Raw genomic sequence first — 456,792 nt, 5'->3', positions numbered from 1 at the left:
AGGACCTGTCCTGGGCGCAGGCAGCCTTCCTCTCGGGCCTGCCGCAGCTCCCCGGGCGAATGAACCCGTACAGCGAGGATGGCCTGCGGCGGGCTCGCAAGCGAAGCCACCGCATCCTCCGCGCGCTGCACGCGCAGGGCGCCCTGTCCCGCGAGGAGTTGGAGCAGTCACTCCAGGCGGACCTGGGGCTCGTCCCTCGGCCCCAGCGCATGCCCGAGGCGCTGCACGCCGTGCTGGAGTGGAGTGAGCTGGCCCGCGCGAGACAGCTGCCCATCTCCACGGCCACGTTGGATCTGGAGGTGCAGTCGAAGGTGGCGGACATCCTCCAGCGAAACCTGAATCGGCTCGACGGCGCGGGGGCGGGCAACACCGCCGCGCTGGTGGTGGACACGGAGACAGGCGACATCCTCGCGTACGTGGGCTCGCGCGACTTCTTCAACCAGGAGCACCGGGGGGCCATCGACTTCGTGAAGCAGCGGCGCTCACCGGGCTCCACGCTCAAGCCCTTCATCTACGGGCTGGCGCTGGAGAAGGGCATCGCCACCGCCGCCACCGAGCTGGCGGATACGCCCATGGACGCGCGCGTGGAGAACGGCCGCGCCTACCTGCCGGAGAACATCAACCACTCCTTCCTGGGGCCCATGCTGCTGCGCGAGGCGCTGGGCAACTCGCGCAACATCCCTGCCCTCCGAGTGCTGGAGCAGGTGGGAGTGGAGCCCGCCCTGCGCTTCTTCGAGAAGGCGGGCGTGGGCGCCATCTCGTACGAGCCGGACCGCTACGGCCTGGGCCTGGCGGTGGGCAACCTTCATGTCACGCTGGAGGAGTTGGCGGAGCTGTATCTGGTGCTCGCCCATGAGGGAGAGACACGCTCGCTGCGACGCTTCACCGACGAGCCCTTGGCTCCCTCGCGCCGGCTGATGACGCGCGAGTCGGCCCAACTGGTGCGTCACATGCTCGCGGATCCGCTGGCCCGGAGGCCGTCGTTCCCCGTCGGCAGCGCCCTGGACTACCCGTACGCCGTGGCGGTGAAGACAGGCACCAGCCAGGGTTACCGCGATGCCTGGGCCATGGCCTTCAGTGACCGGCTGCTCGTGGCCGTCTGGGTGGGCAATCACGACTGGCGCCGGATGAATGGAGTGGGAGGACTGCACGGCGCGGCCAACGCGGTGCATGAGATTTTCGACGCGGTGATGCCGGAATGGCGCCCGTACCGGCCGGTGCTCGATTTCTTCCCGCCGCCCACTGGGGCGTTGGCCGTGGACGTATGCCCACTATCGGGGCGGCTTGCGGGGCCGGAGTGCCCCCACCGAAAGAGCGAGTGGTTCGTCTCCGGCACGGCCCCAGCGGAGAGCTGTCCCTTTCACGCGAAGATTCGGCTGGACCGTCGCAACAGCCTGAGGGCAGGCCCCACATGCCCGGAGCGTGAGGTGGTGACGCGGGTGATGTTGTCGCTGCCCGAAGAGTACGAGCAGTGGGCGCGGAAGCAGCACCTGGACATCGCACCGCTGAGGGAGAGCCCGCTCTGCCCGAGTCGGCCCGAGGAGCTGGAGCCGAAGGTGGCCATCCGCGAGCCGAAGGGCACTGTGCGACTGCTGTACGATCCGGACACGCCGGCCTCGGCCTCGACGCTGCGGCTGGCGGCGGACGTGACGCCGAGCACGGAGCCCATTGTCTGGATGGTGGACGGGGTGCCAGTGGCCGAGGTGGGCTACCCGCACGAGTTCCGCTGGAGCCTGCGGCCCGGACAGCACGTCATCACCGCAGCCATGGTGCACCGCTCCCAGGTCAGTCAGCCGGTGACGGTGGTAGTGGAAGACTGACGCGTGTCACTTCCAGCTATGACCGCCAGTGCGAGCGCGTGACGGAGGTGGATGTGCCCCGTCACGAGGCGGATGCTCCCCCGCCCTGAGTCCGGGCGCGCCTGTTGGTAGCCAAAGGGGTGGTGCTGCTATACGCCACATCCGTGACTACCAACGCACTGACCTGGTCCTCCTGCCCCGTGTGCGAGGTGCGAGAAGCCACCTCCTATGTCTCCTTCCCGGAGCTGGAGTTCGGCCGCTGCACCGCGTGTGGCGTCGTCTACAAGCGCTCGGAGCAGCCCGACCTCCGGCCCGCCGAGTTCTACGAGAAGAGCTACTTCCACGGCCGCAAGTCGGGCCGGGACAAGCGCTTCGAGCACCGCGTGCACAAGGCCATGCGGCACCTCCAGGGCCCCCTGCAGTTCGTCCAGGCCCGCAGCCTGCTCGATATCGGCTGCTCCTTCGGGTACGTCATCGAGGCCGGCCGCCGGCTGGGTCTCGACAGCGCTGGGTGCGACATCTCCGAGTACGCCGTCGGTGTGTGCAACGAGCGCGGCTACCGGGCCAAGGTGGCCAACCTGGAGCAGCTGCCCTTCGAGGACGGTGAGTTCGACATCGTGGTGATGAAGCACGTGCTCGAGCACACGCCCCAGCCCAAGCAGGCGCTCCAGGAGGTGACGCGCGTGCTCCGGCCCGGGGGCGTGGTGATGGTGGCCGTGCCGGACCTCGACTACTGGAAGGGCGACTACCAGCGGAAGAGCTACCGCTACTTCCGCCCGGATGACCTCGGGCAGCAGCACTACGTCTACTACACGGACGACAGCCTGCGGCAGTTGCTGGGGAACTGCGGCTTCGAGGTGCTGGCACAGTCCAAGGCCGTCTTCCACGAGACGCGCGCGAAGAAGAATCCCCTCCTGCGCGTGGGTGAGGCCCTGCGCTTCGGCGGGGTGTGGGCCTGGGCCAGGAGCGCCAAGCTGCTGCGGATGCGGCGCGAGCTCTTCTTCATCGCCAGGAAGAAGCAGGGATGACAAACATCCTCGTGGAGCACGTCTCGCCAGATGAGCTGCTGGTTGCCAGTGCCGAGGACGACGGCCGGAGCATCTACTTCTACATCTCCGGCGCGAAGAACCGGGACTTCGGCATGCGCTCCTGCTGGGTGCGGAACCTGGAGCCAGCACCGGCGACCCTGGACATGGAGGGCATGAAGCGGGGCGTGGCTCCCATGCTCCCTGCGCGATACTGCAAACATTCCCAGGCAGCACCCCGCCCTGTCACATCGCAGCTCCGCGTGGTGTGGTTCGAGGACTGTGTCAGCGCGGCCCTGCTCGAAGGGGATGAGGTGCTGGCCATCATCCCTACATGGTCGGGCGAGCGTGGCTTCTCCGGCTATGCACGCGACTGCGCGGAGGAGAATCCCCTGTGCTGGCCGCTCCTGCCCTCCAACCGCCTCCTGGAGCGGGTGCGCGCAGCGGAGGCCTATTGGCGCTCCTGGGAGAACGATCCCTGGTCCGGTTTTCGGGACGCGGGAGTCACCCTCGTGGAGCGGCAGCTCGGGCGCGTGTCCAACTACTACGCCATCGATGGAGGGGCCTGGCCACCGCGTGCGCTGTTGAAGGTGCCTACCGGAAAGGCCACGGCGCTGTTGACGCTGGGCATGGGCCTTCGTTGCCAACCGCGGGTGGACGGAGAGTCCGAGGATGCGTCACAGCCGCGGCGCATCGAGTTTGGGCTAGCGGTGGACGAGGCCACCTTCGCCTCGGCGGGTGAGCGCCTCATGCGCTACCTCTCCGGCCAGTCCACCTATCCCTGGTACTTCGGTACGTACCTGGGAGAGGGACATACGCTGCCCTGTGACGCACTGCCGGGCTTCGAGGCCATGCTCCTCTGTGGAGCCCCCGCTGGAGCGCCACGCATGGAGGTGTTGCATGCGTGGGGAGAGCCCGTGCGGCGGCTCTGGATGATGCCCATCACTGAGGCCGAGAGGGAGCTCGCCATGGCCCAGGGTTCCCAGGTTCTGATCGAGCGGCTCACCGCGGCGGGAGCTGGCTGGTGCCACCAGCAACGTCGCCCGGTGGATTGATAGGCTTCCACCCCATTCTGGAGGCGACAGCGTCGGCGGGCAGCTCCGGCACGAGGTGAGCAACCGGGTGACAGCGGACGCGGCCAACGGCTTCGCGCCCGTGGCGCACCTGCACAACCACCCTTTCATGTTCGATCGGAAGCCGGGCGACCGCATGTACACCACCGAGGACTCGGTGAATGAGATCGGCGGGGCGCTCGCCCCCAGCCTCACGGACGTGCATGCCTACCGCAACATGCGTGAGGGCTTCGGCTTGAAGGGCGCCTGGCTGACCAACGGGCTGGACAGCATCCGCTATACGTCCGAGGACTTCGACCGGCTCTCCGCCTGGGATTGAGCGCCGGACTCAGCCGCGAGTGGAATGACTTTGCACTCTGGGTCCTTTCTCACTTTCTTAAAGATCTATCTCATGACGTTGCCAGGGGGTTGACGCGGCCCGCCCGCCCTTCGCAGCATGGACATCCCTGCATGCACGTCCCCCCCGTCTACCGCCGATGGGTTACCTGTCCCGAGCCGCGCCCCCAGGCGAGCCTGCGCCTGTTCTGCTTTCACTTCGCGGGGGGTGACGCGTCGGCATTCCGGCTGTGGACCACCCAGTTGCCCGCCTCCATCGAGGTGTGCCCCATCGAGCTGCCCGGCCGCGCCACCCGCCGCTCCGAGGCCCCCATCACCCGCTTCCCCGAGCTGCTCGACAAGCTGGCGAACATGATGCTGCCCTTCATCAAGCAGCGTCCCTTCGCCTTCTTTGGACACAGCTTCGGCGGCATCACCGCCTTCGAGCTGACGCGCTGGATGCGTCGCAACAAGGCCCCCCTGCCCGTCCACCTCTTCCTCTCGGCCTGCCCGGCGCTGCACCTCCGGCAGCAGCCAGCGCCTCGCATCAGCCACCTGTCGGACACGGCCTTCCTGGACGAGATCGCCGCCCGGTTCGGCACGCCCCGCGAGGTGCTCGCCAGTGAAGATGTCCGCGCCGAGGTGCTGCCCGCGCTGCGCTCGGATGCGCTCGTCGCCGAGAGCTACCACTACGCGCCCGAGCCGCCGCTGGAGGTGCCCATCTCCTCCTTCGGCGCATTGCAGGACCCCGAGGTCAGCCGGGAGGAGGCGGAAGCGTGGCGGCATCAGACCACCGCCGGCTTCCGTCTGCGCATGTTCCCGGGCAACCACTTCTTCCTCGCGACCCAGCGACGCAAGCTCTTCCAGGCCCTGCTCGAGGATCTCGCCCCGCAATTTCCGTGACGGCGGCCGTGTTTCCCGGCATCTCCCGCTCGCGCCGGGCCTCTCCGGTCACCAGGCAGGCGGCCTCCGAGGAACTCGCACGTGCTCATCCGGTATTCCGAGTGGAAGAAGCCCACCGACGCGGATTACGCCTTCCAGCTCCGCTCCGCGGGCTCCGGGCAGGCGGGCGGCTTCTCCCCTGCAATCCCCGGTACCGGCCTCCGCAGTGACATCCGGGACATCGCCCGCGAGGTCCTCGTGGACGGTGAGGCGGAGCGCTTCGAGCGCAAGGTGCAGCGGTGGCAGGGCCCGGAGGACGTGGTCGGAGACGCGGGAGAGAAGCCCTACGAGGGCCAGCAGCTCACCTTCGAGGAGTCTCCGTGGCGCGACGCGCTCACCCTGCGCGACATCGACTCGGTGCTGCGCGGCAACGTCCTGGTCATGCGGGGCCGCACCGGACAGGCCGACTACGTGCTGCGCGATCACCACATGCTCGACGTGGCGCTGTACCACTACCGGACGACGAGCGAGTTGCCCCGCTCCCTCTTCCACGCGGACCGGCACTCCGACTGGTGCAAGGACAGCTTCCTGGAGGCGCGCGTGCCGCCGCAGGCCGCCACCTGGTGGAAGCTCTTCGAGGGGCTGAAGCGGCCGGAGGACTCGGCGCCCGTCCTCACCGAGGAGGCCATCTTCTTCACCACCGCCAAGGCCGAGCCGACGTCCACGATGACGGGCCGGGACGTGGGCTTCTCCACGCTCGTCCCCTGGTTCGTGGACACCTCGGCCCTGCACTGGCGGCAGGTGCTCGAGCGGCCCGAGGTCCTCCAGTCGGATTGGGTGTCGTTGGACCTGGACTACTTCCAGCCCGCGCCGCAGCTGCGGCTGAGCGGGGGCCTGATACGTGACGCGCGCTTCCACGGGATGATGGAGCGCGCCCGGGTGCGCGTCTTCGTGCTCTCACCCCAGTTCACCAATGGCGGAGACAAGGTGGACCCCTGGGAGGTCCAGGGCAGCGTCCACTCGTCGCTCCGGCTGTTGAACCTGCTGCGCCAGTTGCCCGGCAACGTGCGCCGCGTCCCCTGAAAAGCACGACGGGCGGCCCCCGCGTGGAGAGCCGCCCGCCGTTCAATCCCTACCGCCCGCCAGAACTACGGCCGGGTGTAGTTGATGGTCAGGGTGTAGCTGGCGTTACCCGAGCCGGCGCCACGGACCATGATGTACGCGTTGCTCTGGCCCGCCGGCACAGTCAGCGAGCACGTCTCGGAGGCGCCGGACGTGTTCGAGCGGCAGTCGTAGAGCGAGGTGGTGGGCGCCGAGCCGAAGCGCACGTACAGGTCGGGGTTGCGCGTGCCCGTCATGGTCACCGAGAAGGTGGTGCCAGCCACCACGTTGTACGGGCCGAAGTTGTCGCTCACGTTCTTGCCCACGCTGTCGGTGACCGTCGTGGTCACCGGCGTGCCCGTGCCGCCACCGCCACCGCCGCCGTACGTACCCGTGAGGGTGACGCCGGAGTAGGCCGAGTAGGCGTTGAGCATCACGTACCAGGTGCCAGCCTGCGGGCTGGTGAAGGGGCAGTTCTCCGAGTTGCCGCTCGCGTACGGACGGCAGTCGTAGGTGCTGGAGCTGGGGACGGCGCCGTAGCGAACGTACAGGTCCGCGTCACCCGTGCCGCCGCTGATGTTGAAGGCCAGGCTCGTCTGGCCCGCGGGCACCTCGAGCGCGTAGTACTTCTTGTTGCCGGAGCTGCCGGAGAGGCCGGAGATCGGCACGCCGTTGGACAGCGGGTTGACCACCGGCGGCGGAGGCGGCACACCCACGGCCTTCCAGGCCTCGTTCACGGCCAGGGACTCGGCCGAGCCCGCGCCGTAGAGCGCATCGGCGGCCTGGATGGTGTACGTCTTGGCCTGCTCGAAGGTGGTGCTGGCGGTGAAGAGGTCCGTGTTGGCCTTGTAGAAGATGCGGCCGGCCTTCTCCGGGCCGATGGCCGGAACCACGTTGGCCGACTTGCCGCGCGGGTGCGTACCGCCCTTGCTCAGCAGCGAGAACACCAGGTTGCTGATGCCCGAGCTGTAGTGCACGTCCACGCCCGAGGAGTAGTCGCCGTAGAAGTCCAGCGAGACGTCGTCCTTGGCCGGGTCATCCATGTAGCGGAGCGCGTCGTTCGCAACGCCCGGCGTCCAGATGTCCTCGCCGATCATGAACACGTCCGCGTCCACGGCCCAGCTGCGCGTCCAGCTCTCGCACACGCCGGCGAAGATGTCGGACATGGACTCGTTGAGGCCGCCAGACTCACCCGAGTAGATGAGGTCCGACTCGGTGTCCGTCACGGCGTGGGTCAGCTCGTGGACGGTGACGTCCAGGTCCTTGCCCAGCTCGATGGAGTCCACACCGTTGCCATCGCCATACACCATCTGGGTGCCGTCCCAGTAGGCGTTGACGTAGTTGGAGCCGTAGTGGACGGTGCTGATGAGCGTGGCGCCCGCGTTGTCGTACGAGTCGCGGCCGAAGAGCGTCTGGTAGCAGTTATAGGTGGCGCCCAGCATGTCGTAGTTGATGTCGACATGGGCGTCGCCGATGGCCGCCTGGCCCTCGCTGCGCTTGAGCGTACCCGGCGTGCTCGAGCCGTTGTTGGCCGAGTACACCTTGCGGTTGATGGCCGAGTGGATCTGCGGGTTGACCAGCAGCAGGCCACCGCGCTGCGCGTCCACGTAGACGAGGTCATCGGCGGGGATGCCGTCACGCTCGCCCTTCACGCGCACCTCGTAGGCCAGCCGCGGCTCGTTGCTGCCCTCGGAGCGCAGGTAGACCAGCTTCGCCTCGCCCTGGGAGGCGGCACCGCGCGCGCTGGAGCCCTCCACGGCGGCCTTGAGCGCGGCCTCGGGGGCCACCTTCGCGTTGGCGGACACGCTCGAGCCATCCCGGGCCGAGCCGTTGGCCGCGTAGACATTGCCCGACTCGTCCACGTGCACGACGAGCTCGCCGCCCACCACCTTCAGCCCGTTCTTCGTCTGCTGGAAGCGCAGGTGCTGGTGGCCCTTCGCGTCCACGGTGCCGCGCCGGAACACCAGGTCCTTCTCGTCGAGCCGGAACACCGGGGCCATGAGGCTCAGCGCCTCACGCACGTCCGGCTGTGCCGAGCGCAGTACGCCCTGCGACTGGGACGCACGGCCAAACTGGCCGCGCACCGAGTAGGGCACGCCGTCGTCGCTGCCCAGCACCTGGGCGCCCTTGATGCGGGCCAGTGCGGTCTGGATGTCGGCGTCATCACCCGCCTGCACGGGCGCCTCACCCTCCTGCATCGAACCGCACGCGGCCAGGCTCGCGCCCAGCCACACCGCACAGACTGTCCTCAAGTACCGTTTGCTCACGAAGCACTCCTCTGAAGAAGAGGGAGCTTTCTTGACATACCTGTTGCTTGCACTTCAAGGCTTTATGATGATTTTCAGGAATTTTTCTGATTGCGGTGTGTAAACCCGGACGAGTTGCCTCTTGGTTGTTCATCTCTGAAATGGCACGGTGCGCGGTTTTTCTGAGAAAAGAGAGGCCTCTGGCACCGCCATGAAGCTCACGAAGCTCCACATCCATGGGTACCGGGACCTCGCGCCCGGCACCGAGCTCGTGTTCAGTCCTGCGCTCAACCTGGTGCTCGGAGAGAACGGCACCGGCAGGACAACGCTGCTGGAGCTGCTCTCCCGCGTGCTCGCCGCGGACTTCTCCGGGCTCATCCGCGAGGAGTTCTCGCTGGAGTACTCCCTCGCCTTCCCCGGAATGGACCTCCATATCTCCGTACGGAACGCGAGGCCCTCAGGCACCTCCCGGCCGGTGGACAGCTCGCGCGAGGTCTCGGCGCTCCTGCCGCCGCGTCCCCCGGAAGCCGCCGCGGAGCTCGAGCCCTTCATGGAGCTGGTGCTCGAGCTGGATGCATCCGCCCCCCGGCTGGTGATGCGCGCCGATGCCACCGGCGTGTCCTGGGAAGTGGACGGGCAACCCGCCTACTCACAGAACATGTATTGGTCGCTGTTGGACCGGACCGTCTGGGTGGTGCTCTTCATGACGGCCCAGCGCCTGGAGCCCGAGGTCCGCGAGCCGCTCAAGGAGCTGTTGCGCCGCACCTTCCTGCTCGCCCCCGCGCGGTTCGACGAGGCGCTCGGGACGTTCCAGCAGATTGGCAACACCCAGTACGGAATGGAGATGCGGGGCGAGGAGGTCTTCCCCCTCGGGCTGATGTGGCTGCCCACGTGGATGCCCGGGCTGTTGCGCGAGCGGGTGGAGCGCGAGATGCCCAGGCCGGGCGGCTTCCTCGACATCCGCCACGACGAGGTGGAGCGGAGCTTCCTGGCGAAGTTCGTCACCCTGGCCGGGTTCACCTCGGGACTCTTCCGGGCGGAGCTGCTGGACAAGCGTAGCTACGAGGGCGGCGGGCGCCTGGAGTTCGGCCGCTTCGGCTTCCACTTCACCCGGCGCGATGGCTCGGTGCTGACGCAGGCGCACCTGGGCCATGGGCAGAAGCGGCTGCTGTCCTTCCTGTACTACCTGGACGTCAACGAGGACTTCGTCATCGCCGACGAGCTGGCCAACAGCCTGCACCCCCGCCACGTCGAAGCCTGCATGAGGGAACTGGGCCGCCGGCAGTCCTTCCTCACCAGCCAGAACCCGCTCCTCTTCGAGCACGTTCCGCTCGGCTCCGCCGACGAGGTCCGCGCCTCACTCATCCACTGTGGGACGGAGCTCCGCGACGGCCGGGAGTGGAAGGTCTGCGCCAACCCGACGCCGGAGACGGCCGAGAAGCTCTTCAGCGTGTACCAGCGAGGAGACACCCCGCTCGCGACACTGCTGCGGACTCACGGGTTGTGGTGAGGCTCGCGCGTCTTCTGCTCCCGCGCGAGCTCCGCCCGGAAGAAGGCGCTGTGCTCGGCGAGCGTCTCCATGTAGGGCCGCACGTCCTCACGGGCCTCGGGTGACAGCAGCGCGTAGGGCGTCACGTGCGCGTCCGGCACGTAGCGGAAGGTGAGGTTGATGCGCCGGGTCTTGAAGTCCGGCATCTCGGGCGCGAGCAGGTGGCCGGCGCGCGTGTCCACCCGCTGCACCCGGTGGAAGGTCTGGTCCTTCCAGCGTGCCCCTCCGAAGAGCTGGAGCGCGCCATCGTCGAGCCACTGCTCGAGCACCACCTCGTCGCGCTCACCCGGGCGGGTGGAGGTGACGAACTGGATGAGCGCGCGCTCGCCAAAGGACAGCGAGGCCACGGGCCCTGGCTCGAAGTCCTTGTGCTCGCCCACCCGCGCGGTGTCCACCCAACGCCCGTCCTCGAGGCGGCTGCCGTAGAAGTTCACCAGGCACGTGTTGAGGTGCCAGCCGGTAGGCATGTCCGGGCCCCGGAACATCCGGCGCGCCAGCGCCTCCACCTTGTCCACCTGGCGCTGGAGCACCGCCGGAAAGGGCTCGGCCTTCACGCAGCGGTCCTTCACGCCCTTGGGCGGCCGGTAGTAGTCGAGACATGCGAACTGCCAGTTGCCCAGCCAGTACACCGGCCGCAGCAGTCTGCGCTGCTCCTGCCCCGGCGGAGGCGGGAAGTGCTTGGAGTAACGCTCCTCCCACAGGGGGTGGAGAGCGCCGAGCCAGGAGAGGATCTCCGCGCGATCCGCCGCCGACAGAAAACTCGCGTTGTAGTGATGGCCCGGGGTGCGCTGGCGGGCCTTGTGAGCCAACGAACGACCGTAACGGGGAGGAGGCGCCATGGGAGTTCCCCACTACCACACCGTCATGTCCGTGAAGCGATACATGCCGCATGGAGAACACTGGGAGTGAAGGGAAGGATCCAGTGCATGCGCGCCTCCGCAATACTCCATGACATGGGAGACAGCTCGAACCTTGCCTTGGAGTTCCGCGACATCGACCGGAACGTGGCCTCCGGCAGCGCGGTGCGATTCCTGGACGCCCTGAACACCACTCAGCAGGTCCAGGAGATGCAGAGCCTCACCCACCGCTTGTTGGGGGCGACGGAGGGGGCTCGCATCCTGGACGCCGGCTGCGGAGTGGGCGAGGTGACCCGGGAGCTGGGCGCCCTGGTGGGCAGGACGGGCCGGGTGATGGGCATCGACCTGAGCGCGAACATGGTGGCCGAGGCCCGCCTGAGGACGGAGGGGACGGGACTGCCCGTGGAATACCGGCAGGGGGACATCCACCGGCTGGACCTGCCCTCGGGGAGCTTCGACGGTTGCCGCGCCTCTCGCGTCTTCATCTACCTGGACGAGCCCCGCGAGGCGCTCGCCGAGCTGTTGCGGCTCACTCGGCCGGGCGGAGCGGTGGTGCTCTTCGAGCCGGAGCTGGATAGCTGGGTGCTGGACGGGCCGGAGCCGGCCGTGGTCCGCAAGCTGGTGCACTTCTGGGCCGATCAGCTCCGCAATCCGTGGATCGGCCGGCGGATTCCGGCCCTGTTCCGCTCACTGGGGGTGAGCGAACTGGCGGTCGTCCCGGTCGTCGGCACCTGGAACCTGGGCATGCTGGAGACCTTCGGCATCTACCCGGTGCTGGAGAAGGCCATCCGCCAGGGCGTGGCGACCCAGGCCGAGGTGGACACGTGGGTCGAGTTCATGAAGCAGGGAGACCAGAACGGCAGCTTCTACGGCGCCATGGCGGGACTGGTGATTCGCGGCATCAAACCCGCGGTCTGAGCGCATACGGCCGGCTGCTGCTACCCCACCCATCGCATTCGCCTAGGATTGCCACCCATGGTGATGCAGCACGTGGAAGAGACCGTCGAGAGCGCGGGGGGACTGAGGCTCTACTACCAGGCGTGGCGGCCCCCACAGGAGCCACGCGCGGTGGTGGCCATCATCCATGGCATTGGCGAGCACAGTGGCCGGTTCAGGAACCTGGTCAACTACCTCACCGCCCGAGGCCATGCAGTCTATGCGCTCGACCTGAGGGGGCATGGGCGCTCCCCGGGCCAGCGAGGGCACCTGCTGTCGTGGTCGGAGTACCGGGAGGACGTGAGGGCATTCCTGGCGAAGGTCTCTGCGCGGGAGCCCGGCCGTCCCCTCTTCGCCTACGGCCACAGCATGGGCGGACTCATCACCCTGGACTACGTGCTGCGCCACCCGGAGGGCCTGAGCGGGACGATCATCAGCGGCCCCCCCTTCGAGTCCGTGGGCGTGGCGACCCCGCTGCTGGTGCTGTCCGCGCGCGTCCTCTCGCTCATCTGGCCGGTCTTCGCGCTGGAAGTGCCGCTGGAGCCCGAGGCGCTGTGCAGGGACCCGGCGGTGGTCTCCCACTACCTGAAGGATCCGCTCGTCCACCGCAAGGCCTCGGCACGCTGGGCCGTGGAGGCCATCGAGGCCAACGTGTGGGTCAAGGACCATGCCGCGGAGCTGCGCCTCCCGCTGCTGCTGCTCCATGGCGAGGAGGATCGCATCAACACCGCCGCGGGGAGCCGCCAGTTCTTCGAGTCGGTGAGCTTCCCCGACAAGAAGCTGCACCTGGTCCCCGGGGGCTACCACGAGCCCCACAACGACCCGGGCTACGAGCAGGTGCTCCAGCAGGTGGAGGAGTTCCTGCTCTCGCATGTGCCAGTGAGAGCCCCGTCATGGGACACCCGGAGCACCGCCTGACCCGGAGGCTCAGAACGTGGCGAGCACGCCGGCACTGAAGCGGGTCGACATGACATCTTTCGCCGCAAAGTACACGGAGGCGTCACCCGTGAGCGACCAGACATCGTTGAGGTGGACGGACAGGAGCGGGAACAAGGAGCCATAGCCACCTCCGATGCTCAGCCCCACGTTGGCGCCGATCCTCGACCCGTAGTAGGTGCCATCCGCGCCGAGCTCGGCGTAATTATCGATCTTGACCGTGGCCATAAGGCCGAGGGACAGGGTCACCACCTCGCCCAGCGTCACGGAGTACGCGGCTCCCGCCGAAGGCGACGGGTAGAACCAGAGGTCCACCAGGGTCCCATCGGGCGCGAGGACCTTGGAGGTCAAGAAGGTCTGGGCGACCGATACCACCCCATGCACGCTGCTGGAGTCCGACAACCACCACCGCGTCCGCAGGCCCGCATTCAACGAGAAGGCGCCGATCTCGGGGGAGAGCGACCCCCTCAGGTAGGGCACCCACTCGGACCGGCCGGCCTCCCCGAGGCGGTAGGAGAGCGTCGGCGTGGGAATACCCACGGACACACGCTGCAGGCTGTTGAGCTTCACCGAGGGCAAGCCCCCCACGGTCAGCTCCAGCCGATCCGTCAAACCCACGCGATAGCCGAGCGTCAGGTGCGGTGGACTGGAAGTCACACCCGGCTCCGGGCCCACCTGCTGCTCGTTGTAGCCCACCGCCGCCGTCAGGCTCACCGCGTGGGTGCCCGCCGGGAGGGTGGTGAGGGTGGCGGCCAGCGGCCGGGAGTAGCGCTTGGCGGCGAGCCCCGGGGCTCCCACCAACTCCAGGTTCTCCTCGTGCACCGTCACCGTCTTGCCGGCTTCCACCTGGAGCTCCCGGGCGAACGTCCCCTCCGGCGTCCTGCGGCGCACCAGGTAGGGCCCCACGGGCAGGGCCATGCGCAGTGCACGCCGCCCTTCGGGCACCTCCAACACCACCAGTCCCGAGTGGAGCTGGATGACCTGCAGCGGACCCAACTCCTGCCGCACCTCGAGCGTACTGCTGGCGCTGGCCAGCCGGGTGAGGGGCAGGTCCTGCCGCCCGCGCAGGCGCAGGTCGAAGCTGGGGTGCTGCACCGCCTCGCCGTGCAGCGAGGTGTCGCGGATGGTGAGGCGCTGGGCATAGGCGAAGGCCTCGCCCACCGTCACCTGTCCGTCGTCTCCCTCATCCGCCGCGCCGCGCAGGCCCGCCACCAGGTGGTGGGTGAAGAAGGAGCCCTGGAGCGCATCCGTCTCGTGCGAGGCCTCCTGTCCCGTGCTGGAGGCGAGCAGCACCGAGCCCTCACTGGACAGGCCCAGGGGCACCTCCACCGAGAAGGGGGCCGCCGCGGAGAGCCCCTTGGCCCGCGTCCAGCTCCCTCCCTGGCAGGCATCGAGGATGCCCACGCGCACCGCGGCCCGCCCATCCTCCAGCCGAGTCCGGAGCGCCTTCAGCTCCAGCGGCTGGCCGTTGGGATAGAGCGCCTGCTCGTCCGAGTGGCCCGAGTAGTAGAAGAGCAGCAGACCCTCACGGCCCTCCTTCCCGAGCCGCTCCAGCCGGGAGTCCAGCGCGGCGAGGACACGCGAGGGCTCAGGGTCCTCCAGCACGACGACGTCCTCACGGGAGAACTGACCGGCCTCGACGAGGACGGAGGCGAGGTTGTGCGCATCCCGATGCGCGTACCGCAGAGGCACGCGTCCCGGGGCGGCACGGTTGGCACCCACCACCACCGCCAGGCGCTGCACGTGCGGGGAGCCAGTGTCGAGCGGGGCGGCGCTGAGGGCAACGAGTGTCAGGGCAAGAAGTGCGTTCATGGCGAAATGGGCTTCGAAGAGGGCTTGGAAAGGGTGAGCGGGAGAACCCACAGCGACTCGGTGCGCGCGGGCTCCTCGTGGAGTGAGGCCAGGGACTCGGTGGGGACGGGCGCGTGGCTGAGTACGATGAGGAGTCGCTCGGATTGCTCACCGGGCTCCACCCGCCAGCTCATGGGCAGGAGCGTCTCACCCCGCTCGGGCACCGGGCCCTCGTGGAGCACCTGCCAGGAGTCCCCCTCGGCCGCGGCCACGGTGAGCCGGGTGAAGCCCTCGGGCATGACCTTGAGACGCAGCAGGTCCCCCTCGGCCACCGGAGACTCGCCGTCCCACAGGCGCACCGTGTCCCCGGTCTTCACGTAGAGGGCCACCGCCGGGTTGCCCTTGCTGCGCAGGCCCACCATGGGAGCCCGGGGCGTCTCCGCTTCACGAGGCACCCAGAGCACCAACGCGAGACTCGCGGCGAGCGCCGCCACGCCCCAGGGAGCCAGGCGAGCCAGGAACGAGGTTGGGCGGGGCGTCTCGTTGGCGAGCGCCACGGCCCAGGAGGGAACCGGCGGAGGCCGTCCCACGGCGTCGACATGCCCGGCACAGCGAGGACAGGAGGCCAGGTGGGCCTTCACCTCCTCCGTCATGTCCCCGAGGGCGGCGCGATCCAGCGCCAGGAAGGAAGGGTGCGAGGTGCTCATCGTTCCTCCTCACGCCAGGGCCCCAGCCGCTCCTCGAGGCGGGTGAGGATGCGGCGCACGGTGCGATCCGACAGGCTGGTGACTTCGCCGATCTCCGACTGGGTGAGGCCGTCCAGCCGGTGCAGCAGCGCCACCTCGAGCTCCTCTGCGGGCAGGCTGGAGGCCAGCGACTGGAGGTGCTGGCGCACCTGGAGCACGGACTCGATGCTGGGCGAGGGGTGGGCGGTGGTGTCCTGGAGCGCGGCGGACATCTCCACCGGCTGGCGGCGCTGGCGGACCCGCAGCCTGTCGATCAGCAGCCGCGTGCTCACCCGGTACAGCCAGGCCACCACTTCGCGCGAGGGCTTCCCGGCCATGCCGGAGCGCCACAAGCGGATGAAGGTCTCCTGGGCCACCTCCTCCGCCTCCGCCGCGTCACCGAGGGCCCGGGCGCACTTGGACTGGACCAGGGGGAAGTACTGGCGATAGGCGGCCGTGACCGTGGCCGACGCGCCTTCACGAGGTGGCGCGCTCATGGTGGGAGAAAGGAGGCATGAGGTTTCCTGGAGCATTCACCCGTACAACGAAATGCCCCGAAAAAAGCGGACACGGTCTCACGGACCGGGGGGCCGGCTCGGGCGGCTGAGCACGTAGGTGGCGCCAACGAGCATGAGCGCCCCGGCCGCCGCGAGCACGGGCCACCGCACCCGCGCGACGAAGGCCAGGAAGCTGAAGCTGACGACCATCGCGGAGATGGCGCTCACCTTCACCTTCACCGGCACGGCGCCGTGCTCATGCCATTCCTGGAGCCGAGGCCCGAAGCGCGGGTGCGTATACAGCCAGTGGTGGAAGCGGCGGGAGCTGCGCGAGAATGCCCACAACGCGACGAGCAAGAAGGGAGTCGTCGGCAGCAGCGGCAGGAACGCGCCGAGCACCCCGAGGCCGACACAAACGAACCCGAGTGCCATGAAGGCATACCGGAAACGGGAACTCTCCGCCTCGCTGGTACTCGGCTGCCTCTGCTCCATAGACGGTTCGCCCGGCATCGCCGCGCTTTATAGCACTCTGGGGTACTGTTCGGCCGGCTCGAAGAGCCGCCCGAGGTGACGATGAAGCGCGTGTTGAAGATTGCCGGTCTGCTCCTGCTGATTCCCGTGCTGGGAGTGGTGGCGCTGGCCGTGATGATGTTCGCCGGCAACTCCGAGATTCCCGACGGGCGTGAGTTGGAGGGCTTCGCCCGGGTGGTGAAGGACGGCTACGTCAGCGTCAACGTGCTCGACGCTGGGAATGGCGCGGTGGTGCTCATCGACTCGGGCACGGACCCCAAGGGGAAGGCCATCCTGGCGGAGCTGAAGAGGCGCGGCCTCGGACCCGACGCGGTGAAGGCCATTCTGCTCACCCACGGGCACGCGGACCACATCTCTGGCTGTCACCTGTTCCCGAAGGCCGAGGTGATGGTGCTCGAGGCGGACGTGCCCATCGCCGAGGGAAAGGAGCGCAGCGACGCCCCCGTCCTCCGGTTCCTGGCGCCCACCGACCGGCAGGTGCGTGTCACCCGGGCACTGAAGGACGGAGAGACGCTCCAGTTGGGGGACCTGTCCGTCCGAGTCTTCTCCATCCCGGGCCACACCCAGGGCAGCGCCGCCTATCTGGTCAACGGCGTTCTCTTTCTGGGAGACAGCGCGGACGCAACGAAGGACGGCAAGCTCGTCACCGCCAAGTGGCCCGTCTCCGAGAACCTGGACCAGAACCGCGCATCTCTGAAGGCGCTGGCGGCACGGTTGAAGCCCGAGGAAGTGAAGCAGCTCGTCTTCTCGCATACCGGAGTGCTCTCCGGGTACGCGCCGCTCCGCGACTTCGCGGCCAACTGAGGGACCACGTGAAGACACTCCAGCACCTCGTGATGGCCTCGCTCCTGCTCGTGCCCGTGGCACACGCACAGGAGGAACGCCCTACTCCAACGAACAAGGCGGCACCCGCGCCCAAAGTGACCGATGCCACCCTCTCGCTGCTCGAACCCGCCGGTGACGGCTGCGAGTGGGCTCAGGTTGACGCCCTCACCTCGGCGCGCCGGGTCATCGCGAAACTCGCGGTGGACTGCCAGGGGGCGAGCACCGCACTGAGCCGCGATGGCAAGCACGGCGCGGCGCGATTCTGGCGTGGCGGTGTCAGCCAACCCGTGGTGGGCAAGCCCACGTTCCCAGAGAAGTTCCCCTCCCCCGCGTTCCGCGACCGCCTGTTCCTCGTGGACCTGGCAACGGGCGGTGCCGAGGAGCTTCCGCTGCCCGGCTCAGGCGAGCTCATCGAGTTCGGCTTCGATGCCAAGGGCCGGCTGCTCGGGCTCACCGTTCAAAAGCCCACCCCGGAGCAGGAGCGGGCGGGCGCGGCGGAAGTGGATGGGAACAAGATCCGATTCGGCCTCGATGGAACCACGAGGCGCCCGTTGCTGGCCCACGCCTTCGTCTGGCGGGAAGGAGCGTGGACGCGACTGGAGGTGAAGGCGAGCGACGAGTCCTCCGGTACGGGCGTCCTGCCAATCCGCAAGGAGCTCGGCGAACGGTCGAGCCGTGTGTTGGATCCACGCTTCACGCCCAAGGAAATCGAAGACGACGTGCTGCTGGACCAACTGTATGCGCTCACCCCCGAGCAGCCGGACGGCGAGTGGGCCGCGCTGGAGCGAGGCGGTTACACGTTGGCGGTCTGGGGAACACCTTTTGGCGAGGAGTTGCTGGCGACCGGCCTGCTCCGGAGGGTGGACAAGGGGAAGGCCGTGGCGCTCCCCGGTCACACCTACCGAGAGAATGATCTGGTCAGCATCCAGGCCCGAGGGCAATTCCTGCTCATCTCGCTCGCGGACTCTGGTGGGCACCCGCGCATGTACCGGGGGAAGAAGCTCCTCTGGAGTTCCGAGAGCGCACGAGCGGTGACGTTCTGGCCGAAGTAACCGGGTTACGCATGCTCCCTCTCCCTCTGGGAGAGGGCGGGGGGTGAGGGTAGTCCCCTGCGTGTCTCCGCTCGGTGAGGCTCGCATCACAGCGGGCAAGAACCCTCACCCTAACCCTCTCCCGGAGGGAGAGGGGACATGCACGGGTCCTCCGAGGGAAGAGGCCGGGCGTGATGAACGCGCGACTGTTCACTCGGCACGAGGATGTCAGTAGCCAGCCCCAGCGCGCGCAACAGCGCGAGGAACCCCCACCCCAGGTCCAGCTCCCACCAGCGGATTCCCAGCCGGGCCGAGCGCGGGAAAGTGTGGTGGTTGTTGTGCCAGCCCTCGCCCATGCTCAGCGCGCCAAGGAGCAGACTGTTGAAGCCCTGCACCGCCGCGCCCTCGTTGTGCCAGCCCCGGTAGCCCTGCCGGTGCGCCACCCAACCCACGAACCAGTGGCCCGTGGTGCTGACCGCCACGCGCACGAAGATGCCCCACACCAACCAGGGCAGCCCACCCAGGGCCAGGAACAGCACCGCCCAGGGAAGCTGCTGCAGCATCCAGGTGCGCTGGAGGAAGCCGTAGAAGGCATCCGCCTCCACGCGCGCATCCAGCCGAGGCTCGAAGGGCTGGGCGAACTCGAAGGAACAGTGCAGGTTCCAGAAGAAATCGCGCCAGGCGGGCTGCCGGTGCGCGAAGTAGTCGTGGCACCAGGGCTCGTTCTGCTGGAAGTCGCGCGTGTTGTGCATGCGGACCAGGGCGCGCGGCCCATCCAGGCCCACCAGCACTCCCAGGTAGGTGAGCACGTACTCCAGCCACACCGGCACCCGGTAGGAGCGGTGGATGAGGCCCCGGTGGATGCCCACCGAGTGCCCCGCGCACAGCGTCAGCGCCGTGCTCACCGCGAAGAGTGCGAAGGCCGACAGGGTGAAGGTAGGCACCGCCCCCACCACCGCCACCAACGACACGAGCCCGAACCAGAGCGACTTGCCCGCGTTCCACCGCACCCGCCCGTCGCCCGGGCGCACTGTGTTTCCACCAGACATAGCCACCTCCACCCGGGAGTACCGGAAGAGGTGGCGGCGGTTGCGGGCACCTCCCGAACTACCGCAGCCAGACGCGCTTCACGGTGAAGGGCACATCCGGCGGGGTCTGGTCGATACCGAAGAAGTGGTCGAACTGGGACTCGACGATGAAGGCATCCCCATCATGCAGGGCGACGGTGGTGGGATTGTCGAACCCGGTGGCCAGAACGCTGACGTGGCCCGAGTCGCCGGACAGGTCCACGCGCTTGAACTGGCCATTGTCGTTGTCCACCACCAGGAGCACGCCCGGAGAGAGCATCAGGATTCCATCCGGGAAGCCCAGGGGCGAATCGGTGGTGATGCGGGTAATCGTGCCCGCCGAGCCGTTCGGGTTGATTCCAATGCGGAACAGGTCTCCGCTGTCGTACTTCACGACGTAGACGGAGCCGTTGTCCCAGGCGATGCCGTTGAGGCCGGGATAGCCCGGGGGCGCCATGAAGCGCTCCGGATCCGAGGCCCACGTCTCCAACTGCGAGGCGCCCTTCTTCAGCCGGCGCACGACGCCCAGGAACGTGTCGGTGGCGTAGACGTTCCCCTGGGAGTCCAGCGTGAGATCGTTGCATCCACCTTCAACGGGGAAGGGCCAGAAGCCGCGGAGCCTGCCGGTGTGCAGATCATAGGCCTTGAGACCACCGGGCGTGGCCTGGGTCAGGTCCAGCTCGCACAGCCACAGGGTCCGGGTGGAGTCCTCGACCTTCATGCCGGCGATGGCTCGCCCATTGGCAGGCAGGAAGGGCTCGAAGTGAAAGTTGCCGGGCCGCTGACGCAGCACCGTGCCCGTGCTGTAACTGCCCACGTAGAAGGTGCCGTCGGCCGAGTGGGCGATTCCCTCCGGGAAGAAGTCCTGGATGGGAATGCGCAGCTTCAGCGGGAATCGGGAGGCCTCGGCCTTCTGCGGGGACTTCTTCGCCCCGAGCGAGCCCGCCAACCGTGGACCCTCCAAGCCTCCGCTCTGAGGCAACTCCCCCGGATTGCAGCCCATGAGCAGACACACCGAGACCATGGCGGCCTTGCGCCAGAAGCTTCCATTCATGTCCCAGCCCCTCCTCGACAGCGCGTGGATGCGTTTCGTGCACGGGAAACGCAGGAGGAAAAGGGACATATCGGTGCCCTTCACACCCAGGAGGAGGCGGGCACACCCGGAGGCTCCCTTCGGGGAGGCCTCGTGGCTACATCAACACAGAGGAAGGTGCGGACATGCGCGAGAGCATCCTGGCAGCCGTGTTGGCGGCGATGACCTGGGGCGTGGCGGGGACAGCCAGCGCCCAGCAACCGATGGCCGGCAGTTACCAACTCCAGCAGCCGATGGCAGGGAGCTATTACCTCCAGCAGCCGATGGCCGGCAGTTACCAACTCCAGCAGCCGATGGCAGGGAGCTATTACCTCCAGCAGCCGATGGCCGGCAGCTACCAACTCCAGCAGCCACTCGCGGACAGCTACGGCCTCCAGGAGGTGCCCCCCAGCGGCTACTACTACCTCCAGCAGCCGCCTCCGGGCAGTTACTACCTCCTGCCAGAGGACCCCAACCTGGCACCAGAAGACCCCGGAATGGAGCCCTGAACCTGGCCTCAGGAGCTCTGACAGGAGGAGGCTCCATAGCCGAGCGGCGGAGCCTCTCCACTGCGAGCGTATTCCTCTGAGAGGCGAGGCGCGATACACCTGGGGTCGCTATGGCAGAGACCCCGATGAACATCCCCACCGTCGACCTCAGCGACCTCTCGTCGAAGGACCCGGCCCGCGTCGAGCGCGGCGCGGCGGCCATCCGAGAGGCCTTTGGCGTCTTCGGCCTCGTGTACGTGAAGAACCACGGTGTCGACGCCCAGGCGCTCGAGCGGTTCTACGACGCGTTCCGCACATTCGTTTCCTGGCCGACGGAGGCCAAGCGTCCCTACGGCCGCGCGGACATCTGGTACCAGCGCGGCTGGACGCCTCCGAACACCGAAGTGGCCGTCGCGAGCAATGGCCAGCCGGACTTCAAGGAGTGCTACTTCGCGGCGCCCTACCCCTCTGACGAGAGCTCGGCGCTCGAGTTCCCGCAGATCTACCCCGAGAACGTGTGGCCCTCCGATGCGCCGCCGTTCTTCCAGGAAGGGCTGCTCACGCTCGGCCGGTCGCTCCACGAGGCGGGGCTCGGGCTCCTGCGCGGCGCGGCGGTGGCGCTCGGGCTTCCGGAGACAGCCTTCGCGGATTTCTGCCAGCGAGCCCCTCACGTCACGCGCGCGCTGCAGTACCTGCCGCTCACCGCCTCCCAGGTGAACACCGGCATCGTCTGGGGCGAGGAGCACACGGACTTCAACCTGCTCACGCTGCTGCCCGGTGGCCGATTCCTCGACCCCCAGGGACAGCCGGCGAAGAGCCCGGATGACAAGAGCGGGCTCTACCTCCGCACGCGCCCGACGCCCGAGGAGCCCAAGGGGCGAATGGTGCGTGGGACGGCGCCCGCGGGGTGCATCGTCGCGCAGGTGGGCCAGCAGCTGGAGATCCTCACGGGAGGCACGTTCCTGGCCACGCCGCACGTCATCACCGCGCCGGGCGTGCCGGGCTGGCAGCGTCAGTCGGCCGCCCACTTCATGCACGTGCACACCAACACGGTGCTCTTCCCGCTGTCGAAGTTCCGCACCCCCGACGCCGTGCGGAACTACGCGCCCCCGGTGCTCGCGGGCACGTACGACATCAAGACCCTGGTGGACATCGGCCTGGCGCCTCCGAGCGCGCTCGACCAGCTCGGCTACCGCCACTACGACCGGCTCAACCAGATGCGCGCGGGGGACGCGAAGTCCTAGTGCCCCTCATCACCGAGCCCTATACCGCCCAACGCGAGCGCTGGCCTGGCTCGGGCCGGCACATCCTGGCCCAGCACGACGAGCGCACCGTCGTGGTCTACCAGGCCTACAATCCGAGCATCGGCCGCTTCGCGGCGGAGCAGCGCTTCTTCGGAGGTGAGTTCCGCCTCGGCCGCATGAGTTGGATCAAAACCAACTTCCTCTGGATGATGTACCGCTGCGGCTGGGCATCGAAGCCGGACCAGGAGACGGTGCTCGCGGTGTGGCTCCGCCGCGAGGCGTTCGAGTCGCTGCTGCCCCAGGCGGTGCACTCCAAGCACGTGCCGGAGGTCTACGGTTCCCAGAAGCAGTGGCAGGAGCAGCTCGCCCGCTCCGACGTGCGGCTGCAGTGGGACCCGGACCACAGCCCCAGCGGCGGTCCCCTGGAGCGGCGTGCCATCCAGCTCGGCCTGCAGGGGGAGACGCTTCGGCTCTACTCGCGCGAGTGGCTCGTGGACATCGAGGACATCACGCCCTTCGTCCGGGAGCAGCGCGAGCACGTCCGGGAGGATCGGCTGGACCTGCTGTACACGCCACGCGAGACGGTGCTGTGGCCCGCGGAGGAGGCCACGGCCCAGCGGCTGGGGCTCACCCGGCCACCGTGCTAGGACAAGGCCATGCGCCTGCGTCACCTCGCCCTGCTCCTCGCCCTGCCTCTCCTGCCGGCCTGCAAGAGCCAGAAGGAGGCGCCGCCTGCCGCTCCCGCGAAGCCCGCTGCCCCGGAGGCCGCGGCCACGCCCCCCGCTACCCAGAAGAACAAGATTGGACTCGTCCTGGGGCTCGGAGGACGTGGGGACCAGTCCTTCAATGACTCGGCCCTGCGCGGCCTGGAGATGTGGGCCTCGGGCGTGAAGTACGAGGGGGGTGGCTACAAGGACGTCTCCCCTGAGGAGCTCGAGTCCACGATCCAGCAGTCCCTTGGACAGGACAGGGCCCGGCGCAACCTGCAGGTGACGCCGCTCGGCATCACCCCGGTGGTCATCCAGAGCCGGGTGGCCGAGGACTACGAGCCCAACCTCCAGTTGCTGGTGGACCAGGGCGTGTCGCTGTCGCTCGCGGTGGGCTTCATGCTGGAGAACGCGGTGGAGGCAGCGGCGAAGCGCAACCCGGACATGCGCTTCCTCCTGGTGGACAGCCCGCTGCTGTCCGCCCAGGGCGAGCCGTACTCCTTGCCCAACGTGCGCACCGTCGTCTTCCGCGAGGAAGAGGGCTGCTTCCTGGTAGGCGCGCTGGCCGGGCTCACGACGAAGACGGGCAAGGTGGGCTTCGTGGGAGGCATGGAGATTCCGCTGGTGAAGCGCTACGAGGCCGGCTTCCGCGCAGGCGTGGCCGCCACCAACCCCAAGGCCACCGTGGTGATCAACTACACCGGCAGCTTCACCAACTTCGCCCTCGGCAAGCAGGTGGGGCAGGACTTGCTGACCAAGAACACGGACGTCGTCTTCGCAGCCGCGGGTGTGGACGGACTGGGCGCCATCCAGGCGGTGAAGGAGGCTCGCGACGAGGGCAAGCCCGTCTACGTCATCGGCGTGGACTCGGACCCGTCGCACCTGGCGCCCAAGGCCGTGCTGTCCGCGGTGGTGAAGCGCGTGGACCTGGTGGTGTACGAGGCCGTGAAGGAGCAGGTGCAGGGCCGCTTCCAGGGAGGCAACCAGTCCTTGGGCCTTCAGGAGGGCGGCATCACCTACGCCCCGGTGCGGCTGGACTTCCCCGGTAAGACCGAGGCCCTGGCCCGGCTGGAGGAGCTGAAGGCGAAGATCATCTCCGGGGAGATCAAGGTGCCCACCCACCCGGCTCAGCTCCAGCCCGCCAACGCGGCCAACAGCAAGCCCTGACGGTGCATAGGCATGAGCATCTGGTCGGCGCTGGGTGAACTCCTCGGCATCTCCTACATCTACTACGCGCTCGGCCTCTGGGCCGGGTGCCTCGGGCCGCACGTGTTGCTGCTCGCGGGCTACTGCTGGGCCGCCCGACGTAGGCCGGGCGCATGGCCCCTGGTCGCCCTGGAGCTGGTGTACGGACTGCTCAACCCAGTGCTGTACCTGCTCATCCTCCAGCCGGTGCTCTTCCGCTCCGTCGCCTCCCCCTGGCTGACGGCCCTCTGCTGGAGCCTCCTCCTCGGGTACTGGGGTCTGCGGCTCATCGGCCCCTTGCGCCCCGTATGGCATGAGGCGCTGAGAGCTCCCGTGCGGCTCCTGCTCCCGGCCTGCATCGGGCTCGTGCTCGTCCTGGGTCTCCGGGACTTCGGCGCGCACTCGATCGCCCCCGTCCTGTTCGAGAAAGAGGTGCTCGCCTCGCTGCTGGTGAGCCCGCTCTACCTCTTCCCCGTCGCCATCGCCGCGTGGCAGCTGTGGTGGACGCGCGGGCAAGAAACCTGGGCCGAACCCGGGACGTTCTTCCTTCCCTCACCCGTGAGCCGGGGGGTCACGGCCGTCAGCGCACTGGCGGTGGCCCTGATGTGCCTGGCCGCGCTCTGGCGTCCCTCCGAGCGCGGGACGCGCGAGCTGCTCCTGGCGCATCGTGATGACATCCTCTCGGCCTCGGCCCGGGCCCACGTGGACCCGCGCCTCGTCGCCTCGATTCTCTTCGTCACCCACCGGGAGCACACCACCCCCTTCCAGTCCGCGCTGGAGGAAATGGCGGCCCACGTCTGGCTGGCGGACCCCAAGAGCCATGCGCTCATCTCCAAGGTGCTCGATCCGTCCCTGGGGCTGGCACAGATCAAACCCAAGACGATGCTCACCGCCCTGTGGATCCTCCGCGCGAGCAGTGGACATCCGTCGATGCCCAACAAGCACTACCGGGACGTGCCGGACCTGGGGGATGCCTTCAAGCGCATCCCCTCACCGCAGCTGAGTCAGGTCCCGCGCCCCGAGCTCCCGGCTGAAGCACGCAAGCCCGAGGTGGTCGAGGCGCTGCTCGACGCGAGACAGAACATTGCCCTCTGCGCCTTCCTGCTCGACCTGTACGCGGCACAGTGGGAGACGGCGAACGTAGGCTGGAGCATCCGACACCGGCCGGAGATCCTCGCCACGCTCTATCAAATCGGCTTCGAGCGCTCCCACCCCAAGCCGGACCCGCGGCCGAACGAGTTCGGCCAGCGCGTCCTCGAAGTCTTCGGGGAGCAGTGGATGCAGGAGCACTTCGGTCCGGCCTCCCAGCTCGGAACCGGGACACCTCCGTAAGCGCCCCCCACCCGCCTCAGGGGGCCTTCGAAGCGGTCTCGAGCGCCTTGCACGCGGGGGCGAGCCCGAGGCCGCACGCCTTCTGGATGAACTCCTTGGCGCGCTCCGGATTCTTCGCCACGCCGTTGCCATTCTTGTGAGCGATGCCGACGTTGAGACAGCCGCCCGGCAGCTCCGCGGCACAGGCCTTCTCGAAGAGGGTGACGGCCCGCTTCATGTCCCGCGCCACGCCGCTGCCCGCCATATAGGACACGCCGAGGCTGTTGCAGGCCGTCATGTGCCCCGCGTCGCAGGCCTTCGATAAGAGGCTCGCGGAGCGCGCCAGGTCCTTCTCCACGCCCTTGCCGCTCGCAGAGGCAACAGCGAGGCTGAAGCACCCATCCGCATGGCCCTTGCCACAAGCCTTGTCGAAGGAGGCGGCAGCGCGTACCGGATCCTTCTCCACTCCCAGGCCCGCGTTGTAGGCGAGGCCGACGTTGAAGCAGCCCTTTGCATCCTCCGCCTTGCAGCTCTTCTCGAAGAACGCGAAGGCCTGCTTCGAATCCTGCTTCACCCCCAAGCCCTCCGCGTGGGCGATGCCGAGGTTGTTGCAGGAGTCCAGATGGCCCTTGTCGCAGGCCTTCTTGTAGAAGGTGGCCGCACGGGCCTCGTCCTTGGCCACGCCCACGCCCTGCGCGTAGGCCAGGGCCAGGTTGAAGCACGAGCCCTTGTCGCCCTTCTTGCAGCCCGCCTCGTGGACCTTGAACTGGCGGACCAGCTCCTCTTGGCCAAAGAACGCTTCCATCTTCTGCGCCGTCTCCGACGCCGCCTTGGGCGCTCCCTTGCCTGGCGCCTCATGCGCGTGCCCGTCATGCGCGTCGTGCGCCGCTGGTGCCACCTGCGCAATGGCAGGCGCCCCCAGCAGGGTGATGGTCAGGCCGAGGCCAAACACCCACCGACGTCGGCCTCCCTCGGTTCCAGAGCGAAGCATGTGGAAATCCTCCTGGGCACGACGGCCCATGCTGTCAGCCGGTATACCCAGGATCTCCATCCACGCGAAGAGGGCGGGCCACGAGCCCGCGACCTTCGACTCAACGCGGCAAGCGGATCCTCCGGGACCTCACCGCCTCCGAGCCGCCCAGGGACTCGAGCACGTCCGCCAGGAGCTTGCGCGCATCCTCTACGGCGCGGCTGCCGTGGCCGCGCTTGAAGCGCTCCTCGAGCCCAGCCCGCACCGCGCGGCCCTTGTCGACGGCGGCCTGCCCTCTCTCCGAGAGCCGCACCCGCCGGACACGCGCGTCCTCGGACCCGGCCTCCTCGACGTAACCCAGCTTCTCCAGCTCGGCGACCGTCTTTGACGCGGCCTGCTGCGTCACCTCGAGCAGCCCGGCGAGCTCGCCAATGGAGCGCGGGCCTCCGAGCAGGTGCTGGAAGACGAACCCATGTGCGTAGCGCAGGCCTGTGAAGCCCGCCGCATGAATCTCCTCGAGCACGACGTCATTCACCCGCATCCCCACGAAGAGGGCCAGGTGCCCCAGGTCCAGGGACTCCGGCGCTACGGCCGCGGCTTGTTTCCGACGAGACATACGGAAAGCTTGCATCCACAACCCAGGTTGTGCAAATCAAGTTGTGCAACCATGGTTGTGAACCCAAGGGGAGGATCCATGTCCACGACGAATCTCGACACCGCGCGCCGCTACCTCCGGGCCATCGAGCAGGGGGCAACGGGAGAGGCGCTGGCCGCCTTCTTCCACCCCGAGGTGACGCAACAGGAGTATCCCAACCGGCTCGTTCCCACCGGAGCGACGAGGGACCTGCGGGCGCTGCTCGAAGGCGCGGAGCGAGGCCAGAAGGCGGTGGGCTCGCAACGCTACGAGGTGCGGCACACCGTGGCAGAGGGAGACCACGTGGCCCTCGAGGTGGACTGGAGCGCGACGCTCAAGGTCCCGGTAGGAAAGCTGCCCGCGGGAGGAACGATGCGCGCCACGCTCGCGATGTTCATCACCTTCCGCGATGGCCTCATCGTCTCGCAGCACAACTACGACTGCTTCGAACCTTTCTAGCGAGGGCCTTCCACTCCCGGTGTTGGAATGCCGCCGCGCAAGGGCTGTTAAGCTGGCCGCCCGCCAGGAAGCCAGCCCACCATGTCCACCGCAAGACCGCAGCAGCCCGACACGCCCGCGGCCGCCTCGGAGCAGCCCTCTTCCGCCCCAGCCGCGCTCGGCATCCAGGTGGAGGGCGTCAGCAAGTCCTACCGCCGGGGCCAGCGCGTGCTGTCGGATGTGAATCTCCACATCCGCGCCGGAGAGACCTTCGGCATCATCGGCCCCAACGGCGCCGGGAAGACGACCCTGTTCGGGTGCATGCTCGGCCTGCTGTGGCCGGATTCAGGCACCGTGCGCATCGCGGGCCTGCCACCAGACCACCTCGAGGTGCGCCGCCTCACCGGCTACCTCCCCGAGCGCCTCACCTTCGATCAGGGGCTCACCGCGCGGCAGTTCCTTGCCTTCCACCACTCCTTGGCCGAGCGGCCCGCCCACGAGCGCCACCAGGAGGTCGAGACGCACCTCACCCTGGTGGGGTTGGACAAGGCGATGTGGGACCGCGATACGCGCAAGTTCTCCCGCGGCATGCTCCAGCGGCTCGGCCTGGCCCAGGCGCTCGTGGGCCAGCCCCGCTTCCTCTTCCTCGACGAGCCCACGCTGGGCATTGACCCCGAGGGGGTGCTGCACCTGCGCACCCTGCTGCGCGACATCAAGTCCCGCGGCGTCACCGTCATCATCAACTCCCACGACCTGGCCCAGCTTGAGAAGGTGTGCGACCGGGTGGCGTTCTTCCGCGCTGGCCGCGTGGAAGCCCTCGAAGACCTCGGCTCGCCCTCCTCCTCCATCACCCGCCATGTCCTGCAGGTGCGCTGGGCCGGCACCCAGACCCTCGCGCCCGAGCAGCTCGCCACCGTGGCCAAGGAGGTGGACGCCACGCTGCTGGACACCACGGAGGACTCGCTGCGCTTCTCCGTGGAGGATGACTGGGGCGCCTCGCGCCTGCTGAGGGCCCTGTTGCAAGCGGGCCTCCCCGTGGCCAGCGCCTCCCGCGAGGAGGGACGGCTGGAGCGCTTCTTCCAACCGAACGGAGGCCGCAACCCATGATGAGCCTGCCCCTCTACCGGTCCCGCGTCACCCAGAGCTTCCACCGGCTGTCCACGCTCGGCCCGCCGCTCGCCTTCGTCATGGTGTCGCTGTCCTGGAGCATCGCGATGCTCCTGTACACGAACTTCATCCTCACCCCCGAGTTGGACCTCCCGGAGGAGACCTTCCTCCTTCCCCTGGCGCTGGGGCTGGCCGCCATCGGCCGAGACGCCTCGGAGGGACTGCTGCCGGTGCTGCTCACCCGCCCCCTGCGGCGCTCCACCTATGTGCTCAGCCACTGGGCGGCCCTGGGCACCGTGGGCTCCGTCTGGGCCCTGCTCCACCTGCTGCTGCAGTGGGGCCTCATCTCCGCCTCCACGCCCCACCCGCCCCTCACGCTGGAGGTGCTGTACAACGCCCTCAGCCGGGTCTCGCTGTGCTTCGGCATGGCCGCCACCCTGGTGTGCTTCTCCACGCGGCTGCCCGCCTGGGGCAACGTCCTGCTCTGGGGCGTGCTGTACTTCATCGCGGAGCGGGTGCTGCCCGGACTGGGCAAGGACGAGTCGGCCCGGTTCGCCTTCACCGTGCGCCAGTACCTCCTGGGGCTGCTCATGCCCGAGCTGGACTTCCGCAGGACGTTCGCCGCCACGCCCATCTCCTGGCTGCGGCTCACCACGTACTTCTCCAACGTCTCGCTGCTGCTGCTGCTCGGCATCCACATCTTCAACCAGCGCGAGGTGTCCTATGCGTCCCGTTGACTCTGGCGCTACCCGCGCGCTGCCCCGCGGCCTGCTGGTGGCCGCCGTGCTGCTGCTCGGAGCCCGCGTGGCCGCCGCCGTCTACGAGAAGTACCACCCCTCCGAGACCTGGAGCCTGGTGGCCTGGGTTCCCATGGAGCAGGCCCAGGCCCTCTCCCGCGAGCGGCACCTGCCCATCCTCTATTACTTCTCCGCGGACTGGTGCTCTCCGTGCCTGGTGATGGAGCGGGACGTCTTCAACAATGACTACGCGGCCCGGGGCATCAACCAGCGCTACATCCCCGTGAGGCTGAAGGACCGTCGGCAGGAGGAGGGCGAGAACCCTCCCGCCGTCCAGTCCCTCATCAACGAGCACGACGTCTACGCCTTCCCCTTCTTCTCCATCGTGGGGCCAGACGGAAAGGTCCAACGCCAGACACGCGGCTACAACGGCTACACCGGGACGCTGCAATTCCTTCGCATCCCCACGCCTTCCGGCAGGCGCCCCGCTCCCGTTCGCTGAAGCACAACGTCTCCACTGGAGCTGCTCTCAGAAGCGCTCCAGGCTCACGGTCGGGCGCGGCGGGTGGGTACGCGGACGTTCGTGCTCAGCAGCAGCGCCCGCCGCCCCCGCGGTAGCGCGCCCGCATGCGCTCGTCGAAGAACTCCGCGTAGCTCATCACGGGCCGCTCCGGGTGACGCAGGCGCATGTGCTCGACATAGGTGTCGTAGTCGGGCACGCCGATGATCAACCGGGCGGTCCGCACCGCCTGGAGCCAGCACCGCGTCAGCGCCTCCTTCGCGGCGCCCATGTCAGCGGCCCACCGTGGCCAGGGGAACAGGGGGCGTCTCCTGGGCGGTGGGCGCGGCCGAGCGTCGGGCCGCCAGCGCCGCGCGGACGCCAAAAGCGACGGTCGCCACGACCAGCAGCATGAAGAGGACGGTGAGGGTGGCGTCCACGTAGTCGTTGGTGATGACCCGCTCCATGTCCTCCAGGGACTTCGCGGGTGCCAGCACCCTGCCCTCGGCGGCGGCGGCCGAGAAGGCGCGCGCATGGGCAAGGAAGCTGACGCGGACCTCACTGCCGAACACCTTCTGCCAGCCCGCGGTCAGCGTGCAGCACACCAGCCAGACGGTGGGGAGCGCGGGAATCCACAGGTAGCGCTCGCGCTTCATCTTCACAAGCACCACGCAGGCCAGGGTGAGCGCGATGGCGGCCAGCATCTGGTTGGCGATGCCGAACAGCGGCCACAGCGTGTTGATGCCGCCGAGCGGATCCACCACGCCCTGGTAGAGGAAGTAGCCCCAGCCTCCCACGCAGATGGCGGTGGCGAGCAGGTTGGCGGACCAGGACTCGGTCTTGCGCAGCGGCGCGTACACCAGGCCGGCCAGCTCCTGAATCATGAAGCGACCCACGCGCGTGCCCGCGTCCACGGTGGTGAGGATGAACAGCGCCTCGAACAGGATGGCGTAGTGGTACCAGAAGGCCATCATGCCCGTGCCACCCACGAGCCCGTGGAGGATCTGCGCCATGCCTACCGCCAGGGTCGGCGCGCCGCCCGCGCGTGACAGGATGGAGGACTCGCCAATCTCCTTGGCGGTCATGCGGAGCACGTCGGGGGTGATGACGAAGCCCCAGTCGCTGATGGTCCGCGCCGCCTGCTCCACCGTGGTGCCAATCAGGCCGGGGGGCGAGTTCATGGAGAAGTACACGCCCGGGTCCAGCACCGAGGCGGCGATCAGCGCCATCATCGCGACGAAGGACTCCATCAGCATCGCGCCGTAGCCCACCATGAGCGACTCGCGCTCGTTGGCCAGCATCTTCGGTGTAGTGCCGGAGGAGATGAGCGAGTGCCAGCCGGACACCGCGCCACAGGCGATGGTGATGAAGAGGAATGGGAACACGTTGCCGGAGAACACCGGACCGGTGCCGTCGATGAACCGGGTCACCGCCGGCATCCTCAGTTCCGGAGCGGCCAGGACGATGCCCACCGCCAGCAGCAGGATGGTGCCGATCTTCAGGAACGTGGACAGGTAGTCGCGCGGTGCCAGCAGCAGCCACACCGGCAGCACCGAGGCACAGAAGCCATAGGCGATCAGCATCCAGGCCAGCGCCTTGCTGTCATAGGTGAACAGCGGAGCCAGCGAGGGGGCCTCGGCGACGCGGCCTCCGAGCCAGATGGAGAGCATCAGCAACACGAAGCCGAGGACCGACACCTCGAGCACGCGGCCCGGGCGCAGGTAGCGCAGGTAAACGCCCATCAGCAGGGCGATGGGGATGGTCATGGCGACGGTGAAGGTGCCCCAGGGGCTGTCGGTCAGCGCCTTGACCACCACCAGGGCCAGCACCGCGAGGATGATCATCATGATCATCAGCACGCCGATCATCGCCACCACACCAGCGGCGGGCCCCAGCTCCATGCGCACCATGTCGCCCAGGGACTTGCCGTCGCGGCGGATGGAGAGGAACAGGATCATGAAGTCCTGCACCGCGCCGGCCAGCACCACGCCGAAGAGGATCCACATGGTGCCCGGCAGGTATCCCATCTGCGCGGCGAGCACCGGCCCCACCAGCGGACCGGCGCCCGCGATGGCGGCGAAGTGGTGGCCGAACAGCACCCACTTGTCGGTGGGCACATAGTCCAGGCCGTCATTGCGCAGCAGCGCCGGCGTGGCCCGCGTCGCGTCCAACTTCAAGGCCTTGTCGGCGATGAACCGGCCGTAGAAGCGGTAGCCGAGCATGTAGACGCAGACGGACGCCACCACCAGCCAGGTGGCGTTGATCGTCTCGCCCCGGTGCAGCGCCACCGTCCCTAGACAGAACGCGCCGAGAACGGCAACCAATGCCCATCCCACTCTGCTCGCGACACGACCCATGACCCCTCCGCTCCTGCTGATCGCGGCAACGTTCCCGCCGGGGGAGGACGGGGTCAATGATCAAGTTTCCCCGCATGCACCAGTCATCAACACATGGAGGTACGTGGCTCGCCCGCGGGTGACAACCCAACTACTGGGTGGACGTGCGGTTCTCCCCTGCCCCCTGAGCGGAAGCATTGGCGGGTGCCGCCATTGGCAGGCGGCGCCGTGCGGCCGCCGCCTGGAGGAACTCCACCTGTTCGGGGGTGATTGCGTCCACGGGGATATGGATGACAACTCCGTTGTAGTGCTGGAGCGTCCACGTGTCCTCGATGATCTGGCCGAAGTTGATGATTCCATCGAGGAAGATCCACCAGCGCTCGTTTCCGCGCAGGAAGCCCAGGCCCCTCTCCTGAATCACGACATCCATGTGCCGGAGCGGACGAAGGGCTACGTCAGTCAGCCCCACCATGAACCCCCGAACCAGCCATAGACACCAGAGCGAGAGCAGGGCCCACCATGGGGAGACCTGGACTGTCAGCAGGTACACCACGATGGACAGGAATCCCACGGCGGGCAGGTACGGAGCCCAGATGACGAGATGGGGAATGAGCCGCTGCCGGCGGCTCAGGCTGTACTGGAGTTGGAACGGGAGCTCCATGGCGCCTACTCCTTGGTCTCGGAACCACCGCGCTCGAGCTGGCGGATGATGTCCGAGAGCTCGTCCTGCTCTTCCTGGATGACGAAGACGCCTTCCTCGGCGGGCGTGGCGGGCGTAGGCCTGGGCGGAGCGTCGTCCTGCACGGCGCGCTTCGGCCTGGGCGCGGCTGGCCGGGGAAGCGGCTCGGGCCTCGCCACCGGATTGGCTCCGAGTAAGGGAACGGGCACGGGAGGAAGTTCGGCCGGGGCCTCCTCGGCAGGCGAAGGCTGGTGCCAGTCCGTCTTCCGGTTCAACCACTCCGCGTAGCGCGTGAAGGTCCAGGAACCATCGGCGGCACCCGTCTCGATGGCGGAAGGGAGCTTGAAGAAGAGCCCTTGGCGCACGAGGCTCTTCACGGGGGTGCTGCCCGGGAGCACCTCGCACTCGGGCACGCGGATGCCGAGCTCCGGGCGGTAGCGCAGCCGCTGGCACACCACCCCAACGAGGCAATCCGCGAGCTGAGCCCACACCGCGCCTTGTATCTCTGGAGGAAAGGCCGACACCACGCGCTGGAGCGCCTCGGCGGTGCTCGAGGAGTGCACCGTCGCGAGCACGAGGTGCCCCGTCTCCGCCGCGTTCAGCGTCAGGCGCATCACCTCCGGGTCTCTCATCTCGCCCACCATGAGGACGTCCGGATCCTCCCGGAGCGCGTCGATGAGTGCCTGCTCGAAGGAGGGCGTGTCCCTCCCCACCTCGCGCTGGCGGATGAAGGACTGGCGCGGCACCAGCGCGTACTCGATGGGGCTCTCCACGGTGATGATGTGCCGAGCCTCGCTGAGGTTGAGCTCCTGCAGCAGCGCCGCGAGCGTGGACGTCTTGCCGGAGCCGGTGGGGCCACTCACCAGGACCAGGCCGTGGGCCGGCTCGACGAGGCGGCGCAGGTCGGGATGGAGGTTGAGCTTCTTCAGCGTGGCCTGGGCGGAGGCCAGCAGGCGGATGGCGAACCCCACGCCGCGCGCGCTGCGCAGGATGTTGATGCGGCAGCGCTGGCCCTCCACGTTGCGCGACACGTCATACGAGCAACGCGCGACGAACTCGGGCCAGGCGTCGTCACCAATGATGTCACGCGCCATGGCGAGGAGTGCCGAGGCGGGCAATGCTTCACCGATGAGCCGCAGGGCCCCGCGCACCCGCAGGGCCATGGGCATCTCCCCCTCGAGATGGATGTCACTTGCGCCCTGTTCCCGGGCGAGCCGGATGAAGGCTTCGAGTCCCACGCGCTTCCCCTCCTGCCGCGAACGACTAGCAACTGGTATGCCGTGTCCACTCCAAGGAGGTGTTCATAGACAGAGCGCGCCTGGAACTGCCGGGTTGTCCAAGGCATGCGCGGACCAGGCGACACTTTGTCCGCTCGTCATCCCCGGCGGAGGTGACTCACTTCCAGTCATTCACAGGACGATCCGAGCCGGGGTGGCCGGAGGCGAGCGTCTCCTCTTCCCGCTCCTGGGTGAGCCCGGCGGCGCTGGAGAGCTTCGTGTCCCCGTGCGGGTTGTCCGCCCGTACCACGGAATGGGATTGCGCCCGCTCGGGCCGGACCTCGGACACGGGATGCTGACTGCCTGGACGGCCCTCGGCGAGCGTGTGGTGGCCCGGCTTGAGGCGGACGTACTCGAACCCCTCGACGGGCTCTCGCGGCGTGAAGAGGGCGCTCATCGGCTCGGGCAGGGCCTCGCGCACCCGGTGCAACGTCCCGGGAGACAGCGCCTCCGTGAGGAACTGGCAGACGAGGCCCGTGTGCTCCACGGCCACTCCGAGCGGCAGCCCCATCCGGTCCGCGACGCGCGCATGGAGCTCCGCGAGGTTGAAGTCCTGGTGGGGGGCCACGCCGCGCACACCCGCGGCCAGCGAGTCGGGAAGGTCCTCCGCCAGCGCCTGGACAACGGGCCAGCTCAACCGCTCCCCCAGGACCTCGAGCACCGCACGGACGGTACGCTCCGCCTCCTGCCGGCCAGGGAGCCCGGCGTGCTCGGCAACGTGGGACAAGAGTTCGTCGTGCGTCATCATCGTCCTCCTCGCGGACCTCCCCCGGCTCCAGGCCGGAGGTCTCCCCCCGAGCGCGGCCGACTCACTCCCACGAGAAGTCATATTCACTGTCGAGCGGCCCCAGCACCCCTCCCTGGACACGCACGCCGCGCGCGCCCAGTCGCTCGAGGACCTCCACCATGGCGCCCTCGTGGTACGGAATGGGCAGGAAGCTGCGCCGCATGATGAGGCGGCCATGCCTGGGGCTCAGCCACTCCATCGAGCGCTCGCCGTAATTGGAGGTCACCTTGTAGATGGCCTGGAGGCTGGAGGCGATGTGGTTGCTCCCCGTGCCAACCTGCGTGGCCATCGCGCTGCCCACCGCGGAGGACATCAGGCCCACCGCTGCCTTCTGCCCCAACATCCGCAGCACCTGCTCCGCGCCCCCATGCCGGCTCCCCAGCTCGCGCACCGCGGCCAGGGTCAAACGAATGAGCAGGGTGACGGGGTAGTTGACGAAGTCCAGCAGCCGCTGCTGGCCGAGCACGGCCTGGCACCGGGCCACGGCTGCCTCGTCCCCGAGCGAGCGGACCGCCTCCAGCGTGCGGGAGAGGAACAACCCGCGCGCGGTGTCCAGGGAGGTCGCCAGCTCCATCATCTGCTCCAGCGACCGCTCCCAATCCGATTGCATCCACGTCCCATGGCTCGTGCGCATGTCCACCCGGCTCACCTGTCCCGGCTTCCTCGGCGCGGGCACCACCAGCATAGAGCAGGGCCGGGCAAAATTCTCACTTCGCGGGAAATCCCTGACCCTGGCGCCGGGAGACGTACATGCCCGGCCCTACGGGCCTGGAGGCTCAGGACCAGCTCTTGCGGCGGGCCGACAGGAACCCGAACGCCGCGACCACCAGCAGCACGAAGCCCGTGGGCCCGCCCGGAGTGCCGCAGGACCAACCCAGGGGAGACTCATGGCCCGGACCTCCGCCCCCACCTCCACCGTCCGGGCCGGTGCCGGGATCTCCCCCATCCGTCGTGCCACCATCGGATGTGCCACCGTCGGTCACGCCACCATCGGCCGTGCCCCCATCGGTACCGGGCTCTTCCGGGCAGGGGGTTCCAGGCAGGGGCGCGGGCGGAATATCAATGGGGCCTCCATCCGACTGCCGCACGAAGATGCCATCCGAGAATCTCGTGGTGATGACGCCCCTGCCATTCTTCGCGCTCACGGTGACGAAGTACCACTGACCACCGGTGAGGGGACGGATGTCCCCGTTCGCCGAAGACATCGTGATGGACTTGAACTGCCCAACGGATTTGAAGGGCCTGATGTCGGTGCATCCCGGAGCAGTGCCGACGGCGACGAGGTAGTCGGAGATGGCGGACTCGGGGTCATCGAGGGTCCAGCTCGCGGACAGCATGTCCGTGAAAGCAGTTTCATCCAAATCCTGGCCGATGCCGTCCAGGACCTCTCCCTCCGGAGGAGTGAAGTCTTTTGCATCGATCGTGATGAGGAACATGTCCTGGGCGCCCGAATGACTGGTTTTTCCGCCCAGGCCTGGCACCATCGGAAACCTCAGCAATTGATCCGAGTGCGTCGACCCTCCAATGAAGAGCTCATAGTCACCATTGCTGTACCGCCTGGAGGCCAGCCCTCCCACCTCATCGTCCAGGGCGCCTCCGACGAACGAGCCCCATTCCGGAGAAAACTCATCCCCATTGCGGCGCATCCGGATGACGAACCCCTCGGTGACGTCCGGGGTTGATTCAAAGGCCTCCGTCGAGGGCAGGAGACCCGATTTGCTCTTCCCGCCGACATACACAGACCCTGCCGAGCCAGTTGCGATGGCGAGCCCCTCATCGTCCTTGGAGCCACCCACGACGGTGGAGAACACCCTCACTCCCGTGTCGGGGTTGAAAGTGGCCAGGAACGCATCCTTCCCCGACGCCCCTTCGCCGGTCGAAGAAGGGAAGTTGATGGAATTGGTGGTTCCCACGACCATGACCCGGGAGGTGTATGGGGAAATCACCGTCAACGGGGCGTGCACCAGCCCGTTACCTTTGTCCTCCCCCAGGCCGCCAATGAAGTTTCCCCAGACGAGCGTGAGATCCTGGTCCAGCTTGAACACCACGGTGTCTGGATTATTGCCCAAGCCAGGAAGCATGGCGGGCTGCCCGGTCGCGGTGGGGAAATCGGTCGAGGTGGTATAGCCGGTGACGTACAGCATGGCGGTGCTCGAGGGAGCCTGTTCCTCGGCCACGATGCCGAGGGCATCCTCATCACCCGTGCCGCTGCGAATCAACGTCTTCTCCACTGTTCCCGAAGTCGCCGTCACAGCAAGCCTGCTGACGAAGAGTTCCTTGTTGCCCTTGAAGGTGGTGCCCGCGGGCGTGCCGGTCATTTGAGTCGACAAGGTCCAGCCCGCCACGTACAGCTTTCCATCGTTCGCGAAGGCCAGGGAGTGGATCTCTTCCGCTCCGGTGTCCCCCACGTGCTGGAACCAATTGAGCTCTCCCGTGTTGGAGACGAGGGCCGCGACGAACCCGTCCTTGGCCGTGCCGTTGAGCCTTGAGCCCGTCGTCCCCACCTGGAAGTCGGTGGAGGCTGTGTGGCCCGCGACGTAGATGAGCCCATCCGCGCCGACGGCGACGGCGTTGCCAATGTCATCCCCGTTGCCGCCGAAGACTGTCGTCCACAACAGGGTTCCATCGTTGTTGAACTTGGAGACGATCACATTGGACATGCCCAGGGAGCCCGAGGCGCGGTCCGCCGGGCTTTTCGGCGCCAGGGCCGGGCTGTTGGTCGAGCCGACAATGAAGCCAAGTCCGCTATCATTATTGATGACCGTGAGGCCGCGGAGCGTGTCGTCGTTGCTCCCGCCCACGTAGGTGTTCCATTTGATGGTTGGATCCACCCAGGCAGGGCGTCCCGGCTCCTTCACCTCCACTTCGATGACGTACTCCCATCGCTCCGCGCCCAGGGGACGAACCTCTCTGTAGCGGCAAGGCACCTCGAGTGAGGTCCCATCCGCGGCCTCCTGTCCGCACAGCAAGCCCTCCTCGCGCAGCACCCCCTCTGCCAGCACCACCTCCAGCGCGCGCCCGCCGTCGGCCAGCCGCAGCGCCTGGGCTCCCCGCCACTCGAGCCGCACCTGGCGTAAATCCGCGCCACGCTCGGAGCGCAGGCTGTACGCGATACCGCCCTCCCGTGCCTCGAACCAGAGGTCCACTCCCGGCGCCACTCCCGGGTAGTACAGCGCTCCCCAGGTGGGCAGGTGCTGCTTCCAGTTCTCTCGAGACCCCACGAACTGGCTGAGGCGGGCCTCTCGCGGCTGGAGCGGCTGGGGCGTCACGCTCCGGGCTCCCGCCAGTCCCCAGTGGAGCTCGCGGACGGGGCGCTCGGGAGGAGCCAGTCGCAGCGCGAGACCCGTGCCAGTAAAGAGCGTGTCCGCCCGGTTCTGCTGCAGCAGGTATTGGCCTGGAGCTTCCGGCATGGGCCGGATGACAACCTTCTGGCTCGCGGGACGCGGAGGACCCGGAGGGGATGGCGGAGCCTTGGCCATCGACGGCGTCGAGGCGGCAAGCGACAAGAAGACGAGACCCGCGGTCAGACCGCGGAGTGCGCCAGGGGACACGAAAACCTCCATCCAGGCCGAACAAATTCGAGAGTACGGTCCATGATCCCCCGACAGGCTGTGAAGCGCCAGACTCACAGGGAGGGAGGAACGAAGCCCGGCCCGAGAAGCCTTGCGAGCCGACGCACGCCGTGGTGGCGTTCCGCCCCCAAAGCAGTGGGCCTGCCGTCCGGCCGAACTACCGGGGGTCATCCCATATGAACGAAGTGAAGCTCGAGAACATCCAGGTGCTGGGCGCCAACCTGTCGAACGTGCTGAACGCCTTCGGCAGCTTCCAGCTACTCGCCAGCCGCATCATGTTGGAGGAAGGACTTGGCTCGGAGTCTGCCGAGGGAATCGTCCAGTTCGACCGGGACCGGTGGTACCCGGTGGCCCGCTGGTTGGCCACCTTCGAGCGCATCGGCCGCGAGTACGGGGAGAGCATGCTCGGCCAGGTGGGGCTCGCCGTCCCGAAGAACGCCATCTTCCCGCCCTTCGTGACGGACATCGACAGCGCGATCAAGTCGATCGACATCGCCTACCACATGAACCATGCCCTCAACGGCGCGCCGATGTTCTCGCCGACCACTGGCACCATGACCGAGGGCATTGGCCACTACGGCTACCTGCGGGTGCCGGGCAAGAAGCAGATCATCGCCGAGTGCAACAACCCGTACCCCTGCCCTTTCGATCTGCACCTCATCCAGGCGATGGCACAGCGCTTCGAGAGCACAGCCACGGTGACCCATGACCCCACGAAGCCGTGCCGCAAACACGGAGGCGCGAGCTGCACCTACGTCGTGAGGTGGGTGTAGCCCGCGCAGCCGGCACTCGGCCTGGCGCCTGCTGAATTGAATGGAAACGCCCTCGCTGGATCTCTCGGAGCCGAGAAAGTTAGCCTTGGGGCATGTGCCGAAACATCAAGCCCCTGTTCAACTTCGAGCCTGCCGCCACCGACGACGACATCCGCGCGGCGGCGCTGCAGTTCGTCCGGAAGATCGCTGGGACGCGCAAGCCGTCGAAGCAGAACGCAGACGCCTTCGAGGTCGCCGTCGAGGAGATATTTCAAAGCTCGAAACGCATGCTCGAGGGGCTCGTGGCGACAACCCCACCCAAGAGCCGAGCGCGCTTCGAGGAACTGAAGAGGCTGCGCTTCAAAAAGGCAGAGCCCCGCTGAACTCCGCGGGGCTCCTGGGTTCCAGGCTTCAGTGAGCCCTACTTCGGCATCTCCTTCTCTTTGTCTTCAGGCACGCCAGAACCACCGACGCCGGTGGTCGGCATGTCGCCCCAGCCCGCCTCGAAGAACGCCTTCCACTTCCACTGACCATCGCGCTTCACGAGGAGCCCGGTGTTCCGGCCGTTATACTTCTTGCCGCCCGTGGTCATGGTGTAGTCATCGGTGAGGCTGACGAGCGAGTCGGACAACACGGTGACGTCGAGCTTGTGGTCCACCTTCACGTCCGCGGGCCCCTGCTCGTACATGGGCTTCATCATCTCCGTGTACTTCTGCTGGTCGAACGTCTCGGCCTTCGGGACGCCCTTGCTGTCATCGGTCGCCATGTAGACCGGGAAGTCGGCCCGGGCGAGCTCCGCCTGGAAGTCGCGCCGCTTCATGATGGCGTCGCCTTCCTTGACCCAGGCGTCGATCTCCTTCTTGGTCTTCGATTCGTTGGTTGGCTTACGGGTCCACGGCCCCATCTTGGACATGTCCATGGGCGTGCCCGCACCACCCGTACCCTCGGCGGGCGGGGACTCCTTGTACTCCTTGTCCTTGTCCTGGGCCCAGACGGGCGTGGTGAGCATCACCGAGACGAGACACACCGCGATTCGACGCATCATGAGCTTGACCTCCTCCTCGCCGGAAAGTGGTGGCACCCCTCCTCGCGAACAATTCCAGCCCTCCGAGCCCGCCCCGGTCCTGGGGGCCCCCCAGGCAACCAGGCGGGCGCTCTCCAAGTGAACACCCGCCCCGCCATGAAGGTGGTCCAACGCCCGGGCCACGGTACGCTGGGGAACTCGCACCTCCCAAGGACCCCCTTCCCCATGGCCGTCCAGGACATCCCCAAGGCGGAGCCCGCCTCCCGCCGTCTCCACCAGCACCTCTACGTCCAGGTCCTCGCGGCGATCGGCCTGGGCGCGCTGCTCGGCCACTTCTACCCGGAGCTCGGCGCGTCTCTGAAACCCCTGGGAGACGGCTTCATCAAGCTCGTGAAGATGGTGATTGCCCCTGTCATCTTCCTTACGGTGGTGACGGGCATCGCGGGGTCCACGGACCTGAACAAGGTGGGCCGCGTGGCCGCCAAGGCCTTCGCCTACTTCATCACCTTCTCCTCGCTCGCCCTGGTGGTGGGCATGATCATCGCCAACGTGGTGCGGCCGGGAGCGGGGATGAACATCGACCCGAGCACCCTCACCTCCGCGAACGAGGTGAGCGCCTATGCCGCCAAGGCGCATGAGCAGTCGCTGGTGAAGTTCCTGCTCAACATCATCCCCACCACGGTGGTGAGCGCCTTCTCCGAGGGAGACATCCTCCAAGTGCTGTTCGTCTCCGTGCTGTTCGGCATCGCCCTGGCCATGGTGGGAGAGAAGGCCCGGCCCACGCTGGTGCTGCTCGAGTCGCTGAGCCACGCCTTCTTCAAGCTCGTGAGCATCCTCATGAAGGCCGCGCCCATTGGTGCCTTCGGCGCGTTCGCCTTCACCATTGGCAAGTACGGGATTGGCTCGGTGGTGAACCTGGCGGCGCTCGTGCTCACCTTCTACCTGACCTCGGCCGTCTTCGTGCTCGTGGTGCTGGGGCTGGTGGCCCGCTACAACGGCTTCTCCATCCTGCACCTCATCCGCTACCTCAAGGCGGAGCTGCTGCTCGTGCTCGGCACCAGCTCGTCCGAGGCCGCCCTGCCCAGCCTGCTGGAGAAGATGGAGCGGGCGGGCTGTCCCAAGCAGATCGTCGGCCTGGTGGTGCCCACCGGCTACTCCTTCAACCTCGATGGCACCAACATCTATATGACGCTGGCGGCGCTCTTCATCGCCCAGGCAACCAACACCGAGCTGACCCTCGGCCAGCAGACGCTGCTGCTGCTGGTGGCCATGGTGAGCTCCAAGGGCGCCGCGGGCGTGACGGGCGCGGGCTTCATCACCCTGGCGGCCACCCTGTCAGTGGTGCCCTCGGTGCCCATCGCCGGCATGGCCCTCATCCTCGGCATCGATCGCTTCATGTCCGAGTGCCGGGCCCTCACCAACTTCATCGGCAACGCCGTGGCCACCGTCGTGGTGTCGCGCTGGGAAGGGGGGCTGGACCGCAAGACCTTCGACGAGGTGATGCGCGCCCCCTCCCCCACCCCGTCCGGGTATTCCCCGAGCCCGGCTCCGGGCGAATAACCCGGGCAGGCCTGCCCGCCTGGGACGGGAAGCCCAGTGATTTCAAGTACCTGACGGTGCTCAAAAAAAATCGAAAATACCGTGTCGATCTCGCCTGCTCTCGTTCGACGTCAGGGTAAGAGCCCGGGAAAACACCCCGGCATCCACCCATGAAGGAGAGACGGCGATGAAGGTCATGGTTCTGGTCAAGGCCACGAAGGACAGCGAGGCGGGCGTTCTCCCGAGTACTGAAGAGCTGACCGAGATGGGGAAGTACAACGAGGAGCTGGTGAAGGCAGGCATCATGCTCGCGGGCGAGGGGCTCCACCCGAGCTCGAAGGGCGCGCGCGTCAGGTTCTCCGGAAGCAAGCGGACGGTGCTCGACGGGCCCTTCACCGAGACCAAGGAGCTGATCGCCGGCTTCTGGATGTGGCAGGTGAAGTCGATGGAAGAGGCGGTCGAGTGGGTCAAGCGCTGCCCCAATCCCATGCGAGTGGAGAGCGAGATCGAGATCCGCCAGGTGTTCGAGGCGGAAGACTTCGGTCCCGCGCTCACGCCCGAGCTCCGGGATGCCGAGGATCGTCTGCGCTCGCAGGTGGAAGGGAAGAAGTAGACGCAGCGCGCCTCGCGGCTTGCACTGGTGGCTGAAGCTGCTCTGATCAGCCGCCGTGACAGCTACCGAGACGCAGCGCGCCATCCACGCGGTCTGGAGGATCGAGTCGGCCAGGCTCATCGGCGGGCTCGTGCGGTTCGTGCGCGACGTCGGCCTTGCCGAGGAGCTCGCGCAGGACGCGCTCGTCGCCGCACTCGAGCAGTGGCCAGAGTCAGGTGTCCCGAAGAATCCGGGCGCCTGGCTCATGGCCGCCGCGAAGCATCGGGCGATCGATCTCATGCGCCGGGACAAGCGGCTCGAGCGCAAACATGAGGAGCTCGGTCACGAGCAGGTCGGGCGGGAGCTGGCCACGCCGGACCTCGACGCCGCGATCGACAATGACGTGGGCGATGATCTCCTGCGCCTCATCCTCATCTCCTGCCATCCGGTTCTCTCCACCGAGGCGCGTGTAGCGCTCACGCTGCGACTGCTCGGAGGCCTGACGACCGAGGAGATCGCACGTGCGTTCCTCGTCCCGGAGCCGACCGTCGCCCAGCGCATCGTCCGGGCCAAGCGGACCCTCGCCGAGGCGCACGTTCCCTTCGAGGTCCCGCGCGGGGCCGAGCTCACCGCCCGTCTGGCGTCGGTGCTCGAGGTCATCTACCTCGTCTTCAACGAGGGCTACTCGGCAACCTCTGGTGACGACTGGGTCCGGCCGGCGCTATGCGAAGACGCGCTTCGTCTGGGCCGCATCCTGGCCGAGCTCGTTCCGACGGAGCCCGAGGTCCACGGACTGGTCGCGCTCATGGAGCTCCAGGCGTCACGGCTGAGGGCGCGGGTCGGTCCATCGGGAGAGCCCGTCCTGTTGCTGGATCAGAACCGCGCGCGCTGGGATCGACTCCTCATCCGCCGGGGTCTCACGGCACTCGAGCGTGCCGAGAAGCTCGGTGGCACACGTGGCCCCTACGCGTTGCAGGCCGCGATCTCCGCCTGTCACGCACGAGCCAATACCGCGGCGGAGACGGACTGGGCCCGCATCGCGGCGCTCTACGAGGAGCTCGCCCAGCTTGTGCCCTCACCCGTTGTGGAGCTGAATCGCGCGGTCGCCCTCTCGATGGCGTTCGGTCCAGCAGCGGGCCTGGAGCTCGTCGAGCAGCTCACCTCGGAGCCGTCGCTCCAGCACTACCACCTCCTGCCGAGTGTGCGAGGAGACCTCCTCGCGAAGCTCGGACGCTTCGACGAGGCCCGTGCCGAGTTCGAGCGAGCGGCCTCGCTCACGCGCAACACCCGCGAGCGAGAGCTGCTGCTCGAGCGCGCTGCCGCGTGCGCCCGCCCTGCCAGACGGCCCTCGCCCGAAACGGCGCACGACGAATGACGCCGCTCACGTGCGGTAGATGGGCGCTCCCATCGGCGCGCCCGTAGTGCCCCCATCGACGAAGAACTCGGCGGCCTGGATGTTGGACGCATCATCCGACGCGAGGAACAACACGGTCTTCGCCACTTCGTCGGCCTCGCCCATGCGTCCGAGCGGAATGCCCTGGGAGAGGCGCTTTTCCAGCACGGCGTACGCGTCGGGGGTGGGCGCCTGCGCGGACCAGATGGGCGTATGGGCCGCCCCGGGTGACACCACGTTGACGCGAATGCCGCGCGGAGACAGCTCCGAGGCCAGCACGCGCGCCATGGACCGCACCCCCGCCTTGCTGGCCGCGTAGGCCGCGTACCTCGGCGCTCCCAGGACACTGTGCACGGAGCCGTTGAGCACCACGGATGCGCCCTTGTTCAAGTAGGGCAAGGCAGCCTGGACGGTGAAGAACGACGCCGTGAGGTTGACGCGCAGCACCTCCTCGAAGGCCGCCAGGGGCGTACCGCCCACGGGCGTTTGCCCCCCGATGCCTGCGTTGGCGAACAGGATGTCCAACGAGCCGAACCGCTCGGCCACCTGGGCAACCGCCCGCTCGGTCGCCGCTATGTCCTTCACGTCCGCCTGGAGGGCGAGCAGGTTGGGGCCCAGCTCCTTCACCGCGGCGTCGAGCGTCTCCTGGTTGCGTCCCGTGATGGCGACCCGCGCCCCCTCGGCCAGGAACAACCGCGCCGTGGCCAGACCAATGCCGCTGTTTCCACCCGTGATCAACGCCACCTTGTTCTTGAGTCGCATCCGCAGCTCCCGTGTTCTGGTTTCATCATGAAACCACAATGGCTTGATATTGAGGCCGGTTTTATGATGCAACCAGAAGGTACAAACGGCGCCTGGCGAGGAAAGAACCCGGGGAGGAGCAGACGGTGAAGCGCACGAGCCTCGAATCAGCGGAATGCCCCATCGCGAGGGCGCTGGACGTCATCGGAGACTGGTGGTCCCTGCTCATCATCCGCGACGCGCTGCTGGGCAACCGGCGCTTCGGTGAGTTCCAGAAGAGCCTGGGTCTGGCCAAGAACATCCTGACGGCGCGCCTGCGCACGCTGGTGAGCCACGGCATCCTGGAGATGGCACCGGCGTCGGATGGGAGCTCCTACCAGGAGTACGTCCTGACGGAGAAGGGACGCGGCCTGTTTCCCGTGCTCGTGGCGCTCCGGCAGTGGGGCGACGCGCACTACTTCGGACCCGGAGAGGCCGCCCCGGAGCTGGTGGACCGAGAGCACGGCCGGCCCGTGCGAATGTTGGAATTGCACTCGGAGGATGGGCGCATCCTGGGTCCGGAGGACACCGAGCTGCGTCAGCCGGCCCGAAAGCGCCAGGGCCGGTGACGGGGATTCATGCGTTCGAACGGGTCGCCGCCCGGGACGCGTTCACCCCGAGGCTCAACGGAGCGGCGCACAGCGCCAACAAAGCCGCGGCCATCCACACGTGTCTGAAAGCGGCCCGCAGCTCGCCTCCCTCTGAGTTGCCCACCAGCGCCACCAACAAGCTGACGCCGAGCGCCAACCCGACCTGGCGGCTCATGTTGACGATCGCGCTGCCCGTGGCGGTCCGTGCTGGAGGGAGCTCAACCGTGGCCGAGGCCAACAGCGTGGGAACCACGAGGCCGACGCCGGCCCCGGCCAGCAACCAGCCCGGCAGCAGCCCGGTCAGGTAGTTCGGCGCGGCTCCCACCCACATCGTGGAGGTGGCGGCGCCCACCGCGAAGACCCCGCATCCCGAGGCCACGAGCCATCCCGCTTCGACCCGGCGCGAGAGGCGTTGAGCGATGCTGGAGAACAGGGGAACCATCAGCGGGCCAGGAGCAATCGCCAGGCCTGTGAGCACCGCCGAGTACTGCCAGACGTCCTGCATCCACAGGATGCTGGTCAGCAAGCTGGCGGAGAACGCCACGCTGAACACGAACGCGCTGAGATTGGCCCATGCGAAGGTCCGCACTCGAAGCAGCGCGGGCTCGATGACCGGCGCTGGGTGCCCGCTCGAGCGCCACCAGAACAGTCCTCCCGCGATGATGGACCCCAGGAGCGCCGCCCCCGTCCGCCCATCGCCCCAGCCCCAATCCTCCGCCTTGACGAGCGCGAGCGAGAGCGCCCCTACCGCGAGGCCGAGCAGCCCCGCGCCGGGCAGGTCGGGCAGTGGACCGCGTGCGGCGTCTCGCGAGTCCGGGACGATGCGAACGGCGGCGAGGAACGCGACGACCCCCACGGGCAGGTTCACGAGGAACACCCATTGCCACGAGAGCTCGACGAGCAACCCGCCAGCAACGGGGCCGGCCGCGGCGGCCAGCGAACCGACCGCCGCCCAGATCCGGACCGCCCGCGCACGCCTGTCAGGTGGCGTGGCGTTGAGCAGGAGCCCGAGGCTCGTGGGTGTCAGCAGGGCCGCCCCCACCGCTTGAGCAACCCGCGAGACGACCAGGCCCCAAAGCCCGGTGCTCGCCGCACAGGCGGCGCTCGCGGCCGTGAACAATCCAAGACCCAGCAGGAACCCGGCCTTGCGCCCGAATCGGTCGGCCAGACGCCCGAGCGGAATGAGCAGCGCCGCATAGGCAATGGCGTACCCGTTGAGCACCCAGCTCAGGTCCGCCAACGAGGCCCCGCGGAAGCTTCGGCCCATGTGCTCGAAGGCGACGTTCACGATGAAGAGATCGAGGCCGGCCAGGAACGCAGCAGCCGAAAGCACCGTGAGCACGGCGCCCGGGCGCACCTCGCGCGCGCTCTGGACTTCCAGGGAAGAGGTGGTGGCTGTCATCGCCCGCGAGCCTCGTCACCCCGAAGGACCATGCACGAGCTGAACACCTTGGCCACGAGGCTGCCCTTGTCGTCCTCGACGTCGCACTCGATCAGCCCGAGCGTCCGCGTCCGCTTGACCACCCGCCCGGTGGCTCGGAGACGCGCGTTCCAGATGGGCTTGAAGAACTTCGACGTGAGATCGAGCGTGGTGAAGCTCTCCTCATCCTCGAGGGTGGTGGCCATCGCCGCGCCCATGGCCAGATCGGCCAGGTCGCAGATCACACCACCGTGGAGGGTCCCCATGGGGTTGGCCAGGCGCGCCGAGGCGTCCATCTCGACGACGACGCGACCCGTCTCGACGCCGGTGAGCGTGAGCCCCAGCAACTGAGCGATCGGCGGGGGAGACGCCGCTCCCCGCATGATGCGCTCCAAGTCCTGGAGGTGCCGCGTGGTCTTGGGCGCAGAAACTCGACCGTTCATGATTTCTCCTCGTTTGGGCGCACGCAATGAGGCCTCACCCGCGCTGCATGCCCGGGTTGGCTCCTCATGACATTATGGTCATAATATGAAGCGGCCGGCAGTTCCAGGGAATCGACCGCGAGGGTCGACCGTGCGGTGGAACCACCAGTTGCGCGACGGCGACGTTGCGGAGAATAGCCCGGCGCACGGGAGGACCCATCACCGCCGTCGCGGCCGGACGTGGGGCCGGCCTGGCTGAAAGGTCTCTTCCAGCATCTCGACGAAGCGGCGCACCTTGACCGGCACATAGGGGGACGGCGCGTAGATGGCGAACACGCCGCGTCCCACAGGGACGAAGCGCTCCAGGACGGCTTCGAGCCGCCCGGCCACGAGGTCCTCTTCGACGAGGTAGCGCGGCAGGTCGGCGATCCCGAGACCGGCGAGCGCGGCCTGCCTGAGGGCGTGGGTGTTGTTGACGTGCAACCGGCCCGAGATACGGATGGGGGTGGTGTGCTCCGCGTCCTCCGTGGCGCGCAGGAGCCACGTCTCCACGGGCTGACCCGCGACGAACACAATGCATTCATGGTTCGCGAGCTCGGCGGGCCTGCGGGGGCGGCCTCCTCGGGCAAGGTAGCCGGGACTGGCGCAGAGCACGCGCTGGTCGTTATCGAGCCTGCGGGCCACGAAGGCGGGCGGCGGCTGCGCCGTGATGCGGACGGCCACGTCGATGCCCTCCTCGATGAGATCGAACCTGCGGTCCGAGAAATCGGCGTGAACCTTCACGGTGGGATGCGCGTGCTGGAAGGCAAGCACCACCGGCATCACCCGCACCTGGCCGAGCACCGTCGGCGCGGTGACGCGCAACGTTCCATGGGGCGCTTCCTGGACACTCTCCGCCTCGCGCTCAACGGACTCGATGGACTCCAGGATGGTGCGAGCACGCTCGCAGTAGCGTGCACCAGCCTCGGTGAGTTGCATGCGGCGAGTGGTGCGCTGGAGCAGCCGTATCCCAAGCCGGGATTCGAGCCTCGACACCTGCACCCTCCTCGTCATCGGGGCGGCCGGAGGCGTCGGGTCGCTCGCCGTGCAGCTGGCAAAGCGGCTGACGAAGATGACCGTCATTGGCACAGCCTCCCGCGACACCACGCGGGACTGGGTGAAGAAGATGGGAGCGGACCACGTGGTGAACCACCGCGAGAACTTGCCCGCGCATCTCGCAGCGCTCGGCCTGAAGAACGTGGACGCCATCTTCTGCTGCGTCGGCACCGACATGCACTTCGAGACGATGGCGGAGCTGATCGCTCCGGGAGGACACATCGTGTCCATCGTGGAGCCCGAGCAGCCGCTGCCGATGGGGAAGCTCTTCAGCAAGAGGGCAAGCTTCTCCTGGGAGTTCATGTTCTCGAAGTCGATGTACAAGACGCGAGACCTGGCCTCCCAGCAGACCATCCTCGACCGCGTGGCCGACTTGTTGGATGAGGGCGTGCTCACCTCCACCCTGACGGTGGACGCGGGCGTGCTGGAACCCGCCGCCCTTGCCGAGGCACACCGGACCGTTGCGTCCGGCAAGATGGTGGGCAAGCTCGCCTTCCGCCTGTAGGCCGATCCGCCCCAGAGAAGATCCTTTGACGGCGGCAATCGCTCCGTTTTAGTGCTGAGGGAAACGGCAAAGGATCCCCTCATGCTCGACTGGAACCTACCTTGGGAAGGCGGATGTCGCTGTGGACAGGTGCGGCTGAGGATCAGCGCACCGCCGCTCCTCACCATGGCCTGCCACTGCACGGGCTGCCAGCGGATGACCGCCAGCGCATTCTCCTTGAGTGCCGCAATCCCAAGCGAAGGGTTCTCGGTCACGAAGGGGGAGCCTGTCATCGGTGGCCTCCACGGCGCGCCCCGTCATTATTTCTGCCCGTACTGCATGAGCTGGATGTTCACACGGCCCGAGGGCATCGACTGGTTCGTCAACGTTCGCGCGACGATGCTCGACGATCCCAGCTGGTTCACACCGTTCATCGAAACGTGGACGAGCGAGAAGCTCCCCTGGGCAACCACGTCAGCGGTTCACAGCTTCGAGAAGCTGCCGTCATTCAACGAATATGGAGAGCTGACGGCGGAGTATGCGAAGCAGGCGAAGAAGCCGGCTCCCCCTCCAGCCGGTAGCCCGAGTTAGAAGGTGTGCAGCCTGGGCATCCCCCCTACCCTCCCGTAGACTTGCGGCCCATGGAGCCCTACCTCTTCAAACCGGGACGCATCCCGTTGCTCGTCAGCATGCCTCACGTGGGGACTCAACTCCCAGAGGGGCTGCACGAGCGGCTCACCGACGAAGCCCAGAGCCTCCCGGACACCGACTGGCACCTGCCGATCCTCTATGACTTCCTCGAGGAGGTGGGCGCCAGCGTGCTGGTGGCCCGCTACTCGCGCTACACCATCGATCTCAACCGCCCGCCGGATGACACGCCGCTCTACACCACCGCGACGACCGGCCTCTTCCCCGAGACGCTCTTCGACGGGCGCCCGCTCTACCGCACCGGCCCTGCTCTCGAGCCCGCCGCGCGCAAGGCCCGCCTCGAGGCGTACTGGCGCCCCTACCACGAGCGCCTCGAGCAGACGCTGGCCGGGTTCCACGCACAGCATGGAATCGCCGTGCTGCTCGATGCACACTCCATCTGCTCGGTCGTCCCGCGGCTGTTCGAAGGTCGGTTGCCTGATCTCAACATCGGCACCGCGGACGGGCGGAGCGTCGCGCCGGAAATCAGCGAGCGGCTGGTGGCCACGTGCGCCATGAGCAACTACTCACACGTCCTCAACGGCCGCTTCAAGGGTGGCTACATCACCCGCCACTACGGGCGGCCCGCCTCCGGCTACCACGCCGTGCAACTCGAGATGGCCCAGTGCAACTACATGGACGAGGAAGCGCCCTTCACCTTCCGCGAGGAACGTGCAGCAGCCCTCCGGCCCACGCTCCGGCGCTTCGTCGAGGTACTGGCCGACTTCGCCCGCTCCGGCGGCCGCTCCTGAGCGAGAGGAACACCCATGAGCCGTGAGACGAGCCTGTTCTGCCCCTCCGTGCTGCTGACGGAGGGCTGGGTGGAGAATGTCCTGCTCCGGTTCGATGACCGGGGCGTCATCACCACAGTGGAGCGCGGGGCACAGCCCGGGGGCACACAGGCCCGAGGGCCGGTGGTGCCGGGGCTGCCCAACCTGCACTCCCATGCCTTCCAGCGCGCCATGGCCGGACTCGCCGAGCGGGCTGGCCGCACCGAGGACGACTTCTGGACGTGGCGGGACACGATGTACCGCTTTCTCGCCCGCTTCACTCCAGAGGGCCTGCAGGCGGTGGCTGCGCTCCTGTACTTGGAGATGTTGAAGGCCGGCTACACCTCTGTCGCCGAGTTCCACTACCTCCACCATGACCGGGATGGGGCACCGTATGCCGACCGTGCGGAGAACTCACACCGCATCGTGGCCGCCGCGCGCGAGACAGGCATCCGGCTGACGCACCTGCCGACGCTCTACGCCCACGGTGGCTTCGGTGGACGCGCTCCCACCGAGGGGCAAAAGCGCTTCCTGCACACGGTGGAGGGGTTGCTTGGCGTCGTGGAGTCCGTGCGGCGGGCAACAGCCGCGGAGCCCTCGGTGCGCGTGGGCCTGGCGCTGCATTCGCTGCGCGCCGTGACGCCCGAGAAGCTGCACGAGGCCCTCGCCGGCATCAACTCACTGGACAAACAGGCGCCGCTCCACATCCACATCGCCGAGCAGGTCAAGGAGGTGGAGGACTGCCTGAGCTGGAGCGGTGAGCGCCCCGTGCAGTGGCTGTTGAACCACGTGCCGGTGGACTCCCGGTGGTGCCTGGTGCACGCCACGCACCTCACGCCCGAGGAGGTGACACGACTGGCCGCCAGCGGCGCCGTGGCCGGCCTGTGCCCGACGACGGAGGCCAACCTGGGGGACGGCCTCTTCCCCGCGGTGGACTACCTGCGCCAGGGGGGCGTGTTCGGCATCGGCTCGGACAGCCATATCAGCGTCAGCGCACCGGAGGAGCTGCGCCTGCTGGAGTACGGCCAACGGTTGGTGGCAAGGCGCCGCAACGTGCTGCGCGTAGGCTCGGAGGATTCGGTAGGAGCGGGCCTCTACCGCGCCGCCGTGGCTGGCGGTGCCCGAGCGCTGGGACTGTCCGCGCCTGGGCTGGAAGTAGGGGCTCCGGCGGACCTCGTCGTCCTCGATGCGGACCACCCCAAGCTCTACGGGCGCACGCGGGATGCGCTCCTCGACTCCTACCTCTTCGCCAGTGGGAGCGATTGCGTCCGCGACGTCATGGTGGCCGGGCGCTTCGTGGTGCGCGAGCGGCACCACCCCTCGGAGGACACCCTTCTGGCGCGTTACCGGCGCGAGCTGGACCGGCTGCTCGCGGTGGCCTGAACCAACCTCCTGCCTCTAGACGCCCCCCTCCCCTGCCCCGCTCCTCCGGGGCGTCTGGTGCGAGCCAGCGTGAGCCGGTTGTCCGTTGGACCCACTCTTGTCAGGAGCCGCCGCTGGCGATTTCCCTCGCCGCCGTCTCCTCCTCCGCTTCTGCGGTGCACCCCCGGACTGCCCTCCGAGCTCTCGCAGCACTCGCGCGCGAACACCGCTCTCCAGACGCAGCTCTTGCATCAGCGTGTGCACCTGCGAAGCACCGGACGGATGGCGCAGGGCCTCACTGAGTCGCTCGACGACATCGAGCCGCAACGCCACGGTACCGAGCACCTCATACCCGAAGGCTCGCGCATCCCGGCCACCAAGCTCCGCGACCTCGAGCACCGGTTCTCGCGGAATGCCCTTGGGTGACGGACTCTGCTGGAACAGCGCCGTCAGCATGCAGCGCCGTTCAAGCGCATGCTGTGCGAGCGCCTCGGCGACATAGAGGAAGCGCTGTCCCTCGCGGATGCCCAGCGTCTTCAAGCGCGCTCGTGACTCATCGTCCAGGAGCCGCCACTGCTCGCGCGCCTCAGCTTGGGAAATCACTCCCAGCCCCTCGGCCAGGCGGTAGGCGAGGCCACGCATCGCCGGCAAGCGGTCCCCTCCGGTGAGGGCCTCTGCTGGAAAGCTCCCCATGGCTTCGGTGACAAGGTCCCGCGCCAACGCCATCAACCGGCGCTCGAGCTGCCGCCGCGCGCCTCCGGTCCAAACCTCCGGCTCCGCCAGCGCAATCTGCGGTGAACGCCGATCCTTCCCGCGAACCAGCCGGGCCAGCGGCTGCCCTTCGAACAAGATGCTTCCTGAGGCGTCCACTTCGAAGGCCTCATGCGTCGCGTCGACCACTCGCTGGACGAACTGCTCCTCTGTCATCGCGCCGTCAGCGCCCGACGTCTCGCCCAACAGGAGCCCCAATTTAGCGAAGGGGCTGTCCGACTTGGGCGGAGGGGATTCGGCAGCTCTCACAAAGCGGCGTGCACTCCTGCGCGCGGCCCGCTGCACGAAGCGCTCCACGAGCCGCTCGTGAAGAGCATCACCCAACGCGTCCTCGATGCGGCGGGTGCGCTCCTGCCATTGCTCGGCCTCGTGCAGCCAGCTCGAGCGATGACTGATGTACGTCCAGATGCGGATGGCGGCCAACCGGTCCATCAGGGTGTGGATGTCACCGGAAACATCATCGAGCGGCGACACCTGCTTGGCCAGCCAGGCCTGTTCCAGCTTCCCGTCCCCCTCAGAGAGCTGAAGGAAGGTCTCACGCAACAGCGCAACGTGCTGACCGAAGAGCCCTTTGCGAAAATCCGGAATCTGGCAGACCTGCCACAGCAACTCGACCGTGGCCCGGTCGGTGGAGACCTCGCGAATGGCAGGAACGCGCGACAGCTCTCTGAGCGCATCGAAGTCGTCCGCGCGCTCCACCCGGACAAAGGCATTGTGGCCTGGAGCTCGTGACAACGAATCGAGCAGGGACTCTGGGCTCGAGAAATCGAGCGTTGCATTGCGCCAGATGAGACTCCGTACCGACGGGAACCGGTGCGACTCGATGGCCGAGACCACCCGCGGAGGCAGCTCGGGCAGCGTGTTCAGGGTTCCGAAGCTCCCGTCATTCAAGTGGCGCCCGGCACGGCCTGCGATCTGGGCCATTTCGTCCGGGAAGAGGTCTCGCTGCTCGGCACCGTCGAACTTGGAGAACGCCGCGAAGGCAACGTGGTTGAGGTCGAGGTTCAGACCCATCCCAATGGCATCGGTGGCCACGAGGTACTGAACCTCCCCTGCCTGATACATCGCCACCTGGGCGTTCCGCGTCCTTGGGGAGAGCGCGCCCAACACCACCGCAACCCCGCCCCGGAGGCGACGCAACGCTTCGGCCAGCTCGTACACGCGGTCCGCGGAGAACGCGACCACAGCCGAGCGCGGAGGAAGGCTCTTCAGGGAGCGACGCCCGGAATAGCGAAGCTGAGACAGGCGGGTGGCGCGCTTCACTGAAGCCTGAGGGATGAGCGCCTGGACCATGGGCCGCATCGTGTCCGCGCCGAGGAACCAGGTCTCCCGGAGCCCACGCGCATGGAGCAATCGATCGGTGAAGACGTGCCCACGTTCACGGTGGGCGGCGAGCTGGATTTCATCTACGGCCAGGAAGTCGACCTGTCGATCGGTCGGCATCGCCTCGACCGTACAAATCCAATAATCGGGGCGTGGCGGCAGGCGCTTCTCTTCCCCCGTCATCAAGGCGACCCGCCCCTCGCCCACGCGAGCGGTCACCCGGTCGTAGACTTCGCGAGCGAGCAGGCGGAGCGGCAAGCCGATCATGCCCGTGTCGTGCGCGAGCATGCGCTCGATGGCGCGGTGGGTCTTCCCCGTATTGGTAGGCCCCAGCTCCGCCACGACGACGGAGGACCGGCTGGAGGGGCTGAAGTTCATTGGCGAAGTCTAACCTCAAGCCTGCTCCTCCGCGCGGGGCTTTAGCCTACCGAGAGAGCGAGCACGGCTCCCTCGAGCGCCGCTCCTCGAGGCTCAGGCGGTCGAGTTTGAACTCCCAGTCTCCGCGGCCTCGCCCGGCGTGGGCAGTGCGACGCCGAGCGCCCAGCAGTAGAAGCTCAACTCGTCGACGTCTTGTTCGACGAGCGCCGTCAGCGTGGTGCCTCCGCCGTGTCCCGAGTCCCGGAGCGGCAGCAGGAAATAGGGTCCGCCCTGCGTGCCTTCCGCCTGGAGCCTGGCGACCATCTTGAGCGGATCGTGCGGCGGCGCGACCCGATCGTTCAACGCCGACACGAAGGTCATCACGGGATAGCGGCGATCGGCTCGGACGTTGTGATAGGGCGAATATCCAGCGAGATATGCACCCTCGATGGGATCTTCGGGCGAGCCGTATTCGACGGTCGCCGTACTCATGAAGCCGAAGCTCGGAAAGCGCAGCATGTCGAGGGTGGGCGCGCGGCAGTAGACAGCGCCGAAGGCCTCGGGTGCTTGCATGGCGGTGACGGCGACGAGCAGACCGCCATTGCTGTTGCCGCGGGAGGCGAGCCTGGAGGGCGTCGTGTAGCCCGCCGAGACGAGCCAACGCGCCGCCGCGATGTAGTCGTCGAAGGCATTCTGCCGCCGCGTCTTGAGTGCCGCCTCGTGCCAGGCACGGCCGTACTCACCGCCACCTCGCACGTTGGCGAAGGCGAGCACGCCACCCAGCTTCAGCCAGGCCGCGTGAAGCGCTGTGAAGCGCGGTTCCACCGAGATGTTGAAGCCACCGTAGCCGCTCAGGCGCACGGCCTGGCACCCGTCGCGGGGCAAGCCTTTCCGGTGGATGATGAACATCGAGACCCGCGTACCGTCGGCCGACTCGTACCAGACCTGGTCTGTCACATACTCGGACGCGTCGAGCCCGACGTCGGGGATGTGGTACGGCAACAGGCGATCCGTCGCGTAGTCATATCGATAGACCGAGGGGGGCTGCACGTACGACATGAAGCTCACCCATACCTCGTCGCCGCTCCAGGCACCGCTGATGCCGCTGATGATGCCCTCTCCTTCGTTGCGATTCACCGAGCCAAGGGCTGGCAGCACGAGGTCGCGAAGGTAGGTGCCATCTTCGGCGTGGATGCGCACGCGATGCGACGCTGCATGCGAGTAGACGGCGTAGAGCCGGCCGCCAACGCCAGCGACCGTCTGCAGCGTGTCCTCGTTTTCGGGGATGAGCGTCCGCCACTCTGTCGGCGCATTCAGCGACGCGACGCAGAGACGGCCGCGCGGCGCGTCCAGGTCAGTCTGGACGAGCAGCGAGTCGCCGATCACCTGCACCTGGTTGAGAGACCGCATGGCGGGAGCCACCGGCACCAGCACGTCATCGGCGAGGCGCAGGAGGTAGACGACGTTGGCGTGCACGTAGTCCCACTTGTAGAGCACGGCAAAACGGCGGCACTCGCTGATCTTGACCGAGCACCAGTACTCTTTCGCGTGGTCATCACCGAAGACCCGGCGAGCCGGCACGCCGGACCCAAGTCGGTGCTCGTAGATGGCGTTCCAGTGCGCCTCATCGCCCGCGGGCACCTCGCCCGGTTCGGGACACGCCGCATAGAAGAACCCTGACGCATCGGGTCGCCAGGCCAGCGACGAGTGGCTCGTACCGCGAGGCCGGTCTGGAAGCAGCCGCCCCGTATCGACGTCGAGCACGTGAATCACCGCGGCGTGGGTGCTGCCAACAGCCTTCCCGAACGCGACCAGCGCACCGTCGGGGGAAGGCACGGCGAAGACCAGTGCCTCGTCGCTCGCCCACGTGTTGGGGTCGAGCACCGCCTCGAGCGGCGCGCCCTTGCCGCGCCGGAGCATGAACTTGAGCTTGTCGTCGCTGGCATCCGCCTGCCAGAGAAACTCGCGCCCCTGCGGCCCGGCGGGAATCGGTGGCGAGAGCCGCGCATAGCGCGCTGAACGAGCCACCACTGCCCGGAGCCCCTCGCGTCCCGGCACCGAGCACAGCACAGCGCGCGTGACGGCTTCCTGCTCCGCGATCCACGCCTGGGTCTCCGCGGCGTCGAGCTGCTCCAGCCAAGAGTACGGGTCGTCAAACCGCCTGCCATGCAGCGTGTAGCCGCGCTCCGGATCGCGTCGCGCTGTGGGAAATTCCAGGGCCTGGTTCAGGTTCTTCATCAGGAGCTCCTCTGCCGCCGCGCGACCCACCTGCTGCGGCTTGCCTCGTCCCGGTACATACACTACGGGTAGCAAGGGCCAGTTGCTGAAGTGCATGACGGCGGGAGAAGCCATCCGCTCCAGCACCCCCGAGGCAGTTGCCAGAGCCACCGGGCACAGTCGCTGAGCTCAGGTGTCCGAAAGAAAATCCGTGCCCCCCCTTCCTGGCCGATATGCCAGGGAACCCGGCCCGTTTAATACCCAGGAACAGTCAAGCCAGGGGCTCTTCACGAGTGAGGTGCCTCCCCTCCCACCCGGGATCGGGCTGGCTCAGATCATGCTCGACACCGGCTCCGCCTCAGAAAGTCTCGCAATGTCTCGTCTTGGTCTCGCAATCGCCATGCTCGTCGCATGCGCACCCGCATGGGCGTCCCCCCTCACGCATACCGAAGCTGAACAGCTCTCGTCTGTTCGCGCACCGTTCGCGGTGACGCGCGAGCACGTCACCGACGACATCTATCACTATCAATTCGACATCCGCGTTGGTTCCACGCCGAACGCACGCGTGCGCATCCACCGCGTCGTCCGCGAACTCGCGCCGTGGCGACCGCGTCCGACCCAGCGCGCAGTCATGCTGCTGCACGGAGACTTCGCCAACTTCGTCACGAACTTCATGCCGTCGCTCGGCAATCCCGCGTCGTCGGCCCCGGGGCTCGCCCCATATCTGGTGTCCCGCGGCATCGACACATGGGGCGTCGATCGGCGCTGGACGCTCCCCACCGCTGACGGTGATATCTCCGACATGGGTGAGATGGGCGTCAACCAGGCGCTCGGAGACACCGCTGTCGCGCTGGCCTTCGCACGGTCGACGCGGACCGTCACCGACCGGGACCCGGGCCGAATCGTTCTCGGCGGATTCTCGCATGGCGCCCAACTCACCTACGCGTACGCCGCCGCCGATGGCCGCCACGTCTCGGCGATCGCCGCGCTCGACATCTACTACGACCTCGCGCCCGAGGATGCCGACCTGCGGGCCTTTGCGTGCGCCAATGCCGAGGCGGAGCGCGACGCGCTCGCCCAGGGAGTGACCGACTCCAGCAACAGCTTCTTCATCACGGCGGGCCTGCTGGCTCGGAGCGCGCCCCTCGAGCCGTCGCCCTTGTTCCCGTCCTACACGAATCGCGGGGTGTTGCTCACGTTGGCGGGGCAGACCTGGCTGCTCGCGCCGTACACGCACACGTACCACTTGAGTGCGCCCCTCCTCGATGCCGACGGCAATGTCTCGGCGATGCGCGAGTCGTCCGAAGACAGGGTGAGCGCGTGGTTCGCCAGTGCGCCGCCACACCAGGCCCTGCGCGAGGCCGCGGATTTCGATGACATCTGGTGCGGCACTTCGCCGAGGCCCGAGCTCTCGAATATCCGCGTCCCGCTTTTCTACCTCGGCGCCGCTAGCGGGTTTGGCGACCACGGCCTGTACTCGACGACGAGGGTCTCGTCGACCGACGTCACCACGCTCGTCATCCGTCGGTTCGGGCCGGACCGGGTCGCCGAGGACTTCGGCCATGGAGATCTCCTGTACGCGGAGGACGCGCCGACACTCGCCTGGAGGCCGTTCGCGGCGTGGTTGCTGCGCCACTAACCGGTCAGGTGTGACGGCTTCACGCTCCAGGAGCTGAACTTCCCACTCGACCGCTCCGAGTATGCAAGTGCGGCACGGGGCTTCCTCCCCATGCTCCTCGACGGGCTGGAGAGGCTGAGGACCAAAGCCTAGGAAGCGGCATACCGGGCGGCCGAGTCCTTGCCGCTGCCGGGCACCGCCCTGATGTCCTGATTGAGGGTGCCATGTCACAGCGGGCCCGGGTAATTCGTCCTGGGGGCGTGGGCAGGCTTTTCTGCCCTGAACGGAGCCGCACATGCACCCGAGGTTGAATCCCTTCCAGGCAGCACCCGAACTGATGAAGGCCATGATCTCCCTGAGCGAGAAGGTCGAGGGCAGTGGACTCGAGAAGAGCCTCCTGGAGCTGGTCAAGATCCGCTCCTCGCAGCTCAATGGGTGCGCCTTCTGCATCCACATGCACACCCGTGACGCCCGCGCGCACGGAGAGAGCGAGGAGCGGATCTATCTGCTGGACGCCTGGCGCGAGTCGCCCCTCTACACGGACCGCGAGCGGGCGGCCCTGGGCTGGACCGAGGCCCTGACGCTCGTCTCCCAGACCCATGCGCCGGACGCGGACTACGAGGCAGTCAAGGCGCACTTCTCCGAAGAGGAGAGGGTCAAGCTGACCCTGGCGATCTCCACCATCAACGCCTGGAATCGAATCGCCATCGGCTTCCGAAGCATCCATCCGGTAGCCTCGCGCAGTGATGCAGCCTGACAACAATCCCGCGAACACCTTCGATCCACTCCGCCCGCGCCTTCTCCGCATCGCCTACCGGATGCTGGGGAGTGTCGCGGAGGCGGAGGACGTGGTGCAGGAAGCCTATCTGCGCTGGCACCAGACAGACCGCGCCGCCGTCCGGGACGCCGAGGCCGTGCTCGTGCGGACGGTGACCCGTCTGTGCCTGGACGTCATGAAGTCCGCCCGCGTCCAGCGCGAACACTACGTGGGCACGTGGCTGCCCGAGCCCATCGTCGAGCCCGTGGAGGGCGATGACTTGACGCTAACCCTGATGATGGCCCTGGAGCGCCTGTCTCCTCTGGAGCGAGCCGCGTTCCTGCTGCACGACGTGTTCGGCATGGACTTCGACGAGGTGGCCAAGGCCATCGGGCGCGACCCCGCGGCCTGCCGACAGCTCGCCAGCCGCGCCCGGAACCACGTGCGCGAGGCCCGGCCGCGCTTTCCCGTGACCGAGGACCAGGGCCGCGAATTGGCCTCGGCGTTCTTCACCGCGTCCCGGAGCGGAGACCTGGGCGCGCTCCAGGCACTGCTCGCCCAAGAGGTGGTCCTGTACTCCGACGGCGGTGGCAAGACGCGTGCGGCCCTCAATCCCATCTACGGACGGGAGAAGAACCTCCGCATGCTCGAGGGACTGGTGCGGCGCACGGGGCCCAACGCCTCCCGCCTCGTGTACGAGGGGCTGATCGACGGGCTGCCCGGGTTCGTGACGATCGAAGCCGACGGCGTGTGGCAGACCACCGCCCTCGCTATTGAGGAGGGCCGGATCGCCACCATCTACATCACGCGCAACCCCGACAAGTTGCACACGATCCTCCAGGCAGTGCGCAAGGACGACCCATCCTGACAGACGTACGTCTGAATGGAGCGCTGGGCCGTCCTCGGGGTGCCCGAATCGTCAGCCGGCAAGCCGCTTTGCGAAGAACGACAGGATCTCGTCGCGCGCCATGAGCGTTGGCTGGCCCGCTTCATCGATCAGGTGGGCGGTGACCACGCTGTGCGGACTGGCCACCACACGCTCGAAGAAGGGCGGCGGTTCCCGGTTGGCCGCGCTCGCGGGAAGCACGCGCGCCACAAAGCGGTCTCCGAGTGCTTCAGCGTACGCGGCGAACCGCTGTGCCGTGCAGAACCGATCGCCCTCGAAGCGGTAGCCGATAACGGTGAGGTCGTCGCGCTGGAGACGATTTCGAACCGTGGCCAGCTCATCGGGCGCGATTTCGAGCCCGCCCGGGTCATCGAGCGGCAGCGACGGCTGGCACAACACCGGAGCGAGCATCGAGGGCTCGAGCATCATCGTGAGCGCGAAGTTGCCGGTGAAGCACATGCCAATTGCGCCCACGCCCGGGCCGCCGCACTCCTCATGCGCCAGCTTCGCGAGCGAGCGCAACCACCGTGTCACCGGGCTCGAGGCGTTGGCAGCAAAGGCGCGGAACTCGGCACTGACGCAAGCGCGCTTCAGCACCGCAGCGCCTTCCTCCGCTTGGGGAACAGCGCCATCGCGGCCGAAAAGCGAAGGCATGTATACGGTGAACCCCGCATCGCGAACCCAGCGGCTGAAGCGAGCGACCTGAGGACTGATGCCGGGCATTTCGGCCATCACGATCACCGCCGGCCCGGTGCCGGCCACATACACCCCCTTCGTGATGTCATCGAGCGTGATCGAGCGGCGAGTGAAGTCGTCGAGTGGATCGTCCTCGTTCACGTTGCGCTTGGGCATGCGGTTGAGCGGCTCTTTCATGCGCACAATGATGGGGTGACCGGGCTCCACCCGCCATTGGCAGGAACGACTATTTCCGGTCTATTCTTGCCAGATGACAGGCAGCGTCACACAGCTCGTGTTCGACGGGGTCGCCGATGGCCCGGTGGGAGTCGCTCTCGACATCCTGGGCGCAGCGACGCGCATCGTGCACGCAGGGCTCGTCGAGCTTCCCAAGAGCCGCTTGCCGACTTGCACGCGCATCGTGTCCATCGACGGTGCGCCAGTTCGAACCGCGGCCAATCGCACCCTGACGGTGGATGGCGCACTCGAGTTGCGTGGCCTGGGCTCGGGCGATGTGCTCGTATTGCCGGGACTCGGGATGCCGACAGCACCCGAGATCGCTGCCGCGCTCGAGCGCCCAGACATCGCCCGCGCCACCGAGCTGGTCGCACGTGCAGCTGCGAGAGGTGTGCGAGTCGCCGCGTCCTGCTCGGCAACGTTCGTGCTCGCTACCGCGGGGGTGCTCGACGGTCGCGAAGCGACGACGACGTGGTGGCTCGGCCCGACGTTTGCGCAGCGCTTCCCGCGCGTCACCTTGCGCACCGATCAGATGGTGGTGACGTCAGGTCGTGTCTTGACTGCCGGTTCCGCGTTCGCCCATGCGGACCTGATGCTCGCGCTCCTGGCCCAAACACTGAGCCCCTCGCTCGCGCATAGGGTCGCCCAATATCTGGTGCTCGATGAGCGCGCATCGCAGGCACGCTACATGGTCATGGAGCACCTCCGGAGCGCAGACCCCGTGATTCGGGCGCTCGAGCGCTTCATCGGGTCCAACCTCGAGCGACAGCTCACGGTACCGCAGATGGCTCGCGCCACGGCCACGTCACCGCGAACGCTCGCTCGCAAACTCGAGAAAGCGTTGGGCACGACCCCCCTGCGCTTCGCACAGCGGTTGCGGATCGCCCAGGCTGTGCATTTGCTCGAGACCACGCGGCGATCGGTCGACGAGATCGCGGCTCAAGTCGGTTATGCCGATGCGGCGGCGTTCCGGCGCATCTTTCGGCGCGAAACCGGCGAAGCACCGCACGCGCGGCGAGCGCGCAGCGCGGACGCCCGCAAGCGCTGAACTGAGTCCCCCAAGAGGACCTGGTGCTGCACGGCCGAGTTGAGACGGACTCGCGGCTCAACCCGCCCAGGGCAGCCCCTCGGTCTTGTCGTGGAGGTTCTGCACCTGAGTCCATCCAAGCAGCCCGGTGGAGGACTTCACGAGGTACCAGTAATCACCATACCTCTTGGCACCCACGGGCATCGCGGCGAGCACTTGGATCTTCGATCCCTGGGCCAGGTTGGCCACCACGGCTTTGTCCTTATGGCTGCGAACGATCGGGAAGGACTGCTTTACGGTGGCCTCGGTGCCGACGAAGTAAAGCTCCTGGGGAACATGGTTGAGCTTCCACGCCTTGCGATCCAGGGAGTACTTCTCGCGAAGGTTCCAGAAGCCCATCCAGCTGTCGGAGAGTACGATTCCGTTGCCACGCACCTCGGTGAGAGTCCGGACGCTGCCCATCTCCTTCAACGTCTTGCCGTCGAAGCCGTAGACGGTGTTGCGGGAATCATCGTCGGTGAGCCCCATGTGGACGGCGACTTCCTTCCACTTGTCGCTGCCATCGACGTCGGTGATGAACACGCCGCGCACCTCGGCGTCGTTCGTCTTTCCCCGGACAGTGGCGCTACCCACCTTGAGGACGAACTGCGCGTCGCCATCGGCCCACTGAACGGAGATGGCCTCCGGCTTACCGTCACCATCCAGGTCGGCCGAGGTGGACATCACCGGCTCATCGGCGTGAACAGCGGGGGCGGCGAGCAGCATCAACGTCACCACGGCCACTACGGAGGCTCTCATGCGGCTATCAATCCTCGGCATTGTGCCAGGATGGAGAAACACGACTGGGGGGTTGATGCAACAGGCGGAATTGCGAGTGGGTGACGAGGAGTCCTTCCTGCATCCCTCGGAGTTGGAGGAGGAGCTCCGTCAGGGGCGGCTGCCCTGCTCGGCCGAAGTCCGCTACGCGCCCTGGACGGGAACGGAGTTCGCCCGGCTCGAAACGATCGCGACACTGACCAGCGCCGTGGATGCACCAGCGGCCCGGGCGGCGGCGCGGCTGGCGAGGAGGCCCGTCCCGTGGGCCACCTCACTCCTGTGCCTGCTGCTGATCCTGGCCTTCTTCCTTGAGGTCTGGCTCAGCCAGCGGGGGCTGGAGCTCGCGAGGAGGGGTGCTGTCGGGTTCGAGTCGACCATCCTCGAGGCGGCCTGGTGGAGCGCGTGGACGGCGCCCTGGCTCCATGCCGACCTCCGGCACCTCGTCCTCAACCTGCCGCTCCTGGCCTACTGCTGCTTCCGGGTGGAGCGCGTGCTGGGCATGACGGGGCTGGTGCAGGTGCTGCTCGGAGCGAGCCTGGGGGCGGCGCTGCTCCTCGTCCCCTTCTCGGCACTGCCGGCCGTGGGTTCGTCGTCGCTGGCCTTCGGCGCCTGGGGTGCCCAGCTCGGCCTGGGGTTGCGGCTGAAAGAGGCCATCCCGAGCAACCAGCGCAGCGCCTACGGCTGGCGCTCCTACATCCTGTGCGCCTTCTTCCTGATGCCCGGCTTTTCGGCTCCGAACGTCTCGGTGCTGGCCCATGTCGGCGGCTACTTCGGAGGCCTGGCCGTATCGTTGTGGGTCCTCCCGGAGACGCTGGCGCCTCGCACGGGCCTGGGCCTCACGCGGCTCCGCGCGCTGGGCGTCTGCCTGGGCCTGCTGGCGCTCCCGGCGGGGCTGGCGTGGCTGCTGGCCTCGTCGCCGACGCTGCTGTGCGCCCTGAACCGGCCTGGCGGAGTCCCCAAGCACGGGCTGGAGCTGTCGCTCTGCTGGCGCATGGCCAAGCACCCGGGCTCGCTCGCGGGGCTGGACGCGTGGCAGGTGGGTCCGAGCTCCGACAGTGCCCTCTTCGCCGCCTCTCATCTGCTCCGACAGCCGGATGAGCTGGATCCCGAGCTACTGCAGCAGGACTGGGAGCGCCGGCTGGGAGAATCCGTCATCCCGAGCGAGCTCCCGGCCCTGCAGGAGGGCTGGCGGGCCTGGACGTTCACTGCGAAGAACCGCCGCGTTTTCGAGCAAGCGCGCGTGGAGGGAGCCCGGATCTACCGGATCGGCTGGTACACGCAGCGCACCATGGCGCCGCCCCGCGAGGCCTTCTACGAGGCCGCGTTGAGAACCGTCCGACTGTCCGAATCGGCGGAGCTCAAGGGCCGACGGGAAGCGTGGTCGAAGCAACAGAATGCTCCGCAGCGCGCCTACGAGTATGCCGCGGCCTTGCAGGAGGTCGGGCGCTACGAGGAGGCCCTGGCGATCTTCTCAGGGCTGGAGACCCGCGAGGATGGGTGGGAGTGGGAATCCACTCGGGCCCGCTTCCAGCTCTGCTCCACGCATCCTCGCCTGGCGGCGTGCTCGGGCGCCTGGCGCGAGGACTGGTTGAAGAAGGCGGAGCTGGAGGATGTCGAGATCCGCGTGCCGGCCATCCGGTGGCTGGTGGCCGAAGGCCGCTGCGCGGAGGCCCAGGAGCAGGCGCTCCAGCTGAAGGGCCTGCCCGAAGTGGAGCCCGACGAGGTCAAAGAAGCCCTGGGCACCTGCGAGGCACCGCACTCAGCGCTTCCGCGCTGACGGATTCATGACGCCGTTGCCCCGCTGTTTGCCTTGACACCTAACACCCAAGTTTCGATTCCTATGCGTGGGGTCAAATGAAGCATCTTCCAAAGAAGCGCGAGGCCGTGGTCGAGGGTCAGAAACTGACGTACACGATGGTTGGGCAAGGAGCGCCGGCCATCGTGCTGCTCAACGGCGCCGGTGGCCCGCTCGAAGGCTGGTACAGGCTCTATCCGGAGATTGAGAAGCTCGGCACGGTCGTGGCGTACGACCGCCCGGGCGTAGGCGGAAGCCCACGTCCTTTGGAGCCGCAGACTGGCCATACAGTCGTGCGTACCTTGTGGAACCTCCTGCGCGAGCTGGGCGTCAAGCCACCCTACGTGTTGGTCGGCCATTCGTTCGGCGGCCTGCATGCGAACCTCTTCGCCCGGCTGTATCCCAATGATGTTGCTGGCGTCGTATTCCTCGAAGCGGCTGCGCCCGACGACATTGGGATGATGAAGACCCATCAGTCGACGGCCCAGCGCATCGTCAACGGCATGCTCAACCTCTTCTCGCGCCCTGATCCCAACGACGAGGTGAGCAACGAGCAACAGACGGTCACGCAGCTCAACGCAGCGGCTGCGTTCCCGAACGTTCCCCTCTGCGTGATATCGGGTGGGAAGACACCTCCGGGCTGGATGTCTTCGCCACAGGCGTTGCAGCTTCGTGCGCAGCATCAGGACGCGCTCGCGCGTCTGTCGCCACGAGGCCACCAAATCATCGCCAGCGGCAGCGGCCATTTCCCGCAGATGACCGAGCCTGGAGTTGTGATTCAAGCCATTGAGAATGTAGTGAAAGCTGCTCGCGCCGAGAGCCAGTCCCCCAGTCATCAGCGCACACCTGCATCCATTGGGTGACATGGGGGACCGGTGGTGTGGCTCTCCTGAAACTCAAAGTGCGGGTCCACTGTCTGATTTATGTGCACCCTGCCCGAGATTCGGACAATCCGAGTGTGCGTTCACAACCCCTTGAGCCAACGGACAATTCACCAGGGAACGTCAGGGCTCTTTACAAAATTCTTAGGAGAGCTGGCTCATCCATGCTCCGGTGCTAGTCGGGTATGCCTGCTAAATTCTTGTTTTCTCGTGTGCCGGGGTGCTGGCCCGAAGGTTGCTGATGCGAAGAATGCGCAGTCGCGGCTGGTCACCCCAGGCGGCAGCGTTCAACCCCGTGTAGTCCCCGGAAAAGGAAGCCTCCATGCGTAAGCTTTCCATGGCGTTGCTGGCTGGTGTTGCTCTCGTCGGTTGTGGCGTCGAGCAGAGCGAGAACGAGGAGATCATCTCCAACCTGGTCGAGGCCGGCTTCCCCGCCAACGACATCATGGTCGTCGACAATGCCGTGTACGTGGGTCGCGACGCTCACGTGACCCTCGAGGCGTCCCGCGAGATGCTCCAGCCCGGCAAGGAGAGCGCGGAGCAGTACCGGACGACCAATCTCATGAGCGGCATCACGAAGATCTGCGTCGTCCCCACCTCCCAGTTCAACAGCTACAGCCGCCTCAGCGCGGGGCTCGATCTGGCCATCGAGAACTACAACAGCCAGGGGCTCTCCTTCACCATGGTGCGGGGCTCGGCCTCCGACTGCAGCGCGACCATCAGCGCGAAGACCACGACCGGCACCGGCGGCTCCGCTGGTTTCCCCAAGGGCGGCAAGCCCTACGGCACCATCAACATCGGCACCGGGCTGCAGAGCTACAGCGATGACGTGAACGAGCACGTCATCACCCACGAGCTCGGCCACTGCATCGGCTTCCGCCACTCGGACTACTACGATCGGTCCATCAGCTGCGGCGGCTCCGCCGCCAACGAGGGCGCCTCGAACGTGGGTGCCATCCACATCCCCGGCACGCCGACCACGGCCTCGCGGGGTGGGTCGATCATGAACTCCTGCTTCAGCTCGTCCGAGACCGGCGAGTGGACCAGCTCCGACCGCACCGCGCTGGCCTACCTCTACTGAGAGCAGGCGTTACAGCCCCCTGGTCCGTCTAGGACTCTGGGGGCCCAATCCTCGCGGGCACCGTACTCCCGGGCGTTTCGGCCTGAGGAACTGCGGTGCCCGCGGCTTTTCAGGCCTGCGGGAATCCGAAGAGGCCGGAGGTGGGCAGCCGCTGGATGTGCTGCCCTCCCCCGCGTCCGGTCACCCGAAGGCTGGCGTCACTTCTGGCCGCCGAGCCACGAGCCCCACCGCACGAGCCGCGTGCCGCCCTCGGACTCACGCTTGCCACCGGCGACCACGCGCTCGGCGCTGTTGGAGAGCGACTGGAAGCGCGCCTCATAGGGCAGGCCCGCGAGCGACGGGGCCCACGGCTCGGCCGCGTAGGTATCCGAGAAGACGCGCTGGGTGCCCTCGACGTTCTCGGTGCGCTGCTCGGTCAGGGCGGACACGTTGCGGTCCTCCGCGGTGAAGGTGCCACGGGTGCCGGACGCAGCGGTGGCGGGAGGCCAATCCCCCGAGGACAGCACATCCCAGGGCAGGCTCATCAGCACCTCCTCGAGGGGCTCCGGCGTGGCCTGGGAGAAGTCGGAGCAAGGGGCGGCGTTGGTGTCGATGGGGCCCTCGGCGCGAAGGATGTAGCCGCGCTCGGCGGCGAAGCACACGCGCTGCACGCTGGGAGAGGGACCCACGTCCACGCGCCGGTCGTAGTACGCGCCCGGACCCAGGGGCCGCTCCAGCGCGGGCACCGAGGCGTTGGCACCGGCCGAGCCCTCGCGGAACTCGCGCAGCGTCAGCTTGACGCCGCCCGGGAGGTGGAAGCCGGACGCCTCGGTGCTCGCCTCGAGCAGGCCGTGGGTGAGGTAGAGCGGGCCCGGCTCGTTGGCGTACACGCGCGCGCTCAGGGGGCCATCCACGGGGCGCTGGTCGCTGACGTAGCGCGTGGCCTCCCAGGTGCGGCCCGCGCTGGAGGGCTTCTCGGCGGAGGCCTCGCCCGCGTGGGGCACGTCGAGCGGGCGCGTCGTGTCCGCGCGCACGGGGAGGACGAGGTCCTGTGCCAGCCGCGGGTGGGCCAGGGGCTTGCCGGCCTCGTCGGTGTAGGCCAGGCGCACCCAGACCCAAGGCTGCTGCACGGCCACCACCTCCAGCGTCAGCAGACCGCCAAGAGTGCGCGCGGTGCCGCCACCGCCGCGAGGCTCGGGACCCTGAGTCGCGGAGAAGGAGTAGGTGACCCGGTCGCCCACGCTGGCGCGCTTCCAGGCGTCAGCGGCCTGCATGGGAGTGGTCTCCTGGGCCTGGGTGTCGGAAGGGGAAGGGCTGCTCGACTTCGTGCTCTCGCAGCCTGGAAGGAAGGACAGGGCCGCGCCCAGCAGCGCGGCGATGGGGAAGGAGGAGTGGCGCATATGCATGTGCGACTTGATACACCGGGAGTGTATTCACGCCCATCTTTCGCCGGAGCCGCGAGCAGGTGTTACCGCGCACCCAAGATGATGCGGGAAGGTGCCGGCATGCGCGCTGTACCCGTATCGGCTCGGCCTCTCTGGGCTGAAAGGAAGACACGGGACCGGGGATGCACATCCTCGTGGCAATGCTGCACCGCGCCAGAGGTGTACCCGCTCCATCACGGGTGGTGTGGCGCTCCTGAAACCCGGGGCGTGGACCCGCTGTCCGATTGATGAGCACCCCGTCCGAGATTCGGACAGCTCAAGTGCTATGCGCACAAACACTTGTGACCACAAATATTTCAGCACAAAACGTCAGAGCGTTTTACAAAAAGCCTCGAGGCGGCCGGTGCATCCGTGCTCCAAGGCCAATCTTGCGTTGCCAACCAAGTCCTTGTTTTTCCGGTGTGTCCGGGTGTTGGCCCGAGGGTTGCTCATGGGAAGGGGCGCGCGGTCGCGGTTGGTGACCCCAGGCGACAGCGTCCAACCCCCTGTAGTCCCCCGAAAAGGAAGCCTCCATGCGTAAGCTTTCCATGGCGTTGCTGGCTGGTATTGCCCTCGTCGGTTGTGGTGGCGAGCAGAACGAGAACCAGGAGATCGTCTCCAACCTGGTCGAGGCCGGCTTTCCGGCTGACGACATCATGGTCGTCGACAATGCCGTGTTCGTGGGTCGCGACGCTCACGTGACCCTCGAGGCCTCCCGCGAGATGCTCCAGACCGGCAATGAGACCGTCGAGCAGTACCGGACTACCAATCTCATGAGCGGCATCACGAAGATTTGTATCAACCCCACCTCCACGTTCAACAGCTACAGCCGTCTGAGCGCGGGCCTTGATGCGGCCATTGCCAACTACAACAACCTGGGCCTCTCCTTCACCATGGTGCGTGGCCCGTCCACCGGCTGCAGCGCGAACATCACCGCGACGACCATGTCCGGCGCCGGCGGCTCCGCGGGCTTCCCCTCGGGTGGCAAGCCCTACGGCACCATCAACATCGGCACCGGCCTGCAGAGCTACAGCGCGGGCGTGAACAAGCACGTCATCAGCCACGAGCTCGGCCACTGCATCGGCTTCCGTCACTCTGACTACTACAACCGCTCCATCAGCTGCGGCGGCGCCGCCACCAACGAGGGCACCGCCGGCGTGGGCGCCATCCTCATCCCCGGCACGCCCAGCACGGCCACGTCGGGCGGCTCGGTCATGAACTCCTGCTTCAGCTCGAGCTCGACCGGCACCTGGACCAGCTCTGACCGCACCGCGCTGAACTACCTGTACTGAGAGCTGGCGCTTCAGCCCCCGAGTCCAGTCCTGGCTCTGTGGGGTGCGATTCTCGCGGGCACCGGTCTCCTGGGCTTCACGGCCTGTGAGCCTCCGGTGCCCGCGGCTCCGCGGGTCTGCCACTGTAGTGTGTTGGCAGACATTTCCTTGCTTCCTGCCCAAGCCAGATTCGCCCCGACAATCCCATGCGCATCATCGGCAGTGAGGCCCCCTGAAACCCGGGGTGTGGGCCTACTGTCCGATTGATGAGCACCCCGTCCGAGACTCGGACGGTCTGGATGTCGTGCGCGCAACCCATTGAGCCAACGGACAATTCACCAGGAAACGTCAGGACTCTTTACAAGAAGTCCCAGGACGGCCGGTACATCCCTGCTCCAGGGCTAATCTTGCATTGCCAGCTAAGTCCCTGTTTTCCGGCGTCTCCAACTCTTGGCCCAAGGGTTGCTCATGGGAAAGGACGCGCGGTCGCGGCTGGTGACCCCAGGCGACAGCGTCCAACCCCCTGTAGTCCCCCGAAAAGGAAGCCTCCATGCGTAAGCTTTCCATGGCGTTGCTGGCTGGTATTGCCCTCGTCGGTTGTGGTGGCGAGCAGAACGAGAACCAGGAGATCGTCTCCAACCTGGTCGAGGCCGGCTTTCCGGCTGACGACATCATGGTCGTCGACAATGCCGTGTTCGTGGGTCGCGACGCTCACGTGACCCTCGAGGCCTCCCGCGAGATGCTCCAGACCGGCAATGAGACCGTCGAGCAGTACCGGACTACCAATCTCATGAGCGGCATCACGAAGATTTGTATCAACCCCACCTCCACGTTCAACAGCTACAGCCGTCTGAGCGCGGGCCTTGATGCGGCCATTGCCAACTACAACAACCTGGGCCTCTCCTTCACCATGGTGCGTGGCCCGTCCACCGGCTGCAGCGCGAACATCACCGCGACGACCATGTCCGGCGCCGGCGGCTCCGCGGGCTTCCCCTCGGGTGGCAAGCCCTACGGCACCATCAACATCGGCACCGGCCTGCAGAGCTACAGCGCGGGCGTGAACAAGCACGTCATCAGCCACGAGCTCGGCCACTGCATCGGCTTCCGTCACTCTGACTACTACAACCGCTCCATCAGCTGCGGCGGCGCCGCCACCAACGAGGGCACCGCCGGCGTGGGCGCCATCCTCATCCCCGGCACGCCCAGCACGGCCACGTCGGGCGGCTCGGTCATGAACTCCTGCTTCAGCTCGAGCTCGACCGGCACCTGGACCAGCTCCGACCTCACCGCGCTGAACTACCTGTACTGAGAAATGGCGCGACACCCCGCTAGTGCAGTGCTGACTCTGTGGGGTTCGCTCCTCGCGGGCACCGGTCTCCTGGGCTTCACGGCCTGTGAGCCTCCGGTGCCCGTGGATCCTCAGGTGTGCGAGGATCCGAAGCCTCTGAAGGTGGGCAGCCTCTCGCAGTGCGGCCCGACCGCCGATTTCACCCCCATCAACAGCTACCAGGGCGAGTTCGCCGACGTCCAGGACAGGGAAGACGCCGTTGTCCTGATTGACGGGCGCTGCACCGGAACGCTGATTGAAGCGAGCGCAGGTCCGGTAGTCATCACCGCGGGTCATTGCGTCGGGCTTGGTGACCGAGCGCTGCTTGTCTTCAACTTCGAAGACCAGCCCGATGGCGACCCCCTGATAACCGAGGGCACTGTCATCGAGCAATCGCCCGAACCTGACTATGCCCTCATCCAGCTCGATGAGCGTCCTGCGGTCACGCCAGTCTTGCTGACGACCCAGGCCAGCGAGCGGTTGGCCATCATCCAGCATCCCCGGGGCAAGCCCAAAGCCATCGCCGAAGGCAGGTACCTGGACTCGTGTAATCAGCTTGTCTACTACGCGGACCTCGACACCCTGGTAGGCAGCTCCGGCGCTGGCGTCCTCAACCGTCAAGGCTACCTGCTGGGCATCCACACCGACGGCGATTGCGACGAGCGCGGCCGCGGCGCCAACAGGGGCTGGACCTCGCAAGCGATTGTCGACGCATCCCCTTACCTGCTTCCCTCCGACATCGCTGACCGCTGAGGGCACTCGAGGCCAGGCGGAGCAGGTGCGGCGGAAACCGCCCTCCCCCACCTTGTCGCAAGCGTGAGGGTTTACCGAGCCACCGGCTGGTACCGCTCCACCACTTTGGAGCCCACAGCCCCATGGCTGTTCCCCGCCTCCAAGCTCCCGCCCACCACGTACACCGCGTCGCCCACCGCCACGGCGCGCGCGTAGTTGCGGGCAGTGGGCATGGGCGGAGCGTTGACCCAGCCGTCCGCGCCCAGACGCAGCACCGTGGCGAGGTTGCGGCCCAGGGCCTGCGACTCCCCGCCAAAGACGTGCAGCGCGCCGCGGTACACGACAGCGCCGTGAGTGCCACGGGGCTCGAGCTCCGGGCCGGGCGTCCAGCGGTCGGCCGCGGCGTCGTACACGTCCACCAGGCCAAAGTCGGACCGGCCGCTGCTCCCGCCCACGAGGTGGGCGCAGGCACCGTCGCACAGGAGGACAACAGCACGGCACAGAGCAGGGACGGCAGCAGGATGGGGCGCTGCGGCATGGCGGACATCCGAGACGGGCGCGCGGGCCAACCCCGCTCGCGCGGCCGAATTCCCGCGCGTTGCGGTGTCGAAGAGCTGCAACTCACCGTCGGCCACCTTCGTCCAACCCTCTCACCCCACAATAAACTTCGAGCCCATCCACTCAAACCCAACCATCGCGAGACAGCAACGACTGTTCTTGACTTATCAATACCAACCCAGCATTGTGCACAGGCCTGACGGGTCAAACACATCCGGCCGGCAATTCAATGAAAGGGTAATGGGAATGGCCACAAAGACAGGTTCGCGGCTCGTGATTTCCACTCTCGCCATGGCGGCACTGTGGGCCGCGCCAGCCGGTGCGGATCAGGATGCCTGCTATGAGGAACTCAATTACTGCATAGAGCGGGCAAACCAAGAGCCGGTGGATTGGATTCGGGACTACAAGCTTCAAGACTGCCATGGCTGGTTCTACGTCTGCATGGGAACGACCAACTGTGGCGACAACTACTGTGACATGAACTGGGAGACCAGTTATTACTGCCCGGCGGACTGCCACTAGTCCCTGTGCCGGTTGGTCAGAGAGGGGGGCACCCTCCCCCTCAACGGCGACCGACCTCGCGGAGACGCGGTTATTGCTGGAACAGCTTCCCACGGATATTTCCAGTTTTATTGGTTAATCCGAATTGGATATGGCTGACAGGTAGAATGCCCTAGAGTCTGTCGTCCGCCCCGACGGATCCCATGCCGGGACCGTGGGAAGAACCGCTTCAGGACTCGAGGGAAACGAACATGTTCAAGAGAGCGGCAGTCTTCGTGGTGAGCTGTGGCGCGTTACTGGCTGGCTGCGGTACCGACCCCCAGGTCGAGAACCAGGAGATCATCTCCAACCTGATCGAGTCCGGCATTCCGGCCGACGACATCAGGGTTGTCGAGGATGCCGTGTACGTGGGGAACGACGCTCACGTGACCCTCGAAGCCTCCAGGGAGATGCTGCAGCGCGGCGAGTCGAGCAAAGAGCTGGTCTACACGACCAATCTCGTCAGCACCAGCGTGACGAAGATCTGCATCAATCCCACCTCCTCGTTCAACAGCTACACCCGCCTCAGCCAGGGCCTCGATATGGCCATCGCCAACTACAACGCCCTGGGGCTCCGCATCACCTTCATGCGAGGCCCATCCACCGGATGCAGCGCGAACATCACCGCGACGACCATGGCCGGCACCGGTGGCTCCGCGGGCTTCCCCTCGGGCGGCAAGCCCTACGGCACCATCAACATCGGCACCGGCCTGAACAGCTACAACGTTGACGTGAACGAGCACGTCATCACCCACGAGATTGGCCACACCATCGGTCTCCGCCATTCGGACTACTACAACCGGTCCATCAGCTGCGGCGGCGCCGCCACCAACGAAGGAACCGCAGGCGTGGGTGCCATTCTCATCCCTGGGACCCCGACGCCTACACCGGGGGGCTCGATCATGAACAGCTGCTACCCGCCTGATACAAACGGCGAGTTCACCAGCTCTGACATCACCGGGTTGCAGTACATCTACTGAGAGCTGATGCGACAGCCCCTCTGGCCTGCTTGTCCAGCCAACGCCGGCCCAGGGAGGTATCCAACTCGCCCTCACCCAGCAGGTGCCCGTGCTCGCGGTACACAGCGAGCCGCTCGGCCAGGGTCAGAGCAGGAGCGAGGAACGGAGAAACACTGTGGGTGAAGAAATCGGGCCTCGCTGCACAGCAACCCCGCGCCCGATAAACCTCGATTCTCTCGACGACTCCGTGCACCTCGACATGCGCCTCAGGTTTGACAAAGCCCTACGATGGGTCTCCCACCCGGCGGCAACTTCCACCGCCCCCAAGGAGACCAGGTATGAGCGCTGCGCCACTAGACGCGCCCGCCGTCCACCCCACCGCGGCCATTGGTCAGGGCTACAACCCGTTCGATCCCGCCTTCCAGAACAACCCCTACCCCTTCTATGCCCGTGCACGGAGCGAGGCTCCCGTCGCCTATTGCCCGCAGTTCAACGCCTGGCTCGTGACGAGCCATGAGCTGATCAGCCGTGTCCTGAAGAGTCCGACCCTCTTCTCCTCGCTCCACAACCTGGACAACCCGGTGGTCCTGCCCGCGGAGATCGAGGCCGTGCTCGCAACGGGCCACTACCCCCTCGCGCCGGGCTTGTTCAACAACGACCCGCCGGGCCATACCCGCGTGCGTGCGCTGTTCAGCAAGGCCTTCACCGCCCAGCGTGTCGCGGAGATGGAAGCGGGCATCCGGACGTTGACCGAGGGCCTCGTCGAGCAGTTCGCCCGTCAGGGTCACGTCGACCTGGTGGAGGCCCTGGCCCATCCCCTGCCCATGACCGTGATTGCCGACCTGCTGGGCGTGCCACGTGAGGACATGCGCCGCGTCAAGCAGTGGCACGACACCTGGATGACGCTCTTCAGCCCGCAGACGCCATTGGAGGGTCAGCGTGCCGCGGCCCAAAGCTGCGTCGACTACCAGAACTACTACGCTGGCCTGCTCGCGGACCGTGCCGCCCATCCCACCGGAGACCTGACGACGGCGCTCGTCCAAGCCCGGGCGGACGGCGAGCATCCCTTCACGACCGCGGAGATGATTTCACAGATGATGATTCTGCTGAGCGCGGGCCACGAGACGACAACGAGCCTCATCAGCAGCCTGCTGTACAACCTGTTGCGGAACCCCGAGCAATGGCAGGCGGTACGGGATGACCCGAAGCTGCTCGAGGCGGCCATCGAGGAGACCGTGCGCTTTACCTCGCCGGTGCAGATGGAGCCCCGCGTCACCAAGGAAGCCACCGAGCTGGGCGGAGTCGAGCTCCCCCAAGGTGCGCGCCTGAACATCGTCTACGGCGCGGGCAACCGCGATGAGCGAGCGTTCGCAGACCCGGAGACCTTCAACGTCCATCGTCCGCAAGTGAGCCGACACATCGGCTTTGGCTGGGGCATCCACTTCTGCATTGGTGCGCCCCTGGCCCGCCTCGAGGCCCGCGTCGCCTTCGAGGTGCTCCGCGAGCGGCTGCCCCACCTGCGCCTCGCGCCCGGCTTCATCCCCGAGTACGAGCCCAGCTTCTTCTTCCGTGCGCTGAAGAAGCTGGAGCTCGTCTGGGACAGCTAGGCTGAAGGCCAAGACTCGGGTGCGCTACCGCAGTGCCCGTTCGGCCTCGTCCGCGGCTCGCAGGTCCTCCTGGAGCCGCGCTCGAGCCTCGTCGGACAAGGGGCGTTGCCGCAGTTCGGTGAGCGCGGCGCTCGCGCGCTCCTTGTCACCCAAATCCACGGCCAGCTCGGCACGGGCAGCGAGCGCCCGGACCCGGTCCTCCTCGCTGGAGGGCTCCTGGCGTGCAAGCGCCACGTCGAGCACCTTGGCCGCCGCTTCGAGATCTCCCTTGAAGTCGCGCAGGTGAGCGGCAGCGTCGAGCGCCTTTGCCAGCCGCGACCGAGAGCCCTCTTCGGACACGGCGGCGGGCGCCTCCCGCTTGACGAATCGAATCCAGTTGCCCGCCGGGTCCACCACGTTGAACCGGGGCTGCCCCTTACGCAACCGCGCGAGCCGCGGACGGCCCGAGTGGGGAAGCTTTCCGTAGGCGCGCTTCAGTCCCTCGGCGAAGGCCTGGTGCAGAGACTCCACCTCTGGCACCACCACCAGGCACGTGCTGTACGACGCATCCGGATCCAGCCCCTTGAGCACGAAGAAGTGCAGCTCGACGCCGCCCCGGCGGACCACCGCGTAGACGTTCGGCGAGGCCTGCCGGTACGTGACGTCGAAGCCCAGGGCCTCGTAGAAGGCCAACGTCTCGTTGATGGCGACGCAGGGAAGAATGGGAATGGTCGTCTCGGCTGTCGTCATACATCCTCCTCGAGGCGCTGCCTCGTCTGACGCAAGCCCTCGAGGGCCGCCCGCAGGTGTCGAAGCGTCACCTTCCCTCCGAGCCGGTTCGCCCAGGTGGCATGGCGTGCCTCCACCGCGCGCAATGCCTCGCGTCCCCGAGGAGTCATCGACACGAGCTTCGCGCGGCGGTGGCGCGGGTTCTCGAGGTACTCGATGAACCCGTCCTTCTCCAGGGCATCCGCTGTCTGCTGCACGCTCTGGCGGGTGAGCCCCATGGTCCGGGCAATGTCCGCCACCGGGACATCACCGTGATCCACCACGCCAAGCACCTGCCAGCGCGCACTGCTGAGCCCGAAGGGCTCCGTCAGGCGGTCACCCGCCTCCAGCAGCAACCCATTGACGCGAAAGACCTCGAGGAGCAACTCGGTGAAGGCCTCCCCTTCCTCGGTTGGCTTGCCCATATGACAGGTTTCTGTCATTTTGACAGGCACCTGTCAACTTCGCGGATCACGTGAAGACGTCGGAGACCAGCCGGCCCTGCTTTTCCATGTCCGCGAGCCATCCCGTGGTTTCCTCCGCGGAGCAGCCCACGGCCTCTTGGTGGATCCGCGCGAGCGTCTCCCGGACCGCGGGCGCCATGTGCTGGCCATCCCCGCAGATGAAGAACAGGGCTCCCTGGTCGAGCAGCGCCTTCACCCGCTCACGTTCCTTCCAGAGCCGGTGCTGTACGAAGGTCACGTCACCGTCGGGTTGGCGGAAGAAGGCAGGCAGCACCTTCACCGCGCCCTCCTGCTCCCACTTCGCCAACTCCTCCCGGTAGAGGAAGTCCACGTCCGGGTGGTCGCAGCCGAAGAAGAGCAACGACGGCCCGGCCGACTCTCCTCTCGCGTGGCGCAGGGCTCGCTCCTGGAGGAAGCCCCGGAAGGGCGCCAGTCCCGTGCCCGCGCCCACCAGGACAATGGGCGTCGCGTTCGAGGCGGGCGGGTGGAAGGGCACGTTCGGTGTGCGTACCGCGACCGCTGCCTGCTGCCCGGGGCGCAGCCGTGCGAGGTAGCTCGAGCACGTGCCGTGGAAACGGCCCTGGCCGGACCAGGCCTGCGCGTCCACCACCGCCACCGTCAACGTGCATTGCGTGGGATCCGCCAGGGGAGACGAGGACACCGAGTACTGCCGCACGCGCATGGCTGGCAGCAACTCGAGGAAGTCTCCGAAGGACAGGATGCACGAGTCGTACTGCTCCAGCAGGTCCAGCACGCTCACGCGCTTGTCGAGGATCTCCTTCTTGTACCGTCCGGCGTCCTGAGCCAGCGCGGCCAGGTGCATCGCGTGCGGCGGGCACGGGTTCTTCTCCGCCAGCCGCTCCAGGTCCTTGCGCGTGGCGGGGGCCGACAGCTCCACGTGCCGACCCAGCAGCTCCTGCACCGACAGGGGCCTGCCCGTGGGGAGCGAGGAGGCCTGATCGCCTCGGGTCGAGCGCAGCACGACGGCGGCATCCGTGCGTACCCCGAAACGGCGCGCGGCTCGCTCCACGAGCTCCGGATGATTCTCCGGCAGCACGGCGAGGTAATCGCCCGCCGCGTACGTCACGCCCTCGGGCAGCTTGAACACGAGGTGCCGCTTGGAGCGCCCGAACGGCGACGTCATGTCGACGAGCTCGCGGTTCTCCACCAGCGTCGCCAGCTCGAGCTTGTTCTGTCTCACCAGTTCCACGCTGGCCGACGGCACCACCTCCACCGTGAAGAGAGGACCGGAAGCCACCTCGCGCGAGGACACGCCGAGCGCCGTGCCCACTCCCTCCCAGAAAGGGGCGTACCAGTGCTCGAACTCCCCGAAGAAGTCCGCCCGCGCATCCGCCTCGCCGCGCGCGAGGAGCCGCTGGGCTCCCGCGGCGCTCAGCCGCTCGTCGATTAGCCTGGGGACCGCCTGGTAGGTTTCACCCCAGTCCCGGTTGCCGCAGCCGAACACGGCGTAGCGCACGCCCTTCAGCGAGCCCTCGGAGAGGTGGGAGACCCAGGTGTGGAACGCGCGCGCGTTGTCCGGCGGCTTTCCGTTGTAGGACGCCGTCACGATGATGACCGCCCCCTCCTTGGGCAGCTTTCCGGTGGCCTCATCCAGTGGCGCCACCTTCGCCGAGTAGCCGCGTGCGAGCCCATCACTCGCGATGCGCCGGGCGAACGCCTCGGAGGCACCTGAGTTGGAGCCGTAGAGCAGCAGCAGGGACGTACCATGCGCGGCCGTCTTCTCCGGCGGCTGGGACACGGGCGCCACAGGGCGGGGCGTGGGCCGGGCCGCGAGTGGACGAGAGGCGGGCTTGCGCTCGCGAACGCGGAGCTTGAGTCCATCGGGCTTGAGCGTGAGCGTCTCGCGGATGCGGAGCTCGTACGGCTCGGGCTCGGAGAGATGGAAGCGCTGCAGGATCATGCCGAGCACGAGCGTGGCCTCCTGGATCGCGAAGGCCCGGCCGATGCACGCGCGCATCCCGTTCCCAAAGGGCTTCCACGCGTGCTGCGGGATGCTGTCGCGCACCTCGGGGGCAAAGCGCTCCGGGTCGAAGCGCTCGGGGTCCTTCCACACGGCCGGGTCGCGGTGCAGCATGGGGATGAGCACCAGGAGCGCATCGTCGGGCCCGACGGGGTAGCGCCCTCCCAGCAGGGTGTTGTGCGCCCGGGCGTGCAGGCTGAAGGCGGGCGCGGTGGGCCACAGGCGCAGCGTCTCGCGGAGAATCTGATCGATGTACTGCAACTGGGAGACCTGCTCGAAGCGCGGCGCCTCCGCGCCGAAGACCCGGTCCACCTCGGCCTGGGCCTTCTGGAGCACCTCGGGATGGTGCAGCATGAAGTAGAGGGCGAAGGACAACAGGCCGCTCGTCGTCTCATGGCCCGCGATGAGGAAGGTCACGAGCTGGTCGCGGATGTTGTCGTCATCCAGCCTCTCGCCCGAGAGCGGATCCGTCGCCTCGAGCATGAGGCTCAGGATGTCGCGTGGGGCCTCGTCGGGCCCTAGCGCACGGCGCTTCTCGATGAGCTGTTGCGTCAGCTCGCGCAGATAGCCGGTGTCGGCCTCGAACTGGCGCCGGGTGCGCACCATGAGCTGCGTCTGCACCGGCAGGCGCCGGGTGCGATTACCCGCCTCCTCCAGGGCGCGCACCATGGAATCGATGAAGGGGTGCAGCTGGGTCTGGTAGAAGGAGTTGAATCGGAAGGAGAAGCCGCACAACGCGATGGTGTCGAGTGTGAGCCGCGTCATGTCGTCGGACACATGGATGTCCGTCTCGGGACCGAAGCGCGCCCAGCGGGTGAGCATCTGGTCGGCCACGTCGAGCATGCCGTCGTGGTAGTTGCGCATGGCCGCGGGGCTGAAGGCGGGCATCAACAGGCGGTGGGCCTTGCCCCACTTGGGGTCCTCCGACCCCACGGTGAAGAGGCCTTCGCCTCCCAACTCGCGGAGGTGCATGAGCGCCTGGGTCACCATCTTCTCGAAGCGCGTCTCGTCACAGGCGTCCGCCACCAGCTCGTACGAGCTGATCAGCTGGATGGACGCTCCCCCCGGGAACGACAGCCGGAAGATGGGCCCGAACTCGCGTGCGAGCTTCATCATGTTCTGCAGGGGTGTTTCGAAGCCTACATCAGGCGCGTTACCCAGGATGGGGCGAGGGCGCGGCTGGGGGATGTTCATGGACAGGGTGGGTTTGCTCATGGGAAGTCAGTGGAAGTCCGAGCCCATGAATAGTGAACCGCTGGCGAGAGCGAAATTCGCATCTGGCTCAGTTTTTGGAGACGCGGTGACATGAGTGCGCGCAACCGGTCCGCCCCTCGGAAACGGCCACGCCAGGAGCGGGCGAAGGCGACGGTGGAGACGATCCTGGAGGCGGCGGCTCACGTTCTGGTCACCTCCGGCTACGAAGGGACCACCACCAAGGCGGTCGCCGAACGGGCGGGTGTGAGCATCGGTTCGCTCTACCAGTACTTCCCGAGCAAGGAGGCGCTGGTCGCCATGCTGCTCGAGCGGTTCCACCAGCGTGCCCTGGAGGTGCTCGCCGACAAGCTGGCGCCACACCCGATCACGGATCTCGAGCAGGAAGTGCGTGAGCTGGTGCGGGCCCTGGTGGAGTTCTACGGGGTGAATCCGCGCCTTCAGCGGGTCCTCCTGGAGCAGGCGCCTCGCATCGGCCGTCTTCAGGTCGTCCAGGAGATCGAGGCACGCGTGGAGTCACTCGTGCAGATCGTGCTCGCACAGAACCTGGAGTTCGAGCGTCCGCGCAACCTGGGGTTGGTCGTCTTCATCATCATCCGGGCCCTGCGCAGCGCGGTCTGGGCTGTGGTCGTCGAGCGGCCCGAGTTGATTGGAACCCCCGAGTTCGTGGAGGAGCTGAGTGCGCTCATCCTGGGCTACCTTCGGCCACAGGGAGACCGGCGGAAACACTCCACGCCCGGAGTGAAGTAGAACCGGGCACGACGTCATGGCAGCCTCTGCCCATGCGCCATCCCTTCGCAGCTAGGGGATGGCGGGCTCGGCCTGCTCAGACCCCATGCGAGCCCCCGGGACGAGGCGGACCAGCAAGGCCGCCAGAGCCGAGGCGGTCGCTAGCAGCGTCACCGCCACCCATCCCCACTGGGCCAGCACGAGACTGCCACCTGCCGCACCAATGGACATGCCGATGAACATGCAGGCGAACAGTATCGCGTTGAGCCGGCTGCGTGCGGCGGGCTCGAGGCCAAAGACGATCGTCTGATGCGCCACCAACGTCATCTGGACTCCGAGGTCGAAGCCGATCGCGCTCGCGGCGATCAGCACCAGTCGGGTGCCCGGTTCGAGCCACGGCGAGGCGAGCATCGTGGCGAACGAGACGGCGGTCAGTCCGGCACCCAGGCGCGTGACCACCGAGGGGCCGAAGCGATCCGCGATACGGCCCGCCACCGGCGCGCCCAACGCCCCGGCCGCGCCAGCCAGGCCGAATGCACCGGCGGCCCCGCTACCCAGGTGAAACGGTGCGCCATGCAGCATCACGGCGAGGGTGGACCAGAACGCGCTGAAGCCCACCGAGAGCAGGCCCTGCGCCAGAGCGGCCCGGCGCAGAGCGCCATACTTGCGCCATAGACTGGCGAGCGAGCCGAGCAGTGCGCCGTACGTGAGCGTGCTGGCCGGGCGGAAGTGAGGCAGGCCGCGCCAGGCCACTCCGCCAATCAGGGCCACGCTGGCGGCGGCGATCATGTACATGGCGCGCCAGCCGAAGTGCTCGGCGACCACGCCGCTGATGACGCGAGACAGCAGGATGCCGAGCAGCAGGCCGGTCATCACAGTGCCAACCACCTTGCCACGATGCATCTCGGGCGCCAGGGCCGCGGCAGCGGGCACGATGTCCTGCGCCATGGTCGCCGCCAGGCCGACGGCGAAGCTCACCACCAGCAGCAGACCAATGCCCGGAGAGATGCCGCCCAGCAGCAGCGCCACGCTCAGGACAGCGGCCTTGGTGAGGATGATGCGGCGCCGATCGAAGCGATCGCCGAGCGGCGTCAGCAGCAGGATGCCCAGCGCGTATCCCAGCTGGGTGAGCGTGGGGACGAAGCCCACCGCGGTGTCCGAGGCGCCGAGGTTGCCTCCCATCACCCCCAGCATCGGCTGGCTGTAGTAGAGCGACGCCACCGACAGCCCGGCGCTCGCGGCCAACAGCAGGAGCAAGCCGCCCGACAAGGGCTCGCCGCCGCCGTGGCTGACAGCCGCGGGCCGAGACGGCCTGGCCATGGCGGCGGAGACCTCCGCGGCCATGCTCCCATTTCCGGCGTTTCCATGCACAGTACGAATGAGGGACATGCGTTCACCCCGAGTGATGCGAGATGAGGCAACTGTGGGCCAGAGGAGCGGGCGTCGGTAGTAGCGCGCTTCGTACAACCCTTATACGCTGCGCGTATAAAGCCGCTCGAGGTGCGCCCCCATGCCCAACCGTTCCAAGCCGTCCCGGCCGCGCGTTTCCCCAAGGCGGGTTCCCCCACCCGCCGCGCCAGCTACTGCCGACAGACTCGAGCTGATGCAGACCTTCATCCACATCGTCGACGCCGGCAGCCTGTCCGCCGCCGCCGCGAGGATGGGCACCACGCAGCCGACGGTGAGTCGCCGGCTGCAGGCCCTGGAGCGCTCGCTGGGGCTGCGGCTGCTCCAGCGATCCACCCATGCGATGAAGCTCACCGAAGACGGCGTGCGTTGCTATGAGCGCGCGAAGGAGCTGCTGGCCAGTTGGGAAACGCTCGAGGCCGACCTGCGCGGCGCGGGCAACGAACCGGAGGGCACGCTGCGCGTCGTGGTGCCCCACGCGTTCGGACAGGAACTCCTGGTGGGGCCGTTGACGGAGTACCTGAACCGCCACGCGCGGGTATCGATCGAATGGCTGCTGCACGACCGAGCGGTGGATTTCATCGCGGACGGTATCGATTGCGCGATCCACGTCGGCGAGGTGCATGACCCCAGCGTGGTAGCGATCCGCGTGGCCGAGGTGCCGCGCATCGCAGTAGCCGCTCCATCGGTGCTAGCGGGCTTGCCCGTACCAACCCATCCCGACGAGCTCGCACGGCTGCCCTGGCTGTCGCTGCGCACGTTCTATCGCAACGAGATATCGCTGACCCACGCGGCTACCGGCGAGGTCCAGTCCATCGTCTTCCGTCCGCGCATGAGTACGGACAGCCTCTACGCCATCCGCAGCGCCGCGGTGAACGGCCTCGGAGTCTGCGTGGCCTCGGCCTGGGTGATCCACGAAGAAATCGTACGTGGCAGGCTCGTGCACCTGGTGCCGCACTGGAGGGCCGCACCCCTCCCCATGTATCTGCTCTACCCGTATGCGCGGTTCCATCCGGCGAGGCTGCGCAGGTTCGTGGAGTTGATGCGGGAGACGATTCCAGCGGCCTTGGCGGAGACAACGAAGGCCGCTGGTGGCTTCGAGTGAAAAAGAAAACCCCGGCTCGCCTGATGGCGGCCGGGGACCTGGCAGGAGGGACTCTGCCTCGCTCGCCTGCTACTGGCCGTCGAGCTTGCCGTCCAGGTTGCGGTCGAGCGCGATGCGCACACCAGAGCCCGGCGGAACCGCGGTGAAGGTCACCTCCTGGCCCGCCTTGGTCGCCAGCGCGCGGAGGGCCGTGGTGGTGATGTTCGCGGTGCCGTCGTCGGGCTTCCACGTCCCCGCGTTGCGGTCGTAGAGGAAGCCCTTCGCCTTGCCTCCCACCACCGTCTTCGCCACCAGGTCAGCCTCATAGGTGGAGCCACCCAGGGCCTTCGACACGAACGCCGCCCGGGCGCGCGCGATGAGCAGATCGATGCGCGGGCTGACGGCGGCGGCGTTCGTCGGCGTGAGGGTCACCTGCTGGCCCACGATGGGCGCCAGGTCGGAGTCCACCGCCAGCATGAAGGCCTCCACGTTGCGGCGGTCGGTATCACCCGGGAAGCCCACGAGAGGCCCACCGATGCTGGTGTTGGAGAACACGATGGCGCTGAAGAAGCGGAACAGGGTGTCCACCGCACCGTCATGCGTGAAGCCGAAGCCGCGGATCTGGTCTCCCATCTGACCCGTCTCCGGATGCTGGAAGAAGCTGCTGTCCGGGAAGCCGAACATGCCGACCTTCGTGTACATGTTCCGCACGTGGGGAATCTTCATGATCTGGCTGATTCCCTCGAAGCTCGAGCGGCCGTCGGTGCCGTAGAAGCCCTGCGTTGCGTCAATGGTGTGGCAGCCGTTGCAGTTGAAGCCGTTGTCCGCGCCGATCGCAATGCCGTCCACGCGGCGGCTGCCAAAGTAGAAGTCGCGGCCGGCCTGCTGGGCGGTGGTGAGCGAGTTGTCCAACCGGCGGATGGGGTTCGGCGGCAGCTGCACCTGGAGCTGGAAGGCGGTGAACTTGTTCATCTCCTCCTCGGTCGGCATCGAGGCCCGGCCGAGCAGCCCCTCGTACGCCACGATGAAGTTCTTGAACGACACGTCCGCCGCGTACGAATCGACGCCGAAGAAGCCGTTCGAGCGGTCACCCCGCCAGTGCATGGCGCCCGAGTTCACCATGCCGCGCAGGGTCTGCGTCGTCATGGGCCCCTTCATCGGGTGGAAGGCGTGCTGGTCGCCGGTGCCGTTGATGGGCGAGCTCGGGTGACCTGTGAACACTCGGAACGCGCCGATCTCCAGGCTGCTCGCGAGGCGCTTGTCGATGGGGTTGGAGGACACCTCGTCGTCCGGGTTGCCCAAGTCCCAGGCGAGCTCGTCCTTATCGCCGAAGACGTGGCAGCTGGCGCAGGACGCCTCGCCGTTGGCGGAGGAGAAGTTCGCGTCGTACAGGAAGGGACGGCCCTCCACGACGGTGGCAGGCTCCGGGTTGTAGAAGGCAGCCGAGGCCACCTGCGTCTTCGTGGCGAGGTCGATGACCTTCACCGCGTTGTCGAAGCGGGTCATCACGTAGAGGCGGTTGCGCGCCTCATCCAGCACCAGACCGCTGGGGCCACCGCCGCTCACCGGGATGTAGTTGGCGCTCGCGGTCTTCGGGTCGAAGGTGTCGGACTCCAGCGCCGCGGTATCGAAGACACCGACCTTGCTCGAGCTGAACGCGGCCACGTACAGCTTCGTGCCGTCGCTCGAGACCACCATCTCTGTCGGGGTGGAGAGACTATGATTCCTGGCCGAGGGATCGAACCCAGCGGACCTGGCCAGCTTCGAGTAGTCGATGTGCTTGTTGAGGTGGCGGGGGTAGACCGTTCCCCCGGAGATGACGGAGATGCGCATCTTCGCGATGTTGCCCTGCACCGTGCTGCCGCCGAAGACACCGGGGCCCTCGAAGCGCGTGAGGTTGTTGGCTTCGCTGTTGGACGCGTACACCACGCCCGTCTTCGGGTTGGTGGCCAGGTTGAAGATGGTGGTGCCCACGCCCGTGAAGAAGGCCTTCTGCTGCATGGTGTCCGCGTCGATGGCGAAAACATCCTTGTCGGGCAGGTTCAGGCGCACCCCGTTGTTCCAGTTGCGGCCGAGCGTGTCCTCCCACTGGCCGGTGCTCTTGTTCCACTTGACGATCAAGCCAGTCTCGGGCGCCCGCGCCCCCGCGGCGTTCGTCCGCGGACCTGGCAGACCGCCTGGAAGAAGGTTGTTGCCCCAGGGCCACGTGTCGGGGAAGACGAGACACCAGCCCGAGCTCTCGAACCCGTCGCACACGGTGTCCATGCTGACGGACGTCGTCTGGTTGCCAGACTGGGCAATGGCCGCATAGACCGTCTTCCTGTCCGGGCTGACGGCGAGGCCACGCGGCGTGTCGCCGAAGAGCGTCACGATGCGCACGGGCGTGCCACCCAGCGTCGTTCCCAGAGAGGCCGGGTTGAAAACCCAGACGTCCGCGCGGCCCACACTGGGCGTGGTGAGTTGCGGGTCGCCCACGCCGGGAACGGTGGAGATGGACGGGTCGGTGCGGTGCTGGCCGCGGTGCGCGGTGGTGATGAACGCATGGCCCTGGGTGCCGGCGAACACGATGTCGCGCGGCTCATCGCCGACGAGCAGCGTGCGTACCACGCGCGGAGTCCCTTCCAGGCTCACCACGCTGATGCTGTCCGAGAGGTGATTGACCACCCACACCTCGGTGTTGCTGCGCGCGGCGACAGAGACCGGCTCGAGGCCGACCGGCACCTCGGCGAGGAGCGAGAGGCCGGAGGCAGAGACCGAGAAAACCTCCAGGCGATTGTCGGGTGTGTTGACGGCGAAGAGCCGCGTCCCGTCTGGCGAGAGCGCCATCGGACGTACGTGCGCGCTATCGAACTCGATGAACGATGGCGTCTGAGCGACGGCACTGACCGAAACCAACATCGATACGGCGGCGCACAACGAAGCAGCTCGAGCGCGCCATCGGCTCAGGCTCGCGCCCACTTGCTGGGTACCCATGGGTGGACCTCCTCGGGGGGAAAGCGTTGCGGCTCGAACCGCAACGGACGGGGAGTACCAAGCGACACCGCGACATCGCCCCCGCCAAAGGGAGGGGAAACACCCCCTTCCTGCTCGCGAAAGACCGCGTCCCAACGCCCCGCACCACAAGGGCTGTAAAACTCCATTTCCATGGAAGAAGGGCAAAAAGGCTGAGAGTCCGTGGTCTAATTGACTCTGAAATCGGCCGCAGGGAGATGTGCCAATGCCGAGCCGTGGAACCGCCCCGAGGAGTCGTCGTGCGTCATCGCCTTCGCGGACGGACGTCGCGGAGCCTGCGGCACCGTTCGGCGGACAGCTCTCGCATCTCCTGCCAACGAAGCTCTCTCCGCCGCAGACAACCTCCGTGCTGGTGGCGCGTGGTGCGCCGCTCCGGAAGATGGACCGCGGCGTCAGCGGAAAGCTGGTGCTGGTGACCGCGCCGCTCGGCTGGGGCAAGACGACGCTGCTGACGCAGTGGTACCGCGAAGCGTGCGCGCAGCGGTTGTTCGCGTGGCTGTCGCTCGACGAGTTGGACAACGCGCCCGAGCGGTTCTTCTCGTATCTGGTGGGGGCGATTCGCCGGGCCGCCCCGGACTTCGACGCGTACATCGCGAGCCAACTCGACGCACAGGTGGAGCTCCCGCTCGACCACGCCATGTCCGTCGTGCTGCAGAGCCTGTGGAGCCTGGGACGCGAGCTGGTGGTGGTGCTCGATGACTTCCACGTGCTGCGCGAGCGCGCGCTGGTGCGGGCCTTCTCGTACCTGCTCGAGCACTCGCCGCCGCACGTCCACTGGGTCGTCTCGTCGCGCACCCTGCCCGAGCTGGACCTGGCGAAGCTGAAACTCACCGAGCAACTGGTGACGCTCGACAGCCGCGACCTGAGCCTGGATGGCAAGGCCATCCGCGAGCTGGGACAGCGCCTGTGTGACGCCGAGCTCGCGCCCGATGACGTCGAGTACCTGCGCTCCCGCACGGAGGGATGGGTCGCCGGCGTGAAGCTGGCGCTGCTGTCGGTGGGTGAGCACGCGAACCTGGGGGATGCACTGCGCAAGGCCATCGGCTCCAACCGCGATGTGGCGCGGTACCTCGCGGACGCGGTGCTACGCGAACAGACCGGAGAGGTGCACGAGTTCCTGGTGCTGAGCTCGGTGGTGGACCAGCTCAACGGGGACCTCTGCAACGCACTCCTGGGCATCACCCATGGCCCGGCGTTGCTGGCGGACCTCGAGCGGGCGCAGCTCTTCATCCAGCCGCTCGACCCCCAGCGTCAGTGGTATCGGTACCACGCTCTGTTTCTCGACTTCCTGAGAACCCAGCTCGCGTGCGACTTCGGCGACCGCATCCCCTGGCTGCATCGGACAGCGAGCGCGTGGTTCGCCGAGCACCAGCGGCCGGATGAGGCGCTCGAGCACGCGTTTGCTTCCGGAGACAGGAGCTGGTGCCTCGAGCTCACGGCGCGCTGCGCAGAGGCGTGGATGCGCGAGGGGGAGATCGCCTCCGTGCTCCACTGGACGGAGAAGCTGACGGCGGAGGAGGTCATCCGCTCGCCGGCGCTCTGCGTGGCGCATATTGCGTGCCTCATCCTGTCCCGGCGGTACGCGCAGGCCTCATCGGCACTGCAGGACGCCCAGCACCGCCTCGCGGCCACGCTCGCCCCGTCCGACCCGGAGCGCGAGCGGCTGTCGAAGCAGCTCGAGCGCCTCACGCTGCTCCACTCCATCTTGTCCGACTCGGCTCCAGGCTCCAGCATCGAGCTGGACGCGTGGCCTGGCCATGAGGACCCGGACGTCTTCATGGCGGGCGTGCTGCTGGCGGCAAAGGCCTACCAGGCGCTCCGGATGAACAGGTTTGATGCGATGCGCCGGCTCGCGCTAAGCGCGCGCGAGACACTGCAGGGACTCAACAGCCCCTTCATCAACGGCTACACAGACGTCCTCATCGCGCTGGCGGACCGGGCGCAGGGGAACATGAAGGACGCGGCGGAGCGGTGCGAAGCGGCGTTTGCGCAGGCGAGCCGCGGCCGGCGCAACCCGGTATGGGTGAACGCGGCGACGGCCCTGGCCAACACCCGCTACGAGCAGAACCGGCTCGACGTGGCCGAGGCCCTCTGCATCGAGGTGCTGCCGCTGCTGCCGCAGGCACCCGCGTTCGAGACCTTCGCGCTGGCCTACCTCATGCTGGCCCGAATCAAGTCCATCCGCGGGAAGTACGCGGAGGCCTGGCAGCTGCTGGACTACCTCCACAGCGTCCTCGAGTGCGGTCACCAGACGCGCTTCCTCGCCCAGGTCTGCGGCGAGAAGATCCGGCTCAGCCTGGTGGAGCAGGCGCCGGCGCGCATGAGGGCGGTGGCGCAGGAGTTCGGCCTCGGTGAGCGCATGCGCCGCGGAGAGTGGAGCGAGCGGCGCTTCTACGACGAAACCTGGGAGCGGCTCGGGCTCGCACAGGCGTGGGTGCTGATGGCGCGTGGGCGGCACGGCAAGGCGCACGCGCTGCTGGAGACGCTGCGTGCCAGCGCCCATGATGTGGGCTACGTGTCCCGAGAGAGCGCCCTGCTCGCGGCAATCGCGGTGTGTCACTGGCGTGCCGGCGACCCCGCGGCGGCGTTCTCCGCGCTCAACCGCGGCCTCGCACTGGTGCAGCGGTTCGGCTTCAACCGCAGCGTTTTCGACGAAACGCCGGGACTGCAGGAGCTTCTCGTCGCGGCCGCCACCCAGCGGAAGCTCAGCCACGTGCTGCCCTCCAGGTACACCGCGCGGTTCCAGGATGTGCTCTCGGCGGGAAGGAGTGGGCCACAGGAGTTCGCGGACCCGCCCAGCGCGCCGCTCGAGCCGCTTACCGAGCGCGAGCTCCAGATGCTCAAGCTGCTCGCACAGGGGCTGAGCAACCAGGAGATCAGCGAGCGCTCCAACGTGGCGCTCTCCACGACGAAGTGGCACCTGCGGAACGTGTTCGCCAAGCTCGACGTGACCACCCGCACCGCGGCCATCGTGAAGGCACAGGAGCGGCTCCACCGGAACCTGTGAGGTGCCCGCCGCGACGTCGTGGATGAGGGCGTGCTGGCACCTGGGGCCCAACCTTCGATGTCACACCCACGCCCGGTGATTGCCCACCACCACCGCGTAGCGGTCGCCCAGCGCCGCCAGCTCCGCGCGCTGCAACTCGGCGGCGGTGATCACACCGCCCAGCGGGTCAGGCAGGTCGCGGGTCGCCGTGGCAGCGGCCACCAAGGTGCTGCGGTAGCCGAGATCGAGCGCGGCGCGCGCCGTGGCCGACACGCACATGTGCGTCATGAAGCCGGCGATGATCAGCTCCGGCCGGCCGATGGCCTTCAGCCGGTCGTGCAGGTGGGTGCCAGCGAAGGAGTTGGGCAGACCCTTGGTCACCACCACCTCGCCGTCGAGGGGGGCGACGGCGGGGACGAAGGCGCTGCCCGGCCCCTCCGGATCGAACAGGCCGCCAGGCGTACCGTGGTGCGCCACGTGGACCACCGGCACACCGCGGCGGCGGGCGAGCTCGAGCAGGCGGGCGGCCTCCGCCACCGCGGCGTCGACTCCGGCCAGCGGCAGAGCGCCAGCCGTGTACTCCGCCTGGATGTCGATCAGTACCAACGCCGAGCGGTCGAGCGGGCTGGGGTGGGCCGGGGCGCCGGCCATGGCGAATAGCGTGCGGGGAGTGGTCATGGAGTCCTCCGAAAGAGTGGTGCCCTTTCCTATCCCGTTCAAAACCGCTCAGCCATTTGCCAAAATCGAGCAATGGCTGTTCAAAAACGAGCGGGCAGCTTGGACTGGGAAGACCTGCGCATCTTCGTGGCGCTGGCGCGGGCGGGCAGCCTGTCGGCAGCGGCGCGGGCGCTGCGGGTCAGCCACGCCACCGTTGGGCGCCGCATCGCCGCGCTGGAGGAGACACTAGGTCAGGCACTGTTCGACCGCCGCGCCGACGGCTACGCGCTGACCGCGGAAGGGGCGGCGGTGCTGGAGCTGGCCCAGGGCATGGACGAGCGAGCACTCGCCATCCTGCGGCGCGCCGGCCGCGACACCGGGCTCACCGGCACGGTACGGCTGACCGCCACGGATGCGGTGGCCGAGCGGATCCTGATCCCTCGGCTGGCGCCGTTCCGCCGGCGCCACCCCGGCATTGACCTGGAGGTGTTGAGCGACCCGCGCTCGCTGAGCCTCGCCAAGCGCGAGGCCGACGTGGCCGTGCGCCTCGCCCGCCCGCAGGCAGGGGATCTGATCACCCGCCGCCTCGCCACCATTGCCTATGGCGTCTATGTGGCGCCCGACGGCGACGCCGAGGCCTGGGTTGGCTATGAAGATTCCTTCGCCCACCTGCCGGAAGCGCAGTGGCTGGCCCGGATTGTGGCCGGCGGGCGCATCGCCCTGCGCACCAACGGGTTCGCGGCACAGCTCGCCGCCGTGCGCGCCGGCTTCGGCAAGGCCGTCCTGCCGCGCTGGTTCGCCGAGGAGGAGGGCGGCCTCACCGCCCTACCGCCACCCGCCCCGCTGCCGGTGCGCGAGGCGTGGCTGGTCGTCCACCGCGACCTCAAGGACGTGCCCCGCGTGCGCGCCCTCGTCGACCACCTGGTCGCGGTGTTCGAGGCGGAAAGGGCCCATATGGAGTAGGTCAGTCGAGCCCGCGCTTCCCCACGGACCAGTACGCCTTCACCTTCTGCGGCGCGCCCACGCCATCCTCCCGGAGCCGCGCGCGCAGCACCTGGATGGCCTGCGCCCGCCCCGTCATGACGAGGTGCGCGCCCGGCCGCCGCTTCAGTGCGGCGCTCAGACGCTCCGCCACGGCGGGCAGGTGTCCCTCGTCTGGCGCGCGCTCCACCACGGCGCTCTCCGACAGGTGGAGCTCCCGCAGCACCGTCTCGGAGTCGTCTCGGGAAGAGACCTCGAACACCTGCTCGACGCCCTCCGCACCGGTCCGCAAGTTCCGCAGCGTGTGAGCCACGGCGAAGGACGTCTCGTCTCCGAACAGCACCACGGGCCCCTGAAGGGACGTGAGCGCCAGGGAACCGCGAGGCCCAAAGAACTGGCAGCCGTCCCCCACTCGCACATTGCGGCCCCACTCCGCGCCGGGGCTGTTTCCATGGAGGTAGACGAGCAATTGCGTCGCCCCCCGAGCCGCATCCCACGCCAGGGGCGTGTACGTCCGCATCCCCACGCCCGGAAGGAACACCTGCACCTTGTCCCCCGCGCTCCAGGAGACGCCGCGCAGCGCCTCGCCTTCCAGCTCCATCCAGCGGAAGCGGGGTGAGACGTCACGCACCTGCGCCACCCGCGCGTCGCGGAACAGGAACCGCCCCAGCATGCCTCCGAGAATCGCCTTCCCTGACGCCATTTCGTGTCACTCCCGGGGCACCCTGCCCCCTTCAGGCATGCCATCCTTGCACCGGCCCGCCCGAGCGGGAATGAACTCGTGTCACGGGAATATGAAGAAGCATGAAGCTGCGAGAAGGAGAGCCGCGTGAGTGACATGCCGACACCTGGTGGGGATTCGACACAGGCACCCGCCGCCCCCCGTCCCTTGTTCGCCAGGAAGGGCGTGCGCATCGCCGCACTCGGCCTCCTCACGCTCCTGGTGTTCGCTACCGCGTTCACTCTCTACTGGAAGCTCTGGCCAGCCGGGCGAGGTGTGGGCAGGGAGTGCGAGCTCACCAGCGGAGTCCACGCCGTGTGTGGACTCAACAAGCCAGAGGACCTGATGCGCCTCGGGGACAGCGACTGGGTCATCACGGGTGACATGGGCAACGACGACTGGGCCGGGGGCGGCCTTCATGCCGTCAGGATTGGCGACGAAGCCTTCCGAGCCATCACCCCCGAGCTCTCGCGCCCAGCCGCGCCCACCTACCGCGACTGCCCCGGTGCACCCGATCCGAAGCTCTTCTCCGCGCACGGGATTGCGCTCCGTCCCCGCGCCCAGGGTGAGCACACGCTCTACGCGGTCAACCACGGCGGTCGCGAGTCGATTGAGGTATTCGACGTCCGGGTTTCCGCCGAAGGGCCAGAGCTGACCTGGACCGGCTGCGTCGTGCTGCCCGCGGAGCATGAAGCCAACTCCGTCGCTCCCCTCCCGGACGGCGGCATCGTCGTCACCATTCCGCACCTTCCGTCTTCGTCTCGAGGTGCGGTGTTGCGGTGGGTGCCTGGCGGCGGTTGGACCGAAGTTCCGGGTACCCGCTTCCATTTAAACAACGGCATCCTCGTGTCACCAGACGGCACGCGCCTGTACGTGAACGAGTACATGAGCAGCAAGGTGCACGAGGTCCCCCTCGATGGAGCCTCCACGAGCCCCCGGTCCGTCCACCTTGGCTTCCATCCGGACAACCTCCGGTTCGCGCCCGACGGCTCCATTCTCGCGACAGGGCACCCGAATTCCATGGCCGTCGTTGCCCTGTGTGGATTCCTCCTCGGGTGCGGCATTGGGACGGAGGTGGCCCGCATCGAGCCGACCACCTTCCAGGCGACCACGCTCTTCGAGCGAGGCGCGAACGAGACCTTCAGTGCGGGCACGAGCGCCATCGTCGTCGGTGACGAGCTCTGGATCGGCTCTTTTATCTCTCGCTCACTCCTGATCGTGCCGCTCAGCGAGCTGCGGCAGCCCGGCTCGCACGGACTTACTCGTCCCTGAAGATGGAAGTCAGGCTCACCTGGGGCGTGTTCTCGGCGAATTCCCCGGTGAGCGTCGCCCTGGCTCCTCCGTCCTGGTAGCCGATACCGACATTCATTTGGATCTTGTAGCTGACGAGTCCCAGGGAACTGGCGGAGATCGATCTGGGAGTGCTCGAACCCCCTGCGGAGTTGAGCACCAGGAACATCCACTCGGCGGAATCGGGAATGTGGGCCCACGAGGCGTCCGTGCGGTCTGGAAGGTGCAGCGGCGCGACGAACGGAGCGCCCTTCATGTAAAGGAAGGGCAGGGCCAGATCCTCGTCCATCTCGGGACCATCATCCTCGCTGCTCGGAGAGTACTGGTCGAGCGCGAGCCCGAAGGCATAACGGCCCGCCACCTTGCGGCCGATCAGCTCCCGGTCGATATCCGTGGTCGTCGGGAACTCCGGATCGTCCGCCCGGAGCCAGCTGAAGAGATCGTGGCCGTAGGCCCACCCACGCTTGCCATTGGCTGCGACCCGCACCTGGAACCACAGGCCGCCAAAGAGCTCACCGTCGTCCTGACGGGCCGGCGTGCGGTTCTCGCTCTCCCGCAGGATTTCCACCACCGTCCCACAGGGCCAGGACTCCCGGACCGATGCGGACCACTCGGGGGCCTCTCGTAGCTCCACCTCTCGTTCGTGGACGTTGCACAGCACGCCGAGATTCTCCGCGTCAGCCAGTCCGGGGATGGGCGCCTTCATCTGGCCCGGCTGCCATTTGGTCATCAGCTCGGCGAGCCGGGGCTGGAGGTCGCGCAACACGGCGTCATAGGTGGCGGCCTGCCCCTTGGGGACGGCGATGGCCAGCGAGGATTGACCCGCCTCGACCCCGACAATGCGCAGGGAGGTTCCCTCGAGAGCCTGCAGGAGGCCCACGTCCTCATCGAGGGCGCAGTCGGCCTCGTCTTCCTGGACGGCTGTCACCGCCAGCTTGGACGAGGTCGTGGGAATGAGCGTCGCTTGGGGCAGGACACGTTGAGCAGCCTCGAGCGCGGGCCCCTTGGGCACCGCCACCCGCCCCGTCACCTCGGCAAGCCCCGCGGCGTCATCCGGCACCATCGAGTCACAGGACTCCCCACCCGCGAAGCGGTAGGAGATCATCACGTAGGGTTGCGTGAAGTCGACCTGCTGCCGCCGGCTCTCGGTAGGCGAGATGGAGTTGAGGCCCAGGTCCACCTTGCCCTGAGCGATGGCGCTCACGCTGTCAAGGGACAGGCTGCGCGGGTTGATGAACTCCACCGGCCGCCCGAGCCGCTGGCCGATCAGCCTCGCGAGGTCCGCCTCGAGACCCTCCATCTGGCCCGCGCGCGGGAAGTGCAGAGGCACATAGGAACCGGCCAGCGCCACGCGCAGCGGTTTGGGTGGTGTGGGAGCCGCGACGGTGATGACCTTCTCGGGTGGTTGCGCTGTTCCATTGCAGCTACAGCCCGCGCTCGTGGAGACACTTGCGGCCATCGCCCCCAAGGCGAGCCACCCGCGCATACGACTCTTCATGAATTCCCCCCCTCTAGATGAGCAAAGGGAACGCTACCCTAAAGAGCGTGGCTTCATGAAGCCCTTCTCCGAGATGGCCTCCGCGCTGGAGAGCAACCGGGAGCAGACCCAGACTTCTTGAATCTCGTTCGCCGATCGGTGGTGCCGACTGGCGTGTCTGCTCGCGGGCCCGCTCCCCGAGCAAGGGCGCGCCAGGGCTCGGGGTTGATCCGGTTCCAAGCGGTTCGTACGATCTCCTGGCGTCGTGGTGTTGCCGGCTCGCGCGCTCCGCGTTGAGATATGGCCTGGGCGTCGGCCATTCCATGGCCGATGGGGGCTGCAATGGTCATGACGACGAACACCGCCTCTGCCTACACCGTTGTCAAGACCCTCCAGGAAGGCAACGGAACACGCCTGCTGCGTGCGATCCGAAATACCGATCACCACCCAGTCGTCCTCAAGGTCATCGACTCGAAGCGCAGCCGCCCCCAGGACCTCGAGCGCTTGAAGCACGAGCTCGAGATTGGCAGGGCGCTGAACATTCCGAGTGTCATCAGTCCGCTCGCCATCGAGACCTACGAGGGCCTGCCAGTCCTCATCCTGGAGGATTTCGGCGGCGAATCGCTCGATCACCTCCTTGGCTCACCGATGGATACCGGGCGCTTCCTCCTCCTCGCTCTGCGCATCGCGGAAGCGGTCGCGGAGGTCCATCGGCGGAATGTCGTCCACAAGGATCTCAAGCCCCAGAACATCTTCGTCAGGGCCACCACGGACGAGGTGAAGCTGGCGGATTTCGGTATTGCCTCTCGCCTCCCTCGTGAGCACACGTCCCCACGCAACCCGCGTCATATCGAGGGCTCCCTGCCCTACATGTCTCCCGAGCAGACCGGACGGACGAACCGAGCGATCGACAGCCGTTCCGACCTCTACTCGCTCGGCGTCACGTACTACCAGATGCTCACGGGCAGGCTTCCGTTCGACGCGCGAGATCCCCTGGAATGGGTCCATTCCCATATCGCCCGCCAGCCTCCGGCCCCTTCCGAGGTCGTCCCCAAGATTCCCGAGGCACTCTCGCGCATCGTGATGAGGCTTCTGGCCAAGACAGCGGACGAGCGCTACCAGAGCGCACGGGGTCTCGCCCACGATCTGCAAAGGTGCCTGGAGCAATGGCGCGAGCACGGCACGCTCGAGCCATTCCCCTTGGGAGAGCGGGACATCGCCGGCCTCCTCCGGATTCCCCAGAGACTCTACGGACGTGAGGCCGAACTCGCCTACCTGCGCGACGCCTTCGACCGGATGGTGACCCAGGGAATGCCAGAGCTCGTGCTCGTGGGCGGGAACTCGGGAGTCGGCAAGTCCGCGCTCGTGCGAGAGCTCCACGAGACCGTCGTTCGGGCAGGGGGATACTTCCTGTCGGGCAAGTTCGAGCAGTACGCGAGCAACGTCCCGTATGCCACCATGGCCCAGGCTTTCAAGGCGCTCGTGCTCGACCTGCTGGCCCAGGACGAGGAGCGACTGCGCGCCACGAAACAGGCGCTCTGGGAAGCACTCGGCCCGAACAGCAAGCTCATCCTCGACGTGCTCCCACCGCTCGAGCACCTCCTCGGAAAGTTGTCGCCCGTTCCCGAATTACCGCCCGCCGAGGCGGAAAGACGCTTCCGCGGTGCCTTCCGGAAGTTCCTGGGAGTGTTCGCGACACGGGAGCATCCCCTCGTCCTCTTCCTCGATGATCTTCAATGGGCTGACTCGAGCAGCCTGGGCCTCATCGAGAACCTCCTCGTCGAGCCCGGGACGCATCACCTCCTCCTCCTCGGAACCTGGCGGGACAACGAGGTCTCCTCCTCTCACCCGCTCACGATGGCCCTCGAGCGAATACGGAAGGCCTCCGCACCGGTGAATGGAATGGTCCTCGAACCACTCCGGCTGGAGCACGTGGCCCGGCTCGTGGCGGACACGGTGCATGCGGTGGACCCGGAGCACGCCCGTCCTCTCGCCACCCTCGTCTACGAGAAGACAGGGGGCACCCCCTTCTTCATCCTTCAATTCCTGACAACCCTCTACGCGGAGCGGCTGCTCGAATTCGACGAGGCCTCCGGGACCTGGCGGTGGGACATCGAGCAGATCCGCCAAAAGGGTTACACGGACAACGTCGTCGACTTCCTGCTCGGGAAGCTCTCCGCGCTTCCCCCTCCCGTACGAGACGTTCTCGAAACCGCGGCCTGCATCGGTAGCAAGGGAAGGATCTCCCTCCTCGCGCTGGTGAGCGGGAAGTCCGAGGAGGAGACCCGCCAGGACCTGTTTGACGCGGTCCGAGAGGGGCTCGTCCTCTCCTCCCGAGACACCTACGCCTTTGCGCATGACCGCGTGCAACAGGCCGCCTACTCCCTCCTCTCCGAAGGGCACCGGCGCGAGCTGCATCTGCGGATCGGCCGTCTGCTCTTGGCGCACACCTCGCTGGAGGAGCTCGAGGAGCGGCTCTTCGACGTCGTGACCCAGCTCGACCTGGGTGCGGCCATGGTCACGGAGCCGCAGGAACGAATCCGCATCGCGGAACTGAACCTGCGAGCCGCCCGCAAGGCCAAGGCCTCCGCGGCCTACCGGATCGCCGCCAGCTACCTCGCCAGGGGAATGGAGATGCTCGACAGTGACGCCTGGGAGCACCAGTACACGCTCGCCTATGCGCTGTTCCTGGAGCGGGCGCTGTGCGAGCTCCTGAGCGGAAGCTTCGACGAGGCCAAGCGTCTCTTCCCTGTGCTCCTGACGCACGCCCGGACACGCGCCGACAAGGCCGCTGTCTGCTGTATCCAGATCCAGACCCATCTCACCCGGGGCGCGCTCGGCGAAAGCATCGAGACCGCGCTCGAGGGGCTTCGGATGTTCGGAATCGAGATGGTTCCGCATCCGACCGCGGGCGAAGTGGAGCAGGTCTATCGCTCGGTCTGGAGCCATCTCGGCAACCGGCCCATCGAGGCGATCCTCACGCAGCCTCCCATGACGGACCCCGACGTCCGGGCCGCCATGAATCTCCTGACCAGCCTGCGCCTCCCCGCCTTCACGTCAGACCTCCACCTCCTCAGCCTGACCATCTGCCACGCGATGCTCCTCAGCCTTCGCTACGGCAACGCCCCCGCCTCACCTCCCAACTACGCCTGGTTTGGCATGATCCTGTGCCACGCGTATCACCGATATGAGGAAGGGTACCGGTTCGCCAGGGTCGCCCTCGACCTGGCGGTGAGGCCCGAGTTCGCCGCCCACAAGGCGAAGATGTACTCGTGCCTGGGGGTGGTCTCGTTCTGGAGCCGTCCCATCGACACGAGCGTGGAGCACATGCGCACCTCCATCAGGATCGGCACGGAGGACGGAGACGTCGTGGTGAGCTGTTACGCCTGGCATCACATCGTCAGCCAGATGTTCGTGCGGGGCGAGCTCCTGGCCGATGTCCATCGCGAAGCCGAGCGGGGCCTCGACTTCATCCATCGGGCTCGATTCCAGGATGCCCACGATATCCTTCTCGTCGTGGATCGCTTCGTCCAGGCCTTGCGTGGTGAGACCCAGGACCTCTCGAGTTTCGACGACGCGAACTTCCGCGAGGCGGAGTTCGAGTCCCGGTTGCTCGGGGGTCAGAACAAGACGCTGATCTGCCTGTACCACCTGATGCGGCTGGCGACGCGATTCATGGCGGGTGACTACGCGGAGGCCCTCGCCGCGGGCAGGCGGGGGAAGGAGTTGCTGGGAGCTTGCCTCGCCCTGGTCCACGTCTATCTCTTCCATTTCTATGACGCCCTGGCGCTGGCAGCGGTCTACTCCGAGCTCTCGTCCGAACAGCAGCGAGAAGCCCTGGACAACCTCTCCGCGCATCGCGAGCAACTCCGGGAGTGGGCGCAGAACTACCCGCCGAGCTTCCAGAGCGCCCATGTCCTCGTCTCCGCGGAGCTCGCCCGCCTGTCGGGGCAGGGCGAGGAGGCCATGGGGCTCTACGAGGAGGCCATCCGGTCGGCCCGGACGAATGGCCTCGTGCAGCACGAGGGGCTCGCCTACGAGTATGCGGCGCGCTTCTACCGGGCACGCGGGCTCGAGCTCATCGCCGATACGTACCTGCGCGAGGCCCGTGCCTGCTATGTGCGCTGGGGGGCCGAAGGCAAGGTGAAGTGGCTCGACCAGCGTCATCCCCACCTCGTGGAGCGACAGCCCCTCGAGCCCATGATCTCCATCTCCGCCCGGACCGAGCAGCTCGATCTGCTCTCGGTGTTCAAGGCGTCGCAGATCATCTCGGGTGAGATCATCCTCGACAAGCTCCTGCGCACGCTGCTCGAGGTCGTGCTCGAACAGGGTGGAGCCCAGAAGGGCTGTCTGCTCCTCTCCAGAGGCGGTGCCCTCTCGATCGAAGCCGAAGCGACACTCATCGAGGGAAAAGGGGTGGTGACACAGGTCCTGCAGTCCCAGCCCCTCTCTTCATCAACGCTCGTCCCCTCCTCCATCGTTCATTACGTGGTGCGGACGAAGGAACGGGTGATCCTCGGCGACGCCGCCGCGGCCATGAAATATGCCTCGGACGCGTACATGGCCCACACCCGACCCAGGTCGATCCTGTGCCTGCCCATCCTCCGGCAGGCAGAGGTGGTGGGTCTGCTGTACCTGGAGAACAACCTCATCCCTGGCGCGTTCACGCCCGAACGGCTCGCCGCGCTCGAACTGCTCGCCTCCCAGGCCGCCATCTCCCTGGAGAATGCGCTGCTGCTCTCCAGGGAGCAGTCGGCTCGGGCGATGGCCGAGCTCGCGGAGCGCCGCTCGAGGTTCCTCGCCGAGGCAGGAGAGCTCCTCTCGGAGTCACTCCGGTATGAAGAGACACTCACGCGGCTCAGCCAACTGTGTGTCCGCACCATGGCCGACTGGTGTGTGATCGACCTCGTGGAGGACGGGGTCCTCCGCCGTCTGGCCGGTGCTCACGCCGATCCCTCGAAGGAGTCCCTGCTCCAGGAGCTCCAGCTGCATCATCCACCTCACCAGGGTTCGGCTCACGGCGCGACCCGGGTGCAGCTCAGCCAACAGCCGATCGTCCTGCCAGATCTGTCCGACGAGGTCCTCCAGCGGATGACCGACAATGAAGCGCATCGGCGACTCATCCGCGCACTGGGGAGCCGCACCGCGCTGGTCGTCCCCATCATGATACGTGGACAGATGCTTGGGGCGATCAGCCTCGTTTCGGGGCAGCCGGGGTTCCGCTACGGAAGCGCCGAGCTCGAGCTTGCGCAGGAGGTCGCTCGCCGCGCCGCGACCGCCATCGACAATGCGCGGCTCTATGGGAAGACCCAGGAGGCCATCCGTGTGCGGGACGAATTTCTGTCCGTGGCCTCGCATGAGCTCAATACGCCGCTGACCTCCCTCTCGCTCTCGCTTCAATCCCTGCTCAGATCCCTCCAGGCGGGACGGCTCGTCGAACCCCAGGAGCTGAAGCGGCTGCTCGAGCGCGCGCTGCAGCAGGGCACTCGCCTCGGCAGGCTGAACCGGGCCCTCCTCGACGTCTCACTGCTCCATTCGGGACGCCTTCCCCTGGAGCTCATGGACGTCGAGCTCGGAGCCATCGTCCGTGAGACGGTCGACCACTTCGCACCGGAGCTGGCGCGAGCCCGGTGTCCCATTTCGCTCCAGGAGGACGCCCGGATCGTAGGCATATGGGATCGCACCCGTCTCGGGCAGGTCGTCGCCAACCTCCTGTCCAATGCCATCAAGTTCGGGGCGGGTCGGTCCATCGAGCTCCACATCGGGATGCAAGACGGAAAAGCACGCTTGAGTGTCACGGACCATGGAATCGGTATCGAGCCGAGCCAGCGTGCCCGGATCTTCGGCCGTTTCGAGCGCGCCGTCTCGGAGAGACACTACGGCGGGTTGGGCCTCGGTCTGTACATCAGCCGAGGGATCGCCGAGGCGCATGGGGGGACGATCCAGGTCGAGAGCCAGCCGGGAGAAGGAGCGACCTTCACGGTCGAGCTTCCATGTGCCGGCCCGCGCTGAAGGGCCGTGACGCTCTCCAAGGGCACGCACGCGAGCTCCTGAACTGAAGACATGGCACCACTCCGTCTCCAGCCCTCACCACCTCGCACGTAGCTCAAGGATGCGCTCGAGTAGCGCCGACGCCGCCGCGGGCACCGGCGCGCCGAATGAAGTCGCGGAAGGCGATCATCGCTGGGTCGGCGTCAGTGCGCTCGTGCCACCACAGGTTGATGGTGATGGTGAGCGGCGGCACCGGGCTCTGAACGGTGCGCAGGCCGAAGCGTGGGCCGAGGCGGGCGACCAGCGAGGCGGGAAGAGTGGCGACCAGGTCGGTGTCGGCGACCACCGCGGCGGCGGCACTGAAGTTCGGCACGATCAGCGCGACGTCGCGGGTGATTCCGAGGCGGGCATAGGCGCCGGGCAGCTCGCGGTAGCCCTTGCCAGGCGCCACCTGTACTTCGACGTGGCGCAGGCCAGCCAGCACGCTCTTGGAGACGCGGTCGCCGACCTGGGGATGATCCCGGCGCGCCACCAGCACGGTGCGCTCGCGGTACAGCGGCTCGAGGTGCATGCCGGGGGCCTTCTCGCCAACCCCGACTGCGACGTCGACCTCGGTGCTGGCCAGACCGCCGCCGGTGAGCAGGGTGTCGATACCGACCACTCGCAAGCTGGCGCGCGGCATCTCGGCCGCCATCAGCGCGGCGAGGCGAGGCAGCCGAACCACCTGGCCGGCGTCGGCGATGGCGAGCGAGAACTGACGGGTGGTGGTGGCGGGCTCGAAGGCGGCACCGTGCACGGCGTGGTCGAGGTCGCGCAGGGCCCGGGCCAGTGCTGGCGCCAGCTCGGCGGCACGAGGCGTGGGCACGATGCCGCGGCCGCTGCGGGTAATCAACGGGTCGCCGAGCGCAGCGCGCAGGCGGGCCAGCGAGTTGCTGATCGCCGAGGGCGTGACGTGGAGGCGGCGGGCGGCGCGCACCACGCTGCGTTCGGCGAGCACGGTGTCGAGCACCAAGAGCAGGTTGAGGTCGAGGGCGGCAAGGCTCACGGTTGGTGAGGATATACGTCACGAATCATCACTGGCCGAAAATGATGAACAACCCCATCGTTCGGTCATGAGCAAGCTGCGGCTGTTCCCCCTGCTCCTCCCGGTCGCTCTCGCGGCCTGTCTGCGTGCGACGACCTCGCCCGCGCCCCACCCTCCAGAGACCTCCATGCGTGACGTCAATGTCCTCGATTCCCACATGGCCTACCGCGAAGCCGGCCACGGCCCCACTGTGGTCCTGCTCCACGGCAACCCGACCTCGTCCTACGTCTGGCGCAACGTCATCCCCCACCTCGCCGGCCACCACCGCGTGTTGGCTCCGGACCTGATTGGCATGGGGGACTCGGGTAAGCCCGACATCGCCTATCGCTTCGCCGACCACGCGCGCTACCTCGACGCCTGGTTCGACACTCTCGAGCTGCACGACGTCGTGCTGGTCGGCTACGACTGGGGCGGCGCGCTGGCCATGGACTGGGCCACCCGCCACCCCGAGCGGGTGCGTGGCCTTGTCGTGTTCGAGACCTTCTTCCGCTCGCTCAAGTGGAGCGACTACCCGCCGCAGGGGGCCGAGCTGTTCAAGAACCTGCGCACTCCCGGCGTGGGAGAGACTCTGGTACTGGAGCAGAACCAATTCCTGCCCCGCTCGCTAGGCGCCGGCGTCAAGCGTGGCCTCACCGAGTCCGAGGCCGCCGTGTACTACACGCCCTATCCCGACCCGGCGTCGCGGCGCCCGCTGCTGGCGTGGCCGCGCGAGCTTCCCATCGAGAACCAGCCGGCTGAGGTGATGGCGGTGCTGGACCGCTACGTCGACTGGATGGCGGCATCGCCGTCGGTGCCCAAACTGCTGCTCACCTTCGACAGCCCGACGCCGCTCGGATCCCCCGCCACCGTCGAGTGGGCGCGCAACACGTTCGCCGCACTCGAGGTGGTGGCGCTCGGCCAGGCCGGCCACCACGCCAGCGAGGATCTGCCCGACGATATCGGCCAGACCATCGCCCGCTGGCTCAACCGCCATCCCGGCCACCCATGATTCGTGCTGCACCGGAATCCACGGTGCCCCCTACCCTACCCACCGGTTCTGAGCGCTCTCATTGCATCGCGCTTGGGCGGAGTCCCGAACATGCGCGAGTATTCCCGGCTGAATTGCGATGCGCTTTCATAGCCGACCTGAAGAGCAGCCTCCATCACGTTCGAGCCATCCGCCACCATCAGACGGCGCGCCTCCAGCAGCCGCAACTGCTTTTGATATTGAAGCGGAGTCATGGACATCAGCCCCCTGAAGTGTTGATGAAAGGAGGACTCACTCATCCGCGCGGCAGCGGCCAGCTCCTTGATGCGAATGGGACGCGAAAAGTTCTTCCGCAGGATGTAGATCGCGTCGGCAATACGCTGCATATGACCATTCGGAAGCGCGAGCTTTCGGAACTCGTCGCCATGGGGACCCGTCAGCAACCAGAAACAGATTTCTCGCATGACGGAAGGATGGAGAACAGGGATCGCCTTGGGCGTTGCGAGCATGCGCACCAGCCGCGAGAGGCAATCCACGAGGGGGGCGGTGAGCTCTTCCACGAAAACCGCGGAACCTGAATCACCCTTCGACAGGGAGGGAGCCTCGAGCTGCTCCATGACCTCCCGCATGACACCGACATCGAATTCAACGGTCATGCCCAGATAGGGCTCGGTGGCACTCGCCCGAGTCACCCTTCCGAACGCCGGGAGCTCAACGCCGACAACAAGGGCCTGCATCTCGGTGTAGTCGAACACGCGACTGCCCATCGATACCTGTTTCGAGCCTTGCACTGCGATGCAAAGCGCCGGCTTGTAAATCAGATGGTGAGGCAAGACTTCTCTGTACGTCCTCATCAGGACGAGCCCCTCTATCGGCGTGGAGAATACGCCCTCACCACCGCCGCTCGCGTCAATGTACTGCTCCACGGCGGTCTTCAAGGCTGACGACATCCAGGGGCTCCTCGCACGGCCAGTCGGCTCCCGATCCTTCTTCTCAAGAACTATACCGTGGACCCCAGGCCCCCCCCACCTCATCTGGAGGATCAGGCAAGAAATTCAAGGGTTCGGGCATGCGGACCCGAGCGGCCTCGGGCAGGGTTGTGCTCCCGAGACGTTCTTGGGAGCGACCCCTGCCAAAGGAAATGCAAGTGAACCCAATGCAAGTGAACCCCATAGGAAAGGTGGCGATCGTCACCGGTGCCAGCCGCGGTCTTGGACGCAACACGGCCATCAGCCTGGCTGAGCGGGGCACCGATGTGATTGCGACCTATCACTCGAATCGCGCCGAAGCCGATAGCCTCGTCGCGGCCATTGAAGCGCTCGGCCGAAAGGCCGTCGCACTGCGACTCGACGCTGGCGACATCGCCTCCTTCGAGAGCTTCTCCGGTCAGGTACAAGGGGCGCTACGGGACGTGTGGGGGAGAGACTGTTTCGACTACCTCGTCAACAACGCGGGGGCACACCACCCGGCCCCGTTCGGCCAGATCACCGAAGAGGACTTCGATCGGCTCTGCAACCTCCACTTCAAGGGCGTGCTCTTCCTGACGCAGAACCTTCTACCGCTGATCGCCGACGGTGGAAGGATTGTGAATCTCTCCACCGGCCTCACTCGCTTCGTCAGCCCGGGCAGCTCGGCCTATGGCTCAATGAAGGGGGCTGTCGAGGTTCTCACGCGCTACATGGCAAAGGAACTGGCTCCGCGCGGCATCACCGTCAACGTGGTCGCGCCCGGAGCCATCGAGACGGACTTCTTTGGCGGTGCGGTGCGCGACAATTCCGAGCTCAACCGGGCGGTGGCCGAAAACACCGCGCTCGGCCGGACCGGCATTCCCGATGACATCGGTCCCATGATCGCCTCGCTGCTTTCCGATGCGAACCGGTGGGTGACCGCTCAGCGCATCGAGGTCTCGGGAGGCATGTACCTCTAGGAAGTTCCGCCGTTCGGACCTACCCCCCGCGCCGCGAGCGCCTCCAGCACCTCCGCGGTGTCCACCACGTGGCCGAACTCGGTCGCCAGGGTGGCGAGGTGCACGCGGTGCATGGTGTCCGCGTCGAACAAGGTGCCATCGGGTGCCCGCTGCGCCCAGGTGTGGCAGGCATCACCGACCACGACCAGCTCGAAGCCGAGGTTGGCCGCCATGCGCGCGGTGGTGGAGACGCACATGTCCGTGGCGATGCCGAAGAGGACGACCTGCCGCACGCCTGCCACATGCAGGCGGGCCTCCAGGTCCGTGCCAATGAAAGCGCTGTTCACGCTCTTGGTGAGCAGCGGCTCGCCAGCAAGCGGCTCGAAGCCCGGCTTGAGCGCATTACCCGGCTGCCCCGGGCGCAGCAACGAGCCAGGGGAGCGGCTGTCATGGCGCACGATGACCAGCGGCCGCTCGGAGCGCCGCCAGGCCGCAAGCAACTGGAGCCCGTGAGCTTCCATGTGGGGGTTGTTGCGCGGGCCCCAGGATGGGTCATCGAAGCCCTGCTGCACGTCGATGGAGATGAGCACCGCGCGGTCGTGGAGTTGCATTTGCTTGCTCCCGTGAGTGGAGTAGCGGCACCTTAGGGAGGACGGCCGCCGGTCGACAGGTGGCAAAGTGCCGGTCCGCCGGCAGAGTGCCGGTGGGCACCGGGGGCGGGCGCACCAAGAGGAGGCGACGGGGATGGCGCTGGACGAGTTGGACGGGCGAATCCTGGCCCTGCTGGAGGCTAACGGGCGGGAGTCCGCCACCAAGCTGGCGGCGAAGGTGGGCCTCTCGCGCTCTGCGATCCAGGAGCGGGTGGCCAGGCTCGAGCGCGACGGCATCATCCAGGGCTACACCATCCGGCGGGGCCGCGGCGGGCCTCCGGCCGGCGTGGACGCCTATCTCTTCGTGCGGCTGGAGGGGCCGGCGTGCCCCCGCGTGGCGCCCCTGGTGCGCGAGCTGCCCGAGGTGCTCAGCATCGAGTCGCTCGCTGGCGAGCTCGACATGCTCATCCGCGTGCGTGTCCCCGACATGACGGCCCTGAACGCCCTGCGCGAGCGCGTGGCCCACCTCCCCGAGGTGCGCACCGTCACCACCACACCCGTGCTCGCAGTGCACCTGGACCGGCGCTGATGAACCCGCGCGCCCCCATGCTTCCCACGGAGTGACACGCATCAGGGGGAGTGCAGGCTTCTAGGCCCGCAGGACTGCCGAGCCTCTTCCCGCATGGCTCCGTGCGGAATTCCCGTGACCCACCTCGTGTCCAGAGGCGTCGAGCCCGACCTCGCCTGACACGCCTGGTCGGGACACAACCATGCCGGCATCCTCTCGCCCCCGTACTCCCCTGGCCCGCTCCACGCTCATCAAGATGGGCGTGCGCATCGCCATCGTCATCGCGCTGAGCACCTTCTTCAGCTACCTCCACATGCAGTACACCCTGCGCACCGAGGCCCTCGCGCGGTTGGAGCAGCATGTGGTGGAGCGCGGCCAGCGGGAGCAAGACATCTTCCTGCTGGCCGAGGACAACCATGCCGTCCTCAAGAAGGCCCTGGAGGAGAAGCTCCGCGCCTACCAGAACGAGGATGTGAGTGCCCGCTTCGACAGCCTGTTCGCACTGATGCCCGATGGCACGATCCGCAACCGTCCCGAGCACTTCGACGGAACGAGGATGCCCTGTGTCTACGTCCCCAGGGGCGTGCCCGTTGACATGGACATGCGCCGCCGGCTCCTGGCCGGGTACGAAGTGATCCTCCAGTACGGGCCCGCGTTTCATACGCGCTTCACGGACACCTTCATCACGCTGCCCGAGGACGCGCTGGTGATGTACTGGCCCGAGCGCTCCAACTGGATCTTCGAGAGCGACGCCACCACCTCGATCATCACCCAGGACTTCTTTCCCGGCAGCCTGCCCAAGAACAACCCGAAGCGGGAGACGACCTGGTCTCCCATCTACCGGGAGCCGGTCTCGCAGCAGCCGATGTCCACGGTCACCACTCCGCTGGACATGGATGGCCGCCACGTCGCGTCAATCAGCCATGATGTCCTGCTCGAGCAGTTGATGGCCCGCACCATCAACGACCACCTGCCGGACTCCTACAACATCATCTTCCGGGATGACGGCAAGCTCATCGTCCATCCCACCTTGAATGAGGAGAGCATCACCAGCCAGGCCACCGAGCAGCAGAAGGCCCACCTGCGAAGCATCATCGAACGGGTGAAGACGCGCCCACCTGACCAGGTGGTGCAGGAGCTCCCGGAGTACGGTGAGTACCTCGCCGTGGCACGCCTGATGGGCCCCGGTTGGCACTTCGTCACCCTCTTGCCCGAGAGCGCGGTGTCCCGTCCCGCCTTCCATGCGGCACGCATCGTCCTGCTGCTCGGCATGGTGTCGCTGTTCCTCGAGCTGGTCATCGTGTCCTGGGTGCTCAGGAAGCAGATCTCCCATCCGCTGGTCGCCTTCACCCAGGCCACCGATCGTGTGGCGTCCGGGGACTTCAAGGTCGAGCTGGACACCACACGCGAGGACGAGCTGGGACAACTGGCTCGCTCCTTCCGGCTCATGGCCGATCAGATCCAGCAGCGGGAAGAGGAACTGCGCCAGGCCAATGAGGGGCTGGAGCATCGCGTCGAGGAGCGCACCCGGGAGCTCAAAGAGGTCCACCATCAACTGGTGCAGACGGCCCGACGCGCCGGCATGGCGGAGATCGCCACCAATGTGTTGCACAACGTCGGCAACGTGTTGAACAGCGTCTACACCTCGACCCAGGTCGCCAGGGAGCGGATGACCGAAATGCGGCTCGAGCAGGTGGGCCGGGTCGCCAACATGCTCGAGGAGCGCCAGCCCGAGCTCGCGACCTTCCTCTCCCAGGACGAGCGTGGGCGTCACCTCACGCCCTTCCTGGGCAAGCTGGGACAGAGCCTGCTGAACGACCGCCAGGAGATCGTCACCCTGCTGGAGGATGTGGGCCGGTACACCGAGCACATCGGTGACATCGTCAAGGTGCAGCAGAACTACGCCCGGACTCCACGCGTGCATGAGCCGGTCCTGCTGTCGGGGCTGGTGGAGGACGCCCTGCGCATCAACTCGGCCGGACTCATCCGCCACCAGGTGAAGGTGGAGCGACACCTGGCCGACCTTCCACCGCTGCTCACCGACAAACACAAGGTCCTGATGATCCTGGTCAACCTGGTCAGCAATGCCAAATACGCCATGGACTGCATGCCCGTGAGCGAGCGGCGCCTCCTCGTCAGAGTGGAGCACACCACCGACAACCTCGTGCGGATCGCGATTCACGACAACGGCATGGGCATCGCGCCGGAGCTGCGCACGCGCATCTTCCAGTATGGCTTCACCACCCGTGAGGAAGGACACGGGTTCGGACTGCACTCCAGTGCCCTGGCGGCCCAGGAGCTGGGGGGCTCACTCACCGTCCACAGCGATGGGCCGGGTCTCGGGTCTACCTTCACGCTAGAGATACCCTATGACGCTGCCTAGCGCGGAGAGCCGCCTCGACCCGACGGCGGCCCATCACCTCTCGTAGCAACCGGAGGACAGGTCCTCCTCCTCTCGGCTCGGTGCGCGCAGCGCTCCTACTTCTTGCCCTCGGGAGGAGTCTGCGCACCGCCGCCGGCGCCCTCGGGAGGCATTCCGCCATAGCCGGCTTCGACCATCGTCTTCCACTTCCACTGGCCGTCACGCTTCACGAGCAGGGAGGTATTGCGGCCGGTGATCTTCTGCTTGCCCTGGGTCATCGTGAAGTCGTCAATCACGGTCACCAGCGAGTCCGAGAGGACGAAGATCGTCGGCTTGTGGGTCATCTTCAGGTCCTTCGGCATGTTCTCGAAGAAGGGCGTCATCATCGCGACATACTCCTCGCGGCTGTAAGCCTGGGCCTCGGGCACACCCTTCAGATCATCGGTCATCATGTAGACGGGGAAGTCGTACGACGCGAGCGACGCCTCCATATCGCCCTTCTTCCCGAGTTCCTCCTGCTGCTTGAAGAACTCCGTGACCTCCTTCTTCGTCTGCTTCTCGTTGGTGGGCTTGCGAGCCCCCGGACCAAATTTCGTCAGGTCCATCGCGGGCGCCTGCGCGGACGTAGCGGCGGGCTTCTGCTCCGCGGGCTTCTGCTCCTTGTTCTGAGCCCAGGCAGAGCCCGAGAGCGCAACGGCCGTGACACACACCAGAATCGAACGCTTCATGATTGCCCCCTTGTTGTGGTGGGCCGCGGTGACTACTGCACCGAGCATGAAGCCGTCAATACAGCAGCGCAGAGGCCGTAGGAGGAGATGACAATCCGCTCCAAGACGCGCGAAGGGCGGCTTTGGCATCTCCTCGGGTCCGAGCTCAGGCGGACAGGAGTGCCTTCAGAATCGCCTCGGAGCGGCGCTGCCCATAGCCGCGTCCGTAGGCGCGCGAGGTGATCGCCACGACCATGCGCCGGGATGGGATGAGATAGAGCTTGTTGCCGCCATTGCCTGACGCGAACCGCACGGTCACCGCCCCACGCTTCAGCGAGTGTGTTTTCGTGTACCAGAAATAGCCGTAGGCGTCGGCATAGGGGTCGACCGAGCCGATCGGGACGAGCGGCCGCATGCTCTTCTCGATCCAACTCGAGGGGAGGATCCGCCGCCCCTGCCATCGGCCGCCATCGAGAAGCGCCTGCCCGATCCGGGCGAAATCGCCAGTGGTCAAGGACAGATTGCCCTGGCCCTTGGTATGGCCGGCTACGTCGCTGGCCCAGTCGACGCGTTGGATTCCCAGCGGCTCGAACAGCGCTTCTCGCGCGAATGCCAGCAGGCTTTTCCCCGTCGTGTGTTCCAGCAGCAGTCCGACCGCATAGGACGTCAACGAGTTGTAGACGTAGCGCGTGCCAGGTCGGTCGACGGTGGGAATGCCGAGCAGGAAGGCCACCGGATCCTTCGCGGCATCCATCCGGTCTTCGTTGCCGGGCGAGTCCGGCTCCTCGTCGTTTGCAGCCAGACCGGAGCGCATGGTCAGAAGATCCACGAGCGAGGCCCGACCGAGCGCGCTGCCACGCACCTGCGGCCAGTAGCGTTCGAGCGGCTCATCCCGTGCGCCCAGGAGTCCGCGATCGATCGCGGCACCGACCAGGAGCGAGGTGATGCTCTTCCCGGCCGACCGGATGTCGTGCAGTGCCTGTGGATCCGCGCCGTGATAGTGCCGTTCGGCCACCACGGCCCCGTCGACGCGAACAACAACACCGTGCAGATCGGGATGCTCGTCCTGGGTCCAGCGTTCGAGGATCGGTTGCAACCGCTCCGAAGCGGTACGTGCCCAAAGGCGCGACGGCACAAGCCCCGTCGCGAGTAGAACTGCTCCGGCCAGGATGTCTCGACGTCGCATACAGCCTCCCAAGTGACCGCGTCCCGTCTACTTCCAACCTACACAATCGCGTATCGAAGAGCCTTCCATCCTGCTCCCACCCGGAGGCCAGGAACAACAACTTGGAATGTTTCAACGGCACTCCCAGGGGTGGGAATGGACGCGTCAGGGGGTGACTTGTCCGTCCTCTTTTGCTTGAACATCGTGATTCTTCCTCTCTGGAGCTGCCTTGGAAACCTTCCTGTCGAGAGATGGCACCACGCTCGCCTACGCGCGCACCGGCTCGGGACCGTCGCTCGTCCTCGTGCACGGGACGAACTACGATCACTCCACGTGGGATGTCGTCCTGCCCGCGCTCGCAGCACGCTTCACCGTGTACGCACTGGACCGACGAGGACGCGGACGGAGCGGGGACACGTCCGCCTACAGCATCGAGCGAGAGTATGAGGACCTCGCCGCCCTGGTGGATGCGGTGCCTGGTCCAGTGGTGCTCCTGGGGCACTCCTTCGGGGGCATCTGCGCGCTGGGAGCCTCGCTGCTCACGCGCAACATTGGCAAGCTCATCCTCTATGAGCCCCCGTTCGCGCCGCTGGAGCGCTTTGGCTCGCCCGAGGCCCTTCTCCAGATGGAGATGCTCGTGCGCGAAGGGCGTCAAGCCGAGGTGCTCGAGACGTTCCTGCGGGCGCTCATCAGCGTGCCCGAGGTGGAGGTGCAGCGCATGAAGACCCTGCCAGCCTGGAGCGCACAGGTGGCCTCGGCTCACACCCTGGCGCGCGAGGGGCGGGTCGTGGAAGTCGCGTGGCGAGACCTCCAGCGCTACGCGGCTCTTTCCGTGCCGACCATGCTCATGCGCGGCGGCGTCAGTCCCTCCCTCTGCACCGAGGTGGCCGAGGCACTCCAGGGCGTGCTCCAGCGCAGCCATCTCACCGTCCTGCCTGACCAGGGTCACTTCGCCATGCTCACGGCGCCCGAGCTTTTCGTCCGCGAGGTGCTCGCTTTCGCTGGCGCCGAGCTCTGAGCAAGACTCCTTTCAGCTGCTTCAGGACCTGCCAGGAGACCTGGGCTCGCCCCGGTTACCTACACCGGAGGGTCATCCCTGGCCCCGAGATCGTGTACGGCTGTACATGTCGGGGGCGCTCCGGGGTGTGTTGATTGCCTGAGTGTTCATCCCCACCTCCCGGTACCGGTTGATGGGGGAACACATGACGTCAATGCGAATTGGGGTGGGCGCCCTGCTCTTGGGGTGCGTCCTGGGCTGTGAAAACGTAGAGACAGCGGGTGGGAGCCTCGGGCTCCAGGAGGCTCGACCGAGCGCACTCCCGCTCGGGGACGAGGACGACAAAGCCGAAGCACCGTGTGTTCCGGCAGCGGGGGGACCCCATTGGCTCGAGGAGGGGGAGACGCTCTCCGTGCGGGTGTCCTGTGCCGATGGGACAGCCGCGAAGGGGTCCACCTTCCACCTCGAGGACCTGCCACCCGGGGCCTCCTACGACAAGAAGACGGCGACGCTGCACTGGACGCCGGGGCTCGACCAGGCCGGCGTGTATGTGATTACCCTGGACAGCAAGAAGAAGCAGTCCAGCACGGTGAAGATCGGCGTAGCGGACAATTGGAGAGACCCGCGCAACGTGCCGGTGGAGCCCACCCGGTACACCGAGGAGTATGGGCTGCCGGTCATCCACTTCCAGGGCGCGTCGCAGCTCAACCCAGACAACCACGTGCCCCTCACCGTCATCTATGGCGGCCACTCCTATGCCTCGGAGGGGAAGCTGCGCGGCAGCAGTTCCCTGGCCTTTCCGAAGAATAGCTACACCCTGAAGTTCTCCGAGCAGGATCCCTTCCAGGAGCCCGCACGGGCAGGGGGATTCACGAACCGGCGCTCTCTGGTGCTCATCAACACCTTCAACGACAACTCGTACCTGCGTGCGCGGATGGGCTTCGAGCTGTGGGGCCGGCTCGCGCCCGAGAGCATTCAGGTGAAGACCTTCAGCGTGGTGGTGTACCTCGACGGGGTCTACCACGGGCTCTACACGCTGGCGGACCATGTCAACAAGCACCTGATGAAGGCCCAGGGGTTGAGTGTGAACGGCAACCTCTACAAGGCCGATACCGGGGCGGCTGACTTCCGTCTGGTGGACAAGCTCGGCCAGCCCAAGTCCTCCCCGCATGCGGGCTTCGTGAAACAGGACGGCAAGCCGGAAGCGGGCGAGCCGGGAGCCTTCGACGACTTCGACGACCTCGACGCCTTCGTCCGCTTCGTGGCCACCACCAGTGACGCGTCCTTCCGCACCGAGGGACCTCAGCTCTTCAGCCAGCGTGACTACGAAAACTGGTGGGCCTTCGTCACCCTGCTGGTGGCGATCGACTCGGACGTGAAGAACGCCTACCACTACCACGATCCCCAGCAGGGGCCCTGGCGCTACATCCCCTGGGACCTGGACGGGACTTTCGGACAGACGTGGAAGACACAGCGCCTGCGGCCCACCGCGGCGCTCGACACCGGGGCCGACAACGAGATGTTCCGGCGTCTGCTCGCGGAGCCGACCTTCGCGGGGCCGCTCCGGGCCCGCCTCCGGGAGGGGCTGTCCCAGGAGTTCTCTCCCGTCCTGCTCCATGCGCGTCTCGATGAGCTCGCCAGTGAGCTCGCCCCAAGCGCCCGGCGCGACGAAGCCCGGTGGATGGCCCAGTACCGGAGTTTCCCGCTCTGGTCCCACCGGACGGACTTCACCACCTTCGACGAGGAGGTGGAATACATCCGCCAGTGGATCACCCTGCGCTGGGCCTTCCTTGACGCTCAGCTAGCTCCCGCGCCCTGAGCCCCCTACTCCTGGGCGACGCTCAACTCGAGCGCCGCCTTCCGGCTGCAGCAGAGGACGCTCGTCAGGTCCCGGTCGAGGACCAGTCCGACCAGTTCTGCCAGCCGCTCCCGCTCTGGGCCGGGTCGCCGCACGAGTACTTGCTCCCGTTGCAGCGGCCGACGCGGAACTCGAACCGCTTTCCCTCGGGGAAGTCCTTGTTGCAGCCGCCATGGGTGCCCGCGCCGCCCGTCCAGTAGCAGAGGCCACGACGCGAGCCGTCGCCGAGGCGCCAATGCACGCCGATCCGCATTCCGTCGCCGTAGGAGTCGGCCATGCCAATCTTGTCGCCATCACGCTGGTAGCCGCCGCGCCCAACCTCACCTGGGAACATGTTCGGGTCGTAGACGAAGTTGACGATGTCGTAGCTGTAGCTGACCGAGGCGCTGGCCTCGTTGAGCTCGAGCGCCGCCAACTCCGACGAGGAGGTCCCGAGCTCCTCCGACGAAAGGTCGGTGGAGTCGTCCATCTCTGCACCACCACACCCCGTGCCCAGCACTGCGACGACCGCGATCAAGAGCATCCGATGCATGTGTATCCTCCGTCGAGGGAGCGGCCGGAGGCCCCCTCGCGTCATCTGGGAAGTCCTGAACGAATACTGGATTACCCGCCAAAAGCCGATAGGTCTCCGAAACCGGTTGTGACATCTGGCGCAGCGCAGCCGCGCAAAAATCCCGCCGGGAATCGATTTCTGGGATGAGGGCGCTCCCGGGCCCTCCTGGGCGCTTCATCCTGCAGGCAAGGCTTCCGGCTGACGAATGCGGGTCAACCTCTGAAAGCCAGCCTCTCCCAAAGGGAGAGGGAGCATGCGCAACACGACGATGTCCACGAACTTCGTGGACACTCCTCTAGCCGCGCACCTGCGTGTACCGCTGCAACCGCTCGCGATCCAGGTCGCTATCCGAACGGTGCGATGGCGTGGGCTTCGGCTGCGGGGAACTCCCGCCACCCAAGCCGCCGAGGATGGCCTGCAGCTGCGCTCTCGGATCGTAGTTGATGTCCGCCAGGCGAGCCTCGAACTCCTCGCGGGGCATGCGCTCCTCGCGGCCCCAGGGGTTGATGTACTTGATGTACTCCTGGCCATCGATTGTCTCGGTGCCAGTGACGAGCAGCTTGTGGTAGCCGTCGCCCCAGGACACCGCCACCGGCACGTTGCGGCCAGCCGCCAGCTGGGTGTCGATGATGTCCATGGCGCCGGCACGCTGCTCAGCGGTGAGCAGCCGCTTGTCCGACATGGTACGGCCCCACACCGCCTCGTAGAGGACATCCAGATCGTTGGACCAGGCGCCATCGCCCTGTTCCGTCGAGTTGATGTAGTTGCGATCGCCGTTGGCCATCTCCATGAAGGCCGAGCCCATCAACCGCTGCACGTTGGAGCGGCCCTTGCCGTCATCCAGGACGGTGCCCGCCTCGCGCTCGAGCGTCTGGCCTCCGGCCAGCTCGACCTCTCCGCTGGGGCTGGCGAGCCCCAAGGCGATGCGCGCGTACTCGGCGGGATTCTGCATCGCCAGATCGATCGCGATGGTGGTGGGTGCGCAAGTGCCCACGCTGCCCTGGTTGATGGCGCTGGGGGTGGCCAGCTCCTGCACCAGATCACAGAGGAAGGCGCCCCGGTCGAGGCCCTCCACCATGGGGGTGTTGGGATCGGCCGCCGTGGCCAGCTGCTCCAGCAGTGTGCCTCCGCCCACCAGCGCCTCCTCGCCGGGCAGCTTGCCCTCGAAGAGCAGCTTCTGCAGGGAGAGCGCCGCCACCGGATCGCCCGCGTCGAGGCAGGACTGCTTCACCGCCTCGTAGCGGGCTCGATCCTCGGGGGACATCTTCGCCAGCTGCTCCTGCTCGAGCGCGGCGTTGGCCTCCAGCTGGGCCTCGGCGGCCTCCTTGCGGCTGGGGGTCTTGCCCTTTCCGAGGACGCCGCCCAGGTCGATTCCGCCGAGTCCTCCGCCGGTGTCGCGGCGGTCATTCACGTTCGGCGCATCCCGCACCACCGTGGCGCCTCCTTCCGAGGAGCCGTTGGTCTCCGGCCCCAGAAAGAGGGAGTCCATCTCCGCGAGAGCGTCTTCCGTGGTGCGCTGGCTGCCGAGCTTCTCAGGCAGCTTGAAGTCGTTGAACAGCTGCTTGACTGGCGCCTTGACCGTCTTGAAGAGGTCCATCCGGTCCTTCATCAGCTCCGCGGCCACTTTGTTCTCGGCGGGCTTTGGAGGGGCCTTCGCGGTCTCCGTTTTGGAGGTCTGGGAGGTCCGAGGCTGGGAGGAAGGCGGGATCCGGACGGTCATGGCAGGTCTCGTTTCAAGGCGAACGTCTGCTGGGATTATCGGCGCGAGGCCCCGAGCGGTTTCTTCCCAGGGCTTTGACGCATTGCGTGGCCACGCAGTTCGCGGGATGCCAGATTGAGAGGATGGAACATCCAGTGATTGCCCGTTTGGTCGAAGCACTCCGGCCCGTCCAGGGCCTGACAGCGCTCGTGCTCGGCGGTTCGCGCGGGCGGGGCACGGCGGGCCCCGCTTCGGACTACGACCTCGGCCTGTACTACGAGCCCGACGCGCCGCTCGATGTCACGGCCCTCCAGGCCGCCATTGCCCCGCTCGTCGATGAGCCCTCGTCGACGGTGACCCGGATTGGCGAGTGGGGGCCGTGGATCAACGGCGGCGGATGGCTCACCATCTCGGGCGTGGAGGTCGATCTCATCTACCGCGATCTCGGGCGCGTGCGAGAGGTCATCGCCGAAGCGCAGCAGGGCCGCTTCTCGATGAACTACCAGCCGGGCCACCCTCACGGCTTCTGCTCGGTCATCTGGATGGGGGAGGTCGCGACCTGTCAGCCGCTCTTCGATCCGTCTGGCTGCATCGCGAAGCTGAAAGGCGAAACCTCGCCCTACCCGGAGGTGCTCAGGGATGCGTTGATTACCCGCTTCGGTTGGGAGGTGGGCTTTGCCATCGAGAATGCCGATATCGCAGCCAGGCGCGCTGATCAGACGCACATCGCGGGCTGCGCCTACCGGGCGCTCTGCTGCCTGGCACAGACGCTGTTTGCCTTGAATGGCCGCTACCTCATCAACGAGAAGGGCGCCCTTGCCGAATCCGCGACCTACCCGTTCACGCTCGAAGGCCTGGCCACGACACAGGCCGCGATCTGGCGCGACCTCGGCAATCAGGACCATGAGCGCGCGCTGCGCCGGCTGCATGGCTTATCCGACGCTCTGCGCGCGCTCGTCGAGAGGGCACAGACAAAGGGGTGAGCATCACCCTATCCGTGTGACTCGAACCGGAACGTGCTTGTGAAAGGGCGTGCGCGCGAGCGGATCGCAGTGGTCACTCGCCGTGAGGCGGTTGATCTGAGGGCCGACGGGGGCTCCGCCGCGGTAGCGCATCCCGTAGCCGTGGGGGAGCGTGACCATCCCAGAGCGCAGTGAGTCGTCGAGCTCGATCGTGACCTCGACCTGTCCGGTGTCCGACTCGCAAATCGCACGCGAGCCCGAGGAGAGTCCGCGCTCACGCGCGTCGTCGGGGTGCATGCGCATCGCGCCGTCGGGGTCGATCTTCCGCCAGGAGGGATCCCGGAAGATCTGGTTGGCGTTGTAGGCGCGGCGCTCGCCCGCCAGCAGCACGAGCCCCGGGAGCGCCTCGGGCTCGCCCCGAAGGGCATGAAGCGCACCGAGCATCTCCGCGACATCCAGGTGCACGCGACGGTCCTGGTGACGGATGAACGACCAGGTGTCTGCGAGCTCGTGCCGCGTGACGAGCGTGCCCTCGGCCTTGTCGAGAATCGTCTGGAACAGTGACAGGCCCAGGGTGAGCCGATTGCCGCGATGCCCTGCGCGGCGGACCGCACGGGGGTCCCTCATCGCGAGGTCGAGCGCCAACGCGACGAGGGGCGCCGCGGCGGCGGGCGGAACGCGCTCCGGGTGCGCTCGTGACGTTCGGAGCGCCCGCCCCAGCGTGCGGTACGCGATCGACGCGGCATACGGGGCCCAACGTGGCTTCGCGGCGAGCGTCGCGCCAAGCGCGGCGATGAAGCCAGCGTGCTTCGTGGCGGCGGGCTCGGCCGCCGCGATGCGCTCGAGCACCGGGAAGGACCGGGGCAGCTCGCCCATGGCCTCGAGGAGCCGCGTGTAGATCTCCGGCTCGGGCAAGGCCTCCGCGCGCGGCGGAAACAGGGGGTGGCGGAGCTGGAACGCGTTGTCGGGGAACTCGAGGTTGAACCCCGTGCACTCCCACTTCTCGAACTGCGTCGCCGCAGGCAGCACATAGTGAGCGAATCGTGCCGACTCCGTCATCGCCACATCCACGACAACGAGCAGCTCGAGCTTCGCGAATGCGCGCTCGTAAGCGGCGGTGTTCGCGGCGGTCAGGACCGGGTTGGCGCTGTCGATGAACAGCGCACGCACGCGCTCCTCTCCGTCGTGTTCGATCTCCCCGGGCAGGATGTTCGGCGGATACAGCCCAGAGATCGGGAACATGCGGTGATGCGCGGTGAGCACATGCCGGCCGGTGCGCTCGTCGGTGTTGCCGAGGATCGGCATGAAAAGCGAGTGGAAGTTGTTCCCTCCGCGCTTGCCGAGGTTCCCGGTCAGCAGGAACAGGAGCTTCTCGAGGTACGAGTTGAGCGTGCTGTGGAGGCTCTGCTGCAGCCCCAGGTCGACGCGCACGCACGCGGCGCGCGCTCCAGCGAACGTCCGGACGACTCGCTCGACATCAGCAAGAGGCACATCCGCGCGACGAACGAACTCCTCGATGGGGATCGCCCGGAGCTCGGCCTCGACCGCCGCGAACCCAGTGCAGCGCTCGGCGAGAAACGCCCGGTCATGCAAGCCGTCGCGCACGATGATGCCGAGCATCGCGGCGAGCAGGAATGCGTCGGTGCCGGGACGCAGCTGAAGGTGCACGTCGGCCATGCGCGCCGTCTCCGTCTTGCGCGGGTCGATCACAACCATCGTGCGAGCGGGGTCCTTCTTCAGCTCCCGCAGCGTGTCGCGCGCATTCGGGATGCCGTGCGCCTGGAAGGGGTTCGTTCCGATGAAGAGCACGACGTCCGCGTGTTCGACGTCCTCCGTCACGTGGCAACGCTGGTCGCCGAACAGCCGGCCATTGATCCAGAAGTCGCCGGTCTTCTCCTGGGCGAGCGCGCTGTACACGAAGCGGCTCTTCATCGCCTTCATGAGTTGCCGGCTGTACGCGCCCCCGAGGTGATTGCCCTGGCCACCACCGCCATAGAACGCGAACGCACGGCCGCCATGCCGCTCACGAAGCGCGAGCAGCCGGGCGGCGATGTCGGCGAGCGCCTCGTCCCAACCCACGCGCACGAAGCTGCCGTCTGGCTCGCGGCGCAGCGGGTGCTCGAGGCGATCCGCGTTCTCCTGATAGTGCTGCAACCGCGCGGCCTTTTGACAGAGGTACCCCTTGGAGACAGGGTGCGCGTCGTCGCCGCGAATGCTCGTGAGGCGAGAGCCCTCGACTTCGACACGGAGCCCGCAGTTGCGGGAGCACAGGATGCAGGCGGTCTGCTCAGTGGCCATAGAGGGGACCCTTGTCAAAAGGATAACGAACGTTATCTCATCGACGCCCCATGCGCTATCCCCCCGAACAGAAGTCGCGGTCCCGTGAGAAGCTCGTGCGAGCCAGCTCTTCGCTCGCGAAGCAACAAGGGTTCGCGGGCAGCGGAGTGGATGCGCTCGCGAGCGCGGCGGGACTCACCAGCGGCGCGTTCTACCGGCACTTCGAAGGCAAGGGCGAGCTGCTGTCCGCCATCATCGAGACGGAGCTCGAGGCGACGCGCAGCCGCTTCTCCACCATCGAGCCACGCACTGAAGAGCAGCTGTACCTCGCCATCGACGCCTACCTCAGCCTTGCGCATGTGCGGCACCCGGAGTCGGGATGCGTGCTGCCGGCACTGGCTTCGGAGATTGGCCGCGCTCCGGCCGAGACGAAAGCGGTGTTCGAGCGCGCGCTCCTGGAGTTGTTGGCTGTCCTCTCAGAGAAGGTGGGCGACGCATCGGCCGCCTTCGCGCTCCTCAACCAGTGCGTCGGGGCGGTGATGATCGCGCGTGGACTCGCAACGGATAGCGCGAAACGCCAGGTGCTCGAGGCCGCACGCAAGAGCGCACGGGAGAGCATCAGCTCTCTGTCGAGAGCCGCGGACCGGCAAGCCACGACGGACAGACGCTGAGCCGATGAGCACAGGAACGACACTGCATCCACCGGCCATGACGCCGGGTGTGCAGAGCGCCTGAGGGGTACACGCACATCCCGGCCTTCGCCCCAGATGGCTACTGGCCTGAAGCAGGACCGTGGCGACGATGACGTTCGCGAACAACTCCTCGCCTCCGTGGGAGAGCAGCTCGGTGCGCTGCTCTCCGCCGCCAGGGCCTTGACAGCCGCATCGGCGGCGCAGGTCCATCCCGATCTACAACCCGCGGCGTTCCATGTCGTGCGGTGGCTCCATGCGTTCGGCCCGGCCCATGCTGGAGCGATCGCCGAGGGAGTGGCCATGGACAAGAGCGCAGTGAGCCGGCTGATCCGCGACCTCAAGGCGGTGGGCATTCTTCGCGCGGCACCGGACCCGGAGGATCGCCGTGCGACGATCCTGTCCCTGACGCCCCTGGGGGAGAAGCGGATGAAGAAGGTCTTCGAGCAGAAGGGGCAGGTGTTCCTCCAGCGGACCGCGCACTGGAGCACCGACGAGCTCGCGACCTTCGCCGAGCTCTTGCGGCGCTTCAACACGCCGCAGCCTTGAGAAGGGGCCGATGAAGCTACCTCCGGGCCGTCGAAACACGGGAGGATGCCTCCTCCCCCGCCGGGGTACGGCTCGCCCCACTGCCCCTGGAGAAGAAGTGAAGGAGACCCCCGCCATGAGCCCCCACTCCCCTTCTGGTGAATTCCAGCAGGTCCCCGTCATCGATGTCCGCGCACTCGTGGACCGCACGTCGGAGGACTCCGCGCGCCAGGCCGTCGCGGAACAGCTCGGCGCCGCCTGCCGGGAGAGTGGCTTCTTCTACGTCGTCGGCCATGGCGTCGAGGAGGCCCTCCAGCAGCGCCTGGAGACCCTGAGCCGCCGCTTCTTCGCGCTGTCCGTCGAGGAGAAGATGGCCATCCGCATGGCGCACGGCGGGTCCGCCTGGCGGGGCTACTTCCCCGTGGGAGGTGAGCTGACCTCGGGCCGTCCCGACCGCAAGGAGGGCCTCTACTTCGGCACCGAGCTCGGCCCCGAGCACCCGCTCGTGCGCGCGGGCACCCCGCTCCATGGCTCCAACCTCTTTCCTCGGGAGCCGTCCAGCCTGCGTGAGGCCGTGCTCGACTACCTGGCCGCGCTCACCCGCCTCGGGCACTCGCTCATGGGCGGCATCGCGCTGAGCCTCGGCTTGCCGGAGGACCACTTCGTCACGGGTTTCATGGCCGATCCGCTCGTGCTCTTCCGCATCTTCAACTACCCACCCGGCCCCAGCACCGCCGAGGACGGACAGCCCGCCTGGGGCGTGGGAGAGCACACCGACTATGGCGTGCTCACCATCCTCAAGCAGGACGAAGCTGGCGGACTCCAGGTGAAGTCCCGCGCGGGCGGCGAGGTGCGCTGGGTGGACGCGCCCCCTCTCGCCGGCTCGTTCGTCTGCAACATCGGCGACATGCTCGACCGCATGACCCGGGGCGTGTACCGCTCCACGCCCCACCGGGTGATCAACCGCTCCGGGCGGGACCGCCTGTCCCTGCCCTTCTTCTTCGATCCGGGCTGGAGCACCGAGGTCCGTCCGCTCGAGGCTCCCGCCCTGCGCGGCGTCACCACCACCGAGGACTCCCACGAGCGCTGGGACCGGCGGAGCGTCCACGCCTTCCAGGGCACCTATGGTGACTATCTGCTCGGCAAGGTGGGCAAGGTCTTCCCTCAGCTGCGCTCCGAGGTCCTCTCAAACGGATGAGGGAACCTCGACCTCCAGCACATCAGGAAACATGGGCTCCGCGTTTCCACATATCCAGACCTAGCCGCTTCTTCCTTGAAAAACCCGGAAACAAAGAGACATACTCCGAGTGAACCTGGAGGACTGATCCATCCAGGACACCTGGAGTTGAGTCCATGAAGACGCTTCGCCTGCCCCTGATGGTTGTGTGCACCCTGTCGCTGGCCGCCTGCGGTGGGAGTGACTCGAGCCCCGACGTGGCTCCCGTGGAGACGGAGACGGCCGGGAAGCCCGGAGAGGTGCACGCGATGGCCACGTGCTACGCGTACCTGCTCGATAGCGCCAACTTCTCCGGGCCGACGCTCAACCCCTGGCCGGTGACGGGCGTGGTGGGCCAGTGCATCAACCTTCCGGCGGCCTCGAACAACCTCACCACGTCCTTCCGCCTCGCTGGCTGTGGGGTGACCTTCTACGACGGTACCAACTGCACGGGCGCATCCTTCTCCGCGCCGACCAGCGCCAACACGCCGCTCGCGTTCGACAACCTCACCACCTCGCTGCGCTTCTACTAGGCCAGACCCTGGAAAGGGTCCGCTCGAGGCAATAGGGTCGGTCGGCACAACCATAAGGGCTCACGCGGCGCGGGACACACGCCGCCCGCGAGCCCATCACTCCGGCGGTCGCCGATGGCTGCCGCCTCGCTCAACCCGGGAACGCCATAGCGACACTCGCGGCGACGCGGGCGTGAGCCTCGTCGCGCAGCGGCTCGCCATGGGCGCTGATCAGGTGGCGGAACGGCAGCGCGAGCAGGCGGCGGAAGTCGTCCACGCGCGGCTTGCAGGCACCGAGCCACGTCGACGGGAGGTTCGCGGGGCGGATCAGCCCCTGCGCGACGAACATCGCCCCGCACTCCGGCGAGAAGAAGCGATCGACGTGCGTCCAGTTCTGGATCGCGTCGCAGGTGATCAAGATTCCGCCCTCGCGGGCGAGCAGGACCGCAGCCTCGGGAAAGCACGCCGACTCGAATACAAACACCGAGCCGTTGGCGAGCGGGAATGGGCCACCCTCGGCCAGCGGGCGCCCGGTCGCGCGGCCGTCGGCATGGGTCACCGCCGGCAGCGCCCACAGCGTCGCGCCGTAGCGGTCGCAGTAGAACGGGTCGTCGCGGCCGTGGAACGCCCCCAGGCGGACGACGTGGCGGACCTCGCCGAGGCCCTCGAGCGCGCGCAGCCCGTCGTCGTCGAGGCGGACCGTGTTCAGCAGCGTCAGCGCGCCGGCCTCGCGGACCACGGTCATCGTCCGGCTGGTCTGGAAGTCGACGCCAGCGTGGGACGTCTTGTTGGTCCCGACGACGAAGAACACCTCGGGGAACGCGGCCTCGAGCGCTCCATGCGGCCAGGCCGGACTGTACTCGAACATCGGCGGCACCTCGCGCGCGCGAGAATGTCGAGGCCGCCGCCCACCGTCAAACCGGATCTGCCGCGGGCTCGTGCAAAGCTGGGGAGCACTCCCGGAGGGCGCCAGCCCGCTCAGGGCTTCGGCCAGAGCCGTACCCAATCGTCCTGGATGAGCTTGCCGCTCACCCGGTCGGTGCTGCCGCTTGCCATGAAGTCGCGAGGACCGCGCAGGGCGAGCGTCCCAGCCTCGAGCCATAACAGCAGGAGGGCGCACGAGGCGAGCGCCGGAAGTCTCCCGGCCAGCGAGGGGCGGCTGTCGGTGAAGGCCTTCAGGGGCAGCAGGAGCAGCGGCAGCAGCGCGGGAAAGAGGACCAGCATGCCGCGCGTGTACCCAAAGAAGGCCAGGGTGATGAGCGCGCGGTGCAGCAGCACCAGGGTGAACAGGCTGAAAACCCGGTGCGGCGCGCGCAACGAGAGCCCCGCCCCTACCAGGAGCAGCAGCGCGAGCGGCCACTTCAGCCAGGTGCTCTCCGGGACGAAGACATCCACCGGCGCGCGGGCCCCCTCGAGTCCTCCAGGCAGGTTGGAGGCGCCAAACCCCAGGCTCAGGCCGTCCAGCCAACGCCCCAGCTTGGCGGCCAGCAGGCGGGCTGCGTCGGCGGGGTGCTCGCCCATCCACCGCAGTCCTTCCGCGTAGCCGTGCAGCAGCAGGTGGCGCTGGGAGGAATTCGACGCGTCCAGCCGCCCGTCCTGGCCGAGCCCGTTGACCAGGTCCGGAGTGAAGCCACCCGTGGCCCCGGCGTGGTTGGCCATGGCGAAGTTGATGGGGCCGTAGACGGTGACCGGAGCCACCACCGGCAACGGCTCGAGCTCCGGCGTGCGCGCGTTGAGCTCCTGGAGCACGCGCGCGTTGTGGAGCGCCCACGGCGCGAGCACCACCAGGGACACGCCCACCGCCCCCGCCCACCGCACGAGTTGCGCGCGCACCGGGGCTCGCCGGTCCCGGTGGAGCCAGGCGTAGACGAGCAGGAAGGGCCACAGATGCAGGTGCTCGGCCCGGGTCAGCGCGCCCAGCCCCATCACCCCGCCCAAGAGCACCGCGCCCCGCCACGGCAGCTCGCTCCGGTGCTCGAGCATCAGCCAGCACGTGGCCGACAGGAAGAGCACGTACAGCACCTCGTTGCTGTACGTCGTCGAGAGCACCAGCCAGCCGAAGCTGGCCGAGAAGAGCACCGCGGCCAGCAGGCTCCACCCCACTCCGAGCACCCGGCGCCACCACCACCAGGTGAAGGCCACCGTGGCCGAGTTCAACAGCGCCAGGCTCAGCTTGTAGGGATGGGCGCTGCCTCGCGGCTCCCCCAGGAGCTGGTACAGCAGCCCGAGGCTCCAGGGGAACAACGGCGGGTGGTACGGGAGCGACGCCTGCGCGGGCCGCCCCCGGGCCCAGTCGAGGGCATAGGTGTGGAAGAAGCGCGAGTCCCCGTAGAAGAAGATGGAGAACGGCCAATTCCTATCCATCGACGCCTCGAGGAACAGCAGCCGCAGCACGAGGCTCAGCAGGAACGTCCCGACCACCCCCACGACCACGGGGCGCCGCGTCAGGAATCCAGGAACGCTGAAGCTTGACGGTTTCATGAAACCTCATTGAGCCATCCATCGCTATTTCTCATAGCCAACTAGAAAACGCACTCCCGGCCAGGGCAGTATTCACGGCCCGTCCGTCTCTCTCCGTACGACGAGAGAAACGGGCGAATCCAGTCCCCCCGTAGGTCCAACCCAAGAGGTGTGACATGAAGCGTTTCATGGGCGCCGCAGCACTTGCCACCGTGCTGAGCTCCGGCGCGAGCTGGGCCGTGCATCCCGAGCATGGGCCGTCGCGAAGCGCCGTGGCCCGCAATGCCTTCTTCAATTCCGAGCTCTCCATCAGCTCGAACAACCTCGAGCTCGGTGAGGCCCGGGCGAAGAGGATGCTGAACCCCGCGAGGGAGCGGGCGTTGAATGACTTCTTCCAGCGCTACGGGAAGGACACCAACGTCTACTTCGAGCCGCGCTCGGGAGCGGCCACCGGTATCCATACGCACATCCCGATGATCCCGGGCAACGGCATGGACAACCGGGTGACGCTGAGCAACCTGGGCCAGAGCCTCGGCCGCGCGGTGTCCACGGTAGACGAGGCCCTGGTGGGCGAGCTCGTCGTCAAGTTCGCCCGCGATAACGAGGAGGTGCTGGGCATCGATGTGTCGCAGCTCGGCACGCCGCGCGTCACGCAGGTCACGGAGCATCTCTGGCAGGTCCACATCCCCCAGCAGATCCAGGGCATCCCCGTGCGTGAGGGCCGACTGGCGGCCACCATCAGCCATGGCAACCTCGTGCTCATCGGCACCGAGGGGTGGTCCGACGTGAAGATCCGTACCCTGCCGCTCGTCGCCGCGGATCAAGCGATGGAGCGCGGACTCGGCCGCGCCGGGCTGGCCCACAGCCCGAAGTCCATCTGGAAGGACGCGAGCCTGGAAGTGGTGCCCACCTCGATGGGTGAGGGTTACGGCCACAAGCTCGTCTGGGCCTACGGCTTCCAGGACGAGGGGGACGAGGCCACCTGGGAGGTGCTCGTCGACGCCCACACGGGTGAGGTGATCGCCCTCGAGGACAAGAACCAGTACCTCGACGCGTCCATCACCGGCGGCGTCTACCCGCTGACCAACACGGAGATCTGCCCGACCGACGGCACGTGCGGCACGATGCAGACCAACTACCCCATGCCGTGGGCCAACACCGGCCTGGCGAGCCCCAACAACTTCACCAACGGCGCGGGCGTCTTCAGCTACACCTCCGGAACCGTCACCACCTCGCTGAGCGGCAAGTACATCGGCATCAGCGACAGGTGCGGCACGGTCAGCGGCAGCTCCACCACCGGCAACATCAACATGGGCGGCACCAACGGCCAGCACGACTGCACCACGGGAGGCGGCGGCGCGGGCAACACCCCGGCGGCCCGTGCGGCGTTCTACGAGCTGAACAAGCTGGCGGAGCAGGCGCGCGGCTGGCTCCCCTCCAACACCTGGGTCAACGCGAAGCTCACCGCCAACGTCAACATCGCCAGCACCTGCAACGCCTACTGGAGCGCCGGGACGGTCAACTTCTACCGGAGCGGCGGCGGCTGCCGGAACACCGGAGAGATCGGCGCGGTGTTCGACCACGAGTGGGGCCATGGCATGGACGACAACGATGCCAACGGCACGCTGAGCGCCTCCAGCGAGGGGTACGCGGACATCGCGGCCATCTACCGGCTGCAGACCTCGTGCGTGGGCCACGGCTTCTTCGCCACCAGCAACAGGAGCTGCGGCATGACGGCGGATGGGACGGGCTACAACCAGAACGAGGCGCAGACGGGCGCGGCGCACTGCGATCTCAACTGCTCGGGCGTGCGCGACGCGGACTGGGCGCAGCACTCGGACAACACCCCGGACACCCCGCAGAACCACGTCTGCGTCCGGTGCACCTCTTCCACCGGCCTGTGCGGCCGCCAGACGCACTGCGCCGCCGCGCCCACCCGCCAGGCCGCCTGGGACCTGGTGGCCCGCGACCTGCGCGCCGCCCCGTTCAACTACGACGCGAACACCGCCTTCATCGTCGGCAACAAGCTCTTCTACCAGGGCAGCGGCAACGTCGGCTCGTGGCACGCCTGTGACTGCACCGCCAAGACCTCCAGCGGCTGCGGCTCCACCAACGGCTACATGCAGTGGCTCGCCGCCGATGACGACAACGGCAACCTCAACGACGGCACGCCGCACATGACGGCCATCTACAACGCCTTCAACCGGCACAACATCGCCTGCGCCACCCCGGCGCCGCAGAACGGTGGCTGCGCGACCGGCCCCACCGCGACGCCCTCCGTCACGCTCACCCCCGGCACCAGCCAGGTGGCGGTCTCCTGGGCGGGCGTCACCAACGCCGCCAAGTACTGGGTGCTGAAGACCGAGGGCCACGCCGGCTGCAACTTCGGCAAGGCGCTCAAGGCCACCGTGACCGGCACCTCCTGGACGGACACCGAGGTCCTCCCGGGCCGGCCGTACTGCTACTCCGTGGTCGCCGCCGGCTCGAGCAACTCCTGCTACACCCAGGCCAGCACCTGCTCCTGCGTCACTCCCAACTAACTGAGGAGCCCGTGGTCCCCGACGGGCTCGAATCCCGTCGGGGACATTTCAATCGGGGCCGGAAGCTGCTGGAATCTCAGTGGTTTCCGGCCTTGGTGTTTTCAGGCGCTACGCGAAGGGACCACGCCCCATCGCTTACATGTATGAAGGCGTGGCGCGCCCGGCCTGACGTGTGAGTCCGAGCTCGGGGCCGATCCCGGCCAGAGGGGAGCCTCGGCTCCGCGGCCTTGCCAGCGAACGCGGCGGCGTAGTGTCCGGCGAGCATCTCAGCGGGCCTGCGTCCTTGGCGTCGACATCCGCACGAGCACCAGTGCCAGCAGCCCGGGCATCGCCTGCATGAACAGGATCGAGAACTTGGCGGTGAAGGCGCCGAAGACACCCGCGACCACCACGCAGCCCAGGACGGACAGCTTCACTTCGTGCTTGCCCGTGACCAGCGCCCAGGCCAGACCCGCGGCCAGGAAGCCATTGTAGAGCCCCTGGTTGGCGGCCAGCGCCGCCGAGGAATGCAGCACCTCGCGCGGCAGCTCAAACACCCTCTCGCCCACGGCGTGATCCCAGAAGAACATCTCCAGGACCATGAATCCGACATGCAACAGCGCCACGAGACCCACCATGATGTTGGCAACCCGGCTCATCTTGCTCTTTCCAATGAGTACAGCATCGAGCCTTGATCGGAGAAGCCAATCAGGCCACGGTCGAACAGCGCATCAAGTGTGGCTATCAAAGGTGAAGTAGCCCTTCATATATCCCCATGTTTTATATCGGTGCCGACCGGCCGAAAAGGCGGTTGCTGCGGGCAGACCGCTCGGCCCATACGTTGCCTCGCCCTCGCGGCCTGCGAGGCTGGCGGGCGCCCGCTGCGGCGGGAAATCCAGTGGGCCATCGAGGCGCTCCTGGCCGAGGAAGAGGAAACGCGGGCCGGCGAGCGGGGCGGAGCACAGCCTCCCGCGGTGCACTGAAGCGGCGCGTCCCGCCGGGGCGGCGTATTGTCGGGGGCCTATGCTCCTACGCCGCTTCCGGTGGTTCCCTCTCTGCGGGCTCCTGCTCCTGCCCGCTGCCTCCCCCGCCCTGGCCCGGACGGTGAATGTCTCCTCGGTGGCGCAGCTGCAGTCGGCGCTCGCCTCGGCGCAGCCGGGCGACGCCATCGAGCTCGCCTCCGGCACCTACGACGTCAAGACCAACCTCACCTGCGCGGCGGCGGGCACCGCTGAGCAGCCCATCGTGGTGCGAGCCCAGAGCCGGCTGGGGGCGCGGCTTCGCTTCGACGCCACCGAGGGCTTCATGGTCTCCGGCTCCTACTGGACCTTCGAGGGGCTGGACATCGAGGGGGGGTGCGCGAGCGACAGCGCCTGCGAGCACGCCTTCCACGTCACCGGCCGCGCGCACAACTTCGTCCTGCGCGAGAGCCGGGTGCGCGACTTCAATGCCCAGCTGAAGGTGAACGCCTCGCTCATCGACGGGGTCTGGGAGATACCCCACCGCGGGCTGGTGGAGCGCAACGAGCTTGCGGACACCCGCCCGCGAGTGACCTCCAACCCGGTCACCAAGCTCAACATCGACACAGGCGACGGCTGGGTGGTGCGCGACAACCTCATCCACGACTTCCACAAGAATGGCGGCAACGCCATCTCCTACGGCGCCTTCATGAAGAGCGGAGGGAGGGAGGGCGTCTTCGAGCGCAACCTGGTGGTGTGCACCCGCGACGTGGCCACCGGGGGCACCCGCATCGGCCTGTCCTTCGGAGGTGGCGGTACCGCCAACGCCTTCTGCGCCCCGTCCTTCGACGCGGGCGTGCCCTGCGACCCGGAGCACTCGGACGGGGTGATGCGCAACAACGTCATCGTCAACTGCTCGGACGTGGGCATCTACCTCAACAGGGCCCGCTCGACGCAGGTGCTCTTCAACACCCTCGTCTCCACCTCGGGGGTGGACTTCCGCTTCGCCTCCACCAGCGGCGGGGCCCACGGCAACCTGCTGTCCTCCGCCATCCGCGCCCGGGACTCGGCGACGTTCGACGCCGGCACCAACCTCACCAACGTGTCCGCGGCCACCTTCGAGGGCTGGTACGTCGCTCCCCTCCAGGGGGACCTCACCCTCGAGGGAAGCGTCACCTCGCTCCTCGGTGCCGCCGCGGCCCACCCCCAGGTGACGGATGACTGGTGCGGCCGCCCCCGTCCGGCCTCGGGCCCCTTCACGCTGGGCGCCCTCGAGCACTCCCTCGGCAACTGCGCGGGCTGGCCCGGCGATGCTGGGAGCGGACCGGTGGAAGCCGATGCGGGCACGGGCCCGGGGCCCGACGCAGGGACGGGCACCTCCGCGGACGCAGGCGGCGGCGAGGATGCCGGGGCCTCCGACGAGCCCGCGCCCGCCACGGGATGCGGCTGCGCGTCCGCGCCGGGGGCATTGAGCACGCTCGGGCTGGCTGCGCTGCTGATGATTCGCCAGCGCCGCGCGGAGTGAGGCTGCGCCCACCGCCCCGAGCACTCCGAGCGTAGCGGCGCAGCCGCGGAGAAGACCGAGGGCCACGCCGGCTGCAACTTCGGCAAGGCGCTCAAGGCCACCGTGACCGGCACCTCCTGGACGGACACCGAGGTCCTCCCGGGCCGGCCGTACTGCTACTCCGTGGTCGCCGCCGGCTCGAGCAACTCCTGCTACACCCAGGCCAGCACCTGCTCCTGCGTCACTCCCAACTAACTGAGGAGCCCGTGACCCCGACGGGTTCGAATCCCGTCGGGGACCACATGGGAAGCCCAGCAATCTCAAGGGGTTGCTGGGCTTTTCTTTTGCCCCCGGTTCCACATGTGCCCGCAGTGTGCCCCTCCGGCATCTCTAGCCGGGAGGGTAGCGGTCGATTTCATGCAACGGTGTCGCCCGGCCTGTCTCTTCCCATCAGGAGGGGGCGCTCATGCCCCCCCCATAACTCCTCGGGAGGACGACATGAAGGCGACGACGCGGTACCTGGTGCTTCTCTCCATGCTGGTGGTGGGCTGTGGTGTCTCGAACGAAGACGATGTGGACGGGGACGGGGACACCAAGTCGTTCCCAGAGACCCTTGAGTGTGGCGACATACGCTGCAAGCGCGCCACTCAATACTGCGCGACCATCGGAGCCGCTGAGACGAGCTATGTGTGTCTGAATAAGAAGGAGAGTTGCAAGAGCTGTGACTGCGTGAATATGGAGACAGACCTCACCATCCAGACCGGGCGCCAGGACTGCACCGCGACCGCCAGGCTAGATGTGTACCTCTCATGCGCCTATTATGATGATGTGGACTATATCAAGACCCACTGCATAGTACGCGCTCGCTATTAGAACAACCAGCAGAGCGCGCCCACGACCATCGAGTGCGGCGACAACACATGCCAAACGCATAGGACGAATGGGAGGCAGGTAGAGAGGGTGAGGGCTGGCAGAGGGCCCCTTGCGACGCAACGCGCGCCGAGAAGGAGATACGCGGCGGGTGCTGGCTCGAACTGGCCGAAAAGCCGCCATGCTCCAAAGGCATGGCCGAGTACCAGGGCAGATGCTACGTCGCGGTCAGGGCCGAGCCCCGCGCGCCCACCTCCATCGAGCCCTGGCTCGCCTCCGCACAGGAGAGGGCACTCTGGAGCGAACCTACGCCGCTCCTGATTCGCAGGCGCCCTGATTCAGCTCCGCGTTAAGAGACTGCCGCCATGAACACGCCCACTCCCGCCTCGGAGCTCCTCCCCTCGCACGTCATCGCCGCCCGCCGCGGCATCGCCCCGTACATCCGGCATACGCCGCTCGAGCCCAATGCCTCGCTCTCCCGGCTCGCGGGTTCCCCCGTCCTCCTCAAGCTGGAGAACCTCCAGGTCACCGGCAGCTTCAAGCCCCGCGGCTCCCTCCACAAGTTGCTCTCCGTGCGCGCCGCCCAACCCAACGCCGAATTCATCGCCCCTACCGCCGGAGGACACGGCATCGGGCTCGCCTACGCCGCCGCCACGCTCGGCGCCAGGGCCCACGTCTACCTGCCGCGCTCGGCCGACCCCGACAAGGTGCGCATGATTCAGGAGTACGGCGCGCACCTCGAGTACTTCGACAGCGTCCCCCTCGCCCGCGAGGCCGCCCGCCGCGTCGCCACCGAGCGCGGCTACACCTTCCTCTCCGCCTACAACGACCGCCACATGATGGAGGGCGGAGGCACCGTGGCGCTCGAAATCCTCGAGGACTGTCCCCACGTGCAGACCGTCATCGTGGGCGTGGGCGGCGGAGGGCTGATCGCCGGCATGGGCGTGGTGCTCAAGGCCGCCAACCCGCGCATCCGCCTCATCGGCGTCCAGCCCGAATCTTCCGCCGTGCTCGCCCAGTGGCATCGTCACGGCCACCCCGTGGACGTCCAGGACATCCGCCCCTCCATCGCCGAGGGTATCGGCGCCCAGGTCGAGAAGGAGCTGCTTCCCTGGCCCTACCTCCAGCGCCTCGTGGACGAGTTCGTCCTCGTCTCCGACGACGAGCTGCGCGAGGCCCTGCGCTGGTGCGTCGCCGACACCCGGTACATCCTCGAGCCCTCGGCCGCGGCGGGAATTGCCGCGCTGCGCAAGCTGATGCCTCGTGAGCTCGGGCCCACCGTGCTCGTGCTCACCGGGCGTAACGTCTCGTGGCGCCGCTTCGAGGAGCTGGTGCGGCCTTGAGTCACGGCTCGGACAGGCGACGTTGCCGGAGAGCCCGGCGGGTTCGCCGGTGGCATGAGGCCGCTCACTCCACATCCGGTAGCGGCCGAGTGGCTTCATACACGGCTACTTATCGATGACGGACTTCTTTGTTCCATGCGGATTCGAGGGGACTCGCTAGGGTGTCGCGCATCTGGCGCTCCAACACGGGGCGCCCCCGAGCGAGTGGAGCGCACCATGTCCCGCATCCCGGGCATGGGGTTGCCTGAGCTCGAACATAGGAGATGCGTTTGCAACCAAAAGACAGAACGATTGCACAGGAGTCCTGGTGGCGGCGCGTGGGCGTCGCCGGAGCACTCGGGTTGCCCGTGTTGTTTGCAGCGCGCTCACTGAGGGGCTGTCGCAAAATAAGTGTAATTATTTCACCAGCTGAGCGCTCGCTTGCCGTCTCGGAGAGAGCGAGTAGTTCCATTCCCCGTGAAACCGCTTCTTTCGGATGTTCAGTTGCCCAAAGTCCGCTGCGCTGACGCGAACGCCAAGGGGGTACTCCCTCGTATCCAGGGCAGCCCGAACACACAGTCCCGTGCGTGTCGTGGTGCTGCCGATGAGATTGATGACAACTTGATAGCTCGTTAGCGGTCGGCCTCGCCAGTTGAGCGTGATCTGGGCAAAGAGTCGATGCTCGATCTTGTTCCATTTGCTCGTGCCCGGAGGGTAATGGCTGACGGAGACCTTCAACCCCGTGGCATCTGCAAATTCTTGCAGGCACTTCTTCCATACCCGCGACCGTGCCGAGTTCGAACCCCCAGCATCCGCTACCACCAGAAGCTCTCTTGCATGAGGATATGCATGCCTGCCCATCGTGAGCCACCAACGCCGAAGCGACTGGACTGCGAACTCAGGAGTGTCATGGTCCGTCCCAACGTTGACCCAGCCCTCGTCACGGGCCAAGTCATACACTCCATAGGGAATCGCTTTGCCCTCAGCCATATCCGGAAAATCGTAGGCGTTGACTCTGGGCGCTTGGCCTTGGAGCTGCCACTCCCGACCCGGGGTCTTGAAGTTTCCAATCAACTCCTTCTTCTTCGAGTCGACGGACACCACTGGTTGTCGGCGCCGCTGAAAGGCCTTCGCTTGTCGAGCGATGTAACGAAACTGTGCATTCCTATCTGGATGGCTGCCTCCCTCTTCCTCCTTACGCGGAGCCTGCAAGCTATACCCCGCTTCGTGCAGCATCCGCGCGACGGTGTCGCTACTCACCTCATGCCCTCGCTCTCTCAACTCCGACGCAAGGTGCCTCACGCTCTTCGTCGTCCATTGAAGCGGCGATTGCGGTTCGCCGCGCGTCACCGGCTCGAGCAGCGCCTGGAGGTCACCCAGCAACCTCGCGTCCTTTGCGCTCAGGCGCCTTCTTCCTCCTCCTGGCCGACGCACTCGCGACGTTGAAGCCCTTGAAGGCGGTTGCCGCCGAAGCTCCGCCAGCTCTTTCTTGCCCTTCCAGATGCGACGACCACTGATCCCCGTTGCCCGCTGGAGCGCTGCGGTTCCTCCGCGTCCAAGGCTTTCCACTTCAGCCGCAGCCCACAGGCGGCTGACCCTCTCGTCCATGATGGGGGCCAGGGCCTTGAACTTGGCGCGCAAGGCTTCGAGATCTACTTTCACGCATACAACATGCCCACGAAATGCCTCTTACGCAGCGACCAGCCCCATGGCTGCCTGCCTGGTGGGCTCATTATCACTTTCATTACACTTATTTTGCGACAGCCCCTGAGCTTCGGCGATGGCGCCCTGCAGTTCTTCGCGGAAAACTGGCTGTATTATGCCGCTCCCTATGGAGTTGCCTTTCTGGCCCACAAGTTCGTGCCCTTCGTACGAAGCACCTTCCTGACCCCTGCTCTGCTGGCGGTATCGGGCGTGCTGCTGTTCTTCCGGTGCTGGATCTGGTGGTTCGTTCCGGGGCGCGAGGGCCCAATTGCCTGGTTGTTGTATCCGCCGGCATGCGCGGCGGTGCTGCTCTTGGTTTGGATGGCAACGCACGTGCACGCGCGCCTCACGAACGCGAAGGCAGGCGGCTGGTGAAGGTCGAGCCATAGGACGAATGGGAGGCATGTAGAGAGGGAGAGGGCTGGAGCACAGGGGCCAAATGGCGCGCACCCTGTCGGATGCCGTAAGGTGGAGCTGCCCATGAGCCAGGAGACAACGCCCCGGCTGTTCACGCTCCAGACCCACGAAGAGTACGGCTTCCATGCGGGAGTCCGGGCCGACGGTACCCGGGTGCTCGCGGGTGGATTCCACGGCCATATGGTCGCGGGTGTCGCGGAACCGCGCCAGGACACGCCAACAACGCGGGCTCCGGTCACCATCCGGCTCCGTTCTCGGAGCTCACCGTAGTTCTGCTGCGCGGTACCGCTCGGCATCTTCGGCGCGACCGTGGTGAGCCTACTCTGCTTCATCGGCGTCGATGTGGCGGGAGTGTCCATCGCGCTGTTCGGCGGCCTGGGTGCCGCGCTCATGCTCTTCCTGAGCGCAATGGCTCAACATCGCGGTTGCCGCCGAGCTCTCCGCGCTCAGCCTCGTCGTCCAACGGGCCGCCTATCTCCTCCCGTTTGCGCGGTTCCCAAGCTTCGCGTGGTTGTTGTGAGTGAGCACGTTGCTTCCGCGAGCCCGCCCAGAACTGCGAGGATGATGGTCAGGGCGCTCTGACAACCGCGACCCCTGGAGAACCCGATGGACAAGCTTCTCGAACAACAAGAGCTGTACTTCTATCCGCTGTCTGGCGGGTTCGATGTCGAACGCGTGGCCGAGGTCATCCGGCCGATCGGTTTCTCGTACCAGGCCGAAGCCGAGCCGTTGGTCTTCCTGATCTTCCGGGACGAGGAATCGCGAGAGGCTTGCCGAGCCAGGCGGCAGAGCAACCCCACCGCTCCACTGCCCTATGTGCTGCTGATCAGAGTCCAACCTGACGAGATCATCGTCAACCAGTTCGCCGGGCCTGACTTCAGCCCCTATTCGCGCGTCTTCCTCGAATGGCTGCTCGCCAACTACGAGTGCAGCGTGCACAACGAGGAACGCACCGACCTGACGGCTGAGCTACCGAAGCCAAAGCCGAAAGCGCGCTAAGGAAATCTAGAGAGGGAGAGGGCTGGAGCACAGGGGCCAAGGAGGGCTGCGGACGGGTGCCGCCGAGCCGAAGCTTGCGCCTGGCTCCGTCCTGAGGCGGCTCATTCTTCATCGTGGATCAGATCGTCCGGGCCCACGGGGGCAGCATCGAGGTGAGCACCTCAGTGGAGGCGGGTACGTCCTTCCGCGTTGTGCTTCCTCGCGACATACTTCCGGTATGAGCGTGGAGGGTTGGGTGCGCTGGTGCCGGAGCCGCACGGCGAGGGTCTGGACGATCAATACCTTCGTCCTCACCTTCGCCTGTGCGTGGCTGGATACGTCCGAGAGTGATGTGGTGAATGTCTACGAGGGCGGCATCCAACCGCCCTTGCCTCTCCGCACCCATGCGAAGGCCGCCTATGCCGCGCTTCTCCAGGTGCTGGCGTTCGTGACGCCTCCACTGATGGGCCTGACGCTCGTGCTGCTCGTGGGCGTGCTCTGGTCTCGGGCGATACGCTCGGCGCGTCTGGTCTTCCTGCCCACGCTCCTGGCGCTCTTCGCCGCGATGATGCTGGCGTCGCGGGTGGTCATCCATGCGCTCTGGGCGGCGCACATGCCCGACCCGCCTGCCTGGATCATCGAATTCAGCATGGACATGGGACCCTGGAGGCGCGCTGCCTTTCTCGGTGGGTTGTGGCTGGTGGTCCTCGGTGGCGTGGCCCTCCTCATCCGTGCCTTCCGGGTCCACGTGCTACGGACCGCGGCTCCCATCGCTTGACCTGGTTGGGCCGCATGTGCCCCCAGTGTGCCCCTCCAGCGGAGGCTGGGGGCGGGTCGGACTTCCACCTCGGAAGGCGTCTCATGAGCCTCCGCGCTTCTGCTACTGGGGCGACTGCGGATGAGGCGTCATGCTCGGGGATGAGTGAGGCATATCTCGGCGGCCATGGACACCGCCCCGCTTGCGCACGCCTCCCACCTGTCTCGATTGATCCCCATCCTCGAGGGACCCCGCCGGGGGCTCGTCGAGCATCCCATCTACACGCGGCTCTCGGAGCTGGGAGCGCTGCGAGACTTCATGGGGGCACACGTATTCGCCGTCTGGGATTTCATGAGTCTGCTCAAGACGCTCCAGCGGCGGCTCACGTGCGTGGAGGTGCCGTGGATGCCCCCGGCGGACACGGAGTGCGCCCGGTGGATCAACGAAGTGGTGCTCGCCGAGGAAACAGACGAGGTGCGTCCGGGAGAGTTCCGCAGCCACTTCGAACTGTACCTGGAGGCGATGCGCGAGGCCGGTGCGGATGAGCGTCCCATGCTCCGCTTCCTGGAGGCGCTCCGTGCGGGAGCGGCCCCCACGTCCGCGGTGGAGCATGCGCCCCTGGCGGCGCGAGCCTTCGTGCTACACACACTGACGCTGACCCGGGCGAGCACACACGAGGTAGCCGCCGCCTTCCTCTTCGGACGCGAGCAATTGCTGCCCTCCGTCTTCGAGCACGTACTGCGCGCCGTGGAGCCATTGGGCGGGCGGTGCGACTCGCTGCGCCTCTACCTGGAGCGCCACATCCACCTGGATGGACAGGAGCACGGAGTGCGTGCCGAGCAATTGCTCTGCCGACTGTGCGGGGAAGACACCCGGAAGTGGCGCGAGGCGGAAGCGGCGGCACTGCTCTCCCTGGAGGCACGGCGCTCACTGTGGGACGGAGTGCTGCGAGGGTAGCGGCCCCGAGGCTCTACGCAGCCCGCCTTGCACACCCGATTCAGAACGACCAGGGCCCGGCTCGGCGCGTATCAGTCGAGCGCGTAGCCAAACTGCTCGCGGAACTCCGCGGCGAATTCGTCGTAGGTGAACTTCTGGTTCTGCGTGCCTGGGTGCCCGACCTTGAGCGCGCCCATCAGCGAGGCCATGCGGCCGCAAGTCGGCAGGTCGAGGCCGCGCATCAGGCCGGAGATCAGGCCGGCACGGTAGGCGTCGCCGCAGCCGGTCGGGTCGACCACCTCGCGCTCGCGCGCCGGCGGGATCTCATGGCATTTGCCCTGCGCGTGGATCCGCGAGCCGCGCGGGCCGAGCGTGGTGATGTAGGCACGAACCTTGGAGGCGATGGTCGCCTCGTCCCAGCCGGTGCGTTCCTGCAGCAGGTTCGACTCGTAGTCGTTGACGACGACGTAGTCGGCCAGCTCGATGAAGTGGCGGAACTCGTCGCCGTTGAACAGCGGCATCATCTGGCCGGGATCGAAGATGAAGGGGATGCCGCAGTCGTGGAACTCCTGCGCGTTCTGCAGCATGCCGTCACGGTTGTCCGGCGCGACGATGCCGAAGGTGATGCCCTTCACGTCGCGCACGTGGTTGTCATGGCTGCGGCTCATCGCGCCCGGATGGAAGGCAGTGACCTGGTTGTTGTCGAGGTCGGTGGTGATGAACGCCTGCGGCGTGAACATGTCCTCGCGCACGCGGACCTGATCGAGGCGGATGCCGCACTTCTCGAAATGCGCGCGGTAGGGCGCGAAGTCCTGGCCGACCATCGCCATCGGCACCGGGTCGCCGCCGATGAGCTTGAGGTTGTAGGCGATGTTGCCGGCGCAGCCACCGAACTCGCGGCGCATCTGCGGGACCATGAAGGACACGCTCAGGATGTGCACCTTGTCCGGCAGGATGTGGTTCTTGAACTGGTCCGGAAACACCATGATGGTGTCGTAGGCCAGCGAGCCGCAGATCAGCGCAGACATTGATACATCCCCCAGGCAGCCGCGCCGGGAGTGGCGTGGCGCATAGGATAGCGGCTGGCCCTCGCTGCGACCAGCCGTCCCCCAAGCAGGAGAGGCGGAGGCGGGTCCACGCGGCCTGGGGTGGCCCTCACGCGGGGCCAGGCTCGCACCTTCCGGGGGCCGAACAGGCGCGAGCGCGAGGCCTACCCCGGCGATGACGGGCGTCTCTGGACGTGTCGACTGACGCGTCAACTGATTCCCCTGACACGTCAATTCGCCCTCAGCTGCACAGCAGCGAGCCCCCGTACACCCCGCTGGCTGAGCACACTCGCCGGGAGATGCAGGCGCTCACCTGTGGCATTACGCTTGCACACCCGTGTCGCGCACTAGCTGTCCTGAATCACCGCGCAGCCCATGACCTGAAACGATGGAGATGAACGTTATGCGAGGATTGTCGCAACTGGCCGCGCGCTGCGCGGGGTTGCTGGTGTTGGCAGCCACTTCAGCCTGGGCGCAGCAGGAAGAACTCTGGCTCGAGACCCGGAGCGCCGCCCCCGTTCCCGGCCAGCTGGTGCTCAAGAAAGGCAGGCCGTATCTCCTCACGATGCAGGGGACCTTTACCGTGTGGGGGAACAACGTCGTCCCTGGCCCGCAATCCGGTCAGCCGGAGCCCGCGCCCATGTTTCCGAGCCCGGGCGTAGCGACCCGCAATGTCGCCGCCGACCCCGAGTTCGTCTTCGCCGGCGTGAAGGCCCCGGGGACCGCGCCCCTGAGAAGTAGCGCCATCCAGATCAGCCTGGACGGAGGGAAGACCTGGAAGCACCCGGCCAGCACGGCCTCCTTCAACTCGACCGACCACAAGTACGCCTATGAGCTGCTGGGGGAGGACAACGCGCTGCAGGTGCGCATCGCCGACAAGCCCGTCACCGACAACTTCGGACGCCTGAAGATCTTCGTGCTGCCGGCCGAGGAGCTGTGGCTCGAGACCCGGAGCGCCGCCCCCGTTCCCAGCCAGCTGGTGCTCAAGAAAGGCACGCCGTATCGCGTCACGATGCAGGGCACCTTCAACGTGTGGGGGAACAACATCGTCCCTGGCGCGCAATCCGGTCAGCCGGAGCCCGCGCCCATGTTTCCGAGCCCGGGCGTACCGAACCGCAATGTCGGCTTCGACCCCGAGTTCGTCTTCGCCGGCGTGAAGGCCCCGGGGACTGCTCCCGTGAGACATGGCCCCATCCAGGTCAGTCTGGACGGTGGGAAGACCTGGAAGCACCCGGCCAGCACGGCCTCCTTCAACGCGACCGACCACCGGTACACCTATGAGCTGATGGGGGAGGACAACGCGCTGCAGGTGCGCTTCTCCGACAACCCCGTCTCCGACAACTCCGGGCGCGTGCAGATCTTCTTGCTGCCCGGTGCATAGGAGCCTCGCGGCACCGCCCTCGAGCCCCAGCCCCGCCTTCCTGAAAAGAGGAATGCGGGGTCGTAACACGAGGTTGAGCCGGGCCGCCGAACAGGACGTTCGCGTTGGAGATGACCTACTTCATGTAAACGACCCCCTCCTGACACCCAGTGTTCACGAGCGAGTCAGTCACGCGTGATAGCTTCCGCAGCCATGCGTACCTCCCTCCGACTCTCTTCCCTCCTCCTCGCCTCCTCCGTCGCTGCCGGCTGCCTCGGCGCCGAGACGGACACCGACACCCTCCAGGCCACCGAGCAGCAGGCCACGGATCCCTCGTTCCGCGTCTACAACATCGTCGAGGCCGTGCTCCCGGCCGCCAACTACGACGGCGTCGCTGGCAACGAGTGCCTCGCCCTCGTGAACCCCGAGTACCGCCTCCGCAAGATCATCATCGTCGAGACCGCCGGCGCCGACGGCTCCTGCGCGCTCAACGCCTACACCGCCGGCACCGCCTTCAGCTTCACCTGGGGCGACACCTCCGTCTACCAGGGCTCGTCCGGCATCACCGCCATCCGCGCCGCGCTCTCCGACAATGACGGCGCCGTTCACCGCCTCACCGGCTCGATCACCTCCGAGGCCGCCGCCCTCGCCAACCTGCAGTTCTTCCTCACGCAGAGCGACGCCCAGCAGACCAGCCAGCTCGCCACCTTCACCGCCAACCGCGTCCACTCCATCTACGACTTCGAGGGCCAGGAAGAAGTGCTCGCCGAGGCCGCCTACCAGGCCGTCCGCGTCACCCAGCCCTGCGAGAACCCCGGCACGCCCACCCTCAACGCCCACGTCCACAACGGCTTCGTCTACGGCTACGTCGCCAGCAACACCGGCAGCTGCCACAGCGGCTGGTTCTCCACGCGCCACAGCTACAACCGCAACTGGCGCCTCGTCGGCAAGTACGAGTACTCGGAGTAGCTCGCCGCGCCGCTCACGCCCTGCCTGCTGCCCGTGAGCGGCGCTGTGCCTCGGCTGCACCTGACGGCATGACGCTCGCCGGTGGGATTGCCCCGATTCAGTGGACCCCCAAGACAAGATGAAGGAGCCTTGGGACGTCCTCGGAGTCGGGGCAGGCTCAAGCCAGGAGGAACTGCTCGAGGCCGGGAGGACCCGAGCTACCGTGCTGCCTCATCGAGGAAGGGCAGTGTGGTGGAGACGATTCGGGGATCCGCGAAGATGTTGTAGTGCGTGAGCCCGGGGAGGATCGCGAGCGCCGACTTCGGCCGGCCTGAACCGTCCCACCCTCCGTCACGCTTGCCGCCGCCGAGCAGACCGAACACCTCCACCGCGTGCGAGGGCGGGAAGAGATCCGAGTCCGCCGCCATCACCAGCACTGGCACCTGGATCTGAGCGACCTGCTTCGAGAAGTCGAAGTCCTGCTTCATCGCCTCGCCGATCTTGGCCAGCAGCCGCCCGAAGTCCTGTGGACGCGGCGCGATCTCGACATAGCTCTGGTACATCGGCGTCTGCTTCATCATCTCGAGAGCACCCTCGTTGACCTGGCCTTGCTGCTCTAGAATCTCCGAGTGGTACGCGCTTCGCCGAATCACCGCCGAGATCGCGACGACCTTGTTCACCACCGCCGGGTGACGAATCGCGGTTTGGAGCGCCACTCCGCCCCCGAGCGAGTAGCCCATCACGTCGACCCGCCCGAGCTTGAGGTGCTTGATCAGCGCGGCGATGTCATCCGCCATCAGTTCCACGCTCAGCGGACGATCGATGTCCGCGGTGCGACCGTGGCCCTGAAGGTCAACGGCGATCACCTGCCGGTGCTTAGCGAGCGCACGAAGGTTCTCTCCGAATATCCCGCTGGAGCCAAGACCGCCATGCAGCAGGATGAGCGGCCGACCCGAGCCGTGGAGCTCGTAATAGAGCTCGAGACCGTTCACCTTCGCGTACTTGCCGGGGGCGCTTGGTTTACCCGCCTTCGGGGCAGCGACGGCACCGGCGGCGACTACGAGCAAAAGGGTGGCGATGAGCTTCGCGGACACGGGGGTTCCTCCATGAGACTGCGATGTTTTGCCTCATAGACGGCCCCCGGCCGCCGAACTCATCGGTCGGTTTTTCAAAATCTCCGCGTACGCGCTCGCCCCCAGCGCCTTACATATCCTTACACGCCAGCACGCATCTGCATGCCAACGACAAGCAGGGCCTGGAGCGGCTGTGCCGCTACGTATGCGTCAAATGAACCCCTCTGCGCATGCTCCAGGTCAGGCAGACTCCTCCGGCTCGGTCCTTGCGCCAGGCCCGTAGCCGAGAGGAGAAACCATGAGCGAAGAACGCAGAGTCCTCGTTGCCTCGGAAGCAAGCATCTCCATCCGCTCCGTCCGGGATGTGACCGACGCCATCGGCGCATGCTTCGATGCGGAGGGAATCCTCTTCACCGAGGAGGAGCTCGCCCCGGAGTTCTTCAACCTTCGCAGTGGATTGGCGGGCGAGTTCCTTCAGAAGTTCGTGAACTACCGGCTGCGCGTGGCACTCGTCGTGCCCCACCCGGAAGCCCACGGCGAGCGCTTCAAGGAACTTGCCTACGAACATCGAACACACCCCCTGGTGCGATTCGTTCGTACCCGGGCGGAAGCCGAAGCCTGGCTCCGTGCTTGACGCGCTCGTCCTATGTCCCGAGGAAGAGGTGCTCATGAGTGGGTGGCTCCGAAACGGTGCGCGAGCAGGCCCCAACACAGGCCCCGGTCGCTCACGAGGCAGCGGTCGAGCCCGAGTGCCCGAAGGCCCTCGAGCAGGATGAGAGCGCCGGCGGGAATCACGTCCTCGCGCTTGGGCTGGAGACCGGGCAGCTTCTGGCGCTCGGCGAGCGGCAACCCGCACAGCTTGTCCGCCAGCGCCTCCAATTGGACGAGCAGGAGGGTGCCGCCGTGCACACGCGCTTGCGCCTCCAATTCGCCGGAGATGATGTCCACGGTGACGCCGGCGCGCTGTTTGGCGGCGGAGAGGAACTCGGCACCATTCTCCGCATCGCGCGCGGCGCTGGTGGCGGACACGGCGAGGGCCTCCGCACCGAGGCTCCGGGCCTCGGAGACGAAATCGGAGAGCACATGGAGGGTGTCCTCCATGCCCTCGGGCGAGAGGCGGCGGCGCTTGTCCACGCCCCGGCCCAAGCGGGTGATTTCAGCGCGCTCGCGGACAGCCTGGAAGCGGCCATCGGGCTGGCGGTCGGCGACGAGCAGGAGGACTGCGTTGGTCCCCACATCGATGGTGGCGTACCGAGGCATTTGCCGGAGCCTATCAGCCCAGCAGCACCTCCAAAATCGCACAGGACGTGCTCGCGTGCGTGAGCCTTCCCCTGCCGCTCTGCTCCAACTCCCTGCTCTCTACAGAGCCCCCTTGCGTCCTATACGCAACCTGACCGCCACTCCGGCCGCAGCAGTCCGTACAGCACCGCGTCCTGTATCTCGCCGTTGTGGGAGTAGCGCTGACGCTGGTAGCCCTCGCGCTGGAATCCCAGGTCCTCGAGCACCTTCACGGAGCTCGTGTTGCGCGGGTCCACGTCCGCCTCAAGCCGGTGCAGCTCGAGCGAGGTGAAGCCGAACTCCACCACCCGGCCCACCGCCTCACGCCCGTAGCCGTGGCCCCAGTGTGCGCGGTTCAGCGCATACCCGAGACTCGCGCGCCGGTGCTCCCCGCTCAGCTCCGCCAGGGTGCAGGTGCCGATGATCCGGTCGTCCTCACGCCGGGCGAAGCCCCACTGGAAGAGCGAGCGCTCGGCGAAGTGCTTGTGGATGTTCCCCAACAGCCGCTCCGCCTGTGCCAGCTCGGTGTACGCGGACCAGCTCCAATAGCGTGTCACCTCGGACTGGGAGAAGAGCTCGAAGAGCGCGGGGATGTCCGCCTCCGTCATCCAGCGCAGGCGCAGGCGGGGCGTCTCCAGGGTGGGCAGGGTCGAGGCACTGGCGAGCATGGTTCCCCCAGCTTAGAGCACGTACGGCTTCAAGTCCCCTTGGACGCAAGAGAACGGCTTCACTCCTCTGGTGTAAACGGCTTCACAGACTCGGCGGAGGTGCATGACCCGGCCACGGCTACGATGCCTCCACGGGCATCCACACCTCCGCCGAGCTGTATGACTCGCGCTCCGGTACGTGGTGCGCCACCGGCCCCCTGAGCCAGGGCCGCTACGAGCACACCGCCACGCCGCTGCCGGATGGCCGGGTGCTCATCACCGCGGGCTTCAGCAACGCCAGCCAGTACACGAGCGAGGTGTACGGCCTGGGGAGCAGGTAGTCCGCGCCTTCACCGCCTGAGGTGCCAGGGGCTGTCTCCCGCGAGGGGGACGGCCCCTTTCTTCGTGAGGGTCCGCTGTCTCGAACATGGGGGAATGGGGCCCCTGTCGAGGGAAGCCGAAGTCGTTGATTAAGGGTGCGCCCGAAGAGGACCTCAAGACGGCCGCCCATTCGACCACCCATTCCTCTCATGAGAGGGTTGCGTCCTTGCGTCTCCTGGGCGCGCTCTCGGACACGAAGGAGCCATGAACGTATGAGGGAATGGATGCGAGGAAGCTTCACCGGGATGCTGACGCTGCTGCTCGCGGGTGCTGCATGCTCGAGCGAGGAGCCCGTGCCGAACCTGCCCGCCCTCGAGGTGCCAGAGGGATGCAACCCCATCGCCGCGGAGAGCGACTGCCTCCTCCCCTTCCCTTCGGACTACTTCCTCGCGGAGGACTCCGCCCTGCCCTCGGGGCATCGCGTGAAGTTCACCGAGGCCGTGAAGCTGAAGTCGCAGAGCGGCGCGGTCTTCGACTTCACGGAACTGCATCCGGCAGACGGCTGGTCTCATGGGACCCAGATCCTCGCCCTCTTCCCGGGGGGAGTGGACGCATCCCAGCTCCCCTCCGTCGGCAGACCCACCGCCGCGAAGGACGGCCCGACGGTGCTGCTCGATGCCGAGCGCGGAGAGGGCGTGCTCCACTTCGCCGAGCAGGACCCGAGGGCTCCCGGCGAGGACCGCCGCGCGCTGCTCCTGCGGCCGCTCGTCCGGCTGCGCAACCAGGCCCGCTACATCGTCGCGCTGCGCGGGCTGAAGGCGAAGGATGGGAGCCAGGTCCCCACGCCCGAGGGCTTCCGCCGCATCCGGGATGGATTGACCCAGGGGGATCCGCTCCTGGCGCCGCTCGCCCAGCGGTACGAGCAGGAGATCTTCCCCAGGCTGGAAGCCGCGGGCATCCCTCGCTCCGAACTGCAGCTCGCGTGGGACTTCACCACCGAGTCGCAGGAGAACGTGACTCGGGACATGCTCGACGTGCGGCGCCTCGCCCTGGAGGCGCTGGAGGCCCACCCGCCCGCGGTCTCGGTGAGCGAGGTGAGGGATGACGTGGACGCGAACGTTGCCCGGCGCATCACTGGCTCCCTGCGCGTGCCGCTCTTCCTGGAGAGCGCTGAGCCGGGCGCCCTGCTCGCCCGGGACGCGCAGGGCCGCGTGCGGCAGAACGGTGAGGTGGAGGTGCCCTTCACGCTGCAGATTCCTCGAAGCGTCTGGGGGCAGTCAGCCGCCCCGGTGCGCCTGCTCCAGTTCGGCCATGGCTTCTTCGGAGGCCGGGGCGAGGCGGATGGCAGCTTCGTGCGGCCCTTCATCCAAGCCACGAAGATGGTGGTGGTGACGGTGGACTGGTGGGGAATGTCCTCCGCGGACGCGCCTGGAGTGCTGGCCGCCATGGGCGGAGCTCCGGGGCAGACGCTGCGCTTCACCGACCGCGTGCACCAGGCCATGGTCAATCAGATCGCCGTCACCCAGGCGGCGCGCACCACGCTCAAGGACGTCGCGGCTCTGCGAGACAATGGGGTGCTCGTGTACGACCCGGAGCAGACGTACTTCTATGGGATCAGCCAGGGCCACATCCTCGGGGGCACCTACCTGGCGCTCAGCCCACACATCGAGCGCGGCGTGCTGAGCGTGGGAGGAGCCGACTTCTCGCTGATGATGTTCCGGGCCAGACCCTTCGGATTGTTCCTGGGCGCCATCGCCCAGACCGTACCGGATGCGCTCGACCAGCAGAAGTTCGCCGCGCTGTTGCAGACGGGCTTCGACCGCATCGATCCCCTCACCTACGCGCCCCACGTCCTGGCGTCGCCCTACCCAGGCGCTCCCGCATCGCGCAGGCTGCTCGTGCAGTATGGCCTGGGGGACGCCCAGGTCCCCAACGTGGCCACCGAGCTGCACGCCCGCGCCCTGGGCCTGGTTCAGCAGCTCCCCGCCACGCGCGAGGTGCCCATGCTCCCGCCTGAGCAGGGAGCGCTGGAGGGGTCAGCGCTGGTGCAGTTCGACTTCCAGTTGCCGGAGCCGTTGCCGGGCACCGTGGCGGACCTGCCGTCTCAGGACAACCCCGTCCACGAAGGAGTGAGGCGCGATGCGGCTGGGCGCGATCAAGTGGAGCGCTTCCTCCGGCCCGACGGGAGGATCGAGTCCCGGTAGGGAGGCGCTGCTCGTCCCGAGCCGGAGGATGCTCTGGCCACGCTGGGAAGCCGCGCGCGCTCCCTGGCGTGGCGGACCGCCACCACGGGCCTTTGCATCTTCATCAGAAGTAATAGATTCCACGGCCCTCGGGCCAATCCCGGTTCACGCCCGCGCTCTCCAGGAAACGATCTCCCTGCTTGAGCTTCCTCGGTCATCCCGCCCAGCGGATGATACGTGCCCGTCAATTTGCAGCCGCCGCTCAGCGGCCGGCAGCCTTCGAGGCCCGTTTCAGGGCGCGCTTTACCGGAGAGGGAGCTGGCTCGCTGGGCTTCGGTCGCGCGTTCAGGGTGAACGCGTCGATGTAGTTCCGGTAGGCCTTCGCGGCGAGGGGGCGGTGCCCCGTCTTCCAATAGAGATCCGCGAGGTTCAGCCACGCCACCGGGCGGTGATAGGAAGCGGCTGCCGCGATAAACCAGCCCTCGGCCTCTTCCGAGCGGCCGCGTTGCTCGAGCATGAACCCGAGATCGCTCACGGCCTCGCCAAGAGGCAAGGCCTTCCTCCAGCGCTCCTCCGCGGTGGTGAAGTCGCCGGAGCGGTACGCCTTCAGCCCCTCGGCGTGGAGCGTCTTGCGTTCGGCAATGGGGTCCGGCTCGTCCCCTTCGCAGAAGCTGTCACCGTACTCGTAGGCGATCAGCACGGCCCATCGCTTCGAGAGAGCCAGCCAGGCCACCGTCGCGACGGAATTCAGCCCGGCGCAGCCGCCGAGGCGGGTGTGTGCAGAGCCAGGGCAGGCTCAGTCGTGGGCAGCCGGGGCGTCCGTGCCCACGCGCTGATGAAGCCACTGGAACATGTCCCGCCAGGCCTCGTCGGGGAGCTTGTGGCCCGAGTTGTACCAACGCACCTCGTGAGAGGGACCCGCGGCACGGTGCAGGGCCTCGGCCTTGGCGACCGAAACGAGAGGATCCTCGCGGCCGTTCAGGAAGAAGATGCTACCGGGCCTGGCGCGGCCCACCCAGCGGGTGCCCTCCAATGGACGCATGGCGGCGAGCCAGGGCTCAAGCTCCGCAGGAGGCATCGAGGCGATGGGCTCCTGCAGCGAACCATCGGGCGACGTGAAGTGTGAGATGACGCCGCCGTCCGCGACGAAGAGCACGTAGGTGGTGAGGCGCCGCTCCACTCCAGAGAAGAGCGACCCGACCGCTCCACCGAAGCTTCCCCCCACGAAGGCGATTCGGGCGGGCTCCACATCCGGCCGCTCGAGCAGCAGGTCCACCGCGCGCTGAAGGTCCACGATGAGCTGCACCTGGCTCGCGCTATCCTCGGGCGTGAAGCTCACCGGAGACGCGTTGCGCCGGGCGAAGGGAGCATCCACCGCCACCACCACCGCGCCCAGGCGTGCGAGTCGGAGGGCGCGGGGGAGGGACTGTTCCGCGCTGCCAGGAACACCATGCATGTAGACGATGCCCGCCTTCTTCCCCTCCCGCTGCGGCACGAGGAGACGTCCCGTGGCGCGACCTCCCTTTGGACTCGAGAAGGAGAGCTTGTGCACCTCCACGCCATCCTCCACCGACAACCGCTCCGTCTCGAGCGCGAGCGGGGCGCTGCGGTCGTACGCGAAGAGAGCGAGCTCCGCGTCCGCGTCCGCGGCGCGCGCGGAGAGCGAAGCGCTCGCGCACGAGACCGTGGTGGCAGAGAGAACAGAGGTGAGTACCAGCAAGAGCGCGAGCAGCGTGTAACGGGTCATAGGGGTCTCCGATCGAATGGACACCTCATAGTACGGCCCACGGGCCCTGCGCCCCCCTCTTGGGAGGGCGGCCTGCGAGTCCTCCAGCATGCGCATGGCAGACGCGCTGATCCGCGCGGGCAAGCACTTCGAGCTGCTCATCATGCCAGGGCAGCCCCATAACCCCCAGTCGACCTTGGCGCGCTACTATCTCGACGACATCAACCAGTTCTTCGTCCGGACCCTGGGAGGTCCTCGGTGAGACGGTGATGAGTGCCACCGCGATGCGGGTTGCGGTACGCCCACCTCGCGCTGGAGGCCCGGGAGAGAGAGCCTGGCGGAGTCTCGTGGGAGCCGGCGGTAGCGTGAAGCCCGAGGCCGCGGCGAGGCAGGAAATCAGGACGTCGGAGGGGTGGGCTTCCACGTCGAGGGCCGGTACTCGTGGAGCCACACGCGCTCGAGGCCCCAGGTGAAGAGGACACGGTGGCTCGACAGGCGCACGAAGTCCTCCGCCTCGATGGGGTGCAGCACCGTGAGCACGCGCGTGCCGGGCGCACAGGTGCGCAAGCGCGCCACGAGCCGAGCCTTCGTCTCCGGGGTGAGCGCCAGCCAGTTGGTGAAGACGTGGGTGGCGTCCGACAAGTCCGCCTGGGCCGCGTCCCCCTGCACGAGCGTGATGCCGGCGGGGGCCAACCAGTGCGCCATGCGCGTCACATGCTCGGCGAGCAACTCCACCCCCCTCGCCTCGGCCCCGAGCCACCGCGCCGCGAGCAGCACCCGCCCCCGCCCCGCCCCCAGGTCCACCAGCCGGCTGCCTGGGCCCACGCCGGCGCGCCGGAACACCCAGAGCGCCGACATGAGGGGCGTCTCCCCGTAGATGAGCTCGCGCATTCGCTGACCCGTGGCCCGGAGCGCGAGCACCACCTCGAAGGAACGCCGGGCCCGGTAGGGCGAGCGCAGCCGCTCGGCGAGCCACAGGCCCACATAGGGCCGCACCAGCGCGGGACGCCCCACCAGCAACACCGCGTCCGTCAGCCGGGTGATGAGCCCGAGCACCATCGCCCAGAGTTGCACGACGAGGCGCTGGAAGAACGGAAGCTCGAACGCCGCCAGGTCCTCCTCATCCTCCTTCTGGCTGGGGTGTGCAGGGGCCACGCACGCCATTCAACCCCGTCCCCCCGGCGGCGGCAAACCGCCAGCCAGGGGGCAGTCCTCATGCTCAGAACCGGACCGGGCTGCCCCCGCGGGGAATTGAGCCCACCGCTCAGGCCGGGATGAACCGGAGCGGTAGGGCGTGCGGCCCCCGCACCGTGATGGCCTGGCTCCAGGTCAGACTCGTGGAGGTCCGCTTGAAGCCGCTGAAGCGCGAGAGCAGTGCTTCCAGGCCGCAGCGGGCCTCCATCCTGGCCAGCTGCGCGCCGATGCAGTAGTGGACGCCATACCCGAAGGACAGACCGGGCTGCTCGCGGTGGAGATCGAAGCGATCGGGCTCGGTGTAATGGCGCTCGTCCCGGTTGGCCGAGGCGATGATGGCGAGCACCACATCCCCCTTGGGAATCTTCACTCCGGAAATCGTCACGTCGGACATGGCAATGCGCGGCACCGATTGGACGGGAGGGTCGTAGCGAAGCATCTCCTCGATGAACCTGGGCACCAACGTGAGATCCGCGCGCAGCCGCGCCAGCTCGTCAGGGCGCTCGGCCAGGAAGAGCAGCGAGTTGGACAGCAAGTGCACCGTCGTCTCCAGGCCCGCGATGAGCAGCAGCACCAGGAAGTCGACGATCTCCCGGTCCGTCAGGTGCTGTCCCTCCACCTCCTCGCTCATCAGGTCGCTGACCAGATCATCCGTGGGCGAGCGGCGGCGTGCCTCGATGACCTCGGTGAGGTAGCGCGTGAGGTCCGCGATCGAGGCGAGCGTGCGCTGGGCGTGCTCGGGACCCATCGGCTCGGGGGTGACGCCAACGAAGTCGTCCGACCACGCCTTGAACCGATGGTGGAGCGAGCCGTCCAGCCCGAGCAGTTCGCCGATGACGAACGCCGGCAGCGGCATGGCGAACATGGAGACGAAGTCCGCCTCGCCCTTCTGGGCCAGCTCGTCCGCGAGCAGGTGGGCGGTCTTCCGGATGGGCGCCTCCAGCCGGGTGGTGGCGCTGGCGTTGAAGGCCCGGCTCACCAGCTTCCGCAACCGGGTGTGATTCGTCCCGTCCTGGGCGAGCATCGAGTTGGCGAGCGGGTTGTACCCCACCCACGCGGGCTGCCACGCTGCCTTGAAGCCCTCGGAGGAGAAGAGCTGGGGATTCTTGATGACGAAGGCCACGTCGTCATACCGGGAGATGGCCCAGAACCCAGCGGGCTCCACCTGGACGACGGGGGTGTTGCGGCGCAGCTCGGCGAAGTTGGGGTGGGGATTGGCCCGGAACTCTGGCGCCAGGATGTTTACGCGTTGGGTGGTCACGAAGGTCTCCAGACAGCACGAAGTACAGCTGGGAATGAATGGGCACGGCGGAGCTTCCCGCAGGGCCATGTCCTGGCTGACCGTAGTCATTGCTCCCCCAGGACCAAAGGGAGTCGTCGGAACGTACCGCCAACGACTGACAATTGCCTCTGGAGACGACTACTCGGGGGCCTCGGTGCGGATGAGGCCCCCAGTGCATTCCACCCGCTCAGGGCACGGTGGCTCCAATGGCCTCGGCGCGCTCCCAGACCTGGAGGTAGCCCTCGGCGGAGTTCATCAGCGGATCCAGATCCTGGCTGCGCAGACCCTGGCGGCGGAGATCCGAGATGAAGTCCGGCATCATGCCCGCGTGGGCCACGCCATCCTCGTTGATGTCGAACACCTTGTTGCCCACCACGCTGCGCTCCAGCTTCGTGACGCTGTTCTCCACGGCGATGCTCAGCGGGTAGCTCGTTCGGGCCACCTGCGCGGCGGAGCTGCCGCCGTGGCACGCCTCAGCGCCAAAGCGGGGGCTCGGCAGGCCCGCGAAGCCGTTGAAGTCCGTGCCGAAGCCCACCGGCATCCCGCTCAGCTGCTTCGTCAGGTAGAGGTACGCCTGGGCCCAGCTCTGCGAGGTGCTGCCGCACTGGTGGTCCACCACCGGCTGACCCGCGCCGCGCCAGGTGGGGATCTCGTCGCGATTGCCCTGGTCCAGGATGAGCGACACCATGCCGCCCACGTTGCGGATGCGCTGGAGCTGCTCCGCCTTGAGGCTTCCCTCGTGGCGCTTGTTGCCGCGGGCCGTATCGAACAGCGTGGTGTGGCCGCTCACCACCGGGTAGCCGTAGGGCTCCACCATCCCCAGGGTGTCATCGAAGGCCAGCTTCGACATGTGGTCGATGTCGATCAGCATCTTCCGGCGCATCATTCCGCGCACCAGCGTGCGGCCCAGCGTCGTGAGCCCCTGCGCGCCGCAGATGGGATCCTTGGCGATGTCTCGCTTGTAGACGTAGCCCTCCTGCTTGCAGTCGCGAGAGTCTCCCTCGGTCGTGATGCTGGTGAGCGCCGAGCCCGCGAAGGCGTTCTGCTTGAAGTGGATGGGGAAGAGGTGGCGCAGGCCCATGGCCTGGTAATGGTCCAACCGCTCCTCCACATACGCGCTCGTGCACGAGCTGTTGCGGCGGCAGTCGAAGAGGTAGTCCACCTCGGCGCCCAGCACCACCGCCAGCTTGCCCTGGGCGATGACGGTGCGGGCCTCCGCGGGAGTCTTCACGATGCGGAACCAGCCGCGCCCCGCGCCGCCCGCCTTGTTGTCGAGGTAGCTCTGCATGGCGTAGGCCTCGGCGATCTGGAGATCCACCGCCTCCATGTCCTCTCCCGTGCGGCCCGGCGCCTTCGTGGCGTAGATGGGGAAGCCGAAGATGTCCTGGTTGTTGACGGCCAGCATCACGAGCAGCCGCAGACCGCCCTGCACGGAGCGGTAGAGCCAATCCTCATACATGGACTGGTGCGTGTAGCTGTTCCAGCGGGGCCAGCCGTCGTACTGCGGATAGCCGCCCACCCGATGGCCCGAACCGCCCGTGCCGTAGCCGAGGGTCGCCATGATGCTGCCAAAGGAGTCCCGAGTGCCCCCTGGCCCATGGACAGTGTCACACCACGGCAGGGTGGAGCTGAGGGGACCGTAGGCCTTGCCGTAGAAGGCCAGGCCGCCGAAAGCAAGGTTGGCGAACGGATGCGCATGGAGATCCGCGAAGCCCTTTGCGGGCGCCTTGCAGGTGCAGGTGACGCCGGTGTCGCCTTGATCGGCGGCGACGTCGGTGCAGGCCAGGCAGCTGCCCGCATGAGGGCCACTGGTGACGAGCCCCCGCACACACGTGCCGCGCTGGCCCCAGTTGGCGTCACGGTTGGCGCAGAAGGCTTCACAGCTCACCGAGCCGCTGTTCCCGGACTTGGTGAAGGTGCCAGCCGGGAGGGAGGAGTTGCACTCCGTCACCGGGTTGCAGGTGGTGTCATTCACCTCGAACTCGCCCCACATGCCGGAGGTGCCCTTGTTCACGCAGCGGGTCGGGCGCAGGAAGGTGTAGCCGGCCACGGTGGCGCCGGTGGCCTGGCACGCACTCTCCCAGGAGGTGTTGGGAGGGATGTTCAGCAACTGCGCCGAGTGCTGGCGCCGGCCCGAGTCCGTGCACCGATCCTGCTTGAAGGTGCTCCAGTTGGGATTGCACGAGGTGTCGGGCACGTCGAACTCGCCCCACATGTTGGTGCTGGTCCGCACGCAGCGATTCGGCCGTGCGTACCAGCGCCCATCGATGGTGGCGCCCGTATTCGCGCAGGCGGTCTCCCACGAGGTTCCCGAGGGGATGCCCCAGAGCACAGAGGACTTCTGACGCTGGCCGACGCCCGTGCAGGCGTCCGACTGGAAGGTTCCCCAATAAGGAGCGGCGAGTGCTGGTGAGGCGCAACACAGCACCCAGCCCATCACGGCAAAGCGAAGCATTTTCATCATGGTGTGGTGACTCTATCGGAGTCTGGGAATTGAAGAAGGCGCTCGAGTCCTGCGCCGCATCACCCCTCTCATTTCCCCTCGCCCCCCGGGAGAGGGATGCTGGTAGCTGACATGGACATGCTGGAACTCCAGGAACAGTTCATCGGGGCGCTGCTCGACGCCGTCCCCGAGCCGTGGGAACGAATCGAGGTGCAGTACGAGAACTTCGCGTGGAGCGACGACCGCTCGGAAATCTATGTCGCCAATCGGTTCCTAGCCGGCGAGAAGGCCGACGTGGACCTGTCGCTGGAGGCGATCGAGGCGCTGGCGGCCCTGCAGGCACACCCGCCCGAGGGCCAGGGCGAGCCCTGGACCTGGCTCACCTTCACCATCAATGCCACGGGCGAGTACCACTTCGACTACCGGTACGGCGTGCCGCCCCTGATAGCCCGGGAGATGGCGGCGCAATGAACTCGCAGTCCTCGATTCCGCATCAATTCGTGATGATGAACTCCACGCGACGGTTCTCGCTTCGGCCTGCCGGCGTGTCGTTCGATGAGACGGGACGCGACGGACCGTAGCCCCGGGCCTCGAGGCGAGAGCCCGCGATGCCTCGCTGGATGAGGTAGGTCCGCACCCCATTCGCACGCTCCTGGCTCAGTGTGAGATTGAGCTGTTCCTGTCCCGAGTTGTCCGTATGGCCCTCGATGCGGAGCGAGACCTTGGGCCGCGACTTCAGCAGCTCGGCAATCTCATCCAGTATGCGCGCGCCGTCCCCCTGAATCTCGGCAAGGCCCACCGCGAAGACGATCTTGCGGCCCGCCAGGGAGAGCCGCTCCTCCTTCACTGGCGCCTCCTTCACCGGCGCCTCCTTCACCGGAGGCGAGACAAGCTCGGGGCAGCCCTGCAGGCTCGGCACTCCCACCTCCAGCGGACAGCGGTCCGCCTTGTTGGGCACGGAGTCCCCGTCGTCATCGGAGTCGGGGCACTGCTCGGGCGTGTGCTTCCGCCCGTTCTGGCAGACGTCCTCGGGCCGAGGGGGTGGAGCCCAGGCGATTCCCACCCCCGCCCGCCACGAGGGCGTCCCCGGGATGTCGGTGAAGCCACGCCCGGCGAGCGCACTCACCTCGAAGCCACGTCCGATAGGCAGCCGCACCCCGCCGAGCAGCTCCACCGCCACGTCCGGGTGCACCAGCGACTCCGCCACCTGCAGGGCCAGCTCGCCGCGAAGACCGCTCCCCCGAGTGGCCACCACCAGCGCCTGCTCCAGCTCGGTGCCCACGTCGCGGCCCGGCTCGACCTCCTTCGATCTCACCCGCGCGCCCACGCTGGCTCCCAGCACGAACATTCCCACCTCGCGACCCAGTGAGACGCGGGGCCAGAACTGGAACCCGGCCCAATGCTCCTGGCGTCCGAACGCACTCGCACTTCCCCCCGGAAGCCCCACGTCGAGCCCCACCGCGAGGGACACCGGCGCCCCGTCCTCGCGCCGGAGCAGCGCGTAGCGTCCTCCCACCTCCGGCGTCCCCAGCCCCGAGGACGAAGGTTTGGAGACACCAACCAGCGTCTCCGCGCCATGGCCACCCTGGGAGATGATGACCGGCAGCCGGGCGGACAGCTCCAGGCGCTCCATCGGAGACCACGCCCCCATGAGCCAGGCCGACGTCCGATAGTGCAAGAGGGAGCGGTCGTCCCCATCACTGCCCCGCAGCACCAGGATGCCGCGCTCGTAGTTGGTCAGGAGGCTGAGGCGATAGCCGCCAACGGGAAGCAGTCGTCCGGAGTCCACCAGCAGCGAGTCCGTCGCGGCGGCGCTGAGGCGCAAGCGCTCCACGTCGAATGCAACCAGGGGGCTGGAGGGCGTCTGCCCCGAGGCGCTGGTGGCAGCCAGGGCCGCGACGAGCACACAGGTCCGTGCCTGTTCGCGGCGTCGGCGGCCCGCCCAAACGGCGAGGAGCAACAGCACGACCAGCGCCGCGTCCGCACCTCCACCGGCGGCCTGACAGCCACCGCCGGCAATCGACACCACCCGGGCTTGAACGGTCACGGTGAACGAGCACATCGCCTGATTGCCCGCCTCATCCTCCGCTGTCGCGGTGACCGTCGTCGTCCCCGTCGGCAGGGTGCTCCCCGACGGCGGCGAGTACGTCACCTGGGGATTCGCGGTGATGGCGTCGGTCGCGGTGGCGGGGGGATACGTCACCGGCGCCCCCGCTGGCTCCGTCGCCTCCACCACCAGGTCCTCCGGGCAAATGATTTCCGGAGGCGTCTGGTCGACCACGGCGAGCGTCACGGTGGCGACGTTGCTGTCCAGGCCGCAGTCCCGTGCCTGGAAAGAGAAGCTGTCTGGCCCCAGGTAGCCCGGCTCGGGCGTGTACGTGACGGAGGGGGGCGTACCGCTCAGCGTCCCGTGGGCCGGAGGGGTGACGATGACGAAGGTCAACGAAGTATCCGCCTCGGCATCCGTCGCCACCAGCGACAGATTCACGGGCTCACCGTACGGCGTGGAGACCGTCAAGTCCTCCGCCACTGGCGAGGTGTTCTCCAACACCGTCACCATCCGCCCGCCGCCTCTCGCGTTGGCGAAGACGGAGAGCGCATAGGCACCTGGCGTCACGCGGGCGGGAATGGGCACCGTCACGCCGGTGGCGGACATCTCGGTGCCCGGCAACGTCCAGAGCCGGCGCCCCTCGGCCGCCTGCAACCGCACCAGCGGGAAGCTCGTCGCGGAGTCCCTGTAGTCTCCCGTGCTGGCTCCGGAGATGCCCCGGAACAGCGTGCCTGTGATGCGTGCGGAACAGGCGTGCATCACCACGTCGGGCCCCGTCACCACCGGACGCCAGGCCGGCTGCGCCCCGGTGTCCTCGTACAGCTCGGCGCTCGCCAGCCACGCGCCCCCGGCGCCCTGCCCTCCCAGCGCGAGCACCTCGTTCGAGGGCAGGACGACGGTGTCGAAGCGCAGCCGCTGGGCCGCGAGGCCCGACGCGAGCTTCCAGGTACGGGTCGCGCTGTCGTACAGCTCCGCGGTGGCGAGTACCGTTCCCCCCGGCCCCTGACCTCCCACGACCAGCAACCGGCCAGAGGGCAACAGCGCGGCCGAATGGAATGCGCGCGGGCTGGCCAGTGACCCCACCGGGGCCCAGGTGTTGGAGACCGGGTCATACAGCTCCGCCGAGGCCAGCTCCGCCGCGAGCGAGGTCCCCGCCACCGCCAGCACCCGGCCCGACGGCAGCAGCGTCAGGGTGAAGGAGGTCCGTGCCTGCGAGAGGCTCGCGGCAGGGGCCCACGTGTTGGAGGCCGGGTCATACAGCTCCGCCGAGGCCAGCGGTGCGCCTCCGTTCTCGCCCCCCGCCACCAGGACCCGGCCGTCGTGCAGCAGCACGGCCGCATGACGCGAACGGGGCGTGGCGGCCGAGCCAGCGGAGCTCCACGCGTTGGCAGCCGGCTCATACAGCTCCGCCGTCCCCGTGCCCGCGCCGCCCACCACGAGCACCCGGCCCGAGCCCAGCACCGTCGCGGTGTGCCCATCCCTGGCGGTCGTCATCGAGCCCGCGGGCGTCCAGGCATCGGCCAAGGGGTCGTACCGCTCCGCCGAGGCCAGCGGCCCCCCGCCATTCCCACCTCCGACGGCGAGCACCTGGCCGGACGGCAACAGGCTCAACGTGGCGCGCTCCCGCGCGGTGGCCAGGGAGGCGGCGGGAGCCCAGGTGTTGCTCGCGCGCGTGTAGCGCTCCGCGATCCCGAGCACGCCACTCGCGCCCCGGCCCCCTGCGGCCAGCACCTGTCCCGAAGGCAGCAGCACGGCGGCGGAGCCCCGGCCCTGCACGAGATTGCCAGCCGGAGCCCAGCGGTCGCCGGAGGCATCATAGAGCTCCACGTTCGCATAGAAGGCCGTGCCCGGATTCGAGCTGTGGCCTCCCATGATCAGCACCTGACCCGTTGTCAGCAGGGTGGCGGTGGCATTCTCGCGAGCCACCGCCATCGTACCGGCGGCGGCCCAGGTTCCCGTCGCCGGGTCATACAGCTCCGACACGGCCTGCGCGTTGCGCGCCCCGTCCGAGCCTCCCTGGACCAGGACCTTGCCATTGGGCAGCAGGGTGGCCGTGTGCCCGTTTCGCGGATGGACGAGCGCACCGGTGGCGGTCCACGTGTTGGCCACCGGGTCATAGAGCTCCGCGTGGTTGGTGACCCCCGCGCTCGTGAAGCCTCCCGCGAAGAGGACACGACCATCGGGGAGCAGCGTCGCGCTCGCATAGTGCCGGGGAACGAGGGGAGGCGCCGCCAACGACCAGGTCCCGGAGGCCGGATTATAGAACTCCGCGACGGGCACCTCTCCCATGGCGCTGCTGAAGCCGCTGGCCACCAGCACCCGGCCATCCCTCAGCGAGGTGGCTGTGTGAGCCCGGTGGGCAACGGACATGGAGCCGGTGGCCGTGAAGGTGTTCGTCGCGGGGTCGTAGAGCTCCGCCGTGTTCAGGCTGGAGCCTCCCACGACGAGCACCTGCCCCGAGGACAGGAGGGTGACGGTGGGCAGGGTGCGAGTCGCGGACATCGCCCCCGTGGCGGACCAGGTGTTCGTCGCGGCGTCATAGATGCTTGCCGACCGGTTGCCATCCGTCACGACGAACGCCCTCCCGGTGGGAAGCAGGACGCCCGACGTGGTGTTTCCCGAGATGCCTGGACTTCCGGCGGAGGCCCAGGTGCCGGTCTCCGGATCGAAACGCTCGGCGGAAGTCACGAACCCATTCCGGTTGACGCCGCCCGCCACCAGGACATCGCCGTCGGGCAGGAGCAGCGAGGCGTGCTGCGACCTCTCACTCGCCATGCTGGCCGTCGACGACCAGCCCGGGGCCGCCACCAGCGGCGCGGTGAGCCCCTCGAGGGAGACCTCGGTGACGAGGCCCACGCGGGGCCCCTCTGCCTCGGCGAGGTTGGCTCCAGGGGACGCCGTCACGTCGGCGGCGAGCTCGGGGAAGTATGTCCGCGCCAGGGCGACTGCCTCCGCCGAGGATGACAGGGTGCCCTTCTGCTCGCATGAGAGGACGAAGACACCGCAGAGCATCACGAAGACGAGGCGTCCCGAGACCCAACCTGTCTGCATTCACCCTCCAGGCCCAGGCCTGCGCCATGGGCTGACGCGCCGGGGGGCGCGCCCGACGCGGAAGTCCTCCGCGTGTGACTCGGCGTGTATCACGCCCACGGGTCAATAGGCCCGGGTCAATAGCAGTGTCGGCACCGAGCCGCCCTCGCGCCGCACCGTCACCTGCACCGGCGTGCCGGGCGAGCCCTGCGTGCGGCGCTCCACCTCCGTGCGCTGGCGCCACTGCTGGCCACCACCCTGCTGCTCGTCGAAGAGCGAGGGAAGCGCGTTCTCCAGTGGGAGGAGCTCACCCGGAAGGCCCAGCAACAGCATTCGGCGGCTCCATCGGGAGAAACTCGGTTAAGGTGCGCTGTCTCACTCAACCCACCCGAGGTGTCCCGTGAAGCGGTCTTTCTTTGCGGTAGCGGTCCTGTTCAGTGTCTCTCTCCTGGGCTGCGGAGGATCCGATGTCGAGGTTCAGTCCGAGGAGCCCGCGACGGCCTCCGTGGAGTCCGCGGTCTGCGCCTCCGGAACGCCGGCTTGCGAGCAACTCGACCTGACGCATTGCCCCAAGAGCGGTTTGAAAATGGACTGCTGCGCGTTCGGGAACACCTATTCGTGTACCTGCTTCGCCGGCGTCTGGGCGTGCCCCTGAGTCTGCTGCGGTGAGTGTCAATGCAGTTGTCGCGGGAAGCCGGCTCGAGCAGTGAGTCGAAACGAAGGCCCTGCAGAACTGCAAGCAACGCGAATCTCCCTGCCGCGCAGCCAGAAGCCCTCGGCGAAGCAACCCGCCTTGCCGAGGGCTTCCTGAAGAGAGAGGCCCAATACCCACTGGAGGGCAGGGCCAGACACGTCAGGGCTCTCGCGCCCAGGACGGCGTGAGGTCGGACCAGGAGCGATAGGAGACGGCGGCCTTCGTCGAGCCCGCCACGCTGGGGCGGCACGCACCGTAGAAGGACAGCACCTGGTTCACGCCGTCCACGTCGAAACCGTTCACGCGGCTGCGCGGCAGGTCATTCGCGTTGCACGACAAGGGATCCAGCACCGACTCCACGGCCACCCGCACCGAGGCGCCGATGGGCGGCTTGAGCGTGCGGTAGCCCGAGGAAGCGATCGCGCTGTCCATGATGGCGTTGAGGGTGTTCTGGATGGACACGGTGCTGCGGATGCTGCCCGAGATGCCGCCCGTGGCCTGGATGACGTCCACGTGCCGCGGGTTGTTGATGGGCTCGCCCGGGTAGCACTCGCCACCCGCCGCGTCGCAGACGATGCCGTGCATGGGAATGAGCTGGCCGGTGGGGTTGGCACCCATGAAGTAGTTGACGTACGTGCTGACGGGCGTGCCTTCATCGCCCGAGTCGCGAACATCGGTGAGGAGGATGACCACCAGCTTCGCGCCCGGCCGCAACTTCTTGTCGGCGGGGGTGGCGGAGTGGGTCATGTAGTCCACCGCGGCGCGCGCGCCGTGCAGGGTCTTCTCGTCACTGGAGCCACTGGTGCCGATCCAGCACCCCTGGGTGGTGTCGGGACAGGGGGCGGTCTTCTGCAGCCACGCCTTGAACTGATCGATGTTGCGCGTGAAGCCGCGGAACACTCCGGCGTTGGGCAGGCCAAGACCGGTCTGCGTGTAGGACGAGCTCACCATGCCGATGCGCCAGTCGAGCTGGGAGTTTCCCAGCCGGCTGGCCACGGCCGTGGCGGCCTGGCCCAGTGCGTTCTGCGACGTCTCCATGGAGCCGCTGTCGTCCACTACGAAGAGGAAGTCGGTCATGCCGTTGTTCGCGGTGAAGGTCTCGCACTGCAGCGCGTCCGTGTCACCGAACCGTGCCAGGGCCGAGCCACCCGCGGTGTCCCCCATGACGAAGAGCCCCGGCTCCACGAAACGGCTGGAGGGCGTGATGGCCAGCACCACCACGACACTCTGGTTGGAACGGTGGACGTACTGCGCCTGGATCTTGTACGGCCCGCTCACTCCCGCGCCCCCCGAGAGCACCCCAGCCCCCGAGCCGACCAGCGTGTTGGCCACGGAGTTGGCGTAGTCGCGCAGGTTGGTGGTCGTGGACTGGTCGTAGTGGGCCAGCACCGCCGGGTGGCCATCCCAGGTGGTGAAGGTCTGGGTGGTGACGGTGGTGGACGTCACCGGCGGGAGGAACTGGCCGCGCACGCCCAGCTCGTCGTTCACCGCCGTGGTCGAGCTGCCCACCTGGCCACGCGTGTAGGCGATGAAGGCCACCTTGTGGGTGTCGTCATAGCCGATGAGGCCGCGGCCATTGCCGCCCACGAGGAGCTGCCGGACCTCCTGGAAGGAGGGCCGGAGCGCCAGACGGAGGTCACCGCCAGTATCCTCCGTGAAGCTCACCTGCCGCAGGTTCTGGGGCGCACAGGCATGACCGGCCGGCGTGTTCGGAGCGCCGTCGCTGCCATCGCGAGGGTCCGTCTCGCCCGGATCCACCCGGCCGTTGTGGTTGGTGTCCTCCTGCCCATCCAGCAGCCCATCGCCATCCGTGTCCGCCACCACCGGGTGCGTCGTGGTGGAGGGGTCCATATCCACCGGGACCGAGGCACAGCGTGGATCGACCCCCGCCGTGATGCCCAACTCGACACCATCGGGGATGCCGTCCTGATCCGTGTCTTCCCAGACCGGGTGCGTCTTCAGTCCGCCCGAGTAGACAACGTCGTACTCCTGCCCATTCGGCACGCCATCGCAGTCCAGGTCCCTGTCCGGAGCCCTCGGATCATCCGGGGAGCCTGCGTCCACCGGGGAGCCCGCGTCCGTCGGCGAGCCTGCGTCCACCGGGGAGCCCGCGTCCACCGGCTCCTGGGTCCCACCATCCTGCGGGGCGCCGCCTCCATCTGGCACCCCTCCGCCACTGCTGGCGTCATTCGGGTCCGTCTCGCCCGGATCCACCCGGCCGTTGCGGTTGAGGTCCTCCTGCCCATCCTTCAGACCATCCCCATCCGAGTCCGCTAGCGCCGGGTGCGTACGGGTAGAGGGGTCCGCATCCGCCAGGGTCACGAAGGCACAGCGCAACTCGATGCTCGATGTGCGTCCCAGCTCGACACCATCTGGGATGCCGTCCTGATCCGTGTCCTGCGAGGTCGGGTGCGTCTTCAGCCCCCCCTCGAGCACGGAGATGGACTCCTCGTAGTCCGACAAGCCATCGCAATCCAGGTCAACGGTCCCTGGGATTCCTGAATCGATCTCATCCTCGAACCCGACGTTGAGTTGAGGGCCAGCCTCATCCGGTGGGACACCCAGTCCACATCCAGAGGACAAGAGCGCGCCTCCCAGGGAGAGCGCCACGAACAACCGAAGAGAAGAGGTCATAGGCCGTAATCCCGGGGGATCCATCCCCCTCAGGGGTTGCGGAGATTACACGACTGGTCTGACCTCGCTGGCTGGTGTCCTCACGGAGGAGTGGGAAGCGCCGTGGTGCCGGGTGGGGGCTCCTTCGGCTCGTACCGCGTCTACCTCCACCTCGGGCAAACCTCTCCAGCTCGGGACACGCGGGGCCGGTGATTCGCCCTGGCCCCGCTTCAGGGGAACGTCACGTCGCGTACGGTGAGGGTGCGCGCGCCACCCGCCTCGCCCAGCTTCAGGAGGAAGGTGCCACGGGCCTGCTCCACCGTGGCCTCCGCCTCCACCACGAGCTGGTGCCGTGCTCCCGGTACGAGGGACTTGCGCTGCCACACCCGCACCACCCGCAGCCGCACGCCTTCCGTGCTCACCAGCTCCGCCCCCTCCACGCCCCGCGCCGTCCAGGGCTGCGTGCCTGTGCTCTCCACGTAGAGCTCCACCGCCACGAGGCCCTGTCGCTCAACACGGTAGCTGTAGGCATCCTTCACCATGAGCGTCTCGCCGGGGCTCTGGGTGAAGTCCCTTCCGCGCAAGAGCTTCCGCCCCACGATGCCCTCGCCCCCACCCACCAGCCCGGCCTCGACCAGGTCCGTGATCCCCTCGGGACGCCGCCCTTCCGGGCCAGTGCGCTCCTGCTCCCGCGCGGCCTCGCACCGCTCGGCCCGCTCGCGCTGCTGCCGGGCCTCCTGGTGCAACGGCGAGCAGACACCGGGCTGGCGGATGACCTGCACCTCGTGCTCGCCCCGGGTGGGGTGCACCAGCAGCCGGAAGGTGACGCGCTCGGGACCCTGTCCCTCCGCGAAGTGCACCGTCACGGTGAGCGGCCTGTCCGGCGGTGGGACGCCCGAGGGCCGCAACGTCACCATGCCCTCGGCCTCATTCACCGCCTTCTTCACCCACTGCTCGTCCACCTCCACTCCACCGGGCCGCAGCGGCGCATCGAACACCAGATGGGTGGAGTGACGGGGGCTGACGCGCACCGGGTGTTGCTCCCGCGCGCTCTCCGCCGTCAGCTCCAGGCGGCGCGCACCCGGCGTGTCCCACTCCTCGGGGGCGGGCCAGGCGGGGGCGGACGTGGCAGTGAGGAGCGCGAGCAACAGGGGGGCGGCGAGCTGGGCGGACATGCGCGGGACGACCTCCGGAGTGACCCAGAGTAACAGAGACTTCCGGCGTCACCCCCTACCTCTTCTCCCGCTCCTTGTACTTCCACGCATCCCCGAAGCGCTCCACGGGCCTTAGGAACCCGCCACTCTCGGTGATGGCGGTGTCCTGGCCACTCCCCTCGAGTTTCTCCCAGCCCCAATTCGGCCCGTCCCGATACTCCAGGCACACCACATACGATTTCCCGTCGGGCGTGTGCGCCTGGGTGAAGCGGCCCTGCACGCGACGCTCGCCGAAGAGCCGCTCACCGGAGAACAGGGTGCCCTCGGGCAGCTTGCCCCAGTCGTCGACCCCCAGACGCAGGGTCACCGGGCCCGGGCGCACGGTGATGATGGGGTCGGAGCCTTGAATGTACACATGCCCAGTGGAGCCACGGTACAAGAGGCCCAGTTCCTCCATGGACTGGGCGGCACCGGGTGGGCACTCGGCGGGAGGCGGGAGCTGGGGCGGGGGCGGGGGCAGCACCTGGGGAGTGGTGGTGGCGGCGGGACAACCGCTGCCGAGGGTGCAGGTGAGCACGACCGCACTCACCTTCGCGGCCGTGGAGCCTGTCTGCTTGGGCTGGAGCTGCTGCGGGGAAGCGGGAGCCTTCGCTGGAGTCTTCTTCTTCACGCGCGTCTCCTGGGAGCGCGTCGCACGGGCGACGGGCGCGGGGGTTGCCGCCACTGCGGGCGTCGCGCCGCCGTCACCTTCTGGCCGCTTCCACGAGGGCGCCACTTCCTGGCCCTCCGGCTCCAGGGTGATAGGAAAGAACTCCGGCGGTAGGCTGGCGCGCGGTGTCCCCAGCGGTGGGGTGGTGGACACGGAGCCACGCGGCGCCAGGTGCCCGGCGAGCCACATGCCCAGGCCCACCACCAGCACCACCCCGGCGGCCTGGAGCACCCGTCGCGAGCGCGCCGCCAGCGGAACGGCGGGGGGAGCGGGTGGTGCCTCCGCCAGGGGCGCGTCCTCCTCTCGCACCACCTCCGGCGCGGTGAGCGGCACGGCCTGCCCCGAGGACTCCTGCGCACATGCGGGCGGAGCCTCGGGGGACACAGACACTGGCGGCTCCACCTCAGAGGCCACGGTAGACACCTCGTCCAGCGCACGCGGCTTGCCGCGCACGAGCAGGTGCCCGTAGGAGGCCAGCCGCGCGTGGAGCGCCAGCACGTCCCCGCCCGCCCACATGTCGCGCTCGAGCACGGTGGTGGCGGTGTGTGGCCCCCAGGCCTCGCACAGCGGTGTCCGCCACGCCCCGTCCGCCTGCTTCAACGCCTCGCCCAACGCCGCGTCCACCGCGAGCGCGTCCGCGTACCTCTCCTCCGGCTGCTTGCGCAGCATGCGCCAGCACACTTCGCCTAGCTCCCTGGGAACCCGGGGGTTGAGCACGTGCGGCACCGGCGGCTCCTCGTGCAGGATGGCGTGCACCAGCTCTCCCTCGCAGCCCTGGAAGGGCAGCCTGCCCGTGAGCAGCACGTACAGCTCCACCCCGAGTGCCCAGAGGTCATCCGCTGGGCAGGGGCGGGAGGACTCCTCGCCGCGCCAGGCGCGCCACACGCGAGGGCTGAGGTAGGACCAGGTGCCTGGGGGAAAGGCCCCCGTCACCGGAGGAGCGCCCTCGTAGGTGGACACGCCGAAGTCCACCAGCACCAGGCGGCCTTCGCCGTACACCAGCAGGTTGGCCCCCTTCACGTCGCGGTGGATGATTCCGGCCGCGTGTACCGCCGAGAGCTGGCGCGCGCCCTGGCGGAAGAGGAGCGCCATCTGGAGCGAGTCGGGGTTGTGCACGCCAGTCCACACGCCCAGCGGCAGCCCGCGCACGTAGGGCATGACGAGGAAGAGGTAGAGGGGCTGGTGCTCGGGCCACAGGCCATGCTCCACCAGGGGCAGGCCGCCCGCCTCGCTCAGCTTCTGCATGACGTCCCGCTCGCGCAGGGCCCAGTGCCGGCCACGCGGCAGGAAGAGGAACTTCACCGCATAGGTGCGGCCCTCGCGCACGGCGCGGAACACGGTGCCCTGGCCGCCGCTGCCCAGCTTCGCCTGCAACTCGTAGCCGGCCACCTCCAGACCCGGCCGGGGCTGGTAGTGCTCCGGCGCCTCATGCGGAAGGTGCGGTGCTTCCAACCCTCGCAGCTCGTCCCCAGCGCTGTGCGTCCCGGCCTCGCTCATGCGCGCCTCACCTCCGAGGTGGGCCAGCCTAACATGACCGCTGAAAGCCGGTGCGCGCGGACGGACGCGAGCAGCCCCTCCCCTCACCGGGAGCCAGTCTGGAGGCCCCTTTCCCGGGTGGAGGTGACTTGTCATCATGACAAGTGAAGATTCATAAATATGCAGGATAAACAAATCTTCACTTGTCCTGATGACAAGTGCGGGCCCGGGAGCAGGAGCCACAACGAGACGTGCTGCCCGCGGTAGGGCAACTCCACCCACTGGCACCTGGGGCCTCGCGCATACCTGAAGCGCGCGAGGTAATGGTGCATCATCGGCACCTCCACCGTGCTCCCATCGAGCAGGCGGAAGGGTCCGGGCTGGGTGCATGCGTCCGGGAACGGTTCTCGCCAGCGCGCCTGGAAAAAGACTGCGTTGGCCAGGAGCAAGCGCGTCGTGGAGTCCAGCTCCCCGGGCGTGACGAGCGAATCGATGAGTCCTCGCGTCTGCTCTCGCACCCAGCCGTTGATGTGCTGGCAAGCCTCCTCCCGCGAGCGCTCGAAGTCCACCGGGGTGTAGGTGGCACCGAAGAAGGTCCGGAGCACCTCCTCGAATTCGGGCCGCAGTGGGTGGCCCAGTTGGAGCCAGAGCGCATTGGCCGAGGAGAGCGTGCACGCCTCTGCGCTGGAGTCCGCTCGCAGCGCCTCGGCCAAGGCGTGCACGGCCGAGGCCAGTGCCTGGGACTCCCCGGGCCAATGCAGCGCCCGCTTCAGCTCCGCCTCCGTGTGGACCCTCGCCCCTTGTCGCAGCATGGCCAGCAGCGTGAAGACAGACAGCGGTGAGTACACGAGGTTGCCGGAACGCTCCCTCAGGGCCTCGTGGAGGGCGAAGCCAAAGCGCCGGCTCGCCAGGGCCACACTCCTCGCTTCCGCCACATCCCCTTCTCGAACGGTGCCCTGGCCCAGTGTTCTCCCGGAACAGAAAAAGGCCCCAGGTCCCAGAGAACCTGGAGCCCTGAAGCAGGGGCCAGGACAGCTCAGGGCTGAAAGGCAGAGCTCATGCCCTGACGTCCCCCACTTCCACCCCCCAACCCCAGCTTGGCTCCAGCGCAGGGGCTGGCCCAGCGAGCGTCCGTCGGGCCATCTCCGCCGCCCGCTTCGGACCGATGAGTGGTTCGAAGCGGTCCAGCGACGTCGGGTGGATACGGTGGCGATCGTCAAACGAACTTCAGTGCGTCACAGCGAAGTGCAAGCAAAAGTCTTCGGCACACACCAGGTTCCGCTCTCCAGACTCACGCACTGATTCCACGAATAACAACCATCATCGCACGTGTCCCCCAGGCTCGTGCACACGTAGCCCGCGCCGTTGCCCCAATCGCAGCAGCCGTTGGCGCTACCCGTGCACCCCACACCATTACAATAACCAACAATGACACGGGACTCCTTGGTTCCCAGCTCAGAGCCATCGGAATCCAGCGGCATCTCGGTTCCACCACAGCCGACCGCGAGCGCAGCAGCTGTAAAGAACGCAGAAAACACAACGGGCCTCAAACCACGCATCATAGACGACTCTCCTATGTGCTCGCGTCTAGCGCCGCGAGTTCCTTTGACATCATTTTGTGCCGCTATGCGGCGAGGAATCAGCCGTCAACGGACGGCGGCGAGCGCAGCGCTGGCGCCCGCCCGGGAGAAGGCTCACGCCGTGACGAGGCCGATTCCGGAGGTACCTCAAAGGACGAGTGCAACGCGTCCGGTGAAGTCACGGCGAATTACTGTGATTTCCTCTCCGAGCCCAATCCGTTGCGAATGAAGAGGATCGCCTGGCGGGCGAGTGCCCGCCGGCGCTTGAGGTTCAATTTCTTACGCAGGGAGTCCGAGGCAAGGACTTCGTGAAGCTCGGCACCAAGCTCCTGGAGAATCACATCCGTCAGACCGGGGCCAATGATAGTGGAGACGAACCGGGTGGCGATATCGAGGTCCGGAGCTTCGAGGGCACCGTCGCGGGTCCCCTCCTCCAGAATGGCGCGGAGCTCCACGATGCCGGCCTCGCAGATGGCCTTGTAGAGGCCGCGGACCTCTACCACCGCAGTCGGAGCGGCGGCGGCAGCGGAGAGCCGGGCCAGGCGCGGGTGCTCGACGAGGAACGCCATGCCACGCTCGATGAACGTCTCGAGGCGAGCCCAGAAATCACCCTCCGGGGGCGCCGCACCGATGAACTCACGCTTGCGGCGCGGGGCTTCCTCGGTGAGGAGCCATCGGTACAGGTCGAGCTTGTCCTCGAAGTACTGGTAGACACTGCCCTTGGGGATGTTCGCACGACGCGCAATCTGCGAGAGCGAGGCCTCGGTGTAGCTCCGGTCGGAGAACTCGACGATGGCCTCGTTCACGAGGCGATCCCTGCGCTCATCGGGGAGTCTGAAGAATGTGCTCGTGGGCATGTGACCAGTCAGTCATATGACTGGCTGGTCACATTGGCAAGAAGAAATTCGTCGGGACTTCAGTTAGCCCGACGTAGCGGTCATGGCGTCCTGGCGTCAGCGGCTTCTGAGCTGAATGCCGCGAGCACCATCCAGCCGACGATCGCGCATTCGACGATCCGCTGGGCAAGGCCGCGCCACGGTTCGGCTTCGGGTGCCCCCATGACGACGAGTCCGGCGATCACAACCACGCCAGCGGCGATGGCGAAGCGTCCGACGGTGCGCGAGCTGCCACCTGCGCCGACGAGGCCCAGGCCAAGGCCCGCCCCCAGATAACCCGCGAGCCCGATGAGGTTGTGCAGCACCTGCTGGCCGGAGCCAGTCGCAGGACATCCCGCGTCGCATGGCACGAAGGCGGCGCCTATGTAGGAGCCACCTGCCAGCGAAATGAGGGCGAGTCCGGCCGTCACGGCCCGGTGGCGGGGCAGCACGCCCTTCAGGCTGAAGGCCGCGGCGATGAACAGCAGGCCCGTCGGCAGGAAGGTGAAGAGGTTGACCGCCGAGGCATCAGGCGCACCGGCCGCACCGAGCTCGCTGATGTAGTCGCGGACGTGGCTGTAGCCTGGGAACATCGCGCCGAAGACGAACGGCGCGGCGATCGTCGCCAGCGCGGCGACGCTGACGATCAGACGTGTAGAGCGTAGACGTGACACCCGGCAGCACCTCGATTCGCGCACCATGGGTCGCGGCGCGGCTGGAAGTCTACGCAATACGTCCCCCATCCCGCCTTTACGCTTCAGTCCGGGAGCGTGAGATGCGCGTTCTCGGAGTCGATGCCGCACGAGGTCTCCTTGACGGAGATACTCTGCTGGGCGGTGCGGGTGCCATCCGCGCTCGTCGCCCGGACCAGATAGTTCCCGGTTCCATCGCCGCCCGTCCACCACTCACAGTTCTGCCCGGTCCCAGCCGACTCGGCGCACCAGGCAGACTGCTCGGAGCCTCCATCCGGGGTGAAGGTGACGCGGGCATCCCGGACCGGATTGCCCTGCGTATCCACCACGGTGACCATGAAGGCCCCGTTGCGCATGGCCGAGCAGACCATCGGCTCACAAGCGGGCAACAGCGGGAGGACGGCGAGCAATAGGGCAGCACGAATCAGACGCATGAGACTCCTCGGGTTTGAACGTGTCCTTGAGCGCCTTGTAGTTGTCCGAGCCGGAATGGCTATTGGCAGACGCCGCTGTAGAAAGCTTTCACTTCGTAGGCATCGCTCGGGGTCATCCCCGTCTTGTTGTACGGGTCGGTCAGCGTGTGCTTGCCGGTCTTGTCCACCATCGTCTTCTGGCCGTTATTCGAGAATGCGTATTCGCCATAGATCATGATGGAGTCGAAATCGAACGAGGAAAAGGTCCGCCCCCCAGGGGTCGGGGTGAAGTTGTGCCGCTGCTCTGGCGAGACGTTGTTGAGATAGACGTTGAGATAGCTGTCTCGGTCTGGACGGTTCTGTTCGTGATCGAAGCCAACGGCATGAAGCATCTCATGAACAACCGTTCCCAGATAGCCACAGCCCTGCCCCAGGCTGAGATCCTGGACCCCTGAGCCGGTGACTCCCAGGTACGACCAGCAGCCAGTGCCCTGGTACATCCTGATGTACTTCTGCTCGTTGGTGCGAGGCACGAACTTGATGCAGCCCCCGGTCTGCTGGCGGATGTGATCCGCCGCTTGACGGATCATCGGGGCGAGGTGGCTGAGCGAGGAGTCGATGACATAGGGAATCGTCCCTTTGGGCCAGCGCTGACTGAGATTGTTGATGGCGACGGTCTTCGAGTCCTGACCGATGACGTCCTCATAACGGCCGAGGGCGATGTCCCCCTGGGTGATGGCCATGTTACCGCTCTTCACAATCGAAGTGGTCACGGGCTCCGTGTCCTCGCGCCACCGGACCATGACGGGCACCGTGGGCTGCTCCACGGCCCCCGGACGCCAGGGCTGCTCGTCCGGTGTCGTGCCGGGTTCCGGGTTGGGGGCGAGGGTCGGTTCCGTGGACGGAGGCACGACCTTTTCCATCGACTTCCGAGCGCCGGCAATCCCCAAGGGAGCGACCACCAGGAGTGCTGCCGCGAGCGAGTGAATCCACTGTCTGTTTGCCATGTGTTCCTCCAGAGAGACATCCCCGCCCCTTCAAACCTCGGGCCAGGTGCTCATCAAGAGCCGAAGGAGGAGACGCTCGCGCATGAGGAGGTGGCTGACGCGTCAATGAGACGCGCTGACACGACACGGACATGTCACCAGGCCCCCGAGGTAGCCGCCCTCCCCTCGGCCCCTTGGCTCCAGCCCTCCCCCCTCCACAGGGCCCTCATCCCGCCTATACGCCAACCGGTCCCACTGTGTGACTGCGACACCAGGGCTCCGACATCCCGTCGAACAGCCACGATCCGGGCGAATGCTATCGTCCACCCATCAGCAAAGGAGCAGGTGGTGAGGCCTTTCTCCATCTCGATGCAGTCGCTGGCGGTCTCGATTTTGTGCCTGTGGCTCTCCGGCGGGTGCGACGAGCTCCAGCGTTCGTCTTCGCAGCAGGAGAGGCCGGGCTCGCCGGCACGAGCGCTAGAGGCGCCTTTCGATGTCCACGCGGTCGTCCGTCAGGTCCGGTACGCCTACCGGGAGGAGGGCCACGGCTGGCGAGGCGGGTATCAGACGTACGACGTACGCGTTCGCGCCGACGTCGGCCTGGAGCTGAGCCCGTACCACTGGCCGGCGCCGTCCCAGCTCGACGCGGATCGCGGAGAGCCGGGGTCGAGGCTCGAAGGATCGGCGCTGAAGCTGGGCCCAGCGACCTTCTCTCGCGGCGGCCGGGCGATGAAGTCGCGGCAGCCGGTGGTGGCGCAGCGGCCGGACGGGACGCTCGAGCTGAGAACACAGGCAGCCACCGAGCACCTGGTGAACCGCGAAGCCGGCGTGGAGCAGTCCTGGTCGTTCTCCACGCTGCCGGAAGGAAACGGTGAGCTCTCCATCGAGGTTCCGGTGGCGGGCCTCGAGTACGTGGGGACCACGGAGAGCGGGTTGCACTTCGCGGACCCCATCAGCGGCGTTGGGGTCCGCTACGGTCACGGGACCTGGATCGACGCCGACGGCGTCACCACCTCCGTCCCGGCGCGGCTGGAGCGCGGGCGTATCCTCCTCCGCGTCCCCGAGTCGACGCTGAAGGCGAGCCGCTTCCCGGCGGTGCTCGACCCGGTCATCTCTCCTGAAATCGGGATGGACAACCCGGTGTCCGGCCCCGCGTTCGAATCCCAGGACTTCCAGACGGTGGCGAGCAATGGCACCGGCTACCTGGTCGTCTGGGGCGAGTACCGGCACGAGAGCACCACCGATATCTATGGGGCCCGGGTCGGCGCGAACGGCGTGGTGCAGGATGCGGCCGGGCTGGTCATCGCCCGCGGCACCTACGATCGGGACAGCATCGACGTGACCAGCAACGGCACCGATTACCTGGTGGTCTGGCGCGAGATCCGCGGCGGCGGCTCGATTGGCGACATCTACGGCACGCGGGTGACCTCCGCGGGCGTCGTGCTGGACCCGAACCACATCGCCATCTGCACCGCCAGTGGCTCACAGGGCGAGCCCACCGTCGCCAGCAACGGCACCGGCTACCTCGTCGTCTGGGTAGATGGCAGTACCGGCGAGGGCAACATCTCCGGCGCCCGGGTGACCTCCGCGGGGATCGTCCAGGACTCGAACGGGATCGCACTCTCGACCGCCCCCGGGAACCAGTGGTTCACGGAGGTGGCGAGCAACGGGTCGGATTACCTCGTCGTGTGGCGTGATGACCGCGGCTCGAGTCCCGACATCTATGGGACGCGAGTGACCTCCGCTGGCGTCGTACAGGACCCGGCGGGGTTGATGATCTCCAGCGCCCTCAATTTTCAAGATCTTCCGTCGGTGGCGAGCAACGGCTCGGGCTACCTCGTCGTGTGGCATGATCAGCGAAACCTCATCTATAGCTCCGACATCTACGGCGCCCGGGTGACCTCCGCGGGCGTAGTGCAAGACCCGGCCGGGATCGAGATCAGTACCCGGAGCAACAGCTCCCAGGCCGCTCCGACCGTTGCGAGCATCGGCTCCGAGTACCTGGTCGCGTGGCACGACTCGCGGAACAGCAGCACCGACACCGACATCTACGCCGCGCGCGTGTCGTCCGCGGGCACCGTGCTGGACCCATCGGGCATTGCCATCTCCAACGCACCGGAAAAACAGCTGATGCCGAGGCTGGCGACCAATGGGACCGCGTACCTGGTGGTGTGGCGGGAGTTCCGGAGCGGAAACGGCGTCGATGTCTACGGAGCACGGATCGCCGCCAACGGGTCGGTCCAGGATCCTTCCGGTATTCCCATCTCCACCGCCGCCAATACCCAGAAGACTCCGGCGCTCGCGAGCAACGGAACCGACTACCTGGTGGTCTGGCAGGACTACCGGAACAGCAACCAGATCGACCTCTACGGCACCCGGGTGAACGCTTCGGGGACGGTGCTGGACGTCTCCGGGCTCGCGTTGTCGACCGCCATCAAGAGCCAGCTATCCCCGGCGGTGGCGAGCAACGGCACGGACTACCTCGTGGTCTGGGGGGATACGCGGAACGGCACCGCGGGCGATGTCTACGGCACGCGCGTGACCTCCGGCGGCGCGGTTCTCGATCCTTCAGGGCTGGCGCTGTCCACCGCGGCGAGCGGCGAGGGCTCCCCGGCGGTGGCGAGCAATGGCACCGACTACCTCGTGGCGTGGATGGACTCGCGCAACGGCACCAGCAATTTCGATATCTTCGGGACTCGCGTGACCCCTTCCGGCGAGGTGCAGGAGCCCTCGGGCCTGGCGATCACCACAGCCACCGGCAACCAGCAGTACCCCGCGGTGGCCAGCAACGGGACCGACTACCTTGTCACCTGGATGGATCTGCGCACCAGTTGGGACATCTACGGAGCGCGCATCTTTGCCTCCGGGGTGGTGCGGGACAGCCCCGCGTTCGCCATCTCCACCGCGTCGCGCTCACAGCAGTACCCGTCGGTGGCGAGCAACGGCACCGACTACTTCGTCGCCTGGCAGGACGATCGCACGGGACTCAGCGGCACCACCTGGGACATCTACGGGACGGCGGTGAGCTCCGCGGGGGCAGTGCAGAGCCCCACCGGACTGGCCATCAGCACCGCTTCGAACTATCAGCATTACCCATCGGTGGCGAGCAATGGCACCGACTACTTCGTCGCCTGGCAGGACTTCCGCAGCGCCAGCGTGTGGGCGATCTACGGCGCTCGAGCGACTTCCGCCGGCAGCCTGCCAGACGGCACGGGCTTCGAGATCGCGTCGGGGACGTACAACACGGAGGCGCCGCAGGTCGCCTCCACCGGCGCGAACCGGTACCTGATCGCGTACCAGGGCTTCCACGAGTCGAGCACCACGAACGCCTTCCGTATCCGAGCTCGCTTCGTGACCTACACCACCAGCGGGCAGCCGCGCGCCAGCGATGGCACCGCCACCACCTCGGAAGACACCCCCGTCACCGTCACCCTGGCCGCCACCGATCCGGAGAGTCAGCCGCTGACGTACAGCGTGGTGGGAACCTCTCAGAGTGGGCAGGTGAGCCTCAGCGGCAAAGTCGCCACCTTCACTCCGGCGCCGGACTTCTCCGGGACCGCCAGCTTCCGGTTCAAGGCCCATGACGGCGAGAACTCGTCCAACGTGGCCAAGGTGACCATCACCGTGACACCGGTGAACGATGCGCCGACCGCCAACAACCAGGCGGTGACCACTGCCGAGGAGACGCCGGTCACGGTGACGCTCACGGGGTCGGATCCGGACGGCGACGCGCTCACCTTCACGGTGACCCGGTCGCCTGCCAGCGGCACGCTCTCTGGAACCGCTCCGGACCTCACCTACACCCCGAACACCAACTTTCTGGGCTCGGACTCGTTCGAGTTCGTGGCGAACGATGGGAACGGCGCCGTCTCGGCAGCGGCGACCATCAGCATCACGGTGACGGACGTGAACGACCCGCCGACGGCGAACGCTCAGTCGGTGTTGCTCCCCGAGGATGGCGCCGCCGTCATCGGACTCACCGGCTCCGATCCCGAAGGCAACCTGCTCACCTTCACCCTCGTCACCCAGCCCGCCAATGGCACGCTCTCGGGCTCACCGCCCAACGTCACCTACACGCCCAACGCGAACTTCCACGGGGCGGACGCCTTCACCTTCGTCGCCAGCGACGGGACCCTCACCTCCGCCCCGGCAACCGTCAGCATCAGCGTGACGCCAGTGAACGATCCGCCCCAGGCGACGGCGCAGCCGGTTTCGACCGCCGAGGACAGCGCCACCGCCATCACCTTGACGGGCACCGACATCGACGGCGACCCGCTGACCTTCACCGTGTCCAGCTCTCCCGCCAACGGCAGCGTGACCGGAGCTCCGCCCAACCTGACCTACACGCCCAAGGCGAACTTCCATGGCACGGACTCCTTCACCTTCGTCGCCAACGACGGCGCGCAGGTGTCCACCCCGGCGACGGTGAGCATCACGGTCAACCCGGTGAACGACGCGCCAGCGGCGAACGCGAGCTCGCTGACGGCGAGCGAGGACACCGGGACCGCCATCGTGCTCACTGGCTTCGACGTGGACGGTGATTCGTTGACCTTCACCGTGTCGACGCAGCCCACCAACGGCACGCTGTCCGGAACGCCGCCGAACCTGACCTACACACCGGACGCGGACTTCCACGGGTCGGACTCCTTCGCCTTCGTCGCTCGCGACACGGCGCTCAGCTCGATGCCTGCCACCGTGTCGGTGACGGTCACGCCCGTGAACGATGCCCCCGTCGCGAACGCGCAGTCGGTCCAGGTGGAGGAGCGGAGCTCGGTGGTGATCACCCTCACCGGCACGGACGTCGATGGCGATACGCTCACCTTCATCGTGGTGTCCCAGCCCACCGACGGCACCCTGACCGGGACGCCGCCCGAACTCTCCTACCAACCTCCCGCCGGCTTCCGCGGAGCGACCGAGTTCACCTTCAAGGCCAGCGACGGCGCGCTCGAGTCGAGCGTGGCGACGGTCCGCATCACCGTGAACAACGCGCCGCCGGCCGTCACCGCCGCCGCCAGCAGCCTGAGCCCTCTAGAGGGCCAGCAGGTCGACTTCAGCGCGACCGCCGCCGATCCGGATGGCGATGTCCTCACCCTGTGGTGGGACTTCGGTGATGGGACTCACTCGGACCAGCAGAACCCGGTCCACACCTTCGCGGACGAGGGCACCTATGAGGTGACCGTCACCGTCTCCGATGGCACGCGAAGTACCACCGCGGCGCTGGAGGTTACTGTGCGCAACGCGGCTCCGAACGTGGTCCCGGCCGAGGGGACGGCCACCGGTGAGGAGGGCACCGAGGTGGTGCTGGAGGCCGCAATCAGCGATCCGGGCGTGGGTGATGCGCTCACCGTCGTATGGGACTTCGGAGACGGCAGCCCTGTGGTGACCGGAGAGCGGGTGACGCACACCTATTCCGACGACGGGACGTACCAGGTCACAGTGACTGCCACCGACGACTCGGGGGCCTCGACCACCGGGACGCGTCAAGTGGTGATCGCCAACGTGCCACCCATCCCGCGGCAGATGGCGACGATCCGAGTCACCGCCGGAGAGCTGGCGACGGCGGCGCTGGACGCCACCGACCGGGCGGGAACCGCGGACCCGCTCACGTGGTCGCTGCTCGAAGGGCCCGGGCAGGTGAGCCCGGCTGGCGCGTATAGCTGGCAAACCCAGAGCAGCGACTCGGGGAGTTTCGTTGTCCGCGCCAGGGTCTCCGATGGCGAGGGAGGTACGGCCGATTCCGTTTTCACGGTGGAGGTCGTCGGTCCTGCCGCCGGCAGCTGCAACTGCGCGTCGGCGGACGGCGCGTCGTCGATCGCTTACGGCCTCATCACACTGCTCGCATCTGCGCGGCTGCGCCGCCGACGCGCGACGTCGGCGGTGCGGTGATGTGTTGCTCGCTACCGCCTTGCGGGAGCCATCACTGCGCTCTGGCTGTAGGTGTCGCAGAGCGCCAGGTACTCGTCGCTGTCGATGTCGAGCGCCGCCACTCGCATCTTCTTGACCTTGGGCTTCTTCAGCGTGGTCTTGATTTGAATCAGCTTGAGGGTGGGGATACCCATGTAGGACTGGCTGAGATAGGTGTTCTCGGTCATGTCGCCCCAGCCAATCAGCAGGCCGTCCTCGAAGCTGATGCCGTCCCGGCCAATGGTCAACGCGGGCTTGTCCAGCTTGCCCAGCGGCCGCAGGCAGCCGTAGAGCATCCAGAGCGCGGCGCAGGTAATCACCGCGCCGACCGCCATCCCACTCGTGTTGCCCATCATCCGAAAGGTCAGCGCACCAAAGAAGGCGGTGGCCAGCGTCCAGATGAGCGCGCCCACGATGAGCTTCGTGCGGGAGTAGTAGACCTCACGCGGCTTCTGCGTCTTCTGCTTGTTCTGGGATGAGCTGTAGATTTCCATGAAGTGTGACCTGCGAGAGGAATGAGAAATCAGCCGGCCAGCCGTTGCGACAGGTAGGCCAGGAGGACGGGCGCATTGACGATTCGGGCCTCGTCAATCTTGAGCGGTCTGCCCTGGGCGGTGATGATCAGCTCGCGCGTCGAGACACCGTCGTCGAACTCGTCCTGGAAACGGATGTTCTCGATGTCGTCCCAGCGCATCAGCCGCTTCTTGTGCGTCAGCCCGGCGCCGCTAAGCGTGAGCGGCCCAAACTTCACCACCTTGCCCGCCTCGACTTGCCGCTGCACGCCCTGCAGCAGTGCCTCGACGACGTGGTCCGTCACGTGGCCGTACAGCGCCTCCGCGTCGCTCCACAGGTTCAGCCGCAGCCGGTAGGTTCCTCCGCGGTGGTGCAGGACGAGCCGGTCGTGATTCTGCACCGTGACGATGGCGCTCACGTTCCGCCACGCGATTCGCGTGTCGCCAGCGCGCAGGCCTTCCTCATCCACCTCCAGCTTGGGCGGAGCGACCAACCAGGCGAAGAGGTCGCTGGCGCGCCAGGCGATGAAATAGATGCCGCAGGGGATGCCCAGCAGGAGGATGAAGGGCGCAGAGCGGTAGCGGAAGAGCCCTTCGATGAAGCTCCGTGGCAGCAGGTAGATCGAGCCGAATGAGAGAAACGCCGCGACCACCAGGTAAATCAGGATGAAGCCAGCGACGAGCCAATACAGGACGGGCGTGGGAAAGACCCGAGTGTGCAAGTGCTTCAGCGAAGCCTCCATGATGGCCAGAGCCAGCTTCGAGAGCCGCGTCGAACAGGGCGCGCCATATAAACAATCGCGTGTGTCTTTTCGACGAGAATCGTCGTCACGCTGCGAGTGAACCTGGCCTGGCTCGGTGCGCCCATATTTCGCACACCGAGTGATATTTCAGCAGGCTCAGGTGTGGCGAAATCGAGAAACGAAGACTGTTCTCACCTTGCGAGATGGGTTGAGCGTGTCTTCTTGAAACACAGTCTTTTCATGCTTGCTGGCCCCAGCCGGCTCAATCGAGCCGGAGCCGTTCGAGCAGGAATGTCCGCAGCGCCGCCACTCGAGGAGGCAGCTCCCGAGGCGGACGGGACACGAGGAACAGCGGTGCTCCGGCGAGGCTCACCGAGGGCAGCACCCTCATGAGCGTGCCCGCCGCGACGTCCTGGCTCGCCAGGAATGTCGGCAGCACCGCCACGCCTCCCCTGCTCGCGCCACCGCCGCCAGCAGCCCGAAGTCCTCGCAGCCCACCGCCGCCACCGGTGGCTGCTGGCCCAACGGTCCCACGGAGAACGAGCGCCTCCGGGGACCCGGCTCGGGCCACAGTCCTTCATGGGCCTTGAGGGACTCCAGGCGCTCCGGGACTCCTCTGCGCTCCAGGTACGCGGGGGCCGCGAAGAACCCCGCCGTCAGCTCGCCCAGCTTCTTCGCCACCACCGAGCCCGGCCCCGGCCGTCCCACCCGCAGCGCGAGGTCCACCTCGTCCCGCACGAACTCCACCAGCGCCTGCTCCAGCCGGACCCTGACCCGCACCGCTGGATACCTCACGCGGAACGCCGCCAGCACGGGCGCGAGCAGGGCCCTCCCTACGTCCGGCGTCGCCGTCACCACCACTTCTCCCTCGGGAACCGAGCGCTGATCCGGTACCAGCCGGACCGCCTGCTGCAACCCACCCAGGAGCGGCGCCACCCGGGCCGCGAGCGCCGCGCCCTCGGCCGTCAACCGCACCACCCGCGTCGTCCGCTGGAGCAGCGGTGTCCCCAGCGCCTCCTCCAGCGCGTGGATGGAGCGGCTCACCCTCGACTTGTCCACCCCGAGCTGCTTCGCCGCCGCGGTGAAGCTGCCCGTCCGCGCCACCGCCTCGAACGTGGTCAGGAGGTTCAGATGCACCGGCGCCACCCCGGCTACGACGGCAGCGCCGGGCCTCGGGAGCAGACGATGTTCTTCCGGCTCGACTACACGACGGCGCCCAACGGAGTGCGCTCCACCATCCAGTCCAGCCTCGGAAATGGACAGGGCGAGAGCGACCGCGAATTCCGCGAGGCCCGGCTGGAGCTACACCCGGAGATCAGCTCGTTCGCCCCGTTCAATCTCTACCGCATCACCCAGCACTACGCCTACGAGAGCGCCTCGCTCTCCGAGACCGTGGAGCTCATCAAGCGGAAGGACGGCACCGAGACGCACTGGGTGCGCAACCACGAGACCGCGACCCTGTTCGCGACCCACCCCTTCCAGGCCGCTCCCACCGTCTGGACGAAGTGACCGCTGGCCCAACCCTCGCCGCTGAGCGAAATAGGTCCCGGGGTCATACGTAGAGTGGAAAACGGCATTGGTCCTGCCCCCCCACCGAAGACCCCTCTCCATGCCCCGCACAGCTCGAGTCCACCTGGCAGCCCTGCTGGTCCTGATGTCAGTGCCGTACCGGTCACGCGCGGCGGAGCCGCCCTCCTCCGCCAGCGCGGATCCCGCGGCACGGCTCGTGGGAGTCTGGGGAAGCGAGCGCGTCTTCGGCCCCGAGGTTCGTGGCGAGCTCACGCTCGTCCGGGACGGGGACACGTGGCAGGCCAGGATCGCCGGCTTCGAGGTGGCAGGGCGTCTGGAGAAGGGAACGCTCTCGGTGGTCCTGCCTGGAGGCCAGGGAGAATTTCGCGGAACGCTGTCTTCCAATGGGCAGAAGATCCGCGGTCACTGGATCCAACCCAAGGTCATCGTGGGCGGCACCCGGTACGCCACGCCCGTCGAGCTCCGCGCCATTCAAAAGGACGTCTGGCGCGGCGACGTGGTGCCGCTGGACGACCGGTTCACGCTCTACCTGGTGGTTCAACAAGCGACGGATGGAACCCTCCGCGCCTTCCTTCGCAATCCCGAGAAGAACTTCGGCAGCCGGTTCTCGTTTCGCGTCTCCTTGACGGGCACGACGCTCCGGCTCGTCGACCCTCAGCAGCCCAACATGGCCTTCGAGGGAACCTACGATGAAAAATCCGAGCGGCTGACCCTCCCCATCCTGTTCCTGGGTCCCTTCGACTTCACTCGGCGCGATCGCAACCAGGCTCCGGGCCTCCATGCCCGCACGCCCGCTCCAGGTCCATATTCCTATCGCAAGCCGATCGCGGAAACGGATGGCTGGGCGACGGCGTCCCTCACGGAGGTAGGCATCGACCCGCGCCCCATCACCGCCTTGGTGCAACGAATCCTCGACACCGAATCGGGCCCCGGCGCGGCTCCTGCCATCCAGGGGTTGCTCATCGCACGCCATGGAAAGCTCGTCCTGGAGGAGTACTTCCAGGGCTTCGACAAGGAGCGCCCCCACGATCTCCGCTCCGCCTCGAAGACCTTCGCGCCCATGCTCATCGGCATCGCCATCGACCAGGGGGCCCCCCTCCGCGCTGAGTCACCCGTCTACCCGCTGTTCCCCGAGTACCCCAGCACCGGCGATACGGATCCGCGGAAGTCCGCGCTGACAGTGGAACACCTGATGACGATGACGTCGGGCTTCGCCTGTGACGACAACAACGACGACTCCCCCGGCAACGAGAACCGGCTCCAGGACCAGGAAACCGACTGGTACCAATACACGCTGGAGCTGCCACTCGAGCACGCCCCCGGGGGAGAGAGCGCCGTGTATTGCTCCGCCGGCATCAACCTGCTCGGGGGAGTCCTCCGCAACACGACGCGCTCCTGGGTGCCGGAGTTCTTCGAGCGAACCCTTGCCACCCCCCTCCAGATGAGCCGGTACCACATCAACCTGATGCCGACGGGTGAGGCCTACCTGGGGGGCGGTCTCTACATGCGCCCACGCGATGCATTGAAGCTGGGGCAGCTCTACGTGGCTGGCGGTGTTTGGAACGGAAAACGGGTGGTCAGCAAAAGCTGGGTTGAGCGCTCCACGGCCCGCCACGCGAACATGAGCGCCGAGAGGACGTATGGGTATGCCTGGTGGCGTCATGACATCCGCGTCGGCGATCGGACCTATGCGGAGTATGAAGCCGGCGGCAATGGCGGGCAGTTCGTGATGGTCGTTCCCGAGCTCGACCTCACCGTGATGTTCACGGGGGGCAACTACGGTCAGTTTCCGGTCTGGAAGAAGTTCCGGGAGGAGCTACTTCCGCAATTCATCCTCCCGGCCATCCAGGCCCGACGTTGATGAGGGCCGGCCCGGGCGTGACTCGCGGTGCGGGTAACCGTCACATCCGGAGCCGCGGGCACATCGTGGTTTCGCCGCGCTGGACGGGCCGCCGGCCCGGCGCTCATGCTGAACGGATGACGCAAACCACGCACGAAGCTGCGCCTGATGGAGAATCGCGGAAACACGCGGGGATGAGGACGACGCGGATCGACCGCACCGTGCTCATCGCCTCCGTCGCACTCATGGCCCTCACGACCGTGGCATGCCGTGAGAAACCGCAACCCCCCTCCGAAGGGCCTCCGACCGATCCCGTGGCGCTCCAGGACTACTGTGCGCAACGGCGCGAGGCCGATTGCCGCAACCGCGTCCGCTGTGGCGAGGCCGAGAGCGTCGAGACCTGTCTGGAGGCCCTCTACCGCAACACCGCCGTGGACGATGCCTGCATGGCGCGCGAGGCCTACGCGGTTGCGCGCGGGCACGGCACCTACGATGCGCAGCAGGCCAGGACCTGCCTCAACGCCTACATGGAGACCGCCGCCTGCCACCTCCGGATGGAGGATCTGGAGGAGTGCCGCGGCGTGTTCGCGGGCTCCGTCCCGGTCAACGGCGCCTGTGAAGTGAACGAGGAGTGCACCCCGGACGCGTACTGTGACCTCACCGCGGACGCGTGTCCTGGCACCTGCCGTTCCCGGAAGGAGGTAGGACAGCCCGCGGCCGATACACGCGAGTGCGCCCAGGGACTCTACCGCTCGTGGAACGGAATGTGTGCGGCTCCTGCCCAGGTGGGTGAGTCCTGTGCCTCGAGCGTATCGTGCGTTCACAACGCGTTCTGCAATAGCACGACCGAGCTGTGCGAGCCCCAGCGCGTAGAAGGAGAAGCCTGTAAACGCGGATACGAGTGCATGCGCGGCCTCGCCTGCCCTGACGGCACCTGCGTGCCGCTCCGCGGTCCAGGCGAATCCTGCGAGAACTTGAACGTCTGCAAGGCGGACCTGAGCGGCTGCGTCGCCAATAGCGACCGGTCGAACACCTGTACAACCGCCGGGGCGGAAGGTGAAAAATGCTTCGGCCGGGGAGGTGGAATCACCTATCTCGATCGCGCCTGCCAGCGGGGCCTCTTCTGTGAGAGCTATCATCAGGTCATCCTCGGGGGCCCGGGAAGCGGCTCGTGCGCGCGGCTCGTACCCGAGGGAGGCGCGTGTGCAGGGTGGATGGACGACCTGCTGTACATGTACCACCAGCGCGAATGTGAGCCCGGGCTCCACTGCGCCACCAACAACGGCGGGACGTGCCAGCAGCAACTGCAAGCAGGGGCCGCGTGTGATTCGAGCGTCGCGGGGGCGTGCGTGCCGGGCCTCTCCTGCATCGAAGGGCGCTGCGGGCTGAGTCGCTGCGCGACCGGTCCCTGAGCCTCCTGGCTCCAAACCCTCTCTCCCGGGGCGGGCGCCTGTGCTCCACTGGGCGCCCCGCCTCATGGACAGCTCCTCAGGACGGCCGGCTAAGGAACCCAGCCGGGCAACGCGGCGGCCTGTTTCACCCAGGACGCCACCTGGGCCTCGTCGAGCTCGTCGCCTTCGCGGATGTCGAGGTAGCGCGTGTTCTTGTCCTTGCTGGGGCCGGGCGGGAGCGGTCGCAGCGACGTGCCGTAGAAGAAGGTCACCTTGACGTAGTGGGTGAAGACGTGGAACCCCAGGAACCAGCCCTGGCCTTCGATGCCGTACAACGGCGTGTTCCACTTCACGGCCTTGCGCACGTTGGGCACGTTCCGCACGATGAGCGCGTCGAGCCAGCGCCCGATATCACTCTTCCAGCCCGGCATCGCGGCGATGTACGCCTGCACCGGGGCGTCGCCGTCGGCCTTCGCGATTTGCGGATTGCCGCCTGAAAGGAGTCTCACCGGCTTGGCCGTACGTGCACCGGGCTTGGCCTTGGTGCCTGCCTTCGGCGTGGACCTGGCCTTGAGGCCTGCCTTCGGCGTGGACCTGGCCTTGGTGGCCGACTTGCGTGGCTTGCTTGCGCGCGACGTGCCCTTGGCCTTGTTGGGCTTCGCTTTGCTCTCAGTCATCGTTCGTCCCCATTTTGTTCCTCGAAGGCCGCGTGGATGCGCACCATCTTCATCTCGGTCCGCCTTGCCATTCTTGTGTGAGCGACGCAGCCTTTCGTCGTGCGGCCGGCTACCCGTTCAACTGGCGCGTCGCCCGCTGCGCCACCTGGTGGCATACGGCAGCACGAACAAGTACAGACCGGTGAATAGGAGCACGATAAGCGGGAACAGCGCCAGGAGGCCCACCCAGACGGCAGGCTTTTCCTGTCCCATGCTGGCGATGCGGATCGGGCATACCTACAAGTACTGAGTAACCACCTTCCCGGTGGTCACCCAGCAGGCCACGAGCCTCTACCGGCTCATGAGCTCTTCGCGAGCAGGTCGACGAGCTTCCCGCCCATCATCTTCCAGCCGTAGCGCGCGCCACCAAAGTTCTGCTTCTGTTCCGGCTTGAAGCCCGACTGCACGAGGGACAGGCGGGTGCCCGACGCAGTGGGCGTGAGCGTGAAGGTCACGACGGTGTCGAGGGCCATGTCGCCGACGACCCACGTGTAGCTGATCTTCTTCTTCGCTTCGATCTCGAGGAGCCGGCAATTCACGGTGCCGTCCCAACCGGGCATCGGCTGCGTCTTGAATGCGAACGCCGCCCCCGGCTCGAGCTTGAGACCGACGACGGGCAGGAGCCACTCCTGGAGCAGTTCGGGGATGGTGAGGGCGCGCCACACCTTCTCCGGCGGATGATGCAAATCGAATTCGAACGAGAGGGATTCAGTCTGCGATTTCGCGGTCGTGTCGACGGGAATCATTGGTCCATTTTCTCCAGCAGTTGTTCAAGGCGATCGACGTGCTCCGTCCAGAAGGCACGGTAGTGCGCGATCCAGTCGATGAGAGGTTTCATCCCACGCGGCTCCACCCGGTAGTAGACACAGCGCCCCTCGCGCCGGCCGCTCACCAGGCCGGCGTCTTTCAAAGCGGCGAGGTGCTGCGAAACCGCCGGCTGCGAGATGTCAAAGCGCGCCGTGAGATCTTTCACCGCCGCTTCGCCACGCGTGAGCGATTCGAAAATCGCCCGACGGCTGGGGTCCGCCAGCGCCTGGAAGATCTTGTTTTCGGCCACGACCGCGCTCTGCATGCACAACACATAAGCTGTCGCTTATTGGTTGTCAAGCGCGCGGATCGGGCCGCACGGGCTCGGCGGAACAGGGGGCATGCGCCTCACGAGCCTCCTCGTGCAGCACGTCGCAGGCCACGTCGACGTCGACAGGATGGACACCAGCGGCGCGTGCTCTCAGAGAGCGGGCCCTCCGCGATGAGCCGCCCCCCTGCTGGGTTTACGTAGGAGTTCCGGCTGCTTACGCCGCCTCCTGTCCCATGCCGAGCTGTGTTGAGAGCGCTCCAGCGCGGGTCTGCTGGAGCGCTGTACACCTGCGAGCTATTCGTACGCGGCCTTCACGTCGTAGGTGCCGGAGGTCAGGTAGGTCTGGAGGTACCAGCTACCCGGGGGCGGGTTGGTGATGGTGCAGACCTGCTTGATGCCCACGTACTCCGACTTGCAGGTGTACTTCGTTGTCGAGGGAGGCTTGAGGTTCAGGATGTACAGGTCCACATCACCCGGGTCGCGCGAGGTCCCTGTCGGGCCCTGGGTGGTGACGGTCAGCTTCGTGGCGCCCTCCGGCACGGCAATCTTGAGCCCGACGTTCTCGGACAGGTCGACCAGGGCCGCTCCGTTCAGCAGGAACGGATGGGTGACGTCGTCATCCCATCCGTCGACGCCGGTGACCAGGGTGACGGTGTTGCCCCAGGACGCCGATGAAGGCACCTTCGGGGCGACGCAGAGAGAATACGCCTGCTCCTGGAGGATGCCGCGCTACGTCTGGCGCTCGCCAAGCTCGGCGAGTTGGTGTCAAAGGAATCGAAATGCGGGGTTGAGGGAGAACCTACCTCGCCCAGGCCATCACCAGGCTCCTCAACCCCGAGGAGCCCGTGCTGGCAGCATGACTAGCATTGATACAACTTGTGTAGCTTCTTGACATCGAGCGCCGTGAGGCCCGGCTTGTCGTAGGGCTCGGCGATCCGAGCGCCCCGCTGCTTGGGCACCATGGTGTCCCGCCCATTGTTTGTGAACGCCTGGGCGCCGTAGTGCATGATGGATGCATACTCATAGGGGATGTCCTGCGTCGTGCAGTCCCTACAGACGTCGAACTGACTCTCCATCCCCCGGCCAATGTTCTGGAAATTGATGGTGATGAATTGGTCGCGATCCGGCCGGCTCTGCTCATGATAGAAGCCAAGGGCATGCATGAGCTCGTGGACGGCCGTGCCCTTGAACTCACAACCCTGCCCCAGGCTGAGCTCCTGCTCTCCATTGTGGATGTTTCCGACGTACGAGTAGCACCCCTGCCCAAAAAACACGGTGACGAAGTCCTTCTCCCGGGTTTGGGGGATGAGGCGAACACACGTCTTCGCGTTGAACTCAGCGATGGCCTGCTGAAGAGCCGCCTGTGCCTGGCGAGGCAGACTGGGGTGTACCTTGTACGGGACGACAACCTTTCCATCGACCTTGGGCCATTTCAAGTACGGGTCCCTGATAACACTCTCTTTCGAGATGGCATTCATCACGTGCTCGTACGATCCCACGACCATGTCTCCTTCGGTGATGGCCAGATTGCCCCTCTTCACGATGCTCATCGGGGAGCGTGAGGAGGCGCCAAAGCGCACGGCCCGGATGGTCGTGGGCTCTCCATCCCCGCTCAATGTTTGCCAGGGTGCCAGCGGCTTTGACTCGGCAGCGGGTGGCGTCTCCTTATCCCCCTCGGGCTCCGTGGCCACGGGCACCTTCTTCCCCATTGCCTTCTGCGCATGGGACGCCATGAAGGGAATGACAACCAACAAAACCAAGACAAGAGAATACAACAATCGGGATCGGCTCATGGAGTGATTAGAACCCAGGCAGACAGGCACGCAAGATCTTGACGACCTGCCGTCGTCGTGTCGCGCCGAAGTCGCACGCGGACTCAAGGCCAGTCGAGGGTGAGGCACACTCCCTCGGCGCCGACCATCCACAGATGCTTGCCGTCAGCTGTCCCGTGCAGATGGGTGAGTTGGCCGCTGAGAATGTGCTCAATGCGCCTCGAGCGAGGCGACGATGCGGCGCAGCTGGCTCGCACGCCCCTTCTCGGTGCGCGCCGTCACGACCTTGAGGACGAGCGCATACCGCCGCGTCCTGCCGAGCCCATCGAAGGCAAGCGCGGCCCGTGGGCTCGCCGACAGCGCGGACGCGAAATCACTCGGGACCGTGGCGTTTCGCTGCGACTCGTAGGCGGAGGCCCAGCGCCCATCGGCCTTGGCGGCCTCGACCTCGGCGAGACCGGCGGGCCGCATCCTGCCCGCGGCGAGCAACGCCTCGACCTTCCTCACGTTCACGAGAGACCAGCGACTGCGCGGCCGGCGCGGGACGTACTTCTGAAGGTAGAAGCGCTCGTCGAGTGACCTCCGCTGACCGGATATCCACCCGAAACAGAGCCCCACGTCGACCGCCTCGTCGTCCGTCAGCGAGGGAACGTTCGTGCCCTTCTTGGCGAGCTTCAGCCAGACCCCGGCGCGGGCATCGACGTGCGCCTCGAGCCACGCCTCGAACCCCGCCGCGTCGCGGAACATCCTCACCGGGGCTTCGTCGACGGCGCGCCGCTCAGCGCGAGCCATGGCGGGCCCCCAGGACGTCGAGGTAGTGACGATTGAACATGATGCCCAGCACGTTGCCGAAGGGGTCGATGACCGACGCCGTGACGAAGCCGGGGCCACGCTCGGTGACACCCTCGAGGGGCTCGGCCCCCAGCGCGAGCAGCCGCGCGAGCGCTCCAGCGACGTCGTCGACGTGCCAGTAAAGGATGGCTCCACCCCGGTTCGTGGCGAGCCCCGGAGGCGCGAACCGCCGGTCGATGATGCCCAGTTCATGCTGGTAGTCGCCGAGACGGAACTCGACGTAGCCGGGACCACGCCCGGCGGCCTCGCTGCTGAAGTAGGGCTCGACGCCCAGCAACTCCGCGTACCAACGGGTCGCGGCCCGCAGGTCGTCCGCCCAGAGGCTGATGGTGCTCATTCCGCGCAAAAGGGTCATGGGTCTCTCTCGTGCTCTGGCCGCGTTCACTCGCGACCCAGTGAATCTGTCCCCAAAAGGTGACAGAATGAGTCACGTTTGATGCGCGAACCCGTCACCGACCGCCTGGACCGCGTCCTCGGCCTCCTCGCCTCTCGACCTTCCTGGACGGCCCCCGAGCTGGCGGCCGAGCTGGGCGTCTGCGTGCGGACCGTCCGGAGAGACCTGTCCCGGCTCGCGGCGCGTGGCGTCCCCATCGAGTCGGACGCGGGTCGAGGCGGCGGCGTGCGCGTGCCGGCTCGGAGGGGGCTGGGGCGCGTTCAACTCGACGCACGGGAAGCGCTCGACCTCCTGCTCGCACTGGCGCTCGCGGAGCGGCTGGGCTCCCCCCTCCTGCTCTCGACGGTCAAAGGCTTGCGGCAGAAGCTCTCCGCCGCGTTTCCGCCGGAGGAGCGCGCACGCGTGAGCGGGCTCCGCCGGAGGATTCTCGTCGGTCCCACCTCGAGGAACGTCGCCGAGTCGTGGAAGGCACCCCGCGCCGCCGTGCTCCGTCCCATCCAGGAGTCGTTCTTCGAGCAGCGCGCGCTCGAGCTGACATACCGCGCGAACGAGGTGCGCACGGTGCGCGTCGTGGAGCCGCACTACCTCCTGCTCAGCTGGCCCGCCTGGTTCCTGCTCGTCTGGGACCACCTGCGCGGGGCGGTGCGCATGCTCCGCGTCGACCGCATCGAGTCGGCGCGCCTCACCGAGTCGACGTTCCGCGTGCGGGACTCGGAGTCGATGCTCGCCACGCTCGGTGACGTCTTCGCCACGCTCTGAGCCGTGGCCCCGCGGGCACTCCCCTGCCCCTTCCTCCGACACATGCGCGGCTGGAGGCCGGCGGAGACCGTCTCTAGACGCACGCGCCCTTCCTTGAGCTCCACCACGGCATGGCCATCGGGAGCATCTGGGAGGTTGAGCGGGACGGGGGCCTCATCGGAGATCTGCCAGTCCAGCTCTGTGTCGACCAGCTTCGCCTGTGGGATAGGCCGCCGCTCTCGGAGTCGAGGGCTCGGGTGTGGATCCTTCTGGGACTTGCGGGCGTGGCGCTGCGTCGGCGGTCCTTCGACGATGCACGGACCCTGCTCGAGGGGGCCGTGGCGCTCGTGGACTCACCCGCTGCACAGCTCGAGCACCACCTTGCGACATGCTACCTCTTGACCCGCCTCGACGCGGACGTGAGGCGAGCGGAGGCCGCCGCGCGCCCACACCTGGAGGCGGCCCGACGCATTCTGGAGACGGTCCGAGCAGAGCTGGACCCATCGGACGCGGCATGCTTCCAGGCCCGCCTGCTCGATCATGAGGCCTTCGATGCCAACCGGCGGGGTGACTCCGCTCGAGCGCTCGCGATGTATCGCTCCCTGCCGGCCGAAGACGTGCATCCCTTTGCCAGCTATCGCCGAGATGCAGGGCTGGCGTTCGGCCTCCATCGCCAAGGCGCCCACGATGAGGCGCTCCGGCTGGCGCAGCGTGCCTGTGAGCACGCAGGCGATGGTGGGTACGTGCGCTTACGGGTGATGGGATTGCTGATGGTCGCGCGCATCCAAGGGGCATCGCACAATGCGAGCACGTTGACCCGAGCCGCAGCCATCGCGAAGCGGCTCGAGGATCCCGAGCTGTTGATCCGGGTGGAGCGTGCGCAACCCAAGTGAATTCAGGTCCGCCGCAACTGTTGGGACAACGCCGTCGTGGCGAGCTTCTTCAGCACCTTGAAGCAAGAGCTTGCCTACACCACGGACTTCGCCACGCATGAGCAGGCTCGGTTGGCGCGCTTCGATGACATTGAGGTCTTCTACAACCGTCAGCGCCGACACTCGGCCTTGGGCTACGTCAGTCCCGTGGATTTCGAGCTTGCGACCTTACCGCAGAAGTTGGCAACATAACCCCACTGTCCACGTAACCGAATCAAGCCCAAGCCAGTTCATGCCGGCGACGGAGGCACCTACACCCCCGCGAGGAGCTGCCTCACGGTCTTGGTGCTCTTGAGGAGCCCTTCCCAGCCTTCTTTGTTCTTGGTGATGGAGGCGATGATGTTCTGACGGATCTCCTCCACGGTCGCTGGGTTCGTGTTGAAGCGGCACTGGACCGTCGACTTGTCATGCACTGGCGCCATCTTGAGGAAGATGGCCTTGCGACCCTGAAGGACCGCCTGGTCGATGGCGTTGAAGCTCTTTCCCTGGGCAATCTTCCAGGTCGCTCGGTACTTCCGCTCCCACTGCGCCTTGGCTTCCTCAGTCAGGTCGTTGTATTCGAGGTCCGTCCCCAGCCTGATGCAGGTGAGCGTCATGTCATTGTGGACGGCCGCTTCCAGCAGCGGAAGGAACGCCATCCGGTCGCGTTCTTCAATGTTCTCTATGGACCGGGCCAGCGAGTAGTGGCCGAAATAGCTCTGGTAGACACAGGCCTTGCGCTCGATGCACTCGATGAAGAAGGAGTGAACCGAGAGCGTGCAGCGGCAGTACCAACGCTTCTTGTTGCTGATCATCTCGAAGATGATCTTGCTCAAGAATGCACCGGTGGAAGTCACCACCAGTTGCCCCTTCTTCGCATCGAACGGCCTGGAGGTGATCTCGTCCAGCCACGCGGACGTCGCGCCGCAGGAGCCGGAGAACTGCTCCGCCAGGATCCAGTCGAAGTAGTCCTTGAAGGGCCTGTCCAGCAACTCCTCCACGCTATCCTGCAGCGCTTCGTCTGGGCTGCGCGCGGTGTCGAGCACGGCACTGGGCGGCAGCGTGCGGATCTCCAGCTCGCTCAGCGATAGACTTCTCTTCGAGGCGACATCCTGCATGATCTCTGCGATTCGCACGGGCCAATTATCTCGGTGCCTTGGGAGAGCACAAATATCCGGCGAGAAGGGTGTCAGAGAAGGGTGTCAGAGGATTCGCGAGAAGGGTGTCGAGAAGGGTGTCAGAGGATTCGCCGAGAAGGGTGTCAGAGGATTCGCGCGACACGACCCCGAGAAGGGTGTCCGAGAAGGGTGTCCAACGAGAAGGGTGTCAGAGGATTCGAAATGCGGGGTTGAGTGAGAGAGGCTCGGCGTGGACGGGTAACCGACCGTTCTTCAAGTCCTTTTGAGGACTTGCGATTGGCCCGTGGGGTGCATCTGGCCTGGCCGCTCGCAACTCGCACGCAGGGGATGGGGATGGGTTGGCCGCTGAGAATGTTCCAGGAGGAGGGCTTCTATTTCGTCACGTCCAGGTGCTTTCAAGGACGGTTGCTGCTGCGGCCCAGTCCGCAGGTGAACGAGGTGGTGGGAGGCGTACTGGCGCGCGCCGTCCAGCAGAGCGACGGCAATGTGCGGCTGCACGCCTTCACCTTTGCCTCCAATCACTTCCACCTGCTGGTGTGGGCAAAGGGCGCGGCGCTTGCTTCCTTCATGCAGTACCTGCGTGCCAATCTCTCCCGCAAGGTGGGGAAGTTGGTGGATTGGAGTGGGGGCTTCTGGGAGCGGCGCTACTCGGCGGAACCGGTGCTCGACGACGCCGCGATGGTGGGACGGCTGCGCTACGTGCTGGCCCACGGGGTGAAAGAAGGACTGGTGGAAAGAAGCGCCGAGTGGCCAGGGCTCACCTGCCTGCCGCAGTTGCAGGGGCCAGCCAGGCGGCTCTTCTGGTGGCTCAACTGGACGAAGCGCTGGGGCAAGCGGCGGAGTGAGGACATGGAAGAAGCGCAGGGGCGCTTCGCACAGGAGTGGGCCGAGCCGGTGGAACTGGAGTTGGCTCCCCTTCCGTGCTGGGAAGGACTGTCAGAGGAGGAGCGACAACGCAAGGTGCGGGGACTTGTGGAGCAGGTGGAAGCCGAGGCAAATGCCCGGGGTACTCCCGTTTTGGGGACTCAGGCTGTGCGGGCACAGCACCCTCATACCCGGCCCGAACACCTCAAGCGCAGCCCTCGGCCATTGGGGCATGCCTCCTCAGGCCTGGCGTTAAAGGAACTCCGTGAGCAGTACCGGGCCTTTGTATCGGCATTCCGAGAGGCAGCGGCTCGGTGGAGTCGGGGAGATTTCTCGGCCCGCTTTCCGCCATTCTCCTTCCCTCCGCGTGTCGTGCCAGGTCGTGTCGCTTTAGTTCTTTGATACCCTCTCCGACACCCTCTCTGGCCCCCACGGCCTACGGTTGGGCGGTGAGACTCTCCAGTAGAAGGTCCTCGAAGCGCTGGGCGTTGGCTCCCATGCCCACGCGCGTGCTCTGGCCACTCTCGGCCGCACGTGTCCGGCCCGCTGAGGCCCCTTCGCTCACCACCTCCACGGGTTGCGTCTGGAAGGTGACGACCTCGGGATGGAGGACCGCCATGGCCGCCAGAGGATCCCACCAGTACAGCCGGCCCAGGTCGATGCCCATGAGGATGTTGGGGTGGTTGGCGATGGCCGAGACCACCCGGGCAGCGCCGGAGGCGGAGGCCTGCTCGGCGAGGCGCTGGGCATAGGCCCGTGTCAATGGGACTTGATTGGTCGCATCCAACGGGACTAGCGAGACGCTCCCGGCCGGCAGCGAGCGCAGCACCGTGGCCGCGGCGGGCGGGTCCACGAAGATGTTGAACTCCTGAGTGTTGTCGAACCCCTCGGGCACTCCGCAGCAGAGATTGCCGGGCACAGACACAGTTCCACCCATGATGTAGGTGCGGGCGATGTGCTCTTGGAGCGTCGGCTCGGCCTGGAGCGCAGCGGCCAGGTTGGACAGGGGCCCCGTGGCCACCACGGTAACGGGCTCCGGTGAGGCCAGGGCCACCTCGGCAAGTAGCTGTGGGGCCTGCTTCGGCGTGGACTCGGCACTGGCGGTACACTCGGAGAAGACATTGGAGAGGATGCCGTCGATGCCTTCCCTCATCATGGGGGTGAAGGCATTGGGCGTGATGGGCGTGGCATCGGCCATGGGAATGTTCTTCACGCCGCAGGCCTCGAGCACACAGCGCGCATGACGCAAGGCCTTGCCCGGAAGGCCTGCACCGCTGTTGGTGACGGTTACCGCAGCGAGCCATAGGTTGCCTCGCTGATGCTCCTGGCACAGGTACGCGAGCGAGACCATGTCGTCATAGTCCGAGTCCACGTCCGCGATGACGGGCATGGGGGTGCGAGTGCAGGAGACGAGCAGCATCGCGACGAGCGCGGCGGAGGGGAGCTGGAAACGTCGGAGACGCATGGGTGTGGTTCCTTTGAGTATGGGAACCATGCCGGTCCTACCCGAACCCGGTGGTCACCTTCCACATCAGCTACGAGCTGGGCAATGGCCAGAACGACTCCTGGTACCACGGAATCGGCAACCGCATGGGTTGTTCACCCGAGCGCGGGCAGGGTCAGGCGCAGGCGGGCGCCGCCCTCGGGCCAATTCTCCGCCTCAAGCGTGCCCCCGAAGTGCCCTCCAAGGTGTCAGACGACTCGTAGGGACGACCCGTAGGGAACGAGTTGTCGGGCGAGTTCTTTGACACCTTCCCGCGGACGAGTTCTTTGACACCTTCCCGGGGGACACCTTCCCGGGTAGACGAGTTCTTTGACACCTTCCCGGAGACGAGTTCTTTGACACCTTCCCGGAGGACGAGTTCTTTGACACCTTCCCGCCTGACACCTTCCCGGGACACCTTCCCGGCGGAGGACACCTTCCCCGAGAAAAGTCATGCGCGCTTGCGGATCCACCACGGGCCCACGACGAGGGCATGGAGCCCGGTCGTGGCGAAGACCGTCAATACATCGGTCGCGCTGTGGGAGATCGGCTTGCCCATGACGTTGTAGGAGGTGTTGACGAGCATGGGAATGCCCGTGTGACGCTCGAACGCGCTGAGCAGCGCGTAGAAGAGGGCGTTCCGCTCCCGCGTGACGGACTGCAACCGCCCGGTACCGTCGAGATGCACCACCGCAGGGACGAGCGCCTTGACTTCTTCTCGGAAGGGGAGCGCTCGCTCCATGTACGGGCTCTCCTCGTAGCCCTGAAAGAACCGCTCGCCGTGCTCGTGCAGAATCGCCGGCGCCAGCGGACGGTACTGCTCGCGGAACTTCACGCGCCGGTTGATGATGTCGCGCATGTCTCCGCGCCGCGGGTCGGCCAGAATCGATCGGCTCCCGAGGGCGCGAGGCCCGAACTCAGCGCGCCCTTGGATCCATCCGATAATCTCGCCTCGAGCGAGGGCCGCGGCGGTGCGGTCGCACAGCTCCTGCTCGTCGTCGATGCGGACGGCGTCGAACGTCGCGAACGACAACGCGCGCTCGAGCTCATCGAGATCGATCGTGCTGCCGAGAAAGGGTGAGGCGATCGTCGGCTTCCGTGGGATGCGCCGCACCGCATGGCGCTCGTACAGCGCGGCGCCGAGCGCGTTGCCATCGTCGGCCGGGGCGCTTGGCACGTGGAGCCGGCGAAACCCGGTCTCGCGCACGATGCGCCCGTTCGCCGCCGAGTTGAGGGCGCAGCCGCCGCTGTAGGCAAGATCGTCGGAGATCCCCAGGGCATGCACGTTCTTCACGAGCGCCACGAGGGTGTCAGCGAAATAGTCCTGGAACGAGCGCGCCAGGTTCGCCGCCTGGAGGACGCCGGCCTCGCCGCGCCCGGGACGCAGCAGCGCGGACAGCTCGTCGACCCACGACGGGCCCAAGGCGAGCCTCACCTGGAGGCCGTCAACGTGGGTGCGATCGTGGAAGAACCGGTACAGCTCAGGCACGCGATGGCCATGCGCCGCCATGCCCATCACCTTCCACTCCTCGCCTTCCCAATACTGGAAGCCACACAGCTGGGTGACGGCGGCGTAGAGGAGGCCGAGGCTGTGGCTGGAGTCCGTCGACGACACGGACTGGAAGGTGTTGTCAGCGAACGAGAACACGTTGAGGCTCGAGCGCTCGCCCGCGCCATCGATGACGAGAGCCACACAGCGGTCAAAGGGTGACGTGTAGACCGCGTTGGCTGCGTGCGCCAGGTGGTGTGACACGGCGGCACGGTCGAGCTCGACGGGCGCGGTGCGGGGCACGACGGAGCGTAGCGATACTCCCGGGCCGGAGGGCAGCACTTCCCCGAGTGGCGGGTAGACGTGAGGGAACTCGCCCCGCAGGAGCCAGCCGAGCTGGAGCTCGGTCGTGGAGTCCCAGGCGGCGCTGCCGGCGACCATTGCGATGAAGCCATTGTCGGTGCCTGCGCGCGACAGCGTACGACGCAGGACGTCGAAGTCGTCATCGTCGAGCTGCCACGTGGTCCGGAGGGAAGCGCGCCGAAGGGCTGCGGTGTCGATGCCGACATGGCGCAGAGCCGCTCGGAGCGGTCGCCACGATGAGAACAGGCCCGCGCAGCCAAGCGCCCGCTTCACCTGCACATGCCGCTCGAACGCTTCGGCGAACACCCCGTCATCCGAACAGAGCGCAATCGCGCTGTCGTGTACGCCGTTGGCAAGGCCGACCACGAGATCCTTCACGTCTCCACCTTCTCTTTCCCTACGTCACTCAAGCGCCCGCCCTCAGCTGGCATTGCTGGAGCCGTGCCAATGAGAGCGAGCCCGTACTGGGGAAGATAAGCCCAAGACACGCCAGCACTGGCGTACTTCCGGTACGGCAGAACGCGATCGGCCTTTCAAGAGCGTCCACGTCCGGCCGCGATCCTGACGCGTCAATTGACGCGTCAATTCGCAGATTGTTTTCGCTCGCCTGGCCAACCTACCATCCGAGGAACATGCACGCACGTGCCACGACCCTCTCGTGCCCCGCCTGCCGCGCCGCCGATGCCCGCGAGGTGTTCCGAAAAGAGTTCAACGTCTCGTGCAACTGCTACTTCGAAGGTCGACGCCTGTATCCCGCCAACGAGGGGCGCGTCTCGTACGTCGAGTGCTTGGGCTGCGGCTTCTTGTGGACCCCCGAACTCCACGGCTGGGATCCCCAGACGTTCAAGCGGCGCATCTACAACGAGGAGTATGGTTTGGCGGACCCGCCCTTCGAGATCGAGCGGCCGACGAGGCTGGCGGCGTGGGTGGCGCGGTTCGCGCGGCCAGGCATGCGTGTCCTGGATTACGGTGGGGGCGAGGGCTTGCTCGCACGCAGCCTGCGAGAAGTGGGTATCGACGCGGTGAGCTGGGACCCCTTCTATGACTCGAGCGGGAAACCCGCTGGGTCCTTCGACCTTGTGACCTGCTTCGAGGTGGTCGAGCACGTGCCCGACCAGCGCCGACTGTTCTTCGAACTGGCCAGCCTCTCCCGAGGCGGCGTCTGCGTTTTCTTGACGCTCATCCGCCCGGAGCGCGTTGAAGGCGACTGGTGGTACGCCAGCCCGCGCAACGGACATATCAGCCTGCACTCGGCGACCAGTCTGAGGCGGGTCTGCGAAGACGTGGGGCTCGCGCTCCGCAGCTTCAGCAGCGAAGTGCACGCGATGGCGCAGACACCGTCGCAGCTCGCCACGCTCGACCTTCCTCCCGTGACGGTCAGCGGCACGCCGGAGCATCAGCTCGACTCACAGAGCCGGTAGCCCAGGCCTGGGTGCTCCGTTTTGAGGCCTGGCTGGAGCTCAGCGCGGAGCGGCCGCGGCGCCCATGAACTCCGGCAGCAGGAACTCGTCCACCGGCGGGGCCTTCTCGATGACTCCCAGCTCCGCGAGCTGCTGACCCAGCTGCTCCCAGCGCTCGCGGCTCATCGCCCCAAGCCCTCGGGCCTTCGTCTCCTCCGTCTCGATGAGGGGCTTCTGAGCCTCGGCCGCCGCCGCGAACGTCTCCGCGTCCATCGTCGTGTTCAGCTTACCCATCACCGCGTTGGCCGGCCCCGGGGTGTCCAGGTACGCCCGCCACCCCTCGCGCACCGCCTCCACGAAGGACTTCACCCGCTCGGGCTGCTCCTTCCATACCTGCCGCCGGGTGAAGACCACGGCCCCGTAGGGATTGAAGCCCTCGTCCGCCACCAGGAACACCGTGGGCTGGACTCCCTGCCGCTTCGCGGCGATGGGTTCCGAAGTGATGAAGCACTGCTGCGCGAAGTCCTTGTCCACCACGAAGCGCGCCACGCCGCCGTCGTAGGGCACCACCTTCACCTTGTCGAAACCATACTTTTTCTTGAGGAAGGCCGCGTACGGAAGGCCTGACTCCAGCGCTACCGTGCCCGACTTCAGCACGTCCGCGATGCCCTTCGCTCCTCGGGAGGCGTGGGCCATGATGGCCTGCGGCGACGTCTGGTACACCGCGAACAGCGGTAGCACATCCAGGCCTCGGACCCGCGCGGTGAGGAGCTCATCCGCTCCCGCGATGCCGAACTCCACCTGCCCGGTGGCCACCATCTGCATCACCGGCACGCCGGCCCCGCCGCCCATGATCTCCACGTCGAGCCCGTGGCGGGTGAAGGCCCCCGTCTCGCGGGCCGCGTAGAAGCCGCCGAACTCGGGCTCTGGCACCCAGTTGAGCGTCAGCTTCACCTTCGCCGGGGTCGGCGTCGGAGTCAGTTGTGGGGTGCTGGCTGCCGTGGCGGGCTGGGGAGCCGGCTTGGGCTCTTCCTTCTGACGCGAGCAGGCCCCCGCTACCGCGAGAAGCACCGCACAGCCCAGCAATCCAACGAGGCGTCCTTTCACGTGTATTCCCTCCCGAACAACACCAGGCCCAGCACCGAGGCCGCCAGCACCGCAGCGAACAACAGCTCCGTGCAGGGCTGACGGTATGCGACCAGCACGAGGATTCCCAGTCCCGCGGCATCCTCGGAGGAGCCAGCGACGAGCTCGCTCCTCGGCGAGGAGCTCTGCGGTCATCGCATCCACCAAACGACGGAGCCACGGATCGATCGGCATCGGCAGGCGATGCTTCTCGATCGAAACCGTCGCGAGCTCGTCGAGGAGCACGCTCATCAGGCGCGCGTCCGGTCTTAGACCGCCACGCGGAGCACGTGCCTATTCCTCCTTGTGGTACCCGGCGGGCTTCACTCCCTGGACGGCCACGAGTTCCTCGCGCCGCAGCATCAGGTAGGCCTTTTCCTTGGGAAGGATGCGCAGCTGGAAGCGCCGCTCGTAGGTGTCTTCCTTGCCAAAGACGTTGTGGTCCGTCACCAGCAGCAGGGCGGTGGGCACGACGCCTCGCTGGGAGCGGCTGCCGTAGTAGTGCACCATCACGTGGTAGGTCCCCTGGGATGCCTTGCGCGCGTGGTACAGCTCCGGGCCCAGGCCGTCCGTCACGTCCCAGTAGAGCTCTCCCCCCAGGCTCGTCCGTTTGTGATCGTAGGCGCACTTCTCCCCATTGGGTTCCACCACCCATAGGTCGATGTCCGTCGAGTCCGAGTTCCAATGGGTGGTGAGCTGGTAATCGATGAGGCCGGCGGAGCCATTCGTCATCTTCCGGCTCACCGAGAGCAGACGGCCCAGGAGCGCGTCGGTCTCCGCCTTCAGCCGGGGGTGCTTCGCCAACGCCGCGAGCATCCGCGCGTAGTGCCAGGCGGCCACCGTCTTCACCTCGTGCTCGCGCCGGGGCCAGTCGCGGGCGAGGACGATCTCCCAGTTGCGCGCCGCCTCCGCGGGCCGCCCCGCCGCGTCCAGCGCCAGGGCTTCCTCCAGGTAGGCCTGGGGCTCGAAGGGGCGGGTGAGCCGCACGTGCTCGAAGAGCTCCGTGGCGGCCGGGTATTGCCCGAGCGCCAGCAGGCCATAGCCGACGAGCCGCAGCGCCTCCGCGTCCTGGGGGCGCAGTTCCACGGGAGAGGAGAGCGCGCGCACCGCGCCCCACGTGTCCCCAGCGAAGGCCCGCTTGCGCGCCACCGCCTCGTACACCATCACGTCGTCCTTGTTGGCCCGCCGGGCCTTGCGGTACGCGAGCTCCGCCGCCACGCGCTCGTCGCCGCCCGCGTAGGGTGCATCGTGCAGGGGCTGGGCCTTCATGCGCGAGCCCAGCTCCGCCTGCTTCGCCTCCAGCATCTGGAGGAGCGTGCGGCCCGCCTCGGGCACGTCCTCGAGCGACAGCCCCAACAGCTCATCGCGCCGCTGGTCCTCCTGCCGCTTGCGCAGAGCCTCCAGGTCACCCAGGTCCAGCTGCTCGTTCGCGATGGCGTAGCGCGTGTAGTCCCGCTCGGATTCCAGCACCAGCATCGAGGCACGGGCATTGGTCAACCGGTAGTGCTGGCTGAGGGCGACGATCATGTTGTCGAGCTTCACGTCTTCCAGCGCCACGAGCCGGGCCACGAACAGCTCCGCCCACGCCCGAGGGGCGAACAGGTCCCCTCGCGATCCGAACTCGACGCGCAGAGGCACCTCCAGGGTGCGCTCCTCGTCGCCCTGGCGGGTCACCACTTCCAGCGTCACGGGGGCAAAGAGGGGAAGCCGTCCCGCCACCTGCAACTCCTGTCCGGGGTAGACGAGGTGCGGCCGGCCCGCCACCACCAGGTCCTTCGCGCCACCGCCGCCCTTCACCGTCACCCGCGCGAGCTCCACCGCGCCCTGCCGGTGCGCGTGCGCCGCCGCGTCCACCTCCGCGCCGGACAACACGTTCACCACCCGGCCCCGGCCCGAGCGCGCCAGCGCGTCGAACAGCTCCTGGTTCACCGCCGTCTCGCCGAAGCGGTAGCTCACCCAGCGCAGCGTCTCCGCGACGGGGTGGCGGGAGATGAGCGAGTCCACGTGGCTCTGTCCCCAGGTGACGTTTCCATCCGACAGCAGGAAGGCCGTCACCCGCTCCCCGGGCGCAGCGGGCTTGAGCCACTCCCTGCTGGCCCGGTCCAGTTCCTTGAGCACGCCATCCACGTGCGAGGCGCCTTCCAGGAAGATGCGCTCCAGCTCGGCGAAGGTCTCCTCGCGCGCCTCCGGGGTGTTGCGCCGGAAGCCCGTGCCGTGCAGCCAGCGCGGCCGCACGTCGAAGAGCAGCACCGCGTATTCGCTCAGGCTCTCGTCCTTCTCCAGGAGCGCGCGCAGGAGCGCGCCCTGGAGCGACCAGGCATTGCCCTCCTCCACCGACAGCGAGGTGTCCACCACCAGCACCGCGCGTCCCGTGCGCGCGCCAGCGGAGCTGGTGGTGAGCCGCTCGGGCAGCCGCACCCGCGAGAAGAAGGCCGGTCCGGCGAGCCCCGCGGGATCCACGCCGATCAACGTGTCCGCGTGGGCGTCCGGGGGAGCGATCGCCACGTCCAGCGAGCCATCCCCGCTCAGCGCGGACCAGTCCCACTTGCGCCACATCTCGAGCTGCTTGGACTCGGCCGTCTCCGGGCTCACCGTCACCGAGGTCGCGTGCCGGGGGTCCACGTGCACCCGCGCCGACACCTTGAGCGCCTTGCCGGCTCCCGGTGGGAGCGGCCATGTGTAGCGCAGCTGCTGTCCGTCGAAGACGAGCGTCTGCTCGTAGGCGATCACCACCCGCTTGAGGGAGTGGGGCGGCAGCGGGAAGACGCGCGCGCTGAACGTGGAGCCACCCGCCCACTCCAGGAGCGCCGGGTCCACCTGCTGGCGCACCACGTCCTCGTAGACCTGGCGCGCCCGCTTCTGCTCGACGACGCGCGCCTCCTGCACCGAGCCCCAGGGTTGTTTCTCACCGGGCGGGGCCGCAGCCACGAGCTGGCCCATGTCCCCCGTGTCCCCCAGGGGCGGCAGCAGCCGCGAGGACTGGAAGAGCGAGGGCGAGTCCACCGCCATGGAGCCCGAGTACAGCGCGAAGCCCGCCACCGTCGCGCCTCCGGGCAGCGGCGAATAGAAGGTGCCCTCCAGCGCGCGCGCGGTGTTGTTCTCGAAGAGGTAGTCCACCACCGTGCGCGCACGGGGGCCCTGGATGTACGTCACCACGCGCACCTCGCGCGCCTGGAGGGGCTGGTAGCGTCCCTGGGTGTCCTGCACCAACACCTTGGCCATGCGGGGCGCTGACTCCACCTTGGGTAGCACCGTTCGGGGTGGGGGCGCATCGCCCTTGGACGATGCCGCCCCGCCGAATACGCCCGAGCCGTAACCCTTCCCTCCTCCACCCCCGGAGGTGCCCTTGATGATCTGAATGATTTCCCGCCGCTTCTGCTCCAGCCGGCGATAGGGACGAGGCGCGGGTTCCGGCACCTCCGCCAGGGCGTCGTTCTCCTCCTCGGCGCCCTGGTCATTCCGAGCGTCGTTGGCGGCGTTTCGTTCCGCGTCGGCTCGCTCCTGGGCCTTTCGGGCATCGCGCAGCAGCTTCTCGATGTCCTTCTGGGTCATCCGCACAGGGTCGGCCACGGCGTCCCGGAGGGCGGGCACGTCCACGCTCCCTGGCTCCGGTGTGCCGGACACGGTGGCGGGCACGGTGAGTCCGGCCTTGGCGAAGGCAGGCGGCGGCGTTTCCCGAGTCGCCTGGCGCAGTTCGGTCGGGTGCGACTCCGGAGGCGGGGTCGTGTCCACAGGGGCCTTGTCCGGAGTCTTGTCGACGGCCACGGGCGGCGCCTGGGGGGGCGTTTCGCGCTGGCAGCCCGCCAGCAGGAGGAAGGCGAGGAGGACTCCAGGGAGTGGAGCTCGTGGAAGGGACATGGGTCCCCAGGCTACTCCACTCCTCTTTCTGGCAAGGTAGATCTCAGCGCGTGAGCGCCACGGCCACCGCGTCCGCGAGCGGCGTCGTGGCACGGCCGATGAGACGGCGCAGATCACCCGATGTGTCGTTCAGCTCGCCGCGAGACGCACCGACGTCCGAGTCCGCCAATATCCCGGCGAAGGGCCCCGGCACACCGGCGCCCTCCAGCACGCCCTTGTACTGCTCGGGCGGCAGGTCCTCGTACACAATCGCCTTGCCCGCCTTGCGTGACACCTCGGCGGCCAGCTCCGCCATCGTGAACGCGGGGTCTCCCGCCAGCTCGTACACCTTGTTCTCATGGCCCGAGCCGGTCAGCACCGCGACCGCCGCCGCCGCGTAGTCCGCCCGGGTGGCCGCGGCGATCCGGCCCACGCCCGCGCTGCCCACGATGGCACCATGTGCCAGCGCAGGCCCCAGGTTCTCCGTGTAGTTCTCCGTGTACCAGCCGTTGCGCAGGAACACGTACGGCACCCCCGAGGCCCGGATGATTTCCTCGGTGGCCTTGTGCTCCGCGGCCAGCGCCAGCCGCGAGCGGTCCGCGTGCAGGATGCTCGTATAGGCCAGCAGCTTCACTCCGGCCTTCCGGGCCGCCTCCACCACCGCCTGGTGCTGCGCCGCCCGCTGCCCGACCTCGCTGGAGGAAATGAGCAGCACCTTCTCCACTCCCGCGAACGCCGGCCCGAGCGTCTCCGGCTTGCCGTAGTCCGCCTTGCGGACCTGGACGCCGCGTGCGCTCAGTTCCGCGGCCTTCTCGGGGTTGCGCACGGCCGCGATGACCTGGCTGGCGGGGACCTTCTCGAGCAGCTTCTCGAGGACGAGACGGCCGAGCTTTCCGGTGGCTCCAGTGACGAGAATCATGGGGTGTTCCTTTCCTGGCGTGAGGACTTCGTCGAAACGCAGGACACACCCTAACGGCCATACTTACTTTTCGTAAGTACCTACCTTCAGGTAAGCTACTGTCATGACAGCGAGCAAGCAACCCAAGCACCAGCGCAAGTCGATGGCGAAGTGGGCCGAGCAGCGGGGCAATCTCTACGCCGCCGCGTGCCCCTCCCGTGGCGTCCTGGACCACGTCACCAGCCGCTGGGGCGTGCTGGTGCTCCTGGCCCTGCTGGAGGGCACGCACCGCTTCAGTGAATTGCGGCGGAAGGTGGGGGGCGTGAGCGAGAAGATGCTCGCCCAGACGCTCCACGCGCTGGAGGAGGACGGCTTCGTCGTCCGCGAGGTCTTCCCCGTGATTCCTCCCCGGGTGGACTACAGCCTCACTCCCATGGGCCAGGAGGTCGCCACGCACATCGAGGCCCTCACCTACTGGATTGAGGACAACCTGCCCCGCGTCTTCGCCGCGCGAGCCCAGCACGCCGCCCGGAAGTCCGCTCCCGCGAGCGGGGGAGCGGGACGGGCCGGAAGACGCGAGCCCGCCGTCTGAGAGGAGGCGGGCGCCGGTTCAGAGGCTCGTGCACGCGCCTCCCTCGGGCACAAGGCGCGCGCACGAGCCGCCTCCCCAGCTCCCGGGCATCGTGAAATTATAGCTCTGACAGTAGAGGCCTCGCTGACAGGCGCGATGGAGAGGGGTGCTTCCACCCCCCGTGCTGAGGCAGGGTTCACCTTCCGCCCCGGCGGTCGTACAGGTGTTCGACCGGTCGTCATTGGCGTTGCAGAAGCTCAGGTCCGCCTTGCAAACATTCAAGTCCCCGCAGGGTTCGCCCGGACCACACATGGGCACGCAGGTTCCGCCTGGCGAGTCGGAGCAGGCGAGGCCGCGCGTGCACTGATATGAGTATTGACAGGCTTCTCCTTCCGCGTGCAGGGGCTCGCACAGGAAGGTCGTGCGATTGCAGAGCACGTCTCGAACGCACGGTACGGTCGAGCCATAGGACTCACCCACCTGGGCAGGAGCCGCACACGTTCCGTTCAACAAAAAGCTCGGAGGGCGGGTCGCCACGGCGCTCTGAACGAGCCCATGGCCAGAGGGCAGCCGTGGGTTGTGGAGAAGGCCGGGAGCCCGAGCGGCGTGTAGAGATCGTCATTCCCGTGGTGGGCGGGACAGGTATACTGAAACCTGAATCGCCATTCACATCGGGTCGTATGGCGCGGCGCGGCACAACATCCTTGCGCGGAGGTCATCCCATGAGTGCCTTGCCTCTACCTTCAACGAGCTCGGAGTCGTCCGCGGCCTGGCGCCGCCCCTTGGGACTTGCGGAGTGTCTCTTCTGGCAGATCGACCGGGTCATCTGCGGCAACTTCGTGGCCTACGCGGAGCTCACCGGTACCGTCGCGGAGGAGGAGCTCGCGCGGGGGCTCGCGGCGCTCATCGAGGCGCACCCCATCCTGCGGGCGCGCATCGTCGAGGATGCCGCGGTGGGTCGTCCCTGCTTCGAGGCGGTGGAACCGGCCCCGCCGGAACTGGTGCGGGTCGAGCCGAAGCACCTGCGCACCCACTGGCTGCACGAGCTGGATCGAACCTTCGAGGAAGGAAGTGCGCCCCTGTTCCGGGCGCACGTGTCCGGTGACGGTGCGCGGACGTGGGTGGGCCTGACGTTCCATCACGCCATCGCCGACGGCCGTTCGAGCGCGAGGCTGCTGGCGGAGCTGATCCGCTTCCTGGACCAGGGCGTCGCGCCGAGCCCCAGCGCGCCGCCGCCCGCCCAGGAGTCGTTCTATCGCCCCGAGGCCTTCGGCGCGCCGGACAAGGCCCAGCACTTCGCCAGGGTGGTCGCGGACATCCGGGCCCGGGCCCAGACGCTGGCGCCCGGCAACGTGGTTCCAGGCCTGTGCGAGGAGCTGCGCCTGACGCGGGAGAATGGCCACCACGAGCTGGAGCTGACCCCCGAAGAGACCGAGGCCCTGGTCCAGGCCTGCCGGCGCAACGGCGCGACGGTCCACGGCGCCCTGGGCGCGGCCTGGCTGGGGGCGCTGCACGCGGAGTTCCTGCCCCCGGGGCAGCCGGTGGTGCTGTCGCTCGGCTCGCCCGTGGACCTGCGCGGCGCGCGCCACAGCCCCACGAACACCGAGGATGTCGCGGTGCGACTGTCGGGCGTGGTCAGCCGCATCCGCGTGAGCAACCACGAGCCGTTCTGGGAGCTGGCCCGCACCGTGACGCAGGACGTCCGGCAGCAGGCGGAGCTGGGCAATGCCCACCTCCTGCACGAGCTGGTCTACGCGCAGACCCCGCCGAGCCTGGCGAAGGAGAGCGGCACCGCGCTCATCGAGGGGATGATGCGATTTCCCTGGAACAGCGTCATCACCAACGTCGGGCGACTGGCCCCGCCGGAGCCCGGACGGAAGCTGACGCTCCAGGGCCTGGGCTTCCTGGGCGGGCCGATGCCGAACCAGGCGGTGGTGATGTCGGTCAGCACGTGTGGGGGGCTGCGCGCCCACACTGTTTATGACCGGCGGAACATCACGCCGGCCCGGGCCGAGTCGCTCCTGAGTCGCTTCGAGCAGCGGCTGCGGGCCGCCATTGGATGAGGTGCCTGGTGCAGTACGTTCATCGCACGCCCTCGATGACCCGCACCGCATGGGCCACGCCGTCCTCGGCGCGGATGAGCGCTCCGAGCTGCTCGGCCCGCTCACGCAGCCCGGGCCGGTCCGTGGCGGAGATGGCCGCCGCGAGGTTCTCCGCCGTGAGCTGCTTGCGAGGAATCGGGCCCGGCGCCACGCCGAGCTGTTCCATGCGCCAGCCCCAGAAGGGCTGATCACCCAGGAACGGCACGGTGACCATGGGTACGCCCGCGCGGAGCGCCGCGGCCGTGGTGCCGGCACCGCAGTGGTGCACGACGGCCGACATCCTGGGGAAGAGCCAGTCGTGCGGCGCCGAGTCGAGGAAGTGCACGGTGTCGGGCAGGGCGCTCCGATCCAGCGCGCCCCAGCCCGCCGCCAGCACCGCGCGCCGGCCGTTCAGCGCGCGGACGACGAGCCGGCTCGTCTCCACCGGGTCGAAACCGCCCATGCTGCCGAAGCCGACGTACACGGGCGCCGGCCCGGCCCCGAGGAAGTCGGTCAGCGCCGCCGGGGGCTTCCAGGTGCTGGCCCCGTCCAGGAACCAGTAGCCGGTGACCTTGATGAGATCCGGCCAGTCCGGCGGCGGCGGGACGACCACGGGCGAGAAGCCGTAGAGGACCGGCCAGCGATGCTTCAACATGACGTGGCCGGGATGGACGAGCGACCAGGGCCCCAGCCCCAGCACCTTGCGGCGCGCCTGGTTGACCATGCGGCGGAAGCTGAGCCAGACGAGCTGCCGCATCGCCACGTGCAGCGAGTGGTTGACCACGCCCGGAAGGGGACGACGGGGCGGGGGAATGAGCGGCGGCGGGAACCGGCCGGTGGGGGACACGGGCTGCAGGCCCGCGCCGATGGCGGGAATGCCCAGCTTCTCCGCGATGGCCAGGCCGATGAAGAACCCCAGGCCAATCGCGATGACGGCGTCGCTGCCCCGGGCCGCGGCGAGGAACTGCTCGGCCCAGGACTCCGAGTGGTCGATGGCGAGGCGGGCCATCATGCGCGAGAGCTCCGCCGGGTTGAGGCCGCGAGTGAAGAGCGCCTCCATCTCCGAGCTGGCCGTGGTGGCTCGGATGTCCCCCGAGAGCGGCTTGAAGACGATGCCGCGCCCCTCGGTGAGCGGAGCGAACGCCGGGTCAGCCACCAGCACCGGCGTGTGGCCCGCCCGGGCGAGGCCCTCGGCCAGCGCCACCAGGGGACGGACGTCTCCCTCCGTACCGAACGTGATGATCGTGATGCGCATGGCACATGAATATGACATCACTTTCAACTTCGCGGCGGACATTTCCCCCCTGCGGGATTCGAACCCGTTGGGGAAGAAGAACGTCGCGTGCGGGTACCGCTTCGCCGCGTCGAGGGCGTGCCCGGTGACGAAGAGGAGATGGCCTCCATCGCGACGTAGATGGCGGGTGGTCGCGGGCCCGATAGACTCATCCGTCGCATGTCGGTATTCCTCGTCCTTCCCGATGGCCGCCGCCTTCCGCTGACCAAGCCCGTGATGTCCGTGGGCTCCGATTCCGCCTGCGACGTCGTCCTCGATGCGTCCGGGGTGAAGGCCAGTCACGCCCTGCTCTTCCGCGACGCGCGCGGTTGGTCCGTATCTCCCGCGAGCAGGGGCTGTGAGGTGCGCGTGCGCGGCAAGCGCGTGGAGCTCGCCCCGCTCTCCCCGGGAGATACCTTCTCCGTGGGCAGTGCCCTCCTCACCCTCGCCTCCTCCGAGCAGGCCCAGGCTCCAGGGGTGGCCCCGCCCACGGCCACCTCACGCGGGCGGCTCGTCTCCGTCCTCGCGGGCTTCGCGTCCCGGCTGCTGGTGCAACGCCCTCCCGCGGAGCTGCTGGAGACGGCCATGCGCGGGCTCGCGGAGGCGACAGGCGCGGACGTGGGCTTCCTCGTGTCGGCGGAAGGCACGCGGCGCCACGTGCTGTGCGCCACCGGGCCCGTACCGGAGGCGGCGGTGGTGGACAGTCTGGTGGATCGGGTGGTGGCCTCAGGAGCACCCGTGCTGGTACCGGACGTGGCCGCGGACGCGGTGCTGGCCGGAGCGCCGAGCGTCGTGGCCCTGCGCCTCACCTCCGCACTGGTATTGCCCTTGCGCGCGGAGCCTGCGCCGCTCTCGGCCGTGTACCTCGGACGGCGCGTGGGCAGCGCCCCCTTCTCCGCCGTGGAGCTGGAGGAGGCCCTGGCCCTCTCCGCGCTGGCGGCGATGCTGCTGGCCACCTCGCGAGAGCTGACGGAGCTGCGAGCACAGGTGGACAACCTCACGCAACGAATCGAAGCAGCCACCTTCGAGGGCCTCATCGGCGAGTCGCGCCCCATGCGCGAGCTCTACCGGCAGGTGGAGCGGCTGGGTCCCACCTCGCTCAACGTGCTGCTCCAAGGCGAGACGGGCACGGGCAAGGAGTGGGTCGCGCGGGCGCTGCACCGGCGCAGTGGACGGCGCGGGCGGCTGGTGGCCATCAACTGCGCGGCGCTGCCCGAGTCCCTCATCGAGCGGGAGCTGTTCGGCCACGCGCGCGGAGCCTTCTCGGGCGCGGGGTCGGACCGGCCGGGACTGGTGGAGGCGGCGGACGGGGGAACGCTCTTCCTCGACGAAATCGGGGACATGCCGTTCGCCCTCCAGTCGAGGCTGCTGCGGGTGGTGCAGGAGCGGGAGGTGACGCGGTTGGGAGAAAACCACCCGCGCAAGGTGGACATGCGCGTCATCTCGGCCACGCACGAGCCGCTCGAGACATTGGTGGAGAAGGGAGCCTTCCGGGCGGACCTCCTCTTCCGGCTGGAGGAGGTTCGAGTCGACGTGCCGCCCTTGCGCGAGCGTGGCGACGACGTGCTGCTCATCGCCCACCATGTGCTGACCCAAGAGGGCCGACGCGCGCGGGGCTTCACCCAGAAGGCCACCGAGGCGCTGCGGGGCCACCCCTACCCCGGCAACGTGCGGGAGCTGGTCTCGCGGGTGCGGCGCGCGGCGATTCTTGCCTCGGGAGAGCTCCTCGGCCCGGAGGACCTGGAGCTGGGCGGAGACGATGCGCCCCTCACTCCTCTGGACGAGGCCCGCGACGCCTTCGTTCAACGGTATGTGCGCGAGGCCATCACCCGCAGTGGAGGGAGCAAGAAGGAGGCGGCACAGGCGTTGGGGATCGGCCTGCGCTCGCTGTTCCGCTACCTGGGCGAAGGGGACTGACACGCGTGTCCCCTCGGGAGGGCCCTCGCGCGTGCCAGCTCTGGCACGTTCCTCCCGCGCCGGAGGGCCTTCCCGGGACTCCCAAGTCGGCTCGAGGGGCTTCGGGTTGGCGTCCTACGGGTCAACCTCCACAGGCCGGCGGCTCAGATGGGCCCCGTAAGGTGAAGGACGGCCGTGCACGTTGCGTTGCACCTCACACAGGTCGGGGTGCCCGCCGGGCATTGCGTCTCCGTGACGCTGTTGCCGTCATCACAGACCTCACCGCTGCTGACGATTCCATCACCGCAATACGGCCCCGTGAGGTTCAGCCTCGCCGAGCAGGTCGCACTGCACGCGGTGCAGGTGGGAGTACCGTAGGGGCACTGCGTCTCCGTGACGGTGTTGCCGTCGTCACAGGCCTCGCCCGCCGCGGAGTTGGTGAGCGCGTCACCGCACATGGCCATCGTGCAGTCCGCGTCGCAGTAGGCCGAGTTCCCGCCCGTGTCGCACTGCTCCCCGGCCGCCGGGTTGAGGAAGTGGTCACCACAGGCGCTCACCGTGCAGTCCGCGTCGCAGCTCACCGAGTTGCCTCCCGTGTCGCACTGCTCGCCTCGCGGGGTGTTGACGTAGTGGTCTCCGCAGAAGGGGATGGTGCAGTCCGCGTCGCAGCTCGCGCTGTCGCCGCCACCGCTGTTGTCACACTGCTCCCCGGCACTGACGTTCACCTGTCCATCGCCACAGATGCGCGCCGTGCAGTCCGCGTCACAGCTCGGCGACTCGCCCGCCGTATCGCACTGCTCGATACGAGGCGACGCCCCATCCACGTAGCCGTCCCCGCACATCGCCAGCATGCACCCGGCGACGCAGTCGTCCCCGTTGTCGCTGTTGCCGTCATCACAGGCCTCGCCCTCGTCGAGCATGCCGTCACCGCAGAAGCTCGCCGCGCAGGCCGGCAGTCCCGAAAAGGAGAAGGACGTCGTCGTCGACAAGCCGAGCGCGTTGGACACCGTGGCGGTGATACGCGGCGAGACACCCGCCGGCACGCAACCCGGAGCCGTCCACAGCACCTCGCTGGTGCCGGCCGTGTGCGCCGGCGCCGACAGGATGCCGGTGGCCGCCTCCCAGGAGAAGGTGAGCGCGCTGCCCTGCGGATCCTCCGCCTTCACCCCCAGGGTGACACTGCCCCCGGGCCCCACGGACGGAGCGGAGCGCCAGGCCTCCACGATGCGCGGGGGAAACCTCGCCGTCGGCTTCGAGCCCACGCACAGCGAGAAGGTCCCTCGGCCCTGTCCTCCCCGGCCGTCCTTCGCCACCACCGTCAGCGCGCAGTTGGGGCACGTCTCGCCCGCGGGCTGGGCGCTCGGGGTGAACCGGGCCGTCGCGCTCGTCCCCTCGGCCCACGTCCCCGCGCACGAGGCCGTCCACTCGTAGCTCAGCACGTCTCCATCGCTGTCCGAGGCCGTGGCCACCACCGTGGTCGTCTCCCCCACCTCCACCCCGCTCGGGGTGGCGTTCACCCGGCTCACCTGAGGCCAGGTGTTGAGGCGCACCTCGACCTCGGCGCTCCCGGCGTCCGCCACGGTGACGGTGAAGCCGAGCGTGGCCGAGGCCCCGTGCGGGTCCGTGACCGTAAAGGTGAAGGTGACAGGGCCCGCCGCGGCCGGGGCAGTCCACGTCGTGGAGGCACTCGAGGCCGAGGCGAAGCTGCCCGCCGAGGCCGTCCAGGCGTACGTCAAGGTGTCTCCCGCGTTCACGTCCCGCACCGTGACATTCAGGGAGACTCTCCCTCCGGGCGCCACCAGGTTGGGAGCCACCGTCAGCGAGGTGATGGAGGGCGCCGCGTTCTCGAAGGGCGGCGGCTCGGACACCTGCTGCAGGAGGATGGACACGAGCGTCGTCTTCCCCGCGAGGATGGTGACGTCGGTGGCCTGCCCCGCGTAGAGCCGGGTGCCCGAACCATCCAGCGCCTCAGCCGAGAAGGTGCGCAGAGTGCCGGCCGGAAGCTCGTGGAGCGTGCCACGCCAGGTGCTCCCCGACAGCGCCAGGGACACGGTGCGCGGAGACATGTCGGCCGCGCTCACCGTGACGCGCACCTCGGCGATGTCCCCCGCGGACAGGGACTGGGGGAGCGAGCCCACCACCTCCACGGAACCCACGGTGACTTCCGGTGTGCAGGCCGCGAGGGCCAGGAAGAGCAATCCGAGGCCCAGGTGGGTCCGGAGGGAGATTCGAGACACGTGAGACTCCTGCGTCGTACAGGGGCGTTGCGCCCGTTCTGGCCTCGACTCTAGCCGGTCACCCCGCACGGGCGCATGCCCGCCGGCGGGTTCACCCTCCCGCTCCCGTTTGCCGCTCCCGCCCGCGCTCGCCTTGGACAGCAACAGAGTCCTTTGCCTGCTTCCCCGGCGTACCCGTGAGTAGGCCTACGACACCTTGCGGATGAGCCAATCGGAGAGGCCCGCGTCCACCACAAGGCGCGCCAGGTCGTCGGGACCGATCACCCTCACCCGTGCATCGTCGGTGGTCACGGCCCCGGTGTGGAACACGAAGAACATCTGGTCATAGTGGTCTTCGATCTGCTCGACGTACCGGGCAAGCTCGGCTTGCGATGTCTTCGATTTGATCTGCACGAACGCTCGCTCGCCGGTGACGGGAAGTTCCAGGTCGAGGTCGATGGTCTTCTGGACCCCTCCCACAACCCCCACCCTTCGATAGCCGCTGGCTCCGAACACCAGTTCAACGAGCAGCTCGAAATCCTTGGGTCCGAGTAGGCGCAGCAGGGGGACTATCGCTCGCCGCATCGCTTCTCTCGCGGCCAGCGCCTGCTCTACCTCGGGCGTCTTGATGCCCTTGAGCCGCTTGATCACGTACTCCGACGCGCGCACCTGGCAGGAGGTCCCGCGATAGGACGCAAGCTGCGTTAGAGCCCCGGAGAGCACATCCTTCGTCAGTCGCTCACTTTTGATGTCCGTGCACTTCCACCCGCCTCTGAGCCGTCGCCAAACACCATTGCCATCCTCATGCAGGAACGGCGGCTCGCGGGTCACGAAGCCCCAGTACAAGGTTTGGCCCATGAAAGTGATCCAAAGCGTAGAGCCGTCGTCTTCGAAGAAGTGGCGGCTCTCGTTCGTGAAACGGGTGGCAACCCCTTTCTCCAAACCAGCTGCGAGGAACGCTTGCGTGAGTTCACTCCATTTTCCCGACTTGGAGAGGGCAATCATCTTGGAAGCGCGGGAGTTGAAGCCGTAGCGAACGATACCGAGCTTGAGGCACTCGGCTTCCCATCCGCCAGCCTTGCCGAGCTTGATGTAGCGCACTGAGCTGACGCGGTTCAGGGCTTTGGCGTCGGCAGTGAAATCAGTGGATGTGAGCTTACTCACGGGTTCATTGCCTCGTATAGGAAGGGCGGCGCTGACTCGCGAAGCGATGGATACCGTTATGACACCAAAGGTGGCCGAAGTGCAGAAGCGAGTGAAGGAGCTGGAGCGGGAGTTGCGACGCAAGGAGAAGGCAAAACTCCAGGCCCTGGGCTGGGACGAGCGACACAGCGCAGAGGACGAAGAGTCGTCCGAGCCGAGCGAGAGCTGACGCTGTCGTTGGTGCAGCAGGCGCAGAGCGCGGGCGTGGGGCTCCTCGGCCCGGAGGACCTGGAGCTGGGCGGAGACGATGCGCCCCTCACTCCTCTGGACGAGGCCCGCGACGCCTTCGTTCAACGGTATGTGCGCGAGGCCATCACCCGCAGTGGAGGGAGCAAGAAGGAGGCGGCACAGGCGTTGGGGATCGGCCTGCGCTCACTGTTCCGCTACCTGGGTGAAGGGGACTGACACGCGTGTCCCCTCGGGAGGGCCCTCGCGCGTGCCAGCTCTGGCACGTTCCTCCCGCGCCGGAGGGCCTTCCCGGGACTCCCAGGCGTGCAAGCCCGCGAAATCGTGGGCTTCCACCGCTCCGAAGCCCCCTGGCACTCCACTTGCCCTGGGAGTGCCCAGCTGCGCCGGCAGGGGCCGATGCGCGGGACTCACGAGGGCAAACACATGAAGCGGATGATGATGGCTTTCCTCCTGGTGCTGGCGGTGGGCTGTGGCAACACCTCGGGCGGCGACGGCGATGGCGGCAACAACGGCGGCGGCGGCGGCAACGGCGGCGGAGACACCCTCCCGCAGGGCCTGTGCAACGCCACCCACAGGTGTCCGGACGGCCAGTTCTGCTTCAACGGCATCTGCGCCGTGGGCTGCACCTCCAACAAGGACTGCGGTGACAGCATGTACTGCGACACCGAGGACATCGGCCCGCCGTACTACTGCAAGAACAAGACGGTGCCCACGTGTACCTCGAACAGCCAGTGCGCCGAGACGCAGGTGTGTCTCAAGGGCTTCTGCAGCCTCAAGCCGCCCGAGGTGAAGCCCGCGTGCGACCCGGACAGGTCGGGCTCCGCGGAGGACGGCTGCGACAAGTACGCCATCTGCGTCGACCCGAACGAGGAGAACAACACGAAGCAGGACGCCTACTGCGCCTCGTTCCCGCCGTGCCCGCAGAGCGGCGTGTGCCCGACGGGCCAGTTTGGCGCCGTCTGCAACGACGGCTACCTCAGCGGCAAGGGACGCTTCTGCATGGAGGGCATGTGCAAGGACAACTCGAACTGCCCCTCCAACTGGAACTGCGTGAAGCCCTATACCAATGCGGTCCTCGGCTTCTGCAGCTCCGGCGCTCCTGGCATGCCCTGCACGAGCAACGAACAGTGCGCCAGCAACAACTGCGCTTCCTTCCCAGGCATGGCCGGCGTGTGCCTGTAACGCGCCCCTCGCTCCACGCGTGAACCTGTGACAGGAGGGCGGTCGGACGGCTCCCCTGCCGGAGCTGTCCTTCCGCCCCTGCTCACATAGAATCCCCCTGTTTCCCCATGCGCCGACTCCTCTTCATCGCCTCCGCGCTCATCGCCCTGGTGGCCGCCGGGTGCCCGCTCACCATCCAGGTCCGCTGCGACGAGTCCTTCCCATGCAACGACGGCGAGGCGTGCGTGGCGGGCGCGTGTGTCCGGGTGGAGTTGGAGTCCGCGCAGGTGGGTGCGGCCTGCACCTCCGACGCCGCGTGTGGCACCGGGCTCACCTGTGGAACGGGCTTCCCCGGCGGCTACTGCCTCGCGCCGTGCGGCGAAGGAGACGCCTGCGCCTCGGGCTCGGTGTGTGTGAAGGAGCTGGGCCGGTGCATGCGCGCCTGTGGCGAGGCGTGCAGCCGCCCGGGCTACGCGTGCAGGCCCGTGCCGCAGCCTGGGAGTAGCACCTGGGCCTGCGCGCCCACATCCAGCGACGGAGGGGACGGGGGGACGGTGGACCCGGGTCCTTCGGAGGACGCGGGCTGCACGGGACAGGTGCCCCTGAACGAGCGCTGTGCCCAGGCATGCGACTGCGCCCCCCCCGGGGCGGACTGCGTCGGCAGCGTGTGCGTCCAAACGTGCACCCGGGACTTGGACTGCCCGGACGGCTCGCGCTGCAACGGAGAGCATTGCGAGAAGGGGCCGCGGCTCGGTGAGGCGTGCCGAGACAACTTCGACTGCCCGGGCGTCGCGAAATGCAATGCCCAGCGCCGCTGCACGAAGAGCTGCATCACGGACCAGAGTTGCCCGCTCGACTACCGGTGTGCCCCAGACTCGGTGTGCGTGAACGAGTGCACCAGCGCTCCGCCGGAGACGGTGGGCCTCACGTGTGAATCCTCCATGGACTGCGCCCGCTGCGGCTTTTGCGTGTCCTCCGGTGCCGTGAAGCAGTGCCGCCAGCCCTGCCAGCTCGACCGGGACTGCCCCGGAGGTGCGGTGGGCGCGTGCGAGCAGGTGGGCTCGACGGAGCTCCGCGCCTGCCGCCTGCCCTGAGACGGAGGTTGCTCCCGGGAGGCCGGGCCCTACAATGTGCCCGCGATGACGGGTGAACCACTGGCCGGCCGCTACCAGCTGGAGCAGGAACTGGGACGCGGAGGCATGGCCACGGTCTTCCTGGCCACGGACCTCCGGCTGTCGCGCCAGGTCGCGGTGAAGGTGATGCACCCGGGAGGGGACGGGCGCCGCGCCGAGCGATTCCGCCAGGAGGCCGCGCTGGTGGCCTCGCTCAAACACCCCAATGTGCTGGAGATTCACGACTTCGGCGAGGACGCGGCACGAGGTCCCTTCCTGGTCTGCGAGTGGGTGCAGGGAGAGGACCTGCGCGAGCTGACGCGGAGGCTCTCGCCCGTGCCCCCCGAGGTGGCGGCGGTGCTCGGCTGGGAGCTGGCCCGGGCGCTCGGGGCGGCGCATGCGCGGGGTGTGGTGCACCGCGATGTAAAGCCGGAGAACGTCCTGGTGGCTCGGGGTGGACCGCTGAAGCTGGCGGACTTCGGCATCGCCGCACTCGCCGACCAGGAGCGGCTGACGAGCACCGGCGGAATCACGGGCTCGCTGGCGTACATGGCGCCCGAGCGCATCGACACCGGAGCCTTCTCGCCGGCCTCGGACGTGTACGCGGTGGGTGTCGTCCTCTTCGAGCTGTGCGCCGGCACCACCCCGCACGGAGGAAAGGGGGCCGCGTACCTGGCGGCCTCGGTGATGACGAAGGACGCGCCGCCACTGGCCTCGGTGGTGCCCGGCACGCCCGAGCCGTTGAATGTGCTGGTGGCACGCTGTCTCGCGCTGGACTCGCGCGATCGGCCCGCGAACGGTGAGGAGCTGGCACGGATGCTGGAGGACGTGGTGGGCCGGATCGCCGGCCCTCCCGCCGAGGAGGCCCGGGCCTTCTTCCAGGCACCGGAGGCATACGCAGCGCGCTGGCGCGAGGCCCGTTTTCAACGGCTGCTGAGCGAGGGAGGCTCGCTGCTGGCCCACGGCGACGGGGCTCGGGCCGCGAGGGTTCTCAACGAGGCACTGGCGCTCCGGCCGGACTCGCCCGAGGTGATGTCACTCCTGCGCGAACGTCCGAAAGCCAGACGCTCGACGGCGATCGGAGTGGGTGCGGCGCTGGCCGGCATCGTTGCAGTCGTCGGAGTGGTGGGATGGGGAGCATACCCGTGGCGCACACCGCCGCGGCCTCCGGAGGAGACCTCGACCCAGGGAGTCGAGGAGCGAGTCATCGCGGAGCCGGTTCCAGCACGGGACCCGGAGACCGACACCCCGAAGGCCCTTCCCAGGGAAACGGCCAGCTCCGCACCGGCGGGAGTTGCGCCAGTGCGCAGGGCAGTGCCCACCAGGACGGATGGCGCAAGGGGGGCGCGTGCTCCGACCGAGTCCACGCCTCCGGCGCCATCCGGCTCACCCGAAGGCGCCGCTGCCTCCGCCACGGGAGCGCCCCTGGCCGGGGAACCCGTGAAGCCCGCGACACTGAGGGTGACGACACGCCCCTGGGCCGAAGTGTTCGTGGACGACCAGAGCCGGGGCTACACGCCGCGTGTGCGCGAGGTGAACCTGTCACCGGGCACGCACCGGCTGCGCTTCGTCAACCCGCAGTGTGACACCTGGGAGGAGGTCATCCAGGTGGCCGCCGGGGAGCTCGTGTCGCGAGAGGTGAAGCTCCAGGTGCGCAAGGCCGAGATGGTCATCGTCGCGCCAGCGGGTGCCCGCGTCTTCGTCGATGGGGTGGAGGCAGGGGTGGCGCCGCTGCCCGGCCCCGTGAATGTCGAGCACGGCTCGCACGTCATCTCGGCCCGGGTGCCCGGCGTGGCCCCCCTGCAACGCGAGGTGGACGTCGTGGCTGGCAAGCGCATCGAGGTGGTGTTGGAGGTGGCGCCATGACAGCCATCGTCGTGGCCCTGGTCCTGTCACTCGCGTCCCCGTTGGAGCCGGCCCGCGCGGCGTACCAATCCGGCGAGCTGGCGCAGGCCCGTGCCGAGCTGGAGGCGCTCCTCTACCCCCTGCAACTGCACGGGGACGAACTGGAGGGCGAGGCCCATCTGCTGCTGGCCGCCACCTACCACGCTCAGGAGGATCCGGCCCGCGCCGAAAACGAGGCGGTGCTGGGGCTCGGCGCGAGCCATGACACGAAGCTCGATCCGCTGCTGTACCCTCCGGACTTCATCGCCTTCGTGGAGCGCGTGCGCACCGTTCATCGGGAGCGCATCGCCGCGATGACCGCCACGCGCCGTCCGCCCTCCCTCACGCCGCCCCTCCCTTCAACCCCCGAGCCCTCTGCGGCGGATCTGGCACTCCGGGGAACAGCCTCCCCCTCGCATGGCTGGTACCTGGTGCCCTTCGGCGTGGGCCACTTCCAGCATGGCCGGCGCACCCAGGGAACCGTGCTGGCGGTGACGCAGGGGGCGAGTCTGGCCATTTCCGCGGCATCGCTGGGCACGGCGCTGGCGCTGCGGGGCCCCGACGGGCGGTACAGCGCCGGGGACGCGAGCGTGGCCCGAGGGCTCAACATCTCCTACCTCGTGGGGGCCTACGCCTTCGCTGCCCTCTACGCCTACGGTGTGCTCGACGGCCTCGTCCTCACCTCACGAGCCCCTTGAGTCCTCCCGAGAAGGCCGAGAAGGTGTCAAAGGACTCGAACCGGCGCCTTGGCATCGGCACCGGAGAAGGTGTCAAAGGACTCGAACCGGCGTGGTCCAGGCTACTGCCGCACACTTCATGGTAGAGCGGCCTGGGCAGGTGTGTGCCCAAAGGGGGCTGCACGGCCTCTCCACCAGCCTGGCGCACTGCTCGGCCGGCCTCTGTCAGCGGCCCTCCTCGTCACCTCCGCTCTCCTCCTCGCTCGTGCCCACCAACGGGCTCCCTCCTCCGGCCTCAGCTCCGCCCCCACTTGAGGGAACCGCTTGCGGTACTGCCGCTCGGCGTTCGTTCACATAGCGCGCCGGCCGTCATGCCGATGCAACCATTCCGACCGCGACCGCTTGCTCAACGCGCGCGCGATTGATCAGACCTTGGAACCGCCCATCGGCACGCACGAGGGGAAGCCACGCTCCGGGATGCTCCACGACCAGTCGCGCCCGCGTACTGCGATCCGCGAGTCGAAATGCATCGAACGACATCGCTGCAACGTCCAGAACGTCAGCAAACAGTTTCTCGACCAGGGGAGCGTTCAGCCACTGTGCATATTCGAAGCGACCCGGACTCAATTGCTCCCACGGACCGGGGTCGTTGGGCGGAGGCACAGGAACTTGTATGTTGCCGAGGAAGCCGCGCAACAACTCGGCGGCGTTGTTCGAGTCGACAAAGCGCCCTTGGTCATTGTCGATCGGCGGCTGTGTTTGGAACGGACCACGGCTTACAACAAACTGGGACCATGCGCGTATTTCGCCATTAGAGCGCCTAACAAAAATAAGGACTGGGCCCTCCCGCCAGAGGGGCGACACCCCTCAAACCTTATTTTTGTTAGGCGCTCTTAGCCAATGCCACTTCGAGCTTGGGATACGCTCGTGCTAATCGCCAGCGAATGACGTCGCTCGCACACATGCCGACAAAGTGGCCGTGCACGTCTTTGGCGGTATCCACGAAAACCACCGCCTGCATGCTGCGCATGCGCTTCAGGATCACGGACAGGATGTACAGACGCGACGTCAGCCACTCTCATCCTTGTCCCAGGTCCACGACCGCGAATTCGAGCGGCGTCTTGGCCTCAAGCTGCTCGTAGAAGCTCCGCAATGTGCTGTCATTGATATCGTTCGCCGTGCCGGCAACTCGGGAAAGTCATGAGCGTCCGCCTCTAATGGGGAGCGTGCCATGACACTCTAGATTGCAAGGGAGCTGGAAGATGTCTCTATTTGGAGCGATATGGTGCCTTCACGACTGTCATCGTCGCCTTATTGTTTGAAACCAGTGAGGCTCGCGCAGAAGCTTCCAGTCAGATCATCTATCATCATGGGAGCGCGGCCTGGGCAGGCGTGTACCCTCAAGAGGGCTGCGCGGCCTGTCTGCCGGCCGGGCGCACTGCTCTCTGGAGGCGAGGGGATTTCTCAGCCCCCTTTCCTCCCTTCTCCTTTCCTCCTCGTGTCGTGCCGCGTCAACCTCACTCCCGCTCTTTGACTCCCACCGGACTCCCTCTCGGGTCGCCTCGCTTGAGTTCTTTGATTCCCTTTCGAGGAGTTCTTTGACACCTCTCGGGCTGAAACGCAGAGACGGGGCCTTCTTGTAGGAACCACGCACAGTTGCATACTGTGTTGCACTTGTCCGCACTGTGTTGCACTTGTCGTTGGGGGCCAAACGAGCGAGATACCGGGCCGGAACGCCAAAAGACGGGCAGGGGCCTGCCTCGACATCACCTCCCGAATCCGTATTCCATTCCACGGTGGCATCGATCCTGTATTGACGACCTGACGCGTCTCCGTTAGGCCGGTGCTGCGCGCGGCACCCCATGCGTATTCAAGAATAGAGGACTAGACCCAGACATGCGTTACCTCAAAAGCGCTCTCTCCTACCTTACGATCCCGATTCTCTCCGCCCTGCTCCTCGCGAGCTGTGCCAGCACTGACCCCTCCGAGGCCGACAGCCACGAAGGCGACGAGACCGTGGGCGAGAGCCATGACGCGCTCACCGCCGAACAGTGCACCTACTTCGATGTCAACGGTACGGTCCAGATCTGCCATAAGACCAGCTCGACGATTCATCCCTACACGATCGTCCGTGTTAGCGAGCAGGCGTGTATCAACGCGCACAGCGCTCACAACGGCGACTACGTCACCAGCCTCGACCCGACCTCGCCGCTCTACGACCCGACGTGCAGCGGCCAGGGCTGCCTGGCCGTGAACGCGCCGTGCGACGCCACGGTCCCCTGCTGCGACGGCCTCACGTGCCAGAGCGGCACCTGCGTCGACGTCAACGAGTGCGCCGCCGGTACCGACAACTGCAACGAAAACGCCACCTGCACCAACACCGCGGGCTCCTTCACCTGCGCCTGCAACGCGGGATACGAGGGCGACGGCGTGACCTGCACCAACATCGACGAGTGCGCCGCAAACCCGTGCCTGAACGGCGGCACCTGCACCGACGGCATCAATAGCTACACGTGCGCGTGCGCTCCCGGCTTCACCGGCACCAACTGCGAGACCAACATCGACGAGTGCGCCGCAAGCCCCTGCCTGAACGGTGGCACCTGCATCGACGGCATCAATAGCTACACGTGCGCGTGCGCTCCCGGCTTCACCGGCACCAACTGCGACATCAACATCGACGAGTGCGCCGCAAGCCCCTGCCTGAACGGCGGCACCTGCACCGACGGCATCAATAGCTACACGTGCGCGTGCGCTCCCGGCTTCACCGGCACCAACTGCGAGACCAACATCGACGAGTGCGCCGCAAGCCCCTGCCTGAACGGTGGCACCTGCACCGACGGCGTGGGCAGCTACACCTGCGAATGCGCGCCCACCTACGAGGGGGCCAACTGCCAGGCTTGCTCCGGCACCCTCGGGGACTGCAACGGGAACTCGTCCGACGGCTGCGAGGTGAACCTCCAGAGCGACGCCGATAGCTGCGGCGCCTGCGGCATCGTGTGCGCGACGGGCCAGATCTGCTCGAACGGCACCTGCCAGGCCGAGCCCACCGGCCAGGTCCCCGGCACGCCGATCAGCTCCCCCGCGAACCACAACCCGCTGGCCCCGGCGGTCGCCGATGTGAATGGCGACGGCAAGCTCGACATCCTGGTGGCCAACGCCGAATCCGGGTCGATCCTGCTCCCCTCCGGCTCGCTCTCCGTTTTCCTGGGGAACGGCGACGCCAGCGTCCAGTCGGAGGTCAACTACGGGGGCGCCTCGCTCTCCAGCAACGCGGTCGTGGCCGTGGACGTGGACGGCGACGGGTGGCTCGACGCCGTCACCGTCAACGGCCAGACCAACCTGCTCCTCATCAACGGAAACATCAGCGTCTACAAGAACCTGGGCCCGAGCGCGCCCGGGACCTTCGGCGCGCCGACGAGCTTCACCACCGGCACCCCGGGCTCCGTCCACCTCTGCACCGGGGACTTCGATCTCGACGGGGTGGCTGACATCGCCACGACAAGCGTGACCCTGAGCCAGGTGAGCGTGCTCTTCGGCACCGGCGCGGGCAGCTTCGGCGCGCCCACGTTCATCGGCATCCCGAACACCGGCGGCGTGCAGTCGACGATCGCCTGCCGTGACCTGAACAGCGATGGCTTCTCCGATCTCGTGGTGACGAGCCCCGCCAGCGCACGCCTGTCGATCCTCATCAACCAGGGCAACGGCTCGTTCGCCGCACCAGTCTCCTACGCCAACGCCGTCAACGGCCAGACGGCGGGCATCGCCTTCGGCGACGCCAACGGCGACGGCACGCTCGACATCCTCTCGAACGGCGCGGCCGGCCGGTACCTCTTCTTCTTCAAGGGGAACGGCAACGGCACCTTCGCGAGCGGCGTTCAGTCCGCCGCCGCGGCCACTACGGCCACCAACTCGGCGCTGGGCGTCGTGGCCGATGACTTCAACGGCGATGGCAAGCTCGACGCCTACATCCTCGTTACAACGGCCTCGGGCGGCGTCCGCCCGATGACCGGCAACGGCAACGGAGGCTTCACCTCGGGCACCGTCGTCACGACCGGCGCCTCGCCTGGCCTCAACGCCATCGCAACCGCGGACATGGACGCGGACGGGTACGCCGATCTCATCCTGACCAACAGGGGATCCGGCACCGTGACCGTGGTCCCCAACGGACTCTGAGTAGCTGTCCGCGATACCGGGCAAGCGGGCGCTGGGGCGGTGTGCCCTGATTTCAGCGCGGTCTCGGTAGGAGAATCGGTGCGCCGCGTGCTTCGCGCGCGGCGCACCGAAAGACGCGCAGGCGCCTGACCCGACCTCACCTCCACAGAGGCCGTATTCCACACGGGTGCAGGACCACGCGGCGTGCCGGAGAAGGTGTCCGGAGAAGGTGTCAAAGGACTCGAACCGGCGCAAAAGAGCGGCGGCCCACCGCCCATTCTTGACTATCTGTTCCAAAACCCTGTATCCAACGACCATGGCCAGACCCAAGGCGTTCGACACGGATGAGGCGCTGGACGCCGCGATCGGCGTGTTCCGCGAGCATGGCTTCGAGGGGACCTCGGCCGACATGCTGGTCAAGGCCATGGGGATCGGCCGCCAGAGCCTCTACGACACCTTCGGCGACAAATGGGGCCTCTATTGCGCCGCCGTACGGCGCTATTCGGCCCTGGAAGGCAGCGCCCACGTCGCGGCCCTGCGCAGTCGGCCGCGGGCCATCGAAGGCCTTCGGGCCATGGTGGAGCGCCTGGTCGAGGACGCCGGGCAGGCCTGTCTGGGGATCGGGTCCATCTGCGAGTTCGGCCGCGCGCGGGCCGATCTGGCAAAGCTTCACGACGCCGCCGATCGGGCGCTGCACGGCGCGATCGTCGAACGCGTGCGCGCGGCCCAGGCCGACGGCGACGTCGGCGTCGAGCTGAACCCCGAAGAGGCGGCGGGTTTCCTCATCTCGAGCTTCGCCGCCATCCGCATCGCCGCCCGGGGAGGCGCCGACGCCGACCAGCTCCGCGGCCTAGGCCGTCTCGCGCTGCGCGCCCTGCGGTGAGCTTCTCTTTTTTTGCGCAATTCTGGAATGAACATTCAACATGAGGAGAGAACGATGAAAGCTGTCGTGATGACCCGCCAGGGCGGGCCCGAGGTCATGGCGTTCGTAGAGCGTCCCGAGCCGGTCGCTGGGCCGGGAGAGGCGCTCGTCGAGATCGCCGCGGCGGGCGTGAACTTCATGGACACGGGCGTGCGGCGGGGGCTCGCCTGGAGCGACAAGCCAGACCCGAAGGTCCTGGGCGTCGAGGGCGCCGGGCGGGTCCTGTCGGTCGGCGCCGGCGTCGATCCGACGTGGGTGGGACGCCGGGTCGCCTGGGTCTACGCGCCCGGCAGCTACGCCGAACGGGTCGCCATCCCGGCCGACGCGCTCGTGCCACTGCCCGACGCCATCGACGATCGCACGGCGGCGGCGGTGATGATGCAGGGTCTGACCGCGAGCCACTTCGCCACCGACTTCCACCCCGTGCAGCCCGGCGAGGTCGCGCTCGTCCATGCCGCCGCTGGTGGCCTTGGCCTGCTCCTCACCCAGATCATCAAGCTGAGGGGTGGCAAGGTCATCGGCCGCGTGTCGCACGCGGACAAGGTCGCCGTCGCGCGCGAGGCGGGCGCCGACCATGTGATCGTCGACGACGAGGGCCGATTCGCCGACGAGGCGGTCCGTCTCTCCGGCGGCGACGGAGTGCACGTGGTCTACGACGGTTCGGGTCCGAAGACCTTCCAGGCCTCCCTGGCCTCCTTGCGCCGCAGCGGGACCTTTTGCTGGTACGGGCCGGTGCTCGGCGGGCCCGGGCCCATCGACTTGATGAGCCTGCCCAAGAGCATCAAGCTCGGCTACGCGGTCTTCTCCGACCATATCGCGACCAGCGAGCTGCTGCGCAGCCGCACCGCGCGCCTGTTCGACTGGATCGCCGCCGGCTCGCTGAAGGTCAGGATCGGGGGCGTCTATCCGCAGGCCGAAGCCGCGCGGGCCCATGCGGACATGGAAAGCCGCCGCACGACCGGCAAGCTCCTGCTCATCCCGTGAAGCGCCAGCGGGCCGGCTAGCGCGCCGGCGTGGGCGTGGATGCCGGTGCCACCGGCAGCAGCAGCGTCGCGCGCAGGCCACCACCGTCACGGTTGGCGAGCACGAGCTCACCGCCCAGCGTGGCCACCAACTGCTGGGCGATGGCCAGCCCCAGCCCGGTGCCACCGGTATCGCGGTTGCGCGAGCTCTCCAGCCGGTAGAACGGTTGCAGCACCGCCTGCATCTCCTGTTCGGGAATGCCCGGGCCACGGTCGCACACGTCCACGGCCATGCGCCCGTCGTCGAGCCGGCGCACACCGACCTCGGCGCTGCCGCCGTACTTCACCGCGTTGTCGATCAGGTTCTCGACGATGCGCCGCAAGGTCGGTGGCCGCGTGCTCAACGAAGCGCGCGCGCATTCGCCCAGCGTGACCGGCTTGCCCGCGTCCTGGTAGTCGCACACCACGCTGTCGAGCAATGCGTGCAGGTCCAGCAACACCGCCGGGCCGGTGGCCCCGTGGGTGCTGCGCGCGTAGGCGATGCCCTCGCGCACCAGTTGCAGCAACTGCTCCAGGTCGTCGATCAGGCGATCGCGGTCGGCGCCCTCCCCCATCGCTTCCAGGCGCAACTTCATGCGCGTGATGGGAGTCTGCAGGTCGTGCGAGATCGCGGCGAGGATCTGCAACCGCTCCGCGAGATAGTGGCCGATGCGTGCCTGCATCGCATTGAACGCGGTGGCGGCCTTGACCACTTCCACCGGCCCTTCCCGCGGTAGCGGCGGATGTGCGCGCGCCGGGTCCAGCCGCTCGACCGCGTCGGCGAGCTGCACCAGCGGTCTCGTCGCCAGCCGCACCGCCAGCCACGCGCACAGCAACAGCAGCGCCAGCTGCGCCGCCAGCACCACCGGCAGCCAGCGCGCGATCGGCATCACCGAGGGTGTGACCTCGATGGTCAGCGGCTGGCCATCGGCCAGGGTGAGCTGCACCTCGAAACACTCCGGCGAGGTGGACACCGTGCGCGCCTGCAAGCGGTAGCGATGGTCCAGGCTGCGATCGATCAGGGCGGTGACCTCGCGCGCCCGCTCGCTGGTCAGCGGCACGCCGGGCCGCGCCGGGCCGAGCAGGTAGCGGTAGGTGCGCCGCTCCAGGCTTGGCGCCCATCGCGCGCGCTCGGCCGGGCTCAGGCGTTCGAGCAGGGCCACGCTGACGGCCACGTCCTGGTCCAGGTGGGTGAGCATCATCGAACGCGTGGCCATGTAGCGCTCGGAGAACAGCAGCGCGAAGGACAGCGCGTGCGCGAGCAGCAATCCGGCGAACAGGATCAGGGCCAGGCGCGCGGCGAGGGTGCGTGGCAGCAGACGCCGCCAGCCGGTGCTCGGGGCGGCGTTCATGCGTTCTCGCCGAGCAGGACCACGGGCTGGCAGAACACGTAGCCCTCGCTGCGCACGGTCTTGATGTAGGCCTGCCCGCGCGCGTCGTCGCGCAGGCGCTGGCGCAGGCGGCTGACGAGCAGGTCGATGGAGCGGTCGAACAGCTCGGCGTCGCGGCCACGGGTGAGGTTGAGCAACTGGTCGCGACTGAGCACGCGCTGCGGGTGGTCGAGGAACACGCGCAGCAGGCGGAACTCCGCGCCGCTGAGCGGATAGGCGGTGCCCTCTTCGTCGAGCAGGTGGCGCGCGGTGGTGTCCAGCCGCCACTGGCCGAAGCCGATCAGCCGGCCGGCCTCGGTGACCTGCAGGTTGGGCGGCAGCATGCGCGTGCGCCGGAGCACCGCGTTGATGCGCGCCAGCAGCTCGCGCGCGGAGAACGGCTTGACCACGTAGTCGTCCGCACCCATCTCCAGGCCGATGATGCGATCGGTCTCATCGTCGCGCGCGGTGAGCATCACCACCGGCACGCTGCGGTTCTTGCCGGCGCGCAGGTTGCGGCACAGCGACAGGCCATCTTCACCGGGCATCATTACGTCGAGCACGATCAGATCGACGTCGCTGGCGTCCAGCGCCGCGCGCATCTCGCGGCCGTCGGCGGCGAGCGTGGTGCGCAGGCCGTTGCGCTGCAGGTAATCGCCGACCATGCGGCGGATCTCGCGGTCGTCGTCGACGATGAGGATGTGGTCTGTATGAGCCATGGTGTCGTCCGAGAGAAGGATGGCGACGGCCGCGCCGCAGCCGCCGCCATGTTAGCGCACCGGACTCAGCGCGCGGCCAGCAGGGCCCGGATCTGCGCCTCGGTGCGGTCGTAGGCGCCCTCGCCGAAATGGCGGTATACCACCCTGCCCTCTCTGTCGATCAGGTAGAGCGCGGGCCAGTACTGGTTGCCATAGGCGTTCCAGATCCGGTAGCCGTTGTCCTGCACCACCGGATGCTGGATGTCCAGACGCCGCACCGCCTCGCGCACGTTGGCGCCCACGCGTTCGTAGCCATATTCGGGCGTGTGCACGCCCACCACGACCAGGCCCTGATCTGCGTAGCGCGCGTGCCATTGCGAGACGTAAGGCGCCACGCGCAGGCAGTTGATGCACGAGTAGGTCCAGAACTCGACCAGCACGACTTTGCCGCGCAGCTGCGACATGCGCAGCAGCGGGCTGTTGATCCACTCACCGCCGCCGCTGAAGTCCGGCGCGGTGGTGAGAGTGGCCAGCCGCGCCTCGTCGGCGCGGGCAGAGGACCAGGCCAGCACGATGGACACGGCGGCGATGGCGGCGATGAGAAAGACACGAAGGAAGGTAGGCATGTTCACAGTCCGGTGGAGATGGAGGGCAGCCATGGCAGCAGTCGCGCGGTGAGCGCGGCATCGAGCTGCCACAACTGGAGCAGGGCCATGGCCACGGCGCAGACGCCGAAGCCGCGCCGCACCCAGTCGGTGTGGCGTTGTAGCGGGCGCAGCCGGGCACTGGCCCAGCGACCGCCGTAGACCAGGGCCAGCAACGGAGTGGCCGCGCCGAGCGCGTACACGCCGAGCAGGGAGCTGGCGCGCGCGGTGGCCTGGGCGCTGGCGGCCAGCGCCAGTACCGAGGCCAGCACCGGCCCGGCGCATGGCGTCCAGGCGATGCCAAGCGAGACTCCGACCAGCAGCGCGCCGCCCGCGCCAGCCGCCCGCGGTTGCCAGGCGAACAGACGGGAGCCGGCCAGCCAGCGCTGCCGCAGCCGTTCGAATGGCGTTGGCCACACGCAGGCCAGCCCGGCCAGCAGCAGCACCACGAGCGCGACCACGCGCACGCCCGCCTCGAACTGGCCGGAGGACGCCGCCAGCGCGCCGATGGCGATGCCGCCGGCGGCGAAGGAGGCAACGAAGCCGACGACGAGCAGCAGCGGTTCGCGGCGGTCGCCGCCGGCCCCGCGCGCCAGCACGATGGGCAGCATCGGCAGCACACACGGAGAGAGGATGGTGGCCACGCCAGCCAGCGCGGCCAGGACGAAGGCCCACATGTCAGCCACCCGTCTTGGCCGGCGACGGAGCGGCCGACTTCACCCCGGCGGCCTCGAGGATGACGTCGGCGACCTCACCTGGATGGGACAGCATCGAGACATGACTGGCCGGGACCGAATGCAGCCGCGCGCCGATACGCTGCACGGTGGCGGACTGCAGCTGCGGCGTGAGCATGCGGTCCTCGCGGTTGAGCACGTACCAGTTGGGCTTGTGCTTCCACGCCGCCCGCGCGACCGGATCGACCTGCACCGGACGCGAACCCGCAGCGGCCGGAATCAGGGCGGTGGCCATCAGCGCGGCCAGCATCGTCTTGCGAATCATGGAATGCACTCCTGTGGAAGAGGAGCGCCCATTGCAGGCCAGGACTGTATCGCCGCTGTTTCCGCGCGGCCGGCTTCTTGTCACACAAGGTGTCGGCGCGGCGCGGGGCTACGTTTCGACACACAACGCCCACGCCCGCCGGGCACTTCGTATCGCAATGTATCGACCGCCGTCCGCGACGCAGGCGCTGACAAAACGCCGGCCCGCCCGACACGGTGCGGATACCTCGCTCCCTTGCAATGGCCACCCTCCGCTCACCGCCACCCTTGCCAGGAGCCGTCCATGTCAACGCAGCATCCCGCCTCCCCCATCCGCGAGAACCCGCGCCCCTCGTCTCGCCGCTTCGGCGGCTGGAAATTGTTCCTGATTCTGGCCGCACTGCTGATGGGCGCCGCGGGCGCCGCCTATCTGCTCGGCCCCGACGCCGTGGAAGGCAGCCGCCGCGCCATCCGCGTCACCGCCCGTACCTCCTTCGTGCTGTTCCTGGCCGCGTTCACCGCGTCCTCGTTCGCCTCGCTGCTGCCCGGCCCGTTCACCCACGCCTTGCTGCGCGAGCGTCGCATCGTCGGCCTGTCGTTCGCGTTCTCGCACCTGCTGCACGCGATCGCGATCTACGCCTTCGGCCAGCTCAATCCCGAGTTCTGGCCCAGCCGCGCTACCCTGACCAACCTGCCCGGCACGCTCGGCTACGTGTCCATCCTGCTGCTGGCGGTGACCTCGCATCGCGCTCTTGCCCGGCGCATGGGCCCGACCGCCTGGCGACGGCTGCACGTCACCGGCATGTGGGTGATCGCGGCGGTGTTCACCTATTCGTATTTCAAGCGCGTGCCGATGAACTACTGGTACGCCGTGCCTTCGGCGCTGCTGTTCACCGCGGTGGTGGTGCGGCTGATCGCCAGGCGCGCCCAGGCCCTCCGGCGCGGCACGCGGTCTCTCCTGGCTCCGACCGAGGCCTGAACGAGACGCTGCCGCGCTTCTCGCTGCGGGGCCTGCCCAAGGTACGTGGAGAATTCTACGTAGGGCAGGCGCTCCGCGGAAGCCCTACCGGGCCGTGTACCCGCCGTCGATGACGAGCGACGTGCCGGTGATGTACGTGGACCAGTCGGACAGCAGGAACAGCACCGGCCTGGCCACCTCCTCCGAGCGGGCCGCGCGCTGCATCGGCACGCCGTCGACGAAGCCCTGGCGGATCGGCTCGCCGTGCTCGACATGGCTCCAGATCTCCGTCTCGATGGGGCCGGGCAGCACCGCGTTCACGCGGATGCCCTCGGTCGCGTAGTCGAGGGCCGCGGCCTTGGTCATACCCAGCATTCCGTGCTTGGCCGACGAGTAGGCCCCGAAGCCAGGCCCCGCGACGAGCCCGAGGACGGAGGCACAGTTGACGATGGAGCCGCCACCGGTCTTCTGCATCGCTTGGATTTCGTGGCGCATGCAGAGGAAGACGGAGTCCAGGTTGATCGCCATGAGTTGGCGGTACTCGGCCGCCGGGAGCTCGGCGAGCTTCCCGAGCGGGCCGGGGATGCCGGCGTTGTTGAAGGCGCCATCCAGCCTGCCGTACTCACGGACGGTGCGCGCGATGAGCGCCTCGATATCGGCCTCCTGCGAGACGTCCGTGCGGACGAAGAGCGCCTGACCTCCGTTGGCGCGGATGAGGCCTACCACCTCCTCGCCCCTGTCGGTGCGGCGGCCGGCGAGCACCACCCGAGCCCCCTGCCGGGCCGCCTCCACGGCGGTGGCGGCTCCAATACCAGACGTGGCGCCAGTGACGATGATGACTTTGTCCTTGAGCAGCATGTATTCCCTCTTCCCTGCCGCGGGAGGTCGCCTCGGAGATGGGCTCCACGTCCGCGCATGGGAGGCGGGATACTCCGACGGATGGCGTGTTCAGTCCAGCCTGGTGGTGCGGCTGACCCGGCCATCGCTCGCGCGGGTTCTGAGGTTCTGAGAAGCACCTGGCCCGACACCGGAGTGGGTCCAGCGTACACGCCCGCAGTCCCGTCTTCCTGGTCCCAGGTCGCGGGAGACCTGAGCCGGGGCGAGCGTACGCCCGGTTGCTTTCAGTGGCGTGCAACCAGCTTCGCCACGTCGAGAACCGCCTGGGCGAATGCGCGCGGTGCTTCCTGCGGCAGGTTGTGGCCGATGCCGCCGGTAAGGTGGCGATGCTCGTACTTGCCTGGGAATTTCTTGGCGTAGACCTTGGGGTCCGGATGCGGAGCACCATTGGCGTCGCCCTCCATGGTGATGGTCGGGACAGTGATGTTGGGAAACTGCGCGAGCTTTCGTTCCAGCGCTTCGTACTTCGCCTCGCTCGGCGCCAGGCCCAGACGCCAGCGATAGTTGCTGATCGAGATCGCGACGTGGTCGGGATTGTCGAGCGACGCAGCGGAGCGCGCGAAGGTCGCATCGTCGAACTTCCACTGCGGCGACGCCAGTTCCCAGATCAGTCGAGCGAACTCGTGCGTGTATTGCCGATAACCCGCCTCGCCGCGCTCGGTGGCGAAGTAGTACTGATACCACCACTGCAGCTCGGCCTTGGGCGGCAGGGGCTTTCGGTTCACCTCCTGGCTGCCGATCAGATAGCCGCTGACCGACACCAACGCCGTGAAACGTTCCGGCCACAGCGCGGCCAGCGTGTCGGCGATGCGCGCGCCCCAGTCGAAACCGGCGACGACGGCCTTGTCGACCTTGAGCGCATCCATGAAGGCAATCGCATCGGCAGTGAACACGGACTGCTGCCCGTTGCGCAGCGTATCGGCAGAGAGAAAGCGCGTCGTGCCGTAACCGCGCAAATGCGGAATGATGACGCGATAGCCGGCTGCGGCAAGGATGGGTGCGACGTCTACGAAAGCGTGGATGTCATAGGGCCAGCCATGCAGCAGCAGGATGGGGTAGCCATCGGCGGGGCCCGCTTCGGCATAACCGACATTGAGCACACCGGCATTGATCTGTTTCAGCGTCGAGAAGCGGGTGCCGGCGCCGGTGATACCTCTGTCGCTGGGGGTGCTGCCGTGCACGACCGGCGCGGCTTCGGCATTGCCCATCAGACCGAGCTGGGTTGCAAGCAGGCCGAAGGCTGCCGTACCGAGAAAACCGCGACGCTGCTGGTTGAATTCTTCTGACATGAATTTCTCCTTCGAAGATTGTTTGCCGGATCGGCAGTGCATGCCGATCCGGTCGGTATTGATTACTTTGATTGGGCAGCCTCTTCGATCACCTTCGCTACCGCATCCGCGTGCGAGACCATGACCACATGCGAAGCGCCCTTCACTTCGACGACATCCTTCGGGTTGGCGCGCCTGGCCATGAAGCGCAGTCCTTCGAGCGGGATGTTCTTGTCGGCGGTGCCATAGACGAAGAAGGACGGCAACTGCTTCCAGGCAGAACCGCTCGCGGCTTCATTGAGCGCGGCCACTGTCACCGGGCGCTGGCCGGCGGCCATCAACGCGGCTTGCTGAGGCGCCACGTCGGCGGCGAACTGCTGGTGGAACTTGTCCTAGCGGATGTAGAGTTCCTTGCCGCCGTCAGCCAGCGCCACCGGATCGGCGAGCGCATCGCCCAGCGTGCCGCCGGGAAACTTGCCGGCCAGGCCGGCGACGGTCTCACCCTGCTCGGGCGCGAAGGCGGCGACGTAGACCAGCGCCTTCACTTCGGGGTTGCCCTCGGCAGCCTTGGAAATCACCATGCCGCCGTAGGAATGGCCGACCAGGACCAACGGTCCCTTGACGGCGCCGATCACGCTGGCGGCATATTGCGAGTCATTGCCGACACTGCGCAGCGGATTGGCCACGCTCAGCACCGGATAGCCCTTGGCCGTGAGCTTCTTTGCCACACCGTCCCAGCTACTCGAGTCGGCAAAGGCGCCGTGGATCAGCACGATGGTGGGTTTGGCAACGGTGCCCTGTACCGCTGTGATGGGTGCTTCGGCATGGGCCGTCGGTACGACGGCGGCAAGGACGCTCGAAGCAGCGAGAGAAAGCAGCAGGTTCTTCATGATGGTTCCTTTGCAAACGAGCAGATTGAGAAAACGGGTGAGGTTCGCTCCCACCCGTTGGCGCACAGGCTTGCGGCAAACAAACGATGCAATGCCATGGTCACGTTCCTCGTTCAGCCCGTACGGACTGGGGCTTTAGGCCAGGGTGATGCTCACGTCGATGTTGCCACGCGTCATCTTCGAGTACGGGCAGGTCTGGTGCGCAGCATCGACCAATGCTTGCGCAACATCGCGCGGCAGGCCGGGCAGGCTCACGTTGAGGCGCGCCTGCAGGAAGAAGCCGCCGTTGCCGGTACCGAGGTCGACTTCGGCATCGACTGCAGTGCCGGCGGGAAGGGCCACCTTCTTTTCCTTGGCGGCCAGGCCCATGGCTCCGATGAAGCAGGCCGACCAGCCGGCGGCGAACAACTGCTCCGGGTTGGTGCCGGCGCCGTGGCTGCCGGGGGCGGACAGTTTGATGTTCAGGCGGCCGTCGCCGCTTTGCGCGACACCGTCGCGGCCGCCGGTGGTGTGGGTCTTGCCGGTGTAGAGGACTTTTTCGATCTTGCTCATGATGTTTCCTTTCAGGTGGATTGAGTGATGCACCGGTGGAGTGACAGACTTAGTTCGGTTCGGCGAGCAGCAGGCCCAGCGCCGCAAACGCGGTGACGAAACCCGAAACGATGAACAGGGGGCGAATCGCACCTGTGCGGCCTATGGCACCGCCGAGGACGATGGGCAGAATAGGCAGCACGCAGGGCGAGGCGACGGTGAGGGTGCCGGCCAGCAATGCGAGTGAAGCTTCTATCGGTGTATTCATGATGCGGTCCTGTTTCTCGGATGACCGCATTCAAGGCCCGCAACGTATCCGGGATGTGTCCCGAACCGGTCTCAGTTCAATGTTGTGTGTCTGTAGCCGCTCCAGATACAGTGAGATACAAATCTCCGGCTCGCCCCCGGCATAAAGGCGACATGGCAATCAGCCAAGGACCTGAAAACATGAAACGCCTGTTCGCCATACTGGCGCTGTTGGCCGGCGGCGCCCCCAAGCCTGGCGTTCCCGAACACCCGAGGGTGACCCAAGCACCTGACTCGCGTCTTCGGGGAGGCGTCCGAGCACCTCGACCCGGTCGAGCGGGAACTATGGGAGCGCTCTTGGATTGGAGAGCGAGCCGGGGACGTGCACGAACTCTTGGTGACGTGCACGCCCTGGGATGATTGCAAGCCTGCCTTCCAGCGAGTCGTTCAGGCGGCGGTGAAACACCCAGCCTGGTCACCGCCGTAGACGACGATGCCCCAGCTCCCTATTCGACCTTGCGAATGCACTGAGACCTATCAGTGATTACCTTAGGGCACTTGACTCGACGGAAGGACACGGTGGGGTTATCCGCGTTCTTGAACCAATCAAACCGCCAATTGCAGCCCGCCTGCAAATCCGCTGGCAGCCCGGCACATTCGCTCCTACTGCTGACACCGCCATATCGGGCGCCCCAACCATCAGCCGGAGCATTCCACTGCCCCTGACACCCGTTAAAAATACCAACGCCGCCGCCGGGGATTAGCAGATCGAAAACGTTTGACTTCCCATCAGTGCCCGCCGTGTCGATCACCTGAACCACGTGCGTCGTACCCTTCACGGCTCCACTGGTAAATTTCAGAGCATAACAGCCGCAGAGCCAGTCGCTCTCTTTTTTACCCATCAAGGCCGCCGCAGCGAATCCATACGACCTGGTCGCGTCCGCAGCCCATGGCTGATTTTTGTTACACATGTAGCTAGGGCCGCCTTGGCAGGCGTTCTGAGCGTTTCGGTCGGACAACACTGTTTTGCCATCTTTGGCGCATGCACCGACCGGAGCATTAACATCGGCTTTCCCAGTCCACGAGCCGCTGGGCTTGCAACAATCCCACCGGCGGATCGTTTTGCCCGTTTACGCGGTGGACAAATAGGTCAGTGGAGGCTCTTCCGCAGCAGAAGAACCAGAAACCAGCAAGAGGACGAGCGCCGTCATCGCGATCGCCACTTGCCGAAGGGGAACTCCGTCTCGAGTATTTTGCATGCTGGGATGCCACCACAATTGAGGGTGAGAGTGAAGCACCCGCTGCTGGACGGCACCACGCACCTCTTCTTCAACGGAGCGTTCGCATCGATGAAGGATGCGAAGTCGGATCATCGCGCACGCGCGCGGAACCGCTACTCCTCCGTTCGGCGGAACCCGAGCGCTTCGGCTTCGCTCTGCGTCATCCGCGCGACGCCGTCCTCGTCGACGGACATCCTGCCGGTGAGCACGGCCATCCCGATGAAGAAGTTGTAGATGGAGTCTGCCTCTCCGTTCGCGAAGTGCTTGGCGACCTTCGTGAACGGAAACGCAACGTGAACGGCGCCGTCGGTACCTGTCATTTCGACGGCCGGCTGGTTCGTCCAGATCCACTTCCCGTCGAGACGCTCGCGCAGGGACTCGCCGAGGAACGCCCCACATAGGTTTCGGAGCCGCTCGAGCTGCTCCGCGGAAAGCGTCTGGTGCCAGGATTCGCGGTTGGCTTCGATGAAGTCATCGACCCACCCGACGCTCCACGCGCCAGAGTCGAGGTCGACCCCTTCGTCGTCGAGGAGCATCTGAACGAAAAGCTCCGCGCTGTACTGAGCCTGTTGCGACAAGAGGGCCGTGTCCATGGACGCACATCTACCAGCTGCGGTGCTCCAGCGACACAGGGGAGGCGCGGCGGCGCGGCAGACCCGCCGCAGCGCGGCCCCGAAGCCGTCGACACGCAAGGCCTTCGACACGACGTACGGCAGCGTTCGCTGGGTGAGCTATCTTTTGACGTCCCAGGCGACCTCGAGGGACACGGGGCCCCGAAACATGGTGACCTGCCGGAACTTCACCGGTCGTTCGTCCGCGAGGCGGAGGCCCGGCAGGCGCTGCGTGAGCACGGAGAGCGCCACGCGCCCCTGGAGGCGCGCAAGGGGGGCACCGAGGCAGAAGTGCACACCACGGCCAAACCCGAGGTGCTCGCCCGAACCGGCGCGCCCAAGCTCGAACTTCGACGGGGCCTCGAAGACGCTCTCATCGTGATTGGCAGAGCCCAGGAGCACGAGGATCCGCGCATCCTTGGGGATCGTGACGTCTCCGATCTTCACGTCGACATTGGCGACACGGGCTGTCCCAGGAACCGGGCAGTCCCGGCGCAGGGTCTCCTCCACGGCGGCGGCGGCGAGGGACGGCTCGCGCACGAGCGCCGCGAGCTGCTCGGGGTGCAGGAGCAAGAGGCGCAGGGCGTTGCCGAGGAGGTCCGTGGTCGTCTTGTGGCCCGCGAATACGAACGCGGTCGCATAACTGACAGCCTTGGTCATGTCGAGCTGACCACTCGGAGCCGTGGCCGTCTGGATGAGAGTGGTGAGGAGGTCGTCGGCCGGCGTGCTCCTGCGCGCAGAGATGAGCTCCGCGAGATAATGCTGCATGGTCACCACGCTCTCGGCCACTCTCACCCATTCATCGGTGGGCAGCTGACCGCTCATGAGCAAGCGCGCTGAGTCATCTGCCCACTGACCGAACTTGCCGGAGTCGGCCCGCGAGACCCCCAGGATGTCCCCGATGACCGCCACCGGCAGTGGGCCGCAGAAGCTCGCGATGAGCTCCGTCCGACCCGTGGCCTCGAAAGAGTCCACGAGCTGGTTCGCCAGCGAGGAGATGGCGCCCTCCAGGGAGGCAATTCGATGGGGGGTGAATGCGGCGTTCATCCTCCGCCGGACCGACGTGTGCTCCGGCGGGTCGAGGTGGATGATCGAGCCGGTCCGCGGGAACCCCCTTCGCATGACGGCCACGACCTCGGGCGGCGGCTCCTTGACGCTCACGGTGGTGAGCCGCGAGGAGAAACGGTCCGTGTCACGGAGGATCGCGGTGACATCGGCATGCCGGGTGGCTACCCACATGCCCAGATCTTCGCAGAAGAAGATCGGCTCCTCGGCGCGGGCCTGCGCATAGAGAGGGTACGGGTCCTGCTGCACTTCTGGCGAAAAAAAAGGAAACACACGCGACATGGACCACCGGGGGCAAGGAGGGTGCAGTCCTCTCTCCTTTCTAGCACGCCAGCAGTCCCGTCCTCCTGGTCCCAGGTCTCTGAAACAGCCCCGCGTGCCTCGCAGCCGGCGGTGACGGCGCAGCTGGCAGAGTGTGAGCGACCAGGCGATGCCAGCCGCCCCGTGCGCGAAGCCCGCCAGGGGCCTCGCACCAGCGATTCGCAGAACCCAGCCATGGCCTTGCGCTTGCGGCCGGGCCTGGGCGAGGAGCCGCTCCCCGCAGCGGATGGCGGCGGCCAGCGTCCGCTCCGTGGGCCGGTGCGCATGCTGCGCGAGCAGGCATTGCAAGGCCCCCGCCGAGAAGGTGTCAAAAGACTCGAACGGAGCCTTGGCACCGGCGACCCCCCGGAAAAACAAAAGGCCCCAGGTTCCGGAGAACCTGAGGCCCTGAGGAGTGGAGGCGGCGGGAATCAAACCCGCCGCGTTCACGGTTTGCGGCCCCAAACCTGGAAGAAAAGGTGCGAAACCACCAACGTATTGGAGTTGTCGAGATGGCTCCGCAGGTCTTGCATGAGCGCGCTCAGCTCTCCCTCCTTGACGAAACCTTCCCTGATGGCCACGTCGCGGATGTTCTGGATGAAGTCGAGGAAGATGCTCCGGCGGTGATGCCCAGGCGGGTAGACGTGGGTCACCGGATTCACTTGAAGCTCCACGATCCCGGCGTCACGCAACATCCGGTGGGTTCTCCTCCCGACGAACAGGTCGACGCCCTTTGCACGAGAGTACGCCTGGAAAATCTCGAACAGACGGTCCCAGGCGGGGCAAGGTGGGTCACACATATGCGAGAGGTAGTCCGCCTCATGGCTCGCAATGACACCTCCTGGACGCAACAACGAGACCATCTCTTCGACGACTTGTTCCGGCTCGGGGATGTTAACGAGCACCAACCGCGAGAACACCACGTCGAACGACTCTCTCGGCAGGTTGGTGGCCTTCGCGTCCCCTTGCACGACCTCGACATTGGCGAGCTGTCGCGCCGCCACGAACTTGCGGGCCGACGCGACGAATTCTTTGCTCTTATCCAACCCGACCACGGTCCCACCTGGCCCCACACGCTCGGAAAGCAAATCGAGCACCCCCCCCTGTGGCCCGCAGCCGACATCGATCGCCCTCGCACCAGGGCGAATCTGGAGTTGATCAAGCAACCACCGGGCCTCACCTGCGAGTTCCTGGACTTGCTTGCGGAGACGCTCTTCCTCCATCTGGCTGCGTCCCAAAAGATAGACGTCGGATTCTGTCATGATGAACGCTATCTCTTCTGTAGCCCCTTGAAGGCGATCGCCGAGGTCACGAATCAAGAGGGCCGAGCAACCAGTGGCCGGGTGAGTCGGGCGATTCGTCGAAGTAATAACCGCGAATGCTCTCGACCAGCTCACTGCCGGTGATGAAGCCGTCTTTGTCCTTGTCGATGCGGTGGAACCCCTCTCGGGCAACGTGCTCGGGCACGTGCATCAACGAGCCCATCCAGCGGATCTCCTCGGAGACAGTGAGCTTCCCGTCGCGGTCCTGATCTGCGATATCCATGACCGCGTTGATGTAAGGGACGTAGCCATCATTGAACGATTCGGCAGTCTCGAGCAGGCCCGCCGCGAACGCAGTCTTGTACTCGGCCAGGCTGATGCGTCCGTCTGTGTCGAGATCAGCGACCTTCCGCAGGTGCTCCCACAAGCCCAAGCTGATCTCGACGAGCTTTTGCCGGGCGAGCGACTCGGGCCCGTGGCCGAACTCTTCGGCCATACGCACGGCCGAGAGCTCGAAATCACGCCGCTCCAGGAAGCCATTTTGATCGTTGTCGTGGGCACGAAAGCGGCGAGCGAGCCTGCGCTCGAGAAAGTCAGACAATTTGAGCATGCCGAAATCCGTACCATGGCGGTGAGCAAGGTGTCAACGAACAGAAATGCTTGTCGCGGCGCGCCTCGTCCTCGTCGAAGGCCGCGAAGACGCCGGCCACGGCTCGACGACCGGTCGCAACTTCCGCAGCAGCGCAATGGCAACAACGTAAATCCTCAATGCGCTTGCACAGAGCGGCGCCTGACGGTGAACCGGGTGGGCCAGCTCGAATCTGGTGCGCCAAAGGTTCGCTTGAGCCAAAAAGCCGCGCTGGGGCGAAAGGGCTTTGACCATTTCGCGTCCCCCCGAGAGTCGCCGTCCGTCTGATTGAACTGAACGTGTTCGCTGGCTTGAGGTGTGGAGGCAGGAGGAGTGTATTTGCGTACGTGAAGGGAGACACCCAAGAAACCCAGGGCCCCTGCCGAGCACCTCATGGGAGGGCGGCCCGGGCTGGCGTGTCCTCACGGGGGCTGCGCGGCCTCTCCACCGGCCTGGCGCACTGCTCGGCCGGCCTCTGTCCGCGGCCCCTCCTCGGCCCCTCCGCTCTCGTCCTCTCCTTCAACACGCCTTCCATCTTTCTTGTACGCCGAGAGGACGCCTGGCTCTTCCCGTCGTACGCGGCCTGCAGCTTCGCGATGTCGAGCTTGATCATCTTCAACATCGCGTCGGTGATGCGCTTCGAGCGAATGGGATCCTTGTCCGCCATCAGTTCGTCCATCACCGCCGGAACGATCTGCCAGCTGAGGCCGTACTTGTCTCGCAGCCAGCCGCACGCCTCCGGCTTGCCCTCCTGTAGCAGCGCATCCAGGTCAGGGAAGCGGAAGCTCCAGCGTGGCCACGGCGCCCTTGCCTGGTCCCTCGCTCTCCAACGTGAGGCGACCCCCGAGAAGCTGCGCCGCCAGCGCGCTCGTGTGCAGGCCGAAACCGTGACCGCCCTTACGCGTGGTGAAGCCGTGCACGAAGAGCTTCTCTCGGATCTCCGGCGCGATTCCCATCCCATTATCTATCACCTGAATGCACGCCAGCTTCCCCTGCGCGATGAGCCGCACGCTCAGGTTGCGGCTTCCCTCGGGGACTGCGTCCAGCGCGTCCTTTGCGTTGCTGATGAGGTTGACGAGGATTTGCAGCACCTTGTGCTTGTCCACCTTTAGCCTGGGCACCGGTGACAGATTGCGCTGGACGGACACCCCGTGGCGCTGGAGCGCTGCGAGCTGGATGCGCAGGGCGTCGTCGATGAGCTGAGCCAGGTCGCACTCCTCCGGCATCACCGCAGTCCTGGCGTAGTTCTGCTGCACCTGAACGATGGCGCGGATGTGCGCGATGTGCCGGCCCATCGCATCCAGGTCTTCCAGCAGGCGGGTCTGCTCGTCCATCAGCTCGGCAGCCACCGCTGACAGGTAGTCCGGCAGGTGGTTGCCGCGCGCTCCCGGGGCCAGGAAGTCCGCCAGGTGCTCCCGGTGTTCCAGCAGCAGGGCCGTGGCCTGCTTCAACCGGCCGACACGAGAGGAGCCCACCGCCCTGTACATGGTCTCGAGGCCGATGCCAGCGCTGTTGAGCACATTGCCCACGCTGTGCAGCACGTTGGTGGCCACCTCGGACATGCCCACCTCGCGAGCCGTGTCCACCAGCCGCACCTGGGCCTGCTTGAGCTCGCGCGTGCGCTCCTCCAACTCCGACAGGGCGCGCGTGAGCTCCTGGTTGCGCTGCGCCAGGCTGCGCAGCGCCAACTGGGTCAGCTGGACCCGTGCATCCGAGATGGAGGCGATGAGTACGGACAGCACCAGGAAGGTGAGCGGAATGGCCGGCGGGCACCCGTCGAGCATCGCGGCTCCCACCACCAGCGCGAGCAGCACGTACAGGCGCACCGGCGCCCTCCGGTCCACCGAGCTGTCCACCCAGAGGCTGTTGAGCGGCAGGTATATCCAGACGGGGAAGGCCCAATCGGAGAAGTGGCCATAGATGATGGTGGCCAGCAGGTTGAGCGCCACCCGGAGGGCCTCGACCATCCGCGTCCGCTCCGAGAAGAAGCGCTGCGCCAGCACCATGTTGAGGCCCGTCACCACCATGAACGCGCCTGTGACGATGCCCACTCGCCCCCACTCGCCCCAGATGGAGAGCACCAGCAGCAGGTGGGTGGCGATCACCAGCATGAACACGAACCACTTCAGGCGCTCGTTGACCTGACCGGCCACGACCTCGGGATCCGCCCCTGCTTCTGGTGAACGCATGCCGCCTCCGTCGAGCTTCGACCTGCGTTCGCACGCGGCCCCCCCCGACGCGTCTCGATGACTCGCGACGCGCAGGACCCGCTCATGCTACTACGAATGTTCAATCCTGGACGCTCGTCCCCTGGGAGCGGAACAGGTGCTCGCCGCGCCGCGCACCGGGCAGACCATCGCCTCGCAGGCCCCCTTGCACCGCCCCGGCTACGCGGGGTCCCACGCCACCATCAGTCGCCGTGGGCCGCGGTGGGAGAAGTTGGGCAGGTAGTCGAAGCCCTCGCCCGGCAGCAGCCGCAGATTTCGCAGCTGCTCGCCCAGCATCTCCAGGGCCACCCTCGCCTCGATGCGGGCCAGCGGCGCGCCGATGCAGTAGTGGATGCCCAGACCGAAACCGAGGTGCTTGGAGATGTCGGCCCGGTGAGGGTTGTAGCGCTCCGGCTCGGCGAAGACGTTCTCGTCCCGGTTGGCCGAGGCGAACAGGATGACCAGCCTCGCCCCCGCGGGAATCCTCTCCCCGCCCAGTTCCACCTCGCGCGTGGTCGTGCGCATGATGCCCTGCACGGGCGAGTCCATGCGCAGCGCCTCTTCAATCGCCTTGGGCAGCAGGCTCCGGTCTGCCTGGAGCTCGCGCCACCGCTCCGGCTCCTGGAGCAGCAGTACCAGCATGTTGCCGAGCAGGTTCGTCGTCGTCTCGTGCCCGGCGAAGTGCAGGTTCTTCAGCAGGTTGACCAGCTCCGCGTCGCTCATCGGCGCATGCTCCCCGTGCCGCGCCTGGAGGATGGCGCTCACCAGGTCGTCCTTCGGCTTGCGCCGGCGCTCCTGGACGAGCTCCCCCAGGTAGCGCTGAAAGGCGACGAAGCTCCGGGCGCACTCCACCTGCTTCTGCGGCGAGGCCGTGCCCGCGGTGAAGAGCGTCAGGTCCTCGGCCCAGCGCTTGAGTTGGTCCATGTCCGAACGCGGCACGCCCATGATTTCGCCAATCACCAGGGCCGGCAGCGGATAGGTGAAGCGCGAGACGAGATCTCCCTGCCCCTCGTGCGCGAAGGCGTCGAGCAGCGAGCGGGCCAGGGCGCGGATGCGTGGCTCCAAGGCCGCGAAGCGTTGCGGCGCGAAGGCCTTGCCCACCAGCGTGCGCACGCGCGTGTGGTTGGGCGGGTCGTCATCGATGAGCGACGGCAGCCCCTGGGGCCCCTGCATCAGCACCTCCAGCACCTCGGGAGGCGGAGGCACCGGGCTCTGGAAGATGTTGAGCGAGGAGAACGTCTCCGGCGCCATCAGCACCGCGCGCACGTCCTGGTAGCGCGAGACGATCCACAGGTGGAGCGCCTCGTCGAAGAAGACGGGGGCTTCGCGGCGGATGCGCCCGTAGAGCGGGTAGGGGTTCTCCAGGTGGGGAGACTCGAACCGGTTGAAGGTCGGCCCGGAGGTGGTGGACATGCGGAACTCCTCGCCGGCACCCAAGTGCCCGGCACGGCAGGGGGTGGAGACATGGTTGCGAGCAACGCAGCCTGACACATCGAAGCCGGTCCAGGCCTCTGGCGGCACGGCAAGCATGTTCGGCGTCACCGGCCTCCCCTCTCGGAGGGACAGAGAGGGGGGCCTTGAAAACCAGACGAGCCCGGTTCCGTCAAGATGCGAGCGCAGTAGAGTCGCGCTCTCGCGATCCTGAAAGGAGCCGTCATGTTGAGCCGTGGCATGTCTCGAAGAGGCAGGTGGGGCCTGGCTGTGTGGCTGGTCTTCGTCCTGTTCGCAGTGCAGGGAGCCCAGGCCCAGCCTGGCGCGACGTGGACCCCTACCGGCAGCATGTCCACGGCCCGCTATGGCCACACGGCCACGGTGCTGCCCTCGGGCCAGGTGCTGGTGGTGGGGGGTCAAGACAGCAGCGGGCTCCTCGACTCAGCGGAGTTGTATGACCCGGCGACGGGCCTCTGGTCCTCCGCTGGCACGATGTCCACCGGCCGCATCCACCACACGGCCACGCTGCTGCCCTCGGGGCAGGTCCTGGTGGCCGGAGGGCTGACCAACTCGTGGGGCTCCACCGCGGAGCTGTACGACCCGTGGACCAACTCCTGGAGCCTCACCAGCGACATGCTCACGAACCGTGTCGGCCACACGTCGACCGCGCTTCCCACGGGCCAGGTGCTGGTCGCGGGCGGGTGGAACAACAACACCGCGCTCGATTCGGCCGAGCTCTATGAGCCGTGGAGCGGTACCTGGACCGCGACCAGCAGCATGACCGCGGGCCGCATCTCCCACGAGGCCATGCTGGTGTACGGGGGGCAGGTGCTGGTGACGGGTGGCACCGACGGCCTCAACTACCTGGCCTCGGCGGAGATATACGAGCCATGGTCGGGCTCGTGGAGGCCCATCTCCGGCATGGCCTCCGAGCGCGCCTACGACGCGTCCGCGACGCTGCCCTCCGGGCGAGTGCTGTACACCGGCGGCAACAGCAGCAACTGGCTCCTCGCCTCGGCCGAGGTGTACGACTCGTACCAGGGCTCGTGGGTGCCCGTCACCAGCATGGCCACGCACCGCGAAGACCACACGGCCACAGAGATGCGCTCGGGCATCGTGCTGGTCGCTGGCGGCATTGGCTTCAATGGCTACCTCGACTCGGCGGAGGTGTTCGACTGGTGGACGGGCACCTGGAGCTCCGCCCCCAACATGAGCACGGCCCGCCGCTTCCACACGGCCACCCCCCTGCCCTCGGGCCAGGTGCTGGTGGTAGGCGGCTATGACGGCAGCACCGCCCTGGCTTCGGCCGAGCTGTACTCCCCGGGACCGAGCCCCTGGGCGCCGACCGGAAGCCTGGGCACGGGCCGCGTCAACCACTCGGCCACGCTGCTGGCCTCGGGGAAGGTGCTGGTCGCGGGCGGCGTTGGCAATGCCAACTCCACGGCGGAGCTGTACGACCCGGCGACCGGCACCTGGAGCTCGACTGGCAGCCTGGGCACGGGCCGCAGCGATCCCGGCGCCACGCTGCTGAGCTCGGGCAAGGTGCTCGTCGTGGGCGGATGGAGTCACGGCAACTTCGCCTCGGCGGAGGTGTACAACCCGGGCACGGGCACGTGGACGTATACCGGCAGCATGAGCACGGCCCGTCGCTCTCACACGGTGACGTTGCTGCCCTCGGGCAAGGTGCTGGTCACCGGCGGCTATGGCAATAGTGGGGTCCTCGCCACGGCCGAGCTGTACGAGCCTGCGACGGGTACCTGGAGCTCGGCCGGCAGCATGTCCACGGTCCGCTACCTCCACACCGCCACGTTGCTGCCCTCGGGCAAGGTGCTGATCACCGGCGGAGCGACCGGCAGCTTTGCCTACCCCGCCACGGCGGAGCTGTATGACCCTGCGACCGGCACGTGGACCACCACCGGCAGCCTGAACAGGGGCCGGCATAGTCACACGGCCACGTTGTTGAGCTCGGGCCAGGTACTGGTCACCGGAGGTTGGAGCAATGAGGTGCTCGCCACGGCGGAGCTGTACGACCCGGCGACGGGCACCTGGAGTTCGACCGGCAGCCTGGGCACGGGTCGTTTCATCCACACGGCCACGCTGCTCGGCTCGGGGCAGGTGCTGGTGGCAGGCGGCGCGTACAGCCCCAACATGAACGACACCATCGCGACCGTGGAGCTGTACGACCCGGCGACGGGCACCTGGAGCCCTGCTAGCCACATGCTCAACCACCGTGGCAGTCATTCGGCCACGTTGCTGCCCTCGGGCCAGGTGTTGGTCGCGGGCGGTGACAATGGTAGCTGGCCGCCATTGAACGTGGCCGAACTGTACACCCCACCACAGAGCTCCAGCCCGGTGAAGCAGAGGTTTGTGGTGCCGTCCGGCAGTGGGCGCATCAGCCGGTAAGTGAAAACAAGCGCGGCCCGGCGTGGGACTCCCCGCCGGGCCGCGTCTCTCAGCTCACCCCGTGGGACGGAGTGGGCAGCGACTCAGTTGTACGTGACGGTGTACGTGCCGGCCTGCGCGCCGTTGATGAACGCGTAGCCCACGCCCTTGATGGTCTGCGGGACCGTCGTCACGGCCGAGCCGTTGCGCGTCACCGAGATGAGCGTGCGGCCCGCCGCCGTGCTCGTGGGCACCATGAGCGACAGGTTGCGCGCCGGGGTGGCCACGGTGAAGGTGAGCGCCGTGCCGGTGAAGGCAACGGAGGACACCTGGGTGGCCTCGCGCGCGTCGATCCAGGTGAGGAGCTGCTTCGCGGTGATGACGGACACGCCCTCGCGCTGGGCGGAGGCGATGATGGCCGCCGAGCCCGAGGCGCCCGCCGACGGGTCCGAGTCCACGTGCATGTTGGCGTTGAAGGCGCCGTAGTAGCCCTTCGTGCCGAGCGCGTTGGCCAGCAGCGTGTCGATGTGCAGCGGATAGGATTGGCCCGACTCGTCCGTCATCTGCGTGGCGAGCTGGTAGACGTCGATGGGCGTGCCGTCCACGTCCGCGAAGCGCATGGCCAGGCCCGAGCCGGTGAAGAGGCCCGGACGGTCCTGCACCCAGTAGTCCGGCCAGTAGTAATAGTTGGTGTCCAGCCGGATGCCGTGGGCCAGCGACACCTTGGGCTGCGTGGCCCAGTCGCTGAACACGATGCAGTGCGTGCGGTTGGTGACGGGCGCGGGGATGCCCGGGTACGACGACGCGAAGCCCGCGAGCTGCGGCGTGAAGAACTGCGGGTCCAGCGAGGTGGCCGTGTAGTCCGCGCAGCCGGTGTTGACGTGGAGGGCGTACTCGAAGCCCTGCGCCGTGTAGCTCTGCGCCTGGGTGGCCGTCAGCCCGCCGATGAAGTCGTAGACGGTGCCGCGGATGCACTGCCAGTCATCCACGCTGCAGCCCGTGGGGCTGGCGGCGACGTAGTTCTGCCAGCGCTGGTTGATGGCGCCGCCCGGGTGTCCGTCGCCCGTCATCACCACCACCGCCTTCTTCGCGCTCGGGAAGTACCAGAGGCGCGGCAGCGGGACGGCGCTGGAGAGGTGGAGCATGTTGGCCAGGAGGCGCTGCTGCTCGTCCGCCTGGGGAATCTGCACCTTGTTCAGGTTCACCCAGTCCGGCTTCGGGTCGAAGGACGCGTTGCCGTAGAACATGTCGCCTGCGCGCGCGCCCGGGCCGATGCTGGAGCCGTCGCGGTTCTGCCCCTGCCACGCCGGGTTGCCCTGGCGCGTGAGGATGACGGACTTCGCCAGGTCGTAGGTGAAGGCCATGGCCGTGCCGCTGCCCACGGTGCGCAGGGTGACGGCCGCGTAGGCCATGGGCGTGGTGGCGTTCGAGTACAGCGTGGCCACCGCGCGCGTGCCGGCCGCCAGCGTGTGGAGGTCCGCGGTGCCGTGGTACTGCATCGTGTCCGCGGTGATGCCCGCGCCCGGCGCCTGCGTGGTGTCGATGAGGAGGTAGCCATCGTCCTGCGTGCCCGAGGACGCATTGAGGCCGAGCAGCGCGTTGAGGTTGGCCGCGGGCCGCATGGCGATGAGGCTGCCGCCCGCGTTCACCCAGTTGGTGACGAGCGTCACCTGTGCCGCGCTCAGCGTCTCCTCGCCGAGGATGAGCACCTTGTAGTCATTGAGCGACACCGTGTTGCCGATGTTGCCCGCGTCGGTGGTGGCGAAGGTGGTGATGCCTTCCGCCTCGAGGATTTCCTTCAGGTAGTCGGTGAAGTGGTTGGTCGGGTCCGTGGCCACCAGCACCGGGCCGGAGCCGGTGACGCCCGGGCGGGGCAAGGCGCTGTTCGGCTCGAAGACGATGTCCACCCAGTAGTTGGCGTTCTGGTAGCTGCTGTTGGGGAAGGTGGACACCGCGCCCTGCGCGAACACGCCGTTGCCGCCGCTGGTGGTGCCGGGCAGCGCATGCAGGGGCGCTGCGTCCACGCCGTTGGCGAGGCCGTTGGCGTCGAAGGCGTAGCCGCCGACGGGCGCGAGGTACGAGGCGACGTAGGTGGTACCGGCGGTGATGGACACCGGCAAGGCGAAGCTCACCTGCTGCCAGCCCGAGGCCGTCTCGTTGGTGAAGGTGGCGCTGGCCAGATTCTGGCCGGTGCTGCTCCACAGGTTGCCCACGTGCGTGCCGGTGTTGCTCGCGCCCTTGTAGAAACGAATGCCCTTCACCTTGCCGTCCACGTCCGCGCGGAACTTCACGCCCATCTCGACGGAGGCCGTGTCATTGGCGCTGGCGGTGCCCGGCGTGGCGGTGGCGGGGAAGAGGCTGTAGGTACCGGCCGGAGGCGGCGTCGACGGAGGAACGCCCGTGGCCTGAAAGACCACGTCCACCCAGTAGTTGGAGTCCTGGAAGCTGTCGGTGGGGAAGGTGCCGGCGGGGCCGTACTTGAAGACGCCGTTGCCGCCGCTGGTGGTGCCGGGCAGCGCATACAGCGGCGAGGCATTCACGCCCGAGGCAAGCCCGCCGTTGTCGAAGGCATAGGCGCCGCCCGGTGCGTGGTACGAGGCGATGTACGTGGTGTTGGCGGCAATGGTCACCGGCGAGGAGAAGGTCACCTGCTGCCAGCCGGTGGCCGTCTCGCTGGTGAAGGTGGCGGTGGCCAGCAATTGTCCCGTCGCGCTCCACAGGTGGCCCACGTGCGTGCCCGTGTTGCCGGAGCCCTTGTAGAAGCGAACGCCCAGCACGTTGCCGGCGACGTCAGTCCTGAACTTCACGCCCAACTCCACGGGCGTGGAGTCATTCGTCACCGAGGCGACGGCGGGCGTGGCGGTGGACGGCCAGAGGGTGACGGGCGCGGCCGGGCGGAAGACCACGTCCACCCAGTAGTTGGAGTCGTGGAAGCTGTCGGTGGGGAAGGTGCCGGCGGGGCCGTACTTGAAGACGCCGTTGCCACCATTGGCGGGCCCGGCCAGGGCGTGCAGCGGCAGCGCATCCGCGCCCGAGGCGAGGCCGTACTCGGTGAAGGCGTAGGCGCCGCCCGGCGCGTGGTACGAGGCGACGTAGGTGGTGCCCGCGGTGACGGGCACCGGCGTGGTGAAGGTCACCTCCTGCCAGCCGGTGGCCGTCTCGTTGGTGAAGGTGGCGGTGGCCAGCAGCTGGCCGGTGGCGCTCCACAGGTGGCCCACGTGTGTGCCGGTGTTGCTGGAGCCCTTGTAGAAGCGCACGCCAACAATGTCGCCACTCACGTCGGCCTTGAACTTCACGCCCAACTCCACGGCGGAGAAGTCATTGGTCACCGAGGCGACGGCGGGCGTGCTGTTCGCGAAGAGTGAATACGTCGTCTGCGCGCGCGCGTTGCCCGCGGGGAGGGCCAGCAGGATGAGGGCAACGGCGGTGAGTAGAGACTGGAGGATCCGTGTGGGTCGTACGTGTATGTCTGTCATTGGATGGGTTCCTCGAGCGCCGCGAGGGGCAGCGCCAGTGCGGTGGGGTAACCGCGACCGCCCATCCTTTCGCTTGTTTGCATCATTCACAATGCAACAAAGTGGTTCCGGCCCCGACGCAGGGTGTCCTCGGGTGGCCCCATGCAACTTTTTCCGGCCGGGTGCGCAAACGGCGGGGCGCGTCTCAGCCACCTACGAGCCTTTCCGCGCGCAGACGGCGCAGGCGACGATGGCTGATCGTCAACCCGTCGATTCCACCGGATGCCGCCCGCGTGAACGTCACCGTGCCGAGCGAGCCGACGAAGCGGTCCCCGCCGACAGCGTCCAGCACGACCTCGTCCCGGCGTGGCCAGCGAATCACTAGCTTGCCGTCCGCGACGCGCACCGTGTAGGTCATGGCGACCTCGTCGCTGCGGTACTTCCCGGCGAACGATGCCAATGCCGAGTCCGTGGGCGTCGGCGCGGTCATGCGGATGAAGTCCCTCGTCGTCGGCCAGGTGTCCTTGATGCTCAACTCGTGCGGGGCATTGGCCACCGGCTTCGAGAAGCGCCACACGTGCATCGACTCGCCCGGGCGGAACGCGCCATTGCCGATGGGCACGAAGGCCGTGGGCACGCCGACCTGGCGCAGCGCTCCGTCCTTGACCTCCAGCCGCACCACTGCATCCGTCAAGGGACTCCAGTAATTGCCGACCAGCGCCGACAGCTCCGCTTCCGGCACCTTCACGGCAGGCGGCATCACGTTCTTCAGGAGCTCGCCCAGATACACCTCGGCCACCTTCCGCGTGAGGTCCGAGGGCGCGATCGTGCCGTTGTTGCACAACGCGACGATGGCCAGCCGCTGGTCCGGGAAGAGGATGGCGTCCGTGCGGTAGCCGCCGTCCATGCCGTCGTGGCCCACCATGCGCAGGCCGCGATGATCCTCCAAATGCAGGCCGCCGCCGTAGAGGGTGGCGGTGCCGTTGTTCAACCTGCCGGAGGTCTGCAACAACGCAATCAGCTCCGGCCCGCCGACGCGCGCGTCGAGCAGGTTCTGCTCCCACTTCAGCAGGTCGACAATCGTGGTGAACAGCTTGGTCGAGTCGTTATGGGGGACGCTGATCCTCCAGCCGCCGCCTTCGCGGGGGTTGTAGGCCGATGCTCGCCGGGGCACGAGCTCGGTGTGGTCGTCGTAGAAATGGGTGTCGGCCATGCCGAGTGGCTTGAAGATTCGCTCGTCGGCGAACGCTCGCAGCGACTTGCCGGACACTCGCCGCACGATGACGCCCAGCAGCGTGTACGCGGCATTGCCGTACACGATCTCCGAGCCCGGAGCGAAGTTCAGACCGCGTTGCCGGGTCAACGCCCAGAGGACGTCCGCTTCGGTGTACAGGTCGTCGCCGCGCCAGCCGGCCAGGTTCAGCAATTGGCCTTGTTCGCGCAGGCCGTTGGTGTGGTGCATCAGGTGGGCGATGGTGATCGTCTTGCCGTAGTCGGGCATCTCCGGCAGGTACTTGCGGATGTCGTCGCCCAGCGACAGCTTTCCCTCCTGCGCCAGCAGCCCGATTGCAAACGCGGTGAACTGCTTGGTGATGGAGGCAGTGTAGAAGATGGACTGCGGCGTGATGGGTACGTCGTACTCCAGGTTCGACATGCCGTAGCCGCGCGCGTAGTCCAGCGCGCCGTCGCGGGAAATCCCCACGACACAGCCGGGCGTGGTCTTGCCACTCCATGGCGCGAAGATGGCGTCCACTTGTTTGTGGCGGTTGGTGGGCAGAGAGCCCTGGTGACGCTCGGCGCATTCACCCGCGGCGGCGAGGGCTGGGGCGAACATCAGACCGAGGAACAGGAACGACGACACGAGTGACTTGCGTGGCATGGCGTGCCTCTGTGGCAACGGGAGTGCAAGAGACAGTGCCAGCGCGAGCACCACGTGGGGGAGTGTTCAGCCGGTGGTGACGGGCATGCGGCGAACGGGCACCCCTGTGCGGCGAACGGGCCGCCATATTGGAGGTGGTGAGCCTCGTCGGAGGGGCCGCCGCGGCAGGTTGGCGGGCCGTGAGCCTACCGGAGAAAAAGCCCGGGGCTCCCAGCCCCTGATGGAGGGCAGGCGAGCAGGGCGGAAGCTCCCGGCGCTGGGATTTGTCCCCCCTATCCAACCCGAACGAAAGGAACGCCGTTTGAAGAAGTCCTGGTTGCTCTCCGGTCTCCTGCTGCTCCCCACGATGGCGAGCGCGAGTGTGCTGTGGAAGGGCGATTTCGAGACGGGTAACGCCTCCCAGTGGAGCAAGGAAGAGAGCGTCAGCAGCAACCGGCTCCTCGTGGAGGCCAACCGGGTCCGCGAGGGCACCTACGCCCTGCGCGTGCAGGTGAACCAGGGCGACAAGCCCATCCAGGCCAGCGGAAACCGCAATGAGCTGGTCTACGTGGACGACACGCTCATGGACGGCAGGGGCGAAGGGGCCGAGCGGTACTACAGTTGGAGCACGCTCTTCGACGAGAGCTACCCCAGCGAGAACACGTGGCAGGTCTTCAGCCAGTGGCACCACACGGGCCTCAACGGCTCACCGCCGATGGAGTTCTACGTCATGGGCGAGGAGATGAGGATGCGCGTGGGTGGAGAGCGGGCACAGGACGTGTGGAAGGCCCCGCTGCAGCGCGGCGTCTGGAACGACTTCGTGGTCCACGTGAAGTGGAGCGCCGATCCGAACGTGGGCTTCGTGGCGCTGTACCACAACGGCCAGCAGGTCGTTGCGCCCACCCCCATGGCCACGCTGTACCCGGGCCAGGGCGTCTATGTGAAGCAGGGCCTCTACCGGAACTCGACCATCGCGCCCGAGGGCGTGCTGTTCCACGACGGCTTCACCGTGGCCACGGACCTGGCGGACGTGCTGCCCGCGGCCGCCACGACTGCGAGCGCCGGGGTCTACTGATTCCAGAGGCCCCTGGGATATGGGGGCCCCTGGGACGAAGTGCTCACCCCCGCTGCTTGCGGCGGCGCGACATGATGCGACTCAGGGCCTCCTCGGTGATGCCGAGATAGGCCGCCACGTCGCGCTGGGAGACGCGACCCTTCAGGTGCGGGTGCTCCTCCCAGAACCGCATGAGGCGCTCCTCCGCGGTCAGGTCGAGGAACTCCTGCTCGCGGCGCTCCTTGAGGATGAAATGGAGCTCCGCCACCCGCCGCGCCAGCCGCTCCCAGCACACGTGGCCCCGCTCGAGCACCTCGAGGTCGCGCGTCCGGAACACCAGCACGCGGCTCGGCTCGAGCGCTTCGATCGCCGTCATCGAGGGCCGCCGTTGCAGCATCTCCGCATAGGCGCCAATCAGCTCGCCCTCCGCGCGGAACGCCTTGATGGACTCGGCGCCGCTCGCTGACACGCGCACGGCCCGGAAGACCCCCTGGAGGACCAGCGCGAAACGGTCCGACGGCGCTCCGGGCTGGAGGAAGAGCTCGCGTTTGGCCAGTACCTGCTCCGACGCCAGCGCCTCGGCCTTCTCCCACTCGTCCGCGGGGAGGGAGACCTGCGCCGCGAGGCGCTCGAAGAGCTTCGGGAATCTCATGGGGGAATCCCCTCGGGTTGACCCAGGTCAAGGCGGCGACCGGCCCGGATGCCATACACCAGCACGAATGACCTTGAACATCTACGCCGTGGCCACGCCCTTCGTCATCGTCCTGGCGCTCGCGGAGTTCGCGTACTGCGTGGCGAGGCGCAACGGCTACTATAGCTTCCAGGACTCCATCGCGAGCATGGGGACGGCGGTGCTCAACCAGTGCGTCAACGTGGCGGTGGCGCTGCTGGTGCTTCCCCTCTTCACGCGGCTCGGTCAGTTCGCTCCGTGGCAGCTCGACGTCTCGTCGCCGCTGTCGCTGGTGGCCCTCTTCCTCGGGGTGGATTTCCTCTTCTACTGGTTCCACCGCTTCGGCCACCGCACCAACATCGGCTGGGCGGCGCACTCGCCCCACCACTCCACGGAGGAGCTCAACTACGCGGTGGCGCTGCGCGCGAGCGTGACGCAGCGGCTCTTCTCGTTCCTCTTCTACTGGCCGCTGGTGCTGGTGGGCTTCCCACCCGAGGCGGTGCTGGCGATGGTGGCCTTCCACCTGGTGCTGCAGTTCATCCCGCACACCCGCGTCATCCCCAAGATGCCCCGGTGGGTGGAGTCCTGGCTGAATACGCCCTCGCACCACCGCGTGCACCACGCGCGCAATGACGCCTACATCGACAAGAACTACGCGGGATTCCTCATCATCTGGGACCGGATGTTCGGCACCTACGCCGAGGAGCTCGAACCCTGTTCCTACGGCCTCACCACCCCGGCGAACACGTGGGACCCGACGGCCATCAACTTCCAGGCCTGGGCCCGGCTCATCGGCGACGCGCTCGCGACGAAGAGCACGTGGGACCGCTTGCGAATCTGGGTGATGCCCACGGGCTGGCGGCCGGCGGACCTTCCCCCGCGCTCGCCAGGCTACTGGAAGCAGGACGGCGTGGAGGTGAAGTTCTCCTCGACGGAGCTGCCCGGCATCCGGCGCTACCTCGTCTTCCAGTTGTTCGCGTCCATGCCATTCATGCTCCTGGTGAGCCACCATGCCTCACCGCTGTCGGGCTGGAGCAAGCTGGTGCTGAGCCTGCTGCTCTGGGGCATGGCGACCGCCTGGAGCGGGATGCTGGAGTCGAAACGCTGGAGCCTGCCGCTGGAGCTGGCGCGGGTGCTCGTCATGGGCGTGGCGGTGACGGTATGGCTGATGCGGGCCGGCGCGCCCCAGGCGTGGAGCGCCCTCTCCGCGGCCTGGCTCGCCCTCTCGCTCACCTGGCTGGTGGTGGGGGTCATGGGGCCGCTCCGGCCCCCCGTGGCGGCGAGGCCTGACGGGGGCTGAGCCACCTCACGTCTCCGGGGACGACTCGAACCGCTCGAGCGCCCACACATTGTCCAATGGGTGGAACAGAACTTACCGTTTTCGGTGGCTACCTGTCGGACCGGCGCCTCCGCATACTCCTTCCATCACGACGCGCCGCCACAGCGGCGAATCCACAAGGAGAGAGAACCATGAGCAAGCCCTACAGCCGTCTCGACCGTGACAACGCAGTGGTGTTGATGGTGGACCACCAGGCGGGTCTGCTGTCGCTGGTCCGCGATTTCAACCCGGACCAGTTCAAGAACAACGTGCTCGCCCTGGCCGACCTGGCGGCCTACTTCAAGCTCCCGACCATCCTGACGACCAGCTTCGAGCAGGGCCCCAACGGTCCGCTGATTCCGGAGCTGAAGGAGAAGTTCCCGAATGCGCCGTTCATCCCCCGCCCCGGACAGATCAACGCGTGGGACAACGAGGACTTCGTCAAGGCGGTGAAGGCCACCGGACGCAAGCAGCTCATCCTCGCGGGCGTCGTGACCGAGGTCTGCGTGGCCTTCCCGGCGCTGTCGGCCCTCGCCGAGGACTTCGAGGTGTTCGTCGTGACGGATGCCTCGGGTACGTTCAACGATGTCGTGCGCCAGGCCGCCTGGGACCGGATGTCCGCGGCGGGCGCGCAGCTCATGACGTGGTTCGCTGTCGCCTGCGAGCTGCACCGCGACTGGCGCCGTGACATCGAGGGGCTGGGAACGCTGTTCTCGAACCACATCCCCGACTACCGCAACCTGATGACCAGCTACAGCACGTTCAAGGCGGCCAATCCCCTGCCCAAGTCCGTGCCCTGAACGAGGCAACCTCGAGGTCTGGCGAGCTCGTGCATCGGCTGCGGGATGCACGAGCCGCCCTCGACAAGGCGAGGTAGCTCCAGGAGGCAGACGACGATAGCGAAGAGCACCACGTCCCTGCCCTACCCGCTCTGCTCCCGCCCTCTACCCCCTACATGGCTCCTGTCCTTCCTATACGTCAAGAAGCCGGAGCGTGGCCCGCCCTACTTCGGCTTGGAGATCGGGGCCGTGGCGGGTAGCGAGGGCGTCAGCCGGGTCGTGTAGATGACCCCGTGGTACCCTTTGCCGTTCAGGTGAGGGAAGAGGTGGAGGAAGGGGGTCACGAGAGTGATCGACGGGAGCCATTGGGTGTGAGCGATCCGATAGACGCGGCAGTCGAGCTGGCCTTGCGCGTTGAAATTACACGCCCACCGGAAGCCCGGCAGGTGGCTCAGGTCGAGCGCCTTGAGCGTCGGATCCGCCTGTGCCAGGTGCCAACCCATGGGGGAGTAGTCCTTGTCCCAGGGAGCACCCTTGAGGGTGGTGACGTGGGCGTTGCCCGCCAGCACGAGGATGAACTCGTCCGGGTGTTCCGCGCGTCGCTTCAACCAATATTGGGCCAGCACGTTGTCGCGTTGACTGCCGTGGGAATCGTCCGTGTCATAGGCCACCAGGTTGATGAGCAGTCCCTGGGCGCGCAGTGCCCGCACCTGATCCACCAACATCAACATGGCCCGGCTGCTGCGTCCGTCCTGGTAGGGTCTGCGCCAGAAGTCTCCATCCAGCAACATGTCCTGGTCCGCGGGGGCGCCACGGCTGGCCAGATAGGTGTTGAGCCGTGACTGCTCGTTCTTGGGCATGGAGATGCCGAGCGTGACGGCCAACCCGGCCGCGGCAGCCTGACAGGCGAGGTCTCCCACCAGGGCCGGGACCTCACGGGTACCGAGCTGTTCGCCGACCAGCACGGTCTGGCCGGGCCGCAAGAGCTCCTTCGCGTCCCGGAGCCAGTTCTCGCACAGCGAGACGCGAGCGGGCTCCTTCCATCCCTGGAGATAGAAGTTCTCGTCCCGGCGCGGCGTCAGGGGCGACTCGGGGGCGCGATCTCCAACGATCTCGATGGAGGGCCTGCTCTCCAGCCGCCGCGTCAGTTCCTGTTCGATGGCTTCATCCCGGGTGCCACGCAGCAGGGTGCGCGGTTCCTCCAAGCCGTATGTGAAGGGATCCATCTCGATCTTATCGGGGTGTATCTTCACCTCGGAGTAGGAGGCGACCTCGGCGGTGCCGCCTGGAATCGAGACATCGGTCAACCGGAAGACGCGCACCACGGACTGCTTGGGCGCGACCTGGATTCCGACCAGCAGGTAGCGCTCTCGGGTCCTGAGCACGCTGTCCGGGGCATGCTGCACCCAGGAGCTGATGAGCCGGTGGGGGTCCCCTTCGAAGGGCTCCAGGACGAGGCGCCGCTCCTGCAGCAGCGTCTGGGCCTCGAGGAGCGTCTCCTCGAGGGGGAGGAGGTAGACATGCTCGGTTCGCGGAGCCGAGGCGGGGTTGGCGCCTGGGCCTTGTGACGCGCCCGGGGTGTGGGAACAACCCGCCCACACCAGCAGGGCAAGGCCTGTCATGCACAGCCGACCAAAGGACATGGGACTTCCTCACACATGGGAGATGTGAGGGGACGGCCGGAAGAATATCCCGAACCGATGGCGTCCTCCCTTTACTTCCGTTCTATCGGTTCCTCTCACTTCTTGAGGTTGAGCGGTTGAGCACGCGGACCAGCTCGCGCGGCTTGTCCTGGAAGGTCTCGGAGAAGCTGGAGAAGCCGCGGATGTCGCTGAAGAAGGCGGTGAGCTCCCGCTCCTCACCATCCAGCCGGGGGAGCCGCCCCAGCGCCAACGAGGCCTCCATCACCAGGAAGACGATGGGAACGACCACCAGCAGCAACCACGCCAGCTCCAGCGCCGGCAAGCGCACCGTCATCAGGAGCACCGCCGACAGCACCGCGAGCCCGAGCCCGAGCAGCAGACTCACATTTCCTGTTCGCCATCGCGGCGCGCAGCAGGTTATTGAACGACTTCCAGCCTGCCGAGTGGTACGACGAAAACCGACCCTCAAAGCGCGGCCTGCGTAGGAGAATCGTATGAGTCTTCTGGTGATATGTGAGTTCAGAGCACGGACCGACGGGGAGGCAGAGTTCCTGCGGGTGGCGCGGGCATTGGCATCCACCGCTGCGACCGAGCCGGGAACGTTGCGCTACCAGTGGTTCGTCACGCAGAGGCCCGGTCATTATTCGATAATTGAGGAGTACGTCGACGCTGACGCGGCCGAAACGCATAACAACCATGTGGATTCACTGCTCCGCGAACTCTTTGCGGTGGCTGATCTGGTGTCGGTGTCATTCTACGGGGAGCTCAACCAGTACTTGCGCGAGTGGATTTCCGGCCGCGAGGGAATTGCGGTCAATGTGCCGTTGTGACGTCGCCCGAGCGGCCGTCATCACGAAGCATTTGGTTTCACGGCCTCCACGTTGCCCTATCCATCACGAAGCACCACTGGAATAGTGCAGGCCCATGACGAAGCCGCTCCGAATCGAGTGTGGTCCCTGTGCCCTCCGTGCCTTCCAGCGCGGTGACGAGGCCTCCCTGGTACGGCATGCCAACAACCGCGCGGTGTGGCTGAACCTCCGGGACCGCTTTCCCCACCCCTACACCCTCGCCGACGCGGAGGCCTGGGTGCAGTACGCCTCTGGAGCGCACCCACTGACGAACCTGGCCATTGAAGTCTCGGGCGAGGCGGTGGGTTCCATCGGTATGATTCCGGGCTCGGACATCGAGCGGTACTCGGCGGAGGTCGGCTACTGGCTCGGCGAGTCGCACTGGGGCCGAGGCATCACCAGCGCCGCGCTCGCTGGCTTCGTGTCATGGGCCTTCGAGGACACCTCGCTGCTGCGCCTGTTCGCGTTGCCCTTCGTGGACAACGTGGGCTCGCGCCGCATCCTGGAGAAGACGGGTTTCGTCCTGGAAGGAATCCTGCGCCACAGCGCCGTGAAGGATGGAGTGGTGCACGATCAAGCCATGTACGCGCGGCTGCGGCCCTGAGCCGTCACACCACCGCGATTCAATGGTCTGGCGGTCTGCGGTTGATCGATCAGAGACGTCCGATACACCCTGCAGTTCCTTCAACTCATCGCCAACCCATGAAAAGACTGCTCGCCTTCCTCACCTGCGGCCTGTCGCTGTCCGTTGCGGCTCAGGAGCTCCCTGCCCAGTTCAACTGCCCTGCCGGCGGCGCGCCGGTGCATGAAGCCGGCTATGTCCAGATCGGCGGCATCCCGCAGTGGGTGACCATCGATGGCGCCGACTGCCGCAATCCTGCGGTCCTGTTCATCCATGGTGGCCCCGGCAACGCCTTGAGTCCGTACGCCAGCGCACTGTATGGCGACTGGGAGCGCGACTTCATGCTCGTCCAGTGGGACCAGCGCGGCGCTGGCATGACCTTCGTGAAAACCCGCCCGGCGGAAGGCGACAAGCTGACCATCGAGCGCATGACGCAGGACGGTCTCGAAGTGGCCGCCTTCGTCACGCGCCGGCTCGGCCAGCCGCGCGTCATCCTATTTGGCTCATCATGGGGCTCCGTGCTGGGCGTGCACATGGCGCTGGCCAGGCCGTCCCTGTTCAGTGCCTACGTCGGCACGGCACAACTGGTGAGCCGCATCGAAGACGGCCGGGCCTCGTACGAACAGACGCTGGCCGCGGCCAAAGCCGCCGGCGACCAGAAGGCGATGGCCATCGTGCGGCAAGTGGGACCACCGCCGTGGACCGACCCGCGCAGCTTCGGCGCGCTGCGCCGCGTCACCCGGCAGTACGAGCGCGCGCGCACCGAGCCGCCCCGAGCCGAGTGGTGGAAGCTGGCGCCCTTGTACGCTCCGCATGCAGCGGCCTTCGACGAAGCCGACGACTGGTCGTACCTCCAGGCGGTCGGCATGAAGGGCGACGGCATGATGGAGGGCATCGAGCTGCCGAAGCTCGGTACGCACTTCGAGATGCCGGTCTATCTCATCCAGGGGACCGAGGACCTGGTCACGCCGGCCTCCGTCACGCGCCGCTACTTCGAGCGCATCACGGCCCCGCGCAAGGAACTGATCATGGTGCCGCGCACCGGCCATGATCCGAACCCGCCGATGCTCGCCGCGCAGTACCGCGTGCTGAAGAAGCTGGCCGCGAAACGCTAGCCGCCCTGCTCCATCGTCGCGCTCCCCCAGCAGGTAGGGAGGCGGCGAACGTGGCGCTCGAGGCGGCGGCCCTCCTCGGCCTGTCCTCACCAGCCCTTCAACCTCATGAGGCTTCCCATTTGCCCTATGCGTATGCGTCACGCCGAAGGACCAGCGTTCCCTTCGCCGCGGCGCAGGAGGACGGCCGTCGCGATGAGGAGCACCCCCTACCAGGCTCCTGTCCTTCCTATATTCGGCGCGCCGCATTCGACCGCTCATTAAAGGTTGGGAATCAAAGAAGCGGTGTAGTAGATTCCAGTGTTGCTGACCTTCGTTGAATCGCTCGCGATCGTCGGCTCCAGACCACCCATGACCGAAAGGTGTTCGAGGGTCCCACCCCAAGGGGAGGGTCCTCGCGGCGCCGCTTTTCAGACTGCATCCAGAGAGCTCTCAGGGAGAACCCTGCCGTGCCCCACGACACTTCGCTCATCGCCACCATCGCCGTAGGACTCGGACTGGCCTTCGTCGGCGGGTTCGTCGCCCGCCAGCTGAAGCTGCCACCTTTGGTGGGCTATCTGCTGGCGGGAGTGGCCGTGGGGCCTTTCACTCCCGGCTTCGTGGCGGACGGGGGGCTTGCCAGCCAGTTGGCGGAGATTGGGGTCATCCTCCTGATGTTCGGGGTGGGGATTCACTTCTCCATCAAGGACCTGCTCGCGGTGCGCAACATCGCGGTGCCGGGAGCCATCGTGCAGATTGCCGCCGCCACCCTGATGGGGGCAGCGGTCGCGCACTTCTGGGGATGGAGCCTCGGCGCGGGCCTCGTGTTTGGCCTCTCGCTGTCGACGGCCAGCACCGTGGTGCTGCTGCGTGCCCTGGAGGAACGCGGCCTCCTCGATTCGGTGAATGGCCGCATCGCGGTGGGCTGGCTCATCGTCGAAGACCTGGCCATGGTGCTCGCCCTCGTCGTCCTTCCCGCGCTGGGCAGTGTCCTGGGGGGAGCAGGGGTTCCCTCCGCGGCGGCCTCCGAAGGGGGCAGCCTCCTCTGGACCCTGGGCGTGACCCTGGGCAAGGTCTGTCTCTTCGTGGTGGTGATGGTGGTCGCTGGCAAGCGGCTGGTGCCCTGGCTGTTGTCGCAGGTTGCCGGAACGGGGTCTCGGGAACTGTTCACGCTGTCGGTGCTGGCGGTCGCGCTGGGCATCGCGTTCGGGGCCGCGGCGCTCTTTGGCGTTTCCTTCGCCTTGGGCGCCTTCTTCGCCGGCGTGGTCGTGAGTGAGTCGGACCTCAGTCAGCGGGTCGCGGAAGAGTCGCTCCCGCTCCAGGACGCGTTCGCGGTGTTGTTCTTCGTGTCGGTGGGCATGCTCTTCGATCCGATGGTCCTGGTGAAGCAGCCGTTCCAGGTGCTGGCCGTGATGGCCATCATCGTCCTGGGCAAGTCCCTGGCCGCCTTCCTCATCGTGTTGCTGTTCCGCTACCCGGTGAACACCGCGCTCACGGTGTCCGCCAGCCTGGCGCAGATTGGCGAGTTCGCGTTCATCCTGGTCGGCCTGGGCATCTCGCTCGGCCTGCTGCCGAGGGAAGGCCAGAGCCTGGTGCTCTCGGGCGCCCTGCTGTCCATCACCCTCAACCCGCTCGTCTTCAAGATGATTGACCCGATCCTGGGATGGCTCCGCCGCCACCCCAGGTTCGCGGCCCGCATGGAGCAGGCCAAGGACGAGTTGACGGAGCTGCCCGTGGGAATGGGCGACGTCCGGCTGCAAGACCATGCGGTGCTGATCGGTTACGGGCGTGTGGGGGGCGTGATTGGCCGGAGCCTGGTGGAGAGGAAGATTCCCTTCGTGGTCGTGGAGCAGAATCGCGAATACGTCGAGCGCCTGCGCGAGCAGGGAGTGCCCGCCATCTATGGTGACGCGGCGGTGCTTGGCATCCTGGATCATGCGCATCTCGACTCGGCCCGGATCCTCATCGTCGCCACGCCGGACGCACTCCAAGCCCGGGAGATCGTGGAGCAGGTCAAGCGCGTGAACCCTTCCCTTCCCGCCGTCGTGCGGACGCACGGTGACGAGGAGCGCGCCTACCTCGAGTCGCAAGGGGTGGACCGGGTGGTGATGGGAGAGCACGCGCTGGCGCACAGCATGCTCGACTACGTCCTGGAGCGCCTGTCTGTCCTGAAGGAGGGGGACCGGGCATCCGTCACCGGCTGACGCAAGGGGGCCTTGAACTCTTGACGTTGCTCGCGGCGCTCGAGGGGGCCCGCGTGACGGGAGCTGCCCCCTGCTGGCCTGGTGAGGCGCGCGTGCACGTGCGTTGCCATCCAAACCAAGAGAGTGCTCGCGGGGCGGCGCTCATCACCGCTCGGCATTCCAGGGCATGACAGGCTTCCGGGTGTCAGGTCATCCCCCTTCCGGATGCATCTCCGGAGGGCGGACACCCGTCAGCGCGCTCCGGTCGCGGTGCCCGGCACGTCCACCTTCTGGTGTCCGGTCACCGTCACCTCTGTACGAAAGCGCACCTTGTAGAGGAGGACTCCGCCCGAGGCGGCGATGTTCATCCGCGTGGGCTGCCGCTCGCACGGGGTCTCCGTGTAGGCCAGGAAGTCCATCTGGAGCTCATCCAACATGGGGGGCATGTCGGAGGGGGAAATGCGCAGGGTCATCACCTTCCCGGCCCGCGCATCCACCACCGCCTGTCCCTTCATCCGCTTCTTGTCCGGCTTCACGGGGGCGAACTTCACGGTCACGAGCCCCTCGCTCGGACCCGGTGTGGATTCGAAGCGGTAATCCGCCCTGGCCCGCGGATGGAACGGGGACATCCTCGCCTTGTCGTCCTCGTTCTTCGGCGGGTCCTTCGGCTCCTCCTTGAGCTGGCGGGACAGGTCCCCCTCTTCCTTCTGGGAGAGGAGCTTGCGTGCAACCACCGTGGTTCCGGAGCGGGTGACCTCGTAGCTGCGAGTCAGCCGTCCCTTCACCTTGCCCTCCGAGTCCAGCTCCTCCGTGACCGAGCTCTCCACGGTGCGGCAACCGGGGATGGCCAGCTTCCGCTCCTCCTCCTCGCCCAGGCGTTGGAGGAGGTCATCCCGTGGCGCTTCCGCGCGAGCGGAGACACCGAGGAGCAAGCAAAGAAGGGCAAGCACGCGCATGCCGTGGAGCTTAATCTCCACCCGCCTTCGAGCCGCAATCGAATTGGCTCGACGCGCTACCCGCCGGAAGTGAGCGTCTTCCGCCGAGCAAGGCAACAGCAGGCAAGGACACCATGACGACCTGGCGCAGTGGAGTCTGCGAAACGAACGGCATCAACGTCCACTACCTCCGAACCGGAGGCGCCAGGCATCCCGTCGTTTTGCTCCACGGATTGACCGGGAACGGTGCCTGCTGGACGCCCTTGGCTCGCGCGCTCGAGGGTGAGTTCGACGTCGTCATGCCCGACGCCAGAGGGCACGGCGGTTCGAGCGCGCCGCACCACGGCTACCGGTATGACGATCACGCGAGAGACGTCGAGGGTCTCATCCGCGGCTTGGAACTCCCTCGTCCGGTTCTGCTTGGCCACTCGATGGGCGGCATGACCGCCGCGGTGGTGGCGAGTCGATGGGCGGGAGGCCTCCGCGGCCTCATCCTGGTCGATCCGACGTTCTTGAGCCCCGAGCGCCAGCGCGAGGTGCACGACAGCGACGTCGCCGAGCAACACCGCCGGACCCTCGGCATGCAGAAGTCTGACCTCGTCGCGCAGCTCCGAGCCCGACACCCGCGTCGCTCGCCCGAGCTCGTCGAGCTTCTGGCCGAGGCGAGACTGAAGACCCCTCCGGACGCCTTCGACGTTCTCACGCCCCCCAACCCCGACTATCGCGCCGTGATGAGCGCGATTGACGTCCCGAGCCTGCTCGTCATTGGGGACAGCAGCCCTGTCGTCACGCTCGAGATGGCAACGGAGCTGCGGAGGCTCAACCCACGCGTGCGAATCGCACAGGTACAGGACGCCGGCCACGGCCTTCCGTTTGAACAACCCGAGCGCCTGGGAGAGGTGGTCGCGTCGTTCTTGCGTGAGCTGGCGCAGTAGTCTCTCTCGACTCGCGGTCGGATGAACTTGGTGGGATGATGGGGCTCCCCGCAGGTCGCGCAGTGCTCTCATGAAACACAAGCTCGTCGACTACTTCCGCCGCATCTCTCCTCTGTCGGACGAGGAAGCCCAGGCCATCCTGGACAGCATGGTGGTGAAGACCTGTCCGAAAGGCACGCACTTGCTCATGGCGGGCCAGGTCTGCACCGAGGCCTACTTCGTCCTCCAGGGCTGCGTCCGCCAGTACTACGTCGTCGACGGTGAAGAGCGGAGCAACGGGTTCTTCACCGAGGACGAATGGGTCCTCTCGATTCAAAGCATGATGAACCAGACCCCGGCGGATCACTTCCTGGTCTGCGCGGAAGACACCACGGTGGTGGTGGGCACCGAGCAACGCGAGGGGGACCTGTATCGACGCTTCCCTCGCTTCGAGAGCATCTCCCGGATGGTGATGCAGAAGGTCCTGGCGGAACAGCAGGAGTGGTTCGCTTCCTATCTCACCGATACCCCGGAGCAGCGCTACCTCAAGCTCTCGAAGACGCGGCCCGGCATCCTCCAGCGGATTCCCCAGTACCAGCTGGCCAGCTACATCGGCGTGAAGCCCGAGTCGCTGAGCCGGATCCGAAAGCGTATCGCCACGCGCGACAAGCCGGCTACGCCGCAACGGAAGGCGTGACCGTCCGGAACCCCTTGGCGATGAGCCAGCCGCCGAGGAACAGCTCGAACAGGCCCCCGGGCCCGGAGAAGAGGACGCCCCACGGCAGCCCGAAGAGCTCGAGCACGGACCCCAGCGCCAGAAGCCCGTAGCCCACCGCGCCCACCAGCGGGAGAAACGATGGAAGAAGCCGGGAGCGGTACAGCGACAGGCAGAACGCCACGCTGCCGGCCCCCAGGATGATCATCGCGAGCTGGTACGCCCAGAAGTTCCCCTTCGAGAGAAGTTTGAACAGGGTCACCAACTCTGGCGTCGTCTGCCCTTGCGCGGATTCTCCGAGCTGAAGGATGCACAGAAGGAACACCACTCCGACGATGAGGATCAGCGCCTCCATCACCCGCGTGCAGACGTACGCGACGGCGATGCTCGGGCTCCGCTCGCGGAGTATCGGAAAGAACAGCACGCCAATCCCGACGACGGTGATGGAGTTCAACAGGAGCAGCAGCGCGCCCCCGACGAACGGCGTCCTCTGACCGGCCACCAAGGCCAGGTGCTCCGGATCCTTCAGGACGGAGGTGACGAGCGCGGTGCCCATGCCGTAGGCGAAGAACGGAAGGAGAAAGAGAATTCCCAGGGAGCGGGAGTGAAGGCGGGTGATGTTCATCGCGAGGGTTCCAGAACGTTCAGCGACGTTGTGGCCTCGAGAGTAGGGGGGGGCGCCCTCGCCCGCATTGATGAGGGTTAATAAACCGGTTCTTTTTTCCGGGCTGGGCGGGTGGGCCGCCCTGTCAGAGGGACTGCGAGACAGGGAGCTCGAGCGTGGCCGTGGAGCCCTTGCCGGGGCCTTCGCTCTCCAGCAGCAGGCGTCCCCCCATCACCTGCGCCGCCAGTCTCGCAGCCCCTTGCTCCTCCTCCTCGCGACCCTCGCGGCCACTCGACGGGTATGAGGCAAGACGCCTAGGCCCACACCACAAATCGGCCAGGGCTCCGGATTACCGTCCCAGCGGCGGCATGTTCACAGGGGTCGCGTCAGTCGTATTCGTCCGCAGGGGCGAGAGGCTTGTCCGAGGGCACCTCTCTCAGCTGGGCTTCCGCCTTGTCCCGGGAGGGTGGCGAGTTCCTCTTGGAGGAGTCCGGGTACGGGGCGGCGGGAGGACAAGCGGATCGGTTGTCCCCGGACAGACACTGGATGACCTGGTCCGCTACCTCCGTGCCCGCCCCCGTGGGCTGAGTGGAGGATGCAGGGTGAAACACCTGGAAGCGCAGCAACAACAACGCCAGAGCAGCCGCCGCCAGCCCGGCCACGGCCAGCAGCAGCCGCGGCTTGGAGCGCGCCAGCAGCCGCTTGGGGGCGGAAGGCTCGCTTCGGGCCAGCCCGCGCAGCTTCACCTCCGCGAGCGCCTCCCGCTGGAGCACCCGCGCGCACGCGTCACACTGGGAGGCGTGCGCCTCGAAGAAGGACCGCTGCTGTGGCTCGAGGAGGCCATGCAGGTACTGAGCGGCCATCTCGGCCGTGAGGTGGGGCTGCTCACTCATGGCGGTCCTCCTCCAGCAGCTGGCGCAGGCGGCTGCGGATTTCCCAGAGAATCTGCCGCACACGCTGCACGGAGAGTCCCACATGTTCGGCGACTTCCGCATGGCTCAGGTCGGGACGACCGAAGACGAGCTGGAAGACGCGCTGGCCAGAGGGGGAGCATTGCTCGAGCAGGGCACGGGCCCGCTCCAACTCCTGCCTGGACAGCAGCTGCGCCTCGGGGGAAGGGGTAGCATCCTCCAGCACCTCGACCTTCAAGTCCTCCAGGCTGGCGAAGCGCTCGGGCCGGCGGCGAACCTCGTGCAGAAGCAGGAAGTGGGCCTGGGTGAGGGCAATGCCGGGCAGCCGCAGCTGCTGGAGCTTGCCGCGTTCTTGCTGGGCGAGCAGCGTGGCCCACGTCTCCTGCATCAGCTCCTGGGCCCGGTCCACCCGGACGCCCCGTGCCAGCAGGAAGACGAGCACCTCATGGCTGTGGCGCTGGATGAGCTCGCCCCAGGCCTCACGGTCTCCCGCCAGGGCCCGTGCCGCCACGTCCGCGTTGCCGCGGTCCTTCTCCTTCACCTGAATGCGGGGCGATCGGAACAATCTGAGTGTCAGGGCATTCTGCACGGACGGCGACCTCCGGGGCAACGGAGGCATGAATCCGCAAGGGGGGAAGAGATATCGGCCGCGATGTGGAAAAAAGCGCTCACTCCGTGGGGGTTGCGCTCGTGTCCTGGATTCTGAGAGGAGGAGCCGATGCCCGCCCTCTCTCCGCGGCCGCGGCTGCTGCTGTTGCTGACCCTCCTGCTGGCCTGCGCCCTCGTCTATTCCGGCCAGGCGCTCGCTCCCGCGCCGTCCGCGCTTCCCACCGTTCCTCTGCCCGGCATGCCCATGCCGCTCCCGCGCGACCCGCCCATCCGGCTCCAGGGCCTCCCCTCGTTCCGGGCCGCGTACGAGGAGTCCTTCCGCGGCAAGCCGGACGCGCGCTTCTTGCGAGCCATCTCCGAGCTCGAGCGCCTTCTGGGGGGCAGCGCATCAACCTCCGTGAATGCCCGCTTCCATGAGGGCAGGTGGGTGCTCCAGGTGGAGGGGAAGGAGGTGGGAGGGCTCCCAGCGTTCCCCGACTTCGCTGATGCCCTGTCTCACCTGGAGGCACGCGCCCACCAACTGGGCGTGAAACGGCTGGAGCTGAAGGAGGGCCCCCTCCCCCCCAGCGCGTCGCCGCTTCCCATGGGCCGTGAGACCCTGGAGACCCTGCGCGAGCTCGACGAAGCCTGGTCCCGCGGTAGGCGCAGCCCCGCCACGCTCGTGGGCGCCGCTCGGGCCACGGTGGCCCTGGCGCTCCAGCTCTCGGACCTGACCGAAACCGCCGATGCCGTCCCAGCCCGGGCCCTGGCGCTGCTGGCGCTGGGGCGTGCGACGACTTCGGCGGCCCTCACCGAGGAGCGTGCGCTGCTCGCGTATGTCCTGGGGTACGAGCGTACCGCGCGCAAGCTCGCATCGGCGCTTCCATCCGGAGGTGCGGCCCGCGCCTTCCTGCTCCAGGAGGACGATGTCCTCGAGGCTCTCGCGGAGCGCGACGCGGGGGCGGGAGTGGCCAGCCATCTCTGGGTGCGTCGGCTGGCGCGGATGGGGCGCGTGCAGCGAGCGGTGCGCTCCAGCCGGCTGTCCGCCCAGCAACTCGGGATGGGGCTCCACGTGGTGGCGCCGAGGCTGCTGCTGAAGGGCACGCACCCGGAAGAGCAGTTCATCGGGAGGAGGAGGTGCTGGCCTTGGCGAGGCAGCCGGACCAGCAGCAGGAGCTGCCCTTCTTTCTCGCACTCAAGGCCCAGGCCGAGCAGCGCTATGAGGATGCCGCGACCTGGTATGCCGCCGCCGTCGAGCAGGGCCTCTTCAGTGAGGGGGAATACCAGTGGTCCCTCGGCCAGCTGCGGCATTGGAGGGCGCAGGGGCTGAGCCTCGCGCAGTTGCAGAAGCGCGGGCTCTAGCGGAAGCGGCTGCTCAACGCGAGCTCATGGTGGCCAGGGAGACGGACACCGGCTGCCCGAAGGAGACGAGCCGTGCACGGGTGCGCTGGGGCTTGCCGTCCTCGACGCGCGAGTAGGCCACGAGGTAGCCCGAGGGGCCCGCGGAGGCAATCGAGGGGTGCGCTTCCCCGTAGGACGCGTTGGAGAGTGGGAAGCCCGTCGAGTCGAGGACCTGGCCCATGGCCGACACGCGCGCTCCGTAGACGTCCGCCTGGCCGCCGCTGGACTCATTCCAGACGACCAGGTAGTCCAGGCCATCGGAAGCCACTGCCGGGTAGGACTGTGACTGGGTCCGAAAGCCGATGGCGAAGCCCGAGGTGTCGAGAACCTGGCCGGCGCTCGTCACCCGCGTCCCACGCATCTCATAACGGCTCCCGACGTGTGCCCAGACGACGAGCCAGCCATCGCCGTTGGACGCCAGCACGGGCATGTACTGGGAGCCCGGAGCGGCGTTGATGATGAGCCCTGATGCCTCCAGCACCGCTCCCCCCGCCGTCACGCGCGTGCCGTAGATGTCTGGATGGATGCCCTGGCGCCCGTCCACCCATACCACGAGGTAGTCCGCGCCATTGGAGGCCACCTGCGGGGCTGCCTGCCCGCGGGGGGCGATGGCCACGCTCAGCGCGGAGGTATCTAGCACCTGGCCCTGGCTCGTCACCCGCGCCCCCAGGACGTCCATCGAGCCATCGGAGCCGGGCGCGGACCAGACGACGAGATAGCCATTGCCATTGGAGGCCACGGCGGGAGCCGACTCCGACGCCGCGGTGGCGCGGATGGCCACGCCCAGGGGGTCCAGCACCTCGCCCGTGCTCGACACGCGCGTACCGTAGATATCCGGCAAGTCGCCACTGCGATCATCCACCCAGACGACGAGCCAGTCCACCCCATCCGAAGCCACCGCGGGAGTGCGCTGCCATGAGCCCGCGGAGCTGAGGGTGATGCCCGATGGGTCCAGCACCTCGCCCGTGCTCGACACGCGGGCGGCGCAGATGTGCGCGGTGGAGCTTCGCTGGGGCTCCCAGACGAGGAGGTAGTCCGCGCCGTTGGAGGCCACCTTCACATTGCCCTCGTTGGCGGCCGATGCGCTCCCCTCATCCAGGCTCAGCTCCACCGGCGGGGACACGCTCCCCATGCGCACCAGCGCGCCCTGGATGTCCGTCTCGGGGTCGCCCATGCGCTGGTTGCTCCAGACGACGAGGAACTCGTTGCCGTTGGTGGCCACGGCCGGCGAGGACTGGGTGCCGGCCGCCGCGCTGACGACGATGGCCGGCGCCTGCACACTGCCGTCGTACATCACGCGCGTGCCCTGGAGGTTCCACTCCCCACTGCCGAGCTCCTCCCAGACGACCAGGAATTCATTGGGGCTCGCGGCCACCACGGGCGCGTACTGGCTGTTCGGAGCGGAGCTGATGACGAGCGCCGACGCATCCAGCACCACGCCCTGCTGCGTCACGCGCGCGCCGTAGATATCCGTATCGCTGCCTTGGCGTGAGTCCTCCCACACCACGAGCGAGGACCCATAGCGTGAGGCCACCCTCGGAGAGCGCTGTGCGCCGGCCGCCGCGGCAATCACCAGCGCTGGGGAGTCCAGCACCACGCCCTCCGTCGACACACGCGCGCCGCGGATGTCACCGGTGGAATCGGAGCCCTCATCCATCCAGACGGTCAACCAGCTCGTGTCGTTGAAGGTCACCGCCGGGTGGCGCTGGGCTGCCGCACCGGTGCCAATGGCGATGCCCTCGGGGTCCGCCACCTGGCCGTCCTGCATCACACGTGCGCCATAGATGTCCATCGATTCGGCGCCGCGGGCGTCTTCCCAGACGACGAACCAGTTGTCCATGCCGGCCACCACCGCCGGAGAGGTCTGATGGCCGCCAGCGGTGCTGATGGCCAGGGGCGTCGAGTCCACCACGCTCCCCCGAGTCGAAACCCGCGCGCCGAGGATGTTCGCGTTCAGGTCATCCGTGAAGTCCGCCCAGACGACGAGGTATTCCCTCCCGTTGTAGGCCACCGCCGGGGACTCATGACGCCCCGTCCCGGATGCGGTGCCAATCCTCAGGCCCGAGGGGTCCACCAGGATGCCCATCGGCGTCACGCGCGTCCCGTAGATGCGCGAGACGTTGTCACCGAGGCGGTAGTCCTGCCAGATGACGAGGTAGTCCATTCCATCGGAAGCCACCGCGGGCTGCACCTGATTGCCCGGAGCCGGAGTCACCACCGGCTCGTCCGTTCCGAGCTCGGGGGAGATGACTGGGGCGAGCGAAGCCGGGTAGGTGCTCGCCTCGACGAGCTCCTGCGGCACGCTCAGCAGCAGGTGGCTCGCCTCGTAGGTGGCTTTCAGCTCCGTGCGCCGGCCAGTGGCATCCACCCACGTGACCTGGCCATAGCGGAAGCCCAGCCCTGAGCGCGCGTCCGCGAAGTGCAGACCGCTCGCCGTCGCTCCCGAGAAGGACAGCCCCGCCAGGGGGATGCGCACCCGCAGGTTCCCCTGTCCTTCCGGTGCCCGTTGGAAGGTCCAGGACTGCTCCACGCCCTCCTCGGCGTTGCGCAGGTGCTCAACGATGCCGTCCTCTCGCGCCAGCGCCAGATGGCCGTCCTTTTCCACACGCCCCTCGGAGGTGGGCCCTCCCAGCGCCCTCTCCCCTCGCATCAGTAGAGCCCTGCCCAGCTCCAGCGTTGCCTCCTCTCGGGCCGGCGCGTGGGCCCGCGCACTCCCGGCAGGCTTCGCGGTGGTCAGCGTGAGCCCCTCGGCGCTAGCACGCACCGCATAGGTCGAGTGCCCGCCACGCCAGCCCTGGCTCTCTGGGGTATAGGCGAAGTGCACCTGCCGCATCACGGCGCCGACATCGAAGGGCGCGCTCACCGCCCCACTCGCGGGCGGCGCCTGCTCGGGCATCTCCTCCGAGTGGCAGGCCATGGCGCAGAAGGTCAGAACAGACAGCATGAACCGCAACGGCGTCCAGCAACACGTCTTCATGAGGTGGAGTTGCTCCTGAGTGAGGTATTGCCAATGAAATCCCTCACCCGGACGCGCATATCGGCGGTCGGCTCCTTCCTGGTCGCTGCCTCAAGCGCCACCCTCCCCTCCTCCGCACTGGCCATTCCCCCGGGCCGTACTTCTTCACCACCGTGGAGCCGCTGCGGCTTTCCAGTCCCGCGAGCGCTGTCTCGACTATGTTTCGGCGCTCATGAAGCTCACCCTCGTCGAGACCCTGGCCTTCGCCGGGATCGCGCTCTACATCGGTGCCGGAGTGCGCCGGCTCATCCCAGTGCTCTCCCGGTACAACATCCCGGCTCCGGTGATTGGCGGCCTGCTGGTGGCCACCGCGCTGACCGCCGCCCGGAGCGCTGGCGATACGACCCTCACGTTCGACACCACGCTCCAGAGCCCGCTGATGATCGCCTTCTTCGCGAGCATCGGGTTCGCCGCGTCTCTCTCGCTGCTCCGAATGGGAGGGCCTCACGTCGTCATCTTCTTCGTCGCTTCCACCCTGCTTGCCATCGTGCAGAACGCCGTAGGGGTGGCCCTGTCGTATCCGCTCGGAGTTCATCCCCTCTTCGGCGTGCTCGCAGGCTCCGTGACGCTGACAGGTGGGCCAGCCACCGGACTCGCCTTTGCGCCACTCTTCGAGCAGGCGGGGGTGACTGGCGCATCCGCCATCGCCATCGCCGCGGCCATGTTGGGCATCATCTCCGGTGGGCTGGTCGGAGGACCCGTGGGGACCTGGCTCATCCGGCGAAACTCGCTGCGCTCCTCGGCTCCCCCACGCCCGGCCGCGACGCCTGACGAGACGACCGCTGTCTCGAGTTCCAGCGGTGGGGCTGACGCTCAGGACCTCCTGAAGCACGTGGTGATCATGCTGGCGGTCCTCTGGGCGGGTGAATGGATCAGCCGGGGCTTCACCGCGCTCGAGGTGACGCTCCCGAGTTACATCGGTGCGATGCTGGCAGCGGCCTTCCTCCGCAACCTCGATGACCGGACGCGGTGGTTGCGGCTCTCAGGCCAGGCCCTCGAGGAGATCGGTGCCGTGGCGCTCTCCCTGTTCATCACTATGGCGCTGATGACGCTGGATCTGGGGAAGCTTGCTTCGGTCGCGCTGCCCATTCTGGTCCTCGTGGCAGTGCAGGTGGTCCTCGTTGCCGCGGTCTGTGTGTGGCCGATGTTCCGCCTGATGGGCAGAGACTATGACTCTGCGGTGATGGGTGCCGGTCTGTGCGGGTTCATGCTCGGCACCACTGCGAACGCCGTCGCGAACATGGGGGCGCTGGTCCAGAAGTATGGCCCTGCTCCGCGCGCCTTCCTCATCGTGCCCATGGTGGGGGCATTCTTCATCGATTTCACCAATGCCATCGTCATCAACACCTTCCTCAACCTGCTGAAGTGACGCGTCCATGAGTGAGCCCGCGGATCCGAACACGCGAGAGACCTGCGGGCTGCGCAGGCCGGCGGTGAAGATGGCCACGGGTCAGTGCCCGGGTCCTCGCCGGATTACCGGGGGCTTTCGGTGGAGCAGTCGTTGAGCTGGCAGTGCTCGCTCGCCCTCTCGTAGAGAGGAGCACTGTCGACGGTCTCGCGGTTGATCCGCTCCATGAAGTCGTGAGCCGTGTCCGACATCACCTTGAGGCCCGCCGACGAGCGGACGAGCCAGCCGATCGCGCAATACAGTGGCCTGATCTCACTCACCGCGCCATAAATGGGCATCACCAATCCCGTGGATCCAGCGGCGGCAGGGGTAGCGATGGCGAAGTCCCTCCAGGGCCCGTTTCGACTGCGCGTCCCGGATGAGGCACAGGAGCCTGGCCGCGTGGCCCTGCAACTGCGGAAGAGGCTCCTCTTCTTCTGGAGCAATGGCTGCTCCGTCGGGAACCTGGACTCCCGTGCGAACTTCCTGAGTTCGATTCTCTACAGCCCGACGAGCCGCGTGCTCGTGGCCAAGGGGACGACCAACAATTCCGGTGGCATGGGCACCAATCAGAATGGATACTCCGGACACAACGTCGCGACCGCGCTCTCGCAGGGCGACAGCCTCGGGGCTTTGACACCTCGTCTCCTACGAATCGTCTGACACCTTCCCAGACACCTTCCCAGGGGACACCTTCCCAGGGGCTCAGCGAAAGCTCAGCACCTGCTGGCAGGCCTGGGGCAACTCCCGTGAGGAGCCGCCGGAGATGCACGAGATGTAGGTCGCCACGCCTCGCACCTCGGTGGCCCCGAAATACACATCACGCCGTCCTGCGGGGTCGAGCATGCGCAGGTGCGTGCACTCCGTCCTGACGCCATCGATGGCACAAGGGATGCGTAATTCCACATACGGAACCCGGACGATGTCCTTGAACGTCTCCACGCCATTCCGCACGAACGTCTTCAGGCGGGAAGCCTCGGGGAGATGAGTCCAGTCGAGCCGTGAGCCGTCACCGCACTCGATCCGTCCGTCGCCGTCACCCGCCAGGAGCTTGCATCCGGCAGGCGCGGAGAGCTCCCGGCCCGCGAGCACCGCCTCCGATTGCTTCACGGTGACCCCTGCCTCGGGTGCGGCCCTCCAGCCGTTGCCCGCGAGCTTCTCCAGCACACGCCCACAGAGCGCCTGCTGTTCCAAGGCCGCCTTGCAGAGGACGCGCCGCCCTCCCTTTCCCTCCACCGACAGGACCGCGAACGACGACTTCTCCTGGTCCTCCGACGCCTTCGCGCTCATGCGCAAGATGCGAGCCTTCCGGCCCGCCAGCGTCACCGACTCTTCCTCGAATTTCATCCGGCCCGCAGCTTGCCCCTCGAAGGTACGGCGGCTGCTCTCCCACAGGCTCTCGGCGGAGACACCCGGGTGGTCGGAGATGATGGCGCTGAAGCCGCGGCACTCGTAGTTCCACCCCTCGGTCCCGAGCAACTCCGCGGTACATCCGGTGAAAAGGGACTCGGAAGGAGTACTGGGGCCGGCGTGAGCGGACAGGGAAGACCCCGCCGTACACAGAAGGAGGAACAGTCCAAGCTGGAGACGGAGCGAAGAGGCGAGATTCAACGGAACCTGCTTTCCGGAAGGGGTTGGCTCGCGACAGGACGCTGGCCGGCCGGTATTCCTGACGAGCCCGCGCATGGACCGCTCCGAGCAGCTCGGGGAACGAGATGGAGGGCTCGAAGTCGTCATAGCGGCCCGAGGCTCATCACCCCGGTGCCGTCGTAGCGCGGTTGCACGGTCCCGCGGACACTTCGTCAAGGCGTGGAGCTGGCGGGAGCCGGACTCTCGCCAATGACGCTCAGAAGGGCGTCTCGCAGCTCGGCCGGGCTGTTCGCGCGGTAGAACGCGCCCTCCCCCGCCATCGCCATGCTCTGGAGCATGGGGCTGCTGTCGCCGTAGCCAATGACATACGTGCGCAGCTTCTGGTTGCCGAACATGTCGTCGCGCAGGTCCATGCGTGAGAGGAAGAACGCCACGTCATCCATGAAGTTCTTGTTGCCCGCGCCCAGGCCGTGCGGCCAGTTGTAGGCGGTGTAGTCACAGTCCCCCTTCGTGGAGGCCGGCATGGAGGCTTACCCACGACGCGTAGCAGCCGTCCCTGACATGGAGTGGCCAGCGGTGCGCGAAGCGCTAGAGTGCGGCTCTGAACACACTCCGAGTGAGGCCGCATGGAAAGCCCAGGTGTGATCAGCCGCTGGAACGATCCCTCAACACGGCCCCCATCCCGCCTATACGCGCTTCCGTCCCGACGCCTCCCGGTAAAGCCAGACTGAAGGCTTTTCGTCTGGCTTTACGCCTCGCGGGAAATGATTGCCGGATGGGGCGCTCGATTTGCGCGGGGGCTTCCGCCTCGCCAGGATGCGCGCCCTCTCCAGGGAGATTCCCACCATGAATTGGAACCGACTCACCCGAGCGGCGCTGCTCGGCTGCTTCCTCACGCTCGCCGGTTGCCCGATGCCGGGCAATACGGGTTTCCCCGATGCCTCCACCCCGGATGCCTCCACCGGTTACGAGTGGGATGGCGGCTACGTCCCGCTCGAGGAGGTAGGCAACTGGCCGGGCCCCGAGCCAGAGCGGTACGCGCCCTGCGGCTTCGCCACCAGCAACAAGGGCGGCTGTGACTTCGACACCTTCGACCTCTCGGCGTGCGACCAGAACAGCCTCGCGAACACGGGCACCGAAGGCACGTACATGCTGAGCAGCCGCACGGAGTTCGACACGGGCGAGTTCCTGGCCAGTGGCGCCGATGTGCTCACGCTCAGCGGTGACGGAGGCACCTCGTACCTGGTCGGCATCGCCGCCACCGAGTCGCGGCAGGGCAACGCCCGGCTGTTCTCCACGACCAGTCCGACACGGGATGGCGGCACGAGCCGCTACTCGTTCGTCACCTGCGAGTCGCCCCAGGCGCCCGAGTTCACCGGCTGCTTCGCCTACTGCACCAATGGTCGCTTCGGCTTCGGTGGAACCTTCAAGTCCGAGCGCCTGAAGTGGCGCGCTGGTGAGGCCGAAGCCTCGGGCCTGGAGCTCGTCTCGGAGAGCGCCGTGGACATCGGCATGCCGGCGGACGTCTACGTGACGCGGGGCCACGCCTACGTGGTGTCGATCAACCGGCGGACGAAGACGGGAGGCCTCACCGTCTTCGACGTGAGCAACAAGGCCGCGCCCGTGAAGGTGAAGACGGTGGAGATGTCGGGCGACTCGGACTGGAACGCCGTGTGGGCCAGGGACAACGCGCTCTACGTCGCGAGCGCCAACAAGGGCGTGCTCGTCTTCGACATCAGCAACCCGGCCGATCCCCAGCTCGTGAAGTCCGTGCCCAGCGGCACCACCCGACTCAACAACCACACGCTCTTCGTGGAGGGCAACCGCCTCTACGCCACGATGAACACGAGCGTGAGCATCCTCGACATCTCCTCGCCCCTCAACCCGTTCGAGCTCAACCGCTACGCGCCCTACACCACCGTCGCGCACGACATGCTCGCCGTGGGCGACAGGCTCTACGTCAACTACGGGCACGCCGGCTACGTCGTCGCCGACGTGAGCAACCCGAACGACCTCCGCACGCTCGGCCGGTACCGACACTTCGACATCTTCAGCCATGCGAACGCGGTGGGCACCTTCGGCGGCCGCACCATCGCCTTCATGGGCGGCGAGGGCCCCGGCGAGCACCTGCGCGTGCTCGACGTCACCGACCCCGCCAATATCGTCAAGATTGGCGAGTTCAAGCTCCGCCCCAACATCTCCATCCACAACATGCTGCTGGTGGGCAGGAAGCTCTACCTCACCTGGTACCAGGAGGGCGTGCGCGTGCTGGATGTCTCCAATCCCACGCAGCCCACCCAGGTGGCGTACTTCAACACCTGGCGCGAGAGCGACCCGCACCAGGGGGACTACCTCGACGGCGCCATCGGCATCCGCATTCCGGGAGATGGCTTCATCTACACGGTGGACACCGTGCGCGGGCTGCTCATCCTGCGCGAGCAGTGAGCGGGCGCGCGGGACTCACCTCCTACGAATCGTCTGACACCTTCCCAGACACCTTCCCAGACACCTTCCCAGACACCTTCCCAGGCTGGGCAGTCGGACGTCCGTGCTCACTCAGCCTGCGTGAAGGATCCGAAAGCGCTCGGGTTCCGCCGGATCTCGATCAACGACTTGGATTGGCGTCCAAGCCCACTGCCAAACGCTGATGCCTGGCGTGCGGGAGAACTGGATCTGCCCGCGGGTGCCTTCGACTGCAACGCGCGGCCAGGCTTCGGCAGTGCGCGCCCGATCCGCGCCGTGAGAACGCAGCACCTCGGCGAGGACGGCGACCGTGTCGTAGCCCTCGAAGGCGACGAAGGAGGGCGCTTTGGCCAGCCGCTCGCGGAGGGCCGTCTCGACTCGTGCACCGAGTGGGCTGAGGCGCTCGGGCAGGTAGCGCAAGAACGGGATCCCGGCGCTGTCGTCGCCCAGCAATGTCGCCCATTCGGCGAACTCCGGTTGCCCGGCCGGAGCACCCATCATGAGCTCGGCGAGGCGCTGGTCGTGGCGGACGGACTTGACGATCGACACTGCCGGCTCCGGGTGGCCGACCAGAAGAAGGAGGGCTGTCGCGCGATTGTGGACGAGCTCGTCGCACACGGCCGTGAGGGCGAGCGTGCGCATGTCGAGTTCGATGACGGTGCCGCCGCGTGGAGCGAGGTAGTCCCGCAGAATGCGGGTCCCAGATGCCCAGTAGACACTCGACTCGGCGGCTACGGCGATTCGACGGTGGCCCGCGCTGAGGAGGAAGTCTGCGTAGATCCGCCAGCCGTGGGACTGCGCCGGGGCGAGGCGCGCGACCCATTCCGTTGGCTGTTCGGTGAGCGTGTCGAGAACCGCTGATGAGCAGAGGAACGGCAGACCGAGGGCGTCGGCCCTGGCGGCAGCGGCGCGAGCGACGACGCTGTGATACTCCCCCGCCAAGGCAGCCACGCCCAGGCGAGCCAATTCGTCTACGGCCGCCGCGGCCCTCTGTGGATCAGCCGCGGTGTCTCGGACCACCAGCTCGAGGGGTCTTCCGGTGATTCCACCGGCGTCATTGACTTCGCGAACGGCCAGCTCGAGTCCAGCGAGCAAGTGTTGGCCTGCCTCGACCCAGCCAGGCCGAGTCAGCGGAACGAGAGCGCCGATCTGGACGGATGAGCCGTCAGTCCGCTCCGCTCCAGGTGGCGATGGTGGCGTATTCATGCGTTGGCGCCTCCCGTGTGACGATTCGGGTGCAGTTTGCCCGAATCGCAGCGTGAACGTCCCCGGTCAGCCGGGAGCCTTGGTCATGACCTTCAGTCCGCCCGCGGACCCCGAGCGGTCATTCCTGCTCTTCAACGTCCCACGTCGCTCAATCCCGCTTCAGGAGACGAGGCGTGGCCTCGCCCTTCCACCACAGCTCCAGGGTGTTCGGCTTGAGGCCAATCCGAAGCATGTCGACCCCGTCCACCGCGAACAGGCCGTCGTTCGTCAACGGCGTCAGGTGCCGTGGCGCCGGCCAGAGCGGATGGCCGGGACGTGCGATCCACAGGCCATCCTTTTCGGCGGTCACCACGTATTTGCCGTAGGTACCGGGCGCGGCTTGGAGCGTGGCCTCGGGAGGCGTGACGGGATGGAGGCGAGCCTCGAGCGCCAGCAGCGCCCAGGTGTAGTCGGCTCCGACGCTGGGGTCGGGATTCGCCGCGAGGAGCTCCCGCAGTGCGCGCGCATGCGCCGCGTCCTGCGCCTGCTCCGACGAGGTGGCGATCTCCGGGGTCACGCCGGTGCCCTCCCAGTTGCTCTTGCTGACCGGATGCACCGGACGCCCGGTCGAGACGCTCAACATGAAGCCCGGCGCGATCGGTACGAAATCGTTGTTGTTGGCCGCGCCGGCGGTGCCCGAGCCGACCAGCTTGCCCAGCTTGAACTGCTGCACGTCGTACGCGAAGGACTCGGCCGCCGAAGCCGAGCCTTGGTCGATGAGGACGTAGAGCGGCTTGCCCAGCATCCGACCCGCCGGGAGGTTGTCGAGTGCCCGCGTCTGCACGGGTTCGCGCCCGGCATGAAGGAAGGTGATCTCGAGCGTTCCAGGCTTCAGGAAGTGGCTGACCAGATACTGCACCGCCTCGGAGGACCCGCCGCCATTTCCGCGCAGGTCGATGATCACGGCGTCGCCGCCTTTGAGGAAGCGCATCGCCTCGTCATAGGCCTGGCCGGTCTCGTCGCTGATCCAGTGGAACCCGGCGATTCGCAGGTAGCGGACATTCCCGGCCAGGATCCGCATGTCGGTCAGGCCATGGTTATCCCGGCGCGCGGCCGCAGCGTCGAAGCCCGCCAGGTCCTGGCCGGGCGGGCCCGAGGCCGGCACTGTCGCCGCGGCATAGCGCTGCGGGTTGTACTCGATGAACGCATGGTGGTCCTGACTCGCCTCCCGCAGGTCGCTGGTGAGCAGGCCGGCGAGCTCGTTGGGATTCTCGACGTTGTACCGTCTGGCCGCTTTGGCCTTGTCCAGTCTCGCGAGGATGGCGGGCGTCTTCTCGGGGAACACATAAGCCTTCTGGTAGGCGGCCTTGACGGCACTCAGCACCGCGTCACGTTGGACCGGCGACAGGACTTGCGCCACCTTGGCCTCTGTCACGGGAGTGCGCACCTGAGCCTCCGCGGCCGTGGGGCCACCGACCAGGACGAGCGCCATCGCGGCGGCTGAAATCAATTTCAAACGCATGAGCAGCTCCGACAATGAAAGGATTGATTACGACTTGGATTTCGCGGCCAAGGCCTTGGCTTGTTGCTGGATCCGCTCCCCGAAGGGACGTTGCGTGAGCGCTTCGATTGCTTCGCCGACGATTCGTGACAGCGGAGCGGAAAGCTCCGCGTCGAGCTGAGCCGCGGCGGCGTTGGTGGCGGCCCACTGCCGCTGCAGGTCCGGGATCATCTTCTCGGTCCGCCCGGTCAACACGACGATCCGCTCCCTCGCATCCTCGCCAGGCCTGAGCTCCACCAGCCCGTCCTTGACCATCTGCGACACGGTCTGACTCACGGCCGAATGGCTGATGCCGATGTGGCGAGACAACAGCCGGATCGAGGAGGGCCCGGTTGCCATGAGGACACGGAGAACGGGGGTGTAGCGCGGTCGCCACGTCAGCCCGGCGGCCGCATAGGCCGCTTCGACGTCCTGGTCGAGCAGTTCGATCAAGTGCCGCACGAGCGTGCCCAACGTCGGTGAAGCAGGAGCCATGGTCACGATATATAAGCACTGTTACATCTCGTCAAGAGGACCCTGTGAAGCGCGAAAGCATCAAGCCCAGACAATCGCCTTTGACCCAGCGGACGTCCGAGGCGAGCCCCGGCGCAGGGGCCACCCCAGCGCGCGTGGTGTTGAGCCAAAGCAGTGTCTGCTGCTCCCAGCCCAGCACAACTGCAGGCCTCATCCTGTGCCTCGCCCCACCTGGGCTGCCGGCCTGGGCTGGACTGGCGTGTGTCTGCTGCAGATGAATCCCTTCTCCGCCGGCCCGGCGACGAACGGGGGCGCCTCTCGCACAAAAAACGTGCGAGCCTCCGCGGCCAACATGCTATGGCGATGACCCATCCCGATGGCCTCCGCGGTGTCCGCGTCCCGTGGAGGGCTCTCCAGGAGTTGTGTGCGGTGGTAACGAAAACCGTCGTCAGCGTGCACGAGGCCCCCTTCGACGTGCTGGCCACCTCCCGCGTGATGAGGGCCCGGCTCGGAGGCAGCCGCGGCACCGGGGAAACCTCTTGAGCTCCCCCGAGGCCCTGCCCGCGAGCCGGTGGGAGCGCCTGCTGCCCTGGCTGGGAGCCATCCTTGGAGTGGTCTGGTTCCTGGCAGCGTTCGGCCCAGGGCTGCTCGATCCCACGAACCTGCGCCCAGTGTCCCGGGGGGACCTTGCCCAGCATGTGCTCGGCTGGTTTCACTTCCGCAACGTGCCCTGGAGCTTTCCGCTGGGGAGCACCCCCACCCTCATCCATCCGATGACCGTGGCGGTGGGCTTCATGGACTCGAACCCGTGGGTCGCGCTCGCGTTCAAGCCCTTCTCGCGCTGGCTGCCCCAGGACTTCCACTACGTCGGCCTCTGGTTCGCCCTCTGCTTCGCGCTCCAAGGGTGGATGGGCGTCAAGCTCATGGAGCGGCTCTCTCCCCGGCTCATGCCGAGGTTGCTGGGAGCCGCGTTGTTCGTGACCTCGCCCGTGCTGCTCTTCCGTGTCGGGCACGACACGCTCTGCGCCCATTGGATGCTCCTGGCGATGGGCCTGCTCCACCTGCGCCCTCACGCGGACTCCCGGGCGGCTTGGAGGACGGTGGGCTGGGCGCTCGCTCTCAATGTCCTGGCCGCTGGCGTCCATCCCTACCTGGAGATGATGGTCCTCGCCCTCACGGCGTCGCTGCTGGTCACGCTGGCGTGGGTGGAGCACCTCCTGTCCTGGCGCGCGGCTGCGGCGGCGTTCGGTGGGGTGGTCGGCGTGGCGGTGGGGGCCTTTGTGCTGTTCGGCTACGTGGGGCAGGGCGTCGGCTCGGAGGCCATCGGCTTCGGCTTCTATAGCGCCGATCTGCTGGCGCTCATCAACCCCAATGGCTGGTCCAGCGTGCTCCCGGGTTGGAGCGTGGGCGAGGGACAGTACGAGGGCTTCGGCTACCTGGGCACGGGCAGCCTGGCGCTCTCCGCGGTGGCGCTGCTGGAGTGGCCCGCGCGCTGGTGGCCCCAAGCGAAGGCGGCCGTGAAGGCCCAGCTGCCGCTGGTGGTCGTGGTGCTGCTCCTGTCGCTCCTGGCCTTCTCCTCGGTGGTGACTGCCGCCGGCCACCACGTGCTGACGATGCGGAGCGCGGTGGAGCCCCTCCTGCCGCTGCTGGCCCCCTTTCGGTCCTCGGGCCGCTTCATCTGGCTGCTCAACTATGCGGTGGTTACGGGAGTCCTCGCGCTCACCGTGTGGCGCTGGCGGCAGCACCCGCGTGTGCTCGTCGCCCTGTTGCTGGGGGCCGTGGCAATCCAAGGCGTGGATACGCCGAACATGTGGAGGGGGAACCTCCTCCCCTCCCATCCGTGGCCCCGGCTGCAGGCCCCGGAGTGGGAGCGCGTGGACCCCTTCTACCGGCACATCGTGCTCTTCCCTCCCATCCTCCCGGGCGCGGGCGAGCCCTGCGAAGAGGGTATCTTCCCAGATGATGCGTACTTGCTCTTCGGGGATCTCGCCTACCGCAGGGGAGTGACGACCAACAGCGCCGCGCTGGCCCGCATTGACGCGTCCCAAGCCATGGCGGCCTGCAGGTCGCTGCGGTCCGACGTCCAGAGTGGCCGCTTCGCCGAGGACACCCTCTACGTGGTGGGAAAGAAGCAAACGGCGGCCTTCCAGCGTCCGGAGCTCACGTGTGGCGTGCTGGATGGCTACACCGTGTGCGTGGCGGCCAGGCAGGGCCAGTTCCGGGAGGCCCTGGTGCGAGCGCCCTCTGTTGCAACGCCGCTCCCCAAAGAGTGAGCGGGGCCTTGCGTCGAGGGCGCACCTCCGTGCCCATCCATCAGAAGTACTCGCACTGCTCGGGCGGCCCCTTCAGCGGCCCTCCTCGGCCCATCCCCTCCAGCCCTCTCCCTCTACACGGCCTCTCTTCCACCGCCGTAGAACGCGAACGCGCGACCGCCGTCACGAAGCTTCCGTCTGGCTCGCGGCGCAGCGGGTACTCGAGACGATCCGCGTTCTCCTGATAGTGCTGCAACCGAGCGGCCTTCCAGCAAAGGCATCCCTTGGAGACCGGGTGCGAATCGTCGCCGCGAATGCTCGTGATAATCGGCCAGCCAATCTACCTGGCAGGCTTGGGCCTGCACGTCTCCACGACCCTGCTTTCCGACTCGCGGGCGGTCATGGAGCGGAGGGCTCCGGGCTCGATCGAGGTTCCCTGTGTTGTTGAGCCCATGACCGGCGCGGATTCGTGCGCGGACTGGAGGACTGGAGCCAATGCTTGACCCCCTGGGCACGCGAGAAGGAGGGTTGACCACCGAATCCACCCAACGAGCGTGGGAGCGCTACGTCTCCACGGGACTCATCGACGGCTCGCTGCTTCGCGAGCCCGTGCTCCGGGCCTGGGAGCGATCACATGAGCTGGGGGTGAACCCCAAGGAGCCGCAACCGGAGCAGCTCTCGGTGCTGGACACCGAGCGGCTCCTCGAGCAGCAGCAGACGTTCATCACTGCTGCCCGGCCCTACATGGAAGCCCTCTCCAGGGCCGTGGGGCTCGAGCGCCATGCAGTCTCGCTCGCCGACTCCCACGCGGTCGTGCTCTGCTTCGTGGGGGACAAGGAGACCGTAAACGGCCCCAAGTGGCTGCCAGGTCCAGGGTCCCTCTTGTCGGAGGAGGTGTGTGGCACCAATGGCCTGGCGACCCCGCTGGCGATGCATGGCTACTTCGAGGCGGTGGGGCCCGAGCACTTCATCAATCGCTTCCATCTCTACACCGGTCAGGGCATCCCCATCCGGGACGCAGGGAGCGGGGTGGCCGGAGCACTCTGCGTCGGGGTTCAACGGCTGGAGGCCTCGAGCCAGCTTCGCGACATGCTGCTCTGCGCGGCCCATGGCATTGAGGCGGAGTTGTTCCTGCACCAGCTCGAGAGTGACATCCGCCAGGTGCTGGCCGCTCCCGGAGACGAGCAGCCCCTCTGCGTGTTGCACAAGGAGGTGAACCGGCTGAGGCAATCCTCACGCGAGGGGTTTCGGATGGCCACCCGTCAGGGCACGGCAAGCCGTTTCGAGTATGCCCTCCGCCTGCTGCATCTGGCCGAGGAGACCGCTCAGCACATCCGCCATCGGGCGCTCCTCTGGCGTACCCTGGCCTCCTTGGAGGTGGGGCAGCTCCGCCCGATTGCGCTCACCGAGCTGGTGCGGGAGCTGAGCGAGCTGCTCCGGCAAGAGGCGTTCCGCCAGCGAGTCGAGCTGGTCTTCTGCGAGCAGGAGCCGGTGCACGTCCAGGCCGACGCCCTCGTGCTCTCGCGCCAATTGCTCCACGCCACTCTGCAGGCCCTGGCACTGGCCGGACCTGGAGGCGCGGTTCGCATCGACGTGCGCTTCGACCGCCACCTGTTCGCGGGGAAGGCGACCTTCCTCCCCTTCCCAGCCCCCGAGCAAGCACAGCTGGCCCCGCTACCTCAGAGTGTGACGAGCCCGGCCCTCAGGCGCGGAGAGGAGCGTGAGCCCCTGCTCTGGCGCTTGCCCGTCCTGGAGTCGGCTCCCCCAAGCGGGAGAGGAGGAGGCGAGCGTGGCGCCTGAAGCGGTGGCGAGACAGGAAGCGAGGAAGGAGCGGCCGGTGCTTGTACGGAGGGGTTGTCACTCCTTGACGCAAACGGTTCAGCGTGAGGACTGCGGAAGCTTCACCACGTCCGAGCGCAGGGCTCCGAACATCGCCAGCAGGTAGGTCTGCTCGGGAACGTCGCCACAGCGCACCAGGGCAGAGGGCTCGAAGCTGAAGGCGTGGCTCTTCGCCTCGCGCATCTCCCGCGCCACCGGAACGGTGGACCAGCCGAAGTTCCGGCTTCGCTGACAGAAGGCCAGCAGCGTGAGCGGTGGCGGTGGGCTTCCGGCGGCCTCGGGCTCCTGGGGAAGGGCGGAGGCCGGGAGCGCACCGAACAGCCGGGTGCCGTCCGCGGGCCGCTCGAGCGCGATCGCCCCGTCGCGGGGTTGGGGAGAGGAGGCCGTGTCCCCCAGTGCCAGCGGGATGGCCACACCGCCACCGAAGGACTGTCTCGCCGGATTGGCCGGGACATGTACCGTCCGCACCGGCGTCACCCGGTCATCCAGCCAGAGGAACACGTGGTAGTCCCCCTCCTCGGGCGGGAGCACGAGGTGCGCGGCGAGATCCACGTTGAAGAACGTCTGCACGACCATGCCCCGCTCGAGCGGATTCGCCTGGGCGATGGCGGCGTCCAGATCCTTCGGCATCGTCGCCGAGATGGGGAGCGCGTTGGGGTCCGCCGGCTTGTTGACGTGGACCCGGCCCGTTCTCGCGTGGACGGCGACGATGTGGATCGCGCTCGACAGCTGCGCGCGGTAGATGAGCGTGTAGGGCGCGCTCAAGGCGAAAGCGCCGAAAAGGGCCACCGTGGGCCCCTCGGGCCCGCGTGCCGGCGCGACGGTGAAATCGAGCCCGAGGGCACCGGGGGCGAGCTTCTTCGAGTGGGGTGTTTCTCCGAACCAGAGCGCTGCGGGGAGCTGGACTTCGGCCTCGTCGCTCATATCGCCTTGCCTTTCAGGGCTGTGGGGGGGCACCTGTGCTCGAGGTGCCTGTGTCGCTTGTCGCGGCTCTCCGGCGCCGCGGGGGCACCCGGCCAGGGTGAGCAGCAGCCCCGCGAGCACCGCGGGATTGGCCAGGCTCCCTCTCAAAACGGGGCCGAGCCCTGGACGGGGGGCATGCGGAAATCCCGGCCTTTGATCGCGTCCTGACACGTATCGCAGAAGGTCACGCTCGGGCTGACCGTGTCGTACATGAGGCAGGTGTTGCCATTGGCACGGCAGTGGGGGCCGTTGAGGAAATAGTAGTGCCCGTTGGCGGTCCCCGTCTCGTTGGGGAGCGTGCTCGCCGCGAGGCCGAGGTAATGCCCCGCCTCGTGAAGGACGGTGTTCTCGTCCGGTTGGTTGAGGGTGCCCTGGCGGAAGCGCATGCCCACGATCGTCGTCGCCCCCCAGGAGATGCCGGAGAGGACCGGGTACTCGATGAGAAGAAAGGAGACCGCGACGGTGCCTGCTCCATCGAAGGGCGCGAGAGCCGGTGTCGACCAGGCCAGTCGGAAGACGCCGTTGTTCACGGTGAGCGTCGTCGTGGTGGAGATGTCCACGTTACCGGCCGTCCCCACGAGCATGCTGCACGTCGCCTGGGCCAGCCATTGGGCCTGCGAGGAGAGATCGAAGGTGGCCCCTGCGGGGATGGGGACGGAGTAGGAGGCCGGGTTGAGGCCCGGGTAATGGTGGACGAGCGGCGGGCCGTTATTCGGGGTGAGCGTGATGGCGACGGCCACCGTCCCGGGTGCGGTGTAGGGCCCCAGAGCGGAGAGATCCCAGCTGAGCGTGTGCGCCCCGCCCCCGCTGGCCACGAGCGTGACGTATGGGCGCATGTTCACGGCGTTGCCATTCCAGGTGACCTGGCATTGGGCCGAGCGCAGCCACGTGGCCTTGTTGGCCAGGTCGGAGTCGTCGAAGACGTTCGGCAGATCGATCTGGGCGGGCTGGAAGTTGAGGTTGGCCCAGTTGAACCCCGTATCCTTGGGATTGCCCAGGATGGTGTCGATCAACGCGATGTTCATCTGCCGGTCGCCCGGCGCTCCCAGCACGCCGTTCATCCAGTTCTGGGAGTCGGCTGCCTTGAGGAAGCGCTTGTGCAGCGGCGTGGCCACCGCTCCGAGGCGCGTCACCTTCAGCTTGCTCGTGGCGAAGCCGCCCTCCAGCGTGGCCGACTTGTCGGTGTACGCAGTGCCGTTGTCCTGCGTCATCGTCGCGTACTTGTAGAAGACCTCCTGCCAGACCTCGATGGGCTTGGAGCACGAGGCGGACGGGGCGCTGTCCTTCACCGGCGGGGCCTGTTTGACGTACGCGGCGACGGTGAATTTGTCACTCGTGAAGCGTGACACCTCGAGCTCCGCGGACGTGGCGATCCCCTGCGCATCCGTCTTCACCGCGGCGTCGATGTCCTTGGGCTCCTGGTACTTCATGGCGGCCGGCAGGTTGGCCTGGTTGGTGTTGACGGGAATGAGCGTGAAGAGGATCTCGACGTCGCTCAGGGGCTTGGTGAGCTTGGCCTGGCTCTTGAGCTTCCTTCCGTGCTCGGGGTGGGAGCCCGATACGGGCAGGTTGATGTATTGCTTGTAGTCGGCGGTATCGGGGGTGAGCTTCTCGAACGCCACCACCGTCACGAGCGCGAAGTCTCCGTTGCGCTTGGGCGTGTGCGCGAGCCCCCCGCCGGCACGGTCGAGCCCCACGTCGATGCACACGTGGCGGAAGTCGTTCGTCGCGGCGCTGCCTTCGATGGAGAGGCTCACCTCGCCCGAGCTGAAGTCCGCCCGGCCGAGGGACAGCGGCCAGACCTGCTCGATGTCGCCCTTGAAGAGCTTGAGGCCACCACTCCGGGCCGTCTGCCCCAGGACGACCTTGCAGCCGTCCCCACCGACCGTCCACAGCTCGTCCGCGGGCTTCTTGACCACCAGTTTGGCGCGGACGTGGTGTCCGTTGTCCTGCACCTGGACGATGCCGCCGCGCTTGACCTTCTGCTCGTCGGAGAGCTTCGCCGCCGCGGGGGCCTGGGTGTCGCGGAAGACCTGGCTGTGCGGCTTGCTGTGCTCGTACAGCTCCAGCTCGAGCTGCACCGCCACCAGCTTCAGGACGGCATTGGGGGCGACGAAGACGGAGCGCTGGGCGAGGGCGCCCAGTTTCGAGGTCGCCTCCGGGGCGAGCGTCGCCTCGAGCGGACCGGCTCCCTTGGCCCGAAGGTAGAGCGTCACCTTCTTGCCTCCCGCGAGCAGGTCCCGGTCGAGCACCAGCTTCTTGCCGTCGAAGCCTTGGACGGGCTTGTCACCGGCCTCATCGGTGAACAGCTCGACATCCGAGCTGAAGCTCAGGGTGGCTCCACCGCCATAGGTGAGCCCTGGCTGATCCTGCTCCAGGGTCAGCTCGAGGCGCGACGGGGGCGTGGGGTACGCGCTCTTGAGCGTCCCCTCATGCGGGAGGAGCCGGTGGGGCACGAGCAGGGCCTGGTACTCCGCCTCGAGGCAGGGCTTCACGAGCTTGGCCTGTTTCACCTCCAGCGCCACGTCCTGGCCCTCGAGCACCCGGACCCGCGGAGTACCGGAGTCGTCCAGCTTCAGGCGGAGGGCGTGGCTCGCGACCTCCTTGCCACGGACGAAGAGCCGCTTCTTGTTGCCCTCCGTGGTTCCATTGGGGAGCTTCGTGTTCGCGGGGGTGGTGCAGCCCTCGTCCTCGAAGAACTCGAGCTTCTGGGCGTCGAAGAGGAGCTCCGCTCGGCCTTGATAGGGGGGGGCACCCGTCGACTCGGTGTACCAGGCCTCGATGCACGCGGGCGCGGCGTGCCCCTTGTCCGCCAGCAGCCACCCGGTGCTCTCGACGAGCTGCACGTGAGGCGTGACGATGTTGACCTCCTGGACGGTGACCGTCGCGGTGGCCGGGCCGTGGACGACGATCTGCGCGTCACCGGAAGGCGTCAGCGTGAGCTGGAGGTCGACGTCACCCACGGCGTTGCCGCGGACGTAGAGCGGCGCGCCCGCGAGCAGTTCGTCTCGCCCGTAGGCCTGGAGCGCCGGCGACGTACACTCGGGGTCGGAGAACAGCGCGGCATTCCCCGCCGTCACCGTGACGACTCCAGAGCCCCGGTAGGGGAGTGCCGGCCGGGTCTCGCGCATGGAGAGAACGACCTGGGCGGGTGTCGAGTGGGTGATGTCGGCGCTGTCGTACCACCCCGGCGTGGTGCGCACCTGGATGGCGGGCGTGACATCGTTGATGAAGTCCTCCTCAATGCACCGGTTCTTCGAATCAGTGGTCGGGGCCTGCTCCTCCGCATGCTGGTTGGCTTCGTCGAGCTTACGCTTGAGGTCTCTGGGTGGCGGACGGACGCCCTCGCCATCATCAATGAAGGTCACGCGCGATCCTCCTCTTCCGCGAGGTGCTCCCGGGCGACGAGCGCCAGGACTTCGAGCCGTGTGTTGGGATCCTGGAGGGAGGGATCTCGAAGCACGCGCTCGGCCCAGGGGAGTGCCTCGAGCCCGTCTCCGAAGAGCACCCATAGGTGGACGAACTTGCAGAGGGTGGCCGCGCGCGTGGCTCCGTAGGTCCGAGCCCGCTCGACCCCCGCCCCGATGAAGCCCCGCAGGGTGTCATCGTCCTTGTCCGCGACCTCCACTGCGAAGGAGGCGCGCAGGTGGGGGAGGAGCCATTGCTTGAGGTGGTCGAACCGGGCCTCGGCCAGCACGTCCATCTGGGCTTCGCGGATGGTCAGCACGGCGAGGAATGATAGCGTCCCATCCGACGTGATGTGAAGCCGAACAGTCCGAGGTTCTTCCCCGCCTCGTGGCCCTCCTGTCGCATCCGGCTCCGCGTGTCCGGGATGCCGCTGTCTGACGAGCGGCTCACCTCTGCGCCAAGCAACAGCGCGAGCCGAACGGGCCGGACACGCGAGCTGATGCCGTCAATTCCACTCACCGAGGCAATCAACGCATCGGCCTGCGGATTTTCTGCATCATTTTCCGAGCCGCCGGCTCATTCACGCTGGGTGGACCTGCCCGGCCCATGGAAGGGAACTCCGGACAAGCCGGGCAACCACCCAGGTGGTCCCGCAGTACGGTCTCTCTGTTTGAATCAATAAAAACCCCAGCCCCATCCCACTCATGACCCAATCCAGATTCCTGGCGGCAGTGATTCTCGCGGTGTCCCTTGTCGTGGCAAGCCCCGCCTCGGCGCAGGTGTCGGTCTTCGACATCACTGCGCCTGCCACCATCACCGACCCCTACCAACCGTTCACCGTCACCTATCGCCTGGGTGGAAGCTCATACATGGCTTCGGCCAATGTGTACTTCTATCTGGCCACCACTTCGACGACTCTTACCCAACGCGTGCAGCTGGGCTGGACGCAGATCTACCTGGGCTCGGGTACCGGGCTTCATTACCCGCCCTCCGGAACGCTGACGTACCAGTTCTACCCGGGCAACCTCCCGGAAGCCGCGCGGGCCCAGTTCAACGCCATCATGGCGGCCTGCCAGCCTCAGACCTGGTACATCCAGGCTGAAGTGGACTACACCCTTCCCAAAGGTGATGACACCCTGATTGGCACCCCCAAGCAGCCGGACTTCTACTTCACGGCCGGAACGCTGAGCCCTTCGACGATTCAGCCTGGAGGCACCACCAGCTTCTCTTTCGATCTCTTCACCCGGTGCCCCGCCGCCTACCCGTCCACGGTCGGCGTCTTCCTGGCCGACGCCAACCATCAACTGCTGAGCTACATCGGCGGGGTCTCCATCGGTGCTGGCGCGGGGACCTTCTCCTTGCCCCCCACGTCCATCACGTTCTCTCCCTACATTGCACCGGGTCCCTACAACCTCGTGCTGATTGCAGACGTGAATGAGGTCATCGCCGAGAGCAATGAAGACAACAACGGCGGCGCCTTCGCGCTGAACATCGTTCCGTACGCATTGACAGCTTTCGAGAGGGATGAGAGTCCGCTGACGCCGGACGTCCCCGTTCCCGCCGAAGCCGCTTCGATGCGGAATACCCCCGGGTTCGACAGGGCGGACGGCTACGTCCAGAAGTTCTGAGCCAGAGGTCCACGGGCGCGGCGGGAGCCTCATCGTCGCGCTCCCGGGGCCCGTATGTGACGGCCCCCGCTGGGGTGCGCTCGATGACGGATGGGCGCCCTAGAACGCCAGGGGCAGACCCACCAGCCCACGAGCCTGGGCACTCGGGCGCCACGTGAGCTTCTCGGGCGCCGTGGCCAGGCGCATCTCCGGGAGCCGCTCCAGCAGCAGCTCGAAGGCGACGACGGCCTCCAGCCGGGCCAGGGGCGCTCCCAGACAGAAGTGGATGCCATGGCCGAAGCCCACGTGCTTGTTGGGCGTGCGCCCCACGTCGAACCGGTCCGGCTCGGAGAACTGCCCGGCATCCCGGTCCGCGGCCAGGTAGTTCACCCGGACGGCCTCATGGGCCGGGATGCGCTGGCCGTGCAGTTCCAGGTCCTCCTTCGCGAAGCGCAGGATGCTCAGCTCGAACGGGCCGCAGTAGCGCAGCATCTCCTCCACCGCCGAGGGGATGAGAGAGCGCTCCTCCCGCAGCCGTTGGAGCTGATCCGGATGCCGCAACAGCGCCAGCAAGCCGTTGCCCAACAGGTTCGCGGTCGTCTCATAACCGGCGACGAGCAACAGGAAGACCATGCTCATCAGCTCCTCACCGCTCAGCCGATCCTCCTGCTCCTGGACGGCGATCAACGCGCTGATCAGATCGTCCCGGGGCTGCTGACGGCGCTGCTCGAAGAGCGCCTCCAGGTACTTGAAGAAGTGCTGGTAGGCCTCGCGGGCCTTCTCCTGGGAGTCCTTCGACGGAGGGGCGAAGAACGTCTGCGTCCACTCGCGGAACCGATCGCGGTCCTCTGGGGGAATCCCCAACAGCTCGGCGATGACGATGACAGGCAGCGGAAAGGCGACCACCTTGAGGAAGTCCCCCCCGGAGCCCTGGGCCCTCAGCCCCTCCAGCAGCTCCGAGCAGATCGCCGTGATGCGCGGGCGCAGTTCCTCGATGCGGCGCGGGGTGAAGGCCTTGGACACCAGCGAGCGCATCCGCGTGTGGTCCGGCGGGTCCACGGTCAGCAGGTGCCGGCTGAGCGACCTCATCTTATGGCCGAAGAACCGCTGCCGGACGTCCTCGGGCAGGCGGGTGGGATCCTGCGTGAAGCGAGTATCCCTCACCATCGAGACCACATCCTCGTAGCGCGTCAGCAGCCAGAAGTGCTGCCCCAATTGCGGATCCGTGATCCGGGCGACGGGGAAGTCCTCCCGCATGCGCGTGTAGAGGGGGAACGGGTTGGCGCGCACGTGGGGAGACCACAGCGTCTCTCCCTCCGCGAACAGGGGACTGGCCGTCATGGAGCGCTCCTTCGCCTGGAAGGCTCCGACCTTAGAATGCCGATGTCTGGGGGGATAGCCCTCCCCTACTCCCCGCGGCGCAGGCGCTCGATGTACTGAGTCGGGTTCAGAGGTGAGCCGCCCATTGAATCCGGGAGAGGGTCGCCGCGAGAATGCGCCCCTCGCGCCTCGCGGCGAAGGACCCGCCATGCCCCACGACCTCGCATCCCTCACCGAGCTCTCCACCCTCGAACACCTCCTGAGCACCCAGGGCGTGGAGGCGCTGCTCGCCGCACTGGACTCGGCGCTCGCCCAGACGCCCAAGGACGCCCGCGTTCTGCGGGAGGACGGGCCCACGGTGGGCCCGAAGACGCTGCGCGTCTTGCGCAAGGCCATCGCACTCGACGCCAACTTCCTGCGGGCGCACCCCGAGGCCCTCTTTCAGTGTCTCTACAACCGGCTGCGCTGGTACGACGCGCCCGACGCCGCCGCGCACTACTCCGGGGAAGGCGCGAAGCCCTGGAGCGACCCGGAGGCGCACCTGCACGCGCTGGCGGCGCAGTGGCGACGGCAGCGCGAATCGGCGGGTGGCGCGTCCTGGGTGGAGTCCCTGCTTCCGCTGCGCGGCGCCCTCGAAGGCGTGGACGAGGTCCTCTGGCACGACTCCCAGGTGCTGTGCGCGGCGTTCGACTCGTCGGGGACTCGGCTGGCCACCGGCTCGTGGTCGGATGGCCACAACGTGCACGTCTGGGACGTGACCACCGCCCGGAGCCTCCAGGTGATGGAGGGCCACGAGGGCGAGGTGCGAGGGATTGCCTGGAGCGCGGACGGCAAGCGCCTGGCGTCGGGCTCGAGGGACCACGACGCGCGCATCTGGGACGCGGAGACAGGAGCGCAGCTGCATGCCTTCACCGGCCAGGAGGGCCAGGTGACGTCGGTGGCCTTCAGCCCCGAGGGGACGCTGCTCGCGGTGGGCAACCTCGGCTGGAGAATCCACCTGTACGACGTGGCCTCGGGCAGGAAGGTCCGCACGCTTCAGGGGCACCAGCAGTCGGTGCTGAGCGTGGCGTTCCATCCCTCGGGGCGCTGGCTGGCCTCGGGGGCCTCGGACGACACGGTGCGCGTCTGGGACGTGGAGACGGGGGCGCAGGTGGCGCGGCTGGACTCCGACACGTCCGTCGGCACGGTGGCCTTCAGCCCGGATGGTGAGTGGCTGGCCTGGGCGGCCTTGGACGGCGTCGCCGTGGCGCGGACGCGGGACTGGAAGCGGATGGAGGGATTGAAGGGGGAGGGGCGCTACTCCCAGGTGAGCTGGCTGGGGACTTCGCGCCTGGGCCTGCTCCGGTATGACCGGCTGGAGGTGCTGGAGCTGGGCGACGGCGTCACGCTGTGGACGCGCCCCTATGCCTCGGATGGCCACGAGCGTGGCGCGGCCTTCTCGCCGGACCTGAAGCACTTCGCGCTGACGGCCGCCGACGGGGGCGTGCTCCTGAGCGAGCTCCACGCACCCGCGCCGCCCACCCTGCTCGCCGAGGAGCACCGCGTGGTCAACCTCTGGGGGCAGGCGGAGGGGAACATCGCCATCGCGAAGCGGTTCGACGCGGCCTTCGCCATCGATGCCCGGGGACACATGCGGGCGGTACCCGCCGACGCCAACGAGTCCGGCCTGCAGCCCTGGCGCTTCAGTCCGGACGGCGCCCTGGCCGCGTACCCCGTCCTGCACCTCCACGAGGAGCTTCCCAGGCGGGGCGTCCAGCTGATCGACGTGGAGCGCCTCGTGCCGGTGCGGGCGCTGTCCGTGCCACCGCTGGAGGGGCGTGATGCGTCGAAGAAGCTGACGCTGGAGCCACCCATGGCCTTCTCGCCGGACGGGCAGTGGCTGGCGGCGGTCATCGAAATCGGCGTGGTGCGGGTGTGGCGCGTCGCGGACGGGAAGCTGCGGCACACCCTGAAGGGGCCGGCGACGCCCGTCTCGCTGGTGGAGTTCACGCCCGATGGGGCCTACGTCGTCTCGGGCTATGCGGAGGCCTCCCGGCTCATGGTGCACGACCTGGGCACGGGGGCGCTGGTGCTCGACACCCAGGCGATGCTGAAGCCCGCGCCCGCGTACGCGGTGGCGGCCCGAGCGCCTCGCATCGCCGTGGGCAGGGCCTCGGGGGAGCTGGAGATCTTCGACCTGCCCGCGGGCTTCCGGCGCGTCCTCCAACTCTCCAATGAGCCTGTCATCGCGGTGCGGCTGTCCGACGATGGCGGCCGGGTGGCCGCGTGCAGTCTGGACGATCGCGTGCGCCTCTTCGACGCGGGGACGGGAGGGCTCCTGTACGAGGTGCCGCATCCGGCGATGCCGTTCTCGGTGGCCATGGAGGGGGATTGGCTGGTCACCCGCTCCGATGACCAGACCACGCGCTTCTTCGACCTCGCCACGGGGGCGCCTCGCGCCGTGATTCAGGGCAACGCGGAGCCCGAGGAGGTAACGCGTCGCAAGTACTGGGAGGTGCTGGGGGAGGACCCCGTCGCCTTCCATCGCCGGACGGACCCCGTGCCCATGGCGCACTTCCCGGACGTCCTGGAGGAGGACCTCATCCTGCGCGACGGGCTCGTCGTGGCCCGGGGCCGCACCCTGCGGGACTTCCTGTATGTGTTGCGGCTTCACGACGCCCAGGGCGGGGCGTGAGTCCAGGACCCGTTGCCGTGCTCCGGACACGCGGGTGCCTCCGCCCCGGACGAACCTGACGCGCTACCACGGTGTGTTCGCCCCGGGCGCGACACTGCGGCCATTCCTGCGTGTTCACGCCCGTGGCGTTCACGGTTTGCGGCCCCAAACCTGGAAGAAAAGGTGCGAAACCACCAACGTATTGGAGTTGTCGAGATGGCTCCGCAGGTCTTGCATGAGCGCGCTCAGCTCTCCCTCCTTGACGAAACCTTCCCTGATGGCCACGTCGCGGATGTTCTGGATGAAGTCGAGGAAGATGCTCCGGCGGTGATGCCCAGGCGGATAGACGTGGATCACCGGGTTCACTTGAAGCTCCACGATCCCGGCGTCACGCAGCATCCGGTGGGTTCTCCTCCCGACGAACAGGTCGACGCCCTTTGCACGAGAGTACGCCTGGAAAATCTCGAACAGACGGTCCCAGGCGGGGCAAGGTGGGTCACACATATGCGAGAGGTAGCCCGCCTCATGGCTCGCAATGACACCTCCTGGGCGCAACAACGAGACCATCTCTTCGACGACTTGTTCCGGCTCGGGGATGTTAACGAGCACCAACCGCGAGAACACCACGTCGAACGACTCTCTCGGCAGGTTGGTGGCCTTCGCGTCCCCTTGCACGACCTCGACATTGGCGAGCTGTCGCGCCGCCACGAACTTGCGGGCCGACGCGACGAACTCCTTGCTCTTATCCAGCCCGACCACGGTCCCACGCGGCCCCACACGCTCGGAAAGCAAATCGAGCCCCCCCTGTGGCCCGCAGCCGACATCTCAGGACAGCTACGTCGGTGGTTTCGAGGCGTGCTCTCGCAAGCATGGTCCGGTGTTCGTGTTCTGGTTCGACGACCCGAGCGGAACCTACGCGTTCTCGCTCTTTCGGAACGGCGAGCGGGTCCGCTTCCGCAGCTGGGGGGAATGATATGGCCACGCTGGAGGCGTTCGTGGGCCGGTTGTTCCACGACCTTCAGGAGGTGAAGATGGAGCGCTTCGACGAAGTGTGAGCGGCGCGGAGGCATGGAGGCCCCTCACTCGTAGTCGACTACGAGAGATATCAGACATCCATCCGCGCCTTTCTCCTTGCCTTTCTCTTTGCCTTTTTCCTTGATGCGGCGGCGCCAGCCACTGGAAGAATCCATGCGCTGACGGGCAGCCACGGTGAGGTTGTATGAAAACTCGAGGTGTGATCAGCCGCTGGAACGATGACAAGGGATTCGGCTTCATCCGCTCCAAGGCGGGTGGGGAAGAGGTCTTCCTGCACATCTCCGCGATTGGTGGCGGCCGGCGTCCGCGGACCGGGGATCAGGTGCTCTTCGTCGTTGGCAAGGACGCGCAGGGCCGCCTGCGTGCCGAGCACGCCTCCCTGGACGGGCTGGTCATCGACGAGCCGGACACCCGCCGCAAGCCGTCCGCCCAGGTGATCCGGGAGCAGGCGCGGCCAGAGGAGGAGGGCCGTCCGTCGCGGAAGCCGGGAGCGAAACTGGCGATCTTCCTGGCACTCTGCATGCTGCCGGCCATCGGCAGTATCCGGCTATCGCTCGCGGGTTTCCCCTGGCCGTTGTTGGCGTACCTCGTGGCCAGCCCGGTGACCTTCGCTCTCTATTGGGACGACAAACGGCGTGCCACGCGCGGCGCCTGGCGCACGTCGGAGGGGACGCTGCACTTCTTCGAGGCGGTGGGCGGTTGGCCGGGGGCCCTGTTCGCCCAGCAGGTCTTCCGCCACAAGACCCGCAAGGTCTCGTTTCAGGTGGTGTTCTGGACCATCGTGTTGCTGCATCAACTGTTCTGGGCTCGTATCGCGCTGCTGTCTGGCAGGTAGACCTCCGGCTCCGGCCTCACCCCTGCTTGGGGGACCTCCTGCGCTGGCGAGGAGGCCGGAGCACTGTCCTGGTGGATCTTGTCAGGAATCGGATGAAGTAAAGCTACGAGGCGCCATGCCGCGGTGCGCGGGGTCGCCCCCTCTCGGCCTCATGCGTTGCAGCTGCGTTCCTTCGTTGGGAAGACAGAGGGCAAGAGTGAGGCGGGTCCGTCTGGGCGTCTGGTTCTCCAGGGCCATCCAACCGTCAACCGGTCCATGCGTGCATCGTCCGCCAATCCCAGCCTTCCCGAGGCATGTCCGTTGCTGACTCCTCTCCGACAAGGGGGGGATACATGCGAAGACACGTCTTCTGCTGGAGCACGGGGATACGTACGCTCGTCGTCTGCCTGCTGGCCTTGGGCAGTCTCGGGCCGGCCCAACGGGCCTGGGGCGGGGAACGCGGCCTCCGACAGATAGAAGAGAGGATCCGCCTGCCCATCGAGGTGCTGGGTGAGGAGGGAACGGTCGAGGTGGCGCGGATCCTCCTGCCCGTCTGCTGTCCTGGCCCCACCCGGCTCTGGATGCAGGTCCACGGGCTTGGCTACGAGGGGGAGGCCAGCGTCCAGCTCAACGACTCGGCGTGGATTCCGCTTCGCAACGACACGGCGCAGGTCGAGGGGTTGGGCAAGGCCTACGGAGGAATTGGCGGCGCCTACGCGACCTTGCGGCTGAGCGTTCCCATTCCCAACGGCAGCCTCCGGCGCGGCAACAACTGGATCCGCTTTCGGCTCAATCAGACCCAGGGGATGTCCATTGGCTATCGCGTCCTCGACTTCGAACTGCTCGGCCCTGAGGGAGAGCCCCTGCTGGATTCACGGATTTTCGAAGAGGACGATCCGAGTAGATGGGTACCCCCCCGGCCCGAGGCGATCGCCGAGGGCGCGGCGCTCTGGAGGACGAAACCCCTCCTGACCTCGCGGCTCCAGCCCACTCCGATTCGCGCCCATTGCATGGATTGCCATTCCCGGGACGGGCGGGACCTGCGGTATTTCAACTACTCCAATCGCGCGATCATCGAGGCCGCCCGGTTTCATGGGCTGAGCAGGAACGAGGGGGAGAAGGTCGCCAGCTACATTCGGAGTCTGAAGGACATGCCCGCGCCCGGCCGCCCCTGGAATCCCCCCTACCAGCCCGGACCCGGCCTCGACTCCAAGCCCCTCTCTCATTGGGCGGCGGGTGCTGGAGTGGATGCCGTCCTGGAGCGGGATCGGGACCTCTTCGCCTTCCTCTTCCCATCCGGCATCACCCCGGAGGCGGTGGCCACCTCGGGCTACCTGAACGTCCGGGAGACTCCCATCCCCATGCAGTTGCCGGATTGGAATCACTGGCTCCCCACCATCCATCCCATGGATGCCTGGGGAGACGCCTTCTACAACAGCTCCTTGAACAAGCTCTACAACGGTGAGGGCTCCTCCACGGTGTACAAGACCCACCTTCGCGCCGATTTCCTGTCCGCCAGGAGCGCCGGTTACACCTCTCTGTCCCGGTACAGGTATGACGTCAATGCGTGGGCCCTGGAACTCTACAAGTTCGAGAGCCCGCGTGCGGCGAGCCAGCCCAACGATCCCGTCTATTCCCAGAAGCTTTATTCCCTGGGGCTCTGGCAGCTCAGCAAGATGTGGGAGATGATGCAGGAGTTCGAGTTGGAAGGGCATGCCCGGGAGATGTTCCCGGCCTCGCGTGAGACGCGCGGGTGGTTCGACCACATCGCCTTCGACATCTCTCCCAACGCCCTGCACATGCCGCGAGCCAACACGGGCATCAACAACAACACCCCGTTGATGTACACCTACTTCTCCATGGCCTGGTATCAGTTGCAGTTGGTCCTCAACAGCGGAAACCACCATCAGGATGCGACGACTCGCAACGGGCAGCGGCCCGTGGATTGGCCGTATGTCTATGGTTTCTTGAAGGATTTGATGAATGACACGGGAGGCCAGAGTCCGACGGGAGCCTGGCTGGTCTACTGGATGACCAAGGCCATGCAGGTGCATGACAATGGCCTCGGTCCGGAGTTCCCGTACTCCGCGGGGTGGAACACCCGGAACGTGGGCAATGTGACGCTGCTGGTGCATCCCGACTTCAGGCGTGGATGGACGGAGACTCCGGATACGGAGCGGCGTCAGATCATGGAGGCCTTGCTGTCCACCTGGCTCGCGAAGAACCTCCAGTACACGCCCCAGCCGTGGTACGACGGAAAGTGGGCCAGACCGGACGAGCTCCTCACGGGCCTGCCGGATGCCTCCATGGGAGACAGGCTCAAGTATTTGCTTCCCAAGGCCCGGGCGCTCGGCGTGAATCCGGTCCTTCTCGGGCGCATCGCCGCCTGGGCCAAGACCCTCTGGCCCCAGGAGAACTGGGACGCGTTGTAGGCGCGAGGCGCGCCACGAATTCCATTCCCGTCCACTCGGCCCCCCGGGGACTCCCGCTCCCCAGGGCAGGCGAGCGGGAGGGGGGCCGGGGGCCAGACTCGTCCGGTCAGAGGTCGCCGGAGAAGTCTCCCTTGAGCTTCTTGGTGGCGTCGCTATCGCAGATCACGTCCAGGGAGATGGCCCAGTTGGGCGTGGTGCGGACGAGGGTGGCGCTGCCCGCCCAATCCCCGCGGCAATTGGCGCCCGCGTTGTTGTGGGTGATGGACACGCGGGAGTCCGGCAGGGTGATGGCCTCTCCCACGGTGACGGTCCGGTCGATCTCGACACTGACGTACACCATGCCGCCGCCCGGGCCACACTCGTCCGGGTTGCCAAAAATCGTGAGGGTGAACTCGAGGGTGTCACCGCAGCTCGAGGGCGGGGTGCAGTAGGTGTCGTCCACGGAAGAAGCCCCCGCGTAGTACTCGCCCGTGATCGCGGGCTCCGCGATGTTCCACGCGCAGGTGGGCTTCAGCTGGCGGCAGCACGCGGCGTTGCCGTCTCCACACTTGTCCGTGTGGCAGGCGATGGGGTTGGTGGTAGTGCCCGACCCACAGGCCTCGAGCGAGACGGCGTCCTTGCCCGAGCGCGTGCAGAACGCGACCCGATTGCCGTCACAGAAGGCGGCGTTGGGCGTGCAGCTGAAGTCACCGCCCGCGGCCGGGCCCTGGGGACCTTGAGGACCCTGGGGACCTTGAGGGCCGGCGGGACCGGTGGGACCGGCGGGGCCCTGCGAGGTGCAGGCCGAGAGGGAGAGGAGAACCGCGAGCGACAGGCAACGAAGGGACATGGATGGAGTCTCCGGATGCGCGCGGGAGCACCGCGCGTGTGAGAGGGATAGGCCCATCCGTGTGAAGGGCAATATTTGTGCTTCTTATTTGTCTCTCGAATTCCGCTTCTCTTATCTCAAGAGCCGAGCCAGAGATTTGGGTTGCCCGGGGCCAGCCGCCGTGAGGCCTCCTCGGCCCCGCCGCTCCAGCCCTCACCCTCAACATACCAAGACAGCATTGGACGCCCGGAGGCCGCCGGGTCCACCTTGCCCGGCCATGGGCATTCCATTGATGAAGGGTGTGGAAATCGAGCGCCTGCGCCTGGCGGGCCAGGCAGCCGCGGGGACGCTCGCTCACGTCGGCGCGCGGCTGGCGCCGGGCATCACCACGGCGGAGATAGACCAGTGGGTGCGCGAGGACACGGCGCGCCGCGGCGGCACCCCGAGCCAGCTGGGCTACAAGGGCTTTCCGGCGGCCGTGTGCACCAGCCGCAACCACGTGGTCTGCCACGGCATCCCCCGCGCGGACGAGCGGCTGATGCCCGGGGACATCGTCAACGTGGACGTCACCACGTGCCTGGGGGGCTTTCACGGGGACACTTCGGCCACGTTCCTCATCGGCGAGGTGAGCCCGGAGGCGCGGCACGTGGTGGACGTGGCGCGGCGCTGCCGGGACGCGGGCATCGCCGTGGTGCGCCATGGGGCGAAGCTCGGGGACATCGGCGCCGCCATCGAGGAGCTGGCGCGCCAGGAGGGCTGCAGCGTGGTGGCCGAGTTCGGTGGCCATGGCATCGGCCACCAGATGCACGGCCCGCCCCATGTGTCCCACGTGGGCCGGCGCGGCACGGGCATCACCCTGCGCTCGGGCATGGTGCTCACCATCGAGCCCATGGTGAACCTCGGCCGCCCGCACATCCGCGTGCTGCCGGATGGTTGGACGGTGCTCACCGCGGACGGCAGCCTCTCCGCCCAGTTCGAGCACACGCTCCTCGTCACCCGCGAGGGCCACGAGATCCTCACGCCCCCTCCCCTGCCCGGCGGCTGCTAGAACAGAGAAGGTGTCCAGAGAAGGTGTCAAAAGCACCGGGTGCGGTGGGTACTGCTGAAGGACGTGGGACTGCTCTCGGAGGTTCTCACCGTCTTCCTGCGCGCGCTGTTTGCCCTGCAGGCTTCTCTTCCCGGGCCTACCTAGGACTTCTTGGCCGGCTCGAGGGTGGCGGCGTATTGGAAGAGCGCCTTGCGCCACGTGTTTCGCTCCTCGTGGCCTGTACCGAGGTGACACTTCTCGGCGGCAAGGGTCCAGTTCCTGGCCTTGACGGCATCGGCGAGCTCTTTGCGTTTCGTGGTCAGCGCATAGGCGCCGGCGTTGTAGGAGAAGTCGAGAAGAGCGCGGCGGACGCAGCGGGGATAGCTGTCGAAGGCTCCTTTGAAGACAACCTCCCTGAGCTGATGGATGAATTCGCTTTCGAGCCGCTTCCTCAGGAGCTCGCGAATATCCTGGTCGGAGAGCGCGATGGTCGGCCGGCACCCATACTCGGTGGCCCTCATCGCCGCTTTCTTGCTCGTGACAGCCCTGAAGGCTGCGTCGATTTCCTCCGGCGTGGCCGCCCTGTTGGCGTCCATGTTCCGGAAGGGCAGCTTCTTGGCATCTTCCACCGTTTTGAGCAGGTTGCCGGCTCCCACCGTCACGTTGCCCTTGGTGTCCTGGTACATGAACGCGACGATGCCCTCCCAGGACGTGAGGTCGTTCCACATGTCCTCGAAGGTGAGCGGCGTCTTCTGATCGCCCGCCTCGGGAGGCGGTGCCGAGAGCGCGTTGATGCCCGATTTGCGCCGCTTGGGACGAGCCGGGCGCGGCAGCATCGACACCCCCTCGTACGAGCAGATCCAATCCGCATCCAGGTCCCAGGAGAGCGCCTGTCCCTTGAAGAGGGAGAACTTGGTGTCGTCGAAGTCCAGATAGGGGGTGATCGGGCCGGGCTTGCCGTCCCGAGCCGCGGCCGGGAGGGAGAGGATCGCGAAGTCCGGCACGGGCGGCAGTTCACCTGCCTCCAGGGTGTGGAACCAGTGACGTTCTCCCAGGTAGCCCTCGAAGACGCCATCATCTTCCAGGGCGAGCTGGACGGCCGTGGGGTGGTAGTCCAGGGGCGGCGCTTCCTTGGAATGGGGCTGGACCAGGGCCACGTCGAGCCGGAGCTCCGCGCGCGGGGACATTCCCGAGATCTTCCCGCTCACCTCCCACGTTCCCTCGAGGGACGGGTCGTACTCGAGCTTGAACTCCTCGAGTTTTGGCTTGGGGACCATGAGGAAGTTCTTCTTCTCGAGCAACAAGGTCGGCTGGCCGCCGCGCCTCGTTCCCCAGAGCTGCCAGGAGAACTCGTAGCCTCCGGCCTCCTCTTCTCCGAGCTCCGCCAGCTGGCGGCAGGTGTCATCCGTGAAGCCGATGGCCCAGCTCCGGCTCAAGCGCAGCGCGTTGAACTTGTAGGTGAAGACGCTCGTGGGCGGCCCGAGCGCGAACTCGGTCGACCCTTCGTCGAGCTCCACCACCCGCAACTCGAGGTCCGCCCGCTGGAAGATGAGCGCGAAATCCGGCTTGAAGGTCACCAGCTCGCCGAAGAGGCGCTTCTCCGGCAGCGTCACCGTGAGGTCGCAGGTGTTGTTGAACTCGATGACCGGCTGGAGGACGGCCGGGTCGGCATGGGGAAAATCAGGGGTGATGGAATAGCCCAGCTTCCCCTCGCCCATCAGGCGCTGGGCGATCAGATCGACCTGGGGGTCCTCGCCGTTGACCTTGACCTTGAACCGTCCGCTCGAATCGACGGTCATCGTCACCGTGCCGTCCACGGGATACGACAGGACCTTCTCCCCGTGAGCCACCAGCCAGGTGAGTCCACACTTGTGTTCCTTGGGAGGGTAGTTCTTGCAAGAGCCCTCGATGGGAACCCCGATGAGCAGGGACATCGGGTTCTTGAGGCTGACCTTGACCCCCACTCCCGGCGCGTCGAACGTGATCGACGTCCGGGGGACGATCACGAACTCGAGCGTGGCCCGGTAGCCGGCGCTCATGTTGACGCTCTCGGTCTGTTTCACGGCTTGTTGGGCTTGAGCTTCGGCCTGTGCTGCGCTTCCGCTGGTGCTTGGCGTAGACATGGTTCGAGATCGGCTGCGCGCCGTGGCTAGGGGACCAACGTTTCGGTGTTGAGCTCGGGAGCGGACTTCACTTCGACGGGGATGCCCTTGACGTCGACCGTGTTGCCCGTCTGGGTGCCCTTGGGGCTCCAGGTGAAACGATACGTTCCCGGAGCCTTCTTCAGCTTGTCCTTGATCAGATTGGCCTCGAACACGCCCGTGTCCTTGCAGTGCCCGTAGTGGGAGGGATCGTCCTTGAGCGGGACCGTGTAGCGAATCAGCTCGGTGATCTTCATGTCCTCGTGCCACTGGCCCGCTTCATCCAGTTTCTCGCAGGTGATGTGGAGGGCGATGTCGGTGGGCATGAAGCTGGCCTTGCCCACGAAGAGGATCTTCTTCGGTCCGACCTCGATGGCGAGCTCATCGAGGCTCGGTTTGATCATGACCTGCAGGGGCTTCGCGGGAGGAGGAGGCGTTGCCACCTTCCCGGGCTGGGAGAGCTCGACCGAGAAGTTGAGCGTCCCGCCCCAACGGCCCTGGAGGGCCTTTTTCTTCTCCTTGAACAGGTTCCAGTCCGCGCTGAGGGTCGAGCCCGAGATGGTGCCCTGGCGGATCGTCTCTCCCATGACCTCGAGCTTGATGATGGGCCCGGCCGCCTTCCACTGGTTGACGTCTCCGTAGAGGGGCACGTCCGTGTGGACCTTGCCGGCGCCCATCTTGATCGTGATCTCGCCGAACTCGAACCGGGCCACGGGGGGCAGGAGCTTGTCGGCGGTGACCTCGAGGAAATCATTGCCACAAGCGGCCTTGATTTCCTCCACCGTGGCCTCGATCAGCTTCATCGGGTCACCCACGGGAGAGGCCTTCCCGGTCAGCAGCGTGTGCCCGCCGTTGGGAGCGATGAAGCGGGGGCGCACGTGAAGCGTCTCGCCCTCGGAGGAGAGCGCCTTCTCGGCGATGAGCCCCAGGGCTGGACCCGGATCGAATTGGAAGCCGATGGGACCGGTGGCGGGAGGCGGCGTGTAGGTGAGTCGGATCGCCGACCCTGCGCGTGTGGCCGAATAGCGCTCGTCGGCGGGAAGCTGCGGAAGCTTGTCGACGACGGTACCGATGTCGCCCTCGGACGCGGGAGCGACGACGAGGGAGAGACCGCTGGGAATGACTTGCTTCACCACCAGCTTGATGTCCTTTTCCCCGCGTTTCTTCGGCTTGCAGAGGTCCTGCAACTGCTGGAGGCGATTCGCCAGGAGCACGGACAGGCGGAAGTCCTTCGCCTCGCCCATGAAAACCCCAGACTTCGCGAAGTCGTTGAACTTGTAATTGGTCGTGACCTTTGGGTTCTCCTTCTGCTTCCCCACGATGAAGTTACCTTTGTACTTGAGGCCTCCCTCCACCTTTTCGTCGGAGGGTCTGCTCGCGACGACCGGGATCACGAGCTCGCTGGTGGTCGCAGGGGTCGTCAGGTCGGGTTGCTTCTTCTTGGCCGCCTGCCAGTAATCGAAGACGACGTAGCCAGCGAGGGCGACAGGCCAGTTCGTGTTACAGACGAAACTCCCAGTGGAGAGGGGGCGGACCTTGCCATCCGCGGCCGGAGCGGCCCCTCCCTTGCCGAGCGTGAAGGTCTGGGCGACCTCGGGTTTGGACACCTCGAGCGCCGTCACCCCGGTGTTCACCGGCGCGAAGCGCTGTTCGGCTCCGTCGGTGGCGTGCATCTCCCACTTGCCCCAGAAGGGGAAGGGGATGTTCGCCTTCGCGACGCCTTCGACATAGGGCGTGCGGCGTAGCATCAGCGGCGCGGGCGGCACGCTCGCCTCGCCCTGGGCGGTGGCCCAGAAGAGCACATCGGTTCCGTTCCTGCCGTCGGTGGTGGCGTAGCCGTGCTGCACCAGGACGGCATTCACCTCCATCCCCACCCGCGGCTCCTGCTCCTTCCAGAGCAGACCCAGGAACAGCGGCTTCTGGGTGCTATCGCTGCGTTTGAGCGTGGCGGGCGGCCACGACTTCTTGAGCGCGATGACCTGTTTCTCGAGGAGGAGGTCGATCAACCACAGCGTGGTGACCGGGTGCATGTTGACGAGGTGGGCATTCTCGGGCAGCAGCGGGTCTCCCTCGCCGAAGATGCTCTTCTGCTCGGCTTCCGCGCCAAGCACCGGGACCTCGCCGAAGGGGTCCTGCTCATCCTTCCTGCGGGACCACCAGCTCAGCGGCCGGAGATTCTTCTTCCACTGCGTGAAGGCCTCCGAGTTGCTGGTGTCCACCAGCGCGTCCACGTGCCCGGCCTTCTGGCGGGCGTCGAGCTGGGCCTCGAGCCCCTTCGGCGTCCACTCGTTCACATGCTCCAGCACGACATTGCGCCAGCGATGGGCCGCGGCCTTCTTGAAGAGCGCCGAGCGGCTCTCGAGTCGTTTCGTCAGCGGACTTTCGCCCGCAGCCGGGGTGGGCGTGTCGAGGAAGAAGTGCGGTGACCAGAGCGAGAGCTCGTCCGCCTCCGCGGGCACATTCAGCGTGACCTTCTCCTGGTCCGGTCTGATCTGGATGCTCTCGGTCTTGAAGGCAGCCTGGGCTCCCGCCTTCTTGTAGCTCACCTCGAGGATGCAGCTCCCCCCGGCCTCTCCCTTGTACTGGTGTTCATTCTTGAGAGTGATATCGAGGGGATAGGTGAAGGGCTCGGTCGTGCTGCCCTCGCTAGAAAAGAATGTCTTCCCGTCGTTGAAGGACTTCGAAACCTCATCGCCGTACGTGTCTTTCTGCAGCTTTTCGACGACCTTCCACCCCGCGCTCCCGAAAATCTCCTGGATTTCGTTGGGGGCTTCGCTGTTCTGCGGTGAAGGCATCTCCAGGAAGTTGTTCTCCCGCTCCTTCGCTTCCTGGACCTGCTTGAGCAGGTTGTTCAAGTCTCCAGCCTTGTTTCGAAGGAACTGGATTCCGCCCTCGTTGTCGGCGGGGGAGAACAGCTCCCAATGCAGGTATTTCGGCAGCTTCGGCGGCCTCGGCTGTGAGACGCCCCGGGGGGCAGGAGCACTGGCTTGGAAGGGAAGGCCTTCGGTGACGAAGCCGATCGTCTCACCCGCGGTGACGGGAAAGAGCGCGCGATCGAAGGTGACGATGGCCCCTTCCTGAAGGGCCTTGATGGCCTGCTCGACATCTTCGGGGATGGACTTGCACAGGGCAACGGAGCGCTCCCCGCTCCGGGTGGGCAGGGGGTCCTTGAGATCATGCACCTTGATGGACGCCGCCTCCGGGTTCAGCGGCTCCTGGGACCAGAAGGTCTTGCCCACGTTGGGGCTGTTCGGATCGAGATTGACCACCGCGCCGAACTGCATCTTCATGAGAGCAGCCAGCCAGGGCGCCTTCTCGAACCCCTGGGTGTCCGGTCCCCAGGCCGGGGGCGCGAGGTGCATGTACAGGCTGTAGAGCGGATGGACCTTCTCGGGCTCGCCGCTGCCCGCCGCGGGTCCTCCCGCGCTCCCGCCCGAGGAGCCGTTGGCGGACTTCCCCACGAACTCGTGCCGGACCAGGACGAAGCCCAGATGGCGTCCCTCCGTGACGTAACGGACGTCGGGATTGTCTCCTCCTGTCCCTGGAGCCATGAGCCGTGCAGCCACGATGTACCCTGGCATGGCCGCCTGGACCGGGACCTTGGCCTCCGATGCTTCTGGCTCCAGGTGCACACCCCCGTGCAGGTTCTGCTGGAGCCCCAGCGGGAAATAGCCTCCCTTCCCGCGCTCATTCAGCACGTAATACTTGAGCGGCGATTCGCGCTTCTGCGCCGCGCTGAACGGGAAGAACACCTGCGGCGGCTCCTCATCGGGGAGTCCCTCGATGGTGTCACGCAGGTACTCGAAGTGCATGTAGTCGTGGTAGTAGCCGCCCCAGTGAAACCCGAGGTTCGCCATGATCTCCACGATCCTTCGAGGCATGTCGAAGCGCGAGCCCGCCTTGAAGGGATTCGTACCCCAGTTGATGTCGATCGCGCTGCCCCAGGAGTGATTGGAGAGCAGATCCTTCTTGGCGGAAGTGCCACCCGAGTACGGAATGATCTCGAGGAAGGAACCGTGCGCGCGGTCATGCTCGGCGGTACGGCTGTTCCAATAGTCCGCGAAGTCTTTTTGAGTTCTGAGCTCCGCGTATTCGGGGCGGTTCTCGATCGCGGTCCGGACGCTGGGGTTCTGTTTATAGCGAAAGTTGTATCCCCCCACCTCGTAGATCACGTAGGGCAGGTTCTCGGCCTTGATCTTCTCGAAAGCCGCCAGGAGGAGATGAGCCAGTCTGCGGTTGATCCACACCTTCATCGTCGCGCTCTTCTGCGGGCCGATGCCGGGCAGTTCCACCGCAACGATTTCGCTCTTGTAGAAGCTCTCGAGAATGGGGTTTCCGAAGACCCTCGACGTCTTCTCGAACCGGGAGCCATTGCTGTCGGGATCGAACGGATCCTTCTTGATCACCGGATCGCCGTAGGCCGCCTTGACCTCTTCTTTGGTGTTGAAGACGTGCGTCGGTTCCTGATGGGGATAGCTCATGGGGTCTTGACCTCGACGAACTTGCCCTTGCGCCACTTGAGCATCGACGTCTGCTTGCCGGAGCCCGCGATGCTGAACACGATCTCGGGGATGCCGTCGTTATCGACATCCTTGACGTTCATCAGCTCGGTGTCGGGCCCCTCGCCGTTGCTTCTGTCGATGGATTGGAGCCGCTTCTTCTTGCGAACGTCATAGACCCGCAGGCGCACTTCAGTCCCAGACCCTGGCTGTGAATAGTAGTGCTCGAATGCGAATACGTCCGGCGCGACAGGGTAGATGCAGGTATTGACCCGATTGGATTCACAAGGCGCGGTGACCGAGTCGGTCACCAGGTTCTTCATCCCATCGCACGACACCACGGTGACCTTCTTGGTGAGCTTGCCGTCGGTGCAGCTCGTGTCCGTTCCCACCAGCAGCACGCCGTTCTTCTCCAGAATCCAGGAGGAGGGGTCGATGACGGGGTTTCTACGGTTGATCTTGCAGGTGGGTGATTCGGTCACCAGATACGCACCCGGACTTGAGAGGAAAGGGGGATAGGCATTCGTATAGAGGTGGGTCATCTTGGTCTCCACCTGTCTCAGCGCCTCGTCGCCTTCCTTTCTGTCACTGAACTTGCCCACCGCCCGATAAACCATCCCCTTCTCGCGGAAGAGGTAACGATCTCCGGGAAATTCATAGGGGGCCATCGGTTGGCTCGGATCGTACGGCTGCAGCGGCTTGCCGTCGTTGTCCCGCTCGCCAATCTGGATGACGAGGCTCCGGCTGTCCCAGTCCGAGTCGCAGAGCCGTGCATCGTCCGCACGCGCCTGGCCGGAGGCGCCGAGCATCGCCAGGGCGCACATGGTCGAGAGGGTCCACCGCCTGGCCGTGGAGACGCGAGAAGCACGTTCGTTGTCAGAGGTCATGGGGAATCGCCTTTCTGAAGCCTTGGTGTGGGACGCGGGCCGCACACGGAAATTCGGTCGGAGAGGGTGGGACTATTCCAGACGTTCGAGTACCTCGAACACGCCCTTGGGCCGGGTCCGGGTCAGGACGAACACGGCGATGTCGGCCGCGGTGCCGCCGGTGGGACCCATGCTGCGGTAGACGATGACGTCCTCGAAACCGTCGGCATTGAAGTCTCCCGTCGCCCACCACTCCACGAAGCCCGCGTAGTCGTCCCCACTCACGGAGAGCTGACGCCACTTTTGCTCCCGGGGACCCGCCTCGAACCGCAGCGTCCCGTCGTAGTCGCGCCAGGAGCGCCCCTCGCGCTGGGCTCGTGCGATGTCCCCGAGCTCGTCGGCGGAGATCGCGGGCGCCAGGGCGGCCGGGAGCACCTCGTCGGGCTTCTTCATCGTGAGCACGTCCCTCACGTGGCTGACACGGGAAGGCCGGGCCGTGGTGATCATCCGCAGGACCCGGCACGCGAGCGCCTTGTTCTGGAACGCGTAGGCATCGGGATCGTTCTCGTATTGGACGTCGTTCCTGCCGACCCCGTCCAGGTCGGTACAGCGGCGAAGCTCGCGCGCACGTCTTCTCGGCAGCTTCCCCTCGCGAAGCTCCCACGGGGAGCTCCACTCGCGCGTCAGGGCCGTGGCGGCCTCCGTTGGAGAGGAGATGTCGAGCCCCGGCATCACCTGCACGGGGAGCTCACGGGCCTGCGGGGTACCCGTGGTGCCTTGCGTGGGGCCTGCGTTGCAGAGCCCCCGGTTGAAGGTGATGGCCTTCGCCACTCGCGAATCGGGCTCGAGCTCCCGGGGCGCCTCGTCGAGCACCTGGAGGCAGCGGTCCGGGTGTCCGGCTTTCAGCTGGGCCAGACCCAGGTCGGACACCAGCCAGCCCCGGTCCTTGGTGTCCAGAGCTCCCCAGCACGCCTCCTTCGCGCGCTGGAGCGTCTCGACGGCCTCCGCGTACCTGCCCGCGTCGTAGTGCTCCTTGAAGCGCCGCCGACTCTTCGCGTAATCGCTCTTGGAGCAAGGCGTTCCGCTCGCGGGGGGCTCCGCGGCCTGGGCCTCGCCGAGGGGCGCCATCGCCGAGAGAGAGAGGGCAGAGAGAAGGGCGGAGAAAAAGGCCCGCGCGCTTCTTACTTGGTTCGTCGTGGTTTCCATGCGAGTCACCCGGCTCGGCCGTGGATCCTACCCCCCGGTTCCGAGCCGTAGCCTACTCGCCTGGACTCCGAGTTCCACGGACTTGAGGGATGGCTTCGAGCCCGTGGACCCCTGACGTCGCGTCTCCCTGGAACTCTCCAGGGTGGGCGCTACGCCGTGGCGGCGCGCACCACCCGCATCAGCTCGCCCGAGTCGATGAGCTGGCAGACGGCCTCGATGTCGCGGTGGATCTCCCGATCCTTCTCCATGGTGGGGACGCGGCTGCGCACCAGCTCGTGCGCGGCGCGGGGGCCGCGGCCGGCCTTCACCGGCAGCCGGAAGTCCAGCGCCTGGCTGGCCACCAGCCGGCCCTTGAGGGCGGCCGTCATGCCCATGGATACGTGGTCCTCGCGGCCGGCGGAGGAGGGGATGGAGTCCACCGAGGCCGGGTGGCACAGCACGCGCGACTCGGCGACGAGGGCCGCGCTCGTCACCTGGGCGATCATGAAGCCCGAGTGAGCGGCTGTGCCGCCATGGGGCGCGGGGCGCGCTGGCGCTGGAGCGATTGTCACGAGCGCAGGATGGCCGCATCGCCTGGCAGATGAAGCGCCCGCTGCTGGACGGCACCACGCATCTCTTCTTCACCGGGCTGGAACTCCTCTGTCGCCTTGCCTCCCTGGTGCCTCCGCCTCGGGCAAACCTGACGAGGTTCCACGGCGTCTTCGCTCCAGGCGCGAAACTGCGGCCATTTCTGGTCCCCCAAGCAGGGGCGAAGCCGGAGCCGGAGAAGGAGAGCCCGTCCTTTGCCGCGAAGGTGGAGGAGCCGAAGAAGGAGCGCACACCACGATTGGACCAGGCCGGGCTGCTACGCAGGACGTTCGCCCTGGACGTGTTCTCCTGCGTGAGGTGTGGAGGCAGGCGCCAGATGCTGGCGTACCTGACGGCACCTGGTGGGTGCGCGCTATTTTGGCGCACTTGGAACTACCCACGCGGCCTGCGCAGCGGGCCCCGGCGGCAGGGGCCACCTCAGCTCGCTCGAGGTGTCACTGAAGGAGTACCCCAACCGGCTCAACCCCCACGGGCAGCCCTGCTCGGCCGGCCCCAGTCAGCGGCCCTCCTCGGCCCCTGCGCTCCAGCCCTCTCCCTCAACTTGGCCTCTCTCCCGCATATACGCTACGCGGCCTTGTGCCTCGTCAGTTCCTCCATGTAGAGCACCCGCTCCTCCCCGAGAGCCTTCGCGATGGCCGGCCGCTCACGCAGGCGCGAGAAGTAGGCGGAGAGCGCCGGCCACTTCGTCAGGTCCACGGGCGTCGCCACGGACCAGTGCAGCACCGTGAACAGGTACCCCTGGTCTTGCCTTCGAGCTTGCCGCACGCTGCTCGCACGGCAGGTGCGGCCGGCGCCGACTACGCGAGTGATACGCCTCCGTCGATGGTGAAGGCGCTTCCGGTGATGTAGGACGCTTCCCCGCTCGCGAGGAAGACGGCCGCGTTCGCGATCTCGTCAGGATCCGCGACGCGCTTCATGGCGTGGAGCTGCGCGGCGGCGTTCCGCTTCTCTTCGGTGTCGTTCCAGAAACCCAACGCAGGTGCTCAGCGGCATCCACAGCCCGGCCGGCATCGCGCTCGATGTCCCCAACGGCAAGGCGTATGTCATTACCTACAACGCCACCACCCTGGTGACCAACCAGACTACAGTGCAGGGGATTGCCATCGATGTCACGGCCGGGCGGCTGTATTGGTCGGCGCCGAGTGCTGAGCGCCCCAATTTCTCCTATGCTTCTCTGAAGGCCTCAGGCCTCCCACACGCCCGGGGCGCGCCGGAGGGCATCGGAGAGTGACTCCCGCGCCCGCCGGAGGGCCGCGTCCGCGCGCCGGGTGGCAGCGGAGAGCAGCCACACCGGTGGGCCGCCCGGGAGCTCCTCCTCCAGCAGCAGGCGCGGGTCTCCCTCGGCGAGCAGCGCCGGGAGCACGCTCCGCCCCAGGCCCGCAACGCAGGCATCCCTGATGCCGAGCAGCGTGTCGCACTCCACGAGGGCCTCGGCGTCTTCGGGGACGGCCTTCCACCAGCGCATGGAGGAACGGGTGCGCAGGCTTCCTGAAGGCAGGACCCAGGCCGGCGAGTCCTGCCTGGCTGCCCGTGCCCGGAACACGCCGAGCCGCAGCTTTCCGAGCTGCTGCCCCCGCAGTGCGCCCCCCGGCGTATGGCCTGGCCGCAGCGCCAGGTCCGTCACACCGGGCTCCAGCGCCAGCTCGCTCTCGGAGATGCGCACTTGAACTCGCTGCGTGAAGCCGCACGTGCGCAGCGCGCCGAACAGCAGTGACGCCAGCACCTCGTTGGTGGTGATGACGAGCCGGCCTGCGCGTGCCCGGCGCTGCTCCTCGAGAAGTGCACCCACGTCCAGGGCGTGGGGACGCATCCGGCCCGCGCGCTCGGCGATGGCGAGGCCGAGCGGTGTCGGGCGCAGTCTCGCCCCACGCAGGAAGAGCGGCGCTCCCAGCGTACGCTCGAGGGCGTCCACCCTCCGCGAGACGGACGAATGGCGCAGCGAAAGCTCGCGCGCCGCGCCCACGACGCTCCCCGTGCGCACCAGCGCCTCCACGGTCTGTAGGTCGTCCCAGGTCATGTGCATGAACGCACATGCTGTGCGCGTCCGCGGTGAGTCGTCAACGCAGGCCCACGGGGCTATCTCTCGGGACCTGGCAATGACGCCACTCCCGCAGGAGCAACACATGGTCTCTCGTCCTCACGACATGCCCGCCGCCTTTGCCACCGCCTTCAACTCCGGAAGTGTCGACGCCCTCCTGGCGCTCTACCGCGAGGACGCGGTGTTCCTCCCGGACGGCGTCACCGTCCTCTCCGGCCCCGCCATCCGCGAGGCGCTCCAGGGATTCCTCGCGCTCAAAGGCCCCATCGACATGAAGCTCACGCGCGTGGTGGAGGGGCCGAGCACCGCAGTCGTCGTGGCCGACTGGTCCCTGCCGACGCCGAACGGGACGGTGCTGACAGGGAGGACGTCGGACGTGGTCACCCGCTCGGCCGACGGCAGTTGGCGCTACTCCGTCGACGCCCCCTTCGGCGTCAAGGCGTAAAGCCTGGCCGCCGTGCGAGGGTGCGCGGCGGAGGCTGGAGACCCCCTACAATGAGAACGAATCGGAGCTCCCCGTGAAGACCCCCAGCAACGACAACGAGACGTCCCCTGAGGTGCAGGCGCTGTGTGACCCCGAGACTGGGACGTGCGCGCTCCCCGGCGCTGAGCCGAAGACTGCCGGGCCGAGTGCCGAGGGGCCCTTGGGAGAGGTGCTCTACGTAGGGGACCCGATGTGCTCCTGGTGCTGGGGCGCCTCGCCCGGCCTCCGCCAGCTGGAAGCGGAGGCGAATCGTCGAGGCATCCCCTTCCGCATCCTCGTGGGCGGGCTCCGTCCCGGAGGCGGGGACGCCTGGACCGAGCGGTTCAGAGGCTTCCTGCGCCACCACTGGGAGGAGATCGCCGCGCGCACCGGGCAGCCGTTCTCCACCCGGTTCCTCGACCGAGCGGCGTTCAACTACGACACCGAGCCCGCCTGTCGCGCGTTCCTCGTCATGCGCGGGATGCTCGCGGAGACGCCCGGACCGGCGACGCGCGCGTACGAGGTGTTTGCCGCCATCCAGCAGAAGTTCTACGCCGAGGGGCAGGACCCGACCGTGGCGTCCTTCTACGAGAGTATCTGTGCCGCGCAGAGCCTCGACTTCGGCGTGTTCCTGGCTCGGTTCAGCCAGGCAGATGCGAAGCGGGCGACGGCGAACGAGTTCCAGGAGGTCAGGGCCCTGGGCGTGAGCGGGTTCCCCACCGTGCTCTTCCGTGGCAGCGCCGGCCTCGCCGTGCTCGCAAGTGGCTTCGCGACCGGAACGCACCTGGTCGAGGCGCTCGTTCGGGCGACGAAGCAGGCAAGGGTCGAACCGTGAAGCTCGGCCGTCGTGCGCTGGTGCGCGGTGGCTCCCATCTGTTGGGGCTCGCCGCGCTCGGCTGTTCCTCCCCTCCGAAGCCCGCGCCCGCGGCCGACGTCCGCTTGCGCCCGCTCTCCTCCCTGCCGGTGACAGAGCTGCCCTGGCTGCGCCTGCGCGACCACTTCATCGCCACCGTGGGCCCCCATGCGGGCAAGGGACGCCCACTCGGCAGCCTTCTCGTCCTGGCCGATGCCACCTTCGCGCCCCGCTCGCGCTTCCCGCTCCACCCGCACCGGGAGATGGAAATCTTGAGCATCGTTCTCAGCGGCGAGCTGAGCCACCACGGGGACCAGTCCCATGGGGCGACGCTGCGTCCGCGCGAGGCGCAGTTGATTTCGGCCCGGGACGGCATGGTCCACGCCGAGGGCAACGAGACGGATGAGGACACGCGGATGCTTCAGCTGTGGTTCACCCCCGAGCAGCACGGCGGTGCGCCCGCGTACTTCCGCCGCTCCGTCCCGCCCGCTCCATCGGGAGGCCGCCACCTCATGGCCGGGGACGAGGAGATGCCACTGAGGAGCGACGCGCGCGTGTGGTGGCTGGACCTGGCAGCGGGACAGGAGACCGCAATCGCGGTGGCCGCGGGACGTGCCGGCTATCTGCTGTCCTTGGATGCCCCCGTGCAGCTGGGGGAAGGGCGAGTCCTTGCCAGAGGCGAGGGGGCGCAGCTGAACCAGGGAGGCCTGACGCTGCGAGCCTCGCAGGATTGCGGCGCGCTCTGGATTGACGTCGCGGCCTGACATCAAGGCGCCAAGCGCCGATCGGCAGGAGCAGCCGGTGCAAGAGCGCCACGGCCGCGCACACAACGCTCACAGCGCACCCGCGCGAAGCCGTGCGCCAACACTCCACACTCCAGGTACCTGGCGAAGTCCCGCTCCACGTACTGGGGCAGGCCACGCCCCACCTCGCTCGCCTCACCAAGCAGGACAGAAAGACGACGATGACGTGCACGGTCCTCTACGCGTCGAATCACGCCCTCGACCGCGCGCTCGCGACGAGAATGAAGGAAGGCTTGTCCGCGAGCTACGACCTCCTCGACCTGTACCTGCGAACGCTGGCGTCACGCTCGGCCGCGGCGGGTTTCGCCGACACGCCCTGAAGGGGAGGCGCGGCGGCGGCGCGGCAGACCCGCAGCAGTGCATACGCCGCATCGCCCGGCGAAAGGCGATGGTCCTTCGCAGCGCCAGCCCTTAACCTCCCCACCCCACGCGCGCGCTCGCGCAGGAGAATCATGGACATCTTCGAGACCCTCATCCAGTCGCTGCTCGGCCCCGCCAACCTCGAATCCGTGACGATCTCCGAGGAGGGGCACCCCACCCTGCGCCTCGCGAGCGGCGGCGAGGTGATCCTCGAGCCGGAGTGCCTGACCCTCGTCGACGTTGACGACACCGCCGTGCCAGAACTCTGTGCGTTCGGCCCGAAGCTGCGCAAAATCCACGATTATCTCGCGCGCTTCACCACGTACGTCGAGCGCGGCGAGGAGCAAGTGCGCATCTCGCTTCATCTCCCCGAGACGCACCCGCTCTGGACCGACGAGGGGCTCTGGGCCCGGGTGTGGGTGACCAGGTTCAAGGGCGATGAGCTCCACTGGGGGATGGAGCAGGAGAACCTCGTCGTCGCGAGCGCGGCCCTCGACGCAGAGGACTGGGGAGCGCGCCTCGAGGCCTTCGACGCGCGGCGCGCGCAATGGGGGCAGCGGTCCGACGAGCTCTATGCCGAGGAAGCTTGCCTGGAACCTCCGGCGCCGCCGAAAGCGGCCGAGGACGAGGGCTGGGAGGCGTTCGCCGAGGAGATTGGCCTTTCGCCCGAGACCCTCGCGGCGCGCGTCGCTCCCATCGCCGAGGCGGCCTTCGACACGCTCGCCGCGGTCCGCGCGCGTTACGAGCAGGTCTATGGGCTGAAGCTCCCGTCGGGGATCGCGAGCCTCGCGGCCCTGGGGGAGCTGCCCGAGAACCCCCCCGAGCATTACGTTCAGCCGCCCGCGGGTCAGCAGCGTGGAAATGCGTGGCTGGACGCGGCGCTCTCGATGCGAACGGCGGGGATCGCCGAATGGTTCGCGCCGGGAGGGCTCTCGCGCGAGGTCCACGACGCCTCGGTGATGTACGACGAGGTCCCGCCCGGGCGCCAAGGGCCTCTCGATCCGCGCCTCGATATGCGCTATCGCGCCGACGCGCCACAGCTCGTCTCGTTCCTGAGCGGCGGCTCGGACGGCCTGCACTGGGGCTTCTGGTACGATAGCCCCGACCACTTTCCGGTCATCGCCCACAATTACGCGCGCGACAGCGCCGAGACCTGGCTCGACACGGAGAGCCAGATCGTCGCCTTCCTGCGCAACAAGATCGCCGACGGCATCCTGGAGGCCCAGCAGGAGCTGATGGACGCCGAGGACGCGGAGTCGCGGAAGTATCCATTGGAGCGATGGCGCGCCCTGCGCGTGGTGGCAGCCCACCGCGAGGCCATCGAGGCGTGGGCGTCGCGGCGCGCATCGGACGACGAGCCTTCGTGCCCCTGGCCGCGCACGCAGGGGTATCCCGCGGGCAGCCCGCGGCTCGCCCTGCAGCCGGGCTCGGGGACGGTGCCGGCCCACGTGCCCAATTTCGGCGCGTCCAGGAACGATGCCTCGATGGAGGAGCGAAAGGCATGGCTCGAGGAGGCGCGGCGCGAGCTCGCCGAGGGCCGCGCGGCGTATGCGCACGCGCTCGGGCTCTACCTGCACTGGCTGGACGCCGACGAGCTGCGCGAGGAGGCGGGAGCGCTCCTCCTGCACGCTTACGAGGCGCTGGGCTTCCGCGCTTTCGCCGGCATCCTGAAGGTGCACCTTCTGCACCGCGATCTGGACAGCGTGGGGGTCTTCAAGACGTAGGCGCCAGAGAAGGCCAGAGAAGGTGTCAAAGGACTCGAACGGCGCCTTGGCACCGACGAGCCCCGGAAAAACATCGAAAGGTGTCATAGCGCTTCTCAGTTGGGTTGAGCCCAAAACCCGCAATGCCGGAACCACCCCATTGCGTCGTCTGGCGTGATGGCCTTCATGGCCTCGGCGATTGCTGCATCGAACTCATCGCGCGTGCGCGCCTCGGCATGTTGGAGCAAGCGCTTGAACTTGCTCCAACACAGTTCTATCGGATTCAGGTCGGGCGAGTACGGCGGCAGGAAGAGAACAAAGGCACCTGCCGCCTCGATGCGCTGTCTGATGTACACAGGCTTGTGCGCTCCTACGTTATCGAGCACGACGACGTCACCGGGCTTCAACTCGGGCACCAGGAAGTGCTCGACGAAGGCATCGAATACTTCGGCAGTGGTGGCACCCTCGATGGTCATCAAGGTTCGCAGCCCCCGGCAGTCCATCGCCCCCAGCATCGTGAGGACACAGCCTCGAATGCGTGGGACGCAATCATGAACCCGCTCACCCCGCGGTGCCCGGGCGTACTCCCCGGTCATGGCGATGTGGCTACACGATTCGTCGATGAAGACCAGGCGCGAAGGGTCGATGAGCTGCACCAGCAGCAGAAACACCGCTCGCAGCAACCGCACCCGCCGCGTGTTGCGCTCGCTTGCCGTCAGAGACTTCTTTTGCGCGTCAGTTCCAACCGCTCGAGCGTGCGCCCCATCGTTGCGCAGCTGACAGGCATGCTGGTGCGTGCCTGGTACTCCGCGACAATCTCCCCGAGCGTCAAGTCGGGCTGCTCACGGACGATTTGGGACACCAGTTCCAGCCCGTGGCCTATTACTCGTGGGGATTGCCACCACCATGTGGCGCCGGCTCTACGGACCCTGTGTGACGTCGAAGTCGGCGCCAGCGCTTCACGGTGGCTGTACTGACCTCGAACTGCCTGGCGGCCTCTTCAATCGTCAGCCCGCGCTCGCATGCAGCGAGAACACGCTCGCGTAGGTCAGTCGAGTAGGGCCGGGCCATGTCGCACCTCCAGCCTGCATCGAACCGAATAGGTAGGCTCAACGCAACTGAGAAGCGCTATGACACCTCGGCGGCGCTGCCGCATCTGCACCTGGTGCCTCCTCCTCTCCCGGCGCCCCCGCCGCGGAGCCATTCCAGCACCACGCGCCAAATCCAATTACGCCGGAGAAATTCAAGAAAAAAACCCGCATTGCCAAATCAAACAGAATCATGCTCCCATTGCGTCCCCACAACAGGAGGAACACAGTGGCAGCAGCAACTTTGATTGGATTCCATTCTCGCCGGCGACCGTACCTGACTCTCGCGGTCCTGTCCTTCGGCTTCCTCTCCGCAGCATGTGATGCCAGCAGCATTCCCTCGGCGCAAGCTTCCCAGGAGCCCGAGGTTGCCCAGGCGGAGCAAGGCCTCACCGTCGGCTATGCCGCCACCTCCGAGCCCGGCGTCATCAGCTCGACGAACGCTTTCTATGGCCACAACCTCCAGCTCACATACGGAGGGACGTGCACGTTCCGAACGGTGCCACCCACGAACGGCGCCAGCCCTCTTGGCGACCCGGAGATGACGCTGTACGACTCGGCGAACAACGTGCTGGCGTACAACGACGACGATGGTGATCCCGCCAGGGAGGGGACGACCCACTCGGCAATCGTCATCGCCCTTCCGCCCGGCAACTACCGGGCCGACGTCAACAGCGTCAAGGCGAACAGGTACGGGAGCTACACCTTCGAGGCCAAGTGCGAGCCTCTCGTCAAGCTCCACCATCGTTTCGAGACGACGGCGGGGGGCGACACTTGGCAGTGCAACACCTATAACTGGGGAACGATGGAAGCGGGCATCGGTGAATGGACCCCCCAGATCCTCATCGATGCCGACAATCGCGTGGGCGGCTGCCTCCAGACGTTCGGCATCACGGATCCGACCAATTCTCTCTCGGGGCTCAACATCAACCTGAACTTCTGGAGCGACGGGGACCCGGGCCAGTGCTGGTTCCAGAGCAGCAAGGCCATTCCGATCTCGACCTCCACGTCGGTCATCTGGCGCGACTACTACGTCATCGACACGGGAAGCTCCTCCGGTGGGTGCTGGCAGGAGTTCACCCTGACCGGACGGACCGACATCGCCTTCGACATCGAGTTCCTCGCGACAGGCAATGCGGACCAGTGCAACAACTTCGGCAACTACACGATCAAAAATGGCGAGTCGGTTCGCTTCCGCATCAACACGGACGGACGTGCGGGCGGGTGCACTCAGCGGTTCCGTCTCAGGAAGCTCTAGGACCCGGCCGCCTCACATAGAGGCCAGGGTCTGAATGTGCTCAGGAGTCACGTCCTCGGGCGCGGTGAATCCTCACCGCGATTCAGGCGATGGCCCTGACGTCGCGGGCCCCACCGTCCACATGCGGAGCGGTGGGGCCCACACGACTTCTGCTCCAACCCGCGGCACGCCCTTGGGACTCCCGGCCCTCACCCCGTGCGACGTCGACGCGAGGCCTTGCTCTTCGGGAGGTTGTCCACGAGGACCTTCCGGTCCAGCGAGACGTCGAGGCGGTGCGCGAGCCACTGCCCCAGGTCGTCGATGCGCTCGGGGGCGTAGATGCCGTTCTCCAGCGCCACGGCCCCCTTGGACGTGTGCATCCACAGGGAGAACGTCACCCGGTCGTCCTCCCCCAGCTCCTGGTACACGTCGCGCCGCACCTCGAGCGACTTCACGCGGTGGCGCACCCGCTCGGGACGTCCAATCCGATACCGGACCATTTCGAGGACGCCCGGCCGGAGCTCCCACTCCGACCACGACTGGAAGGAAGGCCAGGCACTCGGGGAAGGTGGTCGGGTCGAGGATCGGCGCGGTGGTGTGCAGGAGGCCCTTGGCTGTATCCGCCGTTTCCAGCTTCGTGCCCGTTTAGGGTCCACCATCACTCCGTTTCCGATCCCCGCCACATCGAACCGGACAGGCGGGACTACCGCATCCGGCTCACCGCGAAGGCGTCATCACACCAGGGTTATGGTTCCGTTCGGTTGGACTCTGGCTTTCGAGGGGTTGCGGTACCTCACCCGGTAGTCTCCGTAGAGGCCCCAGGCTCCGTACACCACCCCTCTACTCCACCGCTTCCAGCCGAGTCCCCTTCGCCCCGCTCGTTTCGCCACGAATCGTCTCACCTTGCGCTCGACGTACTGCTTCACCTTGCCGAACGCCTGCCCCGAGTTCCCCACCCGGAAGTAGTTGACCCAGCCGCGCACGATTCCGTTCACCCTCTCCACCGCCGCCCTTATCGGCAGGGCCCGGCTGGCTCGTAGGGTGTCGCGTACCTTGCTCAGCACCTCGGTCACCTTCTTCTTTCGTGGACTCGTGTGCGCATACCACTTCCCGGTCCTCGGGCTGCGTTCCCACCGGAACTCGAAGCCCAGGAAGGCGAAGTTCGCTCCCGGCTCGGTCATCGTCACCGTCCGGGTCTTCTCCGCGTTGAGCGACACGCCGATTGCCTCCGCCTCCCGGCGGATGCGCTCCAGCGCTCGGTCAGCCCACTCCCGTCCCTTCTGTGAGTTGGGGGTGAGCACCACCATGTCGTCCAGGTACCGCGTATAGGCGAGATAGCCTCTTCCTCTCTCCAGTGCCTGGTCCAGGTCATTCAGCGCGATGTTGGCGAGTAGAGGAGAGAGGGGTGAGCCTTGCGGTATCCCTTTCTCCCCCGTGCTCTTGAGGAACTGCTTCACCAAGGCGAGCACCTCGTCGTCCTGAACTCGTCGGGCCACCCTCTCCAACAGCCGGTCGTACCGGATGTTGTCGAAGAAGCCCTTGAGGTCCACGTCCACGACTCGGTGCCTGCGCTGGCGCAGCCCCCGGCTCACGGCTTCTATCGCTTCATGCGCCGAGCGCCCCGGCCTCGCCCCGAAGGAACTGTCCGAGAAGTCGGCCTCGAAGATGGGTTCCAATACCAGTCGGAGTGCTCCGTGCACGGTCCTATCCCTGATGGAGGGAATCGAGATGACGCGCACTTTGCCTCCCTCTTTCGGAATCTCTCTCCGACGATAGGGCCTGGGGCGGTACGTTTCCGTTCGTAATTCCTCGGCTATCCGCGCGAGGAATTCCTCTCGGCCCGTCTCGTCTATCCGCTCGAACGTCTCTCCGTCTTCCCCGGGCGCTCCGTCTTCACGCCGGGCCTCCAGGTAGGCGGCTTCGAGTGTCTCGCGCTTGAGCAGATGGACGTACAATCCCCAGAAACGGTGCGTTGGGGCGGATTTCGCCCAGTGGCCTATCTTCGCTCGGAGCTCCTGCAGACTGATGGTGGGCTTTGTCATCCCGCTCCTGCCTCGCTCCTTGCTCCGAATGCCTCCGGCAGGGCCCCTTCGCTCCACGGGCGTTACCCCGCTTCCTCGCTACTACGGGCCCGTCCGCCAGGCTCCCGCCTTCCCCGCACTTCGCCTCCTCGGCTCGCGCGGCTACCTTGCTTCCGCGGGTTTTCTCCGCGGGGCGGGGAGCCCTTCCCTGTTTCCACCCATGGCCGTATGGGCGTGCCGCCACCCTCCACCCCGCCGGATGGACTGCCCCCAAGGTCGTCTTCGGAGGAGTCCTTTTGCCTTCACCGTCTTTGAGTCGGCTCGGCTTCCGGTGTTAACGAGTCACGAGGCCTCTACCGGGTGTTCACTCGTCGTTGCGGCCCGCTCACTCGCTCACCCCGCTTTCCGGGGCTTTGTCGATGGGCTTCACCGCAGGGGTCTCTCCTGTCGGTGCCATCCAAGCTATGCGGCCTCGACCTCTTACCGCTTCGGGACTTTCACCCTATGGATCCATGGGTAGCCTCCAGGCATCACTCAAAGGACTCGTTCCGGCATCTTGCCGTCTACGAGTCGTCTGACACCTGGAGCCGGCCTTCCCCCGCCTCTCTACCCCAACCCCCTGCCCTCAACCCTGCCCCTATTTCTCTTATGCGCTTGCGGCGGTGTGCCTGCCCCGATCTGATCGATCGAGTGCCCCTCAGCGCTTCGCGGGCGAGCTGATCGCCCAGGTCACGCCGAATGGGTCCTTCAGCTGGCCGTACTTGTCGCCCCAGGGCGCCACGGCGAACGGCATCTTCTCGGTACAGCCCGCCTCGATCGCGCGCCTCCACCAGCGGTCGCCATCCTCGACGACCAGCTGCATTGTGTAGCTGTCGGAGCGCTGCAGGCTGGGTAGGCCCATCTCGGGGAAGTGATCGGAGAGCATCAGCCCGCCGGCGTTGATCTCGAGGTGACAGTGCATGACGCGCTTTCCATCCTGCGCGAGCATGCGGCCGAGCTCTCGGGCCCCGAACGCCTTCTGGTAGAAGGTCGCGGCCTCCGCGGCGTCTTCGATCGTCAAGTACGGGATCACCCCGGGCGTGCTCGCTCCCTGCGCGGTCTGCGCCTGACGGCTCGGCGGTGGATACATCTCCATCACCTGGATCAGCTCGATGACGCCGTCACCCATCGTCTCGAGCACGGACCTGGCGTGCGCGATGGCTTCGGCCTTGGAGGGCAGGTCGAGCAGCGAGTAACCGCCGCCCGCCATCCAGCCGCCACCGCTGGGCGGATCCTCGACGCTGATCTTGCCACCCTCCTGGGTGATCCGGGCGCCGGCGGTCGCGCGCTTGCCGAGCGGGCCCGTCGCAACCAGGCTGCCGTTCGCGATCGATTCCTGGATGGCGGCCCGCACCTTCGCCATGTGCGCTGGATCGGGTGGCAGATTCATAACCTTGGAGATCGTGATCATCAGAAAGCGCATGCGCTGGCTCCTTGTGTCTTGGCCTGGCAAGACCCCGCGAGTCTTACGCAGCCAAGACTCACGAGCGGTAGGCTTTCCGACAACCCCCGCGTCGATTTCGACGCGAATCTCAGCTTGAGGACACTGCGCGGGAAACAGTGGCGGGAACAGCACGTCGGCGGTCCGACTTCGTGCTCGATTTCAGCATCAGTGGCGCAGCCTCCTCGTAGAAGGCTCGATGCAGCCAGCGAATCAGCTCTTGCGAACACGGCTCTTCGAGCGCGTCTTCTTTTTGTCAAACGACGACGGCTTTTGCCGATCTCTGTTGCCGATCTTGCTCAAGCCGGACTGCGCCGCCCATCGGTGCGCGCCGAGTCTTGGGCGCTCGACCGAGTCCCGCATCGACGCGCGATCGCTTGCGTTCAGAAATCCCCGCGCATCCACCGTGCCGCCGCCTCTCGGAACGCCGCGACGAAGGCCCGGTATTGCTCACGCAACTCCTTCAAGGCCTGGCGCGTCGAGGCATGCCCCAACGGCCGGGGGCTGCGCTTGAGGTGCTCGGGCCGGGTATGCGGGTGCTGTGCCCGCACAGCTCGCGCCCCCAAGACAGGCGTGTCCTGTGCGCGAGCCTCTGCTTCCACCCCCTCCACCAGTCCCCGCACCGCGCGCGGCCTCTCCTCCTCCCCCAGTCCTTCCCAGCACGGCAGTGGCGCCACCTCCAACTCCACGGGCTCGGCGATTTCCTCGGCGAAGCGCCCCTCCCCCGCTGCCGTGTCCTCGCTCCCCCTCTTGCTCCAGCGCTTCGTCCAGTTGAACCACTGGAACAGCCGCCTCGCCGGCCCCAGCAGCTGCGGTAGAGTGGCTCAGCGCACGGTGAACGCGGCGAGGTCGTGGATGCCCACCGACTTCTCCAGCTGAGCCACCTCCGCGACAGCGCCCTCGAAGCCACCACTGCCCAGCAGTTGGTGCTCCCGCTCCTCGAAGCGCTCGCCCAGCTCGTGGAACTCCGCCTCGTCGAAGAGCGCATGGAACGCGGGGAAGAGGTCGGTGTCCTCGCGCGCGGCATGGGGCTGGTACATGCGCACGAACGACTGGAGCGAGCCGGCCAGCGACTGCCGCTGCCCCGCCTCTTGGAGCGCGGCGGGTGTGGCGGACTTCAGGATGCCCTCGGTGAGCTTGCGCCCCGCGGCGTGCTGCTCCCGGAGCACCCGGATGAGGTCACCCTGTTTCCCAGCCTTCTCCAGGCGGGGGAAGACCTGCTCCTCCTCGAGCCGCTCATGGTAGTTCTCGGCGAAGCGGCGGATGAGGTTCGCGGCGGAGGAGATGACGTCCGCGCGTAGCGGGATCCCGGTGCTGAGCTGACTCGCGCAAGCCTCGTAGACGAGCAGAGTGCGGCGGATGACACCATGCTCGCGCATGAGGTCCTCGGTGGCATTGACCTCGGCGGGCCGGGACTTCTCCTTGCTCCGAGGAGGGGGCGCGGCACGAACGGTGCCACTCCACACGAGCCCCGCTCCCGCGAGCGAGGTCACCGACAGGAAGAGGCGGCGGCTGGCGTCCCGAGACATGTGCACCTCCGGAAGGAGGCCGCAGCATGTAACTCCAGTCCCGCCCCGCCCACCGCCCCGAGGACCAGTGCCCACCAGGAGACGAACCTTTTCCCGGCCACCTGCCCTTCCCCACCGAAAAGGCAGGACCTGAACGATCTGTCCGTACACGTCTCCCGAGAACCGAGCCCAGGCAGGGTGATCAGTAGTTTGTCCGGTACACGGCGGTGGCCTCGCCGCATCGTCGACGTAGGCGACTCCCCCATAGGAGAGGTAGGCCACCTTCATCTGGATGCGCTGTCCCGGCGAGATGGGCACCACACACTGCACGTCCCTGCATTCGGGGTGGGCGAACCAGAAGATGAAGGTGTACGGCCTGGGAGGGTAATACCGGAAGACCGCGACCGACGGGCCGCTGCCCGCGGCGTTGCAGCTCCCACTGGTGAACACGTCGTTGGCGGGCGTGTCGATGTAGCAGGCCATGTACGCCGACGACAGCGCGGCCGGCGCGTCGGCCACGACCGGCTCGCCCTGCTGCTCGGAGACTTCACTCCCACCGCAACCGGCCAAGAAGCACACCGCCGCCAAGACAACGAACACTCGTCCCATGGTCACCTCTGTCTGTGATCCTATTTCTCTTATGCGCCACGAAGTCGTCGCTCGAGCAGAGCAAGAACTCCTCGTTGAGCAAGAGCTGCTGAAGAAGCATCCCGAGCTGGTGGCCGCACTGGGAACGCTTTCCGCGGATGAAGCCAAAGCCCTGGACGCGGCCGGGGCCGCTGTCGAGCAGCTGGGGCCTCATGAGCGCCAGTTGGTGCAGAAGGCCTTGTCCAATCAGCGCAACACGGTGGCTGAGCAGGAGTCGAAGCTTCAAGACCTTCGTGACCACCACAAGCGTCTGGCGGAGACATGGCTCGCCTGGGAGAGCGAAGAGGCGCTGCCCAGAAGGGAATCCCCACCCGCTGTTGACGATGTGGAAGAGCGTCTGCGCGCCTCCTTGGCCACGGGAGGCGTGAGCCTGAGCACCGCTTACCCGTGGAGCCGGTGGCCGGCGCTGCTGCTCGATGAGCCTCTCCAGCCGCACGGCCCCCTGCATCCCGCGGCATTCGTTGAAGTCCTCCGCGAGCTGGTGCGGGAGCGGAAATACCAGGTCATTCTCTCCACCCGCGACAAGGCGCTCGCCGAGGGCATGCGACGCAAGATGGTGGCGGCCGGCATCGATTGCGTCACATGCCGGTACGGAGGCCTGGGCCCCGCCGGCGTGCTCTACAACGCTGTCTAACCCCATCCGCGTGTCAGCGGATGCGAGCCCGCGCCTCGTCAGGTGAGGCCGAGGCGCGGGGCTGCTCACGGTTGATAGCGATCGCGATAGTCCACGGGCACGAACGTGTAGCCACGCGCCTCCGCGCGGATGTGGCCGATGCCCGGGTAGGGCAGATGCGGCGCCGCGATCAGGGAGCGGTTGAGCGCTGCCGCGGCGAACTGGGTCTCGCGCTGAGCCGCGGCGTCCTTGGGGCTGACGTCATAGACAATCGTGATCGCCGTTTTCGGGAACTGCACGGCGGCCACGTGGACGATGTCGCCAATGAAGGTGATCGACTCGCCCCGGCTCTCCACCCGGTAGAAGCCATGCCCGGGGGTATGGCCGGGAGTCGGAATGGCCTTGATGCCGGGGAAGAGCTGGGTCTCGCGGGTGAACGCGCGAACCTTGCCGGCCTTCACGTACGGGCCGACCGTCTTGACCGCCTCCTCGAAGTACTTCTTGTCATAGCCATTGACGCCGCCCTGGTTGGAGGGATTGAGGAAGAAGTCCAGGTCCGGCCCGCCGACGTGCACCGTGGCATGGGGGAACACCCGGTTGCCTTCGTTGACGAGACCTCCGCTGTGGTCCGTGTGGATGTGCGTCAGCAGGATGTCGTCGATCTGCTCTGGCTCGTATCCCGCCACCTTGAGGCTGCCGAGGAGCTTGCCGCCATAGCCCGGTCCGAACAGGCCACCGGCACCCGTGTCGACGAGGATCAGCCGGCTCCCCGTATCAATCAGGAAGGCCGTGATGGACGCCTCGACCGGATTGCTCAGGAAGGCATGGTGGAGCATCTTGTCGACCTCCGCAGGCGATGTTCCCCTGAGGAGCTCGTGCAGCTCCTGCGGCACAGAGCCATCGGACAGCGCGGTCACATGGAAGTCACCGAGGCGGTAGCGGTAGACACCCGGTGCTTGCGCTCGCGCTTGGGCAACGCGGGGGCTGGTGGCGGGTGGCGCCACCTCGGTGGTGAGTGGCATGGCGCTGGAGAACAGGGCCGCTGCCGCGACCACTCTGTCGAAAAAAAGCCGGTGGAAACGCATCTCTTCTCCCGTAGGAATGCCGTCGGGTTCGGTATGAACCGCGGTGGTGGATACATACGGTTGCCCCTCACCCATCGTGAGTTGATCGCGTTGATAGGAGGTATAAACGGGATGGATATCCGGCGGGCCGACCTGCCCTTGCTCATCTCCCTGGACGTGTTGCTCGAGGAGCTGAACGTGACACGCGCGGCTCGCCGGTTGAACCTGAGTCAGCCGGCGCTCTCCGCCCAGCTCGGCCGCTTGCGCGAGCTGTTCAAGGACCCCTTGCTCGTTCCTTCCGAGGCGGGCCGCGGGATGGCCCCCACGCCGCGGGCGCTCGAGTTGCAGCCAGCCTTGCACCAGGCGCTGCTTGATCTGCAAAGCGCCGTCGTGAGCCGCGGTGAATTCAACCCGAAGGAGGCGAATCGGCATTTCACGATCGCCCTCAACGACAACATCTTCACCACCATTGGTCTGGCGGTGGCCCGGGACATTCTCGCGCTGGGTGGACCCGGCATCCGGCTCAGCTTCGTTGCGCCGGTCGAGGAGAATCTGACCTACCGGATGGAGCGAGGAGAGATCGACCTCTACATCGGGCTTTCAACCAAGATTCCCGAAGCGCTCAAGAGCCGTCGCCTGCTGACCGATGAGTTCTGCTTCGCTCAGCGCAAGGGGCATCCCAGAGGCCAGGGGGCGCCCACGCTCGAGGACTACTGCCAGCTCCGTCATGTCATGGTTTCCCAGGGCGGTAGCTTGCATAGCGCGATCGACGACGCGCTCGCGCAGCAGGGCAAGGCGCGCCGTGTTGCCGTCTCGGTTCCGAACTACAATCAGGTCGCCCTCGTCCTCGCCGATACGGACTGCGTCGCCACGCTCCCCAGCAGGCTTCTCCAGCGTTACGCGTCGGGCCTCGACCTCCTGCCATTGCCCTTCTCCATGCCTCCATTCGATCTCGCGATGGGTTGGCATGTCCGGGCACAGCTGGAGCCCGCGCATCAATGGCTGAGGGAGCGCTTCGTCCGCGCGGCGGCCTCACCGGCTTGAGGCCGGCGGGCCCGGTATGAGGAGGAGGCAGGCGATGGGCCAGTGCTGCTGCTGACTCAAACCCACGAGTTCTGGGTGGCCCCCGTGCCGGGGCCAGTCTGCCAGGCTGCGTGGGCAGTCCCAAGTGCTCCAGGATGGCGCGCACCCCACGGGGAGCCGTCAGATACGCCAGCACCTGGCGCCTGCCCACTTGATGGTATGTTCGTCTGCTTGCAGGAAAGTTGCCCGTTTCTGCCCTCTACACAGCTTGGATCTTGCGTCTTCCTCATGTCACAGAGCAACGCTGCCGAGATCTCTATGTGCCATGCGTGCGGCGTGGCACATGCCCCGAAGAGCCATTACCACTGCGGATCGGCGAGTGCGTCGGAGAAGCCGCAGAGGGCGCCAGCAAATTACGCGTCCATGGGTCCGAATCGCGTCGACCAGACACACGCGTACGGCAGCCGCTGGGTGAGCGCGGGCGAGCCTACTCAGTCGCCCTGCGCACGCCACGGCTGCGGCAACGTTGAAGGCAACGTCAAGATCTTCATGGACGAGTCTGCAGGATTGGACGGCGTCAACGAATGCAGCGAGATCAAGTGCGCCAAATGTGGATGGTTTACGCTGTACAGATGGAGGGATGAGTTCTAATTTTCTACAATGAGTATCTTCATTGCAGACCCCGCCGTGCCCTCCAGCGCTGCAGGGCGAACACCGCACGCAGGAAGAGGGTGAGGACGTCCGAAAGCAGTTCCGCTTCCTTCAGCAACACCCATCGCACCCGGTGCGGAAAGGACAGCGTCCACTGCCGGTAGGGCACGTGCGGCAGCACTCGCTCCACCAGGTGCACTGCCGTCACATGCGCCCGCTTCGCGTTGCAGGAGGGGCACACCCCTCGTCCCTTGCACGAGAAGGCGACGAGCAGTTGGCTCGCTCTCGCCAGAAGCTCCGAGCGGCGGGTTCGATTCCCGCCGCCTCCACCACTCAGGAGAGGCGCGGCGTGGCGCGGGCCGTCAGTGGGGCGTGTCGCCCTTCACGATTCCGAAGGGGGACGGGGGCGGGTAGGCGCCGTTCACCGTCGTGCCGCCGTTGTGGATGGCGGATGACCAGGCGGTCGCGCCGGGCGGGGTGGCGTCCGACATGGTCATCGATGATCTTCTCGGAGTGGCTCTTCGTGTAGAAGTTCGCCGTGTCGATGAAGTTGCCGCCGCGCTCGAGGTACCGGTCGAGGATCCGCTGGGACTCCTCGACGCTGGAGCCCCAGACGAGGTCTTCACCGAACGTCATCGCACCGAGGCACAGCGGGCTGACGCGAAGGCCCGAGCGGCCGAGCGTCACATAATGAAAGAGGCTCCCCCATGCCAGGTGTGCTTGAGTCAGGGAGCTGCGTTCACTGACGCCCAGATGGGAACCCATGAAAGTCCTTTCCTCGTTCTTGATGACTGCTGCTCTCCTTCCATCCATTCCTCCGGTGACCACGACCACGGCGGCTCTCAGCACCACGGCATGCAGGACTGGATCGATCGATGCCATGGGCAGCGCCACGACGCTTCCCGTAGTCGCGGGCCGGTCCTACCAGCTCACGGTCAGCGGCACCTTCACCGCCAGCGCCGCGATCACGGCAGACGCGATGTACAGCTCCACCAACGGGAGCACCTGGGGGGACACCGTGAAGGGCTACGAGAGCTACGGGCCGACGCTGCTCGATGTCCAGCTCTGGAATCCGGCGACAGGCGCCTATGTGTCTCCCGCCTGGGGGCCCTACTCCCCCGAGCACTCCTACACTCACCTCTGGACCGCGACGACGAACGTGCTGGGGGTCCGCATCTTCGATAGCTCCCCCACCAACAACACCGGCGCGCTCTCCCTGACAGTGTGTGAGGTTCCCCCTCCCTGCGGCATCCAGCAGGTCTCCGCCGTGGGTTCGTCCACGCCTTCCGTGAGCTTCAGCGCGACGCCAGGTCAGCGCTACGAGATCATGGCGAGCGGCACCTACTTCGCCAGCAGTGGGATCAGGGCCGATGCGAAGTACAGCTCCAACAATGGCAGTCCCTGGAGCGACACGCTGCTGGGCTACGAGAGCTACGGGCCGGCGCTGTTGGATCTCCAGATGTGGGATCCCACCCAGGGCGTGTACGTCTCACCGGACTGGGGCGCGTACTCGGCCGGCCACACCTATACCTTCCAAGAGACGGCCACCTCCAACGAGCTGCGCTTCCGCATCTATGATTACGGGCCCACCAACAACTCGGGTTGGCTGACGGTCCAGGTCTGCCCCGTAGCTGCCATCGAGGTTCGCCTCGCGGCGGAGAACAACGGGAGCGCCCAATACACGAACTGTGGGACGCTGCGCGTGAATGGCCAGTCCTTCAGCGTGGGTTGCAACAAGGACTCCGTCACGAGCAGAAGCTTCACCATTCCGGTCTACCCGGCGCCAGCGTGCAACCTGTTCGACTTCGACTTCGACTCCGATCTGGGGAGCGACCGGACCACGGACCTTCCCGCGGACCATGCCAAGATGCGCTTCCAGCGACTCGACGCGGATACCCTCGAGGCCGGCTTCGAGGACAAGACAGATGACGACTTCAATGATCTCGTCATCGATTTGTACGGCCTGGAAACCGTGAACTACGGCATCCGGAATTCCTCTGTCGTCACCTGCAACTGAGAGCAGAACCCGGTGGCGTACCACCCTCAGCAGCTGCACCACCTCACTTCTTGTCCCCGGTCTGCCGCTACTCGACCTTGCCCTCCGCCTCCTGCTCCAGCCTCGCGGTGAGCCTCCGGTCCGCCCGGTCCGCGTACGCGCGGCACGCGCCCGGGTCGATGAAGGCCTGTCGCCCCTCGCGCTCGCTCCGGGCCCGCAGCTCGAAGACGCGGCCAGCCTCCGGGTGGGTGGGGATCATCACGTCACACGGCAGGGTGCGGACCTTCTCGATGCTGCCGCGGAACTGTTGCACGCGGGCGGCGTCGGCGCCGTAGCGGAAGCGCGGTGCGGACATGGCCGTGAGGCTCTCGGCGTACACCACGTTCACACAACGCTCCCCCTCGCAGCTGCGCCACGTCCACGTCGTCGCTCCGGGGGTGTGCCCCGGCGTGTGGTGCGCGGTGACGACGACCTTGCCGAGCGCCACTGTCCCGCCGTCGGCCACCGTCACCACGTCCCGCACGGCCGGGTAGCGCATGGCGGCTCCGAAGCCCGCCTGGGGGTCATCCGGGGTGGTCGACCCGATGCGCAGCGCCTTGGCCCCGGCCGGGCTCGCCGCCACCTTGGCACCGCTCATCCGCCGTAGCGCCGCGATGCCCCCGGCATGGTCGAAGTGCGCGTGCGAGTTGAGGATCCACTTCACGTCGCGCATGTCGAAGCCCAAGGCGCGCACGCCCTCCGCGATGCGCTCTACGGACTGGGGCAGCGCGCCGTCGACGAGGATGAGGCCCTCCCCGCTGTCGATGAGGACCGACGACAGTCCCGTGACGCCGACGTAGTACGTGTTCCCATACACGCGGAACGGTGCCTGCGGCCGGTTCCACTCCGCGCAGTCTTGGCAGTCGACGGGCGCGGTGTCGGGCGGGACGGAGGGGGCTGCAGCGGTGACGAGCGGGACGAGCAAGGCGAGCAGTCGCATCGGGGTTGGCTCCGAAAGTGGAGGGAGAGGCCGCCCCTGTGCAAGGAGCTTGCCGCAAGCTCCCAGGCCGTCCGCCCGGATGTCTTCGGCCCGAGGTCGCAGCGGGCCCGCGTGCCGGACACCACACAGCGCCTCCACTCGACCGCACCCGGCGCGGCTTCGTGGACGCGGCGGTGGTCTATACGCCTCGGGGATGTGTGCCTTCAGAGGCGCGCGAGAATCTCCGCCTTCTTCTGTGCGTACTCGTCCGGCGTGATGAGTCCGTTGTCCAGCATCGACTGAAGGTCCTTCAGGGCCTTGACCGGGTCCGAGGGGCGCTCCAGGCCCGAAAGGAGCTCGTGGATGCGCAGAGGCCTCTGCTGCGGCGTGACGGGCTCCAGGACGACGAGCCGTTGAGGGTCTCCCGGGTCGACCTTCACTTTGAACCGCACGCCGGGCTCCACGATGAAGGCATTCCAGTCAAGCGCCCGGCTCTTGTGCCTCACCTGGTACGCGGGGCGGCCCGGCAGATTCACTTCCAGCAGGAAGTCGTAGACGTGTCTCCTGTTGATTTGCATCAACGTGCGCTCCATCTGGAGGATGGTGGCCTCGGCGGGTATTCCATGCTGGCGGAGGCGATGCGTCGTCCAGCCCCAAGAGAAGACGAGGAGCAGGAAACACCCAATCAAGAACAGCGCCATGAGGGACATACTCACGAATCACCTCGATGCGAGTACTTCAGAGACGGGCGAGAGTCTGGGCGCAAGTCGTTCATGCAACGGCGACGCTACCACTGCCCCGTGACGCGCTGGGCGCCCAGCCCGGGTCAGCTCCCCCAAGCAGGTGAGGAGGAGGCGAGCGTGGCGCTTGAAGCAGCGGCCAGCAAGGAGCCGATGAAGGAGAGGCCGTCGGGAGTGGACCAGGCGGAGGTGCTCAGCAGGACGTTCGACTTCGACGGATTGGCCTGCGTGAGGTGTGGAGGCCGCGGCGGCTCTTTTCCTGTAAATCCCAGGAATTCGAAGCCATGTCCGATGGGCAGCCTCACCCCTCCGCAGAACCCGCAGCTGCGGGCTTTTGCCCGCACCTTGCTCGGGCACAGGCCTTGCTAAACATCAGGCCCCCAATCGAAAGGATGCCGGGACATGAGTGCATTGCCTCTCCCTCGCACCACCTTGCTGGCCGCGGCGCTGAGCTGCACGCTCGTGGCGACCGTCGCGCGCGCTGACGGTATCTCATGTAGAGAGTGTGCCCCCCTGCCGGCGGACTACACGCTCGAGCCGCAGTCCTGTGAGACGCCAACACCCCTCGTCTTCGGCAAACCCTCCAAGGCGCGCCCCACGTCCACCCAAAGGGGAGTGTTCGTGGACGTGGACCTCACCGGTGTTGGCGCGCACCCCGCGCGCATCTGGCTGGGCGTCTCGCACAGCACGGTGCCCTACTACGCCATCTTCCAAGGCACCTCGAAGACGGCCTCCTCCTGCGGCGCCCTCGGAGGGTTCGAAGTGCTCGCCGATTTTGGAACGAGCCTCCACTGGAGTCCCGCCCCCGCGTCCCTGCCCTATGTGAGGATCTCGTCACACACCCGCCTCGGCGCCTGCGCCGGGCTGAATTCCGTCGCGACGGTGGCCTGGCTGGCCCTCTCGAAGCGGTGGGCCGTGCTGAACGCCTACGATCACGGTGACGGATTCTGTGCGGGGGACGAGCCGGACCCCAGCGTGAAGCTCCACGCCGAGGGGCTGAAGGCGTACCGCTCCGGCGACTTCACCACTGCGGAGACGCTCTGGAGGAAGGCCTTGCCTCTCGGCAAGGCCGTGAGCGATCTCGGGTTCATGTTCGACCAACGCGGCCGCTCGAAAGAAGCCGAGAGATGGCTCGTCGCAGCCGCCGCCTCCCATTCCCGCCCGGAGGCATGGCTGAACCTCGCGGATCTCTATTGGAAGACCGGTCACCGCCCCCTCGCCGCGAAGGTCTACCGGGGCTACATCTACATGTTCAACCTGGGCGCGAGACCGAAGCATGGCAAGCCAGCGCCCACTCCGGTCAAGCGCGCCCTGCAACGGGCCTCGAAGGACTGAGACGAGCTCCAAGCGGGCGTATAAGAAGGATGGGAGGCCTGTGGACCTTGTGGGGGCAGGCAGGGACCCTCCAGATAGCTCGTGCAGGTAGGGACCACGGAGACCAAGACGGTGCAGCGCCCCCAGTACTGGAGCCGCGTGAACGAACCGTAAGGGTCGCCGGTGTACTCCCCAATGCAAGCCGCGGACGATCGAGCTGAGAGACACGGCGCTGCCGGAGGGCTGCTCACGCGCTGGCCTTGTGTCGGTCGCCCGGGTCGTTCTTCATCGCATCGTCATCGGCCTTCCGGGCCTCGGTGGCGCGGCGAAGCCGGGGGTTCCGGTGCACGCGCTGCTCGCGTCCCCCGGGCATTTCAACGGCGGGTCATGAAGTCGATGAAGGAGCGCACCGCTCCAGTGAGCTGGCGGCGGCTGGGATAGGTGAGGTAGAAGCCATCGAACCGCGGCGACCACGATTCCAGCACCCGCACCAGCTTGCCCTTCACGAGGAGCGGCTCGACCGAGTCGTCGATGGTGTACGCGAGACCTGCTCCGTCTTGCGCGGCGCGCAATTGGACGGCAAGGTTGTCGACCACCAACGTGCCGTCGACGGGCAGGCTCACGCTCTTGCCGCGCCGCTCGAATTCCCAACGGGTGGCGATGCCATCGGGGCGCCGGGTGCCGATGCAGCGGTGATGCTTGAGCTCGAACGGGGTCTGCGGCGTGCCGCGCGCCCGGAGGTACTTCGGTGATGCGACGACGTAGACCTGCCGGCGGCCGCCGAGCCTGAGCGCGACCATGTCCTTCTCGAGGCGCTCCCCGAGCCGCACGCCGAGGTCGTAACCGCCGCCAGCGAGGTCGACCGTCGAGGAGTTCACGCTCAGCTCGACCTTCACTTCGGGATGGCAGTCGAAGAATTCGCCGAGCACCGGTGCAATCAACGACACCGCCGCCGAGTGTGCGGAGTTGATCTTCACCGTGCCTACCGGCCGGTCGCGGAAGTCTTCGACGACGAGCACTGCCGCATCGAGCTCGCGCAGCGCCGGCCTCAGTCGCTGGAGCAGATGGAGGCCGGCTTCGGTCGGACTCACGCTCCGCGTGGTGCGGTTGAGGAGCCGGACGCCCAAGCGCGTCTCGAGTCGGCGAACGGTGACGCTGAGGACCGGGGCCGTGGTGCGGAGTTCCTGCGCGGCGCGCGCGAAACTCCGGTGCGTTGCGACGGCCTCGAAGGCCGAAAGGTCAGCGAATTCGGGTCCGCGCATTCATTCGTTCTCACGAAAGGCAGTCATTCGTGACGTGCATCTTCCGGATCCGACGTGCCGGACGCAAATTCAGCGCTCATGAACATGGAACTTCAGGGGAAACGGGCATTGGTGACGGGCTCCACTTCTGGGCTCGGCGAAGCCATCGCGAAGCAACTGGCGGCGGAGGGTGTGACGGTCATAGTGCACGGCCGCGACGCGACACGGGCCAGACAGGTGGTCGAGGCCATCGGCGCCGCTGGTGGACGCGCGGAGATGGCCCTCGGAGACCTTTCCACTGACGCGGGGGCCGATGCGGTGCGCGCGGCGGTGGAGGGGGATATCGACATCCTGGTGAACAACGCCGGCGGCTACGCACATGTGGGATGGCTGAAGGCAACGCCGGAGCAGTGGGCCGACGTGTGGCAGCAGAACGTGATCTCCGGCGTGCGGATGATTCGGCACTTCGTTCCCGGAATGCGAGCGCGTGGTTGGGGCCGGGTCATCACCATCGGTGGTGGACTCGCAACACAGCCGGCGCCGACGCAGCCACACTACAACGCGACGCTCGCGGCCCGGCACAACCTCGCGGTCTCTCTCTCGCGTGAGCTCGCGGGAAGTGGCGTGACGTCGAACGCGGTCGCTCCCGGGGCGATTCGGGTGCCAGCGATCGAGGGCTTCATGCGGCAGGTGGCCGAAGCGCACGGTTGGGGCACGCAGTGGGACGAGCTCGAGCGCGCCGCCGTTCGTGAATTCATTCCCAACGACGTGGGTCGTCTGGGCCGGCCGGAAGAAGTGGCGAATGCGGTGGTGTTCCTGGCGAGCCCTCGCGCGGCGTATGTGACCGGTGCGGTGTTGCGCGTCGACGGCGGGACCATTCGCAGCGTGTGACCTGATGCGCCCACGGCGATCTCGGGTATCCCTACGAGTCGCCAAGTCTTTCCAAGGACTTGAAGCTGGCTCGCCGGGTGCATTGGGCCTGGCGACTCGCTCGTAGGGGATGGGGATGGGCTGGCCGCTGAGGATGTTCCAAGAGGAGGGCTATTACTTCGTTACGTCCAGGTGCTTCCAGGGACGGCTGCTGCGCCCCAGCGCGGAGGTAAACGAGGTGGTGGGTGGGGTGCTGGCGCGAGCCGTCCAGCAGAGCGCCGGCAACGTGCGGCTGCACGCCTTCACCTTCGCTTCCAATCACTTCCACCTGCTGGTGTGGGGTGCGGGGGGCCGCGCTCGCCGGCTTCATGCAATACCTGCGCGCCAACATGTCTAGGAAGGTGGGGATGTTGGTTGATTGGAGATGAGGGAAAACCAGTACGCCAGTGGTGGCGTACTGAAAGGTGATGGCGCAAACTTTCCGGGTGAGCAGCTCACCCTTTCTTCCCCTGAGAAGCTTGATGTGTGGAGACAAGTGCTTGGGGTGGATACGGGTTCCTCCGTACTGAAGTAAAGTCTGTGCGCTTCTTGCTTCGAATCCCCTAGAGTCTGCGGCCCTCTACCCCAGAGGAGGGCGCACTCATGCGTCTGTTTGGAACGATTGTCATTGGAATTGTCGCGTTGGTGGGTTCATCGGCTCAGGCCCAGCTGCCCGTCGTCAAGGAGGCGAGGGCCGACTGGCAGGGCTGCGCTTATTCGCTCAAGGTTCTGCAGGGCGCTGATCCGTATGCTCCCTGGCAGATCCTCTACAGGGTCACCGTCCAGAGCGAGGTGGTCTCGTCCGCCACCTGCACGCTGACGCCCCGGTCCGTCGAACTGGGGACCTCGAAGAACACGCCGGAGGTCGCGATCGCCGTGAATGCCGATGGGCTCGCGGCGGCCTGGACCTACGGAGAGTACATCCGGGGTTACGGTACCTGGGGTCGCGCCCGCATCCACCGTCTGGACCCGAGCACGTTGAGCACCCTGCGGTTGGCGGGTCTGCAGTCGAGCTACGTTCCGTCGAATGGTGGGGCCGGAATGCCGGGAGTGATCACCCTGTACGGACTCACCCTTAACGCCGGCAACCTCGAGGTATCGGGTTCCTTCACCGGGAACTCGATCACGGAGGATCCCGCTACCATTTCCTGGCCGTACCCGATCCTGACGGGAAACAACTTCGTCGCCACCTACCCTGGCTTCTTCGGCCAGGTGGCGCAGTCTCCCAGCATCGTCACCTTCTGAGTGGTGCCGGGGTTGAAGAGCCCCAGGTGAGAACCCCCGGGCGCGGAGGCGTGTGGCTTCCGCACCCGGGGAGTCTTGGGCCCAGGAGATGGCTTGTGGCGTCCGGGCTCGGGTAGGGTTCGAACATATCCCTCAAAGTAAAGCTCCTCTCCGCATGTGCTCTTCTGTTGATCGCCGGGGAGTCAGTGTCGTCTATGCCTACTTCGGCCGTGCGTCCTTGCATCTCGTCGTGCCCAGGGACCGGACCATCGAGCTGAGCGCCAACGGCCAGGTGCTCTCTCCGACGTCATCCGCCGGACGCCACGTCACCTTCTCGCTTCCCCAGGGCATCTATGATGTCGCGGTGAAGGACAAGGCGAGGCGAGGCGTGCGCGTCCTGTTGGCCGCAGGACGCTGAACTGCTCCGCGGCTGGCTCCCTATTGCCCTATGGTCCGTTACGGCCCGTTCCCCTCCTTCCTACCTTGGCGGTCGGAGGCGGAACCTCAATGACCGGGACGCAGGCCACGCGCCTCCTGAGCAGGACACGGCGTCTCGTACCCAGGAGCAGCCACGATGTTGCATGGTGAGACCCACCTACGCGGTATCAATCCTCCCCAATCGCAGTTTCACTCTCGGGGGCGCTTCGGGCGGCTTTTCCAGGGGCTGCCGGCCTTCGCGCCAGACAACCCGGTGATTCGCGACAAGCTCCTCGAGCTTGGCGCCGTTGGCGGACCGATGGACGGCAGTGATCCCGCCACCAATGTGGACAACGAGACCATCCCCGCGGGTTTTACGTTCTTCGGGCAGTTCGTCGATCATGACCTGACGTTCGACCCGACCTCCATCCTGGAGCGGCAGAACGACCCGGAGGCCATCGAGAACTTCCGCACGCCAGCGCTCGAGCTGGACAACGTGTATGGCTCTGGCCCGCGGGCCTCACGCCACCTCTACGACGTCAATGACCCGGCGAAGCTCCTCGTCGAGAAGCTGGATGGGCCGGGCTCGCAGGACGACATGCCTCGCAACAGCCAGCAGACCGCGCTCATCTCGGATCCGCGCAATGACGAGAATGTCATCGTCTCGCAGCTCCACGTCGCGTTCCTGAAGTTCCACAACGCGATCGTCGACCACCTGCGCCAAGAGGAAATCGAAGAATCGCAGATCTTCGAGCAGGCCCAGCGGATGGTGCGCTGGCACTACCAGTGGATCATCGTCCACGAATTCCTTCCGAAGATCGTCGGGGAGTCGGTCGTGAAGGACGTGCTGCGCTTGCACCCCAATGACCGGCTCTTCCAATGGAGGCACGAGCCTTTCATCCCGGTGGAGTTCTCGGTGGCGGCCTACCGTTTCGGGCACAGCCAGGTGCGCCCGGGCTACAGGCTCAACGGCCCCCAGGGCGGAGGCTTCGCCGCGGGCTTCTTCGGCAATCCCCCCACGGGGACGCCCGAGGACCCGAATGACCTGCGCGGAGGCAAGCGCGCCCGGCGGCGGTTCGTGGAGTGGGAGAACTTCTTCATCATGGATCCTCCCCTGCCCAACCCCAACAACGCCAAACCCCAGCTCAGCAAGAAGATCGACACCCTGCTATCGAGCCCACTCTTCACGATGCCGGGAGGGGCACCGGGCGTGCAGCCCGCGGGAGCCTCCCGGCCTCACTCGCGGCGCGCAACCTGCTGCGAGGTCTGGCCCTCGGCCTGCCCTCGGGCCAGGCCATGGCCCAACGGCTGCGCGTCAAGATCCTCAAGGACGATCACCTCGAGGATCTGCGTAAGTTCAAGGTGGGCTTCGAGCGCTCCACCCCGCCCTGGTTCTACATGCTTCGCGAGGCGGATGTGTTCAGCAAGGGAGAGAAGCTCGGCCCCGTGGGCGCGCGCATCGTGGCGGAGGTCTTCATCGGCATGCTCCAGGGCGACCGGCAGTCCTTCCTCAACGCCAACCCGAACTGGAGGCCGGAGCTCGCCAACGAGAAGGGGGAGTTCAACATCCTGGACCTGCTGAAGTTCGCGGGCGTCCCGCTGTCACAGCCACCCGCACCGCCTACGCCGCCGCCCGCGCCGTAGTCCGCTGACCGGGGGCCCCCCGTCGAGGGGGGTCCCCTCCTGGGAGGGCGGCCTGGGCAGGCGTGTACCCCAAGGGGACTGCGCGAGCGGGAGCGCCCCAAGGGGGCGCCGCGCGCGGGCCTCGTGAGGGCTGGGCCGGTTCACTTCGGTGGGGCACCTTGCTCCTGCTGTTCGCGCACGAGCTCGCAGCCGCAGCCGCAGTCATCGAAGAACGCCTGGAAGCCCGGCTGGCAGATGAACCGGATGGCCGCGCACTGCTCGGGGCTCTTGGCGACATAGCGTCTGCGCGGATTGTTGTAATTGCAGGCTGGGGGCTGTCGGCAGTCGCTCTTCTTCACGCAGATACCGATGCAGTCGGCGCCACCTCGGTCCGGATCGCAGTCATCACTGGGATCGTCGAGGCAGAGCTGTCCCTTGGGACATGCGAAGCCTGCGAAACCACCGCAAGATCGGGTGAGGTGCTGGGGCACCTGGCGCGCGGGTGGGTCGGACGTCTGGGCCCGAGCGGTGCCGGCCACACCGATGAGGGCACTGGCGAGGGCGAGCACGCTCGCAGTGGGGAGTCGGAAGGACATGGGGGGGCTCCTTGGATCGAGGGGGTCTACATCTTCATGGAGTCCCGAAACCGCGACTGTGACTTACTTTTCCATGGGAATCCGGAACCGCCCGACCATTCGTCCACCAGCGAAGTTGAGCAGGAAGAGGAACACGCAGACCCCCACGTAGATGAGTGCGTAGTTCAGCTTTTCCTCTGCGGGCTGCACAAGGGCCAGCACGAAGGCCAGGATTCCGCCGATTGCCAGAGCGAAAACCACCTGGAACAACAGGAGGAGCGGCCCATGTTGTGACACCCTCCAATCATTCGCTCGGATGTTGAGCTCGAAGATACTCGTCCCCTGGATGTCGAGCTGTTGCTGAAGCAGCTTTTCGTAATGGCGCAGGTTTTCAATCAGGCCCGTGATGACGGACTGCTTGAGCAGGTCTCGGAGCCGGTGGGCGGCCACCACCTGGCGCCCGTCTCCCCGGCGGCGGTAGGCATGGGCCAGGCCCGCCAGCACCTGCGTGGCGATGAAGGCCACCAGGTGGGGAGGAAACCGGACGCCCCGCGCCTGAGCGTGGCGCAGCAGGACGCCCAGGTCCCAACCCTCCACCAGCTCCATGACGAGGAAGAGGCCCTCGGGGCCCTGGCCCACGTCGTACACGGTGGCGATGTTCTGGTGTTGCAGGTGCGTGGCCAGCCGGGCCTCGGCCAGGAACATCTGGGCGATGAGCGGGTTCTGCGCCAGCTGCGGCAGCATGCGCTTGATGGCCACCTTGCGCGAGAAGCCCTCCGCGCCACGCGCCACCCCCAGGAAGAATTCCGCCATTCCTCCCGAGGCCAGGGCTGTCAACAACCGGTACCTGTCATTGACCACGTGCCGTGCCCCCGTGGAAGTTCCAGGAGGCATTTCCAGCACCCTCTGGATCCGCCTCGCGACAGGGGGCCCCGAGCCTCCGGCTGGGCCCGTGACGGTGCTCTCCTCGCCCAAGGCGCTCGAGGACCTGGGTGACCCGCGCGGTCCTGGAGCCGTGGACGGGTAGAACGTCTACTCCCAGTTGTTGGAGGCGGCGGGAATCGAACCCGCCGCCGGCGGCATCCGGCGAGAACTCCAACACCTTTCGGCCGCTCCTGGCCGGTTGCATGCGCCAGAAGCTGTGCATGCGACCGGAATGTCTCTCAGAACTTCTGGTGACCTGCTTAGCTCGCCGTCTCATCCAACCTGCACAGAAGGCCTTCCGTCGGGACCACCGCGCCCTCGGCGGCGCAGATCTCTATCACCCGCCCCGCTGCGGGCGCCGGGATCTCGGTGTCGGCTTTGTCGGTGGCCACCTCGACCAGAGGCTGCTCCCTCGTCACAAGGTCACCCTCACGCACGAGCCACTTGTCTACAGTCCCCTCAGCGACATCCTCGCCAAGTTGGGGCATCAAAACGTCGATCATCGAATCCCGCCTCCCAGAAACACGTTCTTCATTCTCTCCTCGCTCAGTGACCCCTCTCGGGCGGAGAGTAGAACAACCGCCAAACGGAGCATATGAGGAAGAGGAGCTGTGTTGAGGGTGGAAGGGTCGCGGCGTTCCGAGAGGCGGCGGCACGGTGGATGCGCGGGGATTTCTCGGCCAGCTTTCCGCTCTTCTCTTTTCCGCCGCGTGTCGTGCCGGGTCGCTTCACTCGAATTCTCTGACCCCCTTTCAGGCTCCGCGTCGAGAGCGAGTTGCTCGGCAGGGGGGAGCGTCACGGCCGGGCTGTTGAAGTGCTGCCCACGCCGGGCGGAGAGGCTCCGTCCGGCGCGGGCAGATCATACCGCGCTTACTGGTCGAGCCGGACAGTGTAGTCGATCGCGTTGCCCCAGATGGGCTGGTACTCGCAGTTGGTGGGACGCAGTTCCCACGACAGGATGGACCGAGCCCTTCTCTCTTGTCCTTTCATGGGTTGCACCAAGGGGAGGTTGTGGACCGCGTTGGCCACGACCGCGAACTGCCAGGTGGGAGTGAGCGTCGAATTCGCCAGGTGCACGCTGTCTTCACCGACCGGGTGAAATGTGCCCGAGGGGCCGGCGATGCAATGCAGAACGTGCTCGCGGCTGCCCGGCAACGGTGCTCCGCCAAAACCGGAGGAATTCTTGATCTTCACCGGGCAGGCGAAGGTCCTGCGCTGCGGATCGTAGCCGCAGCAAGGCATCTCCTCGAAGAAGAGGCTGCCCAACTGCGTCACCTTCGCGCCACACTCACGCGCCGCGATGAAGAAGGGAGCGTTGGCCTGCACCTTCTGGGCGTCGGCGCTCCCGCACTCCTTGAACTTCTCATACACCGCTTCCTGGAGTTTGAGTTGTTCGGCCTCGCTCATCTTGTCGCTGCCTTCGAGTGCCTTGACCACCTTCTCTTTCACCGACGCGTCGCAGGTCGGGGCCGGCTGGGCGTGCGCGGCCAGCGGCGCACCGAGCGCGAGTAGCGCGGCCAGGGTGAGCTTTCGCGCCATCAATCCGTGTAGCAGGGTCTTCAATGAGAACATGGTGGATCTCCTCGGGGGTGTGTGATGCGTTCCGACCCGGAAGGCTGGCCTCGCCGAGAGGCCGTGCGACCTTTTGCTCCTGGCCTTCCAGACGGAAGGAGGAGCCGTGCGATGGATGTGATGGCCAATGTATGCCCATTCACGCGCTTTGTTTCCCGGAGGGCTCCAGCCCGCACGCTGAGCAACCGTTTACACGTAGGCGGTCAGCCATCTCTCCCTGTCGCTGAAGCGGCTGCCGGACCTGCCGGAAGGGCGTCAGCGTTTCCAGATGGAGATGCAGACCTCGAGCGCCTTGAGCATTGGACGGATGGGGCCCAGCCCGGACTGCCCCTCGGCTGAACGACGGGAGGAGCCGGGGTGCTGACACCGGGCCCTCGCCCCGCGCCGGGATCGCGCCACGGCGTGGTCGCGCAGCCCGAAGCCGAGCTCTTGCAGCTCGAGCCGCAGGTGGCCGCTTCACAGCACTTCATCCGAAGCCAGGGCTGGAGCGCCCTCCAGAGAGCCAGGCGAGTGAATGGGTGCCTCTCTCACTTCCAGCACACCGCTCCTCTCTCTCCATGAGGTGAAAAGCCCAGGTCCGTCACTTGCAGGTCCGAATATCAGCCAGTCGGAGCAGTCACACAACGAGAGGAGCAAACCATCATGCGACGAGTAAGAATGATGACAGCCGCAGCATTGTTGGTCTCTACCCTGGCATTGGGGGGCCTACCCGGCGCCGCCCAAGCCCACCAAGTCATGTGTCAAGGTCGGGTCGCCACCATCGTCGGGACCAGCGGCAACAACATCTTGCAGGGTACGTCGGCCGATGATGTCATTGCAGGACTTGAAGGAAATGACGTGATTGATGGCCACGGCGGCAGGGACACCCTCTGTGGCGGGAGAGGGGTCGACACGCTGCACGGAGATGGGAACGATGATGTGCTGAATGGAGGCCCAGGGGATGACATCCTCAGAGGCGGAGATGGGACGGATCTGCTGGACGGCGGCCCAGGCACCGACGATTGCAACGGCGGATTGGGCAACAACACTCTCCTGAATTGTGAAAACTAAAAGCGTTTCTTGTCCATCCCACCAGTCGAGCAAGGGTGCACCCCATTTTCCCTCTGTAAACGAGGCGTGCTTCTGTCGGGCTCCCGTCAGCTGCCTTCCCCCTCCTCTCTGCCCCAACCCCCTGCCCTCAACCCTGCCCCTCTTTCTCTTATGCGCCGCAGCACCAGGGGATGCAGGAGGCGGCCGAGCTGCTCGAGGAGCTGGTCCGGCGAGACCCGGAGGCCCTGTGGGTCGTGTGCGGCGACTTCAACGCGCAGCCCGGGGAGCCGCTGGTCCGAGCCTTCTCAGCGGCCGGGCTGCTCGATGCCTACGAGGGGCGGCACCAGCCGACTTGCAACGCGAACGGGAGTGCCAAGGCGATCGACTTCCTCTTCCACTCGCGCGCGCTGCGGGCGCAGCCGGACAGTTAGACGGCCGCATCGCCCATCCCGGCCTCGTCGAGGCGAGCCCCGAGCGCCATGTGCGGGCTCGGAGCAAGCGCGTGCCGTCGCCGCCAGAACTCCTCGCCCGCCCAGCGCCGCTCCTGGGCGTAGTGGGCGTGGCGTGCCTCCAGGTAGCGGGAGAACTCCTCCTCCCGCTCCCGCGCGTAGCCTTCCAGCGCCTCGCGGTCCCCAGCCAGGGAGGCCAACAGGGCGCGCGCCGCCGCCTGCCCCGTGCGCAGCCCCTTGACGATGCCGCTCGAGGACAGTGGGTCCCACATGGCCGCCGCGTCCCCCACCGCCGCCCAGCCCTCCCCGGCCGCGCGCTCCAGGCGGCTCGTCTCGCAGGGGCGGACATGCAGCCGCTGCACCGCCGGCAGCCCTCCCAGCCCCCGCGTCAGGTGACGGGTCCTGGCCAGCAGCGCGCTCCACCCGTCGGGCCGCAACGCGTTGTGGCGCTCCAGCACATCCACATCACTCAGCAGGGTGAAGATGAGGCGCCCCTGGGGCAGGGGCGCCGTGTACCACCAGCCCGAGGGGGTGGCCTCCACCCGGAGCAGGTGCTCCTCGTGGCTCGGAGGCCTGTCCACGACGGCCGACACGCTGCAGAGCTTGTCATGGGTTTGCCGCCGCACGCCGCAGTGTCGCGCCACTTGTGCCGAGCGTCCCGTCGCATCCACCAGCACCGAGCAGTGCAGCTCCCTGGGTCCCTCGGGCGTGCTGACCTGGAGCCGCCACCCGCGCCCCTCACGCTCCAAGTGGGTGACGCAGGCGTTCCGCCACAGCTCCACGCCCTGTGACTGCGCATGGCGCGCCAGCAGGCTGTCCAACTGCCGGCGCTCCACGTGCCAGCCCGGGCCGTAGGGGTTGGTGAGGAAGGAGTGGTGGTGGGGCTCCTCCGAGCCCCAGGTGGCTTCCAGGCCGTACGAGACCAGGAAGCCCTCCGTCTCCAACGATTCAGGGGCGAGCCACCGCCGCAACTCGGCGAACGCCACCGGGGAGAGTGTCTCCCCCGGGCGCCAGGGCGAGTAGTCCGTGCGCTCCACCACGCAGGTGGAGACCCCCGCCCTCACCAGGGTCAGCGCGGCGCTCAGCCCCGCGACCCCGCCGCCCACCACCACGGCTTCGAGTGTGGCTCGCCCGCTCATTACTTGCTCCGCTCCTGCGACTCGAAGAACTGCTCTCCCTCCTGGATGACGAAGCCCAGGCTCGACCACTTCTGCGTCATCTGGATGTACATGGCCAGGTCCTTGGCGGGAGTGTCCTCCGTCTCCTGGGACGTGAGCTCCGGCTTCTTTGCCTCGACTTCGGCCACCTTCTCCAGCTCGCGCGTCCAGGAGAGCATGGCGAGGTCCCCCTTCTGGGCGAACACGTCATCCGGCCGGTGGGCGCACCACCACATGTGGTACATGCGCTCGCCGTCGTACTGGACGTGCGCGGCGGGGTAGAGCTGCTTCTTGCACTGGAAGAAGTCCGCCTGCCAGGGCAGCGCCATCTGCTGGGAGAAGAATCCCGGGCGGATGGGCAACGTGTCCGGGGCGCCGGGGAAGACGTTCCCCGAGTGCTTGACGCGGAAGGGCGTGCCATACAGCTCGGGCCTGCGCACCATCCAGCTGCAGTCGATGCCGGGGAAGAAGGGGCCTCCCACCGAGCTCTCCATCGCGGCCCGGTCCAGCCCCTCGGCGGTGATGGCCGGGGCAATGGCCTTGGCCGCCACCGGGTCCCAGTCCTCCTCGAACTCACCCGCGGCCCAGCGCTCGAGCAGCGCGTACTGCACGCGCGTGAGGGTCATGAAGTAGTCCGGCCCGGGCTGCTTCTCCAGGTCCGTGTACCTGTCTCCCAGTCCCTTGGGCATGAGCAGGGGCTCGTTGCCGGTGTTGGTGGAGGGGCTGCGCATGTAGCCGAAGATCGTCCTGCGCATGCGCCTCCCTCGGCTGGAGGAGATCGAGCCCAGGTCCTGCTCCACGCCCGCGAGGCTCGCGTGGAAGGACTTGGAGGCCTCGGGGTTGTGCACATGGCGCTGCCCCAGGGCGCGCTCGAGCAGGGGATAGATCTCGTGGAGGAAGGAGGGCTTGTAGCTCTTGAACTTGTTCCCCTGGGCGTCCCAGTCCGCCCGCTGCGCCGCGAGCCGCGCGAAGAGCCCCTGGAAGAAGAGGCCATCCGTGTCGAAGAGCTTCACCTCCTGGGGGGAGCGCACCGCCACGTCCCACAGGGTGTCCAGCAGGCGGACGATGTTGCCCACCGGGGGCGCGAAGTCGGGAGGCCCCACCAGGACCCAGGCCCCGGTGTCACCCTCCAGCTTCGCCACCTGCGTCTTGCCATCCACCACGTAGGTGATCTCCGCCGACACCGGCCCGTCCGACATGTCGTCGAACCAGTGGTCGTTGTTCACGTAGTTGTTGATGAGCGTGCCGGGCTTCGTTGTCGCGGCCACGCCGTTCCCGCCGAGCACGAGCAGGTTGCCATTCTCATCCGTGCGCAGCTCCCCCAGGGACTTGATGGGGATGTGGCTCTTGGTGTTGGTGAAGGGGACCGGCGGGGTGTTTCGGCCCGAGATGGATTTCACACCCGGGTCGATGACGAGCAGCCTCTCCCGGTCCGCCGCCGGCACGTGGCTGTTGCGCAGCCGGTTCTTCGTGTCATGCACGCCCACCTCGGTCTCCGGCCCCTTCCATTGGCCGTCCGCGCCGTCCTGCCCGTCGAACTTGAAGAAGGCGGCCTTGCGGTTGGCCAGGTGGGCCTTCCAGGTGATCTGGGTGATGCCCTGGCTGCCGGCGGTCACCTCGCGCACGGGGACGATCCGGCTGCCCTGGAGCTCGTACTCGAAGATTCGGAAGCGGGCCGCCTGGCGCTTGATGCGGCCTTGGCTGTCCTTGAAGGGGCGGAACTTCTTCTGGGCGGCGTCGTAGTTGGACAGCTCGTTGGGCCGCTCGGGGCCGATGAAGAACTCGGTGGGGGAGTCGCCCACGCGGGCGACTCCGATGGAGGGGTGGATGCGGAAGAATCTCTGGCTCATGGTACAGGCTCCGTTCTCAGTGGGTTTCCTGGTCAAGCTGGTCGAGGAGGTCCAACAGGCGCTGCTTGTCCTTCGCGGGCAGCTCGCGGTCGGGGGGCATCTGGAAGCCGACGATCTTGGCCTGGGCGGGGTTCGGGTCGATGCGGTCGAGCATGGGGCTGGTCTGGTCCGCGACGAGGTCCTTGCTGAAGACGTCGAAGCGGATGGCGCCATGGCAGCGGTAGCAGTACTTGTTCAGCAGACCCACCAGCTCCTTGTCCTCTGCCTTGGAGGTCCACTTCAGCGGGGTGGGGGTCGGCTTGCGCGTGCTGTGGAGCGGGTGGTTGAGGTTGGCGAACTCGAAGCCGCGCGTGATGAGGTCCGGCTCCGGCTGGACCGAGCTCTGGTGCAGCTGCAGCCACTTGTCGGTGGCGGCGAGCTGGAAGCTCTGGTTGTTGATGCGCCGCGCCATGTCGGCGATCTCGCGGTTGAGGGTGCGAATGATGTCGAAGGCCGCGGCGTACTGGGGCGACTTCGTGTCCTTGCCGGCGTCGAACAGGACGGCCGGAGCGTCCGGCCTGGCCAGGGCGGGGAAGTCGCCATCCGTGAGGCGGTCCATCCAGTGGTCCGTGTCCAGGAGATTGAGGATGGCCTGGCCCTTGAGCGAGCCGTGGCAGGTGTCGCACCCATTGGGCACGAAGTAGGGCGCCGCGCCGGCCGTGTCACCCGCGGCGACCAGGTTGCCCGCGTCGAAGAAGGCATCGAGCTGGTAGGAGAGCTTGTAGCCCTTGTCCGAGGGACCGAAGTCCACCCAGTAGATGCTGTCGACCTCCGCGCACTCCTCCTTGGTTGCCTTGCAGTGGGTGACGAGGGCCACCTGGGTGTTGACGGAGCCGTTCTTCATGTTGCCAGGGGTGACGATCTTCACCTTGCCCCATGGGGAGTCCTTGAGCTGTTCGGTGGGCGGGGTGCCGCCATAGGGGCTATGGACGGGGGGGCTGGTGAAGTGGTTGAAGAGGATCCACGCGCTCTGCACGTGGTGCTTCGCCGCCTCGGAGTTGGGGCGGGAGTTGATGCGCACCAGGCGGCGCCAGCCGATGTTGCGCTTCTCGGGAGCCACGGCGAAGTTGACGATCTTGGGCGCGAAGAAGCGGGAGACGAGGATGTCCCCCTTCTGGCGGGGAGGAGGGGTGGTGCCGCCGGAGGTGGGCTCGACGACGGTCCACTGATTGCCGATGCCGGTGTGATAGGTGGTGACGCCCTGCGCGCTGTCGGGGCGGTGCAGGTAGTCCCCCTTCCACGACTTGAGCATGAGCTTTCCGTTGGTGGACTCGGCCGTCCAGTCGTTGCCGGGGCCCGTGTGCCAGGTGGTGATGCCCTGCGCGCTGTCGGGGCGGTGCAGGTAGTCCCCCTTCGACGACTTGAGCCGGACCTTGTTTCCCACACACTCGGCGGTCCAGAGGTTGCCGGTCCCCGTGGACGCGGAGGTGACACCCTGGGCGGTGTCAGGACGGTTCAGCGAGTCGCCCTTCCACGACTTGAGCTCGATGGACTTGCCACAGTAGGGGAAGGCCGGCGCAGGGGCCGAGGTGGGCTCGACGACGGTCCACTGATTGCCGATGCCGGTGTGATAGGTGGTGACGCCCTGCGCGCTGTCGGGGCGGTGCAGGTAGTCCCCCTTCCACGACTTGAGCATGAGCTTTCCGTTGGTGAACTCGGCCGTCCAGTCGTTGCCGGGGCCCGTGTGCCAGGTGGTGATGCCCTGGTTGCTGTCGGGGCGGTGCAGGAAGTCCCCCTTCGACGACTTGAGCCGGACCTTGTCTCCCACACACTCGGCGGTCCAGAGGTTGCCGGCCCCCGTGGTTGAGGTGGTGACTCCCTGGGCGGTGTTGGGACGGTTCAGCGAGTCGCCCTTCCACGACTTGAGCTCGATGGACTTGCCACAGTAGGGGAAGGCCGACGCAGTGGGCGGGTTGGAGCCGCCGCCCATCAACTTCTCAGGGGCCTCGAACTCCACGACCTCGGGAGAGAGCTCCGAGTAGCCGAGATAGTTGAGCATCTCCTGCATGTTGGCCTTCGACTCGACGGTCGCCGGCGTGAGGAAGTTCAGCGTCTTGGCGAGTTTCTTGTAGTAGGCCGAGGCCTCCGCCGCGCTGCCGTTGTTGAGAGCACTGGGCTTGGCCGGGGGGGCGGAGGGCTGGGCGGCGGCTGTCGAGCCCAGCAGCAGGAGCGCGGAGAAGAGGCCCGCCCGCACGTGGCCACCTCGGTGGCGCGGGCGGGTGGGGGATGAGACATGGCGGGGAGGTTGATGGAAGGACATGCGGTTCTCCGGCTCAGGTGCTCTGCGGAACCAGCAGGGTGCACGGGAGGTGCCAGGGTGATGCGCCGCTGGGAAGAAGGCTCTCGCGAGGAGAGCGCGTCGTGGTTTTCCCTGGGGGGCACATCAGGAGGGAGGGCTGACGCGTCAGCGCGACGGGAGACGCGTCAGCAGCCGCGGTTGACGCGTCAGGCAGGCGCTATCAAAGGGCGTCCATGCCCCGCGAGCGTGGTGCTGGAGGCAGCACCCCCAAGCAGGTGAGGAGGAGGCGAGCGTGGCGCTTGAAGCAGCGGCCAGCAAGGAGCCGATGAAGGAGAGGACACCGCGAGTGGACTGGGCAGAGTTGCTCAGCAGGACGTTCGACTTCGACGTGTTCAAGACGCAAACGGCAAAAACCCCATCCGCTTCTCGCTCCACCGCCGGGTTTTCAGGCTGCCCAGGCGCTCGTCGGCTTCGCGCGTAGCCGCCCAGCCAGGCGCGCCATGTCCTCAGCAGCAGAGGCCGTCAGGCGAGCGGGATGGGCAAGCGTGTTTGGAAAGTGAAGTGGAAGGCGCGCCCGGCCCCGGACGGCGAGGAGCGGCTGAGCAGGGCCGTCAGGCTGCTGCTGGAGGCAGCCCGCAGCGGCTCGTCGGCAAGAAGGACAGGCCCCGGGGCCGCATCATGCAGCCAGGAGCCAAGGGGCGAGGAGGACGCCCAGGAGGAGGGCCATGACGCAGAGAGCGGCACTGTATGCGCGCGTGTCGACGACGCGCCAGCAGGAGGAGAGGACGGTGGCCTCGCAACTGGCGGCCTTGGAGAAGGCCGCTGAGGGCATGGGGCTGGTGGTGGCCGCCGAGCACCGCTACGTGGATGAGGGCTACAGCGGCTCACGCCTGGACAGACCCGGCCTGGATGCGCTGCGGGACGCGGCTGCTGACGGCTTGCTCGACCTGGTGCTGGTGTACGCCCCCGATAGACTGGCTCGCAACTACGTCCACCAGCAGGTTGTCCTGGAGGAGTTGGGCAAGCGAGGCGTCCAGGTGCACTTTCTGGAGCGGCCCGTCAGCCAGAAACCCGAGGACCTGCTGCTGGTGCAGATGCAGGGCGTGATTGCCGAGTACGAGCGGGCCAAGATTCTGGAGCGCACGCGCCGTGGACGCCTGCACAAGGTGAAAAGCGGGCAGATGCTGCCCTTCTACAATCCCCCGTACGGCTACCGGGTAGTGCGCACGCCCCAGGTGCCGCAGGGCGTCGTTGTCGTCGACGAAGTGGAGGCCACACACGTGCGGCAGATGTACCGCTGGGTGTTGGAGGAAGACCTCAGTGCACGCCAGGTAGCCAGGCGCCTCAATGCCCAAGGTGTCCGTCCGCGTAAAGCCAGCCTGTGGCGCCAGTCCACGGTGTATACCCTTCTCACCAATCCGGCCTATGCAGGCATGGCTACCTACGGCAAACGCGAGCCGGTGGAGCCCACCCGGCCACGCCACCCTGGCAAGTACCGCAAGAACCCCAAGAGCAGCCACCGGGCGAGGCCCAGGGCGCAATGGCTGCTGGTGCCTGTGCCAGCCCTGGTGGGAGAACAAGAGCAGCGCGAAGTGCGAGAGCGTCTGGCGCGCAACAAGCTGCTGAGCCCGCGCAATGTCCGCCACGACTACCTGCTGCGCTCGCTGGTGGTGTGCGGCGGGTGCGGTTTGAGGATGGAATGTCACCGCCTGACCCATCGCCAACGACACCCCTACGAGTACCACTACTACGCCTGCCAGCGTCGGTCCGCCGTGGACACCGGCCGCGCCGAGCGTTGTACCGCCCGGCGCGTGAGAGCTGAGGAACTGGATGCGGTGGTGTGGAAGGCTTTATGTGATTGGCTCAAGCAGCCGCAAATGCTTCAGAAGGAGGTGGACGCCTGGCAGGAGCGCCGTGAGACCTCGCAGGCCGCGCACCAGGAGAGAGCGCGGCTGGAAGGGGCCTGTCGGCACCTGCAGGGGCAGATTGACCGGCTCATCGACGCCTACCAGCAGGGAGCAATCGAGGTAGAGGAGCTCAAGGTCCGGCGCGAGCGGCTGGAGGCCTCGCTTCAGGCCACGCGCGCGCGAGTCGAGCACCTGGAAGCTCAACACGCCGAGGGTGCACGCATGGAGAGGCTGGGGGCCGACCTCGAGGCCTTCGCCGCGGCCATCCGGGACGGCTTGGAGGCGCTCGACTTCGCCGGGCGCCAACGGCTCGTCCGCTTGCTCGTCGAGCGGGTCATCGTGCTGGGGGAGGACGTCACCATCGAGCATGTCGTCCCCCTCTCCGGCCGTTTTTGTCGTTTGCGTCCTGATGATCGACGTGTTCGCCTGCGTGAGGTGTGGAGGCAGGCGGCGGCTCTTGGCGTACGTGAAGGGGGCCCCCGGGGGGCGGGCAATTCTGGAGCACCTGGGCTTGCCCTCGGCATGTGCCAGCTTGGCCCCGGCACGAGGGCCACCCCAGGCCGCGTGGTGTTGAGCCTCAAGAGGCGCCAAGAGCTCCAGGCCCCTGCCACGCTCCTGATGGCAGCGCGGTCTGGACTGGCGTGTACCCCAAGGGGGCTGCGCGGCCTGTCCACCGGACGGGCGCATCACTCGGGCGGCCCCTTCAGCGGCCCTCCTCCGCCCCTCTGCACCCTCCCTCCCCCTCACCAGGGCCCCCTTCCCTCTTATGCGTTCTGCCCGGCTGCATCCACGTGAGCGAGTCCGCCTACCTGGCCCTGCGCGAGCGCTTCGTCTTCGAGCCCCGCGGCAGGGTGGACATCAAGAGCATCGGAACGGTGAACACCTGGCTGCTGACGGGCGCGCGGGGCGGTTGAGCCCGCCCCGGGCGGGACAGAGGCCGCTCAGGGCTCCACGCAGGTGAAGCTCTCCGCGCGCGTTTCGTCTCCCGAGCCGGTGTAGCGCGGATAGCGCGGGTACTTGCACACGGGACGCGAGAGGACGGACTCGCCCGTGGCGCTCCGCTTGTGGGCCACCAGCTTCGTCTGGGACGGCGGCACCCCGCGCTCCACCCAGCCCTCCAGCGCGGAGAGGAGATCCACCTGGGAGGGCCCGGCACCGCCGCTGCAGTGATTGACGCCGGGAGCGGGGAAGTACTCGACGAAGGTGTCCGCGGCCTCCTGTCCTCCCGCCGCGCGGACCAGGGCCTCGTAGTACGCGTCCGTGCCCCGCTGGGTGATGATTCCGTCGGAGCCGCCATGCCGGAGGATGAGCTTGCCGCCGCGCGCCCGGAAGCGGCTCAGGTCCGTGTCGTTGGCGGAGACGAGTGCCGTCACCGCGTCGATGCGGGCGCGCCACTCGGAGGGCTTGAAGCTCAGCGCGTCGAACGACGGGTCCTGGGTGATGAAGTAGCGGATGAGGTCCTGCGAGAAGAGGTGGCCCGCCGAGTGCTCGAGCTTCCCGTCCTCGGAGAGCCACGGGGACCAGCCGCCGGGGTCCACCGCGTCGCCCGGACCCCAGCCCCGGTGCAGCGTCTTGCCGTCGAGCACGTAGGGCGCGGCGAGGGCCCGGGCCGAAGCCACCTGGGCAGGCGTCAGGCAGTCGTTGCCTCCAGCGCCCTGGCATTGGACGACGGCGGGGTCGAACGGGCACGCGGTGGGGTGGGAGATGATGCCGTCGGCGAGCCCATCCTTCGCGTCACACGCCGCGAGCAGGGCCCGGCCCAGGTTCGCGAGCTGCGCGGGCGAGGCCATGGCGCCGGGTTGGACGAGCCGTTGGGTGTGGTGGTTGAACGCGAGCATCATCTCCACGAAGTCGTAGGCCGGGGCGTGGACGATGATTCCGTCGAAGTCCTCGGGCCAGCGCTGCGCGGAGCTCAGTCCCTCGCGGCCGCCATTGGAGCAGCCCTCGAACCAGGTCTTCGTGGCGTCGCGGCCGTAGTGCTCGCGGATGAGCGCCCGCGCGACGGGCAGCACGCGGTGGACGGACAGGAAGGCGAAGTCGTCGAGTTTGGCGGGGTCCGCCGCGAACGAGCCCTCCAACACGCCTCCGGTATGGCCTCCATCCGAGGCGACGGAGGCATAGCCTCTCGCGATGTACTCGTCCCCGGGGATGATGAAGCCGTCATAGCCCCCACCCCCGTTGTAGACCGTGCGGCCATTCCACGCGGTGGGCAGCCGGACCTCGAAGTGGAGCGAGGGCGGCAGCATGCCCTTCAGCTCGCAGTATTCCGGCAACGCGCTGGTCGCGGCCACGAGGGTGGAGCCGGTGAGCGTGGCCCCCTCCACCGTCCTGGCGCGAAGGCCCTCGCAGGGCGTCCGCTGGGACATGGCGGAGGGAGGGGGGTGTGTGCACGCGGCCCCACTCAGCAGGAGCAGGGCGAGCGCGCGCGGGAGGGTCCGGGGATCCTGTCTCATGCCCCGAGCCTACCGGGGCTCGGGGCTCCACGCAGGTGAAGTGCGCGGGAAGTGCCGGCCCCGAACCGTGGCCTAGGCGGCCCGATGCGCCTCCGGGGCCTCGTTACCGTGCCCGCTCTCACCGGGCGCGGTGTGCGAGGCGGCGAACTGTCCACTCAGCACGGGCAGCGCCACCTTCACCGCCACCGTCAGCACCATCAACCCAAAGGCCCAGATGCCCGCGGTGATCTTCCACTCGGTGAGGGTGGGCACGTATTCCACCACCTCGTGCAGGGTGCTCGGGACGAAGCCGGGGATGATGAGGCCCATTCCCTTCTCGATCCACACACCCACGAAGGCCAGGGCGCACGCCAGGTTGAGCAGCCCCACGTGACGCCGCGTGGCCGGCAGGTGCACCACCACCGCCGAGGCGAGGTTGAGCGCCACCGCCGTCCAGATCCACGGCACCAGCCCATGGTGCCCATGCGCGCCGAAGAACAGGTAGCGCACCGCCGTGGCGTGCGAGCCGCCCGTGTAGAGCGCGGTGAACATCTCCGAGCCCAACATGAACAGGTTGAGCAGCACCGTCACCCGCATCACCGACGTCAGCGTGCGCAGCGGGCCCTCGCCGATGGGCAGCCCCGTGAAGCGCCGGATGACCTGCAGCAGCACGATGACGAACGCCGGGCCCGTGATGAACGCCGACGCGATGAACCGGGGCGCCAGCAGCGCCGAGTTCCAGAACGGCCTGCCTCCCAGTCCGCTGTAGAGGAACGCCGTCACGCTGTGGATGCTGATGGCCCAGAAGATGGAGAGGAAGACGAACGGCAGGTACCACTGCTTGCGCGGCTTGCGGCCCAGGAACTTCATGTAGATGAGATAGCCGCAGATGTGCAGGTTGATGAACAGGTAGCCGTTGAGCACCACCACGTCCCACGACAGCATCGACACCGGCCAATTGAACCGGCCGAGCCCCGGCATGATGTGCCAGAAGCGGTCCGGCCGCCCCAGGTCCACCACGATGAACAGGAGGCACACGAAGATCGCCGCGATCGCCAGCAGCTCGCCGATCAGCGTGACGTCGTGCATCTCGTGGTCATGGTACAGGTACGCGGGGATGACCATCATCACCGCGCCGGCCGCCAGTCCCACCCCGAAGGTGAAGTTGGCGATGTACAGGCCCCAGGAGACGTGATCACTCATCCCCGTGAGGGCCATGCCCTCGGCCAGTTGGTGCGCCCAGGCATTGGCACCCACCAGCGCGATCGCGGTGAGCACCGTCATCCACGTGTAGAAGCGCCAGCTCCCGTCCGTGCTCATCCACAGGAGCCGGCCCAGGAACCGCGGGTAGTCGAGCAGGTGTCGGGTGGCGGCCATGGCTCACTTGTCGAAGAAGTAGAAGAAGCGGGGCCGCGTCCCGAGCTCTTCCTTGAGCACGAAGACGCGCTTGTTCTCGAGCACCCAGCGGATGGGACTCTTCGGATCCAACAGGTTGCCGAAGACCCGCGCTCCAGTGGGGCAGGCCTCCAGGCACGCGGGCAGCCGCCCCGCCCGGGTGCGGTGCAGGCAGAAGGTGCACTTCTCCACCACCCCCTGCGGACGCACGCGGTTGGAGAGGTAGCCCTGGTCCGGATTGAGCTCCTCGGGTGGAATCTCCGGCTTCGTCCAGTTGAAGCGCCGCGCGTGGTAGGGGCACGCCGCCTCGCAGTACCGGCAGCCGATGCACCAGTTGTAGTCCACCACCACGATGCCATCCGGCTCCTTCCACGTCGCCTGGATGGGGCACACCTTCACGCACGGCGCGTTGTCGCACTGGTGGCACTGCACCGGCAGGTAGTACTTCCCCTCGGCCGGCACCGGGTGATCGTAGTTCGCGTTGCCGTGCTCCAGGTCCAGGCTGCCCTGCTGCATTTCCAGCACCCGGATGTACGAGTTCCCCGTCTTCCGATCGTGGTTGTTCTCCTGGTGGCAGGCCTCGGCGCATTTGCGGCAGCCGATGCACACGCTCAGGTTCAGCGCGTAGCCGAACGACACGCCCTCCTGCGGCGGCAGATCCCGGATGTCCACGTCCCGGCCGTACTTCTGTTTCGCCTCGGCCTTCAGGTGGACGAGGATGCGGGCCATCTCGTCGCGCGTCAGCTCCTTGTAGTGCTTGCGCAGGAACTCGTCGACGCTCAGGTCCTGGGTCCACTCGGTGAGCGGCGCCATCGCATGGGCGAAGGCCGCGGCCCCCAGCGTGGCCCCGGCGCCCTTCATCACGGTGCGGCGGGAGAGGATGTCACTCATGGCCCTGGGCCTCCTTCGTGTCCAGCCCGCCCTGGGTGGACGGGTTGCGCGGAGGCATCACCGGATGTCCGCCCGCGTACTTCGGGGTGTGCGGGTCGTGGCAGCTCACGCAGTTGTTCCGCGTGCGATCTCCCCTCGACAGGTCCCAGTGGCCCGTCATGCCGCCGTGTGCCCCCGCCTTGAAGTCGCGGTACTGCGGCCCGTGGCACTGCGCGCACAGCGTCACCACCTCCGTCATCGGCAGCGGCTCGCCCGTGGCCAGGTGCAGTGAGCGCGGCTGGCTGGCCTGGTGGCACGAGGTGCAGGCGAGCTCACCGTGGCGGAACTGGAGGCCCTGGTGGAACTCCTTCAGCTCCTCGGGCCGCGAGGGCATCGGCTTCGTCTCGCGCAGCGAGTGGCAGCTCTCGCACGACACGCGAAGGGGCCGGCCCAGGGCGTCCTTCTGAGCGCTCTCCACGGAGGTGAGCTTCGCCGGCTGGTGGAGGGTCTCCTTGCCGGTGGGCGCGCCCGGGGGCGGTTGGAAGCGAGCGGGCTGATCCTTCCCACAGCCGCCAAGGGCGAGCAGCACGGCGGCGAGTGCCGGGCACATCCATCTGTCGAGAGGACTCTCCACGAAGGTCCGCACAAAGCAGCGTCCGTGCCAGCACGGCCCGTCCCTGTGCGTCCGCTGTGAAGGCGTGCCGGTCCGCCTGCCTGCCCGCGAAAAAGCTGCATCACAGAGGCCGCATTGAGCGCAGGGTTTGCGCCGCGCCCGCGGCCGCCCCCCGCGCGCTGGGGTGGTCCGCCTCTTGCTCCAGGGGGACATGCCCGAATGGACGGAGCCTGTATGCCTATCAGCAGTCTGGTGCTCACCCTCGATGCCTCTCCCGAACTGAGGGCGAGCGTGCTTCGTGAAGTCGCCCGAGATCCGCGCATCACCCTGGGCCCTGCCCTGGAGGAGCGCTGGCTGCCCGTGGTGACGGAGACCGGCAGCCTGCCCGAGGGCGAGGCACTCGCCGAGTCCCTGAGGGACTTGCCCGGAGTGAGCTTCGTGGACGTCGTGATGGTGGATTTCTCCGAGGAGGAGCGCTGACCATGGATCGCCGGGACTTCCTCAAGGGCACGGCCATGACGGCGGCGACGCTGGCCGCCAGCCGCCTCGCGTATGGGCAGGACAAGGCCCCCGTGACACCGGTCGCTGTCCCCGGTGGCCAGGGCGTGCAGTGGAACAAGGCGCCCTGCCGCTTCTGCGGTACCGGCTGTCACGTGCAGGTGGGCGTGCAGAACGGCAAGGTGGTGGCCATCGCGGGGGATCAGCAGGCGCCGGTGAACAAGGGGCTGCTGTGCGTGAAGGGCTACCACGTGGGGCTCGCCCTTTATGGGAGCGACCGGCTCACCACGCCGCTCCTCAAGAAGGGCGACAAGCACGTGCCCATCTCCTGGGAGGAGGCGATCGACATCGTCGCCCGCCGCGTGCTGAAGGACCCCAAGGGCTTTGGCCTTTATGGCAGCGGCCAGTGGACCATCCCCGAGGGCTATGCCGCCTCGAAGTTCATCAAGGGCGGTCTGGGGACGAACCAGCTGGATGCCAACGCGCGGCTGTGCATGTCCTCGGCGGTGACGGGCTTCCTCGCCACCTACGGCGTGGACGAGCCCGCCGGTTGCTACGACGACCTGGATGCCTGCGACGTGCTCATCATGTGGGGCAACAACCCCGCGGAGATGCACCCCGTCCTCTTCTCGCGCGTGATCGACCGCCGCTCACGCGGGGAGAAGGTGACGCTCATCGACATCGGCACGCGCAAGACGCGCACCAGCGGCTTCTGCGACCACTCGCTGCGCTTCAAGCCGAACACGGACCTGGCCATCGCATGTGGCATCGCCCACCTGCTGGTGGAGAACGGCACCTACGACAAGGCCTTCGTCGAGGCCAATTGTGCCTTCCGCGCCCCCAGCACGCCCGCGGCGCTCGAGGGCAAGGCCATCTCCTTCGAGGAGTACCGCGAGCTGCTGAAGCCCTACACCCCGGAGAAGGTGGAGGAGCTTTCGGGCGTCCCGGCGAAGGACCTGCGGATGCTGGCGGACCTGTTCGGCCGGCGCGACGTGCGCATCACCAGCCTGTGGTGCATGGGGATGAACCAGCACACCCGGGGCACGGCCATCAACAACCTGGTGCACGGGCTCCACCTGCTCAGCGGGCACTTCGGCAAGCCGGGGGACGCGCCCACCAGCCTCACCGGCCAGCCCTCCGCGTGCGGCACCGTGCGCGAGGTGGGCACGCTCGCCCATGCGCTCCCCGGTGGCCGCGTGGTGGCCAAGGCCGAGCACCGCGCGCAGATGGAGGAGATCTGGAACGTCCCCAAGGGCCGCCTCCACGACAAGCCCGGCTACCATACGTTGGAGATGTGGAAGCGTTTCTCCACGCCCACCGAGCAGGGCGGGGACATCCACACCATCTGGGTCCAGGTCACCAACCCCGCGCAGACCCTGCCCAACACCCACAAGCTGGTGGACCCCAGCCGCAAGCTCGCCGACAAGTTCCTCATCGTCTCGGACGTCTACCCCTCGGCCACCGCGCGCATCGCGGATCTCATCCTCCCCTCGGCCATGTGGGTGGAGAAGAACGGCATGGTGGGCAACTCCGAGCGGCGCACCCAGCAGTGGTTCAAGATGGTGCGGCCTCCCGGTCAGGCCCGTGACGACGCCTGGCAACTCATCGCCGTGGCCCACCGGCTCCTCGAGCTGGGCTTCGAGGGCATGAAGGACAAGGACGGCCGCTTCCTCTTCGAGGTGAAGGGCAGGGACGGCAAGCCCGTGCCCCTCTGGGACTTCGCCCACTACTACGACGTCAACGTGGACGAGCACCTCTTCGAGGAGTACCGGAAGACGACCCGCATCAAGCACAAGGACCTGGCGCCCTATCAGGAGTACGTGAAGGCGCGGGGCCTGCGCTGGCCCGTGGTGCAGCAGCCGGATGGCAGCTGGCGCGAGACGCGCTTCCGCTTCGCCGGGTTCGATGACCCCTATGTGAAGAAGGGGCGCGACATCCAGTTCTACCACTCGACCACGCACGACGATCGGGCGCAGATCTGGTTCAGCCCCTACGAGCCGCCTCCCGAGTCCCCCGACACCGAGTTCCCCTTCTGGCTGTGCACCGGCCGGGTCATCGAGCACTGGCACTCGGGCACGATGACCATGCGGATTCCGCAGCTCCAGCGCGCCATGCCCCAGGCCTATGTGGAGATGAATCGCGCCGACGCGCGGCGGCTCGGGGTGGGCAATGGGGAGCAGGTGACGGTGGAGACGCGGCGCGGGAAGTTGGATCTGCCCGTGTGGGTCGGCGGCCGGGGGGAGCCGCCCGAGGGCTCGCTCTTCGTCCCGTTCTTCGACGAGCGGCTGCTCATCAACGGGCTCACCCTCGACGAGCACGATCCGTTCTCCAAGCAGCCGGACTACAAGAAGTGCGCGGCGCGCGTGCATCGGCGCGAGCGCGTCGCGGAGAAGCAGGGATGAGCCCCGGGGGCGGACAGGGCAGTGGCCTCGGGACGCGCTGGCTCCACGTGGGCGCCGCCGTGGCGGTGGCGTTCGCGGCCACCGGCTACTTCGCCGGCCTGCGTGCGCCGGAGATGCCCGCGCGTCCGGTCGCCTCGGATCCCCACGCGCAACGGGCGGAGCGCGCTCCGAGCTACAGTGAGCTGCGCGAGCAGCGGCGGGGGGCCAACGCGCGCATGTACGAGGGGGCCCTCGAGTCCCTGGCGGAGGCGCCGTTCCCGGTGAAGCCCCTGCCCATGGCCACCCCCGAGCAGCGCGCCCAGGCCGTGGCCGTGCGCCAGGACCACCGGGCCTACGACGGGGCGCCTCCCACGATTCCCCATGAGATCGACCAGCGTGAGGTCCCCGGCTGTCTGGCCTGCCACGGCGAGGGGATGAAGCTGGGCAACCGGGTGGCTCCGAAGATCAGCCATCCGCCGTACCAGAGCTGCACGCAGTGCCATGTGGTGGGGGACTCGCCGCGCCCGTTGGTCCAGTACCAGGACCGTCCGGGGAACGGCTTCGTTGGACTGGCCTCGGCCGGAAGGGGCGAGCGCGCGTGGCCGGGGGCTCCGCCGACCATGCCCCATCCGACGCTCATGCGGGACGACTGCACGAGCTGCCATGGGCCCCGGGCCCTTCCCGGGCTGCGCACCTCGCACCCGGAGCGGCAGAACTGCCAGCAGTGCCACGGCTCCTCGGCGCGGCTCGATCAGCGTGCCGGTGGGGCAGGGGGGCCCGATCTGGCCATGGAGGCACGGCCATGAGTTCCCAGACGACGCTCAGCCGCCGTGCGTTCCTCGGGTTGCGCCGGAGCCAGGAGGCGCCCACGACTCCGGTAGAGCCAGCTCCCGTGTCCGCTCCCGCCGCGCCCGAGCCCGGCTTCTCGCTCGAGGCGTTCTATTCCTCCCGGGCGCGGTCGGGTGAGACGACCGGACGCGAGCTGCCGGTGTTCTCCTTGCGCGAGGGGCTCTTGACCGCGCGGGTGCGTCCCCAGCAGTGCCTCGCGTGGCAGGGCTCGTTCTGCAGCACCTGCTCCGAGCGCTGCCCCGTCGAGGGCGCCATCACCCTCGAGTCGGGCCGTCCACACGTCGAAGAGGCGCGGTGCAACGGCTGCGGCCTCTGCGTCCAGGTGTGTCCGGCTCCGCTCAACGCCCTCGAGCTCCTTTCTTCCCCCCAGCAGGTCCCAGGTTCATGAGGACAGGTATCCGCCTCGCGAAAGCTTCTCCCGAGAACATCACGCTCCCGCAGTTGCAGGACGCGATCCTCGATGCGGAAACCCTGGAGCAGTTGTTCCGGGACATCCAGCGCTGTGCCGTGGTGGACGAGGTGTTGCTCAAGGGCGGCGCCGCGGTGATGGCCTCCGAGAAGTCCGTTCCGCTCGCCGACGCCGAGCAGGCGCTCCGGGAGAAGCAGGTGGCCGGTGTGCAGATCCGCTATTGGTACGAAGGAGCGAGCTGGTGGGACACCCTGATGCACACGCCTCGGGGGGTCCGGTTGATTCGCATCGAGCACCGGAGCGGGGGGTGACAGCCCCGCGTGTACCTCGCCGGGGGCATGCTGCCCATGCTCCCCGAGGAGCTCTCGACGAACTGGCTCAGCCTGGTGCCCGGTGAGGATCGGCTGTGCCTCACCGTGGAGCTGCGCATCGACCCCGAGGGGCACGCCGCTGCGCGTGCGCGTGGCCTCCACCGACGAGCAGCAGGGCCGTGTCGAGCTCGCGCTCGCCGGGTGAGCCCCCACGCCTCAGGGCACGGGGGTGATCGTCCCCAGCTCCACACCCACCTCCTGCTGGACGGCCAGGGTCCGCCGGACAGGTGCATACGGGGAGCCAGGCTCGGCCAGCTCGAGCGTCATCGTTCCCGTGCTGTGGATGGGCAGGAAGAACCTGCCTTCTTCGTCCTCATGCTCTTCGCCATTGAGGTGGAAGAGCATGATGGGCGAGCCATCCGCGCGGACGAAGCGGCCCCTGACACCAGCAAGCCGTGGGAGAACGAGGCGCACGTCCCGATCACCGGGCTCCAGCGGGAAGCTCCTGCTCACACCATCCCGTGACGCATCCAGATAGCCATCCTTCCAGACGTGCAGCGTGAGCTGCTCACCCGAGATTCCCTGGAAGGTGAAGCGGCCGTTGGCGTCGGTGAACACGCCGAGAGAAGGATCGCTGCACGCCGGCGTATGCAAGGCGGGCAACACGGTGAGGTGAGCATCTGGGATGGGTTGGCCACTCCGGTCCACCACGACGCCGGAGAGACGCCGTCCCACCTCGAACCGCAGCCGCACCTGAGCGCCGCCCCTCCCCACGTCGAGCCCCTGGGAGGTGGCATGAAGGATGTCGCGGTGCTCCAGCTCGGCGGCGATTCGATACCGGCCCTCGGCGGGAGCCTCGAGCGAGAAACAGCCCTGGCGATCCGTTCTGCTCTCGGTGAGAACACGCCCACGCGTGTCGGATGCGTCGGGCCAGAGGCTCACCCGGACATACGGCAGCGGCCCCCCCGCCTCGTCCACGACCTGTCCCGTCACGGGGAGCAAGCGCTCGGCGAGGATGCGCTGGCTCGAGGGGGCGGCAACCTCCAGCACCTGTTTCACCATCTTGCGGCCACCGGCCTCGAGCCGGTAGGTCCACCCGCACTCCAGCCACCGGCTCACCCGCGCGCAGCACGCGGCCCACGATCCGCCGCGGGCGGGACAGGGTGATGGGATCGCGCTCCTCCTCGCCCTCATAGCCCAGGAACCACTCCTCCGAGGCCAGCAGTCCTTCCTTCGCGATGACGAGCGCGTAGTCGCCAGGAGGCATGGGACCCAGGCGGTAGCGGCCGCCCTCATCGGTGACTGTCTCGAAGAAGCGGCTGTGCGCCTTGAAGACGGCGGTGACGAGTGCCCCCGGAACGGGAGCCTTCAACTCATCCACGACACGGCCCGACAGCCGCACACCCGCCACGAGCCGCAACTCCACACCTTCCTCCCCAGCAGCCACCCCGTGCCGCAGTCCCGTCCCCCCGGCACTCTCCACCCAGAGCGAGTACGAGCCCGCATCCAGCCCCTCCAACGTGAAGGTGCCGTCCTCCCGCGTGACCGCGCGCGCGAGCACGGGCACCTCGCCCTGGCGCTGCGCCACCAGGGACAGCAACTGCTCGCCCCCCAACCTCCAGCCACAGTCGGGCGTGTCCTGACCGGCCGCCCGTTCCCTACAGCTCAGCGCCGAGAGGGACTCACCCACCACGGGAGCCGAGGCAAGCACCACCGCCCCCGGCACGGGGCCATTCGGGCCCCGCACGGTGCCTCGGATGGGGAGGCGCGCGGCCATGGCCGCGGGGGACGCGGCCTGGAACAGACTCGAAGGAGCGGTGCTGAAGCGGAAGCTGGACGCGCGGGTGCTGGCCGAAGCGCCCCCGGGCGTGGCTCCAGGCGTATCCCGGAAGGCCAGCCACACCCCCAGGCCCAGCACCACGAGCATCGCTCCAGGCACCCAGCCACGTCGCATGCAGCCCCTCCCCGCGTGCCTCCCTCGAGCGCCGCGTCAGGAGGGAACCATAGCGCAGCGCTCGGGTGGACGTCCTCGTGGGTGCTCGCCGGGTGAGCCCCGCATCTCAGGGGGTCTTCTGGACGAGCATGACTCGCACATCCTCCATCCCCGGCTTCACCTCGACGCGCTGAAACTCCCCGTAGGAGGGCGCGAGCTCGTACCCCTGCTTGGAGACAGTCAGCACGAACTTCTCACCCGTGAGCTGGCGGAAGGCGAAGCGTCCATCCGGGCCCGTGCTCACGCCTCGGCGCTCCCCCCCGCATACCGGGTCCTCCTGGACGGTACGGGCCGACGCCACCTGGATATGGACTCCCGCGAGCGGCTGTCCTCGTGAGTCCACCGCCATTCCAGAGAGGCCTTGTCCTCCTTCGAAGCGCAGCCGCACCCGTGCTGGCGTCTCGCCCAGCTCGACCCATTGCGAGGCGGTCCGGACGAAATCACCCCGCGCCAGCTCCGCGATGAGCTGGTAGCGGCCCGGCTCTGGAACCGCGACCACCGAGCGGCCCCGGAGGGGGGCACTCACCTCCAGCACCCGCTTCTTCACCCTGCGTCCCCCCACCTCGAGCCGGTAGCGCCCGGGCCGGGGGGTGCCGAGGGAGAACCGCCCCTCCGCATCAGACGACGCATGGACCTCGGACGGTGGCTCCCCCTGGGCCTCGAGCGGCCGCAAGGACAGGCCTTCAGCCGAGACCGGCTTCCCCGTGGCATCCACCAGCACGCCCTCGACGAGCGCCACGCGAGCCAGGGTGAAGTCCACGGTGTGCTCCCCTCGTGGCACTTCCTCCGGGTGGCGGCTCAGGACGTGGCCTTTCAGGTCCACCCTCATGTTCACCGGGCCGGGCTGCCCTGGACCCAGGCGATACCGTCCCTCTTCATCCGTGTAGGTACTCGTCCAGGAGGTGAGCTCCCCATTCCTCCACTCCGCCGAGACCCAGGCCTCCTGGACGGGCTTCCGGTCCTCGTCCAGCACCCGGCCCCGTACGTACGCGGCTGGAGCGAGTTCCAACGTGACGTCCGTGAACTCGCGCTGCCCCTCCTCGAGGTAGACCATCTCCGTGGCCCCCTCTTCGCCCTGGGTGGCGACGAGCACCTGACCGTCGGCCCGCAGACCCTCGAGGGAGAAGCGTCCCATCGCATCGGTGGTGGTCCGGGTGCTCGGTGCGAGGGGATCCGCCCGGACGAACACCTCCGCCCCCGCCACCGGGGTACCCGCGCGCCGCACGACGCCCGAAATGCGCTTGCGCGCGGGGATGATGAAGGTCTCTTCCACCTCGGGCTCGTAGCCCGTGAAACCGCCGCTCCAGGTCTCCAGCCCTTCCTTCGAGAGGAGCAACGCGTATTGCCCCGGAGGGAGGGGCCCCAGCCGGAAGTGCCCACGCTCATCGCTCACCGCCTCGAAGAAGCGGCTCTGCGCCTTGAAGATGGCGGTGACGAGCGCCCCCGCGATGGGACGCTTCGCGTCGTCCGTGACGGTGCCCGACAGCCGAACCCCCGCGCCCAGCAACAACTCCACGCCCTCGGCCCCGGCGGCCACGTCATGCCTCAGGCCCGTGCCCTCGGGACTCTCCACCCAGAGCGAGTACGCCCCCGCGGACAGGCCCTCCAGCGTGAAGGTGCCATTCTTCTCCGTGACCGCTCGGGCCAGAATGGGTGTCTCGCCCTGACGCCGCGCCACCAGGGACAGCAACTGCTCGCGCTCCGGTCCCGAGGTGCACTCGAGCAGGGGATGGCTGGTGCCAGGAACCACACAGGTCAGCTCCGAGAGCGACTCCCCCTCCACCGGGGCCGAGGCGAGCACCACCGCTCCCGGGACAGGGCCCTTCGCGCCTCGCACGGTGCCTCGGATATGGGAGCGCACGTCACGCGAGGCAGGCGGTGTGGCCTGGGACAGGGTCCGAGACGCGGTGCGGGGCCGGGTGTTGGATGCGCGGGTGCTGGCGGAAGCGGCTGGTGGCAAGGCTCCTGGTGTATTCCGGAAGGCCAGCCACGCCCCCAGGCCCAGGACCACGAGCACCGCTCCAAGCACCCACCCACGTCGCATGTCGCCCCTCCCCGCGTGACTCCCTCGAGCGCCGCGCCAGGAGGGAACCATAGCGCAGCGCTCGAGGGGATGGTCGAGTGGGGTTGAGCACGGTGACGGGTACCCTCACCCCGTCCCTCTCCCGGGGGGAGAGGGGAAATGGGGGACACTGATACTTCGTGCGCACCGAGACGACGTTGGTGGTGGTGTTGAGCGTGAGGAAGCCCTTCTGGAACTCGCTCTCGCGGCCACCGGTGACGGCGTACTCGTCGCGCACCAGATAGCCCAGCGCACCCGTCTCCCAGCCCAGCGACTCCCACTTGGCGCGGATGGGGCCGTGCACCTCGTGCGCGCCCGTCGTCGACGTCGAAGGGGGCCCCCGGGGGGCGGGCAATTCTGGAGCACCTGGGCTTGCCCACGGCATGTGCGAGGTTGGCCCCGGCACCAGCGCCACCCCAGGCCGCGTGGTGTTGAGGCTCATGAGGCGCCAAGAGGTCCAGGCCCCTGCCACGAACCTGATGGGAGCGCGGTCTGGGCAGGCGTGTACCCCAAGGGGGCTGCGCGGCCTGTCCACCGGACGGGAGCATCACTCGGGCCGCCCCTTCAGCGGCCCTCCTCGGCCCCTCTGCTCCCTCCCCCCTCAACAGGGCCCCCATCCCTCTTATGCGTTCGCCAGCACGACCCGGTCGCGCCGCCCGCCCTGACGGACAACAATCCAAGGCCGGTCCCTCGCCGCTCCTCAGTGCGCGGTGAAGCCGCCATCAACCGGCAGGCCGACGCCAATCACGAAGCTCGCGCCCGGGCTGCATAGCCATAGCACGGCGGCCGCGACCTCCTCGGCTCGGCCGAGGCGGCCGATCGACTGCTCCTTCATGATCTCCACCATCGCGTCCGACTGGCCCTTCAGCATGTTCTGCACCATCGGCGTGTCGATCGTGCCGGGGCAGACCGCATTGATGCGGATGCCGCGCGGTGCATATTCCACACCGGCACTCTTGGTCATGCCGAGCACGGCGTGCTTGGTGCCGTGGTAGGCCGCGCGCTGGGGCAGGCCGACCAGGCCGCCCAGCGACGAGCAGTTGACGATCGCGCCCGACCCTTGCGCGCGCATGACGCGCAGCTCGTGCTTCATGCATGCCCAGACGCCGAATTGGTTGACCGCTGTCACGCGCTGGAAGTTCTCGGCAGATTCGTCGGCGGCATCGCTCGGCGGCACCTGGATGCCGGCATTGTTGAACGCCATGTCGAGCCGGCCATATTCGGCGACCGCCCTATCGACCGCGGCGGCGACTTGCGCCTCGTCGGTCACGTCGCAAGTCACGCCGATCGCGATGCCGCCTTCCTCGACGATCTTCGCCGCTTCCTTCGCGGCAAGAGCTCCGTCGCGGTCGGCCAGCACCACGGACGCGCCGGCCTGTGCGAAGGCGCGGGCCGTGGCGAGCCCCATGCCCATCGCAGCGCCGGTGACCAGGGCCACCTGACCCTTGAAGTCGTATCTGGGATTCATGTCGAGTCTCCTCCCCTAACTCTTGATGTCAATGACGAATGGTCCTCGTCCCGCTCGGACTGCCGAGGGCCTGCCGGATTGGCCGCTGGCGCTGATGCCCTCCTGGCCACCGCAGCAGGAATGTGCGCTCGCACTCGTTGCTGAACAAGTCGTCGCCCGCTTCATGGGCTGTTAAGCGGCGCTTGACAGCGCCGGCCCCGCCTCAAGACTCGGGCCGTTTCCTCGCCACCGGCGGCTTCGCCGTCAGCTCACGAACCGTCTCGACGAACAGCCGAAGTGGGGCAGAGCTCTGGGCTCGACTGGGATAGTAGAGAAAGAAGCCGGGAACAGCCGCAGCGTACGGCTCGAGCACGTGCCGCAGACTTCCTTCGCGGAGTTGCTCGTGGACCAGAGGTTCCATCGCGTACGCCAGGCCCAGCCCCTGCTCAGCCCATGCCGTACAGAAGAGACCGTCGTTGACGACAAGGCTCCCGCGGACGGGCACGCGCCACGTCCGGCGGCCGCGCTCGAGCTCCCACGCATACATCGAGCCGGTGGTGGCCGAGCGAAAGGTCAAGCACTCATGACGCGGACGACGGCTTCTCGTGCGTGTGCCCCAACGACAACGACTTCCATAGCTGCGAGCACCGCAACCAGATTGATGGCAGCGTGGCCTTCGTCACCTCCGTGTTCGGCATGAACGCCGCCGGTGTGGTGTGGTGCGCCGCCTGTCGCAGGGGCGGTGATCGTCCCCGACGGGACTCGAACCCGTGGAACGCCGCCTCCCAAGCAATGTCTCGATGCTCTCAATCCAACGCACGTTTCTCGAGCGAAGGGGCCGGGAGTAGCAGCCTCCTATTGAGGTGGCGGAAGTAGAAGACGGAGTAGGGCTGACCGGAGACCAGGACGTAGGCCCCATGCGGCGGCTCGGGGTGATCCTTCAACCAGGTCTCCGCCTCCTCTCGCGAGCCGAAGGACGCCACCGTGGGAATCGCGCCCTCCGGACTGTTCCAGCTCTGGAGGAACGCCTCGAATGGATAGAAGTTGCCCGACACCTCGATGAAGTCCAGAGCGAAATAGGCGACAGCCAGGAGCTCTTTGTCTTCAGATGAGGCACCTGCCCGAAGGCGTACGAGCAACTCCTGCACCTTGGGAAGGAGTTCATGCATGTTCATGGAGACACCGTCGCAAGGTGGGGGTCAGCACATGCTCGTATCCAGGGGCAAGCGGTCGTCCCAAACAGTCGTTCTGGCAATCATTGAATTCCGCATGGCAGTCGCGCTGTCTGGTTGCGGTAAAGACAATGCTTCCGGACAGCTTGTCGCCGCCCGATAGGTGGCGAGCATGCGAGAGGTCGAAATCCTCGACGCGCTGCCAGGAGTGAGTTGCCTGCCCATCGGGCGTCTCCTCGATGAGGAGCACGAAACCCATGAGCTCTTTGGGGCTGGCAGGGGCTGCGTGACGAGCGGCACTACAGGAAGCCAGCAGGGTGATGACGATTGGGGCAAGAAGTCCTGCGGGTGTCCTTGGCGGCTTCATCGGGACTGGTTGTATCCTGGCTGCGGATGGTGTCAAAGGCGCTGCAAGTGCTGCCGAATGGCGCTGCCCGCCGTGGTGGCGTCGGTCAGGTGCGATCGGCATCCTGGGTGCGGACAGGCGCGATGGCCTGCTTCTCCCTCATCATCGCCAGCCAGCGGCGGCGCAGGGCGACGGGGTGTTCGGGATAGCGCTCGTCACGGAAGTCGACCGATGTCAGCCGGTCGGTGCGGAAGATTCGGAAGTCGGCGCGCAGCTCGCACCACGCCATGACGACGCACACCGTCGCGACATAGCCCACCATGAACGGCCAGATGACGCGCTCGCTCGTCCGGCCGGTCTTGTCAACATAGCCGATCGCGAGCTTCAGCCCCTGCCGGCTCCACGCGCGGAGCTTCGCAACATCGACGCCGACGTCACCCTGCACCTCTCGCGACGGCGGGGTTCCGACCGCGGGGTCGTCAATGATCGGGCGCAGATCCTCGGGCACGATCGCCGCGATCTTGGCGAGGACGTCGAGGGCGGCGCGGGCGAGCGTGGCGTCCGCGTGCGCCATCACCCATTGGGCCCCCAGCGCGACCGCCTCGATTTCGTCCGAGGTCAGCATCAGCGGCGGCAGATCGAAACCGCGCTCGAGGATGTAGCCGATCCCCGCCTCGCCGCGGATCGGAACGCGCTGCGCGATCAGCGCGCCGATGTCGCGGTAGATGGTGCGCTTGCTGGTCTCGAGTTCCGCTGCGATCGCATCGGCGGTCAGCGGGGCCGACGCGCGGCGCAGCACCTGGATGATCTCGAACAAGCGGTCGGCGCGTCGCATGGTGGGGTCCGTTCGTCAGCAGGTGCGGGGAAGCGCTCTCGCGACCTCGCCCGCACCGTGTAGTGCCGTGCCCGATCCTACGACGTCGCGACGAGGATCGCCGCCGACATCAGGCTGCCCAGCGTGAACATCGGGCCGCTGATCAGGCTGTAGTAGAACGGCCGCGGGAAGTTGGGGTTGATGGCGATATTGACCGTCATCGGTACCAGATAGCCGATGCCGACAAGCGCCCCCAGGAGCAGCGCATCGCCGTAGGTCGTGATGCCGAGCGCGCGCAAGAGGAACGCGGTCGTCGCGATGTTGAGCGCGCTGCACACGACCGGCCCCACGATGAACAACGGACCTGGCGTCTGCGTCGGCTGGTCGCCCTTTCCGAGCGAGGCCCTATATTGCTTGGGAAACAGCACCATGTACCAGATGCCGCCCAGCCCAAAATGGGCGATTGTCGCCGCCAGAACGGCCAGCCAGTTCATTTGTGAGAATGCTTCGGTCATCGGTCTGACTCCCTTGTCGATGTGGAAGGATCCAGGCTTGGATCAGTCTTCTCGCTGCGCCGGAAATCGGTCGCGAGTTCGATGTACCGGAGGGCTGCTGCCACCGTGCTGTCAGCATCGTGCTCGGGCGTGTACCCAAAGAGGGATGCCCCTCTACGGTCCTCCCATTTGTCCTATGTGTTGCTAAAATGGGAAACACTGACTTTAACAGTAATCCATGAAATTGTCTGATTTATCGGGCATAGTGCTGTCGATCCTTGAGGCACAAGGATCAGTCGATCCTTGAGGCACAAGGATCAGGAGGCAGCACAGTGGCAATTCGCATCCGTGGAGTGATGGGAGTAGCGGCCCTGTCATTGATGATGGGCGCCTGCACCGAAGGCAACACGACCGACAACAACAAGCCCGAGGCGGTCAGGACGCTGGCGTCCGCACTCGGCAACACCGTGGTTGACGCTGACTCGACGGGCACGGCCCGCTTCATCACCGGTGACCTGGGCAACCTGCCCGAGCTGTCCTCCCCCGAGGCGGCGCTCACCGCGGACCTGAGCCCCGTGCTGGCGAGCATCGCTCCCCAGTTCAAGCTGGACACGAACAACCTGACCCTCAAGCGCGCCTACACGGACGCCCAGGGTGACACCCACTACCGCTATGCGGTGAGCCACAACGGCCGGGCCATCTACGGCGGTGAGCTGCGCCTGCACGCGCGCGGCGGGAAGATCATCGCGGCCAACACCAACGTCCGCGGCGACCTGGTGGGCCCGGACAAGGCCACCGTGGCCCCCGAGGCGGCCATGAGCGCGGCGGAGCAGGACCGCGAGGCTCCCCAGGGGTCCCGCCTCGTGGGCTCGCCGGAGCTCTTCTACTACCGCAACGGCGAGAAGCTGGAGCTGGTGTACGAGGTTCGCCAGACCGGTGAGCAGGCCGACGGTACCCCCGTGGACGACTCGGTGCTGGTGAACGCCGCCGACGGCTCCGTCCTGCTGCGCATCCCGCACGTGCACACCGGCCTCAACCGCAAGGTGTACGACGGCAAGACGCTCTCCACCCTGCCCGGCACCCTGGCCCGCTCCGAGGGCGACGCCCCCGTGGCCGACGCTGTGGTCAACACCAGCTACGACCACCTGGGCACCGTCTACAACTGCTACCAGAGCCTGTACGGCCGCGACTCCATCAACAACGCGGGCGCCACGCTCATCAGCACCGTGCACCACCGCGTCAAGTACGTGAACGCCTTCTGGGACGGCACCCAGATGGTGTACGGCGACGGCGACGACGTCACCGCCTCCAACCTGGCCAACTCGCTGGACGTGACCGCCCACGAGCTGACCCACGCCGTGACGGACTACGAGTCGGAGCTCATCTACTCGGGTGAGTCCGGCGGCCTCAACGAGTCCATGTCCGACATCTTCGGCGCCGTGTGCGAGTGGTTCGGCGACGGCAAGGTCGTCAGCGACCGCACCTGGCTCATCGGCGACGACATCTGGACGCCGGCCACCCCGGGCGACGCCCTGCGCTACATGGCCAACCCCACCCAGGACGGCGACTCCCTGGACTACTACCCGGACTACGCCTCGGGCGTGGACGTGCACTACAGCTCCGGTATCTCCAACCTGGCCTTCTACATGCTGAGCCAGGGCGGTACCCACCCGAAGGGCAAGACCACCCAGGTGGTGGCCGGCATCGGCATCGAGAAGGCCTCGCGCATCTTCTACAAGGCCAACGCTGACATCATGACGCCGAGCACCACGTTCGAGCAGGCCAAGGTGGCCACCGAGCAGGCCGCTCAGCAGCTGGGCTACGACGCGGCCACCATCGCGTCCGTCACCAACGCCTGGAAGGCCGTGGGCGTGGGCGTGCCCGTGCTTCCGCCGGTCAGCACCCCGATCGAGAAGAACACCCCGATCTCCGACATCGCTGGCGCCAAGGGCTCCAAGGTGTACTACAGCTTCCAGGTGCCCGAGGGTGCGACCGACCTGAACGTCAGCATCGCTGGTGGCACGGGTGACACGGACCTGTACGTGCGCTTCGCCAACGCGCCCACCACCACTCAGTACGACTGCCGTCCCTACAAGTCCGGCAACGCGGAGAGCTGCCTCTTCGCCGCTCCCGCCCAGGGCACCTGGTACGCCATGCTCAACGGCTTCAGCGCCTACACCGGCGTGACGCTGACGGTCACCTGGAAGGGCGGCTACATCAACATCGACAACGGCATGCTGCTCAAGGACCTCTCCGGCCAGCCCGGCTCGGAGCAGGTCTACAAGCTGGTGGTGCCCGCCCCGACGAAGCCCAACGCGAAGATCAAGCTCAAGGTGCGCACCTTCGGCGGCACGGGCAACGCGGACATCTACGTGCAGCATGGCTCGGCGCCGACCGCGTTCGAGTACGAGTGCCGCAGCGTGGGCAAGAAGAACTCGGAGTCCTGCAACCTCAAAGACATCCGTCCCGGCAACTACTACATCAAGGTTTTCGGCGCGAAGGGCGGCTACGAGGGCCTCGGACTGTACGCCAAGTCCTCCGCGAGCGGCCACGGCCACGACGACGATGACGACGGCGGCCACGACGACGATGACGACGGCCACGACCACGACGACTGACGCCGGGTAGACAGGGAGCTCCGTGCCGATGACAGATGGCACGGAACTCCCAACCTGGATGGCCCAGTGACATGACGGCCGCTCCCGTTCTCGCGGGGGCGGCCGTTTCACTTCTGCGGGTCAGGGGGCCTTGGTTGCTGGCAGGACCTTCACCGGGCTCGGGACTATACGCGCCCTCAGGGCGCCTCCAGCGGTGCGTTCTCGGCCAGGGTGATCGCCCACCATGGGCCCTCGGAGCGTCCCAGGAGCGCGCTCCAGTACCACGCCGACACGTCCGACCAATGGCCTCCCCGGCCGTCCATTACCGCCTCGCGCACCACCATGCGTGAGGCGCCCCGCGAGACGATGAACTGGTTCCAGGGCGGTCCGTCCTCCTGACGCCAGAACGGAGCGGGGCTAATGGCGTAGCCAAGCCCCAGGAAGCACGCATGCGTGGAGTGAAGCTGGCGCGTGGGAGCCGCCACCCACCGCAAGATGAGCTCCCGCTGCCCATCCGAGAAGCGGGCGATGCGCCCTGGGAAGCCCTCGCCGAAGCGCGCCTCCAGCTCCGTCAGTGGCAGCTCGCGCAGAGGCCTCCCCTCGAAAGTAGAGGGCCAGCCCGGGAAGGCCATGCTCACCGGTGCGGGCTCACGCGAGGACCGCCACAGGGGAGCCGTCGCCAGCAGCATGGTCGAGAGCGTGAACGCGACCCAGAGGCCCCGGCTCATCCGTGCGCCTCCGAGACCCGCTGCCGCCCGTGCAGCCACAGGCAGATGGCGGCGATGAGGAGACAGACGGGGATGAAGGAGCTCACGCCCACGCCGTCATGCAGCCAGGGCGGGCCCGGCACCTGGCGGCGCTCGAGGAGCGTGAGCGCGCTGACCCGCAGCGCATTGCCGAAGAGGATGGCGCCCAGGCCAAGCGCGCAGGCCAGCAGTGTCCTCACCGCGCCGAGCCTCAGCATGCACGCGAGGGTGACGGCCAGGAACAGCCCCACCCAGAGCATGCGCGCGCCGCTGCAGGGCACATCCACGAGGATGACCTCCGAGCCAATCACCAGCTGGACGCCCTCGCGCACCGCGGGCAGCCCCAGGGAGCGCAGCATCGGCGCGGCCAGTGCAGCGGCCGTAAGCCGCAGCGGGTAGCCCAGGTAGAACTGCACCGTTGCCAGCACGGGCATGGACAGCAGCGCCAGCAACCACGTGCCCAGGTGGAAGGCCCGGCCCGAGGTCATCCGCGACACGATGGCCGTCAAGCACAGCACGCACACCGTCGCGCGGATCAGCGGAGTCAGCCACGGGTATGCCAACACCAGCGCGACATTCACGCCCGCGAGCACTCCGAGCTCCACGTTCCGCAGGGGATGACGTGCCCCCCGAGGCAGCAACATCACCATTGCCACCAGAGCGAGCAGGCCCCACGGCTCGTCCGAGCCATCCCGAACGCGCCGGGCATACCAGCTCCACGCATGCCAGCTCGCGAGGAGCTGCAGCAGCAGGATGAGGTAGGACCGCCCCATCAAGCCGCTCGACGCAGACGGAAGGCGATGAGCAGGAGGCAGGCCACCCCCAACAGCATCCACGTCTCCGGCTCCGGCACGCTGGGCACGCTGCCTGGATCCACGGGCTTGAGGCCCGCCGCGTCGTATTGCGACTGACGCTCGAGGACGACAGCGCCCGAGACCGCCGAGACGAGTTGGTGGTGGGTGGCCAGCTCCAGCGCCCGGGCTCGCGTCGGCTCCTGCTCGGACTCGGCCAGCCGGGCGATCTCTCCCGCTGCCCACAGGCGTGCCAGGTGCGACGAGGTCTTCCACCCCTCCGGCGGAAGCTTCAGCTCCGCCAGGGGCAAGCGCTCGCGGTAGAACTCAGGAGCCTCGCTGCCCCAGCGGGTGAACAGGGTCTTCAAGTCCTGCTCCAGGGGAGCGGTTCGCGGAACGGCCTGGAGCGGCGTGCGGTCAGCCAGCCCCACCGCCATCTGGTTCGGGCCCCGGCCCACCATCACGTCCAACAACACCGCCGGCAGCGGGGGGGCACGCCACCAGACAGAAGTCCCCTCATCGCCAGGGGTGGACCGCGGCTCCAGCTCGAGCGACATGGGATGCGGGCCGTGGATCCAGACCACGGCAGTGCGCCCCTGAGGCGCCACCATCGACCAGGCCCGGGCCAACACGGCGTTGGCATCCTGGCCTCCCGCCGTGGGCAGCTCCCTCACCCGTTCCGCGAGGGACTGGAGCACCGCCGCGTCCACCTTGCCTGGCGGGAGCAGCTCCTCGACTCCATCCAGGGAGGCCAGCACCGCCAGCTCTGTCTCCTGCGGGAAGGAGCCCAGCGCCGAGGCGATCTCGGGCAACGCGTCCTTCATCCCCACCGAGCCGTCCAGGACCAGGATCACCCGCTCGGGCATCTCCACCCGGGTTCGCAACAGCCGCTGGCGCACCACGTAACCCGTGGGCTCGAGCAGGTCCTCCGTCCACGCGGTGTCCGGGGCGCCCTTGCGCTGCACGGTGAGCATGGCCTGGGGAGGATGCAGCGCCTCGTCTCCCAGCGCGCCCAGCCACTCGCTCACGCCATCCTTCCGCTGCTCCACGCTTCCGCCGGCCTGGGTGCTGAGCCGGCGCAGGGATTCGACCCGCACCGCGTGCCGGAAGTCGTCGGCGATGTGGAAGTTGCGCTCGGCCAGCGAGGGCAGCAGCAACGTAGCGTTGCGGCCGTCGTCCTTCGGCAGCAGCGGCGCCGTGATGCCGAGCTTGATCTTCATCGGTGGGCCCTTCACCACCGGGAAGCACTGCACCTGGACGCGGTCCTTGCCCTTGTACGTCACCAGCAGTGGATCCCTCCGGGTCCGGACAACGGCTTCGTAGGCCTCACGAGCCTTGGCGGTGCTCGCGAAGGCGGCCTCACGTTCCTGCCCGTCGATGTAGAGCGTCACCCGAGAGACCACCGCACCCGGAGGAAGGATGAGCTCGGTGCGCGCCTCCGACTGGCCCTCCGCCGTCGTCTCGAAGCTCATCGTCCACTCGAGGTAGGCGAGCGCCGCGTCGCCATCCACCGAGCCCTTCAGCTCCGAGCTGGCCAGCGAAAGCCCCGGGACACGCCCGCCCACTTCCCGGCCGCCCTGATCGTCGTCATTGGAACGAAAGCCCCCCTCGAGATGGACGCGCTCAGGCTTGGGGACCGAGTTGAACGTCTTGCCCGTCACCCGGTAGTAGACAGTCCTCGCCTCCTCGACGCTCACCGAGTCGTCCCACGACAGCAGGAAGTCCACGAGGGTGGCCCGCCGTGGGGCGAAGTAGCACGCGGTGAGCAGCGTCTCCTCGCTCCCCAGGCGGCGCAACCACTGGAGCGCAGTGCGTTGGCTCTCTGGAGAGCCGTTCACCGCCACATGCAGCGCCATCCGCGTCCCCGACACCGGCGCCTCCACGATGAGGAACGCCATCAACGCGACGCCCATGCCGATCCACGAGGCCGCCATCGGAGCGCTCGAGGGAAGCACCCGCTTCAACCGGCTGCGCATGACCAGGGCCAGGCAGAACGACAGCAGCGGAGACAGCGGCATGAGGCCCGCGCCCATGAACAGCACGCCAATCAGCGCCACGGGCGTGAGCGGCAGGAAGAGGAGGGCGTAGACGAGACTGACCCCCAGGGCCATGCCATTGATGAAGACGGTATTGCGCAGCAGCCGTGGCGTGCGCTTGGACGTGGCGACCAGGGCCAGCAGGTTCGCCGCCGGTACACCCGCCACGAGGAGCATATGGACGACGGTGGGCACCGGATCGAACAGCTCGCTGGTGCACCACCGCAGGGTCAGCTCGAAGCCAAGGGTGAACGCGGGCAGAACCACGCCGAACACCGCCACCAGGAGCGTCACGAACGCCGACACCTTCATGGGGCGTGGTGCCTTCGGGAGTGCTCGCGCAGGCTCGGGCATCCCGGGCGGTGGGGACTCGTCAGGGGGCTGCTGTCTCTGGGGTTCGTTCATGCGGCCTCCGGCCTCCGCATGAATCTAGCCTGGGTGCGCCTTCGCTGTACCGGCGTAGAGGCGGTGAGAGCTACCCCTACGGACGGATCCATTTGTACGTGGACGAGCAGCCGCAGGCGAGGGTGAGGCTCCCCTCGTAGCAATCCTGCCTCGAGCCCGGGGCCTGCTCGGAGACCCGGCGATGGAACGGCTGGCCAAGGCTCGCGTGGTAGTGTTCGGTCCACCTCTTCCAGCCGAGGCCCTTGCGCTTGCTGTTTCGCATCCGGTGGCGCCTGACCTTCTGCTCCACCCAACGGCTCACTGCTCAGCAGGCCCCGGCGCAGGGGCCACCGCAGCTCGCGTGGTGTTGAGCCCTCAGCACTGATTGTCAGAATGCCCACGCCCCCTGCCTCGCCCCTCCGGGGACTGTGTCCAGGGCTGGCGTGTGCACCAAGCGCTCTGCTCCGCCTCTAACCTGCCCCGGTGGGGGGAGCAACCTGGGGACCAGGGCCAGGCGCCAAGCCCGCATCCCGTGGTGGCAGCGAGGCAGGCCTCCCACGAGGCACAGCGGACCGGTCGCAACGGCCACGTTGACCAGCACTGGTGCCTGGGGGTGATTGTCCCGCCTGGAGAGGATGCCCAACGTGAGTTGCGACAGGAGGCAGCCATGGCCAAGAGTCTGGAGAAGTATCAGCGCCAGATTGCCAAGGGACTCGAGAGAGCATTCCAAGAGCCGTCCCACGGCATGGCGGTGGAGCTGGATTCCCTCCGCCTCATCATCCTCTCGGATCTCCACCGGGGCGCGAGGGACGGCGCGGACGACTTCCAGCGCTGCGAGCGTGCGTTCAACGCCGCGCTCGCGTACTACTTCCGAGCCGGGTACACGCTCTGCCTGCTGGGTGACGTGGAAGAGCTCTGGGAGTGCCGCCCGGGCACCGTCCTCCAGAAGTACCAGCATTCGTTCGAACTCGAGCGGAAGTTCCGGCAGGAGGGGCGGTACTGGCGCTTCTGGGGCAACCACGACGACCTGTGGTCCTTCCCGAAGGCCGTCCAGAAATACCTCGGCACCGTGGGCCTGGATGGGCCGATCTGGGAGAGCCTGCGCTTGGAGGTGCGGGACCAGGGTACCCGGCTCGGTGAGCTCTTCTTCGTCCATGGACACCAGGGCACGACGAGCAGCGACCGGTTCGGCCGTGTGAGCCGCCTGTTCGTCCGCTACGTCTGGCGCAACTTGCAGCGGTTGACGAAGATGGCGTCCACCACTCCCGCCCGGGACTGGGTGCTCCGGCAGAAGCATGACCAGGCCATGTACCGGTGGGCGCTGACCCGGCGTGAAACGGGGATGATCCTCTTCGCGGGGCATACGCACCGGCCCGTCTTCAAGGCGGAGAACCTGGTGGACAAGCTGACCCGCGAGCTCGAGGAGCTCGAGCGCAGGCCGGACGGGCCGAAGCTCCTGGAGCAACGCCAGGCCCTCGAAGCCGAGCTGGAATGGGTGCGCGCGAGCCAGTTCCAGGCGCCGGAGGCCATCCTCATGGAGGCGCCGAGCTACTTCAACACGGGGTGCTGCTCCTTCGGCGATGGCGACGTGACCGGGCTGGAGATCGCCGACGGAAAGATCCAGCTCGTGCGCTGGCCCGACGATGCCGACCAGCCGCGCCCCCGGGTGCTCAACGATGAACCGGCCGACCTCCGGCAGTGCTTCGAGGAGCTCCGCGGCTCGCGGCGCTTGCCTGGAGGAGTCGAGGTCCCGTTGCAGCCCGGTGTCTCTCCTGAGGGGACAGCGCTTCACTGAGCCTGCCCCGGTTTTGTGGCTCTCCCGCACTTTGTGTGGTTCCGCAGCGGCGGGAGGCGAGCTGCCCTCGTTCATCTCGAAACCCTCGGTGGCCTGAAGCCCCCTCTCCTGCTCATCCTTCCGCGCCGAGGGCCAGGGAGGACAGGCTCGCGAGCAGGGGCGCCAGCACGGAGAGCCCCTGCTGGAAATCCTGGAGCGCGGTGCGCTGAAGGCCGAGCCAGGTGCGGACGGCCTGCTGCTCCTGGGACCAGTCCTTCCAGCTCAGGCCCGCGGCGGGAGACTCCCTCACGAACCGGGCCGCGAGCGCCTCACCCACGTCCGTCAGCGTCTTGCGCGTGGGCAGGTACACGCTGGCGAGAAGCCCCGTGTAGTAGACGCCGTAGCCCAAGACGCGCGACGACTCCAAGACTCCGACCTGGGAGGGAACGAGCTCGTTGAGCAGATTGCGGAACGCGCCGAGGCTCAGGGTCGACGTACCGAGGGTGACGGCGGAGAAGAGGAGGAAGCGCTCCAATCGCGACCGGAGTCGCTGATACCGCAGCAGCTCGTCATCGAGGCCCTCCGCCACGGACTCCTCTCCCCGAGAGACCGGCTCCCACGGGTATGCGAGCAGTTGGACGTGCATGCTCAACATGCCGGCGGTGTGCAGCGTCGTGAACGCTGCCGTGCTCATGCCCAAGATGAAGAACTTCGCGCGCAGGTGCGGCACCTGGAGCAACGCCTCAACGTCTGCGGGCAGGGCCCATCGTTGGGTGATGGGTTGCACCACGAAGGGAAAGGAGCTGAGGACCCAGGCGAGGAGCGTACAGAGCACCAGCGCCGTTCGCTCGCTCCTCCGGCCCGGCCAGCCCATGCGGTGGCTCCTGGAGTCATGGAGGATGACGAGCAGGGAGGCCAACCAGAGCGCGGTCTGAAGTCCCATGAGGATATGCCAGAGCCGCGCTCGGTTCGGGTCCCGGACTCCCAGAAAGGGGACCGTGGCCGCGAAGCCCAAGGGGCAGAGAACGGAGAAGACGAGCGGCGAGCGGAAGAGGAGTGAAAGGGTCGAACGTCCTGCGTCACGCGGCTCCGACATGAAAACCCCCCAGTGTGGTGGAGGGCAGGATAGCGCGAGCGCACTACCCGACGCGTCTGACACTCCTGGGCCGGACCCCACGGCCATCCGCGTGGAGGACCTGTGCGAGACGCACATGGATCCCTTCGCCAAGGACATCCGCAAGCTGCTCAAGCGCAAGTACGGCGTGCCCACCGAGCGGCCCACGGGCATCACCGCCGTGTACTCCATCGAGCAGCGGCGCCAGCCCCTGTCCCTGCGCTACGACGCGGACGACGGCTTCTCGTGCGTGTGCCCCAACGACAACGACTTCCACAGCTGCGAGCACCGCAACCAGATTGATGGCAGCGTGGCCTTCGTCACCTCCGTGTTCGGCATGAACGCAGCAGGTGTCGTGGTGCGGCGCCTGTCGCTGGGGCGTTGATGGCGCCTGGGCACCTGCTGAGCGAAAGCAATCACGCAGGCCCGTGCAGGGTGAGCCAAGCCAGAAAGACATGACCCTTCAGCGTCCGCTGACTGCTGAAGGCCCCGAGCTATGGAGCCACGGGTTGGGCGTTACGCGCCCGGGCTGGTGACATCCTCGAACTTCGTGCCCGTAGCTCCCACGCGCTCGAGGGCATTCCTGATTTCCTCCGAGACCACCAGCGCAACAGGCCATCCCCAGGGACGGAAGAGGTGCGCCCCTCCTACTCGGGAGGGGGCAATGCGCATGCCCGATACAACCCGGTACTCCCCCACCAGTTCCGGCTGCCCGTCTTCGGAGCGCCAATACTTCACCTCCTCACAGGCCGCGTCATCGATGCACTTCACCACGCGGAGAATGTTTAGGATGAAGTAGCTCCCGGTCTGCGACTCAACCTGGACCGGAATCAACTGAACGTCAGCGGGCGCCAGCGTTGCAAGGATGGACGCGACTTTCGCATGAACGACGGGGACCGCAGCACCGGCCAATGAGAAGTCCAACGGTCTGCCAGGGCCGTAGAGTGGGACTCGAAGTTGCCCCTTGATGTCGACCGGCTCGCCCCGCCTGAACAGCCATGTCCAAACTCTCGCCTCGTGTTCATCCACGGGAACACCCAGCTCCCAGCGCCCAGGGATGTGGAGATCATCGAACAGCTCGAAGTACTGCCGCGGCATTGTGATGCTCCTCGTGTCATTCCGTCCGGGTGACCAGCTTGTTGAGCCTGCTGCCCTCCATCTGGATTTCCACGGCCAGGTCCTGGAGTGCACGCACCAGTGCATCCGCACATTGCTGGAGGGTCCGGCAATTGGATCTCGCTCGATCCAATCGCTTGAACACATCTTGATGGTACGCCTCGGGGTGAGGCCCCTTGTGACCTGGTACCCGGACCTTGTTCGCCGGATCCTCCAGCGACATGCCCGCCCGGTCGAAGATCTGCCGGAACCGCTGCGTCCAGGGCCCACCTCAAAGGGTGGACTTCTCGTTCTCCACAGTGGCGATGTGATGGTTATCGCCCGCCTCGCCGCCTCCCTGCTTCTGCAAGGCGAGGATGGCCGCAGAGCCGGAGGGGAACGTGAACGTCAGTCTGCCCTCGGCCACGAACACCGCCTCCGCTTCGGCCGCAGCAGCGGGCAACCGGATGAGGCCTGCTGTTGCAGCATTCTGGACTGCCTGCGGGAACGGGGGCAGGCCGCCCCCCTTCAGTGGCCGTGGCGGAAATCAATCCCCAGAGCTCCGTGCCCAGGTAGGCCCACAGGAAGAGCGTCATCGCCGCGCCAATGCCCTTGGAGATGGTGGGGTCCGGAAAAGAGCAGCATGACGAAGTACAGGGCGAGACCGGTACACACGGCCGTCATTGCATGCGCGGAGAACTCCTTGAGGACCCCCGAAGCGCCTTCCATCGCCGGACCGATGGCCAGGATGACGCCCAGGGTGAACTTGTCCCGGTCGCTCAGCGTGGTGTCGTGTGGACCGTCCCCCAAGAGCGAGTGACAGTCCCCTGGAGTACCGTGCCGCTCGCACAGGCGCGCATAACCGCGCTCGACGTCCGTTCCCCGCGCGTCCCGCCATGAGGCCAGCACGAGCCGGCCGCCCAGGGGCGTCGAAGGGCGGGTAGCGGCGGGCAGCGGCACCTCAAGCAAGAACCGGGTGAACGCCTCACGGAACTCCGCCTCCGGCAGTTCAACGGCCGCGAAGTCGGAACTCGGAGTCAGAGTGACGAGTTTCCTTGGAACTGGCGGCGGGGCAACCAGCCGGCCATCCGGTGGGGAGCCAGTCACGCACGCGGCATGGAGGAAGAGGACGATGAGGGCCCAACCGCCCAACCAGGTGCGCCGCCACGCAACTGCCGGGCGCGAGCCAACGAGACAAGTGGACGCGCCAGTGCACCCGTAGGCCATACAGCTCCTCGTTGTTCGATTGAACGCTAGCGAAGGCTCACGCCACCTTCGCCGCCGCCGCTTCGCGCCCACAGGGGCGGCGGAAGGCGCAGCGGGTGCACGCGGACAGGTCCTGCGTCTGAGGGAAGGTGGACTCGTCCTTGGGCGTGTTGGTGGCTGGATCCGCCAGCAGCTCGCGCATCCGTGCCACGCTCTGCGCGAAGCGGGCCTTGAAGCCCTCCACCGCGTTGGCGTCCACCTGCACCTGATGCTCCACCCCGTCGTTCAGGTACACCAGCGACGCGCGCACCTTCTCCATCGGCAGCCGGTAGCGCTGCGACACGTAGAGCGCGTACCCCAGCACCTGCTCGTCGTACCCCTCGCGCGCCTTGCCCGTCTTCCAGTCCACCACCACCGGCGAGCCGTCCGCGTCCACGTAGGCAAAGTCAGGGATGGCGAACACCTTCACCCCATCCATCGTGAAGGTGGAGAAATCGGCCCCCGCGTCCACCTCCAGCCACTGCGCGGGCTTCAGCCCCTGGGCCAGCGCCGGCCAGCGCGAGCTGAAGAACCACGCCAGCGCCGCGCGCACCGTCTCCCAGTTCTGCTTCCACGCCTCGTCCGTCACCTGCTCGCCGTACTCGTGCTCCACCAGGCCGGAGAACGTCTTGCGGTACTTCTGCGTCCAGTACCCCTTGCTGCTCGAGTAGCGGAAGTCGTCCCGCATCAGCTTGTGCGCCCGCGCCTGCACCTTCTCCGGCTCCACCGCGCGCCCCGCCCGGATGTCCAGCAGCGCATCCTTGATGGCGTCGTGCACCACGCTGCCCGCCCACGCGTAGCGGTTGCCCAGCTTCTTGAGCACGTACAGCTCGCGCACCTCCTTCGGTGCCCCCGACTCCCAGCCGCCCCAGGAGCGGTAGTAGTAGAAGTAGTAGGCCCTCAGGCAATCCGAGAGCTTCTCGTGCCGGCTCTTGGACCAGGAGAAATCGTTGGCGAAGGGGGTGCGCCGCATGGGAGGCCGCGCATCCTAAACGGTGGCTCGCTGAACTCGAAAGAGGGACAGGCGTGCAGGCACACCCCAGCAGGTCCTTTTCCCCCTCCGGCGAGCCGCTAAGGTGCCGCGCCGTCATGGCCAACAGAGACTTCCAGGGAAAGGTGGTGCTCATCACCGGCGCCTCCAGCGGCATCGGCCGAGCTGCCGCCACCGCCTACGCCGCCCAAGGTGCCCACATCGTGCTCGCCGCTCGCCGCGAGTCCCAACTCCAGGACGCCGCGCGTGAAGTGGAAGCACTCGGCGTGCGGGCGCTTCCCGTCCGCTGCGACATCACCGTGGAGGAGGACGTCACCCGTCTCATGCGTGAGACGGAGGCCGCGTTCGGCGGGCTGGACATCCTCGTCAACAACGCGGGCCTCGGGCTCTACGGTCCCGTCGAGGGCTTCAGTGAGGCGCAGCTCCGCCAGGTGTTCGAGATCAACTTCTTCGGCCTGGTGCGCGTCACCCGCGCCGCCCTGCCCCTGCTGCGCAAGCGCGCTCCTGGCTCACAGGTGGTCAACGTCAGCTCCGTGCTCGGCCACCGGGGCCTGCCGCTGCTCGGCGGCTATGGCGCCTCCAAGGCCGCGGTGAACCTCCTCACCGAGTCCCTGCGCGCCGAGCTCGCCGCCGAGGACATCTCCGTGCTGCTCGTCTCCCCGGGCCTCACCGAGACCGAGTTCCGCGACGCCCGCCTCACCGCCGAGGGCTGGAAGCAGGACGCCATCCCCCTGAATGCGATGAGCTCCGGGGCCGTGGCCACCGCCATGGTGCGCGCCAGCCGCCGCAAGCGCCGCGAGACGGTGCTCACCCTGCCCGGCCGCGTCATGGTGCTCGCCAACCGGTGGGTCCCCGCGCTCTTCGACCGCGTGGCCCGCCGCATCGTCAATGCCGCCAAGACTCCATGAGCCCTCCACGCAAGCGCAAGGCGTCCTCCCCCGCGCCTCTCATTGAACCTGGACGCCGTGAGTCGCTGCGCTCGCGGCTGCTCGAGGGGTACGACCGGCAGAAGCGCGATCTGCCCTGGCGCCGCACGCGTGACCCCTACGCCATCTGGCTCAGCGAGGTGATGCTGCAGCAGACGCAGGTGTCCACCGTCATTCCTTACTGGGAGCGCTTCCTCCAGCGATTCCCCACGGTGGAGGCACTCGCCGCCGCGCCGCTAGAGGACGTGCTCGCCGGATGGCGGGGGCTCGGCTACTACTCGCGCGCGCGAAACCTGCATCGCGCCGCACAGGAGGTGGTGGCCCGCTTCGGCGGCAGGCTCCCGTCTACCGCCGCGGAGCTGCTCACCCTCCCCGGCTTCGGCCGCTACACCGCTGGTGCCGTGGCCTCCATCGCCTTCGGCGAGCCCGCGCCGCTGGTAGATGGCAACGTGGCTCGTGTCCTCTCCCGTCTCTTCGAGGTGGAGGGCGCCCCCGGAGACCGCGCCCGAGAAGCCCGGCTGTGGGAGCTCGCCACCGGGCTCGTCCACGGCGAGCGGCCCGGTGACTTCAACCAGGCCCTCATGGAGCACGGCGCCACGGTGTGCCGCCCGGAGAATCCGCTGTGCCTCCTGTGCCCCGTGCGCGAGGAGTGTCTCGCGTATCGCCATGGCCGTGTGGAGGAGCTGCCTCCTGCCAAGGTGCGCGCGGCCCCCAAGCGGATGACGCTCGCGGTGGCCGTCTGGTCACACGAAGGCCGGCTGCTGCTCGCCCGGCGCGCCGAGAAGGGACTCTTCGGTGGACTCTGGGAGCTGCCCGCCGCCGAGGTGGAGGACGACACCCCCGACCCGGCCTCCGCCGCGAAACTGGCCGAGGCGCTCGGCGCGGACGTCACCGTGCAGGGCCATCTCGGCACCGTGCGCCGGCAGCTCACCCACCGCGCCCTCTCGCTCCGGCTGCTGCGCGTGACGGGACGCAAGCACCCCACCCACGCCCCCTCCTTCCGCGAGCTGCGCTGGTGCACCCCCGACGAGGCCTCCTCGCTCGGCATGAGCACCGCCATGCACAAGGCGCTCGAGGCCGCGCTCAACGCAGGTGCACTTCGCGAGTAAGGACCGTCCGCTAGACGACAGCGCTCCGTCCGGCGTGTCGCTCCGACAACGGAGGTACTCGGGGCCAATTTCCCTCCTCTGGCCACGTGCCAATGCTGCGGGCCGCAGTTTTTCCACCTGGAGGAGAGCCCCCGCATGGCACGTACGCACGCCAAGACGTCCCACCCCACTCCGCCCCAGCACATTCCGGAGACCTCGGCACGCAATGCCTCGGCCTCCCACCGCAACAGCCCCCCCCATGAGCAGATCGCCAAGCGCGCCTATGAAATCTTCCTCGCGCGCGGCGGTGGTCATGGCCGTCACCAGGACGACTGGGCCCAGGCCGAGCGCGAACTGAAGCTCGGGCGCTGAGATGTCACAGCGTAGACCCGCGCAGACCCTCACCCCAGCCCTCTCCCAGAGGGAGAGGGGTAAGCCTCCGGTCCAGCCCATGGTGTCGGCCACCGAGGAGCATGGCACGGTGGCCGCGTGATGGATGGCGCGTCGACAAGCCTATCGCTGCTGAGCCTGCTGCTGGGCCCACGACTCGGGGAGGAGCTCCGCGAGGCGGGAGGCGGGGAAGCGGGTGTCGCCGAGCTTGGGCAGCACGTCGCGGAAGTAGGCCCACGGGTCCATGCCCAGCCGGTAGCAGCTGAGCACGAGGGAGTAGACACTGGCGGCCCGGTGGCCAGCGGCATCGCTGCCCAGGAAGAGCCAGTTCTTGCGTCCGAGGACAATGAGCTTGATGAGGCGCTCCACCTCGCCGTTGTCCACCGGAAGGCGTCCGTCCTCGAGGAAGCGGCCCAGGGGGAGGTAGCGGTTGCGCGCGTAAGCAATGGCCTTGCCCAGCGGCGTCTTGGCGGGCACGTGCGGGGCCCACTCCTCCAGCAAGCCGAAGAGTTCCTCGTAGACGGGGCGGCTGTGCTCGAGGCGCAGGCAAAGGCGTGCCTCGGCGGAGAGCCCCGCGTCCTGGGCCTGCCGCTCCACGGCGTACAGCTTCTGCACGAGCGTGAGCACCGTGCCGCCGCGAGCGTCTCCGGCCACGTATGCGCGCTCGAAGCCACGCCGGGCGTGCATCCAACAGCCCACCTCAATGCGTGGAGAGGTGGGGCCGAAGAGGGACTGGTAGCCCTTGTAGCCGTCCACCACCAGGTAGCCCCGGAAGTCGGCCAGCACCCCTTGGGGGCCCGTGCCACTCCAATCGGGGGTGTACTCCACGAAGACGTTGCCGCCCACTCCCACGTACGGCCAGAGGTGTCCGCGCTTGATGCCGCGGGCGTCGTCCCTGTCCAGCACGCGCACCCCGGTGTCGTCGGTGTGCAGCAAGGCGTCCGCCAGCGTGCGCTGCTTGAGCAGCGCCACCACGGGCGCCAGCAAGTCACTGGCCCCCGCCACCCAGTCGCCCAGAGTGGAGGCGGGCAGCCTCACCCCGTGGCGTTTGTCGAAAATGGCCTGCTGGCGGTGCAGGGGCAGCCCGTCGCGGTACTTGCCCACCAGTAGCTGCGCCAGCAACCCCGGGCCGGGCAGCGCTCCCGGCAATGGCGCCTCACCGGCGGGCGCGGCGGCCACCCCCTCCTTGCAGCGCTGGCACCCGAGCTTCGGGCGCTTCTCCACCCGCACGTAGAAGCGCGCCGGCTCCAATTCCAGTCGCTGGCTTACCTCCTCGCCCATGGGCTGCCTCTGCTCACCGCAACCCGGGCAGACGCACTCCTCGGCCGCGGGTTGCACCAGCACCTCGCGCCTCTCCAGGTGCGCGGGCAGGGCCTGGGCGCCGCGGAGGGGCGCGCGTCTGGGCGTCTTCTTCGGCGCGTCGGCCGGCGGGGCCGCTGGGGCGGCTGCCTGTGCACCGTCGACGGTGGCGGGCACGGCCTCTGGCTCGGCGGACTGCTGCTGGGTGAACAATGACAGCAGGAGTTGGAGCTGACTGGCGGGAGTCTTCTCACTGCGCCGCCCGTACAGCTGCCGCAGCGCCTGCTGGAGTCGCACCGTCGTGGAGCTGTGCTCCTCGCGCAGCCGACCCAACAGGCCCAACAACATCTCAACGGCCTGCTCGCCGCGGCCCTCCATCAGCAGTTGCAGCATGTAGGCGCGCACCGCCTCCATGTCGTCCGCCTCGAAGGCGGTCGGCTGGGCTTCTTCCTGCTGGCCCCTCTCTTCTTCAATGGTGACGGGAAAAGTCATGCGCACCGTGCCTATGCACGAAGTGGGGCCGGGCGCGCAAGCGCGGACTCAATGCACCTCGCCTCGCCGTACCGCGCTGCTGGCCTCCACCAGCGACAGCAACTCCGCGAGCTGCCGCGCTTCCAGGTGCACCGCGGCCTGGCCCTCTACGGGCGCCGGCACCCGAAAGCGCCCCGCCTCCAGTCTCTTGCTCACGGTGCAGTAGCCGTTGGCGTCCCAGAAGAGAATGCGCACGAAATCCCTTCTCCTCGAGAAGAAGACGAAGAGGTGGCCCGACTTCGGCTGCTGCCCAAGACTGCCCTGCACCAGCGCGCTCAGCCCGTCGGCCTGCTTGCGCATGTCGCACGGCTGCGTCGCCACCCAGATTCTCACCCCCTCCGGTAGCCTCAGCACCCCTGCACCTCCTTCACCGCCCGCAGCACCCGCGCCACCAACTCCTGGCTGGCTCTCGCATCCACTCTCACTCTCACCCCGCCCACCTCCACCTGCACCGCCTCCCCCTGCTCCCGCCCCACCTCACTCCGCTCGGCGGGCGCCACCTCCACGGGCACGAAGGCCATGGCCGTCCGCGCTCCCTCCTTTCCCTCTCGCCTGCGCGTCCAGAAGCGCAGCCTCTCGCGCGGTAACCCGTACTTGCGCATGAAGGCCGACTGCGTACCTCCTTCCGCCTCCCACGCTCGCACCACCTCTGCTGCTACCTCCGGGGTCCACCTCGGCTGCCGCGCTGCTTCCAACCACGCCGGCTCCGTCTTTGTCGTCGCTGTGTTCGTCGTCATCGCGCCGCGCACTCTGCGACCCCTCCAGCACCTCCACTACCTGGGCTGGATCGGAGGCTTACGGAGAGGGGCCTTACACGGGCTCAACCCAGGTGACTGGCACCCTCACCCTTTCCCTCTCCCGGAGGGCGAGGGGGGGTTCAGTGGTGGGGTTTCAGTGGTGGGGTTTCAGTGGTGGGGTTTCAGACGGGGATGGGTTAGCTGGCGTATGGGGGCCTCGGGGAGGACTTCTCGGCCACCAGCGCCTCCCGGAGCCGCCGCTGCGCGCTCTTGAGCTGCTCGAGGATCCGCTCGGCGTCCACCACCGTGCGCATCGCCAGGCCACACGCCGGCGTCAGCAATACCTGCGAGCCCACCCGCTCGAATGTGTGTCCCGGCGGCAGCGCCGCCTTCAGCGACACCTCCACCGCGTCCACCAGCTCCCCCACCTCATATGTGGAAGCCAGGTCCGTGGGGATGATGCCCAGGCTCAGCGTCGCCCCCGAGTCCAGGAAGCGCAAGAACGCTCCCGACTCCTCCAGCACCGCGTCCAGCGACAGCCTCACGTCCAACGACAGCACGTCCAGCCCCGCGTCCAGCAGGCTCGCCCAATCCGTGTTGCCGCAGCAGTGCACCCCCACCAGCGCGCCCTCTCGCTGCAGCGCCACCACCAGCAGCCTCAACTCCTGCATCGCCAGCAGGTGCCTCGGGTTGGAGCGATCGAAGGCGTACAAGCCCGGCTCATCCAGGAAGAAGAGCGGCGTCGTCCCCGCCCGGCGCAGCGCCTTCACCATCGCCAGCGAGCGCGCCAGCACCAGCCGGAAGATGGCCTCATCCAGCCCCGGCACTTCCAACGTCGCGAGCCCCTCGCTCGTGCGCGCCACCGAGCGCACCGTGAAGGGGCCCGCCAGCTGCGCCTTGGCGAAGGCCAGCTTCCGGTTCTCCACCTCCCAGAGGAACGGCCTCCAGGCCCGGCAGTTGTCCAGCGAGGGCTCGAAGGACTCCAGCGCTCCCGAGGACAGCGCCGCCTCCAGCCGCGCCAGGAAGTCCGCGCGCCCCGCCTCCCACGCCCCCAGGTCCACCGTGCACATGCCCTCGTCGTCCCACCTCAGGCCCGGCAACCCCTCGAGCGCCTGCGGAATCATGAACTCCGAGGACCGTCCCACCGGCAGCTGCGGCAGGAAGGGAATGTCCAGCGCGAGCGCGGCCTGCAGGCCCATCTCGAGTTGGGTGTGCGGAAGACTTCCGATGCCGGTGGTGGCACCAGTGGGCAGCAATTGGATGGCCCGGCGGATGTTCGGCGCGCTCATGCTCCCGAGTCTATCTCAGGAAGCCCGCGCTACCCGCTCTTCCGCACCCAGTGCCGCCCGGCCCGGACCGTCCAGCCACGTCTCCACCGTGGAGATGAATTCCTCCGGAATCTCCATCATCGGCGTGTGGCCCACTCCGGGGTACTCCACATATGTCCAGTCCGGCCGCACCCGCGCCAGCTCCCGCGAGTTGGCCACCGGCACCAGCCGATCCTCGGAGCCCTGCACCAGCAGCGTGGGCACCCGGATGCGCTTCTCCATCTCGCGGAACTGTTTCTTGCGCAGCAGCTGCATCACCAACGAGCGCGCCGCCTCGACGAAGGTCTCGTTGCTCCAGGGCATCCGCTCGTGCCGCTCGCGGGCGAAGTCCACGTGCGCCTGAACTACCCCCTCCGGGAACCGCGACAGGTCCCGGCAGCACAGCTTGAGCATGCCCAGCGTCAGCTTCTCCGGCCCAAATCGGGCCGCGCGCCGCTTCACGAAGAACTCGCCCAGGCCCGGAATCGAGTAGGCGGCGAACTGGAGAAACACGCCCGCCTCCATCCCGGTGTCATCGGCCCGAGGCTGTGCGGGGTTCACCAGCACCAGCCCGGACACCCGCTGGGGCTGACGCGCTGCTTGCAGCACCGAGATGGCGCCGCCCATGGAGTTGCCCATCAGGAGGACGGGCTCGTGAGGGGACACCGCCTGGATGAAGCGATCCAGCAGCGCCTGGTTGGCGTGAATGCTCGCCGAGCGCCCCTCCGGCGGCGTCAGGCCGAAGCCCACCAGGTCCAGGGCCAGCACCCGCGCACGCCGGGCCAGCTTCTCCCCCACCATCATCCAGTTGTGGTGCGAGCCTCCCAGCCCATGCACGAGCACCATGGTCGGCCCGGAGCCACCGAAGTCCTTGTAGTGAACGGGTCCATCGAGATCGAGCGTGCGCATGATCATGTCCCCTTCCCTACCACGGAAGGGCCAGAGACTGCCCGGAGTCGGGTAGCCTGCCCTCCCCATGCTCGAGCTCCCTCCCCTTCCCTCCTCGCTCCAGGCCTGGCACGAGCGCATCGAGTCCGTTGCCGCTCCCTGCCTCCTCTTCTCCGCCCGGGACGCGGAGGATCCAAACCTGCCCGGGTGCCGCTATGGAGGACATCCGCTCGCCCCACCGGGCACGCTGTGGCCCCGCTCGCCACAGGGGCCACTCGTCTTCGTGGGCCAGCTCGATTTCGCGGAGCTCGCCGAGTGCCGGGGCGAGGCCCTCCCCCACCTGCCCCGCGATGGAGTCCTCGCCCTCTTCTACGACGCGCAGGAGCAGCGCTGGGGCTACAACCCCAAGGACAGCGAATACTGGAAGCTCCTCTGGACGCCGCGCCGCTCCGAGGCCGTGCCGCTCGCGCCCCCGAAAGAGCTGGAGGAGGCGGGGCTGGCCTTCGACCTGCCCCTGCGGTTGGAGCCGCGACTCGGCGTCTCCCTGCCAGACCCCTGGGACCGCCGTGCGCCCCTGCCCGCGGACGCGTGGGGCCAGGAGCAGGCGGACGACTACCTCGTGCTGCGCGAGCGGCTCACCGGCGGCGAGCACGCGCACCAGGTCGAGGGCCATCCCTGGTGGATACAGAATGACGCGCGCCTGGAGGCACAGCTCGTCACCCATGGGCTGTACGCCGGCGGCTCGCGCGGCTTCGACTCCCCCGAGGCGCGGCGGCTCGAGCCCGGTGCCTCCACCTGGCGCCTGCTCTGGCAGATCGGCTCGGACGACCAGACAGGCTTCACCTGGGGAGATGGGGGCAACCTCTACCTGCTCATCCGCGAGCAGGACTTGCGCGCCTGCCGGTTCGACCGGGCCTGGCTCGGCCTGCAGTGCAGGTAGGGGCCGAGGGGCCTACCCACTGCTGCCTGCCCCGTTGGCCTCAGACGCCGCGCTCCTTCGACTTGCGCTGGTCGAGCATCAACATGGCGCTCAGCTCGAAGATGGAGTCGATGCGGTCCACCCGATAGAGCTCCTTGGCGATCCAACACTTCACCTTGGTGTCGGGCCGGGCAAAGGGCCGGTAGTTCTGCAGCATCCAGGCGAAGGCGCGGTCCAGCGACAAGCTGATGCCCTGATGGGTGAAGCCGTGGCGCTCCAGGTAGGCGAGCATCAGCACCGCGTAGGCCGTCTCCGTCAGGTTGGTGGGGCCATTGGTGCTCCAGCCGCCGTCGCGGTTCTGGCACACGAGCACGGCCTCGACGGCTTCGCGCAGCTCCTCCACGTGCGGAGAGCCGATGAGGGCGATGGCGGCGTGGCTCGTCGTGTACAGCCAGGAACGGTTCCACTTGTCCACCGTCCAGCGCCCATCCGCGTCCCGGCGGTCGAGCAGGAAACGCTGGAAGGGAGCCACGTCCCGGCCCATCACCATCAGGGCGTGGATGCAGCGGGCCGTCACCGTGGGAGAGGGGTGCAGCTCGCCCGCGTAGGCGACGAAGTGGTCGTCATTCTGGAAGCGGTAGAGGACGGACAGGTCGACCGGGTAGCCGAACTCGTGCAGCAACATCACGGCTGCTGCCGTGTCATCACCGTCTTGCAGGAAGTGGTCGCTCATGGCGATGCCCTTGGAGCCCAGGGCCGCGACCAGCTCCTTGACGATCGGCACCACCACGCCCTCGAGGCGGGAGTCCTTGAGCACGCCGGCGATCTGCAAGGCGTAGAGTGCGAAGAGCTGCTCGTAGCGCTCGAACGGATAGATGGTCGAGCTGACACCCGGAATGCCCATCTCGCACGCACGCTCGGCGTTGGCCAGGTACCTGCGCGCGCGCTGCGCGGTCTCCTCCAACTCCGGCCGGCCCGAGGCCGCCTTCACCCACGCCGCCGTTGCCGCCGGGCTGTGGCTGAGGCCTCCCGAGCCGTCGATGAGCTGCGGATACGGCTCCGTGCCGGTGATCTCCCAGACGTGATTCCAGGGCATGCCCGGCAGCAGCGGCAGCTTCGCGACCGACTGACGCTTGCGCTCGCCGAACTCGAGCAGCTTGCCGTAGGGCCTGCGGGGAATGTGCATCTCCCCGGCCGCGTCGAGCTGATTCAGCAGCCCCGGCAGGACGATCTCCCCGCCCACGGGCAGGTCCACATGGGCCGTGGTGGCCCACAGCGCCGCCTGCTTGCGCAGGAAGGCAATGCCCTCCTGGATAGCGGCTCGGGTCCCCTGGCGCCGGCCGTACCCGCGCAGCGCGAGCACCGCCGCCAGGGTGGGAATGTCCCGGTGCAGCGGCATGACCGGGTCTCCCCAGCCTCCATCGGGATGCTGCTGCGACAGCAACCACTCCACGGCAGGCCACCCTCCCTCCGCCGGAGGCAGGGTCATGAGGATCTGCGCCGTGTCATAGACGGACGGGCTCATCAGCCCGCCCTTCGATCCCAGGGTGGAGATCAGCGAATGCAGCTCCGCCAGCAAGACTTCCTGAATGCGATTCATCAGACCTCTTCGGGGCACATCCGCGCGAGCGAATCGCTCCTACCCGCTGGACTCGGGATGGTGGAACTCGCGCTGCATGTAGAACATCCGGCTGAAGTGGCCCGTCGCCACGAGCGTCTTGCCCCAGGGCAGCAGGGACTCGGGGAGCTTCCCTGCCACATCCACGAGCGACTCGAGGTGCTTGCCAGAGCGCTCCACGGCCTCTCGCTCGGCTTGCGCCTCGGGCATGCCCGCAGCGCACAGCAGGGTCAGGCTGTTGAACTTCCCCTCGGCGCGCTCGCGCTCCAGGCTGCGCACGTCATTCATCCACCGGCTCAACAGCGCCATGTCCGACAGGGCGCGCTCGATGCGAGGCTCTTCGAGTGGATCCGCCGACAGCTCCGGCCCGAGCACCACGAGCGCCGCGCTGTGGTACATGGGCGCGCCGCAAGTCCACCGCGACACGTCCAGGTAGTGCTCCAGCGAGGGCAACGCACCGTCCTGCTGGTAGCGGCGCTTGTCTCGCAGCTCCGTCAGGTGGCCGGAGCACATGCGACGGAAGTGCTCCTGCCAGAGCGCCAGGTAGCGCCGCGCCCCGGCAGCCGCGTGAAGCTGCCTCGCCACGTCCTGCACCGCGGCCCCCACGACGCTGGCCTCGTCCGTCCCCGTCCAGTCCTGGGAGTCCGGAGCCCGAGCGGTCTCCACATAGCGCTCGAGCGCGGCTTGCAGCTGCGCATCCTCCAGCGAGCCGATCTCCCCATCGGCGATGTCGTCCACCGCGAACACCAGCAGCCCCGTCTTGGCGATGAGCAGGTGCTGCTCGAACGTCACGTCCGGGTGGCCAGCAACACTCCCCAACGTGGCGGGCTTGAGCCGCGAGGCGAGGATGGCCGGAAAGCGCTCCCGCCAGGCCATCAGTGCGGGCAACAGCTCCTTCACCCGTGCCTGGATGCGCTCGAGGTGCTCCTTCGGAATGTCCGGAGACTGAGCCTCCGCGTACTGGTTCTTCAGCTCTCGAACGACTCCGAAATGACGGCCTTCCGGACGATGCGTGCTCATGGGCCCCCAGGGATGAGGCAGTAGGCCCCACCGCGCCAGCAGTGAGCTTGGAAATCTACCACTCTGGGACAAAACCGCCCCAGGTAGCCTCACATCTCCCTGTTCCCTACTCCGACGTCAACCACTCACGTCACGGAGAAATAGTGAGCCTGGGGGTGGTGGAAGACGAGCGCGGAGACGCTGGCCTCCGGCTCCATCATGCAGCCGTCGGTGAGCTGAACGCCGATCTCCTCGGGCCGCAGGGCCTGGAAGAGCAGCGTCTGGTCCTCCAGGCGGGGACACGCCGGGTAACCGAAGGAGTAACGCTTGCCCTGGTACTCGGCGCGGAACCGCTCGAGCATCGTCATGTCCGGCTTGTCCGGGAAGCCCCACATGCTGCGCAGCTGGGTGTGGAGCAGCTCGGCGTAGGCCTCGGCCGTCTCCAGCGCGAGCGCCTGCACGGCGTGCATCTTCAGGAACTCGCCCTTCGCCTTGTACTCCTCGCTCAGCTCGCGAATGCCCTGGCCGGCCGTCACCACGAACATGGCCAGGCTGTCGCGCGGCTCGCCGTTCTGCAGCGGCGTGACGAAGTCGGCCAGGCACAACCCGCCCGTCTTCTCCTGGCGAGGCAGCTCGAACACCACGCCCGGCTGGCCCGTCTCCCCGTCGAAGAGGTGGATGCGGTTGCCGTCACTGCCCGCCTTGAAGAAGCGGAACACGGCCTTGGCCTGCATGCGGCCGCCGCGCAGCGGACCCTTGATGGCCTCCACCTGCTCCTTGAGCGCGAGCGCCTTGCGGCCCTCCTCCGTCTTCGCCAGCTCGGCTTCGGCGGGAGTCCCCAGCGCGCGCGAGGCCGTGCGCAGACCCAGGTGGCGCCCGTAGAGCATCACCGGGTTGATGAAGCGCCAGATGGTGTCCAGCGGCGTGTTCGTCAGCACGTGCCGCGCGTAATCCGGCGCGGGCGGCACCTGCTCCAGGATGGGGACCTCCTTGCTGCGCACCGCCACCACTGGAGCGGAGACCTTGGGCCGGTCCTTGTCCTGCTGCGACAGCTTCGTGCGGCGCTCGGCCAGCTCCCCCTTGAGCTTCTCGTGCGCCTTCGGGTCGACGATCTGCTTGGCCAGCTCCAGGCCGCTCATGGCGTCCTGCGCGTACGCCACCGTGCCGCCCCCGTAGGCCGGCGCGATGTTGCGGTCCACGAAGTTGCGGCTCAGCGCGGCGCCACCCACCAAGATGGGCACGTCCACGCCTTGGCGCTTGAGGTCCTCCGCCGTGGACACCATCTGGTGCGCGCTCTTCACCAAGAGGCCGCTCAGCCCGAGGATGTCCGGGGAGTGCTCGCGCACCGCCTGCACGAGCTGCTCGGGCGGCACCTTGATGCCCAGGTTCACCACCTGGAAGCCGTTGTTGGCGAGGATGATCTCCACCAGGTTCTTCCCGATGTCGTGCACGTCGCCCTTCACCGTGGCGAGCACGATCTTCCCGCGCGAGGCGGCCTGGGCCTTGCTCATCCTCGGCTCCAGATAGCTCACCGCGGCCTTCATCGACTCGGCGCTCTGGAGCACCTCGGCGACGATGAGCTCGTTGGCCCCGAAGAGCCGGCCCACCTCGTCCATGCCCTTCATCAGCGGGCCGTTGATGATCTCCAGCGGCGCGTACTTCTCCATCGCCAGGTCCAGGTCCGCATGGAGGCCGTCGCGGCTGCCCTCGATGATGTAGCGCTGCAGCCGCTCCTCCAGCGGCAGCGTGCTCACGTCCGCCTTCTTCGGCTTGCGCTCGCGGAAGTGCGCGGCGAAGGGCGTGATGGGGTCCGCGACCCGGTTGTAGAGCAGATCCTCGGACAGCTGACGCTCCTCGGGAGGCAGCGACGGGTAGCGCTCCAACTTCTCCGAGTTGACGAGCGCCATGTCCAGGCCGGCCTGGACGCAGTGGTAGAGGAAGACCGAGTTGAGCACCTCGCGGCCCGCGGTGGGCAGGCCGAAGGACACGTTGGAGATGCCCAGCACCGTCTTGCACTGAGGGAAGCGCTGCTTGATGAGGCGCACGCCCTCGATGGTCTCCACCGCGCTGCCGGTGTATTGCGCGTCGCCCGAGGCACACGGGAAGACGAGCGGATCGAAGTACAGGTCCTCCGCCTTCATGCCGTACTTGCCGGTGAGCAGCTCCAAGGAGCGCTCGGCCACCTCCAGCTTTCGCTGGCGGGAGACGGCCATGCCCTTCTCGTCGATGCAGCCCACCACCAGCGCCGCGCCGAACTCGCGCGCCAGCGGTACCACCTTCTCGAAGCGCTCCTCGCCGTCCTCCAGGTTCACCGAGTTGATGATGGCCTTGCCCTGCGAGTACGTGAGCGCCATGGCGAGCACGTTCTCGTCCGTGGAGTCGATCATCAGAGGCACGCGCACCTTCTTGACGACCACCTCCAGGAAGCGGCGCATGTCCTCGAGCTCGTCCCGGTCCGGGTTGGCCAGGCAGATGTCGATGACCTGCGCGCCACGCTTCACCTGGGCGCGGGCAATCTCGGAGGCGTCCTCGAGCTGCCCCGCGATGATGAGCTCCTTGAACTTCTTGCTGCCGATGACGTTGGTGCGCTCACCGACGATGACGGGGCGCTCCTCGTCACGCACCTCCAGGAAGTCCACGCCCGAGAGCGTGGAGCGCGGCGGCGGGAGCTGGCGGCGCGGCACGAGGCCCTTCACCGCCTCGGCGATGGCGCTCACGTGGCCGGTGTGCGTACCACAACAGCCGCCCACCACGTTGAGCCAGCCCTGCTCACAGAAGCGGCGCAGCGAGCGCGCCAGCATCTCGGGCGACTCCAGATAGTGCCCGTTCTCGTCCGGCAGGCCCGCGTTGGGCACGCACGAGACGGCGAAGGGACTCATGGCGGCCAGCGAGCGGATGTGGTCCGTCATGAACTCGGGGCCGGTGGCGCAGTTGAGGCCCAGGTAGAGCAGCTCCACGTGCTCCAGCGAGGCGGCCAGCGCCTCCACGGACTGGCCCGCGAGCATGGTGCCCATGGGCTCGATGGTGCCGGACACCGCCACCGGCAGCTTCCACCCCAGCTTGCGGAAGGCCCGCTCGCACCCGAGCAGCGCCGCCTTCACGTTGCGCGTGTCCTGGCACGTCTCGATGAGCAGGTAGTCCGAGCCACCCAGCGCGAGCCCCTCCGCCTGTACGGCGAAGTTGTCCACCAGCTCCTCGAAGGTGATGCCGCCCGTCACGCTGATGGCCTTGGTGGTGGGGCCAATGGAGCCCGCCACCCAGCGCATCCGCCCATCCTTCGCCTCGGCGGCCTCGGCGGCATTGAGCGCCAGCTTCGAGGCGGCGATGTTGATCTCCATCGCCTTGTGCGACAGGCCGAACTCGCCCAGCACCACGGGCGTGCCGCCGAAGCTGTCCGTCTCCGTCACGTCCGCGCCCGAGGCGAAGTAGGACGCGTGGATGTCCTCGATGACGTCCGGCCGCGTGAGGACGAGGTTCTCGTTGCAGCCCTCGTACTCGGCCCCGCCGAAGTCCGCGGCCTTGAGATTCCTGGCCTGCAACAGCGTGCCCATGGCGCCATCCAGCACCAGCACGCGCTCGCGCAGGGCGGCCCGCAGGGCCTCCACGCGGCGGCCGTGCTGCCCCGGAGGAGGAGGAAGGGGGGCGGGAAGGTGGCTGCTCATGACTGTTTGACTCCGGTGATGAGAAAGACGCGGAAGGGGCTCGCCCCCTCACGTGCATGCGTATCGCGCGTGAGGGCGCCGAAGCCCACCTCGCGCAGGGAAGCCTCGAGCGTCTCCGGCGCGAAGCCGAGGTGCCGGTGGCCCAGCCGCTCCAGCACCCACCGCTCGTCGTGGGGCATCAACTCCAGCAGCACCAGCTTGCCCCCGGGCTTGAGGATGCGCGCGGCCTCGGCCAGCACCGCCGGTGGGGACTCCACGTGGTGCAGGCTCTGGGAGATGACCACCAGGTCGCGCTCGCCCGAGGGCAGCGACAACCGGTGCAGATCCTCGCGCAGGAAGCGGATATTGGAGCGGCCCTCGCGAGCGGCTCGCTCTCGGGCCTGCGTCAGCGCGACCTCGCTCTGGTCGATGGCCCACACCCGCGAGGCCCACCGGGCAATGGCCACCGAGAGCACGCCCGTCCCGCACCCGAAGTCCGCCACGTCCAGCGCCGGCAGCAGCGAGGCCAGAGCCCCCGCCCAGAGGAACCAGGACTGCCCCGGCTCCAACAGCCGCTCGTTGAGGGCCTGCCGGTCCTCGCGCTGGCGCAGCAGATCCTCGAGTCGGGCCAGGTCTCCCTCCTCGTCGGCCGCTTCGCGAGCCAGGCGGATGAGGGGCCAGCGCGCGTCCTCTGGCCCCAGCGCCAGCGAGTAGTAGGTGAAGCCCGCCTGCCGCTCTTCGCGGATGAGCCCCAGACCCTTGAGCTTCCCCAGGTGGTGCGAGACCGAGGACTGCGCCACCCCCACCAGGGACACCAGCTCCGACACGTTCAGCGGAGCCCGCGCCATCAGCCGCAGGATGCGCAGGCGTGTCGGGTCACCCAGGGCCCGGAAGGATTGGGACAACTCTTCCATATCGGCGAATCAACATACGTCGATGTGACGTGGAAAGCCAGAGAAGACCGTGGGGGCGACGCGGCGCGTTGCCATGTGGGGAACGGTCGTCTAGAGACGGGCCCCATGCCCGCACCCACCCTGCACCAGCTCCTCGAAGGCAAACGTTTCGGACTCGTCCTCTCCGCCGGGTACTTCGGCTTCTATGGACACGCCGGGTTCCTGAAGGGGCTGGCGGCCACGGGGTTGAAGCCCTCCGCGTATGCCGGGACGAGCGCCGGGGGCCTGGTGGCCGCGTATGCCGCCGCGGGGGCGAGCGTGCACGCCATCGAGGAGCTGGTCCTCAAGCAGACGCGGCAGGCGTTCTGGGACCCGGACCCGATTGGAGCGGTGCTCAACGCCTTTCCGAGCGAGGGGCACGGGGCCACGGGCCTGCTCAAGGGCGAGCGCTTCCGCAAGCTGCTGGAGGACACGCTGCCGGTGCACGGCTTCGAGGAGCTACCGCATCCGCTGCTGCTGGTGAGCGCCAACCTCACGCAGGGGACGCATGAGGTCTTCACCTCGGGCGAGCTGGCGCCGCGGGTGCACGCCACGTGCGCCTACCCGGGCCTGTTCCGCGCGGTGCGACTGGGGAGGGACCTGTACTGGGACGGAGGGCTGGTGGACAAGGCGCCCGCGCTGGCGATGCGGGACAGTGCCTTCGGAAAGGACCTGGACGCCATCCTCGTGCACTACCTGCCGAGCCGTACGCGCAAGATGCTGGGAGGCCCCATGGCGTACGCACAGGGCATTGCCGCGGGCTCGGCGGCGCTGAGACAGGACCACTTCCGGCTGCAGCTCTCGCTGCTGAAGGAGCGCAACGTCCCCGTCTACGTGGTGGTGTCCAACCTGCCGCCGGTGTCGCCGTCGCAGATGGAGCGCGGCTTCGATGCCCTGCACCAGGCGAAGCTCAGCGCCGAGCGCGCCATCGCCCGGCCTCCCGTGCCCTTCGAGCAGGCGTGAGCGGAGACGCTCAGCGCCCGTAGCGCCGGTGGTCCACCATCAGGCAGCGGTCCTGAACGACCTTGATGCCCGCCTCGGCCAGCCGCCGTGCCGCCGCGTCGTTGCGGATGCCTGACTGGAACCACACCGCCTTCGGCTTCTTGGCGAGGATGTCGTCCACGTGCTGGTCGATGTCCTGCGGCCGCCGGAACACGTCCACGAGATCGAGCTCCCCGGGGACATCCACCAGCCGCCGGAACACCGGCTTGCCGAGGATGTGCGTCACGTCCGGGTAGTAGACGGGCACCGGCACCACGTCCACGCCCGCATTCTCCAGGTATTGCGGCACGTAGAAGGCCGGCTGGCCGTCCTGCTGCTCCGTCTTGATGCCCAGCACCGCCACGCGCTTGCTGGCCTGCACCACCGCGCGGATGCCCGCTTCGTCCTCGATGAGGTTCTGCTCGTAGCTCATCACCGCTCCTCTTCTGGTGCCTGCAGCGACTCCAGCTGCGACTTCGCTGTCCACGTCCAGGTCTCGTCACCCCACGTCGCCCGCAGAGTGAGCCCGCGCCGTACCGGCAGGAAGCGCCCCCTCCCGAGCAACTGTTCTCCCTCGCACTGAACTCCGGGCGTCAGCTCCGGGTCTCCCGCCAGGCTCAACGCCTCGCGCACGGCCTGGGGAGCCTCTGCTCCCGGCGCCGCCAGGCAGCGCAGCGTGAACACCATGGCCTCGCCGTGCTCGGTGAGCTGCGTCCCGGTAAAGGTGCGCTCCAGCAGGTACGTCACCTCGCGCCCGCCCAGTGGCTGCGTGCCCACCGCATAGGATTGCTCGCCCGGCGCCCAGGCGCGCCCATAGAGGCCGCCGTACTTCACCTCCCACTCCGCACGCGTGCGCGCCTCCAGCGCATCCGGGGCGAAGAAGCCCTCCAGGAGCGAGACATCCTGCCCCGCCGGTACCACCGCGTTGAGCGCCGCCAGCGCGGTCTCGGGCTCCACCACCCGTACGAAGGTGCCATCCCCCGAGAGCCGCACGCGCAAAGAGAAGCGCGTGAGGACGTCATCCACCAGCGTGTCCACCGGAGTCCCGTCCCGGGTGTAGCGTGCCTGCGTCACCCGCTGCGTGAGGAGCCAACCACCCTGCTCGGGGGTGAAGCGCGTGACGGTGGTCAGCTCCGCCTCCTGCGCGCCAGGAGCGCCGCCGCGCCCCACGGAACTCTTCAGCGACTCGGTGAGAACCGCGTCATCCGGAGGCCGGAACTCGAGCCTTGGAGGAGGCGGCGCGCGCGACTCGGGCACCAACGAGGGGACGTTGCGGCTGCACGCGCTGGCCAGGGCCACGAGGAGCAGCAGGGAGCACGAACAAAGGAGGCGCATGACGTCCGCGCACGCTGGCAGAAAGCACCGGGACTCGCGAGCGCTTCGAGGTCTCGGGCGCGCTCTTCCAGAACCTGTCCAACTGTTGGACAAGTTCGTTCAACTCGCGGCCAGGAGGTCATTCCAGGCGCGAACGTCATCTCCGAAGTGAGCTCCATTGGACTGACCATAGGAGTGGGTTTGTCCTTGCCCCCACGAATGAACCTCCCCTACCCTGCGCGCCTGCCCTGAGAGTGCTCGCGTGCGCCCTGGTTCCTGGCTCCTCGTCCTGTCCCTCATGTTCTCCGCCCCGGCCGCCGCCCAGGTCCGGTTGGACTCGCCGTGGATCCGGAGGCGTCTGCTCGTGGCCCCACTCCGGCCCGAGCAGGTGCCACCCCTGGAACTACAGGTGCGCTCGGGAGTGGCCTCGCTCCTCCTGTTCGAAGCCCCGCTGAGTCTCGGAGCTGTGACGCTTCCCTTGGACGAGAAGCGCCTTCAACTGGTCCCGATGGATGACGGCTCGCTGATCATCGTCCCCACCACGGACCTGCGCGCGGGTGAGCAGGTGCCCCTCACCGTGGAAGCCAGGCCCGGGGCTGAGCCCCTCCGCTTCATGCTCGTCACCCGGAGCGATGCCGTGGATATCCAAGTGCGCGTGGTGAAGGGCGAGCCCTCCGCCGATGAAGCCGCCGTGGCGGCCCTGGCCCGGAGTCTCCTGTCCACACCCGATGGCCGCGCCATACTCGCCGTCCCCCAGCGGACCGTGGACCTCGATTCACGAGCCTCGCGAGGAGAGGCCGAGTCCGTGCTCTGGATGGAGCGGCGCTTCTTCGCCACCGTGGCCATGCGCAGCCGCAAGAAGGGCACCTCCCCATGGAGGCTGGTCCAGGCGCGCCTGCGGGCGACACTCGAGGACGGCGTCCTCCTGGAGTGGCCCGCGCACCTGCTCTCGGGCGATGCAGGGCTGAAACGTCAGCGCCACATCCTGACGGGTGTTCTCCCGGAAGGCGCCTCGCGGCTGGAACTGGCGCTGGACGGAGAGGACTCACCTGGAACCTTCCAGCCGCTCCCTCTCGAAGAAGCGCGGACGCGCCCATGAGTCAGCCCCTGCACCCCCACCAACTTCACTCGGGGCACCGCATCCGGGACTTCCTCGTCGTGCGCCGGTTGGGCGTCGGTGGCTTCGCCTTCGTCTTCCTGGTGGAGCGCGAGGGGCGCCGCTATTCGGTGAAGATGGCGGCCCGGCCCATCTCGAAAGAGGACGAGGATCAGGTGGATGACTGGATGCGCCGCGAGGTGGCGTCCCTCGAGCACCTGGAGCACCCCCATCTGCTGCCGGTGCTCGAGCGGGGCAGGTGGCCCGACCTGGAGAAGGGCTACACCTATTTCGTCACTCCCTATGTCTCCGGAAGCACCTTCCACGTCTGGCGCTGGCGCGAGCGTGTCACGTTGCGGCGGAGCGTGGGCGTGGTGTGCGAGTTCTTGAAGACGCTCGAGGTGCTGCACGAGCACGGCATCTGCCACCGGGACGTGAAGGCGGAGAACCTGCTGGTGCGTGAGGGAGACGACACCCCCTTCCTCATCGACTTCGGCACGGTGCACCTGCCCTGTGCGAGCGTGCTGACGGATGGGCTCGCTCCGGGGACGCTCCATTGCCAGCCGCCCGAGGCCGTCCTCTTCTTCGCGTCCCTGCTCTCGGAGGATTCACCCCGGGACGCACGGCTGGAAGCCCGTCCTGCGGCGGATCTGTATGCCGTGGGCGTGCTGCTGTACGAAACACTCACCAACTGCCGTCCCTTCAGCACCCGGCTCCCATTGGAGCAGTTGCTGGCGGCCATCGCCTCCACACCACCCCTGGAGCCCGGACGGCTCGCGCCCGGTACCCCCGAGTCGTTGCGCGGGCTGGCCCTGCGGCTGCTGGCGAAGCAACCCGACCAACGCCCTCCAAGCGCCAGGGCCGTCCGCGAGGAATTGGAGCGGCTGCTCGGGGAAGAGGGGCACACCCCGCCCTGGCAGACTCCGGCGCTGCGTCCCTCCGAATGTGCACGGGCGAGGGAGCTGTTCCCGGATGTGGACATGCTGGAAGAGCCTCGGGAGGAATCCGCGGAGCTGGAGCCCTCGCCTCAGGAGAACCCTCCGCCCGCCCGCGAGTGGTGGACGAGAAGGCGGATGCGCGGCTTCGTCGCGCTGGCCCTTGGGCTGGGAGTGCTCGGGATAGGGTGGATGTTGCTCCGCGCGGAGCCCACCGCGCCGGCCACTCCGGCGCATTCCGAGAAAGGAACGCAGTCCGTGCCCACCTCTTCCCCCTCCGAAGCCCCCGAGACATCTCCCACCCCGCCCCCGACGAGTTCGCACAGGTGCGCGCTGCTCACCAGCCTGCTGGGTGCGGCCACCGCGCAACTCCTCGGGTGTGCCACCACTCCCGTGCGGCCCGATCCCATCGGTTACCTAGCGAGCTGCTCCCCCGAGGCCCGTGCCACCCCCGTCAAGCTGGGCATCAAACCCGACGAGCAGGCCTCCTTCATCGAGCCGGAATCGGGCACTCCCGTGTCGAATGAATCCATCGAGGATGGTGGCGCCCTCAACATCAAGCCGGGCCCCATCACCGCCTCCATGTTCGTGGAGATCAAGGGCCAGGAGGTGGAGACGAGGATCACCGGAGAGGCGGTGACGACACCCAACCGCGTCTACATCCAGTTCGACCGTCTCCATCTGGCGGACGGCACCTCGTATCCCATCTGTGGCGTGGCCGTGGATGGCAAGCACCAGTACGGAATCCCGACCTACGCGAAGCTGCCCATGCATGGCGCCAAGGTGGACCCGGCGCGGGTGGACAAGAGCCCGGGCAGCGCAGTGCTCAACGACCCGCGCTTCGAGACGGTGTTGCAGGGACCAGAGGAATACTACGTCCCCCGCGTCGACCTGGCCCCGCCGGACTGGCGCTGAGTTCCCTCCGTTCGGGCCCATCGAGACCGCGGCGCCCCGTATGCCGCGTGTCTCTGGACGGGTGACCGGGAGTCGGCCGTGCCTTACTTGTCAAAGTCGAAAATGCATACCCCGGAGGATCGCTCAGAAAATCCCGCACACTTCTCCAGCGGCCCACAGGAGCCCGGCTCATCCGCTCTGCATTGTTGACGGCATCTCTCCCCGATACACGAATACCCCTCGGGGCATGATGGCCCCTGCTTGCCACAAGCAAGCGCGCACCTCATCCACGCCCCATTTCGTAACTCTCGGGCCGAGACATCGCACACCTGACCCGCCGGGCAGGGATTGAGCTGGCAATCCGTTCCCTGAACCCGCGCACACACTGAAACGCCGTGGTCCAGAGCCACGCATCGTTCACCCTCGGAACAAGACCGTCCCTCACAGGTCGGCAGACACACGGAACCCTTCGCATCCGCGTTACTACAGACGTAACCATCGGCACAGCTCCGGGGCTCCTGGGGCTGGCAAGGGCGGCGGCACCTCATGTGGGTACACACCAGGTCCGGTGCGCACGCCCAGTTCCGTTCTAGCGGAAGCTCCGTACAGAACTCCCCCTCCGCGACCTCACCTGGCGCACCACACATGCGCACCACGCGTTCGCCCACCGCGACGGAATAGCAAGAGAGGCCGCCGCTACAGTCCGCATCCATTGCACAGGTGCTCGCCACGCAGGCTCTCTTCCACTTCAACTGGCGTAGACAGACGAGAGGGGCGTCACAATCTTCATTCCCCTCACAAGACCTCGTAAATGAGGGTAATCGGCTCGCCTCGTCTGGCGGGAGCATGGGGACGAGCCTGCTCGCATCATCTCGTGCAACGGGCACATTCAGCTCACCTACCAACAGCCTGTTCGAGGCCCAGATCAGTGGAACCGGGAGCAGAAACGCCAGCAGCACAGCAAGTCGACTGCGCCACTTCATTTCCGGTCCCTCCTGTTCATCTCCTCTATGCATGCCGCCAAGCAGGCATCGTAGTACCGGTCCCCACACTCCTCCTGGATGTCGGCGGGTTGGCAACCATCATGAGACAGTGAATTGGCGAGATCCTTGAGCATGGCCTGACGCAGCACGCCCGCCTCACCGCCACGGGACACCCTGTTTCGAGCGTCAGCACCAGCAACCCTGCCGCCACGCGCACGTGGTTCATCGCCCTGGCCCCCTGAATCCGAACGAACTCAGAGCCTACACAGCGAACCGCGAGCGAAGCCACCCCGCCCCGGAAAACCACAGCGCCCGCGAGGACCGGCCCTGCGTGGCCGGCGCCCGCGAGCGCCTCGACTGCCCAACCCTTCACGCCTCACTACGGATGCCGCTGGTTCCCATCCGGGGCGTTCTCCACCAGATCCCTGCCGATGTTGCGCCGGTCCCGATCCACCCCGTCGTCATCGCGCAGGCCGCCGCTCGCGAACCGCCGCGCCGCCTCCGCCAGGTCTCGCATTGCCTCTTCGCGCGTCTGGTACTCTTCCCGTGGCAGCGACTTGAGAAGGTTGATGATGTCTACGTACGCCCCGTTGTCCGCCGCAGCCGTGACGATCTGCTCTCGCGTCGCCGGGTAGTCCACGGAGTCCAGGTGGGGCGTGATGGAGAGCGCCGGGTTCTCCGCAAATCCGAATGCCATCTCGAGTCCTGTACCTTTCCGCCCAGGCTTCCCTCTCCGCACCCGGGCCTCGTATTCAAGCTGTGGACGGAATGTCCTGCGGGCTACCTCGCCATGGCCCTTCAGGCCGTGCCCCCCGGGCAGCCTTCCGGCCGGGGCCAGGGTAGAGTGCCGCTCCTCAGCCCCCCTTCGGGAATCTCGATGCTCCCCACCCCGCTGCTCGTCACCTGGCTCGCACTCGCCTCCCCTCCCCCCGCTCCCTCGTCCACTCCCCAGGCCGCCGAGCCCACTCCCTCTGCCTCCGACGCCACGAGCGTCTACTCGCTAGAGGACGGCGCCTTCGTGGACCAGGCCCTGCGCGACCTGGAGGCCGTCGAGCGCTACGCCAAGGGCCTGCGTGCCCTGCAGGAGCAGATCTCCAAGACGCGCGGCCTCTACAACCGCAAGCAGGACATCCCCTACACGCCGGACGAGAAGCGCACCCTGCTCACTACCTGGGCGGCCTTCTCGGACTACTTCGCCTCGCTCGAGCTCATCCGCCAGCGCTACTGGGACTTCGTCAAGGTGTCCGCCCTCACCCGGCAGACGAAGCACACCTGGGGCTTCCTGCTCACCCACGGTGCGCTCACCACGGAGCTGGCCCACGGGCTGACGTACGCGGAGCTCACCGGCGGCCAGAAGCAGCTCGAGGTGCTCCTGGATGAACCCTCCGAGGAGTACGGCCTGCCCGCGGGAACCTTCGCCCGTTTCAAGGAGAAGGCCATCCACGTCTCCACCTCCACCCAGCTCATGACGGGAGACACCTACGCCGAGCAGCTCCGGCCCCTGCTCAAGAAGACGGGCATCCTCAACGTGCGCCGCGCCGTGTGGCTCATCCAGGAGATGCGGCAGAACTCCAAGGTGGCCCGCGGCAAGCTGCTCAAGCGCGGCTTCACCCTCTTCGCCAAGGCTGGCGCGGACGTGCTCAAGGACTCCACCGCCAGCGCCATCTTCCCCGTGCAGCGCTCGGTGGCCGAGTGGATGGGCGACACCCGGGTGAAGCGCATCGGCCAGCCCCTCATCCGCCGCGAGCAGACGCTCGCCCTGCTGGCCCGCATGCAGCCGGGCGATATCCTCGTGGCCCGGCAGAACTGGTACCTCTCCAATATCGGCCTGCCCGGCTTCTGGCCCCATGCCGAGCTCTACGTGGGCACTCCCCAGGACTGGGCCACCTTCCTCGATGGAGACCCGGGCGTGCGCGACTGGCTGAAGACGCTGCCGGGCGCCCCCCAGACGCTCGCGGAGCACCTGGCGCGCGAGTACCCCGCCAAGTGGGCCGCCTACACCTCCCCGGACAGCCATGGAGACGCCGTCCGCATCATCGAGTCCATCAGCGAGGGCGTGTCCTTCACCGGCCCCGAGCACGGCATGCACGTGGACTACCTCGGCGTCATGCGCCCGCGCCTCCCCCCGGTGGAGAAGGCGCGCGCCATCACCCGCGCCTTCCACTTGCAGGGCCGGCCCTACGACTTCAACTTCGACTTCTTCTCCGACTCCACCCTCGTGTGCACCGAGCTCGTCTACAAGTCCTATGCCCCCTCCCAGGACATGCAGGGGGTTCGCATCGGCCTGGTGGACGTGGCCGGCCGGCGCACCTTGCCCGCCAACGAAATTGTTCGCCTCTTCGACGCCGAGTACGCCCGGCCAGAGCGGCAGCTCGATTTCGTTGCATTCCTGGATGGCCGTGAGCAGGAGCGGGATGCCGTCGAGGGGGATGTAGATTCCTTCCGGCGCACCTGGCGCCGGGTGAAGTGGGACATCGCCCAGCAGTAGAAAGAGGAGACCATGACGGAAGAGAGCGGACTCGAGATGCTGGAGATTGCCGGCAAGCTCTTCGAGCGGATGATTTCTCAGCAGCAGGCCAAGGTGCTCCGCCTGGCCCGCGAGGTGGTCCCCAACATCACCCCCGAGGAGCTGCGCAACCCCCACGACTTCCCGAAACTCAAGGAACACCCGACTTTCGAGTTCGAGGACGGACTGCTCTCGGGGCTGATTTCCGCCCATGTGGCGATGCGCGCGGAAATCAAGGGGCGGCTGTTGCCCCCCGAACCCCCCCGGAGCTGACTGCCTGCCTGCCTTTGCCGTTCCCTCTTGCCTGGGTTAGTCCTTGCCGCCGTGAGCATCACCTCGACCTTGAGCCCGCCAGTAGTGGCCCGCGAACGCCTCGTCTCCGCGCTCGCGGCGGATCCGCCACGGCTGGACCTGGCGGCACTGGCCATCGCCACGCTCAACCGGCCGGGGCTGGATGCCTCGGCGTACCTGCACACGCTGGACGCGCTGGCGGCCCGGGTGCAGCTGGAGATGGAGCGGCACACCGGCCATGGCGAGGTGATGGCCGGCCTCACCGCGCTGCGGCACGTGCTGGCGGACATCGAGGGCTTCCGGGGCAACGACGAGGACTACCAGGCGCCGGAGAACAGCTTCCTGGACCAGGTGCTGGAGCGGAAGGTGGGCCTGCCCATCACCCTCTCGGTGGTGTACCTGGAGGTGGCACGGCGCGCGGGCATTCCCCTCTATGGCGTGCCCTTCCCCGGGCACTTCCTGGTGGCCTGCAGCGCGGGGGACCACAAGCTGGTGGTGGACCCGTACCACGGTGGGGAGATCCTCACCGAGGAGGGGTGCAAGGAGCTGCTGGAGCGGGTAGCGCCGCAGCTGCGCTTCACCCCCGCCATGCTGTCGCCGGCGCCGGTGGAGCTCATCACCTACCGGATGCTGTCCAACCTGCGCCGGGTGTACCTGGAGCGAGACGACAGCGAGCGAGGGCTGGCGGTGGTGGACCTGCTGCTGATGCTGGCCCCCAACCATCCGGGCGAGCTGCGCACGCGGGCGGCGCTGCTGGCCAACCTGGGGGCCTACCGGGCGGCGCTCAAGGACGTGGAGCGCTGCCTGGAGCTGTCGCCGGAGGCACCGGACCGGGACAGGCTGGAGTTGACGGCTCGGGAGTTGCGCCAGCGCGCCGAGCTGTTGAACTGAGCCGATGAGCCCCATCAAACCGTGGCCCCGCCTTCGCCGGGGTCTGGAGCATGACTACCGAATCTTCAAGGTCCGCCAGGACGTGGTGGCGGACCCGCGCACGGGCCACGAGTGCCCGCGCGTCGTCCTCGAGGGTCCGGATTGGGTGAACGTCATCGCGGTGACGAAGGATGACCAGCTGGTGCTCGTACGCCAGTACCGCTTCGGTACCGAGGCGGCGACGCTGGAGGTTCCCGGCGGCATGGTGGACCCCGGAGAGGATCCGGCGACGGCCGCCGCGCGCGAGCTGGAGGAGGAGACAGGGTACGTGCCGGGCCGGGTGGTGAGGCTTGGCCAGGTGCACCCCAATCCCGCCATCCAGGGCAACCTCTGCCACAGCTACCTGGCGCTCGACTGCGTGAAGATGCACGAGGGCAAGCAGGAGGCGGGGGAGGACATCACCGTGGAGCTGCACCCGCGCTCGACGGTGCCCCAGCTCCTCCGGAGTGGGGCCATCACCCACTCGCTGGTGGTAGCGGCCTTCTTCCTGGAGCACCTGCACACCGGGGCTGGCGGCACCCGCTGAAATTGTCGGGTACTCACCTGCGTTGGACGCCTGCATCACGCAGGAGCCCTCCCTCTTCCGGGGCCCCCCCCGTGACACGCAGTCGGGGCAGCACTAGCCTCTGCCCCCGAGGTGAGCTCGATATGGCGGAAAGCCTGACGCATGCACGCGAGGAGCAGCCCGAGCAGCTCCCCGCCGCCCCAACCCCCGGCACCAGCCCCGAGGCCGCCCGTTCCCACGAGAGCGCCCCGGCCCGCGTCTCCATCTCCAACCTCCTCCCCGGTGAGGACGTGTTCACCTACGTGCGACGCGTTCAGGGCACCTTCGAGCCTCGGCTGTACCAGCAGCTCGTGGGGGCGGCGAATGAGTTCAAGGAGGGCGACGCGACCATCGGTGTCGCCGCGGCCGACGAGGCGTCCCGCCGCAATGCCCGGGAGCTGCTCGCGCGCACGCGCATTGGCGACCTGGACGCGTACCCGCTCATCGAGGAGCGGCTCTACACGTACATGCAGGGAGCGCTCGACCCGAAGGCGCAGGCGCACACCGCGAGCTGGACGCTGGGCGAGCTCAAGGCCTTCCTGCTGTCCGCGAGCGAGGCGGACATCCACGAGCTCAAAGGCGGGCTGAGCAGTGACGTCATCGGCTGCGTGGTGAAGCTGATGAGCAATGAGGAGCTCGCCGCGGTGGGGAGCAAGGTCTTCAACCCGCTCCCCGGCAGCAAGGTGGGCGCGAAGGGCTACCTGGGCGCGCGCATCCAGCCCAACTCGCCCACGGACCACCCGGACGACATCCGCTGGCAGGTCTTCAACGGCTGGAGCTTCGCCCTGGGCGACGTGGTGCTCGGCACCAACCCGGTGTCCTCGGCGCCCGAGTCCGTGGCCGCCGTGGAGTCCGCCCTGCACGAGATTCTGGTGACGTTCGGGCTGCGGGACGTGATGCCCCACTGCGTGCTGGCCCACGTGGACGTGCAGGCGGTGGTGGAGGCCATGCAGCCGGGCACCACGGGCATCTGGTTCCAGAGCCTGGGCAGCACCGAGGCAGCCAATCGCACCTTCGACGTCACCCTGGAGAAGATGGAGGCTCACGCCGCCGCGCGCACCGGGCGCTGGGGCATGTACTTCGAGACGGGCCAGGGCGCCGACGCCACCAACGGTCATGCTGCCGGCGTGGACATGGTGGTGCACGAGTCGCGCAAGTACGGCTTCTCGCGCGCCCTCACCCAGCGCATCGCCGCCGCGCAGGCCCGCGCCGGCCGGGAGACTGCCCCGCACGTCATCGTCAACGACGTGGCCGGCTTCATCGGCCCCGAGGTGTTCCGCACCCGCGAGCAGCTCGTGCGCTGCTGCCTCGAGGACATCGTCATGGGCAAGCTGCACGGCCTGACGATTGGCCTGGACGTCTGCTCCACCCTGCACATGGACGTCTCGCTGGATGACCTGGGCTGGTGCCTGGAGCAGCTCATACCGGCCAACCCCGGCTATCTCATGGCGCTGCCCACCCGGAATGATCCCATGCTCAGCTACCTGACCACGGGCTTCCAGGACCACGTCCGCCTGCGCGAGCGCTTCGGCTACAAGGTGGATGACCGGATGTGGGCCTTCTTCCAGCGACTGGGCGTCATCGACGCGAAGGGCCGCCCTACCGAGCACTTCGGGGACCCTGCCTGGGTGTACCTGCAGTACCGCCGCCACAAGGGCGACACGCGCCCGGACACCGACGTGCTCGCCGAGGCCGCACGGCAGATGGCCGAGGTGCGCGCCCGCGGTGTTCCCCTCGCCGTGGGCCATGGCGAGCACCCGTGGGACCTGGCGCCCTCGCTCGACCGCGAGCTGCGCCAGCTCTACGACGACGCCAAGGCTGGCCTCTGGTCCGACCTCTCCCCGGACTTCGTCGCGGCGCTCCCCAACGCCGTGCCCCTGCGCACCCGCACCACCGCCCGCCGCCACTACATCCTCCACCCGCCCTCGGGCGAGCAGCTCGAGCCCGCCTCCGAGCGCATGCTGGAGACGCTGCGCTCGCGACACGCCTGCCGCTACGACGTGCAGCTCGTCATCTCGGACGGGCTGGACGCGCGCTCGCTCATGGACGAAGGCCACCTGCTGCCCTTCCTCACCGCCCTGCGCACCCGGCTCGAGGCCTCCGGCCATCGGGTGGCCCCCGAGCACCTCGTGTTGTCCCTGGGGCGCGTGCGGGCCGGCTACCGCGCGGGAGAGCTGCTCTTCGGAGACACGGCGGAGAACGGGCCTCGCGCCCTCATCCACGTCATCGGCGAGCGCCCTGGTTCCGGGCACCACAGCTTCTCCGCCTACGTCACCGCGCCTCCGGCCCGCGTCTGGGCCCGGCCGGGTGCGGTGGACCACAACATCACCCGGGTGGTGGCTGGCATCTCCGACACCAGCCTGCGGCCCGAGGTCGCCGCGGCGGAGGTCGCGCGTCTGCTCGGCGAGCTCACCTCCGCCTCTTGATGGCTGTTCCGGCGGAGGCCCGAGCAGTTGGACGAGGCCAAGGAGTGGTTTCCAACGAGGTGTCCCTCGTCACGTGCACGCTCGACGAGCCGCCGCCCCTCATCCGTTCCGAGATTCTTCCCCAGCACGAAGAAATGCGCGGCGAGCCCGTGCGACGCCAGGATGTCGAGCACACGAGGCGTCACATCAGGATCTGGTCCGTTGTCGAACGAGAGCGTGAGGAGTCTCACCGGAACACATTGTTCGAGGTCACATCACCCGCGAGCCAGCGCGCCAACTCGCGGCGCGCGTTGGCACGGCGGGTCCGCGTTATCTCTGGCGTCATCGCCTCCGGGCTGTCGTACGTGAACTCGACGAGCATCCCGTTCGGATCCTCGACGTAGAGCGACCGGCAGTAGCCGTGCTCGAGTACGTACATGCCGGGCTCGGAGTAGCCGGCGGCCCGCAGACGTTGCTCGATGCCGTTCTGGGTCTCCCGATCGACGTTCAGCGCGATGTGACGGAACGGAGAAGGAGTCAGCTCCGGTCCAAAGAGCTTTTGATCCTCCGGCTTTTCGAATTGGAAGAACGCGAGCGCACTCCCGTCGCCAAGCTCGAAGAATGTGTGGCAATAGGTGCGAACGGCGCCAAAAAGCTCGTCCGACTCACACCAGGTCGCGACGAGCGGCAGGCCAATCAAATCCTCGTAGAACCTCCGCGTCGCTTCGAGATCCCTGGACACGTAGGCCGTATGGTGAAGCCTGCTCGGCGGTTTCGCTTGTGTGTTCATTCGCTCTCCCTCTCGTGACTTCTCGAACCGATTCGAGCGCTCACTTCGCCACGGGGCGCTCGTGCGTGCGCTGAGAATCGCCGTGCTCATGGGGCGCATCGATGACGAGATTGCTCAGCACACCGAGCCGCTCGATCGAGACCTCGCACACATCATGTCGATCATCCCTCTCGGCGTTCGTACGCCGAGTGCCGGCAACCCCTTCACGAGAATCGAAGCAATCCGCATCGCCGCGCGCCTCCTGCACGAGGAACCCTAGCGAGGACGTGCCCTCACCTCAAAATGCGAGAACTCGAGGCTCGAACCTCTGGCACCTCGCCATGGCGCCGAGCTCGCGCGCCGAATTGGCGTCATGAGCCCGTACACGTCCTGGCGCCAGAAGAGGTGATGCACACCTCTGCCCCTCAGCGCACCACGAGGCTCAGCCACAGGTCGATCGCCGCCCAGCCCCGCTCCTTGCCGTAGTGGCCGTTGAAGACGTGCCCGGTGTTGTTGAGCGTGTCCACCCACACCAAGCAGGAGCGCGGGTACATCCGCGCCTCGGCCGCCGCGTAGGAGGCCGGCGCCAGCAAGTCATTGTCTCCCAGCTGCACCATCACCGGCACCCGGATGTCTCCGGCCGGGATGAGCTGCGGGTAGGCCATCATCGTCAGCAGGTCCCCGTACTGGCCGCGCGTCACGGTGTCCGCCGTCTCGTTGTCGTAGGCAACCAGCTCCGGGTTCGAGTGCGCCGGGTCGTAGAAGAGAGCACCGCGCATCTCCCCGGGAACGGTGATGTAGGGACCCTGATTGAGGAACTCCAGCAGCACGCTGCTATCCACCGGCACCGTGTGCGGGGCGTTCAGCCAGCCCGTGTTCACCACCGCCTGCGCATCGCCGTACAGCGCCTGCGCGAAGGTGGAGATGAGCGCTCCGTTGGAGTGCCCCACGTAGATGAGCTGCTCGAAAGTGTTCTTCTGCGCCGTGGCCCGGAGGTGCCGCGCCACCTGGTGCAGAGCGCTCGCCGACTCCGCCAGGTTGAGGGCATCCCCGTCCAGCCGCTCGCTCTCACCCGCCCCCGGCAGATCCAACGCGAGCACCGCGTAGTTCCGGCGGGCCATGTACCGCGCATACGAGTAGTCCCGGCCGTCGATCTCCGGTAGGTCCCAGTAGCCGTGGTTGTAGGTGATGCCGTGGGAGAGAATCTGCACCGGCCGGTTCTTCAGGCTGCCCTGGTAGTAGAGGTAGCCGACCACCGTGTACCGCTGGCCATTGGCGAGCCGCACCGGGAACTCCCGCCGCTCCACCTTCACATCCCGAGGCCCCGTCGCCTCGGCCGTTGCCGGGAGAGCCAGCGCCAGCACCAGCGCCATCCAGGCTCCCATCAGACGGATCATCTTCTTCATCTTCCACCCTCCCTCTTGCGGCTCTTCTGGAAAACTCTACTTACGCAAAATCTTGGGAGAGCCTGATATTCCGGACCTTCCGGTACTTCCAATGAAAATATCTTTCCGAGGAAAACACAATGTGCGGGGAAGTGAGACTGGGAGGGAGGAGAGAGGGAGAGCGACACGCGCCCCCTAGGTCATGCGGAATCTGACACCATGGTGGGCCGTGTCCCTGGAGGGGGAGAAGGCGTGAGGCAAGACGACTCGGTGAAGGAGCGGCTGGCGCGGATGGAGCTGCCGTTCAACGCGTACGGGGTGGACCCATACGGCGTGTCCAGGTGGCATCTGCGCGTCTGCTTCGAGGCGATGAGCTTCTTCTACCGGAGCTACTTCCGGGTGCGCTGCCACGGCATCGAGCACGTGCCAGCACGCGGGAGAGCCATGGTGGTGGGCAACCACTCGGGAGGGGTGGCGGTGGACGCGGCGATGATCATCACCTCGTGCTTCCTGGAGATGGAGCCACCGCGGTTGGCGCAAGGCATGGCGGAGAAGTTCATCAACGCCACGCCGGTGGCCTCGACATGGGCCAGCCGCTGCGGCCAGTTCCCCGGCCTGCCCGAGCACGCCATCCGCCTGCTGGAGGAGGACCGGCTGCTGATGATCTTCCCCGAGGGAGCGCGGGGCACCGCGAAGCTCTACCCGCAGCGCTACGACATGGTGGAGTTCGGCACGGGCTTCATGCGCCTGGCGCTCAAGACGCGCACGCCCATCATCCCCTTCGGCTTCCTGGGAGGAGGGGCGGCCATCCCCACGGTGGCCAACCTCTACGGGCTGGGGAAGGCACTCGGAGTGCCCTATGTGCCCGTCACACCCTACGTGCTACCGCTCCCCCTGCCTGTGCCGCTGGAGATCCACTATGGCGAGCCCATGGTGTTCGAGGGCACGGGCAATGAAGAGGACACGGTCATCCAAGGGTATGTGGAGCAGGTGAAGGAACGCATCGCGGGCATCATCGAGCGGCGCCGTAAAGAGCGCTGGAAGGGCGTTGAGTCATGAGGGTCCTCATCCTGGGAATCGGCAGCTCGGTGGCCCGGAGCCTGGCGCTGCAGCTGCGAGACGCGGGACACACGGTGATGGGCATCGACACGCGGCCGTGGGAGGACGCCCCCTCGGACATCGAGGTGCACGAGGTGGACCTGCGCAAGCGGGCGGCCGAGGACGTGTTCCGCACGCGGCGGCCCGAGGCGGTGGTGCACATGGCCACGGTGACGTCGCTGCGTGTGCAGGGCGAGGAGCGCCACCGCATCAACCTGGGCGGCACCCGCGTGGTGTTCGAGCACTGCCGGGCCTACGGGGTGAAGCACGCCGTCTTCGTGGGCCGGCACACCTTCTACGGAGCGGCACCGGACTCGGCGCTGTACCACACCGAGGACGAGCCGCCGAAGGAGCTGGCCTCCTTCCCGGAGCTGGCGGACCTGGTGGCCGCGGACCTCTACGCCTCCACGGCACTGTGGCGCTACCCGGAGCTGACCACCTCGGTGCTGCGCGTGTGCTACACGCTGGGGCCCTCGGCACAGGGCACGCTGGCCACCTTCCTGCGAGGCCGGCGGGTGCCGATGGTGGCGGGGTATGATCCGCTCTTCCAGTTCCTGCACGAGGACGACGTGGCATCGGCCATCGCGCTCACGGTGGAGAAGCGAGCGCGCGGTGTCTTCAACCTGGCGGGTCCGCAACCGCTGCCGCTGTCCGTCATCATCCGCCAGGCGCAGCGCCAACCCGTGCCCTTGCCGATGATGGTGCTGCGCCAGCTCATCGGCCGCTTCGGGCTGCCGCGGCTGCCACCCGGAGCGCTCTACCACCTGCAATACCCCATCGTGGTGGACGCGCGCGCCTTCCGGGAGGCCACCGGCTTCACCTACCGCTTCGACGAGGTCCAGACCATCGAGGCCTTCCTGGCGGCCCACCCTCCCCCTCGCCCGCGCCGGGAGGAGCTCTTCGATCGGCTCGAGGCGCTCGGGGTATTGAAGTAGCGGGGCCGCACGGTCAGACCCCCGGCAGACAAGCCTCCTCATACTCCCAGCGCTCGGAGGCAATCCCAGCTTCGAGCAGTCGCCTCACCGCCTCCAGGGAGACGGCCGGAGGGACATCGACAGCAAACAGGTTGGGGATGTGGCTCTGCTCGGTATCACAACCGAGCACCTCCAGCTCATGGCGCAGAGCAGGAGCCTCAGAGGCCTCGTAGATGATGACACGCAACGTGCTGTGCCCGGATGGACGAACGACCTCGACGAAACCGAGCGTGCCGTCGTCGCGCCGAACCGCCGAGACGACATCTTCGTAGGCGACCCCACGCGCAAAGAAGGGGATGTTGCCAAGGCGGTAGAGCCCATCACCGACTGGCTTGGCCCACATGCTCTCGCACGTGACAGGCGGGTAGCCATCCTCATCCTGCTGTAGCTCGAAGAAGACCTTGACGAGCTGTTCGGATTCTTCACCGGACATTCAACACCCTCATTGCGTCTTATCGCTCTTCTTGATGTTGCAGTCACGGCACAGCACCTGTCCGTTCGAGGGATCGCCCTTCCCCCCTTGGCTTTCGGAATGATGTGAGCTGGAACTGGTACGGCTCCATGCATCTCAATGGAGCCCAATAGAGTGAAGATCCCGAGCAGAATGCACTGGAGCATGCGTGGAGCGTATCAGGCACACGCGCCACGCCGCCCCCTCTTCCGTCCCAACCTCCCCAGGGCTCGCGCTCCGCCCCTCATCCCGGCTAGCCTCTGCGGTGCAATCTCGACCGAGGGGGATTCGATGGTCGTCGTACCGTCCACGCTGGATGCGGTCACCGTGCACGCCGAGGGCGCGCTCTGCACGCGCCTGGCCTCGGTGCCGTCCGATAACGGCCGGCTTCCCAGGCAGGTGCGCATCGAGGGACTGCCGCTCGGGCTGCGCACCGGCTCGCTCCGGGCCGCCGTGCTGAAGGGCCCCCACGGGCTCCAGGTGCGGGACATCCGCCCCGCCTACGACGTGCGGCTGCCTCCGGAGACGGACGTCCCCGCCGCACAGCGCGCCCTGGAGGAGGCCCAGGAGAAGCTCACCGTCATCTCCTCGGAGCTGGTGCGCGTGAGGCAGGAAGTCGCAACCCTCCAGAAGCTCAAGCCCTCCTTCCCACCGCGCAAGAAGGACGAGCCGCACGAGCCGCGCGAGTCCTCCCTCACCGCCATCCTCTCGCTGGCGGGCTTCGTCGACACAGAGCTCGCTGCCCTGAACGCCCGGCAGCTCGAGCTGGAGCGCCAGCAGCGTGACGCGGCAGAGGAGGTGGAGCTGCGCCGGCGGCGGCTGGAGGAAGGCTCTTCCGCGGTGCGCGGCCAGCGTGCCCAGCTCTACCGGGCGGCCGTCATCACCCTCTCCGAGGTGGGCCCAGCAGAGGAGGCCGCGCAGCTCGCGCTCGAGTACGCGGTGCACGGAGCCCGCTGGGTGCCAGGGTATGACCTGCGGATGCCCCGGACACTCGACGGAGGCACGCTGCGCATGCGCGCCTCCATCATCCAGCTCACCGGCGAGGACTGGAGCAACGTACGGCTGGCCCTGTCCACCGCGCAGCTGGAGCGGCGCGCCGACGTGCCAGAGCTAAAGGCCCTGCGCATCGGCCGACGCCAGCCGCCTCCGGCCCGCTCGGGCTGGCGCGAACCGCCTCCGGGACTCGAGGAGCTGTTCGCCGGCTACGACACGGCCCGACCCCAGAGCCCCCCACGCCCCGAGCCCAAGCTGGAGCGCTCCAGGGCGCGCGAGTTCGCCATCGCCTCAGCCGAGGAGGCCATACCGCAAGGCGCGATATCGAGGGATGAGCCCTCGGCTCCGACTGTCCAGCCCATGGCGCCGCCCTCGCCGATGCGCGCGTCTCAATCCCTGCCCTCGGTGCCCGCGCCCGCCGCAGCCGCCCCCATGTCCGTGAGCCGGCCCACCGGCGCCTTCCGCGCGGGAGGCCCCCCGCCCCCGCCGCCCGCCCCCGGCGCGGCACCCGCTGCTCCCAAGATGAAGAGCGCGAACCTCATGAAGCGCCGTGCGGTCGCCGAGGAACCGCCCATGGAGATGATGAAGGAGGAAGAGCCCTCCGAGGATCTCGACGCGCTGGATGGGTACGGCGGGGACATGGACGCCCTCGGCGGCGGCGGTGGCGGCCTCGCGGACACCCGCTCCCGGCCCACCGGACTGGAGCCGGCCGTGGATCTGCTCGACTACGGCAACCTGGAACTGGGTGCCACGGAGCATCCCGGGCAGCGCGGACGGCTACAGCCCCAGTCCGAGGACAAGTCACGAGAGCTGCTCATGCTGATGGGAGTGCACGTGCGCGTGGATGTCTTCGCGCTCGTGGCTCAGTACGAGCGCACGGCAGCCTCCGTGCAGAACGTGACGCTCCCTACCTGGTCCGTGCCGCCGCGCCAGTCCACGCCGCACTTCGACTACCGCTTCGACGTGGAGACGCGTGTCGACGTGCCCTCGGATGGCGTGTGGCACACCGTGCCCGTGTTCTCCGCGCCCGTGGGGCTGAGCGCCGAGTACGTCTGCGTGCCCTCGATGGAGTCGCGAGCCTTCCGCACCGTGAAGGTGGAGAACCGCACGCCGCACGCGCTGCTCTCCGGACCGGTGGACATCACCCTCGGCGACGAGTTCCTGATGACTTCTCCCCTGCCCACGCTCGCGCCCGGCGCCACGCAGCGGCTGGGACTGGGCGTCGAGGAGTCCATCAAGGTGTCGCGCAACACGCGCTTCGACGAGGCCTCCGGCGGCGTGTTCGGCGGCTCCAACGTGCTCACCCACCACGTCTGCGTCGAGCTGGCCAACCGGACGCCTCAGCGAGTCACCGTAGAGGTGCTGGAGCGCGTGCCCGCGGTGCCGTCTTCGGTGGAGAAGGACATCAAGGTGGACGAGACCGAGGTGAAGCCTGCCTGGAGCAAGCGCCCCCTCCTACCCGGCGAGACGCCCGTAGAGGGCGAGCGGGCCTGGAAGGTGACGCTGCAACCGGGTGAGGCGCAAACGCTGAACGCGACATGGGCCGTACGGATTCCCTCGAGCAAGATGCTCGTGGGCGGCAACCGGAGGACGTGATGAGCACTCGCATCCATCTCCCCGTCGTCAAGGTGACCGTCCTCGAAGATCGCGCCCTGGTGGAGCGCCGCGCGGACGTGGTGTTGCCCGCAGGGCCTCAGCGGCTGTGCGTGGAGGGGCTCTCGCCGCTCGCGGTAGACCGCTCGCTCCAGGCCCAGCTCACGGGAGGCACCGTGGCGCAGGCCCGCGTGAGCCGCACCTGGAAGGAGAAGCCCCGCGGCGAAGGAGCGCGTGTGCAGTGGACCGGGCTGCGCCGCCGCGTGGAGGACCTGGAGTCCGAGTGGAAGCGCGCCCAGGCAGACGTGCACCGGCTGCGAGCCCGGCTGGAGGTGGTAACCGTGGCCCGCGAGGACGTGCTGCGGGCCATCGCCGAGCTCTCGGGCGTCGGCCGGGCGAAGCCGGAGTCCTGGCGCGAGCAGCTCGAGACGGTGCGCAAGGAGGCGGCCTCTACCGAGGAGGCGCTCCGGCTAGCGCAGAAGCACGTGGAGGTGACGCAGCAACGGCTGGTGGAGAGCCGGGCAGCGCTCATCCAGGGCGAGCTCCCGGAGCAGCAGCTCGTCACCGCGGCGGAGCTGGAGGCGAACCACCCGGCGGGTGGGACGGTGTCCCTGCGCGTGACGTACCTGGTGCCCTGTGCCGTATGGCGGCCGGCGTACCGAGCCACGCTCGCTCCATCCGAGGGCGGCGAGGCCGTGACGCTCGAGTGCGAGGCCGTGGTGTGGCAGCGCACCGAGGAGGAATGGAAGGACGTGGAGCTGCTGTTCTCCACGGCCCGGCCAACCCTGGGTGCCTCGCCGCCACGGCTGGTCGACGACTGGCTGCGGCTGCGCGACAAGAGCGAGCAAGAGAAGCACACGGTGGAGGTGAGCATCCGCGAGGAGGCCATCCAAACCACCGGCGAGGGCGGCGCTAGCCAGACGGAGTCCATGCCGGGCCTGGACGACGGTGGCGAGGCGCTGACGCTCCGGGCCTCCCACCGGGTGACGGTGCCCTGTGATGGAGCGCCGCACCGCGTGCCGCTGTTCCAGTTCAGCGCCCCGGCGACGTCCGAGCTCATCGGCTACCCGGAGCACTCGCCGCTGGTGCATCGGGTGGCGCGCTTCAACAACCGGGGCTCGGCGGTGCTGCTGGCGGGCCCGGTGGACCTGGTGCGCTCGAGCGGCTACGTGGGCCGCTCGCAGCTCAAGTTCACCGGCGTGGGCGAGAAGCTCAAGCTGGGCTTCGGCAGCGAGGACACCCTGCGCATCGCGCGGCTGGTGGACTCGAAGCAGGACACCCAACGCATCACCGGGAAGCGCACCCGGACGCACCAGGTGAAGCTGTTCCTCTCCAACACCGGCACGCGCGCCGAGAAGGTCGTCCTCGAGGAGCGCATGCCCGTCTCCGAGGTGGAGGCCGTGGAGGTGAAGCTGCACCACGACCAGACGAAGCCCGCCCCCTCGAAGGTGAGCGAGGACGGCATCGTGCGCTTCGAGCTGGCCGCTCCACCCCGCTCGCAGCAGGAGCTGGCCTTCACCTATTCGGTGGCCAGCTCCTCCAAGGTGGCCGGGCTCTAATCCCCTTCAGGGAAGTAGCCGAAGGGTAATGTCCCCTCTCCCCTCGGGAGAGGGGAAATGGTCGCGTTGCCAGCGCAGGTTGCCGGGAGCACACCTTCGCAGACTTCCCTGAAGGGGCTTAGACCGCGAGGGCCCGCTTCAGGGCGGAGACCTGCCGGGCGATGAAGTCCCGGGAGACGACAGCATCCCCGGCGAGTACCTCGAAGGCGTGGAAGGCGCCGGGCACCTCATCCAGCTCACAGGGAACGCCCACCGCCTGCAGACGGCGGGCGTACTCGACGTTTTCCTCGTAGAACAGGTCCAGCGTCCCGGTGCCCACCCAGGCGGGCGGCAGTCCCGTCAGGTCCTCCGTCCGTGCTGGCACGGCATACTTCGGGGCGGTGGGGCCACCGGGTGCTTGAGCCAGGTAGCTGGTCCATCCGAAGACGTTGCTGTCCGGCGTCCAGACGTACTCCCCAGTGCCCTTGTGGTCCGCGCGGGTGGTGGTCCGGTCATCGAGCATTGGGTACAGGAGCAACTGGAAGATGGGCTTGATCTGCTTCCGGTCACGGGTCAGCTGCGCCAGCGCCGCCGCCAGTCCGCCGCCCGCGCTGTCTCCCCCAATGGCGAGCCGGTCTGGGTTGATCTTCAATTCGCCAGCGTGAGCGTGCATCCACGAGAGCGCTGCGTAGCAGTCCTCTAGCGGGGCCGGGAACGGGTGCTCGGGAGCGAGCCGGTAATCCACGGCGAGCACCTGGATGCCGAGCTCCTTGGCGAACCGGCCGCAAATGGCGTCCGACTGCTCGGGCTTGCCGATGACGTAGCCTCCACCGTGGATCCACAGGAGGGCCGCGCTGCCCGGAGCACGCTGTGGGGGCTCGTACTTCCGGACGCGGACGTTCGGCGCCCCAGGCGGGCCAGGAATCCAAACATTCTCGATGGTAACCCCCTCCGTGCTGCGTGGCCTGATGAGGATGGAGAGGCGCCGGATGAGGGATATGAGGAAGCGGTTGAAGGAGATGCGAAAAGCCCAGCGGACGGACGAGCGCAACTCGGGGTGAACGGGATGAGATGGATTTCGCATGACAGGCTCCTCGTGATGCCGAACGTAGGCCGCTTTGGCGCGAGAAAGAAGAGAGCCCTGCATCTGCTCAATCCGGAACCGCTGGCAATCGTTTTCATACAGCTCGAGAGGACGACAGGGGTGATGACGACAGACACCAGATGGTGACTGCTGTCATCAGGAGGAGCGTCTAGAAACAAAGGCTGATGGCCTTGGCCATCACGGTGGTGACTGCTGTCACCAGGCAGCACATTCCGCCAGTTGACTCAAGCCCCTGAAATCACGGAACTCGCAACAAGCGAGACATCCCTCCAGTGCTTGGCACGCCGGACGCAAAGGGGCCGCCGTGAGCGCAGCTGGGCTCGACGGGTTTTCCAGCTGCGACCTCATACACAGACGCGAACCGGCCAAGGCTGCCCCATTCGCAGCTCACGCCAGTCCTTTCACCCCCATAGGAAGCTTCACATGAACCGCAGATTCACCACCCTGACCCTCGCGACGGCGCTGTTCGCCGCACCCGCTACCCTCTCGCTCATCCCCGCCACCGCCGTGGCCGCCCCCTCCGAGGAGGCCGTGGCCACGCCGGACGCGTCGCCGGAGCTCCTCTCCGCGATGCAGCGGGACCTCGGGCTCAACGGCGAGCAGGCCCGGCGCCGGCTGGCCTCCGAAGCGGCGGCCGCCCACCTCGAGAAGAAGGTGCGCGAGAACCTGGGCACCACGTTCGGCGGCGCCTGGCTGAACGAGGACGGCAGCACGCTCATCGTCGGCGTCACCGACGAGGCCAGCGCCCGCTATGTGCGTAGCCTCGGGGCCGAGCCCCGGCGGGTCGCCCGGAGCGAGAAGCAGCTCGACAAGGTGAAGTCGGCGCTGGACCGCAACGCCAAGCGCGCCGACCGGACCATCCATGGATGGTACGTCGACCCTGTCACCAACAGCGTCGTCGTGTTCGCCCGGGACCCGGCCCTGTCGAGCATCGGCAAGTTCATCGCCGACAGCGGCGCGGCCGACGGCTCGGTCCGCGTGGTCACCTCGAATGAGGAGCCCCGCACCATGTACGATCTGCGCGGCGGAGATGCCTACTACCCGGGCAACGCGCGCTGCTCGATTGGCTTCTCCGTCAACGGAGGCTTCGTCACCGCGGGCCACTGTGGCGGCGTGGGCACCACCACCTCCGGCTCCAACGGCGTGGCCCAAGGCACCGTGCGCGGCTCGACCTTCCCCGGTAACGACTACGGCTGGGTCCAGGTGAACTCCTCCTGGGCCTCGCGCCCCTGGGTGAACAACTACGCGGGCGGCATCGCCAACGTCGCCGGCTCCAATGAGGCCCCCGTGGGCGCCTCTGTCTGTCGGTCCGGCTCCACGACCGGCTGGCGCTGCGGCGTCATCCAGGCCAAGAACGTCACCGTCAACTACGCCCAGGGCGCCGTCTACGGCCTCACCCAGAGCAACGCCTGCTGCGAGGGCGGCGACTCCGGCGGCTCCTGGCTCTCCGGTGACCAGGCCCAGGGCGTGACCTCGGGTGGCTCGGGGAACTGCTCCACGGGCGGCACCACGTTCTTCCAGCCGCTCCGGCCCATCCTCGCCACCTATGGCCTCACGCTCACCACCACGGGCGGCCGGGCCATCGTCTCGAACTGGAATGGCAAGTGCATCGACATTCCCAACTCGAACACCAACGACGGCACCCCGCTCCAGATGTGGGACTGCAATGGCACCGGCGCCCAGAGCTGGACCTTTTACTCCGATGGCACCGTCCGGGCGCTCGGCAAGTGCATGGACGTGGCCTGGGGCTCGCGCGACAACGGCGCCGTCATCCAGCTCGTGGCCTGCAATGGCAACCCGGCGCAGCAGTTCGTGCTGAGCGGCGCGGGTGACCTCGTGAACCCGCAGGCCAACAAGTGCGTGGACATCAAGGAATGGAACTCGGCCAGCGGCGCCCGTCTGCAGCTCTGGGAGTGCGCCGGCACCTTGAATCAGAAGTGGAACCTCCGCTGACGAACGCTTCACCCCTTCGGTGGTGGGTTGCTGCCCTCTGGCTTCGCCACCACCGTCTCCAACTCCGCCACCCGGCGAGCGAGCTCTTCAGGTCCGCTCGCCGGCAAGGCCGGGGATGGCTCACGCCGCGCGAGTGGGGAGAGATGGGGATCGTTATCGGTCTCGCGCAGGTTCTCGAACAGTGTTCCCACCGCGATCAACTCTTCTCGGCCGATTACCTCGGCGCGGCCTGACGCGAGCGCATCCAGGCGACGCCGAAGCAGCTCACCGCGGCCGCCAGGAACGGCAGCGGCGGCGGAGAGAAGTAGAGCGCGGCCACGATCAGCCCGGCGAGCGAGACCAGCACGTTGACGGCGGACACCGCGGAGGGAACGCCTCGGCCCTCCTTGCGCAGCGCGTGCTCGAGCATGAGGTTCACGGCCCCGAAGCCCAGGTAGAGCAGCCCCATGGACACGCTCCAGCCGGTGGCGAAATCCATCAGGGTGTGGCGCGGCCCCGGGAACCGCATCGTCAACTGCGCCATCGCGTCGTAGACCCTCGACTCCTCGGGAGTCGGAACCTGCCGGCCAGGGCCGAAGTTGCCGAGCATATGCCCGAGCGCAACCATGACGTGCATCCAGGACGCCACGCGGAACCATCGCGCGCCAGGGAATGCCCGAGCCGCCGTCGTGTTGGATTGAGCCGCCGTTTCCATCTTCATTTCCTCATGTCTACGTCCCGGGCGTCAGTTGGCCCACGACGTGCGGCTGGCCGTCTTCGGACTTCACGCGGTAGGCGACCGTGCCGTCTCGCTGCGCCGCTGTCTGGAATACCACGCGCGAGGGCAACAGGAGCGGGCGACGGAAATTCGAGGTGAGTATGAGGGCAGGCGCATCCGCCGCTTCGCCCAGCTCCGCCACACAGCGGCCCACCGTCCACATGCCGTGCGCGATGGCTCGCGGGAACCCGAAGGGGCGTGCCGTGAGGGCGTGCAGGTGGATGGGGTTGTAATCCCCGGAGGCCCGCGCGTAGCGCCGACCGGTGTCCTCGGGCACCGTCCAGGGAGCAGGACGGCTGTTAGCGAACAGCGCGTCCTCCTCCGAGGCGGGGGCCGTGGAGCCCGCGGGCCGCTCCTCGCGTGAACGCTCGCCAGTGCCGGGCAGGCGGCGCAGCATGGTGGTGACGGCGCTCCACACCACCGCCCCGCCCTCCTCCACCTGGGTGTGGAGGTCCAACTCGCGGCCCTGCCGGACCTCGCGCTGGCCCTCCACCCACGCGAGCACGGACAGAGAAGCCCCCTCCGCCAACCGGCGGTACTGCCGGATGTGGTTGCGCACGTGGATCATCCCGAGCAGCCGGTAGGGGAACTCGGGGCGGTTGAGCAAGACGAGATGGAGCGGAGCGGCGAGCACCTGGGGAAAGGGCAGCGGCAGGTGACCATCCGCCGGGAAGCCGCACACCTCGCGGTAGAGCACGAGCTGTCGCGGGTCCGGCGTGAAGTGACGCAGGCGCACTTCGAGCCGGGGCACCTCGCCCGGGCGCGCAGGGCGGCGGGCCACGGCGGCGCGCAACAACTCCACGGCGAGTGACGGAGGTGCGGCGAGCTCGAGGACGGGCGGAGAGACGGACACGGGGGTGACTCCTGCGGTGTCTGGGTATTCGAACGAGTTCGTCTCGTAGTGAGCACCCGGCATGGATGTCGAGTTTTTATTTCTACGGGAGCCGTAGGCCCCTCATCCCGCCAAAGTGACGCGGGAGGCCCTCGCGTGAAGCGGGGGCCTCCCTTTCCAAGGCGCTCCTACCTCGAGCGTCAGTACCCGATCCTGCTCCGCTCGGCCCCGTCGATCATCTCCTCGCGCTGGGAGCAGGTGAGGGAGTTCATGCTCTTGGCGAGGGACTCGATGCACCTCACGTAGTGGCCGTGGTTCTTCGCCGACCTGGCTCGGGCATTTACCCGATCCTGGATGGAGCATCCCTTGGAGTTCACGGTGTTCTTGATGCGGGTCGGGCCAGAGCCGGTGTCGACCTTGAAGCGGAGATCCGAGAGCAGGCACTCATCGTCATTGTCGTTCACGCCATCCCGATCGTTGTCGAAGAGCATGAACGTCAGGGGAATCGGCCGCTCCAGGCCACCACTGCCCGCGGGCACGAAGGCACCGAGGAAGGAGCCTGTCCTGCCGTCGAAGCGCAGCACCTCGCCGTTCAGGAAGTTCGTCACGTACAGGTTGCGGTCGGTGCCAAAGAGGAGATCCCCGGCGAAGGTCAGCCCGCCGCTCCCGAGCGGCACGAACACATCGATGAACGCGCCTGTCCTGCCGTCGAAGCGCAGCACCTCGTTCGCGAGCGTGGCGGCATACAGGTTTCCATCGGGTCCGAAGGTCATCGAGACGCTGTCGACACCGCTGATGAACACGGCCCCGGGCTGTCCCGGAGCAGGCAGCGGAGCACCCGTCTCCCCGTCGTAGCGCAGGATGCTGTCGGACAGGATGCTCTCGACGTAGAGGTTGCCATCGGGGCCGAACTCCAGATGGTGTGGCACCACCAGCCCTCCACCCGAGGCGAACACATCCAGGAACTCGCCTGTCTCCCCGTCGTAGCGCAGCACGCTGTTGGTGCCGAAGAAGCCATCGCTGACGTACAGATTGCCGTCGGGGCCGAAGATCAGGTCGTTCGGCGTCCCGAGGCCACCGCTGCCGGGAGGAACGAAGTCGTCGATGAACGCCCCCGTCCTTCCGTCGAAGCGCAGCACGTTCCTGCTGTCGAAGCTCGCGATGTAGAGGTTGTCATCCGGGCCGTACGTCATGCCCGCGAGGTTCTGCACACCGCCACTGCCAGGGGAGACGAAGACGCTGACAAACGCCCCCGTCTTCCCGTCGAAACGCAGCACGCTGCTATTGGTGTTCCGGCTGACCAACAGGTCCACCTTCTTCGGAGTGGACCACGCCACCATCAAGAACAGGCCCGACAGGGCCGTCATGGCTTTCACGAATCGAGACATCATGCCCCCCTCATGGACGGCCAACCTTCAGGTCCGTTCCGCTGGAAAGGTAAGCATCACGTCAGCAACCAGCGGGTGGCTGCCCCTCCCTTTCCGACAGGACTCACCATCCCATACAGGTGGGTGGTGAGTGTCTGGCAGTGGCGGTTGGGGCATGCCCTCGGGGCGCTCAGCCGGCGGCGTAGATGCGGCGGTGCTCGCGGATCTCCGTGAGGCGGAACTCCCCCGGGGCCGGCGTCAGCGGCTCCGGCGCGTCCGAGGCGAGCCTCATGATGCGCTCGTACTCCTCTATCGAGACGCGCTCCCGCTTCGCGAGCACCGACTCCACGTCCGACTGGGCCATCCGCCGCGCGGCCCCCTCCCCCACCACGCCCGAGTAGAACTCCGCGCAACAGCCGCTGCCGTAGGACAGCAGGCCAATGCGCTTACCCGCCAGCGCGGCGCCCTCGTCGTGCAGCAGGCCCGCGAGCGCCAGGTAGAGCGAGGCGGTGTAGACATTGCCGATACGGGCGTTGAGCCCCAGCGACGACGCCACCTGCGCCTCGTAGCTGGCCGAGGACTTCGCGGCCTCCTCGCGCGCTGCCGGAGTGCTGTCCTGGGCGCCCGGTGCGTCCTCCAGGTCGCACAGTCGCAACTGGGTGTGGGCCTTGCGGGCCATCTTGCAGAAAGGCACGTGGTAGAGGATGCGCGCGAGTTGCTCGCCGGGAAGTGAATCGCCCCAGCGCACCACCTCGTGCGCCATCGCGCGCTCGCGCCAGCCGCGGTACGCCCCCGAGAGCGCATCCAGGTAGCAGCTGATGGAGTAGTGCCCGTCCACCACCGCCTCCCGCCGGCCGAGCGGCCGCCAGAAGTCATACACATCCACGGAGCACACGCCGTTCAGCCCGATGTCCAGAGCGAGCAGGTCCGGCTGCTCCGACACCAGCAGGGCCACCGCGCCACCGCCCTGGGTGGGCTCGCCCGCGGTGTTCAGCCCGTAGCGCGCGATGTCCGAGCACACCACGATGGCCGAGCGACCCGCCCCCGCGCCGGAGGCAATCCACTCGGTGGCCGCCATCAGCCCCGCGGTGCCGCCGTAGCAGGCGTGCTGGGCATCGAAGGTCCGCATCGACCGCGGCAGCTTCAGCAGCCCCTGGACGTGCGAGGCCACCGGCTTCGAGTGGTCCACGCCCGTCTCCGTGCCCACCACCAGCATGCCCACGCGGGACGGGTCCACGCCGTGGCGCTGGATGAGCCGGGACACGGCGCTCGCGGCGAGCGCCACCGAGTCCTCGCCCGGATCCGCCACCGCCATCTCCTTCGCGCCCAGTCCCGCCGTGTACTTCGCGGGCTCCACGCCCCTCGCTCGGGCCAGATCCTCGATGTCCACGTAGCGGCGGGGTACCGCGATGGCCAGCGCCTCGATTCCAACCTGCTTCTTCATGGAAAGCTCCTTGCCTCGTGGACTCACTGCAGCTCGGGGGGAACCAACACCAACCGGCCCGCCACCTCGCGGTTCTCCAGCCGGAAGTGCGCCCTCCCCGCCTCCGCCAGCGGCACCGCCTCCGACACGAAGGGACGGATCTTCCCATCGGCCACCAGCCGCAGCGACTCGTCCAGCTCCTCGCGCGTGGTGGCATACGCCCCGAGGATCTCCAGCTCCTTCACGATGACCAGGCCCGGGTTCAGGTCCACCGTGCCCGTCTCCAGGTTGCCCACCACCACCACCCGACCGCCCGGCGCCATCGCCTTCAGCGTCTGCCCGAAGGTCACGCTGCCGACGATCTCGATGGCCACATTGACGCCCTCGCCTCCCGTGCGCTTGCGCGCCTCGGACGCGAAGTCCAACCCGCGCGAGACAATGACCTCATCCGCTCCCGCCTCGCGCAGCGCCTGCACCTTGGCCTCACCGGACGTCACCGCGATGACGCGCGCTCCGTCCAGCTTCGCCAGCTGCACCGCCGCGAGCCCCACGCCTCCGCTCGCCCCGGTGATGAGCACCGTCTCTCCGTCCCGCACCCGTCCGCGCGTCCTCACCGTGTGCACGGCCGTGCCCAAGGTGCAGCACACCGTGGCGGCCACCGGCCAAGGCAGGTTCGCGGGCACCCGGCCCAGCCCCGCCACCGGCGCCGTCATGTACTGCGCGTAGCCTCCGGAGATCTCCTCTCCGAAGAAGCGGTTGTCCTTCTTGCACAGACTGTTGCGGCCGCTCTTGCACAGCGCGCACTCGCCACACGAGAGCCGCTGCAGCGTGGCCACCCGGTCCCCCACCTTCCACCCCGGCGTGTCCGGGCCCACCTCCACCACCTCGCCAGCGGCCTCGTGGCCGAGAATGGCGGGCACGTGGGTGCGCGGCAGGTTGCCCCGGCGGTTGATGACGTCGTGGTAGCAGACGCCGCAGGCATGGACACGGATGAGCACCTCGCCTCGTCCCGGCCGGGGGTCGGGCACGGACTCCAGCTTCAAATTGCTCGCTTCACCAAACTCACGCAACACGACAGCCTTCATGGGGGGACTCCCTGACCGGTAAAGACACTCTGTCTGGGTATGGAGAACTCAGGCGCCCACGAGCTGGTCGCGGAGGCCTCGGGCATCAATGGCGCGAATGGCAGACACGGTGCGCGCATCCGGGAGCGGAGTGACGGGCAGCGGCTCCTCCACCTCGAAGGAGAAGCCAGTGCGCTCGTGGATGGCGTCCAGCTCCACCCAGGGATGACGGGCCAGCAACCGGGCCCCGCCCGCCCCGAGCTCGAAGACACCCAGGTCGGAGATGAGCTTCACCGGGCGGCGCTCATCCCGCGTGGTCGCAACCTGCACCTCGGGCACGAGGTTGCGGCGCGATTGACGAGGCACCACCAGCACCGGCCGGCGCACCCACTGCCGCAGCGTGGCCGCCCCCGCCACACCCGGGAACTTGCTCCGCGGTCGCTCCAGGCTGCCCGAGGCCGTCATGTTCGTCCGGCCCAGGGCATCCACCTCCGCGGCCCCGAAGAAGACGGTGTCCACCCGCCCTCGCCGCGCATGGTCGAAGAGGTCCGGGATGGTGACCTCCGCCGAGCGCCCCTCCAGGTAACCGAGGTCCTCGGACGAGGGGTACAGGGTGGGCAGCTCTGGATCCAGCGAGCCGACACACGCCAGGTACGTCAGTCCGGGCGCGTGAGTGGCTCGGGCCACCGCGATGGCGAGAATGGCCAGCGGCGAGGCAACTCCGGTGGCCACCACGTCCCCATCGTCGATCTCCTGGGCGAGCAGCGAGACGACCAGCTCCGCGGGCGTCACGTCGGTTTCCGTCCTCATGCCGCCCTCCGCGTCTGGAGGAGCGCGTTGAGGAACTCCGCTTCCCGCCCGGCCTCGGCCAGCGAGAGGTAGTCCGCCAGCATCGCGTCGTCGTGCGGGTACAGCCCGGCGCAACCGGTGGGCAGCGCTCCCTGACGGACCAGGGCAACACGCTCCACCTGGAAGCCAGGAATCGTCACTCGGGGGAGCCGAGACACACGCTCCTCGGCCGTCGCCAGCACCCGGCGAGCCGCGCCCGCAACCAGCAGGTCCGTCGTGGGGTCCTCGATGAACAGGTTGCCCCGCTCGTCCGCCGCGCGCGCGTGGATGAGCGCCACATCCGGATAGAAGGCCTGCTCGACCGGCACCGACTTCCCCGTGAAGGGATCCACGACGACCTGGAGCGGCTCGGCGTCGGCCAGCTCGGACACGTCCGCGTCCGGCGCGGGCAGGAAGGGCACTCCCATGGCCGCAGCGCGCAGCCGCTGGACGACGCGATAGCCGTCATGCTCGCGCCAGTCGATGCGCCCCTGCTCGATGGCCCGCTTGAGGCAAGGCATGGGCCGCACCCGGTTCTCCAGGTTCAGCGCTCCGAAGGGCAGCTCCACCCGCGACAGGCAGCCCCCCGCCACCAGGAACTCGGCAGGCAGAGGGTTGGGCAGCGAGATGAGCTTGAGGTCCTTGCGGCCCTGGGCGATCAGCTCCAGCACCATCGCCATGGGCGCGCGGCCCAGCATGAAACCCCCGGTGGCCAACCACGACCCGTCGGGGATGGAGGCCACCACCTCGGACAGCGAGCCCCAGCGGCCAGGCTTCATGACTTCTCCCCTACCGCCGCGGGGGGCACGATCGACAGGAGGGGCGCACCGGCAGCGGGCACCGCCGCCACCGCGGGCGTGACGAGCCCGGCGAAGAGCAGCTCCACCATCTCGTTGGAGACCTGCTCGGCCGACAGCCGCCCATCGGGCTGGAACCACTTGTAGATCCACAGCACCATGCCGAGGAACGAGAACGCAGCGACGGTGGGCTGCACGGGACGGATGCGCCCCACGCGCACGGCCTCGGAGAACGAGTCCTCGAGGAACCGCACGTAGTTCTTCTTGCGGCTGTCGATGAAGGCCCGAGCCTCACCGGTGAGCGTGGCGTGCTCATGGAGGATGATGATGACCTCCTTGCTGCACCCGCCCGTCACCAGGTGGATGTTCAGCCGCATGCACTCGCGCAGCCGCTCGACCGGGTCCGGCAGCGGCCGCACCTGCTCGAGCACCTGCTGCTCGAAGGCGTCCATGCCGTAGCTCATGATGTCGAAGAGCAGCTGCTCCTTGTTCTGCACGTGGTGGTAGAGCCCCGCCTTCGTCATCCGGCACGCGGCGGCGATCTCCTGCATCGAGGTGCCCTCGTAACCGCGCTCGCAGATGAGGCGCGCCGCCGTCTCCATGATGGTCCGGTAGCGCTCACCGTCGTCCTGCCTCCGTCCCGAGTTCATCGCGTCTCCTCCAGGGGCCGTCCGGCTGCGGGGTGACCTACCGACCGGTCGGACGGCCTACCGACCGGTCGGTAAACTCTCCTGGCCAACGCAAAGCGTCAAGGAGAAAGTGTCGGAAAGCGGCCGGAAGGGAGCACGTCTCCTCCCCGGACGGGAGGGTCGGGGCTCGCTGCATGACATCGGCGCACATGCCCACCTTCGAGGCGCCGTGGGCACGGCAGGAGGCGGAAGATGGCCCTCAACCTGAAGAAGCGACTCGTAGTGACCGGGGTGGTGCTCGGTGCCTCGCTGTTCACGCTGGCGATCGCCAACGCGCAGATCGATCCCAACACCGGTGCGCCCGTCACGCCCGGAATCCCCCCGTCGCCCCCGGGGCTCTCGCCTTCACCGGGAACCACGCCGACCACCCCGCCACCCCTTTATGCCGGCGATGATGGAGGCACTGGGGGCTCCGGCATGATTCCGACCTACCCCTCGCCCTTCGACTCGGCGGACTCGGGGATCGGTGGCGGCGGGCTCATGCCCTCGCCGATCCTCGGAGAGCTGGACGCCGGCCTGCGTTAGCCGGGGCGCAGGCCACCACGAGATCTCGAAAAACCAGCGCTCCCAGGAAATAGCGTATTCCAGTAGCAAGCATCATTCGGCAGCATGAGCACCTGCGCGGATGAGCCGCGCCAGCTGGAGGTGCACATGCGTCGATTCATCGTGGGAGTTTCGCTGGTGTTGGGTCTGGGCGTGGGCTTCACCGCCGGGGCGAGGAACGGAGTCGTGGACCGCGGAGGTCCCGCCACCATCTGCGCGGAGCCGTGTGACGAGTACTGCCAGGAGCTGGGTTATTCAGACGGCTACTGCGGCGGGCGCAGGTGCGTCTGTATCGAGTGAACGCGCCCCCATTGCGGCCTGAATAGGACCGCAAGCGCGCTGGCTCAGTGGGCCCGCGACTCCACGGGGAACATCTGGAGCGTCCTGGACCTGCGCAGCTCACGGATGGCCTCCATGATGGACCGGCACTCGCTGTCCGAGTTGTAGAAGTGCGGCGAGATGCGGATGCCCCCGTTGGGCCGCCAGTCCACCACGAAGCCCTGCTCGATGAGGCGGTGGCACGCGTCCTCGCTGCCCTCGAAGTCCACGCACACCGTGTTGCCCCGCCGGTGGGGCGCACGAGGCGTGTTCACCTTCAGCCCCTGCTCGTCCGCCAGCGCCATCACCAGGGACGTCTGCCGCAGCGACTTCTCGCGGATGGCCGCCACGCCCACCTCTCGGATGATCTCGTAACCCGCGCGAGCCGCATACAGCGCGGGCACCGACGGCGAGCCCCCCATGAAGCGGTGCGCGTCCGCCGCGTACTCCACATCGCCGAAGTGGAAATCGAATGGGTGCGCGTCCGAGAACCACCCCGTCATCCTCGGCTTGAAGTCCGGGATGAGCTCCTGGCGTGCGTAGAGGTACGCCGCCCCCGAGCCACCGCACAGCCACTTCACGCTCCCGCCCACCAGGAAGTCCACCCCGAGCGCCCGCACGTCGATGGGCACCGCCCCCGTGGCCTGGTAGCAGTCGAGGACAACCAGCGCGCCGTGCCGATTCGCCTTCTCGATGACTGGCTTCACGTCCACCAGCCCCGAGGAGCGGAACAGCACCAGGTCCAGCGACACCACCAGCGTCTCGTCATCGATGGCGGCGAGCAGATCCTCCGTCTCGATGTTGAGCCCGCCATCGCGGCTCTTCACCGCCTCGATGCGAGCGCCATTCCTGCGCTGAGCCATCCAGTTGTAGACGACCGAAGGGAAGTTCAGCTCGGTGAGCACCACCTTGTTGCGCCGGCCCGAGAAGGACAGGCCCGAGATGAGCACGGAGATGAGCGTGCTCACGTTCTGGTGCATGCTCATGGTGCCCGGCGGCGCATTGATGATGGAGCCGAGCAGGTCCGCTGTCTGCGTCACCATGGGCAGCCACGAGTGCCAGGCCACCACGCCCTCGGTGTCCCAGAGGTCCGCGTAGTCGTTCAGGTGCTGGCGCGCCTTGCGAGGCATCGCACCCAGCGAGTTGTTGATGAGGTAGCCGGCCTTGCGCTCGAGGATGGGGAACTCCGAGCGCCACTTCAGCAACGAGTCAGTCTGGGCAGGAGGCATGCCCCTGACCAACACATCCCACGCCCGGGGTCCTTTCCACGCGGACCCCGGGTTTCCCAACCGGGGAGGACTACCGGCCCACCGGGCGGGCAGTCTTGCCCCGGGAGCGCGTCGCGGACTTTTTCGCGGAACGCCCCTCGCGCGAGGGAGCGCCCTCGCGGTCCCATGTGCCAGAGCGGCCGCCGGACTTGTGCTCCAGCTGCACGGCCTCCATCACCATGCCCCGGTCCACGCTCTTGCACATGTCGTAGACCGTGAGGGCCGACGCGCACGCCGCGGTGAGCGCCTCCATCTCCACGCCCGTGCGGTCCACCGTGCGCACCGTCACCCGAATCTCCAGCGCGTCCTTCTGGGGCTCCAGCTGCACCTCCACCCCGGAGAGCGCGATGGGGTGGCACAGGGGAACGATGTCTGGCGTCCGCTTGGCCGCCATCACGCCAGCCAGGCGCGCGGCAGCCAGGACGTCCCCCTTCTCCACCTTGCCCTGCAGAATCCGCTCGAGCGTCGCGGGAAGCATGCGCAGCCGGGCGGTGGCCACTGCCACACGCTCGGTCTTCTCCTTCCCTCCTACATCCACCATCTTCACCGCTTCATCGCCTCCGACACCGCGGCGAGCAGGTCGTCCGCAATATCATCCGGGTCTTCCAAGCCCACCGAGACGCGGATGAGGCTCTCGCCGATACCGGCCGCCTGCCGCTCCTCGGACGTCATCCGCCGCGCGCTCGCGCTGGCCGCGTGCATCACCAGCGTGCACACGTCTCCAAGCGACGGCGCCGCCCTCGCCAACTTCACCGCCTCCAGGAAGCGGAAGCAGTCCGGCCGGCCCGCGCCCTTGATGTCGAACGCCACCATGCCGCCAAAGCCACCCTCCAGCACCTGCTTCGCCACCGCGTGGTCCGGGTGGTTGGGCAGGCCCGGGTAGTGGACGCGCTCGACGAGCGGGGACTCGGAGAGCCGCTTCGCCACGTGGGCGGCATGCTCGCAATGGGCCTTCATGCGCACCGGCAGCGTGCGCACCCCACGCAGGGTGAGCCACGCCTCGAAGGGCCCCAGCACCTCACCGCCCAGCAGACGCGCGGCCCGCAGCGGCGCCAGCTTCTCCCGGGTGCCACTCACCGAGCCGCCCAGCGCGTCGCTGTGCCCGTTGAGCCACTTCGTCGTGGACTGGATGGCGTAGTCCGCCCCCAGCTCGCACGCCCGCTGCCCGTACGGCGAGGGGAAGGTGGCATCTACCGCCAGCGCCGCCCCTACCTCCCGGCTCGCCCGCGCCAGCGCCCGGATGTCCGGCACGCGCAGCAGCGGGTTGGTGACGCTCTCAGCCAGCACCAGCTTCGGCCGCAGCGCGACGATGCGCTCGGTCGCCGCCGCGTCGGTGAGCATGAGCGCCTCGATGCGCACCCCGGCCCGGGCCGCCAGGTTCTTGAAGAGCGACCGCGTGACGCCGTAACCGTCCGCCGACATCACCACCACGTCGCCGGCCTTCAGGTTCTGCGCCTCGAAGACGGCCTTGAGGGCGGCCATGCCGCTCGCGTAGACCACGCTGGCCTCCGCCCCCTCCAGTGCCGCCACCGCCTCCTCCAGCAGCGCCGCATTGGGCGCGGCGATGCGCGAGTAGACGTAGTCCTTCCCGTCCAGCGCCGCGTCCAGCTCGTCGCTGCTGTCGAAGAAGCTCACCGCCGACACGTGGATCGGCGGCACCACCGGCTGGGACTTGCTGCCCGTCAGCTGCGAGCCCGCATGCACCGCCACCGTCTTCCGCTTGGTGCTCATCAATGTCTCCCGGGTGCCGTGCCGAGCGGGCCTACTCGCCCTGCTCGATGAGCCAGCGCTCGGCGTCGATGGCCGCCATGCAGCCCGTACCCGCCGCGGTGATGGCCTGCCGGTAGTAGCTGTCCTGCACGTCGCCGCAGGCGAACACGCCCGGAATGTTGGTGCGGGTGCTGCCCGGCACCGTCTTGAGGTAGCCGCCCTGGTGCGTCTCCAGCACGCCCTGGAACAGGCCCGTGTTGGGCGTGTGGCCGATGGCCACGAACAGGCCCGTGACCGGCACCAGCTTCGTGTCGTTCGTCTTCAGGTTGCGCACCACCGCACCCGACATCCCCTTGTTGTCGCCCACCACCTCGTCGATGGCGCTGTCCCACAGGAAGGAGATCTTCGGGTTCTTCAGGGCCCGCTCCTGCATCACCTTCGAGGCGCGCAGGCTGTCGCGCCGGTGCACCACCGTGACGCTCTTGACGATCTTCGCCAGGTAGGTGGCCTCCTCCATCGCCGTGTCGCCGCCGCCCACCACCAGCACGTCCTGGTTCTTGAAGAAGGCGCCGTCACACGTGGCGCAGGCGGACACTCCCCGGTTCTTGAAGGAGTCCTCGCCCTTCACCCCCAGCCACTTCGCGGTCGCACCCGTCGCGATGATGACGGTCTCCGAGTAACAGCTCTCGCTCTCGCCCTGGATGAAGAAGGGGCGCTTGGAGAAGTCCACCTTCACCACGTTCTCCATGTGGATGACGGTGCCAAAGCGCTCGGCCTGCTTCTGGAAGCGCTCCATCATCTCCGGGCCCGTAATAGCCTCGGGGAATCCGGGGTAGTTCTCCACGTCAGTGGTCACCATGAGCTGGCCGCCCGGCACGCGCTGGGGGTCGTCGAGCGTGGGACCGCCCGCGAACATGACCGGCTGAAGGTTGGCGCGCGCGGCGTAGATGGCCGCGGTGTAGCCCGCGGGCCCCGAGCCGATGATGGTCACCTTGTTGATCTTCTCCGCCACGGGTCGTCGCTCCTGTGTTTCCTTGAAATGGGGCGCCACCGTACCAGAGCCCCCATGGTCGTGGTACGAAGCAGCGCCACAATGGATGCCTCGATCCTCCAGAAGGTTGCGCTCTTCGAGGGCCTCACCCAGAGCCAGCTGCTCCGGGTGGCGGCGATCGCTCGCCCTCGGGGTTATGAAGCAGGCGCCTGCCTGTTCCGCGAGGGAGAGGACGGCCGGGACATGTTCATCATCCTGGAGGGCAAGGTCCGCATCTCCCAGCAGGTGCCCGGCATGGGCGAAGAGGCACTCGCCATCCTGGAAAAGGGCCAATATTTCGGGGAGATGTCCGTCATCGAGGCCATCCCCCGCTCGGCGGACGCCTATGCGCACACCTCGTGCACCCTCTGGGTCATCGAGCGCGAGCAGTTGGATCACCTGATGTTCACCGACAAGGACCTGGCCTACGTCCTGCTGTGGAGCTTTGTCCGCACCCTCTCCGTCCGCCTGCGCGAGACGAATGCGAAGATGAAGACGTTTCTGGCGCTGTCGCGTTTCTAACGCGGTGTCCCACTCCGGCCGGGTCTCCACTTGCCCGGTAGCCCGGGAACCCACTGGGGTGGCGGATGTGCGAGGGGAAGCCCCCTTCCCGCGAGCCCCGGATAGACTGGGTCCTCGCGTCTCCTCCGCGCCCCGCGAACCCCATGATTCCACCCCCCCTCCCGCCCGATGAACCGAGGCGTCTCCAGGCCCTGCTGCGTCTGGGGTTGCTGGACACCCCGGCCGAGGAGCGCTTCGACCGCATCGTCCGGATGGCCGCGCGGATGTTCCGCGTCCCTATCACCCTCGTCTCCTTGGTGGACGGCTCCCGGCAGTGGTTCAAGGCCCGGGTGGGCCTGGAGGGCTCCTCCACGGAGCGCAGCCTCTCCTTCTGCGGCCACGCCATCCTCACCCCGCACACCTTCGTGGTGCGGGACGCCCTCGAGGACCTGCGCTTCGCCGACAACCCGTTCGTCACCGGCGAGCCACACGTCCGCTTCTACGCGGGCCACCCCCTCCACGCCACGGACGGCAGTGCCGTGGGGACGCTCTGCCTCATTGACCGCCAGGCGCGCGACTTCAGCGAAGAGGAGCGTCAGCTGCTGGAGGACCTGGCCTCGTGGGTGGAGTTGGAGCTCAACGCCCTCACCGTCCAGGAGGCACGCACCGCGCTGGCGCAGCAGGAGCGCTTCTTCGAGCTATCCGTGGACATGCTCTGCATCGCGGGGCTGGATGGCACCTTCCGGAGGCTGAGCCGGGCCTGGACCCGGACGCTCGGCTACTCCGAGCAGACGCTGCTCACCACGCCGCTGCTGGAGCTGGTGCACGAGGAGGACCGGGCCTCCACCGCCGAGTGGCTGGCGCGGGGTGCTCGAGACGAGCACCTCCCCTACTTCGAGCACCGCTGCCGCGGTCAGGACGGCACCTGGCACTGGCTCCAGTGGAACGCCACCATCAACTCGGAGGAGGGCATCCTCTATGGGGTGGCGCGCGACGTCACCGAGCAGAAGCGCTTGGAGGCCGAGCGCCACCAGGTGGAGCGGATGAAGAGCGAGTTCGTCTCCACCGTCAGCCATGAGCTGCGCACGCCCCTCACCTCCATCCGCGGCTCCCTCGGCCTGCTGGAGGGCGGCATCCTCGGCGAGCTTCCTCCCCAGGCCCAGGACATGGTGCGCATCGCCCGCACCAACACCGAGCGCCTCATCCGCCTCATCAACGACATCCTCGACCTCGAGAAGATGGAGTCCGGCAAGCTGGACTTCCACCTGGAGCCCCTGGAGTTGCGCGCGCTGCTCGCCCAGGCCGTCGAGGCGCACCACGGCTACGCGGAGGAGTGCGGCGCCACCGTGGAGCTGGCGGTGGAGGCGCCCGAGGCGCGAGCGATGGTGGACGGGGACCGCCTCCTCCAGGTGCTGGCCAACCTGCTGTCCAACGCGCTCAAGTTCTCTCCCCGCGGTGAGCGGGTGACGCTGCGGCTGGCGCGGGTGGCCACGCGACTGCGCGTGAGCGTGGAAGACCGGGGGCCAGGCATCCCCGAGTCCTTCCGCGCGCGCATCTTCGAGAAGTTCGCCCAGGCGGACGGCTCCGACACTCGGCGCAAGGGAGGCACCGGGCTGGGGCTCTCCATCGCGCGCGCGCTGGTGGAGCGGATGGGCGGCACGCTGGATTTCGTCACCGGCGACGGTCTGGGCACCACCTTCCGGGTGGAGCTGCCCGAGTGGCACGCGGAGACGGGAGCCAGCGCCACGCCCATGCCGCGGCAGGTGGAGAAGACCACGGAGTCCACACCAGGGGCTCGCCCGCGCGTGCTGCACGTGGAGGCGGACGAGGACAACCGCCGCGTGGTGGCGGACGTGCTGCGGGACGTGGCGGACGTGGTCCCCGCGCGCAACCCGCCGGAAGCCGAGTCCGCGCTGCGCTCCGGGCCCTTCCCGCTCGTCATCGCCGAACCCGTCCTCCCCGAGGGTGGACTGCTGCCGCTGGCCCCGCTACTCGCCGCCGGCCCGGTGGTGCTCTTCTCCGTGCGCGAGGCCGAGCCCGAAGTGGCTCGCCAGGTCTCCGCCGTGCTGGTGAAGTCCCGCGCCTCCAATGAGGAGCTGCGCTCCGCCGTGCTTCGCCTCCTGCAGTCCGCCGCCAACGGCGCTCACTCCCTGCCTCCGAGAGGTTCCCCATGACGATTCGCAAGGTGCTGCTCGTGGACGACGAGGACGATATCCGCACCATCGGGCAGATCAGCCTCAGCCGCGTGGGCGGTTGGCAGACAGTGCTCGCCGCCTCGGGCGCCGAGGCCGTGAGCAAGGCCGCCGCCGAGCAACCGGACCTCATCCTCCTGGATGTGATGATGCCGGGCATGGACGGGCCCACCACCCTGGGCCAGCTTCGCGCCCAGCCAGCCACCGCGAAGACGCCCGTCATCTTCATGACGGCCAAAATCCAGAAGCAGGAAGTGGCGCGCTACCTGGAGCTGGGAGCCGTGGGCGTCATCGGCAAGCCGTTCGATCCCATGACCCTGCCCACGGAAATCAAGAAGCTGCTGCCGCCCGCCTGAGGCCCCGTGAAGACCCGTCTCTCGAAACGCTCTGTGGTGCTCGCCGCGGGGGCGCTCGCGCTCCTGTGTGTGCTCTTCATCCTGGGCCGCCCGATGCCGGCCGCCGAGCATGACAGCTACCGCACCCGGCTGCGCCAGCTCCGCGTCCAGAGCGCAGAGCTGGAGCAGGACCTCCTCCGCTCCCACGTGGGCATGCCCCGGGTCCATGGCTCACCGCGGGAGGCTCTCGCCGCACTGCGCACAAGGGCGGAGGAGCTGCGCGCCTTCCCCTCGTTCCTCACGGAGCCGGAGCGGCGGACCCTGGGCGCCGTGCTGGACAACTACCTGCGCGCCCTGGCGGACGAAGAGGCCCTGATGGTGCGCCTCCAGACACAGGAGGCGGGCGAGGCCGAGGCCACGCTCCGGCTGCTGCTGGACAGCCCCGCCAGCCCCGAGGCCGAGCGGCTCATCACCACCTACCTCCAGCTCTACGAGGGAGCCCTCGCGCGTGCCGAGCGCTTCCGCATCACCCTCTTCGCCGTCTCGCTGCTGCTCGTCGCCTTCGTCCTGGTGGTGCTGGTGCGGCTGTCGCGCACGGGCGCCGCGCTCGACACGCTCAACGCGGAGCTGGAGGCGCGCGTGGAGGAGCGCACCGCGGCCCTGTCCGCCGCCAACACGGAGCTGCGCGAGAGCGAGGCGCGCAAGGCGGCCCTCCTGGAGAGCTCCCTCGACGGAATCATCTCCCTGGATGAGACGGGCCGCATCCTGGAGTTCAGCCCCGCCGCGGAGTCCATCTTCCGGCTGTCGCGGGCGCAGGCGCTGGGCCGGGACTTCCTCTCCCTGGCCCTGGCCGCCACCGTGATGCCCGAACAGCGCGCCACGGTGGCACGCTCGCTCCGGGCCGACGCCGCCCCCGGCCGCGCCACCCGCTTGGAGCTGCAGGGCCTGCGCGCCGACGGCAACTCCTTCCCCGCCGAGCTCACCTTCCTACGCGTGCGCAGCGACGGCCCCGCACGCTTCACCACCTACGTGCGTGACATCACCGAGCGCCGCGAGGTGGAGCGGCTGAAGAACGAGTTCGTCTCCACTGTCAGCCACGAGCTGCGCACGCCCCTCACCTCCATCCGCGGCTCCCTCGGCCTGCTGGAGGGCGGTGTCCTCGGCGAGCTTCCTCCCCAGGCCCAGGACATGGTGCGCATCGCCCGCACCAACACCGAGCGCCTCATTCGCCTCATCAACGACATCCTCGACCTCGAGAAGATGGAGTCCGGCAAGCTGGAGCTGAAGCTCCAGTCGGTGGAGACGGCTGAGGTCATCGAGGCCACCTTCAGCGGAGTGCAGGGCATGGCGGACTCGGCGAAGGTGCGCCTGAACGCCGAGGCAGGAGGCGCGGGCCCGGTGCGAGCGGACCGGGACCGGCTCATCCAGGTGCTCACCAACCTCGTCTCCAACGCCATCAAGTTCTCCCCTCCGGACTGCCAGGTGGAGGTGCGAGCCGCCCGGGACGCGCGCGGCCAGGTGCGCTTCTCCGTGGTGGACCAGGGGCCGGGCATCCCCCTGGACCAGCGCGACCGACTCTTCGGCAAGTTCCAGCAGCTCGACAGCTCGGACACGCGCACCAAGGGAGGCACCGGCCTGGGCCTGGCCATCTCCCAGGCCATCGTCGAGCAGCACGGCGGCCGCATCGAGGTGCACAGCGAGCCGGGCCAGGGCGCCACCTTCACCTTCTCGCTGACAGCGCTGCGCGTGGGCTCCGGCCCCAGCTCCGTCGTGACGGACGAGTCCCGCTACACCATTCTCGCGGTGACGACGGACTCGGAGCTGTCCGGCCTGCTGCGCGGCCTGCTCACCCACGAGGGCTACCGCGTGCTGCGCAGTCCCTCGCTCGAGGAGGCGGAGAAACTCATCGAGGTGGGCGCGCCGGACATGCTGGTGCTGGATGCGCAGAACATGGACGGAGGATTGGAGTTCGTCCGCAAGCTGCGCGAGGAGCCGCGCACCCGGGAGCTGCCGGTGTTGTTGCTGTCGGGGCACTCGCCGCAGGAGGAGGGAGTCGTCCAGCCGCTGCTGGTGGACTGGATGGAGAAGCCCTTCGATGAGACGCGCTTCCTCCTGGCGCTGCGCCACGCCATCCGCCGGCCGGGCCAGGCGCGGGTGCTCATCGTGGACGATGACGTGAGCACGCGCCGGGTGCTGCGGACCCAGCTCGAGCGGCTGGGGGTGGCCTGCTACGAAGCCGAGGACGGAGAGGGCGCGGTGGCACTGGCGCGCACGACGCCGCCGGATCTCATCGTCCTGGACGTGGGCCTGCCCCGGCTGGATGGCTTCGAGGTGGTGGACATCCTCCGCCAGGGCAAGGGCCGCGGTACCCCGCTCATCGTCTTCACCGGACGCGAGCTGTCCTCCATGGACCAGAACCAGCTCACGCTCGGCATCACCCGCCACCTCACCAAGGCGCGCACCTCCGAGGACGAGCTGCTGGCGTCCGTGAAGGAGCTGCTCAAAGGGCTGCTGGCCCGCAGGAATGCCGGCGAGGAGCCGCGCAAGGAGGCCTCATGAGCCGTGGAACGATCCTCTTCCTCGAGGATGACAAGGACCTGCAGTCGCTCGTCTCCGCCTACCTGCGCGAGCGGGGCTACGAGGTGGAGCCAGCCCGCACCGTGAAGGAGGCGCGCACGGTGATCGCCTGCCTCCGGGTGGATGCCGCCATCGTCGACGGCCTGCTGCCGGGGATGACGGGGACGGACTTCATCCAGGAGCTGCGCCAGCAGCACCCGACCCTGCCCATTCTCTTCGCCTCCGCCTTCTGGAAGGACCTCAAGAGCCACGACCACCTCACCCGGCAGCGCAAGGTGTCGCGCGTGTTGCACAAGCCCTACACGCCCCAGGAGCTCCTCCTCTGGGTGGAGCAGATGTTGGCGGTAAAGCCCCCGTCCCCGCCTCCCGCGGCGATGACCGAGGGCCAGGACTCCGCCAACGACCTGGATGCCACCTTCAAGGCGCTGCGCGCCGAGTACGGTGCGCGCCTGGAAGACAAGATGCGGGAGCTGACGGGAGCGCTGGAGCGGGCGCGGGCCGGAAGCGCCGAGGGGATGGATGCGGCGTACGAGCTCGCCCACAAGCTGCATGGAACGGCGGGCTCCTATGGCTTCCACGCGGTGAGCGGGGCGGCACGGCACCTGGAGGCGTTGCTGAAGCCGGTCCGGGATGGAAAGGGAGCCCCGGACTGGAGGGCCCTGGAAGCGGCGCGGCAGGAGCTGGCCAAGGAGACAAGGAGCGGCGCACCGGCCGTGGCCCCGTCCAAGGATGCGGACACTGAGGCGACGAAGGGCTCGGCCGTCGAGGTAGAGCCGCGCGGCACGGTGCTGGTGGTGGACGAAGATGAGGCGTGGCTCGCCGAAGTGGAGCGGATGGGGAAGGACCGGCTGGTGCGGGTGGTAACGGCCCGCGGCGCGGACGAGGCGGTGAAGGTGGCGCGGCGGCAGCGGCTGGATGGAGCGCTGGTGCACGTGGACCTGGGAGGCAAGGAAGGGGGCTTTGCCGTGGCGGAGCGGCTGCGCGCCGAGGAGGAACTACGAACGTTGCCGCTGGCCTTCTTCGGCACAGGAGGGGATGTCACCTACCGCATGGCGGCCATCCTTGCCGGCGCGTCGCTCTACCTGCCCCGGCCCTTCTCCGCGTTGGATTTGGCGGAGGCGGTGGAGCGGATGGTGGCCGTCCGGCGCCCGGAGCGCGCGCGGGTGCTGGTACTGGACGATGACCCGGACGCAGTGCGGGCCCTCAGCGTCGCCCTGACCAGCCAGCAGGTGGAGGTGGTGGGACTGGGAGACCCCTATCGCCTGGTGGATGCACTGGCCGAGCAACGGCCGGACCTGCTGCTGCTGGACGTGGAGATGCCGGGGCCGAGCGGCTTCGACCTGTGCCGGATCGTCCGCTCCATGCCCGAGTGGCAGGCCCTGCCCATCCTCTTCATCACCGCGCACACGGGGGTGGACTTCCGGGTGGCGGCCTTCCAGGCGGGCGCGGACGACTACCTGGCCAAGCCGGTGCTGCGCGAGGAGCTGAGGGCCCGAGTGCAGTCCCGGCTGGAGCGGGCGCGGTTGGCACGCGAGCGGGCCGAGCGCGATGCCCTCACGGGCCTGTTGCTGCGCCGTCCCTTCCTTGAGGGCCTGCGTGCGCGGCTGGCCGAGGCGCAGCGGACGGGCAGGACCCTGGCGCTGGGCTTCCTGGACGTGGACCGCTTCAAGAAGGTGAACGACACGCACGGGCACCTGGCGGGAGACCGGGTGCTGATGCAGATGGGACGGCTGCTGGCCTCGCGCTTCCGCAGGGAGGATCTGCAGTGCCGGTGGGGCGGCGAGGAGTTCGTGGTGGCCCTCGTGGGGGCATCCGCGGAGGGCGCACGGGACATCCTGGCGCGCATGGCAGCGGAGCTCGCCCAGGCCGACTTCGAGGGGGACAAGGGCGAGCACTTCCGCGTCTCCTTCAGCGCGGGGGTCGCGGTGGCGCCGCAGGACGGCGCCGACGTGGAGTCCTTGCTGCGCGCAGCGGACGAGCGGCTGTACCGAGCCAAGGCCCAGGGCGGCAACCGCATCGAGCGCTGAGCCGGGAGCCGCTCATTTGCCCACCCCTTCGACTCGTGTCTTGCCGTCCTTGTCGACCTCGAGCCGCAGGTGCGGGTTGCCCTGGGCGTCGTTGAGGACGACGCTCGCCACACCATTCTCCACGCCGATGATGATGCGCTCCTTCCAGTCGTGGCGGAGGGTGATGTTGGGCTGTTCCTTCATGAGGCTCATGCAGATCGCCTCGTAGCCCTCCTTGCTGTCGAAGCACAGCCCACGGAAGTCGAGGGAATCGATCATGGCGAGCCCTCCGATCTCCTGCCCGCTCGGGTCCATGAACTGGATGCCAACGGCCGTCACCGCGCGCTTGAGGCCCTTGGGATCGGGCAGCGGCGCGCCAATGCGGAGGCGCGCCTGGCCGTGCTCGTCGACGATGTTCAGCTCGCGCACCGAGAGCGACTCAGTGGGCTGAGTGGCGGCAGTGCCGCGCGTACACGCGCCGAGGGCACTGACCGCGCAGGAGCCGACAACCATCAACACGAGACGGCGAAGAGAATTGGACATGGAGAGGAGACCTCGACCCATTCAAGGGGCGGCGTCGTGGAGAGGGACGTCACCCTAGAGAACTCCATGTCTCGCGGGTCCATGGCCGTGCGCTCCTTTCATCATGGTTTGGTCATGGCAGTCGCAGGTCCCCGTCTCAGCAGCGAGCCGCTCCACGCGCAACGGGACGGGGGGAGCGCGAAGCTTCCGAGGGAAGCACCGTCGGCACGCGTGTTGCTCTCTCCACCGGCACGGATGCAGGGCGGGCTGGTCGGGCGGGTGGCGTGAGTGGCGGTGCGGTGAGGAGTCCGTAGCGCGGACGGAGGGCGGGATGGAGAGGACGGCGACGGTGGCGACGGTGGGGTGGGAGGAGTCGGCGGGCGAGGGGTCGGTGAGGGAGAAGCTTCCGGAGGCAGAGAGCCCCCGGGAGCGCCTCTTCCGGTTGGGGGCGGCGGCCCTCACCGATCCGGAGCTTCTCTCCGTGTTGCTGGGCTCGGGAGCGCGCACGCAGGCGCTGGCGGAGGCCTTGCTCGCCACGCGAGGGGGGCTCAAGGAGCTGGTGCAGCAGGATCCGCGGGAGCTGTGCGCTCGCCCGGGAATGGGGCCGGGGCGCACGGCGCAGGTGATGGCGGCGCTGGAGCTGGGACGCCGCGCCCAGCGTGTCACCGAGCGGCGGCCCCGCTTGCGCACCCCGAGGGAGATCTACACGTACCTCGCGCCCAACCTGAGCGCGCTGCGGCGCGAGGTATTCCACGTGCTGTGCTTCAACGCGCGCAACGTGCTGTTGCACGACGCCCGGGTGGCCGAGGGCACCATCAACGCGTGCCCGGTGGATCCGCGCGAGGTGTTCGCCGCGGCCATCACCTCGAGGGCCTCGGCCATCGTGCTGGCCCACAACCACCCCTCGGGGGATCCGGAGCCCTCTGGGCAGGACCTGGGCCTCACCGCCCAGCTCATCGAGGCGGGCCGGGTGCTGGGCATCAAGGTGCTGGACCATGTGGTGATTGGAGATGGGACGTACACCTCGCTGCTGGAGCGGGGCGAGTTGCCGCTGCTGGGCGGGGAGAACCGAGGGCCATGGAGCATGGCGGGAGAGCGTGGATGATGCTGGGAATACTGAGTGCTGTGGCGTGCGGCGGGGCGGGCGGAGCGGTGCAGGTGGAGGTGCTGGAGGACGAGGTGGCGCAGGTGGTGCCCGTGGGCGGAGGCAAGGCGTGCACGGTGCCGCGCTCCACCCTGCCGCCGGGGGCCCGGGAAGGAGACGTCGTGCGGGATGGCCGCCTGGACGCCGAGCTGGGAGCCCGGCTGGCGCGCGAGGTGGCCGAGTGGAGGGCGCGCCTGGCCGTTCCAGTACCTGACGGGCTGGACCTGGACTTAGGAGCCTCTGGGTCGTTGACGGCCGATAAGGAACAGTGAATATGCGGCGGATGCCGGTGGACCTGCCCTACTTCGAGCAAGCCCAGGAAGGCCTGGTCCGCCATTTTGGCCTGAGTGAGTTCAGGCCGGGGCAGGCCCAGGTCATCAGCTCCGTGCTGAGCGGGCGCAATACCGTGGTGGTGATGCCCACGGGCGCGGGGAAGAGCCTGTGCTACCAGCTTCCCGCCGTGCTGCTGCCCGGGGTGACGCTCGTCATCTCGCCTCTCATCGCACTGATGAAGGACCAGGTGGAGCAGCTCTCCGGGCGCGGTATCTCCGCCACGTTCATCAACTCGTCCCTGTCGGACCTGGAGCGAGCGGACCGCATCCGCCGCATGCGCGCCGGTGAGTTCAAGCTCGTCTACGTGGCGCCCGAGCGCTTCCGTAGCCCCAGCTTCCTGGACGCCCTGGCCCAGGTGGGGGTGGACCTGCTCGCCGTGGACGAGGCCCACTGTATCTCCCAATGGGGCCACGACTTCCGGCCGGACTACGCGCAGCTCGGCCAGGTGCGCAAGCGCCTGCGCCCGCCGCGAACCGTGGCCCTCACCGCCACTGCCACCCCTGAGGTGCGCGACGACATCGTCCGCTCCCTGCTGATGAAGGATCCGCAGGTGTTCACCGAGGGCTTTGACCGCCCCAACCTCTTCCTGGAGGTGTTCCAGGTCAGCGGGGACGAGGAGAAGCGCCGGGCTTGCGCGGGGCTCTCCTCCCTGGGCGGCGGCAGCGGCATCATCTATTGCTCCACGCGCAAGTCGGCGGAGAACACGCACTCGGCGCTGCTGGAGCGGGGGGTGAACGCCATCCTCTACCACGCGGGCATGGACGACGACGCGCGGCGCCGAGCCCAGGACGACTTCATGTCCGCCAAGGAGGCGGTGGCGGTGGCCACCAACGCCTTCGGCATGGGCATCGACAAGCCGGACATCCGCTTCGTCGCCCACGCCAACATCCCCAAGGCGGTGGAGGCGTACTACCAGGAGATTGGCCGCGCGGGCCGCGACCGAGGGCCGGCCTTCGCCGCGCTGCTCTTCAACCACGCGGACGTCTACACGCAGGAGCGGCTCATCGAGGGCAACCACCCCTCGGAGGCCGTGCTCTCGGACCTGTGGAACGTGCTGCGCTCCGTGCCGGAGTTCGACAAGGGCCAGCACGTGCTGGCCGCCCAGGCGGGCGCAAGCGAGTTCGAGATCTCCGCCGCGCTGCGCATCCTGGAGCGCGAGGGCAAGATTGAACGCGGCAGCCGTGGCGAGGGCGAGTACGGCATCACCCTGACGGAGAAGGCGCCCAGCGCGCAGCCGCATGCCCCGGATGCACGGCGCCTGCTGGCCTCGCTGCTGGAGACGTTCCCCGTGGGGCGCTCGCACACCACCGAGTTGCCCATCCTCGCGCGGCGCACCGGGCTGTCCGGCGAGGAGATTCAACATGCGCTCAAGCTGCTGGAGCGCGCTGGAGCGCTACAGGTGCGCCGGCCCTTCTCTGGGCGCACCATCCGCGCGCTGTCTCAGGTGCCCTTCCGCGAGCTGGGGGTGGACCTGAGCAAGGTGCGCGAGCAGGAGCGGCGCTCGCTGCTGCACCTCAAGCAGATGACGGACTACGCCTACACGAAGCGCTGCCGGCGGGCCTTCATCCTCCAGTACTTCGGGCAGCAGGATGTGGAGGCCACGTGCGGCAACTGCGACACGTGCGCCGGTAGCCGGCTCAAGCGCCTGGAAGGGCTCAACCGTCCCTCCACCGCGCCCCGTGCCACACCAACGCTGGCCCCCGGACGCCCCGACGGCTACAGCGAGCTGGCCGCCACCGAGCTGCGCCGCTGGCGCAAGGAGCTGGCGCGCGACCTCGAGGTGCCCCCCTTCATCATCTTCAATGACGAGACACTGCGGGGGCTCGCCGCCGCCCTCCCCATCGACCGCGACTCCTTCCTCACGGTGAAGGGCACGGGAGAGAGCCGCTGGGAGCGCTTCGGGCCCAAGGTGGTGGAGATCTGCCTCATGGCCCGTGCCGCCGGCCATGAGCCCATTCCGGTGGCCCCCGTCCCGCCCCGGGTGCGAAAGTCCCGGAGCGCCCGCCACTGAGGCTCCGCGGCAAGAAGCAGGTGAAGCTCTCTCCCCTCTGACGTACGTGGTACGAGCGTGTCATGTCGAATTCCTCTTCTACGCGTCCTCTTGCCGTGCTGGTGGGCGTGCAGCTCCCCGGCGTCTCGGATACCGACCACGCCGCCGACCTCGCTGAGCTCGGGAGGCTGGTGCACACCCTCGGCTACGAGGTTGCGGCGACCGTGAGCCAGCGCCGCGACAGACTCGCGGCGGGAACGGTCCTCGGTACCGGAAAGCTCAAGGAACTGGCCAGCATCACCGGGGGCCGCGGCACCGTGTCCTCGGGGGCTCAGGAGCGAAAGTCGAAGGCGCGTGAGCGCTGGGAGGCCGAAGCAGAGGAAGCCGAAGCAGAGGCAGCCGAAGCCGAGGAAGCTGAAACGGACGAGGCGGAAGTCGAGGCAGCGGGAGTCGAGGAGGCGGAAGAGGAAGGCCCCGTGGAGGAACCACCGGAGGAGGCCGACGAGGCGCTAGCCGCGGCGCGTCCCACGGTGGTGGTGGTCGACCATGAGCTCTCGCCCAGCCAGCTGAGCAACCTCGAGCGGGCCACGGGCGCACAGGTGCTCGACCGCACCGGCGTCATCGTGGACATCTTCCACCGCCACGCGCGGAGCCGCGAGGCGAAGATGCAGGTGGAGATCGCTCGGCTCAACTACCTCGCCCCGCGCCTGCGCGAGTCGACAGGAAGCCGCGAGCGCCAACAGGGCCGGGGCTCTGGTGATTCGGCGGTGGAGCTGGATCGCCGCAAGATTCGCGACCGGATCGCCGAGCTGCGAGAGGGGCTCGCGGCCATCCAGCAGGACCAGGAGAACCGGCGCTACGCCCGGAGGGACCAGCTGCGGGTGGCGCTGGTCGGCTACACCAACGCCGGCAAGTCCTCACTCATGCGCGCCCTGACAGGCAGCGAGGTGCTGGTGGCCGATCAGCTCTTCGCCACCCTCGACACCACGGTGCGGGCGCTGCAACCGGAGACCCGGCCGCGGGTGCTGGTCTCGGACACCGTAGGCTTCATCCAGAAGCTTCCGCACGATCTCGTGGCCTCCTTCCGCTCGACACTGGATGAGGCGCTGGAAGCCTCGCTACTGCTCTACGTGGTGGATGCCTCCGATCCCACCTGGGAAGCCCAGCTCGAGGTCACCCGCGGCGTGCTCCGGGAGATTGGAGCGCAGAGCGTCCCGAGCAAGCTGTTGTTCAACAAGGCGGACCGGCTCTCTCCCGAGGCACGGGAGGCCCTGCTCCAGCAGCACCCCGAGGCGATTGTCCTCTCGGCACACTCACCGGAGGATGTCGCGGCGCTCCGCCAGCGGGTGATTGAGTTCTTCGAGGGCTCCATGGTCGAGGCGGACCTGGTGATTCCCTATGCCCGCCAGGCACGCATCGGCGAGGTATATGAGAATGCCCGGGTCATCTCCGAGGCCTTCGACGAGACGGGCCGACGGCTGAAGGTCCGGGCACTCCCAGCGGCGATGGCCAGGTTGACCCGCGCCTTCCAGACGTAAGACGCGGGCCTCCTCTCAGTGCTCCGCCGGAGTGCCTTGCCTCTGGCGCTCGAGGAGGACCTGCCGCGCTCGCGAGACCTGTTCGGCCGCCGTCGCTGGCTGGCCCGACGCGCTGGCACAGCTCTCACGGATGGTGGAGTCGCGCGTGGTCTCGAACAGGCTCCAGGAGATCAGGTCCCCCTTCATGACAGGCAGGAGCACGCGCTGCCCGATGATGTACTCGCGGGAATCCGGCTTGACGAGAGACGTGGTGACCCACTCCTTGGGCACCAGGAGAGCAGTGAAGTCCGCCTCGGTCACGCGCTCGCCCGCCGCGATGTCCCGCACCGCGACGATGATGGAGACCTGCTCGGGAGCGGGAGCACGGGGCTCCTTTCCGGGCCGCGCTCCCATCACGACCACGAGCAGCGGCGCGAGCATCAGCAGATGATGTGGACGCATGTCAGCGGCCCTCCTTGGCCACACCGAAGAACGCCTCGGCCCGCGCCCTGGCCACGTTGGCGCGCGCCTTGTCGGCAGCCGAGGAGACTTGCAGCTGGCACGCGCCCGTGGAGCGAGGTTGCTCCGGGTCATCGAGGAACTGCCAGCGCAGCGTGTCTCCCGGCTCCATCGGCACCACCGCCACGGCCCCTGCTACGGCCTCCAACGCATCCCCGGACACCAGGCTCGGGGTCACCAGCGCCCGAGGCATCCGCCGGACCTCCAGTGCGGACGCGGGAATCCGGTCTCCCTCCTTCACCTGTTGCGTCACCACGACCACCGGGGTCAGACCCTTCGCATCAAACTTGAAGGCGGGCACCGGCGGCGGTGGGCTCGAGGGCGGCAGACCACTCCGCTGCGAGAAGTCCTGGATGGCCGCATCCCTCGCGCGTGCACCCGCCTCCTGGTAGGCGGTGCGCCCATCGGCGATGCAGGCCCGCACCCGCTCACGGGAGTCCTGCTGGGAGAACGCCGACCAGGCCAGGACATCTCCCTTCACCATCCCCAGGGTGACGGCCCGGCCGACCACCGCGCGCCGATCCGCGGGCTGGACGAAGGACTCCAAGATGAATTTTTCCGGGATGCGGATTTCCGTGAGGTCCTCGTCCGTGAGCTTCTCCCCCACGGCGACCTCCCGCGTGAGGGTGAGGATGGGCTTGAGCGCCCAACCGTAGCGAGCATCCTCCATCCGCTTCGGGATGGTGCGTGCCGCGAGCAGACCGACGCCCGCGCAGCTCACGACGAGACCGATCAACGCGCCCAGGAGGAAGGACCTCATGGCGAACCTCCCCCGACGATTCGTTCACGGATCTTCCCCGCGGTTTGATCCGGCTTGGGGCGGTCCGGTTGCAGGTCGAGCGCGCGCTCGCACTCCTTGGAGAGCAGGGTCTCCTCGGGCTTGAGATTCTCGGTGGCTACCGGGAAGAACGCCCAGCGCAGCGGCTCGCCCTCTTGGACGGGAACGGTGAGCGACTGGCCAATCACGTAGGCGGACGAGTCCGGACGGACCAGGGAGGACGTGACGAGTTGCTCGGGGATGGAGCGCTGCGCCAGATCATCGAGCTTCAAGGCCTCAACGGGCGCAACGTCGCGCTTCGCGACGACGACTGGGACGAGAATCCAGCCGGCGCGCGACTCTCGCTCCGCCTTCTTGACGAGGGTGTACGCGAGAACCCCCGCGCCGAACCCGCTGGCCACCAGGCCAACTCCCAGACCCACGGCGATGCCGCCAGCGAGCATGCCTTTGTGCAGCGGTTTCCGTGGAGCGCTCATGAACGCCCTCGCGGATAGCCGCGTCCAGACTGACTGAATCGCATACGCGCAAGGTAGCCCGGCGTGGGCCTCGGGCACCACCTACGTGCTCCTGACCCGCCTGCTTCAGCGCCTGGGCTGGCAACGAGTCGGAAGACGGGGAGAGCCATCAAAGGTAGATGTAGGGCAGCAGGCACAGTACCCCTCCACCGTAGCCGCCTATTGGAGCATGCTCCTGCAGCATGGGCAGAATCCCAATACCGCCGCGCTTGGCCCTGGCTTTGAGCTTCGTCCTCCTGTCCGCTGCCTGCGCCACCTCGCGGGCGCCCGTCGACGAAGGAGGATCGCGGCAGGTACCAGCCACTCTGGATACGCATCAGCGGAGAGGTGCCCACGCCAGTGAGCCTCGACAGCTCCAGGAGTCCGTCATCACGCAGCAGACACCAAGGGAACCCGCTCGGCGCCTGCCGGTTGGCCTCCGCGAGCTACCCGAGCGTCGCTGGCAGTTCCTCTTTCCTCCCCGTCCGCCCGATCCCGCCCTGGAAGTTCTGAGCCTGCAGGAAGTGGGTCCCTTACTCGCCGCTTTCGCCCCCCTTGGGTCTCAACCTCGCCTTCGGCTGCATCTGTTGGAGGTACCCGGAGTAGGTAGCGCTGGCCAGGGAGCAGCTTCCCAGTGGGAGTCGAGGCTTCGCGAGGAGTTCATCTCCCAATTCGGTCCCCCGCTGCTCCCCCTGCCCGGCTCCCTGGCGTCCAGCCGTCTCTTCCTCGCCCTCCAACTCTCTACCCGCTACATGGGCGAAGGGGTCCGCGAAGCGGCCATCGCGCTCTTCACCTCCCCCGCCTTCGTCCTCAGCGTCTGCCTCTCCATCGTTGTGTACTTCGCCGCCTGGCTTGCACCCGAGCCGTTATTCTCGAAGGCCTTCGCCGCAACCCTCACCCTGCGCCTCTCAATGGCGGTGGGCCTGATTGAGTTGGGCCATGTAGCCATGGCCTGCCTGAGCCTGTACCAAGAAGCGGAAGCCGCTTCCACGCCCCAGGAGTTGGAGGCGGCCTCCGCGCGATTCGGCAAATCCATGGGCGGCACGTACCTGCGAGTGCTGGTAACCGTCGCAACCCTGGGCCTGACCAGGCTCATTCCCCAGGTTCCTGAGGGCGGAATCTGGCGACTACTCCCTGCGGTGACGCCCGAAGGGCTCGTCCTTCTGGAGCAATCCGTCTCTACCGCGCAGGTCGTCGCGGACGGCTCCCTTATCGTCTCCGGCGTGGCCGCAGGCACCGCTACCTGCTCCAGCCTGGCTCTTTGCGCGACAAATGAACCCGCGCTCTCCACACGCTACGGCAAACCCCACACCCAGGAGAACCCGACTCACAACGAGACCATCGAACGGGACCTGGCCTCCCGAGAATCGGCCGGGCATACGAGTCTGAGAAAGAACAGGGTTCAGAGGAACGCAGCGGGCAAGCGCGTTTATGATGAAGCACCCGTGAGGGAGGTTCGTTTCCGGAGACCGGATGCCTCCTCGGTGAGGCCTGATGGCGTGCGGCACAACACCAACTATGTCTCCAACCCTCGGGACCTGAAGCATGAGTTGGAAGCTTTTGAAGCTATGAAGCGGGCGGATCCGGAAGCCATACACGAGCTGTACATGCTCGACGGAACGTTGGTGGGAAGATACATCCCTGCCGGCGTAGTCTTTCCGTAGGAAGAAGACCAGGACGAGGCATGGCGCAGAGGGAGGATGTCACACAACTGCGGAACGAGCTCATCGAGGCCTTCAACGAGGGCGACGAGGCCCGGGCTCATGCCCAGGTCTCCCAGCTCGGTGCGCGTAAGGCCCGGCCCCTTTTGGAGGCGATGCTGGAGGACCCGGATGCTGCCACGCGCCAGGCAGCAGCCTTCGGCCTTGGTGAACTGGGCGGTGCCGCCAGCATCAGGCGCCTCGAGCAGCAACTCGCCCTGGAGGAAGCACGGGGGGAGCATGATGGTGCCGCCGTCGTGGAGGCCCTCACGCAGGCACTAGGACGCATCAAAGGAGCAAGCGCCCGGACAAGTCTGGTACGCAGGCTGGAGCGGCTGGTCGCTGATAGCAGTCCGGATCCCGCGGACTTGAACGACGTGGTCTGCGCGCTGTGGCGGAAGCGACACCCGGACCTGATTCCTGTCGTCCGACAGGTCCTGGAGAAAATCGCGCCTCCAGCTTCCCCTATCCTGCACAGCCTACTGGTGCTGCTGGAAAAGTCCCCGGAACAGCTCCGAGACTGGGCCGCCGATAGCTCTATCCCCATCGAGCTCAAGGGCCAGGTGCTCACGGTGCTTACCGAGGAGATACCCGAGGTGCTCGTTTCCACCCTGCCCGCCTTCATCTCCTCGGCATGGCCGCTGGTGGACACGGCCGTGAAATACAGAGGCACAGCCTCAAGCTACTGTGTGGATTTGTTCTCCCTGCTCCTTCTGCGCCCGGAGCAGCTCCTCCCCATGCTCCCAGAAGCAGACCGCGCCAGGTTACGAGACATGGCCCGGAGGCTGCTCACGGCAACAGCCGCTCTCAAGTGCGCCCTTCAAGCCGCTGTCCTGCTCAAGTACCTGGGCCGCCCGGAAGATGCTGCGCTCCTCGAAGCACACCGGCCAGCAGACCCCACCCTGGCCAAGGTCTTCGATGATGCTGCCCTGGTGCTGCGCGGACGACCCTCCCCAGAACGAATCGTCTGACATTCTCCAAGAGCCAGCCACGACCCGCATTGCTATAGCGCAGGTCCGCTCTCCGCCGCTGCAACCTGCTACCGCCGCGAGGCCCGATACAGCACGAGGCTGCGCAGCGAGCCCATGAACACGCCCACCACCACCGCGAGCAGGAAGATGATGATGATGGTGGTGAAGCCGAAGACCAGGCGCAGCCCGGACTCGCGAATCTGGCCGGCGAAGTAGGCCTCGCGCAGCGGCTGCATCAACCCCACCAACTCCAGCGCCCGAGCAGGCAGCGAGTCGAGCGACAGGGAGAGCTTCTGCAGGAAGATGGAAGGCCACACACGCCGCGCGCCCTCCACCACGATGCCCACCAGCAGGTAGAGGACGGACAGCAAGAAGGCATTGCCGCCCATGATGCGCATCAGCGGCACGGGAGGCGGAGGGTGAGGTTGTTGCACGCTACCTGCCTCCCAACTTGCGCTGGAGGGGCTTGAGGGCCTTCTTCACCCGGCCCGCCTCGGGCGAGGCCCCCGCGAGCTTCAAGAACTTCCCATAGGCTTCCACCGCCCGCTCCGTCTCCGCGGGGTTGCGCACGAGCGCGTCCGCCAGCGTCAGCCAGGCCAGTCCGTCCACCGGCTCCAGCTCCACCGCGCGGTTGAGCGCCTTCATGGCCGTGGCCTCGTCGCGCTGCTTCAGCGCCACCTGCCCCAGCACCAGGTGGTTGCGTCCAGAGAAGGGCTCCAGCCGCACCGCCTCGTCCGCAGCCGCGCGCGCATCCTTCGCCGCACCAGCGGCCAGCAGCACCCGGGCCATGGCCGCCTGCGCGAAGGCCTTGTCCCACGTCGTGGGCGCCTTCTCCGCGATGCCCTGCAGCACCTTCGCCGCGGCCCGTCCGCCCGAGTCCTCCACCCAGTGCTCACCAGACCGGCCACACGCGACGTCCGGGCCCTCGCGCCGCGCCGCCTCGAAGGCCTTGCCCGCGTTGGCCACCAGGCCCTGCCTCATGAAGGCCAGGGCGATGTCGCAGAACGTCTCCGGCGACTTGCTGTCCAGCTTGTTGGCACTCTCCAGGGCGGCGAAGCCACCCCGGAAGTCCCCCAGCGCGAAGAGGATCTCCGAGCGCACGCGGTGCGCCTCGGGATCGTTCGCCACCAGCTTCACCGCGCGCCCGGAGGCGGCCTCCGCATCCTTCGTCTTCCCGGCCTGGAAGAGCGCCATCGCGAAGCCCTTGTGGGCCGCCGCGGCCCCTGGGTTGTCGAGCTGCCACTCCTCGAACTGCTTGAGGGATTCCTGGATGCGGCCCAGCGACAGCAGCGCCCGGCCGAGTGCCTCGCGCGCCTCGCCGTGCGCGCCATTGCGCTCCACCGCCTGCGTCAGCGGCTTCATCGCCAGGTCCGGCAGTCCCCGGGCGATAAGCAGCCGGCCCAGCGCGCACGAGGCCTCGTAGTCCCGCGAGCCGTCCGCCACGGCCGCCTCCAGCAGGGTGCTCGCCTTGTCCAGGGCCTTGTCCTGCCAGTGCAGCTGCGCCAGCGCCGTGCGCACCTCGGCCTTGGCCGTCTTCGTCGCCGCGAGCGTCTTCTCCAGGGCCTCCCGCGCCCGGTCGCGCTCGCCCTCGGCGGCGTCGGCCTGGGCCAGATAGATGATGGCCTGGGCGGGGTAGCGGTCCTCCACGCGCGTGCGAGCCAGCTCCACCCGGGCGCGCTTGAAGTCTCCCAGCTTCGTGTACGCCGCGGCCCGCACCAGCGCCACCTCGCCGCCCTCCCCTTCCACTCGGGAGAGCACCTCCTGCTCACGATCGCGGTCCAGCAGCGCCCGGCCCAGGCCCGCCGCGGCCTCCTCGCTGCTGGGCTTCAGCGTCAGGGCCTGCTCGAAGGACCGCTGGGCGGCGGCCATGTCCCCGGCCACGCGGTTCGCCTCGCCGAGCGCCAGGAAGATCTCGTAGGCCAGCGCGCCCTTCGTGCCCTCGGACAGCATCGTCCGCGCATCGCTGGCCTTGCCCAGGGCCGTCATCAACCGGCCCTGCACCAGCCGCTGGCGCTCGCGCAGAGAGACGGGCAGCACATCACCGGTCAGCCCCTGCACATCCGAGAGAGCCTGCTCCAGCTCCTGGCCGAGCTCCAACCGGCTCTCCGCGACGCCGAGGCGCGCCACCGCGTGCTCGGGAGCGAGCTTCGTGGCGGCCGTGTACATCTTCAGGGCATTCACCGGATCGCCCGCGTCCCGGTAGTAGACACCGAGCGACACCAGGGCGCGCACGTTGCGCGGCGACAGCTTCAGCGCGCGCTGCAAGCGCTCCAGGGCCTCCTTCTCCCTGCCCTGCTCCAGCAGCACGCTTCCGGCCAGCCCCAGCGCCTCCGCGCTCTCCAGCTTCGCGTTCAGCAAGGCACGGTGGGCGGCATCACGGCCCTGAGCGTCAGCCACCAGCACGTCCACGAGCGCGGAGCTCACCGGGTGCTCCGCGCGCACGTTGGGGCGGCCGAGCGAGTCGAGTGCCTGGGACCGCTCCTCGGCGGACGCGGTGTCGGCATAGCGCAGGGCGTGAGCGTAGGCCGAGAGGGCCCAGGCCCGGGTGTTGTCGTCCTCCAGCCGAACCACGTGGGAGAGCAGCGCGAGCGACTCCTGCCGGGAGGCCTCCGTGTCCTGCTCCAGCAACCGGGAGACGCGATCCAGCGCGGCGGCGAGCGCCTGGCCCCCCTGCTTCGCCCGCACCACGAGGAACAAGCCGCACAGTACCACCAGGATGGTCGCGGCCGCGGCCGCCTTCAGTGCACGGCGGGGCAGGAAGGAGGCCGAGTCCTTGGGAAGGAGCTTGTCGCGCAGCTCGCGCTCATAGGCCGCCGTGAGGGCCGCCACGTCCTGCACGGGAAGCCGGGCCACCGGGGCGGCGGCGGGCGCGGGGGCCGCCGGGGCCGCCACGGGCAGCTCCGCGAGCAACCCGCGCCGCGAGCCCGTTCCACCGGGCTGCGCGGAGGAGACCGCATGCACGGCCGGCTCCTCGGGCTTCGGCTCCTCGGGCGCGGCGGGCTTGGGCTCGGGCTCCAGCGGCGGCAGATCCGCGAGCAGTCCTCCATCATCTGAAGGAGCGGCCTCGACCGGGACCGACTCCGGCGCATCCGAACCGGAGGGAGCCTCCGCCGATGCGGCCAGCGGCTCCTCTTCGACGGACAGCTCCGCTTCGGGGGCTGTCTCGGACGGCGCGGCCTCGGACGGCGCGCCTCCATCAATCTCACTCTCCTCCAGCGACAGCTCGACGGGAGCCTCGTCCGGAGCAGCCGCCACGCCCTCCAATACCGGCTCGTCGGACGCCTCCAGGGCCGGCGAGGACAGCTGCGCCTCAGGAGCCGCCACCGCCTCGATGGCCTCGAGAGCCAACTCCTGGGTGGCCGGAGCCTCGGGGGCCTCGGCGGAAGCCGCGGGTGCGGACGCCTCCGCGGGCGCGGCGGACTCCTCCGCGGCCGTGGGCTCGAGGGTGTTCAGGTCTCCGAACGCTGGAGCGGGCCCGCCCGCGAGCGCGGCCTGCGCCTGCTCCATCCATCCGCGCACGCGAGCGTCATTCGGCTGCAGGGCCAGCGCCTTGCGCAGAATGGGCAGCGCCGAGCGGTACAGACCCCGCTGCAGCAGCACCTCGGAGATGAGGTTGTAGGCGTGCGGGTTCTCCTTATCGATGGAGACCGCTTGATCGAACTGCGCCATCGCCTCGGCGGGGCGTCCCATCAAGATGAGGGCTTTGCCCCACAGCACCCGCCCCGTTACCGAGTTGGGATGGTGGGAGATGCCCTGCTCGCACACGACGATGGCGCGGGCGTGCTCGCCCTTGGCGACCAACGCCTTGGCCAGCTCGACGAATACCGATGATGCAGGATCCTGGGCGAGGAGCTGCTCGTAGCGCTCCACCAACGATTTGGCCATGCGGCCCGCGACCATAGCACCGGGGCTCGTTCCGTTTCGCCCCCTCTGGAATGGGTGCTAGCGTCCACCGGGTGATTCGCCTGCTTGCTCTGTTCCTCGCGTTCGCCCTCAGTGCGGGCTGCGCCCACACCACGAAGAAGTCCGACCTGGAGTCCCTTCGGCCCGTGGTGGAAAGTTTCCACCAGCGCGTGCGTTGGAAGGACTACCGCATTGCCGCCCGCTTCGTCGTCCCCGAGCGCCGTCAGGATTTTGAGAGGGCTCGCCGGGAGAGACAGGACGAGAGGGACCTCTCCATCACCGACTACGAGATTGAAGAGGTCGAGGTAGCCGAGGAAGGTGCGCGGGCCATCATCACCAGCCGCATCAAGTGGATGCGCCTGCCCTCTGTCTCCGAGCAGAGCGACACCGTCATCTCCGAGTTCATCTATCGGGACGGGAAGTGGCTGCTGGAGAAGCAGTTCGGGGGACCCTTCGACGGAGAGCTCCCCTGAAAAAAACCGCCCACCGCCCCGGGGCCGGCCGAGACGGTGGGCGTCGGAGGCTCCCCTATGGAACCTCCTCAGAAAGTTGCCTGTCTCTAGAGCAATGCGGGTGCCAGCCCCTCAGCGGCCCGCCATTCATCTGAAATCAAGGGGTTGCGCGCCCGCCCCGTGTGCAGCGCTGTGAAGGAGAGGCGTCAGGGCCTGACAATTGTGTCAGGCTCCCCTCGAAGGCCCGTGGCGCGGGGCCCCTGACAGTGGCGTCAGGGGAACCCCTTACTCGCCGATGACGGAGCGGATGGTGTCGCGCATGGAGAAGCGCGGCTTCCACGCCACGTCCTTCTGCCAGCGCGAGCCGTCCACGTTGCAGAGGAACTGGATGTGGTCCAGCTCGGGCGGGGGGAAGTTGGCGATCCGGTACTTGAAGAGGAGGCCCAGGAGTGGCCGGGCCACGGGGTGCGGCACGGAGATGGCGTTGTGGCCCAGCTCGCGGTGGATGGCGGACAGGGGCACCTCGCCGGGGCCCACCACGTTGTAGACGCCCTTGGGCTCGGGGCGCAGGGCGGCCTCCACCATGGCGCGCGCCACGTCGTCCACATGGATGAGCTGCACCATCGGATCGAACCCCGCCAACACCCATGGGCGACGCAGCCGCAGGTAGTTGCTGGGGGCGTTCTTGATGGTGGGGCCCACGATGTGGACGGGCCGCAGGATGACCGTCTGGATGTGGGGGTGCTTCCAGAAGAAGCCATGCGCGAGCATGTCCACTTCAATGAGGTCGCGCACACCCGAGAAGCGGCTGGCCGCCATGAGCGGCGCGTCCTCGGTGAGGAAGTTGGAGTTGTCCGGGCTCGGGCCGTAGACGTTGGCCGAGGAGAGGACCACCACCTTGGGCACGCCGTACTTGGCGCAGTACTCGAGCAGGCGCGTGGTGCCCACCACGTTGAAGGAGTGGTGCTCCTCCTCGCTCATGCGCGGATCATGCATGATGCCCATGTGGATGACCGCGCGGATGTCGTTCTTGCGGAAGACGTCCTCCGCCTTCTTCTTGCGCAAGTCCAACTGGTGCATCTCGATGTCCTTCGGCCGGCCCACGAAGGGACGCCGGTCGATACCGATGATGCGCTCGTGCTTGTGCAGCACCTTGGCGAGGGCCCGGCCCAGGTTGCCGCTGATGCCGGTGATGACGACGGCCGGTCTCTTGGAAGGATCCTGATTCATGGCGCGGGTGCGGGGCGCGTCACCAGAAGACGCCCTCACGCTCCTTGAGTCCCTGGTTGAGCATGCCCTGGATGGCTGTCTTTACGGTGCGGACCTTCTTGTCCAGCTCGCTGTCCTCGTCGTCGGCGCGGCCGGTGAAACGCAGCGGTTCACCGAAGTAGATGCGGTACTTGGTGGGCAGGGGCAGGGGCATCCCGGTGACGGTGAGGGGGAAGGAGGGGAAGCCGAGCAGCTTCGCCAGGGGCTTCACGTCCACCAGCGCGGGGGCCTGCTCCTCGGCGCCCACCACGGCGATGGGGACGATGGGGGTGTCCGTCTCCAGGGCCAGACGCATGAAGCCCAGGCCGAAGTCCTGGAGCTGGTAGCGCTGGGGCCACAGCTTGCCCAGGCCGCGCACGCCCTCGGGGAAGACGAGGATGGCCTCATCGGCCTCCAGCAGGCGCCGGCAGTTCTCCGGGGTGCCGACAATCTGCCCCACCCGGGCCATGAAGGTGGAGACGTAGGGCAGCGAGGGCACCCACTTCTCCACCATGCTGCGGATGGCGCGCGGCGGGTCCGCCTCCAGCAGCAGGGCCACGCCAATCATCGCCCCATCCATGGGGAGCTGGCCGGAGTGGTTGGAGATGAGGAGGACCCGACCCTTGGGCACCTTCTCGATGCCGAAGGTCTCCACCCGGTGGTAGTTGCGGTAGAGCCAGAAGAAGGGGGCGAGCGCCGACAGGCTGTAGTCGAGGTTGAAGCCGAATGGGTCCACCCCGTACTCGTTGCCGGTGCGGGCGAGCGCCTGCAGGCGCTCCTTGCGCTCCGGGCCCACCATGCGCTCCGTCCACTCCCGGAGCTCCTGCTTCACCTTGTCGGAGAGCTGCTCGAGCATGGAGCGTGTGTCTACACCATCGCCCCGCACACCGGGAGGGAAACGGGGCCGGAGTGCCCACCGGAGACCGTCCTGGAGACGCTCGCGGGCCCCGTGCACCCATGCCCGCCCTGGCAAGTCCCGGCGCCCATTCCCTGGACACTCGTGCCGGGCCCTCGCCGCGCCGCCTGCCCCTTGCGCTTGTAGGCCAACACTTCGAGCCCCAGCTTTGCCTCGTCCAACGGGCCAAGGAGATGGGACACATGAGGATACAGCGATGGTTGTGGAGCGCGGGGCTGCTGGCGGTGGTGGGTCTGGGCGCAGGCTGTGCCCATGACGAGGCGAAGCAGGCGCACAGCCGGGGTGAGCAGGTAGGCGAGACCCTCGCTCAGAAGGTCCGCTTCGCCGACCAGCTCTCCCTGATCAACCAGCAGCAGATCGCCCTGGGCCACCTGGCCCTCGAGAAGTCCACGGATCCGGAAGTGCGGAGCTTCGCTCAGGAGCTGATCCGCGACCACGAGAAGAACCAGGACGACCTGAAGACGCTGGCCGAGTCCAAGGCCTTCTCGCTGGCCGTCGTGGACCTGAGCATGGAGGACCTGGCCATCGGCGGCGCGGGCACCGAGGGCGCGGGCACCGAGGGCGCGATGGAGGGCATCGAGAAGGGCAAGGAGAAGTACAACAAGAAGTACGACAAGCAGGTGATGAAGTTCCTCGAGAAGAAGAACGAGCTGTCGGCCCTGAGCGGCCACGAGTTCGACAAGGGATTCCTCGACCAGGTGAAGGACGGCCAGGACCGGGGCAAGGAGCTCATCGAGGAAGGCCTGGACGAGTACCGGGACGACACGTCGCTGGCCATGTTCCTCAACAAGACCGCGCCCGTGCTCAGCGGCCACCTGCAGCGGGCCTCGACGCTGGAAGGCTACATCGGGAACTGAGCGGCCCCCGGCCCCCACTCCAGCGGTCCTACACGTCGCCGCTACTCCCCCTCCCCGGCTTCAGGATATGACTGTCCCATCGGCGACAGTCACCCCCGGGGAGGAACGCACATGAGCGAGGAGGGGCCTCGGTCAAAGGGAGACGCGGGCAACGGCGCCCCGGAGGAGGACGCCACGGTGGTGCGTTCCCTGGCCTCCCCGCCAGCGCAGACGCCCCTGTACGCGGATGCACTGGGGGAGGCCGCCACCCAGGTCCGCAGCATCGCCACGCCGTTCTTCCCCTCCGACCCCTCCACCTCCGAGCCACGACGGAGCGGCTCCATCTCGACGGCGCCGGGACAGACGCTGGCCGGCCGCTACACCGTGCTCAACCGGCTCGGCCAGGGCGGGATGGGCGAGGTGGTGGCCGCCTATGACTCGCGGCTCGACCGGCGGGTGGCCCTCAAGCTGCTGCGCCGCGATTGGGACCCCGGCCTGTCCCAGCATGACCTGGAGACGCGCATGTTGCGCGAAGCCCAGGCCATGGCGCGCCTCTCGCACCCCCACGTGGTGGCCATCTACGACGTGGGGACCCTCGAGGATGGCTCCATCTTCATCGCCATGGAGATGGTGGAGGGGCAGACGCTGCGGCGCTGGAGCGAGCAGGCCCCGCGCACCTGGCGGGAGACGCTGGACATGTACCTCGCCGCGGGGCGCGGGCTGGCGGCCGCGCACGAGGCGGGCCTCGTCCACCGCGACTTCAAGCCCGAGAACGTCCTGGTGGGCAAGGACGGGCGGGTACGGGTGACGGACTTCGGCCTGGCGCGTGCTGGCTCCGCCCCGGAGGTCCCCGCCTCGAACACGCCCCTGCCCCTGCCACCAGGCGCCCTGGACAGCCCCCTCACCCTGCAAGGCACGCTGCTGGGCACGCCCCGTTACATGGCTCCCGAGCTGCTGCGGGCCGGGTCGGCCGATGCGCGCAGCGACTTGTTCGCCTTCTGCGTGGCCCTCTACGAGGCCCTCTACCGGCAACACCCCTTCTCGGGCGCCACCCAGGCCGAGTCCACCGAGGCCCAGCTCGAGGGACGGGTGAAGCCCCCTCCCGCCAACACGGACGTGCCCGCGTGGGTGGCGGACACCCTGGTGCAGGGCCTGCGGGCGGACCCCTCTCAGCGCCCCGCGTCCATGCAGAAGCTGGTCGCGGCGCTGGAGGTGGATCTCGATGCGCGGCGGAGGGCGCGCAGGCGCGCGGTGGCCCTGACGGCCCTGGTGACGAGCCTGGCGGGGCTGACGCTCTGGAGCGTCTGGCAGAACGTGGAGCAGGAGCCAGGGTGCTCCAGCATGGAGCGCAGGCTCACGGGGACCTGGGACGGTGCGGTGAAGGCGCGGATGAAGCGAGCCTTCCTGGACACCCAACTGCCCTATGCGCAGGACACCTTCACGCGCGTGTCCTCGCTGCTGGACGGCTACGCGGGAACCTGGGTGCGGATGCGGACCGAGGCGTGCGAGGCCATGCAGGAGCCGGCGCCAGGGAACCTCGCCGTGCTGAAGGTGGACTGCCTGGAGCGGCGGCACGGCCAGCTCCGAGAGCTGACGGAGCTGTTCGCCCGTGCGCCCGACCGGGACAACCTGTCCAAGGCCGTGCAGGTGGTGCAGTCGCTGCCCTCGCTGAGCGCCTGCGCGGATACCAAGGCGCTGAGGGCCACGGTGCCGCTCCCGGAAGACCCCGCGGTGCGCGCCAAGGTGAAGGAGCTGGAGGTTCAGGTGGACCGGCTGGCCACGCTGCGGCTTGCGGGCCGGTACCGCGAGGCCCTGCCCCCCGGTGAGGAGCTGCTGCCGCGGGTGGAGCAGGTGGGCTACGGACCTCTGTTGGCGCAGACCCTGTACGAGGTCGCCTTCCTGAAGGACCTGCACGGGGATTACGCCGGCGCCGAGACCCTGGTGCGGCGGGCCATTTCCGTGGCCGCGAAGAGCAAGGATCTGGTGATGCTCGCCAAGGCCTGGGGGCTGCTCTTCCGGGAGGTGGGGTGGAGGCAGGCGCGCTACCAGGAGGCGGAGGGGCTGACGCTCGCCATGGAGTCGGCCATGGAAGTCGCTGATGACGACGAGACGCGCTCGGACGCGCTCAATGACCAGGCCATCGCGTTCCAGGAGATGGGCCGCTACGAGGAGGCCCGGAGCCTGTACGAGCGCGTGCTGGAGTTCCGGCGCAAGGTGTTGGGTGCCGAACATCCGAAGGTGATCGCCGCGCTCAACAACCTGGGAGTCGCGCTCGGAGCGCTGGGGAAGTACGAGGAGGCGAGGACCGCGTACGAGCAGGCCCTGGACCTCCGGCGCAAGACACTGGGGTCGGACAATCCGCTCGTCGCCAACTCCTACAGCAACCTGGGCACGGCGCTGGGGCAGCTCGGCAAGCACGACGAAGCCCTGGAGCTGTACGAGCGCGCGCTGGCCATCCGCAAGAACGCCCTGGGACTCGAGCACCCCGACGTGGCCACCTCGCTCAACAACTACGGAGTCGCACTGGATGAGCTGGGCCGGTACGAAGAGGCGCTCAAGCAACTCGAGAGTGCGCTGGCCATCCGGGAGAAGCTGCTGAAGCCGGAGCATCCCGACATCGCCAATACCCTCAACAACCTGGGCAGCACGCTCCGGGGGCTGGGCCGGTACGAGGATGCTCGGCGGCGGCTCGAGCGCGCGCTGGCCCTGCGTGAGAAGGTGCTGGGTGCGAATCATCCTGACGTGGCCAACACGCTCAATGAGCTGGGCCAGGTGCTGCGGTTGATGAAGAAGTACGAGGAGGCGAGGGCGCGGCATGTGCGCGCGCTGGCCATCCAGGAGAAGGCCCTGGAGCCCGAGCACCCCGATATCGCCCTGTCGCTCACCGGCCTGGGTAACGTGCTCCGGGACCTGGGGAAGGGCCAGGAGGCGCGGGCGCTGTACGAGCGGGCATTGGCCCTGCGCGAGAAGGCGCTGGGACCCAAGCACCCCTTGGTGGCGGAGTCGCGAGACACCCTGGCCCGGACGCGCACAGGAAGCACCGGCAAGAAGGAAGAGAGACCGGCCCTGGCGCTCCCCGTTCCCTGAGGGCGGGGAACTACACGGTGACGGCGAGGTGGGAGGCTGCATCGCGCAGCGTCACCACGTCGTAGTCGGACTTCAGCCAGCCAAAGAGGGTCCTCAACCGCTCGAGCTTGTGCGCGGCGGACACCCGGAGGTCCCTCTGCTGGCGCACCAGCTCGGGCGGGATGCCGTCCTGCGCGTCCAGCACGTCCGCCGCGTGCAGCTCGAGGTTGAAGAACGTGTCGCCCTGGAGTGAGCGGTATGCGGCCCGGACAGCCGGCATCGGCAGCGTGAGGGCGAAGGTGCCGATGAAGGGAAAGCGCACGCCAGGCGTCACCGCCATGGGCAGCTCCAGCACAGCACCCGAGCCCCGTTGGTAGGGCCGAGCCGGGTCTGGCCGATACGGTGTGCGGGGCGCGAGCAGCACCCGGGGCGAGTCCAGCACCGCCCGCGAGGGACGTCCCAGCAGGGCCAGCGTGCCCATCACCGCCGCCTTGGCCGTGTAGTACGGGACAGCGGGAAAGGTGGAGGAGCCGTAGCGATAGCCGCGCTCGACCGTCGCCTCGTACAAGGCCGCGTTGAGCGTATAGCCCGGAGCACGGAAGCCCACCGGACGCACACCCGTGGCCGCCTCGAGCACTTCGTCCGCTCGCCGCAGATCCTCGCGGATGCTCTCGGGCGAGCGCCGCGTCAGCGCGTAGTCATGCGAGAAGCTATGGCTCGCCACCTCGACGCCCGCCTGGTGCGCCGAGCGCAGGGCTTCCGCGGCTCCCGCGTCCGCCGCCACGTCCTCGCCGATGGCGAAGAACGTCCCCGGCACGCCCACCGTCTCCAGCAACTGCCTCAGCCGGGGCACCGCCGTGGTGTAGACGAGCCCCCGCGCCCGCGCGTCCAGCAACGACTCGGGCAGCCCGTGGATGCGGCAATAGTGCGGCAGCGAGTCCAGGTCGACGGAGATGGATGCGAGCCGCCGCGCCACTCCGCCTCCTCAGGTGCCGCGAATGCGGATGACGTAGACCAGCTTGCCCACGTTCTTCAGCACGTTGGGCACGCGCTTGAAGAGGTGGATGGAGGGCTGGCGCTTCTCGTGAAGCTTGATGGGGATTTCGACCACCCGCAGCCCCTCGCGCCAGGCGCGGATGACGAACTCGCTGGCGAACACGTCCATGTCCACCACGCACCGAGCCACCACCGGCAGCAGCGCCTCGCGCCGGAAGGCCTTCAGTCCGTGCGTGTCCGTGCCCTGGAAGCCCAGCATCACCCGTAACAGCTTGTTGTGCACCCGCGTGGCCACGCGCCGCACGAGGGGCCGCTGGTCACTCGCGCCCTTGGCCGCCTTCGAGCCCACCACCATGTCCGCCCCGCCCTTCTCCAGCACCGGCAGCGCGGTGTCGTAGAAGCTCAGATCGCACAGGTCGATCTCATCGCAGAAGACGAAAGTGCCCCGGGCCTTCTCGATGCCCGCCTTCAGCGCCACGCCATAGTTGGGCCGCTCCGAGTGGAACCAGCGCAGGCGCGGATTCTGTGCGCACAGCCCCTCCAGGATTTGGGGCGTGGAGTCGCGCGAGCCGTTCTCCGCGAAGATGATCTCGTAGTCCCAGCCGCGCTCTTCCAGGCCCTGGGAGAGCTCTGCCGCGGCGGAGGCGACAATGGACGCCTCGTTGTAGACCGGGATGACGATGGAGAGGTACGGGGCCATGGGCGACCGTGCGACCTAGCATGCCCCCGCGGGCCCCGTCGATGCTCAACTACCGCCGAGGTTCCATGGAAAAGTCGGGTCTAGCACCTTCGGTGCTACCGCGCGCAACATGAGCGTCACCGAGGCCGCCCGGGAGGGGGTCCCCTGCCCGCCTGCCCTGCCTCCAGGGGCGTTATCCCATGGAGCGTCTCCTTCTTTGCCGCCTGGAAAATGCCTCTGATAACCTTCGCCCGCCGCGGGAGCGCGGCCGCTCGCGACCGTCCAGCCCCCGCTGAAGGAAACCCATGAAAGTCTCCTGCCCGTCTTGCCAGACGAATTACAACATCGATGACAAGCGGATCCCACCGGGCGGCGCGAAGCTGAAGTGTGCCCGGTGCCAGAACACCTTTCCCATCAAGGCCGAAGAGCCGGTCAGCGCGCCCACTCCCGCTGCTATCCCGCTGCCCGGCCCCCCCGCGCCCCAGGCCGATCCCTACGCGGGCTACGACGACTTCCAGCGGCCTCCTGAGGCCGAGACCACGCGCGTCGTCGCCATGCCGGTGCCGAGCGCGGCCTACCGCGACAACTCGACAACGCCCACCGCCCCGCAGCAGGTCATCCCGCTGCCTGGCGCCGCCATGCCCTCCGCGGACTACTCCGGACAGGACTACGGCCAGGACACGTCCGCGGGCGGCGCCATCCCGCTGCCCGGCATGAGCGACCCGTACGCCAGCGACCCGTACGCCAGCGACCCGTACGCCAGCGGCGCTCCGCAGGGCGAGGCTGTGCCCCTGCCCGGCTCCTTCGACTCCAACCCGTACGGCGCGGATCCCTATGCCGCGGACCCCTACGCCGCCGCGCCCCAGGCGGACGCCATCGCCCTGCCGCCTCCGCCCGCGGGCAACCCGTACGGCTCGGATCCCTACGCCGCGGACCCCTACGCCGCGGACCCCTACGCCGCGGACCCGTACGCCGCCGCGCCCCAGGCAGACGCCATCGCCCTGCCGCCTCCGCCCTCCTCGGAGGAGCCCTACCCGTACGCCGCCACGCCCGCGGGCGCCATCGCCCTGCCGCCTCCGCCCGCCAGCGACCCGTACGCCGCCGCCGACGACTCGTTCCTGGCCTCGCACCAGCCGAACACGTCCGAGGTGGACACGTTCGCCCTTCCGCCTCCGCCCGAGAGCAACCCGTACGACGCCGCGCCGGGTGCCGATTCCGGTGCGGATGACCCGTTCGGTCTGCCTCCCGCCCAGGTGGAGCCCGAGGCCGATCCGTTCGGCCTGCCTCCCGCGCCGGCCGCGGATCCCTTCGCCGCCGGTTCCGGAGCGGACGAAGACCCGTTCGACCTGCCTCCCGCCCAGGTGGAGCCCGAGGAGGATCCGTTCGCCCCGCCTCCGCCGTCCGCGGATCCCTTCGCCGATGAGGATCCCTTCGCCCTGCCGCCCGCGCAGGGTGCGGAGGTGACGAGCGTCGACTTCTCGGAGCCCTCGCCCTCCACGGTGGACGTGGGCATGGACTTCTCGGAGCCCCCGCCCGCGGCGCCCATGGCGTCCGCTGAGGCCTCCATCCCCGACGCGCTCGAGTTCGATCCCTCCGCGCCCCTGCCCGGGGGTGATGACCTCGAGGCCGACCTCTCCGCGCCGCTGCCGCCGCTCACCAACCCGGGCACGGCCGATGGCCTGGAGATGCTGAGCTTCATCGACGACGCGGCCAAGGACAGCGGGGCCAACAAGGCCAGGTCCAACGTGCGTCGCTTCCACGTGCGCCGCCGCTCGGGCAAGGTCTTCGGCCCGTTCGAGGAGGGCGTCGTCGTCAAGATGCTCGAGGACGGCCAGCTCCTGGGCAACGAGGACGTCTCCAATGACGGAGACTCCTGGACGCCCATCGGCACGGTGCCCACCTTCGCCGCCGCCATCCAGAAGCTAATGGAGGGCCCGGGCACGCCCGCCGTCGCCGCGCCTCCCCAGCCCGCCACCGAGCCCGGCTCCAAGGCCAACCTGAACTCCGCCGCCAACATGGAGAAGCTGCAGCAGATGTATGGCGGCCGGATGGCGCCCGTCGCGGTGACGGACAGCACCACCAAAATGGAGATCATCCTCGGCAAGCTCAAGCAGCGCCTGCCGCTGGTCATCTCCGTCGCGGCGGCGCTGCTGGTGCTCATCGTGGGCTTCAGCTTCGGCGCCACGCGCTACGGGGTCTTCGGGTTGAAGAAGTTCCTCCCCTCCAAGGTCAAGCCGGGCACCTCGGAGCACGCGGACGTCGAGGCCGCGCGCAAGGCGATGCTCCAGGACTCCTTCCAGGGCTACAAGCAGGCCCAGACGCTCACGGAGAAGGTGCTGGCCGGGAGCGAGTACCCCGAGGTGCGCGCCATCTGGTGCCAGGCCGTCTTCCACCTGCAGCGCCGCTACTCGGGTGCCAACAGCTCCGACCTGTCGCGCTGCCGCTCCGAGGAGGAGGCCGCGAGCCTGGAGCTGCTGGGCGAGGAGAACGTCGAGTACACCAAGTACCAGGTGGGCAGCGCCCTCATCGCGGGGAACTCCAGCACGGCCGTCTCTCTGGCGAAGGGCGCCTGGAGCGCCAACCAGGGCGATGTGGAGCTGGGACTCCTGCTCGCCGAGGCGCAGGCGGCCCAGAAGAAGGACAGCGCCGAGGCCATCGACACCCTCAACAAGGTGCTGAAGGCGCAGCCGGACCTGGCCAGGGCCCACCACGCGCTGGGCAACGCCTACCAGGCCGGAGGCAAGGCGGATGAGGCCGCCAAGGCCTATGAGGCCGCGCTCAAGGCGGACGCCACCCACCTCAGCTCCTCGGTGGAGCTGGCCGCGGTGGAGCTGCTGCTGCGCAAGGACGCGCAGAAGGGGCTCGAGGCCGCCGAGCGTGCGCTCGACGAGAAGAGCCAGGCGCAGATGAGCCCGCCGGAGCTGTCGCGCGCCCGCACCTTCAAGGGCATCGCCCTCTTCCAGCTCGCCAGGCTCGAGGATGCCGAGAAGGAGCTGCGGGCGGCGCTGGAGAAGGACTCCAAGGCCCTCATCCTCAAGACCTATCTGGCGCGCGTGCTGCACGCCCAGCGCAAGTTCGAGGAGGCCCTGCCCTTCCACGAGGAGGTGGCCAAGGCCGAGGCGCAGAACCTCGAGGCCACGGATGGCTACATCAGCACCCTGGTGACGCTCGGGAAGTTCGAGGACGCGCGGAAGCGGGTGGAGGAGGCCGTCAAGCGCTTCAAGGACAACGCCCGCCTCGAGTACCTCTATGGCCGCATCGAGGAGCTGACCGACCACAACCCCTCCGCCGAGGAGCACTACACGCGCGCCCTCAAGGCGGATGAGAAGCTCATCGAGGCCCACGTCGCCCTGGGGCGCCTCCACCTGCGCCTGCGCCGCAACGACCAGGCGAAGGCTCACTTCGAGACGGCCTCCACCCTGGCCCCCGAGAACGCCTGGGTGCAGTTGAGCCTGGGTGAGCAGGCGCTCGCCGCGGAGGACACCACCACCGCCCAGGCGGCGTTCGAGCGCGCCGTCTCGCTCGATGCCAACCTCGCGGATGCCCACCTCGGGCTGTCCCGCCTGGCGCTGCTCGCGGGTGATTTGGAGAAGGCCCAGAAGGAGGCCGACACCGCGCTGTCGTTGGATCCGCACACGCTCCGCGGCGCCCGGATGCACCGCGGCCTGGTGCTGTGGCGCCAGGGCAAGCTGGACGACGCCATCGCCGAGCTGGAGCAGGCCAAGAAGGAGGATCCGCGCGCGGCGGGCCCGCCCATCACCCTGGCCGCCGTCCTGCTCGACAAGGGCAACGGCGCTCCAGAGGGCAAGGAGACCGAGGCCGCCAGCGCCTTCAAGACTGCCGAGCTCAACCTGATGGCGGCGCTCAAGAGCGAGCCCTCCAACGCCGAGGCCAACTTCTACATGGCCCGGGTGCTCAAGGCGCAGGTGGACGCCCAGGTGAAGGCGGCCAAGGCGAAGGCGGTCAAGGACAACGCGGATCCGGAGACGGTGCCTGGCGGCGACTACACCCTGGCCATCGAGAGCATGAGGACCGCGGTGGAGCGTGCTTCCAAGCGGACCGACTACCGCTACGCCTTCGGCGCCCTCTACCGGGACGCCAAGAAGCTGCCCGAGGCCATCGAGCAGTGGCAGGAGGCCGTGAAGCTCGACCCCAAGATGGCTGACGCCCACGAGGCCCTGGGTCAGGCCCACCTGGAGCGCAACGAGTTCGAGGAGGCCCTCACCGCCTTCCAGGCCGCGCTCAAGGTGGAGCCCAAGCGCACCCGGGTGTACGTCTCCATCGGCAACACGCACTTCAACGCCACGCGCTGGCGGGAGGCCATCCGCGCCTACGAGCAGGCCCTCAAGGCCGACCCGGCCCTGACGGAGGTCTTCTACAAGGTGGGCCGCTCCTGGAGCGAACAGAACCAGTACGGCAAGGCCATCGACTGGTACGTGAAGGCCACCAAGAGCGACAAGGTCGAGCCCGAGGCCTGGTACCACCTGGGCTACGCCTATAAGGAGAAGGGCAAGAAGAAGGAAGCCATCAAGTCCTTCCAGGAGTACCTGGGGCGCAAGCCGGACGCGGTGGACCGCAAGGAAGTCGAGGACGAAATCACCTTCCTCGAGTAGCCCCCCAGCCCCCCCGGGCGTCCGTTTCCGGGCGCCCGGGTGCTTCCTGCCTTGCCCGGCCCGCGCGGGGT

Annotated in this window: 390 protein-coding genes, 1 tRNA gene and 17 pseudogenes (1 of these 408 running past the window's edge); 186 read left to right on the top strand and 222 right to left on the bottom strand. The window is 67.6% G+C overall.

Annotated features, from left to right (window positions below; all coding sequences use genetic code 11):
- The 6 genes from pbpC to OV287_RS15920 all read left to right on the top strand — a co-directional run.
- Positions 1–1,820 carry the 3' portion of a penicillin-binding protein 1C gene (gene pbpC / locus OV287_RS15945; protein ID WP_267534878.1) on the top strand. Its footprint begins 541 nt before the window's first position, so the window shows 1,820 of its 2,361 coding nt (coding positions 542–2,361); the start codon falls outside the window, past its left edge; it ends in the stop codon at positions 1,818–1,820.
- A 143-nt stretch (positions 1,821–1,963) separates the two neighbouring features.
- Positions 1,964–2,827, top strand: a complete 864-nt coding sequence (locus OV287_RS15940) for a class I SAM-dependent methyltransferase (protein ID WP_267534877.1) — start codon at positions 1,964–1,966, stop codon at positions 2,825–2,827.
- Positions 2,824–3,879, top strand: a complete 1,056-nt coding sequence (locus OV287_RS15935) for a suppressor of fused domain protein (protein WP_267534876.1) — start codon at positions 2,824–2,826, stop codon at positions 3,877–3,879. The genes OV287_RS15940 and OV287_RS15935 overlap by 4 nt, the downstream gene beginning before the upstream one ends.
- Before the next feature lie 67 nt (positions 3,880–3,946).
- On the top strand, positions 3,947–4,216 hold the full coding sequence (locus OV287_RS15930; protein WP_267534875.1) for a hypothetical protein: 270 nt from the start codon (positions 3,947–3,949) through the stop codon (positions 4,214–4,216).
- 131 nt (positions 4,217–4,347) lie between these two features.
- Positions 4,348–5,115: a thioesterase II family protein gene (locus OV287_RS15925; RefSeq protein WP_267534874.1), complete on the top strand. Its 768-nt coding sequence runs from the start codon at positions 4,348–4,350 to the stop codon at positions 5,113–5,115.
- Between the two features lie 81 nt (positions 5,116–5,196).
- The gene (locus OV287_RS15920; RefSeq protein ID WP_267534873.1) at positions 5,197–6,177 is read left to right on the top strand and encodes a hypothetical protein; all 981 of its coding nucleotides are present in this window, start codon (positions 5,197–5,199) and stop codon (positions 6,175–6,177) included.
- A gap of 65 nt (positions 6,178–6,242) precedes the next feature.
- Here OV287_RS15920 and OV287_RS15915 read toward each other — a convergent pair whose 3' ends face one another.
- Positions 6,243–8,462, bottom strand: coding sequence for a M4 family metallopeptidase (locus OV287_RS15915; protein ID WP_267534872.1), 2,220 nt, complete (start codon positions 8,460–8,462; stop codon positions 6,243–6,245).
- Between the two features lie 190 nt (positions 8,463–8,652).
- Between OV287_RS15915 and OV287_RS15910 the strand changes: the two genes are divergently transcribed.
- Complete coding sequence (locus tag OV287_RS15910) at positions 8,653–9,951, top strand: AAA family ATPase (RefSeq protein ID WP_267534871.1); 1,299 nt, start codon at positions 8,653–8,655, stop codon at positions 9,949–9,951.
- Here the strand turns inward: OV287_RS15910 and OV287_RS15905 are convergent.
- A complete protein-coding gene (locus tag OV287_RS15905; protein WP_267534870.1) occupies positions 9,936–10,829 on the bottom strand; it encodes an alpha-ketoglutarate-dependent dioxygenase AlkB in 894 nt (297 codons plus the stop codon). The genes OV287_RS15910 and OV287_RS15905 overlap by 16 nt on opposite strands.
- Positions 10,830–10,916: 87 nt before the next feature.
- On the opposite strand from OV287_RS15905, the gene OV287_RS15900 reads away from it, so the two are divergent.
- Together OV287_RS15900 and OV287_RS15895 are read left to right on the top strand one after the other, a co-directional pair.
- On the top strand, positions 10,917–11,765 hold the full coding sequence (locus OV287_RS15900) for a methyltransferase domain-containing protein (RefSeq protein WP_267534869.1): 849 nt from the start codon (positions 10,917–10,919) through the stop codon (positions 11,763–11,765).
- A gap of 57 nt (positions 11,766–11,822) precedes the next feature.
- A complete protein-coding gene (locus OV287_RS15895) occupies positions 11,823–12,701 on the top strand; it encodes an alpha/beta hydrolase (RefSeq protein WP_267534868.1) in 879 nt (292 codons plus the stop codon).
- Positions 12,702–12,710: 9 nt separating this feature from the next.
- Here the strand turns inward: OV287_RS15895 and OV287_RS15890 are convergent, their stop codons facing one another.
- The 4 genes from OV287_RS15890 to OV287_RS15875 form a co-directional block, all read right to left on the bottom strand.
- Complete coding sequence (locus tag OV287_RS15890; RefSeq protein WP_267534867.1) at positions 12,711–14,531, bottom strand: caspase family protein; 1,821 nt, start codon at positions 14,529–14,531, stop codon at positions 12,711–12,713.
- Positions 14,528–15,217 carry a hypothetical protein gene (locus OV287_RS15885; RefSeq protein WP_267534866.1) on the bottom strand — a complete coding sequence of 230 codons (690 nt, stop codon included), beginning with the start codon at positions 15,215–15,217 and terminating at the stop codon, positions 14,528–14,530. The genes OV287_RS15890 and OV287_RS15885 overlap by 4 nt, the downstream gene beginning before the upstream one ends.
- Positions 15,214–15,732, bottom strand: a complete 519-nt coding sequence (locus OV287_RS15880) for an RNA polymerase sigma factor (protein ID WP_267534865.1) — start codon at positions 15,730–15,732, stop codon at positions 15,214–15,216. The genes OV287_RS15885 and OV287_RS15880 overlap by 4 nt, the downstream gene beginning before the upstream one ends.
- 78 nt (positions 15,733–15,810) lie before the next feature.
- Positions 15,811–16,164 (bottom strand): YbaN family protein, encoded by a 354-nt coding sequence (locus OV287_RS15875; RefSeq protein ID WP_267534864.1) that lies wholly within the window; start codon positions 16,162–16,164, stop codon positions 15,811–15,813.
- A 141-nt stretch (positions 16,165–16,305) separates the two neighbouring features.
- On the opposite strand from OV287_RS15875, the gene OV287_RS15870 reads away from it, so the two are divergent.
- Both OV287_RS15870 and OV287_RS15865 read left to right on the top strand, forming a co-directional pair.
- Positions 16,306–17,067 (top strand): MBL fold metallo-hydrolase, encoded by a 762-nt coding sequence (locus OV287_RS15870; RefSeq protein WP_267542350.1) that lies wholly within the window; start codon positions 16,306–16,308, stop codon positions 17,065–17,067.
- An 8-nt stretch (positions 17,068–17,075) separates the two neighbouring features.
- Positions 17,076–18,140, top strand: a complete 1,065-nt coding sequence (locus tag OV287_RS15865) for a hypothetical protein (RefSeq protein ID WP_267534863.1) — start codon at positions 17,076–17,078, stop codon at positions 18,138–18,140.
- 110 nt (positions 18,141–18,250) lie between these two features.
- On the opposite strand, the gene OV287_RS15860 is transcribed toward OV287_RS15865, so the two are convergent.
- Together OV287_RS15860 and OV287_RS15855 are read right to left on the bottom strand one after the other, a co-directional pair.
- Complete coding sequence (locus tag OV287_RS15860) at positions 18,251–19,168, bottom strand: acyl-CoA desaturase (RefSeq protein WP_267534862.1); 918 nt, start codon at positions 19,166–19,168, stop codon at positions 18,251–18,253.
- 58 nt (positions 19,169–19,226) lie between these two features.
- Positions 19,227–20,240 (bottom strand): Vgb family protein, encoded by a 1,014-nt coding sequence (locus tag OV287_RS15855; protein WP_267534861.1) that lies wholly within the window; start codon positions 20,238–20,240, stop codon positions 19,227–19,229.
- Positions 20,241–20,404: 164 nt separating this feature from the next.
- Between OV287_RS15855 and OV287_RS15850 the strand changes: the two genes are divergently transcribed.
- From OV287_RS15850 to OV287_RS15830, 5 genes are all read left to right on the top strand, one after another.
- Positions 20,405–20,767, top strand: coding sequence for a hypothetical protein (locus OV287_RS15850; RefSeq protein WP_267534860.1), 363 nt, complete (start codon positions 20,405–20,407; stop codon positions 20,765–20,767).
- 125 nt (positions 20,768–20,892) lie between these two features.
- The gene (locus OV287_RS15845) at positions 20,893–21,990 is read left to right on the top strand and encodes an isopenicillin N synthase family dioxygenase (RefSeq protein WP_267534859.1); all 1,098 of its coding nucleotides are present in this window, start codon (positions 20,893–20,895) and stop codon (positions 21,988–21,990) included.
- Positions 21,990–22,637, top strand: coding sequence for a DUF4291 domain-containing protein (locus OV287_RS15840; RefSeq protein ID WP_267534858.1), 648 nt, complete (start codon positions 21,990–21,992; stop codon positions 22,635–22,637). The genes OV287_RS15845 and OV287_RS15840 overlap by 1 nt, the downstream gene beginning before the upstream one ends.
- Positions 22,638–22,646: 9 nt before the next feature.
- Positions 22,647–23,864 (top strand): BMP family lipoprotein, encoded by a 1,218-nt coding sequence (locus OV287_RS15835; protein WP_267534857.1) that lies wholly within the window; start codon positions 22,647–22,649, stop codon positions 23,862–23,864.
- 12 nt (positions 23,865–23,876) lie between these two features.
- Positions 23,877–25,214, top strand: coding sequence for a hypothetical protein (locus OV287_RS15830; RefSeq protein ID WP_267534856.1), 1,338 nt, complete (start codon positions 23,877–23,879; stop codon positions 25,212–25,214).
- A 16-nt stretch (positions 25,215–25,230) separates the two neighbouring features.
- Here OV287_RS15830 and OV287_RS15825 read toward each other — a convergent pair whose 3' ends face one another.
- Both OV287_RS15825 and OV287_RS15820 read right to left on the bottom strand, forming a co-directional pair.
- A complete protein-coding gene (locus OV287_RS15825; protein ID WP_267534855.1) occupies positions 25,231–26,184 on the bottom strand; it encodes a tetratricopeptide repeat protein in 954 nt (317 codons plus the stop codon).
- Between the two features lie 100 nt (positions 26,185–26,284).
- The gene (locus OV287_RS15820) at positions 26,285–26,779 is read right to left on the bottom strand and encodes a MarR family winged helix-turn-helix transcriptional regulator (RefSeq protein ID WP_267534854.1); all 495 of its coding nucleotides are present in this window, start codon (positions 26,777–26,779) and stop codon (positions 26,285–26,287) included.
- Positions 26,780–26,857: 78 nt separating this feature from the next.
- On the opposite strand from OV287_RS15820, the gene OV287_RS15815 reads away from it, so the two are divergent.
- The 4 genes from OV287_RS15815 to OV287_RS15800 all read left to right on the top strand — a co-directional run bounded on the left by OV287_RS15815 (position 26,858) and on the right by OV287_RS15800 (position 29,581).
- On the top strand, positions 26,858–27,256 hold the full coding sequence (locus tag OV287_RS15815; protein WP_267534853.1) for a nuclear transport factor 2 family protein: 399 nt from the start codon (positions 26,858–26,860) through the stop codon (positions 27,254–27,256).
- 81 nt (positions 27,257–27,337) lie between these two features.
- On the top strand, positions 27,338–28,342 hold the full coding sequence (locus OV287_RS15810) for an ABC transporter ATP-binding protein (protein WP_267534852.1): 1,005 nt from the start codon (positions 27,338–27,340) through the stop codon (positions 28,340–28,342).
- Positions 28,339–29,079, top strand: coding sequence for a hypothetical protein (locus tag OV287_RS15805; protein WP_267534851.1), 741 nt, complete (start codon positions 28,339–28,341; stop codon positions 29,077–29,079). Before OV287_RS15810 ends, OV287_RS15805 begins: the two co-directional genes overlap by 4 nt.
- Positions 29,066–29,581, top strand: a complete 516-nt coding sequence (locus tag OV287_RS15800; protein WP_267534850.1) for a thioredoxin family protein — start codon at positions 29,066–29,068, stop codon at positions 29,579–29,581. Before OV287_RS15805 ends, OV287_RS15800 begins: the two co-directional genes overlap by 14 nt.
- 85 nt (positions 29,582–29,666) lie before the next feature.
- Here the strand turns inward: OV287_RS15800 and OV287_RS15795 are convergent, their stop codons facing one another.
- The 7 genes from OV287_RS15795 to OV287_RS15765 form a co-directional block, all read right to left on the bottom strand.
- Positions 29,667–29,870, bottom strand: coding sequence for a YbdD/YjiX family protein (locus OV287_RS15795; RefSeq protein WP_267534849.1), 204 nt, complete (start codon positions 29,868–29,870; stop codon positions 29,667–29,669).
- Between the two features lies 1 nt (position 29,871).
- Positions 29,872–31,935, bottom strand: a complete 2,064-nt coding sequence (locus OV287_RS15790; protein ID WP_267534848.1) for a carbon starvation CstA family protein — start codon at positions 31,933–31,935, stop codon at positions 29,872–29,874.
- 130 nt (positions 31,936–32,065) lie between these two features.
- The gene (locus tag OV287_RS15785) at positions 32,066–32,575 is read right to left on the bottom strand and encodes a hypothetical protein (RefSeq protein WP_267534847.1); all 510 of its coding nucleotides are present in this window, start codon (positions 32,573–32,575) and stop codon (positions 32,066–32,068) included.
- A 5-nt stretch (positions 32,576–32,580) separates the two neighbouring features.
- Positions 32,581–33,831: a type IV pilus twitching motility protein PilT gene (locus tag OV287_RS15780; protein WP_267534846.1), complete on the bottom strand. Its 1,251-nt coding sequence runs from the start codon at positions 33,829–33,831 to the stop codon at positions 32,581–32,583.
- A 157-nt stretch (positions 33,832–33,988) separates the two neighbouring features.
- A complete protein-coding gene (locus OV287_RS15775; RefSeq protein ID WP_267534845.1) occupies positions 33,989–34,618 on the bottom strand; it encodes a DUF2267 domain-containing protein in 630 nt (209 codons plus the stop codon).
- A 61-nt stretch (positions 34,619–34,679) separates the two neighbouring features.
- A complete protein-coding gene (locus OV287_RS15770; protein WP_267534844.1) occupies positions 34,680–35,291 on the bottom strand; it encodes a TIGR02265 family protein in 612 nt (203 codons plus the stop codon).
- Between the two features lie 142 nt (positions 35,292–35,433).
- On the bottom strand, positions 35,434–38,067 hold the full coding sequence (locus OV287_RS15765; protein WP_267534843.1) for a DUF7948 domain-containing protein: 2,634 nt from the start codon (positions 38,065–38,067) through the stop codon (positions 35,434–35,436).
- Positions 38,068–38,405: 338 nt separating this feature from the next.
- Between OV287_RS15765 and OV287_RS15760 the strand changes: the two genes are divergently transcribed.
- Together OV287_RS15760 and OV287_RS15755 are read left to right on the top strand one after the other, a co-directional pair.
- Positions 38,406–39,002, top strand: coding sequence for a hypothetical protein (locus tag OV287_RS15760; RefSeq protein WP_267534842.1), 597 nt, complete (start codon positions 38,406–38,408; stop codon positions 39,000–39,002).
- 92 nt (positions 39,003–39,094) lie between these two features.
- A complete protein-coding gene (locus OV287_RS15755; RefSeq protein ID WP_267534841.1) occupies positions 39,095–39,364 on the top strand; it encodes a DUF2277 domain-containing protein in 270 nt (89 codons plus the stop codon).
- Positions 39,365–39,402: 38 nt separating this feature from the next.
- On the opposite strand, the gene OV287_RS15750 is transcribed toward OV287_RS15755, so the two are convergent.
- Positions 39,403–40,026: a nuclear transport factor 2 family protein gene (locus OV287_RS15750; RefSeq protein WP_267534840.1), complete on the bottom strand. Its 624-nt coding sequence runs from the start codon at positions 40,024–40,026 to the stop codon at positions 39,403–39,405.
- A gap of 204 nt (positions 40,027–40,230) precedes the next feature.
- Between OV287_RS15750 and OV287_RS15745 the strand changes: the two genes are divergently transcribed.
- From OV287_RS15745 to OV287_RS15735, 3 genes are all read left to right on the top strand, one after another.
- On the top strand, positions 40,231–41,565 hold the full coding sequence (locus OV287_RS15745) for a dicarboxylate/amino acid:cation symporter (protein WP_267534839.1): 1,335 nt from the start codon (positions 40,231–40,233) through the stop codon (positions 41,563–41,565).
- A 166-nt stretch (positions 41,566–41,731) separates the two neighbouring features.
- Positions 41,732–42,157 (top strand): YciI family protein, encoded by a 426-nt coding sequence (locus OV287_RS15740; RefSeq protein ID WP_267534838.1) that lies wholly within the window; start codon positions 41,732–41,734, stop codon positions 42,155–42,157.
- 55 nt (positions 42,158–42,212) lie between these two features.
- Complete coding sequence (locus OV287_RS15735; RefSeq protein ID WP_267534837.1) at positions 42,213–43,511, top strand: RNA polymerase sigma factor; 1,299 nt, start codon at positions 42,213–42,215, stop codon at positions 43,509–43,511.
- A gap of 6 nt (positions 43,512–43,517) precedes the next feature.
- On the opposite strand, the gene OV287_RS15730 is transcribed toward OV287_RS15735, so the two are convergent.
- Positions 43,518–44,291 (bottom strand): SDR family oxidoreductase, encoded by a 774-nt coding sequence (locus tag OV287_RS15730; protein WP_267534836.1) that lies wholly within the window; start codon positions 44,289–44,291, stop codon positions 43,518–43,520.
- Positions 44,292–44,416: 125 nt separating this feature from the next.
- Here OV287_RS15730 and OV287_RS15725 point away from each other — a divergent pair, with 125 nt between their 5' ends.
- Positions 44,417–44,878 (top strand): winged helix-turn-helix transcriptional regulator, encoded by a 462-nt coding sequence (locus tag OV287_RS15725; protein WP_267534835.1) that lies wholly within the window; start codon positions 44,417–44,419, stop codon positions 44,876–44,878.
- A gap of 7 nt (positions 44,879–44,885) precedes the next feature.
- Here OV287_RS15725 and OV287_RS15720 read toward each other — a convergent pair whose 3' ends face one another.
- The 3 genes from OV287_RS15720 to OV287_RS15710 all read right to left on the bottom strand — a co-directional run bounded on the left by OV287_RS15720 (position 44,886) and on the right by OV287_RS15710 (position 47,776).
- On the bottom strand, positions 44,886–46,301 hold the full coding sequence (locus tag OV287_RS15720; RefSeq protein WP_267534834.1) for an MFS transporter: 1,416 nt from the start codon (positions 46,299–46,301) through the stop codon (positions 44,886–44,888).
- Complete coding sequence (locus OV287_RS15715; RefSeq protein ID WP_267534833.1) at positions 46,298–46,762, bottom strand: PaaI family thioesterase; 465 nt, start codon at positions 46,760–46,762, stop codon at positions 46,298–46,300. Before OV287_RS15715 ends, OV287_RS15720 begins: the two co-directional genes overlap by 4 nt.
- 198 nt (positions 46,763–46,960) lie before the next feature.
- Complete coding sequence (locus OV287_RS15710) at positions 46,961–47,776, bottom strand: LysR family transcriptional regulator (RefSeq protein WP_267534832.1); 816 nt, start codon at positions 47,774–47,776, stop codon at positions 46,961–46,963.
- On the opposite strand from OV287_RS15710, the gene OV287_RS15705 reads away from it, so the two are divergent.
- The 4 genes from OV287_RS15705 (at position 47,718) to OV287_RS15690 (ending at position 51,160) form a co-directional block, all read left to right on the top strand.
- The gene (locus tag OV287_RS15705) at positions 47,718–48,341 is read left to right on the top strand and encodes a zinc-binding dehydrogenase (protein WP_267534831.1); all 624 of its coding nucleotides are present in this window, start codon (positions 47,718–47,720) and stop codon (positions 48,339–48,341) included. The two genes, OV287_RS15710 and OV287_RS15705, sit on opposite strands and share 59 nt — an antisense overlap.
- A gap of 81 nt (positions 48,342–48,422) precedes the next feature.
- Positions 48,423–48,911, top strand: a complete 489-nt coding sequence (locus OV287_RS15700) for a GFA family protein (RefSeq protein ID WP_267534830.1) — start codon at positions 48,423–48,425, stop codon at positions 48,909–48,911.
- Positions 48,912–48,961: 50 nt separating this feature from the next.
- Positions 48,962–49,759, top strand: coding sequence for an N-formylglutamate deformylase (hutG, locus tag OV287_RS15695; protein WP_267534829.1), 798 nt, complete (start codon positions 48,962–48,964; stop codon positions 49,757–49,759).
- A 15-nt stretch (positions 49,760–49,774) separates the two neighbouring features.
- Positions 49,775–51,160, top strand: a complete 1,386-nt coding sequence (locus OV287_RS15690) for a formimidoylglutamate deiminase (RefSeq protein ID WP_267534828.1) — start codon at positions 49,775–49,777, stop codon at positions 51,158–51,160.
- Positions 51,161–51,175: 15 nt separating this feature from the next.
- On the opposite strand, the gene OV287_RS15685 is transcribed toward OV287_RS15690, so the two are convergent.
- Positions 51,176–53,611: a helicase-related protein gene (locus OV287_RS15685; protein ID WP_267534827.1), complete on the bottom strand. Its 2,436-nt coding sequence runs from the start codon at positions 53,609–53,611 to the stop codon at positions 51,176–51,178.
- Between the two features lie 93 nt (positions 53,612–53,704).
- Positions 53,705–55,828, bottom strand: coding sequence for a prolyl oligopeptidase family serine peptidase (locus OV287_RS15680; RefSeq protein WP_267534826.1), 2,124 nt, complete (start codon positions 55,826–55,828; stop codon positions 53,705–53,707).
- A 352-nt stretch (positions 55,829–56,180) separates the two neighbouring features.
- Here OV287_RS15680 and OV287_RS15675 point away from each other — a divergent pair, with 352 nt between their 5' ends.
- The 3 genes from OV287_RS15675 to OV287_RS15665 all read left to right on the top strand — a co-directional run bounded on the left by OV287_RS15675 (position 56,181) and on the right by OV287_RS15665 (position 59,050).
- On the top strand, positions 56,181–57,446 hold the full coding sequence (locus OV287_RS15675) for an alpha/beta hydrolase family protein (RefSeq protein WP_267534825.1): 1,266 nt from the start codon (positions 56,181–56,183) through the stop codon (positions 57,444–57,446).
- Between the two features lie 274 nt (positions 57,447–57,720).
- Complete coding sequence (locus OV287_RS15670; protein WP_267534824.1) at positions 57,721–58,182, top strand: carboxymuconolactone decarboxylase family protein; 462 nt, start codon at positions 57,721–57,723, stop codon at positions 58,180–58,182.
- A complete protein-coding gene (locus OV287_RS15665) occupies positions 58,172–59,050 on the top strand; it encodes a sigma-70 family RNA polymerase sigma factor (RefSeq protein ID WP_267534823.1) in 879 nt (292 codons plus the stop codon). The genes OV287_RS15670 and OV287_RS15665 overlap by 11 nt, the downstream gene beginning before the upstream one ends.
- Before the next feature lie 51 nt (positions 59,051–59,101).
- Here the strand turns inward: OV287_RS15665 and OV287_RS15660 are convergent, their stop codons facing one another.
- A complete protein-coding gene (locus tag OV287_RS15660) occupies positions 59,102–59,920 on the bottom strand; it encodes a dienelactone hydrolase family protein (RefSeq protein ID WP_267534822.1) in 819 nt (272 codons plus the stop codon).
- Between the two features lie 94 nt (positions 59,921–60,014).
- Between OV287_RS15660 and OV287_RS15655 the strand changes: the two genes are divergently transcribed.
- Positions 60,015–61,028, top strand: a complete 1,014-nt coding sequence (locus OV287_RS15655; RefSeq protein WP_267534821.1) for a GlxA family transcriptional regulator — start codon at positions 60,015–60,017, stop codon at positions 61,026–61,028.
- 57 nt (positions 61,029–61,085) lie between these two features.
- On the opposite strand, the gene OV287_RS15650 is transcribed toward OV287_RS15655, so the two are convergent.
- Positions 61,086–61,805 carry a hypothetical protein gene (locus OV287_RS15650; protein ID WP_267534820.1) on the bottom strand — a complete coding sequence of 240 codons (720 nt, stop codon included), beginning with the start codon at positions 61,803–61,805 and terminating at the stop codon, positions 61,086–61,088.
- 55 nt (positions 61,806–61,860) lie between these two features.
- Between OV287_RS15650 and OV287_RS15645 the strand changes: the two genes are divergently transcribed.
- From OV287_RS15645 to OV287_RS15635, 3 genes are all read left to right on the top strand, one after another.
- The gene (locus OV287_RS15645; protein ID WP_267534819.1) at positions 61,861–63,600 is read left to right on the top strand and encodes a rhomboid family intramembrane serine protease; all 1,740 of its coding nucleotides are present in this window, start codon (positions 61,861–61,863) and stop codon (positions 63,598–63,600) included.
- Positions 63,601–63,677: 77 nt separating this feature from the next.
- Positions 63,678–64,481 carry an alpha/beta fold hydrolase gene (locus OV287_RS15640; protein WP_267534818.1) on the top strand — a complete coding sequence of 268 codons (804 nt, stop codon included), beginning with the start codon at positions 63,678–63,680 and terminating at the stop codon, positions 64,479–64,481.
- A 340-nt stretch (positions 64,482–64,821) separates the two neighbouring features.
- Positions 64,822–65,580, top strand: a complete 759-nt coding sequence (locus tag OV287_RS15635; protein ID WP_267534817.1) for a zinc-dependent metalloprotease — start codon at positions 64,822–64,824, stop codon at positions 65,578–65,580.
- A gap of 197 nt (positions 65,581–65,777) precedes the next feature.
- Here OV287_RS15635 and OV287_RS15630 read toward each other — a convergent pair whose 3' ends face one another.
- Entirely contained in the window at positions 65,778–66,965 is a 1,188-nt protein-coding gene (locus OV287_RS15630) for a DUF6068 family protein (RefSeq protein WP_267534816.1), read from the bottom strand.
- A 551-nt stretch (positions 66,966–67,516) separates the two neighbouring features.
- Here OV287_RS15630 and OV287_RS15625 point away from each other — a divergent pair.
- The 3 genes from OV287_RS15625 (at position 67,517) to OV287_RS15615 (ending at position 70,334) form a co-directional block, all read left to right on the top strand.
- Positions 67,517–68,275 carry a zinc-dependent metalloprotease gene (locus OV287_RS15625; protein ID WP_267534815.1) on the top strand — a complete coding sequence of 253 codons (759 nt, stop codon included), beginning with the start codon at positions 67,517–67,519 and terminating at the stop codon, positions 68,273–68,275.
- Between the two features lie 529 nt (positions 68,276–68,804).
- Positions 68,805–69,563: a zinc-dependent metalloprotease gene (locus tag OV287_RS15620; RefSeq protein ID WP_267534814.1), complete on the top strand. Its 759-nt coding sequence runs from the start codon at positions 68,805–68,807 to the stop codon at positions 69,561–69,563.
- Positions 69,564–69,566: 3 nt separating this feature from the next.
- On the top strand, positions 69,567–70,334 hold the full coding sequence (locus tag OV287_RS15615; RefSeq protein ID WP_267534813.1) for a trypsin-like serine peptidase: 768 nt from the start codon (positions 69,567–69,569) through the stop codon (positions 70,332–70,334).
- Positions 70,335–70,405: 71 nt separating this feature from the next.
- On the opposite strand, the gene OV287_RS15610 is transcribed toward OV287_RS15615, so the two are convergent.
- Complete coding sequence (locus tag OV287_RS15610) at positions 70,406–70,948, bottom strand: Kelch repeat-containing protein (RefSeq protein ID WP_267534812.1); 543 nt, start codon at positions 70,946–70,948, stop codon at positions 70,406–70,408.
- Between the two features lie 307 nt (positions 70,949–71,255).
- Between OV287_RS15610 and OV287_RS15605 the strand changes: the two genes are divergently transcribed.
- The 3 genes from OV287_RS15605 (at position 71,256) to OV287_RS15595 (ending at position 73,977) form a co-directional block, all read left to right on the top strand.
- Positions 71,256–71,393 (top strand): hypothetical protein, encoded by a 138-nt coding sequence (locus tag OV287_RS15605; protein WP_267534811.1) that lies wholly within the window; start codon positions 71,256–71,258, stop codon positions 71,391–71,393.
- Positions 71,394–71,623: 230 nt separating this feature from the next.
- Complete coding sequence (locus tag OV287_RS15600) at positions 71,624–72,391, top strand: zinc-dependent metalloprotease (protein ID WP_267534810.1); 768 nt, start codon at positions 71,624–71,626, stop codon at positions 72,389–72,391.
- A 317-nt stretch (positions 72,392–72,708) separates the two neighbouring features.
- Positions 72,709–73,977, top strand: coding sequence for a cytochrome P450 (locus tag OV287_RS15595; RefSeq protein WP_267534809.1), 1,269 nt, complete (start codon positions 72,709–72,711; stop codon positions 73,975–73,977).
- A gap of 24 nt (positions 73,978–74,001) precedes the next feature.
- Here the strand turns inward: OV287_RS15595 and OV287_RS15590 are convergent, their stop codons facing one another.
- The 3 genes from OV287_RS15590 to OV287_RS15580 are packed head-to-tail and all read right to left on the bottom strand — an operon-like array spanning position 74,002 to position 78,384.
- Positions 74,002–74,706 carry a bleomycin resistance protein gene (locus tag OV287_RS15590; protein ID WP_267534808.1) on the bottom strand — a complete coding sequence of 235 codons (705 nt, stop codon included), beginning with the start codon at positions 74,704–74,706 and terminating at the stop codon, positions 74,002–74,004.
- Positions 74,703–75,149, bottom strand: a complete 447-nt coding sequence (locus OV287_RS15585) for a MarR family winged helix-turn-helix transcriptional regulator (protein ID WP_267534807.1) — start codon at positions 75,147–75,149, stop codon at positions 74,703–74,705. Before OV287_RS15585 ends, OV287_RS15590 begins: the two co-directional genes overlap by 4 nt.
- 46 nt (positions 75,150–75,195) lie before the next feature.
- Complete coding sequence (locus OV287_RS15580; protein ID WP_267534806.1) at positions 75,196–78,384, bottom strand: bifunctional cytochrome P450/NADPH--P450 reductase; 3,189 nt, start codon at positions 78,382–78,384, stop codon at positions 75,196–75,198.
- 90 nt (positions 78,385–78,474) lie between these two features.
- Between OV287_RS15580 and OV287_RS15575 the strand changes: the two genes are divergently transcribed.
- Positions 78,475–79,131 carry a TetR/AcrR family transcriptional regulator gene (locus OV287_RS15575; RefSeq protein ID WP_267534805.1) on the top strand — a complete coding sequence of 219 codons (657 nt, stop codon included), beginning with the start codon at positions 78,475–78,477 and terminating at the stop codon, positions 79,129–79,131.
- A gap of 51 nt (positions 79,132–79,182) precedes the next feature.
- Here OV287_RS15575 and OV287_RS15570 read toward each other — a convergent pair whose 3' ends face one another.
- Complete coding sequence (locus OV287_RS15570; RefSeq protein WP_308809580.1) at positions 79,183–80,454, bottom strand: MFS transporter; 1,272 nt, start codon at positions 80,452–80,454, stop codon at positions 79,183–79,185.
- Between the two features lie 166 nt (positions 80,455–80,620).
- Here OV287_RS15570 and OV287_RS15565 point away from each other — a divergent pair, with 166 nt between their 5' ends.
- Complete coding sequence (locus tag OV287_RS15565) at positions 80,621–81,622, top strand: LysR family transcriptional regulator (protein WP_267534803.1); 1,002 nt, start codon at positions 80,621–80,623, stop codon at positions 81,620–81,622.
- Between the two features lie 69 nt (positions 81,623–81,691).
- Here the strand turns inward: OV287_RS15565 and OV287_RS15560 are convergent, their stop codons facing one another.
- The gene (locus OV287_RS15560; RefSeq protein WP_267534802.1) at positions 81,692–84,574 is read right to left on the bottom strand and encodes a YncE family protein; all 2,883 of its coding nucleotides are present in this window, start codon (positions 84,572–84,574) and stop codon (positions 81,692–81,694) included.
- A 385-nt stretch (positions 84,575–84,959) separates the two neighbouring features.
- Here OV287_RS15560 and OV287_RS15555 point away from each other — a divergent pair, with 385 nt between their 5' ends.
- A complete protein-coding gene (locus OV287_RS15555) occupies positions 84,960–87,620 on the top strand; it encodes a winged helix-turn-helix domain-containing protein (protein WP_267534801.1) in 2,661 nt (886 codons plus the stop codon).
- Positions 87,621–87,680: 60 nt separating this feature from the next.
- Here OV287_RS15555 and OV287_RS15550 read toward each other — a convergent pair whose 3' ends face one another.
- Positions 87,681–88,319: a cysteine hydrolase family protein gene (locus tag OV287_RS15550; protein WP_267534800.1), complete on the bottom strand. Its 639-nt coding sequence runs from the start codon at positions 88,317–88,319 to the stop codon at positions 87,681–87,683.
- A 57-nt stretch (positions 88,320–88,376) separates the two neighbouring features.
- Between OV287_RS15550 and OV287_RS15545 the strand changes: the two genes are divergently transcribed.
- A complete protein-coding gene (locus tag OV287_RS15545; protein ID WP_267534799.1) occupies positions 88,377–89,219 on the top strand; it encodes a LysR family transcriptional regulator in 843 nt (280 codons plus the stop codon).
- Between the two features lies 1 nt (position 89,220).
- On the opposite strand, the gene OV287_RS15540 is transcribed toward OV287_RS15545, so the two are convergent.
- Complete coding sequence (locus OV287_RS15540; protein ID WP_267534798.1) at positions 89,221–89,940, bottom strand: siderophore-interacting protein; 720 nt, start codon at positions 89,938–89,940, stop codon at positions 89,221–89,223.
- A 135-nt stretch (positions 89,941–90,075) separates the two neighbouring features.
- Here OV287_RS15540 and OV287_RS15535 point away from each other — a divergent pair, with 135 nt between their 5' ends.
- Positions 90,076–91,230 carry an SMP-30/gluconolactonase/LRE family protein gene (locus OV287_RS15535; protein ID WP_267542349.1) on the top strand — a complete coding sequence of 385 codons (1,155 nt, stop codon included), beginning with the start codon at positions 90,076–90,078 and terminating at the stop codon, positions 91,228–91,230.
- Here the strand turns inward: OV287_RS15535 and OV287_RS15530 are convergent.
- Positions 91,217–92,746, bottom strand: a complete 1,530-nt coding sequence (locus OV287_RS15530; RefSeq protein WP_267534797.1) for a substrate-binding periplasmic protein — start codon at positions 92,744–92,746, stop codon at positions 91,217–91,219. The genes OV287_RS15535 and OV287_RS15530 overlap by 14 nt on opposite strands.
- Positions 92,747–93,073: 327 nt before the next feature.
- Here OV287_RS15530 and OV287_RS15525 point away from each other — a divergent pair, with 327 nt between their 5' ends.
- Positions 93,074–98,737 (top strand): sensor histidine kinase, encoded by a 5,664-nt coding sequence (locus OV287_RS15525; protein ID WP_267534796.1) that lies wholly within the window; start codon positions 93,074–93,076, stop codon positions 98,735–98,737.
- Between the two features lie 94 nt (positions 98,738–98,831).
- On the opposite strand, the gene OV287_RS15520 is transcribed toward OV287_RS15525, so the two are convergent.
- Positions 98,832–99,761, bottom strand: coding sequence for a LysR family transcriptional regulator (locus tag OV287_RS15520; protein ID WP_267534795.1), 930 nt, complete (start codon positions 99,759–99,761; stop codon positions 98,832–98,834).
- A 67-nt stretch (positions 99,762–99,828) separates the two neighbouring features.
- On the opposite strand from OV287_RS15520, the gene OV287_RS15515 reads away from it, so the two are divergent.
- Positions 99,829–100,788 (top strand): haloalkane dehalogenase, encoded by a 960-nt coding sequence (locus OV287_RS15515; RefSeq protein WP_267534794.1) that lies wholly within the window; start codon positions 99,829–99,831, stop codon positions 100,786–100,788.
- A gap of 35 nt (positions 100,789–100,823) precedes the next feature.
- Here the strand turns inward: OV287_RS15515 and OV287_RS15510 are convergent, their stop codons facing one another.
- Positions 100,824–101,705 carry an AraC family transcriptional regulator gene (locus tag OV287_RS15510; protein ID WP_267534793.1) on the bottom strand — a complete coding sequence of 294 codons (882 nt, stop codon included), beginning with the start codon at positions 101,703–101,705 and terminating at the stop codon, positions 100,824–100,826.
- 242 nt (positions 101,706–101,947) lie between these two features.
- On the opposite strand from OV287_RS15510, the gene OV287_RS15505 reads away from it, so the two are divergent.
- Positions 101,948–102,694 carry an SDR family NAD(P)-dependent oxidoreductase gene (locus OV287_RS15505; RefSeq protein WP_308809579.1) on the top strand — a complete coding sequence of 249 codons (747 nt, stop codon included), beginning with the start codon at positions 101,948–101,950 and terminating at the stop codon, positions 102,692–102,694.
- Here the strand turns inward: OV287_RS15505 and OV287_RS15500 are convergent.
- A complete protein-coding gene (locus tag OV287_RS15500) occupies positions 102,691–103,284 on the bottom strand; it encodes a cysteine hydrolase family protein (RefSeq protein ID WP_267534791.1) in 594 nt (197 codons plus the stop codon). The two genes, OV287_RS15505 and OV287_RS15500, sit on opposite strands and share 4 nt — an antisense overlap.
- Before the next feature lie 133 nt (positions 103,285–103,417).
- Here OV287_RS15500 and OV287_RS15495 point away from each other — a divergent pair, with 133 nt between their 5' ends.
- Both OV287_RS15495 and OV287_RS15490 read left to right on the top strand, forming a co-directional pair.
- On the top strand, positions 103,418–103,852 hold the full coding sequence (locus tag OV287_RS15495) for an Lrp/AsnC family transcriptional regulator (protein ID WP_267534790.1): 435 nt from the start codon (positions 103,418–103,420) through the stop codon (positions 103,850–103,852).
- Positions 103,853–104,033: 181 nt separating this feature from the next.
- A complete protein-coding gene (locus OV287_RS15490) occupies positions 104,034–106,214 on the top strand; it encodes an ATP-binding protein (RefSeq protein WP_267534789.1) in 2,181 nt (726 codons plus the stop codon).
- 95 nt (positions 106,215–106,309) lie between these two features.
- Here OV287_RS15490 and OV287_RS15485 read toward each other — a convergent pair whose 3' ends face one another.
- Entirely contained in the window at positions 106,310–106,921 is a 612-nt protein-coding gene (locus tag OV287_RS15485; protein ID WP_267534788.1) for a nuclear transport factor 2 family protein, read from the bottom strand.
- A 145-nt stretch (positions 106,922–107,066) separates the two neighbouring features.
- The gene (locus OV287_RS15480; protein WP_267534787.1) at positions 107,067–108,086 is read right to left on the bottom strand and encodes a serine hydrolase domain-containing protein; all 1,020 of its coding nucleotides are present in this window, start codon (positions 108,084–108,086) and stop codon (positions 107,067–107,069) included.
- Positions 108,087–108,294: 208 nt separating this feature from the next.
- On the opposite strand from OV287_RS15480, the gene OV287_RS15475 reads away from it, so the two are divergent.
- On the top strand, positions 108,295–109,083 hold the full coding sequence (locus tag OV287_RS15475) for an alpha/beta fold hydrolase (RefSeq protein WP_267534786.1): 789 nt from the start codon (positions 108,295–108,297) through the stop codon (positions 109,081–109,083).
- Positions 109,084–109,474: 391 nt separating this feature from the next.
- Positions 109,475–110,881 carry a CotH kinase family protein gene (locus OV287_RS15470; protein ID WP_267534785.1) on the top strand — a complete coding sequence of 469 codons (1,407 nt, stop codon included), beginning with the start codon at positions 109,475–109,477 and terminating at the stop codon, positions 110,879–110,881.
- 64 nt (positions 110,882–110,945) lie between these two features.
- On the opposite strand, the gene OV287_RS15465 is transcribed toward OV287_RS15470, so the two are convergent.
- Together OV287_RS15465 and OV287_RS15460 are read right to left on the bottom strand one after the other, a co-directional pair.
- Complete coding sequence (locus tag OV287_RS15465; RefSeq protein ID WP_267534784.1) at positions 110,946–111,452, bottom strand: hypothetical protein; 507 nt, start codon at positions 111,450–111,452, stop codon at positions 110,946–110,948.
- Positions 111,453–111,768: 316 nt separating this feature from the next.
- Positions 111,769–113,193, bottom strand: a complete 1,425-nt coding sequence (locus tag OV287_RS15460) for a hypothetical protein (protein ID WP_267534783.1) — start codon at positions 113,191–113,193, stop codon at positions 111,769–111,771.
- Between the two features lie 86 nt (positions 113,194–113,279).
- Here OV287_RS15460 and OV287_RS15455 point away from each other — a divergent pair, with 86 nt between their 5' ends.
- Entirely contained in the window at positions 113,280–114,155 is an 876-nt protein-coding gene (locus OV287_RS15455; protein ID WP_267534782.1) for a nucleotidyltransferase domain-containing protein, read from the top strand.
- Between the two features lie 3 nt (positions 114,156–114,158).
- Here the strand turns inward: OV287_RS15455 and OV287_RS15450 are convergent, their stop codons facing one another.
- Positions 114,159–116,432 carry a molybdopterin-dependent oxidoreductase gene (locus OV287_RS15450; protein ID WP_267534781.1) on the bottom strand — a complete coding sequence of 758 codons (2,274 nt, stop codon included), beginning with the start codon at positions 116,430–116,432 and terminating at the stop codon, positions 114,159–114,161.
- Between the two features lie 95 nt (positions 116,433–116,527).
- On the opposite strand from OV287_RS15450, the gene OV287_RS15445 reads away from it, so the two are divergent.
- The 4 genes from OV287_RS15445 to OV287_RS15430 all read left to right on the top strand — a co-directional run bounded on the left by OV287_RS15445 (position 116,528) and on the right by OV287_RS15430 (position 119,377).
- Entirely contained in the window at positions 116,528–117,082 is a 555-nt protein-coding gene (locus OV287_RS15445; protein WP_267534780.1) for a TetR/AcrR family transcriptional regulator, read from the top strand.
- Between the two features lie 96 nt (positions 117,083–117,178).
- On the top strand, positions 117,179–117,649 hold the full coding sequence (locus tag OV287_RS15440) for a MarR family winged helix-turn-helix transcriptional regulator (protein ID WP_267534779.1): 471 nt from the start codon (positions 117,179–117,181) through the stop codon (positions 117,647–117,649).
- Between the two features lie 115 nt (positions 117,650–117,764).
- On the top strand, positions 117,765–118,826 hold the full coding sequence (locus OV287_RS15435; protein WP_267534778.1) for an isopenicillin N synthase family dioxygenase: 1,062 nt from the start codon (positions 117,765–117,767) through the stop codon (positions 118,824–118,826).
- A gap of 155 nt (positions 118,827–118,981) precedes the next feature.
- Positions 118,982–119,377: a hypothetical protein gene (locus tag OV287_RS15430; RefSeq protein WP_267534777.1), complete on the top strand. Its 396-nt coding sequence runs from the start codon at positions 118,982–118,984 to the stop codon at positions 119,375–119,377.
- Positions 119,378–119,507: 130 nt separating this feature from the next.
- Here the strand turns inward: OV287_RS15430 and OV287_RS15425 are convergent, their stop codons facing one another.
- Entirely contained in the window at positions 119,508–120,224 is a 717-nt protein-coding gene (locus OV287_RS15425) for a hypothetical protein (protein ID WP_267534776.1), read from the bottom strand.
- A 110-nt stretch (positions 120,225–120,334) separates the two neighbouring features.
- Positions 120,335–121,837, bottom strand: coding sequence for a glycosyltransferase family 39 protein (locus OV287_RS15420; protein ID WP_267534775.1), 1,503 nt, complete (start codon positions 121,835–121,837; stop codon positions 120,335–120,337).
- Between the two features lie 155 nt (positions 121,838–121,992).
- Between OV287_RS15420 and OV287_RS15415 the strand changes: the two genes are divergently transcribed.
- Positions 121,993–124,356 (top strand): PepSY domain-containing protein, encoded by a 2,364-nt coding sequence (locus OV287_RS15415; protein ID WP_267534774.1) that lies wholly within the window; start codon positions 121,993–121,995, stop codon positions 124,354–124,356.
- Positions 124,357–124,622: 266 nt separating this feature from the next.
- On the opposite strand, the gene OV287_RS15410 is transcribed toward OV287_RS15415, so the two are convergent.
- Positions 124,623–124,994: a DUF1304 domain-containing protein gene (locus tag OV287_RS15410; RefSeq protein WP_267534773.1), complete on the bottom strand. Its 372-nt coding sequence runs from the start codon at positions 124,992–124,994 to the stop codon at positions 124,623–124,625.
- Positions 124,995–125,358: 364 nt separating this feature from the next.
- Here OV287_RS15410 and OV287_RS15405 point away from each other — a divergent pair, with 364 nt between their 5' ends.
- The 4 genes from OV287_RS15405 (at position 125,359) to OV287_RS15390 (ending at position 129,011) form a co-directional block, all read left to right on the top strand.
- Positions 125,359–126,819 carry a right-handed parallel beta-helix repeat-containing protein gene (locus OV287_RS15405; protein WP_267534772.1) on the top strand — a complete coding sequence of 487 codons (1,461 nt, stop codon included), beginning with the start codon at positions 125,359–125,361 and terminating at the stop codon, positions 126,817–126,819.
- Positions 126,820–126,921: 102 nt separating this feature from the next.
- Positions 126,922–127,053, top strand: a complete 132-nt coding sequence (locus tag OV287_RS15400) for a hypothetical protein (protein ID WP_267534771.1) — start codon at positions 126,922–126,924, stop codon at positions 127,051–127,053.
- 243 nt (positions 127,054–127,296) lie between these two features.
- On the top strand, positions 127,297–127,671 hold the full coding sequence (locus tag OV287_RS15395) for a hypothetical protein (RefSeq protein ID WP_267534770.1): 375 nt from the start codon (positions 127,297–127,299) through the stop codon (positions 127,669–127,671).
- 362 nt (positions 127,672–128,033) lie between these two features.
- Positions 128,034–129,011 (top strand): threonine ammonia-lyase, encoded by a 978-nt coding sequence (locus tag OV287_RS15390; RefSeq protein ID WP_267534769.1) that lies wholly within the window; start codon positions 128,034–128,036, stop codon positions 129,009–129,011.
- 396 nt (positions 129,012–129,407) lie between these two features.
- Here the strand turns inward: OV287_RS15390 and OV287_RS15385 are convergent, their stop codons facing one another.
- Positions 129,408–130,598, bottom strand: coding sequence for an ISAzo13 family transposase (locus OV287_RS15385; RefSeq protein ID WP_267542308.1), 1,191 nt, complete (start codon positions 130,596–130,598; stop codon positions 129,408–129,410).
- Positions 130,599–130,661: 63 nt separating this feature from the next.
- Between OV287_RS15385 and OV287_RS15380 the strand changes: the two genes are divergently transcribed.
- From OV287_RS15380 to OV287_RS15360, 5 genes are all read left to right on the top strand, one after another.
- Positions 130,662–131,069, top strand: a complete 408-nt coding sequence (locus OV287_RS15380) for a hypothetical protein (RefSeq protein ID WP_267534768.1) — start codon at positions 130,662–130,664, stop codon at positions 131,067–131,069.
- A gap of 105 nt (positions 131,070–131,174) precedes the next feature.
- Positions 131,175–131,381 carry a hypothetical protein gene (locus OV287_RS15375; protein WP_267534767.1) on the top strand — a complete coding sequence of 69 codons (207 nt, stop codon included), beginning with the start codon at positions 131,175–131,177 and terminating at the stop codon, positions 131,379–131,381.
- Between the two features lie 336 nt (positions 131,382–131,717).
- A complete protein-coding gene (locus OV287_RS15370; protein ID WP_267534766.1) occupies positions 131,718–132,110 on the top strand; it encodes a hypothetical protein in 393 nt (130 codons plus the stop codon).
- A 235-nt stretch (positions 132,111–132,345) separates the two neighbouring features.
- The gene (locus OV287_RS15365; RefSeq protein ID WP_267534765.1) at positions 132,346–132,867 is read left to right on the top strand and encodes a hypothetical protein; all 522 of its coding nucleotides are present in this window, start codon (positions 132,346–132,348) and stop codon (positions 132,865–132,867) included.
- 144 nt (positions 132,868–133,011) lie between these two features.
- Positions 133,012–133,803, top strand: a complete 792-nt coding sequence (locus tag OV287_RS15360; protein WP_267534764.1) for a DUF3050 domain-containing protein — start codon at positions 133,012–133,014, stop codon at positions 133,801–133,803.
- 71 nt (positions 133,804–133,874) lie between these two features.
- Here the strand turns inward: OV287_RS15360 and OV287_RS15355 are convergent, their stop codons facing one another.
- Positions 133,875–134,810 carry a carbohydrate kinase family protein gene (locus OV287_RS15355; protein WP_267534763.1) on the bottom strand — a complete coding sequence of 312 codons (936 nt, stop codon included), beginning with the start codon at positions 134,808–134,810 and terminating at the stop codon, positions 133,875–133,877.
- Between the two features lie 421 nt (positions 134,811–135,231).
- On the opposite strand from OV287_RS15355, the gene OV287_RS15350 reads away from it, so the two are divergent.
- Entirely contained in the window at positions 135,232–136,209 is a 978-nt protein-coding gene (locus tag OV287_RS15350; RefSeq protein ID WP_267534762.1) for a hypothetical protein, read from the top strand.
- Between the two features lie 192 nt (positions 136,210–136,401).
- Positions 136,402–137,157, top strand: coding sequence for a hypothetical protein (locus OV287_RS15345; RefSeq protein WP_267534761.1), 756 nt, complete (start codon positions 136,402–136,404; stop codon positions 137,155–137,157).
- 197 nt (positions 137,158–137,354) lie between these two features.
- On the opposite strand, the gene OV287_RS15340 is transcribed toward OV287_RS15345, so the two are convergent.
- Positions 137,355–138,230 carry an alpha/beta fold hydrolase gene (locus OV287_RS15340; RefSeq protein ID WP_267534760.1) on the bottom strand — a complete coding sequence of 292 codons (876 nt, stop codon included), beginning with the start codon at positions 138,228–138,230 and terminating at the stop codon, positions 137,355–137,357.
- A gap of 277 nt (positions 138,231–138,507) precedes the next feature.
- Here OV287_RS15340 and OV287_RS15335 point away from each other — a divergent pair, with 277 nt between their 5' ends.
- Positions 138,508–138,843: a DUF4180 domain-containing protein gene (locus tag OV287_RS15335; RefSeq protein ID WP_267534759.1), complete on the top strand. Its 336-nt coding sequence runs from the start codon at positions 138,508–138,510 to the stop codon at positions 138,841–138,843.
- 32 nt (positions 138,844–138,875) lie between these two features.
- On the opposite strand, the gene OV287_RS15330 is transcribed toward OV287_RS15335, so the two are convergent.
- The gene (locus OV287_RS15330; RefSeq protein WP_267534758.1) at positions 138,876–139,469 is read right to left on the bottom strand and encodes a Ppx/GppA phosphatase family protein; all 594 of its coding nucleotides are present in this window, start codon (positions 139,467–139,469) and stop codon (positions 138,876–138,878) included.
- 119 nt (positions 139,470–139,588) lie between these two features.
- Positions 139,589–140,155, bottom strand: coding sequence for a GNAT family N-acetyltransferase (locus tag OV287_RS15325; protein ID WP_267534757.1), 567 nt, complete (start codon positions 140,153–140,155; stop codon positions 139,589–139,591).
- Between the two features lie 584 nt (positions 140,156–140,739).
- Here OV287_RS15325 and OV287_RS15320 point away from each other — a divergent pair.
- Positions 140,740–142,659, top strand: a complete 1,920-nt coding sequence (locus OV287_RS15320) for a hypothetical protein (RefSeq protein WP_267534756.1) — start codon at positions 140,740–140,742, stop codon at positions 142,657–142,659.
- A gap of 241 nt (positions 142,660–142,900) precedes the next feature.
- Here OV287_RS15320 and OV287_RS15315 read toward each other — a convergent pair whose 3' ends face one another.
- Positions 142,901–143,371: a tetratricopeptide repeat protein gene (locus OV287_RS15315; protein ID WP_267534755.1), complete on the bottom strand. Its 471-nt coding sequence runs from the start codon at positions 143,369–143,371 to the stop codon at positions 142,901–142,903.
- Positions 143,372–143,434: 63 nt separating this feature from the next.
- Positions 143,435–144,385, bottom strand: coding sequence for an alpha/beta hydrolase family protein (locus OV287_RS15310; protein WP_267534754.1), 951 nt, complete (start codon positions 144,383–144,385; stop codon positions 143,435–143,437).
- Between the two features lie 88 nt (positions 144,386–144,473).
- Between OV287_RS15310 and OV287_RS15305 the strand changes: the two genes are divergently transcribed.
- Entirely contained in the window at positions 144,474–144,626 is a 153-nt protein-coding gene (locus OV287_RS15305; RefSeq protein WP_267534753.1) for an alpha/beta hydrolase family protein, read from the top strand.
- Positions 144,627–144,760: 134 nt separating this feature from the next.
- Here the strand turns inward: OV287_RS15305 and OV287_RS15300 are convergent, their stop codons facing one another.
- From OV287_RS15300 to OV287_RS15290, 4 genes are all read right to left on the bottom strand, one after another.
- Entirely contained in the window at positions 144,761–145,519 is a 759-nt protein-coding gene (locus OV287_RS15300) for a class I SAM-dependent methyltransferase (RefSeq protein ID WP_267534752.1), read from the bottom strand.
- 109 nt (positions 145,520–145,628) lie between these two features.
- Entirely contained in the window at positions 145,629–146,798 is a 1,170-nt protein-coding gene (locus tag OV287_RS15295; protein ID WP_373371912.1) for a cytochrome P450, read from the bottom strand.
- Positions 146,686–147,018 carry a hypothetical protein gene (locus tag OV287_RS56440; protein ID WP_373371829.1) on the bottom strand — a complete coding sequence of 111 codons (333 nt, stop codon included), beginning with the start codon at positions 147,016–147,018 and terminating at the stop codon, positions 146,686–146,688. Before OV287_RS56440 ends, OV287_RS15295 begins: the two co-directional genes overlap by 113 nt.
- 9 nt (positions 147,019–147,027) lie before the next feature.
- A complete protein-coding gene (locus OV287_RS15290) occupies positions 147,028–149,304 on the bottom strand; it encodes a membrane dipeptidase (RefSeq protein WP_267534750.1) in 2,277 nt (758 codons plus the stop codon).
- A 96-nt stretch (positions 149,305–149,400) separates the two neighbouring features.
- Here OV287_RS15290 and OV287_RS15285 point away from each other — a divergent pair, with 96 nt between their 5' ends.
- Complete coding sequence (locus OV287_RS15285) at positions 149,401–149,754, top strand: hypothetical protein (protein WP_267534749.1); 354 nt, start codon at positions 149,401–149,403, stop codon at positions 149,752–149,754.
- Positions 149,755–149,776: 22 nt separating this feature from the next.
- Here OV287_RS15285 and OV287_RS15280 read toward each other — a convergent pair whose 3' ends face one another.
- The 10 genes from OV287_RS15280 to OV287_RS15235 all read right to left on the bottom strand — a co-directional run bounded on the left by OV287_RS15280 (position 149,777) and on the right by OV287_RS15235 (position 165,576).
- Complete coding sequence (locus tag OV287_RS15280) at positions 149,777–154,384, bottom strand: OmpA family protein (protein WP_267534748.1); 4,608 nt, start codon at positions 154,382–154,384, stop codon at positions 149,777–149,779.
- A gap of 102 nt (positions 154,385–154,486) precedes the next feature.
- A complete protein-coding gene (locus tag OV287_RS15275; protein ID WP_267534747.1) occupies positions 154,487–154,696 on the bottom strand; it encodes a hypothetical protein in 210 nt (69 codons plus the stop codon).
- Between the two features lie 520 nt (positions 154,697–155,216).
- Positions 155,217–157,691: an adventurous gliding motility lipoprotein CglD gene (cglD, locus tag OV287_RS15270; RefSeq protein ID WP_267534746.1), complete on the bottom strand. Its 2,475-nt coding sequence runs from the start codon at positions 157,689–157,691 to the stop codon at positions 155,217–155,219.
- A 209-nt stretch (positions 157,692–157,900) separates the two neighbouring features.
- The gene (locus OV287_RS15265) at positions 157,901–158,845 is read right to left on the bottom strand and encodes a DUF2381 family protein (protein WP_267534745.1); all 945 of its coding nucleotides are present in this window, start codon (positions 158,843–158,845) and stop codon (positions 157,901–157,903) included.
- A 55-nt stretch (positions 158,846–158,900) separates the two neighbouring features.
- A complete protein-coding gene (locus OV287_RS15260) occupies positions 158,901–161,030 on the bottom strand; it encodes a serine/threonine protein kinase (protein WP_267534744.1) in 2,130 nt (709 codons plus the stop codon).
- Positions 161,031–161,164: 134 nt separating this feature from the next.
- Positions 161,165–161,926, bottom strand: a complete 762-nt coding sequence (locus OV287_RS15255) for a serpin family protein (protein ID WP_267534743.1) — start codon at positions 161,924–161,926, stop codon at positions 161,165–161,167.
- An 851-nt stretch (positions 161,927–162,777) separates the two neighbouring features.
- Positions 162,778–163,446 carry a TetR/AcrR family transcriptional regulator gene (locus OV287_RS15250; protein ID WP_267534742.1) on the bottom strand — a complete coding sequence of 223 codons (669 nt, stop codon included), beginning with the start codon at positions 163,444–163,446 and terminating at the stop codon, positions 162,778–162,780.
- 80 nt (positions 163,447–163,526) lie between these two features.
- Positions 163,527–164,138, bottom strand: coding sequence for a DUF998 domain-containing protein (locus OV287_RS15245; RefSeq protein ID WP_267534741.1), 612 nt, complete (start codon positions 164,136–164,138; stop codon positions 163,527–163,529).
- Between the two features lie 83 nt (positions 164,139–164,221).
- The gene (locus OV287_RS15240) at positions 164,222–164,590 is read right to left on the bottom strand and encodes a peptidase associated/transthyretin-like domain-containing protein (protein ID WP_267534740.1); all 369 of its coding nucleotides are present in this window, start codon (positions 164,588–164,590) and stop codon (positions 164,222–164,224) included.
- A 59-nt stretch (positions 164,591–164,649) separates the two neighbouring features.
- Positions 164,650–165,576, bottom strand: coding sequence for a M12 family metallopeptidase (locus OV287_RS15235; RefSeq protein WP_267534739.1), 927 nt, complete (start codon positions 165,574–165,576; stop codon positions 164,650–164,652).
- Between the two features lie 327 nt (positions 165,577–165,903).
- Between OV287_RS15235 and OV287_RS15230 the strand changes: the two genes are divergently transcribed.
- On the top strand, positions 165,904–171,441 hold the full coding sequence (locus tag OV287_RS15230; RefSeq protein WP_267534738.1) for an Ig-like domain-containing protein: 5,538 nt from the start codon (positions 165,904–165,906) through the stop codon (positions 171,439–171,441).
- An 11-nt stretch (positions 171,442–171,452) separates the two neighbouring features.
- On the opposite strand, the gene OV287_RS15225 is transcribed toward OV287_RS15230, so the two are convergent.
- The 3 genes and pseudogenes from OV287_RS15225 to OV287_RS15215 all read right to left on the bottom strand — a co-directional run bounded on the left by OV287_RS15225 (position 171,453) and on the right by OV287_RS15215 (position 173,851).
- Positions 171,453–171,953 (bottom strand): hypothetical protein, encoded by a 501-nt coding sequence (locus tag OV287_RS15225; RefSeq protein WP_267534737.1) that lies wholly within the window; start codon positions 171,951–171,953, stop codon positions 171,453–171,455.
- Positions 171,954–171,982: 29 nt separating this feature from the next.
- Positions 171,983–172,693, bottom strand: a complete 711-nt coding sequence (locus OV287_RS15220; protein ID WP_267534736.1) for a hypothetical protein — start codon at positions 172,691–172,693, stop codon at positions 171,983–171,985.
- A gap of 283 nt (positions 172,694–172,976) precedes the next feature.
- Positions 172,977–173,851 (bottom strand): annotated as a pseudogene (locus tag OV287_RS15215) (LysR family transcriptional regulator).
- On the opposite strand from OV287_RS15215, the gene OV287_RS15210 reads away from it, so the two are divergent.
- The 3 genes from OV287_RS15210 to OV287_RS15200 all read left to right on the top strand — a co-directional run bounded on the left by OV287_RS15210 (position 173,846) and on the right by OV287_RS15200 (position 177,496).
- Positions 173,846–174,223, top strand: a complete 378-nt coding sequence (locus OV287_RS15210) for a hypothetical protein (protein WP_267534735.1) — start codon at positions 173,846–173,848, stop codon at positions 174,221–174,223. The pseudogene OV287_RS15215 and the gene OV287_RS15210 sit on opposite strands and share 6 nt — an antisense overlap.
- Positions 174,224–174,323: 100 nt before the next feature.
- Complete coding sequence (locus OV287_RS15205) at positions 174,324–176,105, top strand: serine hydrolase domain-containing protein (RefSeq protein WP_267534734.1); 1,782 nt, start codon at positions 174,324–174,326, stop codon at positions 176,103–176,105.
- Positions 176,106–176,278: 173 nt separating this feature from the next.
- Complete coding sequence (locus tag OV287_RS15200) at positions 176,279–177,496, top strand: Dickkopf N-terminal cysteine-rich domain-containing protein (RefSeq protein ID WP_267534733.1); 1,218 nt, start codon at positions 176,279–176,281, stop codon at positions 177,494–177,496.
- 89 nt (positions 177,497–177,585) lie between these two features.
- Here OV287_RS15200 and OV287_RS15195 read toward each other — a convergent pair whose 3' ends face one another.
- From OV287_RS15195 to OV287_RS15165, 7 genes are all read right to left on the bottom strand, one after another.
- Positions 177,586–178,152, bottom strand: coding sequence for a DUF1801 domain-containing protein (locus OV287_RS15195; protein WP_267534732.1), 567 nt, complete (start codon positions 178,150–178,152; stop codon positions 177,586–177,588).
- A gap of 338 nt (positions 178,153–178,490) precedes the next feature.
- On the bottom strand, positions 178,491–178,937 hold the full coding sequence (locus OV287_RS15190) for an SRPBCC family protein (protein ID WP_267534731.1): 447 nt from the start codon (positions 178,935–178,937) through the stop codon (positions 178,491–178,493).
- The gene (locus OV287_RS15185; RefSeq protein ID WP_267534730.1) at positions 178,934–179,263 is read right to left on the bottom strand and encodes an ArsR/SmtB family transcription factor; all 330 of its coding nucleotides are present in this window, start codon (positions 179,261–179,263) and stop codon (positions 178,934–178,936) included. The genes OV287_RS15190 and OV287_RS15185 overlap by 4 nt, the downstream gene beginning before the upstream one ends.
- Before the next feature lie 300 nt (positions 179,264–179,563).
- Complete coding sequence (locus tag OV287_RS15180; RefSeq protein ID WP_267534729.1) at positions 179,564–179,950, bottom strand: PPC domain-containing protein; 387 nt, start codon at positions 179,948–179,950, stop codon at positions 179,564–179,566.
- Between the two features lie 179 nt (positions 179,951–180,129).
- On the bottom strand, positions 180,130–181,062 hold the full coding sequence (locus tag OV287_RS15175; protein WP_267534728.1) for a M12 family metallopeptidase: 933 nt from the start codon (positions 181,060–181,062) through the stop codon (positions 180,130–180,132).
- Between the two features lie 189 nt (positions 181,063–181,251).
- Positions 181,252–181,833, bottom strand: coding sequence for a YdeI/OmpD-associated family protein (locus OV287_RS15170; RefSeq protein WP_267534727.1), 582 nt, complete (start codon positions 181,831–181,833; stop codon positions 181,252–181,254).
- Positions 181,820–182,248 carry a VOC family protein gene (locus tag OV287_RS15165; protein WP_267534726.1) on the bottom strand — a complete coding sequence of 143 codons (429 nt, stop codon included), beginning with the start codon at positions 182,246–182,248 and terminating at the stop codon, positions 181,820–181,822. The genes OV287_RS15170 and OV287_RS15165 overlap by 14 nt, the downstream gene beginning before the upstream one ends.
- An 81-nt stretch (positions 182,249–182,329) precedes the next feature.
- Between OV287_RS15165 and OV287_RS15160 the strand changes: the two genes are divergently transcribed.
- The 3 genes and pseudogenes from OV287_RS15160 to OV287_RS15150 all read left to right on the top strand — a co-directional run.
- Positions 182,330–183,046, top strand: coding sequence for a helix-turn-helix transcriptional regulator (locus tag OV287_RS15160; RefSeq protein WP_267534725.1), 717 nt, complete (start codon positions 182,330–182,332; stop codon positions 183,044–183,046).
- A 110-nt stretch (positions 183,047–183,156) separates the two neighbouring features.
- Positions 183,157–183,918 (top strand): CobW family GTP-binding protein, encoded by a 762-nt coding sequence (locus OV287_RS15155; RefSeq protein WP_267534724.1) that lies wholly within the window; start codon positions 183,157–183,159, stop codon positions 183,916–183,918.
- Between the two features lie 15 nt (positions 183,919–183,933).
- Positions 183,934–184,149, top strand: a pseudogene (locus tag OV287_RS15150) (IS3 family transposase); the annotation flags it as partial.
- A gap of 59 nt (positions 184,150–184,208) precedes the next feature.
- Here the strand turns inward: OV287_RS15150 and OV287_RS15145 are convergent.
- On the bottom strand, positions 184,209–185,072 hold the full coding sequence (locus OV287_RS15145) for a hypothetical protein (RefSeq protein ID WP_267534723.1): 864 nt from the start codon (positions 185,070–185,072) through the stop codon (positions 184,209–184,211).
- A 336-nt stretch (positions 185,073–185,408) separates the two neighbouring features.
- Between OV287_RS15145 and OV287_RS15140 the strand changes: the two genes are divergently transcribed.
- Entirely contained in the window at positions 185,409–186,341 is a 933-nt protein-coding gene (locus OV287_RS15140) for a transposase (protein ID WP_267534722.1), read from the top strand.
- 34 nt (positions 186,342–186,375) lie between these two features.
- Here the strand turns inward: OV287_RS15140 and OV287_RS15135 are convergent, their stop codons facing one another.
- Complete coding sequence (locus tag OV287_RS15135; RefSeq protein ID WP_267534721.1) at positions 186,376–187,404, bottom strand: nucleoside hydrolase; 1,029 nt, start codon at positions 187,402–187,404, stop codon at positions 186,376–186,378.
- Between the two features lie 50 nt (positions 187,405–187,454).
- On the opposite strand from OV287_RS15135, the gene OV287_RS15130 reads away from it, so the two are divergent.
- A complete protein-coding gene (locus OV287_RS15130) occupies positions 187,455–187,646 on the top strand; it encodes a hypothetical protein (RefSeq protein WP_267534720.1) in 192 nt (63 codons plus the stop codon).
- Between the two features lie 227 nt (positions 187,647–187,873).
- Here OV287_RS15130 and OV287_RS15125 read toward each other — a convergent pair whose 3' ends face one another.
- A complete protein-coding gene (locus OV287_RS15125) occupies positions 187,874–189,652 on the bottom strand; it encodes a carbamoyltransferase family protein (RefSeq protein WP_267534719.1) in 1,779 nt (592 codons plus the stop codon).
- 254 nt (positions 189,653–189,906) lie between these two features.
- Between OV287_RS15125 and OV287_RS15120 the strand changes: the two genes are divergently transcribed.
- Positions 189,907–190,695, top strand: coding sequence for a class I SAM-dependent methyltransferase (locus tag OV287_RS15120; protein WP_267534718.1), 789 nt, complete (start codon positions 189,907–189,909; stop codon positions 190,693–190,695).
- A gap of 39 nt (positions 190,696–190,734) precedes the next feature.
- On the opposite strand, the gene OV287_RS15115 is transcribed toward OV287_RS15120, so the two are convergent.
- From OV287_RS15115 to OV287_RS15105, 3 genes are all read right to left on the bottom strand, one after another.
- Entirely contained in the window at positions 190,735–191,781 is a 1,047-nt protein-coding gene (locus OV287_RS15115) for an ABC transporter substrate-binding protein (RefSeq protein WP_267534717.1), read from the bottom strand.
- Between the two features lie 312 nt (positions 191,782–192,093).
- Positions 192,094–195,657, bottom strand: coding sequence for a DUF2135 domain-containing protein (locus tag OV287_RS15110; protein ID WP_267534716.1), 3,564 nt, complete (start codon positions 195,655–195,657; stop codon positions 192,094–192,096).
- Between the two features lie 43 nt (positions 195,658–195,700).
- Positions 195,701–196,555, bottom strand: coding sequence for an SDR family oxidoreductase (locus OV287_RS15105; protein ID WP_267534715.1), 855 nt, complete (start codon positions 196,553–196,555; stop codon positions 195,701–195,703).
- A 103-nt stretch (positions 196,556–196,658) separates the two neighbouring features.
- On the opposite strand from OV287_RS15105, the gene OV287_RS15100 reads away from it, so the two are divergent.
- Both OV287_RS15100 and OV287_RS15095 read left to right on the top strand, forming a co-directional pair.
- Positions 196,659–197,126 carry a winged helix-turn-helix transcriptional regulator gene (locus tag OV287_RS15100; protein ID WP_267534714.1) on the top strand — a complete coding sequence of 156 codons (468 nt, stop codon included), beginning with the start codon at positions 196,659–196,661 and terminating at the stop codon, positions 197,124–197,126.
- Between the two features lie 701 nt (positions 197,127–197,827).
- A complete protein-coding gene (locus tag OV287_RS15095) occupies positions 197,828–199,168 on the top strand; it encodes a phthiocerol/phthiodiolone dimycocerosyl transferase family protein (RefSeq protein ID WP_267534713.1) in 1,341 nt (446 codons plus the stop codon).
- Positions 199,169–199,187: 19 nt separating this feature from the next.
- Here the strand turns inward: OV287_RS15095 and OV287_RS15090 are convergent, their stop codons facing one another.
- Positions 199,188–200,441, bottom strand: coding sequence for a glycosyltransferase (locus tag OV287_RS15090; RefSeq protein WP_267534712.1), 1,254 nt, complete (start codon positions 200,439–200,441; stop codon positions 199,188–199,190).
- A gap of 198 nt (positions 200,442–200,639) precedes the next feature.
- Here OV287_RS15090 and OV287_RS15085 point away from each other — a divergent pair, with 198 nt between their 5' ends.
- Positions 200,640–202,376, top strand: coding sequence for a sigma 54-interacting transcriptional regulator (locus OV287_RS15085; RefSeq protein WP_267534711.1), 1,737 nt, complete (start codon positions 200,640–200,642; stop codon positions 202,374–202,376).
- A gap of 143 nt (positions 202,377–202,519) precedes the next feature.
- Here OV287_RS15085 and OV287_RS15080 read toward each other — a convergent pair whose 3' ends face one another.
- Both OV287_RS15080 and OV287_RS15075 read right to left on the bottom strand, forming a co-directional pair.
- The gene (locus OV287_RS15080; RefSeq protein WP_267534710.1) at positions 202,520–204,592 is read right to left on the bottom strand and encodes a DUF4215 domain-containing protein; all 2,073 of its coding nucleotides are present in this window, start codon (positions 204,590–204,592) and stop codon (positions 202,520–202,522) included.
- Between the two features lie 186 nt (positions 204,593–204,778).
- Positions 204,779–205,735 carry a restriction endonuclease gene (locus OV287_RS15075; RefSeq protein ID WP_267534709.1) on the bottom strand — a complete coding sequence of 319 codons (957 nt, stop codon included), beginning with the start codon at positions 205,733–205,735 and terminating at the stop codon, positions 204,779–204,781.
- A gap of 58 nt (positions 205,736–205,793) precedes the next feature.
- On the opposite strand from OV287_RS15075, the gene OV287_RS15070 reads away from it, so the two are divergent.
- From OV287_RS15070 to OV287_RS15030, 9 genes are all read left to right on the top strand, one after another.
- Positions 205,794–205,943 carry a hypothetical protein gene (locus OV287_RS15070; protein ID WP_267534708.1) on the top strand — a complete coding sequence of 50 codons (150 nt, stop codon included), beginning with the start codon at positions 205,794–205,796 and terminating at the stop codon, positions 205,941–205,943.
- An 11-nt stretch (positions 205,944–205,954) separates the two neighbouring features.
- Positions 205,955–206,179 carry a helix-turn-helix domain-containing protein gene (locus tag OV287_RS15065; protein ID WP_267534707.1) on the top strand — a complete coding sequence of 75 codons (225 nt, stop codon included), beginning with the start codon at positions 205,955–205,957 and terminating at the stop codon, positions 206,177–206,179.
- Between the two features lie 207 nt (positions 206,180–206,386).
- Complete coding sequence (locus OV287_RS15060) at positions 206,387–207,145, top strand: Dickkopf N-terminal cysteine-rich domain-containing protein (protein WP_267534706.1); 759 nt, start codon at positions 206,387–206,389, stop codon at positions 207,143–207,145.
- Between the two features lie 107 nt (positions 207,146–207,252).
- Positions 207,253–208,218 (top strand): hypothetical protein, encoded by a 966-nt coding sequence (locus OV287_RS15055; RefSeq protein WP_267534705.1) that lies wholly within the window; start codon positions 207,253–207,255, stop codon positions 208,216–208,218.
- Positions 208,219–208,263: 45 nt separating this feature from the next.
- A complete protein-coding gene (locus OV287_RS15050) occupies positions 208,264–210,102 on the top strand; it encodes a serine/threonine-protein kinase (RefSeq protein ID WP_267534704.1) in 1,839 nt (612 codons plus the stop codon).
- Positions 210,099–210,818: a hypothetical protein gene (locus OV287_RS15045; protein ID WP_267534703.1), complete on the top strand. Its 720-nt coding sequence runs from the start codon at positions 210,099–210,101 to the stop codon at positions 210,816–210,818. The genes OV287_RS15050 and OV287_RS15045 overlap by 4 nt, the downstream gene beginning before the upstream one ends.
- 1,875 nt (positions 210,819–212,693) lie before the next feature.
- Positions 212,694–214,970: an FG-GAP-like repeat-containing protein gene (locus tag OV287_RS15040; RefSeq protein ID WP_267534702.1), complete on the top strand. Its 2,277-nt coding sequence runs from the start codon at positions 212,694–212,696 to the stop codon at positions 214,968–214,970.
- 295 nt (positions 214,971–215,265) lie between these two features.
- Entirely contained in the window at positions 215,266–215,832 is a 567-nt protein-coding gene (locus OV287_RS15035) for a TetR/AcrR family transcriptional regulator (RefSeq protein ID WP_267534701.1), read from the top strand.
- Positions 215,833–215,886: 54 nt separating this feature from the next.
- Positions 215,887–216,855, top strand: a complete 969-nt coding sequence (locus OV287_RS15030; RefSeq protein ID WP_267534700.1) for a quinone oxidoreductase family protein — start codon at positions 215,887–215,889, stop codon at positions 216,853–216,855.
- Positions 216,856–216,871: 16 nt separating this feature from the next.
- Here the strand turns inward: OV287_RS15030 and OV287_RS15025 are convergent, their stop codons facing one another.
- The 5 genes from OV287_RS15025 to OV287_RS15005 all read right to left on the bottom strand — a co-directional run bounded on the left by OV287_RS15025 (position 216,872) and on the right by OV287_RS15005 (position 220,583).
- Positions 216,872–218,224 (bottom strand): sensor histidine kinase, encoded by a 1,353-nt coding sequence (locus tag OV287_RS15025; RefSeq protein WP_267534699.1) that lies wholly within the window; start codon positions 218,222–218,224, stop codon positions 216,872–216,874.
- Positions 218,221–218,961: a response regulator gene (locus OV287_RS15020; protein ID WP_267534698.1), complete on the bottom strand. Its 741-nt coding sequence runs from the start codon at positions 218,959–218,961 to the stop codon at positions 218,221–218,223. The genes OV287_RS15025 and OV287_RS15020 overlap by 4 nt, the downstream gene beginning before the upstream one ends.
- Before the next feature lie 65 nt (positions 218,962–219,026).
- Positions 219,027–219,566 (bottom strand): thioredoxin family protein, encoded by a 540-nt coding sequence (locus OV287_RS15015; protein WP_267534697.1) that lies wholly within the window; start codon positions 219,564–219,566, stop codon positions 219,027–219,029.
- 2 nt (positions 219,567–219,568) lie between these two features.
- On the bottom strand, positions 219,569–220,261 hold the full coding sequence (locus OV287_RS15010) for a cytochrome c biogenesis CcdA family protein (protein ID WP_267534696.1): 693 nt from the start codon (positions 220,259–220,261) through the stop codon (positions 219,569–219,571).
- 1 nt (position 220,262) lies between these two features.
- Entirely contained in the window at positions 220,263–220,583 is a 321-nt protein-coding gene (locus OV287_RS15005) for an alpha/beta fold hydrolase (RefSeq protein WP_267534695.1), read from the bottom strand.
- Positions 220,584–220,865: 282 nt separating this feature from the next.
- Here OV287_RS15005 and OV287_RS15000 point away from each other — a divergent pair, with 282 nt between their 5' ends.
- Entirely contained in the window at positions 220,866–221,540 is a 675-nt protein-coding gene (locus tag OV287_RS15000) for a ferric reductase-like transmembrane domain-containing protein (RefSeq protein ID WP_267534694.1), read from the top strand.
- Positions 221,541–221,624: 84 nt separating this feature from the next.
- Here OV287_RS15000 and OV287_RS14995 read toward each other — a convergent pair whose 3' ends face one another.
- The 14 genes and pseudogenes from OV287_RS14995 to OV287_RS14930 form a co-directional block, all read right to left on the bottom strand.
- Complete coding sequence (locus tag OV287_RS14995; RefSeq protein WP_267534693.1) at positions 221,625–222,377, bottom strand: SDR family NAD(P)-dependent oxidoreductase; 753 nt, start codon at positions 222,375–222,377, stop codon at positions 221,625–221,627.
- A 263-nt stretch (positions 222,378–222,640) separates the two neighbouring features.
- Positions 222,641–223,705, bottom strand: a complete 1,065-nt coding sequence (locus OV287_RS14990) for an alpha/beta fold hydrolase (RefSeq protein WP_267534692.1) — start codon at positions 223,703–223,705, stop codon at positions 222,641–222,643.
- Between the two features lie 62 nt (positions 223,706–223,767).
- Positions 223,768–224,574 (bottom strand): annotated as a pseudogene (locus OV287_RS56435) (alpha/beta fold hydrolase).
- 135 nt (positions 224,575–224,709) lie between these two features.
- The gene (locus OV287_RS14975) at positions 224,710–225,126 is read right to left on the bottom strand and encodes an organic hydroperoxide resistance protein (protein ID WP_267534689.1); all 417 of its coding nucleotides are present in this window, start codon (positions 225,124–225,126) and stop codon (positions 224,710–224,712) included.
- A gap of 49 nt (positions 225,127–225,175) precedes the next feature.
- On the bottom strand, positions 225,176–225,373 hold the full coding sequence (locus OV287_RS14970) for a hypothetical protein (RefSeq protein ID WP_267534688.1): 198 nt from the start codon (positions 225,371–225,373) through the stop codon (positions 225,176–225,178).
- A gap of 484 nt (positions 225,374–225,857) precedes the next feature.
- Positions 225,858–226,469, bottom strand: a complete 612-nt coding sequence (locus OV287_RS56430) for a hypothetical protein (protein ID WP_373371911.1) — start codon at positions 226,467–226,469, stop codon at positions 225,858–225,860.
- A 275-nt stretch (positions 226,470–226,744) separates the two neighbouring features.
- Positions 226,745–227,224, bottom strand: a complete 480-nt coding sequence (locus OV287_RS14965; RefSeq protein WP_267534687.1) for a hypothetical protein — start codon at positions 227,222–227,224, stop codon at positions 226,745–226,747.
- A 138-nt stretch (positions 227,225–227,362) separates the two neighbouring features.
- Entirely contained in the window at positions 227,363–228,589 is a 1,227-nt protein-coding gene (locus OV287_RS14960; protein WP_267534686.1) for a cytochrome P450, read from the bottom strand.
- A gap of 464 nt (positions 228,590–229,053) precedes the next feature.
- On the bottom strand, positions 229,054–229,869 hold the full coding sequence (locus OV287_RS14955) for a methyltransferase domain-containing protein (protein WP_267534685.1): 816 nt from the start codon (positions 229,867–229,869) through the stop codon (positions 229,054–229,056).
- Between the two features lie 46 nt (positions 229,870–229,915).
- Positions 229,916–230,479, bottom strand: coding sequence for an EF-hand domain-containing protein (locus tag OV287_RS14950; RefSeq protein ID WP_267534684.1), 564 nt, complete (start codon positions 230,477–230,479; stop codon positions 229,916–229,918).
- 409 nt (positions 230,480–230,888) lie between these two features.
- Positions 230,889–231,179, bottom strand: coding sequence for a hypothetical protein (locus OV287_RS14945; RefSeq protein WP_267542614.1), 291 nt, complete (start codon positions 231,177–231,179; stop codon positions 230,889–230,891).
- A gap of 18 nt (positions 231,180–231,197) precedes the next feature.
- Positions 231,198–231,257, bottom strand: a pseudogene (locus OV287_RS14940) (hypothetical protein); the annotation flags it as partial.
- A 10-nt stretch (positions 231,258–231,267) separates the two neighbouring features.
- Positions 231,268–232,164 (bottom strand): annotated as a pseudogene (locus OV287_RS14935) (sensor histidine kinase); the annotation flags it as partial.
- Between the two features lie 720 nt (positions 232,165–232,884).
- Entirely contained in the window at positions 232,885–234,117 is a 1,233-nt protein-coding gene (locus OV287_RS14930) for a cytochrome P450 (RefSeq protein WP_267534683.1), read from the bottom strand.
- Between the two features lie 258 nt (positions 234,118–234,375).
- Here OV287_RS14930 and OV287_RS14925 point away from each other — a divergent pair, with 258 nt between their 5' ends.
- Complete coding sequence (locus tag OV287_RS14925) at positions 234,376–236,538, top strand: kelch repeat-containing protein (protein WP_267534682.1); 2,163 nt, start codon at positions 234,376–234,378, stop codon at positions 236,536–236,538.
- Between the two features lie 83 nt (positions 236,539–236,621).
- On the opposite strand, the gene OV287_RS14920 is transcribed toward OV287_RS14925, so the two are convergent.
- Together OV287_RS14920 and OV287_RS14915 are read right to left on the bottom strand one after the other, a co-directional pair.
- Entirely contained in the window at positions 236,622–239,993 is a 3,372-nt protein-coding gene (locus OV287_RS14920; protein WP_267534681.1) for a DUF4082 domain-containing protein, read from the bottom strand.
- Between the two features lie 184 nt (positions 239,994–240,177).
- Positions 240,178–241,851: a serine hydrolase domain-containing protein gene (locus OV287_RS14915; RefSeq protein WP_267534680.1), complete on the bottom strand. Its 1,674-nt coding sequence runs from the start codon at positions 241,849–241,851 to the stop codon at positions 240,178–240,180.
- Between the two features lie 301 nt (positions 241,852–242,152).
- Here OV287_RS14915 and OV287_RS14910 point away from each other — a divergent pair, with 301 nt between their 5' ends.
- Positions 242,153–242,905 carry a polysaccharide lyase family 20 protein gene (locus tag OV287_RS14910; protein ID WP_267534679.1) on the top strand — a complete coding sequence of 251 codons (753 nt, stop codon included), beginning with the start codon at positions 242,153–242,155 and terminating at the stop codon, positions 242,903–242,905.
- Between the two features lie 43 nt (positions 242,906–242,948).
- Here the strand turns inward: OV287_RS14910 and OV287_RS14905 are convergent, their stop codons facing one another.
- Positions 242,949–243,536, bottom strand: a complete 588-nt coding sequence (locus OV287_RS14905) for a Crp/Fnr family transcriptional regulator (RefSeq protein ID WP_267534678.1) — start codon at positions 243,534–243,536, stop codon at positions 242,949–242,951.
- Between the two features lie 67 nt (positions 243,537–243,603).
- Between OV287_RS14905 and OV287_RS14900 the strand changes: the two genes are divergently transcribed.
- Entirely contained in the window at positions 243,604–244,854 is a 1,251-nt protein-coding gene (locus OV287_RS14900) for a sterol desaturase family protein (protein ID WP_267534677.1), read from the top strand.
- Positions 244,855–245,024: 170 nt separating this feature from the next.
- Positions 245,025–245,672: an isochorismate family cysteine hydrolase YcaC gene (gene ycaC / locus OV287_RS14895; RefSeq protein WP_267534676.1), complete on the top strand. Its 648-nt coding sequence runs from the start codon at positions 245,025–245,027 to the stop codon at positions 245,670–245,672.
- Positions 245,673–245,875: 203 nt separating this feature from the next.
- Here ycaC and OV287_RS14890 read toward each other — a convergent pair whose 3' ends face one another.
- Positions 245,876–247,294, bottom strand: coding sequence for a hypothetical protein (locus OV287_RS14890; protein ID WP_267534675.1), 1,419 nt, complete (start codon positions 247,292–247,294; stop codon positions 245,876–245,878).
- Between the two features lie 82 nt (positions 247,295–247,376).
- Positions 247,377–247,679, bottom strand: coding sequence for a hypothetical protein (locus OV287_RS14885; RefSeq protein WP_267534674.1), 303 nt, complete (start codon positions 247,677–247,679; stop codon positions 247,377–247,379).
- 109 nt (positions 247,680–247,788) lie between these two features.
- Here OV287_RS14885 and OV287_RS14880 point away from each other — a divergent pair, with 109 nt between their 5' ends.
- The 4 genes from OV287_RS14880 (at position 247,789) to ybaL (ending at position 252,059) form a co-directional block, all read left to right on the top strand.
- The gene (locus OV287_RS14880) at positions 247,789–248,124 is read left to right on the top strand and encodes a putative quinol monooxygenase (protein ID WP_267534673.1); all 336 of its coding nucleotides are present in this window, start codon (positions 247,789–247,791) and stop codon (positions 248,122–248,124) included.
- A gap of 94 nt (positions 248,125–248,218) precedes the next feature.
- On the top strand, positions 248,219–248,746 hold the full coding sequence (locus OV287_RS14875) for a GNAT family N-acetyltransferase (protein WP_267534672.1): 528 nt from the start codon (positions 248,219–248,221) through the stop codon (positions 248,744–248,746).
- Between the two features lie 98 nt (positions 248,747–248,844).
- Positions 248,845–249,879 (top strand): alpha/beta fold hydrolase, encoded by a 1,035-nt coding sequence (locus tag OV287_RS14870; protein ID WP_267534671.1) that lies wholly within the window; start codon positions 248,845–248,847, stop codon positions 249,877–249,879.
- Positions 249,880–250,325: 446 nt separating this feature from the next.
- Positions 250,326–252,059: a YbaL family putative K(+) efflux transporter gene (gene ybaL, locus OV287_RS14865; RefSeq protein ID WP_267534670.1), complete on the top strand. Its 1,734-nt coding sequence runs from the start codon at positions 250,326–250,328 to the stop codon at positions 252,057–252,059.
- Positions 252,060–252,289: 230 nt separating this feature from the next.
- Here the strand turns inward: ybaL and OV287_RS14860 are convergent, their stop codons facing one another.
- The gene (locus OV287_RS14860; protein WP_267534669.1) at positions 252,290–252,994 is read right to left on the bottom strand and encodes a hypothetical protein; all 705 of its coding nucleotides are present in this window, start codon (positions 252,992–252,994) and stop codon (positions 252,290–252,292) included.
- Positions 252,995–253,107: 113 nt separating this feature from the next.
- On the opposite strand from OV287_RS14860, the gene OV287_RS14855 reads away from it, so the two are divergent.
- Both OV287_RS14855 and OV287_RS14850 read left to right on the top strand, forming a co-directional pair.
- A complete protein-coding gene (locus tag OV287_RS14855) occupies positions 253,108–253,908 on the top strand; it encodes an alpha/beta fold hydrolase (protein WP_267534668.1) in 801 nt (266 codons plus the stop codon).
- A gap of 70 nt (positions 253,909–253,978) precedes the next feature.
- Complete coding sequence (locus tag OV287_RS14850; protein WP_267534667.1) at positions 253,979–254,584, top strand: Crp/Fnr family transcriptional regulator; 606 nt, start codon at positions 253,979–253,981, stop codon at positions 254,582–254,584.
- Here the strand turns inward: OV287_RS14850 and OV287_RS14845 are convergent.
- The 3 genes from OV287_RS14845 to OV287_RS14835 form a co-directional block, all read right to left on the bottom strand.
- Positions 254,562–255,227, bottom strand: a complete 666-nt coding sequence (locus OV287_RS14845) for a DUF4386 domain-containing protein (RefSeq protein WP_267534666.1) — start codon at positions 255,225–255,227, stop codon at positions 254,562–254,564. The genes OV287_RS14850 and OV287_RS14845 overlap by 23 nt on opposite strands.
- Positions 255,228–255,592: 365 nt before the next feature.
- Positions 255,593–256,099: an anti-sigma factor gene (locus OV287_RS14840; RefSeq protein ID WP_267534665.1), complete on the bottom strand. Its 507-nt coding sequence runs from the start codon at positions 256,097–256,099 to the stop codon at positions 255,593–255,595.
- Positions 256,092–256,682 (bottom strand): RNA polymerase sigma factor, encoded by a 591-nt coding sequence (locus OV287_RS14835; protein ID WP_267534664.1) that lies wholly within the window; start codon positions 256,680–256,682, stop codon positions 256,092–256,094. Before OV287_RS14835 ends, OV287_RS14840 begins: the two co-directional genes overlap by 8 nt.
- Positions 256,683–256,835: 153 nt before the next feature.
- Here OV287_RS14835 and OV287_RS14830 point away from each other — a divergent pair, with 153 nt between their 5' ends.
- Positions 256,836–258,035, top strand: a complete 1,200-nt coding sequence (locus OV287_RS14830) for a hypothetical protein (RefSeq protein ID WP_267534663.1) — start codon at positions 256,836–256,838, stop codon at positions 258,033–258,035.
- A gap of 45 nt (positions 258,036–258,080) precedes the next feature.
- Here the strand turns inward: OV287_RS14830 and OV287_RS14825 are convergent, their stop codons facing one another.
- The gene (locus OV287_RS14825; RefSeq protein ID WP_267534662.1) at positions 258,081–261,083 is read right to left on the bottom strand and encodes a hypothetical protein; all 3,003 of its coding nucleotides are present in this window, start codon (positions 261,081–261,083) and stop codon (positions 258,081–258,083) included.
- A 211-nt stretch (positions 261,084–261,294) separates the two neighbouring features.
- On the opposite strand from OV287_RS14825, the gene gltS reads away from it, so the two are divergent.
- The gene (gene gltS, locus OV287_RS14820; RefSeq protein ID WP_267534661.1) at positions 261,295–262,491 is read left to right on the top strand and encodes a sodium/glutamate symporter; all 1,197 of its coding nucleotides are present in this window, start codon (positions 261,295–261,297) and stop codon (positions 262,489–262,491) included.
- 104 nt (positions 262,492–262,595) lie between these two features.
- Here gltS and OV287_RS14815 read toward each other — a convergent pair whose 3' ends face one another.
- On the bottom strand, positions 262,596–262,808 hold the full coding sequence (locus OV287_RS14815; protein ID WP_267534660.1) for a hypothetical protein: 213 nt from the start codon (positions 262,806–262,808) through the stop codon (positions 262,596–262,598).
- Between the two features lie 37 nt (positions 262,809–262,845).
- Here OV287_RS14815 and OV287_RS14810 point away from each other — a divergent pair, with 37 nt between their 5' ends.
- Complete coding sequence (locus tag OV287_RS14810; RefSeq protein WP_267534659.1) at positions 262,846–263,172, top strand: hypothetical protein; 327 nt, start codon at positions 262,846–262,848, stop codon at positions 263,170–263,172.
- 42 nt (positions 263,173–263,214) lie between these two features.
- On the opposite strand, the gene OV287_RS14805 is transcribed toward OV287_RS14810, so the two are convergent.
- Both OV287_RS14805 and OV287_RS14800 read right to left on the bottom strand, forming a co-directional pair.
- Positions 263,215–263,988, bottom strand: coding sequence for a hypothetical protein (locus OV287_RS14805; RefSeq protein ID WP_267534658.1), 774 nt, complete (start codon positions 263,986–263,988; stop codon positions 263,215–263,217).
- A 323-nt stretch (positions 263,989–264,311) separates the two neighbouring features.
- Entirely contained in the window at positions 264,312–264,623 is a 312-nt protein-coding gene (locus tag OV287_RS14800) for a hypothetical protein (RefSeq protein ID WP_267534657.1), read from the bottom strand.
- A gap of 322 nt (positions 264,624–264,945) precedes the next feature.
- Between OV287_RS14800 and OV287_RS14795 the strand changes: the two genes are divergently transcribed.
- Positions 264,946–266,544 carry an LVIVD repeat-containing protein gene (locus OV287_RS14795; protein WP_267534656.1) on the top strand — a complete coding sequence of 533 codons (1,599 nt, stop codon included), beginning with the start codon at positions 264,946–264,948 and terminating at the stop codon, positions 266,542–266,544.
- A gap of 111 nt (positions 266,545–266,655) precedes the next feature.
- Here OV287_RS14795 and OV287_RS14790 read toward each other — a convergent pair whose 3' ends face one another.
- The 3 genes from OV287_RS14790 to OV287_RS14780 form a co-directional block, all read right to left on the bottom strand.
- Entirely contained in the window at positions 266,656–267,768 is a 1,113-nt protein-coding gene (locus tag OV287_RS14790; RefSeq protein ID WP_267534655.1) for an ABC transporter substrate-binding protein, read from the bottom strand.
- A 148-nt stretch (positions 267,769–267,916) separates the two neighbouring features.
- On the bottom strand, positions 267,917–269,269 hold the full coding sequence (locus tag OV287_RS14785) for a S41 family peptidase (protein WP_267534654.1): 1,353 nt from the start codon (positions 269,267–269,269) through the stop codon (positions 267,917–267,919).
- A gap of 27 nt (positions 269,270–269,296) precedes the next feature.
- The gene (locus OV287_RS14780) at positions 269,297–269,749 is read right to left on the bottom strand and encodes a MarR family winged helix-turn-helix transcriptional regulator (protein ID WP_267542348.1); all 453 of its coding nucleotides are present in this window, start codon (positions 269,747–269,749) and stop codon (positions 269,297–269,299) included.
- Positions 269,750–270,300: 551 nt separating this feature from the next.
- Here OV287_RS14780 and OV287_RS14775 point away from each other — a divergent pair.
- Together OV287_RS14775 and OV287_RS14770 are read left to right on the top strand one after the other, a co-directional pair.
- Positions 270,301–272,034, top strand: coding sequence for a DUF6311 domain-containing protein (locus OV287_RS14775; protein WP_267534653.1), 1,734 nt, complete (start codon positions 270,301–270,303; stop codon positions 272,032–272,034).
- A gap of 507 nt (positions 272,035–272,541) precedes the next feature.
- Positions 272,542–273,813, top strand: coding sequence for a sigma-54-dependent transcriptional regulator family protein (locus tag OV287_RS14770; RefSeq protein WP_267534652.1), 1,272 nt, complete (start codon positions 272,542–272,544; stop codon positions 273,811–273,813).
- A 78-nt stretch (positions 273,814–273,891) separates the two neighbouring features.
- Here the strand turns inward: OV287_RS14770 and OV287_RS14765 are convergent, their stop codons facing one another.
- The 3 genes from OV287_RS14765 to OV287_RS14755 form a co-directional block, all read right to left on the bottom strand.
- A complete protein-coding gene (locus OV287_RS14765; protein WP_267534651.1) occupies positions 273,892–274,776 on the bottom strand; it encodes a hypothetical protein in 885 nt (294 codons plus the stop codon).
- Positions 274,777–274,919: 143 nt separating this feature from the next.
- Positions 274,920–278,183 carry a hypothetical protein gene (locus OV287_RS14760; protein ID WP_267534650.1) on the bottom strand — a complete coding sequence of 1,088 codons (3,264 nt, stop codon included), beginning with the start codon at positions 278,181–278,183 and terminating at the stop codon, positions 274,920–274,922.
- Positions 278,180–278,542 (bottom strand): hypothetical protein, encoded by a 363-nt coding sequence (locus OV287_RS14755; RefSeq protein ID WP_267534649.1) that lies wholly within the window; start codon positions 278,540–278,542, stop codon positions 278,180–278,182. Before OV287_RS14755 ends, OV287_RS14760 begins: the two co-directional genes overlap by 4 nt.
- Before the next feature lie 436 nt (positions 278,543–278,978).
- On the opposite strand from OV287_RS14755, the gene OV287_RS14750 reads away from it, so the two are divergent.
- Complete coding sequence (locus OV287_RS14750) at positions 278,979–279,851, top strand: hypothetical protein (RefSeq protein ID WP_267534648.1); 873 nt, start codon at positions 278,979–278,981, stop codon at positions 279,849–279,851.
- A gap of 99 nt (positions 279,852–279,950) precedes the next feature.
- Here the strand turns inward: OV287_RS14750 and OV287_RS14745 are convergent, their stop codons facing one another.
- Positions 279,951–281,171 (bottom strand): cytochrome P450 family protein, encoded by a 1,221-nt coding sequence (locus OV287_RS14745; RefSeq protein WP_267534647.1) that lies wholly within the window; start codon positions 281,169–281,171, stop codon positions 279,951–279,953.
- Between the two features lie 187 nt (positions 281,172–281,358).
- Between OV287_RS14745 and OV287_RS14740 the strand changes: the two genes are divergently transcribed.
- Positions 281,359–283,824: a WD40 repeat domain-containing protein gene (locus tag OV287_RS14740; RefSeq protein WP_267534646.1), complete on the top strand. Its 2,466-nt coding sequence runs from the start codon at positions 281,359–281,361 to the stop codon at positions 283,822–283,824.
- 129 nt (positions 283,825–283,953) lie between these two features.
- On the opposite strand, the pseudogene OV287_RS14735 reads toward OV287_RS14740, so the two are convergent.
- Positions 283,954–284,616: pseudogene (locus tag OV287_RS14735) on the bottom strand (methyltransferase domain-containing protein); the annotation flags it as partial.
- Positions 284,617–285,022: 406 nt separating this feature from the next.
- Between OV287_RS14735 and OV287_RS14730 the strand changes: the two are divergent.
- Together OV287_RS14730 and OV287_RS14725 are read left to right on the top strand one after the other, a co-directional pair.
- Entirely contained in the window at positions 285,023–285,673 is a 651-nt protein-coding gene (locus tag OV287_RS14730; protein ID WP_267534645.1) for a DUF1294 domain-containing protein, read from the top strand.
- Between the two features lie 332 nt (positions 285,674–286,005).
- Positions 286,006–288,084 (top strand): hypothetical protein, encoded by a 2,079-nt coding sequence (locus OV287_RS14725; RefSeq protein WP_267534644.1) that lies wholly within the window; start codon positions 286,006–286,008, stop codon positions 288,082–288,084.
- Between the two features lie 106 nt (positions 288,085–288,190).
- Here the strand turns inward: OV287_RS14725 and OV287_RS14720 are convergent, their stop codons facing one another.
- The gene (locus OV287_RS14720; RefSeq protein ID WP_267534643.1) at positions 288,191–288,913 is read right to left on the bottom strand and encodes a collagen-like protein; all 723 of its coding nucleotides are present in this window, start codon (positions 288,911–288,913) and stop codon (positions 288,191–288,193) included.
- A gap of 256 nt (positions 288,914–289,169) precedes the next feature.
- On the opposite strand from OV287_RS14720, the gene map reads away from it, so the two are divergent.
- The gene (gene map / locus OV287_RS14715) at positions 289,170–289,940 is read left to right on the top strand and encodes a type I methionyl aminopeptidase (protein ID WP_267534642.1); all 771 of its coding nucleotides are present in this window, start codon (positions 289,170–289,172) and stop codon (positions 289,938–289,940) included.
- Between the two features lie 140 nt (positions 289,941–290,080).
- Here the strand turns inward: map and OV287_RS14710 are convergent, their stop codons facing one another.
- The 5 genes and pseudogenes from OV287_RS14710 to OV287_RS14690 all read right to left on the bottom strand — a co-directional run.
- Entirely contained in the window at positions 290,081–291,982 is a 1,902-nt protein-coding gene (locus OV287_RS14710) for a hypothetical protein (RefSeq protein ID WP_267534641.1), read from the bottom strand.
- An 86-nt stretch (positions 291,983–292,068) separates the two neighbouring features.
- A complete protein-coding gene (locus tag OV287_RS14705; RefSeq protein WP_267534640.1) occupies positions 292,069–296,541 on the bottom strand; it encodes a M15 family metallopeptidase in 4,473 nt (1,490 codons plus the stop codon).
- The gene (locus OV287_RS14700; RefSeq protein WP_267534639.1) at positions 296,538–297,446 is read right to left on the bottom strand and encodes a hypothetical protein; all 909 of its coding nucleotides are present in this window, start codon (positions 297,444–297,446) and stop codon (positions 296,538–296,540) included. Before OV287_RS14700 ends, OV287_RS14705 begins: the two co-directional genes overlap by 4 nt.
- A gap of 72 nt (positions 297,447–297,518) precedes the next feature.
- Positions 297,519–298,631, bottom strand: coding sequence for a hypothetical protein (locus OV287_RS14695; protein ID WP_267534638.1), 1,113 nt, complete (start codon positions 298,629–298,631; stop codon positions 297,519–297,521).
- Positions 298,632–298,780: 149 nt separating this feature from the next.
- Positions 298,781–299,212, bottom strand: a pseudogene (locus OV287_RS14690) (aromatic amino acid lyase); the annotation flags it as partial.
- Between OV287_RS14690 and OV287_RS14685 the strand changes: the two are divergent.
- Positions 299,176–299,820 (top strand): transposase, encoded by a 645-nt coding sequence (locus OV287_RS14685; RefSeq protein WP_267534637.1) that lies wholly within the window; start codon positions 299,176–299,178, stop codon positions 299,818–299,820. The pseudogene OV287_RS14690 and the gene OV287_RS14685 sit on opposite strands and share 37 nt — an antisense overlap.
- Here the strand turns inward: OV287_RS14685 and OV287_RS14680 are convergent.
- The 3 genes from OV287_RS14680 to OV287_RS14670 all read right to left on the bottom strand — a co-directional run bounded on the left by OV287_RS14680 (position 299,784) and on the right by OV287_RS14670 (position 301,242).
- Positions 299,784–299,942 carry a glutathione S-transferase family protein gene (locus OV287_RS14680; RefSeq protein WP_267534636.1) on the bottom strand — a complete coding sequence of 53 codons (159 nt, stop codon included), beginning with the start codon at positions 299,940–299,942 and terminating at the stop codon, positions 299,784–299,786. The two genes, OV287_RS14685 and OV287_RS14680, sit on opposite strands and share 37 nt — an antisense overlap.
- Before the next feature lie 74 nt (positions 299,943–300,016).
- Positions 300,017–300,193 carry an SDR family oxidoreductase gene (locus OV287_RS14675; RefSeq protein WP_308809569.1) on the bottom strand — a complete coding sequence of 59 codons (177 nt, stop codon included), beginning with the start codon at positions 300,191–300,193 and terminating at the stop codon, positions 300,017–300,019.
- Positions 300,194–300,402: 209 nt separating this feature from the next.
- On the bottom strand, positions 300,403–301,242 hold the full coding sequence (locus OV287_RS14670) for a LysR family transcriptional regulator (RefSeq protein ID WP_267534635.1): 840 nt from the start codon (positions 301,240–301,242) through the stop codon (positions 300,403–300,405).
- Between the two features lie 100 nt (positions 301,243–301,342).
- Between OV287_RS14670 and OV287_RS14665 the strand changes: the two genes are divergently transcribed.
- The 5 genes from OV287_RS14665 (at position 301,343) to OV287_RS14645 (ending at position 305,460) form a co-directional block, all read left to right on the top strand.
- Positions 301,343–301,702, top strand: a complete 360-nt coding sequence (locus OV287_RS14665) for a YybH family protein (protein WP_267534634.1) — start codon at positions 301,343–301,345, stop codon at positions 301,700–301,702.
- 73 nt (positions 301,703–301,775) lie between these two features.
- Positions 301,776–302,555 carry a DsbA family protein gene (locus tag OV287_RS14660; RefSeq protein ID WP_267534633.1) on the top strand — a complete coding sequence of 260 codons (780 nt, stop codon included), beginning with the start codon at positions 301,776–301,778 and terminating at the stop codon, positions 302,553–302,555.
- Entirely contained in the window at positions 302,552–303,337 is a 786-nt protein-coding gene (locus tag OV287_RS14655) for a pirin family protein (RefSeq protein WP_267534632.1), read from the top strand. Before OV287_RS14660 ends, OV287_RS14655 begins: the two co-directional genes overlap by 4 nt.
- A gap of 200 nt (positions 303,338–303,537) precedes the next feature.
- Positions 303,538–303,696 (top strand): SRPBCC family protein, encoded by a 159-nt coding sequence (locus OV287_RS14650; protein WP_267534631.1) that lies wholly within the window; start codon positions 303,538–303,540, stop codon positions 303,694–303,696.
- A 132-nt stretch (positions 303,697–303,828) separates the two neighbouring features.
- On the top strand, positions 303,829–305,460 hold the full coding sequence (locus OV287_RS14645; protein ID WP_267534630.1) for a hypothetical protein: 1,632 nt from the start codon (positions 303,829–303,831) through the stop codon (positions 305,458–305,460).
- A gap of 95 nt (positions 305,461–305,555) precedes the next feature.
- Here the strand turns inward: OV287_RS14645 and OV287_RS14640 are convergent, their stop codons facing one another.
- From OV287_RS14640 to OV287_RS14630, 3 genes are read right to left on the bottom strand one after another with little or no spacing between them, the layout of a single operon-like run.
- A complete protein-coding gene (locus OV287_RS14640; protein WP_267534629.1) occupies positions 305,556–306,128 on the bottom strand; it encodes an IS630 family transposase in 573 nt (190 codons plus the stop codon).
- Positions 306,129–306,154: 26 nt separating this feature from the next.
- On the bottom strand, positions 306,155–306,301 hold the full coding sequence (locus OV287_RS14635; RefSeq protein ID WP_267534628.1) for a hypothetical protein: 147 nt from the start codon (positions 306,299–306,301) through the stop codon (positions 306,155–306,157).
- 20 nt (positions 306,302–306,321) lie between these two features.
- Positions 306,322–306,510 (bottom strand): helix-turn-helix domain-containing protein, encoded by a 189-nt coding sequence (locus OV287_RS14630; protein WP_267534627.1) that lies wholly within the window; start codon positions 306,508–306,510, stop codon positions 306,322–306,324.
- A gap of 246 nt (positions 306,511–306,756) precedes the next feature.
- Here OV287_RS14630 and OV287_RS14625 point away from each other — a divergent pair, with 246 nt between their 5' ends.
- On the top strand, positions 306,757–307,785 hold the full coding sequence (locus OV287_RS14625) for a hypothetical protein (RefSeq protein ID WP_267534626.1): 1,029 nt from the start codon (positions 306,757–306,759) through the stop codon (positions 307,783–307,785).
- A gap of 188 nt (positions 307,786–307,973) precedes the next feature.
- Here the strand turns inward: OV287_RS14625 and OV287_RS14620 are convergent, their stop codons facing one another.
- From OV287_RS14620 to OV287_RS14600, 5 genes are all read right to left on the bottom strand, one after another.
- The gene (locus tag OV287_RS14620; protein ID WP_267534625.1) at positions 307,974–308,264 is read right to left on the bottom strand and encodes a hypothetical protein; all 291 of its coding nucleotides are present in this window, start codon (positions 308,262–308,264) and stop codon (positions 307,974–307,976) included.
- A gap of 234 nt (positions 308,265–308,498) precedes the next feature.
- On the bottom strand, positions 308,499–309,806 hold the full coding sequence (ltrA, locus tag OV287_RS14615; RefSeq protein WP_267534624.1) for a group II intron reverse transcriptase/maturase: 1,308 nt from the start codon (positions 309,804–309,806) through the stop codon (positions 308,499–308,501).
- 676 nt (positions 309,807–310,482) lie between these two features.
- Entirely contained in the window at positions 310,483–311,247 is a 765-nt protein-coding gene (locus tag OV287_RS14610) for a VOC family protein (protein ID WP_267534623.1), read from the bottom strand.
- 401 nt (positions 311,248–311,648) lie between these two features.
- Positions 311,649–311,942, bottom strand: a complete 294-nt coding sequence (locus OV287_RS14605) for a hypothetical protein (protein WP_267534622.1) — start codon at positions 311,940–311,942, stop codon at positions 311,649–311,651.
- 147 nt (positions 311,943–312,089) lie between these two features.
- Positions 312,090–312,794 carry a hemerythrin domain-containing protein gene (locus OV287_RS14600; RefSeq protein WP_267534621.1) on the bottom strand — a complete coding sequence of 235 codons (705 nt, stop codon included), beginning with the start codon at positions 312,792–312,794 and terminating at the stop codon, positions 312,090–312,092.
- Positions 312,795–313,254: 460 nt separating this feature from the next.
- On the opposite strand from OV287_RS14600, the gene OV287_RS14595 reads away from it, so the two are divergent.
- The gene (locus OV287_RS14595) at positions 313,255–314,055 is read left to right on the top strand and encodes a hypothetical protein (protein WP_267534620.1); all 801 of its coding nucleotides are present in this window, start codon (positions 313,255–313,257) and stop codon (positions 314,053–314,055) included.
- 65 nt (positions 314,056–314,120) lie between these two features.
- On the opposite strand, the gene OV287_RS14590 is transcribed toward OV287_RS14595, so the two are convergent.
- Complete coding sequence (locus tag OV287_RS14590; protein ID WP_267534619.1) at positions 314,121–315,119, bottom strand: MBL fold metallo-hydrolase; 999 nt, start codon at positions 315,117–315,119, stop codon at positions 314,121–314,123.
- Between the two features lie 111 nt (positions 315,120–315,230).
- Here OV287_RS14590 and OV287_RS14585 point away from each other — a divergent pair, with 111 nt between their 5' ends.
- Entirely contained in the window at positions 315,231–316,142 is a 912-nt protein-coding gene (locus OV287_RS14585) for a LysR family transcriptional regulator (RefSeq protein WP_267534618.1), read from the top strand.
- Positions 316,143–316,791: 649 nt separating this feature from the next.
- On the opposite strand, the gene OV287_RS14580 is transcribed toward OV287_RS14585, so the two are convergent.
- On the bottom strand, positions 316,792–317,013 hold the full coding sequence (locus tag OV287_RS14580) for a hypothetical protein (RefSeq protein ID WP_267534617.1): 222 nt from the start codon (positions 317,011–317,013) through the stop codon (positions 316,792–316,794).
- 18 nt (positions 317,014–317,031) lie between these two features.
- Between OV287_RS14580 and OV287_RS14575 the strand changes: the two genes are divergently transcribed.
- A tRNA-OTHER gene (locus OV287_RS14575) sits at positions 317,032–317,104 on the top strand.
- A gap of 118 nt (positions 317,105–317,222) precedes the next feature.
- On the opposite strand, the pseudogene OV287_RS14570 reads toward OV287_RS14575, so the two are convergent.
- Positions 317,223–317,486: pseudogene (locus OV287_RS14570) on the bottom strand (aldo/keto reductase); the annotation flags it as partial.
- A 166-nt stretch (positions 317,487–317,652) separates the two neighbouring features.
- Here OV287_RS14570 and OV287_RS14565 point away from each other — a divergent pair.
- Positions 317,653–318,789 carry a hypothetical protein gene (locus OV287_RS14565; protein ID WP_267534616.1) on the top strand — a complete coding sequence of 379 codons (1,137 nt, stop codon included), beginning with the start codon at positions 317,653–317,655 and terminating at the stop codon, positions 318,787–318,789.
- 67 nt (positions 318,790–318,856) lie between these two features.
- On the opposite strand, the gene bla is transcribed toward OV287_RS14565, so the two are convergent.
- Together bla and OV287_RS14555 are read right to left on the bottom strand one after the other, a co-directional pair.
- On the bottom strand, positions 318,857–319,747 hold the full coding sequence (bla, locus tag OV287_RS14560; RefSeq protein WP_267534615.1) for a subclass B3 metallo-beta-lactamase: 891 nt from the start codon (positions 319,745–319,747) through the stop codon (positions 318,857–318,859).
- A gap of 203 nt (positions 319,748–319,950) precedes the next feature.
- On the bottom strand, positions 319,951–320,436 hold the full coding sequence (locus OV287_RS14555) for an SHOCT domain-containing protein (RefSeq protein ID WP_267542347.1): 486 nt from the start codon (positions 320,434–320,436) through the stop codon (positions 319,951–319,953).
- 432 nt (positions 320,437–320,868) lie between these two features.
- On the opposite strand from OV287_RS14555, the gene OV287_RS14550 reads away from it, so the two are divergent.
- A complete protein-coding gene (locus OV287_RS14550) occupies positions 320,869–321,801 on the top strand; it encodes a tetratricopeptide repeat protein (protein ID WP_267534614.1) in 933 nt (310 codons plus the stop codon).
- Between the two features lie 353 nt (positions 321,802–322,154).
- Here OV287_RS14550 and OV287_RS14545 read toward each other — a convergent pair whose 3' ends face one another.
- Positions 322,155–323,042 carry a LysR family transcriptional regulator gene (locus tag OV287_RS14545; protein WP_267534613.1) on the bottom strand — a complete coding sequence of 296 codons (888 nt, stop codon included), beginning with the start codon at positions 323,040–323,042 and terminating at the stop codon, positions 322,155–322,157.
- Positions 323,043–323,120: 78 nt separating this feature from the next.
- Here OV287_RS14545 and OV287_RS14540 point away from each other — a divergent pair, with 78 nt between their 5' ends.
- From OV287_RS14540 to OV287_RS14525, 4 genes are all read left to right on the top strand, one after another.
- A complete protein-coding gene (locus tag OV287_RS14540; protein WP_267534612.1) occupies positions 323,121–323,912 on the top strand; it encodes an SDR family NAD(P)-dependent oxidoreductase in 792 nt (263 codons plus the stop codon).
- Positions 323,913–324,027: 115 nt separating this feature from the next.
- Entirely contained in the window at positions 324,028–324,288 is a 261-nt protein-coding gene (locus OV287_RS14535) for a hypothetical protein (protein WP_267534611.1), read from the top strand.
- 245 nt (positions 324,289–324,533) lie between these two features.
- Positions 324,534–325,175 (top strand): hypothetical protein, encoded by a 642-nt coding sequence (locus OV287_RS14530; RefSeq protein ID WP_267534610.1) that lies wholly within the window; start codon positions 324,534–324,536, stop codon positions 325,173–325,175.
- Positions 325,176–325,329: 154 nt separating this feature from the next.
- Complete coding sequence (locus tag OV287_RS14525; protein ID WP_267534609.1) at positions 325,330–325,572, top strand: hypothetical protein; 243 nt, start codon at positions 325,330–325,332, stop codon at positions 325,570–325,572.
- Positions 325,573–325,749: 177 nt separating this feature from the next.
- Here OV287_RS14525 and OV287_RS14520 read toward each other — a convergent pair whose 3' ends face one another.
- Complete coding sequence (locus tag OV287_RS14520) at positions 325,750–325,974, bottom strand: hypothetical protein (RefSeq protein ID WP_267542613.1); 225 nt, start codon at positions 325,972–325,974, stop codon at positions 325,750–325,752.
- Between OV287_RS14520 and OV287_RS14515 the strand changes: the two are divergent.
- Positions 325,891–326,478: pseudogene (locus OV287_RS14515) on the top strand (peroxidase family protein); the annotation flags it as partial. The gene OV287_RS14520 and the pseudogene OV287_RS14515 sit on opposite strands and share 84 nt — an antisense overlap.
- A gap of 50 nt (positions 326,479–326,528) precedes the next feature.
- On the opposite strand, the gene OV287_RS14510 reads toward OV287_RS14515, so the two are convergent.
- Entirely contained in the window at positions 326,529–326,675 is a 147-nt protein-coding gene (locus tag OV287_RS14510) for a hypothetical protein (RefSeq protein WP_267542612.1), read from the bottom strand.
- Positions 326,676–326,867: 192 nt separating this feature from the next.
- Here OV287_RS14510 and OV287_RS14505 point away from each other — a divergent pair, with 192 nt between their 5' ends.
- Positions 326,868–327,215 (top strand): peroxidase family protein, encoded by a 348-nt coding sequence (locus OV287_RS14505; RefSeq protein WP_267542611.1) that lies wholly within the window; start codon positions 326,868–326,870, stop codon positions 327,213–327,215.
- 140 nt (positions 327,216–327,355) lie between these two features.
- Here the strand turns inward: OV287_RS14505 and OV287_RS14500 are convergent, their stop codons facing one another.
- From OV287_RS14500 to OV287_RS14485, 4 genes are all read right to left on the bottom strand, one after another.
- Positions 327,356–327,790 carry a hypothetical protein gene (locus OV287_RS14500; RefSeq protein WP_267534608.1) on the bottom strand — a complete coding sequence of 145 codons (435 nt, stop codon included), beginning with the start codon at positions 327,788–327,790 and terminating at the stop codon, positions 327,356–327,358.
- A 63-nt stretch (positions 327,791–327,853) separates the two neighbouring features.
- Positions 327,854–328,663, bottom strand: a complete 810-nt coding sequence (locus tag OV287_RS14495) for a serine/threonine protein kinase (protein WP_267534607.1) — start codon at positions 328,661–328,663, stop codon at positions 327,854–327,856.
- Positions 328,664–328,953: 290 nt separating this feature from the next.
- On the bottom strand, positions 328,954–329,196 hold the full coding sequence (locus tag OV287_RS14490) for a biotin/lipoyl-containing protein (protein WP_267534606.1): 243 nt from the start codon (positions 329,194–329,196) through the stop codon (positions 328,954–328,956).
- Positions 329,197–329,563: 367 nt separating this feature from the next.
- Positions 329,564–330,265 (bottom strand): hypothetical protein, encoded by a 702-nt coding sequence (locus tag OV287_RS14485; RefSeq protein WP_267534605.1) that lies wholly within the window; start codon positions 330,263–330,265, stop codon positions 329,564–329,566.
- Between the two features lie 642 nt (positions 330,266–330,907).
- Between OV287_RS14485 and OV287_RS56425 the strand changes: the two genes are divergently transcribed.
- The gene (locus OV287_RS56425; protein ID WP_373371828.1) at positions 330,908–331,315 is read left to right on the top strand and encodes a calcium-binding protein; all 408 of its coding nucleotides are present in this window, start codon (positions 330,908–330,910) and stop codon (positions 331,313–331,315) included.
- Between the two features lie 119 nt (positions 331,316–331,434).
- A pseudogene (locus OV287_RS14475) lies at positions 331,435–331,725 on the top strand (endonuclease/exonuclease/phosphatase family protein); the annotation flags it as partial.
- Here OV287_RS14475 and OV287_RS14470 read toward each other — a convergent pair.
- From OV287_RS14470 to OV287_RS14460, 3 genes are read right to left on the bottom strand one after another with little or no spacing between them, the layout of a single operon-like run.
- Positions 331,722–332,882 (bottom strand): NAD(P)/FAD-dependent oxidoreductase, encoded by a 1,161-nt coding sequence (locus OV287_RS14470; RefSeq protein WP_267534603.1) that lies wholly within the window; start codon positions 332,880–332,882, stop codon positions 331,722–331,724. The pseudogene OV287_RS14475 and the gene OV287_RS14470 sit on opposite strands and share 4 nt — an antisense overlap.
- The gene (locus OV287_RS14465; protein WP_267534602.1) at positions 332,882–334,750 is read right to left on the bottom strand and encodes a LodA/GoxA family CTQ-dependent oxidase; all 1,869 of its coding nucleotides are present in this window, start codon (positions 334,748–334,750) and stop codon (positions 332,882–332,884) included. The genes OV287_RS14470 and OV287_RS14465 overlap by 1 nt, the downstream gene beginning before the upstream one ends.
- A gap of 16 nt (positions 334,751–334,766) precedes the next feature.
- Positions 334,767–337,049 carry a fascin domain-containing protein gene (locus OV287_RS14460; RefSeq protein WP_267534601.1) on the bottom strand — a complete coding sequence of 761 codons (2,283 nt, stop codon included), beginning with the start codon at positions 337,047–337,049 and terminating at the stop codon, positions 334,767–334,769.
- Between the two features lie 704 nt (positions 337,050–337,753).
- On the opposite strand from OV287_RS14460, the gene OV287_RS14455 reads away from it, so the two are divergent.
- Positions 337,754–339,730: a recombinase family protein gene (locus OV287_RS14455; RefSeq protein ID WP_267534600.1), complete on the top strand. Its 1,977-nt coding sequence runs from the start codon at positions 337,754–337,756 to the stop codon at positions 339,728–339,730.
- Entirely contained in the window at positions 339,727–339,849 is a 123-nt protein-coding gene (locus OV287_RS14450) for a hypothetical protein (protein WP_267534599.1), read from the top strand. The genes OV287_RS14455 and OV287_RS14450 overlap by 4 nt, the downstream gene beginning before the upstream one ends.
- A gap of 27 nt (positions 339,850–339,876) precedes the next feature.
- On the opposite strand, the gene OV287_RS14445 is transcribed toward OV287_RS14450, so the two are convergent.
- The 4 genes from OV287_RS14445 to OV287_RS14430 form a co-directional block, all read right to left on the bottom strand.
- Positions 339,877–341,388: a tannase/feruloyl esterase family alpha/beta hydrolase gene (locus tag OV287_RS14445; RefSeq protein WP_267534598.1), complete on the bottom strand. Its 1,512-nt coding sequence runs from the start codon at positions 341,386–341,388 to the stop codon at positions 339,877–339,879.
- A 72-nt stretch (positions 341,389–341,460) separates the two neighbouring features.
- Positions 341,461–342,744, bottom strand: a complete 1,284-nt coding sequence (gene dsrP / locus OV287_RS14440; RefSeq protein WP_267534597.1) for a sulfate reduction electron transfer complex DsrMKJOP subunit DsrP — start codon at positions 342,742–342,744, stop codon at positions 341,461–341,463.
- Between the two features lie 3 nt (positions 342,745–342,747).
- Positions 342,748–343,653, bottom strand: a complete 906-nt coding sequence (locus OV287_RS14435) for a 4Fe-4S dicluster domain-containing protein (protein WP_267534596.1) — start codon at positions 343,651–343,653, stop codon at positions 342,748–342,750.
- Positions 343,646–344,242 carry a hypothetical protein gene (locus OV287_RS14430; RefSeq protein WP_267534595.1) on the bottom strand — a complete coding sequence of 199 codons (597 nt, stop codon included), beginning with the start codon at positions 344,240–344,242 and terminating at the stop codon, positions 343,646–343,648. Before OV287_RS14430 ends, OV287_RS14435 begins: the two co-directional genes overlap by 8 nt.
- Positions 344,243–344,479: 237 nt before the next feature.
- On the opposite strand from OV287_RS14430, the gene OV287_RS14425 reads away from it, so the two are divergent.
- From OV287_RS14425 to OV287_RS56420, 6 genes and pseudogenes are all read left to right on the top strand, one after another.
- Entirely contained in the window at positions 344,480–344,725 is a 246-nt protein-coding gene (locus OV287_RS14425) for a hypothetical protein (protein WP_267534594.1), read from the top strand.
- Positions 344,726–344,727: 2 nt separating this feature from the next.
- Positions 344,728–347,145, top strand: a complete 2,418-nt coding sequence (locus OV287_RS14420; protein ID WP_267534593.1) for a molybdopterin-dependent oxidoreductase — start codon at positions 344,728–344,730, stop codon at positions 347,143–347,145.
- Positions 347,142–347,930: a nitrate reductase cytochrome c-type subunit gene (locus tag OV287_RS14415; RefSeq protein ID WP_267534592.1), complete on the top strand. Its 789-nt coding sequence runs from the start codon at positions 347,142–347,144 to the stop codon at positions 347,928–347,930. The genes OV287_RS14420 and OV287_RS14415 overlap by 4 nt, the downstream gene beginning before the upstream one ends.
- Positions 347,927–348,361, top strand: a complete 435-nt coding sequence (locus tag OV287_RS14410; RefSeq protein ID WP_267534591.1) for a 4Fe-4S binding protein — start codon at positions 347,927–347,929, stop codon at positions 348,359–348,361. The genes OV287_RS14415 and OV287_RS14410 overlap by 4 nt, the downstream gene beginning before the upstream one ends.
- Positions 348,358–348,693: a hypothetical protein gene (locus OV287_RS14405; RefSeq protein WP_267534590.1), complete on the top strand. Its 336-nt coding sequence runs from the start codon at positions 348,358–348,360 to the stop codon at positions 348,691–348,693. The genes OV287_RS14410 and OV287_RS14405 overlap by 4 nt, the downstream gene beginning before the upstream one ends.
- 9 nt (positions 348,694–348,702) lie before the next feature.
- Positions 348,703–348,816: pseudogene (locus OV287_RS56420) on the top strand (RNB domain-containing ribonuclease); the annotation flags it as partial.
- A gap of 93 nt (positions 348,817–348,909) precedes the next feature.
- Here OV287_RS56420 and OV287_RS14400 read toward each other — a convergent pair.
- The 10 genes and pseudogenes from OV287_RS14400 to OV287_RS14350 form a co-directional block, all read right to left on the bottom strand.
- The gene (locus OV287_RS14400) at positions 348,910–349,812 is read right to left on the bottom strand and encodes a carboxypeptidase-like regulatory domain-containing protein (RefSeq protein WP_267534589.1); all 903 of its coding nucleotides are present in this window, start codon (positions 349,810–349,812) and stop codon (positions 348,910–348,912) included.
- A gap of 154 nt (positions 349,813–349,966) precedes the next feature.
- Positions 349,967–350,470, bottom strand: a pseudogene (locus OV287_RS56415) (carboxypeptidase-like regulatory domain-containing protein); the annotation flags it as partial.
- A 283-nt stretch (positions 350,471–350,753) separates the two neighbouring features.
- Entirely contained in the window at positions 350,754–352,523 is a 1,770-nt protein-coding gene (locus OV287_RS14390; protein ID WP_267534587.1) for a carboxypeptidase-like regulatory domain-containing protein, read from the bottom strand.
- Between the two features lie 25 nt (positions 352,524–352,548).
- Complete coding sequence (locus OV287_RS14385) at positions 352,549–353,103, bottom strand: LGFP repeat-containing protein (RefSeq protein WP_267534586.1); 555 nt, start codon at positions 353,101–353,103, stop codon at positions 352,549–352,551.
- 345 nt (positions 353,104–353,448) lie between these two features.
- A complete protein-coding gene (locus OV287_RS14380; protein ID WP_267534585.1) occupies positions 353,449–354,216 on the bottom strand; it encodes an SDR family oxidoreductase in 768 nt (255 codons plus the stop codon).
- 202 nt (positions 354,217–354,418) lie between these two features.
- A pseudogene (locus tag OV287_RS14375) lies at positions 354,419–354,781 on the bottom strand (LysR substrate-binding domain-containing protein); the annotation flags it as partial.
- Positions 354,782–355,001: 220 nt separating this feature from the next.
- Entirely contained in the window at positions 355,002–355,370 is a 369-nt protein-coding gene (locus tag OV287_RS14365) for a hypothetical protein (RefSeq protein WP_267534584.1), read from the bottom strand.
- Positions 355,357–355,626 (bottom strand): hypothetical protein, encoded by a 270-nt coding sequence (locus tag OV287_RS14360; RefSeq protein WP_267534583.1) that lies wholly within the window; start codon positions 355,624–355,626, stop codon positions 355,357–355,359. The genes OV287_RS14365 and OV287_RS14360 overlap by 14 nt, the downstream gene beginning before the upstream one ends.
- 193 nt (positions 355,627–355,819) lie before the next feature.
- Entirely contained in the window at positions 355,820–356,548 is a 729-nt protein-coding gene (locus OV287_RS14355; protein ID WP_267534582.1) for a helix-turn-helix transcriptional regulator, read from the bottom strand.
- A gap of 77 nt (positions 356,549–356,625) precedes the next feature.
- Positions 356,626–357,042, bottom strand: coding sequence for a DUF1761 domain-containing protein (locus OV287_RS14350; RefSeq protein ID WP_267534581.1), 417 nt, complete (start codon positions 357,040–357,042; stop codon positions 356,626–356,628).
- A 311-nt stretch (positions 357,043–357,353) separates the two neighbouring features.
- Between OV287_RS14350 and OV287_RS14345 the strand changes: the two genes are divergently transcribed.
- Complete coding sequence (locus tag OV287_RS14345) at positions 357,354–359,639, top strand: M4 family metallopeptidase (protein ID WP_308809567.1); 2,286 nt, start codon at positions 357,354–357,356, stop codon at positions 359,637–359,639.
- A 176-nt stretch (positions 359,640–359,815) separates the two neighbouring features.
- Here OV287_RS14345 and xrtQb read toward each other — a convergent pair whose 3' ends face one another.
- The 4 genes from xrtQb to OV287_RS14325 all read right to left on the bottom strand — a co-directional run bounded on the left by xrtQb (position 359,816) and on the right by OV287_RS14325 (position 363,858).
- Positions 359,816–360,346 carry an exosortase Q subunit 2 gene (xrtQb, locus tag OV287_RS14340; RefSeq protein WP_267534580.1) on the bottom strand — a complete coding sequence of 177 codons (531 nt, stop codon included), beginning with the start codon at positions 360,344–360,346 and terminating at the stop codon, positions 359,816–359,818.
- A complete protein-coding gene (locus OV287_RS14335) occupies positions 360,343–361,137 on the bottom strand; it encodes an archaeosortase/exosortase family protein (RefSeq protein ID WP_267534579.1) in 795 nt (264 codons plus the stop codon). The genes xrtQb and OV287_RS14335 overlap by 4 nt, the downstream gene beginning before the upstream one ends.
- Positions 361,137–363,596: a VIT domain-containing protein gene (locus OV287_RS14330; protein ID WP_267534578.1), complete on the bottom strand. Its 2,460-nt coding sequence runs from the start codon at positions 363,594–363,596 to the stop codon at positions 361,137–361,139. The genes OV287_RS14335 and OV287_RS14330 overlap by 1 nt, the downstream gene beginning before the upstream one ends.
- A gap of 76 nt (positions 363,597–363,672) precedes the next feature.
- Positions 363,673–363,858, bottom strand: coding sequence for a hypothetical protein (locus OV287_RS14325; protein ID WP_267534577.1), 186 nt, complete (start codon positions 363,856–363,858; stop codon positions 363,673–363,675).
- Between the two features lie 384 nt (positions 363,859–364,242).
- Here OV287_RS14325 and OV287_RS14320 point away from each other — a divergent pair, with 384 nt between their 5' ends.
- Positions 364,243–365,370 (top strand): metallophosphoesterase, encoded by a 1,128-nt coding sequence (locus tag OV287_RS14320; RefSeq protein ID WP_267534576.1) that lies wholly within the window; start codon positions 364,243–364,245, stop codon positions 365,368–365,370.
- 112 nt (positions 365,371–365,482) lie between these two features.
- On the opposite strand, the gene OV287_RS14315 is transcribed toward OV287_RS14320, so the two are convergent.
- Positions 365,483–366,292, bottom strand: a complete 810-nt coding sequence (locus OV287_RS14315) for a hypothetical protein (protein WP_267534575.1) — start codon at positions 366,290–366,292, stop codon at positions 365,483–365,485.
- 226 nt (positions 366,293–366,518) lie between these two features.
- Between OV287_RS14315 and OV287_RS14310 the strand changes: the two are divergent.
- Positions 366,519–366,848: pseudogene (locus OV287_RS14310) on the top strand (tRNA threonylcarbamoyladenosine dehydratase); the annotation flags it as partial.
- Positions 366,849–366,979: 131 nt separating this feature from the next.
- Here OV287_RS14310 and OV287_RS14305 read toward each other — a convergent pair.
- The 3 genes and pseudogenes from OV287_RS14305 to OV287_RS14285 form a co-directional block, all read right to left on the bottom strand.
- Positions 366,980–367,561, bottom strand: a complete 582-nt coding sequence (locus OV287_RS14305) for an imm11 family protein (protein ID WP_267534574.1) — start codon at positions 367,559–367,561, stop codon at positions 366,980–366,982.
- Positions 367,562–367,577: 16 nt separating this feature from the next.
- A pseudogene (locus OV287_RS56700) lies at positions 367,578–368,785 on the bottom strand (AHH domain-containing protein).
- A gap of 37 nt (positions 368,786–368,822) precedes the next feature.
- Positions 368,823–369,776: a PD-(D/E)XK nuclease family protein gene (locus OV287_RS14285; protein WP_267534570.1), complete on the bottom strand. Its 954-nt coding sequence runs from the start codon at positions 369,774–369,776 to the stop codon at positions 368,823–368,825.
- A 116-nt stretch (positions 369,777–369,892) separates the two neighbouring features.
- Between OV287_RS14285 and OV287_RS14280 the strand changes: the two genes are divergently transcribed.
- The 3 genes from OV287_RS14280 to OV287_RS14270 all read left to right on the top strand — a co-directional run bounded on the left by OV287_RS14280 (position 369,893) and on the right by OV287_RS14270 (position 372,180).
- Complete coding sequence (locus tag OV287_RS14280) at positions 369,893–370,702, top strand: SDR family oxidoreductase (RefSeq protein ID WP_267534569.1); 810 nt, start codon at positions 369,893–369,895, stop codon at positions 370,700–370,702.
- Positions 370,699–371,829 carry an A/G-specific adenine glycosylase gene (gene mutY, locus OV287_RS14275; protein ID WP_267534568.1) on the top strand — a complete coding sequence of 377 codons (1,131 nt, stop codon included), beginning with the start codon at positions 370,699–370,701 and terminating at the stop codon, positions 371,827–371,829. Before OV287_RS14280 ends, mutY begins: the two co-directional genes overlap by 4 nt.
- Positions 371,830–371,964: 135 nt before the next feature.
- Complete coding sequence (locus tag OV287_RS14270) at positions 371,965–372,180, top strand: DUF2934 domain-containing protein (RefSeq protein WP_267534567.1); 216 nt, start codon at positions 371,965–371,967, stop codon at positions 372,178–372,180.
- 141 nt (positions 372,181–372,321) lie between these two features.
- On the opposite strand, the gene tnpC is transcribed toward OV287_RS14270, so the two are convergent.
- The 5 genes from tnpC to OV287_RS14245 form a co-directional block, all read right to left on the bottom strand.
- On the bottom strand, positions 372,322–373,989 hold the full coding sequence (tnpC, locus tag OV287_RS14265) for an IS66 family transposase (protein WP_267533915.1): 1,668 nt from the start codon (positions 373,987–373,989) through the stop codon (positions 372,322–372,324).
- A 48-nt stretch (positions 373,990–374,037) separates the two neighbouring features.
- A complete protein-coding gene (gene tnpB / locus OV287_RS14260; RefSeq protein ID WP_267533914.1) occupies positions 374,038–374,349 on the bottom strand; it encodes an IS66 family insertion sequence element accessory protein TnpB in 312 nt (103 codons plus the stop codon).
- A 26-nt stretch (positions 374,350–374,375) separates the two neighbouring features.
- On the bottom strand, positions 374,376–374,765 hold the full coding sequence (gene tnpA, locus OV287_RS14255; RefSeq protein ID WP_267533913.1) for an IS66 family insertion sequence element accessory protein TnpA: 390 nt from the start codon (positions 374,763–374,765) through the stop codon (positions 374,376–374,378).
- Between the two features lie 197 nt (positions 374,766–374,962).
- Positions 374,963–376,054: a uroporphyrinogen decarboxylase/cobalamine-independent methonine synthase family protein gene (locus tag OV287_RS14250; RefSeq protein ID WP_267534566.1), complete on the bottom strand. Its 1,092-nt coding sequence runs from the start codon at positions 376,052–376,054 to the stop codon at positions 374,963–374,965.
- Between the two features lie 15 nt (positions 376,055–376,069).
- Positions 376,070–376,981, bottom strand: coding sequence for an alpha/beta fold hydrolase (locus OV287_RS14245; protein WP_267534565.1), 912 nt, complete (start codon positions 376,979–376,981; stop codon positions 376,070–376,072).
- A gap of 67 nt (positions 376,982–377,048) precedes the next feature.
- Here OV287_RS14245 and OV287_RS14240 point away from each other — a divergent pair, with 67 nt between their 5' ends.
- Positions 377,049–377,900 carry a YwqG family protein gene (locus tag OV287_RS14240; RefSeq protein ID WP_267534564.1) on the top strand — a complete coding sequence of 284 codons (852 nt, stop codon included), beginning with the start codon at positions 377,049–377,051 and terminating at the stop codon, positions 377,898–377,900.
- 40 nt (positions 377,901–377,940) lie between these two features.
- On the opposite strand, the gene OV287_RS14235 is transcribed toward OV287_RS14240, so the two are convergent.
- The 4 genes from OV287_RS14235 to OV287_RS14220 form a co-directional block, all read right to left on the bottom strand.
- The gene (locus tag OV287_RS14235; protein WP_267534563.1) at positions 377,941–379,479 is read right to left on the bottom strand and encodes a prenyltransferase/squalene oxidase repeat-containing protein; all 1,539 of its coding nucleotides are present in this window, start codon (positions 379,477–379,479) and stop codon (positions 377,941–377,943) included.
- Between the two features lie 39 nt (positions 379,480–379,518).
- Entirely contained in the window at positions 379,519–380,517 is a 999-nt protein-coding gene (locus tag OV287_RS14230) for a terpene synthase family protein (protein WP_267534562.1), read from the bottom strand.
- A 125-nt stretch (positions 380,518–380,642) separates the two neighbouring features.
- Positions 380,643–384,158: a methionine synthase gene (gene metH / locus OV287_RS14225; RefSeq protein WP_267534561.1), complete on the bottom strand. Its 3,516-nt coding sequence runs from the start codon at positions 384,156–384,158 to the stop codon at positions 380,643–380,645.
- Complete coding sequence (locus tag OV287_RS14220; RefSeq protein ID WP_267534560.1) at positions 384,155–385,051, bottom strand: ArsR/SmtB family transcription factor; 897 nt, start codon at positions 385,049–385,051, stop codon at positions 384,155–384,157. Before OV287_RS14220 ends, metH begins: the two co-directional genes overlap by 4 nt.
- Positions 385,052–385,156: 105 nt before the next feature.
- On the opposite strand from OV287_RS14220, the gene OV287_RS14215 reads away from it, so the two are divergent.
- A complete protein-coding gene (locus OV287_RS14215) occupies positions 385,157–386,032 on the top strand; it encodes a patatin-like phospholipase family protein (protein WP_267534559.1) in 876 nt (291 codons plus the stop codon).
- Between the two features lie 10 nt (positions 386,033–386,042).
- Here the strand turns inward: OV287_RS14215 and OV287_RS14210 are convergent, their stop codons facing one another.
- Positions 386,043–386,483, bottom strand: coding sequence for a CoA-binding protein (locus OV287_RS14210; RefSeq protein WP_267534558.1), 441 nt, complete (start codon positions 386,481–386,483; stop codon positions 386,043–386,045).
- A complete protein-coding gene (locus OV287_RS14205) occupies positions 386,483–387,385 on the bottom strand; it encodes a hypothetical protein (protein ID WP_267534557.1) in 903 nt (300 codons plus the stop codon). Before OV287_RS14205 ends, OV287_RS14210 begins: the two co-directional genes overlap by 1 nt.
- Positions 387,386–387,626: 241 nt before the next feature.
- On the opposite strand from OV287_RS14205, the gene OV287_RS14200 reads away from it, so the two are divergent.
- The gene (locus tag OV287_RS14200; RefSeq protein ID WP_267534556.1) at positions 387,627–388,463 is read left to right on the top strand and encodes a DUF2381 family protein; all 837 of its coding nucleotides are present in this window, start codon (positions 387,627–387,629) and stop codon (positions 388,461–388,463) included.
- Complete coding sequence (locus tag OV287_RS14195; protein WP_267534555.1) at positions 388,460–390,310, top strand: serine/threonine protein kinase; 1,851 nt, start codon at positions 388,460–388,462, stop codon at positions 390,308–390,310. The genes OV287_RS14200 and OV287_RS14195 overlap by 4 nt, the downstream gene beginning before the upstream one ends.
- Positions 390,311–391,651: 1,341 nt before the next feature.
- Here OV287_RS14195 and OV287_RS14190 read toward each other — a convergent pair.
- Complete coding sequence (locus OV287_RS14190; protein WP_267534554.1) at positions 391,652–391,969, bottom strand: DUF2795 domain-containing protein; 318 nt, start codon at positions 391,967–391,969, stop codon at positions 391,652–391,654.
- 180 nt (positions 391,970–392,149) lie between these two features.
- Between OV287_RS14190 and OV287_RS14185 the strand changes: the two genes are divergently transcribed.
- From OV287_RS14185 to eutB, 5 genes are all read left to right on the top strand, one after another.
- On the top strand, positions 392,150–393,760 hold the full coding sequence (locus OV287_RS14185) for a YiiX/YebB-like N1pC/P60 family cysteine hydrolase (protein ID WP_267534553.1): 1,611 nt from the start codon (positions 392,150–392,152) through the stop codon (positions 393,758–393,760).
- A 12-nt stretch (positions 393,761–393,772) separates the two neighbouring features.
- Positions 393,773–394,051, top strand: coding sequence for a hypothetical protein (locus tag OV287_RS14180; RefSeq protein WP_267534552.1), 279 nt, complete (start codon positions 393,773–393,775; stop codon positions 394,049–394,051).
- 84 nt (positions 394,052–394,135) lie between these two features.
- Positions 394,136–394,960, top strand: coding sequence for a SirB1 family protein (locus OV287_RS14175; RefSeq protein WP_267534551.1), 825 nt, complete (start codon positions 394,136–394,138; stop codon positions 394,958–394,960).
- A 4-nt stretch (positions 394,961–394,964) separates the two neighbouring features.
- Positions 394,965–395,525, top strand: coding sequence for an NUDIX hydrolase (locus tag OV287_RS14170; protein WP_267534550.1), 561 nt, complete (start codon positions 394,965–394,967; stop codon positions 395,523–395,525).
- A gap of 122 nt (positions 395,526–395,647) precedes the next feature.
- A complete protein-coding gene (gene eutB / locus OV287_RS14165; RefSeq protein WP_267534549.1) occupies positions 395,648–397,969 on the top strand; it encodes an ethanolamine ammonia-lyase subunit EutB in 2,322 nt (773 codons plus the stop codon).
- 35 nt (positions 397,970–398,004) lie between these two features.
- Here the strand turns inward: eutB and OV287_RS14160 are convergent.
- Positions 398,005–398,154: pseudogene (locus OV287_RS14160) on the bottom strand (polysaccharide deacetylase family protein); the annotation flags it as partial.
- A gap of 41 nt (positions 398,155–398,195) precedes the next feature.
- Positions 398,196–398,738, bottom strand: a complete 543-nt coding sequence (locus OV287_RS14155; protein ID WP_267534548.1) for a VOC family protein — start codon at positions 398,736–398,738, stop codon at positions 398,196–398,198.
- A 61-nt stretch (positions 398,739–398,799) separates the two neighbouring features.
- On the opposite strand from OV287_RS14155, the gene OV287_RS14150 reads away from it, so the two are divergent.
- Positions 398,800–398,997, top strand: a complete 198-nt coding sequence (locus tag OV287_RS14150) for a hypothetical protein (RefSeq protein ID WP_267534547.1) — start codon at positions 398,800–398,802, stop codon at positions 398,995–398,997.
- Positions 398,998–399,142: 145 nt separating this feature from the next.
- Here OV287_RS14150 and OV287_RS14145 read toward each other — a convergent pair whose 3' ends face one another.
- A complete protein-coding gene (locus OV287_RS14145) occupies positions 399,143–400,123 on the bottom strand; it encodes an alpha/beta hydrolase (protein ID WP_267534546.1) in 981 nt (326 codons plus the stop codon).
- 231 nt (positions 400,124–400,354) lie between these two features.
- Between OV287_RS14145 and OV287_RS14140 the strand changes: the two genes are divergently transcribed.
- Both OV287_RS14140 and OV287_RS14135 read left to right on the top strand, forming a co-directional pair.
- The gene (locus OV287_RS14140; protein WP_308809566.1) at positions 400,355–401,161 is read left to right on the top strand and encodes a lysophospholipid acyltransferase family protein; all 807 of its coding nucleotides are present in this window, start codon (positions 400,355–400,357) and stop codon (positions 401,159–401,161) included.
- The gene (locus OV287_RS14135; protein WP_267534545.1) at positions 401,158–402,135 is read left to right on the top strand and encodes an SDR family oxidoreductase; all 978 of its coding nucleotides are present in this window, start codon (positions 401,158–401,160) and stop codon (positions 402,133–402,135) included. The genes OV287_RS14140 and OV287_RS14135 overlap by 4 nt, the downstream gene beginning before the upstream one ends.
- A 13-nt stretch (positions 402,136–402,148) precedes the next feature.
- On the opposite strand, the gene OV287_RS14130 is transcribed toward OV287_RS14135, so the two are convergent.
- Both OV287_RS14130 and OV287_RS56410 read right to left on the bottom strand, forming a co-directional pair.
- A complete protein-coding gene (locus OV287_RS14130; RefSeq protein ID WP_267534544.1) occupies positions 402,149–402,607 on the bottom strand; it encodes a DUF4265 domain-containing protein in 459 nt (152 codons plus the stop codon).
- 9 nt (positions 402,608–402,616) lie between these two features.
- Positions 402,617–402,694 (bottom strand): annotated as a pseudogene (locus OV287_RS56410) (HNH endonuclease); the annotation flags it as partial.
- 222 nt (positions 402,695–402,916) lie between these two features.
- Here OV287_RS56410 and OV287_RS14125 point away from each other — a divergent pair.
- Both OV287_RS14125 and OV287_RS14120 read left to right on the top strand, forming a co-directional pair.
- A complete protein-coding gene (locus tag OV287_RS14125) occupies positions 402,917–405,214 on the top strand; it encodes a mucoidy inhibitor MuiA family protein (RefSeq protein ID WP_267534543.1) in 2,298 nt (765 codons plus the stop codon).
- Positions 405,214–406,770, top strand: a complete 1,557-nt coding sequence (locus OV287_RS14120; protein ID WP_267534542.1) for a DUF4139 domain-containing protein — start codon at positions 405,214–405,216, stop codon at positions 406,768–406,770. The genes OV287_RS14125 and OV287_RS14120 overlap by 1 nt, the downstream gene beginning before the upstream one ends.
- A 118-nt stretch (positions 406,771–406,888) precedes the next feature.
- On the opposite strand, the gene OV287_RS14115 is transcribed toward OV287_RS14120, so the two are convergent.
- Entirely contained in the window at positions 406,889–407,833 is a 945-nt protein-coding gene (locus tag OV287_RS14115) for an alpha/beta hydrolase (RefSeq protein ID WP_267534541.1), read from the bottom strand.
- Between the two features lie 444 nt (positions 407,834–408,277).
- On the opposite strand from OV287_RS14115, the gene OV287_RS14110 reads away from it, so the two are divergent.
- Positions 408,278–409,807 carry a ricin-type beta-trefoil lectin domain protein gene (locus OV287_RS14110; protein ID WP_267534540.1) on the top strand — a complete coding sequence of 510 codons (1,530 nt, stop codon included), beginning with the start codon at positions 408,278–408,280 and terminating at the stop codon, positions 409,805–409,807.
- 8 nt (positions 409,808–409,815) lie between these two features.
- Here OV287_RS14110 and OV287_RS14105 read toward each other — a convergent pair whose 3' ends face one another.
- The 9 genes from OV287_RS14105 to OV287_RS14065 form a co-directional block, all read right to left on the bottom strand.
- Positions 409,816–409,998 (bottom strand): hypothetical protein, encoded by a 183-nt coding sequence (locus tag OV287_RS14105; RefSeq protein WP_267534539.1) that lies wholly within the window; start codon positions 409,996–409,998, stop codon positions 409,816–409,818.
- A gap of 23 nt (positions 409,999–410,021) precedes the next feature.
- Entirely contained in the window at positions 410,022–410,507 is a 486-nt protein-coding gene (locus OV287_RS14100; RefSeq protein ID WP_267534538.1) for an LIC_13387 family protein, read from the bottom strand.
- Positions 410,508–410,517: 10 nt separating this feature from the next.
- Positions 410,518–411,417 (bottom strand): MaoC family dehydratase, encoded by a 900-nt coding sequence (locus OV287_RS14095; RefSeq protein WP_267534537.1) that lies wholly within the window; start codon positions 411,415–411,417, stop codon positions 410,518–410,520.
- 179 nt (positions 411,418–411,596) lie between these two features.
- Complete coding sequence (locus tag OV287_RS14090; RefSeq protein ID WP_267534536.1) at positions 411,597–412,787, bottom strand: Vgb family protein; 1,191 nt, start codon at positions 412,785–412,787, stop codon at positions 411,597–411,599.
- A 166-nt stretch (positions 412,788–412,953) separates the two neighbouring features.
- On the bottom strand, positions 412,954–414,207 hold the full coding sequence (locus OV287_RS14085; protein WP_267534535.1) for a hydroxymethylglutaryl-CoA synthase family protein: 1,254 nt from the start codon (positions 414,205–414,207) through the stop codon (positions 412,954–412,956).
- A gap of 23 nt (positions 414,208–414,230) precedes the next feature.
- Positions 414,231–415,271, bottom strand: a complete 1,041-nt coding sequence (locus tag OV287_RS14080; protein WP_267534534.1) for an alcohol dehydrogenase catalytic domain-containing protein — start codon at positions 415,269–415,271, stop codon at positions 414,231–414,233.
- Between the two features lie 48 nt (positions 415,272–415,319).
- Entirely contained in the window at positions 415,320–416,060 is a 741-nt protein-coding gene (locus OV287_RS14075) for a CoA-transferase subunit beta (RefSeq protein ID WP_267534533.1), read from the bottom strand.
- The gene (locus OV287_RS14070) at positions 416,057–416,857 is read right to left on the bottom strand and encodes a CoA transferase subunit A (protein WP_267534532.1); all 801 of its coding nucleotides are present in this window, start codon (positions 416,855–416,857) and stop codon (positions 416,057–416,059) included. Before OV287_RS14070 ends, OV287_RS14075 begins: the two co-directional genes overlap by 4 nt.
- A complete protein-coding gene (locus OV287_RS14065; RefSeq protein ID WP_267534531.1) occupies positions 416,854–417,525 on the bottom strand; it encodes a TetR/AcrR family transcriptional regulator in 672 nt (223 codons plus the stop codon). Before OV287_RS14065 ends, OV287_RS14070 begins: the two co-directional genes overlap by 4 nt.
- 231 nt (positions 417,526–417,756) lie before the next feature.
- Between OV287_RS14065 and OV287_RS14060 the strand changes: the two genes are divergently transcribed.
- Both OV287_RS14060 and OV287_RS14055 read left to right on the top strand, forming a co-directional pair.
- Positions 417,757–418,089: a hypothetical protein gene (locus OV287_RS14060; RefSeq protein WP_267534530.1), complete on the top strand. Its 333-nt coding sequence runs from the start codon at positions 417,757–417,759 to the stop codon at positions 418,087–418,089.
- A gap of 126 nt (positions 418,090–418,215) precedes the next feature.
- A complete protein-coding gene (locus tag OV287_RS14055) occupies positions 418,216–418,407 on the top strand; it encodes a hypothetical protein (protein WP_267534529.1) in 192 nt (63 codons plus the stop codon).
- A 44-nt stretch (positions 418,408–418,451) separates the two neighbouring features.
- On the opposite strand, the gene OV287_RS14050 is transcribed toward OV287_RS14055, so the two are convergent.
- The 4 genes from OV287_RS14050 to trxB form a co-directional block, all read right to left on the bottom strand.
- Positions 418,452–419,654 (bottom strand): aminotransferase class V-fold PLP-dependent enzyme, encoded by a 1,203-nt coding sequence (locus tag OV287_RS14050; protein WP_267534528.1) that lies wholly within the window; start codon positions 419,652–419,654, stop codon positions 418,452–418,454.
- Positions 419,655–419,724: 70 nt separating this feature from the next.
- On the bottom strand, positions 419,725–420,240 hold the full coding sequence (moaC, locus tag OV287_RS14045; protein ID WP_308809565.1) for a cyclic pyranopterin monophosphate synthase MoaC: 516 nt from the start codon (positions 420,238–420,240) through the stop codon (positions 419,725–419,727).
- Positions 420,237–421,424, bottom strand: coding sequence for a trans-sulfuration enzyme family protein (locus OV287_RS14040; protein WP_267534527.1), 1,188 nt, complete (start codon positions 421,422–421,424; stop codon positions 420,237–420,239). Before OV287_RS14040 ends, moaC begins: the two co-directional genes overlap by 4 nt.
- A 31-nt stretch (positions 421,425–421,455) precedes the next feature.
- Complete coding sequence (gene trxB / locus OV287_RS14035; protein WP_267534526.1) at positions 421,456–422,415, bottom strand: thioredoxin-disulfide reductase; 960 nt, start codon at positions 422,413–422,415, stop codon at positions 421,456–421,458.
- Positions 422,416–422,496: 81 nt separating this feature from the next.
- Between trxB and OV287_RS14030 the strand changes: the two genes are divergently transcribed.
- The 5 genes from OV287_RS14030 to OV287_RS14010 all read left to right on the top strand — a co-directional run bounded on the left by OV287_RS14030 (position 422,497) and on the right by OV287_RS14010 (position 430,065).
- Positions 422,497–422,955: a cyclic nucleotide-binding domain-containing protein gene (locus tag OV287_RS14030; RefSeq protein WP_267534525.1), complete on the top strand. Its 459-nt coding sequence runs from the start codon at positions 422,497–422,499 to the stop codon at positions 422,953–422,955.
- A 143-nt stretch (positions 422,956–423,098) separates the two neighbouring features.
- Positions 423,099–425,108, top strand: a complete 2,010-nt coding sequence (locus tag OV287_RS14025; RefSeq protein WP_267534524.1) for an ATP-binding protein — start codon at positions 423,099–423,101, stop codon at positions 425,106–425,108.
- Positions 425,105–425,482 carry a response regulator gene (locus tag OV287_RS14020; protein WP_267534523.1) on the top strand — a complete coding sequence of 126 codons (378 nt, stop codon included), beginning with the start codon at positions 425,105–425,107 and terminating at the stop codon, positions 425,480–425,482. The genes OV287_RS14025 and OV287_RS14020 overlap by 4 nt, the downstream gene beginning before the upstream one ends.
- Positions 425,483–425,488: 6 nt before the next feature.
- Positions 425,489–428,020 (top strand): ATP-binding protein, encoded by a 2,532-nt coding sequence (locus tag OV287_RS14015; protein ID WP_267534522.1) that lies wholly within the window; start codon positions 425,489–425,491, stop codon positions 428,018–428,020.
- Entirely contained in the window at positions 428,017–430,065 is a 2,049-nt protein-coding gene (locus OV287_RS14010; RefSeq protein ID WP_267534521.1) for a response regulator, read from the top strand. The genes OV287_RS14015 and OV287_RS14010 overlap by 4 nt, the downstream gene beginning before the upstream one ends.
- Positions 430,066–430,077: 12 nt before the next feature.
- On the opposite strand, the gene OV287_RS14005 is transcribed toward OV287_RS14010, so the two are convergent.
- Positions 430,078–430,587 (bottom strand): hypothetical protein, encoded by a 510-nt coding sequence (locus tag OV287_RS14005; protein ID WP_267534520.1) that lies wholly within the window; start codon positions 430,585–430,587, stop codon positions 430,078–430,080.
- A gap of 310 nt (positions 430,588–430,897) precedes the next feature.
- Between OV287_RS14005 and radC the strand changes: the two genes are divergently transcribed.
- The 4 genes from radC to hflX all read left to right on the top strand — a co-directional run bounded on the left by radC (position 430,898) and on the right by hflX (position 435,571).
- The gene (gene radC / locus OV287_RS14000; protein ID WP_267534519.1) at positions 430,898–431,671 is read left to right on the top strand and encodes a RadC family protein; all 774 of its coding nucleotides are present in this window, start codon (positions 430,898–430,900) and stop codon (positions 431,669–431,671) included.
- Positions 431,668–431,982: a DUF3006 domain-containing protein gene (locus OV287_RS13995; RefSeq protein ID WP_267534518.1), complete on the top strand. Its 315-nt coding sequence runs from the start codon at positions 431,668–431,670 to the stop codon at positions 431,980–431,982. The genes radC and OV287_RS13995 overlap by 4 nt, the downstream gene beginning before the upstream one ends.
- Positions 431,983–431,984: 2 nt before the next feature.
- A complete protein-coding gene (locus OV287_RS13990; protein ID WP_267534517.1) occupies positions 431,985–434,054 on the top strand; it encodes a RecQ family ATP-dependent DNA helicase in 2,070 nt (689 codons plus the stop codon).
- A gap of 62 nt (positions 434,055–434,116) precedes the next feature.
- Positions 434,117–435,571 carry a GTPase HflX gene (gene hflX, locus OV287_RS13985; protein ID WP_267534516.1) on the top strand — a complete coding sequence of 485 codons (1,455 nt, stop codon included), beginning with the start codon at positions 434,117–434,119 and terminating at the stop codon, positions 435,569–435,571.
- Positions 435,572–435,586: 15 nt separating this feature from the next.
- Here the strand turns inward: hflX and OV287_RS13980 are convergent, their stop codons facing one another.
- The 3 genes from OV287_RS13980 to OV287_RS13970 are packed head-to-tail and all read right to left on the bottom strand — an operon-like array spanning position 435,587 to position 437,323.
- On the bottom strand, positions 435,587–436,012 hold the full coding sequence (locus OV287_RS13980; RefSeq protein WP_267534515.1) for an SAF domain-containing protein: 426 nt from the start codon (positions 436,010–436,012) through the stop codon (positions 435,587–435,589).
- A 1-nt stretch (position 436,013) separates the two neighbouring features.
- Positions 436,014–436,829, bottom strand: coding sequence for an SAF domain-containing protein (locus tag OV287_RS13975; RefSeq protein WP_267534514.1), 816 nt, complete (start codon positions 436,827–436,829; stop codon positions 436,014–436,016).
- A complete protein-coding gene (locus tag OV287_RS13970) occupies positions 436,826–437,323 on the bottom strand; it encodes an SAF domain-containing protein (RefSeq protein WP_267534513.1) in 498 nt (165 codons plus the stop codon). The genes OV287_RS13975 and OV287_RS13970 overlap by 4 nt, the downstream gene beginning before the upstream one ends.
- A 770-nt stretch (positions 437,324–438,093) precedes the next feature.
- Here OV287_RS13970 and OV287_RS13965 point away from each other — a divergent pair.
- Complete coding sequence (locus tag OV287_RS13965; protein WP_267534512.1) at positions 438,094–439,005, top strand: hypothetical protein; 912 nt, start codon at positions 438,094–438,096, stop codon at positions 439,003–439,005.
- A 20-nt stretch (positions 439,006–439,025) separates the two neighbouring features.
- Positions 439,026–440,012, top strand: a complete 987-nt coding sequence (locus OV287_RS13960; protein WP_267534511.1) for a HEAT repeat domain-containing protein — start codon at positions 439,026–439,028, stop codon at positions 440,010–440,012.
- A gap of 68 nt (positions 440,013–440,080) precedes the next feature.
- Here the strand turns inward: OV287_RS13960 and OV287_RS13955 are convergent, their stop codons facing one another.
- Positions 440,081–440,401, bottom strand: coding sequence for a hypothetical protein (locus tag OV287_RS13955; RefSeq protein ID WP_267542343.1), 321 nt, complete (start codon positions 440,399–440,401; stop codon positions 440,081–440,083).
- A gap of 46 nt (positions 440,402–440,447) precedes the next feature.
- A complete protein-coding gene (locus OV287_RS13950; RefSeq protein ID WP_267534510.1) occupies positions 440,448–443,897 on the bottom strand; it encodes a tetratricopeptide repeat protein in 3,450 nt (1,149 codons plus the stop codon).
- A gap of 71 nt (positions 443,898–443,968) precedes the next feature.
- Between OV287_RS13950 and OV287_RS13945 the strand changes: the two genes are divergently transcribed.
- Positions 443,969–444,388: a hypothetical protein gene (locus tag OV287_RS13945; RefSeq protein WP_267534509.1), complete on the top strand. Its 420-nt coding sequence runs from the start codon at positions 443,969–443,971 to the stop codon at positions 444,386–444,388.
- Between the two features lie 264 nt (positions 444,389–444,652).
- On the opposite strand, the gene OV287_RS13940 is transcribed toward OV287_RS13945, so the two are convergent.
- Entirely contained in the window at positions 444,653–445,597 is a 945-nt protein-coding gene (locus OV287_RS13940) for an SDR family oxidoreductase (RefSeq protein ID WP_267534508.1), read from the bottom strand.
- 19 nt (positions 445,598–445,616) lie between these two features.
- On the bottom strand, positions 445,617–446,471 hold the full coding sequence (locus OV287_RS13935) for a lysophospholipid acyltransferase family protein (RefSeq protein ID WP_267534507.1): 855 nt from the start codon (positions 446,469–446,471) through the stop codon (positions 445,617–445,619).
- Between the two features lie 242 nt (positions 446,472–446,713).
- Between OV287_RS13935 and OV287_RS13930 the strand changes: the two genes are divergently transcribed.
- Together OV287_RS13930 and OV287_RS13925 are read left to right on the top strand one after the other, a co-directional pair.
- The gene (locus OV287_RS13930) at positions 446,714–447,388 is read left to right on the top strand and encodes a DUF4142 domain-containing protein (RefSeq protein ID WP_267534506.1); all 675 of its coding nucleotides are present in this window, start codon (positions 446,714–446,716) and stop codon (positions 447,386–447,388) included.
- A 111-nt stretch (positions 447,389–447,499) separates the two neighbouring features.
- Positions 447,500–450,454, top strand: a complete 2,955-nt coding sequence (locus OV287_RS13925) for a serine/threonine-protein kinase (RefSeq protein ID WP_267534505.1) — start codon at positions 447,500–447,502, stop codon at positions 450,452–450,454.
- Positions 450,455–450,464: 10 nt separating this feature from the next.
- On the opposite strand, the gene OV287_RS13920 is transcribed toward OV287_RS13925, so the two are convergent.
- The gene (locus OV287_RS13920; RefSeq protein ID WP_267534504.1) at positions 450,465–451,409 is read right to left on the bottom strand and encodes a polysaccharide deacetylase family protein; all 945 of its coding nucleotides are present in this window, start codon (positions 451,407–451,409) and stop codon (positions 450,465–450,467) included.
- A 9-nt stretch (positions 451,410–451,418) separates the two neighbouring features.
- Positions 451,419–452,129, bottom strand: a complete 711-nt coding sequence (locus OV287_RS13915; RefSeq protein WP_267534503.1) for a glycosyltransferase family 2 protein — start codon at positions 452,127–452,129, stop codon at positions 451,419–451,421.
- 284 nt (positions 452,130–452,413) lie between these two features.
- On the opposite strand from OV287_RS13915, the gene OV287_RS13910 reads away from it, so the two are divergent.
- Positions 452,414–456,721, top strand: a complete 4,308-nt coding sequence (locus tag OV287_RS13910) for a tetratricopeptide repeat protein (RefSeq protein ID WP_267534502.1) — start codon at positions 452,414–452,416, stop codon at positions 456,719–456,721.
- Positions 456,722–456,792 lie beyond the last annotated feature (71 nt).

The sequence above is a fragment of the Archangium lansingense genome (assembly GCF_026626635.1).
Taxonomy (GTDB): domain Bacteria; phylum Myxococcota; class Myxococcia; order Myxococcales; family Myxococcaceae; genus Archangium; species Archangium lansingense.
Note: the sequence above shows the minus strand (reverse complement) of the source record. Positions and strands in the feature narration are given on the sequence as shown.

Excerpts from the sequence above, each read along its gene's own strand:
- OV287_RS15535 (WP_267542349.1), top strand. The coding sequence starts at position 90,076 with ATGCCGACACCTGGTGGGGATTCGACACAGGCACCCGCCGCCCCCCGT.
- OV287_RS14285 (WP_267534570.1), bottom strand. The coding sequence starts at position 369,776 with ATGCGGCGCACCCCCTTCGCCAACGATTTCTCCTGGTCCAAGAGCCGG.
- OV287_RS14565 (WP_267534616.1), top strand. The coding sequence starts at position 317,653 with ATGGGCAGCGCCACGACGCTTCCCGTAGTCGCGGGCCGGTCCTACCAG.
- OV287_RS15465 (WP_267534784.1), bottom strand. The coding sequence starts at position 111,452 with ATGCATCGGATGCTCTTGATCGCGGTCGTCGCAGTGCTGGGCACGGGG.
- OV287_RS15760 (WP_267534842.1), top strand. The coding sequence starts at position 38,406 with ATGAACGAAGTGAAGCTCGAGAACATCCAGGTGCTGGGCGCCAACCTG.
- OV287_RS14815 (WP_267534660.1), bottom strand. The coding sequence starts at position 262,808 with ATGCCCATTTATGGCGCGGTGAGTGAGATCAGGCCACTGTATTGCGCG.
- OV287_RS15085 (WP_267534711.1), top strand. The coding sequence starts at position 200,640 with ATGTCGGTATTCCTCGTCCTTCCCGATGGCCGCCGCCTTCCGCTGACC.
- OV287_RS14765 (WP_267534651.1), bottom strand. The coding sequence starts at position 274,776 with ATGAGCGACGAGGCCGAAGTCCAGCTCCCCGCAGCGCTCTGGTTCGGA.
- OV287_RS15190 (WP_267534731.1), bottom strand. The coding sequence starts at position 178,937 with ATGATTCCCGTCGACACGACCGCGAAATCGCAGACTGAATCCCTCTCG.
- OV287_RS14960 (WP_267534686.1), bottom strand. The coding sequence starts at position 228,589 with ATGTCGCGTGTGTTTCCTTTTTTTTCGCCAGAAGTGCAGCAGGACCCG.
- OV287_RS15540 (WP_267534798.1), bottom strand. The coding sequence starts at position 89,940 with ATGGCGTCAGGGAAGGCGATTCTCGGAGGCATGCTGGGGCGGTTCCTG.
- OV287_RS56425 (WP_373371828.1), top strand. The coding sequence starts at position 330,908 with ATGCGACGAGTAAGAATGATGACAGCCGCAGCATTGTTGGTCTCTACC.
- OV287_RS15410 (WP_267534773.1), bottom strand. The coding sequence starts at position 124,994 with ATGAGCCGGGTTGCCAACATCATGGTGGGTCTCGTGGCGCTGTTGCAT.
- OV287_RS13915 (WP_267534503.1), bottom strand. The coding sequence starts at position 452,129 with ATGGCCCCGTACCTCTCCATCGTCATCCCGGTCTACAACGAGGCGTCC.
- OV287_RS15575 (WP_267534805.1), top strand. The coding sequence starts at position 78,475 with ATGAGTGCGCGCAACCGGTCCGCCCCTCGGAAACGGCCACGCCAGGAG.
- OV287_RS14280 (WP_267534569.1), top strand. The coding sequence starts at position 369,893 with ATGGCCAACAGAGACTTCCAGGGAAAGGTGGTGCTCATCACCGGCGCC.
- OV287_RS15585 (WP_267534807.1), bottom strand. The coding sequence starts at position 75,149 with ATGGGCAAGCCAACCGAGGAAGGGGAGGCCTTCACCGAGTTGCTCCTC.
- OV287_RS14470 (WP_267534603.1), bottom strand. The coding sequence starts at position 332,882 with ATGAGCGGGCGAGCCACACTCGAAGCCGTGGTGGTGGGCGGCGGGGTC.
- OV287_RS15775 (WP_267534845.1), bottom strand. The coding sequence starts at position 34,618 with ATGATGACGCACGACGAACTCTTGTCCCACGTTGCCGAGCACGCCGGG.
- OV287_RS14785 (WP_267534654.1), bottom strand. The coding sequence starts at position 269,269 with ATGCGTTTGAAATTGATTTCAGCCGCCGCGATGGCGCTCGTCCTGGTC.
- OV287_RS15070 (WP_267534708.1), top strand. The coding sequence starts at position 205,794 with ATGACACCAAAGGTGGCCGAAGTGCAGAAGCGAGTGAAGGAGCTGGAG.
- OV287_RS14355 (WP_267534582.1), bottom strand. The coding sequence starts at position 356,548 with ATGCGACGCGCCGACCGCTTGTTCGAGATCATCCAGGTGCTGCGCCGC.
- OV287_RS15625 (WP_267534815.1), top strand. The coding sequence starts at position 67,517 with ATGCGTAAGCTTTCCATGGCGTTGCTGGCTGGTATTGCCCTCGTCGGT.
- OV287_RS15435 (WP_267534778.1), top strand. The coding sequence starts at position 117,765 with ATGAGCCCCCACTCCCCTTCTGGTGAATTCCAGCAGGTCCCCGTCATC.
- OV287_RS15385 (WP_267542308.1), bottom strand. The coding sequence starts at position 130,598 with ATGGACGAGAGGGTCAGCCGCCTGTGGGCTGCGGCTGAAGTGGAAAGC.
- OV287_RS14080 (WP_267534534.1), bottom strand. The coding sequence starts at position 415,271 with ATGAAGGCTGTCGTGTTGCGTGAGTTTGGTGAAGCGAGCAATTTGAAG.
- OV287_RS15675 (WP_267534825.1), top strand. The coding sequence starts at position 56,181 with ATGTCTCGTCTTGGTCTCGCAATCGCCATGCTCGTCGCATGCGCACCC.
- OV287_RS14695 (WP_267534638.1), bottom strand. The coding sequence starts at position 298,631 with ATGGAAACCACGACGAACCAAGTAAGAAGCGCGCGGGCCTTTTTCTCC.
- OV287_RS14115 (WP_267534541.1), bottom strand. The coding sequence starts at position 407,833 with ATGCGAAATCCATCTCATCCCGTTCACCCCGAGTTGCGCTCGTCCGTC.
- OV287_RS14195 (WP_267534555.1), top strand. The coding sequence starts at position 388,460 with ATGAGTCAGCCCCTGCACCCCCACCAACTTCACTCGGGGCACCGCATC.
- OV287_RS15480 (WP_267534787.1), bottom strand. The coding sequence starts at position 108,086 with ATGCGACGTCGAGACATCCTGGCCGGAGCAGTTCTACTCGCGACGGGG.
- ltrA (WP_267534624.1), bottom strand. The coding sequence starts at position 309,806 with ATGACAAAGCCCACCATCAGTCTGCAGGAGCTCCGAGCGAAGATAGGC.
- OV287_RS15420 (WP_267534775.1), bottom strand. The coding sequence starts at position 121,837 with ATGAAACCGTCAAGCTTCAGCGTTCCTGGATTCCTGACGCGGCGCCCC.
- OV287_RS15755 (WP_267534841.1), top strand. The coding sequence starts at position 39,095 with ATGTGCCGAAACATCAAGCCCCTGTTCAACTTCGAGCCTGCCGCCACC.
- OV287_RS15170 (WP_267534727.1), bottom strand. The coding sequence starts at position 181,833 with ATGGCTCGCGCTGAGCGGCGCGCCGTCGACGAAGCCCCGGTGAGGATG.
- OV287_RS14665 (WP_267534634.1), top strand. The coding sequence starts at position 301,343 with ATGGTCTCTCGTCCTCACGACATGCCCGCCGCCTTTGCCACCGCCTTC.
- OV287_RS15740 (WP_267534838.1), top strand. The coding sequence starts at position 41,732 with ATGAAGGTCATGGTTCTGGTCAAGGCCACGAAGGACAGCGAGGCGGGC.
- OV287_RS14325 (WP_267534577.1), bottom strand. The coding sequence starts at position 363,858 with ATGCGAAACAGCAAGCGCAAGGGCCTCGGCTGGAAGAGGTGGACCGAA.
- OV287_RS15670 (WP_267534824.1), top strand. The coding sequence starts at position 57,721 with ATGCACCCGAGGTTGAATCCCTTCCAGGCAGCACCCGAACTGATGAAG.
- OV287_RS14350 (WP_267534581.1), bottom strand. The coding sequence starts at position 357,042 with ATGACCGAAGCATTCTCACAAATGAACTGGCTGGCCGTTCTGGCGGCG.
- OV287_RS14525 (WP_267534609.1), top strand. The coding sequence starts at position 325,330 with ATGTGCTCTTCTGTTGATCGCCGGGGAGTCAGTGTCGTCTATGCCTAC.
- mutY (WP_267534568.1), top strand. The coding sequence starts at position 370,699 with ATGAGCCCTCCACGCAAGCGCAAGGCGTCCTCCCCCGCGCCTCTCATT.
- OV287_RS15015 (WP_267534697.1), bottom strand. The coding sequence starts at position 219,566 with ATGCCTACCTTCCTTCGTGTCTTTCTCATCGCCGCCATCGCCGCCGTG.
- OV287_RS14240 (WP_267534564.1), top strand. The coding sequence starts at position 377,049 with ATGCTCGAGCTCCCTCCCCTTCCCTCCTCGCTCCAGGCCTGGCACGAG.
- OV287_RS14170 (WP_267534550.1), top strand. The coding sequence starts at position 394,965 with ATGAGCCCCATCAAACCGTGGCCCCGCCTTCGCCGGGGTCTGGAGCAT.
- OV287_RS14740 (WP_267534646.1), top strand. The coding sequence starts at position 281,359 with ATGCCCCACGACCTCGCATCCCTCACCGAGCTCTCCACCCTCGAACAC.
- OV287_RS15050 (WP_267534704.1), top strand. The coding sequence starts at position 208,264 with ATGACGGGTGAACCACTGGCCGGCCGCTACCAGCTGGAGCAGGAACTG.
- OV287_RS15515 (WP_267534794.1), top strand. The coding sequence starts at position 99,829 with ATGAGCAAGCTGCGGCTGTTCCCCCTGCTCCTCCCGGTCGCTCTCGCG.
- OV287_RS14870 (WP_267534671.1), top strand. The coding sequence starts at position 248,845 with ATGAAAAGACTGCTCGCCTTCCTCACCTGCGGCCTGTCGCTGTCCGTT.
- OV287_RS13960 (WP_267534511.1), top strand. The coding sequence starts at position 439,026 with ATGGCGCAGAGGGAGGATGTCACACAACTGCGGAACGAGCTCATCGAG.
- OV287_RS15885 (WP_267534866.1), bottom strand. The coding sequence starts at position 15,217 with ATGAGCACCTCGCACCCTTCCTTCCTGGCGCTGGATCGCGCCGCCCTC.
- OV287_RS15355 (WP_267534763.1), bottom strand. The coding sequence starts at position 134,810 with ATGTCTGCGCTGATCTGCGGCTCGCTGGCCTACGACACCATCATGGTG.
- OV287_RS15900 (WP_267534869.1), top strand. The coding sequence starts at position 10,917 with ATGCGCGCCTCCGCAATACTCCATGACATGGGAGACAGCTCGAACCTT.
- OV287_RS15055 (WP_267534705.1), top strand. The coding sequence starts at position 207,253 with ATGCGCCGACTCCTCTTCATCGCCTCCGCGCTCATCGCCCTGGTGGCC.
- OV287_RS14210 (WP_267534558.1), bottom strand. The coding sequence starts at position 386,483 with ATGAGCTACGAGCAGAACCTCATCGAGGACGAAGCGGGCATCCGCGCG.
- OV287_RS15275 (WP_267534747.1), bottom strand. The coding sequence starts at position 154,696 with ATGCTGTTGCTGGGCCTTCCGGGTGAGCTCCTCCCACTGGAGAACGCG.
- OV287_RS13970 (WP_267534513.1), bottom strand. The coding sequence starts at position 437,323 with ATGAGCGCTCCACGGAAACCGCTGCACAAAGGCATGCTCGCTGGCGGC.
- OV287_RS14180 (WP_267534552.1), top strand. The coding sequence starts at position 393,773 with ATGACGGAAGAGAGCGGACTCGAGATGCTGGAGATTGCCGGCAAGCTC.
- OV287_RS14190 (WP_267534554.1), bottom strand. The coding sequence starts at position 391,969 with ATGGCATTCGGATTTGCGGAGAACCCGGCGCTCTCCATCACGCCCCAC.
- OV287_RS14845 (WP_267534666.1), bottom strand. The coding sequence starts at position 255,227 with ATGAACATCACCCGCCTTCACTCCCGCTCCCTGGGAATTCTCTTTCTC.
- OV287_RS15235 (WP_267534739.1), bottom strand. The coding sequence starts at position 165,576 with ATGGCAAACAGACAGTGGATTCACTCGCTCGCGGCAGCACTCCTGGTG.
- OV287_RS15795 (WP_267534849.1), bottom strand. The coding sequence starts at position 29,870 with ATGGGCGCCGCGAAGGAGGCGCTGACGCGGTGCTGGCTCCAGGCGGTG.
- OV287_RS14610 (WP_267534623.1), bottom strand. The coding sequence starts at position 311,247 with ATGCGCTTTCTGATGATCACGATCTCCAAGGTTATGAATCTGCCACCC.
- OV287_RS15770 (WP_267534844.1), bottom strand. The coding sequence starts at position 35,291 with ATGCGCACGAGCCATGGGACGTGGATGCAATCGGATTGGGAGCGGTCG.
- OV287_RS14120 (WP_267534542.1), top strand. The coding sequence starts at position 405,214 with ATGAGCACTCGCATCCATCTCCCCGTCGTCAAGGTGACCGTCCTCGAA.
- OV287_RS15030 (WP_267534700.1), top strand. The coding sequence starts at position 215,887 with ATGAAAGCTGTCGTGATGACCCGCCAGGGCGGGCCCGAGGTCATGGCG.
- OV287_RS13925 (WP_267534505.1), top strand. The coding sequence starts at position 447,500 with ATGAGCGAGGAGGGGCCTCGGTCAAAGGGAGACGCGGGCAACGGCGCC.
- OV287_RS14810 (WP_267534659.1), top strand. The coding sequence starts at position 262,846 with ATGGCGAAGTCCCTCCAGGGCCCGTTTCGACTGCGCGTCCCGGATGAG.
- OV287_RS14155 (WP_267534548.1), bottom strand. The coding sequence starts at position 398,738 with ATGAACACACAAGCGAAACCGCCGAGCAGGCTTCACCATACGGCCTAC.
- OV287_RS15335 (WP_267534759.1), top strand. The coding sequence starts at position 138,508 with ATGAGCGAAGAACGCAGAGTCCTCGTTGCCTCGGAAGCAAGCATCTCC.
- OV287_RS15565 (WP_267534803.1), top strand. The coding sequence starts at position 80,621 with ATGCCCAACCGTTCCAAGCCGTCCCGGCCGCGCGTTTCCCCAAGGCGG.
- OV287_RS15415 (WP_267534774.1), top strand. The coding sequence starts at position 121,993 with ATGAAGCGTTTCATGGGCGCCGCAGCACTTGCCACCGTGCTGAGCTCC.
- OV287_RS15895 (WP_267534868.1), top strand. The coding sequence starts at position 11,823 with ATGGTGATGCAGCACGTGGAAGAGACCGTCGAGAGCGCGGGGGGACTG.
- OV287_RS15730 (WP_267534836.1), bottom strand. The coding sequence starts at position 44,291 with ATGCGACTCAAGAACAAGGTGGCGTTGATCACGGGTGGAAACAGCGGC.
- OV287_RS14415 (WP_267534592.1), top strand. The coding sequence starts at position 347,142 with ATGAGCCCCGGGGGCGGACAGGGCAGTGGCCTCGGGACGCGCTGGCTC.
- OV287_RS15805 (WP_267534851.1), top strand. The coding sequence starts at position 28,339 with ATGATGAGCCTGCCCCTCTACCGGTCCCGCGTCACCCAGAGCTTCCAC.
- OV287_RS14360 (WP_267534583.1), bottom strand. The coding sequence starts at position 355,626 with ATGGGTTTCGTGCTCCTCATCGAGGAGACGCCCGATGGGCAGGCAACT.
- OV287_RS13940 (WP_267534508.1), bottom strand. The coding sequence starts at position 445,597 with ATGAATCAGGATCCTTCCAAGAGACCGGCCGTCGTCATCACCGGCATC.
- OV287_RS14900 (WP_267534677.1), top strand. The coding sequence starts at position 243,604 with ATGACCTTGAACATCTACGCCGTGGCCACGCCCTTCGTCATCGTCCTG.
- OV287_RS14555 (WP_267542347.1), bottom strand. The coding sequence starts at position 320,436 with ATGTCCCTCATGGCGCTGTTCTTGATTGGGTGTTTCCTGCTCCTCGTC.
- OV287_RS15225 (WP_267534737.1), bottom strand. The coding sequence starts at position 171,953 with ATGGAAATCTACAGCTCATCCCAGAACAAGCAGAAGACGCAGAAGCCG.
- OV287_RS14110 (WP_267534540.1), top strand. The coding sequence starts at position 408,278 with ATGAACCGCAGATTCACCACCCTGACCCTCGCGACGGCGCTGTTCGCC.
- OV287_RS14245 (WP_267534565.1), bottom strand. The coding sequence starts at position 376,981 with ATGCGCACGCTCGATCTCGATGGACCCGTTCACTACAAGGACTTCGGT.
- OV287_RS15810 (WP_267534852.1), top strand. The coding sequence starts at position 27,338 with ATGTCCACCGCAAGACCGCAGCAGCCCGACACGCCCGCGGCCGCCTCG.
- map (WP_267534642.1), top strand. The coding sequence starts at position 289,170 with ATGGGCATTCCATTGATGAAGGGTGTGGAAATCGAGCGCCTGCGCCTG.
- OV287_RS14995 (WP_267534693.1), bottom strand. The coding sequence starts at position 222,377 with ATGCTGCTCAAGGACAAAGTCATCATCGTCACTGGCGCCACGTCTGGT.
- OV287_RS14445 (WP_267534598.1), bottom strand. The coding sequence starts at position 341,388 with ATGAGACAGGATCCCCGGACCCTCCCGCGCGCGCTCGCCCTGCTCCTG.
- OV287_RS14975 (WP_267534689.1), bottom strand. The coding sequence starts at position 225,126 with ATGAGCAAGATCGAAAAAGTCCTCTACACCGGCAAGACCCACACCACC.
- eutB (WP_267534549.1), top strand. The coding sequence starts at position 395,648 with ATGGCGGAAAGCCTGACGCATGCACGCGAGGAGCAGCCCGAGCAGCTC.
- OV287_RS15135 (WP_267534721.1), bottom strand. The coding sequence starts at position 187,404 with ATGCGTCTCCGACGTTTCCAGCTCCCCTCCGCCGCGCTCGTCGCGATG.
- OV287_RS15290 (WP_267534750.1), bottom strand. The coding sequence starts at position 149,304 with ATGATGAAAATGCTTCGCTTTGCCGTGATGGGCTGGGTGCTGTGTTGC.
- OV287_RS15590 (WP_267534808.1), bottom strand. The coding sequence starts at position 74,706 with ATGACGACAGCCGAGACGACCATTCCCATTCTTCCCTGCGTCGCCATC.
- OV287_RS15845 (WP_267534859.1), top strand. The coding sequence starts at position 20,893 with ATGAACATCCCCACCGTCGACCTCAGCGACCTCTCGTCGAAGGACCCG.
- OV287_RS15035 (WP_267534701.1), top strand. The coding sequence starts at position 215,266 with ATGGCCAGACCCAAGGCGTTCGACACGGATGAGGCGCTGGACGCCGCG.
- OV287_RS15155 (WP_267534724.1), top strand. The coding sequence starts at position 183,157 with ATGGCCATCGGGAGCATCTGGGAGGTTGAGCGGGACGGGGGCCTCATC.
- OV287_RS15405 (WP_267534772.1), top strand. The coding sequence starts at position 125,359 with ATGCTCCTACGCCGCTTCCGGTGGTTCCCTCTCTGCGGGCTCCTGCTC.
- OV287_RS15260 (WP_267534744.1), bottom strand. The coding sequence starts at position 161,030 with ATGAGCGAGGCCGGGACGCACAGCGCTGGGGACGAGCTGCGAGGGTTG.
- OV287_RS15665 (WP_267534823.1), top strand. The coding sequence starts at position 58,172 with ATGCAGCCTGACAACAATCCCGCGAACACCTTCGATCCACTCCGCCCG.
- OV287_RS15310 (WP_267534754.1), bottom strand. The coding sequence starts at position 144,385 with ATGACCCGTTACACGCTGCTCGCGCTCTTGCTGGTACTCACCTCTGTT.
- OV287_RS15650 (WP_267534820.1), bottom strand. The coding sequence starts at position 61,805 with ATGAGAGCCTCCGTAGTGGCCGTGGTGACGTTGATGCTGCTCGCCGCC.
- OV287_RS15630 (WP_267534816.1), bottom strand. The coding sequence starts at position 66,965 with ATGCATATGCGCCACTCCTCCTTCCCCATCGCCGCGCTGCTGGGCGCG.
- OV287_RS15635 (WP_267534817.1), top strand. The coding sequence starts at position 64,822 with ATGCGTAAGCTTTCCATGGCGTTGCTGGCTGGTGTTGCTCTCGTCGGT.
- OV287_RS14025 (WP_267534524.1), top strand. The coding sequence starts at position 423,099 with ATGATTCCACCCCCCCTCCCGCCCGATGAACCGAGGCGTCTCCAGGCC.
- OV287_RS13965 (WP_267534512.1), top strand. The coding sequence starts at position 438,094 with ATGGGCGAAGGGGTCCGCGAAGCGGCCATCGCGCTCTTCACCTCCCCC.
- OV287_RS15195 (WP_267534732.1), bottom strand. The coding sequence starts at position 178,152 with ATGACTGAGAGCAAAGCGAAGCCCAACAAGGCCAAGGGCACGTCGCGC.
- OV287_RS14100 (WP_267534538.1), bottom strand. The coding sequence starts at position 410,507 with ATGAAGATGGAAACGGCGGCTCAATCCAACACGACGGCGGCTCGGGCA.
- OV287_RS14725 (WP_267534644.1), top strand. The coding sequence starts at position 286,006 with ATGCGAAGACACGTCTTCTGCTGGAGCACGGGGATACGTACGCTCGTC.
- OV287_RS15835 (WP_267534857.1), top strand. The coding sequence starts at position 22,647 with ATGCGCCTGCGTCACCTCGCCCTGCTCCTCGCCCTGCCTCTCCTGCCG.
- OV287_RS14520 (WP_267542613.1), bottom strand. The coding sequence starts at position 325,974 with ATGATCGACGAACTGCCCGAAGAACGTAAAACCCGCGGGGATGGTCTC.
- OV287_RS14630 (WP_267534627.1), bottom strand. The coding sequence starts at position 306,510 with ATGGCCCGGCCCTACTCGACTGACCTACGCGAGCGTGTTCTCGCTGCA.
- OV287_RS15570 (WP_308809580.1), bottom strand. The coding sequence starts at position 80,454 with ATGGCCGCGGAGGTCTCCGCCGCCATGGCCAGGCCGTCTCGGCCCGCG.
- OV287_RS15495 (WP_267534790.1), top strand. The coding sequence starts at position 103,418 with ATGGCGCTGGACGAGTTGGACGGGCGAATCCTGGCCCTGCTGGAGGCT.
- OV287_RS15265 (WP_267534745.1), bottom strand. The coding sequence starts at position 158,845 with ATGTCCGCCCAGCTCGCCGCCCCCCTGTTGCTCGCGCTCCTCACTGCC.
- OV287_RS14925 (WP_267534682.1), top strand. The coding sequence starts at position 234,376 with ATGTCTCGAAGAGGCAGGTGGGGCCTGGCTGTGTGGCTGGTCTTCGTC.
- OV287_RS13955 (WP_267542343.1), bottom strand. The coding sequence starts at position 440,401 with ATGGGCGGCAATGCCTTCTTGCTGTCCGTCCTCTACCTGCTGGTGGGC.
- OV287_RS15560 (WP_267534802.1), bottom strand. The coding sequence starts at position 84,574 with ATGGGTACCCAGCAAGTGGGCGCGAGCCTGAGCCGATGGCGCGCTCGA.
- OV287_RS14490 (WP_267534606.1), bottom strand. The coding sequence starts at position 329,196 with ATGATCGACGTTTTGATGCCCCAACTTGGCGAGGATGTCGCTGAGGGG.
- OV287_RS14530 (WP_267534610.1), top strand. The coding sequence starts at position 324,534 with ATGCGTCTGTTTGGAACGATTGTCATTGGAATTGTCGCGTTGGTGGGT.
- OV287_RS15720 (WP_267534834.1), bottom strand. The coding sequence starts at position 46,301 with ATGACAGCCACCACCTCTTCCCTGGAAGTCCAGAGCGCGCGCGAGGTG.
- OV287_RS15645 (WP_267534819.1), top strand. The coding sequence starts at position 61,861 with ATGCAACAGGCGGAATTGCGAGTGGGTGACGAGGAGTCCTTCCTGCAT.
- OV287_RS15490 (WP_267534789.1), top strand. The coding sequence starts at position 104,034 with ATGCCGGCATCCTCTCGCCCCCGTACTCCCCTGGCCCGCTCCACGCTC.
- OV287_RS14040 (WP_267534527.1), bottom strand. The coding sequence starts at position 421,424 with ATGAGCACCAAGCGGAAGACGGTGGCGGTGCATGCGGGCTCGCAGCTG.
- OV287_RS14645 (WP_267534630.1), top strand. The coding sequence starts at position 303,829 with ATGGACATCTTCGAGACCCTCATCCAGTCGCTGCTCGGCCCCGCCAAC.
- OV287_RS15905 (WP_267534870.1), bottom strand. The coding sequence starts at position 10,829 with ATGGCGCCTCCTCCCCGTTACGGTCGTTCGTTGGCTCACAAGGCCCGC.
- OV287_RS14435 (WP_267534596.1), bottom strand. The coding sequence starts at position 343,653 with ATGAGTGACATCCTCTCCCGCCGCACCGTGATGAAGGGCGCCGGGGCC.
- OV287_RS14030 (WP_267534525.1), top strand. The coding sequence starts at position 422,497 with ATGGATGCCTCGATCCTCCAGAAGGTTGCGCTCTTCGAGGGCCTCACC.
- OV287_RS13975 (WP_267534514.1), bottom strand. The coding sequence starts at position 436,829 with ATGAGGTCCTTCCTCCTGGGCGCGTTGATCGGTCTCGTCGTGAGCTGC.
- OV287_RS14790 (WP_267534655.1), bottom strand. The coding sequence starts at position 267,768 with ATGAATACGCCACCATCGCCACCTGGAGCGGAGCGGACTGACGGCTCA.
- OV287_RS15160 (WP_267534725.1), top strand. The coding sequence starts at position 182,330 with ATGCGCGAACCCGTCACCGACCGCCTGGACCGCGTCCTCGGCCTCCTC.
- OV287_RS15345 (WP_267534761.1), top strand. The coding sequence starts at position 136,402 with ATGCGTACCTCCCTCCGACTCTCTTCCCTCCTCCTCGCCTCCTCCGTC.
- OV287_RS15820 (WP_267534854.1), bottom strand. The coding sequence starts at position 26,779 with ATGTCTCGTCGGAAACAAGCCGCGGCCGTAGCGCCGGAGTCCCTGGAC.
- OV287_RS15655 (WP_267534821.1), top strand. The coding sequence starts at position 60,015 with ATGACAGGCAGCGTCACACAGCTCGTGTTCGACGGGGTCGCCGATGGC.
- OV287_RS14730 (WP_267534645.1), top strand. The coding sequence starts at position 285,023 with ATGAAAACTCGAGGTGTGATCAGCCGCTGGAACGATGACAAGGGATTC.
- OV287_RS14860 (WP_267534669.1), bottom strand. The coding sequence starts at position 252,994 with ATGCGCGTGCTTGCCCTTCTTTGCTTGCTCCTCGGTGTCTCCGCTCGC.
- OV287_RS14125 (WP_267534543.1), top strand. The coding sequence starts at position 402,917 with ATGGTCGTCGTACCGTCCACGCTGGATGCGGTCACCGTGCACGCCGAG.
- OV287_RS15705 (WP_267534831.1), top strand. The coding sequence starts at position 47,718 with ATGCGGCGAGTGGTGCGCTGGAGCAGCCGTATCCCAAGCCGGGATTCG.
- OV287_RS15880 (WP_267534865.1), bottom strand. The coding sequence starts at position 15,732 with ATGAGCGCGCCACCTCGTGAAGGCGCGTCGGCCACGGTCACGGCCGCC.
- OV287_RS15380 (WP_267534768.1), top strand. The coding sequence starts at position 130,662 with ATGCCCACGAAATGCCTCTTACGCAGCGACCAGCCCCATGGCTGCCTG.
- OV287_RS14070 (WP_267534532.1), bottom strand. The coding sequence starts at position 416,857 with ATGAAGCCTGGCCGCTGGGGCTCGCTGTCCGAGGTGGTGGCCTCCATC.
- OV287_RS15765 (WP_267534843.1), bottom strand. The coding sequence starts at position 38,067 with ATGCCGGAAGCTCCAGGCCAATACCTGCTGCAGCAGAACCGGGCGGAC.
- OV287_RS14535 (WP_267534611.1), top strand. The coding sequence starts at position 324,028 with ATGGGCTGGCCGCTGAGGATGTTCCAAGAGGAGGGCTATTACTTCGTT.
- OV287_RS14065 (WP_267534531.1), bottom strand. The coding sequence starts at position 417,525 with ATGAACTCGGGACGGAGGCAGGACGACGGTGAGCGCTACCGGACCATC.
- OV287_RS14850 (WP_267534667.1), top strand. The coding sequence starts at position 253,979 with ATGAAACACAAGCTCGTCGACTACTTCCGCCGCATCTCTCCTCTGTCG.
- OV287_RS15800 (WP_267534850.1), top strand. The coding sequence starts at position 29,066 with ATGCGTCCCGTTGACTCTGGCGCTACCCGCGCGCTGCCCCGCGGCCTG.
- OV287_RS14250 (WP_267534566.1), bottom strand. The coding sequence starts at position 376,054 with ATGAGCGCGCCGAACATCCGCCGGGCCATCCAATTGCTGCCCACTGGT.
- OV287_RS15870 (WP_267542350.1), top strand. The coding sequence starts at position 16,306 with ATGAAGCGCGTGTTGAAGATTGCCGGTCTGCTCCTGCTGATTCCCGTG.
- OV287_RS14455 (WP_267534600.1), top strand. The coding sequence starts at position 337,754 with ATGACGCAGAGAGCGGCACTGTATGCGCGCGTGTCGACGACGCGCCAG.
- OV287_RS14880 (WP_267534673.1), top strand. The coding sequence starts at position 247,789 with ATGAGTCTTCTGGTGATATGTGAGTTCAGAGCACGGACCGACGGGGAG.
- OV287_RS14005 (WP_267534520.1), bottom strand. The coding sequence starts at position 430,587 with ATGTCCAATTCTCTTCGCCGTCTCGTGTTGATGGTTGTCGGCTCCTGC.
- OV287_RS15010 (WP_267534696.1), bottom strand. The coding sequence starts at position 220,261 with ATGTGGGCCTTCGTCCTGGCCGCGCTGGCTGGCGTGGCCACCATCCTC.
- OV287_RS14230 (WP_267534562.1), bottom strand. The coding sequence starts at position 380,517 with ATGAGCACGCATCGTCCGGAAGGCCGTCATTTCGGAGTCGTTCGAGAG.
- OV287_RS15450 (WP_267534781.1), bottom strand. The coding sequence starts at position 116,432 with ATGGCCACTGAGCAGACCGCCTGCATCCTGTGCTCCCGCAACTGCGGG.
- OV287_RS15390 (WP_267534769.1), top strand. The coding sequence starts at position 128,034 with ATGAACACGCCCACTCCCGCCTCGGAGCTCCTCCCCTCGCACGTCATC.
- OV287_RS15860 (WP_267534862.1), bottom strand. The coding sequence starts at position 19,168 with ATGTCTGGTGGAAACACAGTGCGCCCGGGCGACGGGCGGGTGCGGTGG.
- hflX (WP_267534516.1), top strand. The coding sequence starts at position 434,117 with ATGTCGAATTCCTCTTCTACGCGTCCTCTTGCCGTGCTGGTGGGCGTG.
- OV287_RS15105 (WP_267534715.1), bottom strand. The coding sequence starts at position 196,555 with ATGATTCTCGTCACTGGAGCCACCGGAAAGCTCGGCCGTCTCGTCCTC.
- OV287_RS14305 (WP_267534574.1), bottom strand. The coding sequence starts at position 367,561 with ATGCCGCGGCAGTACTTCGAGCTGTTCGATGATCTCCACATCCCTGGG.
- OV287_RS15500 (WP_267534791.1), bottom strand. The coding sequence starts at position 103,284 with ATGCAACTCCACGACCGCGCGGTGCTCATCTCCATCGACGTGCAGCAG.
- OV287_RS14085 (WP_267534535.1), bottom strand. The coding sequence starts at position 414,207 with ATGAAGAAGCAGGTTGGAATCGAGGCGCTGGCCATCGCGGTACCCCGC.
- OV287_RS14650 (WP_267534631.1), top strand. The coding sequence starts at position 303,538 with ATGACGTGCACGGTCCTCTACGCGTCGAATCACGCCCTCGACCGCGCG.
- OV287_RS15320 (WP_267534756.1), top strand. The coding sequence starts at position 140,740 with ATGCGAGGAAGCTTCACCGGGATGCTGACGCTGCTGCTCGCGGGTGCT.
- OV287_RS15750 (WP_267534840.1), bottom strand. The coding sequence starts at position 40,026 with ATGATGCGTCGAATCGCGGTGTGTCTCGTCTCGGTGATGCTCACCACG.
- OV287_RS15815 (WP_267534853.1), top strand. The coding sequence starts at position 26,858 with ATGTCCACGACGAATCTCGACACCGCGCGCCGCTACCTCCGGGCCATC.
- OV287_RS15185 (WP_267534730.1), bottom strand. The coding sequence starts at position 179,263 with ATGCAGAGCGCGGTCGTGGCCGAAAACAAGATCTTCCAGGCGCTGGCG.
- OV287_RS14915 (WP_267534680.1), bottom strand. The coding sequence starts at position 241,851 with ATGCCACGCAAGTCACTCGTGTCGTCGTTCCTGTTCCTCGGTCTGATG.
- OV287_RS13910 (WP_267534502.1), top strand. The coding sequence starts at position 452,414 with ATGAAAGTCTCCTGCCCGTCTTGCCAGACGAATTACAACATCGATGAC.
- OV287_RS15825 (WP_267534855.1), bottom strand. The coding sequence starts at position 26,184 with ATGCTTCGCTCTGGAACCGAGGGAGGCCGACGTCGGTGGGTGTTTGGC.
- OV287_RS15600 (WP_267534810.1), top strand. The coding sequence starts at position 71,624 with ATGTTCAAGAGAGCGGCAGTCTTCGTGGTGAGCTGTGGCGCGTTACTG.
- OV287_RS14890 (WP_267534675.1), bottom strand. The coding sequence starts at position 247,294 with ATGTCCTTTGGTCGGCTGTGCATGACAGGCCTTGCCCTGCTGGTGTGG.
- OV287_RS15425 (WP_267534776.1), bottom strand. The coding sequence starts at position 120,224 with ATGTTCGAGTACAGTCCGGCCTGGCCGCATGGAGCGCTCGAGGCCGCG.
- OV287_RS14460 (WP_267534601.1), bottom strand. The coding sequence starts at position 337,049 with ATGTCCTTCCATCAACCTCCCCGCCATGTCTCATCCCCCACCCGCCCG.
- OV287_RS14955 (WP_267534685.1), bottom strand. The coding sequence starts at position 229,869 with ATGACAGAATCCGACGTCTATCTTTTGGGACGCAGCCAGATGGAGGAA.
- OV287_RS14930 (WP_267534683.1), bottom strand. The coding sequence starts at position 234,117 with ATGTCCACCACCTCCGGGCCGACCTTCAACCGGTTCGAGTCTCCCCAC.
- tnpA (WP_267533913.1), bottom strand. The coding sequence starts at position 374,765 with ATGACGACGAACACAGCGACGACAAAGACGGAGCCGGCGTGGTTGGAA.
- OV287_RS14585 (WP_267534618.1), top strand. The coding sequence starts at position 315,231 with ATGGATATCCGGCGGGCCGACCTGCCCTTGCTCATCTCCCTGGACGTG.
- OV287_RS15165 (WP_267534726.1), bottom strand. The coding sequence starts at position 182,248 with ATGACCCTTTTGCGCGGAATGAGCACCATCAGCCTCTGGGCGGACGAC.
- OV287_RS15175 (WP_267534728.1), bottom strand. The coding sequence starts at position 181,062 with ATGAGCCGATCCCGATTGTTGTATTCTCTTGTCTTGGTTTTGTTGGTT.
- OV287_RS14055 (WP_267534529.1), top strand. The coding sequence starts at position 418,216 with ATGCGTCGATTCATCGTGGGAGTTTCGCTGGTGTTGGGTCTGGGCGTG.
- OV287_RS15060 (WP_267534706.1), top strand. The coding sequence starts at position 206,387 with ATGAAGCGGATGATGATGGCTTTCCTCCTGGTGCTGGCGGTGGGCTGT.
- OV287_RS15375 (WP_267534767.1), top strand. The coding sequence starts at position 131,175 with ATGAGCCAGGAGACAACGCCCCGGCTGTTCACGCTCCAGACCCACGAA.
- OV287_RS15025 (WP_267534699.1), bottom strand. The coding sequence starts at position 218,224 with ATGAACGCCGCCCCGAGCACCGGCTGGCGGCGTCTGCTGCCACGCACC.
- OV287_RS15110 (WP_267534716.1), bottom strand. The coding sequence starts at position 195,657 with ATGTCCCTTCCACGAGCTCCACTCCCTGGAGTCCTCCTCGCCTTCCTC.
- OV287_RS15090 (WP_267534712.1), bottom strand. The coding sequence starts at position 200,441 with ATGCGCATCACGATCATCACGTTCGGTACGGAGGGAGACGTCCGTCCC.
- OV287_RS15615 (WP_267534813.1), top strand. The coding sequence starts at position 69,567 with ATGGCGCGACACCCCGCTAGTGCAGTGCTGACTCTGTGGGGTTCGCTC.
- OV287_RS14145 (WP_267534546.1), bottom strand. The coding sequence starts at position 400,123 with ATGAAGAAGATGATCCGTCTGATGGGAGCCTGGATGGCGCTGGTGCTG.
- metH (WP_267534561.1), bottom strand. The coding sequence starts at position 384,158 with ATGAGCAGCCACCTTCCCGCCCCCCTTCCTCCTCCTCCGGGGCAGCAC.
- tnpC (WP_267533915.1), bottom strand. The coding sequence starts at position 373,989 with ATGACTTTTCCCGTCACCATTGAAGAAGAGAGGGGCCAGCAGGAAGAA.
- OV287_RS15285 (WP_267534749.1), top strand. The coding sequence starts at position 149,401 with ATGCTGGTAGCTGACATGGACATGCTGGAACTCCAGGAACAGTTCATC.
- OV287_RS15240 (WP_267534740.1), bottom strand. The coding sequence starts at position 164,590 with ATGCGTCTGATTCGTGCTGCCCTATTGCTCGCCGTCCTCCCGCTGTTG.
- OV287_RS15700 (WP_267534830.1), top strand. The coding sequence starts at position 48,423 with ATGCTCGACTGGAACCTACCTTGGGAAGGCGGATGTCGCTGTGGACAG.
- OV287_RS15020 (WP_267534698.1), bottom strand. The coding sequence starts at position 218,961 with ATGGCTCATACAGACCACATCCTCATCGTCGACGACGACCGCGAGATC.
- OV287_RS14050 (WP_267534528.1), bottom strand. The coding sequence starts at position 419,654 with ATGCCTCCTGCCCAGACTGACTCGTTGCTGAAGTGGCGCTCGGAGTTC.
- OV287_RS14335 (WP_267534579.1), bottom strand. The coding sequence starts at position 361,137 with ATGGGGCGGTCCTACCTCATCCTGCTGCTGCAGCTCCTCGCGAGCTGG.
- OV287_RS14410 (WP_267534591.1), top strand. The coding sequence starts at position 347,927 with ATGAGTTCCCAGACGACGCTCAGCCGCCGTGCGTTCCTCGGGTTGCGC.
- OV287_RS15430 (WP_267534777.1), top strand. The coding sequence starts at position 118,982 with ATGAAGACGCTTCGCCTGCCCCTGATGGTTGTGTGCACCCTGTCGCTG.
- OV287_RS15680 (WP_267534826.1), bottom strand. The coding sequence starts at position 55,828 with ATGAAGAACCTGAACCAGGCCCTGGAATTTCCCACAGCGCGACGCGAT.
- OV287_RS14795 (WP_267534656.1), top strand. The coding sequence starts at position 264,946 with ATGAATTGGAACCGACTCACCCGAGCGGCGCTGCTCGGCTGCTTCCTC.
- OV287_RS15935 (WP_267534876.1), top strand. The coding sequence starts at position 2,824 with ATGACAAACATCCTCGTGGAGCACGTCTCGCCAGATGAGCTGCTGGTT.
- OV287_RS14215 (WP_267534559.1), top strand. The coding sequence starts at position 385,157 with ATGCCCGCACCCACCCTGCACCAGCTCCTCGAAGGCAAACGTTTCGGA.
- OV287_RS15790 (WP_267534848.1), bottom strand. The coding sequence starts at position 31,935 with ATGGGTCGTGTCGCGAGCAGAGTGGGATGGGCATTGGTTGCCGTTCTC.
- OV287_RS14270 (WP_267534567.1), top strand. The coding sequence starts at position 371,965 with ATGGCACGTACGCACGCCAAGACGTCCCACCCCACTCCGCCCCAGCAC.
- OV287_RS15100 (WP_267534714.1), top strand. The coding sequence starts at position 196,659 with ATGACAGCGAGCAAGCAACCCAAGCACCAGCGCAAGTCGATGGCGAAG.
- hutG (WP_267534829.1), top strand. The coding sequence starts at position 48,962 with ATGGAGCCCTACCTCTTCAAACCGGGACGCATCCCGTTGCTCGTCAGC.
- OV287_RS14800 (WP_267534657.1), bottom strand. The coding sequence starts at position 264,623 with ATGCCGGCCTCCACGAAGGGGGACTGTGACTACACCGCCTACAACTGG.
- OV287_RS15580 (WP_267534806.1), bottom strand. The coding sequence starts at position 78,384 with ATGAGCAAACCCACCCTGTCCATGAACATCCCCCAGCCGCGCCCTCGC.
- OV287_RS56440 (WP_373371829.1), bottom strand. The coding sequence starts at position 147,018 with ATGCACTGGGGGCCTCATCCGCACCGAGGCCCCCGAGTAGTCGTCTCC.
- OV287_RS14830 (WP_267534663.1), top strand. The coding sequence starts at position 256,836 with ATGCCCGCCCTCTCTCCGCGGCCGCGGCTGCTGCTGTTGCTGACCCTC.
- OV287_RS14020 (WP_267534523.1), top strand. The coding sequence starts at position 425,105 with ATGACGATTCGCAAGGTGCTGCTCGTGGACGACGAGGACGATATCCGC.
- OV287_RS14485 (WP_267534605.1), bottom strand. The coding sequence starts at position 330,265 with ATGTTCTCATTGAAGACCCTGCTACACGGATTGATGGCGCGAAAGCTC.
- OV287_RS15715 (WP_267534833.1), bottom strand. The coding sequence starts at position 46,762 with ATGAACGGTCGAGTTTCTGCGCCCAAGACCACGCGGCACCTCCAGGAC.
- OV287_RS14990 (WP_267534692.1), bottom strand. The coding sequence starts at position 223,705 with ATGTCAGAAGAATTCAACCAGCAGCGTCGCGGTTTTCTCGGTACGGCA.
- OV287_RS15330 (WP_267534758.1), bottom strand. The coding sequence starts at position 139,469 with ATGCCTCGGTACGCCACCATCGATGTGGGGACCAACGCAGTCCTCCTG.
- OV287_RS13995 (WP_267534518.1), top strand. The coding sequence starts at position 431,668 with ATGATGCTGGGAATACTGAGTGCTGTGGCGTGCGGCGGGGCGGGCGGA.
- OV287_RS15460 (WP_267534783.1), bottom strand. The coding sequence starts at position 113,193 with ATGACCGTCCGGATCCCGCCTTCCTCCCAGCCTCGGACCTCCCAGACC.
- OV287_RS15040 (WP_267534702.1), top strand. The coding sequence starts at position 212,694 with ATGCGTTACCTCAAAAGCGCTCTCTCCTACCTTACGATCCCGATTCTC.
- OV287_RS15690 (WP_267534828.1), top strand. The coding sequence starts at position 49,775 with ATGAGCCGTGAGACGAGCCTGTTCTGCCCCTCCGTGCTGCTGACGGAG.
- OV287_RS14495 (WP_267534607.1), bottom strand. The coding sequence starts at position 328,663 with ATGCCTCCTGGAACTTCCACGGGGGCACGGCACGTGGTCAATGACAGG.
- gltS (WP_267534661.1), top strand. The coding sequence starts at position 261,295 with ATGAAGCTCACCCTCGTCGAGACCCTGGCCTTCGCCGGGATCGCGCTC.
- OV287_RS15000 (WP_267534694.1), top strand. The coding sequence starts at position 220,866 with ATGTCAACGCAGCATCCCGCCTCCCCCATCCGCGAGAACCCGCGCCCC.
- OV287_RS14365 (WP_267534584.1), bottom strand. The coding sequence starts at position 355,370 with ATGAACATGCATGAACTCCTTCCCAAGGTGCAGGAGTTGCTCGTACGC.
- OV287_RS14540 (WP_267534612.1), top strand. The coding sequence starts at position 323,121 with ATGAACATGGAACTTCAGGGGAAACGGGCATTGGTGACGGGCTCCACT.
- xrtQb (WP_267534580.1), bottom strand. The coding sequence starts at position 360,346 with ATGAGCCGGGGCCTCTGGGTCGCGTTCACGCTCTCGACCATGCTGCTG.
- OV287_RS15210 (WP_267534735.1), top strand. The coding sequence starts at position 173,846 with ATGCACCGGCGCCACCCCGGCTACGACGGCAGCGCCGGGCCTCGGGAG.
- OV287_RS13950 (WP_267534510.1), bottom strand. The coding sequence starts at position 443,897 with ATGGCCAAATCGTTGGTGGAGCGCTACGAGCAGCTCCTCGCCCAGGAT.
- OV287_RS14430 (WP_267534595.1), bottom strand. The coding sequence starts at position 344,242 with ATGTGCCCGGCACTCGCCGCCGTGCTGCTCGCCCTTGGCGGCTGTGGG.
- OV287_RS14825 (WP_267534662.1), bottom strand. The coding sequence starts at position 261,083 with ATGAAGACGTGTTGCTGGACGCCGTTGCGGTTCATGCTGTCTGTTCTG.
- OV287_RS15005 (WP_267534695.1), bottom strand. The coding sequence starts at position 220,583 with ATGATTCGCAAGACGATGCTGGCCGCGCTGATGGCCACCGCCCTGATT.
- OV287_RS15830 (WP_267534856.1), top strand. The coding sequence starts at position 23,877 with ATGAGCATCTGGTCGGCGCTGGGTGAACTCCTCGGCATCTCCTACATC.
- OV287_RS14545 (WP_267534613.1), bottom strand. The coding sequence starts at position 323,042 with ATGCGCGGACCCGAATTCGCTGACCTTTCGGCCTTCGAGGCCGTCGCA.
- radC (WP_267534519.1), top strand. The coding sequence starts at position 430,898 with ATGGAGAGGACGGCGACGGTGGCGACGGTGGGGTGGGAGGAGTCGGCG.
- OV287_RS15350 (WP_267534762.1), top strand. The coding sequence starts at position 135,232 with ATGCGAGGATTGTCGCAACTGGCCGCGCGCTGCGCGGGGTTGCTGGTG.
- bla (WP_267534615.1), bottom strand. The coding sequence starts at position 319,747 with ATGCGACTGCTCGCCTTGCTCGTCCCGCTCGTCACCGCTGCAGCCCCC.
- OV287_RS15925 (WP_267534874.1), top strand. The coding sequence starts at position 4,348 with ATGCACGTCCCCCCCGTCTACCGCCGATGGGTTACCTGTCCCGAGCCG.
- OV287_RS14500 (WP_267534608.1), bottom strand. The coding sequence starts at position 327,790 with ATGTCCTTCCGACTCCCCACTGCGAGCGTGCTCGCCCTCGCCAGTGCC.
- OV287_RS14330 (WP_267534578.1), bottom strand. The coding sequence starts at position 363,596 with ATGAACGAACCCCAGAGACAGCAGCCCCCTGACGAGTCCCCACCGCCC.
- OV287_RS14720 (WP_267534643.1), bottom strand. The coding sequence starts at position 288,913 with ATGTCCCTTCGTTGCCTGTCGCTCGCGGTTCTCCTCTCCCTCTCGGCC.
- OV287_RS14620 (WP_267534625.1), bottom strand. The coding sequence starts at position 308,264 with ATGGTCCGGTATCGGATTGGACGTCCCGAGCGGGTGCGCCACCGCGTG.
- OV287_RS14505 (WP_267542611.1), top strand. The coding sequence starts at position 326,868 with ATGGCCCAACGGCTGCGCGTCAAGATCCTCAAGGACGATCACCTCGAG.
- OV287_RS15045 (WP_267534703.1), top strand. The coding sequence starts at position 210,099 with ATGACAGCCATCGTCGTGGCCCTGGTCCTGTCACTCGCGTCCCCGTTG.
- OV287_RS14595 (WP_267534620.1), top strand. The coding sequence starts at position 313,255 with ATGTACGCCGACGACAGCGCGGCCGGCGCGTCGGCCACGACCGGCTCG.
- OV287_RS14090 (WP_267534536.1), bottom strand. The coding sequence starts at position 412,787 with ATGATGTCTCGATTCGTGAAAGCCATGACGGCCCTGTCGGGCCTGTTC.
- cglD (WP_267534746.1), bottom strand. The coding sequence starts at position 157,691 with ATGACCTCTTCTCTTCGGTTGTTCGTGGCGCTCTCCCTGGGAGGCGCG.
- OV287_RS14060 (WP_267534530.1), top strand. The coding sequence starts at position 417,757 with ATGGCCCTCAACCTGAAGAAGCGACTCGTAGTGACCGGGGTGGTGCTC.
- OV287_RS14220 (WP_267534560.1), bottom strand. The coding sequence starts at position 385,051 with ATGGAAGAGTTGTCCCAATCCTTCCGGGCCCTGGGTGACCCGACACGC.
- OV287_RS15305 (WP_267534753.1), top strand. The coding sequence starts at position 144,474 with ATGCGCATGGCAGACGCGCTGATCCGCGCGGGCAAGCACTTCGAGCTG.
- OV287_RS14550 (WP_267534614.1), top strand. The coding sequence starts at position 320,869 with ATGAGTGCATTGCCTCTCCCTCGCACCACCTTGCTGGCCGCGGCGCTG.
- OV287_RS15440 (WP_267534779.1), top strand. The coding sequence starts at position 117,179 with ATGGCTACTGGCCTGAAGCAGGACCGTGGCGACGATGACGTTCGCGAA.
- OV287_RS15910 (WP_267534871.1), top strand. The coding sequence starts at position 8,653 with ATGAAGCTCACGAAGCTCCACATCCATGGGTACCGGGACCTCGCGCCC.
- OV287_RS14425 (WP_267534594.1), top strand. The coding sequence starts at position 344,480 with ATGCCTATCAGCAGTCTGGTGCTCACCCTCGATGCCTCTCCCGAACTG.
- OV287_RS15280 (WP_267534748.1), bottom strand. The coding sequence starts at position 154,384 with ATGCAGACAGGTTGGGTCTCGGGACGCCTCGTCTTCGTGATGCTCTGC.
- OV287_RS14205 (WP_267534557.1), bottom strand. The coding sequence starts at position 387,385 with ATGCGCCTCCTTTGTTCGTGCTCCCTGCTGCTCCTCGTGGCCCTGGCC.
- OV287_RS15530 (WP_267534797.1), bottom strand. The coding sequence starts at position 92,746 with ATGAAGAGTCGTATGCGCGGGTGGCTCGCCTTGGGGGCGATGGCCGCA.
- OV287_RS15595 (WP_267534809.1), top strand. The coding sequence starts at position 72,709 with ATGAGCGCTGCGCCACTAGACGCGCCCGCCGTCCACCCCACCGCGGCC.
- OV287_RS14950 (WP_267534684.1), bottom strand. The coding sequence starts at position 230,479 with ATGCTCAAATTGTCTGACTTTCTCGAGCGCAGGCTCGCTCGCCGCTTT.
- OV287_RS14970 (WP_267534688.1), bottom strand. The coding sequence starts at position 225,373 with ATGAATACACCGATAGAAGCTTCACTCGCATTGCTGGCCGGCACCCTC.
- OV287_RS15200 (WP_267534733.1), top strand. The coding sequence starts at position 176,279 with ATGAGGACGACGCGGATCGACCGCACCGTGCTCATCGCCTCCGTCGCA.
- OV287_RS13980 (WP_267534515.1), bottom strand. The coding sequence starts at position 436,012 with ATGCGTCCACATCATCTGCTGATGCTCGCGCCGCTGCTCGTGGTCGTG.
- OV287_RS14745 (WP_267534647.1), bottom strand. The coding sequence starts at position 281,171 with ATGACGGCCAGTCCCCTGTTCGCGGAGGGAGAGACGCTGTGGTCTCCC.
- OV287_RS15660 (WP_267534822.1), bottom strand. The coding sequence starts at position 59,920 with ATGCCCAAGCGCAACGTGAACGAGGACGATCCACTCGACGACTTCACT.
- OV287_RS14010 (WP_267534521.1), top strand. The coding sequence starts at position 428,017 with ATGAGCCGTGGAACGATCCTCTTCCTCGAGGATGACAAGGACCTGCAG.
- OV287_RS14465 (WP_267534602.1), bottom strand. The coding sequence starts at position 334,750 with ATGAGCCAGAGATTCTTCCGCATCCACCCCTCCATCGGAGTCGCCCGC.
- OV287_RS14420 (WP_267534593.1), top strand. The coding sequence starts at position 344,728 with ATGGATCGCCGGGACTTCCTCAAGGGCACGGCCATGACGGCGGCGACG.
- OV287_RS13990 (WP_267534517.1), top strand. The coding sequence starts at position 431,985 with ATGCGGCGGATGCCGGTGGACCTGCCCTACTTCGAGCAAGCCCAGGAA.
- OV287_RS15850 (WP_267534860.1), top strand. The coding sequence starts at position 20,405 with ATGCGCGAGAGCATCCTGGCAGCCGTGTTGGCGGCGATGACCTGGGGC.
- OV287_RS14130 (WP_267534544.1), bottom strand. The coding sequence starts at position 402,607 with ATGTCCGGTGAAGAATCCGAACAGCTCGTCAAGGTCTTCTTCGAGCTA.
- OV287_RS13930 (WP_267534506.1), top strand. The coding sequence starts at position 446,714 with ATGAGGATACAGCGATGGTTGTGGAGCGCGGGGCTGCTGGCGGTGGTG.
- OV287_RS15395 (WP_267534770.1), top strand. The coding sequence starts at position 127,297 with ATGAAGGCGACGACGCGGTACCTGGTGCTTCTCTCCATGCTGGTGGTG.
- OV287_RS15890 (WP_267534867.1), bottom strand. The coding sequence starts at position 14,531 with ATGAACGCACTTCTTGCCCTGACACTCGTTGCCCTCAGCGCCGCCCCG.
- OV287_RS14235 (WP_267534563.1), bottom strand. The coding sequence starts at position 379,479 with ATGAATCGCATTCAGGAAGTCTTGCTGGCGGAGCTGCATTCGCTGATC.
- OV287_RS15875 (WP_267534864.1), bottom strand. The coding sequence starts at position 16,164 with ATGGCACTCGGGTTCGTTTGTGTCGGCCTCGGGGTGCTCGGCGCGTTC.
- OV287_RS15250 (WP_267534742.1), bottom strand. The coding sequence starts at position 163,446 with ATGCCCACGAGCACATTCTTCAGACTCCCCGATGAGCGCAGGGATCGC.
- OV287_RS14905 (WP_267534678.1), bottom strand. The coding sequence starts at position 243,536 with ATGAGATTCCCGAAGCTCTTCGAGCGCCTCGCGGCGCAGGTCTCCCTC.
- OV287_RS14320 (WP_267534576.1), top strand. The coding sequence starts at position 364,243 with ATGGCCAAGAGTCTGGAGAAGTATCAGCGCCAGATTGCCAAGGGACTC.
- OV287_RS15370 (WP_267534766.1), top strand. The coding sequence starts at position 131,718 with ATGGACAAGCTTCTCGAACAACAAGAGCTGTACTTCTATCCGCTGTCT.
- ycaC (WP_267534676.1), top strand. The coding sequence starts at position 245,025 with ATGAGCAAGCCCTACAGCCGTCTCGACCGTGACAACGCAGTGGTGTTG.
- OV287_RS15685 (WP_267534827.1), bottom strand. The coding sequence starts at position 53,611 with ATGAACTTCAGCCCCTCCAGCCGGTCCTCCGTCGTCGTGGCGGAGCTG.
- OV287_RS15855 (WP_267534861.1), bottom strand. The coding sequence starts at position 20,240 with ATGAATGGAAGCTTCTGGCGCAAGGCCGCCATGGTCTCGGTGTGTCTG.
- OV287_RS14855 (WP_267534668.1), top strand. The coding sequence starts at position 253,108 with ATGACGACCTGGCGCAGTGGAGTCTGCGAAACGAACGGCATCAACGTC.
- OV287_RS14380 (WP_267534585.1), bottom strand. The coding sequence starts at position 354,216 with ATGAATCCCAGATACGACTTCAAGGGTCAGGTGGCCCTGGTCACCGGC.
- OV287_RS15640 (WP_267534818.1), top strand. The coding sequence starts at position 63,678 with ATGAAGCATCTTCCAAAGAAGCGCGAGGCCGTGGTCGAGGGTCAGAAA.
- OV287_RS15485 (WP_267534788.1), bottom strand. The coding sequence starts at position 106,921 with ATGAAGCGTTCGATTCTGGTGTGTGTCACGGCCGTTGCGCTCTCGGGC.
- OV287_RS15120 (WP_267534718.1), top strand. The coding sequence starts at position 189,907 with ATGCACGCACGTGCCACGACCCTCTCGTGCCCCGCCTGCCGCGCCGCC.
- OV287_RS14185 (WP_267534553.1), top strand. The coding sequence starts at position 392,150 with ATGCTCCCCACCCCGCTGCTCGTCACCTGGCTCGCACTCGCCTCCCCT.
- OV287_RS14590 (WP_267534619.1), bottom strand. The coding sequence starts at position 315,119 with ATGCGTTTCCACCGGCTTTTTTTCGACAGAGTGGTCGCGGCAGCGGCC.
- OV287_RS15620 (WP_267534814.1), top strand. The coding sequence starts at position 68,805 with ATGCGTAAGCTTTCCATGGCGTTGCTGGCTGGTATTGCCCTCGTCGGT.
- OV287_RS15205 (WP_267534734.1), top strand. The coding sequence starts at position 174,324 with ATGCCCCGCACAGCTCGAGTCCACCTGGCAGCCCTGCTGGTCCTGATG.
- OV287_RS14965 (WP_267534687.1), bottom strand. The coding sequence starts at position 227,224 with ATGGACACGGCCCTCTTGTCGCAACAGGCTCAGTACAGCGCGGAGCTT.
- OV287_RS14075 (WP_267534533.1), bottom strand. The coding sequence starts at position 416,060 with ATGAGGACGGAAACCGACGTGACGCCCGCGGAGCTGGTCGTCTCGCTG.
- OV287_RS14315 (WP_267534575.1), bottom strand. The coding sequence starts at position 366,292 with ATGGGACTTCAGACCGCGCTCTGGTTGGCCTCCCTGCTCGTCATCCTC.
- OV287_RS14920 (WP_267534681.1), bottom strand. The coding sequence starts at position 239,993 with ATGACAGACATACACGTACGACCCACACGGATCCTCCAGTCTCTACTC.
- OV287_RS14510 (WP_267542612.1), bottom strand. The coding sequence starts at position 326,675 with ATGATGAAGAAGTTCTCCCACTCCACGAACCGCCGCCGGGCGCGCTTG.
- OV287_RS15785 (WP_267534847.1), bottom strand. The coding sequence starts at position 32,575 with ATGGAGCTCCCGTTCCAACTCCAGTACAGCCTGAGCCGCCGGCAGCGG.
- OV287_RS14875 (WP_267534672.1), top strand. The coding sequence starts at position 248,219 with ATGACGAAGCCGCTCCGAATCGAGTGTGGTCCCTGTGCCCTCCGTGCC.
- OV287_RS15325 (WP_267534757.1), bottom strand. The coding sequence starts at position 140,155 with ATGCTCGCCAGTGCCTCGACCCTGCCCACCCTGGAGACGCCCCGCCTG.
- OV287_RS14840 (WP_267534665.1), bottom strand. The coding sequence starts at position 256,099 with ATGAGTGAGCAGCCCCACCTCACGGCCGAGATGGCCGCTCAGTACCTG.
- OV287_RS14405 (WP_267534590.1), top strand. The coding sequence starts at position 348,358 with ATGAGGACAGGTATCCGCCTCGCGAAAGCTTCTCCCGAGAACATCACG.
- OV287_RS14135 (WP_267534545.1), top strand. The coding sequence starts at position 401,158 with ATGAGGGTCCTCATCCTGGGAATCGGCAGCTCGGTGGCCCGGAGCCTG.
- OV287_RS14705 (WP_267534640.1), bottom strand. The coding sequence starts at position 296,541 with ATGAGCTATCCCCATCAGGAACCGACGCACGTCTTCAACACCAAAGAA.
- OV287_RS15095 (WP_267534713.1), top strand. The coding sequence starts at position 197,828 with ATGAGTGCCTTGCCTCTACCTTCAACGAGCTCGGAGTCGTCCGCGGCC.
- OV287_RS15140 (WP_267534722.1), top strand. The coding sequence starts at position 185,409 with ATGGGTTGGCCGCTGAGAATGTTCCAGGAGGAGGGCTTCTATTTCGTC.
- OV287_RS15525 (WP_267534796.1), top strand. The coding sequence starts at position 93,074 with ATGACGACGAACACCGCCTCTGCCTACACCGTTGTCAAGACCCTCCAG.
- OV287_RS15745 (WP_267534839.1), top strand. The coding sequence starts at position 40,231 with ATGGCCGTCCAGGACATCCCCAAGGCGGAGCCCGCCTCCCGCCGTCTC.
- OV287_RS14600 (WP_267534621.1), bottom strand. The coding sequence starts at position 312,794 with ATGTCTCGGGACGCCAGCCGCCGCCTCTTCCTGTCGGTGACCTCGCTC.
- OV287_RS13935 (WP_267534507.1), bottom strand. The coding sequence starts at position 446,471 with ATGCTCGAGCAGCTCTCCGACAAGGTGAAGCAGGAGCTCCGGGAGTGG.
- dsrP (WP_267534597.1), bottom strand. The coding sequence starts at position 342,744 with ATGGCCGCCACCCGACACCTGCTCGACTACCCGCGGTTCCTGGGCCGG.
- OV287_RS14700 (WP_267534639.1), bottom strand. The coding sequence starts at position 297,446 with ATGACCTCTGACAACGAACGTGCTTCTCGCGTCTCCACGGCCAGGCGG.
- OV287_RS14670 (WP_267534635.1), bottom strand. The coding sequence starts at position 301,242 with ATGCACATGACCTGGGACGACCTACAGACCGTGGAGGCGCTGGTGCGC.